The 461,373-nt window shown below is 42.7% G+C and carries 354 protein-coding genes, 2 tRNA genes and 13 pseudogenes (2 of these 369 running past the window's edge); 169 read left to right on the top strand and 200 right to left on the bottom strand.

What is annotated here, in order from left to right; all coding sequences use genetic code 11:
- The 6 genes in view from GKD17_RS22940 to GKD17_RS22915 are tightly spaced (at most 28 nt apart) and all read right to left on the bottom strand, a layout consistent with a single transcriptional unit that may run on beyond the window.
- Nucleotides 1-2,529: the 5' portion of a hypothetical protein gene (locus GKD17_RS22940; protein WP_007841695.1), read on the bottom strand. Its footprint begins 804 nt before the window's first position; the window shows 2,529 of its 3,333 coding nt (coding positions 1-2,529); it begins with the start codon at nucleotides 2,527-2,529; its stop codon lies beyond the left edge, outside the window.
- Between the two features lie 19 nt (nucleotides 2,530-2,548).
- Nucleotides 2,549-3,796, bottom strand: a complete 1,248-nt coding sequence (locus GKD17_RS22935) for a hypothetical protein (RefSeq protein ID WP_007834286.1) — start codon at nucleotides 3,794-3,796, stop codon at nucleotides 2,549-2,551.
- Complete coding sequence (locus GKD17_RS22930; RefSeq protein ID WP_032935978.1) at nucleotides 3,793-4,809, bottom strand: FimB/Mfa2 family fimbrial subunit; 1,017 nt, start codon at nucleotides 4,807-4,809, stop codon at nucleotides 3,793-3,795. Before GKD17_RS22930 ends, GKD17_RS22935 begins: the two co-directional genes overlap by 4 nt.
- A gap of 28 nt (nucleotides 4,810-4,837) precedes the next feature.
- Nucleotides 4,838-6,454 carry an Mfa1 family fimbria major subunit gene (locus GKD17_RS22925; RefSeq protein WP_007834284.1) on the bottom strand — a complete coding sequence of 539 codons (1,617 nt, stop codon included), beginning with the start codon at nucleotides 6,452-6,454 and terminating at the stop codon, nucleotides 4,838-4,840.
- 23 nt (nucleotides 6,455-6,477) lie between these two features.
- Nucleotides 6,478-7,896: a DUF3868 domain-containing protein gene (locus GKD17_RS22920; RefSeq protein ID WP_007834283.1), complete on the bottom strand. Its 1,419-nt coding sequence runs from the start codon at nucleotides 7,894-7,896 to the stop codon at nucleotides 6,478-6,480.
- Between the two features lie 12 nt (nucleotides 7,897-7,908).
- On the bottom strand, nucleotides 7,909-8,496 hold the full coding sequence (locus GKD17_RS22915) for a DUF3575 domain-containing protein (RefSeq protein ID WP_007834282.1): 588 nt from the start codon (nucleotides 8,494-8,496) through the stop codon (nucleotides 7,909-7,911).
- 615 nt (nucleotides 8,497-9,111) lie between these two features.
- On the opposite strand from GKD17_RS22915, the gene GKD17_RS22910 reads away from it, so the two are divergent.
- Together GKD17_RS22910 and GKD17_RS22905 are read left to right on the top strand one after the other, a co-directional pair.
- Nucleotides 9,112-9,453 carry an ISAon1 family transposase N-terminal region protein gene (locus GKD17_RS22910; RefSeq protein WP_007843962.1) on the top strand — a complete coding sequence of 114 codons (342 nt, stop codon included), beginning with the start codon at nucleotides 9,112-9,114 and terminating at the stop codon, nucleotides 9,451-9,453.
- Between the two features lie 25 nt (nucleotides 9,454-9,478).
- On the top strand, nucleotides 9,479-10,432 hold the full coding sequence (locus GKD17_RS22905; protein ID WP_229103367.1) for an ISAon1 family transposase: 954 nt from the start codon (nucleotides 9,479-9,481) through the stop codon (nucleotides 10,430-10,432).
- Between the two features lie 158 nt (nucleotides 10,433-10,590).
- Here the strand turns inward: GKD17_RS22905 and GKD17_RS22900 are convergent.
- Nucleotides 10,591-10,661: transfer RNA gene (locus GKD17_RS22900), tRNA-Gln, on the bottom strand.
- Between the two features lie 134 nt (nucleotides 10,662-10,795).
- Between GKD17_RS22900 and GKD17_RS22895 the strand changes: the two genes are divergently transcribed.
- Complete coding sequence (locus GKD17_RS22895) at nucleotides 10,796-14,050, top strand: S41 family peptidase (RefSeq protein WP_007834280.1); 3,255 nt, start codon at nucleotides 10,796-10,798, stop codon at nucleotides 14,048-14,050.
- Between the two features lie 92 nt (nucleotides 14,051-14,142).
- Here GKD17_RS22895 and tyrS read toward each other — a convergent pair whose 3' ends face one another.
- From tyrS to metK, 8 genes are all read right to left on the bottom strand, one after another.
- Nucleotides 14,143-15,435 (bottom strand): tyrosine--tRNA ligase, encoded by a 1,293-nt coding sequence (gene tyrS / locus GKD17_RS22890; protein ID WP_007834279.1) that lies wholly within the window; start codon nucleotides 15,433-15,435, stop codon nucleotides 14,143-14,145.
- Nucleotides 15,436-15,513: 78 nt separating this feature from the next.
- Nucleotides 15,514-16,143, bottom strand: coding sequence for a TatD family hydrolase (locus GKD17_RS22885; protein WP_007834278.1), 630 nt, complete (start codon nucleotides 16,141-16,143; stop codon nucleotides 15,514-15,516).
- Nucleotides 16,144-16,157: 14 nt separating this feature from the next.
- On the bottom strand, nucleotides 16,158-16,379 hold the full coding sequence (gene yidD, locus GKD17_RS22880) for a membrane protein insertion efficiency factor YidD (protein WP_007834277.1): 222 nt from the start codon (nucleotides 16,377-16,379) through the stop codon (nucleotides 16,158-16,160).
- A complete protein-coding gene (gene rnpA, locus GKD17_RS22875) occupies nucleotides 16,376-16,768 on the bottom strand; it encodes a ribonuclease P protein component (protein ID WP_007834276.1) in 393 nt (130 codons plus the stop codon). Before rnpA ends, yidD begins: the two co-directional genes overlap by 4 nt.
- A 102-nt stretch (nucleotides 16,769-16,870) precedes the next feature.
- Nucleotides 16,871-17,620 carry a uroporphyrinogen-III synthase gene (locus tag GKD17_RS22870; protein ID WP_007834273.1) on the bottom strand — a complete coding sequence of 250 codons (750 nt, stop codon included), beginning with the start codon at nucleotides 17,618-17,620 and terminating at the stop codon, nucleotides 16,871-16,873.
- A 4-nt stretch (nucleotides 17,621-17,624) separates the two neighbouring features.
- Nucleotides 17,625-18,437, bottom strand: a complete 813-nt coding sequence (locus tag GKD17_RS22865; RefSeq protein WP_007834272.1) for a DUF4271 domain-containing protein — start codon at nucleotides 18,435-18,437, stop codon at nucleotides 17,625-17,627.
- A complete protein-coding gene (locus GKD17_RS22860) occupies nucleotides 18,434-19,021 on the bottom strand; it encodes an LOG family protein (protein ID WP_007834271.1) in 588 nt (195 codons plus the stop codon). The genes GKD17_RS22865 and GKD17_RS22860 overlap by 4 nt, the downstream gene beginning before the upstream one ends.
- A gap of 114 nt (nucleotides 19,022-19,135) precedes the next feature.
- Nucleotides 19,136-20,428: a methionine adenosyltransferase gene (metK, locus tag GKD17_RS22855; protein WP_007834270.1), complete on the bottom strand. Its 1,293-nt coding sequence runs from the start codon at nucleotides 20,426-20,428 to the stop codon at nucleotides 19,136-19,138.
- A gap of 284 nt (nucleotides 20,429-20,712) precedes the next feature.
- On the opposite strand from metK, the gene GKD17_RS22850 reads away from it, so the two are divergent.
- The 9 genes from GKD17_RS22850 to GKD17_RS22810 all read left to right on the top strand — a co-directional run bounded on the left by GKD17_RS22850 (nucleotide 20,713) and on the right by GKD17_RS22810 (nucleotide 31,016).
- Complete coding sequence (locus GKD17_RS22850) at nucleotides 20,713-22,089, top strand: MFS transporter (RefSeq protein ID WP_007834269.1); 1,377 nt, start codon at nucleotides 20,713-20,715, stop codon at nucleotides 22,087-22,089.
- Nucleotides 22,090-22,229: 140 nt separating this feature from the next.
- Nucleotides 22,230-22,973 (top strand): endonuclease/exonuclease/phosphatase family protein, encoded by a 744-nt coding sequence (locus GKD17_RS22845; protein ID WP_032936058.1) that lies wholly within the window; start codon nucleotides 22,230-22,232, stop codon nucleotides 22,971-22,973.
- Between the two features lie 14 nt (nucleotides 22,974-22,987).
- Nucleotides 22,988-24,130, top strand: a complete 1,143-nt coding sequence (locus GKD17_RS22840) for an acyltransferase (protein WP_007834266.1) — start codon at nucleotides 22,988-22,990, stop codon at nucleotides 24,128-24,130.
- Nucleotides 24,131-24,488: 358 nt separating this feature from the next.
- Complete coding sequence (locus tag GKD17_RS22835; protein WP_007834263.1) at nucleotides 24,489-26,366, top strand: tetratricopeptide repeat protein; 1,878 nt, start codon at nucleotides 24,489-24,491, stop codon at nucleotides 26,364-26,366.
- Nucleotides 26,367-26,548: 182 nt separating this feature from the next.
- The gene (locus GKD17_RS22830) at nucleotides 26,549-26,917 is read left to right on the top strand and encodes a DUF3244 domain-containing protein (RefSeq protein WP_007834262.1); all 369 of its coding nucleotides are present in this window, start codon (nucleotides 26,549-26,551) and stop codon (nucleotides 26,915-26,917) included.
- Nucleotides 26,918-26,928: 11 nt separating this feature from the next.
- Nucleotides 26,929-27,501: a hypothetical protein gene (locus GKD17_RS22825; protein WP_007834261.1), complete on the top strand. Its 573-nt coding sequence runs from the start codon at nucleotides 26,929-26,931 to the stop codon at nucleotides 27,499-27,501.
- A gap of 29 nt (nucleotides 27,502-27,530) precedes the next feature.
- Nucleotides 27,531-28,391, top strand: coding sequence for a thiol-activated cytolysin family protein (locus tag GKD17_RS22820; protein ID WP_008654086.1), 861 nt, complete (start codon nucleotides 27,531-27,533; stop codon nucleotides 28,389-28,391).
- A gap of 12 nt (nucleotides 28,392-28,403) precedes the next feature.
- Nucleotides 28,404-29,951 carry a thiol-activated cytolysin family protein gene (locus GKD17_RS22815; RefSeq protein ID WP_007834258.1) on the top strand — a complete coding sequence of 516 codons (1,548 nt, stop codon included), beginning with the start codon at nucleotides 28,404-28,406 and terminating at the stop codon, nucleotides 29,949-29,951.
- A 12-nt stretch (nucleotides 29,952-29,963) separates the two neighbouring features.
- Nucleotides 29,964-31,016: a thiol-activated cytolysin family protein gene (locus tag GKD17_RS22810; protein WP_007834257.1), complete on the top strand. Its 1,053-nt coding sequence runs from the start codon at nucleotides 29,964-29,966 to the stop codon at nucleotides 31,014-31,016.
- 91 nt (nucleotides 31,017-31,107) lie between these two features.
- On the opposite strand, the gene GKD17_RS22805 is transcribed toward GKD17_RS22810, so the two are convergent.
- The 8 genes from GKD17_RS22805 to GKD17_RS22770 form a co-directional block, all read right to left on the bottom strand.
- Nucleotides 31,108-31,974, bottom strand: a complete 867-nt coding sequence (locus tag GKD17_RS22805) for a hypothetical protein (protein ID WP_007854809.1) — start codon at nucleotides 31,972-31,974, stop codon at nucleotides 31,108-31,110.
- Between the two features lie 473 nt (nucleotides 31,975-32,447).
- Complete coding sequence (folK, locus tag GKD17_RS22800; RefSeq protein ID WP_005844011.1) at nucleotides 32,448-32,894, bottom strand: 2-amino-4-hydroxy-6-hydroxymethyldihydropteridine diphosphokinase; 447 nt, start codon at nucleotides 32,892-32,894, stop codon at nucleotides 32,448-32,450.
- Nucleotides 32,895-32,912: 18 nt separating this feature from the next.
- Nucleotides 32,913-33,968: a tRNA preQ1(34) S-adenosylmethionine ribosyltransferase-isomerase QueA gene (queA, locus tag GKD17_RS22795; RefSeq protein WP_007834254.1), complete on the bottom strand. Its 1,056-nt coding sequence runs from the start codon at nucleotides 33,966-33,968 to the stop codon at nucleotides 32,913-32,915.
- Between the two features lie 11 nt (nucleotides 33,969-33,979).
- Nucleotides 33,980-34,687: a tRNA pseudouridine(55) synthase TruB gene (gene truB / locus GKD17_RS22790; RefSeq protein WP_005844015.1), complete on the bottom strand. Its 708-nt coding sequence runs from the start codon at nucleotides 34,685-34,687 to the stop codon at nucleotides 33,980-33,982.
- A 4-nt stretch (nucleotides 34,688-34,691) separates the two neighbouring features.
- Complete coding sequence (locus GKD17_RS22785) at nucleotides 34,692-35,492, bottom strand: undecaprenyl-diphosphate phosphatase (protein WP_007834252.1); 801 nt, start codon at nucleotides 35,490-35,492, stop codon at nucleotides 34,692-34,694.
- A 37-nt stretch (nucleotides 35,493-35,529) separates the two neighbouring features.
- Nucleotides 35,530-35,775 carry a DUF3098 domain-containing protein gene (locus GKD17_RS22780; protein WP_005844019.1) on the bottom strand — a complete coding sequence of 82 codons (246 nt, stop codon included), beginning with the start codon at nucleotides 35,773-35,775 and terminating at the stop codon, nucleotides 35,530-35,532.
- Nucleotides 35,776-35,787: 12 nt separating this feature from the next.
- Nucleotides 35,788-36,657, bottom strand: a complete 870-nt coding sequence (locus tag GKD17_RS22775; RefSeq protein WP_005844021.1) for a cell division protein FtsX — start codon at nucleotides 36,655-36,657, stop codon at nucleotides 35,788-35,790.
- A gap of 2 nt (nucleotides 36,658-36,659) precedes the next feature.
- Nucleotides 36,660-37,556: a class I SAM-dependent methyltransferase gene (locus GKD17_RS22770; protein WP_007834249.1), complete on the bottom strand. Its 897-nt coding sequence runs from the start codon at nucleotides 37,554-37,556 to the stop codon at nucleotides 36,660-36,662.
- A 137-nt stretch (nucleotides 37,557-37,693) separates the two neighbouring features.
- Between GKD17_RS22770 and GKD17_RS22765 the strand changes: the two genes are divergently transcribed.
- Nucleotides 37,694-37,930 (top strand): PspC domain-containing protein, encoded by a 237-nt coding sequence (locus GKD17_RS22765; RefSeq protein ID WP_007841667.1) that lies wholly within the window; start codon nucleotides 37,694-37,696, stop codon nucleotides 37,928-37,930.
- 9 nt (nucleotides 37,931-37,939) lie between these two features.
- On the opposite strand, the gene GKD17_RS22760 is transcribed toward GKD17_RS22765, so the two are convergent.
- Nucleotides 37,940-38,341 (bottom strand): FKBP-type peptidyl-prolyl cis-trans isomerase, encoded by a 402-nt coding sequence (locus tag GKD17_RS22760; RefSeq protein ID WP_007834245.1) that lies wholly within the window; start codon nucleotides 38,339-38,341, stop codon nucleotides 37,940-37,942.
- Nucleotides 38,341-39,711: a tRNA (N6-isopentenyl adenosine(37)-C2)-methylthiotransferase MiaB gene (gene miaB, locus GKD17_RS22755; RefSeq protein ID WP_007834243.1), complete on the bottom strand. Its 1,371-nt coding sequence runs from the start codon at nucleotides 39,709-39,711 to the stop codon at nucleotides 38,341-38,343. Before miaB ends, GKD17_RS22760 begins: the two co-directional genes overlap by 1 nt.
- Before the next feature lie 337 nt (nucleotides 39,712-40,048).
- On the opposite strand from miaB, the gene GKD17_RS22750 reads away from it, so the two are divergent.
- The 3 genes from GKD17_RS22750 to xyl3A all read left to right on the top strand — a co-directional run bounded on the left by GKD17_RS22750 (nucleotide 40,049) and on the right by xyl3A (nucleotide 44,710).
- On the top strand, nucleotides 40,049-40,399 hold the full coding sequence (locus tag GKD17_RS22750; RefSeq protein WP_032935974.1) for a hypothetical protein: 351 nt from the start codon (nucleotides 40,049-40,051) through the stop codon (nucleotides 40,397-40,399).
- Between the two features lie 38 nt (nucleotides 40,400-40,437).
- Nucleotides 40,438-41,931 (top strand): acetyl-CoA hydrolase/transferase family protein, encoded by a 1,494-nt coding sequence (locus GKD17_RS22745; RefSeq protein WP_007834239.1) that lies wholly within the window; start codon nucleotides 40,438-40,440, stop codon nucleotides 41,929-41,931.
- A 184-nt stretch (nucleotides 41,932-42,115) separates the two neighbouring features.
- Complete coding sequence (xyl3A, locus tag GKD17_RS22740) at nucleotides 42,116-44,710, top strand: xylan 1,4-beta-xylosidase (RefSeq protein ID WP_007834234.1); 2,595 nt, start codon at nucleotides 42,116-42,118, stop codon at nucleotides 44,708-44,710.
- 88 nt (nucleotides 44,711-44,798) lie between these two features.
- On the opposite strand, the gene GKD17_RS22735 is transcribed toward xyl3A, so the two are convergent.
- The 7 genes from GKD17_RS22735 to GKD17_RS22705 form a co-directional block, all read right to left on the bottom strand.
- On the bottom strand, nucleotides 44,799-46,391 hold the full coding sequence (locus GKD17_RS22735) for an ABC-F family ATP-binding cassette domain-containing protein (RefSeq protein ID WP_008674588.1): 1,593 nt from the start codon (nucleotides 46,389-46,391) through the stop codon (nucleotides 44,799-44,801).
- A gap of 256 nt (nucleotides 46,392-46,647) precedes the next feature.
- Nucleotides 46,648-48,174, bottom strand: coding sequence for an arylsulfatase (locus tag GKD17_RS22730; protein WP_005844037.1), 1,527 nt, complete (start codon nucleotides 48,172-48,174; stop codon nucleotides 46,648-46,650).
- A gap of 110 nt (nucleotides 48,175-48,284) precedes the next feature.
- The gene (locus tag GKD17_RS22725) at nucleotides 48,285-49,706 is read right to left on the bottom strand and encodes a sulfatase (RefSeq protein ID WP_007834230.1); all 1,422 of its coding nucleotides are present in this window, start codon (nucleotides 49,704-49,706) and stop codon (nucleotides 48,285-48,287) included.
- Nucleotides 49,707-49,800: 94 nt separating this feature from the next.
- Nucleotides 49,801-51,723 carry a RagB/SusD family nutrient uptake outer membrane protein gene (locus GKD17_RS22720; RefSeq protein WP_007834228.1) on the bottom strand — a complete coding sequence of 641 codons (1,923 nt, stop codon included), beginning with the start codon at nucleotides 51,721-51,723 and terminating at the stop codon, nucleotides 49,801-49,803.
- Nucleotides 51,724-51,744: 21 nt separating this feature from the next.
- Nucleotides 51,745-55,272, bottom strand: coding sequence for a TonB-dependent receptor (locus GKD17_RS22715; protein WP_007834225.1), 3,528 nt, complete (start codon nucleotides 55,270-55,272; stop codon nucleotides 51,745-51,747).
- Nucleotides 55,273-55,336: 64 nt separating this feature from the next.
- A complete protein-coding gene (locus GKD17_RS22710; RefSeq protein WP_007834218.1) occupies nucleotides 55,337-56,347 on the bottom strand; it encodes a FecR family protein in 1,011 nt (336 codons plus the stop codon).
- A gap of 88 nt (nucleotides 56,348-56,435) precedes the next feature.
- Nucleotides 56,436-57,023 (bottom strand): RNA polymerase sigma-70 factor, encoded by a 588-nt coding sequence (locus GKD17_RS22705; protein ID WP_005844047.1) that lies wholly within the window; start codon nucleotides 57,021-57,023, stop codon nucleotides 56,436-56,438.
- Between the two features lie 178 nt (nucleotides 57,024-57,201).
- Between GKD17_RS22705 and GKD17_RS22700 the strand changes: the two genes are divergently transcribed.
- Nucleotides 57,202-60,426, top strand: a complete 3,225-nt coding sequence (locus tag GKD17_RS22700) for a S41 family peptidase (RefSeq protein WP_007834215.1) — start codon at nucleotides 57,202-57,204, stop codon at nucleotides 60,424-60,426.
- 62 nt (nucleotides 60,427-60,488) lie between these two features.
- Here GKD17_RS22700 and GKD17_RS22695 read toward each other — a convergent pair whose 3' ends face one another.
- The 4 genes from GKD17_RS22695 to GKD17_RS22680 all read right to left on the bottom strand — a co-directional run bounded on the left by GKD17_RS22695 (nucleotide 60,489) and on the right by GKD17_RS22680 (nucleotide 71,936).
- Nucleotides 60,489-62,270, bottom strand: a complete 1,782-nt coding sequence (locus GKD17_RS22695) for a RagB/SusD family nutrient uptake outer membrane protein (protein ID WP_032935969.1) — start codon at nucleotides 62,268-62,270, stop codon at nucleotides 60,489-60,491.
- Nucleotides 62,271-62,284: 14 nt separating this feature from the next.
- A complete protein-coding gene (locus GKD17_RS22690; protein WP_007834211.1) occupies nucleotides 62,285-65,338 on the bottom strand; it encodes a SusC/RagA family TonB-linked outer membrane protein in 3,054 nt (1,017 codons plus the stop codon).
- A gap of 33 nt (nucleotides 65,339-65,371) precedes the next feature.
- Nucleotides 65,372-67,810 (bottom strand): sugar-binding domain-containing protein, encoded by a 2,439-nt coding sequence (locus tag GKD17_RS22685; protein ID WP_007834209.1) that lies wholly within the window; start codon nucleotides 67,808-67,810, stop codon nucleotides 65,372-65,374.
- 142 nt (nucleotides 67,811-67,952) lie between these two features.
- Nucleotides 67,953-71,936, bottom strand: a complete 3,984-nt coding sequence (locus tag GKD17_RS22680) for a hybrid sensor histidine kinase/response regulator transcription factor (protein WP_032935966.1) — start codon at nucleotides 71,934-71,936, stop codon at nucleotides 67,953-67,955.
- A 394-nt stretch (nucleotides 71,937-72,330) separates the two neighbouring features.
- Between GKD17_RS22680 and leuS the strand changes: the two genes are divergently transcribed.
- A complete protein-coding gene (leuS, locus tag GKD17_RS22675; protein ID WP_007834203.1) occupies nucleotides 72,331-75,165 on the top strand; it encodes a leucine--tRNA ligase in 2,835 nt (944 codons plus the stop codon).
- 82 nt (nucleotides 75,166-75,247) lie between these two features.
- Nucleotides 75,248-76,144 (top strand): YitT family protein, encoded by an 897-nt coding sequence (locus GKD17_RS22670; protein WP_007834202.1) that lies wholly within the window; start codon nucleotides 75,248-75,250, stop codon nucleotides 76,142-76,144.
- A gap of 104 nt (nucleotides 76,145-76,248) precedes the next feature.
- On the opposite strand, the gene GKD17_RS22665 is transcribed toward GKD17_RS22670, so the two are convergent.
- Nucleotides 76,249-76,776 carry a GNAT family N-acetyltransferase gene (locus GKD17_RS22665; protein WP_007834201.1) on the bottom strand — a complete coding sequence of 176 codons (528 nt, stop codon included), beginning with the start codon at nucleotides 76,774-76,776 and terminating at the stop codon, nucleotides 76,249-76,251.
- Nucleotides 76,777-76,935: 159 nt separating this feature from the next.
- Between GKD17_RS22665 and GKD17_RS22660 the strand changes: the two genes are divergently transcribed.
- Nucleotides 76,936-77,517, top strand: coding sequence for a non-canonical purine NTP diphosphatase (locus tag GKD17_RS22660; protein ID WP_007834200.1), 582 nt, complete (start codon nucleotides 76,936-76,938; stop codon nucleotides 77,515-77,517).
- A gap of 283 nt (nucleotides 77,518-77,800) precedes the next feature.
- Here GKD17_RS22660 and nadA read toward each other — a convergent pair whose 3' ends face one another.
- Nucleotides 77,801-78,793, bottom strand: a complete 993-nt coding sequence (gene nadA, locus GKD17_RS22655; protein ID WP_007834198.1) for a quinolinate synthase NadA — start codon at nucleotides 78,791-78,793, stop codon at nucleotides 77,801-77,803.
- Between the two features lie 582 nt (nucleotides 78,794-79,375).
- Between nadA and GKD17_RS22650 the strand changes: the two genes are divergently transcribed.
- Nucleotides 79,376-79,912: an RNA methyltransferase gene (locus GKD17_RS22650; protein ID WP_007834196.1), complete on the top strand. Its 537-nt coding sequence runs from the start codon at nucleotides 79,376-79,378 to the stop codon at nucleotides 79,910-79,912.
- Between the two features lie 30 nt (nucleotides 79,913-79,942).
- Here the strand turns inward: GKD17_RS22650 and GKD17_RS22645 are convergent, their stop codons facing one another.
- Entirely contained in the window at nucleotides 79,943-80,449 is a 507-nt protein-coding gene (locus tag GKD17_RS22645; RefSeq protein WP_007847909.1) for a DUF4294 domain-containing protein, read from the bottom strand.
- A gap of 162 nt (nucleotides 80,450-80,611) precedes the next feature.
- Between GKD17_RS22645 and GKD17_RS22640 the strand changes: the two genes are divergently transcribed.
- Complete coding sequence (locus GKD17_RS22640) at nucleotides 80,612-82,684, top strand: helix-hairpin-helix domain-containing protein (protein ID WP_007834194.1); 2,073 nt, start codon at nucleotides 80,612-80,614, stop codon at nucleotides 82,682-82,684.
- Nucleotides 82,685-82,729: 45 nt separating this feature from the next.
- A complete protein-coding gene (locus GKD17_RS22635) occupies nucleotides 82,730-83,506 on the top strand; it encodes a radical SAM protein (protein WP_007834193.1) in 777 nt (258 codons plus the stop codon).
- Between the two features lie 71 nt (nucleotides 83,507-83,577).
- Here the strand turns inward: GKD17_RS22635 and GKD17_RS22630 are convergent, their stop codons facing one another.
- Both GKD17_RS22630 and GKD17_RS22625 read right to left on the bottom strand, forming a co-directional pair.
- Entirely contained in the window at nucleotides 83,578-84,276 is a 699-nt protein-coding gene (locus tag GKD17_RS22630; protein ID WP_007834192.1) for a response regulator transcription factor, read from the bottom strand.
- Entirely contained in the window at nucleotides 84,273-85,586 is a 1,314-nt protein-coding gene (locus GKD17_RS22625) for a sensor histidine kinase (protein ID WP_007834191.1), read from the bottom strand. Before GKD17_RS22625 ends, GKD17_RS22630 begins: the two co-directional genes overlap by 4 nt.
- A gap of 132 nt (nucleotides 85,587-85,718) precedes the next feature.
- Between GKD17_RS22625 and GKD17_RS23520 the strand changes: the two genes are divergently transcribed.
- From GKD17_RS23520 to GKD17_RS22610, 4 genes are all read left to right on the top strand, one after another.
- Nucleotides 85,719-85,841, top strand: coding sequence for a hypothetical protein (locus GKD17_RS23520; RefSeq protein WP_007834190.1), 123 nt, complete (start codon nucleotides 85,719-85,721; stop codon nucleotides 85,839-85,841).
- Between the two features lie 618 nt (nucleotides 85,842-86,459).
- Nucleotides 86,460-87,029: a hypothetical protein gene (locus GKD17_RS22620; protein ID WP_008672354.1), complete on the top strand. Its 570-nt coding sequence runs from the start codon at nucleotides 86,460-86,462 to the stop codon at nucleotides 87,027-87,029.
- A gap of 13 nt (nucleotides 87,030-87,042) precedes the next feature.
- Nucleotides 87,043-87,288, top strand: coding sequence for a hypothetical protein (locus GKD17_RS22615; RefSeq protein WP_007834185.1), 246 nt, complete (start codon nucleotides 87,043-87,045; stop codon nucleotides 87,286-87,288).
- Nucleotides 87,289-87,799: 511 nt separating this feature from the next.
- The gene (locus tag GKD17_RS22610) at nucleotides 87,800-87,946 is read left to right on the top strand and encodes a hypothetical protein (RefSeq protein WP_007834181.1); all 147 of its coding nucleotides are present in this window, start codon (nucleotides 87,800-87,802) and stop codon (nucleotides 87,944-87,946) included.
- 65 nt (nucleotides 87,947-88,011) lie between these two features.
- Here GKD17_RS22610 and GKD17_RS22605 read toward each other — a convergent pair whose 3' ends face one another.
- Nucleotides 88,012-88,878 carry a hypothetical protein gene (locus tag GKD17_RS22605; RefSeq protein ID WP_007854809.1) on the bottom strand — a complete coding sequence of 289 codons (867 nt, stop codon included), beginning with the start codon at nucleotides 88,876-88,878 and terminating at the stop codon, nucleotides 88,012-88,014.
- A gap of 200 nt (nucleotides 88,879-89,078) precedes the next feature.
- Between GKD17_RS22605 and GKD17_RS22600 the strand changes: the two genes are divergently transcribed.
- Together GKD17_RS22600 and GKD17_RS22595 are read left to right on the top strand one after the other, a co-directional pair.
- A complete protein-coding gene (locus GKD17_RS22600; protein ID WP_007847917.1) occupies nucleotides 89,079-89,258 on the top strand; it encodes a class IIb bacteriocin, lactobin A/cerein 7B family in 180 nt (59 codons plus the stop codon).
- Nucleotides 89,259-89,276: 18 nt separating this feature from the next.
- The gene (locus tag GKD17_RS22595) at nucleotides 89,277-89,447 is read left to right on the top strand and encodes a hypothetical protein (protein ID WP_007839227.1); all 171 of its coding nucleotides are present in this window, start codon (nucleotides 89,277-89,279) and stop codon (nucleotides 89,445-89,447) included.
- Between the two features lie 594 nt (nucleotides 89,448-90,041).
- Here the strand turns inward: GKD17_RS22595 and GKD17_RS22590 are convergent.
- Complete coding sequence (locus tag GKD17_RS22590) at nucleotides 90,042-90,908, bottom strand: hypothetical protein (protein ID WP_007854809.1); 867 nt, start codon at nucleotides 90,906-90,908, stop codon at nucleotides 90,042-90,044.
- Nucleotides 90,909-91,116: 208 nt separating this feature from the next.
- On the opposite strand from GKD17_RS22590, the gene GKD17_RS22585 reads away from it, so the two are divergent.
- The 5 genes from GKD17_RS22585 (at nucleotide 91,117) to GKD17_RS22565 (ending at nucleotide 97,229) form a co-directional block, all read left to right on the top strand.
- Entirely contained in the window at nucleotides 91,117-91,263 is a 147-nt protein-coding gene (locus GKD17_RS22585; RefSeq protein ID WP_007834179.1) for a hypothetical protein, read from the top strand.
- Between the two features lie 580 nt (nucleotides 91,264-91,843).
- Nucleotides 91,844-91,984, top strand: coding sequence for a hypothetical protein (locus GKD17_RS22580; RefSeq protein ID WP_007834175.1), 141 nt, complete (start codon nucleotides 91,844-91,846; stop codon nucleotides 91,982-91,984).
- A gap of 545 nt (nucleotides 91,985-92,529) precedes the next feature.
- The gene (locus GKD17_RS22575; protein WP_007834171.1) at nucleotides 92,530-93,696 is read left to right on the top strand and encodes an HlyD family secretion protein; all 1,167 of its coding nucleotides are present in this window, start codon (nucleotides 92,530-92,532) and stop codon (nucleotides 93,694-93,696) included.
- A gap of 26 nt (nucleotides 93,697-93,722) precedes the next feature.
- Nucleotides 93,723-95,897 (top strand): peptidase domain-containing ABC transporter, encoded by a 2,175-nt coding sequence (locus tag GKD17_RS22570; RefSeq protein ID WP_007834168.1) that lies wholly within the window; start codon nucleotides 93,723-93,725, stop codon nucleotides 95,895-95,897.
- Between the two features lie 12 nt (nucleotides 95,898-95,909).
- Nucleotides 95,910-97,229, top strand: coding sequence for a TolC family protein (locus GKD17_RS22565; protein ID WP_007834166.1), 1,320 nt, complete (start codon nucleotides 95,910-95,912; stop codon nucleotides 97,227-97,229).
- Between the two features lie 96 nt (nucleotides 97,230-97,325).
- Here GKD17_RS22565 and GKD17_RS22560 read toward each other — a convergent pair whose 3' ends face one another.
- A complete protein-coding gene (locus GKD17_RS22560) occupies nucleotides 97,326-99,008 on the bottom strand; it encodes a SulP family inorganic anion transporter (protein ID WP_007834165.1) in 1,683 nt (560 codons plus the stop codon).
- 98 nt (nucleotides 99,009-99,106) lie between these two features.
- Nucleotides 99,107-99,376, bottom strand: coding sequence for a DUF4884 domain-containing protein (locus tag GKD17_RS22555; RefSeq protein WP_007841627.1), 270 nt, complete (start codon nucleotides 99,374-99,376; stop codon nucleotides 99,107-99,109).
- A 182-nt stretch (nucleotides 99,377-99,558) separates the two neighbouring features.
- Here GKD17_RS22555 and rbr point away from each other — a divergent pair, with 182 nt between their 5' ends.
- Nucleotides 99,559-100,137 carry a rubrerythrin gene (rbr, locus tag GKD17_RS22550; protein WP_005844074.1) on the top strand — a complete coding sequence of 193 codons (579 nt, stop codon included), beginning with the start codon at nucleotides 99,559-99,561 and terminating at the stop codon, nucleotides 100,135-100,137.
- Between the two features lie 93 nt (nucleotides 100,138-100,230).
- Here rbr and GKD17_RS22545 read toward each other — a convergent pair whose 3' ends face one another.
- The 4 genes from GKD17_RS22545 to GKD17_RS22530 all read right to left on the bottom strand — a co-directional run bounded on the left by GKD17_RS22545 (nucleotide 100,231) and on the right by GKD17_RS22530 (nucleotide 110,700).
- Entirely contained in the window at nucleotides 100,231-104,217 is a 3,987-nt protein-coding gene (locus GKD17_RS22545; RefSeq protein ID WP_007834163.1) for a hybrid sensor histidine kinase/response regulator transcription factor, read from the bottom strand.
- 100 nt (nucleotides 104,218-104,317) lie between these two features.
- A complete protein-coding gene (locus GKD17_RS22540) occupies nucleotides 104,318-105,658 on the bottom strand; it encodes a DUF6055 domain-containing protein (RefSeq protein ID WP_007834162.1) in 1,341 nt (446 codons plus the stop codon).
- Between the two features lie 80 nt (nucleotides 105,659-105,738).
- Nucleotides 105,739-107,511 carry a RagB/SusD family nutrient uptake outer membrane protein gene (locus GKD17_RS22535; RefSeq protein WP_007834161.1) on the bottom strand — a complete coding sequence of 591 codons (1,773 nt, stop codon included), beginning with the start codon at nucleotides 107,509-107,511 and terminating at the stop codon, nucleotides 105,739-105,741.
- Between the two features lie 24 nt (nucleotides 107,512-107,535).
- Nucleotides 107,536-110,700 carry a SusC/RagA family TonB-linked outer membrane protein gene (locus GKD17_RS22530; protein WP_032936055.1) on the bottom strand — a complete coding sequence of 1,055 codons (3,165 nt, stop codon included), beginning with the start codon at nucleotides 110,698-110,700 and terminating at the stop codon, nucleotides 107,536-107,538.
- 239 nt (nucleotides 110,701-110,939) lie between these two features.
- On the opposite strand from GKD17_RS22530, the pseudogene GKD17_RS23825 reads away from it, so the two are divergent.
- Nucleotides 110,940-111,762, top strand: a pseudogene (locus tag GKD17_RS23825) (AAA family ATPase); the annotation flags it as partial.
- Between the two features lie 841 nt (nucleotides 111,763-112,603).
- Here the strand turns inward: GKD17_RS23825 and GKD17_RS22510 are convergent.
- Nucleotides 112,604-113,215: a master DNA invertase Mpi family serine-type recombinase gene (locus GKD17_RS22510; protein ID WP_007834157.1), complete on the bottom strand. Its 612-nt coding sequence runs from the start codon at nucleotides 113,213-113,215 to the stop codon at nucleotides 112,604-112,606.
- A 377-nt stretch (nucleotides 113,216-113,592) separates the two neighbouring features.
- Between GKD17_RS22510 and GKD17_RS22505 the strand changes: the two genes are divergently transcribed.
- The 10 genes from GKD17_RS22505 to GKD17_RS22460 all read left to right on the top strand — a co-directional run bounded on the left by GKD17_RS22505 (nucleotide 113,593) and on the right by GKD17_RS22460 (nucleotide 135,835).
- Complete coding sequence (locus GKD17_RS22505; RefSeq protein ID WP_170272852.1) at nucleotides 113,593-116,028, top strand: glycoside hydrolase family 127 protein; 2,436 nt, start codon at nucleotides 113,593-113,595, stop codon at nucleotides 116,026-116,028.
- Nucleotides 116,029-116,062: 34 nt separating this feature from the next.
- The gene (locus GKD17_RS22500) at nucleotides 116,063-119,098 is read left to right on the top strand and encodes a SusC/RagA family TonB-linked outer membrane protein (protein WP_032936053.1); all 3,036 of its coding nucleotides are present in this window, start codon (nucleotides 116,063-116,065) and stop codon (nucleotides 119,096-119,098) included.
- Nucleotides 119,099-119,110: 12 nt separating this feature from the next.
- Nucleotides 119,111-120,775, top strand: coding sequence for a RagB/SusD family nutrient uptake outer membrane protein (locus GKD17_RS22495; RefSeq protein WP_032935961.1), 1,665 nt, complete (start codon nucleotides 119,111-119,113; stop codon nucleotides 120,773-120,775).
- A gap of 28 nt (nucleotides 120,776-120,803) precedes the next feature.
- Nucleotides 120,804-121,802, top strand: a complete 999-nt coding sequence (locus tag GKD17_RS22490; RefSeq protein WP_007834148.1) for a DUF4859 domain-containing protein — start codon at nucleotides 120,804-120,806, stop codon at nucleotides 121,800-121,802.
- Nucleotides 121,803-122,144: 342 nt separating this feature from the next.
- Complete coding sequence (locus GKD17_RS22485) at nucleotides 122,145-124,868, top strand: glycoside hydrolase family 97 catalytic domain-containing protein (protein WP_007834143.1); 2,724 nt, start codon at nucleotides 122,145-122,147, stop codon at nucleotides 124,866-124,868.
- A 2-nt stretch (nucleotides 124,869-124,870) separates the two neighbouring features.
- The gene (locus tag GKD17_RS22480) at nucleotides 124,871-127,279 is read left to right on the top strand and encodes a family 43 glycosylhydrolase (RefSeq protein ID WP_007834141.1); all 2,409 of its coding nucleotides are present in this window, start codon (nucleotides 124,871-124,873) and stop codon (nucleotides 127,277-127,279) included.
- 126 nt (nucleotides 127,280-127,405) lie between these two features.
- A complete protein-coding gene (locus GKD17_RS22475; protein ID WP_007834139.1) occupies nucleotides 127,406-129,811 on the top strand; it encodes a glycoside hydrolase family 127 protein in 2,406 nt (801 codons plus the stop codon).
- Between the two features lie 11 nt (nucleotides 129,812-129,822).
- On the top strand, nucleotides 129,823-132,066 hold the full coding sequence (locus GKD17_RS22470; protein ID WP_007834137.1) for a DPP IV N-terminal domain-containing protein: 2,244 nt from the start codon (nucleotides 129,823-129,825) through the stop codon (nucleotides 132,064-132,066).
- Nucleotides 132,067-132,306: 240 nt separating this feature from the next.
- Complete coding sequence (gene pelA / locus GKD17_RS22465) at nucleotides 132,307-134,448, top strand: pectate lyase (protein WP_032935957.1); 2,142 nt, start codon at nucleotides 132,307-132,309, stop codon at nucleotides 134,446-134,448.
- A gap of 16 nt (nucleotides 134,449-134,464) precedes the next feature.
- Complete coding sequence (locus tag GKD17_RS22460; RefSeq protein WP_032936051.1) at nucleotides 134,465-135,835, top strand: DUF1593 domain-containing protein; 1,371 nt, start codon at nucleotides 134,465-134,467, stop codon at nucleotides 135,833-135,835.
- Between the two features lie 191 nt (nucleotides 135,836-136,026).
- Here the strand turns inward: GKD17_RS22460 and nadB are convergent, their stop codons facing one another.
- A complete protein-coding gene (nadB, locus tag GKD17_RS22455; protein ID WP_007834134.1) occupies nucleotides 136,027-137,607 on the bottom strand; it encodes an L-aspartate oxidase in 1,581 nt (526 codons plus the stop codon).
- A gap of 155 nt (nucleotides 137,608-137,762) precedes the next feature.
- On the opposite strand from nadB, the gene GKD17_RS22450 reads away from it, so the two are divergent.
- The 12 genes from GKD17_RS22450 to GKD17_RS22395 all read left to right on the top strand — a co-directional run bounded on the left by GKD17_RS22450 (nucleotide 137,763) and on the right by GKD17_RS22395 (nucleotide 153,623).
- Nucleotides 137,763-138,323 carry an ORF6N domain-containing protein gene (locus GKD17_RS22450; RefSeq protein ID WP_005844124.1) on the top strand — a complete coding sequence of 187 codons (561 nt, stop codon included), beginning with the start codon at nucleotides 137,763-137,765 and terminating at the stop codon, nucleotides 138,321-138,323.
- A 75-nt stretch (nucleotides 138,324-138,398) separates the two neighbouring features.
- Nucleotides 138,399-138,809: a PH domain-containing protein gene (locus tag GKD17_RS22445; RefSeq protein WP_008672402.1), complete on the top strand. Its 411-nt coding sequence runs from the start codon at nucleotides 138,399-138,401 to the stop codon at nucleotides 138,807-138,809.
- Nucleotides 138,810-138,812: 3 nt separating this feature from the next.
- Nucleotides 138,813-139,226, top strand: a complete 414-nt coding sequence (locus GKD17_RS22440) for a PH domain-containing protein (RefSeq protein ID WP_007834130.1) — start codon at nucleotides 138,813-138,815, stop codon at nucleotides 139,224-139,226.
- 15 nt (nucleotides 139,227-139,241) lie between these two features.
- The gene (lpdA, locus tag GKD17_RS22435; protein ID WP_007834128.1) at nucleotides 139,242-140,582 is read left to right on the top strand and encodes a dihydrolipoyl dehydrogenase; all 1,341 of its coding nucleotides are present in this window, start codon (nucleotides 139,242-139,244) and stop codon (nucleotides 140,580-140,582) included.
- A complete protein-coding gene (gene dacB / locus GKD17_RS22430; RefSeq protein ID WP_007834126.1) occupies nucleotides 140,582-141,982 on the top strand; it encodes a D-alanyl-D-alanine carboxypeptidase/D-alanyl-D-alanine endopeptidase in 1,401 nt (466 codons plus the stop codon). The genes lpdA and dacB overlap by 1 nt, the downstream gene beginning before the upstream one ends.
- A gap of 170 nt (nucleotides 141,983-142,152) precedes the next feature.
- Nucleotides 142,153-142,995 carry a 5-dehydro-4-deoxy-D-glucuronate isomerase gene (kduI, locus tag GKD17_RS22425; RefSeq protein ID WP_007834125.1) on the top strand — a complete coding sequence of 281 codons (843 nt, stop codon included), beginning with the start codon at nucleotides 142,153-142,155 and terminating at the stop codon, nucleotides 142,993-142,995.
- A gap of 36 nt (nucleotides 142,996-143,031) precedes the next feature.
- Nucleotides 143,032-143,835 carry a gluconate 5-dehydrogenase gene (locus tag GKD17_RS22420; RefSeq protein ID WP_005844136.1) on the top strand — a complete coding sequence of 268 codons (804 nt, stop codon included), beginning with the start codon at nucleotides 143,032-143,034 and terminating at the stop codon, nucleotides 143,833-143,835.
- A 96-nt stretch (nucleotides 143,836-143,931) separates the two neighbouring features.
- Nucleotides 143,932-145,104, top strand: a complete 1,173-nt coding sequence (locus GKD17_RS22415) for a DUF4861 domain-containing protein (RefSeq protein WP_007834122.1) — start codon at nucleotides 143,932-143,934, stop codon at nucleotides 145,102-145,104.
- Between the two features lie 176 nt (nucleotides 145,105-145,280).
- Entirely contained in the window at nucleotides 145,281-148,319 is a 3,039-nt protein-coding gene (locus GKD17_RS22410; protein ID WP_007834120.1) for a SusC/RagA family TonB-linked outer membrane protein, read from the top strand.
- Between the two features lie 6 nt (nucleotides 148,320-148,325).
- On the top strand, nucleotides 148,326-149,849 hold the full coding sequence (locus GKD17_RS22405; RefSeq protein WP_007834119.1) for a RagB/SusD family nutrient uptake outer membrane protein: 1,524 nt from the start codon (nucleotides 148,326-148,328) through the stop codon (nucleotides 149,847-149,849).
- Nucleotides 149,850-149,931: 82 nt separating this feature from the next.
- Nucleotides 149,932-152,247 carry a beta-glucosidase BglX gene (gene bglX / locus GKD17_RS22400; RefSeq protein WP_085961429.1) on the top strand — a complete coding sequence of 772 codons (2,316 nt, stop codon included), beginning with the start codon at nucleotides 149,932-149,934 and terminating at the stop codon, nucleotides 152,245-152,247.
- Between the two features lie 17 nt (nucleotides 152,248-152,264).
- Nucleotides 152,265-153,623 (top strand): glucoamylase family protein, encoded by a 1,359-nt coding sequence (locus GKD17_RS22395; protein WP_007834117.1) that lies wholly within the window; start codon nucleotides 152,265-152,267, stop codon nucleotides 153,621-153,623.
- 23 nt (nucleotides 153,624-153,646) lie between these two features.
- Here GKD17_RS22395 and GKD17_RS22390 read toward each other — a convergent pair whose 3' ends face one another.
- From GKD17_RS22390 to GKD17_RS22375, 4 genes are all read right to left on the bottom strand, one after another.
- Nucleotides 153,647-154,258 carry a polysaccharide deacetylase family protein gene (locus GKD17_RS22390; protein WP_007834116.1) on the bottom strand — a complete coding sequence of 204 codons (612 nt, stop codon included), beginning with the start codon at nucleotides 154,256-154,258 and terminating at the stop codon, nucleotides 153,647-153,649.
- A 70-nt stretch (nucleotides 154,259-154,328) separates the two neighbouring features.
- Entirely contained in the window at nucleotides 154,329-157,733 is a 3,405-nt protein-coding gene (locus GKD17_RS22385; protein WP_007834115.1) for a glycosyltransferase family 117 protein, read from the bottom strand.
- A gap of 461 nt (nucleotides 157,734-158,194) precedes the next feature.
- Nucleotides 158,195-158,962 carry a metal ABC transporter ATP-binding protein gene (locus GKD17_RS22380; protein ID WP_007834113.1) on the bottom strand — a complete coding sequence of 256 codons (768 nt, stop codon included), beginning with the start codon at nucleotides 158,960-158,962 and terminating at the stop codon, nucleotides 158,195-158,197.
- Nucleotides 158,963-158,971: 9 nt separating this feature from the next.
- Nucleotides 158,972-159,877 (bottom strand): metal ABC transporter solute-binding protein, Zn/Mn family, encoded by a 906-nt coding sequence (locus GKD17_RS22375; RefSeq protein WP_007854749.1) that lies wholly within the window; start codon nucleotides 159,875-159,877, stop codon nucleotides 158,972-158,974.
- A gap of 674 nt (nucleotides 159,878-160,551) precedes the next feature.
- Between GKD17_RS22375 and GKD17_RS22370 the strand changes: the two genes are divergently transcribed.
- On the top strand, nucleotides 160,552-161,049 hold the full coding sequence (locus GKD17_RS22370) for a helix-turn-helix domain-containing protein (RefSeq protein ID WP_007834107.1): 498 nt from the start codon (nucleotides 160,552-160,554) through the stop codon (nucleotides 161,047-161,049).
- Between the two features lie 57 nt (nucleotides 161,050-161,106).
- On the top strand, nucleotides 161,107-164,115 hold the full coding sequence (locus tag GKD17_RS22365) for a PL29 family lyase N-terminal domain-containing protein (protein ID WP_007834106.1): 3,009 nt from the start codon (nucleotides 161,107-161,109) through the stop codon (nucleotides 164,113-164,115).
- A 352-nt stretch (nucleotides 164,116-164,467) separates the two neighbouring features.
- On the opposite strand, the gene mnmD is transcribed toward GKD17_RS22365, so the two are convergent.
- From mnmD to GKD17_RS22335, 6 genes are read right to left on the bottom strand one after another with little or no spacing between them, the layout of a single operon-like run.
- Complete coding sequence (mnmD, locus tag GKD17_RS22360; RefSeq protein WP_007834105.1) at nucleotides 164,468-165,151, bottom strand: tRNA (5-methylaminomethyl-2-thiouridine)(34)-methyltransferase MnmD; 684 nt, start codon at nucleotides 165,149-165,151, stop codon at nucleotides 164,468-164,470.
- Nucleotides 165,152-165,155: 4 nt separating this feature from the next.
- Entirely contained in the window at nucleotides 165,156-165,623 is a 468-nt protein-coding gene (locus tag GKD17_RS22355) for a YqaA family protein (protein WP_007834102.1), read from the bottom strand.
- Entirely contained in the window at nucleotides 165,599-166,534 is a 936-nt protein-coding gene (locus tag GKD17_RS22350; RefSeq protein ID WP_007834101.1) for a hypothetical protein, read from the bottom strand. Before GKD17_RS22350 ends, GKD17_RS22355 begins: the two co-directional genes overlap by 25 nt.
- Before the next feature lie 18 nt (nucleotides 166,535-166,552).
- Complete coding sequence (gene purD, locus GKD17_RS22345; protein WP_007834100.1) at nucleotides 166,553-167,821, bottom strand: phosphoribosylamine--glycine ligase; 1,269 nt, start codon at nucleotides 167,819-167,821, stop codon at nucleotides 166,553-166,555.
- A gap of 15 nt (nucleotides 167,822-167,836) precedes the next feature.
- Complete coding sequence (locus GKD17_RS22340) at nucleotides 167,837-170,050, bottom strand: S9 family peptidase (protein WP_007834099.1); 2,214 nt, start codon at nucleotides 170,048-170,050, stop codon at nucleotides 167,837-167,839.
- A 6-nt stretch (nucleotides 170,051-170,056) separates the two neighbouring features.
- Nucleotides 170,057-171,505 carry a THUMP domain-containing class I SAM-dependent RNA methyltransferase gene (locus tag GKD17_RS22335; RefSeq protein ID WP_007834098.1) on the bottom strand — a complete coding sequence of 483 codons (1,449 nt, stop codon included), beginning with the start codon at nucleotides 171,503-171,505 and terminating at the stop codon, nucleotides 170,057-170,059.
- 341 nt (nucleotides 171,506-171,846) lie between these two features.
- On the opposite strand from GKD17_RS22335, the gene GKD17_RS22330 reads away from it, so the two are divergent.
- Nucleotides 171,847-172,620 (top strand): IS5 family transposase, encoded by a 774-nt coding sequence (locus GKD17_RS22330; protein WP_007839296.1) that lies wholly within the window; start codon nucleotides 171,847-171,849, stop codon nucleotides 172,618-172,620.
- Between the two features lie 11 nt (nucleotides 172,621-172,631).
- Here the strand turns inward: GKD17_RS22330 and GKD17_RS22325 are convergent.
- The 3 genes and pseudogenes from GKD17_RS22325 to GKD17_RS22315 form a co-directional block, all read right to left on the bottom strand.
- A pseudogene (locus GKD17_RS22325) lies at nucleotides 172,632-172,979 on the bottom strand (AAA family ATPase); the annotation flags it as partial.
- A gap of 46 nt (nucleotides 172,980-173,025) precedes the next feature.
- Nucleotides 173,026-173,220 carry a hypothetical protein gene (locus GKD17_RS22320; RefSeq protein ID WP_007834096.1) on the bottom strand — a complete coding sequence of 65 codons (195 nt, stop codon included), beginning with the start codon at nucleotides 173,218-173,220 and terminating at the stop codon, nucleotides 173,026-173,028.
- Nucleotides 173,221-173,240: 20 nt separating this feature from the next.
- Nucleotides 173,241-174,041: a helix-turn-helix domain-containing protein gene (locus GKD17_RS22315; RefSeq protein WP_007834095.1), complete on the bottom strand. Its 801-nt coding sequence runs from the start codon at nucleotides 174,039-174,041 to the stop codon at nucleotides 173,241-173,243.
- Nucleotides 174,042-174,511: 470 nt separating this feature from the next.
- Between GKD17_RS22315 and GKD17_RS22310 the strand changes: the two genes are divergently transcribed.
- The 7 genes from GKD17_RS22310 (at nucleotide 174,512) to GKD17_RS22280 (ending at nucleotide 179,805) form a co-directional block, all read left to right on the top strand.
- A complete protein-coding gene (locus tag GKD17_RS22310; RefSeq protein ID WP_007215983.1) occupies nucleotides 174,512-174,925 on the top strand; it encodes a cysteine-rich VLP domain-containing protein in 414 nt (137 codons plus the stop codon).
- Nucleotides 174,926-175,035: 110 nt separating this feature from the next.
- Nucleotides 175,036-175,431 (top strand): replication initiator protein A, encoded by a 396-nt coding sequence (locus tag GKD17_RS22305; protein WP_007215984.1) that lies wholly within the window; start codon nucleotides 175,036-175,038, stop codon nucleotides 175,429-175,431.
- A 183-nt stretch (nucleotides 175,432-175,614) separates the two neighbouring features.
- On the top strand, nucleotides 175,615-176,559 hold the full coding sequence (mobV, locus tag GKD17_RS22300; RefSeq protein ID WP_007215985.1) for a MobV family relaxase: 945 nt from the start codon (nucleotides 175,615-175,617) through the stop codon (nucleotides 176,557-176,559).
- Nucleotides 176,543-176,758, top strand: coding sequence for a hypothetical protein (locus GKD17_RS22295; RefSeq protein ID WP_007215986.1), 216 nt, complete (start codon nucleotides 176,543-176,545; stop codon nucleotides 176,756-176,758). Before mobV ends, GKD17_RS22295 begins: the two co-directional genes overlap by 17 nt.
- Nucleotides 176,759-176,848: 90 nt before the next feature.
- Nucleotides 176,849-178,360, top strand: a complete 1,512-nt coding sequence (locus tag GKD17_RS22290; RefSeq protein WP_007215987.1) for a recombinase family protein — start codon at nucleotides 176,849-176,851, stop codon at nucleotides 178,358-178,360.
- A 94-nt stretch (nucleotides 178,361-178,454) separates the two neighbouring features.
- Nucleotides 178,455-178,679 carry a hypothetical protein gene (locus GKD17_RS22285; protein ID WP_007834092.1) on the top strand — a complete coding sequence of 75 codons (225 nt, stop codon included), beginning with the start codon at nucleotides 178,455-178,457 and terminating at the stop codon, nucleotides 178,677-178,679.
- 7 nt (nucleotides 178,680-178,686) lie between these two features.
- On the top strand, nucleotides 178,687-179,805 hold the full coding sequence (locus GKD17_RS22280) for an HNH endonuclease (protein ID WP_007834090.1): 1,119 nt from the start codon (nucleotides 178,687-178,689) through the stop codon (nucleotides 179,803-179,805).
- 75 nt (nucleotides 179,806-179,880) lie between these two features.
- Here GKD17_RS22280 and GKD17_RS22275 read toward each other — a convergent pair.
- The 9 genes and pseudogenes from GKD17_RS22275 to mobA (GKD17_RS22235) form a co-directional block, all read right to left on the bottom strand.
- Nucleotides 179,881-180,045, bottom strand: a pseudogene (locus GKD17_RS22275) (DUF4120 family protein); the annotation flags it as partial.
- A gap of 126 nt (nucleotides 180,046-180,171) precedes the next feature.
- Nucleotides 180,172-181,335, bottom strand: a complete 1,164-nt coding sequence (locus GKD17_RS22270) for an IS256 family transposase (RefSeq protein ID WP_007834088.1) — start codon at nucleotides 181,333-181,335, stop codon at nucleotides 180,172-180,174.
- Nucleotides 181,336-181,399: 64 nt separating this feature from the next.
- Entirely contained in the window at nucleotides 181,400-181,570 is a 171-nt protein-coding gene (locus GKD17_RS22265; RefSeq protein ID WP_007834086.1) for a DUF4120 family protein, read from the bottom strand.
- A 21-nt stretch (nucleotides 181,571-181,591) separates the two neighbouring features.
- A complete protein-coding gene (locus GKD17_RS22260) occupies nucleotides 181,592-182,083 on the bottom strand; it encodes a hypothetical protein (protein WP_007834084.1) in 492 nt (163 codons plus the stop codon).
- A gap of 217 nt (nucleotides 182,084-182,300) precedes the next feature.
- Nucleotides 182,301-183,341, bottom strand: a pseudogene (locus GKD17_RS22255) (TraM recognition domain-containing protein); the annotation flags it as partial.
- A 118-nt stretch (nucleotides 183,342-183,459) separates the two neighbouring features.
- Entirely contained in the window at nucleotides 183,460-185,265 is a 1,806-nt protein-coding gene (locus tag GKD17_RS22250; protein WP_007839264.1) for a reverse transcriptase domain-containing protein, read from the bottom strand.
- 565 nt (nucleotides 185,266-185,830) lie between these two features.
- Nucleotides 185,831-186,820: pseudogene (locus GKD17_RS22245) on the bottom strand (YWFCY domain-containing protein); the annotation flags it as partial.
- 33 nt (nucleotides 186,821-186,853) lie between these two features.
- Complete coding sequence (gene mobB, locus GKD17_RS22240; protein WP_007834077.1) at nucleotides 186,854-188,110, bottom strand: conjugal transfer protein MobB; 1,257 nt, start codon at nucleotides 188,108-188,110, stop codon at nucleotides 186,854-186,856.
- A gap of 1 nt (nucleotide 188,111) precedes the next feature.
- Nucleotides 188,112-188,558, bottom strand: coding sequence for a conjugal transfer protein MobA (gene mobA, locus GKD17_RS22235; RefSeq protein WP_007664665.1), 447 nt, complete (start codon nucleotides 188,556-188,558; stop codon nucleotides 188,112-188,114).
- Between the two features lie 677 nt (nucleotides 188,559-189,235).
- Here mobA (GKD17_RS22235) and GKD17_RS22230 point away from each other — a divergent pair.
- The 4 genes from GKD17_RS22230 to GKD17_RS22215 are packed head-to-tail and all read left to right on the top strand — an operon-like array spanning nucleotide 189,236 to nucleotide 191,656.
- Nucleotides 189,236-189,994 carry a ParA family protein gene (locus tag GKD17_RS22230; RefSeq protein ID WP_007834075.1) on the top strand — a complete coding sequence of 253 codons (759 nt, stop codon included), beginning with the start codon at nucleotides 189,236-189,238 and terminating at the stop codon, nucleotides 189,992-189,994.
- Between the two features lie 2 nt (nucleotides 189,995-189,996).
- Nucleotides 189,997-190,434 (top strand): DUF3408 domain-containing protein, encoded by a 438-nt coding sequence (locus GKD17_RS22225; protein ID WP_007834071.1) that lies wholly within the window; start codon nucleotides 189,997-189,999, stop codon nucleotides 190,432-190,434.
- Nucleotides 190,435-190,436: 2 nt separating this feature from the next.
- Nucleotides 190,437-190,865 (top strand): DUF3408 domain-containing protein, encoded by a 429-nt coding sequence (locus GKD17_RS22220; RefSeq protein WP_007834063.1) that lies wholly within the window; start codon nucleotides 190,437-190,439, stop codon nucleotides 190,863-190,865.
- A 2-nt stretch (nucleotides 190,866-190,867) separates the two neighbouring features.
- Nucleotides 190,868-191,656 carry a DUF4122 family protein gene (locus tag GKD17_RS22215; RefSeq protein WP_007834049.1) on the top strand — a complete coding sequence of 263 codons (789 nt, stop codon included), beginning with the start codon at nucleotides 190,868-190,870 and terminating at the stop codon, nucleotides 191,654-191,656.
- A gap of 174 nt (nucleotides 191,657-191,830) precedes the next feature.
- On the opposite strand, the gene GKD17_RS22210 is transcribed toward GKD17_RS22215, so the two are convergent.
- Both GKD17_RS22210 and GKD17_RS22205 read right to left on the bottom strand, forming a co-directional pair.
- Entirely contained in the window at nucleotides 191,831-192,889 is a 1,059-nt protein-coding gene (locus tag GKD17_RS22210) for a nucleotidyl transferase AbiEii/AbiGii toxin family protein (protein WP_007834048.1), read from the bottom strand.
- Nucleotides 192,882-193,484 carry a DUF6088 family protein gene (locus GKD17_RS22205; protein ID WP_235778228.1) on the bottom strand — a complete coding sequence of 201 codons (603 nt, stop codon included), beginning with the start codon at nucleotides 193,482-193,484 and terminating at the stop codon, nucleotides 192,882-192,884. The genes GKD17_RS22210 and GKD17_RS22205 overlap by 8 nt, the downstream gene beginning before the upstream one ends.
- Nucleotides 193,485-193,872: 388 nt before the next feature.
- Between GKD17_RS22205 and GKD17_RS22200 the strand changes: the two genes are divergently transcribed.
- The 30 genes and pseudogenes from GKD17_RS22200 (at nucleotide 193,873) to GKD17_RS22055 (ending at nucleotide 225,062) form a co-directional block, all read left to right on the top strand.
- Complete coding sequence (locus tag GKD17_RS22200; protein WP_005794045.1) at nucleotides 193,873-194,169, top strand: DUF4134 domain-containing protein; 297 nt, start codon at nucleotides 193,873-193,875, stop codon at nucleotides 194,167-194,169.
- Nucleotide 194,170: 1 nt separating this feature from the next.
- Nucleotides 194,171-194,503 (top strand): DUF4133 domain-containing protein, encoded by a 333-nt coding sequence (locus GKD17_RS22195; protein WP_007834043.1) that lies wholly within the window; start codon nucleotides 194,171-194,173, stop codon nucleotides 194,501-194,503.
- A pseudogene (locus GKD17_RS22190) lies at nucleotides 194,500-196,584 on the top strand (TraG family conjugative transposon ATPase); the annotation flags it as partial. The gene GKD17_RS22195 and the pseudogene GKD17_RS22190, both read left to right, overlap by 4 nt.
- Before the next feature lie 558 nt (nucleotides 196,585-197,142).
- Nucleotides 197,143-198,954, top strand: a complete 1,812-nt coding sequence (locus GKD17_RS22185; protein WP_007839225.1) for a reverse transcriptase/maturase family protein — start codon at nucleotides 197,143-197,145, stop codon at nucleotides 198,952-198,954.
- A 101-nt stretch (nucleotides 198,955-199,055) separates the two neighbouring features.
- A pseudogene (locus GKD17_RS22180) lies at nucleotides 199,056-199,487 on the top strand (TraG/VirB4 family ATPase); the annotation flags it as partial.
- A 31-nt stretch (nucleotides 199,488-199,518) separates the two neighbouring features.
- Nucleotides 199,519-200,133, top strand: coding sequence for a hypothetical protein (locus tag GKD17_RS22175; RefSeq protein WP_007834038.1), 615 nt, complete (start codon nucleotides 199,519-199,521; stop codon nucleotides 200,131-200,133).
- 47 nt (nucleotides 200,134-200,180) lie between these two features.
- Entirely contained in the window at nucleotides 200,181-200,810 is a 630-nt protein-coding gene (locus tag GKD17_RS22170; RefSeq protein WP_007834029.1) for a DUF4141 domain-containing protein, read from the top strand.
- An 18-nt stretch (nucleotides 200,811-200,828) separates the two neighbouring features.
- Nucleotides 200,829-201,836, top strand: a complete 1,008-nt coding sequence (traJ, locus tag GKD17_RS22165) for a conjugative transposon protein TraJ (RefSeq protein WP_007834027.1) — start codon at nucleotides 200,829-200,831, stop codon at nucleotides 201,834-201,836.
- A gap of 19 nt (nucleotides 201,837-201,855) precedes the next feature.
- The gene (traK, locus tag GKD17_RS22160) at nucleotides 201,856-202,479 is read left to right on the top strand and encodes a conjugative transposon protein TraK (RefSeq protein WP_007834025.1); all 624 of its coding nucleotides are present in this window, start codon (nucleotides 201,856-201,858) and stop codon (nucleotides 202,477-202,479) included.
- A gap of 30 nt (nucleotides 202,480-202,509) precedes the next feature.
- Nucleotides 202,510-202,806: a hypothetical protein gene (locus GKD17_RS22155; RefSeq protein WP_007834023.1), complete on the top strand. Its 297-nt coding sequence runs from the start codon at nucleotides 202,510-202,512 to the stop codon at nucleotides 202,804-202,806.
- Nucleotides 202,799-204,088: a conjugative transposon protein TraM gene (gene traM, locus GKD17_RS22150; protein ID WP_007834016.1), complete on the top strand. Its 1,290-nt coding sequence runs from the start codon at nucleotides 202,799-202,801 to the stop codon at nucleotides 204,086-204,088. The genes GKD17_RS22155 and traM (GKD17_RS22150) overlap by 8 nt, the downstream gene beginning before the upstream one ends.
- A 20-nt stretch (nucleotides 204,089-204,108) precedes the next feature.
- Complete coding sequence (gene traN / locus GKD17_RS22145) at nucleotides 204,109-205,095, top strand: conjugative transposon protein TraN (RefSeq protein WP_007834015.1); 987 nt, start codon at nucleotides 204,109-204,111, stop codon at nucleotides 205,093-205,095.
- Nucleotides 205,096-205,097: 2 nt separating this feature from the next.
- Complete coding sequence (locus tag GKD17_RS22140) at nucleotides 205,098-205,670, top strand: conjugal transfer protein TraO (protein ID WP_007834014.1); 573 nt, start codon at nucleotides 205,098-205,100, stop codon at nucleotides 205,668-205,670.
- A 7-nt stretch (nucleotides 205,671-205,677) separates the two neighbouring features.
- Nucleotides 205,678-206,178: a DUF3872 domain-containing protein gene (locus GKD17_RS22135; protein ID WP_007834013.1), complete on the top strand. Its 501-nt coding sequence runs from the start codon at nucleotides 205,678-205,680 to the stop codon at nucleotides 206,176-206,178.
- A 65-nt stretch (nucleotides 206,179-206,243) separates the two neighbouring features.
- Nucleotides 206,244-206,765: a glycoside hydrolase family protein gene (locus GKD17_RS22130; RefSeq protein ID WP_007834012.1), complete on the top strand. Its 522-nt coding sequence runs from the start codon at nucleotides 206,244-206,246 to the stop codon at nucleotides 206,763-206,765.
- Nucleotides 206,766-206,839: 74 nt separating this feature from the next.
- On the top strand, nucleotides 206,840-208,036 hold the full coding sequence (locus GKD17_RS22125; RefSeq protein WP_007834011.1) for a site-specific integrase: 1,197 nt from the start codon (nucleotides 206,840-206,842) through the stop codon (nucleotides 208,034-208,036).
- Between the two features lie 332 nt (nucleotides 208,037-208,368).
- The gene (locus GKD17_RS22120; protein WP_007834010.1) at nucleotides 208,369-209,658 is read left to right on the top strand and encodes a hypothetical protein; all 1,290 of its coding nucleotides are present in this window, start codon (nucleotides 208,369-208,371) and stop codon (nucleotides 209,656-209,658) included.
- Nucleotide 209,659: 1 nt separating this feature from the next.
- Nucleotides 209,660-210,142 carry a hypothetical protein gene (locus GKD17_RS22115; RefSeq protein ID WP_007834006.1) on the top strand — a complete coding sequence of 161 codons (483 nt, stop codon included), beginning with the start codon at nucleotides 209,660-209,662 and terminating at the stop codon, nucleotides 210,140-210,142.
- Between the two features lie 18 nt (nucleotides 210,143-210,160).
- Nucleotides 210,161-211,633, top strand: a complete 1,473-nt coding sequence (locus GKD17_RS22110; protein ID WP_007834004.1) for a hypothetical protein — start codon at nucleotides 210,161-210,163, stop codon at nucleotides 211,631-211,633.
- Nucleotides 211,634-211,638: 5 nt separating this feature from the next.
- Nucleotides 211,639-215,025 carry a hypothetical protein gene (locus tag GKD17_RS22105; RefSeq protein ID WP_007834002.1) on the top strand — a complete coding sequence of 1,129 codons (3,387 nt, stop codon included), beginning with the start codon at nucleotides 211,639-211,641 and terminating at the stop codon, nucleotides 215,023-215,025.
- Between the two features lie 5 nt (nucleotides 215,026-215,030).
- Nucleotides 215,031-216,026 (top strand): hypothetical protein, encoded by a 996-nt coding sequence (locus GKD17_RS22100; protein ID WP_007834000.1) that lies wholly within the window; start codon nucleotides 215,031-215,033, stop codon nucleotides 216,024-216,026.
- A 3-nt stretch (nucleotides 216,027-216,029) separates the two neighbouring features.
- A complete protein-coding gene (locus tag GKD17_RS22095) occupies nucleotides 216,030-217,709 on the top strand; it encodes a hypothetical protein (RefSeq protein WP_007833998.1) in 1,680 nt (559 codons plus the stop codon).
- A 2-nt stretch (nucleotides 217,710-217,711) separates the two neighbouring features.
- Nucleotides 217,712-218,365 carry an OmpA family protein gene (locus GKD17_RS22090; protein WP_007833996.1) on the top strand — a complete coding sequence of 218 codons (654 nt, stop codon included), beginning with the start codon at nucleotides 217,712-217,714 and terminating at the stop codon, nucleotides 218,363-218,365.
- A 3-nt stretch (nucleotides 218,366-218,368) separates the two neighbouring features.
- Complete coding sequence (locus GKD17_RS22085; protein ID WP_007833994.1) at nucleotides 218,369-219,121, top strand: flagellar motor protein MotB; 753 nt, start codon at nucleotides 218,369-218,371, stop codon at nucleotides 219,119-219,121.
- A gap of 3 nt (nucleotides 219,122-219,124) precedes the next feature.
- Nucleotides 219,125-219,901, top strand: a complete 777-nt coding sequence (locus GKD17_RS22080; RefSeq protein ID WP_007833992.1) for a S1C family serine protease — start codon at nucleotides 219,125-219,127, stop codon at nucleotides 219,899-219,901.
- Nucleotides 219,902-219,968: 67 nt separating this feature from the next.
- Nucleotides 219,969-220,436, top strand: coding sequence for a thermonuclease family protein (locus GKD17_RS22075; RefSeq protein ID WP_032936045.1), 468 nt, complete (start codon nucleotides 219,969-219,971; stop codon nucleotides 220,434-220,436).
- A 99-nt stretch (nucleotides 220,437-220,535) separates the two neighbouring features.
- Nucleotides 220,536-220,898 carry a LytTR family transcriptional regulator DNA-binding domain-containing protein gene (locus GKD17_RS22070; RefSeq protein ID WP_007833989.1) on the top strand — a complete coding sequence of 121 codons (363 nt, stop codon included), beginning with the start codon at nucleotides 220,536-220,538 and terminating at the stop codon, nucleotides 220,896-220,898.
- 2 nt (nucleotides 220,899-220,900) lie between these two features.
- Entirely contained in the window at nucleotides 220,901-221,800 is a 900-nt protein-coding gene (locus tag GKD17_RS22065) for a phosphodiester glycosidase family protein (protein WP_007833987.1), read from the top strand.
- Nucleotides 221,801-221,974: 174 nt separating this feature from the next.
- Nucleotides 221,975-222,904: a hypothetical protein gene (locus GKD17_RS22060; RefSeq protein WP_170272850.1), complete on the top strand. Its 930-nt coding sequence runs from the start codon at nucleotides 221,975-221,977 to the stop codon at nucleotides 222,902-222,904.
- Nucleotides 222,894-225,062 carry a hypothetical protein gene (locus GKD17_RS22055; protein WP_235778227.1) on the top strand — a complete coding sequence of 723 codons (2,169 nt, stop codon included), beginning with the start codon at nucleotides 222,894-222,896 and terminating at the stop codon, nucleotides 225,060-225,062. The genes GKD17_RS22060 and GKD17_RS22055 overlap by 11 nt, the downstream gene beginning before the upstream one ends.
- Nucleotides 225,063-225,084: 22 nt before the next feature.
- On the opposite strand, the gene GKD17_RS22050 is transcribed toward GKD17_RS22055, so the two are convergent.
- The 10 genes from GKD17_RS22050 to GKD17_RS22005 form a co-directional block, all read right to left on the bottom strand.
- The gene (locus GKD17_RS22050) at nucleotides 225,085-226,107 is read right to left on the bottom strand and encodes an LPD29 domain-containing protein (RefSeq protein WP_007833979.1); all 1,023 of its coding nucleotides are present in this window, start codon (nucleotides 226,105-226,107) and stop codon (nucleotides 225,085-225,087) included.
- Nucleotides 226,108-226,118: 11 nt separating this feature from the next.
- A complete protein-coding gene (locus GKD17_RS22045) occupies nucleotides 226,119-226,328 on the bottom strand; it encodes a hypothetical protein (RefSeq protein ID WP_007833977.1) in 210 nt (69 codons plus the stop codon).
- An 11-nt stretch (nucleotides 226,329-226,339) separates the two neighbouring features.
- Complete coding sequence (locus GKD17_RS22040) at nucleotides 226,340-226,951, bottom strand: hypothetical protein (protein ID WP_032935931.1); 612 nt, start codon at nucleotides 226,949-226,951, stop codon at nucleotides 226,340-226,342.
- 11 nt (nucleotides 226,952-226,962) lie between these two features.
- Entirely contained in the window at nucleotides 226,963-227,544 is a 582-nt protein-coding gene (locus GKD17_RS22035) for a hypothetical protein (protein WP_007833975.1), read from the bottom strand.
- A 28-nt stretch (nucleotides 227,545-227,572) separates the two neighbouring features.
- Nucleotides 227,573-228,517, bottom strand: a complete 945-nt coding sequence (locus GKD17_RS22030) for a hypothetical protein (RefSeq protein ID WP_007833974.1) — start codon at nucleotides 228,515-228,517, stop codon at nucleotides 227,573-227,575.
- 84 nt (nucleotides 228,518-228,601) lie between these two features.
- Nucleotides 228,602-228,889 (bottom strand): hypothetical protein, encoded by a 288-nt coding sequence (locus tag GKD17_RS22025; protein WP_007833973.1) that lies wholly within the window; start codon nucleotides 228,887-228,889, stop codon nucleotides 228,602-228,604.
- A 12-nt stretch (nucleotides 228,890-228,901) separates the two neighbouring features.
- Nucleotides 228,902-229,216 (bottom strand): hypothetical protein, encoded by a 315-nt coding sequence (locus GKD17_RS22020; protein ID WP_005794123.1) that lies wholly within the window; start codon nucleotides 229,214-229,216, stop codon nucleotides 228,902-228,904.
- Between the two features lie 13 nt (nucleotides 229,217-229,229).
- Entirely contained in the window at nucleotides 229,230-229,733 is a 504-nt protein-coding gene (locus GKD17_RS22015) for a hypothetical protein (RefSeq protein ID WP_007833971.1), read from the bottom strand.
- Between the two features lie 11 nt (nucleotides 229,734-229,744).
- Nucleotides 229,745-232,747: an N-6 DNA methylase gene (locus tag GKD17_RS22010; protein WP_007833970.1), complete on the bottom strand. Its 3,003-nt coding sequence runs from the start codon at nucleotides 232,745-232,747 to the stop codon at nucleotides 229,745-229,747.
- Nucleotides 232,748-232,828: 81 nt separating this feature from the next.
- The gene (locus GKD17_RS22005) at nucleotides 232,829-233,788 is read right to left on the bottom strand and encodes a hypothetical protein (RefSeq protein WP_007833969.1); all 960 of its coding nucleotides are present in this window, start codon (nucleotides 233,786-233,788) and stop codon (nucleotides 232,829-232,831) included.
- A gap of 534 nt (nucleotides 233,789-234,322) precedes the next feature.
- Here GKD17_RS22005 and GKD17_RS22000 point away from each other — a divergent pair.
- From GKD17_RS22000 to GKD17_RS21990, 3 genes are all read left to right on the top strand, one after another.
- Nucleotides 234,323-234,799: a Dps family protein gene (locus GKD17_RS22000; protein ID WP_007833965.1), complete on the top strand. Its 477-nt coding sequence runs from the start codon at nucleotides 234,323-234,325 to the stop codon at nucleotides 234,797-234,799.
- Nucleotides 234,800-234,917: 118 nt separating this feature from the next.
- Nucleotides 234,918-235,130, top strand: coding sequence for a hypothetical protein (locus GKD17_RS21995; protein ID WP_227191499.1), 213 nt, complete (start codon nucleotides 234,918-234,920; stop codon nucleotides 235,128-235,130).
- The gene (locus tag GKD17_RS21990) at nucleotides 235,096-235,371 is read left to right on the top strand and encodes a sensor histidine kinase (RefSeq protein WP_007848027.1); all 276 of its coding nucleotides are present in this window, start codon (nucleotides 235,096-235,098) and stop codon (nucleotides 235,369-235,371) included. The genes GKD17_RS21995 and GKD17_RS21990 overlap by 35 nt, the downstream gene beginning before the upstream one ends.
- 53 nt (nucleotides 235,372-235,424) lie before the next feature.
- On the opposite strand, the gene GKD17_RS21985 is transcribed toward GKD17_RS21990, so the two are convergent.
- Nucleotides 235,425-236,333: a serine O-acetyltransferase gene (locus tag GKD17_RS21985; protein WP_007833960.1), complete on the bottom strand. Its 909-nt coding sequence runs from the start codon at nucleotides 236,331-236,333 to the stop codon at nucleotides 235,425-235,427.
- Nucleotides 236,334-236,441: 108 nt separating this feature from the next.
- Here GKD17_RS21985 and GKD17_RS23510 point away from each other — a divergent pair, with 108 nt between their 5' ends.
- Nucleotides 236,442-236,570: a hypothetical protein gene (locus GKD17_RS23510; RefSeq protein ID WP_257227898.1), complete on the top strand. Its 129-nt coding sequence runs from the start codon at nucleotides 236,442-236,444 to the stop codon at nucleotides 236,568-236,570.
- A 62-nt stretch (nucleotides 236,571-236,632) separates the two neighbouring features.
- Here GKD17_RS23510 and rnr read toward each other — a convergent pair whose 3' ends face one another.
- Entirely contained in the window at nucleotides 236,633-238,780 is a 2,148-nt protein-coding gene (rnr, locus tag GKD17_RS21980; RefSeq protein WP_007833956.1) for a ribonuclease R, read from the bottom strand.
- 130 nt (nucleotides 238,781-238,910) lie between these two features.
- Here rnr and GKD17_RS21975 point away from each other — a divergent pair, with 130 nt between their 5' ends.
- The 4 genes from GKD17_RS21975 (at nucleotide 238,911) to GKD17_RS21960 (ending at nucleotide 242,866) form a co-directional block, all read left to right on the top strand.
- Nucleotides 238,911-239,813: a cation diffusion facilitator family transporter gene (locus tag GKD17_RS21975; RefSeq protein WP_008672421.1), complete on the top strand. Its 903-nt coding sequence runs from the start codon at nucleotides 238,911-238,913 to the stop codon at nucleotides 239,811-239,813.
- A 10-nt stretch (nucleotides 239,814-239,823) separates the two neighbouring features.
- A complete protein-coding gene (locus tag GKD17_RS21970) occupies nucleotides 239,824-240,870 on the top strand; it encodes an NAD-dependent epimerase/dehydratase family protein (protein ID WP_007833952.1) in 1,047 nt (348 codons plus the stop codon).
- On the top strand, nucleotides 240,861-241,838 hold the full coding sequence (locus GKD17_RS21965) for a phosphatase PAP2 family protein (protein ID WP_007833949.1): 978 nt from the start codon (nucleotides 240,861-240,863) through the stop codon (nucleotides 241,836-241,838). The genes GKD17_RS21970 and GKD17_RS21965 overlap by 10 nt, the downstream gene beginning before the upstream one ends.
- A 176-nt stretch (nucleotides 241,839-242,014) precedes the next feature.
- Nucleotides 242,015-242,866: a head GIN domain-containing protein gene (locus GKD17_RS21960; RefSeq protein WP_007841512.1), complete on the top strand. Its 852-nt coding sequence runs from the start codon at nucleotides 242,015-242,017 to the stop codon at nucleotides 242,864-242,866.
- Nucleotides 242,867-242,961: 95 nt separating this feature from the next.
- On the opposite strand, the gene dusB is transcribed toward GKD17_RS21960, so the two are convergent.
- Nucleotides 242,962-243,951 carry a tRNA dihydrouridine synthase DusB gene (gene dusB / locus GKD17_RS21955; RefSeq protein WP_007833945.1) on the bottom strand — a complete coding sequence of 330 codons (990 nt, stop codon included), beginning with the start codon at nucleotides 243,949-243,951 and terminating at the stop codon, nucleotides 242,962-242,964.
- A gap of 150 nt (nucleotides 243,952-244,101) precedes the next feature.
- Here dusB and GKD17_RS21950 point away from each other — a divergent pair, with 150 nt between their 5' ends.
- Nucleotides 244,102-245,364 (top strand): peptidase U32 family protein, encoded by a 1,263-nt coding sequence (locus tag GKD17_RS21950; RefSeq protein ID WP_005844184.1) that lies wholly within the window; start codon nucleotides 244,102-244,104, stop codon nucleotides 245,362-245,364.
- 150 nt (nucleotides 245,365-245,514) lie between these two features.
- Here GKD17_RS21950 and GKD17_RS21945 read toward each other — a convergent pair.
- Nucleotides 245,515-246,774, bottom strand: a pseudogene (locus tag GKD17_RS21945) (RagB/SusD family nutrient uptake outer membrane protein); the annotation flags it as partial.
- Nucleotides 246,775-246,968: 194 nt separating this feature from the next.
- Here GKD17_RS21945 and GKD17_RS21940 point away from each other — a divergent pair.
- On the top strand, nucleotides 246,969-247,892 hold the full coding sequence (locus GKD17_RS21940; protein ID WP_007833941.1) for an IS1595-like element ISBvu2 family transposase: 924 nt from the start codon (nucleotides 246,969-246,971) through the stop codon (nucleotides 247,890-247,892).
- Nucleotides 247,882-248,037, top strand: coding sequence for a hypothetical protein (locus tag GKD17_RS21935; RefSeq protein ID WP_007833940.1), 156 nt, complete (start codon nucleotides 247,882-247,884; stop codon nucleotides 248,035-248,037). The genes GKD17_RS21940 and GKD17_RS21935 overlap by 11 nt, the downstream gene beginning before the upstream one ends.
- A gap of 101 nt (nucleotides 248,038-248,138) precedes the next feature.
- Here GKD17_RS21935 and GKD17_RS21930 read toward each other — a convergent pair whose 3' ends face one another.
- Nucleotides 248,139-248,591 carry a hypothetical protein gene (locus tag GKD17_RS21930; RefSeq protein WP_007833933.1) on the bottom strand — a complete coding sequence of 151 codons (453 nt, stop codon included), beginning with the start codon at nucleotides 248,589-248,591 and terminating at the stop codon, nucleotides 248,139-248,141.
- An 18-nt stretch (nucleotides 248,592-248,609) separates the two neighbouring features.
- Nucleotides 248,610-249,029 (bottom strand): hypothetical protein, encoded by a 420-nt coding sequence (locus tag GKD17_RS21925; protein WP_007833931.1) that lies wholly within the window; start codon nucleotides 249,027-249,029, stop codon nucleotides 248,610-248,612.
- A 228-nt stretch (nucleotides 249,030-249,257) separates the two neighbouring features.
- Here GKD17_RS21925 and GKD17_RS21920 point away from each other — a divergent pair, with 228 nt between their 5' ends.
- The 3 genes and pseudogenes from GKD17_RS21920 to GKD17_RS23810 form a co-directional block, all read left to right on the top strand.
- The gene (locus tag GKD17_RS21920) at nucleotides 249,258-249,497 is read left to right on the top strand and encodes a hypothetical protein (RefSeq protein WP_032936035.1); all 240 of its coding nucleotides are present in this window, start codon (nucleotides 249,258-249,260) and stop codon (nucleotides 249,495-249,497) included.
- A gap of 1 nt (nucleotide 249,498) precedes the next feature.
- Nucleotides 249,499-249,777: pseudogene (locus GKD17_RS23815) on the top strand (aspartyl protease family protein); the annotation flags it as partial.
- Nucleotides 249,778-249,954: 177 nt separating this feature from the next.
- Nucleotides 249,955-250,041, top strand: a pseudogene (locus GKD17_RS23810) (SEC-C metal-binding domain-containing protein); the annotation flags it as partial.
- Nucleotides 250,042-250,115: 74 nt separating this feature from the next.
- Here GKD17_RS23810 and GKD17_RS21910 read toward each other — a convergent pair.
- Both GKD17_RS21910 and GKD17_RS21905 read right to left on the bottom strand, forming a co-directional pair.
- Nucleotides 250,116-250,415: pseudogene (locus tag GKD17_RS21910) on the bottom strand (RagB/SusD family nutrient uptake outer membrane protein); the annotation flags it as partial.
- Nucleotides 250,416-250,430: 15 nt separating this feature from the next.
- A complete protein-coding gene (locus GKD17_RS21905) occupies nucleotides 250,431-253,517 on the bottom strand; it encodes a SusC/RagA family TonB-linked outer membrane protein (protein WP_007848038.1) in 3,087 nt (1,028 codons plus the stop codon).
- A 693-nt stretch (nucleotides 253,518-254,210) separates the two neighbouring features.
- Between GKD17_RS21905 and argS the strand changes: the two genes are divergently transcribed.
- The 3 genes from argS to GKD17_RS21890 are packed head-to-tail and all read left to right on the top strand — an operon-like array spanning nucleotide 254,211 to nucleotide 258,500.
- Nucleotides 254,211-256,031: an arginine--tRNA ligase gene (gene argS, locus GKD17_RS21900; RefSeq protein ID WP_007833924.1), complete on the top strand. Its 1,821-nt coding sequence runs from the start codon at nucleotides 254,211-254,213 to the stop codon at nucleotides 256,029-256,031.
- Nucleotides 256,032-256,658, top strand: a complete 627-nt coding sequence (locus tag GKD17_RS21895) for a ribonuclease H1 domain-containing protein (protein WP_007833922.1) — start codon at nucleotides 256,032-256,034, stop codon at nucleotides 256,656-256,658.
- Nucleotides 256,659-256,673: 15 nt separating this feature from the next.
- Entirely contained in the window at nucleotides 256,674-258,500 is a 1,827-nt protein-coding gene (locus GKD17_RS21890; RefSeq protein ID WP_007833920.1) for an LTA synthase family protein, read from the top strand.
- A gap of 83 nt (nucleotides 258,501-258,583) precedes the next feature.
- Here GKD17_RS21890 and GKD17_RS21885 read toward each other — a convergent pair whose 3' ends face one another.
- Complete coding sequence (locus tag GKD17_RS21885; protein WP_007833919.1) at nucleotides 258,584-260,308, bottom strand: ArnT family glycosyltransferase; 1,725 nt, start codon at nucleotides 260,306-260,308, stop codon at nucleotides 258,584-258,586.
- 86 nt (nucleotides 260,309-260,394) lie between these two features.
- Here GKD17_RS21885 and GKD17_RS21880 point away from each other — a divergent pair, with 86 nt between their 5' ends.
- Together GKD17_RS21880 and GKD17_RS21875 are read left to right on the top strand one after the other, a co-directional pair.
- Nucleotides 260,395-260,769, top strand: coding sequence for a GtrA family protein (locus tag GKD17_RS21880; RefSeq protein WP_005850093.1), 375 nt, complete (start codon nucleotides 260,395-260,397; stop codon nucleotides 260,767-260,769).
- Between the two features lie 36 nt (nucleotides 260,770-260,805).
- Nucleotides 260,806-261,753 (top strand): glycosyltransferase family 2 protein, encoded by a 948-nt coding sequence (locus GKD17_RS21875; RefSeq protein WP_008672428.1) that lies wholly within the window; start codon nucleotides 260,806-260,808, stop codon nucleotides 261,751-261,753.
- A 30-nt stretch (nucleotides 261,754-261,783) separates the two neighbouring features.
- Here GKD17_RS21875 and GKD17_RS21870 read toward each other — a convergent pair whose 3' ends face one another.
- On the bottom strand, nucleotides 261,784-263,811 hold the full coding sequence (locus GKD17_RS21870) for an LTA synthase family protein (protein WP_032935928.1): 2,028 nt from the start codon (nucleotides 263,809-263,811) through the stop codon (nucleotides 261,784-261,786).
- A gap of 183 nt (nucleotides 263,812-263,994) precedes the next feature.
- On the bottom strand, nucleotides 263,995-264,978 hold the full coding sequence (locus GKD17_RS21865) for a glycosyltransferase family 2 protein (protein WP_007833917.1): 984 nt from the start codon (nucleotides 264,976-264,978) through the stop codon (nucleotides 263,995-263,997).
- Between the two features lie 245 nt (nucleotides 264,979-265,223).
- Here GKD17_RS21865 and GKD17_RS21860 point away from each other — a divergent pair, with 245 nt between their 5' ends.
- From GKD17_RS21860 to GKD17_RS21850, 3 genes are read left to right on the top strand one after another with little or no spacing between them, the layout of a single operon-like run.
- The gene (locus GKD17_RS21860; RefSeq protein ID WP_007833916.1) at nucleotides 265,224-266,540 is read left to right on the top strand and encodes a glycosyltransferase; all 1,317 of its coding nucleotides are present in this window, start codon (nucleotides 265,224-265,226) and stop codon (nucleotides 266,538-266,540) included.
- A 57-nt stretch (nucleotides 266,541-266,597) separates the two neighbouring features.
- Nucleotides 266,598-268,436 carry an ABC transporter ATP-binding protein gene (locus GKD17_RS21855; RefSeq protein WP_005844224.1) on the top strand — a complete coding sequence of 613 codons (1,839 nt, stop codon included), beginning with the start codon at nucleotides 266,598-266,600 and terminating at the stop codon, nucleotides 268,434-268,436.
- 1 nt (nucleotide 268,437) lies between these two features.
- Entirely contained in the window at nucleotides 268,438-269,370 is a 933-nt protein-coding gene (locus GKD17_RS21850) for a glycosyltransferase family 2 protein (RefSeq protein WP_007833915.1), read from the top strand.
- 940 nt (nucleotides 269,371-270,310) lie between these two features.
- Here GKD17_RS21850 and GKD17_RS21845 read toward each other — a convergent pair.
- From GKD17_RS21845 to GKD17_RS21805, 9 genes are all read right to left on the bottom strand, one after another.
- Nucleotides 270,311-271,489 (bottom strand): glycosyltransferase, encoded by a 1,179-nt coding sequence (locus tag GKD17_RS21845; protein WP_007833912.1) that lies wholly within the window; start codon nucleotides 271,487-271,489, stop codon nucleotides 270,311-270,313.
- Nucleotides 271,486-272,379, bottom strand: a complete 894-nt coding sequence (locus GKD17_RS21840) for a beta-1,6-N-acetylglucosaminyltransferase (protein WP_007833911.1) — start codon at nucleotides 272,377-272,379, stop codon at nucleotides 271,486-271,488. The genes GKD17_RS21845 and GKD17_RS21840 overlap by 4 nt, the downstream gene beginning before the upstream one ends.
- Nucleotides 272,379-273,290: a glycosyltransferase family 2 protein gene (locus GKD17_RS21835; RefSeq protein ID WP_007833909.1), complete on the bottom strand. Its 912-nt coding sequence runs from the start codon at nucleotides 273,288-273,290 to the stop codon at nucleotides 272,379-272,381. Before GKD17_RS21835 ends, GKD17_RS21840 begins: the two co-directional genes overlap by 1 nt.
- 227 nt (nucleotides 273,291-273,517) lie before the next feature.
- Entirely contained in the window at nucleotides 273,518-274,417 is a 900-nt protein-coding gene (locus GKD17_RS21830) for a glycosyltransferase family 2 protein (protein WP_007833908.1), read from the bottom strand.
- A 14-nt stretch (nucleotides 274,418-274,431) separates the two neighbouring features.
- On the bottom strand, nucleotides 274,432-275,184 hold the full coding sequence (locus GKD17_RS21825) for a lipopolysaccharide kinase InaA family protein (RefSeq protein ID WP_007833907.1): 753 nt from the start codon (nucleotides 275,182-275,184) through the stop codon (nucleotides 274,432-274,434).
- 15 nt (nucleotides 275,185-275,199) lie between these two features.
- On the bottom strand, nucleotides 275,200-275,916 hold the full coding sequence (locus tag GKD17_RS21820; RefSeq protein ID WP_007833906.1) for a hypothetical protein: 717 nt from the start codon (nucleotides 275,914-275,916) through the stop codon (nucleotides 275,200-275,202).
- Between the two features lie 83 nt (nucleotides 275,917-275,999).
- Nucleotides 276,000-277,106, bottom strand: coding sequence for a UDP-galactopyranose mutase (gene glf, locus GKD17_RS21815; protein ID WP_007833905.1), 1,107 nt, complete (start codon nucleotides 277,104-277,106; stop codon nucleotides 276,000-276,002).
- A 2-nt stretch (nucleotides 277,107-277,108) separates the two neighbouring features.
- Entirely contained in the window at nucleotides 277,109-278,032 is a 924-nt protein-coding gene (locus GKD17_RS21810) for a lysophospholipid acyltransferase family protein (protein ID WP_007833904.1), read from the bottom strand.
- Entirely contained in the window at nucleotides 278,033-279,064 is a 1,032-nt protein-coding gene (locus GKD17_RS21805) for a glycosyltransferase family 9 protein (RefSeq protein WP_032935922.1), read from the bottom strand.
- Between the two features lie 104 nt (nucleotides 279,065-279,168).
- Between GKD17_RS21805 and pdxB the strand changes: the two genes are divergently transcribed.
- Nucleotides 279,169-280,194, top strand: coding sequence for a 4-phosphoerythronate dehydrogenase PdxB (pdxB, locus tag GKD17_RS21800; protein ID WP_007833902.1), 1,026 nt, complete (start codon nucleotides 279,169-279,171; stop codon nucleotides 280,192-280,194).
- Nucleotides 280,195-280,358: 164 nt separating this feature from the next.
- Here pdxB and GKD17_RS21795 read toward each other — a convergent pair whose 3' ends face one another.
- The 11 genes from GKD17_RS21795 to GKD17_RS21745 form a co-directional block, all read right to left on the bottom strand.
- A complete protein-coding gene (locus GKD17_RS21795; RefSeq protein WP_007841477.1) occupies nucleotides 280,359-281,324 on the bottom strand; it encodes a DUF4249 domain-containing protein in 966 nt (321 codons plus the stop codon).
- Between the two features lie 6 nt (nucleotides 281,325-281,330).
- Nucleotides 281,331-283,985, bottom strand: coding sequence for a TonB-dependent receptor (locus GKD17_RS21790; protein WP_007833899.1), 2,655 nt, complete (start codon nucleotides 283,983-283,985; stop codon nucleotides 281,331-281,333).
- On the bottom strand, nucleotides 283,982-284,785 hold the full coding sequence (locus GKD17_RS21785; protein WP_007833896.1) for a FecR family protein: 804 nt from the start codon (nucleotides 284,783-284,785) through the stop codon (nucleotides 283,982-283,984). Before GKD17_RS21785 ends, GKD17_RS21790 begins: the two co-directional genes overlap by 4 nt.
- A gap of 69 nt (nucleotides 284,786-284,854) precedes the next feature.
- Entirely contained in the window at nucleotides 284,855-285,364 is a 510-nt protein-coding gene (locus GKD17_RS21780; protein WP_007833895.1) for an RNA polymerase sigma-70 factor, read from the bottom strand.
- Between the two features lie 887 nt (nucleotides 285,365-286,251).
- Nucleotides 286,252-287,961 carry a fimbrillin family protein gene (locus GKD17_RS21775; protein WP_032936033.1) on the bottom strand — a complete coding sequence of 570 codons (1,710 nt, stop codon included), beginning with the start codon at nucleotides 287,959-287,961 and terminating at the stop codon, nucleotides 286,252-286,254.
- 26 nt (nucleotides 287,962-287,987) lie between these two features.
- A complete protein-coding gene (locus GKD17_RS21770; RefSeq protein WP_007833892.1) occupies nucleotides 287,988-288,971 on the bottom strand; it encodes a fimbrillin family protein in 984 nt (327 codons plus the stop codon).
- Nucleotides 288,972-289,054: 83 nt separating this feature from the next.
- Nucleotides 289,055-290,281, bottom strand: coding sequence for a fimbrillin family protein (locus GKD17_RS21765; protein WP_007833891.1), 1,227 nt, complete (start codon nucleotides 290,279-290,281; stop codon nucleotides 289,055-289,057).
- Between the two features lie 51 nt (nucleotides 290,282-290,332).
- Entirely contained in the window at nucleotides 290,333-291,259 is a 927-nt protein-coding gene (locus tag GKD17_RS21760) for a DUF5119 domain-containing protein (protein ID WP_007833890.1), read from the bottom strand.
- Nucleotides 291,256-292,122 carry a DUF3575 domain-containing protein gene (locus tag GKD17_RS21755; RefSeq protein WP_007833888.1) on the bottom strand — a complete coding sequence of 289 codons (867 nt, stop codon included), beginning with the start codon at nucleotides 292,120-292,122 and terminating at the stop codon, nucleotides 291,256-291,258. The genes GKD17_RS21760 and GKD17_RS21755 overlap by 4 nt, the downstream gene beginning before the upstream one ends.
- A 540-nt stretch (nucleotides 292,123-292,662) precedes the next feature.
- Entirely contained in the window at nucleotides 292,663-294,366 is a 1,704-nt protein-coding gene (locus GKD17_RS21750; protein WP_007833885.1) for a SusD/RagB family nutrient-binding outer membrane lipoprotein, read from the bottom strand.
- Entirely contained in the window at nucleotides 294,366-297,407 is a 3,042-nt protein-coding gene (locus GKD17_RS21745; RefSeq protein ID WP_007833883.1) for a SusC/RagA family TonB-linked outer membrane protein, read from the bottom strand. Before GKD17_RS21745 ends, GKD17_RS21750 begins: the two co-directional genes overlap by 1 nt.
- Before the next feature lie 320 nt (nucleotides 297,408-297,727).
- Between GKD17_RS21745 and GKD17_RS21740 the strand changes: the two genes are divergently transcribed.
- Complete coding sequence (locus tag GKD17_RS21740; RefSeq protein ID WP_007833882.1) at nucleotides 297,728-298,273, top strand: RNA polymerase sigma-70 factor; 546 nt, start codon at nucleotides 297,728-297,730, stop codon at nucleotides 298,271-298,273.
- Here the strand turns inward: GKD17_RS21740 and purN are convergent.
- Entirely contained in the window at nucleotides 298,245-298,823 is a 579-nt protein-coding gene (purN, locus tag GKD17_RS21735; protein ID WP_007841451.1) for a phosphoribosylglycinamide formyltransferase, read from the bottom strand. The genes GKD17_RS21740 and purN overlap by 29 nt on opposite strands.
- A 152-nt stretch (nucleotides 298,824-298,975) precedes the next feature.
- Between purN and GKD17_RS21730 the strand changes: the two genes are divergently transcribed.
- Genes GKD17_RS21730 through rnc form a run of 3 tightly spaced genes read left to right on the top strand, consistent with a single transcriptional unit; the run spans nucleotide 298,976 to nucleotide 301,425 of the window.
- On the top strand, nucleotides 298,976-299,212 hold the full coding sequence (locus tag GKD17_RS21730) for an acyl carrier protein (RefSeq protein ID WP_005844276.1): 237 nt from the start codon (nucleotides 298,976-298,978) through the stop codon (nucleotides 299,210-299,212).
- A gap of 18 nt (nucleotides 299,213-299,230) precedes the next feature.
- Nucleotides 299,231-300,496 (top strand): beta-ketoacyl-ACP synthase II, encoded by a 1,266-nt coding sequence (fabF, locus tag GKD17_RS21725; protein WP_007833876.1) that lies wholly within the window; start codon nucleotides 299,231-299,233, stop codon nucleotides 300,494-300,496.
- A gap of 2 nt (nucleotides 300,497-300,498) precedes the next feature.
- Nucleotides 300,499-301,425 (top strand): ribonuclease III, encoded by a 927-nt coding sequence (gene rnc, locus GKD17_RS21720; RefSeq protein WP_007833874.1) that lies wholly within the window; start codon nucleotides 300,499-300,501, stop codon nucleotides 301,423-301,425.
- A gap of 144 nt (nucleotides 301,426-301,569) precedes the next feature.
- Here the strand turns inward: rnc and GKD17_RS21715 are convergent.
- From GKD17_RS21715 to GKD17_RS21685, 7 genes and pseudogenes are all read right to left on the bottom strand, one after another.
- Nucleotides 301,570-303,123: pseudogene (locus GKD17_RS21715) on the bottom strand (sulfatase).
- A gap of 18 nt (nucleotides 303,124-303,141) precedes the next feature.
- A complete protein-coding gene (locus tag GKD17_RS21710) occupies nucleotides 303,142-305,217 on the bottom strand; it encodes a Sip1-related alpha-galactosidase (RefSeq protein ID WP_007833868.1) in 2,076 nt (691 codons plus the stop codon).
- A 6-nt stretch (nucleotides 305,218-305,223) separates the two neighbouring features.
- Nucleotides 305,224-306,609 carry an alpha-L-fucosidase gene (locus GKD17_RS21705; protein ID WP_007833866.1) on the bottom strand — a complete coding sequence of 462 codons (1,386 nt, stop codon included), beginning with the start codon at nucleotides 306,607-306,609 and terminating at the stop codon, nucleotides 305,224-305,226.
- Nucleotides 306,610-306,612: 3 nt separating this feature from the next.
- On the bottom strand, nucleotides 306,613-308,049 hold the full coding sequence (locus tag GKD17_RS21700; protein WP_007833864.1) for a sulfatase-like hydrolase/transferase: 1,437 nt from the start codon (nucleotides 308,047-308,049) through the stop codon (nucleotides 306,613-306,615).
- Nucleotides 308,050-308,193: 144 nt separating this feature from the next.
- Nucleotides 308,194-308,997, bottom strand: a complete 804-nt coding sequence (locus tag GKD17_RS21695; protein WP_007833862.1) for a sialate O-acetylesterase — start codon at nucleotides 308,995-308,997, stop codon at nucleotides 308,194-308,196.
- A 257-nt stretch (nucleotides 308,998-309,254) separates the two neighbouring features.
- Nucleotides 309,255-311,303, bottom strand: a complete 2,049-nt coding sequence (locus GKD17_RS21690) for a RagB/SusD family nutrient uptake outer membrane protein (RefSeq protein ID WP_007833860.1) — start codon at nucleotides 311,301-311,303, stop codon at nucleotides 309,255-309,257.
- Nucleotides 311,304-311,315: 12 nt separating this feature from the next.
- A complete protein-coding gene (locus GKD17_RS21685; RefSeq protein WP_007833855.1) occupies nucleotides 311,316-314,483 on the bottom strand; it encodes a SusC/RagA family TonB-linked outer membrane protein in 3,168 nt (1,055 codons plus the stop codon).
- 183 nt (nucleotides 314,484-314,666) lie between these two features.
- Between GKD17_RS21685 and GKD17_RS21680 the strand changes: the two genes are divergently transcribed.
- On the top strand, nucleotides 314,667-318,740 hold the full coding sequence (locus GKD17_RS21680; protein ID WP_007833853.1) for a hybrid sensor histidine kinase/response regulator transcription factor: 4,074 nt from the start codon (nucleotides 314,667-314,669) through the stop codon (nucleotides 318,738-318,740).
- Nucleotides 318,741-318,749: 9 nt separating this feature from the next.
- Here the strand turns inward: GKD17_RS21680 and GKD17_RS21675 are convergent, their stop codons facing one another.
- Nucleotides 318,750-319,760: an ATP-dependent 6-phosphofructokinase gene (locus GKD17_RS21675; protein ID WP_007833852.1), complete on the bottom strand. Its 1,011-nt coding sequence runs from the start codon at nucleotides 319,758-319,760 to the stop codon at nucleotides 318,750-318,752.
- A 147-nt stretch (nucleotides 319,761-319,907) separates the two neighbouring features.
- Between GKD17_RS21675 and GKD17_RS21670 the strand changes: the two genes are divergently transcribed.
- From GKD17_RS21670 to GKD17_RS21660, 3 genes are read left to right on the top strand one after another with little or no spacing between them, the layout of a single operon-like run.
- The gene (locus GKD17_RS21670; protein WP_007833847.1) at nucleotides 319,908-321,413 is read left to right on the top strand and encodes a GH3 auxin-responsive promoter family protein; all 1,506 of its coding nucleotides are present in this window, start codon (nucleotides 319,908-319,910) and stop codon (nucleotides 321,411-321,413) included.
- 4 nt (nucleotides 321,414-321,417) lie between these two features.
- Nucleotides 321,418-323,340 (top strand): Ig-like domain-containing domain, encoded by a 1,923-nt coding sequence (locus tag GKD17_RS21665; protein ID WP_007833845.1) that lies wholly within the window; start codon nucleotides 321,418-321,420, stop codon nucleotides 323,338-323,340.
- On the top strand, nucleotides 323,337-324,146 hold the full coding sequence (locus tag GKD17_RS21660; protein WP_007833843.1) for a DUF3108 domain-containing protein: 810 nt from the start codon (nucleotides 323,337-323,339) through the stop codon (nucleotides 324,144-324,146). The genes GKD17_RS21665 and GKD17_RS21660 overlap by 4 nt, the downstream gene beginning before the upstream one ends.
- Before the next feature lie 88 nt (nucleotides 324,147-324,234).
- Here GKD17_RS21660 and GKD17_RS21655 read toward each other — a convergent pair whose 3' ends face one another.
- Nucleotides 324,235-325,056 (bottom strand): hypothetical protein, encoded by an 822-nt coding sequence (locus tag GKD17_RS21655; RefSeq protein WP_022185467.1) that lies wholly within the window; start codon nucleotides 325,054-325,056, stop codon nucleotides 324,235-324,237.
- 199 nt (nucleotides 325,057-325,255) lie between these two features.
- Between GKD17_RS21655 and GKD17_RS21650 the strand changes: the two genes are divergently transcribed.
- The gene (locus tag GKD17_RS21650) at nucleotides 325,256-327,679 is read left to right on the top strand and encodes a sensor histidine kinase (protein WP_007833840.1); all 2,424 of its coding nucleotides are present in this window, start codon (nucleotides 325,256-325,258) and stop codon (nucleotides 327,677-327,679) included.
- Nucleotides 327,680-327,794: 115 nt separating this feature from the next.
- Here GKD17_RS21650 and GKD17_RS21645 read toward each other — a convergent pair whose 3' ends face one another.
- The 33 genes from GKD17_RS21645 to GKD17_RS21485 all read right to left on the bottom strand — a co-directional run bounded on the left by GKD17_RS21645 (nucleotide 327,795) and on the right by GKD17_RS21485 (nucleotide 372,789).
- The gene (locus GKD17_RS21645) at nucleotides 327,795-328,370 is read right to left on the bottom strand and encodes a hypothetical protein (RefSeq protein ID WP_007833839.1); all 576 of its coding nucleotides are present in this window, start codon (nucleotides 328,368-328,370) and stop codon (nucleotides 327,795-327,797) included.
- A 50-nt stretch (nucleotides 328,371-328,420) separates the two neighbouring features.
- The gene (locus GKD17_RS21640) at nucleotides 328,421-329,716 is read right to left on the bottom strand and encodes a phenylacetate--CoA ligase family protein (RefSeq protein ID WP_007833838.1); all 1,296 of its coding nucleotides are present in this window, start codon (nucleotides 329,714-329,716) and stop codon (nucleotides 328,421-328,423) included.
- A 1-nt stretch (nucleotide 329,717) separates the two neighbouring features.
- Nucleotides 329,718-331,382, bottom strand: a complete 1,665-nt coding sequence (locus GKD17_RS21635) for a C45 family autoproteolytic acyltransferase/hydolase (RefSeq protein WP_007833837.1) — start codon at nucleotides 331,380-331,382, stop codon at nucleotides 329,718-329,720.
- Nucleotides 331,375-332,865, bottom strand: a complete 1,491-nt coding sequence (locus GKD17_RS21630) for a phytoene desaturase family protein (RefSeq protein ID WP_007833836.1) — start codon at nucleotides 332,863-332,865, stop codon at nucleotides 331,375-331,377. The genes GKD17_RS21635 and GKD17_RS21630 overlap by 8 nt, the downstream gene beginning before the upstream one ends.
- A complete protein-coding gene (locus GKD17_RS21625; RefSeq protein WP_007833835.1) occupies nucleotides 332,858-336,712 on the bottom strand; it encodes a trifunctional MMPL family transporter/lysophospholipid acyltransferase/class I SAM-dependent methyltransferase in 3,855 nt (1,284 codons plus the stop codon). The genes GKD17_RS21630 and GKD17_RS21625 overlap by 8 nt, the downstream gene beginning before the upstream one ends.
- Nucleotides 336,705-337,898: a DUF2062 domain-containing protein gene (locus GKD17_RS21620; RefSeq protein ID WP_007833834.1), complete on the bottom strand. Its 1,194-nt coding sequence runs from the start codon at nucleotides 337,896-337,898 to the stop codon at nucleotides 336,705-336,707. The genes GKD17_RS21625 and GKD17_RS21620 overlap by 8 nt, the downstream gene beginning before the upstream one ends.
- A gap of 121 nt (nucleotides 337,899-338,019) precedes the next feature.
- On the bottom strand, nucleotides 338,020-339,204 hold the full coding sequence (locus GKD17_RS21615) for a DUF4221 domain-containing protein (protein ID WP_007854671.1): 1,185 nt from the start codon (nucleotides 339,202-339,204) through the stop codon (nucleotides 338,020-338,022).
- Between the two features lie 72 nt (nucleotides 339,205-339,276).
- Nucleotides 339,277-339,561, bottom strand: a complete 285-nt coding sequence (locus tag GKD17_RS21610; protein ID WP_032935918.1) for a hypothetical protein — start codon at nucleotides 339,559-339,561, stop codon at nucleotides 339,277-339,279.
- 25 nt (nucleotides 339,562-339,586) lie between these two features.
- Nucleotides 339,587-340,246, bottom strand: coding sequence for a DUF1573 domain-containing protein (locus GKD17_RS21605; RefSeq protein WP_007833831.1), 660 nt, complete (start codon nucleotides 340,244-340,246; stop codon nucleotides 339,587-339,589).
- A gap of 243 nt (nucleotides 340,247-340,489) precedes the next feature.
- Nucleotides 340,490-340,882, bottom strand: a complete 393-nt coding sequence (locus tag GKD17_RS21600) for an ApeI family dehydratase (protein WP_007833824.1) — start codon at nucleotides 340,880-340,882, stop codon at nucleotides 340,490-340,492.
- Nucleotide 340,883: 1 nt separating this feature from the next.
- Nucleotides 340,884-341,426, bottom strand: coding sequence for a hypothetical protein (locus GKD17_RS21595; RefSeq protein WP_032935915.1), 543 nt, complete (start codon nucleotides 341,424-341,426; stop codon nucleotides 340,884-340,886).
- Nucleotides 341,401-342,036, bottom strand: coding sequence for a LolA family protein (locus GKD17_RS21590; protein ID WP_007833820.1), 636 nt, complete (start codon nucleotides 342,034-342,036; stop codon nucleotides 341,401-341,403). The genes GKD17_RS21595 and GKD17_RS21590 overlap by 26 nt, the downstream gene beginning before the upstream one ends.
- A gap of 742 nt (nucleotides 342,037-342,778) precedes the next feature.
- Nucleotides 342,779-343,471: a polysaccharide deacetylase family protein gene (locus GKD17_RS21585; protein ID WP_032935913.1), complete on the bottom strand. Its 693-nt coding sequence runs from the start codon at nucleotides 343,469-343,471 to the stop codon at nucleotides 342,779-342,781.
- Between the two features lie 50 nt (nucleotides 343,472-343,521).
- Nucleotides 343,522-344,376, bottom strand: coding sequence for a KilA-N domain-containing protein (locus tag GKD17_RS21580; protein ID WP_005850183.1), 855 nt, complete (start codon nucleotides 344,374-344,376; stop codon nucleotides 343,522-343,524).
- A 113-nt stretch (nucleotides 344,377-344,489) separates the two neighbouring features.
- Nucleotides 344,490-345,443, bottom strand: a complete 954-nt coding sequence (locus tag GKD17_RS21575; protein WP_007833808.1) for a beta-ketoacyl synthase chain length factor — start codon at nucleotides 345,441-345,443, stop codon at nucleotides 344,490-344,492.
- 3 nt (nucleotides 345,444-345,446) lie between these two features.
- Nucleotides 345,447-346,637: a beta-ketoacyl-[acyl-carrier-protein] synthase family protein gene (locus tag GKD17_RS21570; protein WP_007833806.1), complete on the bottom strand. Its 1,191-nt coding sequence runs from the start codon at nucleotides 346,635-346,637 to the stop codon at nucleotides 345,447-345,449.
- Nucleotides 346,634-346,891, bottom strand: a complete 258-nt coding sequence (locus tag GKD17_RS21565; RefSeq protein ID WP_007833804.1) for a phosphopantetheine-binding protein — start codon at nucleotides 346,889-346,891, stop codon at nucleotides 346,634-346,636. The genes GKD17_RS21570 and GKD17_RS21565 overlap by 4 nt, the downstream gene beginning before the upstream one ends.
- A gap of 5 nt (nucleotides 346,892-346,896) precedes the next feature.
- Entirely contained in the window at nucleotides 346,897-348,627 is a 1,731-nt protein-coding gene (locus GKD17_RS21560) for a beta-ketoacyl synthase N-terminal-like domain-containing protein (protein ID WP_007833802.1), read from the bottom strand.
- A complete protein-coding gene (locus GKD17_RS21555) occupies nucleotides 348,612-349,055 on the bottom strand; it encodes an acyl-CoA thioesterase (protein WP_007833801.1) in 444 nt (147 codons plus the stop codon). The genes GKD17_RS21560 and GKD17_RS21555 overlap by 16 nt, the downstream gene beginning before the upstream one ends.
- The gene (locus GKD17_RS21550; RefSeq protein ID WP_007848132.1) at nucleotides 349,052-349,489 is read right to left on the bottom strand and encodes a hydroxymyristoyl-ACP dehydratase; all 438 of its coding nucleotides are present in this window, start codon (nucleotides 349,487-349,489) and stop codon (nucleotides 349,052-349,054) included. Before GKD17_RS21550 ends, GKD17_RS21555 begins: the two co-directional genes overlap by 4 nt.
- Complete coding sequence (locus GKD17_RS21545) at nucleotides 349,486-350,556, bottom strand: methyltransferase (RefSeq protein ID WP_007833799.1); 1,071 nt, start codon at nucleotides 350,554-350,556, stop codon at nucleotides 349,486-349,488. The genes GKD17_RS21550 and GKD17_RS21545 overlap by 4 nt, the downstream gene beginning before the upstream one ends.
- Before the next feature lie 15 nt (nucleotides 350,557-350,571).
- Nucleotides 350,572-351,456, bottom strand: coding sequence for an LpxL/LpxP family acyltransferase (locus tag GKD17_RS21540; RefSeq protein ID WP_007833798.1), 885 nt, complete (start codon nucleotides 351,454-351,456; stop codon nucleotides 350,572-350,574).
- A complete protein-coding gene (locus tag GKD17_RS21535) occupies nucleotides 351,456-351,707 on the bottom strand; it encodes an acyl carrier protein (RefSeq protein ID WP_007833797.1) in 252 nt (83 codons plus the stop codon). The genes GKD17_RS21540 and GKD17_RS21535 overlap by 1 nt, the downstream gene beginning before the upstream one ends.
- 21 nt (nucleotides 351,708-351,728) lie before the next feature.
- Nucleotides 351,729-352,958 carry a beta-ketoacyl-[acyl-carrier-protein] synthase family protein gene (locus tag GKD17_RS21530; protein WP_032936026.1) on the bottom strand — a complete coding sequence of 410 codons (1,230 nt, stop codon included), beginning with the start codon at nucleotides 352,956-352,958 and terminating at the stop codon, nucleotides 351,729-351,731.
- 7 nt (nucleotides 352,959-352,965) lie between these two features.
- Nucleotides 352,966-353,694, bottom strand: coding sequence for a 3-oxoacyl-ACP reductase FabG (gene fabG, locus GKD17_RS21525; RefSeq protein WP_007833795.1), 729 nt, complete (start codon nucleotides 353,692-353,694; stop codon nucleotides 352,966-352,968).
- A complete protein-coding gene (locus tag GKD17_RS21520; protein ID WP_007833794.1) occupies nucleotides 353,691-355,223 on the bottom strand; it encodes an HAL/PAL/TAL family ammonia-lyase in 1,533 nt (510 codons plus the stop codon). Before GKD17_RS21520 ends, fabG begins: the two co-directional genes overlap by 4 nt.
- 228 nt (nucleotides 355,224-355,451) lie before the next feature.
- Complete coding sequence (cysS, locus tag GKD17_RS21515) at nucleotides 355,452-356,933, bottom strand: cysteine--tRNA ligase (protein ID WP_007833793.1); 1,482 nt, start codon at nucleotides 356,931-356,933, stop codon at nucleotides 355,452-355,454.
- Nucleotides 356,934-357,323: 390 nt separating this feature from the next.
- Nucleotides 357,324-359,207 carry an arabinan endo-1,5-alpha-L-arabinosidase gene (locus tag GKD17_RS21510; protein WP_007833791.1) on the bottom strand — a complete coding sequence of 628 codons (1,884 nt, stop codon included), beginning with the start codon at nucleotides 359,205-359,207 and terminating at the stop codon, nucleotides 357,324-357,326.
- Nucleotides 359,208-359,286: 79 nt separating this feature from the next.
- Nucleotides 359,287-361,065, bottom strand: a complete 1,779-nt coding sequence (locus GKD17_RS21505; protein WP_032935909.1) for a bacterial Ig-like domain-containing protein — start codon at nucleotides 361,063-361,065, stop codon at nucleotides 359,287-359,289.
- Between the two features lie 24 nt (nucleotides 361,066-361,089).
- Complete coding sequence (locus tag GKD17_RS21500; RefSeq protein ID WP_007833787.1) at nucleotides 361,090-362,841, bottom strand: RagB/SusD family nutrient uptake outer membrane protein; 1,752 nt, start codon at nucleotides 362,839-362,841, stop codon at nucleotides 361,090-361,092.
- 19 nt (nucleotides 362,842-362,860) lie between these two features.
- The gene (locus GKD17_RS21495) at nucleotides 362,861-366,070 is read right to left on the bottom strand and encodes a SusC/RagA family TonB-linked outer membrane protein (protein WP_032935907.1); all 3,210 of its coding nucleotides are present in this window, start codon (nucleotides 366,068-366,070) and stop codon (nucleotides 362,861-362,863) included.
- A 431-nt stretch (nucleotides 366,071-366,501) separates the two neighbouring features.
- Entirely contained in the window at nucleotides 366,502-368,430 is a 1,929-nt protein-coding gene (locus GKD17_RS21490) for a glycoside hydrolase family 97 protein (RefSeq protein ID WP_007848153.1), read from the bottom strand.
- A gap of 132 nt (nucleotides 368,431-368,562) precedes the next feature.
- On the bottom strand, nucleotides 368,563-372,789 hold the full coding sequence (locus tag GKD17_RS21485) for a two-component regulator propeller domain-containing protein (RefSeq protein WP_007833784.1): 4,227 nt from the start codon (nucleotides 372,787-372,789) through the stop codon (nucleotides 368,563-368,565).
- A 269-nt stretch (nucleotides 372,790-373,058) separates the two neighbouring features.
- Between GKD17_RS21485 and GKD17_RS21480 the strand changes: the two genes are divergently transcribed.
- Nucleotides 373,059-374,594, top strand: coding sequence for an arabinan endo-1,5-alpha-L-arabinosidase (locus GKD17_RS21480; RefSeq protein ID WP_007833782.1), 1,536 nt, complete (start codon nucleotides 373,059-373,061; stop codon nucleotides 374,592-374,594).
- Nucleotides 374,595-374,617: 23 nt separating this feature from the next.
- Nucleotides 374,618-376,597, top strand: a complete 1,980-nt coding sequence (locus GKD17_RS21475; protein ID WP_007833780.1) for an alpha-L-arabinofuranosidase C-terminal domain-containing protein — start codon at nucleotides 374,618-374,620, stop codon at nucleotides 376,595-376,597.
- An 802-nt stretch (nucleotides 376,598-377,399) separates the two neighbouring features.
- Here GKD17_RS21475 and GKD17_RS21470 read toward each other — a convergent pair.
- From GKD17_RS21470 to GKD17_RS21450, 5 genes are all read right to left on the bottom strand, one after another.
- A complete protein-coding gene (locus GKD17_RS21470) occupies nucleotides 377,400-378,962 on the bottom strand; it encodes a sulfatase family protein (RefSeq protein ID WP_007833767.1) in 1,563 nt (520 codons plus the stop codon).
- A gap of 147 nt (nucleotides 378,963-379,109) precedes the next feature.
- Nucleotides 379,110-380,165 carry a tRNA 2-thiouridine(34) synthase MnmA gene (gene mnmA, locus GKD17_RS21465; RefSeq protein ID WP_007833764.1) on the bottom strand — a complete coding sequence of 352 codons (1,056 nt, stop codon included), beginning with the start codon at nucleotides 380,163-380,165 and terminating at the stop codon, nucleotides 379,110-379,112.
- 2 nt (nucleotides 380,166-380,167) lie between these two features.
- On the bottom strand, nucleotides 380,168-381,031 hold the full coding sequence (locus GKD17_RS21460) for a RhuM family protein (RefSeq protein ID WP_007833763.1): 864 nt from the start codon (nucleotides 381,029-381,031) through the stop codon (nucleotides 380,168-380,170).
- A 171-nt stretch (nucleotides 381,032-381,202) separates the two neighbouring features.
- Entirely contained in the window at nucleotides 381,203-384,532 is a 3,330-nt protein-coding gene (locus tag GKD17_RS21455; RefSeq protein ID WP_080549516.1) for a glycoside hydrolase family 2 TIM barrel-domain containing protein, read from the bottom strand.
- 92 nt (nucleotides 384,533-384,624) lie between these two features.
- Entirely contained in the window at nucleotides 384,625-384,897 is a 273-nt protein-coding gene (locus GKD17_RS21450; protein ID WP_007833754.1) for an HU family DNA-binding protein, read from the bottom strand.
- A gap of 210 nt (nucleotides 384,898-385,107) precedes the next feature.
- On the opposite strand from GKD17_RS21450, the gene GKD17_RS21445 reads away from it, so the two are divergent.
- From GKD17_RS21445 to secDF, 5 genes are all read left to right on the top strand, one after another.
- Nucleotides 385,108-385,785 (top strand): rhomboid family intramembrane serine protease, encoded by a 678-nt coding sequence (locus tag GKD17_RS21445; RefSeq protein ID WP_007833753.1) that lies wholly within the window; start codon nucleotides 385,108-385,110, stop codon nucleotides 385,783-385,785.
- Nucleotides 385,766-386,659 carry a rhomboid family intramembrane serine protease gene (locus GKD17_RS21440; protein WP_007833752.1) on the top strand — a complete coding sequence of 298 codons (894 nt, stop codon included), beginning with the start codon at nucleotides 385,766-385,768 and terminating at the stop codon, nucleotides 386,657-386,659. The genes GKD17_RS21445 and GKD17_RS21440 overlap by 20 nt, the downstream gene beginning before the upstream one ends.
- Before the next feature lie 3 nt (nucleotides 386,660-386,662).
- Nucleotides 386,663-387,742 (top strand): endonuclease/exonuclease/phosphatase family protein, encoded by a 1,080-nt coding sequence (locus GKD17_RS21435; RefSeq protein WP_007833748.1) that lies wholly within the window; start codon nucleotides 386,663-386,665, stop codon nucleotides 387,740-387,742.
- 26 nt (nucleotides 387,743-387,768) lie between these two features.
- Nucleotides 387,769-389,856 carry a M3 family metallopeptidase gene (locus GKD17_RS21430; protein ID WP_032935898.1) on the top strand — a complete coding sequence of 696 codons (2,088 nt, stop codon included), beginning with the start codon at nucleotides 387,769-387,771 and terminating at the stop codon, nucleotides 389,854-389,856.
- A gap of 178 nt (nucleotides 389,857-390,034) precedes the next feature.
- Complete coding sequence (gene secDF / locus GKD17_RS21425) at nucleotides 390,035-393,022, top strand: protein translocase subunit SecDF (RefSeq protein WP_007833744.1); 2,988 nt, start codon at nucleotides 390,035-390,037, stop codon at nucleotides 393,020-393,022.
- A 246-nt stretch (nucleotides 393,023-393,268) separates the two neighbouring features.
- Here secDF and GKD17_RS21420 read toward each other — a convergent pair whose 3' ends face one another.
- Nucleotides 393,269-394,333, bottom strand: a complete 1,065-nt coding sequence (locus GKD17_RS21420; RefSeq protein ID WP_007833743.1) for a sugar kinase — start codon at nucleotides 394,331-394,333, stop codon at nucleotides 393,269-393,271.
- Between the two features lie 143 nt (nucleotides 394,334-394,476).
- Nucleotides 394,477-395,430: an NAD-dependent epimerase/dehydratase family protein gene (locus GKD17_RS21415; RefSeq protein WP_007833742.1), complete on the bottom strand. Its 954-nt coding sequence runs from the start codon at nucleotides 395,428-395,430 to the stop codon at nucleotides 394,477-394,479.
- A 170-nt stretch (nucleotides 395,431-395,600) separates the two neighbouring features.
- On the opposite strand from GKD17_RS21415, the gene kbl reads away from it, so the two are divergent.
- Nucleotides 395,601-396,791, top strand: a complete 1,191-nt coding sequence (gene kbl, locus GKD17_RS21410; RefSeq protein WP_007833739.1) for a glycine C-acetyltransferase — start codon at nucleotides 395,601-395,603, stop codon at nucleotides 396,789-396,791.
- Nucleotides 396,792-396,860: 69 nt separating this feature from the next.
- On the opposite strand, the gene GKD17_RS21405 is transcribed toward kbl, so the two are convergent.
- Nucleotides 396,861-396,932, bottom strand: a tRNA-Arg gene (locus tag GKD17_RS21405).
- 410 nt (nucleotides 396,933-397,342) lie between these two features.
- On the opposite strand from GKD17_RS21405, the gene GKD17_RS21400 reads away from it, so the two are divergent.
- Together GKD17_RS21400 and GKD17_RS21395 are read left to right on the top strand one after the other, a co-directional pair.
- A complete protein-coding gene (locus GKD17_RS21400; protein WP_007833738.1) occupies nucleotides 397,343-399,190 on the top strand; it encodes a 2-oxoacid:acceptor oxidoreductase subunit alpha in 1,848 nt (615 codons plus the stop codon).
- Nucleotides 399,191-399,213: 23 nt separating this feature from the next.
- Nucleotides 399,214-400,218: a 2-oxoacid:ferredoxin oxidoreductase subunit beta gene (locus GKD17_RS21395; protein WP_007833723.1), complete on the top strand. Its 1,005-nt coding sequence runs from the start codon at nucleotides 399,214-399,216 to the stop codon at nucleotides 400,216-400,218.
- Nucleotides 400,219-400,377: 159 nt separating this feature from the next.
- On the opposite strand, the gene upp is transcribed toward GKD17_RS21395, so the two are convergent.
- The gene (gene upp, locus GKD17_RS21390) at nucleotides 400,378-401,037 is read right to left on the bottom strand and encodes a uracil phosphoribosyltransferase (protein ID WP_007833722.1); all 660 of its coding nucleotides are present in this window, start codon (nucleotides 401,035-401,037) and stop codon (nucleotides 400,378-400,380) included.
- A 259-nt stretch (nucleotides 401,038-401,296) separates the two neighbouring features.
- On the opposite strand from upp, the gene pckA reads away from it, so the two are divergent.
- Together pckA and GKD17_RS21380 are read left to right on the top strand one after the other, a co-directional pair.
- The gene (gene pckA, locus GKD17_RS21385; protein WP_007833719.1) at nucleotides 401,297-402,904 is read left to right on the top strand and encodes a phosphoenolpyruvate carboxykinase (ATP); all 1,608 of its coding nucleotides are present in this window, start codon (nucleotides 401,297-401,299) and stop codon (nucleotides 402,902-402,904) included.
- A 107-nt stretch (nucleotides 402,905-403,011) separates the two neighbouring features.
- A complete protein-coding gene (locus GKD17_RS21380) occupies nucleotides 403,012-403,662 on the top strand; it encodes a nitroreductase family protein (protein WP_007833714.1) in 651 nt (216 codons plus the stop codon).
- Nucleotides 403,663-403,723: 61 nt separating this feature from the next.
- On the opposite strand, the gene typA is transcribed toward GKD17_RS21380, so the two are convergent.
- The 3 genes from typA to GKD17_RS21365 all read right to left on the bottom strand — a co-directional run bounded on the left by typA (nucleotide 403,724) and on the right by GKD17_RS21365 (nucleotide 410,670).
- Entirely contained in the window at nucleotides 403,724-405,526 is a 1,803-nt protein-coding gene (gene typA / locus GKD17_RS21375; protein WP_007841350.1) for a translational GTPase TypA, read from the bottom strand.
- Nucleotides 405,527-405,592: 66 nt separating this feature from the next.
- Nucleotides 405,593-409,714: a hybrid sensor histidine kinase/response regulator transcription factor gene (locus tag GKD17_RS21370; protein ID WP_007833710.1), complete on the bottom strand. Its 4,122-nt coding sequence runs from the start codon at nucleotides 409,712-409,714 to the stop codon at nucleotides 405,593-405,595.
- A gap of 350 nt (nucleotides 409,715-410,064) precedes the next feature.
- Entirely contained in the window at nucleotides 410,065-410,670 is a 606-nt protein-coding gene (locus GKD17_RS21365) for a DUF5033 domain-containing protein (RefSeq protein ID WP_007833707.1), read from the bottom strand.
- 436 nt (nucleotides 410,671-411,106) lie between these two features.
- On the opposite strand from GKD17_RS21365, the gene GKD17_RS21360 reads away from it, so the two are divergent.
- From GKD17_RS21360 to rpsO, 10 genes are all read left to right on the top strand, one after another.
- Entirely contained in the window at nucleotides 411,107-411,676 is a 570-nt protein-coding gene (locus GKD17_RS21360; RefSeq protein WP_032935893.1) for a DUF3575 domain-containing protein, read from the top strand.
- 12 nt (nucleotides 411,677-411,688) lie between these two features.
- Nucleotides 411,689-413,149 (top strand): DUF3868 domain-containing protein, encoded by a 1,461-nt coding sequence (locus tag GKD17_RS21355; protein ID WP_007833702.1) that lies wholly within the window; start codon nucleotides 411,689-411,691, stop codon nucleotides 413,147-413,149.
- Nucleotides 413,150-414,031: 882 nt separating this feature from the next.
- Entirely contained in the window at nucleotides 414,032-415,792 is a 1,761-nt protein-coding gene (locus tag GKD17_RS21350; protein WP_007833697.1) for a fimbria major subunit, read from the top strand.
- 88 nt (nucleotides 415,793-415,880) lie between these two features.
- A complete protein-coding gene (locus tag GKD17_RS21345) occupies nucleotides 415,881-416,936 on the top strand; it encodes a FimB/Mfa2 family fimbrial subunit (RefSeq protein ID WP_007833696.1) in 1,056 nt (351 codons plus the stop codon).
- A gap of 22 nt (nucleotides 416,937-416,958) precedes the next feature.
- The gene (locus tag GKD17_RS21340; protein ID WP_007833690.1) at nucleotides 416,959-418,074 is read left to right on the top strand and encodes a FimB/Mfa2 family fimbrial subunit; all 1,116 of its coding nucleotides are present in this window, start codon (nucleotides 416,959-416,961) and stop codon (nucleotides 418,072-418,074) included.
- Between the two features lie 19 nt (nucleotides 418,075-418,093).
- A complete protein-coding gene (locus GKD17_RS21335) occupies nucleotides 418,094-420,940 on the top strand; it encodes a DUF4906 domain-containing protein (protein ID WP_007833689.1) in 2,847 nt (948 codons plus the stop codon).
- A gap of 1 nt (nucleotide 420,941) precedes the next feature.
- Complete coding sequence (locus tag GKD17_RS21330) at nucleotides 420,942-421,235, top strand: hypothetical protein (protein ID WP_007841332.1); 294 nt, start codon at nucleotides 420,942-420,944, stop codon at nucleotides 421,233-421,235.
- A complete protein-coding gene (locus GKD17_RS21325; protein WP_007833684.1) occupies nucleotides 421,235-421,522 on the top strand; it encodes a hypothetical protein in 288 nt (95 codons plus the stop codon). The genes GKD17_RS21330 and GKD17_RS21325 overlap by 1 nt, the downstream gene beginning before the upstream one ends.
- A gap of 72 nt (nucleotides 421,523-421,594) precedes the next feature.
- Nucleotides 421,595-422,530 carry a DUF5106 domain-containing protein gene (locus GKD17_RS21320; protein WP_007833682.1) on the top strand — a complete coding sequence of 312 codons (936 nt, stop codon included), beginning with the start codon at nucleotides 421,595-421,597 and terminating at the stop codon, nucleotides 422,528-422,530.
- A 78-nt stretch (nucleotides 422,531-422,608) separates the two neighbouring features.
- Nucleotides 422,609-422,878, top strand: coding sequence for a 30S ribosomal protein S15 (rpsO, locus tag GKD17_RS21315; protein ID WP_005844439.1), 270 nt, complete (start codon nucleotides 422,609-422,611; stop codon nucleotides 422,876-422,878).
- 102 nt (nucleotides 422,879-422,980) lie between these two features.
- Here rpsO and GKD17_RS21310 read toward each other — a convergent pair whose 3' ends face one another.
- Complete coding sequence (locus tag GKD17_RS21310) at nucleotides 422,981-423,466, bottom strand: S-ribosylhomocysteine lyase (protein WP_007833681.1); 486 nt, start codon at nucleotides 423,464-423,466, stop codon at nucleotides 422,981-422,983.
- Between the two features lie 11 nt (nucleotides 423,467-423,477).
- Nucleotides 423,478-424,173 carry a 5'-methylthioadenosine/adenosylhomocysteine nucleosidase gene (locus GKD17_RS21305; protein WP_007833680.1) on the bottom strand — a complete coding sequence of 232 codons (696 nt, stop codon included), beginning with the start codon at nucleotides 424,171-424,173 and terminating at the stop codon, nucleotides 423,478-423,480.
- Nucleotides 424,174-424,701: 528 nt separating this feature from the next.
- Between GKD17_RS21305 and GKD17_RS21300 the strand changes: the two genes are divergently transcribed.
- From GKD17_RS21300 to GKD17_RS21260, 9 genes are all read left to right on the top strand, one after another.
- A complete protein-coding gene (locus GKD17_RS21300; protein ID WP_009126113.1) occupies nucleotides 424,702-425,088 on the top strand; it encodes a hypothetical protein in 387 nt (128 codons plus the stop codon).
- Nucleotides 425,089-425,249: 161 nt separating this feature from the next.
- Nucleotides 425,250-425,465 (top strand): hypothetical protein, encoded by a 216-nt coding sequence (locus tag GKD17_RS21295; protein ID WP_004291535.1) that lies wholly within the window; start codon nucleotides 425,250-425,252, stop codon nucleotides 425,463-425,465.
- Nucleotides 425,466-425,476: 11 nt separating this feature from the next.
- A complete protein-coding gene (locus GKD17_RS21290) occupies nucleotides 425,477-425,698 on the top strand; it encodes a hypothetical protein (protein WP_004291534.1) in 222 nt (73 codons plus the stop codon).
- A gap of 13 nt (nucleotides 425,699-425,711) precedes the next feature.
- Nucleotides 425,712-426,128, top strand: coding sequence for a PcfK-like family protein (locus GKD17_RS21285; protein WP_004291533.1), 417 nt, complete (start codon nucleotides 425,712-425,714; stop codon nucleotides 426,126-426,128).
- Complete coding sequence (locus tag GKD17_RS21280; protein WP_004291532.1) at nucleotides 426,125-427,456, top strand: PcfJ domain-containing protein; 1,332 nt, start codon at nucleotides 426,125-426,127, stop codon at nucleotides 427,454-427,456. Before GKD17_RS21285 ends, GKD17_RS21280 begins: the two co-directional genes overlap by 4 nt.
- Nucleotides 427,457-427,480: 24 nt before the next feature.
- Nucleotides 427,481-427,738, top strand: a complete 258-nt coding sequence (locus GKD17_RS21275; RefSeq protein ID WP_004291531.1) for a hypothetical protein — start codon at nucleotides 427,481-427,483, stop codon at nucleotides 427,736-427,738.
- 19 nt (nucleotides 427,739-427,757) lie between these two features.
- Complete coding sequence (locus GKD17_RS21270; protein ID WP_004304291.1) at nucleotides 427,758-427,991, top strand: DUF3873 domain-containing protein; 234 nt, start codon at nucleotides 427,758-427,760, stop codon at nucleotides 427,989-427,991.
- Nucleotides 427,988-428,233: a DUF6956 domain-containing protein gene (locus tag GKD17_RS21265; RefSeq protein ID WP_004291529.1), complete on the top strand. Its 246-nt coding sequence runs from the start codon at nucleotides 427,988-427,990 to the stop codon at nucleotides 428,231-428,233. The genes GKD17_RS21270 and GKD17_RS21265 overlap by 4 nt, the downstream gene beginning before the upstream one ends.
- Before the next feature lie 53 nt (nucleotides 428,234-428,286).
- Nucleotides 428,287-428,595 (top strand): hypothetical protein, encoded by a 309-nt coding sequence (locus GKD17_RS21260; RefSeq protein WP_004304290.1) that lies wholly within the window; start codon nucleotides 428,287-428,289, stop codon nucleotides 428,593-428,595.
- Nucleotides 428,596-428,628: 33 nt separating this feature from the next.
- On the opposite strand, the gene GKD17_RS23660 is transcribed toward GKD17_RS21260, so the two are convergent.
- From GKD17_RS23660 to GKD17_RS21165, 19 genes are all read right to left on the bottom strand, one after another.
- On the bottom strand, nucleotides 428,629-429,018 hold the full coding sequence (locus GKD17_RS23660; RefSeq protein WP_004291527.1) for a hypothetical protein: 390 nt from the start codon (nucleotides 429,016-429,018) through the stop codon (nucleotides 428,629-428,631).
- A 64-nt stretch (nucleotides 429,019-429,082) separates the two neighbouring features.
- Nucleotides 429,083-429,610, bottom strand: coding sequence for a glycoside hydrolase family protein (locus GKD17_RS21250; RefSeq protein WP_004291526.1), 528 nt, complete (start codon nucleotides 429,608-429,610; stop codon nucleotides 429,083-429,085).
- Nucleotides 429,607-430,110 carry a DUF3872 domain-containing protein gene (locus tag GKD17_RS21245; RefSeq protein ID WP_004291525.1) on the bottom strand — a complete coding sequence of 168 codons (504 nt, stop codon included), beginning with the start codon at nucleotides 430,108-430,110 and terminating at the stop codon, nucleotides 429,607-429,609. The genes GKD17_RS21250 and GKD17_RS21245 overlap by 4 nt, the downstream gene beginning before the upstream one ends.
- Nucleotides 430,107-431,009: a toprim domain-containing protein gene (locus GKD17_RS21240; RefSeq protein WP_004291524.1), complete on the bottom strand. Its 903-nt coding sequence runs from the start codon at nucleotides 431,007-431,009 to the stop codon at nucleotides 430,107-430,109. The genes GKD17_RS21245 and GKD17_RS21240 overlap by 4 nt, the downstream gene beginning before the upstream one ends.
- Before the next feature lie 7 nt (nucleotides 431,010-431,016).
- Nucleotides 431,017-431,592 carry a conjugal transfer protein TraO gene (locus GKD17_RS21235; RefSeq protein ID WP_004291523.1) on the bottom strand — a complete coding sequence of 192 codons (576 nt, stop codon included), beginning with the start codon at nucleotides 431,590-431,592 and terminating at the stop codon, nucleotides 431,017-431,019.
- 2 nt (nucleotides 431,593-431,594) lie between these two features.
- A complete protein-coding gene (gene traN / locus GKD17_RS21230; RefSeq protein WP_004291522.1) occupies nucleotides 431,595-432,581 on the bottom strand; it encodes a conjugative transposon protein TraN in 987 nt (328 codons plus the stop codon).
- Nucleotides 432,582-432,615: 34 nt separating this feature from the next.
- Entirely contained in the window at nucleotides 432,616-433,968 is a 1,353-nt protein-coding gene (traM, locus tag GKD17_RS21225) for a conjugative transposon protein TraM (protein ID WP_004291521.1), read from the bottom strand.
- Nucleotides 433,949-434,236, bottom strand: a complete 288-nt coding sequence (locus GKD17_RS21220) for a TraL conjugative transposon family protein (protein ID WP_018697145.1) — start codon at nucleotides 434,234-434,236, stop codon at nucleotides 433,949-433,951. Before GKD17_RS21220 ends, traM (GKD17_RS21225) begins: the two co-directional genes overlap by 20 nt.
- Nucleotides 434,237-434,263: 27 nt before the next feature.
- Entirely contained in the window at nucleotides 434,264-434,887 is a 624-nt protein-coding gene (gene traK, locus GKD17_RS21215) for a conjugative transposon protein TraK (RefSeq protein WP_004291519.1), read from the bottom strand.
- A gap of 31 nt (nucleotides 434,888-434,918) precedes the next feature.
- Complete coding sequence (traJ, locus tag GKD17_RS21210) at nucleotides 434,919-435,923, bottom strand: conjugative transposon protein TraJ (protein WP_004291518.1); 1,005 nt, start codon at nucleotides 435,921-435,923, stop codon at nucleotides 434,919-434,921.
- Between the two features lie 3 nt (nucleotides 435,924-435,926).
- The gene (locus GKD17_RS21205) at nucleotides 435,927-436,556 is read right to left on the bottom strand and encodes a DUF4141 domain-containing protein (protein ID WP_004304283.1); all 630 of its coding nucleotides are present in this window, start codon (nucleotides 436,554-436,556) and stop codon (nucleotides 435,927-435,929) included.
- 23 nt (nucleotides 436,557-436,579) lie between these two features.
- Nucleotides 436,580-436,960, bottom strand: coding sequence for a DUF3876 domain-containing protein (locus GKD17_RS21200; RefSeq protein WP_004291516.1), 381 nt, complete (start codon nucleotides 436,958-436,960; stop codon nucleotides 436,580-436,582).
- Between the two features lie 40 nt (nucleotides 436,961-437,000).
- Nucleotides 437,001-439,505, bottom strand: a complete 2,505-nt coding sequence (locus tag GKD17_RS21195; RefSeq protein ID WP_004291515.1) for a TraG family conjugative transposon ATPase — start codon at nucleotides 439,503-439,505, stop codon at nucleotides 437,001-437,003.
- A complete protein-coding gene (locus tag GKD17_RS21190; protein WP_004291514.1) occupies nucleotides 439,502-439,834 on the bottom strand; it encodes a DUF4133 domain-containing protein in 333 nt (110 codons plus the stop codon). The genes GKD17_RS21195 and GKD17_RS21190 overlap by 4 nt, the downstream gene beginning before the upstream one ends.
- Nucleotides 439,835-439,844: 10 nt before the next feature.
- The gene (locus GKD17_RS21185; RefSeq protein ID WP_002560983.1) at nucleotides 439,845-440,162 is read right to left on the bottom strand and encodes a DUF4134 domain-containing protein; all 318 of its coding nucleotides are present in this window, start codon (nucleotides 440,160-440,162) and stop codon (nucleotides 439,845-439,847) included.
- 201 nt (nucleotides 440,163-440,363) lie between these two features.
- The gene (locus GKD17_RS21180; RefSeq protein WP_004304280.1) at nucleotides 440,364-441,092 is read right to left on the bottom strand and encodes a hypothetical protein; all 729 of its coding nucleotides are present in this window, start codon (nucleotides 441,090-441,092) and stop codon (nucleotides 440,364-440,366) included.
- Between the two features lie 16 nt (nucleotides 441,093-441,108).
- On the bottom strand, nucleotides 441,109-441,462 hold the full coding sequence (locus tag GKD17_RS21175; protein WP_004291505.1) for a DUF3408 domain-containing protein: 354 nt from the start codon (nucleotides 441,460-441,462) through the stop codon (nucleotides 441,109-441,111).
- A 2-nt stretch (nucleotides 441,463-441,464) separates the two neighbouring features.
- On the bottom strand, nucleotides 441,465-441,905 hold the full coding sequence (locus GKD17_RS21170) for a DUF3408 domain-containing protein (RefSeq protein WP_004291503.1): 441 nt from the start codon (nucleotides 441,903-441,905) through the stop codon (nucleotides 441,465-441,467).
- Between the two features lie 2 nt (nucleotides 441,906-441,907).
- The gene (locus GKD17_RS21165) at nucleotides 441,908-442,834 is read right to left on the bottom strand and encodes a ParA family protein (protein ID WP_005783105.1); all 927 of its coding nucleotides are present in this window, start codon (nucleotides 442,832-442,834) and stop codon (nucleotides 441,908-441,910) included.
- Between GKD17_RS21165 and GKD17_RS23505 the strand changes: the two genes are divergently transcribed.
- The 4 genes from GKD17_RS23505 to mobC all read left to right on the top strand — a co-directional run bounded on the left by GKD17_RS23505 (nucleotide 442,833) and on the right by mobC (nucleotide 447,082).
- Nucleotides 442,833-442,997 (top strand): hypothetical protein, encoded by a 165-nt coding sequence (locus tag GKD17_RS23505; protein ID WP_196029218.1) that lies wholly within the window; start codon nucleotides 442,833-442,835, stop codon nucleotides 442,995-442,997. The two genes, GKD17_RS21165 and GKD17_RS23505, sit on opposite strands and share 2 nt — an antisense overlap.
- A 381-nt stretch (nucleotides 442,998-443,378) precedes the next feature.
- Nucleotides 443,379-443,807, top strand: a complete 429-nt coding sequence (gene mobA / locus GKD17_RS21160) for a conjugal transfer protein MobA (protein WP_004291488.1) — start codon at nucleotides 443,379-443,381, stop codon at nucleotides 443,805-443,807.
- Nucleotides 443,786-445,033, top strand: coding sequence for a conjugal transfer protein MobB (gene mobB / locus GKD17_RS21155; RefSeq protein ID WP_004291483.1), 1,248 nt, complete (start codon nucleotides 443,786-443,788; stop codon nucleotides 445,031-445,033). Before mobA (GKD17_RS21160) ends, mobB (GKD17_RS21155) begins: the two co-directional genes overlap by 22 nt.
- 30 nt (nucleotides 445,034-445,063) lie before the next feature.
- A complete protein-coding gene (mobC, locus tag GKD17_RS21150; protein ID WP_004291482.1) occupies nucleotides 445,064-447,082 on the top strand; it encodes a conjugal transfer protein MobC in 2,019 nt (672 codons plus the stop codon).
- A gap of 131 nt (nucleotides 447,083-447,213) precedes the next feature.
- On the opposite strand, the gene GKD17_RS21145 is transcribed toward mobC, so the two are convergent.
- The 8 genes and pseudogenes from GKD17_RS21145 to GKD17_RS21110 all read right to left on the bottom strand — a co-directional run.
- Complete coding sequence (locus tag GKD17_RS21145) at nucleotides 447,214-450,468, bottom strand: P-loop NTPase fold protein (protein ID WP_004291481.1); 3,255 nt, start codon at nucleotides 450,466-450,468, stop codon at nucleotides 447,214-447,216.
- 16 nt (nucleotides 450,469-450,484) lie between these two features.
- Nucleotides 450,485-451,615: an ATP-binding protein gene (locus tag GKD17_RS21140; RefSeq protein WP_004291480.1), complete on the bottom strand. Its 1,131-nt coding sequence runs from the start codon at nucleotides 451,613-451,615 to the stop codon at nucleotides 450,485-450,487.
- A gap of 301 nt (nucleotides 451,616-451,916) precedes the next feature.
- Nucleotides 451,917-452,522, bottom strand: a complete 606-nt coding sequence (locus tag GKD17_RS21135; protein WP_004304269.1) for an RteC domain-containing protein — start codon at nucleotides 452,520-452,522, stop codon at nucleotides 451,917-451,919.
- A 238-nt stretch (nucleotides 452,523-452,760) separates the two neighbouring features.
- The gene (locus tag GKD17_RS21130; RefSeq protein WP_004291474.1) at nucleotides 452,761-453,183 is read right to left on the bottom strand and encodes a dihydrofolate reductase family protein; all 423 of its coding nucleotides are present in this window, start codon (nucleotides 453,181-453,183) and stop codon (nucleotides 452,761-452,763) included.
- Nucleotides 453,184-453,462: 279 nt separating this feature from the next.
- The gene (locus GKD17_RS21125) at nucleotides 453,463-454,785 is read right to left on the bottom strand and encodes a sigma-54-dependent transcriptional regulator (RefSeq protein WP_004291471.1); all 1,323 of its coding nucleotides are present in this window, start codon (nucleotides 454,783-454,785) and stop codon (nucleotides 453,463-453,465) included.
- Nucleotides 454,778-457,096, bottom strand: coding sequence for a hybrid sensor histidine kinase/response regulator (locus tag GKD17_RS21120; protein ID WP_004291467.1), 2,319 nt, complete (start codon nucleotides 457,094-457,096; stop codon nucleotides 454,778-454,780). The genes GKD17_RS21125 and GKD17_RS21120 overlap by 8 nt, the downstream gene beginning before the upstream one ends.
- Nucleotides 457,096-459,021, bottom strand: coding sequence for a tetracycline resistance ribosomal protection protein Tet(Q) (tet(Q), locus tag GKD17_RS21115; protein ID WP_004291466.1), 1,926 nt, complete (start codon nucleotides 459,019-459,021; stop codon nucleotides 457,096-457,098). The genes GKD17_RS21120 and tet(Q) overlap by 1 nt, the downstream gene beginning before the upstream one ends.
- A gap of 657 nt (nucleotides 459,022-459,678) precedes the next feature.
- Nucleotides 459,679-461,373: pseudogene (locus tag GKD17_RS21110) on the bottom strand (helicase-related protein) (its annotated part continues 3,411 nt past the right edge of the window); the annotation flags it as partial.

The following is a 461,373-nucleotide window of genomic DNA, read 5'->3' as shown; positions in this document are numbered from 1 at the left end:
TTCCCTATTCTTGCTGACCAGATTCGACACATGCCATGCCGGCTTGTCGGATAACAACTTCTGCGGCCGGTTTCCTTGGTGCACGAAAATAAGATGTTCGCAGGTGTAATTATGATATTCCACACGCACTATCGCATTCCTATTGGGGGCATCCGCTGCTATTGTTCCATTAAAATTAATATCAAATTTAATATCCGAACCAGTAACACCATGTATAACCCCCTTTTCATCCTGACTTGTATTTTCTGTATCTGAAACAGAAAGACTGATAAATCCACGATTAGGATCTGTATAAGGGGGATCTCCTCTATCAGCCTCTGTTTGTGCATTTACAACATACGCTTTCCAAGGTCCTTCGGATGAAAAAGGAATAAACTCTGTTGCATTTTCCCTTGGCAATCGCAATAAAGTTACATGAAAAGGCTCATTTTTGTTATTGCTTCTATAAATGCCTTTGGGATTCACAAGTCTTCGTACTTGATATATATCGACAGTTTCTTCAAGTGTATGTTCTATGTCTGACACTTTTACCGTAGCGGTAATTTTAACTTTTGCATGCCGCTGATAAGCCACATACGGATTATTTCCTGTATAACCCGTTTTAATATGCATCTGTTTGGCGCGAGTATATAAAGGAATAGAAGCAAGTAAATGATCGTCATTTTCAGTTATACTGTAATTACCGTCTGCTTCCTCATGTGTTCCATTTCCCACTACATATTTACGAACTCCTTTATTTGTTGTCTCATAATAGTCCTTATTGCTACTGATATTTACCATTGCTCCTTCTGGTAGACCGGAGGGTACCTGATCCTTAGCATTCCCTTCTTGATTACAAGCTAGAACTCTGGCAGCAGTTTTACGAAGTGAAAGAAATCCATTCCATGGTTGATTTAGCGATGAGTTACTTGGATTTTCAGCATAATCATATTGTCTGGCATAATCCAACCCACCTTTCGCCAAAGGAAGTGTTCCATACGGTGCCCAATTATTCGTGAGAATCTCAGCTTTTAAAGACGTAAGTGTACCTCCTCCCGTATTAATCTTTACCGGAAGATTCATCGTACGGTTATAAAGATAAGAGATATAATAAGGATTCGGAACCTCGATACCCGGCTCCGGTTCTTCATACTCTATATGCCAGTCTGCATCATTGGCATATCCCTTGAACTTCAAAGTCAGTTTGTAGTGATGGTTACGCTCCGCATTATAATCGGTTATCACATCTTTTCCTAACATAAAGCGGTACTTGATAGGACCTCTACCCACTTTCTTATCATTGATAGAAACATAAAAAGCATCCACTTCTATATAGGTTCCGTATGGCTTGGCATCTTTCCATGCTTCATTGTTCTCTTGACCTCCGTTAGGATAGGTCGGTTCGGTCTTATTAAGGGTATTTGCAACCACCTGACGTTTATCACTAGGAGTACCTTCTTTACCCTTACCCTGCATATTCTCATAAAAATAAAGAGCGTTGGTAATTTCGGTATGCACATCCGCCAACTTTTTGGGATGATATGCGTTTTCACCCTGTTCTTTACTGCCGAATAGAGGTTTCCCCTTCGTAATACGGGCTTCGTATGTTTCCTTAAAATCACTTATAGTCGGCTCGGTGTCACCTTCATAATATTTTATGGTTTCACCATTTTTTATCAAATCAAGCTTTACTCCTTCGTCCCTATCCTTCGGTTGATAGTTTTCCGGAACTGCAGGATTATCCTGTCCCAGACAACAATTCTGCGGGATGTCCTTTATGGTCACCGATTTCAAATAAATGAAAACACCCTCTTCCAGTTTACTGCCATCGTATGCAATCGTTACCTTGGAAGCTGCACGGCGTATCCAGGAATGCAACTTCATGCCCTTTTTATTGATAGTGATCAATTCACTGTTATTCTCTTGCCCCACTATGGTGAAATGACCGAACATCTGACTGTTCTTAGCCACATCAGCAACATCCCAAGTAAGAGAAATGCTTTTTAATCCTTCTTTCGTTGCAATAGCTGTCTTATACTTTGCAACCTCCTCTGCAGCACCATTTTCCTTCCCATGCGCCTGAACCGCCTTCTTAAAGTCCTCTCCCATATTGGCTACCGCATAGATGTAATAACGTCCGTAAGGAATGGTCAATTTGAGATTCGCTTGTGGGGTTTTCGTTTCGGCTATAGTGCCACCATCAGGTGCATCCCCATCCTTGCGTGTTACCTCATTCACATAAAACTGTCCATCAGTCGGGTTTGCATTGCTTATCGATTCCAACGAATGTCCCTCTACAAAATTTCCTTCCGTGTCATACAACAACACACACAAATCCTGAATGGACTTGATAGCATCACCCGCCGTACGCGATTTGCCCGCAAGCCCCTCCACCAGTGGCCGGAAGTCCACCTGTGCTATTATTGTGGTTTCTCCTTCGGGAATAGGTTCCCCGTCCGTGTACAGCAGATCGTCCTTGCACGAGGTAACGGCAAGCATCAACAGACCGCATACCAACCAAACACAACGCATCGCTTTATTTTTCATCATTCTCTTCTCCTTATTTTCATTATATTCCAAATTCAGGTTCAAGTACCACTTCGCCGTATGGACGCAAATCCACCTGCCATGATATGTCATTCGCATCATTGATGGTGATGCGCACCACCACATGGGTATTGCGAGGCAAAGCAGAAAGATTCGGAAAGAAACTTTCCAAGGTGAACTCCCCGAAGGAAGTGTTTCCGGCCCTGTCGCCTAACACCTCACCACTATTATCCTTTGTATCCAGCGTAATAGCGGTCTTGTAGGAAGTCTTATAATTATTGCCATTCGTATTATCTGAATATGTGTCATTGGCATTCTCATACTTTCCTTCCGACAGGTAGAATGAAGGTAGTTTGACCGGCTCCGTTGATTTTGCTGTCAATTTCTTATTCTCCTTGTATAGCTGATTAAACGGTGTATATTTAGCTGCCGGTACTTGGAAATCAGTCACATTTTCCGCATCATCGTACGTCATACCATTAGGCAGAAGATATTCATGAGAAGCCGACTTATCTATTCTGATTACACTCAACCAGTAATCCCGGCTACTCTTGTTCGTTATCTCATACGTGAATTTTACGGCAGCACGGGTAAGTTTCAATGTGATCTCCTTCTTTTTCAGTACCACTTTCTCACCCTCTTCACCGGTCTGTCCCTGCTCCCCATTGTCAGGTTCCAGACCTTCGTCATCCAGCATCACCGTATGACATTCGCTCATAGGTAGCGGGTGAGTTTTATCGAAAGCCCCCACATTGTCAAACGACAACACAAGCCCTGCCATCTGCTCCTTGGCAAGAAATTTGTCTCCGGGTTTAAAGTCGCCCCAAGCTTTGGATACCCGAGACACCTCACCCTCCACAGCGGGAAGTTCCACCGAAGCACTCCCCTCGTTACCCAGCAGGTAAATAGTCTTTTCCTCATTGCCCTGCACCTTCAGGCGGATTTTTCCATACCGGTCGCTCACAGAAGCATTCTTCAAATCAAGATAGACATTATGTTCCACCCTGCCATCCGGACGAACCAGAATGACACGCAGCGTATGCATCTTCTCGGCTTCCGTCACCTCACCATACATTTCTTCCTCCGCACGTCCGGAAACAGAACGTCCGGATGCGGAAGCATCTCTCAGGGCGACATTGATATCCAGATAGACCGCATCAGGCCCGTTAGATAACGAAAGCCCCTCATCACTTCTGCTGTCACATCCGCACATCAGGAGGAAGCAGACGCCCAGCACGGCCACGGTATATCCCCAATCCTTTATTCTCATAATTCTGCATCATTAATTCTTACTATCCAGTCATTGACAACAATATGGGTACGTATCCAATTGTGATTATTATCCAAGAAAAATATCAATGACCAGTTATTTTCACGGTCCAGGAATTCCTGATCACCCATTTTGTCGAAGTGATCACTCTTCAGTAGCAGCAGATACTCGTTCAGCGGAATGTTCAGTACCTGCGCATTGTCACTATTACGGGTGATGGTCAGGCGCGTATGATTGCCGGCAACCAGTCGCGAGGTAGAAAACTCGGCGTATGCCACTGTCACTGTTTCATCACCTTCTTCTGTCACTCCCACTGTACGTTGCCCTTGTGCCCATGGAGCATAGACTTGTCCGCCATTGCTTATCAGACTGTTATCGGGAGCAAACAAGGTGTTGTCATCCGTAATACGGAAAGTAAAGTTCTTGTCGTCCACCTCGCCGCCGTTCATCTGCTGAAGCACCACACGGATGTTGTTGGTGTTCTTCATCAGGTACACAGTCGCTTCCTCGTAAGCGCCATTGTCCACACTCATGTCCAGCGAGCCGTGGAACAAGGGATGCAGATCGGTTTCCGAAACACGTCCGGCATTATGCATCTCTACACGCAAATCCTGCATGATTGAACCGATGCCGGGAACCGCCTTGAACGAAAAAGAGGTTTTCGGACAAGTCAGCCCGCCATATGCAATGAAATGATAACTACCTTTCTCCAAATCGAGGGTCATGCGGTAATTCTCATCTTTCAGTTCGTCACCTGTACCGATATAAGTAACCAGGTAGTTGCCCTGTTCGTCATAGACCAACAGAGCCAGACAGTCCACCTGCGAATGGAATGCATTGGCATACTCCATATTATAGTCATAGACAAAACGCAAACGGACACCTTGCGAGCAGGGTTCCAGATCATTGTATATGCCATGGCAGGAGGACAACAATGCAGCTACCGCCAGCACGGTGCAAAGCACCATGCCCGGCAATCTTAATGTATGTATGAATCTTGTTGTCTTATTCATTGTTTAATAGGGTATAATAAGTACTTATTTAGAACTCTATGTCATTTATGCGGACCACCCAAGGACGCACTTCTACGGTTACTTCGATGTAGAGGTCATTTCGTTCATCCGGATTGTTCGGATCGAACGGATCGGGATCATCTTTAGGACCCGGCGAGGTAGGATGACCATAGCCGTTAATTTTGTTCACCATCAGTTTGTACACATTGTTGCGCACCACAGCGAACTCCATCGGTCCCATCAGGTTAGGATCATTATTGTCATTATGACGGTTCCAATAGCAATAATACATTTCATAGTCACCGCTTCCGTTCGGGCGTAAAACAGTGAATCCTGCTTTGCCAAATTCAGCATCGGCAGCGGGTGTTTCCCCTATTTGGGCATAAGCGGCTCTCAGGCTCTCATCTGCGTTGGCAGCATTAGCCACATCTTTCACTTTCTCCCAAGTACCATACAACACATTGTTATATACAAAAATGGGCTGATCACCGGTTACGCCATAAGTTGACTTGTTAAATTGTAGTTTTCCCTTGAAAATCACACCGGTAGAGATACCGTTTTTCTGATTACTGTTAGGAGCAGGGATGGTATTCTCGGTTGCATAACGCCAAATTTTGTATCCGTTGCGATTGCCTGTGTTCCAAGATTCGTCATTGTCTTCTTCGGTCAAAGAAGATATCTTTGTGAATTTATTTTCCCATTCAGCTACCGATCTAGCAAAAAAGTTATTATAAAAATAGTTACCTTTATAAGTTTCTCCGACATTACCGTTCTTTTCCCTTGCATCCGTGTCCACCACATAGTTGTTTGAAGTTTCCTGTCCACACAAGTCTATATCATCCGCAAGTCCGTTAGCAGACACCCGGCGCAGATGATAGAAACTCTTGCTGATATTGACCATTACCATATCAGTCAGCAGGACTTTGACGCCATTGGTGCTCTCCAGCACATAAGTGTTAGTAGCCTCTGTAGTGGGATAGCTGCTCGCTTTGAAATCAAAACGTGCGCAAGCACGTTCCACCGAGATGGTACCCAGAGAAAGACGATTGGACTCAGTATATTGTTCCCAGTTCCAAATCGTATTCGGGGTAGAATTTGCCACTTTCACCAAATTGTGGTTAGACATCAGGAAAGCGTCTTTTTTCCAGATTTCATCGTTGTCTGTTAATAATTCAGGTTCATCCGACAGCGTATGAATACTATGGGTCAGATCATTGATATTGATAGAAGAAATGGGATTACAGAAAGCATAAGCGTAAATCTCTCCTGTTTTGTATGTCTCCAATGCACTTCTGTCCAAAGTTGTCACAAGTCTGGGGTATTTTCCATCCTCTTTAGGTTCCACATCCAGACGTTGACTGACAATGAGAGATCCGTCAGCCTTTGTCAGCACCAACAATATCTCCTTGACACTATTCTCATAATTCTTGCCCACTTCAGCACCGCCAGTAGAATTGCTTCCGTTTCCATCCTCACCATCTGTTGTCGTGCTCCTTGAACTGCTTCCCTGCATCAGTTGCACCCCGAATTCCACATATACATCATTCTCAGCATTGGCCGGCTGAGACACATTTGCCTCATCTGAGCATGCCCACAAACACAATGCTGCAAGCCCGGACATCAAAATCTTACTAAACTTTTTCATATTGATTCCTTATTTTCTTATTATTACTTCTTATCAATTTTGTTAATCTGTTCCAGTGCATCGGCAGCCTCTTTCACACCCATGCTTTGTGCCTGCGACAACAAGCGGCGTGCCTGTACATAGTCTTTGTCCAGTCCGGCAAGTACACCGCGCGCATATACCGCCTCAGGCGTGCCGCCTGCCTTTGCCACATACTTACGCGCCGAAACAAGATCACCGCGAGACATCGCCACATTGGAAGCGTTCAGATTTGCCGTAGCATCATCAGGATAGAGACGAACCATGGTTTCGAACACCTCATTATACTCGTCACTGCCTGCCGGATAGCTCTCCGCCACACGATAAAATTCATTCAAACTCAACTTACCCGGGGCAGTACGCCAAATGCGACGCGCCTCTTCTATATCAGTATAAGCACGGACTACATATTCCACCGTATAGTCCGAGTGACGAAGACCGGGATAGACCTCACGAAGCAGAAACTGATAGTCCCGGGGATAACGCGCCTTGATTTTCTGTTCACGTGCATCCGGATCACCACCGCTGTGCACCAACTCCAAAATGCCATAACGATCCGGAAGTGTACAAGTTTTCAAATAACGCTCCAGTCCTGCCCAGTCCTCAGGCTCGTAGTCTGTAGCCATGACACCAGACGGGAAATTATACAAACGCTGTACATAATCTTTCAATGTTTCCGTACGTCCTTGGGCAAGGCGGGTGTTATTGGCATAACTACCCTCAGGAGAAGCATAGCCCTTAATGTGAATAGAAGTGATGCGGGTATCAGCATCATTGCGCACGGTGTCTATCGTGGCACGGATCTTAGCAAGTTCTATCGGATTACGACGGTAATCCTCGTAAATTTCCGTGCGGTTCACTGGAAAATCAATATAAGCGGAACCTTTCAGTTCACGGGTTTTCAGCTCCTCTGCTTTCGGAACACAATAAACAAAGATCGGAGAGAAAATCTTCGGGTGAAAATCCAGCGTAGTCAACGGCGAACGGTCGGACAAAAGTACCTCGCACAAACAACCACACACCTCATCGCCAAGCTCAAGAGTAGCGTCGGCCATCCATTCAGCATATGGCACCATGGCGCTATAATGAATTACCCGGTCATGACCGGCACGAAACAGTGAAATACCCACACCTGGAGCAGCATCATTGCGTAAATGGAAATAATAACGGTTACGACCTGCCAGCACTACAGGAGAAAGAAACAATTCATTATTCTCCGCACGGAGCACAGGAGCAAAAGATACTTCACGGGAAGACGGCATATCAATACCTGCCACATCAATATTCATTGACACAAGCAGATTCTCACCGCTACGAGCAATATTCAGACCGTCTACTTTTACACGTCCCAACGTCAGAATAGTCTGGCTGTTTATTCCTATTATGCAAAATAACAAAAGAAGTATACATAGTAATTTCTTCATAAGCAGTATCTTTTAAAATACGTAGATCAGGTTTAGTGCGACCTTTGTAGGGCCTACATAGTGATGGGATTTGCCATCAATCAGTTTGGTGCCGCAATCGGCACAGGGATAGGCATCGAAACGGGTATAGGCATAACCCACACCGATTTCGGCCTCCACGTTCCAGTAGCGGGAAAGAATCCACGAATAACCGTAAGCAATACCGGCACCTACAAACCATCCTTGATAACGACGATCAGAAAGTTTGGACAAATCACTACCCAAAAACGAAATGTCATTCTTCAGGTTACCCACATTGTATTGTCCACCGTGAGCATGAACGCCCACAAAATGACCGGTAAAACGATCACAGAACCAATAACGTGCCTCAGGTTGCAACATCCAATGTTTCCACGTACGACCATGCGAACGGACCCACCCATTATAGTTGCCTGATACATCAAGCGTCCATCTGGGGGCAAGACCAACCTCAGCACCCAAATTGATAGTGCCTGAGGCGTCATAAAGGATATTGCTCTTCAACGCGATATCCTGCGCCTTCACAAATGCACTTCCACCAAGCAGGAAAGAAAGCAAGATTGCATAATTTTTTAACTTCATTATATCTATAATTTATATCAATTCATGCTACGTTACGATATATCTCTTGGCAAGAGATATACTCTTCATGATTAATACACTGAAATACAGATAGTTATAAAATAAATATCCTTCACCAAATACATATATAAACTTTGATTATCATAACTTTTTATTTCTTTAATATAGAATTATCGTTGTTTTTTATTGCTTATTACCAGTAATTTACGTATTTTTGCAATATACTTTATAGATCTCTTGCCAAGAGATATGTAGATATTGTAACTATTTTTATTTGTCATATTCCCGATATTCAGTACCCTATTCATTCTTATTTTTACTTTAATATAGACAGATACCGCATTCTTTAAATATAGAAGAGAAAAGCAAATATGAATCAAACAACAGAAACAGGAGAAATTTCAAAAATAAATCTGTAGTATAAAAGGAGAATGGCTCTAACTTTTTTATAAAAACAATATCTTAAACACTTAGACTTTTATTTTTGTATCTTTGTTCTTACTCAGACAAGTCACCCAAAGCAATGAGAGCAAATTGTTGGGTCAACGTAAAATCCTGAGGGGTATATCCGATAAAATCCTATCTTTGTGTGAAACAAACGAATCATCAGCGATTATGGAAACTAACGGTTACCGTCTCCTTCTTCCCGAAGGTACCTTGGATTATTTCAACATTTCCGATGTAAAGGAAAGCAGTAGTGAAATCGTGATTTACCTGGAAGAGAAAAATGAGCTTCCCGGTGAATATTCGACTGTCAAAGTGGAAAGCAAAGGCTTCTACGACCCTGTAGTAGTCCGGGACTTCCCCATCCGTGGCAAGAATCTTTTCCTGAATATCCGCCGGCGCCGGTGGATTTTGAAAGACGAGGGGCGTTACGTAAGCCGTAACTGGAAACTGGTAGCGGAAGGCAGCCGTATGACGCATGAGTTTGCGTCTTTTTTAAAAGAATTATATTGATACGCTTCCTGTCAGTTGTAAGCTGCTGGGAACCCTGTTCGGTGTGGACGGTGAGCTTCTTGAACGTCAATACCGCAACCACTTGAGCGGTTATCTGAAATGGGAGTCTCTTCCTCATGCCGGGGACTGGCTTCTCTTTGAGAAGAATATAGGGGCCTATGTGGGTATAGATGAAGTCTGCCTTTCGCGTGGTGAGCTCTATACTATCCTCATAAACAAGGAAAAGACAGGCCGTTCAGGCAGCATCATCGCCATTGTAAAAGGTACAGATGTAAGGAGTGTCACCTCCGTATTGCTCCGTCTCTCCCGGCGCAGACGGTTTCAGGTAAGGGAAATCACTATGGATATGGCTCCTAATATGGAACAGATCGCCCGTGTCTGCTTTCCTGCGGCACGCCGTGTTACTGACCGTTTCCATGTGCAGAAGCTGGCTTTTGAAGCTTTACAGGAAATGCGCGTGAAGGCACGCTGGGAGGCTTTGGACAAGGAATCAATACAGATCGCATACGCAAAGGCGTGCGGGAAGATATACCATGCCCCGACCTTTGAGAACGGGGATTCGCGCAAGCAATTGCTCGCCCGCAGTATCTATCTGCTGTATAAAAAAGAGTCATTATGGACTGAATCCCAACGCATACGTGCCGGTATCCTCTTCAGGGAATATCCCGACCTGAAGAAGGCATACTATCTTTCCATGAGGCTCGGGTTGATATATCACCAGTGCAAGCACAAGGACACCGCTCTGACAAGACTTGCCAGATGGTATGACGAAGTTGAAAAGTCCGGCTTTCTTGCGTTCGGAAGGGTAATACGTTCCATACAGACACATTATCTGGAAATCGTCAACTTTTTCGACAGGCGTTCCACCAACGCAGCTTCCGAATCGTTCAATGCCAAAATCAAGGACTTCAGAACACAGTTCAGAGGAGTAAAGGACAGGACTTTCTTTCTATTCAGACTGACTAAAATTTATGCTTAATCTATGAATCCCTCAGGTTTTTACGTTGACCCAAATTGTTGGCATCCAATTGGGCCCTGATTATAGGGCTATTTTTAAAACTGTGACGACCGGATACGAAAAAAACCCGTCAAACTATATGTTTAACGGGTTTTTATTTCATTTTAGATTGAAAATTGTTGGACTACCAAGATTCGAACTTGGACAAACAGAACCAAAACCTGTTGTGCTACCATTACACCATAGTCCAATCATTATGTGCTTTCCTTGGAAAGCGGTGCAAAGATACGTTTTTCCTGCAATATAGTCCAAATATTTTCGCACTTTTTTTTGCAATAAAGTGCAAATGCTTAACTTTGCGTACAAACTAAAAGAAATAAATACATGAAAAAACTTCTAACTTGCCTTGCTTTAAGCCTTGTTGCAGCAAGCAGTTATGCAGCTACACCTTTATGGCTGCGTGACGTGCAAATTTCCCCCGACGGCACGGAAATTGCATTCTGTTATAAAGGAGATATCTATAAAGTACCCTCCAACGGAGGAACTGCCACCCAACTCACTACGCAAGCCTCATATGAGTGTAACCCCATCTGGTCACCGGATAGTAAACAAATTGCCTTCGCCAGTGACCGCAATGGTAATTTCGACCTGTTTGTCATGTCGGCCGATGGCGGAGCAGCCCGGCGTCTTACCACCCATTCGGCTTCCGAAATACCGTCAACCTTCACCACCGACGGCAACTATATCCTGTTCTCGGCCTCCATCCAAGACCCTGCCAACAGTGCCTTGTTCCCTACCTCAGCTATGACAGAACTATACAAAGTCCCTGTAACCGGCGGACGTACCGAACAGGTGCTGGGTACTCCCGCAGAAATGGTCTGCTTTGACAAATCAGGAAAAACATTTCTCTACCAAGACCGCAAAGGTTTTGAAGACGAATGGCGCAAACACCACACCTCGTCCATCACCCGTGACGTATGGTTATATAATTCGGAAAACGGCAAGCATACCAACCTGACCGCCCATGCAGGCGAAGACCGTAACCCTGTATTTGCACCCGACGGACAAACCGTTTATTTCCTGAGCGAACGAAACGGCGGTACATTCAACGTATATTCCTTTCCAATAAGTAGTCCTCAATCATTGGAAACGGTCACCAACTTCAAGACTCATCCGGTCCGCTTCCTGTCAATGGGTAGCAACGGCACTCTCTGTTATACGTATGATGGAGAAATATACACTCAAAAACAAGGAGATAAACCGCAGAAAGTCAAGATCGATATCACCCGTGATGACCAAAATACAATAGCGGATCTGAATTTCAGTAATGGAGCGACCTCAGCTACCGTATCACCGGACGGCAAACAAATTGCTTTCATTGTACGAGGTGAAGTATTCGTCACTTCTGCCGATTATAATACTACCAAGCAAATCACACATACCCCTGCCCGTGAAGCAGGACTTACTTTCTCACCGGACAACCGTACTTTAGCGTACGCCAGTGAACGCAACGGAAACTGGGAACTTTACATGGCCAAGATTGCACGTAAGGAAGAAGCTAACTTCCCCAATGCGACTACCATTGAAGAAGAAGTACTCCTGCCTTCGGACAAGACAGAACGTACCTATCCGCAATTCTCGCCGGACGGGAAGGAACTAGCCTTTATAGAAGACCGTAACCGGTTGATGGTGCTTAATCTGGAAACCAAAAAGGTACGTCAGGTCACTGACGGCGCCACCTGGTTCAGCACCGGCGGTGGCTTTGACTATTCATGGTCACCGGATGGCAAATGGTTCACATTGGAATTTATCGGAAACCGGCATGATCCATATTCCGATATAGGTATGGTGAATGCACAAGGAGGAAAAATTATCAATCTGACCAATAGCGGCTATACCAGTGGCTCCCCTCGCTGGGTACTGGATGGTAATGCCATTTTATTCATTACCGAACGTTATGGTATGCGTGCCCATGCTTCATGGGGATCACTAAACGATGTGATGCTGGTATTTATGAACCAAGATGCGTATGACAAGTTCCGCCTGAGCAAAGAAGATTACGAATTGCAAAAAGAACTGGAAAAAGAACAAAAGAACACAACCGAAACCAAGAAAAACGGTAAAAAGAAAGGTGATAACAAAGAAAAATCCGAAGAGAAAAAAGAGGAAAAAGTAAAGGACATCGTGGTGGAACTGAGCAACATCGAGGACCGCATCGTACGCCTTACTCCCAACTCTTCCGATTTGGGGAGCGCCATTATCACAAAAGACGGTGAAACCTTATATTACCTCTCTGCCTTCGAAGGCGGCTATGACCTGTGGAAAATGAATCTGCGCAAGAAAGACACCAAGTTACTCCATAAAATGGATGCCGGATGGGCCAACATGGAAATGGACAAGGATGGAAAGAACTTATTCTTGCTAGGTAGCAACACGATGCAGAAAATGGGTACTAATTCTGAAAGCTTGAAACCCATCAGCTATCAAGCCCACGTGAAGATGGACCTCGCAGCCGAACGTGACTATATGTTCAACCACGTATACAAACAAGAACAAAAACGCTTCTACAACCTGAACATGCACGGAATAGACTGGGATGCTATGACCAAAGCCTATCGCAAGTTCCTACCGCATATCAATAATAATTATGACTTTGCGGAGTTGTTGAGCGAATATCTGGGCGAACTGAACGTTTCACACACAGGAGGACGTTACCGTCCGCGCCTGAAAGGAGATGCCACCGCTACCTTAGGATTATTGTATGACTGGAATCATAATGGCAAAGGCCTGTTGATTTCTGAGGTAGTGGAAAAAGGCCCCTTCGACCACGCCCGTTCCAAAGTGAAAGCCGGAGATATCATTGAAAAGATCGACGGTCAGGAAATCACTCCCGAAAGCGATTACTCTGTTCTGTTGAACGGTAAAGCCAGAAAGAAAACACTGGTTACGCTTTATAACCCGCAGACCAAAGAACGTTGGGAAGAAGTAGTTGTTCCTATCAGCAATGGTGTTTTGAATGACTTACTTTACGCACGCTGGGTAAAACAACGGGCAGCCGATGTAGACAAATGGTCGAACGGCCGTTTGGGATACGTGCACATTGAATCCATGGGAGATGACAGCTTCCGTTCCGTTTATTCAGATATTCTGGGCAAGTACAATAACCGTGAAGGTATCGTCATCGATACCCGTTTCAATGGCGGAGGACGTCTGCACGAGGATATCGAGATTCTATTCAGCGGAAAGAAATACTTTACACAAGTAGTTCGTGGACGTGAAGCTTGCGATATGCCCAGCCGCCGTTGGAACAAACCGAGTATCATGGTGCAGTGCGAGGCTAACTACAGCAACGCACATGGCACTCCATGGGTATATAGCCATCAAAAAATAGGCAAACTGGTAGGTATGCCTGTACCGGGAACCATGACCAGCGTATCTTGGGAAACATTGCAAGATCCGACACTGGTATTCGGCATTCCTGTTATCGGCTATCGCTTGCCGGATGGAAGCTATCTGGAAAACTCACAACTGGAGCCGGATATCAAAGTGGCTAACTCACCGGAAACAGTAGTGAAAGGTGAAGATACCCAGTTGAAAGCTGCGGTAGACGAGTTGTTGAAAGAGATAGACGGAAAATAAGGAGAAAAAAGATACAAAAAACCGGAAGAAGAAAACCTATCATTTCTCCTTCCGGTTTTTATTTTTATCTATAAAAGAAATTCTCTTTTTTCTTATTTGGCAATCACCAAATAATAATTCTTCTTCCCGCGCTGAACCAGCAGGTATTTTCCGTCCAGCAGATCAGCAGTTGTAATTACCTGGTCAAAGGCATTTAATTTCTCCTTATTCAACGAAACACCACCGCCCTGTACAAGCTTACGCATTTCACCTTTTGAAGCGAAAACAGCGGCATTATCAACAAACAGGTCTACTGCTTTCACCCCTTCGGCCAATACATCCTTGGACACTTCAAACTGAGGAACACCTTCGAACACTGCCAGCAACGTGTCTTCATCCAGTTTTTTCAATGCTTCGGAAGTGGCGTTACCAAACAGAATGCCTGATGCCTCAACAGCCGCATTATAATCTTCTTCCGAATGAACCATCACAGTCACTTCCTTAGCCAGACGCTTCTGCAATACACGCAGATGCGGAGCTTCAGCATGTTCTGCTGTCAATACTTCCACTTCTTCCTGACTCAGTGACGTGAAAATCTTTATATAACGTGCGGCATCCTCGTCACTTACATTCAACCAGAACTGATAGAACTTATAAGGAGAAGTATAACGGGGGTCCAACCAAATATTACCAGATTCAGTCTTACCGAACTTACCACCATCAGCTTTTGTAATCAACGGACAAGTCAATGCAAACACTTCACCGCCATTGGTACGACGAATCAGCTCGGCCCCGGTAGTAATATTACCCCATTGGTCCGAACCACCCATCTGAAGTTTGCAGCCCTTTGTTTCATAAAGATGCAAGAAATCGTATCCCTGCAACAGCTGGTAAGTAAATTCTGTAAATGACAAACCGTCACGAGCCTCACCGTTCAAACGTTTCTGTACAGAATCCTTAGCCATCATATAATTTACGGTGATATGCTTACCTATCTCACGGGCGAAATCAAGGAAAGTAAAGTCCTTCATCCAGTCGTAATTGTTCACCAATTCGGCTTTGTTAGGAGCATCGCTCTCAAAGTCAAGGAACTTAGCCAACTGTTTCTTGATACAAGCCACATTGTGACGCAATGTTTCTTCAGTCAGCAGATTACGTTCCTGCGATTTGCCGGAAGGGTCACCAATCATACCGGTCGCACCGCCCACCAATGCCAACGGCTTGTGACCGCAACGCTGGAAATGACGCAGCATCATCACACCACACAGGTGACCGATATGCAAAGAATCAGCCGTAGGATCAATACCCAGATAAGCTGTTACTTGTTCTTTAGCCAATAACTCCTCGGTGCCCGGCATCATCGTGTGCACCATTCCACGCCATGTTAATTCTTCTACAAAATTCATCGAATGATTATCTATTTAAATGTTTGATTTATACTTTAATGCCACAAAAGTACGACTCTTTATCTGAAGAAACAACTCTTATCGCTGAAAAAAGATTTTCCGTGTGTTTTCACTTATTCTATCACACAACAAGGAGACTGCCACATCTTTCGCCTCTGCCATTTGCCCGATAACCGTGCGGATATCCAGCGGACTTTCATCTGTTTCGGCCAATAAACGCTCTAAAGGCACATTCTGTAGCACATCAGGCTGATACTTTTCCCCCAAGGAGAAATAAATGTCTTCTTGCATCAGCCGACAGGCAATATTCAAATTATTACGGAAACCGTGTACCACCCAGGGCATCTGCGGCCGATACCGCTTTTTCAACTCAATCAGCTCATTAAACGCCTTCACACAATGAATCACCAACGGCTTTCCTACTGACTCACTCAATAAAATTTGTCGGATTAGCACCTCTTTTTGCAGCAAGATATCAGCCGAAGCCAACTTATCCAGACCTGCCTCCCCTATTGCCAAAACAGATGAATGGCCAGCCGCATCCTCCAGCCGTTTCCAATCCTCCGGCTCAGTTTCCAAAACCTTCCACGGATGAATACCTATGGAATAGTAGCAGCCTTCCGCAGGCTCAAATAGTCCGGGTTCTACATTGAGAATATTTTCTCCCGGAATGCCCTCTTTATGATGTGTATGAATATCCAGCAACATAGGAACAACAGATTTTACGGAACCGGATCATAGCCCGACCCACCCCACGGATGACAACGCAATATCCGACGAACCGCCAGGTATAATCCCTTAAAAGGTCCGTGTTTTTTAATAGCCTCAATAGCGTATTCCGAACAGGTAGGTACAAAACGGCATGAAGGAGGAGTCATCGGAGAAATGTACCCCCGATAGAAATAAACGGACAACAGCAACAGATAGGAAAGTATCTTTTTCATTCCAATCTTTCCACTATATGAAACAGCAACTTCTTCACTTTCTCCTCCACTTCTGCAGAAGAATGAATATGGTTATCCAGCCATATAAAGGCGATAATCAGTCTTTTGTTCCGGGAAGCTAGCGCATCCAGCAACAAATGCTTGTTCTTCCGATAAGCCTCACGTACCTGACGTTTCACCAAATTACGCTTTACCGCACGTTTAAACCGCTTCTTGGGCACACTAATCAGAATAGAAGCTGCCGCCATATCTTCCTCCACAGGCTCTACCGACATATACACCACACGTAGCGGAAAAGCCGGAAAAGACTTGCTTCCACCTAAAAAAAGACGCTCAATCAATGTCTTACTATTCAAACGCTCTTTTTTACCGAGTGTATATTCTACCATAATCTTCTTTCTTTTATTAAAATAAAGAAACCGAGGGTTTCGAATCACAAAGTTACAACTTTATTGATACAAAACCCCCGGTTTTGGGATATAAACTAAAAATTAATCCTTATTGCGCTCGCGGATAAACATATCCAATGCCGCAGTCATGGACGGAGCCTCTACAGTAGGAGCTTCCAAATCCAACCGCAATCCGGCATCCTTTACCGCTTTAGCAGTAGCAGGACCAAAACACCCTATCGCAATTTCCTTTTGGTCGAACTCCGGAAAATTCTTCATCAAAGAATTGATTCCTGCAGGACTGAAAAACAACAGCATATCGTAATCGAACTCTTCCTCGGGAGTAAAATCATTACTTACCGTACGATACATTACTACCTCCGTATGCTGAATTTTATTTTTATCCAATAAAGTTTTGATCTCATCATTGTGTACATCAGACATCGGCACCAAATATTTTTCCGTATTGTGCTTTACGATAGAAGGCACCAGATCTGCGAATTTACCGGTCGCGCCGAAGAATACTTTACGCTTGCGATACTGAACATATTTCTGAATGTACAAAGCAATGGTTTCGGACGTACAGAAATATTTCATTGTTTCGGGCACAGTAACACGCAATTCTGCACACAGATTGAAGAAATGGTCAATAGCGTGCCGCGATGTAAAAATCACAGCGGTATGATCAAGAATAGAGACTTTTTGCTGTCTGAACTCTTTGGCCGACAAGCTCTCAACTTTGATGAACGGGCGGAAATCAATTTTCACACCGTACTTCTCAGCAATATCATAATATGGCGACTTTTCAGAAGTCGGCTTCGGCTGAGATACGAGGACTTTTTTTATTTTCAATGTACTAAAAATTTAAAACCAAAATGTTGTTCGCTAAGATAATCCCTTTCCACAGAACAAAATCAGGGAGTATTTCAAGGGCACAAAAGTACAGAATTAAATGGAAAGCGCCATGAAATTTGTTGAAAAAGTTACTAAAGCACTTATAAAACAGCAGAATTTTAGCAATTATTATAACAAAACCGATAAAATAAGGAGCAATTTGTGGTGACAGATCGAAATACACAATCAAAAGTACAATTGGAAAAAGTAAAAATCCGGCCCCAATTACAACATTAAAGTAAGATTCCAGCCAAATAATATTGCGTGTTTTGTTAAAGAAAATCCAATTTACAAAGCTATAAAGAATCCATTTGATGACAAAGAAAAAAACTATATAACCAATGTAAATACTTAGCAATAAATAATGAGGAACCGTACGGAAAAGGAGCAGGTCGTGATCAGAAAAATAATCGTACACACAAAAACCGGATAATATACAGGTTTGCAATATCAGCACCAATGTATAACGCACATCAGATGCAGTAGTATCATCAAACAAACTGGCACGCTCTTTAGACAAAGCAAAATTCTTAAATTGCTGTTCAAGGTGTTTCTTGCCATGTGCCAGCACGTATGATACCAGAATAAAACAAAGAAACAACACGCTGGTCACCATCCAGTCCGAACGCAGTTGATAGGGCAACTCCATTCCTCTCATCCCGTCTTCCTTGGACGTATGACACACGTTGTGTGTCAAAGCCGTATCAACACGGCTCTGCTCTTCCGTATAAAGTTGGAGAATATACGCTATTCCGGGATGGCAGGTTTCACTCATATCGCTGCAAATTTACGTATTTCTTTGCTCCAAACAGGCGTTGTATAAAGCAAATTTATTGCTTCTTCGGCTGTTGAAGCCACTTTCCAGATAGCAGCATGTTCTTTACGCATAAAGTTCTCGTCCACCGCCCTTTGCAGCATTTCAAGCAAAGAGTCATAGAATCCATTGATATTCAAGATGATTATCGGATTTAGGTAAAGTCCCAGCTGCTTCCAGGTGATGATTTCAAGCAATTCCTCCAATGTGCCGCAACCTCCGGGCAATGCAATGACGCCATCGGACAAATCGGCCATCATCCGTTTGCGCTCGTGCATGGTTTCTGTCTCAATCAATCGGGTCAGCCCTGTATGGTGCCATCCCTGCTCCACCATAAAATGAGGGATTACCCCTGTCACCGTACCGCCCGCCTCCAATGTTGCATCTGAAGTAGCCGCCATCAGGCCGATACAGCCTGCCCCGTTAATCAGATTGATCTTCTTTTCAGCCAAAAGACGTCCTAATTCTTCCGCTACATCAAAATACACCTTTGCTATCTTTGTGCTGGAGGCACTATATACACATACATTCTTTATATCATTCATATAAATCCTTATGTTTTCGGGCGGATCCAATCCTCCCCTGTCAGTCAATGATGCTCATTGCCGCAGGAACGAATTGAATTCGCCCGTATACATCACCATATTCGAATCCGTTTCTTACAAACCGAACGCTTCCTTTATCTTATCCACATAATCCAACTTCTCCCAAGTGAATAGTTCCACTTCCAGCGTCTTTGCTTCATGATACATGGATTCGTATGTCTTGGTCACTACTTTCGGCTCACGTCCCATGTGACCGTAAGAAGCGGTTTCCTCATAAATAGGATTACGCAGTTTCAAACGCTCTTCAATGGCTTTCGGACGCAGATCGAACAGTTGGTCTATTTTCTTAGCAATCTCTCCGTCGCTCAGTTTCACATTGCTGCGGCCGTACGTATTTACATAGATATTGATAGGACGGGCCACACCAATGGCGTATGACACCTGCACCAGCATTTCATCGGCAACACCGGCAGCAACCATATTCTTTGCGATATGGCGTGCTGCATAAGCAGCACTGCGGTCTACCTTACTGGGGTCTTTTCCTGAGAACGCCCCACCACCGTGAGCACCTTTTCCACCGTATGTATCCACAATAATCTTACGGCCTGTCAAACCGGTATCTCCATGAGGACCGCCGATCACAAACTTACCTGTAGGGTTCACATGATAAACTATCTGGTCATTGAACAAAGCCAATACTTCTTCATTATGAATTTCGGCAATGACACGTGGCATCAGGATTTCAATCACATCCTGACGAATCTTAGCCAACATCTCTTCGTCAGCCTTCAACTGAGCTTCTTTGGAAGAATCAGCCGGGGTTACAAACTCGTCATGCTGGGTAGAAACCACAATCGTATCAATGCGTACCGGCTTGCCGTTATCATCGTATTCAATAGTAACCTGGCTCTTGGCGTCGGGACGGAGATAAGTCATCACTTTCCCCTCACGACGGATTTCGGCCAATACCATCAACAGTTTATGAGCCAAGTCCAGTGACAGCGGCATATAATTTTCCGTTTCATTGGTAGCATAACCAAACATCATTCCCTGGTCGCCTGCCCCTTGATTCATAGGGTCCTCGCGTTCCACGCCACGGTTAATATCCGCACTTTGTTCGTGAATGGCAGAGAATACGCCGCACGAGTTTCCTTCGAACATATATTCGCTCTTGGTATAGCCGATACGGTTAATCACTTCACGTGCAATGCGCTGCAAATCTACATACGCCTTGGTTTTCACTTCTCCAGCCAGTACCACCTGTCCGGTAGTCACCAGGGTTTCGCAAGCTACTTTCGAACTGGGGTCAAACGCCAACAGTTTGTCAAGCACAGCGTCCGATATTTGATCGGCCACTTTGTCGGGGTGTCCTTCAGACACCGATTCGGATGTGAATAAATATCCCATTCTAAATTGAAAATTAAGAATTAAGAATTAAAAATTAAAAGTTAATTCGTTAACCACCTTGGGAAGTTATCAGAGTAGATAGATGTAAATAAGAAAGTCAATGTATTTTTTAGCATTTTTTTCTGTGGTTGCAAGCTACTCAAATCTCTCCACTGTTTTTAACGGCTGCAAAGATAAGCATTATTCCTTAACCATTCTATAAATTCCCGGTTCTTTAACATTGGAATCGTAATTATTTAGAAGAAATTAAACCTAATCTGGCCGATTTCCATTAATTTTGCATCATGAGCAAAGAAAAGATCGCATTTATACCTAAACAATATTTTGCGGTGGTAGCCGTACTGCTGGCTATCATGATGTCCGTACTGGACGGAACCATTATGAATATCGCATTACCCACGCTGGCACACGATTTCGATGTCACCCCCGCCAATGCCATCTGGATTATTAATGCCTACCAATTGGTGATTACCATGACCTTACTATCATTTGCCTCATTAGGTGATATTTATGGTTACAGACGAATATTCCTGACCGGCATCTCCATTTTTGTGGGTGCCTCTGCAGCCTGCGCCCTCTCGGACTCTTTCTGGATGCTGACCGTTTCCCGTATCATTCAAGGTTTCGGTGCAGCCTGTGTGATGAGTGTCAATACCGCCCTTATCCGTTTAATTTACCCGCCGCAGATACTAGGACGCGGAATGGGGGTAAATGCCATGGTGGTAGCTGTTTCGGCTGCTGCAGGCCCGTCCATCGCAGGCAGTATCCTGACATTGGGAAGCTGGCATTGGTTATTCGTAATTAATATACCTTTGGGATTGGCTGCATTAGTAATCGGGCATCGGTTATTACCGCATAATCCGGCTTCAGATGTAAAACATAAGTTTGATAGAATCAGTGCAATAGCCAACGCATTGACTTTCGGCTTGTTAATTTATACTTTGGAAGGTTTTGCACACGCTGAGAACAGAAAATTCATTGCCATACAATTGGTATTGTTAATCATAATCGGCACTTATTTCATCCGTCGCCAACTGAAGGAAACAACCCCTATCCTGCCTGTAGATTTGCTGAAGATTCCTATTTTCGCTCTTTCTATCGGTACTTCCATCACTTCATTCACCGCCCAGATGCTGGCTATGGTTTCCTTACCTTTTTTTATGCAGAATATATTGGGATACAGCGCCGTAGAGATCGGTTTGTTACTTACCCCCTGGCCATTGGCTACCATCTTGACCGCACCACTTGCAGGCAGACTGGTAGAGAAAGTACATCCCGGATTGCTAGGAGGTATCGGCATGACTATCTTCGCTACCGGCCTATTCACACTCTATTTGCTTCCCACCCATCCGGCAGAATGGAATATCATCTGGCGAATGGCACTCTGTGGTATGGGCTTCGGGCTGTTCCAGACGCCCAATAATGTAACCATTGTTTCTTCCGCACCCACTCATAGAAGCGGTGGAGCCAGCGGTATGCTAGGTACGGCGCGTCTGTTAGGTCAGACTTTGGGGACCACATTGGTTGCTTTGTTGTTCCGTATATTCGCCGAAGGACATCGGGCGCAGGCTTGTTTGTTATTAGCCATATTCTTTGCCATTGCCGCAGGTGTGGTAAGCAGTATCCGTATGACACAGGCTTCTCCGGCAGGAAAGAAATAAAGCCCCGGCAAGTTGTTGAACAGAAACATTTCCTTTCTGATAAAAACTTTCTCTTGTTTTTTATCTTTGAGAGCAAAGAAAAAAAGAATGAATTTATCTATCTTTGGAGAGAATTTAAACAATCAAAACCTGATGAATATATGAAAAAGACATTGCCCTTACTTTTTATCCTTCTTTTTGCCCTGTCGGCACAATCACAAAATTCCTTACGGCTAATGACCTATAACATTAAAAATGCAAACGGAATGGATGATGTATGCGACTTCCAACGCATAGCCGATGTAATCAATCATATCCACCCCGAAGTGGTAGCCTTGCAGGAACTAGACAGCATGACCCACCGCAGCGGACAAAAATACGTACTGGGCGAGATAGCCGGACGTACGCAAATGCACGCTTACTTTGCCCCTGCCATTGATTACGACGGAGGAAAATATGGTATCGGACTTCTCACCAAAGAAATTCCCGTCAGCCTGAAAACCATGACACTTCCCGGACGGGAAGAAGCACGTGCGCTGATTATGGCAGAGTTCGACAACTACATTTATTGTTGCACCCATCTGTCTCTCACCGAAGAAGACCGCATGGCCTCACTGGAGCTTATAAAAGACTTTGCCGCCGCTCATAAAAAACCTTTTTTCCTGGCCGGCGACCTGAATGCCGAACCCGAATCCGCATTCATAAAATACTTGCAACAGGATTTTCAGATACTTTCTGACGTAAACCAGCATACATTTCCGGCTCCCTCCCCTACAGAAACCATTGATTATATTACAGCACTGAAACAGAACATGAAAGGCTTCACAGTAACCTCCGCACAGGTAGTAAATGAACCGGTAGCATCAGATCACCGTCCTTTAGTAATAGTGCTTGAACAAAAATAAACCCAACAGAAAATATGGAAATAAATAAAAGAGAGAACATCGGATGGATAGACTTGCTACGCGTCACCGCCTGTTTTTTAGTTGTATTCGCCCATTGCTGTGACCCTTTTGTGGCACGTTTTGACACAGACCGTCCTACTTTTCTGCAAGGGTGCGCATTGGGAAGTGCCGTACGCTGTTGCGTGCCCTTGTTTGTGATGATGACAGGAGTGCTGCTGTTTCCTGTACGAAACGGCATGAGTGAATTTTACAAAAAACGGATCGGACGCATTGCCGTCCCACTTATCTTCTGGTCAGTCATGCTGCCTGTCCTCTATTTCATCTATCTGAATTACATCACCACGACAGACAATCCTACCATAGACATGTCCGCCTTCACCCTGGAAAAGACTATCACGAAGATTTGGACGTTCATTTTCAATTTCAACTATGACACCACTCCTCTGTGGTATCTGTATATGCTGGTGGGACTCTACTTCATCATCCCCATCTTCCATGCATGGCTGGAGCGTGCTACCCGGAAAGATATCAAGCTATTTCTTTCCATCTGGGGCATCTCCTTATTTCTTCCCTACATAAAGATGGCCGCTCCCGCACTGGGATATATCGGCAACTGGGGCAATATGGATATCCTGGGAGTGTGCGACTGGAATGCATTCGGTTCATTTTATTATGTTTCCGGATTTATCGGCTATCTGATACTGGCCCATTATCTGGTAAAATACCCGCTGCAATGGAGTTGGAGAAAAACCCTGGCTATCGGTATCCCTATGTTTATGGCAGGGTATGCCATCACTTTCGGTGGCTACCTCATCATGCAGGAATATTTTCCGGGAAACTACGCCTATCTGGAAATAGTATGGCTTTTCGGAGGCATCAATGTATTTATGATGACATTTCCTGTTTTTGTCTGCATACAGAAGCTCAAAATACCTTCTTCACCTGCACTTTCAAAAGTGGCATCCATGACCTTTGGCATTTATCTGTGTCATTTCGTCTTCGTGCAAATGGGGTATGACTTGTTTGCCTCGCTGTTGCCCCAGGGGACTCCTGCCATAATGCACATTATTTGCATGGCTGTAACAGCCTTTCTCATCAGCTACCTGGTGGTCAGAGGGATGTATGCATGCAAATGGACCAGAAGATTTGTGGCGTAAAAACAACGGATTCAAAACACAAGGAGTTACAGTATCCAGTTGGCTGATTATTTCCTTCAAATTCTTCATTTACTTATTAAGTGTTGATAACCAATTATTTACCATGATTGATTTATTCATAAATTCTTCATCATTTTGTCATAGGATATTTCAATAGAAAGCACAACATTACAACCGTTATAAATGGCGCAAACAAAATGAATTCCGTTCCTGTAACTTGAGTGGTTCCATCGGTATTTTCTCCCAATCTCTGCCTTTTCATTTAATCGTTTCACCTTAGTGATGAACTTTCATCACTAAGGTAATCAAACTTCATTACTAAAGTGATACAGTTTCTTCACTTTAGTGATAAAACTTGATGAAAAGGCAGAAGAACAAAAAACAACAGACAGATTTCACTGACAAGACAAAGAGCTTTCATGCTTTCCCACCTCACTTCCAAAGGAGAAGCCACGGAAAGCATAAAAAACTGACTTTTCCCTCTATCAAATACAAGTTGTCCGGATTTATCACTATATTAGCAAAATATAAACACATTCTTATGAAAGCTTTACTTTTGACAGGACTACTATTCATTCTCATCCTCCCCGGATGTAGAAAAGAGAAAAGCATACTTCCGCTATTACAATCTGTAGAGGAACTGATTCCCATGTATGCCGATAGTGCTTCTGTGCTACTGAACAACATAAATGCCCCCGATGAACTGACTGATAAGGACTTTGCCCACTGGTGTATGTTATGCGGTAAAGTGACGGACGAAGCAGCCACCGGATTACTCCCTATCTACCAATGGCAACGGGCACAACAATGGTTTATGAAACACGGTACACCGGAAGAACAGGCGCAAATAGCCTTGTATCTAGGCCGTGCTTATGTAGAAGATGGGGAGTATGACAATGCAATGCAAATATATGCCGATGCGCTGCAACTGGCCAAAGAACATCAGGCCTATAATGTGGCAGGGTATATTTGTGCCTATATGGCAGATTTGTATGGTTTTAGAGATATAACCAGTGAACGTCTGGAGAAAAGAAAAGAGGCCAGTAACTTCTTCAAGAAAGCAAGGAACTACAAAAGCTATGCATACGCCTTAAAAGATTTAGCGTGTGAATGTACACTCACTGATTCTTTTAATTGCACCATACCCTTACTTCAAAAGGCTGATTCCATCTCACAACTACTGCATAACAAAGATTTAACAGCTGATGTAGCCAATGCTTTTGGAGTGATATATGAGGCACAAGAAAAATACAAGAATGCCGAAAGATATTTCTTAAAAGCCATTGAAACGGGCAGCAAAGAAAGCTATAAGGATTCTATCTCCCTATTACACATATATATAAAAGACAACCAACTGGCAAAAGCACACGAATGGATTGAAACGATAACCAAACACAATGATATCGCTTATTACTTCAATCAAGCTTACTACCTGCTTTATAAGGCAGAAGGAAAATACAAGGAAGCACTCCATTACAAAGAAATCTGTTCCGACATGCTCGATTCACTGACATTAGTTCAAAATGAGACAAAAGTATTGGAAATAGAAAAAAAGTATAACAACGCCAAGATACGGGAAGAGAACGAACTATTAAAGATTACACAGCAAAGGAATACAATCATCATCATTATTGCCATCTCCTTATTCTTACTATCAGTTGCAGGATATATCATTTACCGGCAGAGAAGCAAAGCCAAAATCTATTACCAGCAAACAATTCTAGATAAGATGAAAATAGAGCTCCTTCACTTATCTGCAGCACTAGAAGAAAAAAAGCAGATTTTGCAAAAAGCATTGGCAGACAAAGAGAATAATGCCCACAAACTACAACAGGAAATAGAAGTAATATCCTATAAATACAACCGGCTGCAAAAGCAAAGTCTGGAAACATCCACAGTTGGCAAGAAGCTTATTTCTTTGACTAAAAAAAATAGGCTTGAGGACTCCCAACTCCCTACTGACAAAACATGGCATTCCATAATGACGGAAGTAGACAAGATATATCCCCAATTTTACTCCCTACTAAAAGAGGCATTTCCCAACCTGACAGAATCAGAATATCAATATTGCTATCTCCATATTTTTGGATTTGACGCAAATGATGAAGCAAAATTGCTTGGCATCAATCCGGCTTCTGTACGAATGAAACGAACGAGAATTTATCAAGAGGTCCAACTAAAGCACGATAAAGAAACGTTTTTACGAGATTACATCATCAAAAACCTCTTAAAATAAATAGTTCTCATACAGGTCTTATTATCAGTGAATTATAAAACACTACATATACATCACTGTATATAACAATTTCTGTAACTCACTGATAATCAACAAATCTTGTATATACTATAACTCCCTCTTTTTGTCATTCATAATCCTATAATACCTAAGTTTGTACAAAACTAAAACGTAAAACGATTATGAACAAATTAAAAATAAGCTTGGCTTTGATAGCCTTAATTATTCCTCTATTATTATGCGCTAAAAAGCGAAATATAGAATTTATAAAACATGGCAACCATAGAATTCCAGTAGAGTCATTCATTCCGGTAAAAGCTTTCTTTGACGACTGCAATAAAGAATTAACCATCGAATTCGCACAGGACTGGGAAGCGGTAACCATCGAGATTAAATCAAAAGAAGGATATGTAGTATATAGAAACCTCTATATACCCCACTCCAATTCTTCTTTATCAACTTCTTTAGAGAATATTCCGGCAGGAATATATGAACTGACAATCACCGATGAAAAGGGAATATTGGCAGGAGAATTTATATACGAAAACTAAAGTCCAATATTATGAAAAAGAAAAAAAGCACTCTACTTATTGTAGGCATGTCCTTTCTCCTTTCAATAGGAACACTTATGTTTAGTTCTTGCGCAGACAAGGACGATCCCTCTCCTATTCTTCCCACACCGGAAGACACTTCTTACATATTGAAACTAAAGTTTTCTGAAAAAGTAGAATTTAAAGAAATACTCAATAAAAACGATATTCAAGACCTAACAGAAACAGAAACTGCATATTTCGGAGAACGAATCCAACGGTCTTGCCCCCATGAATTACAATTCGATAGGGACTCCCTTTCCATTGTAAAAACCAATAATATAGTAGAAAAGTATAAACTAAAATGGCAAGATAAAAAATTATTCATATACCAGAAGCCAATAGATAAATGGGAATACTGTGGAGAAAAAGACGAAAATGGAAGAGTAATACTCAATATAGGATTCTATATAATAAAAAACAATAATGACCAACGTACATTTATGGCAATAGGACAAGAGTATAATCTAATCTCTTATTCAGAACTAATGAATCAAGATTTCCTTTCCATTATATGGCTGAAAAGAAAATATACCTTTGAATAAATATGAGTATAAAACCTAAATACAAAGAAATGAAAACTAAAATAATATACACCATCGTATTTTTGATGATTGCTAAACTTGCTTATAGCCAAGAAGAGCAATATAGTGCAGATAAGTTTGTGGCAAAATGCCCCAATGAAATATTCATAGGAGCAATATTGGAAGCCAACAGCATCAATCAAGACACATATAAGTTCCTGAAAATATCAATGAATCCTATAAACATGGGGTACACCATTCCTATAAAGTCACAAACAATCACTCCTTCCTATAATAACATGATGAAAGCTATTCATGAAGCGTTAAAAACAAACGATGTTTTGAAAAGTAACTATTCTTTTTCATTCGTAATTAAAAAGATAAAATCATACCAAGAATTAGCTGTCAATTGGGGACAAAATATTAACCTTCAGCAACTATTAGGCATCACACCCGATTATAAGCCTCAAAAGAATATTATATTGATAGATATAAATCAAAGTTTTTTCAGCATTATAATGGATATGCCGGAATCACTAAGCACTGATCCACAAGTTTTGCAACAATTAGACAAGCTTGCATTTATAAACTCAATACAATTTGGCAGAAAAGTTATACTAGTTATTGAAAGTAATATTGATTATGACAAATTACAAGAAGCTATTGACAATTTACTGAAGTCTAAGGAAGTTAGTCAAAAAGAACTAGCAATATTAGCCAATTCTAATATCAGATTGATGACTATTGGAAACAAAGGAATAAAAGATATCAACCCAGACAATCCTTTTACAAGCATACTTACTTATTTATCTTCAACAGTTACACCCGATGATTTCGGAGGACCTATATCATTTTCCGCCTCTAACATAAAAGATAATTCTGTATTTGTTAACTATTTCAATGTACAATAAATAATCATCATTATGAAAAGCATCCGTTCTATTTTACACATACTTCTAGGCGTAACGCTAATCTGCTCATGCAATGAAGCAACAGAATTAGCCCATATTACCCCTAATGTCAGTCTTATAAAATATAAAGATATTGTTAAAATAGACTCTTTATATACATATCCAGGAGATTCTCTATATCAGAATTGGATAAATCAATATAATAAGAATCTGGAAGACAAAACATCAAGATCACTTTCACCGGAAGATGATGCATTTTTCAATAAACAATATATTGTGAAAAGTACAGAAGCAACCGTTTTATATGGAAGAAATTACATATTTCCAGGATCCATTTTAGAAGGAAACAGCATTTCAAACCAAAATTATATACCGGTATTTATCAGCAACAGAAAACCCATAACAGTATCAATGACATTGGCACACAATACACCCAAACCCACTAGCAGAACTATAGAAGCACCCACTTTCTCTAAATTAAGTGATTATGTGGTTGAGATGGTAACCGATGGAAATTTCGAACAGAATCAGAAATTCATGTTCAGTTACAAGAGATTTAGCTTTTACGATGAAATTAAAACCGCATTCGGAACAAATATTAATACAAGAAAACTATTTTCTTCAAAAAGTGAAAGTTCAACAGAATACCGGGATAAAATACAAAAGTCAACAGGAATGTATGTTAAATTCTTCCAATCAAGTTTCACCGTCAACATGGATATTGCTCCTTTAAGTGACCAACCTATTCAAGGAAAAAGTGAATATGAGCCTGTTTATGTGAATTCATTGACTTATGGAAGACTGGGAATCATTGCCTTTGAAACAGACGAATCATACGAATTCGCAGAAACGTGTATAAAAAAAGAATTTGATAGAATCTTCAGTAAGAAAACAACTACTCTGAATAAAGAAGAAGAAAAATTCTTTGAAAATACAGAATTCAAAGTGCTAATTATAGGGGGAGATAGCAATCTGGCCGTACAAACATTTAAAGGATATAGCCATTTCCTAAATTTAATATATAATTCAAAATTCACAGAAACAAGCTATGGTGTACCTATTACATGTTCTTTCTCCTATGCCAATTCACATGGATTGGTTGAAACTGAATTTATCAATACTATCCATATAGAACCTTTATATGTAAAGCCAAGTCGTGAAAATAATTCATACTTACCTGATTATTCCAACAAAAGCGATTATCATTCGTCAAGCCAACTTTATTTGTATTTTTATAAAGATAGAGAAAAGACAAAACCTTCCCAACCCTATATAGATATTATCTTCAATATAAGTATGTTTGAAAATAAATGCAACTATGAACCCAATTATAAAAACTGGCCTATGATAAATGCAAATTGTACAGATAAGACAGAGAGAATTATAATGAGAAACATTGATTTTAAATCAAAAATATATGTTGGCTATAATTCATCATATTACGAAAGTACAGGTTCCATGCCTATGGAACCTAACGAACCTATGCGAATGTGGAATGCAACTGAATACACTCGTGAATATTCGCTGCTCAACAGCCCATTCTATCAAATAATCTATTAAAAATTTAATCCTATGAAAAAGTATTTTTATTTTGCAATTGTTTCCCTTGTAATGTTTTCTTGTGAAAACGAAGATTTAGATGAAATTTCTTCGAAAGCAAATAATACAGCAAACATTGCTCCACTAAGTTCTCTTTACTATGATGGAATATATGAAATTAGAGATGGTAAAGAGGTAGATTTAACATTACAACAGTATCTATCAAGATCCACCCAAGAATTTTATGAAATAGCAAGCTTGAACCCTGCTTATACATATTTAGGCTCTGTTTTACAAGCTGAATCTATTAATACCGGAGAATACCGTTCTGTTGCATATCCAAATGCTTTAAAACCAGAAATCAGAATTGCATTCTCATTGCCTATCAAATCAAGAGTAATAAAACCTAAGTTTACCTCATTTAATGATGCAGTTATAGACGCTATCACAGATGCAGGTAAAGATTTTAGTGGAAAACAATCGCAAGTTTTCTCATATAAAATGAAAGAATTTAATTATTACAAAGAGGTAAATATGGCTTTTGGAGCTAATATAAAAATAGGACAGCTTTTTTCAATTACAACTTCTGTTGAGAGTGATAAAAAACAAAGTAATACCGCTTTATTTGTTGATTTCAGCCAAATCTATTTTAATGTAGCTATGGATATCCCAGATGATGGAAACATATTTCTCAATGAAACAGAACGCCAAAAATATCTAAATCAAAAACCTGTATATGTGAATTCTGTGAATATGGGACGAAAAGGAGTAATGATAGTAGAATCTGAAGAATCATATAGTGAAATTTCTGTATCAATTCGAGCAGCATTCAATGCAGGAATAGTAAACGGAGAACTATCACTAGACTCAAAGACAAAAGAAATGCTAAAACGTGCTCAGATCTATATTTATATTATAGGTGGTAACGGAGAGGACGCAGCTAAAGTTGTTACTGGATTTCCTGCATTTCAAGATTTTATAATAAAAGGAGGAGTATATAGTAAAGAAATATATGGAGTCCCTATTTCTTTCTCTGGTGCTAATGCAGCCGATAACTCCATGTTCATTTCCCAAATTAAGATCTAATATTCCATGTGCTGATTGTTATTTGATAAGTATTAACAATCAGCACTATTTTTTACTAATGCGAATCAGTAGTTGATTTCTGATTCTTGTTTTAAAAAATTAGATAAATGAATGCGATGGCAATTTTTCCCATCGTATGTACTAAAAGTCCAGATGTTGATCTGACTTTCATCGCTCTTTGAATATTTGTTTTCTCATTCAGCCAGTTGAAAAACGCTTCTATAGGCTGTCTGACCTTTGAAACAGCAGTAGAGAACAGTTCTCTTCCAGCTTTCTCTCTTTGAGTAATAACTGGTTCCTCTCCTTTTATTGCTTTCACGGGAGTTAGCATAGTAGTTCCTTGTTCTTGTTGCTTATTGCCCCAGTAAGAAAAATCCGAGTATATCTTATCGGCAAAGATGTTTCTGTTTATAAGGCTATCAGCGGCTTCTCTTTTAAGAACTGTCAGGTCATTCTCTTCTGCCGATGATAAGAGAATCATTTCCGGGAATGGAATAGTTCCTTCCCTGCGGAAGGCTAAAGCATGGAGTTTGAGACCGAAGTAATACATGTTCTTTGTAGAACAGTATCCTTTGGTTGCAATTTCAGTAGCTACCTTTCCTGTTTTATTCTTTCCTGCACAGGTAATAATAGGCATAGAGTCAATAAGTGATGTCATAGAATCGCAATCCTCTGGTTTAAAGAATGTAATGAGATGCTTTACAAGTTCACTAATGGCCTCACTCATCAGGTTTAACCGATAGTTGAATGTCTGATAAGAAGGTAGGTTGGGGAACCATGAGAGCAAATATTCTTCAGTGAATGTATGTATCTCTTTGATTTGGAAGTATCGCTGATAGGCTCCGCAAAACAGATATACGGTAAGCAGTTCCTGGTCTGTAAAGATAGGAGTTGCATTATTACTGAATCTCTGGCAGTAAAACTTCAGTGAAGACTGGTAAATATCGCAGATGTACATATATATTTTTATAAGTTTTAGCTCTTTCTCCTTGGGAATCATAATTAGAATAATGAGTGGTTTTATTCTTCTAATATACTGATTTTCAAGGAGATTGAGAAATAAATAAACGAGATAATTAATTGAATAATAACATTTTAACTAACTGAATCAAGTAGGTATTTCAACTACTGATTCGCATTACTAATATATTTATATCTAATGACTATGAAAACCTCTTATAGAAAAATATACTTATTCCTATTATTACTAACATCTTATTCTTGTAATGATTTAACAGAAACAAATATGAGCATAGATATTATATCCATGACAAAATATAATAACATTATAAACATTGATTCATCTGAAACATTTATGAAGGATTCTATTACGAATCCTTCATAACAATACACTATCAATCAGCTATCTACACCACAATGACGGATTTGAAGAATTTTCCGTCCTCTTTTAATTAATATACTCTTACAGGTTTAAAGCTCCCCCAGCCTTTTTCCCAATACCGGATGCACCACATCCGATGCAATCTCCGCCAGCGGGTCCATGACAAACCTCCGTTCAGTCATCAAGGGATGAGGGATTTCCAATTCCGGCGTATGCAGTATTAAATCACCGTACAACAAAATATCTATATCAATCAGGCGGTCACTATAATTACCTCCCGCCGACTTCTTCATCCGGCCTAATTCACGCTCTATCTCCTGTGTTTCCCGCAATATATCCAAGGGAGGAAGCACACTCTCCACGCAACAGGCGGCATTCAGAAAAGAATTTTCAGAAGAAAACCCCCAAGGGGCAGTAACATAAAAAGCGGAAAGGGCAGTAACCTCCCCTATCCGCTCATTTATCTTCCGGACAGCAACATGCAGATTTGATTCTTTATCACCCAGATTGGTTCCAAGTCCCAAATAAACCCTCATACGCTGCTCCAACCGGTATTACTTATCCAAAATCAACATAGCATCGCCATAAGTACCGAAACGGTAATCTTCCTTCAATGCTGTGTGATAAGCCTCCATCACCAGATCATAACCACCGTAGGCAGCTACCAGCATCAGCAAAGTGGAGAGAGGCAGGTGAAAGTTAGTAACCATGCTGTTGGCTACCGAGAAATCATAAGGAGGGAAAATGAACTTATTGGTCCATCCGTCAAATTCTTTCAGATGACCATCCGTACCTACCGCAGTCTCTATCGTGCGCATCACTGTCGTTCCTACCGCACAAATATTCTTTCCTTCATCCTTGGCATTATTCACAATACGGCACGCATCCGCATTGACATACATCTGCTCCGAATCCATCTTATGCTTGGTAAGGTCCTCCACATCAATCTCGCGGAAATTACCCAGTCCGGCATGCATCGTCACAAAAGCAAAGTCTATACCTTTGATTTCCATACGCTTCATCAACTCGCGGCTGAAATGAAGTCCGGCAGTGGGAGCTGTCACAGCCCCTTCGTTCTTGGCAAAGATAGTCTGGAAACGTTCGGTATCTTCCTCTTCTACCGGACGACGGATGAAACTGGGCAGCGGAGCCTCTCCCAACGCATACAATGCTTTCTTGAACTCGTCGTGAGAGCCGTCATACAGGAAACGCAGGGTACGTCCGCGGGAAGTGGTGTTGTCAATCACTTCGGCCACCATGGAATCATCGTCACCAAAATAAAGCTTGTTACCGATACGGATCTTACGGGCAGGATCTACCAGCACATCCCACAAGCGAAGTTCCTCATTCAGCTCGCGCAACAAAAATACCTCGATACGGGCACCGGTCTTTTCCTTATTTCCATACAAACGCGCAGGGAAAACTTTCGTATCATTAAAGATAAACACATCTTTATCATCAAAATAGTCCAGGATATCCTTGAATACCTTGTGTTCAATCTTACCTGTTGATTTGTGAACAACCATCAGGCGCGACTCATCTCTATACTTAGCCGGATGCAAAGCTATTTTATCCTCCGGCAGTTTAAATTTAAATTGCGACAGTTTCATCTTATCTCTCCTTATTCGTTTATAACTTCTTCAATCTCTTGTTGGTCAAGCCATTCCGGAAAACTTTCCACCGACAAACAGTCTTCCAGTCTCACATCCCCCACCCGGGTACGTATCAGCCCTGTCAAATGAGCACCGCTATTCAAAGCTTCGCCAATATCACGGGCCAATGCACGGATATAAGTGCCCTTGCTGCACACTACCCTGATTTTAATCTCAGGCAGATTACATTCCAGCAACTCTATCTCGTCTATAATCAACGTCTTGGCTTTCAACTCCACATCCTCACCTTTTCGAGCCAAATCGTAAGCGCGTTTACCATCTACCTTACAAGCCGAGAAAACAGGCGGAATCTGTTCTATCCTGCCGATAAAACGCTGCAAGGCTTCCTCTACCAACTCGCGGGTGATATGTTCCGTAGGATAGGTAGCATCTATCTCCTTCTCCAGGTCGAATGAAGGTGTGGTAGCCCCTAACTGCAAGGTGGCAATGTATTCTTTGGTATGATACTGGAACTCTTCGATGCGTTTCGTTGCCTTGCCTGTACAAATAATCATCACCCCGGTAGCCAGCGGGTCTAATGTCCCGGCATGTCCCACTTTTATTTTCTTCACGCCCAGTTTGCGGCAAATATGGTATCTTATCTTGTTTACCACTGCAAATGAGGTCCATTTCAGCGGTTTATCAAAGTATAATACTTCTCCTTCTTTAAAATTCATCCAATTACATCAATGTGCACGCTATCGTAACGGCACCGGCTATGGCACAATAGATAGCAAAATAAATCAACTTACCTTTCTTCACAATATTAATCATCCACTTACAAGCTACACAGCCCGATATGAAAGCTGCCAGAAAACCTACAATCAATGACAATACAGATATATCTGATGTGCCGGCTGCAGCTCCTTTTACAATCTTCATACCATCCAGCAACGCCTCACCCAATATAGGAGGAATCACCATCAGGAAAGAGAACTGAGCCAGTTTCGCCTTGTTGTCTCCCAACAACAAACCGGTAGCAATGGTAGTACCCGAACGGGATAATCCCGGCATCACGGCACAAGCCTGTGCCAGACCTATAATAAACGCATCCTTCATGCTGATGTTCTCTTTCAAACGAGGTTTTGCATAATAAGAGAAAGTAAGAAGCAAAGCTGTCAATAACAGCATACAACCTACAATGAGCAAGCCGGAACCGAAAATTTCTTCCACATAATCTTTAAAAAACACACCCACAATGCCGATAGGAATCATGGATACCAGGATATTGATCACATATTTTGTCTCCGCATTCATCTCAAACTTGAACAAACCACGGAATATCCAGCCTATTTCTTTCCATAATATAACCAAAGTACTGAGTACCGTAGCCACATGCACTGCTATGGTAAAAGTCAGATTATCTTCCCCTTGTATGCCAAACAATGCCGAACCGATAGCCAGATGACCACTACTGCTGACCGGCAAATACTCTGTCAATCCTTGGAGTAAACCAAGGATCAATGCCTCAAACCATTCCATTCTTTAAATAAAAATTGAGAATTAAAAATTAAAAAAATCAAGAGTTAACCACTTCTGTCTTGTCCTTTGGCTTGCGGACAATGCCATAAATCATAAATATAAAGCCAAAGAAACATACTGCGGGCGCCACTTTGATGCGACGTACACTAAAAATATCCGGCTCAAAATATCCTTCTGTCGAACTAGGTCCTGTCATCAGCAGAAAACCGACAATAATCACTGCCATACCTATGGCAAGCAATATAAAATTAGTTTTATCAAAGGCGAATTTTTGTCTATCCATATCCTTTTATTATTAAATGTAATACAACGCACTAGCTTTCATGCGCAAGTATTTATTGATTGATATATATGCACACATAAAGGTAATAACCACACCAAACACAAAAACAGAACCCATTACCATAAGCATGGTCATAGGGGTAATAATCTCAATCAATTCGGGTTCATATCTTACTAACGCATAGGCCATTCCTATCAATGCCGCATCTGCCATGGCAGCGGCCAGTATCCCTATCCATATATTCCGCACCAAAAAAGGACGACGGATAAATCCCCAGCTTGCCCCTACCAGTTTCATGGTATGAATCAGAAAACGTTTGGAATAAATGGCCAGACGGATGGTGTTATTAATCAGCGCAAAAGAAATAAGGGTAAGCAGCGCAGCCAGTCCCAATAGCAAAAAACTGATTTTCCGTATATTGCTGTTCACTGCATCCAGTAAATCCTGAGGATAGTTGATTTCCATAACTTTCTTGTTCTGCATAATTTTCTGCTCTATCCAAGAAATGCTGTCCGAATTGGCATAATCGGCATTCAGTTTTATTTCAATAGAAGCTGTAAAAGGATTATATCCCAAGAATTCAGCCGGGTCTGTACCCATCGCTTCGCTCTGCTCTTTCAACGCCTGCTCCTTCGATATATAGGAAGTTTCTTTCACAAAAGGTTCCTCATTCAATTTTTTCTGGAATTTCAAAGCGTCCGCTTCTTTCATATCATCGCTGATGAGTACGGAGAAACTGATGTTCTCGCGTACATACTTGGATAAGTTATTGGCAGACAGCACAAAGAATACCACCATCCCCAACAAGAGCAACACCAGCATTGTACTGATGCTGGAGGTAATGAACTGCATATCGAAAAAGGACCCTGATTTTTTTCCCATAATCACTTCTTTCTGAATACATAAATCATTGAACTACTCCGTTCTTTTTTCGCCAGTGAACTGAACCAGGCCAACAGGCCCGTCCACATTCCCTTCAAAAAGGACAAACGGCTGCCTTTATATCTTTCCGTCAACATGGATACATAAAAAGCATCAAAAGGCATCGGATGCTGTTCCGCTAATTTAAAACCATGCTTGACGCCGAATTGTTGCATGACGGAAGGTGTAAAATGCCATAAATGACGGGGCACATCGTATGCTGCCCACCATTCCTTATATTTTTCCGCATCATACGAACTGGGATTAGGCACAGCCACTATCAATACTCCCCTCTCTTTCAAAAGTTTGAATAATTTTTCCCACGTTTCATTCAGATGTTCCAGATGCTCCATCACATGCCATAGAGTAATGGCATCAAAAGAATGATCGGCATATCCCGCCAAAGCATCCTCCGTATCTACATCCAGTTCAAAATGCTCTTTGGCAAACGCACGCGCCTGCGGACTTTTCTCTATAGCTTTCACCCGCCATCCGCGCTCCTTCATTGTATTACTGAAATATCCGGTACCGGTACCAATGTCTAACAAAGTACCTTTACTCAAACCGGATGTCCGTTTTATCAGCTTGGCTTTGCGTGACAGCATATACTTGCGTACCTCATGGTATACACGGTTCATCAGCCCCTTGCGGATATCAGTGTGTGAAATATAATCGGGAGTCTCATAATATCGCCCTATCTCGGCTTCCACGGGTGCACCTTGTGTAAAAATAAAGCCACAATCATCGCAGCGAACCAAATTGAATTGTTCACCCGAAGCATAGTGATCCGTACAAGTGATTGCATGTCCCAAATGTTTTCCGCCGCACAACGGACAAGTATTTATTTTGAGTATATCCACTTTTTGCCCTAATTTGCTGCAAAATAACAAATAAATTGAATGAGAAGAACTATCCTTTAAGTACTTTTAAGAGTATAAGTTAATAATTCGTTTTTACTTTTCCTACATTTGTGCAGATAACTTCAAAAGAGACAGAAATGGAAAATAAAAAACTGACCCGTTCCAACAACAGAATGCTAGCCGGAGTATGTGCGGGACTGGCTGATTATTTTGGCTGGGATGTTACGATAGTGCGCATTATCTATTCATTTGCCACGGTTTTCACAGCCTTTTCGGGCATTATTGTCTATATAATCTTATGGATTGTTATGCCCGAAAAGAAATATCGTGACGGTTACGAAGACCGGATGAATGACAGGCTGCATAACCGATAACCGGAGACATTATGCAATGCCCAGCAGTTCCACTTCAAATATTAATGTAGAGAAAGCAGGAATCGGCCCGCTTGTACGGCTACCATACCCCATAGTATAAGGAATATAAACCACCCATTTATCTCCTACATGCATACGTTGAAGCGCCAGCTGCCATCCCTCTATGACATCACACAGCCGGAAAGCTTCGGGACAGTTACGGTCATAGGAGTTATCAAACTCTTTCCCGTTTATCAGACTACCCCGATAATGAACGGTGACAATACTGCGGATCGTAGGTGAAACTGTACCCGTACCTGTCTGCAATACTTTATAAAACATATTACAAGGTAAAGAACAAATACCTTCCTGTGTAGAAAGGACTTGCAAATATTGCAAGTTCTTTTCCTTATATTCTTCTTTTTTCCCCATCAGAACACCTCTTCTCCTTTCAATGTAGCCGAACTGGCTTCAGTAATGCGTACATGGACAAAATCACCGATACGATGATTCCCACGATCAAAGACTACCACCTTGTTTTGCTGTGTACGGCCAAAAAGCTGTTCTCTGGAACGCTTGGAAACACCTTCTACCATCACTTCGAAGGTCTTACCCACATCACGGGCATTACTTTCAGCAGAAAGACGGTTCTGCAATTCAATGATTTCATTCAGCCGACGTATCTTAACCTCTTCGGGTACGTCATCCGGCAGATGTTTGGAAGCATATGTTCCGGGACGTTCGGAATATTTAAACATAAAGGCGGAATCATACGCACATTCACGCATCAAGGATAGAGATTCCTGATGGTCTTCTTCCGTTTCCGAATGATAGCCGGAGAAAATATCAGTACTCAGACCACAATCGGGAATGATACGGCGAATAGCCGCTACCCTTTCCAAATACCACTCACGGGTATATTTGCGGTTCATCAGCTTCAATATACGCGAACTGCCGCTCTGTACCGGTAAATGAATATGCTTGCATACATTAGGCGTTTCCACAATGACTTGCAAGGTTTCATCACTCATATCCTTGGGATGTGAAGTGGTAAAACGAACACGCATGTCCGGAACCGCTTCGGCCACTGTGCGGAGCAGCATCGGGAAAGTAATTATTTCACCCTCTTTCTCAAAACGATAAGAATTTACATTCTGTCCTAGCAACGTTACTTCTTTATAACCTTTGGCTGCCAAGTCACGCACCTCATTCAGAATACTTTCCACATCACGGCTGCGCTCACGCCCACGGGTATACGGCACAATACAATAATGACAGAAATTATTGCAACCACGCATAATGGATACAAACCCGGAGATATGATTGCCGCAAATACGGGACGGAATTACCTCACGATAGGTTTCTGTAGTAGAAAGCTCCACATTAATGGCTTTCTCCCCCGCTTCAACCGAAGCGACCAAATCGGGCAAAGTGAGATAGGCATCCGGTCCTACGACAAGATCTACATGATGGTTCTCGATCAAATCATCTTTTACACGTTCTGCCATGCAGCCCAACACACCGACAATCAGATTCCGACGTTTGTTTTTCTTCATAGAATGGAAAAACTCCAGACGGTTCAGAATCTTTTGTTCTGCATTGTCGCGAATAGAACAGGTATTCATAAATACAGCGTCCGCTTCATCCAATGTTTCGCATACATGGTAGCCTGCCATTTGCATAATAGAAGCAATCACTTCACTATCAGCAACATTCATCTGGCATCCGTAGGTTTCAATAAACAATTTTTTGTTCTCGGAATCAGTTGCAGATTTAAAGTCTGCTCCTGTTGTTTCTTTCATATTTTCTCTGTTTTATGGTTTCGTAGGCAAAGATACGGAGTTACCGACAAATTAAACGAATAAAAGAGCCGAAAATTGGATATTATAAGAGATTTATGCATTTAACTGTTAAATAATTATAACCAGTGAACAAAAAAGACCGTTAACGTTACCAACGTATTATTATAATTCGCATATTTGCTTCCGAAAAACATTAGATTTTTTCATAGTTAAGGTTTAGGTTAAAAAAATAGGGGAAGACAACTGTGAAGTTCTCTTCCTTTTTTTATGTCCTTTTATAGAGTTGGTTATGAAATATTTTTCTAACTTTGAGCATTCATTATATAATAAGGAAAGTATGGATATCATTCAGGTTCTCATATTTATAGTAATCATTGTTGTGGCTATCGTACAACAAATCTCAAAAGCCGGCAAAGAGAAGAAAACACCTTCCCCCAAGGAAGTGCTTGCAGATATGTTTCCTGAAATAGAGCAGGAAAGCATGGAAGAAAAGGTGTCTGTTTCTCCAGCTCCGACGGTTCGCAAACCTCAGCCCTCCCGTATGCAGAACCAGTCAATAATCAGAAAAGCGGTCGCTTCACCTCTGGCAGAAAATAAGAGGGAAAACCGGACTCCTATAAAACTGAGTACTAAAGAAGAGGCGCGGCGTGCTTTCATTTATTCAGAAATTTTTAATCGAAAATATTAATAACAACTATACTAATAAAGAATAACACATTGAATATCATGGGATTTAATATTATTTCCGCAGCCGAAGCAGCCAGCTACATCAAGCATGGCTACAATATTGGACTTAGTGGCTTTACTCCAGCAGGAACACCCAAAGCCGTAACCCCCGAAGTCGCCAAAATAGCAGAAGAAGAACATGCCAAAGGTAATCCTTTCCAAATTAGTATTTTTACCGGCGCCTCTACAGGGGATGCTACAGACGGGATCTTGTCCAGAGTAAAAGCAATCCGTTACCGTGCTCCCTACACAACCAACCCCGATTTTCGTAAAGCCGTGAATAACGGTGAAATAGCATATAATGACATCCACTTGTCACAAATGGCACAGGAAGTACGTTATGGCTTCATGGGCAAAGTAGATGTTGCCATTCTGGAAGCATGCGAAATCACACCCGACGGCAAAGTATACCTGACAGCTGCCGGAGGTATCGCTCCAACCATCGCACGTCTGGCAGATAAAGTAATTATCGAGCTGAACGCCGCCCACAGTAAAAACGGTATGGGGCTGCATGATGTTTATGAACCGCTTGATCCGCCTTACCGCCGTGAAATTCCCATCTTCAAGCCCAGTGACCGCATCGGTTTACCTTACGTACAGGTAGATCCGAAGAAAATCATCGGAGTAGTGGAAGTGAACACACCTGACCAGGCCCGTTCATTCACCGCACCGGATCCTATCACCGACCAAATCGGACAAAACGTTGCCGACTTCCTGGCTGCTGATATGAAACGAGGCATTATTCCTGCAAGCTTCCTGCCATTGCAGAGTGGGGTAGGAAACATCGCCAATGCCGTATTGGGCGCTTTGGGACGAGACAAGACAATCCCTGCTTTTGAAATGTATACCGAAGTACTGCAAGATGCAGTAGTGGATCTGATTCGTCAAGGACGTGTGAAATTTGGAAGTACTTGTTCATTGACTGTCACAAACGAATGTCTGCAAGGAATTTATGATGACATCGACTTCTTCCGTGACAAACTGGTAATGCGTCCATCCGAAATCTCAAATAACCCGGAAGTTATACGCCGCCTCGGTGTTATCTCTATCAATACTGCTATCGAAGCAGACATTTATGGCAATGTAAACTCTACTCACATCAGCGGCACTAAGATGATGAACGGCATCGGTGGTTCTGGTGACTTTACCCGCAATGCCTATATTTCCATCTTTACTTGTCCGTCTGTGGCAAAAGAAGGAAAAATCAGTGCCATCGTTCCTATGGTTTCTCATGAAGATCACAGCGAACACGATGTCAATATTATCATTACCGAACAAGGTGTTGCCGATTTACGAGGAAAGAGCCCGGTAGAACGCGCCCAAGCCATCATCGAAAACTGTGCACATCCAGACTATAAGAACATTCTTTGGGACTATGTAAAAATGTCTTCCAAAGGACAGACTCCTCATTGTATTTCTGCCGCACTGGCTATGCATGATACACTGGCCAAGAAAGGGGATATGCGCTTGATAGACTGGGCAGAATATAAATAGTCATTATTTGCTGTTCTCAATACATCTCCGGTCAGCCTATATACCTGACCGGAGTTTTTTTATATATTCCTCACCTTTTCGTACAAAAAACAATATCTCCCACCATTTTAGTCAAAAAATACACGGACTATTCTCATAATTATTCTATTTTTGCCATGTAACTAATCATTTTTACTATTTTACTATGAGAAACAGAATTCTATATTTATTTGCTTCCCTTGTGATTCTGAGCGGTTGCGGTAACCAACCGGCTTATAAAAACAGTAATTTATCTCCTGAAGAACGGGCAGAAGATTTATTGCAGCAACTTACATTAGAAGAAAAAGTAGCTTTAATGATGGACAACTCCAAACCTGTCGAAAGATTGGGCATCAAACCTTATAATTGGTGGAATGAGGCCTTGCACGGAGTGGCACGAAGCGGACTGGCTACAGTCTTTCCACAACCCATAGGAATGGCCGCTTCCTTTGAACCCGACGCCATACATACCATTTATACGGCAGTATCGGATGAGGCGCGGGCCAAAAATACAGCTTACTCGGCTGCAGGAAGCTACGAGCGTTATCAAGGTCTGACTATGTGGACACCCACCGTCAATATTTATCGCGATCCCAGATGGGGGAGAGGTATTGAAACGTATGGGGAAGATCCTTATCTGACAAGTGTCATGGGGGTAAATGTAGTGAAAGGACTACAATGCACGGATGCAAATCAAAAATACGATAAAATACACGCTTGCGCCAAGCACTTTGCCGTTCACTCGGGACCGGAATGGAACCGGCACGAATTCAATGCCGAAAATATAAAACCACGTGACTTGCATGAAACTTATCTGGTTCCTTTCGAAGCCTTGGTAAAGGAAGGAAAAGTAAAAGAAGTAATGTGTGCCTACAATCGTCTGGAAGGAGATCCTTGTTGCGGAAGCGACCGCCTGCTGATGCAAATTCTCCGTCAGGAATGGGGATATGAAGGTATTGTACTCTCAGACTGTGGCGCCATTGACGATTTCTATCGGGAAAAAGGACATAAAACACATCCGGACGCTGAATCGGCCTCTGCCGCCGCAGTATTAAGCGGTACGGATCTGGAATGTGGTTCTAGTTATAAAGCATTAGTAGAAAGCGCTAAAAAAGGATTAATCAGTGAAAAGGATATTGATGTATCCGTAAAACGATTATTAAAAGCACGCTTTGAATTGGGTGAAATGGACGATCCCAGTAAAGTGGAATGGACTAAAATTCCTTATTCTGTGGTTTGCTCGGCAGAACATGATTCCCTGTCACTAGATATAGCACGCAAATCAATGACGCTGTTACTGAACAAAAATAATATCCTGCCACTGAAACGCGGTGGACAAACCATCGCCGTCATGGGACCTAACGCAAATGACTCTGTGATGCAATGGGGTAATTATAACGGTACTCCCAAACATACGATCACCTTATTGGAAGGTATCCGCTCAGCCATGGGAGAGAATGACAAACTGATCTATGAACAAGGTTGCAGCTGGGTAGAACGCTCATTAATCAGAAGCGTTTTCAACCAGTGTATTTCTAAAGAAGGTCCAGGGTTCTCCGCCCGCTATTGGAACAACAAGGAATATGAAGGAAATGCGGCAGCCACCGCACAACTCACCACCCCGTTCCGCCTTTGTACCTCAGGAGCCACCGTATTTGCCCCCGGTGTGAATCTGACCGATTTCTCGGCCATCTATCAAAGTGTGTTTACCCCCCAAGAAACAGGAGAGGTTATTTTCAACTTTTATAGTTGTGGAGCTACACAATTATTGATAAATGGTGAAGAAGTAAAGAAATTCACCAACAAACATGGGGGCAGGGGACAAGCTTACGCCATGCATGCAGAAGCCGGCAAGCCATACGATATAGAAATCCGCTTCCAATACTTTAGTGGAGACGCACAGTTGAATTTTGATCTTGGGTTTAAAGAAGAAGTCAACATTAAGAATACGGTAGCAAAAGTGAAAGATGCTGATATAGTTATATTTGCAGGCGGTATATCTCCAAGTTTGGAAGGAGAGGAGATGGGTGTCAATTTACCGGGATTCCGCAAAGGAGACCGTACTGACATCGAGCTTCCAGCTGTTCAGCGTGAATTAATAAAAGCACTCTGTGATGCCGGGAAAAAAGTTATTTTCGTTAATTTTTCCGGATCACCCATTGCTATGGAGCCCGAAACCAAATATTGTCAGGCCATTTTACAAGCATGGTATCCGGGACAATCCGGAGGTAAAGCTGCCGCCGAAGTCTTGTTTGGAGATTACAATCCTGCAGGACGACTGCCCGTTACTTTTTACCGGAATATAGCGCAATTGCCTGACTTTGAAGATTATAATATGACAGGACGCACTTACCGTTATTTTAAAGGTGATCCTCTTTTCCCGTTCGGTTATGGTTTGAGTTATACCACTTTTAACTATGATAACATCAAACTGGATCAAACGATTAAAGTAGGGGAAACTGCCAAAATGGTTATTCCTGTAACCAATGCCGGTAATCGTGACGGGGAAGAAGTAGTACAGGTATATCTGAAAAAACAAGAAGATGCGGAAGGACCGGCTAAAACACTGCGTGCTTTCAAACGTGTACAAATTCCTGCAGGAAAAACAGTCAATGTAGAATTAGAGTTAACACCCAAACAATTGGAATGGTGGGACGCGCAGACAAATACCATGCGCACCATAGCCGGAAACTTCGATATAATGGTAGGAGGTAATTCTAAAGATGCTGAATTACAAGTAAAGACGCTGACATTGCAATAATAACTCCGAATAAAATAAATCAAGTCTGCGGCATTTTTGTCAAACTCTATATTTAAAACAAAAATGCCGCACTTGACAAAATAAAACATCAGAACAACTCAATCTGCTTATCTGCCTTTATTTGTTGCACAAAATAGTTGTCATGACTCACCACCAACAAAGTGCCTTGATAATCCTTCAAAGTTTCGGTCAAGATCTCCATACTCAGAATATCAATATTATTAGTAGGTTCATCCACAATAAAAACATCGGGGGCCTGTGCACTCACCATAAGACAACAGAGAGAAAGTTTCATCTTCTCACCTCCACTCAGATAGCTACATTTCTTGTTCCATGTGGAAACAGGAAACAAAAAACGGTTGAGAATCGTTCTCAATTCATTATCATACAATTCACTATTGAATAAGGCAAGTTGTTCCAATACCGACAAATCATTACGAATTGTAGAATATTCCTGATCAAGATAAACGTACGTCAGCCCTTCTGCCTGTATCAAAGAACCTTGAGTAGGAGCAAGACTTCCAGTTATCAACCTCAATAAAGTTGTTTTACCACTACCATTACTTCCTTTCAAATGAATACGGTCACCACTTTTGATGGTAAACTCAAGAGGAGAAGACCACAAAGGATTTTCTCCATACGAATAATTCACACTTGAAGCTACGATAAGTATTTTACCGATATGCAAAGAAGATGAATTGAAATTTACTTTCATCGTCTTCATATCAGGTAAAGCTTTATGCAGTTCTACTGTTTCTCCTGCCAAAAAACGGATCTTATCAACATGAACATCTCCTAAACGGACAGTACTTTTCTCAGCCTGATCCCTGAATGTATGCATTGCCATCTTTCCGACTCCTTTCTTCACATTTTGTTTTTTACCTCGCACATCATGCTTTTGTTGACGCTCCATTACCTCACGTGCCTGCTTTCGGGCTTTTTGTAATTGCTTTTCATTCTCCTTCAACCGGGTTTGCAGAGCTTCTACAGCCAATTTCTTCTGTTCTTTATAGAAATCGTAATTTCCAGCATAATAAGTGACACCTTTTGCAGTAAGCTCATAGGTAGAAAAAAGTAAATTGAGTAATGTCCGGTCGTGGCTGACAACCAGTATCCCTGCTGCAGCAGTAGTTATAAAACGGTACAGCCGGATACGGCTTTCGTCATCCAAATGATTGGTAGGCTCATCCATCAAAATAAAAGCAGGAGAGTATATAGTAATTCCTGCTAGAAAAACTTTTGTTTTCTCACCGCCACTCAACAAATGCATGGGATAGGAAAGAGGTACTCCTACCAACCCCCATTCATTCAAAGCAGCAACCGCTTTCTCTTCTATTTTCCAGTCATCCGCCAAAGCCGTAAAATGCTCTATCGAAGCATCTCCCTGTAAAATGGCATGAAGTGCATATAACTTTCTTTCTATTCCCAATGCCCCGGCTACTGTCAAATGATTAAACTGACCAAAATGCTGTGGAATAGAATAGGGGATATCCGGACATATAATTTGTCCTTCAGAAGGTAATAGCTCTTTAGTTATCAATCGCATCAAGGTAGATTTTCCCGAACCGTTGTTTCCGATGAGGGCTACTTTTTGCCCTTTACTGATAGTAAAACTGACATTACTGAAAAGCACATCTTTATCCGGATGCATGTAAGTAATGGACTGTACATGTATACACATACTCTTTCTAAGAATTTTAAATATGAATACTGAAAAGTTCGTAGTTGGAATAAGAAGACAACTATTGCGCAACAAACGAAATTATTTCGCCTGCTGTCCCAACGTAAAAACAAATAGTTGTATGGAAATGAATGTTTTAAATTCTCATCGGAATATTTTTAAATTTGCGAGGCAAAGATAGCAGGTTTATGGAACATAAAAAAATATTCCCCAATCTAAATGAATAGATTGAGGAATATCAGAATAAAAAATCTATTTATTCAAATGAAGGCAAAGTCACAGAGAAATGAGGATTCGGAGTATGCTGTGTTCTGATAATCTCTTTCATTTGTTTCACAATATCCGGATGTCCGGCAGCGATATCATGGTCTTCATGAATATCTGTAGCAAGATTGTAAAGGAAAGGAGTCCCTTTTTTCACTACCATCTTCCAGTCTCCCATACGTACACCAATCTGATCGGTTTCATCAAATTCCCAATACAAGAAATCATGTTTCTTCTGTCCTTCCTGTCCTAACAAAGTCGGAGCAAAAGAAATACCATCAAAATAATCCATGTCTTTTTTCTTGTTAGTGTACTTCTTCACATAATTCTTCACACCTGCCAAGTCACAAAATGTAGGCATCAAGTCATAGAAAGCTAACTGATGATCATTAACCGTTCCTTCGGGTACTTTACCCGGCCAACGCACAATGAACGGAATACGAATCCCCCCTTCATAACATTGACGTTTCAATCCACGAAGTTTGCCATCACGACCAAAGAAGGTAGGGTCAGCTCCCCCTTCTTCATGGGGGCCGTTATCACTGGTAAAAATCACAATGGTATTTTCGTCCAGTCCTTTCTCCTTTAATTTGTTCAAAACTTCTCCTACATAATAATCCAAGCGAGTAATCATGCCGGCAAACTGCGCATGGGTGTGTACCGACGGATTATATCTTGATCCTTCCTGTCCACCCCAAGTTTTATCTTCAAAAAACTTCTTTTGATAACCTGTCAGAATAGAATCTTCGGGCTGCGCCAGCTCTGCATGAGGAAGCGTATAAGTAAAAATACCAAAGAAAGGTTGCTTGCCATCTTGTTTATCCAACCATTTCATTGCTTCTTCATGGATCATATCCGCAGAATATTGCGGACGTTTGAAATAGTCCTTACCAAACATAGGATAGTTGATATTCTCATCCATCACTACACGAACCACTGCCGTATCACCAGCCGATTTACTATACCGGTTCAGGAAATTCGGATAATATAAATGAGCCTGAAACTGGCAAATATAACCATAATATTCATCAATACCCCGTTTGTCCGGCGTAGACACAGATCCCTCATAGCCCCCTGCCCATTTACCAAACATACCGGTAGTATAACCGTTATCTTTCATTATTTCAGGTATAATCACATGACCGGGATCGTATGGATGTTGCCCCACCACGGCATATTCCTTATTATTTCCATACATCACAACAGGGGCATCGCGCCAGTACTCTTTGTTCCCACGTACTTCACAATGTCCGGAATGTTGTCCGGTCATAAATGACGCACGTGATGGAGCACTCACCGGACTACCGGCATACGCTTGTGTAAAACGCATACCTTCTTTAGCCATATTATCAATATTCGGTGTACTGATGTAGGACTGACCATAACACCCTAAATCACCATAACCCATATCATCACACATAATATAAATGATATTCGGTTTAGGAGTTTTCTGAGCATAAGCGCCTAATAGAGGAAATGCTAATCCACTGGTTAAAAGAAAGAGGTTTCGATTTTTCATATATTCTGTTTTTTACTGAATTTAATAATTACTACTCCTGCTATAAACATCGGCAATTTAGAGAAAATATCCTAGGCTGCAAAGCTATAGAAGAAAAAAATATCATTCACCTACTCTCGATAATAAGGATTCAATTTCACAGGAATAGGAGCATGAGTTTCTTGAATCCACTTCATCAGTTTCTGATAAAGTTCTCCTCGTTTTACAGGATTTGAACCTGATAGATCTTGTGATTCTCCCAGATCATTCTTCAAATTAAACAGTTCCATAGACTTATCTTCATAATGATATATCAATTTCCAATCACCTGAACGAATACTGGAATAAGGTTTTGCACGGAAATCTCTTCCCCCGTTTAAATAAGACTCCAAATAAGCCGGAAAATGCCAGAAAAGATCACGTTCCGTCTCATTATTATTTATAAGCGTAAAAATATCTTTTCCATCTAAGTTAGCAGGAATCTTACCCTGTGCCAAAGTAACAAAAGTTGGATAAAAATCAACTCCTGTTATTGGAACAGATGAACGGATGCCTCCTTCTATTTTACCAGTCCACCTTATAATCAACGGCACACGGCTCCCACCTTCATAAGGCATTCCCTTTCCTCCATTTAACGGATAATTGTCTGTCACTGGTTCCGAACCTCCATTATCTGAATAAAAAATGACTATTGTACGATCTGCTATTCCTAATGTCTTAATAACTTGGCATATCCTACCAACACTATCATCTAGTTTTTCAATCATTGCAGCATATATAGGATTCTTATGATATTTACCGGGAGTTTTATTACGATATTTATTTATCAATGAATCAGGTGCTTGCAAAACCGTATGTACGGCATGATGGGACAAATGTAAGAAAAAAGGACCTTCACTATGAGATTTTATAAAAGAAACAGCTTCTTCAGTCAACCGATCAGTAAGATATTCACCCAATATACCTTCTTCTAATCCCACATGACATTTACTTTTATCAGGCAGACAATAGGGATAAAAATAAGAATAGGGAGCTCCTGCTCTATTACCGCCCACATTCCATATAAATCCCTGTGACAAGGGTCCTGTACCGTCCTCATCATCCCCCAAATGCCACTTCCCGATATGACCACACTGATAACCCTGTTCTTGCAAAGCCTCGGCCATAGTCACAAAGTCGGCACAGACATCTTCTACATTGGGAATAGCTATATATTTACGTTTGGTACGATCACCACGGTCGGGAGGACTAACTGTATATACTCCATGGCGTGGCGTGTACATTCCTGTCATCATACAAGCACGGCTAGGTGCTGAATTGGCGGCTGCAGCGTAAGCATTGTCAAACAATATTCCTTCTGTAGCAAGACGGTCTATATTAGGAGTTTCATAATAATCACTGCCCATTACACCCAAATCCGTCCAACCTAAATCATCAGCCAAAATAAACACGATATTAGGTTTTTCTTTTGTAACTATATCGATAGAAAAGCTCTGTTGTATTCCTACGGTACACAACACTACAGTAGTCAATCCTATTTTCTGAAATCTCATTTTATTTCGATTTTTCTAAGTTTAAAAACCAAACAAGACCGTCTCCATACGTTATTCCGCATTTGAGACAGCCTCATTCGTATCACACTATAAATTACCAACCAGGATTCTGTTCCAGTTCTGGGTTCAATAATATTTCGGTAGTCGGTACTTGATACAAATAATATTTATCTAACCAACCTTTACCTTCTTTTAGAGGATCATTGAAAAGATACAAATTACCTTCCGTCAATGAACCGTCAGTTCCATCAGAATAACCAGTTTCAGGATTATATAAAGTCATATTATTTTTCATTGCCTCTTCTTTACTCATCCAAAGACCAGTTGCAGGTTTATTGAGGAACCACGGAGCCATACGCCAACGACGGATATCATAAATACCAAATCCCTCACCCATCAATTCTATAATACGTTCGCGACGAATTTCCCATAAGACAGGATCAACCAAAATACCACTTTCATTACCTTTAGGATAGTATTTTCCACGGTTAGGATCAAAACTATCATTAATGTCAGCAACCACCATTTTGACTACACCGGCACGATCACGCAACTTATTGATTGTTTTGTCTGCAACCCCTTGGTCAAATACTCCCAATTCAAATTTGGCTTCAGCTTCATTCAACAGGACTTCTTCAATTTTAAAAATAGGTTTGTCAGCTGTATTCAAATTACCATTATTAAAGCTGGTTTCCCAGTTATCCCAATTCTTCCATACATAGTAGCCTGAACGGCAAGTCACAAATGCTCCAGTACCTAATCTTGGTATTTCAGGTACAAGTGATGCACTCCAGTTCTGCCCAGGCAAACGTTTCATACCAACACCCGGGTTACTGCAACTTTCATTTGCTCCCATAATATCAATATATTCACGGTCTGCCGGATTGTCTGTATACGACCAGGTAGGATAGTCGCCTTTTCCAGATTTTACTTTATAAGGAGGTATAACCGTGTGATACAAACGCGGGTCACGGTCACGAAATACCGCATACATGTCCTTATTTCCATGGTAGCCCGATCCGTCAGCCAAAATCGGCTTGCCATTCTTCATCAAATAAAGATCTACCGTATTCTGGTTCATCTCCACATAGTGTGAAGAAGTATGTTCAATATAACTCATGCCCATAGGATTTATATCCTTCACATAAGATTTATAGAGAATGATACCTGGAACTTGTCCCAAATCCTCTGTTGTCCACATTTCACCATATCCGGCACCGGGTTGACCGTCTGTTCCTGTGTAAAGAGTAGGATAAGCGGCCATTAATAACTCGGATGCGCGTACACACTCTTGCAGATATTTTTCAGCATCACCCAATTCATGATATTTCCTCCATGTACCTTCACGTAATCCGAAACGCGAAATAACGGCACGTACACAATCTTGGTTAATCGTATTGTCCCCATCCTGTGATGTGAAATTTCCAATATTCTGTTCCGCCCATTGCAGACGTTCCAATACCTTGTCGGCTACGGTTTTTCTATCCACACGAGGTCCATAAGCTTCGGGAGAATCTTCCTGCAATACCTGGTCCACCCAAGGCACATCGCCAAAACGATCTATCAATTCCATATACCAAAAAGAATGAAAAAAATATCCTACTGCACGCCAATGGTCTTTCTGAGCCTCTGTCATACTAGAATTATCAATGTGTGAAAGCATGATATTGACACGGCGGATAAATGATTTAAAATCCCAGCCATTACCGGATGCTACACTGGCAACTGTCTGATAAGCAAATTCATTGTAGCCACTTTCATATTTTTGCTGAAAGTATCCTGCTGCCATATCGCCCTTATACTGTCCGTCTTGTCCGAATCCTTGTAAGGAAGTGCGAATAGTATTATTTGTAAACATCTCATAACAAGGCCACATAAAAGCCTTGAAGTTATCGTAGGAATTGAATGCATTATTCTCCGTCAAGTCTGTAACAGGAGTCTTTTCCAAGAAACTATCATTACAACTAGAGAGGCTGATTCCTGCGAGAATTGCTAAACTTATAAATAATCTTTTCATATACTCGTACTAATTTAAGGTTTATAATGTAAGATTAAGCCCAAAGGATACTGTGCGGAATGCGGGATAATCCCATTTCAGCGTTTCCGGGTCGATACCCTTTGGCAATGATGAGAACGTTGCCAGATTTTCTACACTGACAAAAGCACGTAACTGCGACAAAGATATTTTGGTAATCCATGCTTTGGGGAATGTATATGACAAAGTAACATTCTTGATACGCAGATAAGAAGCATCGGACAAGTACTTGTCTGACTGGCGGTAATTAGAGCCTTGGTTACCATAGTTGCCATAAATACGTGGGAACTCAGCATTAGGATTAACTGCTGTGTAATCACCATTGGCAGCATCTACCGGTTGCCAGTAATCACCCAAACCTTTATATAAAGGAATAAACTTAAAGTCAGAATATAATGGGAAAGTCAATGTATTGGCAATCCATTTATCGCGTTTACCGGTTCCTTGCAAAAAGGCACTCAAATCAAAACCTTTATAGTTTAATCCTAGATTAATACCATAAAGATAACGAGGAGTTTCATTACCAATCACTTTACGGTCGCCCGGATTATTCAACGTATTGTTACCGCTGGAAATCATATTTGTCCCTCTTTCATCATCCATTAAGTTCTTGAACTTCACATCACCCGGACGAGGATTATAGCCATCTATGCTTGGAACGCCATCCTTTAATTTCCATGAAGAAGTATCGACAAAATCGTCTACGGTATAATAACCATCTGTTTCATATCCCCAGATTTCGCCTAATTCCTTACCTTTATAAAACTCCCAAAATGTATATGTTCCACCCGTCAGCGCATTCGTCTTTTGGCTGCTTAATATGTAGGATGAGTTACTGTCATACTTCACAATCTTTGACTTGCTGTCGGACAGGTTGAAACCGACTCGGTAGCTCACCTTTCCAATCTGGTCGCGCCAATTGAAACTCAGTTCCCAGCCACGTGTACGCATATCTGCCGTATTCTGATAAGGAGCATCCGCACCTACTACAGCAGGCAATTGCACACCCGGAGCAAGCATGCCGTTCGTATTACGCTGATACCAGTCAAAAGTACCTGTAAAGCGATTACTGAACATAGAGAAATCAATACCGATGTCTAATGTCCCTACCTTTTCCCAAGTAAAGTTACGACTTACCAATGAAGGAATAGAAGTAATAGCGGTTACATAATTACCATTGGATATCCAACCATTGTATTTATTATTCACCGCCATAGTTGGAATAAACGAATAAGCAGGCACGTTCTGGTTACCAATCATACCATAAGAAGCACGTAGCTTCAAAGAACCTAACCAATTCTGAGTACTTTCCATGAATTTTTCCTGTGCAATGTTCCAACCGGCCGAAACAGAGGGGAAGAAACCGTAACGTGATTCTTTAGGAAACTTAGAAGAACCGTCATAACGTCCGTTTACTTCCAGCAAATATTTATCCTGATAGTTGTAATTCACACGGAAGAATCCGCCGCGAACAGAAAACTCATTATACTTGTCCGTAGCTTTCAATGTAGATGTACCCGAACCCAATGAAGGCACCTCAATAACAGCTTGTCCATAGGATAAAGCCTCCATTGTTTCCTGATAACTGGATTCTTGATTGAAACCTGCCATTATCTTAAACTGATGATTACCCAATGAGAAATCATAAGTACCATACAAGTTGATTGAGTTATAGTCGGTATATCTTTTCTTTTTTTGTAAATAGTCATTGGTCGGAGTCGTGTCTTTACCACCTTGCACAGTAGTATATACCACACTTCCCGTATACCAGCTATAATCATATATATTCTTGTCGAAAGTATATTCAAATGCTATTTCAAATCCCTTTAATGGCTTCAATATAGACTTCAGGAAAATACGAGGATTGTCATACAATGTTTTTTCTGGATTGGACCAACGTATCTGATTGGACGGAGTAAAGAAAGGTAATCCATCGCCTGCAGCAGAAATACCTTCCGGCATATTGCCTTCCGGATAGAAAGAAGCAAGACGAGTACTGTAAACAGCGCCCAAAGCAGACTTTGGCTCCATTCTTTTACTATGTGCATAGCTAAAAGTGGCTTCCTGAGTAAACCATTTTGTAACATTGGCAGATATAAATCCACTGACATTCATTCGTCTGTATTTATCCTTGTCAGTAATCAGCACACCGTCATTATCAATAAATCCGGCAGAAAGACGATAACGGAGCTTATCAGTACCACCTGTCATTGATATATTATGTGTATGCTGGAAACTAGTCTCAAGCATGTTCTTCACCAAGTCCTTTTCATTCATATAATAAACAGCCCCATCCGTATCTTTAAAGATACCATCGCCGACAGTAGGAATAGAAGACGGATTATTACGATATTGCTCCAAATATCCCATCCATTTGCTTACACTAGGCGAACCCATTGTCCAGAATTGATCTCCGGCTGCATCAGAATAGGCCTGCAAATATTCCATCAACGGTGCCTGTTCTGGCAAATTCATGGCAGTTGCAAAGGCAAAGTTATTATTATAATTCAGTTGGAAAGAAGTTTCTCCTTTCGGACGTTTGGTAGTAACCAAAATTACACCACCGGCAGCACGGGCACCATAAATGGCAGCTGAAGCAGCATCTTTCAACACTGTAACCGTTTCAATATCCTCAGGATTAACCATATCCAAGTCTCCTTCCACATTGTCAATCAAAATCAAAGGCTTGATAGCACTACCATAAGAACCATCATCATTTTTAATACCTACAGAATAAGCGCCACGAATCTGGAATGACTTACTTTTACCTGGAGCATTGCCATCACTAGACACAAACAAGCCGGGAACCGTACCTTGCAATGCATCAGCAGCTTGTGACAAAGGACGATTGCCTATCACTTCATCCATCTTGACCGAGGCAACGGCTCCTGTCAGGTTTGCTTTTTTCTGCGAACCGTATCCCACTACCACCACTTCATCTAAAGTTTCAGTGTCCTCACGTAATACCACCTGAATAGTTTTTGTATCACGTACAGTTACCTCTTGAGATTTATAACCAATATAACTGATTTGTAACTTCACAGGAAATTCAGAAACTTCTAAAGAAAATTTTCCATCAAAATCTGTGATACACCCGTTAGTAGATCCCATTACCACAACAGAAGCACCAATAACTGGTTCTTTTGCCACATCCATAACCAATCCGGTAATTGCATTTTGTCTTGATTGCTGGGGTTTATAAACAGAAATATGCTCCCCTTCCACTTTATAACGGATATTTTTCCCTACAAACAACATCTCAAGCACCTCTTCCACACTTTTATTTTTAACATCAATAGATACTTTCTCATTCATATTAATATCATTATTACGAACAAGGAAAGAGTAGCCGGTCTGTTTTTCAATCTCATAAAAAACCCGACTCAAAGCCACTGAACGCTGTTGTATAGAAAGTTTTGCCTCCTGAATAGGCAATGCGGCCATAGTGACATTTCCCCATAGTAGAAATGAAACTATCCATACAAGAGAGAGGCAATGCCCCCTACGAACTTTACAAAAGTTTTTTTTCATACTTAGAATTTTTAGTTAACAATTATTTAAGCATGTACTTTTCACAGTACTTTTTATCTATCAGTTACCGGTCTGTAATAACTATTGTTTTTCCTTTCTTTCTCCACATAAACTTATTATCCACATCTAAATAAGAAAGAATTTCATCCAAAGTCAGATTCGTATCTATACTTCCTGAAAAATATTCAGTATACACTTTCCGAGACTGCACAAGTATCTGTACATCATATTTTTTCCCGATTGTTTTCAAAATATCAAATAACTTTTCATTAACAAATACCAGTCTTCCTGTAGTCCATGCTGCTTGAGATACCGCATCTATCTTTCTCATAGACAATACCTTATCATTTTTATTATAAACAGCTTGCTCATCAGGAGAAAGAAGAATATTCTTTTTAGCATCTGAAGTAGTGTAAACATTCACACTACCTTCCACAAGGCTCACTTTTATTTCCGTATCATCAGGATAAGAAGCCACATTAAATGTTGTACCTAATACTTTTATATTCAATTCCCCCGTATGAACAATAAAAGGCTTGAGCATATTTCTAGAAACTTTGAAATAAGCCTCACCTGAAAGAAAAACTTTCCGGTCAGTCCGCTGCTGCAAAGAAACATCATACTTTAAAACCGTCCCCCCATTCAGAAAAACAATGGTACTATCAGGCAATAATAATTTCGAACTGGCCCCCTGGGGAACCTCAATCTGACAATAAGAAGGAGTAAGAACTTCTGGACTAGACGAATGATATAAATAAAAGAATGTTATACTACAACCAATCAGTAAAGTCCATATAGCAACGCTTCTCCAAACGCTTATTTTACGGAAAAAAGAATGTTTACGAGAAGAATAGAAATTCAATGTATCACACAATTGCTCAAAGTTTTGCTCTTTCCTGCGTGCAAACCAAGAAGAGGATGCCAATGCATAAGAACGGGCTATTTCACGATATTTTTCGCGACAAGCATTCTCTCTTTTCAGTAATATAGTTAGTTTCTGCATATCTTCAGACGAGATTTCGCCTTTCAGATAATCCAGCATTATTCGTTCAAATTCATCTATTTGGCTGTTCATTTTATATCTTTGGAATTATCTACTATAGATAATACACAAGCAACAGACAAAACATTTAAGCCAAAAACAGATTTTTTTCATTCTTTTTTTAGAAAAGAAAAAATAATAGAATCCCTACTCTAGATCCCACCTTTTCTCTTATTTTATCCATGGCATTTTTTACATGTACTCTGACTGTATTGACTGAAATATTATTTTTATCTGCAATCTCTTGAGGAGTCAGATTGGAATAAAGATATTGCTCAAAAATGAACCTGCATTTATCAGGCAAGGAAGACACTATATTTTGGACTGATTTTTCCAAATCAGCTAATTCCATTTCTTGCAAAGGCGAACACTCGGAAGCACAAAATTCTTCTTGATACTCAAGTAATGCTTCACGGTATTCATCTATAATTCTTTCACGGCTGTGAAGCGAACGGAGGTAATTCAAACACCCGTTCTGAATAGCACGTATCAAATAAGCATGAATAGGAAAAGATAACTCACCACGCCTATACCATATTTTAGCAAAAGTTTCATTAACTATATCTTGCGCTTCCACAGGGTTAAAGATATAAGAATTAGCACAAGCACAGAGATAGACAAAATAGCTATTATATAAAACCTCAAAAGCTTTTTCTTCTCCTTTGTTTATTCTTTCAATCAAATCTTTATCTACTATACTTGCATCCATCTTTATTAAGACTATTAATATTGCAAATATAGCATTTCTTAAAAACATCATGCCAATAAAACTATTTCTTATTAAAAAACTCTAGTAATAATCAACTGAAAAAAGAAATAAGTTCCAGCTCATAATCTGAAGAATAATACCTAACTTTGTTTCCGACGAAAATCAAACCCTAAATAAAATGAACAAAAAGCTATTATTCTCCCTGTTACTGGCAGGAACAGCTTTCACCGGACATGCCGATGAGGCTAGATTACTCCGTTTTCCCGCTACCAATGGCTCCGACATTGTCTTTTCTTACGCCGGAGATCTGTACAAAGCACCTTTGAATGGAGGAGAAGCACAAAAGCTGACTTCCCATATCGGTTATGAAATGTTCGCACGTTTTTCTCCGGATGGAAAATCAATTGCTTTCACCGGTCAATATGACGGTAACACTGAAGTATATCTGATTCCAACTGACGGAGGCGAACCCCAACGACTTACCTACACAGCAACAAACAACCGGGATGACTTAGGAGATCGAATGGGTCCCAATAACATAGTAATGACTTGGACGCCGGATGGAAAAAACATAGTCTACCGCAATCGTATCAGTGACGGTTTTGATGGCAAACTATGGAGCATATCGAAAAACGGAGGAATGCCCGAAGTGATTCCATTACCCGAAGGAGGTTTTTGCAGCTATTCTCCCGATGGAAAAAAGCTGGCTTACAACCGGGTTATGCGAGAATTCCGTAATTGGAAATATTATCGCGGTGGCATGGCAGATGACATTTGGATTTATGATCCGGCTGCTAAGAAAGTAGAGAATATCACCAATAATATTGCACAAGATATTATCCCTATGTGGATAGGAGAGGAAATCTACTTTATTTCCGATCGGGATCGCACCATGAATATCTTTGTTTATAATATCCGGACCAAACAAACTGAAAAAGTAACTAACTATACGGATTATGATGTAAAATTCCCCAGCAGTAACGGACAAATTATTGTCTATGAACATGGAGGATACCTCTATAAACTGGATCCTAAAACGCGCAAATCAGAAAAAATCTCCATCACGCTGACTTCAGACAATATCTATGCCCGAAAAGAAATGAAACGGGTAGCAGATAACCTGACTGCCGCCAGCCTTTCACCGGATGGCCACCGTCTGGTAGTAACTGCTCGCGGAGAAGTATTCGATATCCCTGCCGAAAAAGGGGTAACCCGTGATATCACCCGCACCCCGGGAGCCAATGAACGGGAAGGAGAATGGAGTCCGAACGGTAAACAAATAGCCTATATCAGTGACCGTACCGGTGAAACTGAAATCTGGCTACAATCTGTCGAAGGGGGTGATCCCATCCAACTGACCCAAAACAATGATACTTATATCCGCCAACTGATGTGGAGCCCGGACAGCAAGAAAATACTTTATACCGACCGTAAAAACCGTATCGTAGAAGTTGATATTGCCTCAAAAGCGAAACGGACTGTCATGCAGAATCCGGAAGGAGAGTTCTATGAAGTGAACTATTCACCAGACAGCCAATGGATTACCTATACTAAATCCGGAGCTAATAACATGAGTGTCATTTATGTATACCATCTGACTTCAGGTAAGGAATATCCGGTGACCGAAAAATGGTACAGTTCTTCTTCACCTGTCTTCAGCACGGATGGAAAATACCTCATATTCAGTTCCGAAAGAGATTTTAATCCCATCTACAGCCAGACAGAATGGAATCATGCCTATAATCGTATGGGAGGAGTCTATATGGCCATGCTCGCCAATGACACACCGTCACCTTTATTACCTTCGGATGAAATGGTCAGCATAGAACAACAGACTACCGATGCGGCCAATAAAAAACCGGAAGCCACAAATAATACAGTTAAAATAGATCCGGAAGGCTTGCCCGGAAGACTGATTAAATTACCTTTACAAGCAGGTAACTACGATAATTTCTATTCAGACGGTAAAAAAGTGTGGTATGCCAGTGGTAGAAATACCAAAGTATATGATTTGGCTAAACAAAAAGAAGAAATCGTAGCCGAAGGAGCATATATGGATGTAGCTGCCAATCATAAGAAAGCATTGTTCTTTAAAGGAAATAATCTGTATATCTGTGATTTTCCATGCACTAAAGCCTCATTGGAAGAGAATATTAACTTAAGCGATATGGTTGCTCCCATTGATTACAGTCAAGAATGGGCTCAGATATTCGATGAAACATGGCGGGCTTTCCGTGACGGATTCTATCTGGAAAATATGCATGGAGTAGACTGGAATGCGATTAAAGAAAAATATGCTGTATTAGTTCCTCATGCAAAAACCCGTCTGGACTTGAACTATATCATCGGTGAGATGATTGCCGAGCTGGCTTGCGGACACGCTTATGTGAATCCGGGTGAAATAAAAGGTCCCGAACGTATTCCAATGGGATTACTGGGAGCTGAACTGAGTCGTGACAAGAGTGGCTTCTACCGTATTGACAAAATCCTACCGGGTGCAATTTACAGTCAGAAACTGCGTTCTCCCCTTACAGAACCGGGTATCGGAGTAAAAGAAGGAGATTATATCACAGCTATTGATGGCATCTCAACAGCTACTGTTGATAACATTTACAGTCTGCTGGCAGGCAAAGCCAATGTATTGACTGAACTAAGCATAAACCGTACCGCATCAAGTAAAGGAGTACGTAAAGTGGTCATTAAACCATTAGACAATGAATACCCATTGTATCATTATAACTGGGTACAGAATAATATCAAAAAAGTGGAAGAAGCAACTAATGGTCGTGTAGGTTACGTCTATATTCCCGATATGGGACCGGACGGTCTGAATGAATTCGCCCGCTACTTCTATCCCCAACTCGATAAAGAAGCCTTGATTATTGATGACCGTGCCAATGGAGGTGGTAATGTATCTCCAATGATTATCGAACGTTTGCTTCGTGAACCCTATCGCCTGACCATGCGTCGTGGATCAACCAAAATCGGTACCATTCCTGATGCAACACTAGTGGGTCCGAAAGTATTGCTAATCAATAAATACTCGGCTTCGGACGGTGACTTGTTCCCATGGAGTTTTAAGGCAAATAAAATCGGTAAAGTTATCGGTACTCGTACATGGGGTGGCATTATCGGTATCAGTGGCCCGTTGCCTTATATGGATGGTACGGATGTACGTGTTCCGTTCTTTACCAATTATGATGCAAAGACCGGTCAATGGATAGTGGAGAACCATGGAGTAGATCCCGATATTCTGATTGATAATGACCCGGTAAAAGAACAGTTAGGTGAAGACCAGCAGTTGAATAAAGCCATTGAGGTAATTCTACAAGAGTTAAAGGATCGCAAACCATTACCTCCCGTTCCGGCTCCGAGAACTTATAAGGATTTGGGAGTGGAATAAAAAATCATTCTTTTTAATAAAGCCCGTAGCCATCATTAAGCTACGGGCTTATCTATGATTTTTTAATATAATGGATTTTGTATCAATAAATCATTTTTCTGCATTTCATCCAAATAAATAGGGAGTAAATAAGACTTATCATTCCATTTCCTCTCCTGCACATCAATAATGGAATAATTAGGCTCTGTAACTCCATAAGGATAGCGAATATCTATTCCTTGAACATTCTTAATCACTTCAGGTGCAATCATCCAACGGCGGATATCAAAATAACGATGTTGTTCATAAGCTAATTCTATTTTACGTTCATTACGATAATGTTCTTTCAAGACATCTCCCATTTCAGAATCTGGTATGTCAGGCATTCCCGCTCTTGTACGAATCATATTGATATACTTACGGGCTTCAGCATCTTCACCTAATTCTATGCATGCTTCAGCATAATTCAACAAAACTTCAGCATAACGTATCTGACGCCAAGGATAAGGTTGTTTATCATACTGATGATTAACTGAAGGATCTAAAAACTTACGCATATAATATCCTGTATAAGAACCATTCCAATCTTCAATAGGGCCTTGGCGAGTGTCTAAACCTGGTGTATAACTTCCATCTGACTGCTGATAATAAGCAGTTTGTACTATTCCTTCAGGATCACTACCTACTGTATCATCCGGACGTTGACGCCAATAAGAACCATTATACATAATAGAAGCATAGAAGCGAGGATCTCGATTTTGATAAGGGTAAGCTGCTTGTTGTGGATTATCCCAACTAAATTTGCTGCCATCTGCCATTTCATAAGAATCAACTAATTGTCCAGTAGGAGTATTTCCGCCCCAACCATGAAAACCATTGGGACTATTGAACAAACCAACACGAGGCAATTGAAAATCACTGCTATTATGATTTACATAATCATAATATTGTACCATAATATCTTCATCCGAATTATGACATAAGAAAATATCAGCATAGTTTTGAGTAGCTTCCTCTCTATTTTTCCATCCTCCATTTTCACCATACAGATGATATATACCTAAATCCATAACAGCTTTAGCAGCCTTTTTGGCCCGTTGCCAACGTTCCGTACGATCACCTCCCACATACCCTATAAGTTCAGGATGCTCATAACCGGATGCCCATAAAGACTGAGAAACAAATAAATCACTAGCCGCATAAAGCAGGACACGGGCTTTCAAAGCCATAGCAGCACCTTTCGTTGCACGGGCTTTATCTCCGTTCAAAGGCAAAATAGAAGCTGCTTCATCTAAATCTTTCACAATAAAATCTACCGTTTCTTCAAACGTATTACGAGCTACGAGTAAATCATCAGAAGGAGTAAAAGACTTCTCAATCAAAGGGATACCACCCCATTGGCTCAACAACCAATAATAAAAATAAGCACGTAAATAATGTACTTCACCCTTCAGTTTATCGACAACATCTCCTTCTAAAGCATATTTCTCTGCATTTTCAAAAAAGATATTACAGGCACGAATATTTTTATAAAGATTGGTCCAAGTTATATTATGGAAGGTTATAATCCAAAAATTAGGGGCAAGAATACCTTGATAGCTCGGACTCAATTCACTCATCACTATCGGCTGACTTTCCCATGCCCAAACCTCCATTGATTCATCACACAAAGAAGAAAGCATTACGGTATGAAATCCCCATTTCTGTCCCTCGTAAATATTATTAACAAAAGAGGTTATTAATGACTCATCCGTCCAGACAACTGCATCTGAATAACGGTCTACTGGGTCCACATCCAAAAAATCATCATTGCATGCTGTTAGCATAAAACATAGCAATACAAGTAATCCATATAAACGTTTCATATTTTTCATTTTATTTAAAAAGTAAGGTTTACTCCAAAATTTATCACTTTATTCAACGGATAATTATATCCCGATCCACTTGTATTTTCGGGATCATAATCCTTCATATCAGGACTGAATGTCAGCAAGTTATAAGCATTAATATAAATACGTAAATGTTCCACACCTATTTTCTTACTCCATATAGATGGTACAGTATATCCCAATTCTATATTCTTCAGACGTATATAATCAGTTTTATGCAACCAGAATGTATTCTGCTGATTTATAAAATATTCATTACTTCGATTATAGGTACGGGGAGAATCAGCATCAGGGTTTTCCTCTGTCCAACGGTTATCATAAAAACTCTTTAAGAAATTGGCAAAATCACCCGATTCTGTCGTTTGATAGAAAACTCCCCCCATAGCACCTTGCAGCAAAAATGAGAGATCAAAATCCTTATATCCTAAATCTACATTCAATCCACCTGTAAATCGTGGAGTACGACTCTTATCATTACGAACACGGTCATTGCCATCTATCACATCGTCCCCATTTACATCTTTGAAAATAATATCCCCCGGACGTGCACCGGCCCAATGAGGATACGCGTCTACAGCTGCCTGATCTTTAAATATGCCGATAGCTTCGTAATAAAGTCCCGAATCGATAGGTTTGCCTGTGGACTTCTGCCATTCTGGAGTACCAGGTGCCTCATCCCAAAAAAGAATTTTGTTTTTAGCATAAACCCCATTCAAGTTTATACCCAACCGAAAATCTTTAAAATTTCTACGATAATCAATATTGAAATCTACCCCTTGATTTTGTACTTTCCCTAAGTTTTCATCAGGAAGTACCAATCCGGAAGTGCTCGGAACAGAAGCATTTCGTTTCCATAAAATATCACTGCGTTTATTATAAAAATAGTCAATGGTAAATGCCAAATCTCCATTCAAAAATTGTAAATCAAAACCTATATTCTTTTGTGTAGCTGTTTCCCAAGTCACATTTTGATTAGGAGCTACTCCTTCTTTCAATGCTTGGTTCATCGTTGCACCATTATTAGTCAAATACATCAAATCATTGAAAGTATAGGAAGCCAAATACTGATAAGGATCAATCAAATCATTTCCTGTCTGTCCCCATGATGCCCGTACTTTGGCAAAACTAATAAAGGGCAATTTCTTTTTGAAAAAATCTTCTTCAGATATTACATATCCTAATGAAATACCCGGAAAGAATCCGAATTTATTAGAACGATCAAAAATATAGGAACCTTGATAGCGCCAAACAAACTCTACCAAATATTTAGACTTATAAGCGTAGTTCACACGACCAAAATAATTTAAACGGGCTTCCTCATACCCTGTACCTGTATTATTCATTTCATCCTGACCACCAGCAAAAAGCTGGTCAATAGTGGCAGAAAGAAAATAACGACGATAAGCTTCAAATGAATCCCCCTTATCCGTGATACGTTCTACACCTGCTAGAATATTTACATCATGATCTTGAGCAAATGTATGGCTATAACTAGCGATACCACTCAATAATACCCCCAAATTGTCTTCCATTGATTCTGTCAGACGAGGATCACTAAACCCTTTCTTTCCTTCCACCAATAGGGGCTGGCCATTTTCATCCATCGAAGTCCCATCCCATGAATACAAATACCAAGGTTTTTGCCATATTTTACGAAAACGGAACGTCTTATCAAGTGACGCAGTAGCCTTCAAAGTCAATCCCTCCACATAAGGCACCTTGATATTAACTCCGAAATCCCCATTTAACACATAACGCTTATCACGTTCATAACCAGTTTGATTGGTACATATAACTACCGGATTATCACCAAATTCAATGTCGGGTCCCGGACGGCCGTCAGGCCAATAAGCCGGTGAATTAGGTTTAGATCGCATCAGCATACGGAAAATATTCTCTGCAGAACGGGTTGGATATTTCCGATCTTCCATTCTTCCTGTTACATTGACATAAGTATCAACATATTTATTAATTTTCATATCAAGATTCATCTTCAAGTCATACTGATGGTAATTTGACCCACTATGACGATAAAATGCATCTTGTCCTTTGGCTGATACGCTAACAAAATATTTCACATTCTCTGTACCACCATCAATAGTAGCATTGGCATAAGTTTGTGGAGACCATGATTTCAATGTTTCATTAAACCAGTCCGTATCCGGATGTCCCCAAGGATCGGAACCATCAGCATATAATCTAAGATCATCTACCGTATAGCGGCCCTTATTACCGGCATACTTATCTATTTCATTCATCAAAGTAGCATATTCCACAGCATTGGTCATTTCCGGTATTACAGTAGGAGCAGCTATTCCATAATTATAAGTAAAACCTACTCTCGGCTTGCCTGCTTTTCCTCGTTTTGTTGTAATCAAAATAACTCCATTGGCAGCTTGAGCACCATAAATAGCTGCTGAAGCATCTTTTAATACAGACATCGTTTCAATAGTACTTGGATCAATACGCTCCAAAGAACGTCCGGGTACTCCATCAACAACTACTAACGGATCAGCTTTTCCAAAGGTATTAACCCCACGAACAGTAATAGTAGCACCATCATATCCTGGTTCTGAAGTGTTGGAAACAGCGACCACGCCCGGTAAACGTCCGGCTAATCCTTGTGATACATTCGTCACTGGAGTTTTTGCCAGCTTCTCACCACCTACACTCGTTACAGAGCCGGATAATGTAGCTTTCTTTTGGGCCCCATACCCCACAATCACCACCTCATCTAATAATTCAGTATCTTCCTTCAAAAATATATCCAGATATGTTTTTCCATTTATCGGAACTTCCTGAACTAAATATCCCACATAAGAAATACGCAATACAACTCCTTTAGGAACAGAAAGCGTAAAGTTACCATCCAAATCAGTTACAGTACCATTTGAAGTACCTATTTCCAAAATAGAAACCCCCATAAGAGGTTCTTTTAATTTAGAGTCCATCACCCTACCTTTTACAGTCTGGTTTTGCGCCCAAGCTGTATTGGATATACTCAATACCAAAAACAGCAATAAAACAAAACGAAATGTTTTCATACTATTATATTTAGAATTAAACAAAGGTTATTATTATTTACTTGTACGAATGGATACAGTAGCCGGAACCAATCCGGGAGAAGTCACTTTCAACATTATCTTACCTTCTTTCCGTGTACTTTTTACTACCACTATAGCACGCCCTTTCCATGCTTTCCGCTGATAACCGATATAGCTATCCGTGTCTTTCAAATCAGCATTTCCCACAGCCACTATAGTACCTGCCCCTTTCACTTCAAAAGTTAATTGATTATCAGCATTCGGCTCCAGAATGCCTTCCTTATCTATTATTTCTACTGTGATAAAACTCAAATCCTGACCATTTGCCTTTATTTTTGTACGATCGGCCGTTAATTGAATTTTCACAGGTTTTCCGGCAGTCTGTAAGATCGTTTTCTCTATTTCTATCTCGGATTCCACACCTACCGCCTTCAATATTCCTGGCTCGTATGAAACAAGAAAGACTGCTTTGAATTGCTGTTCCTTCCCTGTGAATTTCTCGCCTATCAGCTTATCATTCAAATACAGACGTACTTTGGGATATCGGGAATAAATCTCCACCTCTATTTCTTTTCCTTCATGTCCCGGCCAATTCCAGCTTTCCCAAGTAGGCCAGACAGACCATAAGGTTTCCTTCACCTTACCATAATAATTATCCGGCTCTTTTACAGCCAAGTAAAGTTTCTTATCAGGATTATACAACAAGTCACGATAATGTGATATAGGTTTCCTCCAACCTGTCAAATCAATATCTCCACAATAGGCCCCATGCCAAGGATAATGGTTACGTTGATAGTGTTCACCTTCCGACTCACCTGCATAATAAAATCGCCCGATACCCGATTCACCTAAATAATCAATAGCCGTCCAAACAAAATCACCAATAATATAATCATGACCATTTACCAACGACCAATTGGCAAAAGCATCTCGTGGATAAGATTCGGTTTGCATAATGACACGGGAAGGTACACGCTGATGATCAACCGGCGCTCGATGCAGCAAATAATTATAGCCCACTATTTCATGTACGGCAGCCAATGGATCATATATTTCCCAGTCATTATCCCAAGCAGCTAAAGCAGAAGTTACCGGACGACTGGGATCAAACTTATGTACATAGTCGGCCAACTTCCGAGCTGTAGTGACCACTTCCAATTTTTTACGCTCAATTACTTCATTGCCAATACTCCAACAAAAAATAGAAGGATGATTGCGGTCACGAAGAACCATGGATTCGATATCCCGTTGCCACCATTGATCAAAAAGAATAGAATAGTCATATTGATTCTTACTGTCACGCCAACCGTCAAAGGTTTCATCTATAACCAATAATCCGAGACGATCACAGGCATGGAGGAACTCTTCTGAAGGAATATTATGCGAAGTACGTACCGCATTAAATCCCGCAGCCTTCATTAATTCTACTTTCCGTTCTTCGGCACGATCATAAGCCGCTGCCCCCAGACAACCGTTGTCATGATGTAAACATCCACCATTTAAAATAATTCTCTTGCCATTCAAGAATAATCCTTGTTCAGCCGAATAAGTAACCGTCCGAATACCAAAAGATTCCGTTGTACTATCTATTACATCACTCGCTTCAGTCACTAGAAAGTGTGCATTATATAAATGAGGGGTCTCAGGACTCCACAAAGCAGGATACAACACAAAAATTTTTTGTGTTATTTCCTTTATTCCATTGGCAGGCAAATCCACTTTTATTTCTCCTTTTCCGGCTTCATCATTTCCTTTAGTCAACTTTGTTGTCAAGGTAATCTGTCTGTCAGAAGAAGTTTCATTTCTCAAAATAGTTTTTATTTGTACAACAGCTCTCTCCTCACTTACCTCAGGAGTAGTTATAGCTATCCCCCAATGCTCTATATGAACAGCATTCATCGCTGTCAGCCACACATGCCGATAGATACCTGTACCGGTGTACCAGCGACAATTTTTCTGCTGCGAATTATCCACTCGTACAGCAATAATATTCTTATCATCATAACGTAGATAAGGAGTCAGATCATAATAAAAGGATGAATATCCATAAGGACGGATTCCTACGGATTTTCCATTAATAAAGACCTCTGAATTCATATAAACTCCTTCAAAGTAAATACCCACTTTCTTGCCTTTATGCTTAGAAGGTATTTCAAATGACTTACGATACCATCCCGTCCCTGCCGGAAAATAACCTCCATCATTCCCCATCGGATTTTCCGGATCAAGGGTTCCTTCTATACTCCAGTCATGAGGTAAATCAAGTATCCTCCAATCAGCATCATCGTATGTATTCAATGAAGCGTCAGGATAATCCCCCAACTTGAATTTCCAATCATAATCAAAAAGTTGTTTTCGATATTCACTTCCCGGATACGCATCTGCTCCGAAACAAACTCCCCATAACAGGAAAAGTGCAGTTAGTAATTTGATACTATCCCAACAGACTAATGGTAACTTCTTTTTCTTCATGCTTTATTATTTAAGAATCATGAAACAAAAGAAGCCATATCCTGGAAAAATAGGGTATTGAAACCCTTTACAGAAGGTATAAAATCCTTTCATGAAACGTTTCAATACCCTAATGACAGAAATTTATCCCCTCTTTCTTTTATCAGGCCTTGATATGTGACTGCTGATACTCGGTAGGCGTCACGCCAAATTCCTCTTTAAAACATTTCGTAAAATACTTAGGATTACTGAAACCTACAGCGTATGCCACTTCAGATATGGTCTGAGTACGCGCAAGCAACATCATACAGGCACGCTTCATCTTTATATTGCGTACAAAGTCCAAAGGTGTCAATCCGGTCATAGATTTTATTTTACGGTATAAAGTAGATTTGGACATGTTCATTTCTTCGGAAAGTCTTTCCAAATCAAATTCAGACTCTTCCAGATGTTGTTCTATGCTTTCAATTATAGACTGCAGAAACAACTTGTCGGCAGACGGATAAGCTAAAGTTTCCAAATTGACGTCTTCTTCTTTACGAAAAGCCGCCTGACGCATCTTAAACGATCTGATAAGATTATCCACACGGGCAAAAAGTACTTTCATTTCAAATGGCTTTGCAATATAACCATCCGCTCCGGCATCATAACTGGCTATCCGGTCATCAATGCCGTTCTTCGCAGTAAGTATGACCACCGGAATATGATTAAAACGCAAATCCGACTTAATACGAGTGCAAAGCTCCCAACCATTGATATCAGGCAACATCACATCACAAATAATCATATCCACTTCATGGTTGCTTAGTTTATCCCAAGCTTGCTGTCCGTCTGCCGCAGTCCATACACTATACTTTTCCTTAAATATTTCTTTCATGATATAGAGTAATTCTGCATTATCATCTATCAACAGAAGAGTAGATTTATCCGTATCTCCATCAGATGAAACATCATCCTCTGCCACAATTACACATTCGGTGATATCCATTGCCACACTTTCCAACTCGTCCACTATTTCATCATGCTTATACCCCGTTCTGTCAATGGGAAGTTCTACCGTAAAACAGGTACCTTTACCTAATTCACTGTCTACTGTGATAGTTCCATGATGAAGATTCACCAACTCTTTCGTCAAAGAAAGCCCGATACCATTCGATTCGATTCCCACCTGTTTCTTACTACTATAAAAACGAGTAAAAATATAATTGATTTCTTTGGATGAGATACCTATTCCCTCATCCTTTATTTTGATAACCAAGACCTTATTTCCTTCCTTATTTATAAGGTATACGTTTACTTTGATACATTTATATTCGGGAGTGTATTTTACGGCATTCGATAACAGGTTATATATTATTTTGTCTAACTTATCAAAATCCAGATAACCTTTAATTTCCAATGGTTCTACGTCAATCTCTAAAATTATGCCTTTCTTTTGAGCAAGAGGAAGAAAATTCGTCTTGCAAATATTCTGTATAAACTCACTGATATTTCCTTCGGACACATTCAGATTCATTTTTCCCACATCCATCTTTCTAAAGTCCAAAATCTGCTGTATTAACCGTTTCAGTTTGTCGGCATTGGATTTCAGTATTACAGACTGTTGTCGGATAGCAGGAACTTTTTGTTCCAAATGGTCAGTAATACAAGAAATGACTGTCAGCGGAGTTAGTAATTCATGAGAGATATTTGTAAAATAGTTCAATTTTGTCCGTGCCAGCTCTTCTTTTAGTTTCACTTCATTTTTGATTTTAATACGCTGCGCATAAGTATGAAAAGACAGATAGACAGCAAGTACAATCAAAACAAGGTAAACCATATATGCCAACCAAGTTTCATAAAAAGCCGGAGCCTGGACAATAGCCAATACAACTTTGCCTTCCATCCATTTTCCTTGTCCATATTTCCATTTTAACCAGAATGAATAAGTACCTTTCTTTAACTGATTATAAAAAGCAGAATTCTTATCATAGGACAGATATACCCAATCCTTATCTACTCCATCCAATTTATAAGCCATCTCTACCTTGGAATTCAATGAATAGATAAGCGATGAAAAAAATATTTCTATATTTCTGGAATTGGGGGCCAAAGAAATCCGGTTGATGGTATGAAGTGATTCATCTTCAGCAAAGAATATACTTTTATTTTCAATTTTTACATCCGTAACGACAGGAGAAAACTGTATCTTATCCGCCAATGAGACACTACCAGACTGAATATGTATAAAACCACGATGCCCACCTACATACAGCCCTCCTTGTCTGTCCCTGCTTATCGCTCTATACCTGAATACATCAACCCATATATTCCCATCCGAAGTGGCATAATTCATACATACCTTCTGATAAATATTATATTGAAGCACCTTTTTGTTAGTTATAATCCACACATTGTTTTCATCAGCAAGTAACCCCAACACAGAGCAATCATCTATCTGATTATCCAAAGCCATATTTTCAAATGCCTCTTTATTCGTATCCGATTTGAATATTCTCCCTAAAGAAGAAACCAACCATAAGCAACCCTCCCTATCTATACAGGCATGATTTACATTTTCCTGTCCTGAAAGAACTGGAATACAAGCTTTTAATTCATAAGATATATTCCTATCAATACAGCTTAACCTGTACACCTTTTTATCAGTAGACACTCCCCATATGTTACCTTCCCTATCACTTGTCAAGGAAGACATCTCTGGAAAATCAGAACTTGCTGCAAGTAAAATAGAATTATCAGGACGCTTTACATAAAGCCCCGACTGGCTAAAAATCCATAAACTACCTTTATTATCTTCAACCAAGTCCCTGATATTTCCCGGATTATAGATTTGTTTTTCCAAATCAATATCCTCTTCCAACTGTATCTTCATACCCTGATGAGTCATTCTCATTACCCGTGCACCATATCTGGGACTGATCCATACTCCTTCCTTAAGCTTGGATTTCACAATAATGCTTACTTCGCCCGGATTTGACAAATTATTACCACTATTATCTGCAAATAGATCTTGTGACAAATCATACAGGCAAAGCCCGTATCTATCCTGATTGACCCACATTACATCATTTTTATCCAAGCAAAGATTCAAGATATTCGCATCCCAACCCATGTGTTTTTTAAGTTGCGGCAAAGGATAATTATCAATCTTCGAATTATCAAAGAAAATAGTATATGCCATATCATAAGACCCCAGCCACAGATTCCCTTCTCTGTCTTTCATGATTTTAGTGTACATCATGTGTGTATCTACCAAATCATGTATATCCACAGATACCAATGTACCCTCTTCGGTATATTGCAAGGCGTAAAGTTCATTATAAGACAATAGCCACAAGTAGCCGAATGTATTATCTTGCGTCATACTATAAAAGATCGGTTCCGTTTCCCCACTTCTGGAATTGATAATATGATGTCTTTTATAACATTCTTCCTCTTCTTTCTTTGGAAAGAACTGCCATAGTCCTTCGCCCCACGTACCAATCCAGTAATTTCCTGATTGGTCTTGATACATAGTATAAGGCGCATTGTTCCTACCTAATGGAGGATAAGTAATAAAGGAATCTGACTTATCATCATACCTGAATAAGCCTCCTCCTGTAAGCACCCACATATTTCCCTCTCTATCCTGATAAACAAAATTAATGACATGCTTATTCTGTTGCGAGCCGAAAATATCATATTCCCTCGCAATAGAAGCTGTAGAATTACATCTATATATTGTATTACCAGCTCCTATCCAAATATTGTCTTCCTTATCTGCTGCCATATAATTAATTCCCTTATCCAACAATCTTGTATCCGGAAAAGGAATTATTTTACAAGCTTGTTTATCATAAAGATTTAATCCTTTCCATGTACCGATCCATACATAGCGAGAATTATCCACTATATTTGAAATTGAATTATTTGTAAGCAAATTCAGATTCTTATAATCAGACCGGAAAGGCTGCAAGCGAAAACCATCATACCGTGCCAGCCCATTAGTGGTTCCTATCCACAAATATCCTTCTTTATCCTGATAGATATCAAAAATCTCATTGGACGAAAGTTGATAGAAAAAAGGAAGCTGCTTAGATATCATGTGCTGCGCACAAACAGAGTATTTACCTAAAAATAAAAGTAGGAAGAGGAAAAAGTACTTCATAGCTATTAGATGTATTGATGGAAGCAAAGTTATGGAAATTAATTGTTTGGTAGATGATTTTAGCAAGGAATTCGTATTGAAACAGGAAAAATAATACACCTATACCTTAAACATCTAAATAATATACTTGTAAGATTTATAATCTTATCCACGGAAGATTATAAATCTTACAACCTTATCATCTATATCTTACAACTGCTATTTGTATAAATAAATACAATAAATTTTGTAATGTATATAACTAATATATACCACTCCCAAAAATGTAAATAAAAACAAATATATATACATGATAAAAAAGTTTTTTATTTCCTGTTCTTTCCATATATCTCCACGACTTTCATTATCTTTGCAACCACTTAATAACAAAGATATTAAATAACAAAAATAGATCATGGAATACAATTTCAGAGAGATTGAAAAGAAATGGCAACAAAGATGGGTAGAGAACCATACCTATCAAGTAACCGAAGACGAAAGCAAAAAGAAATTCTACGTATTAAACATGTTCCCCTATCCATCGGGAGCAGGCTTACACGTAGGACACCCACTAGGATACATTGCTAGTGATATTTATGCCCGTTACAAACGTTTGCAAGGTTTCAACGTGCTGAACCCGATGGGATATGACGCATACGGACTTCCTGCAGAACAATATGCTATCCAGACCGGACAACACCCTGCCATCACCACTGTGAACAATATCAACCGCTACCGTGAACAGTTGGATAAAATCGGTTTCTCTTTTGATTGGGACCGTGAAGTACGTACTTGTGAGCCCGGTTATTACCATTGGACTCAATGGGCTTTCCAACAGATGTTCAATAGCTATTATTGCAATGACAAACAGCAGGCACGTCCCATCAGCGAACTGGCGGAAGCATTTTCTAAATATGGCAACGAAGGATTAAACGCCGCTTGTAGCGAAGAACTACATTTCACCGCTGAAGAATGGAATGCCAAAAGCGAAAAAGAAAAACAGGAAATCCTGATGAACTACCGTATCGCTTATCTGGGCGAAACAATGGTGAACTGGTGTCCGCAATTGGGAACTGTTCTTGCCAATGATGAAGTGGTGGACGGAGTTTCGGAACGTGGAGGTTTCCCTGTGGTACAGAAAAAGATGCGTCAGTGGTGTTTACGTGTTTCAGCTTACGCACAGCGGCTGCTGAACGGGCTAGACACCGTGGACTGGACTGATTCACTGAAGGAAACACAACGTAACTGGATCGGACGCTCGGAAGGTACGGAAGTACAATTCAAAGTGAAAGACAGCGATATTGAATTCACCATCTTTACTACCCGTGCAGATACCATGTTCGGCGTAACCTTCATGGTATTGGCTCCGGAAAGTGAACTGGTTCCCCAACTTACCACCGAAGCACAGAAAGCAGAAGTAGAAGCCTATCTAGACCGTACCAAGAAACGTACAGAACGTGAACGTATCGCCGACCGCCGTGTGACCGGTGTATTTAGTGGCTCATACGCTGTCAATCCGTTTACCGGCGATGCTGTTCCCGTATGGATCAGCGATTATGTATTGGCAGGTTATGGTACAGGTGCTATCATGGCGGTTCCTGCTCACGACAGCCGTGACTACGCTTTTGCAAAGCATTTCAACCTGCCTATCGTTCCGTTGGTAGAAGGTTGTGATGTAAGTGAAGAAAGTTTCGATGCCAAAGAAGGTATTGTTTGCAACTCACCCCGCAAGAATGTCACTCCTTACTGTGACCTTTCTTTGAACGGACTGACCATCAAAGAAGCTATCGCAGCTACCAAAGAATATGTGAAAGCCCACAACCTGGGACGTGTGAAAGTGAACTATCGTCTTCGTGACGCCATCTTCTCACGCCAGCGTTATTGGGGCGAACCGTTCCCCGTATATTACAAAGATGGTATGCCTTATATGATTGATTCCTCTAAATTGCCACTTGAACTTCCCGAAGTGGCTAAATTCCTGCCGACTGAAACAGGCGAACCTCCATTGGGACATGCCACCAAGTGGGCTTGGGATGTAGAAAAAGGCGAAGTAGTGGAAAATACGTTAATTGACCATGTCCATGTATTCCCACTTGAACTGAATACCATGCCGGGCTTTGCCGGTTCATCCGCATACTATCTGCGCTATATGGACCCACATAACAACCAAGCACTGGTATCAGAAAAGGCAGATCACTACTGGCAGAATGTAGACCTCTATGTAGGTGGTACAGAACATGCTACCGGCCATTTGATTTATTCTCGTTTTTGGAATAAGTTCCTGCATGACCTAGGCGTAAGCATCAAGGAAGAACCATTCCAGAAATTGGTAAATCAAGGAATGATTCAGGGACGAAGCAATTTTGTATATCGTATCAAAGATACCAATACATTTGTGTCACTGAACCTGAAAGACCAGTACGAAACCACTCCATTGCATGTGGATGTGAATATTGTATCCAATGATATTCTGGATACCGAAGCCTTCAAAGCATGGCGTCCTGAATATAACAACGCTGAGTTTATCCTAGAAGATGGAAAATATATCTGTGGTTGGGCAGTAGAGAAAATGAGTAAATCCATGTACAACGTAGTCAATCCGGATATGATTGTCGAAAAATACGGTGCCGATACGCTGCGTATGTACGAAATGTTCCTCGGTCCGGTAGAACAGTCCAAGCCTTGGGATACTAATGGTATCGATGGTGTTCACCGTTTCTTGAAAAAACTGTGGAATCTGTTTTATAGCCGCACAGACGAATTCTTGCCTGTAGAAAGTGAACCGACTAAAGAAGAGTTGAAAGCAATTCATAAGCTGATTAAAAAGGTAACCGGAGATATTGAAACTTTCTCTTACAACACTTCTATCAGTGCATTTATGATTTGTGTAAACGAACTGACTTCATTGAAATGCCGCAATAAAGAGGTATTGAGCAATCTCATCATCCTGTTAGCCCCGTTCGCTCCACATTATGCAGAAGAACTTTGGGAAGCTTTGGGAAATACCACCAGCGTATGCGATGCACAATGGCCTGCATTCAATGAAGATTACCTAAAAGAAGACACTGTAAAATACACTATCTCTTTCAATGGTAAAGCACGCTTCACCATGGAGTTCGCTACTGATGCCGATAACAATACCATTCAGGCAACAGTTATGGCAAATGAACAAGCCCAGAAATGGATTGAAGGCAAAACCCCGAAAAAGGTAATCATCGTTCCGAAGAAAATTGTAAATATCGTATTATAATCGATACTATACTTGAGGTGTGTCAAAAGCAGTAACTTTTGACACACCTTTCTACTTTATATTAAAAACAATCCTCATTACCATGGACCAAATATTAAAAATCAAACTAGGCAGAGAGGTAAAAGACTATTTAGCCATTACCTTCGGACTGATTTGCTATGCACTGGGATGGGCGGCTTTCTTACTGCCTTATCAAATAACTACAGGCGGAGTAACCGGTATCGCGGCAATTATTTATTATGCTACGGGAATAGAGATTCAAGTGTCTTATTTCATCATCAATGCTGTTTTTCTAGGATTCGCATTGAAAATATTAGGACCTAAATTCAGTCTGAAGACCATTTATGCCATCTTTATGCTGACATTTCTGTTATGGCTCTTTCAAACATTGTTGAAAGGTCCGGATGGAACACTGCCGCAATTATTAGGACCAGGACAAGAATTCATGGCTTGTGTAGTAGGTGCCGGCTTACTGGGATTTGGTATCGGCATTGTTTTCTGCAATAATGGAAGTACCGGTGGTACGGATATCATTGCTTGGATTATCAATAAATACAAAGATGTAACCCTTGGCCGCATGATGATGTATTGTGATATTGTCATCATATCCTCCTGTTATTTCATATTCCATGATTGGAAACGAGTGTTGTTTGGTTTCTGCGTATTGTTTATCATGAGCATTGTGATTGATTATGTAATAAACAGTTCACGCCAATCTGTACAGTTCCTTATTTTCTCGCGCAAACATGATGAAATAGCCGAAGGAATCACCAAACAAATAGACCGTGGAGTTACCCTATTAGATGGTACAGGATGGTATAGCAAACAAGGAATCAAAGTCGTAGTGGTATTAGCCAAAAAAAGCCAGTCACTGGATATATTCCGATTGGTGAAAGATATTGACCCCAATGCATTTATATCACAAAGTAATGTGGTAGGAGTGTATGGAGAAGGGTTCGACAAACTAAAAATAAAGTAACTAAAAAATAATCTCTTACCATTGCTTCATCGTCCTGTTTTTCAATGCAGAAACAGAACGATGAAGCAATGATAAGATTACCACATATCGGTTATCCTATTCTCTCAAATTTCTATTTTATACAATACATGTCTGCATAGCCAATGCTCTTGTTCCACCAAAGGATGATCGAACTCTTTTTCAAAATGCATTCCTATTTTCTGCATGACCCGTGCAGAACGTTTATTGGGTATGGCAGTGAATGAATATACCGTTTTAAAAGGTAAATTATCACTCGCATAATCCAGACAGGCAGAGGCGGCTTCTGTGGCATATCCCTTTCCCCATACATCCCGGCACAACCGCCATCCTATTTCCACTCCGGGAGTGAAATCCGATTCGAAAGCAATATTATGAAAACCTACATAGCCTAGAAAATTCCGAGTTTTTTTACATTCTACAGCATACAAACCATAACCATATTCTTCAAATTCTTTCTGGATACGACAATAAAAAGCCATCGTCTCTTCCTGTGTCAAAGTAGTGATAAAGAATTCCATTACTTCTTTATCACTGTTCATGCGGACAAACGGAAGAATATCTTCCTCCTTCCAGTCCCGTAACAACAAATGAGGCGTTTCTATATATACCATACTATCAAGTATCAAATGATACCAACGAAGATAATCAAAAATTGAAAATAAACATAGCAAACAAATTATTATTTACCTTTTCACCTATATTATTCTGTCAGGAATTATCTTACTTTGGTTCATTCTCAGTATCTTTGCATTCAATAAATACAATATAAAATGAAAAGGAAATTAGTATTTGCTACAAACAATGCCCATAAATTGGAGGAAATCTCTGCTATCTTGGGTGAAAAGGTGGAATTATTAAGCCTTAAAGATATTAACTGCCATGCTGATATCCCCGAAACAGCCGATACACTGGAAGGTAATGCAATGCTGAAAGCGGAATATATTTTTGAAAACTATGGTCTGGACTGCTTTGCCGATGATACGGGCCTGGAGGTGGAAGCTTTGAATGGTGCGCCGGGTGTTTATTCCGCCCGTTATGCCGGAGGTGAAGGACACAATGCGGAAGCCAATATGCAAAAATTATTGCAGAATATGCAGGGAGCCCCCAACAGAAAGGCACAGTTCCGTACAGCTATCTGCCTAATTCTGGATGGAAAGAAGCATTTGTTCGAAGGAATTGTAAAAGGTGAGATTATCAAAGAAAAACGAGGTTCGTCAGGTTTCGGGTACGACCCCATCTTTGTGCCCGAAGGATATACTAAAACTTTTGCCGAACTAGGCAATGAGACGAAAAACAAAATCAGTCACCGTGCGCTGGCCGTAGAGAAGCTTTGCCGATTTCTGAAGGCGTAAAAAAGTAAAACTGTATAAAATTAGTTATATCATTTGTTTACTTCCATCGACTCTCATAAAAATAAGTATTTTGTTTTCCTTTGAAAACAATTTTGACGGAATAATGATTTCCATGAGAACCATTATCCCGTCAAAACAAGTCTTTAATAAAACAGAACCAGCAATGTCACTCCTATTCCGATGATACATCCTATCATAAATCTTTTCCAGAAGAATTCCCTTTTACTTTTAGGAACAACAGAAACGTCTTTTATCAACCATATCTTGTTATCTTTTACAAAAGTCATAATCCCAGCTTCTCCGAAATTTCCAGCATCTTCTTGATAGGTTTCACCGCCTCCTCAGCTATTGCTTCATCCACTGCCACTTCCGGCCATTCATATTTTAATGTATTGTACAACTTTTCCATCGTATTCAACCGCATAAAATTACATTCATTGCAAGCGCAGGTACTGTCTTCGGGAGGAGCGGGAATAAAGTTTTTTTCAGGACATTTCTTACGCATTTCGTGCAGAATACCGCTTTCCGTAGCAACAATAAAATCTTTCTTGTCGCTAGTAATGGCATATTTTAAAAGTCCTGCCGTAGAAGCAACCTTATCGGCTAGTTTGGAAACGGCTCCTTTACATTCGGGATGAACCAGAATGGCAGCGTTAGGATACTGTTTTTTCAATTCCAGTATCTTCTCCACAGAAAACTGTTCGTGCACATGGCAGGCACCATCCCAAAGCAACATATCGCGTCCTGTAATCGAATTGATATAATTACCCAGATTTCTATCCGGACCGAAAATAATCTTCTCATCTGCCGGAAAACTATCTACGATTTGCTTGGCATTGGTAGAAGTGACCACCACATCAGTCACCGCTTTAACAGCCGCTGTAGTGTTAACATACGAAATCACTGTATGGTCCGGGTGCTCTTTAACAAACTTAGCAAACTCATCAGCAGGACAACTGTCAGCCAATGAACATCCTGCATTCAAGTCCGGTACCAGCACTTTTTTATCAGGACAAAGAATCTTAGCCGTTTCACCCATAAAGTGAACACCACACATCACAATGATATCAGCATCCGTTTTAGCCGCCCATTGTGCCAGCGCCAAGCTGTCACCTACAAAGTCGGCGATATCTTGTATTTCGCCCGACTGGTAATAGTGACCTAGGATAAGCGCATTCTTTTCCTTACGCAACTTATCAATTTCAGTCTTCAAATCCAGAGTTTTGTCTACCGGTTCGGTAACATACCCTTTTTTCAACCATTCTTCTTTATTCATTATATCTATATTTTTTCTTCTTCTTTCAAAAAAAGAAATATGGTATTGATAATAGTCTGTTCATATTGTTAGTAAAAATAGTACTCTTTTCCTTGCCTGATAAGTTATTCATTTGTAATAGTGAGATATGAATAAGTAATCAACTGGCTTAAGCACTGATTATACTGTCTTTACTTGTTCTATTAACAAACTGTTGATAATATGCAAAGTTAAAAACTTTATGGTTATGAATGCCTATAATAGTGATTAAATTGTGTTGATATTGATTGTTTAAGTTATGTGATTAATTTTTGGATTGTTGATTTTAAGTGTATGTTATACCATTATTTGAAATATGCAAGAAATACTTTTGAAATGATATCCTCATCCTTTTTACATGTTTTCAACCGTTATCAACAGGGGGATGTGAATTAGTTATTATCTTTTTTTGTATAAAGAAATCCAATTGTAAAACAGATGGATTTGGGACTGAAGTAAAAATAAAAAGAGAGTAGGGGAGACTTCTTTTTCATTATATAGGCGTAAAGATCATAGATTTTTATGTAAGTTTGTAACCGTTAATAATAAAGTAGAAAATAGAGTATGAGGAAACTCAAAATAACAGAACTGAACCGGCTTACTGTAGACGAATTCAAGAAAGCCGATAAGTTGCCTTTAGCAGTGGTGCTGGATGAAGTACGCAGTTTACACAACATAGGATCAGTGTTTCGCACATCGGATGCATTTTTGGTAGATTGCATTTATTTATGTGGTATTACAGCCACTCCTCCCCATCCCGAAATGCATAAAACAGCTTTAGGAGCTGAGAATTCGGTGGAGTGGAGATATAAAAAGAATACGCTTGATGCCGTTCAGGAACTTCATGATCAAGGGTTTATCGTATTGGCTATCGAACAGGTGGAAGGCAGTACTTTGCTGGATAAACTGGAACTGGATGCCGATAAGAAATATGCCATCGTAATGGGAAATGAAGTGAAAGGGGTACAACAGGAAGTAGTCAATGCCTGTGACGGATGCATCGAGATTCCCCAGTATGGTACAAAACATTCGTTAAATGTATCAGTAACGACAGGGATTATTGTATGGGAGTTTGCCAATAAATTAATGAAATTCAGATAATAAGAGTAAAATTCAAACAGTAGGAATCAGTTAGATTTGTCCGTTTTCAACTAACAATACCACCCGTTCGGTCAGTCGATCCTCTCCTTCCGGATGATATTCTTTCTTCAGGCTGGCACCAAAAAGTGCTGCAAAAGTTTGATAGAATCCGGCTTTAAAGGGTCCCATAAAAGCTTTTACCAATTCATAAGAGGAAGAATCCGTCTGACGGTTTACTAACTTTATCAACAGTTTGCCCTGTGAAAAGGTTAATTTCTTCATAATCGGTGTATATTGCTCTTTTAGTCCCTTCTCTACGAGTTTCAGGTGCTTTTCCCTGGCTTTTTTGTCAGGCAATGTTTCTATATATTCGTAAGTTTCTATTACAGCACGGTTAATTTCACGGGCTAATGGCAGGGTTTTCTTCACATTCCTTACCAAGCGGTAGTATTCCCGTCTTTCTTTTTCGTTTTTGAATTTTAATGGTCTGAAAATGTATACATTAGGTAACTGTACAGCTGGAATAGTATCTCCTTTGTATACACATACAGGTACCATGTATCCGTTTATAGTAGTCGTTTGTTGCTGGGAATGAGCAGCAACGGCTATAAAGGAAAAAAACAATGCTATAAAGAGTTTCCTTTTCATCTTGGTGCAAAAGTAGCAAGAAATATGATTACTCTGTATAGTGGATAAAACTATTTAACTTAAAACACGCCAATGAATTACAAAATGAACAGGTTGTTGAAAGTAATGTTAATTATCTGTATTACAATACTTTTGTCGGTGCATAACCTGTGTGCGCAGGAAGTATGGGAAGAACTGGTAGAGCAATTGATGGATGAAGATGAAAACAGTTCGTTTCAATGGGATACTCACTTTGAGGAGCTTTCCGAATTACGTGAAAATCCCATCAATATCAATACAGCAACTAAAGAGCAACTGGAACGTTTTCCATTTCTCTCTGACCAACTGGTAGAGAATATATTGTATTATCTGTACAAATATGGTCCTATGCTTACCCGCAATGAGTTATGGATGATTGAAGATATTGACAGGCAGACTATTCACTATTTACTACCCTTTATTTACTTTGAAACTCCTGAAAAAGAGCAATATAAACCAAATATAAAGCGGATATTGAAATACGGTAAACAAGAGTTATCAACACGTGTTGATATTCCTTTTTATACGAAGGCCGGGTATCAACAGTACCCGGCAGAAACTTTAAAAAAGAATCCGAACAAACAGTATTTGGGATATGGATATTATCATAATCTGCGATATAGTTTTCATTATCGGGATCAGATTTATGCAGGAATTACTGCTGAAAAGGATGCAGGAGAACCTTTCTTTACCGGACAAAATAAAAAAGGTTATGATTTTTATTCACTATACTTGTTAATTCGTAATATAGGTCATATCAAGACTTTAGCTCTTGGTAATTACCGTGTCAGCTATGGTTATGGACTAGTTATCAACACTGATTTCGGGATGGGAAAAACAGCTACACTCTCTACTTTGGGAAATAAGAGCCGGGGAATACGCAAGCATTCTTCTACCGATGAATATAACTATTTTCAAGGAATGGCAGTCAGCTATAAGTTGGCGAAAAGATGGACATTGGATGGTTTCTATTCTTATCGGAAGATGGATGGTATTGTTGATAATCAGTTTATAAGGTCGTTGAAAAAAGATGGATATCATCGGTTGTATCGTGAGTTTGAGAAGAAAAATACATTAACTAATCAGTTGGTTGGCAGTAATTTAAATTATAATGGAAAGTACTGTGAGTTAGGATTAACAGCTGTTTATAATGTTTTCAACAAGCCGTTGAATCCTGAGAAGAAGTACTATAATATTTATTATCCCCGTGGAAAGGACTTTTATAATGTGGGAGGAGATTATAAATTCTTTTGGAAACGCTTCTCTTTATTGGGTGAAACGGCTATAGACAAATGTGGTACTTGGGCAACCATGAATATGTTACGTTATTCACCGAAAGGAGGAACACAGTTAATAGTTATGAACAGGTATTATGATGCCAAATATCAATCGGTTTATGCTCGTTCTATAGGAGAGGGAAGTACGGTACAAAATGAGAGTGGATTTTATATAGGATTGGAAACCAGTATTTTAAAGTATATCAAAATGACTTGTTATGGTGATTTTTTCTATTTCCCTTGGAAGAAATATTTAGTAAGCAAAGCAGGAACCAAAGGATTGGACGGATTACTCCAATTAAGTTATTCACCTACTTATGAACTGGAAATGTTTATAAGATATCGTTATAAAAAGAAGGAAAAGGACTTCACTGCTGAGGATAAAACCAAGCAAACTATTCCATCTATTCAGCAGAAATGCCGATACCAATTGAATTATAGCGTGAAAGATAAGCTGACATTGAAAACCATAGCGGATTATGTACGCATCAACTTTCGTGGGCAATCTGCTTCCAATGGTTTTCTGGTTTCTCAAAGTGCTGCTTATACCTTCCATTTGCTTCCTCTTCAGCTTGATTTGAGTGCCGCATGGTTTAACACAGATGACTATAATTCCCGTCTTACTATCTATGAAAAGAGTGTGCTCTATGCTTTTTCCATGCCTTCATTCTATTATAAAGGTATGCGTGTGGCAGTGAACGCCCGTTATGAATTGAATAAACACATTATCTTGCAGGCCAAGTACGGAACTACTCATTATTTCAATCGGGATAAGATAAGTTCCGCCTTGGAGGAAATTGACGGCAGTACAAAGAGTGACCTTTATTTGCAGTTGAGGCTGAAATTCTGAAAAACATTCTGTATTTTTGTACTGTTATCAACTGAAAAAAAAACTATGTCAACAATCATTTATCCTTCTCCCATCTTCGGTCCGGTACATAGTCGTCGTTTGGGAGTTTCTTTAGGAATCAATCTTCTTCCTGAAGATGGCAAGTTTTGTACCTTCGACTGCATTTATTGTGAATGTGGTTTTAATGAAGATCATCGTCCGAAAAAGAAACTGCCTACTCGCGAGCAGGTTCGTGAAGCTTTGGAGGCCCGTTTGATTGATATGCAGCAAAATGGTCCTAAACCGGATGTGCTGACTTTTGCCGGTAATGGCGAACCGACGGCTCATCCTCACTTTGCAGGAATTATAGAGGATACTTTGGCACTGCGTGATAAATATTTTCCCCAGGCAAAAGTGAGTGTATTGAGTAACTCTACTTTTATTCACAAACCGGAGGTATTTGATGCATTGAATAAGATAGATAATAATATATTGAAACTGGATACCATTGATACGGATTATATCCATTTGACGGATCGTCCTACTGGACATTATGATGTGCAGAAAATTATAGAAGGCATGAAAGCTTTCAAAGGAAAGCTGATTATTCAGACTATGTTCATGAAAGGTACCTATCAAGGTCAGGATGTGAATAATACGACAGACCGGTATGTGTTACCTTGGTTGGAGGTTGTGAAAAAGATAGCTCCGCGTCAAGTGATGATTTATACCATTGACCGCGAAACGCCCGATCATGATTTGGAAAAAGCTACTCATAAGGAATTGGATAAAATAGGAGGATTGGTGAAAGAGGCAGGTATTCCGGTTTCGGTTTCATATTAAGTGAAAAAAGTAAGTTAACTTCGAGGGGCAAGTAAGTTAACTTACTTTGCTCATGAACATATCTTACTTTTTCAGGTCAGTAACAATGTATAACCTACTCCTCGGATATTTTTCAATTCAATGCGAGGTTCATCTTTCAACAGTTTCCGCAATTTCGTGATAAAAACATCCAGGCTGCGTGATTTAAAATAATCGTCTTCCGTATCCCAAAAACGGCTTAGAATAGCTTTTCTTTCCACAGTTTCATTTATATTCTTACAGAAGAGTTGAAGTATTTTTGCCTCGCGTACAGTTAGCATCTTTTTTTCTTCAGTTTCATCATTATACAGTGTGGCATGTTTGGCATCCAGTGTGAAACGTCCCAGTTTATAATGTTCATTTTCATTGCGTGATTTGGTTCCTGCTTTTATTTTAAGAATGGCATGTATATGCGCATCGAGTTCATCGGGCACAAAGGGCTTTTTCACATAGTTATTAACACCTAGTTTATATCCTTCTTTTACATCTTTGGGAGAAGTCAATGCGGAAGCAAATAAAATAGGAGTATCTCCATCAGTTTCACGAATACGCTCTACCATTTGATAACCGTTCATTACAGGCATGTCAATATCCGAAATAATGATATCCGGATGATATTCTTCCCAAGCCTTCAATCCTTCTTTTCCATTCATAGCAGTTATCACTTCATAACCACCAATAATTTCCTGTAATCCACTTTTCACGATATAACTGAAAGTGGGATCATCTTCTACTAATAAAAGTTTAATCATAGTTCCTCCATAATTTTAGGTATAAACAAAGTAAATTCTGTAAAATCTCCTTCTATGCTGTTTACATATATTTTTCCTTCATGTGCTTCAATTACTTGATAAACATAGTTTAAACCTAATCCAAATCCGGTAGCTCCACCAAATTTAGTGCGTTTAGTTGCTGAAGCACGTTCAAACTTGTCGAAAATGGTTCTTTGATCTTTCTCTGAGATACCCATTCCGTTATCATATATTTTTATAATGGTATATTTATCATCGTAATGCGAACTTATTTTTATTTCAATACTCTTTTTGGAATATTTAATGGCATTATCTATCAAGTTGCTCATAAGTTCTTTAAAAAATTCTTCATCAACATATACTTCTTTGGCTTTTAAATCAATAGTGAAATGAATGGGTTTGTCAGATTTTGTTATAAACTTCTCTTTTAAATCCTCAATAATAGGTTCGAATGAGATTTTTTTCTTATTCATTTCCAATTTATGATTTTCTAGTTTTGATAATGTAAGTATCTTATTGGTCAATGCTAATAAATGATCTGCTTCATTTTCTACGATAGTAAAATATTTCTCTTTCATTTCAGGTTTGTCATCCAGTCTTCCACTGTGCAGAAAACTAGTACACATCGTGATAGAACTGAGTGGTGTTTTCATATCATGAATCATGGCATAAGAAAAATCTTCCCTGAGTTGGGCTATTTTATTTTGTCTGGCGATGATTTTTATTTGATATACAATACATCCTATTACAAAAATCATCAATATGACAGTTGCTATTAGCAGTAACCCCATACGTTTAATAATTGTGTAATATGGGTTTATTAAAATCATTTGCACACCTTGTGATAAATCTGTCCGGATCGGAATTATATCTGTTTTTATAATCCCGAATGAATGGATATCTAAATCATTCTTGCTTTTATTCAGAACTTTTTCTGTGTCAGTATTCAGTAGGTAGATAGTTATTGTACTTTCAATATTAGTAGCTTTTAAGAAATCATTGGCGAGGGAATCAACATTAGTTAATGATAGTTCTAATCCTAGTTTTAATAATCCTTCGTTCAAATAGGCTATTTCCGGTACAATTTCGTTAGAATCTTTTATTGGAGCACCATTTATCATTGTTCCCTTAGGTGTTTTTTCAAATCTAATAGAAGCTTCCCTGTTTAAGGACTTCTTTAAAATGTCATTACTATCTTTATATATACTTTGTGAAAACTGTATATATGCATTACATAACCATATAGTTTGTAAAGCTATAATTGCTATTAATCCAAAAATAGTGAGTATTTTAATGTGTCTACCTTTCATGTTTATTTTTTTGCAAAGATAATAACATATTTCTAATGTTAGATAACAATCGGATAACATTTTATTATAAAAATAGCCTGTATATTTGCAATGTAAAACAAATGTAAGTCATTTAAATTAAAACAATAAGTTATGGAAAATATTATTTTAGAATTGAGAAAAGGAGAAAAAGAAAATATTTATGGTGGTGAAGGAAGAGTTGTTTATGTATTGAATGAAGAAGGTAAGTGTATACCCAGATATATAAACAATTAACATAGAGATAACACTTCAATAACAAAGAGTTAGAAAAAAGCAATTTACCTTTGTCGCATCAAAACAAACCCAAAAAGAGAGATATGGAAAAAACGAGTATAAACGAACAAGGTGGGGACGTAAATCACATGACCGGTATACCACTTTTTACTGTCCGCTTGTTCAAAAGAAGAATCAGAGATTGCCCTAATATTGAAATAGGGAAAATAATAACACGAACACAGAACATGATAAGAATTAAATGAAATGAAAACGCTGACGTTAGCAGAATGTATGAATATTTATGGTGGATGCTACATTTACAGTAGCAGTACTAGTCTGACTAGTGTATTTGTAGTACCCAGCCGTTTTAGAGAATTATTTTTTTAGTATATAACAACAAAACACAAAATGAAGTATGAAAAAGAATGATTATTGCATGGTGAAGCCACTCAGTGGCGAGGAATATGCACAGATATCGGGAGGTTATGCGCCTCCTACAGCGGAACAAATGAGAAATATGGACTGTTGGCAGATGTTATCTGCTGGTAGGTTTTTATATAAGTACAATTTTATTAACTAATGTAAATCAGTATCAGTACTTCCTATTGATTTGCATTAATAGAAAACTATATGAATATGAAAAGAATTGTATTTAAAATCGCAAAATCATTTTGCGCTTGCTTTATTACATTGTTGTTCTTTAGTTGTAGTAATTCCGAATCTGTGATGGAAAAAGAAAGGAAAAGTACTGTGATTATTGATATCAAACAAAATGGACTAGGTTATGAATTGAAAAGCAAAGAGGTTCCTTATATCACTCGTGCCTCAGGTCGAAATATAGAACAATTTTATTTATCTGTTTATAGAGAGGATAATAGAGATATAAAACTTGATGCTATTTTGGTGAAAGAAAATATAGACGAAAATAATTATATACTTTATCACTACACGACTGATGAAGTACTATTTGCAACATTATATATATCTGATAATACCTTGAAAGATATAAAATTGGAATTTGATGATGAAAATTTAGTAAAAACAAGAAGTCTTGCTAGTTGGTATCAGTGTGCCAATGATGAATACCAAAATTATAAAGATTTTTATGAGAATAACCACCCTATAGCATGTGATATTGGCGATTTGTTTTTTGGAGCATGTACTGTTGGTGGAGTACTAGGCAGTGCAATTTATTGTGCATTTTAAAATAACAATCAGTATGGAAAAAGAACATATATCAACAGTCCTTTTATTATCGGTTCTGCTAACTTTTATGTGTCCTGTTTTAGGCATAATTCCTTTATACCATAGTATAGAGGCTTGGAAAAAGAATAGAAAGTCAGATGTTTCCTATGTCATCAGTTTAAAAAAAGCATATAGCTGGACAAAAAGAATTTTTATTGCTTTGCTGATAATATGGATTGTTGCAGCAATACTTTTTTTCGGAGGATATTATTTTAGATGATAAATGATATGTCTTGTACGACGATTTAACATTAATCTAAAGATAATAATCTGATAACAAAGAGTTTGAAAAAGTAGATTTATATTTGTCGCATCGAAACAACCCTAATTACTCAGTATGCTAAATATGTAGCTGGTGCGGTCGGTGGTGCAGGTCTTGGTATTTTGACAGGAGCCGGACTGTTTCGGGTGAAGCTTTGGGTGGATACAGTGGAGCATTAGTAGGTGTGGCAACATTCTGTTGAATATGAAAAAGAGTATTCTGTATATTGTATCAGTATTTTTACTTGCTATAGCTTTATTTCTCTATGAGGGAGACCGGGCTAAGTTGATTCCCGTATGCTTTCTTTTTCTGGTAGCGATACTTAATATTAGTGTAAGAAAAAAAGAAGATGATAAAGGGAAATAGTACGGATATTAATGTAATATGACAGTTTCTGTATATGAATGTTCTTGGAGCTATTTTAGAGAATTATTTTCTTAGTATATAACAATAAAACACAAAATGAAGTATGAAAAAAAATGATTATTGCATGGTGAAGCCACTCAGTGGTGAGGAACATGTACAGGTATCGGGAGAGTGTATGCCTCCTGCTGCGGAACAGATGGAACAACTTCGTAAAATATATGGACCATTAGCGGATATTATCTGCTGGTAGGCTTTTAGATAAATACAATTTATTAACTAATAATGCGAATCAGTAGTTGATTTCTGATTCTTGTTTTAAAAAATTAGATAAATGAATGCGATGGCAATTTTTCCCATCGTATGTACTAAAAGTCCAGATGTTGATCTGACTTTCATCGCTCTTTGAATATTTGTTTTCTCATTCAGCCAGTTGAAAAACGCTTCTATAGGCTGTCTGACCTTTGAAACAGCAGTAGAGAACAGTTCTCTTCCAGCTTTCTCTCTTTGAGTAATAACTGGTTCCTCTCCTTTTATTGCTTTCACGGGAGTTAGCATAGTAGTTCCTTGTTCTTGTTGCTTATTGCCCCAGTAAGAAAAATCCGAGTATATCTTATCGGCAAAGATGTTTCTGTTTATAAGGCTATCAGCGGCTTCTCTTTTAAGAACTGTCAGGTCATTCTCTTCTGCCGATGATAAGAGAATCATTTCCGGGAATGGAATAGTTCCTTCCCTGCGGAAGGCTAAAGCATGGAGTTTGAGACCGAAGTAATACATGTTCTTTGTAGAACAGTATCCTTTGGTTGCAATTTCAGTAGCTACCTTTCCTGTTTTATTCTTTCCTGCACAGGTAATAATAGGCATAGAGTCAATAAGTGATGTCATAGAATCGCAATCCTCTGGTTTAAAGAATGTAATGAGATGCTTTACAAGTTCACTAATGGCCTCACTCATCAGGTTTAACCGATAGTTGAATGTCTGATAAGAAGGTAGGTTGGGGAACCATGAGAGCAAATATTCTTCAGTGAATGTATGTATCTCTTTGATTTGGAAGTATCGCTGATAGGCTCCGCAAAACAGATATACGGTAAGCAGTTCCTGGTCTGTAAAGATAGGAGTTGCATTATTACTGAATCTCTGGCAGTAAAACTTCAGTGAAGACTGGTAAATATCGCAGATGTACATATATATTTTTATAAGTTTTAGCTCTTTCTCCTTGGGAATCATAATTAGAATAATGAGTGGTTTTATTCTTCTAATATACTGATTTTCAAGGAGATTGAGAAATAAATAAACGAGATAATTAATTGAATAATAACATTTTAACTAACTGAATCAAGTAGGTATTTCAACTACTGATTCGCATTAATAAAAAAAATACTATTATGAAAAATTTAGAAAATAGTGCTTTGATGCAGGAAATGAATGTGAATGAGATGCAAGAAGTGAATGGTGGATGGGTCGCTTTAGCTCTTGCTGTGGCTGGTGCTGCAATTTATGTATACAATAATTGGGATGATTTTTGCGTGGGGGTTAATGAGGGATGGAACGGAACAAGAAATTAATCATTAAAGTATTATTTTATGAAATGTGTTTATGAAGAATTATCTGAGCAAGAATGTAAATGTTTTTGTGGTGGAGATAAAGCAATGAGAAGTTTGGGGAATAGTGTAGGTTCTATAGGAGCAAGTATTTGTAATTTTTTAGAATATTTTGGTCAGATGGCACAAAATAGTCCAACAGCTTATGGATAAAAACGAATAGATAATGAAACAAACGGATTTACAAAAGGAAAACAAAAAATTGAAGCGAATCAATTTTATCTTGATTATTTATGTGGTTATATCAATTGTTATTCAATTATATAATATACTAGTATGATTAATTTTAAATAAGAATTTATTAGTCAGGATTGTTTATAAGCTTTCCTGACTAGCAACTAGATATCGTAATTATGAGAAAAAAACATAGATTGCTTCACTTGATAGTAGGTTGTCTCTTTATCATAATAATGCTGCTATTCCGGACGTATTACCGTCCTTGGGTATATACAAATCATTTATTTGATTTCTATCTTGCCGATACATACACTAATCTGTTTGGTGAATGTGTTGTTTTTTTTATTCTTGTTTCTCTTTTTTCTCCTAATGAAATGTACAAACCGATTAAGTTGCTTTTCTATTCTTCATGTGGATTGATGATATATGAATTATTGGGATTGATAGTGGAAGGGGGATTATGTGATTATAAAGATATAATTGCTACTTTTGTTGGTGCCTTATTGTCTTATGCAATAAATAGAATGATTATTAGTAATGCGAATCAGTAGTTGATTTCTGATTCTTGTTTTAAAAAATTAGATAAATGAATGCGATGGCAATTTTTCCCATCGTATGTACTAAAAGTCCAGATGTTGATCTGACTTTCATCGCTCTTTGAATATTTGTTTTCTCATTCAGCCAGTTGAAAAACGCTTCTATAGGCTGTCTGACCTTTGAAACAGCAGTAGAGAACAGTTCTCTTCCAGCTTTCTCTCTTTGAGTAATAACTGGTTCCTCTCCTTTTATTGCTTTCACGGGAGTTAGCATAGTAGTTCCTTGTTCTTGTTGCTTATTGCCCCAGTAAGAAAAATCCGAGTATATCTTATCGGCAAAGATGTTTCTGTTTATAAGGCTATCAGCGGCTTCTCTTTTAAGAACTGTCAGGTCATTCTCTTCTGCCGATGATAAGAGAATCATTTCCGGGAATGGAATAGTTCCTTCCCTGCGGAAGGCTAAAGCATGGAGTTTGAGACCGAAGTAATACATGTTCTTTGTAGAACAGTATCCTTTGGTTGCAATTTCAGTAGCTACCTTTCCTGTTTTATTCTTTCCTGCACAGGTAATAATAGGCATAGAGTCAATAAGTGATGTCATAGAATCGCAATCCTCTGGTTTAAAGAATGTAATGAGATGCTTTACAAGTTCACTAATGGCCTCACTCATCAGGTTTAACCGATAGTTGAATGTCTGATAAGAAGGTAGGTTGGGGAACCATGAGAGCAAATATTCTTCAGTGAATGTATGTATCTCTTTGATTTGGAAGTATCGCTGATAGGCTCCGCAAAACAGATATACGGTAAGCAGTTCCTGGTCTGTAAAGATAGGAGTTGCATTATTACTGAATCTCTGGCAGTAAAACTTCAGTGAAGACTGGTAAATATCGCAGATGTACATATATATTTTTATAAGTTTTAGCTCTTTCTCCTTGGGAATCATAATTAGAATAATGAGTGGTTTTATTCTTCTAATATACTGATTTTCAAGGAGATTGAGAAATAAATAAACGAGATAATTAATTGAATAATAACATTTTAACTAACTGAATCAAGTAGGTATTTCAACTACTGATTCGCATATATAACAATAAAACACAAAATGAAGTATGAAAAAAAATGATTATTGCATGGTGAAGCCACTCAGTGGTGAGGAACGTGTACAGGTATCGGGAGGGTGTATGCCTCCTACTGCGGAACAGATGGAACAACTCCATGAGAAATATGGACTGTTGGCGGATGTTGTCTGCTGGTAGCTTTTATGTAAATATAATTTTGACTATAGTTTAGAAATTGTAATATTACTATAATTTTTATATGATATTGAATTTGTAAAAAATAGTAATCAAAATAGTTTATGAGAAAATCTATTTAAACTACTCAGTATATTTATGAAATGAATAAAAAAATATAAATGATGAGATACAAATCAATAATAGAGAAATTCTGTAGAGATAATAGTGGAATAGTTAAAATGATAAAAACTATTTTTCTTTTTGGATTTTTGGTAGTATTTGTATTGTTTGTATTACTCCTTCAAAATTCTAATTTGAATATAGAAGAAAGTATATTTAACTCTATAAATATAGTGAGTAAACTTATTTTACTGATAGTAGCAATTAATTTTATAATACGAAGAAAAAATGGAAAATGATATAATGACATCAAAATTGACATCATCTGAATTGAAAGAAATTCTAGCTGGAGTATCAATGTCTTATTATATGAACTCAAGTACGGCAAGGCAAAATTGGAGTAATATAACTTCTTTTATTGGGGTACTTGTTGGTATAGTTGAATCCCCTCTTTATTAGTATTAATTTAAAAATTATCATTATGAATGAATTAACTTTTGACGAACTTCGACAGATTGATGGAGGATCTTATGAAGAAGGTAGAGAATTGGGACATAAAATAGGTAAAGCATTTTATGGGGCCTGTGCAATGTATGGAGTGTATGTACTCTTTTGCTTATAGTAGAGTAATTTGGTATTGCAATTGTGAAACTAATGTTTTATTTTAATAATTGCGCTTGTTAATTGAGATAGCAAAAAATGCATAGTGTGATATATTGAGATAAGCTAAAGAATATCCACTAAATCAATTGTATAATCCATTAAAAAATGAGTAGAATTAAACTATATACAAAGAATTTTGTCATACTATTTATTTCCATGCAACTAGTGAATTTGATGATTGTTTATTTTAAAACGAAACAGTTTGTATTTGAGATAACTAGTGTGCAAGCATTTATAATTATCTATATAATAGGACTTTTTTATAATGTCATATTGATATATAGAAAAAATAAAGACGCTTGATATCGTTTCAAAAGCATTAATGGTATCATTGGAATTGTCTATAGTGCATTCTAAATAAAGATTCAGTGTTGAAAACATGTCAACACTGAATCTTTTCTGTATAAACTTATAGATATTAACCTAAAGATAACAATTCGATAACACATATCTTTTTTCTTTCATTCTACTTTTGCTGCATGAATCAGTAAAAGTAGAAATGTTATGTTATTACCAAATGAATGGATAGAGAACAGTATTGAAACATACATCTATCAACACACCGCAAAATCCCAAATTATCTATTGGATAGTATTGGCAGCCGTGACTGCCGTTATGATTGCATTGCCTTTTATCTATGTAGATATCTCTGTGCAAGGCAGTGGAGTAGTAAGGCCGGTTACTGAAAAAACTGAAATAAAATCGTCTATCACAGAATTAATAGATTCAGTTTATGTGCGCGAAGGCGATCAAGTGAATAAAGGCGATGTACTCCTCCGCTTCCGCACCAATAACTCCGATTATAAAATCAATTATCAAACGAATCGCCTGAATGACTATGAAGCACATTTGTCAGATTTGGCTTATCTGGCAAAAGGCGAATGTCCTGCCAGGTTTCATTCTCCGGTACGTCAACAGGAATATACCTATTTTATCAAAAAGCAAAAAGAACTGGAAACCTCTTTGGCACAGGCAGAAAAAGAGTATAAGCGCAATAAAAACCTGTTTGATAAGAAAGTGATTTCAGAAGAAGAATATGATAAATATTATTTTCAATATCAAAGCCGGCAAAATGAACTGGCTTCATTGATACAAAGCCAGTTGAGTACGTGGCAGGCAGATCTGAATACGTATCGTAATTCTCGTAGCGAAATGAATACTACACTGAAGCAAGAGTTGAAAGATAAAGAACTCTATATAGTTCGTAGTCCGATAAGTGGAACCATTGATCAATTTTCCGGCATATACAGGGGAAGCAGTATACAGGCAGGACAGTCATTGGCAGTTATCAGCCCGGATTCCACACTGTGTATGGAGATATATGTTACTCCTCGAAATATCGGTTTTATGAGTTTGGGAATGCCGGTCAATGTACAGGTGGAATCATTTAATTATAATGAATGGGGAACATTACCCGGCAAAGTGACCGAAATTTCATCAGACTTCCTAACCGACAGTCAGGGAAACTCATTCTATAAAGTGAAATGTCAAATGGAGCGGAACTATCTTATGCTGAAAAGCGGACAGAAAGGAATATTAAAGAAGGGAATGACCGTCAGTGCCCATTTTATGATAACGCGGCGATCGCTTTTCGATTTGCTCTACCAAAAGATAGACGATTGGGCGAATCCCAAACAATATGAGAATAATGCGATGATAGCTAAATTTTGATTCTACAATTCATTTATAAATATTCAATGATGAGCAAGAAAGGTATTAAAATAAAACAGTTTGATATTACAGATTGCGGAGCGGCTTGTCTGGCTTCCGTATGTGCCTATTATGGTTTGCAATTTCCCATTGCACGTATCCGCCAATATGCGTTTACCGATCAAAAAGGAACGAATATTTTGGGGTTGATAGAGGCTGCTAATAAGCTGGGCTTGTCAGCTAAAGGAGTGCGGGCTAAGTTTGAGGCATTGTATATTGTTCCTAAACCTGTTATTGCCCATGTCATCGTGCACGAGCAGCTTCAGCATTTTGTAGTGATATATAAGGTGGAGAAAAAGAAAGAATACATAGAGTATATGGATCCGGGTGACGGGCGGATGCATCGCGTGACCAATCAGGAATTTGAGAAAATGTGGACCGGTGTACTGGTGTTATTGGAACCGGAAGAAACTTTCAAGACCGGAAACATGAAAACCGGTATGACAAAGAAGTTCTTTTCTCTGCTGGCTCCTCACAAAAGCGTGATGCTACAAGCCGTGTTTGGTGCGCTTATTTATAGCATTTTGGGATTATCCACTTCCATCTATGTAGGTAAAATTACAGATTATGTATTGGTGGATAAAAATATCAATTTACTCAATCTCATGGGAGTGATCATGCTGGTCATCCTGCTATTGCGGACTTTTATCGGAGCAATGAAAAGTATTCTGGCTTTAAAGACCGGACAACGGATTGATGCGGCATTGATTTTAGGATATTATAAGCATCTGCTGACTTTACCTCAGCAATTCTTTGATACGATGCGCGTAGGTGAAATTATTTCACGCGTCAATGATGCGGTGAAAATCCGTAATTTTATCAATAATGTTTCGTTGGATCTGGTGGTTAATATCATGATTCTTGTCTTCTCTGTGTGCCTTATGTTCGTTTATTCCTGGGAGCTGGCATTGATTACATTAGTGTCTGCCCCCTTATTCTTGCTTATTTTCTGGGGATTTAATAAATTGAACCGGAAATATCAGCGCGGTATTATGGAAAGTAGTGCTGATTTGGAAGCGCAATTGGTGGAGTCTCTTAATTCTATTTCTACTATCAAACGATTCGGTATAGAGGAATATGCCAATTTGAAAACGGAAACTCGTTTTGTACATTTATTAAAGAATACGTATCGCAGTATTTATGGATCCATTATGGCGCAAGGCGGTATTCAGTTTGTATCTACCGGCATTACGATTGCCGTTCTTTGGTTAGGAAGTATTTTGGTGGTCGATCAGGAGTTGACACCCGGCGCTCTGATGGTGTTTTATTCCTTGGTTGGTTATGTAATTTCTCCTATCGGCTCGCTGATTTCTTCCAATCAGACTATTCAGGATGCACTGATTGCCGCCGACCGCTTATTCCAGATTATGGACTTGGAACGCGAACAGGATAATAATCAAAAGATAATATTAGAACCGGATATGGTAGGCGATATTACGTTTGAGAATGTTTCGTTTCGCTATGGTTCGCGCAAGGATGTGTTCAAGGAATTGGGCTTGAAGATAGAAAAGGGGAAGACTACTGCCATAGTGGGAGAAAGCGGGTCGGGCAAGACGACTTTGATTTCGTTGTTACAGCATATTTATCCTATACAGGAGGGTCGCATTCGCATAGGCGATTATGATATTGCGCAAATAGACAATCGCAGCCTTCGTCGCCGGGTGGGAACAGTACCTCAACAGATTGAATTATTTGCCGGCAGCATTGCAGAGAATATAGCGGTAGGCGACTTGCATCCGGACATGAAGAAAATTGTAGATTTGACAGAACAACTTGGCTTGAAGGACTTTATAGATGGTTTGCCTAAGGACTACCGGACTTATATCGGTGAACATGGTGCATCCTTGTCGGGTGGCGAGCGGCAGCGGCTTGCCATAGCGCGTGCTTTGTATAAGGAACCGGAGATACTTATTTTCGATGAGGCAACGTCTTCGCTTGATTCTATTTCCGAACGCTATGTAAAGCAGACATTAGATGCATTGGCACGGAAGGGGAAAACGATTATCGTGATTGCTCATCGGTTGAGTACAGTGAAGAATGCTGATAAGATTGTGGTGATTGATAAGGGGCAAGTAATCGAGGCAGGTACTCATGAAGAATTGTTCAATTCGAATGGGATGTATCATCGTTTATGGAAGGAACAGTTTGATGAAATAGGTTAAAGAATGAGCAGTATGAAAAAGTTAATAGTTGCAGCTGTTGCAGCCATCGTATTTATAGCGAATATACAAGCACAAAATAAGAAGTGGAGTCTCAAAGAATGTATAGATTATGCCATACTGCACAATATAGAGGTGAAGCAGAGTCAAAACCGGATTAAAAGTTTGAAAGTAGAGAGAAATACGCTGAAGAGCAGTTTTCTGCCCGACCTGAATGTAGGAGCTTCACAACGTTTTTCTTTTGGCAGGGCCTTGAATCAGGATAATACGTATGAAGATAGCAACATACAAAATTCTTCATTCTCTGCCAGTGCTGAAATGCCTCTTTTTACCGGATTCAAAACAAGTGCATCCATTACCCGGAATAAATTCGATATATTGGCGGCTGAGGCAAATAAGGAATTGATAGAAAACAATTTGTCACTCAATGTAACTAACTATTATTTTCAGATACTGTTGAATAAAGAAATCTATCGTATCGCTCAAGAACAAATCCGGTTGACAAAAGAACAAGAAATCAGAACACGGATTTTGATAGAGAATGGAAAAGTTCCGCAGTCTCAATTATATGATGTGAAAGCTCAATTGGCTGATGATGAGCTGGTAGCTACTGAAGCTAGGAACTCGCTGCGGCTTTCTTTTCTTGACTTGATGCAATTGATGGAGTTGAAGGGTGAGGAGTATTTTGATGTAGATTCTTTGGATGAAAGTATAGTTTCTATGGAGTCTGTCACTCCTGAGGGGATTTACGCCTCGGCATTAAGCTGTATGCCTCAGATAAAGCAAGCTCATTATTCTTTGCAGAGTAAAGTGAAAAGTACAAAAGTTGTCAAGTCGGGATATTACCCACAGCTTTTTTTGGGTGCCGGAATCAATACCGGTTACTATTATTCTCGTCGTGCAATGAATCCGTCTTTTTATCAGCAGTTTAAAAACAATATGCAGAAAAGCATTTATTTCACATTAAGCATCCCTCTTTTTGACCGCTTCTCTACGAGGAATCAGGTAAAAACAGCGCGTTTGGAAGAGAATAATGCCCGCTTGTCATTGGAAAATGAAAAGAAAAGTCTCTATAAGGATATTGAGAAAGCATATATGGATGCGTTGGCAGCTTTTGAGAAATACGAATCTACTACCAAAGCGGTAGCTGCCAATCGGGAGGCGCATCGGTATGCGTTAGAGAAGTATATGGCTGGAAAGTCGGCTGTATATGAGTATAATGAGATAAAAATGAAATTAGCAGATGCGTTGTCCCAACAATCACAAACTAAATATACCTATTTACTGAAAGAACGGATATTGGCATTCTATTCATGCCACTCTTTGGTGGAGTAGTACCAACCTGAAGTATTTAGATGAGAAAGAGGATATTCCAGCTATCGGGAGTATCCTCTTTTCCATAGATAAATTCTTTTAATAGAGTAGTCCGTTTTATTTTTCTATAATGTCCTTTGCCTTTTCCAGTGCTACATTAATATTAGGACAGATATTTTCTTTTCCCAGTAATTCATTAAATCCTGATTTTTCAAGAATTTGATGCACTTTTTCATTCACTCCCGAAAGCACAATTTGAATATTTTCTTTTTTAGACATTTCACATAGATTAGTCAGGTTGTGAATACCGGTAGAGTCAATGAATGGTACTTTACGCATACGTACAATCCGTACTTTGGGACGGTCGCCCAGTTCGGACATGATTTCCTCAAACTTGGTAGCGATACCAAAGAAGTAGGGACCATTGATTTCATATACTTCCACACCTTTGGGAACCATGAGATGTTCTTCGTGCACTTCCAGATCGGATTCATTATTGGGGTCGATTTCATTTTTGATAACCGATATTTCTGTTGTTTCCATGACACGTTTCATGAACAATACACAGGCAATGAGCAAACCTACTTCAATAGCTACGGTTAAATCAAAGATAACAGTCAGGAAGAAAGTGATCAGTAGTACGGTGACGTCTGATTTCGGATTCTTCAGCAACGCCTTGAAAGTACGCCAGCCGCTCATGTTATAAGAAACAATCACCAATACACCTGCCAGACAGGCCATCGGGATATATTGTGCCAGAGGCATCAGGAACAAGAGAATCAGCAACAGAATGACTGCATGAATGATACCTGCAACAGGTGATTTTCCACCGTTGTTGATATTGGTCATGGTACGTGCGATGGCTCCTGTAGCAGGAATACCGCCAAACAGTGGAGCGATAATATTGGCTGCGCCCTGGGCTATCAGTTCCGTGTTTGAATCGTGGCGGTCACCAATGACACCATCGGCTACGGCAGCAGACAACAGAGATTCTATGGCTCCCAGTACAGCAATGGTGATGGCAACCGGAAATAAATTCTTGATAGCTTCCCAATCTAATTTGGGTACTACTGCATCCGGCAACTGTGACTGAATGGTAAAACGGTCGCCAATGGTGTCGATGCAAGTGATTCCGCCGTATGTCTTCATCAGGTATACGGCAATAGTCACTACAATGATGGCAATCAGCGAGCCTGGGATCTTTTTTGAGAATCGGGGAGTCAGTGCGATGATCAGGACACTGACTATGCTGACAATGGCGTTCCACCAATTAACAGTATCAAAATGACGGAAATAAATCATCCATTTGCCTATAAAGTCTCCCGGTACTTTTTCTCCTCCGAAGTTCAGTCCGAAGATATCGGCAATCTGTGTCGTAAAAATGGTGACGGCAATACCACTGGTAAATCCTACAATAATGGGATAAGGAATAAATTTGATAACAGCTCCCAGCTTGAATACACCTAATAAAATAAGGAGTACTCCTGCCATAAGAGTTGCTACTGTTAATCCGCTGATGCCGTATTCTTGGATGATACCATAGATAATTACGATAAATGCTCCGGTAGGTCCGCCTATTTGTACTTTGCTTCCTCCTAATAAAGAGATGATAAATCCTGCTACAATAGCAGTGATGATGCCTTTTTCTGGAGAAACTCCCGAAGCGATACCAAATGCGATAGCTAGTGGAAGTGCAACAATACCTACGATAATTCCGGCCATAAGGTCGGCCATGAAGCTCTCTTTTGAATAATTCTGTAGGGTAGTGAAGAGCTTCGGCTTGAATTCAAATGCTTTCATTTGTCAACTACTTTATGCTATGATTTTAAACGAGTTGCAAAAGTAGATAAAATTAATGTATAAATTAAGGTATTATTCTATTTAAATTCGTATTTTTGTTATTCATAGGGTGTTTTGTTGATAGTAATGGTGCGTTGGGCGGTAGAATCATTTGTGATACTGGTTACATCTCCTCTCGTAGTAAAGTAAACGTAATTTCCTTTATCGTAAAAACGATATACCTTGCAACCGTCATGTTCAAACAGATAGCTGACAGTGTAAGTGGAGTTGTTTTCAGATTCTCCGACCTTTAACGGTATGGACGCACACGAATTAAATCCTATTATAGTAAGGAGGGGAAAAGTGAATAATTTGATGATGCTTTTCATAATGAAAAATGTTAATGTTGTTGTGAACACAAATAGTAGGTGTTCTTGTTTATTTTATATAAAGTGAACGTTTAATTAAATATAAAAATATAATTGTAATGAATACAATTTTGGAATAAAAGATATATCTTTGTATTACCAAAAGATGATTGAATAATAACTAACTAATAAAACTAATTATTATGGCTAAGAGCGTAAAAGGTACACAGACAGAAAAAAATTTGCTGACTTCATTTGCAGGTGAGTCACAGGCTAGAATGCGTTATACTTACTTTGCAAGTACAGCAAAGAAAGAAGGTTATGAACAGATTGCTGCTATTTTTACTGAAACAGCTGATCAGGAAAAGGAACATGCGAAACGTATGTTTAAATGGTTGGAAGGTGGTATGGTAGAAATCACTGCCAGCTATCCTGCAGGTATCATTGGTACCACTATGGAGAATTTAAAAGCTGCGGCTGCCGGTGAAAATGAAGAATGGACTACTGATTACCCTCACTTTGCTGATGTGGCCGATCAGGAAGGTTTTCCTGCTATCGCTACTATGTATCGCAGAATCGCTGAAGCTGAAAAGGGGCATGAGGAAAGATATCTGGCTTTATTGAAGAATGTGGAAGAAGGCACAGTATTCAAGAAAGCGGAAGAAACTGTATGGCAGTGCCGTAACTGCGGTTACATTTATGTAGGTACGGAAGCTCCTGAAGTATGTCCTGCATGTCTGCATCCGCAAGCTTATTTCGAAGTGAAGAAGAATAATTATTGATTGAAATAAAATCACTCGTTCATCATGAATCCGGTTTCTCTGAAAAGGGGAAACCGGATTTTTTATTTTTAGGGAATGATTTTTGATTAGTTTTTATTCTTCTCTTTTCCCGTTTACAAATTCCCCCGGTTTCATGCCGAACTGTTTCTGGAAACACTTGGAGAAATAAGACGGATTATTGAATCCTACCATATAACAGATTTCATTAATGCGGTATTTGTTTTCTGCTAGCAAGATCGCTGCTTTTTTCAAACGTACCACTTGAATCAGTTCATTAGGGGTGATATTGGCCAATGTTTTAATTTTGGCAAACAGACCCGAACGGCTGATACACAACTTTTCGGCCAGGAAATCTACGGATAATTCCGGATTGGAGAAATTCTCTTCTATGATTTCATTCATGCGGGTAAGGAACTTGTCGTCCATAGAATTATTGGCAATGCTGTTCAGCGGAACCAGCGGCATCTTCGAGAATTTCTGACGCAGCAGATTACGCAAGTCTACCAGATTCTTGATACATGCTTCCAAGTATTGCATGGAGAAAGGTTTCTCTATGTAGGCATCTGCACCACAATCCATACCTTCTATCTTGGAGTTGGTATCTGTCTTGGCCGTTAGCAGGATGAAGGGTATATGACTGGTAGTTTGGTTAGTCCTTATCGCTTTGCAGAATTCCACTCCGTCCATGCGTGGCATCATCCAGTCGCTTACAATGAGTGTCACTTCGTTTTCTTTGAGTTTATTTAATGCTTCTATACCGTCTTCTGCGGTAAGTATGCTGTATTTATCAGCCAGACTACTCGAAAGGAAATTCAACATTTCCTCATTATCATCCACAATCAGCATGGTTGGTTTATGTTTGATAGGAGAACCGGAGAGGTCCTCTTGCAAGATTTCTTCGGGAATGGCTGGGTTGTTCAATAGTGATGTGCCCGTATCCTGTGGCAGGACTTGTGCTTGTTCTACAGGCAGTGTTACGATAAAAGATGACCCTTTGTTCACTTCGGATTCCACTTCAATGCAGCCATTGTGTGATTCTACAATACTTTTGACAATGCTGAGGCCGATACCTGTTCCCGGCTTGTTATCCATAGCCTGATAGAACGGATGGAATATCTTCTTTTGTTCTTCTTTGCTGATCCCTATGCCGTTATCTGTCACTCGGATTATAAAAGTATGTTGTTCCGGCTGTACGATACAGGTAAGAGTAACTTCATCTTTTGTGTATTTACTGGCATTGGTTAACAGGTTGCTGACTAGTTTGGTTACCGCTTCACTGTCTACTATAGCTGTGAAATCTGCTTCAGGATATTCCACAGTAAGCCGTGCTCCATGTTGGGCGATGAAAGGTTCGAAACGTTCACAAACCGCTTTGAGCAGTTGGTGGATATTTTGGGAAGCAAACTTCATTTTCATTCCTTCCTGTTCCACCTTCCGGAAATCCAGCAATTGGTTTACCAGGAACAGCAGACGCTGGCTGTTACGGTCAATAATATTTAGATCGTCGCGTACTGTAGACGGCAGGGACACGGGGGATTTCATTATTTTCTCCAAAGGTCCTATGATAAGGGATACCGGTGTGCGTATTTCGTGGGCTATCATGGTGAAGAACTTGATTTTGGCTTCGTGTACTTCTTTTTCCTTGTTGGCGTTCAGTTTGTTTATTTCAGCCGTATGTTTCTTCTCTGTCCGTTTGATGATGAAGCGGATGACGAATCCGAAAGCTATGCAAACCAATATAAAATAGAGCAGTTTGGAAGCGGTGGACCAATAGAAAGGAGGGTGGATGGTGATTTTCAGACTGGTTCCTTTTTCATTCCATATTCCGTCATTATTGGTCGCCTTTACTTTGAAAAGATAGGTTCCTGCGGGCAAATTGGTGTAAGTGGCCTTATTCTGGGAGCCTACATAGTTCCAGTCTTTGTCAAATCCTTCCAGTTTATAGGCGTATTTGTTTTTATTGGGGGTGCAATAGCTTAAAGAGGCATAAAGCAAGCTGAATGCATTTTCTTTATAGGATAGCTCCAGTTCTTCCAACTGGTTGAGAGATTTTGGAAGCAGTTTGTTTCCAGTTTGGATTTCCTTATTATCTATTTCCAGTTCTGTAATGATTACTGGAGGAAGCATCACATTTGTCTTAATCTGATGGGGGTAGAAAGCATTAAATCCGTTTACCGAGCCGATATAAATTTTTCCATCCGATGCTTTTAAGGCAGCATTAGGTAGGAATTGTTCACTTTGCAGTCCGTCGCTTTTAGTAAATACTCGGCAACCTTCTCCAGGGGTGTAGCGCACTAGCCCTTTGGTGGTGGTGAGCCACAATATGCGTTGGTCTTCGATGATGCTGCATATATTGTGACTGGGAATTTCAAGAGGTAAAGTTTCGAATGCATCTTCTTCCGCATTGTATTTGCAGAGCCCGTTCATGGTTCCCACCCACATCTCTCCGTTTGTGTCAATCAGTACACAGTTCACTTGGTTGTTTGCCAGTGAGTTCGGATTTTTATGGTCATGTATATAGTTCTTCCATATCTGTTTTTCTGGATGGTATTTAAATAATCCCTTGCCTTGGGTGGAGAACCAGAGATTTCCTTTGGTATCCTGGTCAATGTCAATGGTCAGTGCGTCCAAGTATTTAATTCGGGTGAAATTATCTTTTTCCCGGTTATATAGATTTACTCCGGACATGGAGGTGACCCATATTCTCTCTTTTCTGTCTTTGAATATGGCATAAGAACTGGTTCCGTCCAGTGAGGCGGGATTATCCTGATAGGCAGAATATGTTTTAAAAGTTCCCGTTTGCAGATTTAATACGTTTACCCCTCCAGTATAAGTACCGATCCATAAATTATCACCGTCCATACAAAGTGCATGTACATTGTGATAGGACAGACTGTTTTTTCCCTCCAAGGGCAAATAATGGGAAAATTTTCTATTTTTGGGAGAAAAGCGGTTTAACCCTCCGTCATCCGAAGCGATCCATACATCTCCGTTAGAGTCTTCGCAGAACCGTCCGATGACTGTTCCGTTAACAGAATTGGAGAAACGTGAGTGGACAAAACTTTCGAATTGTCCAGTATTGGGTGAGATATAATTTACTCCTCCATAGTAAGTTCCGATCCATATTCCACCTTCATGATCTTTTATAATAGGATAAACAAAACGGTTGGACAATGAATGTGGGTTTGTTTCATCTTCTGTAAACAATTGATATTCCTCTGTAATGGTATTGAATAACAGAAGCCCGTCATCCGAGCCTATGAGTAGCTGGTGAGGGGCATATTCCATGATAGAATGAATATGGGTGGCACCTTTTCCGTCTGTCGGATGCAGATAAGTAGTGGCCTTTCCGCTGTATTTATCGATTTTTTGCAAACCACACTCCCAGGTTCCTAACCACAGTGTATGTTCCGAGTCTTCCAACATGACCAATGCGTTTGAGTCATGCTTTCCGCTTTCATAGGAGAGCGGAAAAGTCTCGAATTTATTTTCTGCTTTATTCAGTTTGAAAAGACCTGAGTTTCCCCAATTGGTAATGGCCCATATTTGGTTTTCACTATCCACCAGCACACTTGCCATTAAACCATTTGCGTTTTTAAATTCGTATTGCTCCAAGTGGTTGGTGATGGTGTTGTATTTGAATATTCCTTGTCCTACCGTAGTGAACCATAGGTTTTTGTCTTTATCTTCGACAATATGGTTCGTATTTGTTTCAATATGGATATTTTTGGAGGTGGCCAGTACAAAAGGCATTATATCTTCTGTTTCGTAATCATAGATATATATGCCTTCGTCTGTACCTATCCATATCTTGTTGAGGGTGCTGTATAAAGATGAAATAGCTTCATTAGCTCCCCTATCTTTCAGTCTATAGAGTTTTACAGTAGTACCGTCATAGCGGTTCAGTCCTTCATCCGTTCCTATCCATAGAAAACCGTATTTATCTTGCATTAAAGCACGTACCGAATTGGATGATAGTCCGTCTTCTACAGAAAAATGACGGAAACAGAGGTCATTGGACGCAGCAAACAGAATCATCGGCATCAGTAAGTTCAATAGCAATAGGACTAGTCTTTTCATAGTATTTTCTTCTTATTTCTAAATCTTATGCAAGATTACTACTTTTCTGAGAAAGAAAAGAGAAAATTCGAAGAAAAAGTAAGGATTCCAGATGAATCTTTCAATTTGCCGAGGTGAGTAGGAAACTGCCGGTTATTTTTATTTTATAAGGCCATTGTGCATCTTTTTCCCCGGATATGGGATTCATCCAGTGTTCCGTCGGAGCCCCCATGACAACCAACCACAAGTGGGCCAACGGTACATCCTTGGGAGCAATATACTTCACCACTCCTTCCGTGTTGTTTCCCATTTCTCCGTAAACGGATTTTCCTTCCCGAGTGACAGCGACAAAACCGTATCTCCAGCCGGCTTTCTCCGGGTGGACGGAATTGTAACCCTCCCTACCTGCCTCCCCAAGGAACTCCACTTCCACGGCACTTCCCGGCTGGGGAACGGAGAGGGGAACTGCGTTGAAACCATAATTCTCAGGACAGTTTTCGGGTGCAACCCGGTACCATCCCTCTTCAGATGGATTCATTTTGCAAGTGTATTGGTTTGCGTACGGGCGTGTCTCTTTCCATACCCGCTTAAAATCCCAGTTGACAAAATGGCGACAGGCGTCGAACATCTCGTCACAGAACTCTTTCTGTCCAAGACTGTTCAGCCGTTTGTAGGTAATGACAGGGTCCTCCCCACGTTTTCCCTGGCGGTACAGTTCGGCTATGAAAGGCAGACCGTACCGGATTCCCCAGTATTCAAGCACATATGGTGAATGATAAATATTATCCAAATGCAGATAAGCTTTGTGTGTAAGGGTTTTGAACGCATCCCAATGATATTTCTCATCGGTCATCCAGTCAGGATTTACTTGCCAGAGCATCCATTGTGAAGTCATCTCGAAAAAGCCGCAACCACCCCAAGCTTCTCCTTGACCGTCGCAGGTGATTTGTGACTGGAAGCTATGCCCCAGTTCATGCGCGATACAATTCAATTTCTCATCTTGTACCCGGTTGGGGGTGATCCAGAGCGCACCGATCTGCCCGTCGTAATCCCCTCCGTAGGCAGTGCCTTCCAGGGAATAGTTTATCATGACCATCATGCGGTATTTATCACATTTCGAGCCTTGCCTGGCAAACTGCAGCGTGTGGTAGAAATAAGCGTAGAAGTTTTCCAGCTTCTCCTTCAGACCGGGCAGATCCACCTTCATGGAATGCCCCTCCAGCTGTGGTGGGTTGCTGAGGTCATTGCCGAAGCCCTTCTCCCAGAAGATGACGAAGTTCTCGGTGTATGCCATACGGTGATAACTCCACTGACTTGCCGGATTCTGTAAATCCATGCCTTGAAGCTCCTTGGGGATATAGATGGACTTGCCGGAGGGTAGAGGGATATCGCTGTTTCTTTGTGCGTTGGAACAGGAAGTGATTATTATTGCCAGAAATAAAAAGAAGGTATGTTTATTCATATATAATTACTTTTTTTGAAAACAGGAACGGTTTTTATTTTCCGTTCCTGTAATATATAATAATCAAGAAATACTATTTTTTATTCATACGGTGCGGCATCTAGTAACGTTGATTTGTTTAACTCGTAACGTGGGATAGGCCACCAATAATTTTTTGAGGCATCGAAATTACGTTGCTGTACGGCTTCTGGGTTATGATAATATATTTTGGTTCCATTCTGCAATTTATAAATTTTTAATCCGGTAGGCCAATGTTCTTTGGAATATGTTTCTTCCATTTTCTTCCAGCGGCGTAAGTCAAAGAATCGTTGTCCTTCGAACATCAATTCTACAGTGCGTTCATATTCATATTCAGTCCGTATGTCTTTGCCTGTGGCATCCGGTAATAACGCACGGTTTCTGATAAGGTTGATGTATTTTAGAGCCTCGGCATTGTTACCTAGCTCTATCTGACATTCAGCATAGTTCAAATAGACTTCTGCCAGTCTGATGAAGAACCATGGGGTAGTATCTACTACCGTATCGTCATAAAAATTAATATGAGAAGATAAGAACTTTCGCATATTATATCCAGTTTTTGTACCGTTCCACCAAGTTTCTCCTGTACGTGAATCTTTACCCGGAATGACCCCTTTTGCTCCGGCTTCAAATAATTCGATTTCACGGTTTGAATCTCCGTATCCCCACAGCATACCATCATAGAGAATATTTGCTTTCAGACGGATTTCTCTACCTTCCCATGGGTTTACATCTGATGCCTGTATAGTGACTTCTTTTTGTGTGGCTTCTCCAGAGTCAGGGTCAATTGTGGTTTGTAAAATCGTGAATGGTTTGGTTTCTGCCGGTTTATAAGGTGTACCATCAGCATTCTGGAAGAGTTCTACTATTTCGTAAGTGGGTTGCCACGTACTCCAGCCTTCATATCCGTTACCAGGTCCGGCAGGAGCTTGCATAACTAGGCTGGCACTACTTCCTGCAATTCCTTTTTCATCATAAAGTTTTTCGAAAATTACTTCCGGATTTTTGGAATCGAAGAACAGATCTGCATATTCATCACTATTCGAAACTTGTTTTAAAGAATAGATATTCATATCGATGACTGCTTTGTTTGCATCTGCTGCCGCCTGCCATTTTTCTCTAGAGGGAGTACCGAATAAGGGACTTGCTTTATAAAGCAATACTCGGCCTTTTAAAGCAAGGGCCGCCCCTTTGGTTGCACGCCCAAAATCACTTGCATCTTTATAGACTGTGGGAAGTAATTCAGCAGCTTTATCACAATCAGCAACAATAAAATCAGCTACATCATCCATATCTGCACGTTCCTCTTTGAATTCAGAATCCAAGTCATAAGTATGGTCAATCAATGGAATACGTCCATAGACACTATATAGCATATGATAGTAGTAGGCGCGTAAAAAGTAGCCCTGGCCGATTATCTGATTTTTCCATTCTTTTTCACTATCGGTATTGGCAGGCGTATCCATGATGTCTTCCAATAATTGGTTGCATAATTTAATGCCGCCATAATAATGTGACCACGTATTTCCTTTTCCTTCAGTCCACCCGGTATTATAGTTGTCACATGAAGCACGGCCTTGTGTATAGGTACTTGTTCCATAGTCGTGCATATGATAGGTTTCATCTGTATAATTACAGAACATTACGCCGTTTGTATTTTCTGCTTCCACTCGTAAATAACAGTAGTTTAAGAAACTTTCCGCCAGGCTCAAATCACCCCAAACAGCTGTATCTGTGTATGAGTCTAGTGGTTTTTGATCTAAAATATCTGAACAAGAAGGAAGTCCGAAACTTGAAAGTGCAAGTGCTGCACAAAGTAATATATGTTTTTTCATTTTGTACTTTAGTTTTATAGGTCATTAGAATGTAACATTAGCTCCGACTGTAATCATGCGTTGGAGAGGGTAACCTCTGACTCCACCGGACTCCACCACATAACCATCTGTGTTTTTGAACATACCGGCCTCTGGATCACATATTTTCATACCATCAATGGTAAAAAGATTGTTACCATTAACATAAATACGTGCATTCTCAATACCTATGCTTTTAGTCCACATTTTGGGTAGTGTGTATCCTAATTCTATAGATTTCAGACGAACGAAGGAAGCGTCACGTAACCACCATGTAGAGGCTACACCATTCCATGCGTCACCATATGTCTGCTTGATGAATGCACGTGGCCATTTGGCAGCAGCATTTTGTTCTGCTGTATTTGTTTCTATCCAGCGTCCTTCATAGAAATCGGTTGCCATATTCATGGTCGGTTGAACCAATTGCTCTGCATCAGCTTGTCCTTGGAAAAATACATTCAGATCCCAACCTTTCCATGCTCCGTTCAGGGTCAGACCGAAGATTATTTTAGGTGTGGCCGATTTATCTAAACGTATAGCATCATCCCAGGTAATATTTCCATCTCCATTGGTATCTTGATAAATTAAGTCACCGGGTTTGGCACCTGCAATGTGAGGTGTGTTATCTACCTGTTCTTGTGTTTGATAGATTCCTAATGCTTTATATAGTACCATTCCGTCAATAGGATGACCGGTACGACGTTGCCATTCTGGAGTGGAAGCAGCTTCATCTTCGTATACTACTTTGTTATTGGCATAAGTGAAATTTCCTGTTATTCCCCATGAGAAATCACCAGAATGGTCACGATAGGTTGCAATGAGTTCTAGACCGTGATTTTTTACTTTACCCAAATTTTCGGCTGGAAGAACTAACCCCGAATAGGTAGGGATAGAAGCATTACGGGTAATCAAAATGTCATTACGGCGTGATTGGAAATAATCCAAATCCAATCCGAACTTACCATCAAGGAATTGTGAAGAAAACCCTAGATTCCAGGTTTTTGCTTTTTCCCAAGTAATTAAAGGGTTGGCTGTACGTGATTCATAAATTGCTTTTACTACTTCATCACCGAAGCACATGGAGCTGGTATTGTTTAAATCAATGAATTTGTATTGCGACATATACTGATAAGCAGTTACATTATCATTACCCATCATACCCCATGAACCTTTTACTTTGAAGAAACTTACTACATTTTTCAAGGGTTGGAAGAATTCTTCTTCTGACATCACCCAACCTAAAGAAAACGCCGGAAAAGCTCCCCAACGATGTCCCGGAGCAAAATTCATAGAACCATCATAGCGCATTGTAAATTCTGCCAGATATTTGTCTTTGTAGGCATAATTGATACGACCGAAATAGTTTTGACGAGCTGTTACATTCGAACTTCCACTATTATCCTTGTCTTTAGCTACATCGCTTCCGGCGAAGATTTCAGGAATAGTTGTTGATAAATAATTTGTACGATAGGCAGAAATACCGGTATAATCGTATTTACTTTGTTCGTAAGCTATAAAAGCATCTACATGATGTCCACCTTTAAAATCGTGACTATATCCTAAACGGGCATTCAAGGTAATGGTTTTATCTTTGTTGAACCATTGGTTAACACTGATGGAACCTGTGGCATCACGTCTGTTGATATAGGAATCTGTTGCTGCGTCATATTGGTAAACATCATAAGGATTGTTTATCTGTTTTCCATCATTAAAATGAAAGTCCAGTGCGGCATAACCCTCTACATATAATCCTTTGGTAATGACGTCTAAGTCTATACGGAGTCTTGGCTTTAGGTTAAGAGTACTGTATGTCGTTTTGTTAGTACCCGGTATATCAGTTACTTTTACAGCGGCATTGTTGGTTACTCCATCATAGCCTACACGCAACAGACCGTTAGGATAATAAGGAGCTGCCATCGGATTAGTAGTAAGAAAATAGCCAAACAGATCTTCTGTAGAATATACACCACGATTCCTGACTTCCTGCCTGCCTAAAATATCCATGCTGAATTTTATTGCTTTCGTAATTTTTGCATCAAGATTGGTAGTAAACTGATATTGATTATAGTCTTGTACACCTTTCTTGTAAATAGCGTCTTGATACATGTATTGTGCCGAGGTATAGAAAGATATTTTGTCATTACCACCACTGATAGCCAAGCTATGTTGAGTTTTGGTAGCCCAGTCTTTGGCTACTTCACTCCACCAGTCTGTATTAGGATAGCGGATTTGATCTTCACCACTTTGAATCATACCCAATGCTTCGGCAGAGTAGGTGGCGGCTTCACCGTGTCCGGCATCGTATTCATTTACATAGGTGGCATATTGGTAGGAATCTAACATTTCAGGGATGCGGGTTGGCTGGGAGAAAGATACATTACCACTATAGTTGATTTTGACTTTTCCTTCTGTACCGCGTTTGGTTGTAACCAGGATTACTCCATTAGCGGCACGTGCACCATAAATAGCTGCTGAGGCATCTTTCAATATAGAGATAGATTCAATATCTTCGGGATTGAGATGACTGAATGACCGGTCGGCAATACCATCGACGACAATAAGAGGGGAGGTACTTCCTAGAGTTCCTTTACCACGGATAAGAATGTCAGCGTTATCTTCACCCGGTTCGCCCGAACGTGTATTAGCAATGACACCTGCTGTTTTTCCAGCAAGTGTATTAGTAAGATTTGTTGCAGCCACTTTCTTCAGTTCTTCACCACCTACCTGTGAAACAGAACCGGTTAGTGTAGCTTTCTTTTGAGTACCGTAACCTACCACTACTACTTCATCAAGCATTTCTGTGTCTTCCTTCAAATTGATGTTAAGTGTTTTTTTTCCGTTTACAGAGACCTCTAGCGTTTTATATCCCACATAGGATACAACTAAAGTAGCTTTAGCAGGAACTTCCAGCATAAAGTTACCGTCGAAGTCGGTTATAGTTCCGTTAGTAGTACCTTTTATCACAACACTGGCACCAATGATGGGTTCTCCATTTGCGTCTGTAATCTTACCATTGACAGTGCTACTTTGTTGTACTATCGAGGTTGCTTGGGCATTCTCTTCCGGTGCTGCCCATACACTACTGACTCCTGCACCCGCAGTAAGGAAAAGACAGGTGGTAGCCTTCAGCAAAGCCCTGCTGAACAAGGCCCGGTTCTCATGTGTTTTCATCATACAGTTTTATTTAAAAGGTTTATATTCTTAGTTTACTTTCCATTCAATCACCCCTCCCGAAGCTCCTTGCTGCAATTGTGCTGCAATTTTAAGCCCCTTTGTTTTGACAGGAAGAAGAAGAAAATAATTATACACATATATTACTGCATGTTTTATTTTAAGCTTGGCATGTGAAGATGTTAATATGAGTCACCCAGTATTGTTTTATCGTAAACGGATAAAACTACCATGGATAACACCCCACTCCCGAACGCAATTCTTATCTTATTATCTATCTGAACTTCGCAGTGGTAAATGCCGAATTACACTCGTACCGCCAGTCACTGGATGCACATTGCAATACCGAGTTCAACTTCTTTTGTGATATCTATGCTCCCCCAAGGGATAAAGGAAGGGCTTAACGCCAAACGGGGTGCTGTGGAACAGTTGGATTACTTGTACAAAGAATGTTATAAAGCCGGACAAAGCATTTATCTTTTTATGGATAAATACGACCATTTCACCAATAAGATTTTATCCGAACCCTCATGCCTGGACAATTATAGAAGCGAGACACACGGCACCGGTTACCTGCGCAGTTTTTTCGACACTGTAAAGGCCGGAACGTATATGCTATCAAGCGTTGTTTTATAACGGGAGTGAGTCCGGTTACCATGGATGACCTGACCAGCGGATTCAACATCGGCACCAATTACACGCTGAATCCACAATTCAATGAAATGACAGGATTCACAGAAAAGGATGTACGGGACATGCTGGAGTATTACTCCACAACGTGCCAATTCAATCATTCGGTAGACGAGTTGATAGAACTGATTGCTTTTCTACTTCGGAATGCTGACCATCAGCGGAATGCATAAAGGAGAAACCAAACTCACCATCCCCAACCAAGTGGTACGTGAACAACTCTTTGCCTACATTCTGGATACTTATCATGAAAACGACTTGACTTTCGACAGTTATGAAAAGAGGAAGCTTGCCTCAGGGCTGGCTTATGATGGCAAATGGAAACCTTACTTTGAATACATTGCCGGGTGCCTGCACCGTTATGCCTCGCAGTGGGACAAGCAGAAAGGTGAATATTTTGTTCATGGTTTTACTCTTGCCATAACCGCACAAAATTGTTGCTTCTTGCCGCATTTGTAATTACAAAGATAAGATGCCAATTTTCGATGATTTTTCGTCTCAGTTTCTTCTGTATCAGTACATTATCATTCCAAATTGTGCGCAGTATCTTACTGTAAACCAACGATATACTGTGTGAATGCATTCCAAGTTCCCCTGAAACGGTTTGCCATTCTCCGCTGTCAAATTCAGCTTAACGTATACAGGTCGTTTTAACTCCTGTGCCATAGTTGCGGTCGCTTCTTTGCAAGAGAGCGTAGCTATGGCGTATTTTGTCTTGCTGCATTTGTTGTTTCGCCCAGGTGAAGAGGCGATTTCACTTAGGTGAACAGCCGCTTTCACCCTAGTGGAACAGTTGCTTCACTGAGGTGAAATATCAAACGGAGCGGAGTGAAGATACGATAGGAATGGGTTCTTATTACATACGCAACAGGGGTCAGTAGCCGAAGCAAACAGTATCCTGTCCTGTCAGGTATGAACTATGATACCCACGAGTAGCCGGGAGGCAGTGAGGGGCTGACTCTACATCCTGTCCGCTGGAATTCCCGAATGCGAACACCCCAAAAACGAATGTGTTTTGCCACCGGCATACCAATTGAGGGGTATTTGAGAGACTTTTACACAGGAAGTGATTAGTAATGTGCATGTTACTGTGACAGAACGTTTTTGTGCTTTATGTATATCCTGACTTTATGCTAAAACCGAAACTTGAGTAAGAATAATCTATCAGAGGCTTTATCTCTTCTTATTACAAATGACAGACATACCACCTTTATCAGTTGGAATGAATCCCTGCCTCATTCCTGTTCAGAAAAGCTGCCAGTGTATTTCTGCTCACTTTCAATTTCCTCGCCATCTCCGCCTTGCTGGTTCCCGCCTCCAGCATAGCCTTAATTTTTTCTTCTTTTCCCGTAAGTTTATATTTCGAGTTATGTCCTCCCATGGGACGTCCCAACTTTTGTCCGGAGGCAATTCTGCGTGCAAGTCCCTCACGGGTACGTTGGGAAATCAAGTCACGTTCTATTTGTGCAGAGAGGGAAAAAGCGAATGCCAATATTTGGGATTGTATATTATTTCCCAGCTCATATTTCTCTTTCACCGTGAGTAGGATGACATTTTTCAACATACATGCATTCAATATGCTCATTACTTCCATCAATCTCCTTCCCAAACGAGAAATCTCCGACACAATCAATGTATCACCTTTCTTTATTCTTTTCAATAGTACGCCAAGCTTTCTGTCTTTGGCTGACCGTGTTCCCGAAACCGTTTCTTCTACCCACACATCAATCTGGAAATCCCTCTGTTTGGCAAAACGATTTATCTCGAATCGCTGGTTCTCTACAGTCTGTTTATCAGTTGAAACCCGAATATATGCATATATCATATTTATATCATTAAATTTTCTATTAAATAAGAGATGCCAATCTAACTTATATTATCAGAGAAGGAAAGTTTCACCAAACCCCGTTGAGGTTTTCTAAGAAGAATTAAGTATCTCCAACTATTTAAGTTCAAGAACAGAGAAATTCACTTGATTTTTGTCTTTATAGGATAAAACAATTGTCTAATAGAATAAAAAAATCGTCTACAATAATAGTATATTCATCTGATAATCAGCAATATTAAATTATATATATATTTGTCATATTCAAGACGATTTTCGCAGCATAATAGATTTTTCTTCCATCCTTTTATCGGTTTGTTCACTTACTTTGCATCTGTTGACATAGTTGATACTGAAATAAAAAACACAGATATAGTATGAAAAACAAATTGCAAATAGTATGGAGCAGCATTGCTATAATAAGCGTATGTGCATGTAGTACGCCTTATACACAACCTGATGCCCCTATCAAAGAAGTTCCCTTCACCCAAGTTCATTTAGATGATAATTTCTGGACACCGCGCATCGAAACTAACCGCACCGTTTCCATCCCATCCGCTTTCAAAGAATGTGAAAAGAACGGCCGGTTCGATAATTTTGCCATTGCGGGTGGTCTGATGAAAGGCGAACATCGCGGTGACTTTTCTTTCGACGATACCGATCCCTATAAAATTATAGAAGGAGCTTCCTACTCGTTAGCCGTAAAATATGATGAGAAACTGGATCACTACCTGGACAGTGTAATCCATATCATATCTGCCGCACAGGAACCGGATGGTTATCTTACTACCTGTGTAACCAATCAATGTACCCGTTTATCCGGTTGGTGGGGCACGCACCGTTGGGAAAAAATCAACAGTCACGAACTCTATAATAGCGGCCATTTGTACGAAGCCGCCGTTGCTCATTATCGCGCCACCGGAAAACGTACGTTACTGGATGTAGCTATCAAAAATGCCGATCTGGTATGTCAGGTCTTCGGACCCGGCGAAGGACAGATCCATCGTCCCAGCGGTCATCCTATCGCTGAGATGGCTCTTGTCAAACTATATAAGGTGACAGGTGATGAGAAATATTTGCAGACAGCCAAATATTTTGTAGAGGAAACCGGCAGAGGCTCTGACGGACATAAACTGAGCGAATATAGTCAGGATCACAAGCCCATCCTGCAACAAGACGAGATAGTAGGTCATGCCGTCCGTGCCGGATATCTCTACTCCGGAGTGGCAGATGTAGCCGCTTTGACTCATGATACCGCCTATTTCAATGCCTTAACCCGTATTTGGGAAAATATGGCCGGCAAAAAACTCTTTATCACAGGCGGAATCGGTTCTCGTCCACAAGGTGAAGGATTCGGTCCCAACTATGAACTGAATAATCACACAGCCTATTGCGAAACCTGCGCCTCTATAGCTAATGTGTATTGGAACCATCGTATGTTCCTCGCTACGGGAGATGCCAAATATGCGGATGTGCTGGAACGCGCGTTGTATAACGGAGTCATTTCGGGCGTATCACTCAGTGGTGACAAGTTCTTCTATGACAATCCGTTGGAATCCATGGGGCAGCATGAGCGCCAGCATTGGTTCGGATGTGCCTGCTGTCCGGGCAACATAACCCGTTTCGTGGCCTCGGTACCTTATTATATGTATGCTACTCAAGGCAATGATGTGTATGTCAATCTCTATATCCAAAGCAAGGCGGATATTGAAACGGAAAGCAATAAAATAAATGTGGAACAAACTACGGACTATCCGTGGAACGGAAAGATAAGTATTTCCGTCACTCCCGAAAAAGAACAGGAGTTTGCTTTGCGTGTGCGTATTCCCGGATGGGCACAAGACGCTCCCGTACCCACAGACCTCTACTCATTTACAGACAAGGCTCAGGCTTATAGCATTTCTGTAAACGGCTCCAAAGTCAATGCGAAGCAATATGACGGTTATGCCACCCTTGTACGCAACTGGAAAGCGGGTGATGTGGTTGAAATCAATCTTCCTATGGAGGTACGTCGTGTGAAAGCAAATGACCAAGTAGAGGATGATCATGGCAAACTGGCTATAGAACGGGGCCCTATTATGTTCTGTTTGGAAGGACAAGACCAAGCCGACAGTACTGTATTCAACAAATTCATCCCCGATGGTACTCCGATGGAGGCTTCTTTCCATGCTGATTTGCTGAATGGCGTAATAGTTTTGAACGGTACAGCCAAAGAAGTTGAAAGAAACGGCAATGTAAAAGACGTTCCATTCAAGGCAATTCCTTATTCTACATGGAACAACCGCGGTGCTGACCAGATGGCCGTATGGATTCCCGAAACAGCCGAGTGCGCTCGTCCTACTCCGGAACCTACCATCGCCAGCAAAGCACGTACTTTGATGATACAAGCCCCCATACAGAAAGACGCTCCTGAATCGGCTTCAGTGGAAACATGGGCATGGGGGGTAAATGACCAATGGGAACCCAAACGTTCATCGGATATCTCGAAACCTTACCACTATTGGTGGCTGAAGAACGGTACTGTCGAAACACTGGCTTATGAATTCGACCAGCTTTATACCGTATCGAACGTACAAGTGTATTGGTTGGATTTTGACCATTATGACGGAGATTTCCGTGTGCCGGAAAGCTGGAAACTATATTATAAAGAAGGCGAAAGTTGGAAAGAGGTAGAGGCGTTAACTGAATATACTGTAAAAAAAGATTGCTATAATAGTTTGGATTTCAACCCTGTCAAAACAAAGGGGCTTAAAATTGCAGCACAATTGCAGAAAGGAGCTTCGGGAGGGGTGATTGAATGGAAAGTAAACTGAATGAACATATAAACCTTTTAAATAAAACTGTATGATGAAAACACATGACAATCGGGCCTTGTTCAGCAAAGCATTGCTAAAGGCCGCAACCTGTTTTTTCCTTATTGCGGGTGCAGGGATGAGCCCTGTATTTGCACTTCAGGGAACAGCAGAGTCTATGAAAATGGAAATTACACAGCAAACTGTAACAGTAAGCGGTGTGGTGAAAGACAGAAAGGGAGAACCCATCATTGGTGCTAATATCATGGAAAAAGGAACGACCAACGGTACCATTACCGATTTTGACGGGAAATACAGGCTGAATGTAAAAGGCTCCCAGTCTGTATTGGTAATTTCCTACATTGGATATAAAACCCAGGAGTTTGAGGTAAAGAATAACCGGAAGATTGATGTGACCCTTCAGGAAGATACCGAGGTGATGGACGAAGTGGTCGTTATTGGTTATGGAACCCAGCGCAAGGGTGATGTGACCAGTGCGGTGGCTTCGGTCAAAGCAGAGGATTTTACGGTAGGTAAGATCGGGGATGCGGCGGACCTGATTAAAGGTAAGGTGGCCGGATTGAGCATTGCCAAGGGGTCCGGTGACCCGAATGCGACTTCCACGATTCGCCTGCGCGGTGTCATTTCCGTCAACGGCAGCACTACGCCGTTGATTCTGATTGATGGAGTGGAAGGAGACTTAAGCACGGTGGCTCCTGAAAATATTGCCTCCATTGATGTGTTGAAGGATGCTTCGGCTGCTGCCATTTACGGTACGCGGGGTGCAAACGGGGTTATCCTGATCACTACCCAGAACGGCAAACGTGAGTCGCATACGACTGCATCCTATTCAGGTTACGTCTCTGCATCTCAGTTCGGCAAAAAGCTGGAATTTATGACTGCCGAGGATATACGTGCAGGCAAGACAAACTTTACCGATAAGGGATATGATACCGACTGGCTGGATGCCGTCAGCCGGACCGGCTTTACTCACAACCATAATTTCAATATAACGGGAGGAAGCAAGCAGACCACTTACTCGGCGGATGTGACTTACCGCAAGGAAGACGGTGTGATAATGAACACTTACAGCGAAGATATCCGTATGCGTTTTGATGTCTCACACTGGATGCTTAACGATATGCTGAAAGTCAACCTGAATATGGTGAAGAAATGGCATAAGAACAGTGCCACCAATGCAACGGCCACCGATCAGTCAAATATTTACCGTCAGGCGATTATGCGTAATCCTACCGCTCCCATTTACAACGAGGACGGTTCTTATAATGAGGATTTTAACGTGAATTATTACTACAATCCGGTCGGCATGCTGGAAGAGCGTCTGGGTAATTATACCTATGAAGAGACTCGTGCGACGGGTAATGTTACTTTTGAACCGGTCAAAGGATGGCAGACCAATCTGATGGTGGCTACCAGCCGCTTTAATGCACATGATAAAGGGTATAACACAACGGATTATTTCAGCAACCAACTGAATGAATGGACCGGTTATGCTTATCATACCCAGGACGAGACACGTACGGACAACCTGGAACTGACCAGCAAGTATGACTTGAATGTCGGCAAGCATCGTATGAATGCGTTGGTGGGCTACAGTTATCAGTATTATACTTATGAACGTTTCTATGCCAATAACTATAATTTCCCGACAGATTTCTATCAATGGCATAATTTAGGTCTCGGCCAGGCGTTGAAAGACGGTAAGGCTGGCATGGGCAGTGATAAGAACGAGAATACGCTGATCGGTTTCTTTGCACGTGTGAGCTATGCGTTTGACAATAAATATAATTTGCTGGTCAGTGTACGTCAGGAAGGGTCGTCCAAGTTCGGCGACAATAACAAATGGGGTACTTTCCCTTCTGCATCTTTGGGATGGACCATCAGTAATGAAGGATTTATGGAGGGTATTACCTGGCTGAACAACTTGAAGTTGCGTGCGGGATTCGGTATTACCGGTGTGATTCCCAATGATCCTTATATGTCGTTGACGCGGTATAACTATGGAAGTTCCTATTATTACGACAAGGGAACATGGAAACCGGGGCTGGAAGTCGCTTCCAATCCGAACCCGGACTTGAAATGGGAAAAGTCTACGGAATATAATATAGGTCTGGACTTTAGTGTCTTGAATGACCGTTTAGGAGGATCTGTTGATATATACAGGAAGAAGACAACCGACCTGTTGTTTAATTACAGCGTTCCTACTCCGCCCAATTTGTACAGTTACACTTTTGCCAATGGAGGCTCTGTACGCAACCAGGGTATTGAAGTAGCCATCAATGCGATTCCTGTGCAGACCAAGGACTTTGAGTGGAAAACCGTGGTGACGGTAGCTCATAATGCCAGCAAATTGTTAAGCTTGTCTAATGACATGTATGAGTCAAACAGTTATATGGATACCGGTGGCTTGGGAGAACCGATCAGTGTAAGCACACACCGTATGGAGGAAGGACGTCCTTTGGGTGAGTTTTATGGCTTGAAGTCTGTCGGCGCGTCGGAAAACGGACTGTTCCTGATTGAAAAGCCGGACGGGGAAGTCGTTGAGTTCTCTACTGCTTACCTGACCAATGATGAATACCGCCAATATTTGGGCAACGGATTGCCGAAAGTGTATTTGGGATGGGGCAACACCTTCACTTATAAAAACTGGGACCTGAGCATGCAGTTCACCAGCCAGTTGGGATTTAAGATCCTGAATGAACCCCGTGCTTATTACGAAAATAATTCTCATGCTTACAACCGTTTGAAATCGGTGGAGGAAGCACCCTATGGCGGACAATACACCTTGTCTTCTTCACAGCCGCAGACTATGGTAAGCTATTACCTGGAAAATGGTAACTTCCTGAAGTTGACCAATCTGACCATCGGTTATAATTTCCCGTTTAAAAATAACAAATACATCAAGAATGTCCGTGCCTATTTGTCCGGTGACAATCTTTTCTGCATAACCGGTTATTCCGGACTTGATCCGGAGTTGTCAAATCCGTATCCTACCTATGCAGGTATAGACAATCGCGACAAATATCCATCCATTCGTTCATTTACTTTTGGTCTTAACTTAACTTTCTAAATTTACCAGATTATGAAACCGAAATTATATAAGTCTTTATTATACTCAATGGTAGGCGCCGGCATGCTTTCTTTGGGAAGCTGCACAGATTTGAGTGAAACCATTTACAACCAGATCGCGTCCGAGAAATATGAATTTACGGAAAAGGATGCCGCCAGTATGTTTGCGCCGGTATATTCCTCCTTGCGCAATTTCTATTGGGCATGGTACGGGTACGCTGACCTGGATATCTGTACGGACATGTGGGTGATCCCTTTGCGGATAGGCGTAGGTTGGGGTGATTTGTATATCAATCTGCATGAGCATACGTTTCATTCCGAAATCGGTCATTTCAGTGGGTTGTGGTCAAACGCCTATTCGGGAATAAATGCGTGCAACAAGCTGTTGGCGGACGAGGCCGTGCAGGAATCGGAGGAGTCTGTGGCCCAGCTACGTGCTTACCGTGCGTTGTATTACTATCTTTTGTTCGACCTTTTCCGTAATATTCCCTTGGATACCACTTATGATCATCCCGACGGCTGGCTTCCCGAACAGGCTGAACCGCAGGAAGTATGGGATTTTATCATCTCTGAGCTGGACGACATAAAGGACAAGTGTGGCGATGAGGTGGAGATGGGAAAGATAAATAACTATACCGTCCACATGATTCTTGCTAAGATGTATTTGAATCACAATGCTTGGTTTGACGACCATTCCGACGATTCTTACTATCGGAAATGCGTTGACGAGCTGAATGTGATCATTGAATCGAACAAATTCAGCCTGGCGCCGAATTATGCTGATAACTTTAAGGAGGACATCTCTTCTTCTCCCGAGATTATCTTCGGGATTCCGTTTGAGTATCTGTATGCCAGTGGCAATTATTTTGCCAATTTGTGGATGAACGAGGCCGGGCGTGCCACTTTCGGGTTTACCGGTTGGGCTACAGGAGGCGGAGCCGCCTTGCCCCAGTTCCTGGATACTTATGACAAGAATAATGACACCCGTTATACAGACTGCTGGATCGGCGGTGTCCAGCAAGACCAGAGTGGAAACACCATTTATGTGGACGGCCAGCCTTTGAACTATACGTATGAAATCCGCAGTACGGACAATCCGGGATGCTATCCGATGGAAGGATACCGGTTGGTAAAGTATGAGATAAAGGATGGTGACTGGGGAACCAGTTATGATGATGTGCCTTTCTTCCGCTATGCCGATGTCTTGATGATGAAGGCCGAGTGCCTGTTGCGTCTGGGAGGATATAACGGCGAGACGGAACAGGATGCCGCTAGCCTGGTTACTCAGGTAAGGCAACGTGCGTTCAAAGGGAATCCCGATAAGGCGACACGTACGGTAACCCAGTTGAAAGGCGGCAGCGTATATTCTTACGGACACCGGGAGAACATTGCACAGCAGGATGAGGCGGATAATTGGGTGACCACTACCGAAGGAGGCAGCGACATCGAGCTGGGCGGCCTGCTGGACGACCTGGGATGGGAGTTCCTGGCCGAGCACCATCGCCGTCAGGATTTGATCCGTTTCCGTCTTACCAGCGGACAGAATGTGTATAATGGCAAATCATGGTTCTGCAAGGATGCCAAGACCGATCCGACGGACAAACATTGTGACATTTTCCCGATACCCAAGAGTATCATGGATGGTAATATAAATCTGGTTCAGAATCCGGGATATTAACCCTTTGTTAACTATAAAAAGAAAAACGATGAAAAAGAATATATTATTGGCACTTTGCTGTTGCTCGCTACTTGCTTTTGCAGGTTGTAGCGATGATTATACTGACGCAACATCCAAACATATATACGGAGAAAACGAAAACCCGTATCTGAAGACAAATACCAATGCCCAGGTTACTACTAATGTGGCATTGGAAGTGAACGGCAGGCACGCTTATGTTTTGAACCTGTCGGACTATACGAACAAGTTTGAAGAATTGATGGGAATGAGTGTGGATGCGGCTGTTGCCGGGCTGGATACCAAGGCCACTGTCTTTTATCCCATAAACACGACCCGCAACCAATGGTTGAAGACGGCCTATACCAAAGACGGCGCAGGCTGGTATTTCAATTCGGTCGGCCAGCCGTGCAGCGCGGATGATGCGGACGGCAAGGCTACGGTGACGTTGGATAAAGCGGCGAAAACATTGAATGTGGAACTGACGGAAGGAGGCATTGTGGCGGGGACGGTCCTTACGCTGAATGTGGGTTTTGCGGTAAACGGACCAGACTATGATGACTATGTGCGCTTTACTTTTGAAGTCGGGGTCACAGATCCTACCGTGTCGGTGGTTTCTGTTGTCTTCTCGTCCGATAATGCGACAGTGACCCTGCCGGTTGAAGATTACAAGGAAAATATCGAGACCGTGTTTGATATGTCCATAGAAGAGTTCCTGGCTAAGGCGGCGGATAATACGGACATCAAGTTCTGTCTGGCAGACCCGTCTACGGGAGAGTGGAGCGATATGGGAGAAAACTATACAGCCAATGCGCCGGGCTACTGGATGAATACAAGTGGTGAGGCTGTCAGTTGGGGAACGGACGGTTATGCCGCCTACATTGAATATCACAGTAGTGATGAGGCTTGCGGAGTAGGTTACAATGACGGGCTTGCCGTAGGAACAACGGGTAAAATGAATGTCGGCTGGGTGGATATGAATGATACCTCGAAGTATTTCCGTTTCGTGATCAATTATACGGTTGAATAACGCGGGGGATTGATTCTGTGTTGAGCTTGAAAGGATAGTTCCGGGTGAAGGGACTATCCTTTTTTTGGGGTCTGCCGGGAGAAAAGGGAAGGGATGCCGGAGGGATTTCATGTGAAAGGGAGCGTATAATGCCCGTGCCGGACAGAAATGACGGGGAGTCCGGTTCCGGACGGGATGGAAAAATAGTCTAGCGGGATGGAAAAATAGTACAACCGGCTGGATATTCGTGTCGCAGGACGGTAATTATTGGACGATTCTGCCATTACATTATATTATTTCTTCCTTTCCTTATTCTTTTTTTATTTTACTTTGCAAATGCACAAAGTATATAACCGATAGATTATGAAAAACAACAGAACACTTGGTTTGGCAATCTTGTCATTGCTTTTATTTATTGGAAATGCTCCATTGGCGGCTAAAGTTAAGAACTATACTCTCTCTTCTCCGGACGGAGGACTGAAAGTCGAGATTAGTACGGGGGATGGGCTTTCTTACCGGATTATGCATGAAAATGATACAATTCTCTCACATTCTAACATAGGTTTGGTTCTGGCCGACGGAACCTTGGTAGGTAAATCTTCCCGGGTAACAAGGGAAAGAAGGAAAAAGATAGAGGATAAGGTAGAATCGCCGTTCTACCGCTTCAAGGAGTTCGTTGCAGCCTGCAACGAACTGGACTTGAAGCTGCAAGGCGGATTCGGCGTGACTTTCCGGGCTTACAATGACGGGGTCGCCTATCGCTTCTATACCACCGTGACATCAGAAGTGACTGTGAAGGATGAAGTGGCGGAATTTAACTTTCCTCAGGATTATACGGCTTATCTTCCTTATACCACAAACGACAAGCAACCTATGGCGATGGCCTTTCAGAATGTCTATGATATCACTCCTCTGTCAAAAGCACAGCCTAAACAGGCTTTTCTTCCGGTTACTGTGGATTGCGGCAGCGTAAAACTGACCCTGTTGGAGTCAGATTTGGAAGCTTATCCGGGCATGTTTGTGCAGTCACAGCAGGGAAAGTATGGATTGAAAGGTGTCTTTGCTCCTTATCCGGCTAAAACAGACTTTTATCCTTGGCGGAAGCAGGAATATGTAACCGAAACCACAGATTTTATATCCCGTAGCCGTGGCTCCCGTTCCTATCCGTGGCGTGTGTTGGCCATTACGGAGAAGGATACGGATATGCCGGTCAACAACCTGGTCTATGCCTTGGCCTCTCCTAACCGTATCGGTGATACCTCATGGATAAAGACAGGGAAAGTGGCATGGGATTGGTGGAATGACTGGAATTTGAAAGGAGTGCCGTTTAAAGCCGGTATCAACATGGATACGTATAAATATTATATCGATTTCGCCAGCCGGAACGGATTGGAATTTATTGTGTTGGATGAAGGATGGTATGCTCCGAAAAGTGGGGATATGCTGACCGTTATTCCCGAACTTGATTTACCGGAGCTGATAGCATACGGCAAATCCAAAGGGGTGGAAATAGTGCTTTGGACGGTGTTTAATGTACTCGACAGCCAGTTGGAAGCAGCTTGTAAAAAATATGCGGATATGGGAATCAAAGGTTTTAAAGTGGATTTCCTGGATCGTGATGATCAGACTGCCGTCGAAATGGTGTATCGCATCGCTGAGATGACGGCTCGGTATAAATTAACCCTTGATCTGCACGGCATTTACAAACCGACAGGTATCAATCGTACCTACCCTCATATTATCAATTTTGAAAGCGTGTTTGGCATGGAAGAGGTGAAATGGACGGATATCAAGAATAATATGCCTCTTTATGATGTTACTTTCCCCTATATCCGTATGATGGCGGGACCGGTGGATTATACGCCGGGAGCTATGCGCAATGCTACGAAGGCGGATTGGCGTGCCATGTATTACACACCGGCCAGCATGGGAACCCGGTGTCATCAACTGGCTGCCTATATTGTACACGATTCTCCTTTTACTATGTTGTGTGATGCGCCTACCAACTATCTGAATGAGCAGGAATGTGTGGATTTCATGGCTTCTCTGCCTGTGGAGACGGATTCTACTTTTATCGCTTCCGGTGAGCTTGGCAAGTATATCGTGACTGTCCGCAAGAAGGATGTCAACTGGTATGTGGGTGGCATGACCAATTGGGATAGACGGGATGTGGAGCTGGATTTCTCTTTCCTGCCGGAAGGGGTCCGTTATACGGCTACGCTGTTTGTTGACGGCATCAATGCCGACAAACAGGCAGAAGACTACCGTATGGAGAAAAGGATCGTGGACCGCGAAAGCCGGATGAAACTGCACCTTGCCTCGGGGGGAGGATTTGCCATGAAGCTGGAACTTTGTCCGTTGCGCGGCCGGGTAACTGCGGTTCCCGAAGGCAAGGGGATTCCTTCTTTCTACAAGAAATACATTGAGACGGAGGGATTGTATGTCACTTCTTCGGAACGGGTCAGTGACGAGGCTTTGCTGAAGGCGTGTGATATCATCAGCCTGATGCTGGCCAAACGTCCCGATGTAAAGGCCCACATGGTGAAGAGGGGCTGTCATGTGATGGTGATCGGCAAGGATGAGGAGACTTGTGACCTGCCTGAGTTTGCGCATATTTGTAATTGTGAAGATAGTATCAAGTATTGGAACTGGCGGGCGCGCGGTTTTGGCGGGGCGCCTGAGGATGAACTTTCGTCCAGTTGCGGAGAAGAGAACCTGCTGGCATTGCCGCAAGACAAATATGTGGGCGAGAATATCTTGATTCATGAGTTTGCACACCTGATTCACACGGTGGGCATTGTCGGGGTGGAACCCGGTTTCAATGACCGGCTGGAGGCTTTGCGGCAGAATGCCATCCGGAAAGGATTGTGGAAAGACACGTATGCGGTCAGCAACAAGGAAGAGTATTTTGCGGAGTGTGTGCAGTCTTTCTTTAACTGTAACCGTTATGCCGATCCGGCTAACGGGGTGCATAACTGGGTGAACCGCCGTGCGAAGCTGAAATCTTATGACCCGGACATGTACCGGTTGTTACAGGAATATTTTTATGAGATAGAGATACCGGTCAATAATATTGTACATAAATAGAGATGAACAGAATATACTTAGTGGCCGCTTTTTTGTTGCTGGGGGCGGTTTCGGGGTTTGCCCGCAAGAAGCATGACGCGCCGGGGACGGGTAATCCTGTGATTCCCGGATACTTTGCCGATCCTACGATAAAGAAGTTTGGCGACACGTATTACATGTATGCCACTACGGACGGCAGCGGTGCGGGATTCGGACCGGCCCAGGTGTGGACGAGCAAGGATTTTGTAAACTGGACGCTGATGCCCATGAACTGGCCCGACAGCCATTGGATATGGGCCCCTGATGTGATCAGGCATACGGATGGCAGGTATTATTATTTTTATTGCCAGCCGTGTATCATTCATTGCGGGGTGAGCGAGACGCCCAGGGGACCCTGGAAGAATATCCTGGGTGAAAGCGAGGCGGTGCTTGTTCCCGACCGCTTCGTGACCAATGCGATTACACTGGATGGACAGACTTTTGTAGATGATGACGGTTCCGTGTACTTGTATTGGGGAACGTGGGGAATCTATAAAGGTTTCGGTTGCGGAGCTGGAAAAATGACTCCCGACCTGAAGGGGTTTACGGAAACGCGGCTCATACCGAATACGGAGGCGGTTGACTTTTTTGAGGCTCCTTTTGTATTGAAGCGGAATGGAATCTATTATTTCATGTATTCCTCGGGCTCTTGCCATGACCATACTTACAGGGTGCAGTATGCTACTTCGGACCATCCGCTGGGACCGTACGAATATAAGGGCTGCATTCTGGAAACGAATGAGGACGGGACGGTGCACGGCCCGGGACATCACAGTATCTTGAAGGAAGGGGATGACTATTATATAGTGTACCACCGGCATGACAACCCGCACTCCAACCGTGGCTTTCACCGCCAGCTCTGCATGGATAAGATGGAGTTTGCGGCGGATGGAAGCATCAGGAAGGTTATTCCTACCCACAAGGGGGTAGGCGCACTGGCTCCTTCGGTGGTGAAATCGGAGAATCTGGCATTGGGCGCCGGGGTAAGGGCTTCTTCTTGTTATGATGATAATTTTCGCGCCGAATATGCCGTAGATGACAATAACGGGACTTTGTGGCGTCCTCGCGGTATGGGGCAGGAATGGCTTGAGATAGATTTGGGGAGTTCCCGGGAAATACAGACCGTCTGGACCCAGTTTGAATATGGAACCCAGTTTTATCAGTATTTGATAGAGACTTCTGTCGATGGCAAGCATTGGTCTGTTTTTGCTGATAAGCGGAACAACCACTTGGCAGGCAGTCCGATGGTTGACTTCGGCAAGGCGGAGGCCCGCTATGTGCGTCTTACTTTTACGGGCGGCCAGAAAAACGGTTTTGGAGGGGCTGTCTGGAACGTGAAGGTGTTCGGGGGGATTGAAGAGGCGCTTCCCCAGCAATGGCTGGGACTGACCGCTGCCGACTGGGATGGACGCGAGTGGCGGAATAATGAGGGAATGCTGGGCGGTGCGTTTGTCTTGAAGGAAGGTGCGGCGCGTACTTGCCGTATAGAGGGACGCGATGCGTTGATGCTGGAGCCAGGCACTGTATTGGAGTATTGCCATTCTTTACTTTCCCCGTCCAAGGAACATACCCTGAGCGGACTGGTTTACCGTTCCGGGAAATGGCGGAGTTATGAGACGGAGCATTGTCTCTCTCAGGGAATGATTTCGCTCCGCAGCGGCAATGAGCCGTTGGTTATTACTAATTTGCGGTATTATAACTGGAAGCTGGAACCGGCGGAACGGGCTTACGACGCGGCTACGGATGTGGTCCGTCTGCCTGCTGCCGACTGTCGGAAACGTGGCTTGGTGGTGAGCATTACTGCTGATGATTTTGCTGTCGGCGATACCGTTCCTTATTTGACGAACCGGGGTGTGAAAGGATATTTTGAGGCCTTGAAAGCTCCTGTGGTCGTGAAGGAGACGGAAGGGAAAAAGGCGTTTCATTTTGACGGCAGCCAGTTGTTCCGTTCCAGTTTCTCTTTGCCGGCTACTTTGCAGGACAATGCTCCCTATACATTGGAGGCGTGGGTGCTGAATGATTCCATAGCCGAGAATGAGTGTGTAGCCGATTTTACAACCTTGCATGACGAACTGGAGAAGATCATGCTGGTGAACGGTACGGAACCGCGCTGCGGGGTGATCAACCATTACGGATGGTATGAGGATGCGGGATATAAAGGTATGAAGGAGCTGACGGGCAGGTGGCAGCACATTTACATCTGTTTTGACGGACGCATGGAGCAGGTCTATATCAATGGAGAACAGGTGAGTGGAAAAGACATCCAGTTGTTGGTAAAACCGTCTCAGTTTGTGACCTTGGGGCGGAATGCGGAAGGAGAGTGGCCTTTTACGGGGTATCTGCACTCGTTGAAGTTGTGGGATGAATATATACCGTTACAAGGACGGAAATAGTGATTTTGGTGAATTTATATACCTGGATTGCTTGGAATACGGAGCCTGTTTTATGTTCGGAATGTGTAAATTGCACCTCCGTAAAACAGGCACGGAATATGACGATAACAATTAAATGATATAACCATGAAAAAACTTTTAGTTACTACTTTATTGGCGGCTGCCGTAACCGGCGGTCAGGCACAAGTGAAACACCAGTCACACGGTTATCCTATAGACCCTGTGCCTTTCACTTCGGTGAAAGTGACCGACTCGTTTTGGGGGCAGCGTCTCAAGGCCAGCCGTGAAGTGACCATTCCCCTGGCTTTCAGCAAATGTGAGGAGACGGGAAGATACCGGAATTTTATCAATGCGGCCCATCCCAGCGATACTATCAAAGTGGGCGGGCTGGCTTTTGATGATACGGATGTATATAAGACGATAGAGGGGGCCAGTTACCTGTTGCAGACTTATCCGGATAAAAAGCTGGCCAAATACATTGACAGCGTGCTGGTGATCGTCGCTGCCGCACAGGAGCCGGACGGATACCTTTACACCAGCCGTACCATGAATCCCAAGCATCCGCACGAATGGGCGGGCAGCAAGCGTTGGGAAAAGGTGGAGGAACTGAGCCATGAGTTCTATAATCTGGGACACATGGTAGAGGGGGCCATCGCTCATTACCAGGCGACCGGGAAGCGTAATTTTCTGGATATCGCTATCCGTTATGCCGACTGCGTATGCCGTGAGATAGGCTCCGGTCCCGGACAGCAAGTCCGTGTGCCCGGCCATCAGATTGCCGAGATGGCGCTTGCCAAGCTCTATCTGGTAACGGGGCAGCAGAAATACCTGGATCAGGCAAAATTCTTCCTTGACCAGCGGGGACATACCAGCCGTACGGATGAATACAGCCAGGCGCATAAGCCGGTGACGGAACAGGATGAGGCGGTGGGACATGCCGTGCGTGCCGCTTATATGTATGCCGGTATGGCAGACGTTGCCGCATTGACCGGGGATTCGGCTTATATTCATGCCATCGACCGTATCTGGGATAATATTGTAGGCAAGAAATATTATATTACCGGCGGCATCGGGGCGACCAGCAACGGAGAGGCTTTCGGCAAAAACTATGAGTTGCCCAATATGTCGGCTTATTGCGAGACTTGCGCGGCTATCGGCAATGTGTATGTCAATTATCGTCTTTTCCTGCTTCACGGCGAGTCCAAATATTATGATGTGCTGGAACGTACTTTGTATAATGGCCTGATTTCCGGCGTATCATTGGACGGAGGCGGCTTTTTCTATCCCAATCCGTTGGAAAGTATCGGCCAGCATCAGCGCCAGCCTTGGTTCGGTTGTGCCTGCTGCCCGTCCAATGTCTGTCGTTTTATCCCCTCTTTGCCGGGATATGTTTATGCGGTGAAGGACAAGGACGTGTATGTGAATCTGTTTATGTCCAATACTTCGAACTTGAAGGTAGAGGGTAAGGCTGTTTCTTTGGAGCAGGCCACTCATTATCCTTGGGACGGTGATGTCACTATCGGTGTCAACAAAAACAATGCCGGACAGTTTACAATGAAAATCCGTATTCCGGGATGGGTGCGTAATCAGGTAGTTCCCAGTGACCTGTACACTTATTCGGATGGAAAGCGTTTGAGCTATACAGTGAAAGTAAATGGGGAACCGGTACAGAGTGAACTGAAGGACGGTTATTTCTGCATAGACCGCCGTTGGAAGAAGGGAGACAAGGTGGAAGTGCATTTTGACATGGAACCGCGTACGGTCAAGGCGAATAACAAGGTGGAGGCTGACCGGGGACGTGTTGCCGTGGAACGGGGTCCTGTCGTATATTGTGCGGAATGGCCGGATAATGATTTTGATGTGCTGAGCGTGTTTATGAACCGCACTCCTCAATTCGAGGTGGTTGAAAAGCCGGATTTGCTGTATGGTATTAACCAATTGAAAACAGATGCACAGATTCTGGGTTATGACGATAGAGGTCGTCTGACGGCTACTGATGTAAAGCTGACGTTGATCCCTTACTATGCTTGGGCACACCGCGGTGCAGGTGCTATGGCTGTATGGTTGCCTCAGGAATTAAGTGCTTCCCGTCCGACTATGCCTGCTACGCTGGCATCGGAAAGCAAAGTGGATGCTTCGCATAAGGTGAAATCCATCTCCGCCATTAATGACCGTCTGGTACCGAAAGATGAGAATGACCGTTCCGTACCCTATTACCATTGGTGGCCCAAACAGGGAACTACCGAATGGATATCCTACGAGTTTCCGTCCGAAGCGACTGTTTCCAGTGCTACCGTATATTGGTATGATGATGCTCCTTGGGGAGGATGCCGCATACCGCAAAGTTGGAAGGTGTACTATAAAGATGCACAAGGTCAGTGGCAACCGGTGAGTGGAGCGGATAAGTATGGAGTGGAAAAAGGTACGGGGAATACAGTCAATTTTGACCCGGTAAAGACAAAAGCGGTAAAACTGGAGATTGTTCAGCCGGCCGATAATTCATCGGGTTTGTTTGAATGGGAAGTGAAATAGAATAATTCAAAATGAAGGTTGGTAAGTTAGGTTGGCTGGTAGCCATGTTCCTTAGTGGGGGCATGGCTATCGCTCAAGGTACGGCTGATGATTATCGGCGTGCTTATGCATTGAAAGAGAAGTTCAGTGCGGATAAAGTTTTCTATTCCAATGTCAATCCGCAATGGATAGAGGGTACTCATCAGTTTTGGTATGTGCGGAATACTCCGGACGGACGCCTGTATGTATCTGTAGATGCAGATAAAAAAGCTAGAAAAGAATTGTTTGATTCTCATCGTCTGGCAAAGGCGCTGGGTGCTGCATCCGGAAAAGAGGTCAAGCCGGAAGCTCTTGCATTGGGGCATTTGTCGGTCAGTAAGGGATTGGATACGCTACACTTTGTGTTTAATAATCAACGTTGGATGTATGCATCCCGGAAAAATCAGCTGGTCAATGAAGGGGCGCTTCCTCTCCCTCCCAAGCAAAAGCATTGGATGGAGGTGGATGATGAGAAGACAGCATCGCCGGTTCCGTCTCCTGATGGTAAATGGATAGCATTTATTAAAAATCAGAATATCTATGTAAAGGAGGTGGCTACCGGAAAAGAAAAGCAACTGAGCTTGGACGGGACACTGGGTAATTATTATTCAGCCTACATCCGCTGGTCACCGGACAGTAAGAAGGTGGCTTCCTGCAAGATCCGTCCGGTGGAAAAGCGCTATGTTTATTATGTGGAATCTTCTCCGGCTGATCAGCTTCAGCCCAAGCTTCACAAACAGGAGTATGCGAAGCCGGGAGACGAACTTCCTTTTAAAGTGCCCTGCATCTATGAAGTGGAAAGCGGACGAAGCATTATTCCTTCTACTGAATTGTTCGACCGACAATATGAAGTATATGGTCCCGAATGGAATCCCGACAGCCGTGCCGTGACTTTTGAATATAACCAGCGCGGACATCAGGTGTACAGAGTGCTTGAACTTTCTGCCGAAACGGGAAAAGTGCGTCCGTTGGTAGAAGAAACCAGCGATAAATATGTGAATTATACCCGTCATTTCCGTCATGACTTAAAAGACGGCAAGCAGATGATATGGATGAGTGAGCGTGACAATTGGAATCATCTTTATATGTACAACCGTATTACCGCACAGCCCGATTATCAAATTACTAAAGGAGAATGGTATGTACGCGAAGTGCTTCGGGTAGATGAGGATAACCGTCAGATCTATTTCTCGGCAAATGGTATGGAAGCCGGTGAGGACCCCTATCTCATCCGTTATTACCGCATTGGTTTTGATGGCAAAGGTCTTACCTGTCTTACTCCCGAAGAAGGGATGCACCGTGCCTGGTTTTCGGAAGATATGAAGTATTTGGTAGATGTTTATTCTATGGTGAATAAGGCTCCTGTAGCTGTGTTACGTAGTGCCAGGGATGGTAAAGTGATGATGCCGTTGGAAACAGCTGATATCACTCGCTTGGAGGCTGAAGGTTGGAACGCTCCGGAGGTATTTGTTGCCAAAGGGCGGGACGGCAAGACGGATATGTGGGGATTGATTGCCCGGCCCACTAACTTTGATCCGAACAAGAAATATCCGGTTATTGAATACATTTATCAAGGTCCCGGAGACCAGTATGTTCCGAAGACTTTCCGTCCTTATGACTGGAATATGACTTCCTTGGCCGAACTTGGTTTTATCGTCGTAATGGTCGATGGAATGGGAACTTCTTTCCGTTCGCGTGCTTTTGAGAATGTATGTTATAAGAATTTGAAAGATGCCGGTTTGCCGGACCATATTGCTTGGATGAAGGCGGCTGCACGGAAATATCCTTATATGGATGTGGACAGGGTAGGTATTTACGGTTGTTCTGCCGGTGGTCAGGAATCTACAAATGCAGTTTTGCTTTATCCTGATTTCTATAAAGCGGCTTATTCAGCTTGTGGTTGTCATGATAACCGTATGGATAAGATTTGGTGGAATGAACTTTGGTTGGGCTATCCGGTAGGAGATCAATATAAAGAAGGATCTAATGTGGAAAATGCACATCTGTTGAGCCGTCCTTTGATGTTAGTGGTAGGTGAGTTGGATGATAATGTAGATCCTGCCTCTACTATGCAGGTGGTCAATGCATTGATTAAGGCGAATAAAGATTTTGAATTGGTCGTGATTCCCGGAGCACATCATACAATGGGGGAAGCTTTTGGCGAACATAAGCGGTATGATTTCTTTGTCCGCCATTTGATGCAGGTGAATCCACCGAAGTGGGATGAGATAAAATAGGAGGAGTGAGGTTTGTAGCTGTAGGAGTTTGTCAGTTATAATAAATATAGGTGGCAGTGTTATGGAGGACAAGTCCATAGCACTGCTTTTTTATGTAATTCCGTGTTTTCATTGATGGAAATTATGTCGGTTGAGCAGTGTCTGTGCAAAATCTGCCTGAAAAAGACCAAATATTCTCTGTATTCAGATCGGAAAACGCATAATTTTGTTTGCTGGTTTTTATCAAAACATATAGGAATAATGAAAAATACATTCAAAAAAGTGTTTATTGGCTTTATGGCTTTTGCCATGGCAACCGGCTCCTTTGCGCAGCAAAGAGCTCATAAAAAGGATAATGAGTCGTATCCTAAGGAATGGAAACAAATAGCACGTATGGAGCAGGATTCTTTCTTTCTGACAGATGAAGCTCGGCGGATTGCTGAAAATGTATTGGCTTTTCAACGCTGTACGGGCGGTTGGCCGAAGAATATAGATATGGCCCGCCGCATGAATGATAAAGAGCTGGCTAAAGTGATAAAGGATAAATCACGTCGTGATGATTCTACGATAGATAATAATGCCACAACTGCCCAGATGATTTTTTTAGCCCGTCTTTATAGGCAGACTAAGGATATACGTTATCGGGATGCTTTCCTTCAGGGAGTGGAATATTTGCTGAGTGGTCAATACGAAAACGGAGGATGGCCGCAATTCTGGCCCGGTCCGCGTGGTTATCAGGTACATATTACTTTTAATGACGATGCCATTGTCAATACATTGAATATGATACGTGATATGATGAATCACAAAGCGCCTTATGAGGATGATTTGATAGACAAGGCTTTGTGTGTACGTTTGGGAAAAGCCTTTAATAAAGGAATAGAGTGTATACTGGCTACACAAATTATAAAGGATGGAGAACCTTCAGTGTGGTGTCAGCAGAATGATAGGGAAACATTGAAGCCTGCACCGGCACGTGCGTATGAGTTGCCGTCTTATTGTTCGGCGGAGAGTGCCGGAATTGTGCGTCTGCTCATGGAATTACCTGCACCCGACGCACGCGTGAAGCGGGCGGTTCACGGAGCCATGAAATGGTTTGACAGGTATAAACTTACCGGTTTGAAATGCGAGCGTATCGTGCTGGCAAATGGTGAGCGGGATACTCGTCTTGTGGAAGATCCTCAAGCCAAGCCTATTTGGGCGCGTTATTATGATTTGAAATATTGTGAACCGTATGTATGTGACCGTGATGGGCTGCCACGTCGCCATTTGGAAGAAATAGGAACAGAACGTCGTAACGGATATAGTTGGTACAATAGCAGACCGGCTGAGCTTTTTGCCATATACAATGCATGGGCGGACAAATATGATCCGAAGCATAAGGTGGCAATCAGTCTGGCAACCAAAGGAGCGAATGAAAACGGGCTTATTGAAATGTATCGTCGTCCCATGGTAGAGCGTACGGCTTTTGATGTGGTGGTAAAGCCGGGAGAGAGTATTCAGGCAGCTATTGAAAAGGCTCCGGAAATTCCGACAGAACCTTTTAAAATCTTATTGCTGAACGGAACGTATCATCAAAAAGTGATTATTGACAGGCCTAATATTGTTTTGGTGGGGGAAAACCGTGACAGTACGCGGATTGTCTTGGCTGAAACAGCCCAGACACGTGCCATCACGGAATATCATGGACGTCCGGTAGGCAATGGTGTCATTGTGTTGCAGGAAGGTGCGGATGATTGTGTTATTAGCGGACTGACTGTTTACAACAATTACGGAACTGCCGTTGAAAATACGACCATCCATCAGATGGCGATTTTTGGACGTGCCACTCGTACCATCATCATCAACAGTAATGTATGGGCCGATGGAAACGATGCCCTTTCCTTGTGGGCGCCCGGAAGCAATGGTATGTATTATCATGCCGATCTCTATCTTCGTTGTCCGGGTGTGGATTTTCTTTGTCCTCGCGGATGGTGCTATGCCACACGCTGCCATTTTTATGGTGATAGCCGTGCCATGATTTGGCATGACGGACGAGGTGACAAGAACAAGAAACTGGTTATTACCAATTCTTCATTTGATGCTGAGACACCGACACTTTTAGGACGCTATCATCATGATTCCCAATTTTATCTCATCAAATGTAAAATGTCGAAGAATGTGCTTGACGGGAATATTCATTATGCTTATTCGGATAAAGTGCTTGATCCCTGTCCGTGGGGGCTACGTACCTATTATTATGGTTGTACCCGTGAAGGAGGGCATAGTGGCTGGTTAAACGATAATTTGAAGGAGGCGGAGAATGCTCCGGAGTTTTATGGCGTTACCGCCAAGTGGACATTCAATGGCAAATGGGACCCCGAACAACGTATCAGAGATCTTTGGAATGTGTTGGCCTACTAATTTAACAGTTTGTAATATGAAAATGACCCCTGTTTTATGCTGTATTGTTTTTTTGTTTGTGTCAATGTTATCTGCTGTTGCCCGACAGCAGGAGAAGCCCCGGGTTATTGTCACTACGGATGGTGAGATTGACGATCAAAGTTCTATGATTCGTTTTCTTATGTATTCTTCTGATTATGATGTCGCAGGCATTGTTCAAGTCAATGGGGTACAGAAAGACGGACATAGTAAAGATAAATGGATCGAATCACAAATTGCCAAATATGCGGAATGTCTGCCTAATTTGAGGAAACATAATCCCGATTATCCCGATGCTGAATATCTGCTAAGTGTCTTGGCGGTTGGTAATGAGAACAGAGAGGACTTGCATAAATTGCCTCCTTTACTGTCTGATAGCGAGGGGGCACAGCTCATCATAAGGACATTGCTTGATTCTGATCCGAGGCCTGTTCATATTTTAGCATGGGGTGGAGCCAACACCCAGGCCAATGCCTTATGGCAGATCAAGCAGAAATATTCTGCTGCAGAATGGGCAAAAGCGGTATCAAAAGCCAGATTATATTGTATTTGGTATCAGGACGGCGGTGGAAAATGGATAGAACAGAATCTTCCTGAAATCATTATTTATGAATCGGGCGCGCCGGATCATGATGGAGGATGGAGATATGTATGGGATTACATGAGTGTGGATTATTATTTTAAGAACAGACTTAGTAAAAATTCAAAAGAGTTGCAACAAATCATGGATAAACCTTGGTTGGCTGACCATATTAAGAATGGGCACGGACCACTTTGTGCCGCCTATCCTCAGGAATATACCAGTGAGGGGGATACTCCTTCTTTTATGCCTCTTATACGTAATGGACTTGAACAGCATACAGACTATACATTAGGAGGATGGGGAGGACGCCCGGAGTATAAAAATGGCAATCACATGCAAGATGGGAATGATTTGAAAAACGGTGTGCCGGATTCGCATTATACTTTCCAGCGTTGGTTGCCTGCTATACAAAATGACTGGGCGGCTCGTGCCGACTGGTGCGTGGCTGATGAATATTCAAAGGCAAATCATCAACCTGTTGCCCGGATATTGGGAGAAAGTGTACGCACAGTCCGGCCGGGAGAAAAAATAATACTGGATGCCTCTTCTTCATTTGACCCTGATAAAAATTCATTGTCTTACCAATGGTGGCAATATCGGGAAGCAGGCAGTGTGCAAACAAAGGTGGCTATAAAGCACGCCGATGAGAAGAGGGCGGAGATAATTGTACCGGATAATCCGGGCAAACAGTTACATTTGATACTTGAACTTACAGATAATGGAATTCCCAATCTAAAATCTTATAAGAGAATCATTCTGAATATTAATCCGCTTGAGGAAAAATAATTATTACGGATAGATGATTCCGTCATTGTTCCTGCTGTTTTTAGTTCATGTTTATACGAATGGGACAAAAATAATCTCGTTAGCAGAATTGATTTAATTTTCGTAGTGCAATAATGGTCAACAAGAAAAAGTAATTCTGCTAACGGGAGTTATAAAAATAATCAGTTCTATTTGAAGTAAAAAAATATTTTTTACTTTTTTTCTTCAGCGGCATGTGGATAGTCAATCGTATAATGCAGTCCGCGACTCTCTTTCCGTTCCATTGCCTGACGGGTGATCAAATACCCGATGTTAATCATGTTACGCAGTTCGCAAAGCTCGCGTGAAGCCTTACAACGTTTGAAAAGACGCTCGGTTTCTTCATATAAAATATCCAATCGGTTCCAAGCACGGATTAATCGCGTATTACTGCGTACAATACCTACATAAGCTTCCATAATTTGGTTCACCTCTTTCATGCTTTGGGTTATCAGTACCCGTTCTTCATTGTTCATGGTTCCTTCATCGTTCCATTCGGGGATATCCTCATTAAAGTCATATCGGTCGAGTACATTTAGTGCATGTTTGGCTGCCGCGTCCGCATAGACCACAGCTTCTATCAGCGAATTGGAAGCCAGACGGTTACCTCCGTGCAGACCGGTACATGAACATTCGCCGATGGCATACAAACGGTTGATGCTGCTCTGTCCGTCCAGATCGACTTTGATACCTCCGCACAGATAATGAGCAGCCGGAGCTACAGGAATATAGTCCTTAGTAATATCAATGCCCAGGCTGAGGCATTTTTTATAAATATTGGGGAAATGTTTTTTTGTTTCTTCCGGATCCTTATGAGTTACATCCAGATATACATGATCTTCACCACGCTGCTTCATTTCGTTATCAATGGCACGTGCTACGATATCACGTGGAGCCAATGACAGGCGTGGATCATATTTTTGCATGAATTCTTCGCCACTTTGATTCTTTAAGACAGCACCGTAACCGCGCATGGCTTCGGTGATGAGGAAACTGGGACGGTCTCCCGGATGGAAAAGGGCGGTGGGATGGAATTGTATAAATTCCATGTCCTTTACTGCTCCTTTGGCACGGTACACCATAGCAATGCCGTCTCCCGTAGCTACCAGTGGATTGGTTGTATTGCGGTATACCGCTTCGCATCCGCCTGTTGCCATTACAGTTACTTTGGACAGGAACGTATCCACTTCTCCTGTTTTCTCATTCAATACGTAAGCACCGAAACATTTGATGCCTGGTGTATGGCGGGTGACGATAATTCCCAAATGATGCTGGGTAATGATTTCTACCGCATAGTGATCTGTAAATATGGTAATATTGGGATGGGCTTTTACCGCTTCTATCAGGCTAGTTTGTATTTCAGCTCCTGTATTGTCTTTGTGGTGCAGGATGCGGAACTCGGAATGTCCTCCTTCTTTGTGGAGGTCGAATTCTCCATCTTCTTTTTTATCAAAATCCACTCCCCATTTTATCAGTTCCTGGATTTGTGCAGGTGCTTCTCGCACTACTTTTTCTACAGCCGCGCGGTCACTGATCCAATCGCCGGCAATCATCGTGTCTTCAATGTGTTTCTCGAAATTGTCTACTTTCAAGTTGGTAACAGATGCTATACCTCCCTGAGCAAAATAGGTATTGGCTTCTTCCAGTCCTGCTTTACAAATCAGGGCGACTTTACCTTTGTGAGCTACTTTCAGTGCGAAGCTCATTCCGGCAAGTCCTGAGCCGATAACAAGGAAATCGAATTTTTTAACCATGATAATATGCTTTATGGGTGCAAAGCTACGAAAAACCTTTATTCATTGTACCTTTTACTCTTGTTTTTACTATTTTTTTCGTGAAGAATAAACGAAATAGATAATGCAAGTATGAAATTAAAAGTGTAACTTTCTGCATTTTTAAATAGAATAGGATGGAAAACAATAAAGAAATCATTCACGAAAGTGAGGTAAAAGAACTTATAATTGAGTTGAGGGGTGAGAAAGTACTGATAGACCGGGATGTAGCTAAGCTTTATGGCGTAGAAACCAAACGAATTAATGAAGCAGTAAAAAACAATCGGGACAAATTCCCAAATGGTTATATGTTTTCGTTGCAAGTATCTGAAAAACAGCAACTGGTCGAAAATTTCGACCGGTTCAGTAGTTTGAAACATTCTCCCGTAGAACCTAAAGCATTTACCGAAAAAGGGCTTTATATGCTGGCTACAATTTTAAGAAGTCCGAGAGCTACCGCAACTACTTTTGCCATTATCGAATCATTCTTTAAGTTAAGGACATTAGTACGGAATGTAAATATCATGGCTACCGAGTATGATGAGGAAAAGAGGAAGAGTCTGGTACAACGTAGTGGAGAACTGCTGAATGAACTGCTGACTGATGAGGGTGATATAACAGAAACGGAATCTTCTATCGAATTAAATTTGTATGCTTTGAAGATGAAACGTACAGTAAAGAGGACAAAAAAAGGATAAATTCTCTCATTCTGCGCCGTAATGAGGTCGATAAACGATAAATTTATTATCTTTCGGGCAAATTACAATAAGATGATGAATCGAATTTTTCATGTGAAGATAGCAGGAGGTACTTATTTTCTCCTGATACTGCTGACAGCCGTCATGGTATTTGCTTTTTGGTGTATGAAGGCAATGATAGGATTGGTAGTAGCATTGGGTCTGATCATTATTATTGAACGTATTATCCATTCTACTTATACGCTGACTGCGGATGGAAAGTTAGTGGTGTATTATGGTCGTTTTTATAAAGGGAAGACCATTCCCTTGACTGACATTACGGATGTGGAGCTGAAACGAAGTTCCGGATTCGGTGGAATTATGCCTTCGAAATATGTATTGATACATTATGAGAAGAAAAATTTATTGTCATTGGTTCCTGTAAAGCCGGAAGAATTTATCAATGCGTTGGTGAAGCGGTTGGAGCATAGGATAGAGGAGGAATAAATTATGGAGAAAGTATTTAAAACAAAAAGAACCCGTAACTGGTGGATCATTATAGTCGGTCTGGTTGTTCTGATTATTTTTCTGAATGTGTATTTGGAGAAAAATTGGGCTTTTTCGGCGCTTGGGGGAATTATTATTCCTGTGTTAATGTTTTATTCGCGGTCGAAAACTATTTATATTGTAAAAGACAATGGTGTTCTGGAAATCAAACCGGGATGGGGGAACAGAATATGTGTAGACGGAATCCGTAAAGTGTCTTATAATCCGAATGCAATAGGAATGCAAAAGGTGAAAATAGAGCATGCCCAAGGTTTTGTAATGATTAACCCTGATAAGCCTTTGGAATTTGTAGAAGCATTGAGAGAAGTAGATCCAAATCTGTCTGTTGAAGGCTTTGAACAGATAAAAACTAATTAACCCAAAATAAATACCATGAAATATCAAATTGCAATCATCGGTGGAGGTCCCGCAGGGTATACTGCTGCCGAAGCTGCCGGAAAGGCAGGACTGAGTGTTGTATTGTTCGAAAAAAGAAGTTTGGGCGGTGTATGCCTGAATGAGGGATGTATTCCTACCAAAACCTTGCTTTATTCGGCTAAAGTATATGATTATGCGAAACATGCTTCAAAGTATGCCGTGAATGTGCCTGAAGCTTCTTTTGATTTAGGAAAAATTGTGGCGCGTAAATCAAAGGTGGTTCGTAAACTGGTACTGGGTATCAAGGCAAAACTGACTGCGCATCAGGTAAATATAGTAACGGGAGAAGCTGTAATTGTAGATAAGAATACCATCCAATGTGGTGGGGAAACCTATGAATGTGAGAATTTGCTGCTGTGTACCGGCAGTGAAACATTTATTCCTCCTATTCCGGGAGTGGAAAATGTGGATTACTGGACGCACCGTGATGCACTGGATAATAAAGAAGTACCTGCTTCATTGACTATTGTCGGCGGTGGAGTGATCGGTATGGAATTTGCTTCTTTCTTTACCAGTTTGGGAGTACAGGTGACAGTTGTCGAAATGTTGGATGAGATCCTGGGTGGCATGGATAAAGAGCTGTCGGCTATGCTCCGGGCTGAATATGCCAAAAAAGGAATCAAGTTCCTGCTCAGTACGAAAGTAGTAGGGGTGTCCAAAGAGGAAACCGGTATTACTGTGTCATATGAAAATGCAGATGGAACAGGAACTGTTACAGCTGATAAGTTATTGATGAGTGTGGGCCGTCGTCCGGTGACAAAAGGTTTCGGATTGGAAAATCTGAATTTGGAATGGACGGAGCGCAGATGCATCAAAGTAGATGAACATTTGCAATCTTCTGTCCCCGGTGTCTATGTATGCGGTGATTTGAACGGAGTCTCTTTGTTGGCACATACCGCCGTGCGTGAAGCGGAAGTGGCTGTCCATCATATTACAGGTAAGGAAGATGCGATGAGTTATCGTGCCATACCGGGTGTGGTCTATACAAATCCCGAGATTGCCGGGGTAGGTATGAGCGAGGAAGCTTTGCAGGCCGCAGGTATTCCTTATCGAGCCGTTAAGTTGCCGATGGCTTACTCCGGGCGTTTTGTAGCCGAGAATGAAGGAGTGAACGGCGTCTGCAAAGTTTTGACAGCCGAAGACGGTACTGTATTGGGAGCGCACATGTTGGGTAATCCTGCTTCCGAGCTGATTGTATTGGCAGGTATGGCTATTGAGGATGGTAAGACCATAGAGGATTGGAAACGATATGTATTTCCTCATCCTACTGTGGGTGAGATATTCAGGGAACTATAATGAAACGAGTTTTATTTTTCTTTTTACTGATTTTATCTATTCACTTCATAAACGCCCAGCCGCTATCTCAGCGGCTGGACGCTTTACTGCATGAAGAAGTTCTGAAAACATCCGAAGTGGGTATTGCCGTATTTGATTTGACCGCCGGAGAATCCGTTTACCGTTACCAAGACGATAAACTGTACCGGCCTGCTTCTGTTGAGAAAATAATCACTTCGGTTACCGCCTTGGTACAACTGGGAGCAGATTATACCATGGATACCAGTCTTCGTTATCGTGGAAAAATAGAAAATGACACGTTGAAAGGCAGCTTGTATCTGATAGGCGGTTTTGATCCGGAATTTATGGACGAGGATCTGGACCGTCTGGTAGATGCATTGGCAAGTAAAGGCATCCGTTATGTGACAGATACCCTTGCAGCGGATGTTTCCATGACAGACTCAGTTTATTGGGGTTCCGGTTGGTGTTGGGACGATACTCCTTATTCCTTCCAACCCTATCTTTCCCCTCTCATGCTGAATAGGGGCTGCGTGGATGTATCGGTTTCTCCTGCTCAGAAAGACTCGTTGCCCAAAGTAGTTTGTACGCCGGTTTCCGATTATTATCAAGTTCATAATCACGGGGTGAGCCGTAATCCACAAGCCGGAAAGCTGAAAATCACTCGTAACTGGCTCAGCAATGGCAATATCATTACCGTTTCCGGAAATGTTTCTTATCCCTATACTGAGAAATTGAATGTATATACTTCCAAAGATTTCTTTTTTCATACCTTTGTCAGCCGTTTGCGCAGCAAAGGAATTGAAGCGCGAACCTGCACGTATGCCGATTGTCCTGTAACGGCCGACAGTATAGTTACGCTTTATACCGTCCGAAGACCACTCAAGGAAGTGTTGGAAAGAGCTTTGAAGAAAAGTGATAACCTGTGTGCCGAATCAATGTTTTATCATTTGGCTGCCAAGCGTTCCCTGCATAAACGGGTGACAGGAGAAGATGGAACCGATGCCATTCACGCCTTTATGAAAACAGCTTTAGGGTTTAATCCGGAGAACTATAAGATAGCGGACGGTAGCGGTGTTTCCGTTTATAATTATATCTCTCCACGTTTACTATTGGAGTATTTGAAGTATGCCTATTATCATCGGGAAGTTTTTCTTCCTTTCTATGAGTCTCTGCCTATAGCAGGAGTGGACGGTACTTTACAAAATCGGATGAAACAGACCAAGGCTCGGGGAAATGTGCATGCAAAAACCGGTTCTGTAACCGGGGTCAGTTCACTGGCAGGGTATGTAAAAGCTGCTAATGGACATCAATTGGCCTTTGTTATCATTAACCAAAACGTACTGAAATTAAGCCGGGCGCGTGCGTTTCAAGATAAGTTTTGTGATATTTTATCTCGTTGATTTTGAGTTTTTGAGTGTTCTGAAACGTATTAAGTAGCAGATTTTGCATATAATAGGACAAAATTTATACCTATTCTGAACGATTTTTGCAGCATCGAAACAAGATTGTTTCGTAACTTTGCCCAAGTCGAAATAATTCGGAATACTATAAAAACATAAAATAGCTGCTTATGAAGACAAATTATGAAATCCGTTATGCCGCGCATCCCGAAGATGCCAAAAGCTATGGCACTCAAAGGATACGACGGGATTTCTTAATAGAAAAAGTATTTTCGGACAATGAGGTGAACATGGTTTACTCCATGTATGACCGCATGGTTGTAGGAGGAGCCAAACCGGTGGGAGAGATATTAAAACTGGAGGCCATTGATCCGCTGAAAGCATCTTACTTTCTTTCCCGACGTGAAATGGGTATTTTTAATGTGGGCGGTCCCGGTGTGGTCAAAGCTGGAAATGCCGTGTTCGAACTGGATTATAAAGAAGCGCTTTATCTGGGTTCGGGAGACCGGGAAGTGACTTTTGAAAGTAAAGATGCCGGAAATCCTGCCAAATTCTATTTTAACTCTGTTACCGCTCATCGTAACTATCCCGATAAAAAAGTGACCAAGGCAGATGCCATCGTTGCTGAAATGGGTTCACTGGAAGGTTCCAATCATCGTTGCATCAACAAGATGCTGGTAAGTCAGGTATTGCCTACCTGCCAGTTGCAGATGGGGATGACCGAACTGAAACCGGGAAGTGTGTGGAATACCATGCCGGCACACGTGCACAGCCGTCGTATGGAAGCTTATTTTTATTTTGAAGTGCCTGATGAACACGCTGTTTGTCATTTTATGGGAGAAGTGGATGAAACACGTCATATATGGATGAAAGGCGATCAGGCAGTTTTGTCTCCCGAATGGTCTATTCATAGTGCGGCGGCAACACACAATTACACCTTTATTTGGGGTATGGGTGGAGAGAATTTGGATTATGGTGATCAAGACTTCTCATTGATTACAGACTTGAAATAAATAATATAACTTCATTAATTTAATAATATAAGTATCATGAATCAGTATTTGAATTTTTCTTTGGAAGGTAAAGTCGCCCTTGTAACAGGCGCTTCTTATGGTATCGGTTTTGCTATTGCATCTGCTTTTGCAGAACAAGGTGCAACCATCTGTTTCAACGACATCAATCAGGAATTGGTGGATAAAGGTTTGGCTTCTTACGCTGAAAAAGGAATTAAAGCACACGGATATGTATGTGATGTTACTGACGAGCCTGCCGTACAGGCTATGGTTGCCACTATCGCAAAGGAAGTAGGTACAATTGATATTCTTGTAAACAATGCCGGTATTATCCGTCGCGTTCCGATGCACGAAATGGAAGCTGCCGATTTCCGCCGTGTTATTGATATTGACTTGAATGCTCCGTTCATTGTTTCTAAAGCTGTTTTGCCTGCGATGATGGAAAAAGGACATGGTAAAATCATCAATATCTGCTCTATGATGTCTGAGTTGGGTCGTGAAACCGTTTCTGCATACGCTGCCGCTAAAGGTGGTTTGAAGATGTTGACTCGTAACATCTGTTCTGAATACGGAGAATACAATATTCAGTGTAATGGTATCGGTCCGGGCTATATCGCTACTCCGCAGACTGCTCCGTTACGTGAAATCCAGCCCGATGGAAGCCGTCATCCGTTTGATACATTCATCTGTGCCAAGACTCCGGCCGGCCGTTGGTTGGATCCGCAGGAATTGACTGGTCCTGCTGTATTCCTTGCATCCGAAGCATCTAATGCAGTGAATGGCCATATTCTCTATGTAGATGGCGGTATTCTGGCCTACATTGGTAAACAGCCTAAATAATTAGTAGATATAAATAGGAAGAATCTGCTTGTGTCTTTGTTGATACTTGCAGATTCTTTGTATTTTTGTCTTTCAGTTCGACAAACAATAAATAGTATGAGAAAAATCTTTTTAGCAGTCGCAACGGCGTTAGCTATGTTTTCCTGTTCGCAAAAGGAGCCGGTGACTGTCACTATAACCAATCCGCTTTCTATTGATAGGAATGGAGAAATGGTGGAAATCTCTATGGCTGAAATAACAGGCAAACTACAATTACCCGATACGGCACAAGTTATCGTATTGGACGAGAACGGGCTTGAAGTACCTTATCAGATAACATACGATGATATGCTTATCTTTCCTGTTTCGGTGAAAGGGGGAGCTTCGGTTACTTATACAATTGCAGAAGGAACTCCACAGCCGGTGGATGTGGTTGCTTGTGGGCGTCAATATCCCGAGCGTCTGGATGATGTGGCATGGGAAAACGATCGCGCCGCTTATCGTGCATACGGTCCTGCTTTGCAGGAGAAGGGCGAGCGTGCCTTTGGTTATGACATCTGGACCAAGAATGTACCCGAACCGGTGGTGGAAGATCGTTATGACGGTGATTTGAATCAAGGAATCTCTTATCACATAGATCATGGAAACGGAATGGATTGTTATGCGGTGGGTCCGACTCTGGGTGGCGGAACAGCAGCTTTATTCCCCGATAGTACCATTGTTTATCCCTATTGTTACAAGGATTGTGAAGTCTTGGATAACGGTCCGCTTCGATTCACCACCAAGTTAGTTTATAATCCGTTGGTTGTAAAAAGAGATTCAAATGTGATAGAAACGCGTATCATTTCTTTGGACAAGGGATCGCAGTTGAACAAGACTGTGGTTTCTTTTGATAATTTGCAGGAAACAACTCCGGTGGTGACCGGCATTGTATTGCACAAACAGAATCCTACGGGGTATAGTTTTGATGCAAATGCAGGTTATATAGCCTATGCGGACTCTACAGAGAATGCAGCCAATAACAATGGAGTGATTTATATAGGTGCTGTATTTCCGGCTAATATAAAAGGAGCGCTGCCCCAAATGTTCTCCGAAAAAGAGCAGAAAGAACGTGGAGGTGCTTTGGGGCATGTGTTGTCGGTCAGTGATTATGAACCGGGTTCCGAGTATATTTATTATTGGGGATCAGGCTGGAGCAAATATGGTTTCGAAGCCGATACCGATTGGAACAAATATTTGGAAGAATACGCTCAGAAGGTACGTAATCCCTTGGTGGTCCATGTACCATAGAATGGTGATATAAGAATAATAAAAGTTATCCGAGGAGCACATGCTCTTCGGGTAACTTTTTTTCATGGGATGTTAAAGTGTTAATTCTCTCGTCTTAAACATCTTTTTCCGGTTCCTTTTGTTTCATTGCAATATAAGAAATTAAACTAGTTATTTATTTGTTAATAGAAAATGCAATGGACAATAAACCTAAACCTTTACAACATGGGCGGCAGGGATTGAGGACTTTTAGTGCTTTAGTCTGTCTGCTGTTGATGACTACGTCGCTGTTTGCTCAGGAGAAGACAGTGACCGGAACGGTAACCGATTCGACCAATGAACCTCTGATTGGAGCATCCGTAGTGATTCAAGGTACTTCCAATGGTACGATTACCGACATAGATGGGAAGTACAGTATTACCGCCTCACCCGACAATGTACTGGAATTCTCGTACGTGGGAATGGTGAAGCAAGATGTGACAGTAGGCAGCCAGCATGTGATAAATATACAGCTGAAAGAGGACTCACAAATGCTGGCTGAAACAGTAGTGATAGGTTACGGTAGTGCGAAGAAGCGTGACTTGACCGGCTCTATCACGAATATCAAGGGAGCCGAAATCGCTAATAAACCTTCTACAAATCCCTTGTCTTCCTTGCAGGGAAAGGTAGCCGGTGTGCAGATTATCAACTCGGGACAAGCAGGCTCGGACCCCGAAATCCGTGTACGTGGAACGAACTCCATTAACGGCTACAAACCTCTTTACATTGTCGACGGCTTGTTCAATGATAACATTAACTTTCTGAATCCCGAGGATATTGAGTCTATGGAAGTGTTGAAAGACCCGTCTTCATTGGCCATTTTCGGTGTGCGTGGAGCTAATGGGGTTATCATTATCACTACAAAGAAGGCTAAGGAGGGGCAGACTTTGGTGAATATCAACACCTCATTCGGCTGGAAACATGTGGTGGACAGAATCAAGATGGTGAATGCTTCTCAGTTCAAAGAATTGTATAGTGAGCAGCTTGTTAATGAAAAGAATCCCGCTTTTGATTTTTCCGGCTGGAATGCTGATACCGATTGGCAGGATGAAGTGCTTCAGAATGGCTTCATTACCAATAATAATATCAGTGTGACAGGAGCTTCTGAAAAACATAGTTTTTATCTGGGGATGGGATACTCATACGAACAAGGAAATATAAAGCACGAGAAGTTCAGCAAAATCACCTTGAATGCCAGCAATGAGTATAAGATAACCGACAAGATAAAGGTTGGGTTTCAGTTTAACGGAGCACGTATGCTGCCTGCTGATAGTAAATCAGTCCTGAATGCTGTCCGTACCACTCCTATAGCTCCTGTATTCAATGAAGAATATCAGTTGTATGCGGCGTTGCCGGAGTTTCAGAAAGCACAGATGATGAATCCGATGGTGGATGTGGATTTAAAAGCCAACACCACTCGCGCAGAGAATTATCGTGCATCAGGTAACATTTATGGAGAGGTGGATTTTCTGGAACATTTTAATTTCAGGGCTGTGTTCTCTATGGATTACGGCTCGAATAACGGGCGTACCTATCAGCCGATTATCAAGGTATATGATAACACAGTGAAAGGAAATGTGGCTACACTGGGAACGGGTAAGACTGAAGTGAGCCAGTTCAAGGAAAATGAAACGAAGGTGCAAAGTGATTATGTGCTGACTTATACAAATAGTTTTGGTGACCATAATCTGACGGCAACCGCCGGTTTCACTACTTATTACAATTCTCTCAGCCGTCTGGATGCCGCCCGTGGGCAAGGTATTGGATTGGTTATTCCCGATAATCCCGATAAATGGTTCGTCAGTATTGGTGATTTGGCCACAGCTACCAATGGAAGTACACAGTGGGAACGTACTACTGTTTCTTTTCTGGGGCGTGTGATTTATAATTACAAAGGAAAATATTTGTTCAACGGGTCTTTTCGTCGGGACGGTTCTTCGGCTTTTTCGTATACGGGCAACCAATGGCAGAACTTTTACTCGGCAGGTGCCGGATGGCTGATGACTGAAGAAGAGTTTATGAAAGACATTTCTTGGTTGGATATGTTGAAGTTGAAAGGTTCCTGGGGTACGTTGGGCAATCAGAATCTGGATACTGCTTATCCGGCTGAGCCGTTGCTTGAAAATGCTTTTGGAGCTGTGTTTGGCAATCCGTCCACCATCTATCCGGGCTATCAGTTGGCCTATTTGCCTAATGCGAACCTTAGATGGGAAAAAGTGGAAGCTTGGGAAGCAGGCTTTGAATCGAATATGTTTCGCAACCGCCTGCATGTGGAAGGAGTTTATTATAAAAAGAATACGAAGGACTTGCTGGCAAAGGTTCCCGGACTTTCCGGAACCATTCCCGGAATAGGAAATCTGGGACAGATAGAGAATAAAGGGGTGGAATTGTCTGCCACTTGGCGGGATCAGATTGGCGATTGGGGGTATAATGTGGGAGTCAACCTGACTACTATCAAGAATAAGGTGAAGAGTCTGGTACAAGACGGCTATTCCATTATTGCCGGAGACAAGAGCCAGAGCTATACTATGGCGGGTTATCCCATCGGTTTCTTCTATGGATATAAGGTAGATGGTGTTTATCAGTCACAGGCCGATATTGATGCTTCGCCCAAGAATACATTGGCTACAGTGACTCCCGGTGATTTGAAGTTCGCCGATGTGAATGGGGATGGTGAGATTACACCGGCAGACCGTACTTTGATTGGTGATCCTACTCCGGATGTTACCTATGGAATCTCATTAGGTGTTTCCTATAAAGGTTGGGAACTGGGTATTGACATGATGGGACAGGGCGGTAATCAGATTTACCGTACTTGGGACAATTACAATTGGGCGCAGTTCAACTATATGGAGCAACGTCTGGACCGTTGGCACGGCGAAGGTACATCCAATACACAACCTGTCCTAAATACCGGTCATGCCATTAACTTTGAAAATTCGGAGTATTATGTAGAAGACGGCAGTTTCTTCCGTATACGTAACCTGCAATTGGGCTATACTTTTGATAAGGCCCTGATATCCAAAATCGGTTTGAAGGCTTTGAAAGCCTATTTCAATATTCAGAACCTGAAAACTTGGAAACATAATACCGGCTACACCCCTGAGTTTGGTGGTTCTGCCATTGCTTTTGGTGTGGATAATGGAAGTTATCCGGTACCTGCGATTTATACATTTGGACTCAATATTACATTTTGATTGATTATGAAACGAAGTAAATATATACTATACATTTGGGCGATTGGAGGAATCCTGGCCTTTACCGGTTGTAATGATTTCCTTGACCGCAGTCCTCAAGGTCAGTTCACGGAGGATGATAATCCCGGTGCATTGGCAGAAGGAAAGATATTCAACATCTATACCATGATGCGTAATTTCAATATTACTGCAGGAACTCCCGCATTCGCTATTCATTGTTTCCGTTCCGAAGATTCGGAGAAAGGAAGTATTTCCAGCGACGGGTCGGAACAGGCGGCAATGTATGATGATTTTCAGTACAATGCCAGCAATGGGTTGATAAAGGCCTATTGGAGTCAGAATTATGCGATTATTTATCAATGCAATGAGGTGGTGGATGCCATTGAGACCGGTCATCTGACAGAAGAGAATGACCTCTATAATAAAGGAGAAGCGTTATTTTTCCGTGCCTACTGTTACTTTAATTTAGTGCGAGCCTTCGGGGAGGTTCCATTGGTTACCTTTAAGGTAAATGAAGCTTCGGAGGCTAATGTACCCAAAACAACGGTAGACAAAATTTATGAACAGATAGACAAGGACTTGAAAGATGCGGAAGATTTGCTTCCCGAACAGTGGCCGGCTGCCTATTTGGGACGTCTGACGTGGGGAGCTGCCCGTTCCCTGCATGCCCGTACCTATATGATGCGCAATGATTGGCAGAATATGTACAAAGCAGCCTCGGATGTAATGGGAAAAGGAATTTATAATCTGGATACCCCTTACGATAAGATTTTTACTGACGAGGGAGAGAACAGCGGTGGTTCGGTGTTTGAGTTGCAGTGCTTGTCTACGGCCGCCTTGCCGCAAAGTGATAAGATAGGAAGCCAATTCTGTGAAGTACAGGGGATTCGTGGTTCCGGAAAATGGGATTTGGGTTGGGGATGGCACATGGCTACCGAACTGATGGCGGAAGCTTTTGAGCCTGGTGACCCCCGTAAGGATGCCACCTTGCTTTATTTCCGTAAGAGTGATTCCGACCCTGTTACTCCGGAGAATACCAATACACCATACGGAGAGTCCCCGGTGTCGCAGGCAGAAGGTGCTTACTTCAACAAGAAAGCCTATACCAATCCGGCATTGCGCCAGGAGTTTACCAATAAAGGCTTTTGGGTGAATATCCGGCTGATCCGCTACTCGGATGTCGTTTTAATGGCAGCGGAGTCAGCAAACGAGTTAGGTAATACTTCGGAAGCGCAAAAGGATTTGGAGATGGTGCGTGCCCGTGCGCGTGGCGGTAATCCGGATATACTACCTGAAATTACTTCTTTGGACCAATCGGTATTGCGTGAAGCAATCCGACACGAGCGTAGGGTGGAATTAGGACTGGAATTCGACCGTTTCTATGATTTGGTACGTTGGGGAATCGCCGAGCAAGTTCTTCATGCGGCAGGTAAGTTGAATTATCAACCGAAGAATGCACTTTTGCCTATACCGCAGGATGAAATAGACAAGTCGAAAGGAGTGCTGAAACAGAATCCTGATTATTTATAATTATTCAATATGTCAATAGGCTTATAAGTACATTGACACATTAGCACATTATTTAAAGATGATGAATAGAATATTTCAAAGAATGAAGCAAGTGGCTCCCATGCTGCTATTTGCCACCCTGAGTGTGCATGCGCAGAAATCACCTCAGGATATGAATCGTTTCATTGATAATTTGATGAAAAAGATGACCTTGGAAGAAAAGATAGGCCAGTTGAACTTGCCCGTTACCGGTGAAATCACTACGGGACAGGCAAAGAGTAGCGATATCTCAGCCCGTATAAAACGGGGTGAAGTAGGAGGACTGTTTAACTTGAAAGGAGTTGCCCGTATCAAGGATGTGCAGGAACTGGCTGTGAAAGAGAGCCGTCTGGGGATACCTCTACTGTTTGGTATGGATGTGATTCATGGTTATGAAACGATTTTCCCCATCCCTTTAGGCTTGTCATGTACCTGGGATATGAAAGCCATTGAGGAATCGGCCCGTATTGCGGCCATTGAGGCCAGTGCGGATGGTATTTCCTGGACTTTCAGTCCGATGGTAGATGTCAGCCGGGATCCCCGTTGGGGACGTGTTTCGGAAGGGAGTGGGGAAGACCCGTTCCTGGGTGCTGAGATAGCTAAAGCCATGGTGCGTGGCTATCAAGGCGGCCAGATGAAACGCAATGATGAGATAATGGCTTGTGTCAAGCATTTCGCCTTGTATGGAGCTTCCGAGGCCGGACGCGATTATAACACGGTGGATATGAGCCGTCAACGCATGTTCAATGAGTACATGCTCCCCTATCAGGCAGCTGTTGATGCCGGAGTGGGTAGTGTGATGGCTTCCTTTAATGAAGTGGATGGCATTCCGGCTACAGCCAGTAAATGGTTGATGACTGATGTGCTGCGTAACCAGTGGGGCTTTCAGGGCTTTGTGGTGACGGACTATACCGGAATCTATGAAATGATAGACCATGGAATCGGTGATTTGCAAACCGTAGCTGCCCGTGCTGTCAATGCCGGAGTAGATATGGACATGGTGAGCGATGCTTTTGTAGGAACATTGAAACAGTCGGTGCAGGAAGGAAAGGTATCCATGCAGACCATTGATACTGCCTGTCGTCTTATTCTGGAGGCAAAGTATAAATTAGGGTTATTTGCCAATCCTTATAAATATTGTGATCTGAAACGTCCCGCACGTGATATCTTCACTCCGGAACACCGTGCCGTAGCTCGCCGTATTGCCGGAGAAAGCTTTGTCTTGCTGAAAAACGAACCTTCTACCGATAGGGCGGGATCGAATCCGTCCGGAAGCACAGTGCAACCTGTACTTCCTTTGAAGATGCAGGGTAATATTGCCGTAATAGGCCCGTTGGCAGATACTCGTACCAATATGCCCGGAACTTGGAGCGTGGCTGCCATACTGGATAAATCCCCTTCACTGATAGAAGGTTTGAAAGAGATGACTGTCGGAAAAGCTACCATCTCATACGCTAAAGGCAGCAATCTGACCAGTGATGCCGCCTATGAAGAACGGGCGACTCTCTTCGGGCGCAGCCTTCATCGGGATGCCCGTACCGATGCCCAACTGTTGCAAGAAGCATTGACGGTAGCTCAGAAAGCCGATGTCATAGTAGCTGCTTTGGGCGAATCTTCAGAAATGAGCGGTGAAAGCAGCAGCCGTACTTCACTGGATATCCCCGATGTACAACGTACTTTGTTGAAGGAACTGCTAAAAACTGGAAAACCTGTAGTCTTGGTACTTTTCACCGGACGTCCGCTGACGTTGGAGTGGGAACAGGCTCATGTTCCTGCGATTCTGAACGTATGGTTTGGAGGTAGCGAAGCTGCTTATGCTATTGGTGACGTACTTTTTGGCGCTATTAATCCAAGTGGAAAACTGACTATGACTTTCCCGAAGAATGTGGGGCAGATTCCTTTGTACTACGCCCACAAGAATACCGGACGTCCGCTGCACGAAGGGAAATGGTTTGAGAAATTCCGTAGCAACTATCTGGACGTGGACAACGAGCCGCTTTATCCATTCGGTTATGGGCTTTCATACACTACTTTCAACTATGGAGATATTACGTTGGACCGTACTTCAATGCCTATGGACGGGAGTCTGACAGCTAAAGTGATACTGACAAATACAGGAAACAGGGATGGTGCGGAAGTAGTGCAGTTGTATATCCGTGACAAGGTAGCTGAAAGTACCCGTCCTGTAAAAGAACTGAAAGGTTTCCAAAAAGTATTCCTGAAAGCAGGTGAATCCCGTGAGATAACCTTCAAGATTACTCCCGATTTATTGAAATATTATAATTACGAGTTACAATACGTGGCCGAACCCGGAGCTTTCGATTTGATGATTGGTACGGACAGCCAGCATGTGAAAACAGCAACATTTGTGCTGCACTAACCTAAACCTGTGAAAAAATGAAAAGAATTCCCTTATGTGCAGCGGTGTTGCTGCTTTTCTCATTGCTGGCTTGTAAAAACAAGCCGGCAGCTTCTTCTGACAAGCGTCCGGCATCGGCGTCCGACACGCTTTCCGATGATGCTTTGATGGATACTGTCCAGCGTCGTACTTTCCAATATTTCTGGGAGGGGGGCGAACCTTATAGCGGTATGGCTCGTGAGCGTTATCATATAGATAATGTATATCCCGCAGGAGGGCCCGAGGTGGTAACCTCGGGAGGAAGTGGTTTTGGCATCATGGCTATTCTGTCCGGTATAGACCGGGGCTATGTGAGCCGGCAGGAAGGGCTCGAAAGAATGGACAAGATTGTGACTTTCCTTGAGAAAGCCGACCGTTTTCATGGGGCTTATCCTCACTGGTGGAATGGTGAGACAGGTAAAGTATTGCCTTTCGGTTCCAAAGATAATGGCGGTGACCTGGTGGAAACTGCTTTTTTGATGCAAGGCTTGCTGGCTGTGCATCAATATTATGTAAATGGTACTTCGGATGAAAAAGAGTTGGCGGCACGTATTGATAAATTGTGGCGTGAGGTAGACTGGAACTTTTACCGTCAGAACGGGCAAAATGTGCTTTATTGGCATTGGAGCCCCACAGATGGCTGGGCCATGAACTTTCCGGTGCATGGATACAATGAATGTATGATTATGTATATTCTGGCTGCTGCTTCTCCTACTCATGGGATACCTGCCACGGTTTATAATGAGGGCTGGGCACAGAATGGACAGATTGTTTCTCCTCATACGGTAGAGGGGATTAAATTACATCTTCGTTATCAGGGTACGGAAGCAGGACCGTTGTTCTGGGCGCAATATTCTTTTCTGGGCATGAATCCCAACGGTTTGCAGGATAAATATTGTCCCAGTTATTTCAATGAAATGCGTAATCTTACCTTGGTCAACCGTGCCTACTGCATCCGTAATCCCAAGCATTATACCGGCTTTGGCCCGGATTGTTGGGGATTGACTGCCAGTTATTCGGTAAACGGTTATGCGGCACACGCTCCTAATGAGAAAGAAGATTTGGGAGTGATCTCTCCGACTGCCGCTTTATCCTCTATTGTCTATACTCCTGAATATTCTTTGCAGGTAATGCGTCATCTGTATGGAATGGGTGAGAAAGTATTCGGCCCGTATGGCTTTTATGATGCTTTCAGTGAAACGGATAACTGGTATCCGAAACGTTATCTGGCTATTGACCAGGGCCCTATAGCAGTGATGATAGAGAATTATCGTTCGGGATTGTTATGGAAACTGTTTATGAGCCATCCCGATGTACAGAATGGGTTGAATAAACTGGGGTTTACATATACTAAATAAATAACTCAAGGTATTTGGCCTTATCAGTCAAATACCTTGAACTCATAGCCTTGTTCCAGCAGCCATTCTATGGCCCGGGGCAAGGCATATTTCATGTTTTTCTCTGCCTTGATGGAATCATGGAAAGTAATGATGGAACCATTCCGCACATAATGTTTTACTTTCCTCAGTACCTGCTTCCCATTCAGCTTGTTGCTATAGTCACGGGTTACTAAGTCCCACATCACTATTTGATACTTATGGCGCAGCACCATGTACTGCATCCAGCGCATGTGGCCATGTGGCGGACGGAACAGGTTGGTATGGATCAGTTCGTTTGCTTTGTCCGTATTGGCCAGATAATTCTTGCTTCGGTATTCGAATCCCCGGATATGGTTAAAAGTATGATTTCCCAAACGATGTCCTCGTTCTACAATCATCTGGAATTCCTTGGGATGCTTGCGCACATTGTCGCCCACCAAAAAGAAGGTAGCCTTAATATTGTACTTGTCTAATAAATCGAGTACCCACGGTGTGATCTCGGGAATCGGCCCGTCATCGAAAGTCAGATAGACCGCTTTTTCATTCTTGTCCATTCGCCAGAAGGCGCGTGGATAAAGCCAGCGGAGTATCAGCGGGGGTTGTTCTATAAACATGAATGTGTGTGCTTTTGTTGGTTATACAAATATAAAGGTGTGGATTCACCGCAGAATCCACACCTTTTATTTACTTTCTGCCTGCTCCGCCGCCTACACGTTTGTTGAACACCTCATAGAGCTCTTCAAACTTCTTGGCATAGTGGCTTGCCATATCCGATTTATTCTGTTGTTCACCTTCACCTTGTACACCGCCGGCAGCATTTGCGCGGGCAAGGCTCTTGTTGATTTCATCCAGAATATAGAAATTGCGCAGACAGTCCTCGTATGAACCTTGCAGACGTTGGTCATTCAGACTCAGGTACCAGGTGATGTATTCCACCGATTTGTTTGCCAAATCATTCAGAATAGCCTCACCTTTCTCTTTTTCACCCAATGTCAGATAATCGTCGGCCATCTCTTTGGAACTGCTCATGATGTAATCGTGAGGAACGGTAGTGCTTGGGATTACTTCCGAACAATAGTCAAGAACTTTCAACGCCTTATCTTTCTTGCCTTCTTTTATCAACTGGGTAGCCAGCTGTATAAACATACGGCGGTGGGTCTGGCACATACGCATCACAGTTTCGTCAATGTAGATATCCGGGTTGTCAATTCCTCCGAACTTGAACTTGTTCATCAGGTTGTCGTACATTTTCTCGCTGTCGATGCGTGCGTTCAGCTGGGTGGTGTTGAACGGAGTGATGCGGTAGGCAAGACCTTCCTGCATGAAGTTGTTGCCTAAATTCAGATGATTGTCGCTACCCACCGTAATAGCCATGTACAACGGACGTTCCCAGTTGGTATTTGCCAGCATCTCAAGCATCATCAGCTCGCTCTTGTACAGCATACGTTTGCCTTTCAGGGAGATACTCATATAATCGGGGATTTCACCATGCAGGGAGTCGGGAATCATCATGCCCGAGCGTTTCACAGCCTCCTTGTCCAGCTTGATGACGATGCTGTCCGTCGGTATCAGCTGTAAACCTTCTTTGGGTGAGCGTACCCAGTATTTCAGAATATTTTTCAATTCATACGGGTTGTCTCCGAATTCCTTGGCGGCTTCTTCCGGATTCTGCTTGTAGAAGTTATTGATGCTTTCCATCACTTCCGGTCGTACAGCCACTCCTTCATTATGCCCCTGTACATATTCCAAACGGCTCCATTCGATAGGTACTGCCGGAGAGTCGTATGCCTGACGCTTCATTTGGTCGATGTACCAGTCCGTTTGCAGGTAACTCAGGTTACATACACGTACATCGGTGCGGAAACCTTCCGTTTCCTGGTTGTACCACAAGGGGAAAGTATCGTTGTCACCATTGGTAAAGATAATCGGATTGCCTTCTTCTTGTACGGTGCTCAGGTAGTTTTGTCCGAAGTCGCGTGCCACATAACGGTTGCTGCGGTCGTGGTCGTCCCAGGTCTGGCTCACCATCTGGATGGGTACGAACAGACAAACTACAGTTGCAATGACGGAAGCTGGTTTCTCACCCAGTTTGCCTTGCAGCCATTGGGCAATACCCGCCACACCCATGCCTATCCAGATGGCAAATGCATAGAATGAACCTGCGTATGCATAGTCACGTTCGCGGGGCTGCATCGGTGTCTGGTTCAAATAAAGTACGATGGCCAGACCAGTCATGAAGAATAGGAAGAATACGATCCAGAATTGCTGGATACCTACTGGTTCTTCTATTTCTTCCCCATTGGGAGTCGTGATACGTCTTGTCTTGTAAGCCTGCCAGAACAGACCGATAAGTCCCAGAATCAACGGCAGGCAATAGAATACATTGTGTCCTTTGTTGTTTTTCAGGTCGGAGGGGAGCAGGCTTTGGTCGCCCACCAGGAACTTGTCCACAAACGGTATTCCGGTAATCCAGTTGCCATGTTCTATTTCACCTTGTCCCTGTATGTCATTCTGGCGTCCAGCAAAATTCCACATGAAATATCTCCAGTACATGTAGTTCAACTGGTAGATAAAGAAGAACTTGATGTTATCCCATTGGGTCGGGACTTTCACCATCACCATCTGTCCGCACTGGTCGTAAGGAACCTGCACGCCTTTGATGCCGCCCAGCCAGTCTTCGTAGGCCTGTGCGTGTGCGTCGCTGTACATGCGTGGGAAGAGCATATTTTGTGCATATTTGTAATCGGTCTTATGACGCACTATTTCGTAGCTGTCTTTTTCATCGGGAGTCGCTTTCTCCTTCCGTTGATACACGGGAGCGCCTTCCGTCACATCATATACACATCCTCCGTCCACTTCTTTCAGTGCCGGTTTGGAGGCGTATGTCTGTCCGTAGAACAAAGGACGGGTTCCATATTGCTCACGGCCCAAGTATTCGCCTAAAGTGAAGATGTCTTCCGGAGAATTCTGGTCCATCGGAGTATTGGCGGTAGAACGAATCACAATCAATGCGTACGAGGAGTATCCTACCATAATCATCATGATGCACAGCAAAGAGGTATTTAAAGTACGTGCACTAATCTGATATTTCTTGTTCAAATCAGCAAACAGATAAACGCCCAAGATTCCTAGTATGATAATGCCTATCAAGGCGCTGCTCCATCCGTAGCCATAGAAGGGGATGCCCAGCATGGCGATAGTTACCATGAAGGAGATATTCATGCGTTTGCGGCTCTTTTCCGTATAGCTTTCGTAAACACCCCAAATAATGGATGCGGCGAGTAGAATGATATATACAATCAGACCGCTGTTGAAAGGCATACCGAAACTGTTGACGAACAGCAGTTCGAACCATCCTCCCACTTTTACTACGCCCGGCACGATACCGTACAGCACTGCTGCAACCAACACCATGGAGCCTGTAAGTGCCAACAGACTGCCTTTGAGGTTAGCATCGGGATTCTTTTTATAATAGTACACCAGTACAATGGCCGGAATACACAATAAGTTCAGCAAGTGCACACCGATGGAAAGTCCGGTCAGGTAAGCAATCAAAACCAGCCAGCGGTCGCTGTGAGGCTCATTGGCAACGGATTCCCATTTTAGAATCAACCAAAAGACTACTGCGGTGAAAAGACTGGAGTAAGCATATACCTCACCTTCTACGGCACTGAACCAGAAGGTGTCGCTCCATGTATAAGCCAAGGCTCCTACCAGTCCTGACCCCATTATGGTAATGAGTTTGCCTAAGGTCATCTCTTGATCATCGGGGCATATCAGTTTTTTCACCAGATGGGTTATACTCCAGAAAAGGAATAGGATACAAGCCGCACTCATCAGAGCGCTCATGGTATTGACCATTCTGGCTACTTGACTGGGGTCGCTTGTAAATTGGCTGAATAAGTTGGCGGTAAGCATAAAGAAAGGTGCGCCGGGCGGGTGACCTACCTCTAATTTATATCCGGTAGTGATAAATTCCGGGCAATCCCAGAAACTGGCTGTCGGTTCTATAGTCATACAGTAAGTAAAAGCTGCGATGACAAAAGCGAACCAACCCACCAGGTTGTTGACTAATTTGTACTGTTTCATGAATATATTATTGTTTCGTTAACGTTCAATGGGCGCAAAGATACGAAAGAAAGTTGGAATAGGGGTACAATGGTCTGTTATTTAGTGTTATCCTTCGGGGATGCGGCAGAAAATGTTTCTTTCAGTCCTTAACGGAATTTCTATGTTTTATTGCTGGTTTGTATGCTGTGTTCTGAAATTTCAGTTTGTGCAGATGGAGGGAATCGTTGGATTCCTAACCTTTTTTCTACTCTATGATTAAGCTTGATTAATGGCTAGGTTAAGGTCTTTTATACGGTAAACTAGTATAGACCGCTACAGTGGACTGTACAGTCTGCTATAGTGGTCCGTACAGTCCATTGCAACAGACCGTACAGACCACTGCCGGCGACTGTAGAAGCCTACCGTAAGAAAATGCTTAATGATAAGGTGGATAGGGCTTAACCTGCCGCATGAAAAGAATTAGGTCACGATAATCGGATTTATTCGTCGTGATGATGGCATTTCAAGATGCGGTGAGGGAAGTTTCCATGCCCTAACAGTTCAATGGGGCATCCGAAATGCTCTTCCAGCCATTCGGTGGGTACTTCCGTATCGGGATGATAATCCAGCGTTTCGTTGACGCACGCTATGGTTTTTACATTTTGCAGCACAGTGCCTATATCATGGCTTACCAGGATGATGGCCCGTTCCTTGTTGATTTCTTCCAGCAGGGAATAGAGTTTGGCCTCAAACCGTTTGTCAATGTAGGTATTGGGTTCGTCCAGAATGACAACCTCAGGATTTGAAACCAAGGCGCGTCCCAAGAGCGCGCGTTGCAGTTGTCCTCCGCTCAGTTCGCCGATGGCACGGCTTTCCAAACCTTCCAATCCCATGCGGGCAATAATCCGGTTCACTAGTTCGTGCTGTTCGGGAGTGTAGCGGTGGAACAGGGATTTCTGCTTGTTGAGCCCTGATAATACCACCTCGTACACCGAAATGGGGAATTTCTTGTCAATACTGTTGTATTGTGGTAAGTATCCCATGGCTATCTCGGGTATTTCTTTTCCATTTTTATAGAAACGGATTGTGCCTGAAATAGGCTTTAGTAATCCTAGTATGATTTTAATTAATGTGGTTTTTCCACCACCATTGGGACCTATTACACCTAGGAAGTCATGCTCATATACGGTGAGGTTGATATGGCTTAGCACTGTTTTCTCATCGTAAGAAGCGGAAATGTCTGTAAGTTGTATAATGGGATTCGTCATAAGGCTGTATTATTTGGCAAGTGCTTTTGCTACATTAATCATCTCTTCCTGCCATTCGTAACTTAGCGGATTGATGGGAACAACGGTAATCCCCAATTCATCTGCTATCAGTCTGGCATTGCGCGTATCGAATTCCTGCTGGACAAAAATAACCCGGGCATTGTCCCGGCGGCAGGTTTCTATCAATTCTTTCAGATGGGCGGGCGAGGGTTCTTTTCCTCTTTCTTCAATGCTGATTTGCTTCAATCCATAGTCCCGGGCAAAATAACTGAGTGCCGGATGATAGATGAGGAAAGTGGTGTCGGCATTCTGTAGCCGGTTACGAACTTCCGTGTCTGTCTGTGCGATAATTTGTTGCAGACTGTCCAAACGATGTTTGTAATAGGGCTCGTTTGCACTGTCCAGTTCGCTCAGGGCGGCGTAGATATTACGGGCGATTACTGAGGCATTGCGTGCGGAGTTCCATATATGAGGCTCTATCCCCCCTTCGTGATGATGGTCACCGTGGTTGTATCCTGCTTCCTGTATGACATCTATCCCTTTTGAAGTATCGAATATTTTCAGATGAGGGGCATTCGTGGTCAGTTTATCCATCCAGGCTTGTTCAAAACCGATATAGCCTATGCGCAGGTAGGCGATACTCTTATCCAGATTGACCAGCTGCTGGGGGGTAGGGTCGTAGGTTTCGGGGCTGCTTCCTTTCGGAACCATGCTGACTACCTTGAATTTATCGCCTGCAATGGTTTCTGTGAAATAGCGCAAGGGCTCCAGGGTGACAGTCAGGGTCGGTTTTCTGGAAGTGGGCTGTTTACTGTCACAGGCGGTAAACAGGCACACTATCAGTGCCATGCAGCATGAACAAAGGATACTTTTACCGGGATGCAATTGGGAAAATATGTGATGTCTGGTTCTCATGAATGTTATCTTTTCTGTTTAACAACAACAAATATACGCAAATTGCTCATTAATCAGGTACAAATACTTCCCAAATTGCTCAATTGATAAGCAATTTCAGTTTGGTTAAGGCTTTTCATACGGTTGCTCTGTGGCTGTATGAGAAGCCTTAGTTTCAGGTAAGAGATTCTATATGGCATTCTATGTAGTCTTTATAGTTCTCTATAAATATGCGCTTTATATTTTGTGGGAAGTGTCTTATCGTTTGTCAATCTTTTTAAGAGGCCATATAAGGCTCTCGTATTCATGAAGACTAAGAATTGTAAAAAAATCCTTTCAATCTTTGTTTCATGTATTTATCTTACTATATGTTAAGGGAGGAAGTAGGGATTAGTTGTGGATGGTTGAAAATCAATAGGTTATTATATGTCTGGAAGATGAAAAAATATAAATCTCTTAGTAAGAGATCGACATTTCACGTGCAAAAATAAGGAAAGTTTTGATAACTAGTACACTTTTCGCGGAAAAAATATGGAATATTGTGAAAAAAAGTATTTCTTCTAGTTCTGCCAGCTCTGGTTTAACCTTGTATGTGTATAGTTAATGTTTTGATTTCAAGCTTGTTATCGTCTGTTTGTCGATCTCTTACTAAGAGATCTGCATAAAAAGCCAATAAGAACGAATAACGAGTTTAGATGGAATACCTGTTTCTGAGACGTAAAAAGACGAGCGGCACTTCTGTAAGGCAGAAGGCATTGCTCTATCGTGCCGCCGGTCGCGAGTGGACGGCGCGGTTCTCGTCACTGTCGGATGTTCGTCCGGCAGACAGCCTTATATATAAAGGTATATTGTATCAGTTGGAGATACGTCGGGCATTCCTTGATTCCTCTCTTTCGTTAAAGAAACTGAGTGTGATGCTCGAAACAAACCAGACTTACCTGAGCAATGCGGTGAACCGCTACTTCGGTTGTCACCTGAAGGAGTTGCTTAACCGCTACCGGGTGGAATACGCTAAGGAGTTGCTTCGCAACGGCGGTTGTCCGCTGGGTGAGGTTCCGTCACGGAGTGGCTTCGGCTCGAAGAGTCCTTTCTATCTGGCTTTCGTCCGTCAGACGGGTATGACACCGAAACGGTATGCGGCGCGCGAGAGGAATCTGGTAAACTTGGAAATAAAGAATGAAGTCCTTTTATAACAGTATATGTATAACCAATTTTTAGTTTTTTAAATTTATAAATTTAAATCTTTATTTATGAACAAAAAGTTTTTAAGTGCAGTTCTGTTCGGAGCCTTAATGGTTTCGTCAACAGGAACATTTGTGTCTTGTAAAGACTATGATGAGGACATTGACCGCATCGACAAGGAACTGGTCGATATCAAGTCGGCTCTTTCAGCTTTACAGGCAAAAGTTGATGCTGGTAAGTATGTTACCAACGTAGTGAAGAACGGTGACGGTATCACTGTAACCTGGAGTGACAACTCTACGAGTACCATTGAAACTATTAAAGGTGACAAGGGTGAAGACGGTAAGAATGGTACAGTTGTGACCATTATCGACGGTTACTGGGCATTTGACGGTGTGAAATCTGAATATCCTGCCAAAGGTGATAAGGGTGACAAAGGTGACCAAGGCGAACCGGGTGATGCTGCCGCTGCCGGACACGATGCCAAAGTGAACGAGGAAACTGGTTATTGGCAGGTATGGGATGCTGAAAAAGGTGCATACGTGGATACCGAATATATTGCCGGTGGTCTGAGAGTGGTTGAAGTTGCCGGTGGTTACAACTTTACTGTAACAGAAGCAAACGGTGAGCCGAAAACTATTTTTATTCCGGGTGGAGCCGCATTGTTAAGCATTATTCCTGAACTGAACGGACAAAACTATGCTCAAGATTTCGATATCTATTATGGTATATTGAATAATGACGTGGATTGGGCAGGACATAAAGCTGTAAACGGCAAAATGTTGAAAGGTATGTATCCTACTGCCGACCGCGACATCAAGATGCAAGTGAATCCCGCAGGTGCTGATGCTGACGCTTATGACTGGGCGTTTGTATCTACAGACAACACCACTCCTTGGGGATTGAATTTTGGTGCTCCCCAAGCATGGACCGGCAAAGCTACTACAGCTACCCGTGCTACATCGGCCAACGGTATGTGGTTACTGCCTCGTGACGTACAGAAATGGGATTTGGATGCAGCCGGAAGCCAGGGACGTCCTGACTATGCAGGCCAGTTCAAGGCTAATGATGGTGACAAGTACCTGTTTGCACTGAAAGCTACATCAAAAAATAATGGAGAAGTAGTAAAATCCCCGTTTGTATATACATTCAAAGCCAGCAATGTAAACGCAACTGAAAACATTTACATTAATGGCTTGACATTTGCTCCTTCAGGAAGCTCATTCTTGTATGGAAAGGAATATACTCCTTCCTTCGATATACTAGGATTTAGTTCTGACGGCTATGATCAATGGGCAGAAGACTCTGTATTGGTATACGACTACTATCTGGAAATAGACAAGAGTAAGATTACAGATGAATCCATCAGAAAATATGGTGTGGAGATTACTGAAGACGGTTATCGTTTCATCGCTAAGAAAGAAGCTGTAGTGAACAATACTATTCCGTTCATTTACAACTACATCTTGATAAACGGTCAGAAAGGTAAGACTTACTTCTCTGTCAACTTTAATGATGAGGCTGTGACTGTTCCTGACAAGTTCCTGGAAGATATCGTTGCGCCATTCAATGCTACGGTTATTGCCGATCAAACCAGATGGTATGGATGGAGTAAGGCACTTGACTTGACAGAATTCTTCAATACTTTGGGAGATGCAGGCAAGATGAAATGGATTGATGCGATTGCACGCAGCATGGGTAATTCAACCGATCCACAAGAAATCAACAGAAGTGTATTCGATAAGAAATATGGTAGCAATGACCTTGACTTCAATGTAGAACTGACCGGTGGTGATCCTATCAACAACCAAGGTACTTGGGACCGTGTTGCATACAATGGTGCATTGCTGGACAAATACATTGAATTTGATTATGTAGACGCAACCGGCAAGTCTTGTCTGACCGGAAACATCCGTGATTTGGATAAGATTACCGCATTGAAGGTAACATTCAAGGTTGACAGTGAATTAGGAGGACATGTAACTGCTCCTTATTACACAACAGACAATCGTCAGTATAGTGGTGACAACACGAAGATTGCATTGCCTTTGGACAACGCGTTCCGTGTAGAAATCGCAACTCGTTATGATCAATACGAAGTGGCAAGAATGAACTTCTCATTCGAATTGCAGATGCCTACTAACTGCCCGATCAAACGTGAATCTGTAGCTAACCGTACGTCTGCTTGGTCTAAAGACAAAGACGGAAATGATGTATTGAAAGTATATGGTGAAAAACTGTTGGACCGCTATGATGCTGTTGCTGCTGATATGCGTGATGCATTCAAGGGAGTTTATAATTACCAAAATGGTGCTTACAATGCACAAGCAAATGTTGAAGCTAACTGGTATGAAGTATTGGTTCCGACTAACTCGTTCCAAATTATTGGTAAGACTAATGAAAGCTATGTAACTCTTGCCGATATCTCAAATAGCTCATTATATACTGAATGGAATACAATCGGCTTCTATGGCACAGCCGGTAACATGGATGCATATACTTTGACCGATGTTAAATATCATCACTTCAATGTTTATACAGAAGCTAAGGATGATATTATATTACAGTTCGCCAGCCGTATTGCTGACTCTAAGGTTGCAAAAGTAGCATCTAAGGGTACAAAAGAGAATCCGTTCATTGCAAAAGCTGTTTATTCAACAGATGGTTTGCAGACTATTTTGAAGTATGCATTCGAAGTAAGCAATACTGATTTCACTTTGGCTGATGCATTCGACAAACCGTACTATCTGTTTGACCGTGCTGCCGCACAAGGTGTAACTGCTGCATTACGTGCCGAATTGAACTCTTCATTGGTAAATAACAGACAAAGCATTGTTGTAGATAAGGCTGATCCTTCATTCTATGGCTTGTATCCTTCTGCCAAGATGGATCAACAGGCTACAAATGTGGTAACTTATATCTTAGACGGTGCTGCTCAAACTGCCAATACCAACAAGATGAAGTTTGATATTGCCAAGGAAGTAGGTAATGGTAAGGTTATCGAAATCACATATCATATCACAGATGTATTTGGCATGACTAAAGACTTGACATTCTATGTACAGACTTTGAACTAATTGTTTCTAACAGTAGAGTCTTAAAAAATGAGAGTGACTTTCGGGGCACTCTCACTAACAATTCCAAGATAAGACTTTCTCCGACGGGAGAATCTTATATAATAAAAACTTTAAATTTATAAAACAGAATCTCTGGCTTGTGATAAGCCGGAGATTTTTTATGTATATAACGGCAATCATCTCAGCGTGGAAAAAGAATATGAAGAATCTATGACGGATTCAGCGATGAATGTTTCATGGTAATTTGCTGATAAATATGCAGTTATGCATATATGACGGATTTGAAGGATTTTACAACGGTTTTACTGTTTTAGGTGAAACTTGACCATTCATCAGTTTCGGTCCTAGAAGTTTAATCAGACTTGGTTGCCCGCAGTATCTCGCGTTTTCCCCCCGGAGGGCCGGGAAGGCGTTCTACTGTGAATCCGGCTGTTTGCAACATCCTTCTTACCACCCCTTTGGCACAGTAAGTTGTCAGGATACCTCCGTCATTCAATACCTTGTATAAAGTATCGAAGAGAGATTGTTCCCACATTTTGGGTTGTTTGTCGGGAGCGAAGGCATCAAAGTAGACGATATCGTATAAGGGAACGGCAGGACGGCTGCCTTCCACCGAGTTGAAAAGCCGGGTAAAATCGTCTTCAATTTTATGTAATGTGAACCAAGGGGATACCTCTGTTTCCGTGTCCCAGGGTGCCTGGTGGATGGCGTAATAATCCTCCTCATGCTGTTTGCCGATCAGGCGGGGGTAGTCCAGTTGTTTCAAGGTTTCTTCGGCTAACGGATAGCGTTCGATACCGGTATAATGTACTTTCCGTCGGGTTTCTTCTGCTGAAAGCAGTGTCAGAAAGGCATTCAGTCCTGTTCCTAGTCCTATCTCCAGAATGTGGGGCTCGGAAACGGGAGAATGTTTTAATCCCATTTCGATAAAGATATGTTGTGACTCCGTCAGTGCCCCTTTCACCGAATGATAATGTTCGTCCAGTTCGGGTACATAGAGGGTATAACTTCCATCTGCTGTTTGTTCCAGTTTCATAATTTTAATGCATTAAAGCGGAGGCTTCCAATACCCCCCATACCAATAAGGCGTAGCGGAGTATCTTTCCGATGGTCATAGCGAGAATGACAATCCATATATTGGCACGCATCATGCCTAATACAATGGATATGGCACTTCCCAAAATAGGGATAAAGGCGAAGAAAGCCATCCAGGCACCCCGTCCGTGTACAAACCGCTCCGCACGGTCCATCTTCTCTTTTTTTACATGAAAATATTTCTCGATCCATTCCATATTGCCCAGATGTCCCATCCAGTAGCAGGTCATGCCGCCGGCAACATTGCCGGCGGTGGCGGCAGCTATACTGATCACCGGGTCTAAGCCCAACGGACCGACACAGGCTGCCAGTACGGCCTCCGAGCTGAATGGGAGAACACTTCCGGCTATAAAAGAGCCTAGGAAAAGGCCCCAATATCCCCAGTCGATCAGGAATTGAAGAATTGCATCCATAAATTGTATATAGTTAGAACTATTAATAGAACAAATGTAATGATGAAAAAGATGCCGGTAAAGCGGTTGTGGGTTAAAGTAAATAAATGTCCTGTTAAAATGGACCCTACAATGATTTGCATCTGTAACAGGATGTCGAAATGCTGTGGCTGTAAGATACCCAGTAAATAAATCCAGGCTTCAACGGTGATCAGGAAAGAAAGGAATATACGCGTGCGCACCTTATCTAAATAAGAAACATGGAAATAATGCACGCTGCTGACCAGTGATATCAAGGTGATGATTCCACAGGATATGATCCTGTCCATTCCTAATGTCCCATAACTGATGGGTTGAAAATGAATAAGCTCCTGTAAAGGGTGATAGAAGAGATTCATTTTGTCGTAATAGAACGCGTAACCGAAAAAGAGCCAGTAGGGCATACAGAGTCCTGTAAGCCCGGCAAAGAAACTTTTGAGTGACAGGGATCTGAAACTAATCATTCCCAAATAGAACAGAGGTACAAAATAAAGTAACTGTGGAAACAACAGGCTTCCCAGTCCGATGAAAAAGAAAGCGTGGAATATACTTCCCGCCGGATAGGGAGATTCGTAGCTACTGAATAATTGGGAAGTAGCGATCAGAAAGGCGAGCGGCACAAAAACGGCATACTGGAAGGAATGCAGAAACAGACAGGTTGTGGACAGGAATATGTAAAAGCTGACATGCAAGGTACTGCGTGTCCGTATCAGCGTGAAGGCGGTGTTTATCTCGATCAGCAGATAAGCAGTCAAAGCACAGACTAGCAAATTGATTACATCCTGCCATTCATTGCCGGTGATGATCCGGAGAAGCAGGCATATAAGGATGGCAACAGGGAAGGTGAATCTTCCCTTTGCCATATCTGTCTGGAATTTGTCATAGCCTGCCATGGGTTAATAGTCCGCTGATTACAGGTCGAATCCAATATCAGAACGGAAATATTTCTTGTCGAAATTGATTTTCTTCGCATTGGTGAATGATTGTGCCAAGGCTTCTTCTTTATTGGCGCCGTAGGAGCTGACTGCAATGACACGCCCGCCGCTAGTGACTACCTGGCCGTCTTTCAGTGCCGTTCCTGCATGGAATACAATGCTGTTTTCAATCTCTTCTATTCCGCTGATGGCAAATCCCTTGTCATAATGCTCCGGATATCCGCCGGATACCAGCATGACGCATACTGCCGAACGGGGGTCTATCTCCAAGACTTTTTCATTCAGATTGCCTGTTGCCACTCCTTCAAGCAGTTCCACCAAGTCACTCTTGATGCGCAGCATGACACTTTCCGTTTCCGGGTCGCCCATGCGTACATTGTATTCAATGACCATCGGTTCGCCCTTTACATTAATTAGGCCGAAGAAAATAAAGCCTTTATAGTCGATGCCTTCTGCTGCCAGTCCTTCTACTGTGGGGCGGATGATACGGTCTTCCACTTTTTTCATCCATGCTTTGTCGGCAAACGGAACAGGAGATACACTACCCATACCACCGGTGTTCAGCCCTTTGTCGCCTTCGCCGATGCGTTTGTAGTCTTTTGCTTCGGGCAGAATCTTGTAGTTTTTTCCATCGGTCAGAACGAATACGGAACATTCTATACCGCTCAGGAATTCTTCAATCACTACGGTGGCGGAAGCGTTACCGAACATTCCGCTCAGCATTTTTTTCAATTCTTTCTTGGCTTCTTCCAAGGTGGGAAGAATCAGTACGCCTTTTCCGGCGCAAAGACCGTCGGCTTTCAGTACGTATGGAGCTTCCAATGTTTCCAGAAAGGCTAATCCTTCTTCCAGATTTGCGGCAGTGATACTTTTGTAACCGGCTGTCGGGATGTTATGGCGTTGCATGAAGCCTTTGGCGAACTCCTTGCTGCCTTCCAGTACCGCACCTGCTTTTGAAGGCCCGATAACAGGAATGTTTTTCAGCGCTTCATCTTTTTTGAAATAATCATAGATTCCTTTGACTAACGGGTCTTCGGGACCTACCACTACCATATCTATATTATTCTTTACTACAAACTCCCTGATTGCTGTAAAGTCATCTGCTTTAATCGCTACATTCTCGCCTACATTACTTGTGCCGGCATTTCCCGGAGCGATATATAGTTTCTCAATTTTGGGACTTTGAGCAATCTTCCATGCCAGGGCGTGTTCACGTCCGCCTGAGCCTAATAGCAACAGTTTCATAATCTTATCTTTTGTTTATTTTAAATGGTCTTCAAAATAGCGTGTAATGCGTTCATACAAGTGGACACGATCGCGTCCGAACATATTATGGCCGTCGCCCGGATACATAAAGAAATCGGGTTGGGTCCCGGCATCAATGCAGGCACGGAGGAAACTGATGCTGTGCTGAGGGACACAAGTGGGGTCATTGGCGCCAATGATCACTTCCAGGCGTCCTTTCAGATTTCCGGCTCTCAGCTTCAGGTTGGCGTTCTTGTAGCCTTCGGGGTTGGTTTGTGGAGTATCCATGTAGCGTTCGCCGTACATTACTTCGTAGTAAGCCCAGTCGATGACAGGGCCGCCGGCTACTCCTACTTTGAATAACTCGGGGTAAGTCAGCATCAAGTTGGTGGTCATGAAACCACCGAAACTCCAACCGTGTACGCCAATGCGGTTATTGTCCACATAACCCAACGATTTTAAGAAATCCACTCCTTTCACTTGGTCTTTCATCTCTTCGGTTCCTAATTGGCGGAACGTACAGTTCTCAAATTCCAGTCCCCGGTTGTCACTGCCCCGGTTGTCAACGGTCAGCATGACGTAACCCAGTTGTGCCATGTAAATATCCCATCCGCGGGCGTCATAGTTGCGGTTGTTGTGGATTAGCTGGGCATGTGGACCGCCATACACGTAGACTACGGCCGGGTATTTTTTGTTTGGGTCAAAATTTACCGGTTTTATCAGGCGGTAGTATAAGTCGGTCTTGCCGTCGGCAGCCTTGAGGGTACCGACGGTGATTTCGGGCATATTGTATGCTTCCATCGGATTGGTAGCTGTCAACAGGCTGACAGTCTTTTCCTTTCCGGAAGTGGGAACGATCTCGATATTCCGGGGAATGGTGAAAGAAGTATAATTGTCTATTACATAGTTGCCGCTACCGGATAGTTGTACATGATGCATACCATCTTTATTGCCGATGAGGCGGCGTTTGCCTGTCTTTACATTCACAGCGTATGCGTTGCTCTGCAAAGGGGAAACCTCTGTGCTCATGATGATGACTTCCTTGGTCTTTTCATTGAATCCGAGGATGTTTTGTACTACCCAGTTGCCTTGGGTAAGCTGTCTGGTTTTGTAGCTTTCCCGGTAAGAACCTTCGGCCGCGGCTCCATGTGATTCCGGATATATGGAAGTCTTGGTGTCCATCAGGTAAAGATGGTTGTAGCCGTCGCGCTGGCTCTGATAGATAAACTTCGTGTGGTCCCAAGGCAGAAAGACAATGGGATGTTGAGGTTCTACATATTTAGTATGCTCCTCTTCGTAAAGGGGGTTATTTTTCAGTGGCTCTCCTGTTTCCGCATCATAGCAGCATAGCAGGGCATGGTTCTGGTCACGGTTCAGTTCAATGACATAAACGCTTTTTTCGTCAGGACTCCAGCTGATATTGGTGAAATAACGGTCGGTGGGGTCTCCGGCTTTCAGATAAACTGTTTTTTGGGTAGCCGGATTGTAGATGCCGACAGTCACTTTGTGGCTGGTCATTCCTGCCATCGGGTACTTGTCCGGCTCCAGTGTCGCTATGCGGGTGGAGGTATTTACTTGTGGATAATCGGTTACCATGCTCTCGTCCATACGGTAGAAAGCAAGCAGATTTCCTTTCGGACTCCAGAAAGTACCTTTTGAGATACCAAATTCCTGACGGTGTACGCTTTGTCCGCATACGATGCCTTTCGGTTCATCGGTGACTTGTTGTGTTTTCCCGTCGGCAGTCGTTACAAACAGATTGTTGTCAAGGGTATAAGCCAATGAACGGCTTTCCTTGTTCCAGTCCTGGTTGGCGGCTTTAGGAGAGAGAGGCTGACTCCATATTATTTCCTTTTTAGTTAAATCGATCAGCACTTTATTGGATGTGGTATTTACCAACATCATCTTTTCAGCGTATGGGAAAGATACATTTCTGAAGTGGTTGATTTTCCCTAATTTCTTGTTTGCCAACAGTTCATTCACTTCCTGCAAAGTGATAAGTACGTTTTCCTTTCCATTTGCCGGATGGATGGTTTTTACCTCTTCTATGTCGGCGTTGATGCATACATCCCCCCACCATTGCAAACCATACAGATTCTGTGGAAGCAGGTTATAGTAATTGTTTCCTCCCGGCATCAAGTCTTCCAGTGTGAAACTTTTCTTGTCTTGTGCCCATGTTACAGATGAAGCCATGATTAATAAGGCGATCAGATTGATTAATTTTCTCATAACTGTTTATTCTTCTGTCTTTTCCTTATTGTCGTCAAATTTACGGGGGCTGCTTTTGAAATTGTCGCGGCCTTCACGTTTGTCACCAAAGTTGCGGTGTTCTCCTCTTTTGAAATCGCCACGTCTCTCACGTTTGTCATCAAAAGAGCGTCTTTCTCTGCGCTCTCCTCCTTTGTACTCTCCGTGTCCTTCACGTCTGTTGTCAAAACTACGATGTTCTCTGCGTTCTCCATATTCTACTTTTTCCGTGTTACGGCGCGGACGGATTTCTTCTCGGCGGGGCTTGAACTCCCGATCGGCATTTTCACTACGGAATTCTTTGAATTTGCCGTCGAATAATTGGTATTTGCGGAATTCGCATTCCAACGAACCGTTGAACAGGGGAATTTTTATAGAAGGCTTTAAACCAATCTGGTCAAAACATTCTTCACGGTAACTTAGTACCCATGCATCATTGCCGGTGAAAGAGTGTTTCAGACGTTCGCCTATCATTTGATACAGGCCCAGCAAGTCATTGGTTGAGATACGTTCTCCATAAGGAGGGTTGGTGATGATGATGCTTTTTTCTTTGGGTTGCTCAAATTGCTGGAACGGTTGGATTTTTAAGATAATTTCCTTGCTCAGTCCGGCTGCTTTCACATTGTGAGTGGCGATTTCATTTGCTTTCGGATTGTTGTCATATCCAAAAATTTTATGTGTGAACTCACGTTCCTGTGAGTCGTCATTGTAGATGCGGTCAAATAGTTCCTGATCAAAATCGTTCCACTTTTCAAAAGCGAACTCCTTGCGGAATACGCCGGGAGCGATGTTACGTGCTATCAGGGCGGCTTCGATAGGGATTGTTCCTGAACCGCACATCGGGTCTATCAAATCACATTCGCCTTTCCATCCGGTCATCAGGATCATACCGGCTGCCAGTACCTCATTCAAAGGAGCTTCTACGGCTTCCTGGCGATAACCCCGGCGGTGGAGTGACTCACCCGAGCTATCTAGTGACAGAGTACATTTATCTTCGGCTATATGGATGTTCAGTGCCACATCGGGATGGTTGATGCGTACCGAGGGGCGCTCTCCTGTCTTTTCACGGAAATAGTCCACAATGGCATCTTTTACTTTATAGGCCACGAACTTGGAGTGACGGAATTCGTTCGAGAAAACCACAGCGTCTACGGCAAAACTTTTATCTTTATCCAAGAAGTTTTCCCATGCAATGGTTTTGATAGCTTCGTAAACTTCGTCGGCATTCTTCGCCTCAAAATGTTTAATGGGTTTCAGGATGCGGATGGCAGTACGCAGGCAGAAGTTTGCCTTATACATCATTTCTTTATCGCCCATAAAGGCTACCATGCGTCTTCCTATTTCTATATTGCTGGCTCCCAGCTCGGTGAGTTCTTTTGCCAGTACTTCTTCCAGTCCCTGGAAAGTCTTGGCGATTAGCTCGAATTCTTCCTTCATCTTAAATGATAATTACGTAATTTCAATTGATGGGACAAATTTAATGATTTTCTGTTTGCTAATCAATTATTTAGAGAATTAATCTGTCTGATGAAGCAAAAAAGAGGATGAAATCGGGACATCCGCTCTCTTTGCCGGGGTTCTTTATTTATCTTCAATTATAAAAAGTCTTTGAAAACGGGATTTGGTGTATCTTTGGAATAAATTGAAAAAATGTATCCGGCAATATAGAAACTGTTTTGAATTGATTTAAGAATAATGTTATAGGGCTACATACAATTCAGAATCAGCCGGTCAATTGGAAAAATGTTATATCTTTAAAGGTACCAAACAATAAAGTTATGACACAGTATCCAACCGACCTGACTGAAAAACAGTGGCAAGTTATAAAAAATATTTTAGAGCCGCAAGCGAGGAACCGAAAACATTCGCTTAAAGAGATAATGAATGCCATCCTTTATATCAACAAGACCGGCTGCCAGTGGCGTATGCTTCCTTCTGACTTCGCCCCTTGGCAAACCGTCTATTACTACTTCCGTAAATGGAAGCTTGAAGGCGTGTTTGAAGAAGTGATGGATACCTTGCACGCTTTCATCCGTAAACAGGCAGGACGGCAGGAAAGTCCCAGTCTTGGCATCATGGATTCCAGAAGCGTAAAGACTTCCCATCATGTTGATTCAGACCGTGGTATAGACGGGAACAAGAAAATCAAAGGACGGAAAGAGCACATCATTGTCGATACGCTTGGCCTTCCGTTAGCCGTCGCAATCCATGAGGCCAACCTGCATGACAGCAAGGGCGCCCCACAAGCCATAGAAAAACTCGCTTATAAATTTCCGCGTTTGGTGAAAATCCTGGCGGACGGAGGCTACAGGGGAGATTTGGCTGATTGGGTCAAGAAGAAATTCGGATGGATATTGGAGGTCGTACTCAGACCGGACGAATGTCCATCCAAATTTCAGGTACTGCCCAAACGCTGGATTGTGGAACGCTCTTTCTCATGGCTGGAAAACTTCAGAAGGCTGACCATCGATTACGAATTCCTTGCTGAAACCGCAGAAGCTATGGTACAGATTGCATTCATCCAAATCATGCTTAACAGATTTATCGAATGAAATCAAAACAGCTTCTTACTTGCCCTTAAAATAATATAATGCACCTCATAATGTTCCCGAACAAGAGCTTTCCATGGCTCCAAAAACCATGGCCCGACAATCCCATCTACAATTACATCATATCCGCCACGAGCATATCGCTTTGCAGCTTCTAAAAAGGCTTCAATGACAACCAGATTTTGCTCGTTGGATTCTGGCAAATGTGGTGGTATTGCGCCTTTGCTTAAGTAATGAAAAAAGTCATCGGTGTGCATATGCACTGATTTATCCATATCTGATTCCTTTGCGACAATTGACGCAGTTGTTGTTTTTCCTGTCCCCGGTGAGCCTGTAATCACAATAATTCTTCCTTGATTCATCTATATTTTACCTCCACAAATTTTGATTTGTTGATAACTCATTATATCATAATTCTTTCGGTACGTCAGCACGAAAATAAGTATGTGGTTTTTCGTAAAGTGGTCTTGTCAAATAGAAGCGGGGAGCCGGCTGTGAAGTGGAGTCCCATGGTTCCCTTATAGTCATAAGTTCGTTCTTTTCATTCATTGTAAACAGTGCTTCTACATGAAGCTGCATATAGTACGAGTTGCTTTTTCCCATTTTCTAATATTCTCCTACATTTATTTCTCTGCCTGTTCAATCATTTTCTTTACTAACCGCTGAAACAGGTCGGCGGTTTCCTCGTCCATCGGCGCAAGCTGTCCAATCTGTCCGGCTATCATCGCCGTTACATCGTCAATGGAAAGCGGTTTTTGTTTCTGTTCCGCCAGTGCGTCCCGCATGGCTTGGAACATAGCGGCGGTCACAGCTTCTCCCGGCTGTTCCCCGTTGTCTATGTCTTTCTTAATGTCCCGCAGGATAGCCAGGAACACATTTTTGATTTTTTCAATCTCCGCTTCATGTTCCCCCATCTTTTGGGCGTTCAAAAGCTGTAAATCCTGCTTCGCTTCTGCCCGGTGTTCCGGGTGTTCTTTCATCAGGTCGGACAGGGAAGCCGTTGCCATCTCGATAAGCTGGTTTCTTGCTGTTATGCCCTTTGCCGCCGTATCCTGAAAATAAATCCGTATCAAATCTATCAGCTTGGGAAAATTCCTGTGTTCCAACAGACGGTTGAGGATTTGCACATCAACAGCACCCGTCACAAGCCCCCTCACGGCCCCCTCTGACAAGCCTAATTCAGAAATATCGTAACTTTTACGGACGCTCACGGTAGACAAGCCCAGTATGTAGTCTGTCGATACCTTAAATTCCTTTGCCACACCTATGAGAATATCACTGCTTACCGTTCTTGTTTCGCCGCTGACAATGCGGCTCAATTGGGAAGCGGAAACGCCTATCTTCTCCGCAAGTTCCTTTTGTGTGATGTGGTTCCCGTTGCATAAATCGGAAATCCGCTGTCCGGGTGTTCCGGGTAAAGCCATAGACACGCACCTCCTCCGCATACTTCCATTATACAAGATAATTGCAAAAATGCAATTTCCAAAGTGTAAACTTCATCAAAATGCAATTCTCGCAAAAAGCCGGGATTTGCATTTTTTTCGTGTAGACTTAGGGTAGTTCATCGATGGACAGCACCTTGAAAACAGAATGACCGTCCGAAAAGAGAATACCACGGCTGGGGAAGCACCGCCAGGAGCCGGACTTTTGGACACTTTGTCCAGAGGTCACTTCGGGACAAAACGTCCCGAAGCTGCGGGGAGCGTGCCAACGCCGGAATACGCCGCTATTGTCGGGGCCCCCGCAAAGCCGCATGGCTTTGTGGGGAGAGGAGGAGCAGCGGAGCGAGTGAGTTTTGCCGCTTGCGGCGAAACGAGCGATACGCAGCTTGCGACGACGAGGCAGGAAACCTTTTCGGGGAGAACGGCAATGGAAAGCAAAATGGAGGGAACGCATGAGAGATAACCCCTATAAAGACTTGCCGCCGCTGGAACGCAGGCCGGACGGTTCCCTTTACCGCATGACACCGGCGCAGAAGAAACAGGCGGCCAGCCTGATACGCCGGGAGTGCTGTTGCTGTGAGGACGGCAACTGCATTGTCCTTGACGATGGGGACGCCTGCACCTGCCCGCAGACGGTTTCTTTCTCGGTCTGCTGTAAGTGGTTCCGCTGGGCGGTCTTGCCGCTGGACGGGACGCTGAAAGCGGAGATTTTCCGGGATAAGGACATGAAACGCTGTGCGGTTTGCGGCGGCGTGTTCGTCCCCAAATCCAACCGGGCTAAATACTGCCCGGACTGCGCCGCCAGAGTTCACAGGCGGCAGAAAACAGAAAGTGAACGGAAAAGGAGGTCTGCTGTGGACAGTTAGGAGCGGAAAAGCCTTGATTTATAAGGCTTCGCAGGCCCCAAACCGGGGCAGGTGGTATAAAGTATCGCCCGCCCCGGAAAACGGGCTTCTAACCGTCCACAAAACACGATATGACAAACACGATTTACATTCACCAGCCGGAACAGGCGTTCAGCTTCACCCGGCTCCCGAATTTTCTCTTTGAAGCCCCTACATTCAAGCCCCTGTCCAACGAGGCAAAGGTGTTGTACGCCTTTATCCTGCGCCGGACAGAGTTATCCCGCAAGAATGGGTGGGCGGACGAGTACGGGCGGATTTACCTGTACTATCCCATCTGCGAGGTAGTTGACCTGCTCCGCTGTGGGCGGCAGAAAGCGGTAAATACCATGCGGGAACTGCAATATGCCGGACTGGTGGAGATCCAGAAGCAGGGCTGTGGAAAACCCAACCGCATTTTCCCAAAATCCTATGAAGCGGTTCCGAACACCGACTTCAAGAAATCCCGTTCTGGTACGCCGGAGGGCTGAAAACCGTACCCATGAAGTACGGAAATCACTCCTGAGAAGTACGAAAACCGGACGGTATATAGAAATACAAAGATTAAAAAGATTGATTTATATTCTATCCATTCCAATCCTATCCGAGCTATTTTCTGCGGGATTTTCCCTGTGGAAAACCCCGGATAGGAAAGGAATGGGGAAAGGAGCAGAATGGCACAGCACGCAATTTTGCGTTTTGAGAAGCACAAGGGCAACCCGGCAAGGCCGCTGGAAGCCCATCACGAACGGCAGAAAGACCAATACGCCAGCAACCCTGATATTGACACCAGCCGGAGCAAATACAACTTCCATATCGTCAAGCCGGAGGGACGCTATTACCACTTCATTCAGAGCCGGATTGAGCAGGCCGGGTGCCGAACCCGCAAGGACAGCACACGGTTTGTCGATACGCTGATAACCGCCAGCCCGGAGTTTTTCAAGGGGAAATCCCCAAAGGAGATACAGGCGTTTTTCCAGAGGGCGGCGGATTTCCTCACCCACCGGGTAGGGCGGGAAAATATCGTGTCGGCGGTGGTACACATGGACGAGAAAACGCCCCACCTGCATTTGACCTTTGTTCCGCTGACAAAGGACAACCGCCTGTGCGCTAAGGAGATTATCGGCAACCGGGCAAACCTGACGAAGTGGCAGGATGATTTTCACGCCTACATGGTGGAGAAATATCCCGACTTGGAGCGTGGGGAAAGCGCCAGCAAGACAGGCCGGAAGCATATCCCCACCCGGCTTTTCAAACAGGCGGTTTCCCTCTCCCGGCAGGCAAGAGCCATTGAAGCCACACTGGACGGCATTAACCCGCTGAACGCCGGAAAGAAAAAAGAGGAAGCCCTCTCCATGCTGAAAAAGTGGTTCCCGCAGATGGAGAATTTCTCCGGGCAGTTGAAAAAGTACAAGGTCACAATCAATGACCTGCTGGCAGAAAATGAGAAGCTGGAAGCACGAGCCAGAGCCAGCGAGAGCGGCAAAATCAAAGACCGCATGGAGCGGGCAAAGCTGGAAAGCGAACTGCACGATATGCAAAGGCTGGTTGACCGTATCCCGCCGGATATACTGGCGGAACTGAAACGGCAGCAGCGGCAGTATGGAAAGGAAAGGTGATTTTATAAGTAACAATATCAGATACAAAAAGGAAACAGAAGTCGTGACTTTTCAGGGAAAGGAAATCACGCTGGAAAACCTCTCCCCGGTGTTCACGCCGGAGCAGGAAGCGACCAAACGCCGGGAACTGGAGCAGCAGCTTTATGAGGTGTTCCGCAAATATGCCGATAAGCGGCAGAAAGAGGAAGCCGGGGCATAAATCCCGAAGCCATCGTTGATTTGCGGGGCTGCTGGCGGTATAATAGAACTGTCAGCAGCTCCGTTTCTTTTTAAGAAAAGGAGCGACAAAATGAATAACAGGATAGACGCGATCTATGCAAGGCAATCGGTAGACAAAAAGGACAGCATTTCCATTGAAAGCCAGATTGAGTTTTGCAAATACGAATTGAAAGGCGGGAACTGTAAGGAATACACAGACAAAGGGTACAGCGGCAAGAACACAGACCGCCCGAAGTTTCAGGAACTGGTGCGGGATATTAAGCGGGGCTTGATTGCAAAGGTCATTGTTTACAAACTTGACCGTATCAGCCGTTCCATTCTGGACTTTGCCAACATGATGGAACTGTTCCAGCAGTACGATGTGGAGTTTGTGTCCTCTACGGAGAAGTTTGATACCTCCACCCCGATGGGGCGGGCTATGCTGAATATCTGTATCGTGTTCGCCCAGCTTGAACGGGAAACGATACAGAAGCGGGTGACAGACGCTTACTACTCCCGCAGTCAGCGGGGCTTCAAGATGGGCGGGAAAGCCCCTTACGGCTTCCACACCGAGCCTATCAAAATGGACGGTATCAACACAAAGAAGCTGGTGGTAAACCCGGACGAAGCGGCCAATATCCGGCTGATATTTGAGATGTACGCCCAGCCCACAACCTCTTACGGGGACATTACCCGGTACTTTGCCGAACAGGGGATTTTGTTCTACGGCAAGGAACTGATACGCCCCACACTGGCGCAGATGTTACGCAATCCCGTCTATGTGCAGGCGGACTTGGATGTGTACGAATTTTTCAAAAGCCAGGGTACGGTTATCGTCAATGACGCCGCCGACTTTACGGGGACAAACGGCTGTTATCTGTATCAGGGGCGGGATGTGAAGCCCAGCAAGAAAAACGACTTGAAAGACCAAATGCTGGTGCTGGCTCCCCATGAGGGCATTGTTCCGGCGGATATATGGCTGGCTTGCCGCAAGAAGCTGATGAACAACATGAAAATCCAGTCCGCCCGAAAAGCCACCCACACATGGCTGGCGGGGAAAATCAAGTGCGGGAACTGCGGATATGCGCTTATGAGTATCTTCAATCCGTCCGGCAGGCAATATCTCCGCTGTACGAAACGGCTGGACAATAAAAGCTGTCCGGGCTGTGGGAAAATCATCACTTCCGAACTGGAAGCGGTGGTTTACCAGCAGATGGTGAAGAAGCTGGAAAAGCACAAGACGCTGACGGGCAGGAAGAAAGCGGCAAAGGCCAATCCCAAAATCGCCGCCCTGCAAGTAGAGCTTCTCCATGTGGACAGCGAGATTGAAAAGCTGGTGGACAGTCTGACGGGCGCGAACAATGTCCTGCTCTCCTATGTGAATGTGAAGATAGCGGAACTGGACGGGCGCAAGCAGGAACTTGTGAAGCAGATAGCCGAGCTGACGGTGGAAACCATCAGCCCGGGACAGGTCAACCAGATTTCCGGCTACCTCGACACATGGGACGATGTATCCTTTGACGACAAGCGGCGGGTGGTGGATTTGATGATTACCACCGTTGCCGCCACAAGCGACAGCTTGAACATTACATGGAAAATCTGACGGGCGGTAATCCTCCCGTCAGACCGTTACCCTGTGTAGTCCCTTGTAAACTGTACTTTATAATTGTTTAAACGATTTAGTTGTAAGATTTGATATGGAATTCACCCCTTTTGTAAATCATTATACTGGAGATATTGAAGAAGACTGGAGTGAAGTTTGGAAACGAGAATGGAAAGGTCTTTCAGTAGATAAATTAGATTCTAATAATATATTGGATGATTTTGCTGTTTCTGGCTCTACAATTTCTCAAATATTGGAAGAAGATATGCTTGATAAATTACTATCAGATTCACCTTGGAGTGTGCTAACTAATAAATAAAAAGGCTATGGAAGAAATCAAATATTATTGTTACATATGTGATGAAGAACTTACTGATACCAATAATTCAGATGAGCATATTATACTAAATGCTATTGGAGGACATTTACATTCAAATAAACTTTTGTGTAAAAGATGTAATAATACATTAGGAGACACCGCGGATGCAAAATTGGCAGAAGATTTATCCTTTTATACAGATATGTTGAAAGTGAAAAAAGTACGCAAGAATCCGCATAAACAAATTATGTTAGATGATGAAGGTCGTGAAGTTGCAGTTTATAACGCTGGAGAAAAAATAGAATTAAGACGCCCATATGTGGATAAAGAAGAAAATCAAGGTAATATCAGCATACATATAACTGCTCGCAATGAAAAAGAGTTAAAGGGAATTCTTAATGGTCTAATTAGAGAGGGAACAATCTCTCAAGAAGAAGCAGATAAACTTATTGAGAAGGCTGTCACTGTTGAACATAAGCCGATCCTTCATAAACGAAATTGTATTTCGCAAGAAGCATTCCCTAGTATTATAAAATCTGCTGTAAATTATTATTTGTTTAAAACTCAAGATACTCCTCGAATAAAACATTTAATTCCTTATATAGTAGGAGAAAAGGATGCCAAAGAAGTCTTGTATCTTCATCATTTCAAGAAACTTCCATATGATGATACCAAAGAAGAGGTAACTCATATGATTCATATAGAAGGAAGTAAAGATACAGCATTATTATATGCTATGATGGAATACTATGGTATATTCATTTATATTGTAGTTTTAGATTCAAACTATCACGGAGATGATATAAATGAAACATATACATATGATACAGTAGAAGGTTGTGAAATAACTCGAACTTTTTCATTACCTCTTACTCTTGAAGAACTTAATGTTTTTAGAGAACAACCATATGATGAATATGTGAAAAATTTGCCATACATTGAAGAAAGATGTGATAGGGTTATGAATATATGGCAAAGAAGAAAGGATCATGAAGAATTATCAAAAACCATAGAAAAAGCATTTGGGAAATATCCTGACGGATGCGTTATAACGGAAGAAATGATTTCTGAAATAGGAGATGAGATTATGAAATTTGTAGAAAATAAGTTGTCATCTCAAATTTAATAATGCAAAAAAGCCAACTTAAGCCTGCATATACAGACCTAAGTTGGCTTTCTCATTTATAGGAATTAGCAGTTCCTATGTGTGTATGCTCCACCCGTGCATCGGCTCCATCAATACGGCAAATGATTGATCGGGCTTTCCGTGATAGAGCAAGCCTCCAACAATACCCGTTCTGCCATCGGGATATACCTGTCGGAATCCGAATGAGTGTGGAGCCGAGTCATAGTAGAGTTCAATTTCACAGGTAGTGTTTCAAAAAGTGTGTCTGGGCAGGCGCCTTCAGATTCTTCAGATATGCAAATATAGCGATTCTTGGTTTAGAACAACACGCCGCGGCGTGTTGTTCTTATTTTTGTGTTATAGTCTTCATTCGGGGAATAATTCCCGATCCAGGTCGATCCGCGGCACCGGCCTCAGATAGGATTTCTTATCCATGGCCGTTTTGCCCATCAGCAACAGAACCGACTCCTCGTTGGGCATAGCTCCCCGCATGCGTGTAACCCGTCGAAAATCCTTCTGCAGACGCTCGATCCAGTTCGTCGTGTAGATCATCGACTGAATCCTTGCCTCGTAGTTCAGATAGGTGAAGTAGGCTTTGTAGGCTGGATCCTCCGCCCGTCGTCGAAAACTGCGATAATCCTGTCCCCATTTCTTACAGAGTCTCTGCCATTGTTCCCAGGCCCTCTCCACCGTATAGCTGCGATCCCCTGTACGGAAGACCTGCCGCAGATCCTCGGCCAGATCTCCCTTGTCGCCGTTGCGCACGCAGCTCAGCAGATTGCGTTTCAGATGCGTCGTGCAGCGTTGCAGCGGCGTCCCGGGAAAGACCGCACTGATGACATCCTCCAGACCCTTCAGCCCATCGGCACACACCAGGCCAATCTTCCGAACACCTCGTTCATGTAGCTCTGTGAGTATCTCGCCCCAGCCCAGGGCGCTCTCCGTGGGCTTATTGAAGATCCCCAGCACTTCACGCCGCTTGTCTTCACGCACAGCTAGCACCACATAGAAAGCTTCTGTTTCTACGCTCCGCTTGCGGTGAATCTTCATGTGTACGCAATCGATGAAGACGATGGGGTAATAAGCCTCCAGAGAGCGCGTGAGCCATTGCGAAACATCTTCACGAAGGTAGTCCAGCATCCGCGAAATACTCGCCTTGCTGTAGTGCTCGCCATAGATATCCTGGAATACCTCGCCGACCTGTTCCTGCGTAAGACCTTTCGTATACAGCGTTCCGGCAAGGCGTTCGCATTCATCCTCCTGATGGCGCAGGATCGCCAGAATCCGGGGATGAAAATTCCCGTAGCGATCTCGTGGTATCCGGAACGTCAGTGTACGACCATGACCGTAACTATGCCCCGGACGGAAACCGTTGCATTTATTTCCTGATGCGGAGTTTTCCCGGAGATATTCCCGGCGCTCCGAGACCATCATACTCTCCAATAGGATCTCCAACAGATCCTGCAGGCCATTTTCCCGCTCCGAATGTTTGCATATTAATTCGGAAAGTTGTTCCTTTGTCAACACCATAAGTCTACTCTTTTTTAGTTTTTTGTTGATTCCCTATACAAATCTAAAAAATCTGTAGACTTTTTTATTTATCCTTCTCCAGACACACTTTTGGGAACAGTATCATTTCACACGGGCAGTTTGGATTTTCCTCCCATTGTTTCAAGCGGTCAATACATTTTTGCAGCGTGTCGTTCTCGATTTCCTTTGCGTAGGCAACAGCCTTTTCATAACGCTCTTGACATAAAATCTTCATACTTGATATGTTTTAAGGGGTTTATAATAAATCTTCATATACTCCAAAGCCGTAGCAGTCGGCAATGTAAAAGTCCTCACTGCCGATTTCTGCAAGTGACTTCATATCTTCCAGCGTGTCGCAATAGAAGAAAATGTCATCATCCTTTTCGGTATCGGAATCCATTCCGATGGCAATACGCACTTCAACGGTATCGTAGTTATCCTTATAGCGTATAAGACAATCGGCATAGTGAGGCTCGATGCCTCGCTCTGTAAAGAACTTCAAGCATTGGCGACTTATCTCTTTTCTGACTGCATCGGGCTTCTTCCAATCGGAGTCGTCAATAATTTCAAGGCTGAGACCTTCGACAACCAAGCAAGTAGCACCATCTACATTTGTCATAAGTGTACGCTTGCCCATATACTTCTTGCGTTCTTCTTCCCAGTTGGGTAAATCCCATCTTTCTGTGGTCCATTCTCCACGATAATCCTTTGGTTTGCGGAGATACTCTGATAATGTCATTCTAATCATAGTCTATCATTATTTAAGTTATACATTACAGGCGAAGCACTGTATTCTATTTCTTTACCGCCTTGACTGTTCCGTGCAGGATTGTGCAAGGTTGGCGGGAAAAATACCGCAAGCCCCGAGGGGCGAGGATGATTTTTCCACGACACCCACAGGGCTTGACCTTGCTCAATCCGTAAGGCACGGGACAACCTTTGCGGTAAGAAATAGGATACAGATTCTAATCGTTATCCTCTTCGTCCTTCTCGTCTGGCAACAATCGTTTACGCAACTCAGGATCAGCCTTGATTCGTTCCATTTCATCTTGAACTATCTGCTCAACCTCATCTTTGATACGGGAATAGTTACGCTCTATCTGCTCCTGCATAATGTCGTTGCCGTTCTCGTCTTTGAACTCATTGACGATAGGAATCTTCTTGTATGCCTTTGTCTCGGCATTGACCTTTGCACTATCCACGATGATGCGTGAGTGGAAAATCTTCTGGTCAATCTCCTCGCCGAAGTTATCCGCCACGCTACCCACAAATGTGCCTTGCGAGAGGTTGGAAATCTTCGAGGCAGGTATAAGGAAGTCCAACTGAGTATTGATAGAGGTAGATGTGTCCTGACGGTTGATAGATACCGACTGACGCTGCTGGAGTATCTTGCCGAAACGCTCCGATAGGTTCTTTGCAGTCTCGCCAACCACCTGTCCGCTGAAGATATTCCCCACCGTATTTTGGATAACCTTCGCCTCCTTGTCACCATAGTCACGAGCCAACTGCGAGTAATCCTGAAAACCGAGACAAACAGCTACCTTGTTGCTTCGGGCAGTGGCAATGAGGTTGTCGATACCACGGAAATAGATAGTCGGCAACTCGTCAATGATGATGGAACTCTTCAACTGACCTTTCTTGTTCACCAACTTCACGATACGGCTGTTGTATAGACCGAGAGCCGCAGAGTAGATATTCTGGCGGTCGGGATTATTGCCTACGCAGAGTATCTTCGGCTCATTGGGGTTGTTCAAGTCGAGGGTAAAATCATCGCCCGTCATCACCCAATAGAGCTGCGGAGAAATCATTCTCGACAGCGGAATCTTTGCCGATGCAATCTGGCCTTGGAGCTGATCTTGCGCTCCACCTTTCCATGCGTCCATAAAGGGTGAAAGATAGTTTTCCAACGAAGGATAAGAGGTCAGAATCGTAAATATATCCGCATACGGTTTGTTCAGGAACTCAATCGTATGAGGGAAGGTACAATACTTACCGTCCTTGTAGATTGTAGGCTCGGCACTCGGCGCCTTGCCGCATTTCTGCGGTAGGTTTCCGAGAGCCTGCCCCCGAACCGTGCTTACATGTCTCCATGTACACGGCTCTCCGTTATAATTCAACTTAGTGTTATACATTGCCATGTATTTTAGCATTACATTCTGGACAGACTGCCAATGTTTTACGGTGCATTTTGAGCATGATGCGTTCCCATTCGTTCTTGCCTGTCAAGTCTTTCAAGGCACGAACATGGTGCATCACCGTTTTGCCATGCGCTCCGCATACCTCGCACTGTTCCGCCTTTAGTCTCTCAACAAGACTTGAGGCTGGCAGAAAATTGGTGTTTGGCATTATGTCGCATTTAGCATCACATTGAGCGTCTTTTCTCTTGAAACCCTCATTATAGAACACACGGCATTTGCATTGCCCTTTTGCATCCGTGTAACTGATTACAAAGTCTTTGTCTTTCGAGTATTTCTTTTTAATCTTCCGTACACTGCTGCTTTGCTTTTTGGCGATGCTTTTGTACATACTGTATTCCATAATATAACCGAACCTTTTGCAAAGAGTAGATACATTGTTCGCTATCGAGTAATAATTGTAGAATCCTCTTATCTCCTTATTGAATTGGGCTACAATATCCTCCGGTTTGCGGTTCATCATATAACTGCGTGCCTTTGGCTTCCAATCCTCCTTGCCATTGGTTTGTATAACCCTCATGGCTTTGTAGTCAATCAACTTGTTCTTGACCACCTCTCTCGGGAGTAGAAGTACAACCTTGCGGTTGAACATTCTTTTGAGCACTCCATTCTTATCTCTCTTGGTGGCTTTGGAGTTGCGTACGGTTATTTCATATCCCAGAAATTTAGCTTTTTCTTGTGCTTGGGTTATAAGCGTTTTCTCTGCCGACAGTTCAAGTTTTAGCTTATCTTTCATGAATTGTGTGATATTCGCTTTGATTTGCCCACATTCTTCATGGCTGCCGACAACCCCAATCAAGAAATCGTCTGCGTATCTGACATATTTCAACCGTCTGTACTCTTCATCCATTTCCATGACACAAGGCATTTGTTGCATCTGTCGGTAATACCCTTTGATTTTATCAATAAGGTCTTTCCGTACCTTTGTATCGGTTTCGGATTTCAGTTTCTTTTCCAGCTTGTTCTTACGGTCTTTAATCCGACGGTAATCCTTATCCAATCTTCTGCTTGCGCCTTTATTGAAAGATTGGGCGTATACCTCCATGTACTTGTCGAACTTGTCAAGGTAAATATTAGCCAGTATGGGACTAATGATGCCGCCTTGCGGAGTTCCACTGTACGTGTGTCTGTATTTCCAATTTTCAATATACCCAGCGTTCAGAAATTTACGGATGAGCCTTATGAACCTCCCGTCCGCTATGCGTTCTTCGAGTATGCCAATCAGAACGTTATGGTCTATGTTGTCGAAGAAGCCTTTTATGTCCCCCTCTATAAACCATTTTGTTCCGAGAAACGTATCTTGAATTTGGGTTAATGCAGTCTGGCAACTCCTACGTGGTCTGAATCCATGTGAGGTATTTTCAAAACTTCCCTCGTATATGGCTTCCAGTATCATGTGTACCACTTCCTGCACCAACTTGTCTTCAAAAGACGGGATGCCCAACGGGCGTTTCTTTCCGTTCTTCTTAGGGATATAGACCCTTTTGGCTGGGTTGGGTTTGTAACTTTCGTCTCTAAGCTTGGAGATTAGATTTTCTATTCTCTGAATACTCATTTCGTCAACTGTCTTGCCGTCTGTCCCAGCGGTCATATTGCCCTGTTTGGCATAGATTCGCTGGTAGGCGGTATAGAACATCTGTTCATTGAATAGAATACGATACAACCGTTCGAACTTATAGCCCGATACATTGCTGTGTTTCACTAAGTTGTTCAATACATTCTTTGGATTTCTCATAATGTCTCTCACATTTTCCTTTGATTATATTGATTATATAACTGCTTCCCTTCGCCATGTGCAGGGCATTACCCTGCTCGGACTACTACGGAAGCTCCGTTGCCATGCCGAATATTCAAGAACGACTTCTATAGCCTTTCGGCGTTTCGGTTTAGGCAATCCCCATTTAGCGGGTGTAATAACAAGCATGACAGACTGTCGGATGCAACGTTCGTCCGTTAATCTGCTTATTGCAGACGTGTCGCAGTCAGTTCTTTGCCCCATACAACCTAAACACTTGCTGGGGTACATGCGATATGGCGTTGGTAACTGCCTTCCGCCACAGCCCTGGTATGTGCCACTGGATTGTTGTTCAACCAGTTCAGGCTTCATCCTCATGTCCGTCTTTCTGTCTTGCCATTCAGTCGCAGCGTGGCAGTTGGCTGACTTATGGCTTCTCCGACATGCTACACTCCCCCTCGGGTTTCCCTCTGGGATAAGTCGGATGACAGTAGGTCTTATTTTCATAGAACTCTAACCTAATCTATTGCTAAATAGATATTTATTACACTGCCTTATGGGCGCACCTCAGATACCAGATGATAGCCGCCAAAAGAATAATCGGAGATTCTACGAAGAAGTCGCCCTGTTTCTGAATCCATGTTTTATTCAAGTTAAGCATAATAGTATATGCTGATTCATAGGCATCGCTGATATCAACCATAAACTTCGGGTTAATGGGATTACAGCGGTGTGAGCGACGCGGGTCATCAAAGTTGATGACATAAAAACTCGGCTTTACCTTGTACTTGTCTATGTTCTTCAACAACTCATTGTAGGCAATTACCGACAGGTCATCAAACTTGTAGTCGTAGATGTATGTGGCAAAGCCTTTGGCTATGGTTTGCTTGATGTAGTTGTTCACTACGGCATACGACTTACCGCTACCCGGTGTTCCCAGTACGATGGTTGCTCTGAACGGATTCACGACATTTATCCAACCGTCCCATTCCTTGCCTTGATAGACAAACTTCGTAGGCAGGTTTACCGAATACTCATTTTCCATCAGTCGTGTCTCCTGCATGAAGCTCTCGTTGGCCACATTAAAGACATCTTCCATAAGGTTATGCTTGAACATACGGCTTATCCATACTCCAGACATAAGAAAGAGGATATATCCGACAGTCATAGTAACCGTGTAGATTACCATATTCACGATTGGCGAGAACGGTAAGTCGAGCATCCACCAATTCATAAAGAAGAGTACAAGACCACCGAGGAAGGTCGCATAAATCTTCTGCCAGGTCATCTTCTGATTCTTGACTCCCTTTGTGCCGAGGCACGACAGAGCCAAGAATATGATGGCGAACACCTTTGTCACAAGCAGGTTGCTGAACAGCCCTGCTGTATTCTGAAAGTTGAGCAGTATCTTATCTACCACTCCGATGTTGATACCCATATCCACGATGGCCTGATAGCAGAACCAGTAGATATGTACTACAATAAATATAATGGATATGGCACGCATGAACTCCATGACCTTTGCCAATCCTCTCAAATCATCTTCCTGTTGCATAATAAATTCGTTTTAATGGTTAGTGAAATTGGTTTACGATATGCCGCGTGAACGGCGTTTTTTCTTCTTCCTTTTCTTCTGGTACTGCTTGGCGAGCATCTCCTCCTGCGGATCATTTGCAGGAGCGTCAAACGAGAAGATTCCGAAGGCTTGCTCTATGCCCGATTCAAGGTCTGCCGATGAGAGGCTGTGGCTTTCCGAAAATCCTTGTGGCATATCAGTCCATGGAATGTCGCCCTGCAAGTTGAATAGCTTCTCGAAGTTGTTTGCCGAGAACTCCTTACCCAGACGGGAACCGTTATAGACCTCACGATTGTGGTGGTCGATGAATGTGACACCGTAAATGCGACCTGCATCGTTCTCGCGGAACACCACATCAATGCCCTTGCTGCCAAGCAGACGCACGAACTCCTCGCGGTTGCCACGACAGCCGTGCATTGCCAGAGCCACATCGTTGCGGATTTTGGGTTGCCACCTCTTCGCTCGTAACTCCTGAGCATTGTAGGCGATACGCTTCTCCACACCATCGTAGCCGAAACGCTTGCCGATAAGCGAGGACTTGATGGGCGTGCAGATAGGCTTACCGTTCTCATCGGTCATCGTGTAGATGATACCCGAATAGGGTTTGCCATCGAACTCGCCCTTGACCTGCTTTGCCTCGATGTTGAAGCACGAGAGCATGGCACTGTACTCGCCGAAGGATTGGAAACGGTACGAGGTAAAGACACTCTTGAGAATGTTCGATACCTGCTGCTTTACATCGCCACGGGTGTAGTCCGCTTTCTTGAGATATGGCTCCAACAACTCTCTGCGTTTGTCGGCAATCTGTTTTAGCCCGAACATCTGCTCCAATTCTCGGCAGGCCTTCATCGAGCGGTTCCACTCGTAGGCATCGTCTATCTTCTCACCGTTCTCATTCACGCAGGTAGATACTATATGTATATGTCTGCGGTCTATGTCCTCGTGGAGATAGACAATGTAGGGCTGGTTGCCGTAGCCCATCTTCTGCATATAGGCTCTTGCCAAATCCGCAAACTGACTGTCGGTAAGATTGTCGTCCAATGTCGGATTGAGCGATATATGCAGGATAGGCTTCTCGGTGTTGCGGTTGGCAGCAAGATAACTCTCAAAAGCGAACATCGTCTGCCGGACAATCCTATCAGGGTCATAAAGAGAATCGGTAATCATGCGGTTGCCCGCTATGATGCGTGCCGTATCCTCATTTACCTTCTGCTGATTGTAGATGATGGCTCCGTAGAGTGAAGCACCTCTGTTGATTTTAGCCACCATATCAACCTCCGCTTTTACGATTTAAGTGCCTCTCCTCAAACTCGCGTGTGAGGGCGATAATCTGCTTGCTCAGCACTACCAACTCCAGTGTGGCTTTCTCCAATTTGGCGACAAGGGCGAATGCCCGCTTATCCCCGAAGTTGGCTTTCACAGCTCGTACCGTCTGATTGTAGTTGTTGCCGATGGCTTGGAACTGATGGTAAAAATTCGTGAGGCGTATGTAATAATCCATAGCCGCCTTGTCGAGTTTTACTACCTTTACTTCACGCTCGAAGATTAGAGCCTTTAGAAATTTCGACCTCTCCTTGAATCCTGATTTTTGGAATTGGATGTCGAAGTGTCCGTTCTCTTCCGATGTCAATCGGACCACATAGCGATGTATAGCTGGATCTAATTTCGGTTTCCTGCCTACACCTTTTCTTTGGTTTTTCCTGTTGTTCGTCTGCATACTTTTACATTTAATTGGTTACTAACTTCCGCTATGGATTCACGACTTTGGAGTGAATCCCTCCCCGAGCCGCAGGCGAGTGGCAAGTTTGTTTTGAGTGCCCGAAAACATTTCGGGTGCCTCAAAACACAACTTGCTATGTTCGCTTGAACATGAATTTTCCTTCGTAAAATTGGCTGTCGCCGTTCCCCTCAGAGAGAAGCATCCGAAAACTCCGTTCGTCGTGCGTCCATAGACCTTTTTGGTGTAAAGTTAGACAGGTGTATTCTATTGGTAAATAGCGAGTTATATGCTATGTGGTGACATATGATGACATGTATAGTCAGAGGCTTGACAACATGGTGATTATTCCAATTTTTCGCTATTTCTTTGCGGTGTGAACGGTTGGGAATTACCCTCCGATAACGGAATAATGGTCACACTGTCGGTTGCTTCCGTGAACAGTTGGATAGTTGGAAGCAATGTCGGATATGACAGTTAACGGAAGGTCATGACCAATATACCGACCAGTAGCGGTTGGATAGTCGGAAGTATCCGATAACGGTTGCTACGATGGTCGGAACAACGGAAGATTCTGATAGTGCAAACAACCGCTAATGGATAGTTGGAAGGATGCGTTCACGGGATATTGGAAGAGACAGTTAACTTATTTATTAACAATTTAAATTTTAAGTATTATGAGTAAAGAGTGTTTGTTAGTTGCTATCAGCAACCAGAAAGGCGGGGTTGGTAAGTCAGCCCTTACGGTAGTACTCGCCAGCTACCTTCACTATGAGAAAGACCTTAATGTCGCAATCATCGACTGCGACTCACCGCAGCACAGCCTCGTGCGTATGCGTGAGCGTGACAAGAAGGCAATCTCTGCAAGTCCCTATCATCAGCAGCTTGTGGAGAAGCAATGGGAACGCACACAAAAGAAGGCATATCCCATTATCGGCTCTACGGCAGAGAAAGCAAGAGAGGCGGCGGACAAACTTGCCGAGAAGGAGAACTTGGATATTGTATTTGTGGATCTGCCGGGAACGGTGCAATCAACGGGTGTCTTCCGCACCATAGTTAATATGGATTATGTATTGACACCTTCCATTCCCGATTTGATTGTTATGCAGAGTACACTATCCTTTGCCACCACTGTATTGGACTATGCAAAGAGTCAGAAGGATGTTCCTCTCAAAGACATCATCTTCTTCTGGAACAGACTCAAGAAGCGTAGCAATACGGATGTACTGAAGACCTACTCGCAGATTATGGGAGAGTTGAAGCTATCCGTTCTCGACTCCACTCTGCCTGACCTATGCAGGTATGAGAAGGAGATTACCCATGCGAAAAAGTCATTCTTCCGTTGCACGATGTTACCGCCTCCTGCGAAACTTCTTAAGGGCAGTGGTATCGGTGAATTGGCCGATGAGCTGATTGTGAAACTTAAACTGAAATAGTTATGGCTAAGAAGAAAGTAGAAGTCAATGAGGATATGCTCAAAGACATTATGGTCGGTGATATCCCTGTCTTTGGCAGGGAAAGACCGAACTATCAGGAGCCGAAGGTCATTGAGACCGAGGATTCGGATACAGATTCGGACGAAGGCACTGAGGCGGTAGCCTCAAAGCCGAGTACCCCCAAGCCACGAAAGAAGCGTGAGGAAACAAGTACATATAAAGAGAGGTATCTTGTGAATATACCTGCCTCAAACCGCTCGCATGTATATATCAATCGCGAAGTGGCGGACTGCATCAAACGGGTGTTGCCTGTCATTGCTCCCGATATGAGTGTATCAGGTTACATCAGTAATATCCTTGTGGAGCATTTACAGCAGCACTGGGATGAGATTAACGAGTTATATAACAAAGAGTATTACAAACCATTAAAACCATTTTAAGTATGATTGAAACAATAGTAAATATCACAACAAGAGCTTGTTATTTGGTAACAGCAGGCGTTATCGTAAAGTATATCTATAGTCGATTTGTACGACACAAAAATCATCAGGGAACTAATATTCCTATGGTGAAGAAACAGACCATAGTTGCTCTTGTAGAGAATCCTTCGCTATATGAAGATACTTCTTCTGCAAAAGGAATTGATAAAGCGGAATATAAAAAGAGATTCCTTGGTAGTTATATGATGAAAAATCGCGTCCAGGTCTATATTGATAGAAGTAGTCATGAATGTATGAAGCGATTTTTATCAATTGCTGCACCAGATACGAGTATGGCAGGCTATGTCAGTAGAATTATCAAAGACCATATTGCTGAAAATGCTACGACTATCAATAAGATTTTTGAGGATAGTAAAACTAAACTCTTTTAGCTATGGAAGTAAAGATATATTTTGCAGTAAAGGTCTTATGTGCCTTATTCGTATTCTATCATCTGTGGGTGTTCTTGTTTTGCCGTAAGATTTACGGTTTGTGGGACAAACTGCATAACTGGGCACGCATAACCCGTGTCAGATTATGGAAGTACCGAAAGAAACGAATGGCAGAAAAAGCCAAGCGTGAAAGGCGTAAGAAAATATACGGTAAGGATTTGCTTACGGAAAAGCCTAAACCAATCCAAACAGTAATGCCTCAAAAGGTTGAAGAGAGTCCTCCTGTTGATGATGATCCGAATGAGGTAATGGGAAAGTCCAATATCATATATTATAACGATATTGAAGCTGACCGGAAGATTCCGACCCGTTCTTTACCTTTGAAAGAGGTAGAACTGCCTGTAGATAAGGACATCAATCCCGATGATGTAGAGGATAACATCGAACCTCAGAAGGGTTTGACCGAAGAGGATAAGCGTGAGTTGATGGAGCCTGAAGGAGTAATACCTGATCCGGACTTTGACAAGTCCTTAACATATGAGGATATGAACAACCTTGTGGATGTGCTAAACTCAGATAATCCTGACGAGCAGAAGTCTATTCGTGCAGCATCAACCATCCATCATAAGTTGGCTAATACGGTGATATTGGACTTCCTTGTCAATAAGGTAAGCAATGGAGATAAAGTAAATCAGTTGCTCCAAGAATGTTTGGATGCTAATGGAAATCCTCTGCCTAAACGAAGGAAAGCAAGTAAAGTCAAGTCGTTCGATATAAATAAGTATGCTTAGTATTTGTACATGGTTAATGATTTTTATTACTTAAACAATGTTGGCTGGCACTCCGATGTGAATCGTGGTGCCAGCGTTTTTTATGGAGTCCGCTATTTTAATTAACAAGTAAGGCAAGTATCGTAATGCCTCGTGCATTATGATTCTTGCCTTGCTATGTTGTTTAAGCTATAATTACTCTGCTGTTGCTCTTGGAGGAACTTTTCGGAATCGTTCCTGCAACGTTTCGAGGAACTTGAGCAAATCTGCAAACTCCAGAGCCTCTCCATAGATAAAGCTGGAACGCATATCGCTGTAGTCCACCTCATATTTCGGGACAAGTTCTTCACTTGGAACAATCGTAATGGATTCTGGCAGTCCCTTATCATAATCCACATATCCGACATGATAGAATTTCTTTCTATGCTCTACAATGTCATAATAAAGGTTAGAGTCATTCAATGCCTTATCCATATAATCGGTATGTGATAACTTTTCCAAATCATAGAAATGGCGAGACATACGATATGTTCTTGGCTCTTTCTTTTGGTATTCCTCACAAAGCAAAAATGCCTTCTCTAAGAATGTCCTTGCAGGACTCACGGTCTTGATGGTCTGAACAATATCAGAATCAACATCTTCATTCTTATAGACCTGTTCAACCAATGAAGATATGCGTTTCATTTCGTATGGTTCAGCCATAGAAAGGACACTGATTTCAATCTTCACAGTCGGTATTGCATAGGGAGCGTCGCTATTATAGAGTGATGGATATTGAACAAAAATCACAGATGGGTCTTTATCGTGATCCACCTTCTTTAGTTCACCATTTTCATCAACGACTTCATTTTCTGCAAGTACAATCACATCCAACCCTAAATTTGCCAGTTGTTCTTTCAAGTCATCTTTAAATTCACCGAAAAGATAATCCTGAGCCTTTTCTCTGAACTTGTGGATTTGAGTGTTGCTGGTGCAGTTGGCACACGACAGATTCATTTCATTTAAGAAGAAGTCACGACCAAGAGCCAAGTCAATATCTTCACTGAAACGGTCTATAATATCCCAACCTTTACTCAAACTTGTACCGCCTTTGAAAAGTAGATACTCGGAAGCCTTTGTGTGGAACAAGGCGTACAATATGGCTGTTACCCACCAATCTTTCTCCGCTGCGGCTTCATCAATATTCTTTGCTTCCACAACGCCCTGTATCATGGCCTTGCGTTCATCTATCGAAAAGTCTATCCATTTACTCATTGTCAGTATCCGTTTTGAGGTTTCTTTTTATAATTTGTCTTACCCATACCGGTGCCAATAATAGATCGTGTTCAATTGTTTCTGTTTCAGGTGTTGCAGATAATAGTTGAGCAACTCTTTTTTCCACGCTCTCTGTTATATTATCCTCTCCAATGCTACGAAGAGCCTGTACCAATTCGGGCATTAGTTTTCCTTTGTATGCAAAATTTCTTGGAACGCCATGTTTTAATGTTACAGTTCTATTGCCCAATTTCAGAGTTCTTGGAGTTCCTGATGTTATGAAACAAGCATTCATTGGGACTTGTGTGGAAAATCCCAATCTATTAGCAGCGGTTTCACCTGTTGGAAATACTATAGCCTTATCTCTCTTGGCAATCTCCGTTACCAGTTCAAAAGCAGAAGGATATACCACTCCAAATCGTGTTTTTTTTGCCTTAACATATACGCCTTTGGCTATTCGTGTAATCAAACCCTCTTTCTCAAATTGAGCAAGGAGTTTGGTTACATATTCCACATCAAATTGATGGAATGTAGACACAAAAAACACCTCGCCATATCTTGCGTAGGTTATCTTTGCCTTAACTTTATGTTCCACAGTTCTTTGCATACGATTTTTAGCCTATTTTAAGTCGGAATAAAAGCGTTTTTTTCCGACCACAAAGGTATGAAAATATTGCGAAGTGACAAAAGAATCCATTGTTTATTTCATTACACCTATACTTTTTGCTCTTTAAGCGGGCAAAAACTTGTGATTTTTGGAAGTTTTCGCCCGCTTAACCCGACAATATAAGGTTGAAATTTCATCCTTCAAACAAGCCTTCTTGTCCCTCTTTTTACCCCAAAATCCACCCTTCAAAAGACCCCAAATATGACATCTGACGACACGTTATGACGCGTATAGACCGATTTGAAAATCAATGGATTAAGTGCTATATATTCGCAGTCGAAATCACTTTTTGTATAACTAAAAAACATTTCGACGTATGAAGAAAAAAGTATTATTCGCAGCAGCATTTATGCTTGCAACAGTAGGTGCTTACGCACAGGGTAACGGTATCGCAGGTATCACCGAGGCTACCAACATGGTAACATCGTATTTCGACCCCGGTACCAAGTTGATTTACGCAGTGGGAGCCGTAGTCGGTCTTATTGGTGGCGTGAAGGTCTATTCGAAGTTCTCTTCGGGCGACCCCGACACCTCGAAGACCGCAGCCTCTTGGTTCGGTGCCTGTATCTTCCTCATTGTAGCCGCCACTATTCTCCGTTCATTCTTCCTCTAATATGGCGGTCTATCAAATCAACAAAGGGATTGGTCGTAGCCCCGAGTTCAAGGGGCTACGCAGCCAATACCTCTTCATCTTCGCCGGCGGTCTGCTTGCCATACTCATTGCCTTTATGGTGCTGTATATGGCAGGCGTGAATCAATGGATATGTATCGCACTGGGAGTCATCTCCGCTTCGGTACTTGTCTGGGCGACCTTCCACCTCAATGCCAAGTATGGCGAGTGGGGCTTGATGAAGATGCAGGCTGCAAAGAACCATCCCCGCTACATCATCAACCGCAAGCGATTCTTGCGATTGATTATTCCTAACCTCAAAAACAGAAAGTCATGAGAAATGTAATGAAAGCAGCTACCCTCGAAAGCAAGTTCCCGATTCTGTCGGTTGAGCACGACTGCATCATCAGCAAGGATGCCGACATCACGGTCTGCTATCGTGTGGAGCTTCCCGAACTCTTCACCGTCACACAGGCGGAGTATGAGGCGATACACTCGGCATGGGCCAAGGCGGTCAAGGTCTTGCCGAACTACAGTATCGTGCATAAGCAGGACTTCTTCATTGAGGAGAGCTACACCCCCGAGTTGCAGAAGGAAGACCTCAGTTTCCTCAGCCGCTCTTTCGAGCGACACTTCAATGAGCGTCCTTACCTGAAGCATACTTGTTATCTGTTCCTCACCAAGACCACCAAGGAGCATAGCCGCACAACCAGCAGTTTCAATGCCCTTACCCGTGGCTTCATTATCCCGAAGGAGATGCAGGACAAGGAGGCGGTGAGCCGATTCCTGGAGTGTTGCGAGCAGTTCGAGCGTATCATCAACGACAGCGGATTCATCACGCTCACACGTCTTACGGGCGATGAGATTACAGGCACGGAGTCAACTGCGGGCATCATCGAGAAGTATTTCTCGCTCTCGCAGGAGGATACCACCTGCTTGCAGGACATCACCCTCGGAGCTGGCGAGATGAAGATTGGTGACAACTACCTCTGTCTGCATACGCTCTCCGATCCCGAAGACCTGCCGACAAGCGTAGCCACCGACAGCCGTTACGAGCGTCTCTCGACAGACCGTAGCGATTGTCGCCTCTCGTTTGCCGCACCTATCGGGGTGTTGCTCACCTGCAACCACATCGTGAACCAGTACCTCTTCATAGATGACTCTGCGGAGATGCTGCGTAAGTTCGAGCAGACAGCACGCAATATGCACTCGCTATCGCGTTACAGCCGCTCAAACCAGATTAACCGCGAGTGGATTGAGGAGTACCTGAACGAGGCACACAGCCAGGGGCTGACGGCTATCCGTGCCCACTGCAATGTCTTCGCGTGGAGCGATGACCGAGAGAAACTCAAGCGTGTGAAGAACGATGTAGGCAGTCAGCTCGCCTTGATGGAGGCCAAGCCCCGACACAATACAGTGGATACGCCTACCTTGTTCTGGGCTGCTATCCCCGGCAATGCAGGCGATTTCCCTGCCGAGGAGTCCTTCTACACCTTTATCGAGCAGGCACTATGCCTCTTTATCGAGGAGACCACAGGACAGGATTCACTCTCTCCGTTCGGTATGCGTATGGTGGACCGCTTGACGGGCAAGCCTATCCATCTGGATATTTCGGATTTGCCTATGAAACGTGGTATCATCACCAACCGCAACAAGTTCATCCTTGGTCCTTCGGGCAGTGGAAAGTCCTTCTTCACCAACCATATGGTAAGACAGTATTACGAGCAAGGTACGCATGTGCTGCTTGTCGATACGGGTAACTCTTATCAGGGGTTGTGTAACCTTATCAATGCCCGTACAGGTGGCGAGGACGGTATCTACTTCACCTACGAGGAGAGTGATCCGATAGCCTTCAATCCTTTCTATGTCGAGGACGGTGTGTTCGACATTGAGAAGAAGGAGTCCATCAAGACGCTTATCCTCACCCTGTGGAAAAGGGATGATGAGCCACCGACGAGAGCCGAGGAGGTGGCGCTCTCCAATGCCGTGAACCTTTTCTTGGAGCGTATCCGTGCAGACAAGAGCATCAAGCCCTCGTTCAATACCTTCTATGAGTTTATCCGTGACGAATATCAGGATATTCTCAAGGAGAAGCGTACACGCGAGAAGGACTTCGATGTGTGGGGATTCCTCAATGTCCTGGAGCCATACTACAAGGGTGGCGAGTATGATTTCCTATTGAACTCCGACAAGCAGTTAGACCTCTTGAACAAGCGGTTTATCGTCTTCGAGCTGGATAACATCAAGGACAACAAGGTACTCTTCCCGATAGTGACCATCATCATTATGGAGACCTTCATCAACAAGATGCGTAGGCTGAAGGGCATCCGTAAGATGATTCTCTTGGAGGAGGCGTGGAAAGCCATCAGCAAAGAGGGCATGGCCGAGTATCTGAAGTACCTCTGTGCGCCCGTAAAGATTGCATCGTAAATATCTCTTTGGCAAGAGATTAGGAACGTGTTCTTTGAAAATAACCTATCATCAGCCGACTTATCTGTTTCGGGAAAACTTAACCGAGCAGGGAGTGTAGCATGTCGGAAAAGTCATAAGTCAGTTAGTTACCAAACTGCGACTGAATGGCGAGATGAAAAGATAGATATGAGGATAAAGTCCGAATTGATTGAACGATAGTCTGAGTGGTCCCCCTTGAGGCTATGGCGTAAGGTAACTATCAACCGCCATATCGTGATACTACTTCAGTGAATAGGTATGAATGTAGCAAGAACTTATCACGACACAACCGCAGTAAGCGAGTAAAGGACGGAAGTCGTATCCGACAATCTATCATGCCAACAGTTACGATGTGATAAACGGGGATTACCTATCCCGAAGTGCCGAAAGGCTATTAGGTTCGACCTATGAAAATTCGGAGTGGTAACGGAGCTTCCATAGTAGTTTGAGCAAGGTAACGCCTTGTACATGGCGAAGGGAAGCAGCTAATTATTAATACAATTAACGGAAAATGTGAGAGACATTATGAGAAGTCCAGAAAGAGTATTAAACAGTCTATCAGAACACAGTAAGGATGCAAGCTATAAGTTTGAACGTCTTTACAGAATTTTGTTCAATGAGGAAATGTTCTATGTTGCCTATCAGCGTATTTACGCTAAAGAAGGTAACATGACTAAAGGTTCGGACGGTCAGACCATTGACAACATGAGCCTGAAACGAATTGAAAAGTTGATTGATACGTTAAAAGACGAAACGTATCAACCCCAACCGTCAAAGAGAGTGTACATACCGAAGAAAAACGGTAAGAAAAGACCTCTTGGCGTGCCGACTTTCAATGACAAGTTGATACAGGAAGTGGTAAGAATGGTATTGGAAGCCATATACGAGGGAAGTTTTGAATATACCTCGCATGGGTTTCGTCCCAATCGAAGCTGCCATACTGCATTAACTCATATCCAAAAGGAGTTTAGCGGTGCAAAATGGTTTGTAGAGGGAGATATAAAAGGCTTCTTTGACAATATAAACCATGATGTATTGATAAACATTCTCTCGGAGCGCATTGCGGATGAACGATTCATCCGACTGATACGCAAGTTTTTGAAAGCTGGATATGTCGAGGAGTGGCAATTCCACAATACTTACAGTGGCACACCGCAAGGGGGTATCATCAGCCCGATATTGGCTAATATATACCTTGACAAGCTGGATAAGTATATAAAGGAATACATAGCCAAATTCGACAAAGGGAAGAAACGAAGATTCAGTAGAGAAAGTATGGACTTTGGCAATGCAAGAAAACGTATTGTGCGAAAATTGAAATCCGTAAAAGATGAAAGGCAAAGGACAAAGCTAATCCTTGAACTGAAAGCAATAGAAAAAGGACGGGCTAAATATCCCAACGGCGAAGAAATGGACGCCGATTACAGAAGAATGAAATATGCAAGATATGCAGATGATTTTCTTGTGGGAATTATCGGAAGCAAGCAAGATGCACAACAGATAAAGGAAGATATTAAAAACTTCCTTGCTGATAAACTGGCATTGGAGCTGTCCGATGAAAAGACACTTGTCACTCACACGGAAAGACCAGCCAAATTTCTCGGATATGAAATCACTGTAAGAAAGTCCAACGACCAAAAAAGGGATAAACGGGGTAGATTAAGAAGAACCTATGGTAAAAGGGTCTGCTTAAATGTCAGTATGGAAACTGTCCGTAAAAAACTTTTCAATTTGGGAGTCTTAGAACTGACAAACCGTAACGGAAAGGAAATATGGAAACCGAAATGTAAATCGGGACTGATATTCAATGATGACCTTGAAATCCTTGATAGTTATAATCGAGAAATCGTGGGTTTCTATAACTATTACTCCATAGCCAACAACTGCGCCCATGCCTTGAATAATTTCAAGTACATCATGGAATACAGCATGTACAAAACGTTTGCAGGCAAATATAAATGCCGTACACGTGAGGTAAACAAAAAATATCGTAAGAACGGTAGGTTTATCATAAAACACATGACTAAAACAGGTGTAAAGGAAAGATTCTTTTACGATGGTGGCTTCAAACGAAAGAAACCCACCTATAAATCGGAATGTGACACTATGCCACGAACAATTTATACTGCGGGACGGACAAGTCTTGTTGAAAGGCTGAAAGCCCGTGAGTGTGAACTATGTGGAGCGACAGACGACCTTGTTATGCACCATGTAAGGAAGCTAAAGAACTTGCAGGGAAAGGAAAGCTGGGAACGACACATGATTGCCCGCAAACGCAAGACGATTGCAGTGTGCAGGAGTTGTCATAAGAAGATACATGACGGAAAGATAGACTGAAATTAGTGGAGAGCCGGATACGCTGAGAGGTGTAAGTCCGGTTCGGGGGCGAGCATTTGGAAACCTGCCATAGAAATATGATAAGGCGCCGGGTGCTTAGCCTACTCAAGACCGTGCGTAAGTTCTTCGGAGAGGCTGTTGTGGTCACTCAGGAGGTCGAGGATATCATATCATCTTCGATTGTCAAGGGCACCATCATCAACAACAGCGACTGCAAGATTCTTCTCGACCAGCGTAAGTATGTGAACAAGTTCGATGAGATACAGGCTTTGCTCGGACTTACCGACAAGGAGCGTGCACAGATTCTCTCCATCAACCTCTCCAATGCTCCCGGCAGGAAGTACAAGGAGGTGTGGATAGGTCTTGGCGGAGCACAGTCGGCAGTCTATGCCACAGAGGTATCTCCTGAAGAGTACTACTGCTACACTACCGAGGAGACCGAGAAGCTGGAGTTGCAGCGGCTCACCGAGAAGTTGGACGGTAATATCGAACTGGCCATCAAGCAGCTTGCCGAGAGCAAGCGAAGCAAGTAACCCTTTTTATCAACCATTAAACATTTGAAGTATGTATAGTAACTTAAAATCAGACGAAAAGAGACGCCAGGAGGTCATCTCGTGCCTCTATTGGTCACTGATGCAGAATTGGAACATTCCGCAGTCGATGCAGGATTACTTCGGACTTACGGAAGATTACCGTCTGTATCATCAGTTGGAGGATATGGATCCTGCAATCTATCGGCAGAAAAGAGCAACGGGAGAGATACCTGATGTGCTTGAGGTGGATGCAAGGCTGACACGAGCCGTGGAGAAGATCTTCGAGAGTATCTGTGAACGACCTCCCGTGCCTTATCTCAACAAACTGAATGATGAGTTGGAGAAGCTGGGGCAGATTGCACATTTCCCCGACAATGTTCACGACACCATCCATATCCGTCCCGATTTCCTTGCCAAGTACGGTATTGACAGGAAGGCTTCTTCGGAAGAGTGTTCTGCCAAGGCTGAAAAGGCATATCGTGAACTCGATGCCCGCTTTGTCAGGATGACAGGCAGAAGACCTTATGCTGATGAGCTTTTCAACGGAATGAAGAAGAGGCAGAGCGACTCTTCCGAGGAGAGACCGTCCCGAAAGCAGCATATCCGACAGAAACCCAAATCAAGAGGTCGCAAGATGGGACTGTGATTTCAGTAAGACAATGATTAAGTATTCACCCTTTAATTCGTAACAGTATGAGATTGAAAATTTTTATACTCTGTCTGGTGGCTCTCTTTGTCAGCCAGACATCGAGGGCGCAGTGGGTGGTGACAGACCCCGGCAACCTCGCACAAGGCATCATCAATGCCACGAAGAACATCGTGCATACATCCTCTACGGCAAGTACGATGATTCAGAACTTCCAGGAGACAGTAAAGATCTATAAGCAGGGCAAGGAGTACTACGATGCTCTGAAGAAGGTGAAGAACCTTGTCCGCGATGCACGCAAGGTACAGCAGACCATCCTGCTTGTGGGCGACATTACCGACATCTATGTAAACAGCTTTGAGCGTATGCTGAACGACCCCTATTTTACGGTGGAGGAACTCAGTGCCATAGCTTTGGGATATACGAAACTGCTCGAAGAGAGTGCCCACCTCTTAAATGACCTTAAATCGGTTGTCAATGAGAACGGACTCTCGATGAGCGACAAGGACCGTATGGATATCATCGATAAGTGTTACAGCGAGATGCTCCAATACCGTGGGCTTGTGCAGTATTACACCAACAAGAACATCGGGGTGTCTTACCTCAGAGCGAAGAAGCAGAACGATGTTGACCGTGTGATGTCCCTCTACGGCTCGCCGAGTGAACGCTATTGGTAAATCTGAAATCCTACGACTATGGTACTATTAGCAGTAAACTTTGAAAATCTGCATCAGATACTCCAGAGTCTGTATGAGGATATGATGCCCCTCTGTTCGCAGATGACGGGTGTCGCCAAAGGACTTGCCGGATTGGGTGCTCTCTTCTATGTCGCCTATCGTGTCTGGCAGTCGTTGGCAAGAGCCGAGCCTATAGATGTCTTTCCGCTCCTGCGTCCCTTTGCTCTCGGATTGTGTATCATGTTCTTTCCGACATTGGTGTTGGGCACACTCAACAGCGTAATGTCGCCCATCGTGACGGGAACGCACAGAATCCTTGAAACGCAGACCTTCGATATGAACGAGTATCGTAGGCAGAAGGACAAGCTGGAATTTGAGGCGATGAAACGCAATCCCGAAACAGCCTACCTTGTGGATAAGGAGTCCTTTGACAACAAGCTCGATGAGTTGGGTGCGTTGGATGCGATTGAGGCTTGCGGAATGTATGTGGATCGTGCGATGTACAATATGAAAAAGGCTGTTCAGAACTTCTTCCGTGAACTGTTGGAACTGATGTTCAATGCCGCAGCCCTTGTCATAGACACGCTGAGAACATTCTTCCTCATCGTCCTCTCGATACTCGGACCTATATCCTTTGCGATAGCCTGTTGGGACGGATTCCATGCCTCACTCACGCAGTGGTTTGTCCGATACATAAGCATCTATCTGTGGCTACCTGTGAGCGACCTTTTCAGCAGCGTGCTTGCACGCATACAGGTACTGATGCTACAGAAGGACATCGAGCAACTGTCTGATCCCAACTTCATCCCTGACGGGTCAAATGCGGTCTATATCACCTTCCTCATTATCGGCATCATCGGATATTTCACCATTCCGACAGTGGCCAACTGGATAATCCAGGCAGGCGGCGGTGCAGGTAACTATGGCAGGAACGTAGCCCAGACAGCGAGCCGCACGGGATCGATTGCAGCAGGTGCGACAGGTGCCGCCATCGGCAACATCGCAGGAAGATTACTTAAACGATAACCTATTAAACAGTATTCAAATGGAATTCAAATCATTTAAAAACATCGAGACCGGCTTCAGACAGATACGTTTCTTCGGCATTGCCTACCTCTTTGTCTGTGCTTCACTTGTGGGCTTCTCGCTTTGGAAGGCATACAGCTTTGCCGAGGCACAACGACAGAAGATATATGTCCTTGACGAGGGCAAGTCGCTGATGCTGGCTCTCTCGCAGGACTTGGAGCAGAACCGTCCTGTGGAAGCAAGGGAGCATGTGAAGCGTTTCCACGAACTATTCTTCACGCTTGCACCCGACAAGAGTGCCATCGAGGGTAATATCCAGAGGGCAATGTTTCTGAGCGACCGCTCGGCATATGAGCACTACAGCGACCTTGCGGAGCAGGGGTATTACAACCGTATCATCTCAGGCAATGTATCGCAGCGTATCGAGGTAGATAGCATAAGCTGCAACTTCAACCACTATCCCTACGAGGTGGTGACATACGCAAGGCTATCCATCATCCGCGAGAAGAGTATCACCGAACGAAGCCTTGTAACCAAAGGGCGACTGCTCAACTCCACACGCAGCGACAACAACCCTCACGGATTCATCTTCGAGGCGTTCCGTGTGGTGGAGAACAAGGACCTGAGAGTCTATGACAGATAACCCAATTATTCACCATTAACATTTACAGCGATGAAAAAGTACATTCAGAAAATCAAGGATTCAATCAACAAGTCTTGGAACAACAAGGCATCGAAGACCAAACGCCTTATCATCTACGGCCTCTTGCTGGCGTATATGGGAGTGGCCCTTTATGTCATCTTTATGCCTGCTCCCGATTACAGATATGAGGAGTATGTCAGAAGTGAGCCGCCTGCCACCAATCTGATTATCGAGGAGGAGGCAACTCCTGCCGACAGCCTCTCGGATGAGAAGATACGGGAGATGGAAGAGTTCTTTAACCAATTTAATTCAGAGAGCTATGAGTAACGATGCAAATGCTCTGAAAAGAAAGGAGCAAATCAAGAAAATTCTTGTGTATGGCGGAATGGTTATGCTATGCCTTGTATCATTCTACTTCATCTTCAAGCCATCGAAGGAGCAGGTGCAGGCGGAACAGCAGAAGGTAGGCTTCAACGCCGAACTTCCCGATCCGCGAGGTGCAGGCATCGAAGCGGATAAGATTGCAGCCTACGAACTGGAGGATATGCGTGTCAAGCAGGAGCAGAAGATGCGTACCCTTGAGGACTTTACGGCAATGACCACCGATGACGAGGAGGAAGAGGTGGTCGAGATACCCGAGGAACCGAGATATACAGGTGGTGGCTCATCCTATCGAAGTGGCAGTAGCAGTCGGAGCAACTCGTTCTCTACATCCACATCTGCCTACAACGACATCAATGCTACGCTCGGCAGTTTCTACGAAGAGCCGCGTGAGGATCCTGAAAAGGAGGCTCTGAAAGTGGAACTTGAGGAGCTGAAGCAGTCGATGGCACAGCAGCAGAACAGCCAGCCGACATATGCCGACCAGGTGGCACTTTTGGAGAAGTCATACGAGCTTGCAGCGAAGTATATGCCCGGAGGTACTGCTGCAACCTCCGAGGGCGCAGCCGAGGAGGTGGAGACCACCACACGAAGTGGCAAGGCGAAGGCACAGCCCGTAGGTCATGTAACGACTCCCGTAGTGTCGGCACTCGCTCAACCTGTAAGCGACTCGGTGATGATAGCACGGATGGCACAATCCGTAGGCAGTGGCTTTCACACTGCGGTAGGCGAAGCACCGAAGCAGACAGCACGTAACACCATCAAGGCGTGTGTGCATGGCGACCAGACGATCATCAGCGGTCAGAGTGTGCGGCTCAGGCTCTTGGAGGCGATGCGTGTCGGAAAGTATGTACTGCCACGAAACACCCTCATCACGGGTGAAGGCAGCATCAAAGGCGAAAGGCTCGACATCGAGATTCTTCAGGTGGAGCATAACGGAACGATCATTCCCGTAGAACTTACCGTCCACGACAATGACGGACAGGCGGGAATCTTCATACCCGGCTCCATGGAGGCGAGTGCGGCAAAGGAGATGGCGGCAAATCTGGGACAGAACCTCGGAACGAGCATATCCATCACCAACCAGTCTGCCGGAGACCAACTGCTATCCGAAGTAGGTCGCGGTGCCATACAGGGCGTGTCGCAGTACATCTCCAAGAAGATGCGTGAAGAGAAGGTACACCTCAAATCAGGATATACACTGATGCTTTATCAAAACAATCAATAACCTATTAAAACATTAAAGACATGAAAAAGATTTTTGTAATGCTTGCCCTCACGATGGGCGTTGTAAGTGCCAATGCACAGTCGGTTGATTCAACCGCAGTAACTAACACAGTAGCCGGTGATGTTACCCTCACTACGGACATCTATCCGCAGCAGGAGGATGGTGACATCTATCACGGGCTGACAAAGAAGCTGACCTTTGACCGTATGATACCGCCTTACGGCTTGGAGGTGACATATGACAAGACCACTCACATCATCTTCCCTGCGGCAGTACGCTATGTCGATCTCGGCTCGCCTAACCTTATTGCAGGTAAGGCCGATGGCTCGGAGAATGTGATTCGTGTGAAGGCTACGGTAAAGAACTTCCGCGATGAGACCAATATGTCGGTGATTACCGAGAGCGGCAGTTTCTACACCTTCAATGTGAAGTACTCGGATGAGCCTCTGCTCCTGAATATCGAGATGAAGGACTTTATTCACGATGGCAGTGAGGTAAACCGTCCCAACAATGCTCTCGACATCTATTTGCAGGAGCTTGGCAGTGAGTCGCCGAAGTTGGTACACCTTATCAGCAAGGCTATCCACAAGGACAACAAACGCCACATCAAGCACATCGGCTGCAAGGCGTTCGGCATCCAGTATCTGTTGCGTGGACTCTACACCCACAATGGTTTGCTCTACTTCCATACGCAGGTGAAGAACACATCGAATGTACCATACGAGGTGGACTTTGTGACCTTCAAGATTGTGGATAAGCAGGTGATGAAGCGTACAGCCATTCAGGAGCAGGTCATCTTCCCTCTGCGTGCCTATGACTATGCCACAACCGTTGCGGGCAACAAGGATGAGCGTACTGTATTTGTGTTCGACAAGTTCACCATCCCTGCCGACAAGGTGCTTGTGGTGGAGATGCACGAGAAGAGCGGTGGCAGACACCAGACCTTCACCGTGGAGAGTGAGGACATCGTAAGAGCAAAGGTAATCAACGAACTTAAAGTGAAGTAACCATGAAAAAGTATCTGTTTCTACTTGTCGCAGTCGTATCGCTTGCCCTGTCATCAGGGCAGGCATACGCCCAGCGTTATCTCCCGAAGATGATGGGTGTGGAACTCAGAGGCGGCTTTGTAAACGGCTCGAAATCTCCGCTCAACTACTACACGGGAATAGCGATGTCGGGATATACCAAGAAGGCTAACCGCTGGGTGGTCGGTGCAGAATATCTGCTCAAGAACTACGACTATCGTGGTACATCCATTCCTCGTGCCCAGTTCACAGCCGAGGGCGGTTACTATCTGAAGTTCTTGTCCGATCCCACAAAGACCTTCTTCCTCTCCATCGGTGGCTCTGCATTGGCAGGCTACGAAACGGTGAATTGGGGCGATAGATTACTACACGACGGCTCTACGCTGCTTGCCAAGGATGCCTTCATCTATGGCGGTGCCATCACCCTTGAATTGGAGAGTTATATAACAGACCGTATTGTCCTGCTTGCCAATGTGCGTGAGCGTGTCCTCTGGGGAGGCTCACTCGGCAAGTTCAGCACTCAATTCGGCTTAGGTGTCAAATTTATAATCAATTAAAAGCGTTATGAAAAAGTTATTTTCCTATATGATGGTTTGCGGTGCCATGATGACCGCTGTATTAGGCTTCACATCTTGCGAGGATGACCTCGATGTTCAGCAAGCCTATCCTTTTAAGGTTGAGACAATGCCTGTACCCAAGCGATTGGTACAGGGCGAGACAGCAGAGATACGCTGTGAGATTGTCCGTGAGGGGTATTTCTCCGATACTCGCTACACAATCCGTTACTTCCAGCCCGATGGCGAGGGTACATTGAGAATGGATGACGGTATGGTGTTACTCCCGAATGACCGCTATCCGCTTGACAGAGATGTGTTCCGTCTGTACTATACCTCAGAGTGTGAAGACCAGCAGACGATAGATGTCTATTTCGAGGATAACCACGACCAGCTCTATCAGCTCACATTCACATTCAATAATGAGGCGAAGGAGGAAGAGGATACCACAGAGGGTAACACGATTACTCCCATAGGAACTATCGTCTCTCCAATCAACATCAATCCTTAAACAACGGTGGCAGGCACTCGCTTGTCGGGTGTCTGCCGCCATAACCAATCACTAAAAGAGAATCTATGAGAATAAAATTGATGATTATTTGTCTGACCTTGCTTTGTGGATATGCCAAGGCACAGACACGTGGCGGCGACTCATCGCCACCACTACCCAAGGAGATTTCTGCGGAACTGTTCGATAAGGCGGTAGCACTTATCAAGGAGTTTGAGGGGTGGCACTCGGCAAAACACTATCCATACATCGGTTATGGTCATAAACTGCTTCCACACGAAAACCTGACAGCCGATATTACCGAGGAACAAGCGGATTCGTTACTCAGAGCCGACCTATTGGAGCGATACAAGTATTTCCGACAGTATGGGAAAGATGCTCTGTTGCTGACGGTTTTGGCTTACAATGTCGGCCATAGCAGATTGTTAGGATATGGTAAACGCCCGAAGAGTAACCTTATCAAGAAAATCGAGTCCGGCGACAGAGATTTTTACGAAGAGTATATCTCGTACCGTTGCTACAAAGGCAAGCCTATTCCCAGCATCGAACGCCGCAGAAAAAGAGAGTTTCAATTGCTGTATATCCCGTAGCCGTTATTTAAAGAGCCTTCCCTTAAGCAATTGAGTGGAGGCTCTTATTGTATCATCTTAAACCAAATCACATTATGGCAACAATTAAAGTAAAACTACGTCCATCATCAGTCGCAGGGCGTGCAGGAACTGTATATTATCAAGTGACTCATCGTAGAGCGACACAACAGATAACAACCAATATCCGATTGCAGCCTGACGAATGGGATGCAATAGGTGAACAGGTTGTTGTAAGTGTTGCAGACAAGAGCATTATTCAGAATCGTATAGATAGTGATATTGCACTATTGAAACGAATTGTCAAAGACTTGGATAATAGCGGAGTAACCTATTCGGTTGGAGATATTATCAAACGCTACAAGTCTCCAGAATGTCATGTGTCTGTATTGGACTTTATGAAGAATCAGATACGGTTGATGCGTAATGCCAATCGTTTGGGTACAGCCCTGAACTATGAGAAAACGATGAAAAACTTCGCCGAGTTTCTTGGTGGAGTCAACTTGCCGTTTTCGGCAATGACGGAACAACTTATTGCGGACTACAATGCCTTCCTTGTGCAGCGAGGGATGGTTAGGAACTCTATTTCATTCTATATGCGTATAATGCGTGCCGTTTACAACAAGGCAGTTAGACACAAGTTTGTTGAACAATCACATCCGTTTACAGAGGTTTATACTGGTATAGATCGTACCCGCAAGCGTGCTGTTTCAGAGTCTGTAATATCGCAGTTATATAAACTGAAATTAACAGAAGATACTCCTCTTGCACTTGCAAGGGATATATTTATTTTCAGCTATTGTACCCGTGGAATGGCATTCGTAGATATTGCCTATTTGAAGAAAGAAAACATTCAAAACGGAGTGATATGTTATGCCCGTCGCAAAACGGGACAATTATTGAGTGTGCGTATAGAACCAAGTATCCAGCGTATAATTGACAGATATTCATCGGCATTATCGCCTTATGTTTTCCCTATTTTGACTTCTACGGACACAAAGGAGGCATACGAAGAGTATCAAGTCGCAATCAACAACCATAATAGACAGTTGAGACGATTATCAAAGATGTTGCCTGCCGGTTGCAAATTGACATCATACACTTCTCGCCACAGTTGGGCTACCGCTGCGAGAAATCATAATGTTCCCATTTCTGTCATCAGTGCTGGTATGGGACATACCTCGGAACAGACAACGCAGATTTATCTAACAATGTTGGAAAACTCGGTGATAGATGATGCCAATCAAGGACTTATCAGGTCTTTATTGGAGTAGTTCCACGAAAGAACTATACTCCGTTTGCAAAATTACTAAAAATTGTTCAAGGAAAGGTAGAAACAGGCGATTATTTTTTCTTCTTCAAAAAATTAAATGATGACACCAAATAAATTTATATTCAACGAATTATGAAAATTTTGTTATTTTATAAAGATAAAAGATGAATGTTTGTATAGCTTGTAAATTTTTATAAATCAGTAGGCTATGATTAAAAATGTTATGAAAATGTCAGTTATTTATTTTGCATTACATTTTTAATCAAGGTCTTACATTGCAATTATAGTTCTTTCGTGGAACTATTAGAAATAAATGAATCAAAAAATTAAAATATGAAGCGCTTGATTTTATCTGCGGCTTGTGCCCTAAGTTTAGCTAGTTGTGGAGGTCCTCCCGCTGGACCTAACCAAAAGTTGGGAAATGAAAGTCCACAGACTGAAGTGAATTTACCGGCACCAACAATCAAAGTATTTGTTGAAAATTCTGGTAGTATGGATGGTTACGTTAAGGGCGCAACAGACTTTGAAAATGCTGTTTATAGTTACTTATCAGATATCCAGCATGCAGATTTAGGTGTTCGAACAGATTCGTTAGCTGCTAAGAATACTTTGATTCTTAATTATATAAATAGTGAAGTTCTACAGCAAAAGCCAGATGTTAGAGAGTTTATTGAGGCCTTGGAACCTGCCGATTTTAAAATGAAAGGTGGAAAAAGAGGCACTTCTGATATGTCTAATATCCTTGATACTGTCATATCACAAACAGACGATAATGAAGTCTCTATTCTTGTTTCGGATTGTATTTTCTCACCTGGAAAAAAATACAAGGCTAAAGATAATGCGGATGAATATATTGTAGCTCAGCAAATTGGCATAAAGAGTCATATCGTCGAAAAACTTGCCAAAAACCCTAATTTCTCAATTGTAGTTATGCGTTTAACATCTCAGTTTAATGGCACATATTACAATAAATTCGATGATAAACAGCCTATTAACAATGACCGTCCCTTCTTTATGTGGTTGATGGGTGACAGAAGTTACCTTAATACTATTCTCAAAAAGGTGGAACTTAATCAAATCAAAGGCAAAGGGGTACAGAATATTTTTATGATTTCTAGGCCTTTAACGGCTATACCGTACAATATTTCATTGCCTCAGCCAGGTAATGGCAAATATGAAATTGCAAGATCTGAGCAATATGCGATTAACAACGCAAAGACTGACGGCAGAGGTGGCAATAGTCGTTTTCAGGTGGGGATATCCGTTAATTTCTCTAATATTCTACTTCCTGATGAGTATTTGATGAACCCCGACAATTATATGGTATCAAATAAAGCATATGGTGTTGAAATCGTTAAATATTCAGGTCCTAGACAAGATTTGTATACGCACACCATCAAACTCAACTTGGTGCAACCCGTATTAAGCAAGGGAGTTGTCAAAATATCACTTAAAAACACCTTGCCCCAATGGATTAATGACTGTACTGATGAGAGCGGATTGGATATCAACGCACCAGGTGCAATGGAAAAAACATATGGTTTGAGTTATCTACTTGGCGGTGTATATGATGCGTATGCATATGATGGACAATATGGAAGTATAACAATTAATATTAAATAATATGGAAAACTTACTCGGACAGATTTATTGTTGGTTTCAGTCTTTTTATGGACAAGATTTAAGTTATTATTTGTGGGGATATGATCCCGGAACAGAGGCCTACACTAATCCAAATATCTATAACTTGGTAGGATTAATCACATTAGTTTGTTCACTTGTTCTAGTAGTGGTTTTCTATTACATTATTAACCATCCGAGACTTTGCAAGTGGTGGAGTTGGTTGATAACTTTAGGTATTAATGGTGTGATAGCTTTATTTGTTGGTTATGGCATCGTGATGTCTAAATACGTGAATGGTTACATTCATGATACCTTAATGTATCAAAGAGACGCTGATGGAAATATTATTTCTATACTGATTGGCGAATCTAATTGTTGGGGCTTTGGTATTGCCAATATGTTCGTTGCGATGATTGCATTCGTACTTCTTAGTTTTATGTTGAAATGGTGGAGTTCAAGTGCTAAACATGTGCCATTTTTATAACTTTTAATTGATGTTTATATGAACGGAAAATTATACATATTCGGTATTGGTGGCACAGGATCTCGTGTCATTAAATCTTTGGTTATGCTAGCTGCATCAGGTGTAAAGATTGAAGCAAATGCTATCGTTCCAATTATTGTAGACCCTGATTTTGCAAATGCTGATGTTACGAGAACTATTGAGCAAATTAAAGCATATACTGCTATTCGTAGTCAATTGGCATTTAATGATGCTACAAAAAACAGATTCTTTGAGGTTCCTATTGAGAATGTTGTGAATGATCATAGACTAGCCTTAAAGGATACTAAAAATAAGAAGTTTAGAGAGTTTATTGAATTCAGCACCATGTCTAAGGAGAATAGAGCATTAGCATCTATGTTGTTCTCTGAAGCAAATCTAGAGTCAGATATGGAAGTCGGATTCAAAGGCAATCCTAATATCGGAAGTGTCGTACTCAATCAGTTTACCGATTCTCAAGATTTCATAGACTTTGCGGATGCCTTCAAGCCTGGAGATAGAATTTTCATCATTAGTTCGATTTTTGGTGGTACAGGTGCTAGTGGATTCCCTCTATTGTTGAAGAATCTTAGAGGATTAGATGCTAAGGTGTCTAATAACGATGCGATACAGCATGCCCCGATAGGTGCCATTACCGTGCTCCCTTATTTCGCGGTTAAAACTGATGAGGAAAGTACAATTAATTCTTCTACCTTTATCGGAAAAACTAAGGCTGCATTACAATATTATGAGCGCAATGTAAATGGAGACGAATCTTCTGTGAATGTCCTTTATTATATTGGAGATGAAAGAACTAAGCAATATGAGAATGAAGAAGGAGGAACAGAGCAACGTAACAACGCTCATATTGTTGAATTAGCAGCAGCAATGTCTATTGTAGACTTTGCAAGTATTCAGAATGATGATCCAATACTTGTTTGCGAAGAGAACTCGAACGGTAAAATTTATGCTCCGAATCCTGATTTTAGGGAGTTTGGTATTGAAAAGGATGTTCAAGAAGTTCTTTTCAGCAATCTCACTCAATCGACGAGGGACTATCTGTGTACACCTATGACACAGTTTGTGTTATTTGCTAAGTATGTGAATGAGCACTTGAGAGGTGCAACCTCTCTTCAATGGGCAAGAGATAATAAGTTTGATGATGCGTTCTTAAAATCCTCTTTCATTAATAATATTCAGAAATTCGTAAACTCTTACATTGAGTGGCTAGAAGAGATGTCTGATAATGATAGAGCATTTAAGCCATTCAAACTTTCTGTAAAATCTTCTGACTTGTATTCAATTGTAGATGGTGTAAAACCTGGATCTATTAAAGCTTTATGGGCATTCAATAAGTCAGGATATGATTTATTTGATGCGGCTCTTAATGAAGAGCACTCATCACTATCCAAGAACTTTACACTCCCACATAAGTTCACGGAGTTATTTTACAATGTTACAAAATTGTTAGTTGGTAAGAAATATAAGTTTTAAGTGATATGGCTAAGGTTTTAAGACTACATAAAGGAGTTGCCGACACAATCGGCAATTGGGACACCTCCGTAAAGATAGGAACTAAAGCGATTGACTCTATCGCAGATCCTATAGGTGCAAATGATAAGCATGAAATTACATCAATTCCTTCTCCTTTCGCTAGAATGGATTTGGTGAAGCGCGCTTTTAAGATTGTTGCGGAAGGTTCGCTTGAAGGCAAGACAGCATACCATAAACTAGTATCTGACTGTCTAGATGTTGGCCAAATTTTCTTCAATATAGAGAAGTATCGTGATAAGATAGAAATCATCGTGTGGGATAAGAAGAATTGTTTGGCAGAGCTTTCTGATTCTGATTACGAAGAGCACACTCGTTTGGGTAAAACTTACAAAACATATCTAGAACAGGATTGTGATGAGTACAATTTTGATCAGATGGATTGTATATATCTGCTTAATTATATAGACCCGTCGGCACCAGGCGTAATGAATATCATTGGTGCTACTTCTCCTGCAACCATTTTCTTTACTTCTGCGAATGATTTGCAATATGTTGGAAAGAAAATAAAGTTCGGTAATGATTGCCCATTTGACACGGAGTATAAACCTCTTTACAAAAGGGATTTTGAGTATATAAAATATTGGTGGGGACTAAAGAAGAGCAGAAAAGATTTTGCAAGAGTGTTCCCCGAGGTTGATTTATATCTTGAGAAATGTTTCAGAATGCTGACTGATGAGCAACGAAATGAATTGCGTCAGAATATTGTTGACGAAACATATTATCGAGGCAATTATGATGATATACCTGTTGTTCCTACAGCTCAACAGTATGTTATGGTACTTGATGAGAAACTTCGCAGGAAACGCACAGTAACAAATATTTCGAGTGGATTTGAGATGAAAGTATCAGATTCGCTTAGAAATGGCAATGTGCCTCTTGCTTTGCCAGTAGAAATGTATACAGAGCCCACACATTATGTTGTCGCCAAATGGGATAAGAATACGTATGTTCCATATTACGACGCAAGACCTATTGATGACCGCACTTTACCGGATGATGGTTCAAAGTATCCATATGTTACAGTTGGAGACTTCTTAGAAGATACAATCGTTAAGGTTCCTTATAAGTTTAATTCAGAGGCTTTCTTTAATGGAAATGATGAAAATCCAGATTCAAAGTTCAGCTACATACTTCCGTTAAAGAGAACATACTTTAACTACTTCACAACCAAAGATCTTACGGAAAAAGTATGTGGAAAAAATCGTATTGAAGTTGTTCGTTTGAATGGTGAGGCTGTAAAGGTAGTATTACGCATCCCGATAAAAGATGGCGGATATATCCAGTATGAACGAATCTATTATAAAGATGGTAAGGCTGAGGCAACCGCCAACAAGGGTGCCATTATTGAGAAAGAGTTTACTCTTGGATTGTATCCTAGCATTAAGTATGCAGATGGTGTCAAACCATACTACAAAGTTGCATTCTTAGATCGTGATTCAGTAGATAATCCAGACAGTGCATATTCGTTATCATTCTATGATTACTCAAACAAAGAAGTGTCTGTTGAAGGTGTAGTTAGAAGAAATAGGAATGCAGACAATTCAAGATTTGATACGAGTTACATTGACTACATTACTTATGCACTAGAGTCTGAATATCAGTATATAACCTTATCTAATGATAATGAGAGTGGTATTCATGGTGTTATTATACCTAAATTTACAGCTCGCAATGGAAGTCACAAATTCCGTTTTGCTATAGATTTCGGTACAACAAATACGCATATTGAATATAGTGTTGATGGTTCAACTTCTTCTAATCCTTTTGATATTACAGAGAAGGATATGCAGATTCAAAAGTTGCACATCACAGATGACTATATGATCAATGATGTGTTCAACTCTGACTTTATTCCGGCAACAATTGGCGGAGAGAGTTTGTATGGATATCCAATGCGTACGGTTATATCTGAGAGTAACAATACAAACTGGGATAAGGCTGTTTTAGCAATGGCAAATGTTAACATCCCTTATACTTATGAAAAGAGTTTGTCATTGCCGTACAATGTATTACATACAGACTTGAAATGGTCAACAAATACTGAAGATAAAAAGAGAGCTTCAAAATATATTGAAAGTATTTTGTTGATGCTAAGAACAAAGGTACTTCTTAATAATGGAGATTTAAGTAAAACAGAAATCGTATGGTTCTATCCTGCAAGTATGACACAGAACCGCTTTAATAAATTTAAAGCAGAATGGGAAAATACTTTTGCAACTTTATTTGGTGCTCCTATTTCAAATATTATTGCAGCGTCAGAATCTGTTGCGCCATATTATTATCATAAAGCCAAGAAAGGTGCAACCTCTACTGTTGTATCTGTCGATATAGGTGGTGGTACTACAGATGTTTTGATAGTTGACAAGGGCGAACCAAAATACCTAACATCTTTCCGTTTTGCCGCTAATACGATTTTTGGAGACGGATACTCATACGATTCTGATTCAAACGGTTTCGTAAATAAGTATAAAGATATAATCACGAATCAGTTAGAGACCAACAATTTAAGAGGCCTAAAGGCCGTATTGAAGTCTGTACTTGATAAACGTGTATCAACTGATGTTATTGCGTTCTTGTTCTCATTGGCATCCAATAAAGAGATCAAAAAGGAAAAGGTGGAAATCAATTTTGCAAAGATGCTTGCAGATGATAACAGAGGTAAATATGTTGTAATATTGTTCTATGTAGCAATAGTATATCATATTGCAAAATTGATGAAAGCTAAAGGCTTTGATATGCCTCGTCATATGACTTTCAGTGGTAATGGTTCAAAAGTGCTTAACATTTTGAGCACCAATGACGCAACGCTAGTAAGACTTACTAAAATCATATTTGAGGAAATCTATGCTCAGTCTTATTCAATAGATGGACTAGATATTATCCGTCCTGCAAATTCAAAAGAGTCTACTTGTAAGGGAGGTATCATTTTAACTCCATTCCAATCTCAGGATTATGGGGAAATTAAAGACATGAAAACAATCCTTATTGGTACAGATAATGAGAAATTTGCAGATGTACACATGACTTATAATGATGTGACAGAAGCGGATTTGGATTCTGTTGTAGACGTAATTAAGGAATATATAGAATTTACCTTCAAACTTGATAAGAAATTCTCATTCTATGACAATTTCGATGTAGATCGTTCTATTATGAATAAAGTCAAGGACTTATGTTATAGAGATATTAGAACATATCTTGAGAATGGTCTAGCAATCAAGAAGAGTGAGATAGCACAAGATGGTGCAGATGACAATTTGGAAGAAACATTATTCTTCTACCCGTTAGTTGGTATTATCAACGCTGTAGTACGTAACATTTATCAAATGTAAAACAAATGAAGAAGATTATAATTTTATTGTCAGTAATAACGCTTGCTAGTTGCTCATTATTGCCTAATAATGGTGAAAATGATAATGAGGCCATAAAGAAGGCTCAGCAAACTGCACAAGAAAATATTAGTCAATATACTGACCAGGAAATAGCTCGTGCCAAGAAAGAAATCGACAATGCTGTAGCATCTGTGATTAGTAAGGCAGACTCAACATTAACAAAACAATTCACTGCAGTTGAAAAGTCATTAAATGCAAAAGCAGAGGAAACAAAAAAGGAGTTGAGTGGAAAAATTTCAGGAATCGAGGATAATATAACGAAAGCTAAAGCAATTAGTTTTATAGGAATTGCTATTGGAATTTTGGGTGTAGTTTTGGCGTTTTTTGCATATAGAAAAAGGCCTAGAACAAATGTGAATAGAGTAAAAGACATAATTACAGAGGAAATCAATACAAACGACTATATCCGTAATGAGATTCGCAGAATTGCAGGAGGACAAAGTTCGTCTTATCGACCGCAAGCCAGTGCCCCGTCTCAGGCAACAATTGATCGAGCTATAGAAGCATATTTGGCAAGTAAAAAATTTAAGGATATTTTACAGCAATATATTGCATTAGCAACAGCTCCTACTCAAAGTGTGGCAGAAAATATAAAGATGGAGCCGGCTACTACAGATAAACCTGTATATCAAATTTATGCAAAAGAGTCTAATTCAATGATTCTTTCAAGCATTCAAGATACATATCAAAAAGGAAAGTCAATTTATAGACTTACTATGTCAGAAGCTAACGCATATACAGCCGAGGTAAGTATATGTATTGAGCAAGAGGAAGTAAAACAACGTATCCTAAAATTTGACAGTCAGTATCTCGAACCTATTTGTTCTGTTACTCGCTCATCAAATGATCCCACTCAGGTACTCATTAAGACAACAGGAACTGCAGAACGTATCGGAGAAGAGTGGAAAGTCATTAAACCTATAACAGTTGAAATAAAGTAAACAATGGAACTTCATTATATTCTAGTGGTTCTTGTAATTATAGCAATTATAGTTGCACAGATATACATATACAGGAACACTAAAAAGAAGATAGCGACCTATAAATCAATATTCCCCAATAGTACATCATCGTACTCTATCGTTGAGAAAGAAATTCAGACAGAGAGTTGTAGCGATGATGATGACTATGTTGAAAATATTGATACAATAAGCGTATCTCAATTAAATATCAATACAAATAATGATACGCTTAAGGAGATTAGGAATGCTCTAAATATGTACCTTCAAAAAAATAAAGGAGCTGCTAGCGATTTTTATTTAATGAAAGATGTAGTAGAGCGATATTGCGATGCCGAAGAAGAGGAAATCAATATTCAACAGCCTATACCGCTATACCTCGGTTTGATGGGCACAATGGTCGGTATCATTGTCGGTATTGGTTTTATTGCTGTAAGTGGAGGTTTGTCTAGCGAATCACTTATGGATAATATCACCTCATTGATGACTTGTGTCGCAATTGCTATGGCCGCAAGTTTAGTGGGTATTTGCTGTACAACTCTAATTTCTTGGTCGGCTAAAAGTGCTACATCCAAGGTAGAAGCTGATAAGAACAGATTCTACTCGTGGTTACAGACAGAGTTGTTACCTGTTCTGTCTGGAAATGCAGTAAATGCTTTGTATCTATTACAGCAAAATCTTATGACCTTCAATCAAACTTTCCAATCAAATATTGAGGGTTTGGATGGTGCCTTGTCTAAAGTTGAAGAGTCGTCTAGGGAACAAATAGAGTTGATTACTCTAATCAAGGATATTGACATTAAACGCGTAGCACAGGCAAATGTTACAGTTCTCAAAGAACTTAAAGAATGTACTGGTGAAATAGCTGTGTTTAATAAGTATTTGCACAGCGTCTCAGGATATTTGCATTCCGTAAATGAATTGAATAGCAACATTAATGAGCATCTTAATCGAACAGCCGCCATTGAGAACATGGGTGCATTCTTTGAAAGAGAGATCAATCAGGTTGCCGCTCGCGAACAGTATATCAACGAGGTTGTTGCAAAAGTAGACGACACGTTGCGTAAGACATTTGAGAAACTTGCTGAAAGTACAAGAGAAAGCGTAACTCAATTGCGTAACAACTCTGTTTCAGAGTTCGATGCACTGCTCAAGCATTATTCAGAGCAAAAGGAAGAGTTTGCAAGAATGCTTCAAGAGCAAAGAGAAGAGTTTGCTGCTAGAAATGCTGAAACTACTGAGTTGATGAAAGAGATTCGTAATCTTGCCGATATAAAGGCAGTTATGGGACAGCTCGTTGAGTCAACGAAGGGTCAGACAGCAATACTTGAGAGATTGGTTAGTAGCCTTAAAAACCAGAATAATGGTGGAAGAAGAGAAGGTTTCCCCATCGAAAGTGCAGTGCAACATGTGTCCGCTCCAGTATTCCCTAAGAGCATAACTTATATGGTTGCAACTATAACTTTGCTTGCTTTTATGGCGTTTGGCTTATATGTATATAACTCTTTTATTGCAGAACCAAGGATTGAGGTTGTTGGCGTTTCTAATGAGCCTCAACAAACTATAGTTCCAACATCTACGCAGGTAGAGCCAAATATCAGTAATGACCAAACTGTTAATGTAGATTCCTTAGAGTCGACTCAAAGTGCAACACAGGAGCAATAGATATGGCAAAGGAAAGCAAATCATTCTTTTGGGCTAGTTACGCAGACCTTATGACAAGTCTATTCTTTGTTATGCTAACACTATTTATAGTTGTTATCATAGCATTGAATAATGCTCGTATTGATGCGATTGAGCAGACCGCTGAGCTGCAAGCGAAAATTGACAAAGCGGATGAGATAAACAATGCAACTCGAGAACTCGATACACAGCATTCGCAATACTTCCAATACTTCCCTGAATTCAAAAAGCACAAACTTGCAGTAACTGTGAATTTTAGAAGTGGAAGTGCAGATATGAATAGTCTTCCATCAAGTACAAAAGAAGATTTAAGAACGACAGGTAAGATCCTACAAGATTTTATTATTAAAACGACACAAAGTAACCCTCATATCCAGTATCTCCTTATTATTGAAGGACAAGCATCGAAAGATGGATATGCTTATAATTACGAGTTAAGCTATCAAAGAGCATTATCTCTTAAAAAATTTTGGGAAGATAACGGGTTGAATTTTAATGATAAAAATTGTGAAGTACTAATTTGTGGTAGTGGTGATGGACGTTTAAGTGGCACAGGACTTATGAGAGAATCAAAGGAAGTACTTAACCAGCGATTCCTTATACATATTCTTCCTAAACCCGGAAAAATTGGTGATTAATAAATGGGAAAAGATAAACGAACGCACTTTTGGGCAAGTTATGCAGATCTAATGACTAGTTTATTTTTCTTGATGGTTGTATTGTTCATCATATCAATCGTTGAGTTAAAACAAATTGATGCGACACCTCTTGAAGTGAAAGAATTAAAAGCAGAAAGAGACAGTTTATTGAACCTCAACTCTCGTATGGTACTTCGTCAAAAACAATATAGTGAAGAGTTGGATAGTATGCGATATCTTGCCAATGCAACACAAGCCCATATTGATAAGATAAATGAAATTAACGATGCTACCAAAAATCTCGACCAAAACTATTTTGTATACGACTCAATTAATAAAAAACACAAACTGAATTTTGTTGTACGTTTTAAAATTGATGATGATCAAATATATAACATTTCTAAAGTTGAGCGAGAAAAATTATTGTCTGTTGGTCAAGAGTTAGTAAGATTCATTCATAGTGCCGCTGAAAACACGCCGGAGGTTCAGTATCTTCTTGTGATTGAAGGTCAGGCATCAAAAGATGGAATAGATAAAATGGATTATAACTATGATTTAAGTTATCGCCGAGCAAGAAATCTTAAAAAGTTTTGGGATAATAACAATATCCATTTTGATAGAGATAATTGTGAAGTACTAATCAGTGGTAGTGGAGATGGAAGGCTCAGCGGCACAGGACTAATGAGGGAACTCGAAGAAAAAGCAAATCAAAGATTTTTGATTCATATTTTACCCAAACCAGGACAAATCCAATAATATATGAAACAAATACTATATATACTGCTCATACTACTGTTATCTGTAGGTTGCGCTCAAAAACCAGCAGCTCCTAAGGGTAATAATAACTATCCTGTTTCTAGTCCATCTTCTCGACCAGGTTCATTCTCTAATAATGGTCGCCCACCACTACCACATCAACAAAAAGGAACTTCTCAGACAAATAAAACTTCAGATGTCGGTAATACTACAAATGGTAGAGTTTTGTCTCCAAGTGAGATCTTTGAAAAACTATCATCTGCGGTATTTAAGATTCATACATCTACTGGGTATCAAGGGTTCCAAGGTTCTGGCTTCTTCATATCTAGTAACGGTATTGCAGTAAGTAATTACCATGTTTTTCAAGGTACCGCTGTTGGCTATGAAGACATAATACTTTCCGATGGAAGCTCATATAAGGTAACGGAAGTTTACCATAAGAGTCAAGACAACGACTTTATAATATTCAAGGTTGGAGTTAGCAGAAAAGTAAACTACATTAAGATCGCAAATAATACACCAAAAGTAGGAGAAAAAATATATACTATCGGAAGTCCAAGAGGATTGGATAACACTTTTTCATCTGGCGAAATATCACAGATAAGGGAGAACGGAAAGATTCTACAGATTAGTGCTCCAATTGATCACGGAAGCAGTGGAGGTGTTTTGCTAAATTCAAAAGGAGAGGCTGTCGGTATAACATCTGGAGGAATAGACGATTCTGGTGCCAATCTCAACTATGCCTGGAATATACAACTTATAAAATCATACATCCCATAGACTATATGAAGTATTAATTATAAACCTCATACTTCAGTATGGGGTTTATATGTAAAATAGAATGAATATGAAAAGATTTCTTATTTGGATTCTTTTATTAGGTTGTCTGTTGTCAACAACAGAGTGCTTAGCTCAAAAGTTTCAAGTTAAAGTAATAAAAATTTCTGATGGTGACACTTTTGTTGGCCTAAACAGAGATAACTTGCAAATAAAATTTAGGATTTGGGGCATTGATGCTCCAGAAAAGAAACAGGCTTTTGGGACAAAAGCCAAGGATTATTTGTCAGCCCTTATTTTTGGGGATAATATTATTGTTGATGTCCAAAAACAAGATGGTTGGGGTAGATATATCGCTTATGTTTATACTCTAGAGAATAAGGATGTCGCTCTTGAAATGTTGAATGCAGGAATGGCATGGCACTATACAAAATATGACCAGTCCGAGAAATATCATAATGCAGAAATAAAAGCAAGGAATAATAAAGTGGGGCTTTGGGTAGATCCACGACGAATTGCATCATGGGATTTTAGATAGTAGTATTTGGTACACTTAGAATGCTATTTCATACATTATGAGAAATATCGCTTTGCTATGAGGAGAAACCCATATACTTTTGCTTAGAAAAACAATCGAATGAAGAAGCAATTGGTCATATCAACCTCTATTGATTTAGTTCATATAGCGCCGGAGAAAATCGTCTATATTGCATCAGACGGTAACTACTCTACGCTTGTACAAACCGACAATGAGGTTCGTATGTTGTCATACCAGTTGGGCCAGATTGAGAAAATGATCTCATCGCAGCTCGGTAGCGAGGGCAATATCTTCATTCGTATTGGAAAAAGTCTAATCATTAATCGCTCCTACATCTACTACATCAACATTCCTAAACAGAAGTTGACTCTTTCGGATGTGTCTTCATTTAATCACAGCGTTACTGCATCCAAGGAGGCGCTGAAGCAGTTGAAGGAGCTATTAGAAAAGGAGGTTAAATAATTATGAAAGAGCTTAAGGAAATCCGTGATGACCAAATTCGCATTCTCGGCGAAGGAGGAACAAAGAATCCTTTGCCCCGTAGTGTATGGATTATCATCCTTTCAGTTTTAGGTGTAGCATTAATCGGTGTAATTATACTCTATGTAACACGCCAAAAGGAAGAGGTTATCCAAGAATTGAAGGCTCCTGAACCCGCACTGTTCGAGCCTGTGCGAGAACCTGAACCAATACTGCATAAATGGATTGGGGAAAAGACCGATTCGCTTGCACCGGGATATACCGAAATTAGAGACACGCTTATCAATGATATCCCTATTCGTATATTCATTCCTCACAACGCCGAAATGTCGCTGCATATTGGCAGAATGGACAAAGAGGATAAAAGTATTATATACGCTGCACAAGCTGCAGATGTAAGAGCGGACAACGGCGGAATCGTTGGTGCTTTCGTACTTAATGGAGAGCCCAAGGCATGGGGACTATCAAAGAAGGGATATTGCGCTTCAATTAATGGCAAAGTGACTATCGGTGTTGCTGATAACACATCTCTCTTCGAGGAGGCTACTATGCACAACGGCTATTTCTTCCGTCAGTATCCTCTTGTTAAAGATGGTCAGGTGATTGACAACGAGCCAAAGGGAAAATCTATTCGTCGAGCAATTTGTGACCGCCAAGGAGAAATCTTTATGGTAGAGACTGGTAGTATTGAATCTTTCCACGACTTTGCACAAGCCTTGGCTGATTTAGGCGTAGACCAGGCAGTATATCTCGTCGGCTCATCTGCCTATGGTTGGGCTGTTGATGAAGCTGGCGCTACCCACGAATTCGGTGAGGATAACTACTATACAGGTCGAAGAAGAATGCCTAAGAATACAAGTTACATTGTGTGGAGAAAGAGGTAAATGAACGATGAAATAACAGAATAGATACTATTTCATACACCCGAAAAATGATTTCGTACAGTTGAGAAATAATCTCTCGGTTGTACGATTTCTTTTTTAGAAATTTGTATGTGTAAAAATAGCTAAAGCAATATGAAATACGTATCCAGATTACTCTTTCTACTAGTAGCCTTAATGGCAATGACCAACTGTGGCCAGCGAAATGGTACACCCATTACTGAAACTGATGAACTTGTCAAACAAAATTCGATGTACTACTGGAAGACTACCTTTGACATCGACTCTACGGATGTGGCCTTTTTAGAAACGCACAATATTAAGCGTCTTTATGTTCGTATGTTTGATGTGGCAACAGAACAGGATTTCTTAAATGGAACGACAGAGATTGTGCCAATAGCAACAACTAAATTTGTTTCGGAAATGCCTGCTGGAGTGGATATAGTTCCGGTTACCTATATCACCATCGAAGCATTAAGAGCGATGAATGGAAAGGAAGATGAATTCGCTCCTCTGATTGTTGAGAGATTACTAGCTATGGCTTCATACAATAACTGTGGTGACATCCGTGAGATTCAGCTTGACTGCGATTGGACCGCCTCAACCCGAAATAGCTATCACAGATTATGTGAACTTGTAAAATCAGAGTTGGTGGCCAAAAATATAAAAGTGAGTGTAACCATAAGATTGCATCAGATGCAAGAGACACCTCCGCCTGTTGATAGAGGTGTTCTAATGCTATATAATACTGGTGCTTTGAAGGATCCTAACACATATAACTCTATCCTTCATATCGCAGATGTTAAGCCATATTTGCGCAAAACCTCATATCAGATTCCTCTCGACTATGCATATCCTGTTTATGGTTGGGGTGTGAAATTTAATAATGATAAATTTGTATCGATTGTCTCTTCAGAAGATAGTTCGGTAGCAGATAATGAGTATATCAGATATGAAAGACCAACTTTTGCTGAAATACTTGAAGTTAAGAACTTAGTCGAGAAGAATTTCGGTAAACCAGCAAGCGGGAACATTTTATACCATTTAGATAAAAAACAACTTGAAAATTACGCTCACAATGAAATCGATCAAATACTTGCTTATTAGTCTACTTGCACTTTGTGGTGCAAATGAGGTATATGCTTGCTGGGGACCTTGGTATACCCCCGGAGGATACTATATGTATAGGGCTAAAAATAGCCAACCAGAACCATCTATAGAAGTAGAAGGATATTATCCCGGATCGGGTAGAAATTGTAAGGAGTGGCAACTTATGACCTCTACAGATATCCCATTGGAAGATATATATCAGGTTGTCTATAAAATGACGCTGGATGAATTCGAGCGAATATATGACAGCAAAGAGGCTAATGGAAACAAATTCATTGAGTGGATTACTCAAAAAGACACCTCCATTCTTGATTTTATGCTTCTTGCCAAGACCAATGAGTATATACGCTTGAAGCGTAACTCTCGCTGGTATTATCCATCTATGAAGATTGGTGCGAGAATGACTATAGAGGAGATTGCTGAAAAGGCTCTAACCATCAATGAAACCAAGTTGCGAGATAGATATTTGCTGCAAGCAATTAGGGCGTTATTCTCTTTGGGAAGATATGAAGAGTGTGTTAACTTGTGGGATTCTGAAGTAGTACATTGGCCCAAGGATAATTTGATGCGTCAACTCATTCATCCGTATATAGCGGGAGCTGAGTTCCGTGTTAAACGCTCGGAGAAAGCCATAACATATTTTGCAGAACTTGGAGATGTCGGCTCAATGCTATTTTGTGCAGGTCGTGCAGGGGAGAATCTATCAACCATTGATGCGTTAGACTTAGTTTGTGAGTATGCTCCTAATAGCAGGTACATTGAAGGAACATTGCAATCATTTGTAAGAGAACTTGAGCCTCTTGGAGAGTACTATTGGGAGGATGATTATGAAGGCTCATTTGAGGTTAAAAAATTATACGATCTGTGTCTAAAAATGGCTAAGAGCGGAAGAAGCGACAATACGGGAATGTGGTATTACACGGCAGCGTTTTTGGCAGACCTTAAAGGAGATGTTAGCAACGCCTCATATCTTATTGGTCTGGCAGAAAACAGCAAGAGAACAGATTTTATTGACGAATCAATCAAAGTGTTCCGTATGTATATAGATGCGAAGACTCTACCTTATAACTCATCTTATGAGAACAAGTTGTTCTCTCAGTTGAAATGGTTGGATTCCAAAATTGTCAACGGTATTACCGATGAGGTCCGCAAAGAGACAGCTCGTGGTTATAAATTATTTAATTGCGAAAGTTTCTATTACTGGAACGATATGATGCGCAGAATTTTGCTTACTGAGGTATGTCCGAGAATGATTAAGGCAGGAAAGTCAACGCGTGCATTGCAACTTGCCAATATGGCCGATAACAGATTGTTCGGAATAGTAAACAAAAGAGAACTTTACGATTGGATTGAAAGTAAAGATGGATACGAATATAAGGTCTCAGAGGTATATACTATGTCTGGTTACAGGTATTCGGAGAACTTTAATAGCCACGACTATAGCAATAGTTTCTTTGAGATGATTGATAGCTTAGGTCTTAATACCGCGATTAGATATGTGCAAAATGTGCGAAAGCCTGTGTCAGAACTTGATCGATATTTGAACACTCGCGGCTATATAGGCTCTGACTATCTCAATGATATAGTCGGTACACAGTGCCTGCGAAATATGCGTTATAAAGAGGCCGTAGAATATCTCGGAGCAGTCAGTAAGGCGTATCAGAAGCATCTGAATGTATATATGGATTATGATCCGTTCAGCATTGAGAGGAAACCAATAAAATTAAAGTCTGAATTTAGATATGATTTTGCTTGTAAAATGTACTCTTTGGAACAGAGTCTAGACTTGACTTCAGAGCCAAATAGAAAGGCTCAGTTACTAATTGAATACGCTACTGGACTTCGAAATTCTTTTGATTTCTGTTGGGGATTAACTCAATATTATCGTGGTACTAGTTATTGGGGACAGGTATGCGAGAAAAGAAATTGGGAGAAAGATGAATATACACAAACAGCTCGAGGTAGAGCTAAAGAGTTGATAAAATTAGCTTGTGATATAGTAACTGATGACGAAGTGGCTGCCGAGATAAACTATGCCCTATGCAATTATAGGACTGTTGCAGATAAGTATCCTAATACGAAAAAAGGTAAGCTTGTTATCGGACAGTGTGATAATCTGTGCGATTATCACGCAGAATCATATAGAAGTCGATAGGACTTCTATATGATTTTTTATGCTATCCTGTCTGCACCTGCTTTGCCTGCCAAGCACGATGAGCGATGATAACCTCCTGCCTCTCTTTCTCAAGTAGTGCTTCCGTTTCGGGATTGTAGCTGAGGAACTCGATGCACCCACCATTGTAGCCTGTGAGCTTGCAGCGGATACCGGCTTTCTCCAATTTATCCATTCGTTTTTGTGCAGTCTTGGCACTTGAGTATGATAGTGGCCAGAAGTATTTGTCGCCACTATGTCCGTAGGAGTCTTCTCCAAGTACCATTTTGCCTTGTAGTCGCTGGCTGTTGTGGAAACTGAAATAGGCACCGCCCAATGCCTGACGTATTGCCTTGTGTGCAGCACCTTCGGGGTGCTTGAACACATCGGGCTTCTTGCCCTTGCAATCCAATTTCGGCAGTTCTACTTTATATGGCTTCTTGTAGGTGCCGACTCCTAATGTAAGGTAGAAGTTAGTGCAGAAGTAGTCGGTCATAGGATCGCTGTCATCGAAGTTGTACGACATTACAAAGTCGCATACATTCTTCATCACCTCTTTGGCTCTGTCGGTTAGGGTGTCGTTATTGTCAATATGGTAGTGGTTTACATCGTGGTGGAACACCACGCCTTTATCCTTCTTGAATGCCTCAAAGTCTGCTTTGACAAGGTAGATATGGATAGAGTTATAGTGATGCCTTGATACGGAGAACCTATACTTGGGATAGGTCTCCTTTATCCAGTTACGCACCAGCTCCACAATCTCAGGAGTGTGCTGTCCTTGATAGTTGCGATCTTTCCAACGATATTCGTTATATACGAAGTCGGTATACTCCTTTGCCGATGCTCCTGCATAGTCGTTTTCATAACCTGATGCATTTGCCGATACAGTAGTATCGTCCTTCCAAATCTCGTGGAGTCGTTCAAACTCCACATTGATCTGTTGCATCACTTCGGTGCTGCCGCCTTTGTCGGGGTGATTCTCCAATGCCAATCGGCGATACTCCTTCTTGAGTTCTGCCAATGAATGTATATTCTTAAAGTAAGCCATAGAAGTAGATGTTAGTAGGTTAATACCATTGTGAAATACTCCATACACTCGGACTCGATTCCGAGACCGCTGCAAGAAAGTTCAATATCGCTCTCTTGCAGGTCGTTTATCTCTTGCAGTTCTCTGAGGTGGCGTATCTCATCATTCAGATACTCCTTTGCGGTCGCTTCATCGCAGTTACACGAGCCACATATTCTTTCAATGATTTCATTCTCAGCCATAGTAGTAAGTATTAAGATTGTGATTTGAAATAGAGTTCTCGTTGGGTATCGTAGTCTTGACTATTCCACCAATCATTGCAGGCATCTACAAAGGATTGTGAGCCGTCTTCCGATGAGTAGTCAGCCTCGTGCAAGCCTGTTATACTTTCCAATGTGATAAAGTCAAGGTCTTTCCACCAATCTTGCATCTTCTGTTTGTAATCGCTCAAGGTGCAGAAATTCTGACTCTGTTCACAGTCTGCGCACCATTTGCAGTCCGTATCGTCATCATCTACATCACTTAGATACTCATTGGTATTGGCATTTACCCAAACCTGAATCTCAATTTTTCTTGAACCGCAAGCATCACAAACATATACATCATCATCGTGTGGTTCCTCTCTTGTAGCCTTGCCGTCATAGAGTGCCACAGCACGATTGACAAGCAGTTCGCTGTTGTTGTCCGAGAGTTCGGCATAGAATCGTTCTGCCGCTCCGAGTATTGATTTACTTGCAAGGGAGTTCCATTTCTCCCAGAAGTGTTTATAAGCACCTCCGAAGGTAATCTTGCACTCTTCCTCGCTCCAAGCATTCCACATATAGTAGTGGAAGCTCGATACTGCATTTACAGGGTCTAATCTCATAGTCGTAATCTTTAAGCGTTATTATCTGTGTCCTCTTCCAACTGCTGCCATACGGCATCATATATCTCATATAGCCAGTCGATGTTTGATGCTCCAAGTTCAAACGGAGTATGGCAGGTAGCCTCAAAGTTTGTCTCTTTCTCGTGGGCTATAACAGTCATACTGTTGTCCGTCACTTGAATACCTGTTACCTTGCACTCAAACGGGTCGGCATTATTGTCAAACCATATCACCCATACAGGATCATCCTGCTCTTCGGGGAAGGTAATCTCTGTCAGCCCATGCGAGTAGAGCAACTGCCTTATGGCATCTATGATGTCCTTACGTAGTGTCTCTATCCTGTCGGAGAAGTCCATCTTCAGACGCTTCGGCTTTTGTTTCTTCTCCAACTCTGTGTAGGATAGAATCTGCATATCGGGGTGAACATCGAACTTCCAATCCACCTCGTCATCATCGAGTGTGGTGTGGATGTTTCCACCCAATAACAGTCCGCAATCTCTTGTTACCATTGTGCGTGCTTCATTGCGGTCATCTGCCGCTACGGTGTAAGTACCCTCGAAGAGGTATCTTACCTTTACTTCAACCTTTTTCATATATTGATATTTTTATGGTTAATACTGATTAGTTTGCCGGAACAATGCTTACCTGCTTTCCAAAGAAGGAGTCGCAGACACCATATACATGCTTGATAGAGCAATCATACTCGGAGCGTTCATTGTCAAGTCGCAGGCGGAAACCGTAGCCGTCCTTGCGTGCCTTATCCAGTCGGATTCTTACATCGCTCTTGAGTTCCATCTCTATCAGACTGCCACCGCCATACATCGAGCTGAACAGCCCGCAGGTATTACCTTTGGGAATGATGACCTCCTTTATTTTGAAGTCGGCATCGTAGAGGTCTCTGAGGTTTACAAGCCCTATGTAGGTAAGTAGGTTGGCTCCACAGCAGGAGTTCTCCAACTCCCGGCAGAAATCCTCGTAGGATACCTGCTCCTTGCCGTCACGATACTTCTTGTTCGGGAATCTGCCATATACGGTGTAGCCTTTCTCGGTCAATGCTTTCTTTACCTTTGCAGGGTTGAGGCGAAGAGTATCTATCATATCCCCGAAGTAACTCTCCTTGTATCGGAAGCCACCTTGCGACTCCAACCAGCAGGAGTTGATGCAGTCGTAGTTGGATAGCATCTCCACCCGTACAGGAATATCTCTGGTGTTCTTGATAAGGTCGTTTACCGTTGTGGAGTCGTCACGCTCGCGTATCTCATCCCTTATCTCATCGTCGTGTTCCTCAAAGAAGGCTTCAACCTCTTCCTCCTCGAAGTCGTGGAAGTCGATGCAGTGGCTTTCCAGTTCTTTGATAATCTCCTGTGTCGCCTGCTCCTCGGCATCCTCATACCAATCCTCAACCTTTGACCACAGATCTTCGCAGCCTTGCTTTTCAAGGCATTGTTGCAAGAGGTCTCTGCTCTCATCAAAACTTTCCCGATAGTCCACCCATACGAGGGTATACTTCTCGTCCATTATGCTTTCGATGAACTCCATTGTGAGTGTTTTCTTTGCTTCGTTCATTTGTCGTTACCTGTGTACGGCAGGATTCTGTTTCCCGTACATATGTCTATAAATGTGAAGAGCGACCTTGTGGCCGCCCTTCGGTTACTCTTTACCGTTGAATATCTCTTCGTATCTCTCTTTCTCCATCTCCGTTTCACCCTTGAAACTGAAATGTGCCGTATATCGGTATCCTGTTCGGGGACTGCCACCGAACTTCCGGATTGCCATATCTATCTCCCAATCCACTTCGCCTATGCCGAGTGATATGCGGTCATAGTGCAGCAGGTGGTGAGCCAGTCGCAGTGCAGAGTCGGTCTTTCTCTCTTGCCTCAGATGGTCGAAGGCTCGTATCGCTATCTCTCTGTTGGATGCCTTGATTGTCGTTTCCATATTCTTTGATGGTTAGTTGAACACTCGCTCATCGTTCTCTTTATCCTTTGCTGCAAGCATACAGAACGGCATATCCAATATGCGATGTGAGAAGCACATATCGGAGTTGTAGTCCGTGCGTTGCCACAGCGTGAACCTCTCATCGGCAAACGACCATCGGAAATATCCCGACAGTGAGCCGAACTGAGGGTTTACATTCCTTGCTATGAGATACCTGTTCACATCCATAATGTGCTTTGCTATGAGTATAATGTTTAGTATCTCCACAAATGCCAACTGCGAGTATGGGTCAATCGGCATTACCGGTCCTTTGAAACTGATTTCCATATATCCTTTATTTTTAGTTGTAGTTATCATCGAATATCTCATACTGAAGAGGAAGCATATCGCAGAAGTTGCCCGATATGCCCGTATATACCAGAGCATCGTCGGCGATGTCGGCAAGTTCCTCTTCGGTCTCTTGTATGGTGTTACCGTATATATCCTGATAGTGCGATACCATCATATGCGGATCATCGGTTGTGATGTCATATCCGAAGTGTTCGCTCCATGTGACGAAATACTCCCTTTCGTTCTCATCGAGCCTTTCCATGGCATCGCGTATCTCAAAGAAGTTGGGACATATCCATTCACGCCTTATCAAGTAGTCGGGTACGTTCTCCCATCTGGTATATCTGTACTCTGGTTCCTCTTCTTCGGGAAAGAGGTCGGAGCAGGCACAGAGAAACTCTCCCATATCGCTATAGTCGGACATCTGTACCCAGTAGTCCTTGTACTCTTTCCCGTCCAGGATGTGCTGCGTGGTTACGGCAACTTCGGCATTGCTTAAATCCATATTTTCCATAGACTTTCTGTTTAACTTGTTACTCGCTGGCTTCCCCAGCTGATATGTATCTTACCCTCGCTGTCCGTAGAGCGTATCAGCAGACTGTCGATGACCGACATTGTGATGTCGAACTCCTCGAATATCTCCGACTGCTCCTTTACCTCACCCGTCTTGATGAACTCGTTGAGACGTTCTTTGGTCAGTACCAATGCCATCAGGTTCTGCTCCACGGAGTCCTCATAGGTGACATAATGCACATCCTTCATCTCCTTGGAGTCGAGGCGTATGAAGCGGAAGTAGAACTGCTCCATCTTGGGTATGTTCCATTGCAGCGACTCCAGTATCACATCATTGCAGGTAGGTATGTTTACCGAACTGCTCAGGCTCTGCTGCGTGCATATCAGTATGCCGTTGATGGTGGAGTCGAACTCCGTCACTATGCTTTGACGCTTCTTGAACGCCACATCTCCCTTTACGACATATATCGGTCTGTCGGGGAAGCGTTCGCTGATATACTTCTCGTAGAGGTCAAAGGCGGCAAGGGTGGTACAGCCGATGGCTACCTTGCCAGGTATCTTGCGTATCAATGATTCTATGTATCGTGTCTTGCTCGGATAGTCATCACCGTAGTATCCCGATATGAGGTGTGGTACCGAACAAGCCTTGATAAGCAGTTTTATCTGTCGCATAAGCCTCAGTCCTGCATCCTTCTTCGTATCACCCGTGCTGTTGTAGTAGAGTTCACAGATACGGCAGAACTCCTCGATGATGACACGATAGACCTCGTGCTCACCCTCTGACGGGCTTACGGTGTGTGTCCGTATCTTGTATTTCTCGCCTGCGAAGTCTCGGAACTTACGGGTGATGATGGTCTTTCCTATGAGGTCGAAAAGTTCCTCCTTGTTATAGACATCCTGATTCTGCTTCTCTATGCCGAATACCGTTGCTTTGCCCGGACAGTGGCAGGCACGAAACAGCACATGACCTCTGAACGCAGGGAACGGCTCTCCGCAGTGGAGGTTCCTTTCACACTCTATCTCCTTATCTCGGTTCTCGTGGTAGATGTTATCGCACCAGCAGGTCATATTGACCGAGTTGTTATAGAGTAACTCAAACTGGCTGTATAGCTCTGCGATATTGTTACGGGTGGTTGTTCCCGTATCGAGAATCTTGTATTTGAGCCTGCGGAACACTGCCAGGATATGCTTTGTGCGTTGTGATGATGGGTTGGTAATCTCGTCCGACTCATCAAATACAAGGCATAGTTTCCTTGACGATAGTTTCACAAACCGCATAAGGTCGCGTTTGAGCTTGCCGACCATATAGGTAGATAATAACAGGAAGATACCTCTCGGCACATCTTCGAGATCCTTGTATGTGCGTATCACTCTGTATCGCTCCTTGTTGATTGCGAGGAATGGAGTCCATGTCATATTGGTGGCAATGGCAGGGGCAAGTATCACCACATTGCGTACCTTGCCATATTTGAGCAGATATTTGGCTCTGTGATATACAGCTGCGGTCTTGCCTGAGCCTTGCTGCCAGTTGAGAAGAGCGTATCGCTTCTGAAGCACAAGGTTCAGGTCGTGTTTCTGCAACTGCGTGAACTCGCACACCTCGCCATCTTTGTTTACGAAGGTGGCATTGTCGAGATACTCGGCAAGGGCATCGTCCGTTTCCATCTCCGAGAATGGTTGATTCTGTATATCGTAGAGCCAACGCTTGCGGCGGATAAGCCTCTTGGCGATGCGTATCTGTCGCAGATTCTCTTCTGTTGCTATCTCCGGCATAGGTAGTACGGTGCTATCCAATATGAGGTCATTGATGCTTGCCGCCTTATGCTCCACCTTGTCGAGTAGTCGTGGTGCATACTGCTTGAGCTTGAAGCCGTAGGAGGTCTTTACCAATGCCACCTCCTTGCGTGGAACGACATTCTGCGAGGTGATATACTTGCGTATGGTGGCCAGCACTTTGGCAGTGGTCAGCTTCTTGCGTTCCCACTCCTTCATCTGCTCGTTGGTGGCATTTTCGGGTGGCTTCTGGTTACGGAACTTGGTAACAAGTGCCACAGCCTTGTCAATATGCTTGTTGAGCCTTGCGTGAGCCTTCAACTCATACATGTACTTGGCGAGCTTGTACTCGAAGTGCTCTAACTCCTCCTTGTCTATGCGGTTGGTCTCACGCATAAGGTCAAGACGCAGGCGGTGCTTCATCTCACGGGCTTTTTTCACTCTCTCCTTGAGTTCTGCCATAGAGACGAACTCCTCGGCATTGTAGGGATTCATCTCTATATGCTGTGAGCGACGCAGGAAGACCATTATCTTGGTGTTGAAATTATCTACACCTACCGATGTGAAGGCGTGAGGTGCCAACCTTGTTTGTCCGATGAAGGAGAAGTCCTCGTTCACTCTTCCTACACGGCTCTTCTCCCAGAACTCGTTCTGCATAAAGGAGACTGGAACGATAATCATCAGGAATCCCGCGGGATTGAGTAGATGGTATGCTTTGTCGATGTAATACTCCTGTGAGATTCGGAAGTCGAACTTCAGATTGAACGGAGGATTACCTATGATGGCATCAAAGCGTTGCTCGGAGTGGTACTGCTGTATGTCGCACTTCTCAATATGTGCATCGGGATAGAGATACCTCGCCACTGCCACAGCCTTGCTGTCTATGTCAAAGCCGTAGGCGTTGTGTTGGTTTGGCAGATGGTTGAAGAAGTTACCCATACCGCAACACATATCGAGAATCATCTCCGATGATGTGGGAGAGAGTACATCTACCATATCCCGACATACCTCGTGCGGTGTGAAGAACTGTCCCATCTCGAACTCCTTCTTTGCCTCGGCATACTCGTGGTAGCTGGCGAAGTCCGACTGCTTGAGGTTGTGCAGTCCTCCGATACCTGTATAGCAGTTGTATATACTCTCCGCAGGAATCATATCCTTACCGGAGTTGATGGCAAAGAGAATCTTCTCGTTGATCTCTGCACGCTTGCCTTGCGGTATCTGTTGTGGTATGATGGCATACATGGCTGTAATGATTGAAGTGGATAAAAACGAAAGACACCCCGCAGGCAGTACCTACGGAGTGTCATACATATCGTGTGGTCATCAGTTCTCGTCTCTTAGTTTGATTTCATTTAGTCGCAGTCGCTTGAAACAACTCTCTGCTGTTGCGTTGTCCTTGAACTTGACATCGATACGGGTGTTTCCATAAAATTTAAGACTTACAGCATTGGTCGTTGTCAGGTCGTACCATCTGGATATATCTACATTGCGTGTATCAAGACCGATAATCATCTCGATACTTCCGCAAAGTACATCGTCTGCACCAAAGGCAATACCTTCGCAGAAGCGGCTAACCTTACGGTCTGTTTCATATGAGAGCCTATAATCCTTATAACACTCGTAATGGAAAGAGTCCCAAGTGACAATATCGGGGAAGATGATCTTGTCCTTCTTAAGTTCTGGCTTCACCTTGCTCCAATTAGATGGTCTGACTGTTTCAAGGAATCGCTTGATAAGTTCTTCCTCGGCAGTATCTCGGAAACTCTTGCCGCCGAGATGTTCGATAACCACATCTACATAGGTGTTATATACAGGTCGGAAGTCTATCGGAAGAGTCTTCTCATCAATCTTTGGTGCTTCAACAGAGACGCTGTAGGTGTTGTTGAAATAGCCGATGATGCGACTGATGAAGTTCCTGATAGCGTTATGACGACTATCCACCAACTCATTGATGTTCTTGAAAGGAGTAAACTCGTGATGGGTATAATCCTTCTCATCGTTATTGTACCGATAGTGGAGGTCATAGCTGCTTGTGGTAATCTTACCGTTCGGCTCGTGCTTGAGTTTGATTTTACCCTCATATTTTTCGGCTTCTCTCTTGAAGATGTTGTACCACCAGGCAATCTGGTCGAGCGTCTTGTAAAGCTCGTCCTGCTGATTCTGGCAATAGATACGGTCTTGTTCCGTAATCTTCTCTTCGTTTCTCACTTGTACCTTCAAGATACCTGATAGCAGGTCGGTGTGACCTGTTGCTTGACTGTTGTTTAATACTGCTTGTGACATAACATTATATATTTTTTGTTAGTCCGGCTATTCGGGGCCGGAGTTCCCAAACTACAGGCTCTAAAAGGTCGTGTTCTCGTCAGGCAAGGTTGTGTGGAAAAATACAGAAAGCCCCACGGGGCGAGGATGATTTTTCCACGACACCCGCAGGGCTTGACCTTGCTTGGACGAAAAGAACACGAGTTACCTTTGCCTGTGGTTTGGTGAACTCGGCTACGAATCTGTTATGTCATTATCTTTATCACATAGATAGTTTTTAAGGTACGGATTCTTATAATTGGAGAAAAAATCGTATCTTTGCACTTAGAAAAGAGTTATTTGAAAAGCATGAGGAATATAGTGTAATAAAACAAGTTAGCAATTTCTTATCCATTGCCCATTCTCATGCAAGTTCTTCTTAATGGTTTGATACTCAAAGAATCTTAATCAAACTACATCAAATATAGAAATTATCAGTTTGACACGCATTACTTTCCCCCTTATCTTTGCATCAGAGAAAAAAATAAAAGTAATCAATTTAAAAATAAAAACATTATGAGAACATTAGATTATATCAAGTTAGATTCAGCGGCAGCTGCAAAGGTAGTAGAATCATTGCAACAATTATTGGCAGACTACCAAGTATTTTATGCTAATCTTCGTGGGTTCCACTGGAATATTAAAGGGCATGGTTTCTTTGTACTGCACAGCAAATTTGAGGATTTGTATAACAATGCAGCCGAGAAAGTGGATGAACTGGCAGAACGTATCCTGATGCTGGGAGGCGTCCCGAAGAACAAGTATAGCGATTATTTGAAAGTATCGAATATAAAAGAGGTAGAGGGTGTTACAAACGGTGACGAAGCATTGAACAACATTTTGGAAACTTACAGTCATTTCATCGTGGAAGAGCGTAAACTTTTGGCTGTCGCTTCACAAGCCGGTGATGAGGCTACTGTAGCGGTGATGAGTGACTATTTGAAGGAACAGGAAAAAATGGTGTGGATGTTGTGCGCATATGCTTCAAAGTAACCGTTGGTTTGCTTTAGTTTAGGAGAAAGGAGTATCAGAGTGTCGGTGCTCCTTTTTCTGTTTTTATTTGTCAATTTATGTTTTTCTTCAAATTATGGATTCCCCTCTTGTTTTAAGTATGTGTGATACTCTTCTGCAAAGAAGTGAGGAATCGGGCGATAAGCATATGCAAATTATTTCTTATTGTATTAAGCTGGATTATTTTTATTATAAGAATGATGAAGAGAATATATTGAAACAGACGGATGAGGTGAAGAAAGTATGTTTGAGGCTGGATAATTTAAAATATTACTATTTTGCATGGGGCGGCAGACTTATTACTTATTATTGATACAGGGAAAGGAATTCTTAAAGACAAGCATGATTTTGTATTTGAACGTTTTACCCAATTAGATGATTTTATGCGAGGGACAGGATTAGGGCTTCCTATCTGCCGGTTGCTGGCTGAGAAATTTGGAGGTTCTCTTGTGATTGATGCCGATTATACACAGAGATGCTGCTTTGTGCTGAGACTTCCGTGGGTGCATAAAGAAGTTTCTGATCATAGATTACATGGATTTACACATATTTAAAACTTGATAAATTATGAATGTAATCCAAACTAATCTATGATGACAAAAGGTCTTTATTCGTCTTTGTTTTTTCGTTGTACGATACGTGATCCGGCAGGTACATTTTCTGTTACCCAAATATTACCTCCTACGGTAGCCCCCTTGCCAATAGTAACACGCCCTAAGATTGTTGCATTGGAATATACAATGACATCGTCTTCCAAAATAGGATGACGTGGAATGCCTTTAATGGGATTTCCATTATTGTCTAGCGGAAAGCTTTTAGCTCCTAATGTTACCCCTTGATAGAGCTTCACATTATTTCCGATGATGCTGGTTGCTCCGATTACTACACCTGTACCGTGGTCAATAGTGAAATGATGTCCTATTTGTGCCCCCGGATGAATATCGATACCGGTTTCCGAATGTGCCATTTCTGTAATGAAGCGTGGGATTAAAGGTACACCCAGTATTAACAGCTCATGTGCGATGCGGTAATTGCTGATAGCTCGGATAGCTGGATAGCAACTGATGATTTCACCAAAGCATGTGGCGGCGGGATCACCATAATATGCGGCTTCTACATCGGTAGCCAGAATGCGGCGGAGTTCGGGCAATTTATTGATGAAACGAGCTGCCAGCAAAGAGGCTGTTTCTCTGCACGGTTCATTGTCATCGGTTGCATTTTTACTGTTTTCTTGTCCGAAGCAAAGTCCTGCCAGAATTTGTTCAGTCAGCAGGCCGAACAGGGTTTCTACATTTACACCGATATGGTAGTTGATGGTATGGCTGTTAACGGTGGAATTACCAAAGTAACCAGGGAAGATAATGGCGCGTGCCAATTCTACTATCTTGTATAGGGATTTGGCAGATGGTAAAGGATCTCCATCTTTGTGTTGATGGAATAATCCTTTATAGGACTGGCTTTCAGATAATTCATCTACTGCCTGCGTTAATATGTTCGTGTAATTGAATGTAGTCATGAATTGAATGTTTTGGAAGGACAAAAGTAAGTAAATTCTATATTATTGCCAATAAATAGAATGAATATTGATTTTAATCCTTTATTTTTGCAGAAAAAGGGAATATTTATGGTAAATAAGAAAAATCCATTTGCTTTTAAGGTGAAACAGGAAACTAAAAAGAAGTCCGGTGGCAAACGGATCGGTAAATCCAAGCCGGATAAAGCGAATAATCAGTTGAATAGAAGAGTGAGGTAAATGAAACTATTGTCTTGTTGTAGGGAAAGATCCAGTCTGCCCCTACAACAGGATGTTAATCTTTATTTCTCGATCAAAGCGAAATCAAGTTGCTTTTTCTCCAGATTGGCGCGGGCCACTTTAATGGTAACCGGATCTCCCAAACTGAATTTTTTGTGATGCCGGCGCCCCGTCAGACAATAGTTCTTTTCATCGAAATCATAATAATCATCACCAAGGTCACGCATGGGAACCATACCTTCGCACTTGTTTTCGTTCAATTCCACATAAAGTCCCCATTCGGTAACTCCGGAAATGACTCCATCGAACTCCATGCCCAAACGTTCACCCATAAACTCTACTTGTTTGTATTTTACAGAAGCACGTTCTGCATTGGCGGCGATTTGTTCCATTTCAGAACTATGGTCGCACAACTCTTCGTATTTCGTTTCCTGTACCGTACGTCCTCCTGCCAGATAGCGGGTGAGCAGACGATGAACCATCATATCCGGAAAACGGCGGATAGGTGAGGTAAAGTGAGTATAATAGTCAAATGCCAGACCATAGTGGCCAATATTATGAGTGGAATAACGGGCCTTTTGCATGGCACGCAAGGATACGGTTTCCACCAGATTTTGTTCTTTCTTATTCTTTATGTCGTCCAGTAAACGATTGATGGATTTGGATATCTCTGTTTTGCTACCCGATGTACGTATCTTATATCCGAAGCGATTGATAAACCAATTCAAGTTCTCCAGTTTATCGGGGTCCGGAAGGTCGTGGATACGATAAGGGAATACTTTGGCTTTCTTGTTTTTAGGTACTTTACCGATTCTTTCGGCAACCGTGCGGTTGGCCAACAACATAAATTCTTCTATCAACTTATTGGCTTCTTTGGATTCTTTGAAGTAGACACTGAGTGGTTTGCCGGTTTCGTCTATCTCAAATTTCACTTCTATGCGGTCAAAGTCAATAGCACCGGCAGCCAATCTTTGTTTACGCAGGATTTGTGCCAGTTTGTTCAGCTCCAGAATTTCTTCTTTGTAGTCGCCTTCACCCGTTTCAATCACTTTTTGCGCCTCCTCATAGGTGAAACGGCGGTCGCTCTTTATAATGGTGTGCACGATGCGCGAGTCTTTCACCTCTCCCTTTTCATTCATATTGAAAATGACGGAGAATGCCAGTTTCTCTTCGTCGGGGCGGAGGGAACAGATGAAGTTACACAGCCGTTCGGGCAACATGGGGATGGTACGGTCTACCAGATAAACGGAAGTAGCGCGCTTTTCAGCTTCTTTGTCGATAACGCTTCCTTCTTTTACGTAATGAGTAACATCGGCAATGTGCACGCCTACTTCCCATAGTCCCGGTTTGATGAGACGGATGGAGAGCGCGTCATCAAAGTCCTTTGCATCTTTGGGGTCAATGGTGAAAGTTGTTACATTGCGGAAATCTTCACGTTCTGCATAGTCCGCTTCGGAAATCTCTGCCGGAATCTTTTCGGCAGCGGTTTCTACATTCTTAGGATATACGTAAGGTAAACCGAATTCGGCCAAAATGGCATGCATCTCAGTTGTGTTTTCTCCTGCTTTTCCCAAGATATCAATGACTTGTCCTATCGGATTTTTTGCCTCTTCGGGCCATTCTACAATTTTCACAACCGCTTTGTCCCCATTCTTTCCACCTTTCAGCTTATCTTTCGGGATAAAAATATCATTTGCCAGGGTGCGGTTCTCGGTCAGCAGGAAGGCGTAGAATTTCTCTACTTTCAGTGTACCGACAAAAGTATCATTGGCACGTTCCAGAATTTCTATCACTTCACCTTCCGGATTCCGATTCTTACGTTTGGCAAAGAGGGCTATTTTTACTTTGTCATTATTCATGGCATGTGCCGAATTACGTTCGGCTATGAAAATAGTTTCTCCACCATCATCGGGGATGAAGGAGTTCTTGCCGTTGCTTTTACGCTGAAAGACGCCAGTCATAATCAGGCCGTGGTCGTTTAGTTTGTAGTGTCCTTTTTCTACTTCTTGCAGAAAATCATCCTCAATCATTTCAGTAATGATGTCGGCACAAAGCATTTTAAGCGGATGTGTAGTGAGGTTCAGACTGCTTGATAATTGTTTCAGACTGAATGTTTCGTTTGGTTTGGTGTGGAATAAGCTTATCAGTCGTTCAGACATTTCGCTTTTTTTCATACGTTTCCCTGCTTTTTTTTCTTTCTTTTTAGCCATAAGGGGATATATTAATGTATTATGTGCTACAAAGTAAACAAAATAATTGGAATAGCGGTTCAATAGATACATTAAATTTGGTTGAATCTAAATGAAACGTGCTATCTTTGTCCGTTCTAAAACAACTGTTATGACTGAACTTGATAAGAAAATCAGGGAAAAAGAAATTTATAAAGTTACACTAGTGGGGAGTTTTGTTAATTTCTTGCTGGTTATTTTTAAATTTCTTGCCGGAATCGCAGGGCATAGTGCCGCTATGTTGGCAGATGCAGTTCATTCTCTATCTGACTTCGTTACGGACGTAGTAGTGATTCTTTTTGTACGTATATCCAATAAACCAGTGGACAAGAGCCATGATTATGGTCATGGGAAATATGAAACATTGGCTACTGCTTTCATTGGTATGGCATTATTGGGGATAGGATTTGGAATATTGTGGAATGGAGCAACAGAAATATTGGTTTTTCTACGAGGTGGGGAGCTTCGTCAACCGGGAATGTTGGCATTGGTTGCTGCCATTATTTCTATTTTGTTGAAGGAAATACTTTATCAATATACAGTCAGAGTGGGGAAAAGATGCGATTCACAGGCTGTTGTGGCGAATGCATGGCATCATAGGAGTGATGCATTATCATCCATTGGTACGACTGTCGGTATTGGCGGAGCGATTTTACTTGGTCCTCATTGGGCGGTACTTGATCCTATTGCCGCTGTGACAGTCAGTTTCTTTATTATGCGGGTTTCCATTAAGTTGCTGATTCCTTGCTTGGATGAATTGCTGGAAAAGTCTTTGCCGGATAGCGTGGAACGTGAGATAGAGGGGATTGTGTTATCTTTTGATGGAGTGAGCGAGCCGCATCATTTACGCACGCGACGCATTGGGAACAATTATGCTATAGAGATTCATATACGCATGGATGGGAACATTTCTCTGCATAAAGCGCACGAAACAGCAACAGGTATTGAACATAGATTAAAAGAAAAATTTGGAGAGGATACTCATGTGGGTATTCATGTGGAACCGGTGAAATAAAATACGAAGAATGAATAACGAAGAATTTGCACAGAAGAATACTTGCCGATTAAAGAAAGTATTGGTAACCGGAGCAAGCGGATTTATTGGCAGTTTCCTGGTGGAAGGAGGATTGGAGAGAGATATGCAGGTATGGGCTGGTGTACGTAAAAGCAGTAGTCGTGCCTATTTGAAAGATCCTCGCATTCAATTTGCCGAATTGGATTTTGCTCATCCCGGAAGGTTGACGGAGCAATTGGCTGTTCATAAACAATTGCATCAGGGATGGGATTATATCATTCATTGTGCCGGTGTTACTAAATGCCGTCATAAAGACGAATTCGACAAAGGTAATTATGTTTATACCCGTAATTTTGTAGAAGCTTTGAGGACCTTGGATATGGTTCCCCGGCAATTTGTTTATATCAGTTCACTTAGTATTTTCGGTCCTATTCATGAAGATAATTATGCACCTATTAGTGAACGTGATACGGCAATGCCCAATACGGCATATGGGGTCAGTAAGCTAAAGTCGGAACATTACCTGCAATCATTGAATGATTTTCCGACAGTGATTTTCCGTCCTACTGGAGTTTATGGACCTCGCGAACGCGATTATTTTCTGATGGTGAAGTCTATCAAGCAGCATATAGACTTTGCTCCTGGTTTTAAAAGGCAGGATCTTACCTTTATTTATGTGAGAGATTTGGTACAAGCTGTTTTTTTGGCAATAGAACATGGAGTGCGGCAGCGCGCCTATTTTGTTAGTGACGGAAATGTCTATTTCAGCCGTACTTTTTCTGATTTGATACAAAAAGAACTTGGTAATCCGTGGGTTATACACATTAAATGCCCATTATTTATTTTAAAAGTTGTATCTTTGCTCGCTGAATTTTCAGCGCGTTGCCTGGGAAAGGTAAGTACGCTGAATGCTGACAAATATAAAATAATGAAACAACGTAATTGGCAATGCGATATTTCACCCTTGGTGGAAGAACTGGGATATCGTCCTGAGTACCCTTTAGACAAGGGAGTAAAGGAAATCATTGCATGGTATAAGAAAGAAGGATGGCTTTAAATTTATTCAAACGGGTAGACAGTGTGAAAGGATTGTTTGCCGTCGAGAGCATTAGTCTGATATATAATGCCCTCACGACCATAATGGTTTTAATATTATTTCCTCGTATGGATCACCCTGTAATTATGCTTTCGGAGCGTGCAGGCATTGTGGCCATTACGTTTGCATTAATATATTTGTATCGTAAGTATCCGTGTAAACTTACGGCATTTATACGAATGGCTGTGCAGATGGCATTTTTAGCGTATTGGTATCCCGATACCTTTGAATTTAATCGTCTTTTTCCCAATCTGGATAATTTCTTCGCTTCGGCGGAGCAGTTTTTGTTCCGTTGCCAGCCTTCGGTAGAATTTAGTGAACATTTTCCTTCCATGTGGTTCAGTGAACCATTTAATATGGGGTATTTTGCTTATTATCCAATGATTGGGATTGTGACTATTTATTATTTCTTGTTTCGTTTTGAGTGGTTTGAAAAGGTTTCTTTTGTGTTGGTCACTTCGTTTTTTATCTATTATCTTATTTATATATTGGTTCCGGTTGCCGGTCCGCAATTTTATTTCCCTGCTATCGGAATGGATAATGTGATGGCGCAGCATTTCCCTGCTATCGGTGATTATTTTAATAATAATGATATTCTGTTGCCTGGTCCCGGTTTTGATCATGGTTTCTTCTTTAATTTGGTGGAAGCCTCACAGGAAGTGGGGGAACGGCCTACTGCTGCTTTTCCTAGCTCACATGTCGGTATATCTACCATTGTGATGATTATGGCCTATCGTGTTAATAAGAAACTATGTTATTTCTTGGCACCGTTCTATGTACTTCTATGTTGTGCTACGGTCTATATTCAGGCGCATTATTTGATTGATGTTATTGCCGGATGGATTTCGGCGGTATGTATTTATATTACGGCTACTTATATGTATAAGCGTTGGTTTGCTTCTGTAGTCTTCCAACTTGTACTGAAATAGTTTTAAAAAGCATATAAAAGCGTACAGGGTGTCCATTTTCGGACACCCTGCTTTGTTTATACCTTGTTGATTATCAGTGATAAATGTTGCTGGCATGAATCTTGCTTTAAAAATAATGGTCAAACGTTGCAACGTTTGGCATAGAAATAACGTCTAATAAATAAAACAAAAGTAATATGAGAAAATTAGTATCAACTTTAATGACGGTAACCCTTATGTTAGTGTCGGTAACAGCATGTGCAGAGAGAATAACTCCTAGCAAGAACTATGTTACCAAAAAAGTGAATGTGGGTAGTTTTAATGCTATCTCTACCAGTTCTTCGGTGGATGTAATCTATACTCAAAGTTCCGGTGGACAGGATGTGGAAATATATGCTCCGGACAATTTGGTGGACTATATTGATGTCCGTGTAGAGGGTGGAGTACTTAAGGTTGGTTTTAAATCGCCAAGAAACAATTTTTCAATAAACGGAAAACATAAAAAGGAAGTAAGAGTTTCTGCTCCGGCTGTGAACAGCTTGAAAGCTTCCAGCTCTGGTGACATTATTATAAAGAATGGACTGAAAACGAGTGGGAAAGTTACTGTTAAGGCTAGCAGTAGCGGTGATGTAACAGGAAGCATTATTTCTTGTGATGATTTTGCGGCTACCGCTAATAGTTCGGGTGATGTGATTCTGGAAAAGGTATCTTGTACAAATTTCTCTGCTGATGCCAGTAGTTCTGGTGATGTATCTGTCAAGAATCTGAACGCTGCTAATGTATCTGCTGATGCCAGCTCTTCCGGAGATGTAATTTTGGCAGGTATTTGTGAGAACGCTTCTTATAGAGCCAGTAGTAGTGGGGATGTAAAGGCAAAAGGTATGAAGGCGGTAAATGTAACTGCTAGTGCCAGTTCCTCTGGTGATGTGGAATGTTATGTGACCGGTTCGCTGACTGCGAAAGCATCCAGTAGTGGTGAGGTGGCTTATAAGGGCAATCCTAAAAACATTGATTTCTCTCCTAAAAGAGGTTTGCGTAAAATAGAATAAATAATGTGTTAATGCTACAATGTGCCAATATGTTAATGTGCCAATTGCCATGCGGAATACAGCACAGCCAATTGGCACATTAATATATTGTAGCATTAACAATTCATTCCGTAATTTCCCCTGATATAATCCAAAATACTGAAAAGCTCTTTCACTGTTTCGGCACGGAGCATGGCGATACGTGTCTCTTTAAAGTTGGGAATGCCTTTAAATAAAGGAGAAGCAGCCAGATGGCGGCGTACATGAAGAATCCCACGGCGCTCGTCAAGCAGATTCACACTGTCCAACACTTCCTGGCGGAGTACATTCAGCCGCCACTCAAAAGAAAGGGCAGGGAGTTCCTTACCGGTTTCTATATAATGTTTTATTTCCTTGAATATCCACGGGCGTCCAAAACTGGCTCGGCCAATCATAATAGCGTCCACTCCATACAGGTCAAAACACTCTTTGGCACGTTGTGGCGTAGTTATATCTCCGTTTCCAATGATAGGTATATGCATACGGGGATTCTTTTTTACTTCACCTATTAAACTCCAATCCGCTTCACCAGTGTACATTTGTGCACGGGTACGTCCATGAATGGTCAGTGCTTCAATACCGCAATCTTGTAATTGTTCTGCCAAATCTACTATAATTTTATGCTCATTGTCCCAACCTAGACGTGTTTTTACAGTAACGGGAATTTTTACAGCATCCACAACAGCACGGGTAATCTCCAACATCAGCGGGATATTTTGCAGCATACCTGCACCGGCTCCTTTACCGGCAACGCGTTTTACAGGACAGCCAAAATTAATATCCAGGATGTCCGGATGCGCCTCTTCCACTATTTTCGCCGCTTCTACCATTGTTTCCGTGTCTCTGCCATAAATCTGGACGGCTACAGGGCGTTCCTCATCGTTGATATTCAGCTTCTGCATAGTTTTACCTACCGAGCGTATCAGTGCATCTGCTGATACAAATTCGGTATATACCATATCAGCACCGAACTTCTTGCACATCAGGCGAAAAGCGGGGTCCGTTACATCTTCCATCGGGGCTAGGAAAATTGGGTATTTGTCCAGGTCTATATTTCTAATCTTCATTGTTGTATGTTTATCTTTGGGTTACAGAAAAATCAGATTCATTTGAGTATTAATTTATAATCTGTGTGAATCTGTGTAATCTGTGGTGAAATCAGGCTGCAAAAATACGGAAAAAAGCCTACCTTTGCACACATATTAATCAAAAGAATAATGAAAGCTTCTATAAAAGACTTTGAAATAATGGCTCCTGTAGGTTCACGTGAGTCGCTGGCGGCAGCTATACAGGCAGGTGCGGATTCTATTTACTTCGGAATTGAGAGTCTGAATATGCGTGCACGTTCTGCCAGTACATTTACTGTCAATGATTTACGTGAGATAGCACAGATCTGTGATAAACATGGTATCAAGAGCTACCTTACAATCAATACCATTATTTATGATGAAGATATTGCTTTGATGCGTACCATTGTCGATGCGGCTAAGGAGGCAGGCATCAGTGCCGTGATTGCTGCGGATGTGGCGGTAATGGCTTATTGTTGCGAGGTGGGGCAGGAAGTACACCTTTCCACCCAATTAAATATCAGTAATGCCGGAGCATTGAAATTTTATGCTCGCTTTGCTGATGTAGTGGTATTGGCACGTGAATTGAATTTAAAGCAGGTGCGAGTGATTTATGATACTATCCAGAAGGAACAAATTAAAGGTCCGAATGGAGAATTGGTCCGCATTGAGATGTTCTGTCACGGGGCGCTCTGTATGGCAGTGTCGGGCAAGTGTTATCTCAGTTTGCATGAGATGAATGCTTCTGCTAACCGGGGGGCTTGTATGCAGATATGTCGCCGTGCATACGATGTGAAGGATAAAGAGAGTGATATTGAGCTGGAGGTGGACAATAAATACATCATGTCTCCTAAAGATTTGAAAACTATTCATTTTATGGATGAAATGATAGAGGCTGGTGTGCGTGTCTTCAAGATCGAAGGGCGTGCCCGTGGACCTGAGTATGTACGCACTGTGGTGGAATGTTACAAAGAAGCTATTTGTTCTTATCTGGAGGGTACTTTTACCGAGGAGAAGAAGCAGGCTTGGGATGAGCGGCTGAAGACTGTATTCAATCGGGGATTTTGGAATGGGTATTATTTAGGACAGCGTTTGGGTGAATGGAGTAAGAACTATGGTTCGGAGGCTACTGAGCGTAAAGTGTATGTGGGTAAGGGAATCAAGTACTTTTCTAATATTGGTGTTGCAGAGTTTCTGGTGGAAGCTGCTGAGATGAAAGTAGGGGATAAACTTCTGATTACAGGACCTACTACAGGAGCGGTATTTCTGACGTTGGATGAGGCGCGTGTGGATTTGAAACCGGTGGATGTGGTAAGAAAAGGTCAACATGTATCCTTTAAAGTCCCCGATAAGGTACGTCCTAGTGACAAGCTTTATAAATTGGTTTCTCCTGAGGATTTGAAAAAGAAATAAAACAGGAAACTCCCGGTCATATTAAAAACGTGATTAGGAATTTCTTCTATAGGATTGTTTAGGTATGTCTTTCCTTAATCTGTCCGGGAAAAAATAAAAAAACCGTAACAATTCATTTGCTACGGTTTTTCACTTTGTTAGAGTTTGCTGTTATTCTGTATAAATTGAGAGCTTAGGATGATCTTTGTAAAGGTTCTTATTCGCTAGTTCTTCTGCATCTGTAATTCTGTATAAATAATATTTACTATTTGGACAGAACGCACTTTTATCGGGAAAATTGAAGAAGCGATGTCCTTGAGTTTTTTTCTTAAGTGTGTGAGTTTGTCCGTTTTCATCAGTGTAAATATAGTCAATGGGACCTTCGGGATATGCTTTGCGGACTACAGCCTGTTGGTTACGGATAATGTCTATCAAACTGAATCCTTCACCCCATAATTCTTTGCGGCGTTCTAACCAAATTGTTTCCAATAGATCCTGTTGTGAAAGATTTGTATTAATAGTTTTTGCTCCTCTGGCTGTTTTTAAATCATTTAATTTGTTAATTGCATCTGGGTCATTCAGATGTGCTTTTGCCTCTGCATTTATCAAATAAATTTCAGCAACGCGCATCAATACGATATCACCAAGTTGGTTTTCGATATCGCGGAATCTGAATTTAGAGTTACGCATCCATACATAGGCTGCTGATTCAACGTCAGCTCCTGGATCTGTAGCCCAGAACAGCATATCTTTACGATAATCACCATCTTCGAACAAATCACGGAAGTAAGGGTCTGCATTGAAGCTATAATAGTATGATCCTTTAGTTGTAGTATCTAAATAATGAAACTGATAACTGGCATTACTTTGATCGTTGGTTTGAGCATGCCCCCAAATCCATTCTTTATTGTCTACAGAATTGAATCCAGCTTTATATTCACTTTCAGTCATTAGATAATTGTTTTTAGCTAACAATTTGTCTGAGTAAGTTTTAGCTTTTTCCCATTGACGAGCATAAAGACAGGCACGTGAGAGAATACCTAGGACAACTTCATTATCAATTTTGTGTTTGGCGTCACGTACATAAGTTTCGGGAATAAGTTCTAATGCTTCTTCTAAATCATTGATAGATTGCGCATATACTTCACTGACACTTGATGCAGGTTTTCCTTCAGCTGCAATTGTTTCATCTGTTGATTGTGTATAGATAGGTGCACATACAGCTTCTGGATCTTTATCAATGGCAAAAGAATAACAAGAAGCTAGATGTAAATATAGAAAACCACGTAAGGCTAACGCTTGTCCCTTGATTCGATTTCTGTCAATTTGTGTGCCTTCGGCAGCATCAATATTATCTAATACACCATTGCAGTCATTAATAACACGGTATGCTAAAAGCCAGCTTAGGGTATTTGTGCCCCCTTTTCCATAAGGCATTAAGGAATAAATGGACACTTGATAAATAAGCTATAACAAAATGTTATAATTATATATTTTCTACTTGTGTCAACTTAAACTTATAAATTTATATAACATAATATTACAGTCTATCTTTTCTTTATATTTATTTGCATATTTAACTTTTTATCGTTATATTGCAAAAGAATCAAAGAAAAGGAGGCTGTATGAAAAAGTCAATGAATTTTCTAGAGTTTATACAGATTGTAAAGGATGAAAATGCTTGTTATGACCTGTACGAACAATGGAAATGGGGTGACAAAGTTGTTTCTCCATTTGATCCTACCTCCAAGGTTTATAAATGCAAGAATCATAAGTATAAATGCAAGAACACAAACAGGTATTTCACAGTAAAAACAGGAACGTGCTTTGCAAACAGTAAGGTCCCTTTCACTAAATGGTTCTATGTTATGTGGTTATTTGCTCAAGGGAAAAGAGGCATATCTTCCTATCAGGTATCTAGAGATATTGATGTTTCTCAAAAGACCGCATGGCGTATGTTGCATAAGATTCGTAAGGCTATGACAGGAGAAAACGATTACCATCTTGAAGGAGAAGTTGAGATTGATGAATCATTTGCAGGTGGAAAGAATGCAAACCGACACAAGGATAAAAAAGTGGAGAGATGCCAGGGGAGAAGTTTTAAAGACAAAGTTCCTGTTTTTGGACTAATAGGCAGAAATGGGGATTTGGTTGCCAAAGTAGTAAGCGGAACAGGTCCATCCAAGCTGCTTCCAATTATAAGAAAATATGTTGAAGAAGGAAGTACAATATATACTGATGGATGGGACTATGGCGAAGTATCCGAAATGTACAACCAGATATCTGTAGACCACGGGCACAAGTATTATGGTATTACTTATTACAATGAGAATAAAGAAACGGTGATGATTACTACCAATACGATAGAAAACGCTTGGTCTGTTTTCAAGAGGATATACGCCACGTATTATCATATAAGCAAAAAATATATGCAACGCTATGTAGATGAATTTGTCTTTAGATTTAATACTAGAAAACTTAGCGATTCTGACAGATTTAGATTACTTTTGCAATACTTAGATATAGGAGATTACAGATATGCAGGATAATAAGAAAGAAAAGCCAAAGGACGAAAAGAAAAAGAAGAATAAATACATCGTAAAAGATGGAGATGGGAACATCATGGATGTGGAAGTTCCTGAATCATGGATAAAGATTCTGGAAGCAATGAATAAGGGGGAAAAGAAAAAATGAATACCTTTTCTAAAAGAATATTGTAGTAATATAGAATATGTCCTAAAGTTTTTAGGTAAAATAAAAAAGGCACTGAAATTTCAGTGCCTATATCGTTCTTTTTATTTCCACTGGCTTAAGCAATCTGGATGATCGCTTTTCACATTAGATTGAGTAGGGTGTGTCTTTTCATTGTTTATTTTGGGTGTAAGGGAAATGTTGTTCTTTTTAATATTGATGGATATTTCTTTAACAACAATGAAAAACGAGTGAAGTAAAAATGAAGACAACAGCACCGCAATAGATGAAACTATATAAATCCATCCATATCCATTAGATCTGTATGAATTTAATTCTACAATTCCTGTAATGAGAAGTGCTATAGATCCTAAGATATTAATGAATAATATAACCCCAGATATCATTGATAATCTGTTTTCGTGTTTAAACTGTCCATCTTCTGATGGGATGTTGTTAGGTGATACGTTGTTTTCCATACTTACATGTTTTTTTCTAGTGTTAACTGCTATTATAAATGCAGTTACAAAAATTATTAATATTATAATTAATTCCATTGTTTAGTTATTTATTTTCTATTCCTGTTCAATTTTTCTTCCATACAATTCCACTTGAAATATGAATATCATGCTCCAATTTCCAATGAAACTACTATCCTTTTTAGCCGCATTAAATATTTTGGTGGCACTATCTACAATTCGAGTCACTTTTTGTGCTTTATCTAACAAAAAATATCTTTCTTGTCCACTTCTTACATATATATATCCAAATTCACTAGAACTATACATGCCCATATTATTTTTCCCTTCCATTGTAAATGAAGTTAAATAAATAGAATCATCGGAACGTATAACTTCGTAATCACTAAGCTTAATAGAACCTGGGTCAATTGCTGTATCTTCAATTATTTTATCCAAATGTTGCTCCGCTTCTTTTTCAAATGATTTACCACATGATAAAAAAAATAGAACTGACATCCACAATAACCACTTCATAATTTAATAGATTTATAATTTTGCAACAAAAATATAAATAATAAACTCCAAGCATACTCAATCTAAGTTATATTTATATAATATTAACTACTAATCATTGATATGTAAATTTATATTTTTATATTTGCGGAAACAAAATGGATAAACAATGTTAATGACTTTAATAATTGTCGAGATTATTTTGTTATTTTGCAGTATAAGAAAATACCAATTAAAAATAATATGATTATGCAAAGCGATGATTTCAAATTCTTTCGAGAAAATCACGATGTGCTATTAAAAGAATATTTTAATAAGTATATTGTCATAAAAGATCGGAATGTACTATTTTGTGGAGATTCTTTTAAAGATGCTTTGAGTAAGGCTTTGGATGGTGGTCTTGAATTAGGAACATTTATAATACAATTATGTTCAGAAGGAGAAAGCGGATATACACAAACTTTTCATTCACGAGTAATATTTGCCTAAAATGAAAATTAATGCACTTACAATTAAAGCAAAAAGTTTATTGAATGCTATTGTCACTCCTGTTACTTTAAAAAACACATTTGATGGTAAATATATTAAAACTAACGGAATATGGGATACAGGTGCAACAAATTCTGTTATCACAAGATCATCAGCTTGCCAGTTAGGATTAGTACCTACTGGAAGAACAATTGTAAATGGTGTTCATGGAGCAAAAGAGGTAAATTCATATTTTATAAACATAACTCTTAATAATAACAATATAACTTTAGACGTAGTAGTAACAGAATGTGAAGAATTATCTTCTAATAAAGATATTGGAATGCTTATAGGAATGGATATTATTACTACAGGGGATTTTAGCATTACAAATTATAATAAACATACTACAATGTCATTCCGTACCCCATCTATTCAAACAATTGATTTTGTACGAGGTATGAAAGAGGGAGTAAACGTTGTAAAAGATAAGATACCCGGAAGAAATGATCCATGCCCATGTGGAAGTGGAAAGAAATATAAACATTGTTGCGGTAACAAGTAGCAAATAATATATTATGTAACAAGTATAACCATTTGTTATAACGATTTGCAATGGTGTTCACTTGTTCCTTAATACCTTCCATAAATAGCGGTAAATTCATTGTGTGCTCTAAAACCATATTTGGTGTTTAGTACTACGTCAGAACCCATTGCATCATTTGCACGTAACATTGCTCCATAGCCAGGGTTGGCGTAAGAATTGAAAGTTTCCATCAGGTAGTTCCAACCACCATTAAGTACTTTTTCGGCATCTCCTGTTTTACCGAAAACAGAACCGGCATCTACATAAGTTGTAGGAATTGTATCCAAATCGCAGGAAGTGAGCATTATACTTCCCAGTGCGACTGAAAATATATATTTAAAAATAGTTTTCATATTCTTCTTTCTGTATTAAAGTTTCACATTGATACCGAATGAAATAGTTTTCATTGCCGGATAACGATAGTAAGTAGAGCCTCCGAAAGTTTGCTCTGGGTCTAGACCTTGTTGTTTGGCTAATGTCAGCATATTTTCTGCTTGAAAAAATATGCTTGCATCTTTCAGTGTCAATGTGTTCAGCAATGACTTCGGCAGATTGTAAGAGAATGTAATATTCTTCAGACGTAAGTATGAACGGTCAACTAAGAACCGATTTGAAGAGTTTGTCCATGAGCTTTTGGGAGAAGTAGTCAGACGTGGTACATCGGTATAGGGATTTTCAGGAGTCCAACGGTCTAACATATCTACGCTCCAACTGGTACCTGTAGGTCCTTGGCTCATCAATGAAACTTTATCCCCATTATAGATTTTACCACCAATGGAATAAGAGAATAAGAATGATAATGTAAAATCTTTGAATGAAAGATCTGATTGAAGACCGCCAGTCCAGTCTGGTAGTGAATTGCCACATTTTACTTTGTCGTCCGGTGTGGTTGATGAATAGTCTTCTGTGGTTACTTTTTCTCCGTTGGTATTGTAACGATACCACATGGGATTACCATTTTCAGGATTGACACCAGCCCATTCTACTAAATAGAAGTCATATAACGATCCTCCTTTTACCCATTTCTTGTTGCCACTCCACATTTCTTCGGCAGGTAATGAGGTTATTTTGTTTTTATAGGTAGTAGCATTAAAAGAAAGTTTCCATTTCCAATCTTTAGTCATGATAGGATATCCTGAGATTTGGAATTCCCATCCATAATTTTTGATGGCACCAATATTTTCGTCCATACTTGAGAAACCTGAAGATGGAACTAAGTCTTTAGAGAATAATAAATCTTTGGAACGACGTTCAAAGTATTCGATTGTACCACTTAGGCGATTGTTCCAGAAACCAAAATCCAAGCCGATATTAGTATTTAGATTGGTTTCCCATGATAAATTAGGAGTTGCCAGACGATAAGCATGCAAACCGGATTCACCGAGGTTATTACGTATGGAATAGAGCGCCTGATACGCATAATAACCTACCTGGTCATTACCTTGCGCTCCGTAGCTGGCACGCAATGATAAATTAGATAGCCAGTCTGATGTGTCCTTCATAAACTCTTCCTGCATAATTTTCCAAGATGCGCCTATTGACCAGAAAGTACCCCAACGATGATCCGGATGGAAACGGGAAGAACCGTCAGAACGGACAGAAGCCGATAAGAAGTATTTTTGATCGTACGAGTATTCAGCACTTCCAAAGAAACTTAACAGCTTGTATTGGTCGCTGTTTCCGCCAAAATCACCTAAAGAGGAAGCTGCGTCGGGCTCATAGAATCCATCCATGATGACTTTGCTGCGGCTTCCGCCGAAATTGGAAGTGTTATATTCATAGTACTCCTGACCGGCCATCACACGGATATCATGTACATCATTGAACGTGTGTTGATAATTAATGACATTATTAAAAGTCATGCCTGTAGTGCGGTAGTTGTATTTGCTTACGCTGCCACCACTGATAGAACCTGTACCGTAAGTAGGATTGGTGTAGTCATGATTTGTTTTGTTATTATAGTCAATATTCAAAGACATTTTGTAAGAAAGTCCTTCGATAGGAGTTATTTGGATAAAGCCACGTAAAGAAGCAGCATCGCGTTTTATCTCGCTTTTATCGTGTGGCATGGAAGCCAGCAGATTATATTTTGCATACGAGTTAGGACGATACTCACCATAATCGAACATACGGTTACCATTTTCGTCCAATAAATATGCTCCAGTTGCCAAGTCACGTTGATACACTGGATAGAATGATGGCAATGAACGGGCAAACATGACCACATTGGAGATTGTTGAGTCATCTTGCTTGGGATAGTCTTGAACAGAATGAGTTCCTGATACATTCAATCCGATCTGTAACCATTTGCGGATATCTGAAGTCACGTTGGCGCGGAGAGTATAGCGTTTGAAACCAGAGCAGATATAAGCACCTTGATCATCCATGTAACCTGCTGAAACAAAATATTTGGAGGTTTTGCTACCACCACTTACGTGTACATTTAAATCTGTATAGTGTGCATCTTGTGAAAGGGCGTCGTCCCAGCTGTCGTTCCATAATGGTTTGGCACCTGCTACCAGTTTTCCGTCATGGCCGATTGGCTCAGGGTAAGCACTGCCATAAGGGTTGATGCCTAGATTGCCTGTAACATTGCTTGATGCCCATGCTGCAGCTTCTTCGGCAGAGTAACCGTTGTCCATACGATAGTTACGCATGGCTTCCCAATATAATTCATAATATTGGTTTGTATTCAACTGGTCGTAGTCTGCGCGTGCACGGCTTGAAAAACCATATTTAGCAGATAATTCAACGGTGGGTGCGCTATCTTTATTTCCTTGTTTGGTGGTGATCATAATTACGCCGTTTGCTGCACGTGAGCCATACAATGCAGCGGAAGCTGCATCTTTTAATACAGTGATTGACGCAATATCTGAAGATGCTATGGAGGAAAGAGCACCATCGTAAGGAACACCATCGACCACATAGAGGGGATTGGTTGAAGCGTTTACAGAACCAACTCCACGAATCAGGATAGTTGCGTCTGATCCGGGTTGACCGCTGGAGGAAAAAGACTGTAAACCAGCTACAGTTCCTTGCAATGCTTTTGACACACTACTGACCTGTGCTTTTTCAATAGTGCCGGCGGCAATATAGCTTGCAGACCCTGTAAATGTGGATTTTTTGGCAGTACCGTAAGGAACGGTTATAACTACTTCATCTACCATTTGGGTTGTTTCCTTCAATTCTACGTTAATAACTTTGCGTTTGTTTATCGGTATAGTTACTGTTTCGTAACCTACAAAAGAGAAGATCAGGCTTTCATTGCCGTTAACCTGAATCTGGTAGCTGCCATCGGTAGAAGTGATGGTACCGCGAGTTTGTCCTTTTACAGCTACTGTGACACCAGGCATTTCTTCGCCTCCTGCGGTGACTTTACCAGTTACTGTAATTTCCTGTGCATATGTAATCATGCAGAATAGCAAGCTACATAATAATGAAGAAAATCTGCTCATATAAACTTGGCTTTAATTAGGGGTTTATAAATTGCCATATTTCAGGCATTATGTATTGAACTCTCTTTTTTAAATTGTAAATGCAATTTCTTGTATCATTGTGTCGTTTTCCATAGTGGTTTTATTACTATTCAACTGCATTAGGATTTCTTTTTGCTTGCATTCTTATAATTGCATTATTTAATAATGACCGCAAATATATGTATTTTGATTTAAATAGGATAATATATTTTAATATATTTTTTACGAAGTCCTTTCTTTAGGATAAAAATATACGGTTTTTCTTAACTTTATCAAAATAGTGTTTGTCTTGTTTTAATGTGGATTTAATATATAATATTGTTTTATCAATCAAGTGTTTATGTAATTTCGTGTTGAATTAATTCTTGTAGTCAATGTATTTTTATATTTCTAATGAACTGGGAATGTGTTGTTGGACATATTTAATTAGTCATTGTATGTTTATGCAGATAATTTAGCTTTTTATAAAGTGGAATTCTCTTGATTAGTGAAAGTTGTCCTCTTATTCTTATTCGATAAAATAGTGACTTTTGACTTTTTGATACTTATTTTTTTAGTTAAAAGGATATAGTTTGCGGAGAGGAAAGATAGTAAATTAAAGTAAGATAGGAAAGATTTCGCCTAAAATGTCTATCTTTGCAACTCAATAACAAATAAGTGTACGTACATATTATGAATATAGAAGAAAAACTCACCACGTCCATTATCAGCGCTATCAAAACGTTGTACGGACAGGATGTACCCGGAAAAATGGTACAACTGCAAAAGACTAAGAAAGAGTTTGAAGGACATCTTACTTTGGTTGTTTTCCCTTTTCTGAAAATGTCCAAGAAAGCTCCTGAACAGACCGCACAGGAAATAGGCGGATACCTGAAAGAGCATGCTCCCGAATTGGTTTCAGCCTACAATGCAGTGAAGGGCTTTCTTAATTTGACAATTGCTTCGGATTGTTGGATTGAACTTTTGAATTCTATTCAGGCTGCTCCCGAATACGGTATTGAAAAGGCTACGGAAAACTCTCCGTTGGTGATGATTGAGTATTCTTCTCCCAATACAAACAAGCCGCTTCATCTGGGTCACGTCCGTAACAACCTGTTGGGAAATGCCTTGGCAAATGTCATGGCGGCAAATGGCAATAAGGTGGTCAAGACCAATATTGTGAATGACCGTGGTATCCATATCTGTAAGTCCATGCTGGCCTGGTTGAAATATGGTAACGGTGAAACACCTGAATCATCGGGCAAGAAGGGGGACCATTTGATTGGTGACTATTATGTAGCTTTTGACAAGCATTACAAGGCTGAGGTAAAGGAACTGACAGCTCAGTACCAGGCTGAAGGCTTGAATGAAGAAGAAGCTAAAGCTAAGGCAGAGGCAAACTCTCCTCTGATGCTGGAAGCTCGCGAGATGCTCCGTAAGTGGGAGGCGAATGACCCTGAGATCCGTGCCTTGTGGAGGAAGATGAATGACTGGGTATATGCCGGATTCGATGAAACGTATAAGATGATGGGAGTTAGTTTCGATAAAATTTATTATGAATCGAATACCTATCTGGAAGGTAAGGAGAAAGTGATGGAAGGATTGGAAAAAGGTTTCTTCTACCGGAAAGAGGATAACTCTGTATGGGCTGATTTGACTGCCGAAGGACTGGACCATAAGTTGCTTCTTCGCGGTGACGGTACTTCTGTTTATATGACCCAGGATATTGGTACTGCCAAATTACGTTTTCAGGATTACCCCATCAACAAGATGATTTATGTAGTGGGTAATGAACAAAACTATCATTTCCAGGTACTTTCTATCTTGTTGGACAAATTGGGTTTTGAATGGGGCAAAGGATTGGTTCATTTCTCATACGGTATGGTAGAGCTGCCCGAGGGCAAAATGAAAAGTCGTGAAGGTACAGTAGTGGATGCGGATGATTTGATGGAAGCAATGATTGAAACTGCTAAGGAAACTTCTGCTGAATTAGGTAAATTGGACGGTCTGACTCAAGAAGAAGCCGACAATATTGCCCGTATTGTTGGTTTGGGCGCTTTGAAATATTTTATCCTGAAGGTGGACGCACGTAAAAATATGACTTTCAACCCGAAAGAATCGATAGATTTCAATGGCAATACAGGACCTTTCATTCAGTATACGTATGCCCGTGTCCAGTCTGTATTACGCAAAGCGGCTGAAGCAGGTATCGTTATTCCCGAAATCATTCCAGCAGGTTTGGAACTGAGCGCAAAAGAAGAAGGTTTGATTCAGATGCTGGCTGATTTTAAATCGGTTGTCAAGCAGGCAGGCTCAGACTATAATCCTTCCATTATAGCAAACTATGCATACGATTTGGTGAAAGAATACAACCAGTTCTATCATGATTTCAGTATTCTGCGTGAAGAAAATGAAGCGTTGAAAGTCTTCCGTCTGGCATTGAGTGCTAATGTGGGTAAGATTGTAAAGACAGCAATGGGCCTACTGGGTATTGAAGTGCCTGAACGTATGTAAATGGTAAAGAAACAGAAATATTATGTAGTATGGAAAGGCGTCAATCCGGGAGTTTATGACTCTTGGACTGACTGCCAGCTACAGATAAAAGGTTACGATGGCGCACAATACAAGTCATTCGAGACCAAAGAGGAGGCGGAACACGCCTTGGCTTCTTCCGCTTTCCATTATATAGGTAAGAATGCTGTTAAAAAAGAAGATGTTCCTAAACAACTTCCCGAGAACTTTGATATGAACTGCCTGGCTGTGGATGCTGCTTGCAGTGGAAATCCCGGACCGATGGAATATCGGGGCGTTTATTTGCTTACCGGACAGGAGGTTTTTCATTTCGGTCCTGTTTATGGAACGAATAATATTGGAGAGTTTCTTGCCATTGTCCATGCTTTGGCGTTGATGAAGCAGAAAAATATCAATATGCCTGTTTACTCGGACAGCCGTAATGCGTTGAGTTGGGTGAAGCAGAAGAAATGTAAAACTAAACTGGAACGGACTCCTCAGACGGAGAAACTTTTTCAAATGATAGAACGGGCCGAAATTTGGCTGAAAGAAAATAAATATACCACACCTTTATTGAAGTGGGAAACCGACCGATGGGGAGAGGTCCCGGCTGATTTCGGACGGAAATAGTAAAGAACTGAAGATATGAAAAAGAGGATTGCTTATATCAGCTTGTACTTTTTTACGGTCTTACTGATATTTATTCTACAGAAACCATTATTCATGCTCTATAATGGTTCCATTGAAAAAGGATTCGGGTTTGCCGATTATATGCAGGTAATGATTCATGGAGCCAGTCTTGATGCCGCTACGGCGGGATATCTTACTGCATTTCCATTCTTGTTGGTACTGATAAGTATTTGGTTTAGGAAATTCCCTTTGAAAAAAATACTTTACGGGTATTATATTTTGGCCGCCGCGCTTATTTCTATCATTTTTGTGGTAGATATGGCATTATATACATTTTGGGGATTTAAACTGGACGTATCTGTTTTTCTTTATATCGATTCACCGAAGGAAGCTTTGGCGAGTGTTTCCGTTGGATTTATCTTGCTGAGGGTTCTTGCCATCTTGTTACTCATAGCTCTGAATAGTTGGGTCTTGCTGAAAATCACGCCTTCCGTTTTGACTGCCACCCGGAAACGGATAACGGGAACTGCGGGAATGCTGTTATTAGGAGGTGTGCTTTTCGTCATTATACGTGGTGGTGTAACGGAATCCACTTCTAATATAGGGCAAGTATATTTCAGCAACGAACCTTTCTTGAATCATTCGGCGGTCAATCCCGATTTCAGTTTGTTGTCTTCTATGGGTAAATCCCAGGATTTTGCATCAGAGTTCAATTTCTTTGATGAAGAGAAGCGGGCTGCATTGTTTGACGGACTTTATCCTACAACAGATGGGGATAGTATTATTCAAGTCCTGAATACCAAGCGTCCCAATATTCTTATTATTTTGATGGAAGGTTTTGGAGGTGCTTTTGTAGAACCTTTAGGCGGTCTTCCTGATGTGACACCCCACTTTAACCGTCTGTCAAAGGAAGGGATCTTTTTTACAAACTGTTATGCCAATAGTTTCCGTACCGACCGTGGAACAGTCTGTACTTTCAGCGGTTACCTTGGATTGCCTACGGCATCGGTAATGAAAATTCCTGCCAAGAGCCGTACGCTGCCTGCTATAGCTGAAGGATTGTCCAAGGCGGGTTATAAAACAGATTTCCTGTATGGAGGTGATATCAACTTTACCAATATGAAGAGTTATCTGCTGAGTACCGGTTATCAGCGTCTTATAGCCAATACAGATTTTTCATTGGCCGAACAGACCAGTAATGCCTGGGGAGTGAATGATGATATTACTTTTGAATATTTATATAATCAGTTAAGAAACCGGAAGGAAGAAGGGCCTTGGCATACTGCGTTTCTGACACTTAGCAGTCATGAACCTTTCGAAGTTCCTTATCACCGGCTGGAAGATAAAATTCCCAATGCCTTTGCTTATACAGATGAATGTCTGGGTAAGTTTATTGACCGGTTGAAGCAGACTCCCGCATGGAAAGATCTTTTAGTTATCTGCCTTCCCGATCATGGTTTCTATTACCCGCGTGAGGGGTCTAATGCGATGCCTCGTTTTTATCATATTCCCTTGTTATGGTTAGGTGGAGCGGTAAAACAGCCTATGCAGGTGGACAAGATTATGAATCAGACCGATTTGGCAGCCACTTTGTTGGGGCAGCTTGGGCTGGAACATACTGCATTTACGTTTAGCCGTAATGTATTGGGAAGTGATTATAAGTATCCTTTTGCCTTTTATAGTTTCAATAATGGGTTCTCATTCCGGGACAGTACAGGAGTGACGGTATTTGATAATAATTCCGGCAGTATTCTTTTTAATGAGCCTGAAGCTGACGAGTCCCGTCTGGATAAGGGTAAGGCGATATTGCAAACCGTTTATGATGATTTAGGGAACAGATAGTAAAACTTGGACGCGGACTATATGAATTCCATACTGATTCATATAGTCCGCGTCCCAATCGGTGCAGAATCTGCCAGATATAACTATTTCCGTTTCTCGTTGAACTTGTACATGATTACCGTATTGCGTAAGTCGCAACTTCTGTAATCTGTATGGAAGACCTCTTCCAGCTGATATTTTGCATTGTAATTCTTTAAAAACTCCTCTTGTGCATTTGCAGAAAGTATGACATACCCTTCTTGCGGATTTTCCAGTGTGAAATTCCGCATTTGGTTATTCATATAATAATTTGTACAATAAAACCGTATCATTCTGTCTGTATATGAATAAACGACTCCTTCAGGCACCTGTTTTCTGATATCTTCTGCCAGATGTTTATCGGATTTTACAGCTAGTATTGTTGGCTGATATACCCCGTCTAAAGCGACAAACAGGCAAAGAACACAACCGATGATTCCATAGAGGAGTGACCCCGTACTACTTTTTTTGATAACCAGCCTTAATGTACAGATGGCAGCCACTACCGGCAATACTATAATCAGCCATTTGGAAATAGAAAAGGACGTGCTTTCCAAAGCTTGCATAAACGCTATGTTTTCGGCAGCATGACGTCCGTTGCCCCATATGCTGTCCGGTATCATCTGACAGCGTACAGCAAAAAACACCACGGTGAGTAACAAACAGAGCGAGGCAAAGATATAAGCCGATATTTTGAACACTTTCGCCCCTTTTTGCATTAACGCCTCCAGATACTGGGCAATCAGTACAGCCATAAATGGATAGATAGGCAACAAATAGACGCTGCGTTTGCTTTTAGGAATACAATAGAAGACAAAAATAGCGATAATCACTATCCAGATAAACAGCTGTATGGGGGATTGTGAGCGGATGTTATCCCAAACCTTCCTGATGCGTCCGGTGAAAGAGTTTCCTGCGGGCAGCAGGTGCATTTCATTCCATTTCAGTCCGAAGAGTGAAATAAGCAAGACCAATGTCCAAGGTATCCACCCCCATATAATGGTCAGGAAGTTATACCATAAAGGATTGTGATGCGACGGGTATGACATTTTGCCGACAAAGCGTCCGGTGTTTTCCTCCAGCATCAGGTCCATAAACGGCTGTCCTCCCTGTAGCCAGGCCGCATAAAACCAGATTCCCAATGGAATAAGGGAAAGCAGCCCGATTCCGAATAAGGAAAGGAAAGTCTTGCCGAATGAGCGTCCCCGTATCAGCTGGTAAATACCGATACACATACAGGGGAATATAGAACCCACAGGTCCTTTGGTCAGCGTGCCGCATGCCATCAGCACGACAACCGTCCAAGGTATTCCCTTGCAGCCTTTTTCGTCCCAGCGAAATAGTAAGCAAAGTGAGATGACGATGAAGGAAACCTGTAGCATATCCAGCCTGCAAGCCACCGCCGCCCGGTGCACTTCGAATGAAGTGAGCAGTAAAAGGGAGGTAATGACTGCTGTCTTTGTATTCTTATAGCGGGCTACGAATCCGAAAAACACGAACTGCATAGCTAGAAAAGCGATAGCGGACGGCAGACGGGACGAGAATTCACTCACCCCTCCGAAAATGGCGGAAATAGCTGCAATAGACCAATACAGGAAAGGAGGTTTATAGGCGATGTCTGTTCCGTAGTTCAAAGGCAATATCCAGTTGCCGCTTTCCAACATCGAGTATGCCACAATTGCTTCGCGCGGTTCCCCTTTAGAGTAAAAAATAGTTTCTCCCAAAAAGGGGATTATTACAAGTGTGCTTAGTAAGGCTATGAACCAAAATGCTTTTTTCTTGTCTGACATATATTTTTCGGTCTTTTATATTTACTGTCGCAAAAGTACGAATAATTCTTTAGTAATACCTAACTTTGCATTTTAAATCAATGAAAATGAATAAACTGAAACAGATACCCGAGTTCCTGCGATTTGTAATGGTAGGCCTTTTTGCTACAGGGCTGCACTATGGCATTTATTTTGTCTTGCAAAAATTCATTCAGGTCAATGTAGCCTATACCTTGGGATATGTGCTGAGTTTTGTTGCCAACTTTTATCTTACGGCTTATTTTACTTTCGGGCAGCCTCCTTCCTGGAAGAAAGCTTTTGGCTTCGGGGGGGCACATCTGACAAATTATCTGATACATATCGGATTGTTGAATCTCTTTCTGCGGTTGGGTTTTTCCCGTCCGTTGGCTCCCATCCCAGTGTTTCTCATTGCCATTCCGGTAAATTTTTTATTAGTGAGGTTTGTTTTCAAACAAAAGTAATATCTTTGAGGAGTCTTTATGATAGTGAAGAATGATATGAAGAAAGTGACTCTTTTGATTCCGGTATATAATGAGGAAGCGATGCTGCCCACTCTGTATCAACGTTTGATAGAGCTTGTCAACCGCAATGCCGTTTATGAGTGGGAAATCCTGTTTGTCAATGATGGCAGCAGCGACACTACGCTGGAATGCCTCCGCCGGTTGAGGCAGCAGGACAAGCGGGTGAATTATGTCAACCTTTCGCGTAACTTTGGTAAAGAGGTAGCCATGCTGGCGGGTTTTGATTACGCCACCGGCGATTGCTGCGTTGTGATGGACGCTGATTTGCAGGATCCTCCGGAACTGGTAGACCAGATGCTGGAATATTGGGAAGAAGGATATGATGACATTTATGCCAAACGGCGTACCCGTGGCGAGGAAAGCTGGTTGCGTCGTCAGTTCTCTCTGGCTTTTTATGGTATACTTCAGCGGATGAGCCGTATTGATATTTTGCCCAATGTGGGCGATTTCAGGCTTCTGGACCGTCGTTGTGTGCTCACGTTGCGTCGTCTGCGCGAATGCGAGCGTTATACAAAAGGATTGTTTTGCTGGATAGGCTATCAGAAGAAAAGCATTGAATTTGATCGCGGAGACAGGCTGATGGGCCATTCCTCTTGGAACTTTCTCAAGCTGTTGAATCTGGCTGTCGAGGGAATAACCTCTTTCTCTATCGCCCCTTTGCGCATCGCTACAGTATGCGGAGTGCTCTGTTCAATCTCCAGTTTTATTTATGCCATTTATTTTCTGATAAAGACCGTGCTTTATGGTGATGAAACGGCCGGCTTCCCCACTTTGATCATTGTCATGCTCTTTTTAGGTGGCATCCAGCTTTTCTCTTTGGGAATTATAGGAGAGTACGTGGGGCGCATTTTCAAGGAAACCAAAGGCCGTCCTACCTACATAGCCTCTGATTATAACGAGGAGAAGTTGGGGTATGACCGTTAAGGAAGGCAAGGCGGTGAAACCCGTCCCACCTTATTGTCCATTAGCTTTATTGACAGTCTTGTGCTCTTTTACCAGATACTCCGCACTCTGCAATGTGGAGAAACAGTATTTTTTCATCACGTAGAATGTACTGTCCTCCCCTGTTACAAGTTGCAAGGCATTTCCTTGCTTCTTATATTTGAATTCCTGCCGGTCATGTGGAGAATAAATATATAGGTGGGTTGTATTTGTAGCTGCTATCAAATTATCGGCGGAGAAATAGACATACGGGCGTTGTTCTGTTAACAAATTTATGCCGAAGTCGTTTTGGGTATAACTCATGTTCAGCAGTCCGAGTAAAGTCGGTGCCACATCAGTCTGGCCGCCCGGCTCTTGTCTGATTTCGGGCTTGATGCCTTTTCCGTAAATCATTAGTGGAACATGGTTGCAGGATTGTGGTATTTCACAGTCCGGACTTCCTACCAATTTCCCATGGTCACCCAGCAAAACAAAGATTGTATTTTCAAACCAGGGTTGTTTGCGTGCTTCTTGCATGAATTGCCGGATGGCCCAGTCCGCGTATTCCACAATCTGATCTTCAAGCTTTGTGCTGTGTGGTTTGAAATAGTCAGGTATCACATACGAGGGATGGTTGCTGATAGAAAGCAATACGGTAAAGAAAGGTTGTCTTTCTTCTGCTCTTTTGTTCAGAATGGGCAAGGCATATTGATATAGGAAATCGTCTTGTACACCAAAGCTGTTAACGACTTTATCTTTTGGGTAGTTTTCTTGTGCATATATTTCATCAAATCCGTTAGTGCGGAGAAAAGCGTTCATATTATCGTATTGTGATTCGTGCGTCATGAAGAATAGGTTCCGATAGTCATTATCCTTTAATACGGTGGGCAACCCCGAATAGACAGGTACCACTGCTCCTTTCATGGCATTCCGTTTCATGATGGCAGGGAAAGAGTAGAGGGTGGCATACATTCCGTGGTTGGTATGTATGCCCGCTGAATAAAAATGGTCAAAACTGAGAGATTCCAGATAAAGGCTGTCTAGGAAAGGAGTCAGTTTTTTGGTAGATCCGAAATGCTCCATCAAGTTGGCCGACATCGATTCCATGAAAATAAGAACAACATTCTTTTGTGTAGGGACGGCTGCGCATTTCACTTCACGTGCAATGGGGGAGATGCCTTCTATTCCTTTTCTTTGCAATATACTTTGCATATTGGTTATTGCCTCCTGTTCCGGCATCAGGTGAAGATAGCGGTTTTCCTTACGGTTATCATCCAGTGTGCTGGTAAGTAGATTAAAGACAGGATTAACCCCTAGCTGATTCAGAAATGGATCGGTGCAATAGTATGCTTGACTTACTCTGATGGGGTTATATCCCATGCGTCCCCGTATTCCGAATAGACAAAGTCCTATACAAACAGCACCGGTGGCGAATATACATAGGCGGTTTATCGGGCTGATGGAAGTAGATTTCGAATTGATGAGATGATAGAAATAAGAAGATAACCGTAGTACACTTCCTGACAGCAGAAGAATAGATATCAGTCCTAGAAAAATAGGGAAATAGAATGATGTCTCACCCAATACCATTCCGGCAGTAGTGGCTCCATATCCGAACCAATTGTAAATGGAAGAATTGATTGTTTTAAAAAAATAGGAGAAATAAGGGATGTTGGCTGCCGAAATAATGAACGACAGTGAATAAAATAGAATGAAAAAGATAGAGATAAATCTGAATACCCACTTGGAGTGATAGTTGCAGGGAGCGGTTATCCATAAAATGACTAATGGTAACAGCAATATGTAGCAAGCTATAACATTGTCAAACCATAGCCCTTTTATAAATGCAGTGGCTTGCATGAGAAAGTTGTTTTGTATATCGGGAGGAAACTGATAATCTATTGAGGTGAACAGGACAAGCCGGAACAGGAAGAAAAAAAGTAAAGCAACTATATGTATGATAAATAAGTAAAGTAAAGAAAGAGTAAACTGTTGGATAAGCTTAGCTTGATTCTTACATGCTGTTACAAATTGCTGCATGAGTGAACGGAGATATTTCATTTGTTTTAGTAAAGTTTGCATTTGTTTGAATCAATTCGGATGATTAACAACAAAGGTAAACAGAATTTTAGAAATATCAAAAGAGGGTATGCCAAAAGTAAAATTGGCTGCCAATTTGTTCACTTTAGGGGCAAACATGTGAGTCCGCCCGAAAATATGGGCAAGCAGTTTCCGTTTCTTATTCTATTTTCGGGAAGGAGTAAGGCGGTCTCGTTTCATAGTCAGAACAAAAGGACAGAATAGCCGTGCTATCCGGTTGAGGCGCTCCAGACGTCCGTCTTTCCGCGTTCCGTTTAATTTCTGCCGGAGGAGTTCCCATAATTGCAGTTTTACTTGCTCTGTTGTGCTTAATTTGGCAATGCGGTTGTAAAGCATTCCTCTCCGTATACATCGTTTGTATCTGCTCAGGTGGGTAAGGTGTTGTTCCATAATGCGGACTATCTCAATATCTTCGCTCTTACCCCCTCCGTTGTTTTCAGCTTTGACGGTAACTTTCTGGGTATGTTGTCTGAAGTAGTTCAGTACTTCATATCTTTCTATAATGTCTCCTTGCATTGCCATATAAAACCAGAACAGCCAGTCGCCGCTGTAGCGCATTTGCAGGCATTGTTCCATATTTTGGACATTTACCATGCTTTTTCTGAAAATGGCCGAGCTTGCATTGGCTATGTAACCACGCCAGTAAAGGTTATGTTCGGCATAAGTTTCCCCATTAAACACGGCGTATGGAGGTATGGCAGATTTCCATTTGTTCATGTCGCAACTCAGCACATTACCGTCTTTATCAATATACTTGGAACCGGCAAAGCATACGGCGGCTTGTTGGTATTTCTCCATTAAAGGAACTACTTTCTCTAAAAAAGTAAGCTCACACAAGTCATCGGCTTCGGCTATCCATATATATTTTCCTTTGGCTAATTGCATGCCTTTAAACCATTGTTTAAATGGATTTCCGGTGTTGTGTTCGTTTAATAGAATATGGCTCACTTTGGCATGGTCTTGATAGTCCGATAATACCTCTTCGCTACCGTCTGTTGAGGCATCATCAAGTAAAATCAGTTCGATATTCTGATAGGTCTGTTGCAGAATACTCTGAATTCGTAGATTGAGGTATCGTTTATAATTATAATTAGGTACCACTACACTGACCAAGGGAAGTGCATTCATGCTCTATTGTTAAGTTAGTTCTTGTTTTATTTCTACAAATGTAATGTTATACAGGTAAATAAACAAGTTGCTTCTTTGTTTTTTTTTCAAAAAACAGGAATTTTGTTGAACTTTTAAAAAGAAACGATAATTAACATTTTAGTATGCAGTCTTTCTTGTACCTTTGCATTATACACTACATAGCATTTGCTGTATTAAACTAAAAATTAAATTAGACATTAGACTATTGTTTAAATTCAATTAGTATGAGAAAGAAAATTCTTTTTATTATTCCGTACATTCCTTATCCGCTGGATTCGGGCGGTAATCAAGCTTTCTTTAATATGGTGGAGTATTTGCGTCATAAGATGGCCGTATCTGTATTGCTTTATCCTGAAACAGGGAGACGTATGCAAGATGTAGAGTCATTGAAGAAAATTTGGGATAATGTGGATTTCTTTATTTATACTCCTAAAACTAAAACTGTCAGATTACCCAAAATTAAACATCCTTTTTATTATAAATGGCTGCAAAAGATACATGCGTCTGTAACCCGTAAAATGAACCGGCAACAGATATGGACGGATGAAACGGGCGAAGTTGTGGATTTAGTACGGGGAAAGAGTACTTTGTTCAGCTCTTGTTTCCAGCCGCTAGACCAGGGGTATGTGGAGTATGTTTCTCAGGTGGCTCATTCAGGTTTTGATATTATTCAAGTAGAGTTTTATGAACTGTTGTCATTGGGATTCTTGTTGCCTGAAAATGTACAGACTATTTTTGTGCATCATGAACTCCGCTACATCCGTAATGAAAAGGAGATTACTTTGTTCAGGGAACAGACTGCCGGTGACAGGATGTTGTTTCATATAGCAAAGGATTTTGAGCGCAGTGCATTATTGAAATATAAAGATGTTATTGTTCTGACTGAAGTAGACCGTAAAATTATGGAGGACTTCATAGGACGGAAAGACCATATCTACACTTCTCCGGCTGTGGTGCAAGTGGGTGACAGGCTGGAACAGCCTTTTGTTCCGGTCCAAAGCGGACGCCTGACTTTTGTGGGAAGTGAGGATCATTTTCCCAATCTGGATGCCGTGGCATGGTTCTGTCACGAAGTGATTCCGCATCTGCGTAAACGTCATTTTTCGTTTACATTGCAAGTAATTGGTAAATGGCGTGGAGAGTGTATCAATCGTTTGCAGTCCGAATACCCGGAACTGAAGCTGGTAGGCTATGTGGAAGATCTGGGCTCTTTTTTAAAAGGCAGTGTTGCTGTTGTTCCAATACGTATCGGTAGTGGTATGCGTATGAAAATATTAGATGCTGTATTGTCAAAAGTACCTTTTGTAACGACGGCAAAGGGTGTGGAAGGCATTGATTTTAAGGATGGTGAAGATTGCTTGATTGTTGATGACCCTGCCGGATTTGCAGAAGCTGTCATAGCCTTGTCAAGTAATCCGCAGTTGCAGAGACAGTTGGTTACCCATGCGGAAGACAGTTTGCGGCAAGTATATAACCCCGGACAGATGCAGGAAAGAAGGCTTGCCGTGTATGAACAAATATTAGGGGATAAAGTGGGGTAATCTTGGGTGATTATTTCTTTTTTGTTACCTTTGCGGCATTATATATAATTGATAATTATGCTGAAACAGTTCTTTAGTTTGTTGAAGCGGTATATTCTTCCATACCGCAAATATTTGACATGGGCATTGATACTGAACTTTCTGTCGCAATGGCTTAATGTGTTTTCGTTCATGGCGATTGTGCCAATTTTGAACATTCTGTTCAAAATTGATACCAAGTCTTATGAGTACATTCCTATGGATATTCATAATTTGGATAAGGATGTACTCATAAATAATGCCTATTACTTTGTGAGCAATTTTGTGGCTACAAATGGTGCGTTCTATACACTTGCCATGATGGGAGGAATACTTATCTTTATGACTATGTTGAAAACTGCCGGTTATTTTGCTTCTGCGGCTGTCATGGTACCTTTGCGTACAGGTATTGTCCGGGATATCCGTATTCAGGTTTATAATAAAGTGTTAAGTCTTCCTTTGAGTTTTTTCTCAGAAGAACGTAAAGGAGATATCATAGCCCGTATGAGTGCGGATGTTACGGTGGTGGAGAACTCGTTGACCAGTTCCATCGATATGCTTATCCGTAATCCTATCGCTCTTTTGGTTTGTTTTGTCACTCTGTTTTCGGTAAGTTGGCAAATGACGCTTTTTGTTATCTTTATTTTACCTCTGACAGGTTGGATAATGGGGGTTGTCAGCCGGAAGCTGAAAAGACAGTCCTCTACAGCACAGGCGCAATGGGGAGATATTATGTCCCAATTGGATGAAACATTAGGAGGTTTAAGGGTTATCAAAGCGTTTATAGCCGAAAGCAAAATGTCTGCCCGGTTCTCTAAAACAAACAATGACTTCCGCGATGCAATGAACGAGATGATTATCCGGCAAAGTTCAGCCCACCCCATGAGTGAGTTTTTAGGTACTTGTGTGATTGTGACCGTGCTGTTGTTTGGCGGTGCTTTAATCTTAAATACAAACTATGCTCCGATGGATGCGGCTACTTTCATATTTTATCTGATTATCCTTTATAGTATCATCAATCCTTTGAAAGAATTTTCAAGAGCATTTTATAATATTCCGCAGGGATTGGCCAGTATGGAGCGAATTGATATGATATTGAAAGCGGAAAATCATATCGTAGAGCCGGAACAGCCTTTGCCATTGGACGCTTTCACAGATAAGTTAGAGTTTAAAAATGTAAGTTTCAGCTATGTAGAAGGACGTCCGGTCTTGAACCATATCAATCTGACGGTTCCTAAAGGAAAAACGATTGCGCTGGTGGGTCAGTCCGGTTCCGGAAAGTCTACTTTAGTGGACTTGGTACCGCGTTATCACGATGTATCGGAGGGTGCATTGCTGATTGACGGCAAGAATGTGAAAGATGTATCCATCCACAGTTTACGTTCTCTGATTGGTAATGTAAATCAGGAAGCTATTCTGTTTAATGACACCTTCTATAACAATATTACTTTTGGTGTAGAGAATGCCACTATGGAGCAAGTAATAGAAGCTGCCAAGATAGCGAATGCACATGATTTCATTATGGAAACGGAAAAAGGATATGACACGATGATTGGTGATCGTGGAGGGCGTTTGTCCGGTGGTCAGCGTCAGCGTGTCAGTATAGCCCGTGCAATTTTGAAAAATCCTCCTATCCTTATATTAGATGAGGCTACTTCGGCTCTTGACACAGAGTCCGAGCGTTTGGTTCAGGAAGCGTTGGAGCGTTTGATGAAATCGCGTACTACTATCGCTATCGCGCATAGATTGAGTACCATTAAGAATGCCGATGAAATTTGTGTACTTTATGAAGGTGACATTGTAGAAAGAGGAACTCACGATGAACTGATAGCCTTAAATGGATATTACAAGAAGTTGAACGATATGCAGTCTTTGTAAAGTGGAGCAAATAAAGAAATTGGCAATTGTTATTCCCGCCTACAAGGGGCGTTTCCTTAAGGAAACGCTCGACTCAATTGCAGTTCAGGCCCATAAAGATGAGTTCGTGTTATATATAGGTGATGATGCAAGTCCTGAAAGATTGGATAAGATTGTGGAATCTTATCAGAATAAGGTAAATCTGGTGTATCATCGCTTTAGCGAAAATATGGGGGGCAAAGATTTGGTGGCCCATTGGGAGAGGTGTATCTGGCTGTCTGCAGAGCCGTTTATCTGGCTTTTCTCGGATGATGATTTGATGCCGGCTGATGGTGTGGAACGTGTCATGGAGGCTTTGTCGCGCCCACACCATCAGCGAGGATATTTCTTTCGTTTTCCATTAGCTGTCATTGATGGTGAAAACAAGCGGATACGTGCCAATCGTCCTTTGGAAGAAGGAAGTGTGTCTTGTTACCGGCTGCTGCTAGATAAGTTACAGGGAAAGATAGATTCGGCTGCCGTAGAGTACGTGTTCAGTCGGGAGATATGGCAGTCGGCAGGTGGTTTTGTTCATTTTCCTATGGCTTGGTGTTCGGATGATGCTACGTGGGCTGCTTTTGCCCGTCATGCGGGGGGTGTTATTTCTTTGCCGGGGCAGCCTGTATGTTGGAGGAATGTTGAAGGTGCAAACATCAGTAATTCTGCCGGTCATGACAAAGATAAATTGCACGCTACTATTCTTTTCTTGAGATGGATGAGGAATATGTTTTCCGATTATGTGGATGATCCGGAGCTGATTAATGCATTGCAATGCTATATCCATACCATCCTTCGTATTTCATTGCATAAACATTATAATATATGTGGTTTGTGGGGGGTATCTATGGCTTTGGGAAGATTTAATAAAAGGGCGGCCTTTACTACGTTTTTCAGGAATTTTAGGTTGTTCTCTTAATTTCATTTATGCAGCCGCTTGCGATTTCTCAAGAGTGCCTGTATTTTCATAAAAAGTTTGGGTGCATATATGCCCTCACTTCATATTTCTGTCCTGTATGTATAGTCAGATGTATATCTTCCTGTCATATATTGTTTCACTTTTTTAAAGAAGGACATTGGGGAGTTTTTTCATCCGTAAGGAATTGTGTGGTTTTAAAATCAGATTCATCCTTAAAATATCTTATCCGCATCCCTAAACATTTCTTGCTGTATGGTTAAGGGCTTTCTTCCTGTTTGTTTTATCTCCGCAAGCCTTTGGAGTTAACTCCATAGTCTTGGGAGATAACTCCAAAGCTTATGGAGATAGAATAGATGCATATAAAAAGGTTTAATCTGGAGATAGAAAAAGCTTATGCAATTGGAAGAATTTATAGATAGCCTGTATTGATTGTCTTATTTTGAAGGAAAGATAACGAATTCTTTTAAACGTTTTGATCTTTTTCACCGTTGCCATGCCTTCGTTATCCGTCATTCTGTGAAAGTACACACTCTTTATTGCACTTTTGCAAGGAAAAAGTCTGAAAATGCCATACTTTATATCAAGTCGGAACAGCTTACAGGAAAGAATATATAACTGACAGTAAGTAGGTTATGCGAAATTCTGTTTTAAAATGTAGTGAGGGCATGAGGGTATAAATGTTCCGAACTTTCTAGTGAGCTGATATATTAAGAATACTTTCAGATGTTATCCAAAGAATAAAATGATACTTTAAGAACAAAGGTTCTCCCCTTGATTTTTCAGGTGAATCCTAAAGGAAGCCAGGACTTTTTGAAGGGGGGGATAATGTTAAGACGGTATGAAATTTTATTTTGGATAGCACTGATTATCTTGTAATTGCATATAAGAGAGCATGGAATTATTAGAATTTTGATTTGGTATGATAAAAATAAAAGTGTGATTATTCATTGATCACTTCCATCCATTTCTTTATGATAATTTCGATGGAAAATTGCTTGCTACTTTCAATAGCGTTGGCAGACATTGATTTACGTAGCTTTTCATCTGTCATCAATAGCTTTATCTGTTTAATATATAGTGATATATCATCATTGGGGATAGCAAACCCATTGACTTTATCTGTTATTATGTCTGTCAATGAAGCAAAACTATGAAAAGCTAAAGGAACGCAACCATATTGTTGTGCCTCGGTTAATGTCAGCCCCCATCCTTCAAAAGATGAGGTCATCATAAAAATAGAAGCTTCATTATAATAAGGTTCCGGATTTTTTGTCCCTTCAAAAAAGACACGTTGTAAGCCATAATGTATGACTAGACTTTTGTACCAGCTTTCCATTTTCCCATGTCCTACTATTTTTAGCTTCCATTCGGATAGAGTATGGTCTGTTTCAATTTCCTTCCAAATCTTTAAAGCCAGAGAAATTCTTTTAGGTTCTTCTTCCAGTCTGGATACAATAAGTACTTCTTTCTTTTTGTGATTATAGTTGGCTAAATCATAGAAAGAGTGGAATGAAAGAGCATTATGGATTATTCTTATTTTACTATCATCTTTCAAATGAGAGTATTCTAGAAACGGCTTTTTGAAATGAGAGGATAATAAGATAACCTTATCGGCAAAATGATATGACTCTCTATATAAAATAGGTAGTTTTATTATTTTTCTTATCTTTTGATATGGAAAGGATAAAAATTTGCTGATGTTTTTCCTAATGTTCTTTCCTTCTTTTAGTTCTTTTTTAGGATTATCTAAGGTGATGAAATTAATCTCCGTGGCAGGACTTACGTGGAGTGCAAACATTAGCTTGCATTTTTTATTTTGAGACTGGTTTAAAGCAAGTCTTAAACTCTTAGTTAACTTATGCTCTCCTTGATTAATAATGACGTCAATTTTATTTTGTTCTATAAATTGGATTAAATTATTGAGATTGTGATAAGAATTGATTTTAATTGTATTAACGAATTGCTGTTTAATAAAGGATTTGTCAATGTTGTATTTATAGGCAGAGTAACAGTTCACATTATAAAAAGTAGTTAATGCATTTGCAATATTAGCAGTAACTCTTTCAACACCTCCGTATTGTGGCGCAACTTCATTGGTAGTATAAAATAGTATATTCATTTGGGAACTTGTTTTAAATATAATTTTTGAATCTTGTAGACAATTCCCATCTGGTTTGAATTGAATTTCCGTGCAAATATTTTATTAGAGTTAATAAGCGTTTGATAATCATGGTCCTGCCATATATAGGGGCTGCCATGCTCCCAGTCAATTTCCCGCATACTACCGGTATTGGCATTGTTCGTACAATGCATTCTTTCTCGAAAAGGAGAGTTCCATAAAATAGTTTGAATGAATATTTCATCTGCGCAAAGTGTATATTTCATACGATTTAATACAATCTCTTTGTATTGTAATAGATACTTGACTGCGTTTTCGGTAATACTTATCCAATTTCCTCCTTTTTTGAATTCAAAAGTTTGTTTTCTGCGATAATGGCTTATTTTCTGTACTGCTAATATGAGGTTTCGGATTAATGCTGTAATTCCATGTAACAGATGTTCCTTATCTTTTAACCTTTTTGTAAAAAAATAGTATCGGAATACTTTGCGCTCCAAATCACGCTGATGAGCGGCATCCTGCCAAAAGCCTACAAATTCTTTACCGGCATTCTGCTGGAAAAAAGCATGAATGTAATCTTGGCTTTTTATGGGCAAATCCGTTCCGGATAATAAATGATAATAAGCATAGGAACCGTGTGATAAGGCCGTTTCAAAGAGAAGATATTCTACTTGTACTTGGCTGATATCACCCCAATATACTTCGATGGGATTTTCTATTAAATAAAAGCCGGCTTTCTGCATTTTGACTTTTTTTATTTGCTGAAACAGTTCTGTAGCCCGTTTGTCAATATGCAAATAAATGTCATTACGTTCATCGTCCAACATGGAAAGTAGTACCTCCAGTACCGGATATTCATTGTGGGCGATAATCAGAAATGCATGTTTCATTATATATCAGGTTTTAATCTTTTAAAGAAATTAGGAATCGTTACATCCGGAATAATGAATCCGTCTTTGCGAAGTGCTTCAAAATAAGCACTGCCGATAACACGTTCATATTCAGCCTCTAGTTTTCCTTCTTTATGTAACTGATAGAAGTAGCGCCAGTGGCGACCTCCGTGTTTGCCCTTGTGTTGCTCCAGTTGCTTGCCGCCATTTATCATCTTTTCCATAAACTGCTGCTTGCCGCGTATATTGTAATGATATACATGGATATGGCTGTCGGCAGAGTTTTGTGGGAACATGGTTACTTTATGGTTTCCCATTGAAATTTGCAGGTAACCGGCAGTCCGGTGAATGACTTTTTTGTTCTGACGCTCAAACAGCGAATAGAGTGACAAGTCATATTTTTCAGGTTCGGTTACCGCTTTTACAGTCTTATCCCATTGCCAAAAGGGCTTTTCTTCTTCAGGATAGACACTTCTCATTTCACAATTCAGCACATTGGCATTGGTGGCATATAATTCATCTTTCAAATTGCCGGTAGGGGCATACCATAATTCGTCGGCATCGGCATTGATAATCCAGTCGGCCTTATAAATGGTTTTGGCTTTCCAAATCATACGGTCTACCCAGTCCTTTTGTTCATAGTTGGTAGCCTTTTCTTCTATCACTTCTTTAATCCACCCTTTTTGTTTGTATTTACGGATAATGTCCGGAGTTGAGTCTGTGGAGTTATTATCAGTAATGATAAACCCGTCCACTCCCATCGCTTTATGGAACTGTAGATTCTCTTCCAGCATCCCTTCTTCGTTTTTTACCAGCAATGTCATGAATAATTTGACTTCTTTCGTTTGTTTAAAAGCCAAAGGAAATTCGGATATAACGTGCCCTATTTTGGATAGTAATAAATTGCTCATAAATAACCAATGATTATTGATTTCTACCTGTCATATTAGAGATAATTAATACTATTGTCAAAAGAATTTGTTTTATTCTGAACTCATTATAATAGATAACGTAATCCTTAGTTTTCTCATAATATTCTGATATTTAATTATATAACAAATTTACTCTTTTTCTGTAAATATAGTATATAAATGCTAGTTTATTATGAAACATTAACTGGTAAGAGCGTTGCCGTTTTTTAACTCATAATTCCAAGTTTTTCATGTATTCCGTCGCAATAGGCTTTCCATAATCGGGGTATATCTTTCCATTGATAGGCTTTTGCAAACGGACTGGTGAACAACGCGATGAAAATATATCCCATTACTCCGTTGAAGCCGCGAAGATATTTCACTGCTATGTTGCGTCCGTAGTGATGGTTTAAATAAGTTGAATTACGGATCTGATAAAAGCGTTTCCACTTTTTCTTCTTGCTTCGCTCATTCCATGTGTCGTTGGAGAAGAATTTCTCTTTATCCATCAGGGCATCAGGTATATAGAGTATTTTGTACCCTGCCCGTATGGTGCGGAGACAGTAATCTGTATCATCACAGAAAATGAAAAGGTCTTTATTGGGAAGACCTATCTTCTCAACGACTTCGCGGCGGATGAACGGACCTTCGAAAGCTGTTCCCGTAATTTCTGTCGGTGAGGTGATGTGCCGTCCTGCCAGTTTCTTGCTGTACATGGATACAAAAGGATTGCTCAGGTTGTATGCCTGGAAGTCATGGGTGAATATTTCTCCTTCGAGCAACCTGCGAGGGGCCAGTATGCCGATATCTTTCTTGTCGGTATACGGCAAGAGTTGTTCCAGACAGTCGGCCCGCGGAAATACATCGTCATCCATGCACCAAATCCAGTCGGCACCCGCCTGATAAGCGTATTGTATGCCTGTATAGAATCCTCCCGCACCGCCCACATTGGTCTGATTGATTACTGTCAGCCCTTCCTGTGCGGCAAGCCATTCCGTTGTACCGTCCGTGCTTCCGTTATTTACTATTACAATGGAAGATATCGGCTTGTTTTGTTGCAGACAACGAATATTTCTTTTCAGAAGTTCCATTCGGTTGTAGGTTACAACTACGGCTATAATGTTCATGATGCATTTAGTTTTTAGTAAAGGTTATCTATTTTTCCCGGCTGTACGCTTCTATAGGCTCTCATGAGCTCAAAGCATTTTTCCACATCAAAGTTCCGTGTCTTGGCGTATTCTTCTGCCATCCATCGGTGCATTTGTGGAGTTGCCGGCAGGCGTTCAAAGTTTTTGCAGCCGGTCTTCATATCTATGGGGCCGATGTACATCCGGTTCAAATCGACAATTTCTATTGTTATGCCATTGGGAGTTTTCTGAAACAGGATGTTGGCACGTCCGTAGTCTTTGTGGGCGTATCCGTGTTCGTGAAGACGGGCGGTCACTTTGCCTATGGCGCGGAATACTTCCTCGGCGTAGTCAAATTGCTGTGTGAACAGGTTGTCGTAAATGTAGGGGCAGGTGGAGAGGAGGCTGATATAATAACTTTTATCGAACAGCAGCCCTGAACGTATATTCATATATCCCACCGGTTGCGGGGTGCCTACACCTATTTTCAGCAGCATTTCTGCATGGTCGTAAGAGCGTTTTGCCTTGGATGGACGAAATATGCCATATACAAACCGGTTGATAAGGTGGGGGCTGTGAAAGGATTTGATAACATATTCTTTGCCATTGTATTCCATTTTCCGCAATTCATTGCGCCCTTGGTGAATAACAGTACCTTCATTCCTTTGGAAACGTTCGGGAATGGATACTATAAATTCTTCCAGATTTTTGAAATCAGGGTGAATCACTAAGGTGCGGGGATGAAACAAACGCTCTGTCTTGCTCATATCATTATAATAGTGTTAAATTTTGTCTAGTCCTTTGGTATATTTCAACCAGTAATATTTTAAAGGATTCTTGTATTTCAGTTGTTTCCACGGACGGCTGCTATGGGGCCTGTGCCATACGGGCAACGTGGTGAACAGGTAGTTTTGGAAACCTCGTTTCAGTGACTCGTGCGAGATGGTCACATCATACCAGTTCTTGCTTGGGTCTAATGTCTGAAAGTCAAATGCTTTCAGCAGTCCGGGGGTGAGTAGTGAACAGCAGAAGCTGCAATGCTTTTTTTCCGGGTACACTTGATTCTCGTGTCCCTTGGCGTGTAGGTAGGGGTAATTGATTATGCCTTTTTCATCGGTTGTCACAGCTGCTGCAATTCCGCATTGTTTCTGTTGCAATGCTCCATTGTATAGTGATTGCAATGTGTTTTTTTTGACAATAACATCCGATTCCACAATCAGCAATCCTGCATCTGCTTCGATGGCTTCTTTTTGTGCTGTTTGTAACACCAGTAGATAGTTGGGAGAGGGGTGGTCGGTCAGGTCTGATAAGTTGACCAGACGAAAATTCCATTGACGGGCGGCCTCTTCCAGCCGATGGGTATTTTCTTCCGTGCTGAAATCGTTATAGACAGTGTAAGTGAAAGGAACCAAAATATCCGATTCCATGATTGCTTTTACGGTTTCAAGCGTGGAGTCAATCGAATCTTTTACGGGTGTTATGATATGAAGGCACTTCATTGGTTTGTTATCTATATTGTTTGTCAATTTAGGAATATCATGCAAATTTAGCGGAAAACCTTGGGGAGTCCAAGGATTTCCTTTTATTTAAATGTCTTTTTGCATAAGGCGAGGGCAGCGGCTACGGTATCGTCCATGTCGGCGTATGCGTATTGTGCCAGACGGCCTCCGAATAAAACGTCTTTCCGCTCAGAGGCCAGTTTTTTATATTGGCTCATCATTTCGGTGTTCCGCTTGTCGTTTATCGGATAGTAAGGTTCTTTGCCCGGCGCGAAATCATCGGGATATTCATACGTGATTACAGTGGTGGGCTGTGTGCCGAATTCAAAGTGCTTGTGCTCAATGATTCGGGTATAGGGTACCTCACGTTCTGTATAATTGACTACTGCGTTGCCTTGGAAATCCTCTGTTTCCAGCTGTTTATGTTCAAAGCGCAGGCTTCTGTATTCCAGATGTCCGCATTGGTAATCGAAGAACTGGTCTATGCATCCGGTGAACAGGATATTGTCTGCCAATGCGTCCAGTTCATTGCGGTTGCTGAAATAATTGGTGTTGAGACGAACCTCGGTTCCTTCCAGTAACGCATCGATAAGGGCGTTGTATCCGCCTTTGGGGATTCCTTGGTAGCTGTCATTGAAATAGTTGTTGTCATAAATGAAACGGAAAGGAATACGTTTGATGATGAATGCCGGTAATTCTTTGGCGGAACGTCCCCATTGTTTCTCTGTATAACCTTTGATAAGGCGATGGTAAATGTCTTTTCCACATAGCTTTAATGCTTGCTCCTCCAGGTTGGCGGGGGTGGTGATATGGTCAAATTCTTTACGTTGCTCTTCTATCTTGGCCTTGGCTTCCGCCGGGGTCTTTACTCCCCACAGCTGATAAAAAGTGTTCATGTTGAAGGGAAGATTGTATAATTTCCCGTCAAAGTAAGCCAAAGGGGAGTTGGTGTATCGGTTGAATTCGACAAAGCTGTTTACATAGTCCCACACTTCTTTATTGTCGGTATGGAAGATATGTGCACCATATTTATGTACATGGATGCCCTCTATATCTTCACAGTAGATATTGCCTCCGCGATGATTGCGCTTGTCAATTACCAGGCAATGTTTATCTACTCGTTTTGCCTCGTGGGCAAAAACGGCGCCGAACAAACCGGCACCTACTATCAAATAATCATATTTTTCCATAATCACTTAGTTTCTTCCTGTTGTCTGCGCAGCCACTCTTCTTTAGTTCTTTTCCAGCGGTTATGGCTCCAGAGCCAATATTGGGGATGCGCTTTTATTGTTTGTTCCAATTCTCGGGTAAACAAATCGGTCAATTCAAAATCGGGTACTTGCCGGGGGGTATCGCACAATGGTTTGAGCCGGCAGTGGTAGTATCCTCTTTTGACCCGTGTTATGTCAGCATAATAAATCAAGGCGTCCACTTGCTTGCCTATTTTCTCCGTACCGATGAAAACCGGTGTTTCTTGGTTTAGAAATTCAGTCCAGTGATGTATGCTGTTCCACTTGGGTGCTTGGTCCGAAATAAATCCGATAATTGCCTTTTGCTTTGTCCGTTTCAATTCAATGATGCGGCGCAAAGTCGTTTTCATGGGGATGCATTCGCCTCCGAACTGGTTGCGTAATCTTAGAAATAGTTTGTCGAAAGCCTGATTGTACAGTGGATGATAGATTTGTCCGCAGGATATGTCTTTGGAAATCCAATAAGGCAAGGATGCAATCCATTCCCAGTTGCAATAATGCCCTAAATAGATAAAACAGAAGTCTTTGTTCTTTTTGTTCATGTTTTCCACTATCTCGTCCAGTCCTTCAAAAGTCATTCTTCTCATCAGTTGTTTTTTTGAAATGGAGAATAACTTGAGCGTTTCTACTATATAGTCGCAAAAGAAAGAGTAAAATTGTTTCTCGATTTGGACAATCTCTTTTAAATCTTTTTCGGGGAATGAGTTCGATAAATTATTGCGTATGATTTTACGTCTGTAGCGGATGCAATAATAGAGCGGATAAAAAAGAAGATCGGATATGAAATATAAGAATCGTAAGGGTAGAAGCGAAAGCAAATACCACAAAAAGAAAACGGAATAATATATGAGATTTATTTGTTTCATTTAACTGATGACTTTGTTTATGTGTTCTATTACCATTTCGGGAGTTATGCCTTGCAGACAGGCATAATCTTTTCTATAACAGTGCTTTTCTCCGGATAAGGAACAAGGACGGCAGGGCAGGTCTATCTGTATTATGTTTGCCGCAGACTGATTCCATCCTGCAAAGCCTGCACAGGGATGCGTTGCCCCCCAAATGGACACAACCGGGATGTTCACTAGTGATGCAAGGTGCATATTGGCGGCATCCATTACCAGCATGACGTCCATATTGCTCATGAGGGCCAATTCCATATTTATGGTTAGTTTGCCGGCTGTTGAGATGACATTGGGGAAATGTTGGGCCCATTCTTCCAATACTTTGATTTCTTTTTTTCCGCCTCCGAATAAGAAGATTTTTGTATGGTCGCGTGCAGATAAATGTTTGAGGATCTGCTCTTGCTTTGACAACGGATAGATTTTGCCTACATGTGTTGCAAAGGGAGCGATTCCAATCCATGTTTCTTGGTTCTTCTCACCGGTTAACGGCGCCAGGCTGGAAATATTGCCTTTATTCTTTCCGAAAAGGGAGAGGAAACTTAACCGGATGGGGTAACCTATCTGATTGAGCGTATGGGCACAGCGCTGAAAAAAGGAGTCTTGCTCTGTATATATTTTATGTTTCCGCCATATCAGTTTTTGCAGTTCCCGCCTGTTCTGCTTGATGTGGGCTGCTTTTATGCCTGCCAGACGAAAACGCCAGCAAAGAAAACGGCTGCGGAATGTGGGCTGGAAAGCGGCTACGGCATCAAATTTTTCTTCTTTTAAATCATTGTACAGCCATCCCAAACCCATTAATCCGGCATGTTCTCCTCTGAAATCTGCTCCACGGAAAATAACATTGTCCGGCACATTCTCGAATAAGGGGGAGAATGTGTCTATGCTCAGCACCATGATTTGATGCTGGGCATATTGCGTAGCCAATGAGTGAATGACCGGGATTGCCATTGCCACATTATTGATGGATGAAAAGCAGATTACAAGAATCTTGGACATAACAGCTGTTTTATTGAATGTACAAATCTATGCAAAGTTTTCTAATCAGCCAATTATTATTCGGTAAAAGTGTCTACCTTTGTTCCCAAGCAAGTTTTTGAAAGATGAAAATAATTGTAGATAATAAAATACCTTATATACATGAAGCTGTCGAACAGATAGCCGATGAAGTGGTGTATTTGCCCGGCAGTGGTTTTACCGTCGGGGATGTACGGGATGCTGACGCATTGGTGATCCGTACCCGTACCCGTTGTAACCGCGAACTGCTGGAAGGAAGCAAGGTGAAATTCATTGCTACTGCAACCATCGGCTTTGATCATATTGATGTGGACTATTGTGATGAGGCGGGAATTGTATGGAAAAATTGTCCCGGTTGTAATGCCGGCAGTGTGGAGCAGTACCTGCATTCGGTATTATTATTGTTGAAACGCCGGAAGGGGGTGAGATTGGAAGAAAGCTGTCTGGGTATTGTTGGGGTAGGACATGTGGGAAGCCGTATCCAACGTATGGCGGAGGCATTGGGGATGCGGGTCTTGCTGAATGATCCTCCACGTGCGGACCGGGGGGAAACAGGATTTGTGGATTTGTCTGTGCTGGCACGGGAATGTGATATAATAACCTTTCATACTCCGCTGAACAGGAATGGGAAATATAAAACGTTCCATCTGGCGGATGCGGATTTCTTTGTCGGTTTGCAGCGGAAACCTTTTATTGTGAATACTTCTCGTGGAGAAGTAATGGAGACATTGGCTTTGCTTGATGCGCTGAAGACAGGCCGGATACGTGATGCGGTTATTGATACGTGGGAAAATGAACCGGATATTCACCCGGATTTGTTGCAGAAAGTTTTTTTGGGAACCCCTCATATAGCAGGGTATTCAGCTGACGGAAAGTCGAATGCTACACGGATGGCATTGGAGGAGCTTTGTAACTTCTTCCATATACAGGCTGATTTTAAAATAGTACCGCCCGCTTTGCCGTATATGGATTATTCTTCTGATCCGGAAGAGGCTTTTCTACAGGTGTATGATCCGACTCGTGACAGTGATGCATTGAAACGGCATCCCGAAGAATTTGAACATTTGCGGGGGAATTATCCATTGAGGCGTGAAATTTCTTTTTTACCGTAGGGGGACATTTCAATGTACCCCTACGGTGGCCAGAACTTTTAGTCTGCTTTTGCTGTTTGCATCTCTTCTGCTACAATCTGTTCGCAATCTTCAATGCTGTATCCCGATGCGGGTTCGCTCCAATACCATAAGGCGGGAGCTTGTTGTAATGTATCCATAATCAATTATTTTTTAGATGGGTTATTCAATGTTATAGTTGTTTCCGAATGTTGGTTGCCGCCCAGAATGCCGGTTCCTCCCTCCACATTGCTGTAAACCCGTAGAGGTTCGGCTAGTCCAATGTTACCCAAGCCTCCTTCTAACGTGCTTCCGGCAATTTTTTGTAAGGACAACAGGTATAAAAAGTAGGATTCGGAAAGGGAATAGATGGAAATGATTCTTTGTTCTGTTTCGTCTAACTCTGCCGTTGTCTCTTTTATTTGTAAAGTATAGGTTTGTCCGTTAATGCTTTGGTCGGTAAAGAGGGCTCCTCCTCTTTTTTCCAATCCGTTGAATGCCATACTTTCGTCCAATATGGCATCCTGTTCCTTGAATACAGGATCTATATAATCTATTTTTGTTTCGTAGTAACCGTAATAGCCCGTTTTTATTTGTGTGATTTTGGCCAGATAATAATTGTTCTTTTCCGGAAATTCATCAAACGTGACTTCATAGTATATTTCAAAATAGTCGGAAATTGTTCCTTGATAAACTCCGTTACCTTTTTTTATTGTATGACTGGCGTTTTTTATAGGTACTTTCTTTGGTATGATATCTTCTGCCGTTACTGTACCATATTCGGGGGTGGATGCAACAATTTTTATCCGGTCTCCTTCTGCCGGGATTGTATTTGAAAGGAATAAGGTATCCGGCTGGTCTGGGTTCCGGGGATTATTCAGTGTTTTCCATTGCATGGTTTCTATGTATTGATTGTTGATATAGAGCTCCACATGGGCGTGAGGGAGATTGACATAAGGCTTCTTGTCTGGATAGAACCAGGTCCGGGTGATGGAGGCCATTACCACTGTGTCGGGGGATACTACACTGTTTATTACCATTTTGGGCGTAGTGCGATATTCGTCCAAATCTATTTTTCGATAACAGGAGGTAAGGAACACTCCGAGAAGTAATGTATATAGCAGATGTTTCATAATCATTTAAAATTTATAAGTGTAAGAAACTGATGGTATAATGGGAACTATGCCCAGGGTATAGAAGCAGTCGTTATTATACCACCATCCTTTGCGTATGCTGACGGGTGCCATGTAGGAATAGACATTGTAGATGCTGATATTCCATATTCCCATCCGGTTCTTTTTCTTTGGCCGGTAAATATTGATGCCCAAGTCGAGTCTGTGATAGGCGGGAAGTTGGAAATTATTACGTTCCGTATAATAGTCTAATCCGCCTGAATCTATATAAGGAGGAACCAGGCTGCCTCCCGGAAACGGATGTTGGGGAGAAACGGCCTGGTAGTTTTCGAAAGAAACCGTGAGCCGGTTACCGGTTGCGTAGGTCCAGCTTCCGGTCAACTCCAGTTTGGGCTTGATTTTCCAATTGGCTATTATATTGAATTTATGCCGGTTGTCGAATTTGGCAGGAAAACGCTTGCCTTTATTTATCTCAGTGAACTGTCTGTCATTCCAGCTTAGAGTATAACCTGCCCATCCGGTTATTTTTCCTTTTTCTTTGCGGGCAATAAGTTCTACGCCGTAAGAACGTCCTTTTCCTTGAGTCAGTTTATCTTCCCAGCTGGTGGAAGGAGGGAGAAACTGGTAGTTGTCTTTATAGTCCATCAGATGTTTCATCCATTTATAATATCCTTCTATGGAGAAAGAGTAGATTTTGTTGCCGGTGGTGTAATAAGCTCCTACAGCCAGTTGGTCGCTCTGCATCGGTTTCAGCTTGCGGCTGACCGGTATCCATGTGTCTGTGGGCAGGTTGATGTAGCTTTCATTGACTTGATGTACATATTGGCTCATCCGGGTATAAGAGGCTTTGAGACTGAGTTGCGGATTGATCAGGAAACGACTGGAAAAACGGGGTTCCAGAGAAGTGTACGTTTTCCCGTCAATGGTGTATAGTCCGAGGTGAATCCCGGCGTTCAAACGTATTCTTTTGTTCATTTTCCAGTCTTCTTCCATATATATGCCTAATTCATGTGCAGGTAGGGCAGTGTCGTTGTTTTGTCTGGTCTGGGTGGTCATACCATTGGAAAAATACGATTTTTCGTCTACGGGATGAAAACGGTGGTAAATATAATGAGTGCCGAAATGCAACTGATGGGAAGCATTGGGGCGGAAATCGAAATTGGCTCGTATGCTGAGGTCGTCAATGCGGTTCTGGGTTGAACTTTCCTGTGATACGTAGTTGGCTTCTGTTCCTTGGTAGTAGTCTCCTTTCAAGGTGGAAGAGTAGTGGGTAAAGGCGGCATTCACATTACCGAAGAGTTGGTTGTTGAATACGTATGACCAGCCGGTAAATGCCATGATGTTTCCCCATCGCAGTCTGCCGGTGTTTCTGCTTTCATATCCGTTGTCACCTTCTCTTTTTTCTCCTCCCTTCAAAAAATCGTTTCCCCAGTAAAGACCGGCATATCCGCGGCTGCGGTCATTGAACTGGTGGTTGAGTTTAAAGTTCATGTCGGTAAAAGCGTATCGTGCCACTATTTGGGTTTCTCCTTTATTTCTGGTAGCGTTCCAGATGGCGATGGTTGGGGCCGAAAGCGCGTCAATCCATGAACGGCGTAATGCAAAGTTGAATGAGGTCCGGTCTTTGACCAACGGACCTTCCAGATTCAGGCTGCCTGAGGTCAGTCCCAGCATGGCGCTTCCGTGATATTCTTTCATGTTGCCATCCTTTGTATGGATATCGACTACGCTGGACAGTCTTCCTCCGTAACGGGCGGGGAAGGCGGACTTAAAGAATTCTACATCCTTTACGGCTTCGGCGTTGAAGGAGGAAAACAGACCGCCCACATGGTTGATCTGGTATAACGGATTCCCTTCTATCATATAAAGATTGTCGTCTCCATTACCGCCCCGCACATACATTCCTGCCAATCCGGCTGTGCCTGCCGATACACCCGGCAAGGTCTGTAGGGTTTTTATAATATCAGCTTCTCCGAATAATACCGGGGTTTGTTGGATCAGGTCTTTGTTGAGACGGGTATGTCCCATATCGGATGTTTGGACTAATGGAGAAGAGGTATATTCTCCGGTCACTACTACTTCGGCTAATTGCTGGTGGCTGTTCAGCAGAACCGGAAGCAGCGTGTCTTGTTCCAATTGTATGAATGAACGGTGGAAACTGTCATAACCTACATAGGAGATGTTCAGGTATACATCGTTTCCGGCTTCCAGGGTCAGGCTGAAAAAGCCGTCGGCGTTGCTGGTTGTTCCTTGATGGCTTTTAGCATCATAGATGGAGGCGCCTATAAGGGACTCTGAGGAGGATTTGTCTCGTATGAAGCCGCTGATTACAATGTTTTTCTGTTTTTTCTTGAGGATGATGTATTTGCCTGATTGTATATATTCTACGGACAGTTTTTGAAACAGAATGCGCAAACAGTGGGATAACGGCTGGGCGGTTATTGTTATATCTATCGGTAACAGATGTTTTGTTAAAGAGGATTCATACGAAAAGGTTACACCTGTCTGCCGGGTGATTTCTGCTAAAACTTTACGGATGGGGGTTTGTTTCATATCTAATGTTACGAGGGGTTCGTCATGTTCTGTTCCTTTTGCCTCAATGCAAATGTGCATGAGGCAAAGGAGCAGAAGAAAAGAAAATTTAGAATGGAATTGCATCATTGGGTTATGTCTAGTTTTGTATCTAGTGTTTGGTTTATGATTTCAATTATGTCTTCTATCGGAGTATTGTCAAAGGTCGTGGTCAAATAGTACTCTTTTTGTGGAATTCCGCCGATATGGACCTTATAGACTTCTTCTAGTTCTTTTACTACCTTTTTCAAGGGGGCTTCATTATAAACAAACACGTGAGTCTTCCATGCAAAAGTGTTGGGATCACTTTGCTTTTCTATTTGCATTTGTCCTTTTTGGTTAATGAAAGCATACATGCCTTTTGTCAGGATAGCTTCTTTTTGTTCTTTGTTATAAAAACGGACTTTTCCAGACTCTACGGTTGCCGAAGTTTGATTTGCATTTGCCGTTACTTGGAATTGCGTACCTAGTACTTGTATGTTTGCCAGTTCGGTCTGTACCCTGAAGGGACATTGTTCTTGATGTGTGACTGAAAAATATGCTTTTCCGTTTAAAGTGACGTTCCTGTTTTTTTTGCCGTATGCCAAGCGGTCATACTGTAAGGCCGAATTCTCTGCCAGCGTAATATGGCTGTTATCCGGAAGCGTGACTTCTTTGACAGCGTGTGCGGATGAGGCAATGACAATCCAATCTTGCCTGTCGTATATCCACCACCAACTGAATCCGGCTATCAGGAAAGTGACAGCGGCGATAGTTATTAGTCTATATAATAAGATAGAATTATTTTTCTGTTTGCCGATACCTAGTTTTTGCCAGGCTTGTGTCGTGTCCAGCCTGTTTTCCCGATAGAACCGGGCTACAAAACGAATATCTTTTTCTTCTTTCTCCATGCGATCTTTTTTCTTTTTATTGTTAAGACAGGGAAAAGACAAAATCCCCCTATTCGCTTGCCGATTTTTTTATCCGAAGAAAAAAGTATATATTTTAATGGCTGTTTCTCGTAATGTTTTCAGTGCCTTACTGATTTGATGTTCGACTGTTTTTATAGAAATACCCAGCTCGGTGGCAATTTCCTGATAAGTAAGGCCGTCACGTTTGGAAAGCAGAAAGATCTTTTTCCGTTCGGTAGGAAGGTGGTCGATAGCTGTCCATAAACGAGCATCACGTTCTGACCGGATGATGCGTTCTTCTTCTGTTAAATCTTCCAAGTCTGTCAGTTCGGTTGTTTCACAGTGTGTTTGCCGGTTGGTTACCAGTGTGAGTGAGCGGTTACGTACAGTTTGGTACATATAAGCTTTCAGATTTTGAATAGATGTGCCTCCGACAAGCTTTTCCCATACATCAGAGAAGGCTTGTTGGACGATGTCTTCTGCGTCATCCAGATTTTCAGTATAGCGCAGGGCATACATATTCAGCGGACGGTAAAGACAGCGAAATTGGTATTCAAATTCCTTTGCCGATAGTTTCATATTACGTTTTTATGTAAACAGAGGCAAACTTACGGCTTTTTTTTCGGTAGTCAAGCGATACGAGGTGAAAAGTCTTTAATTTCATAGTCAGTGTAAGGGATATCGATCTTGAACAAAAAACATTTTTCCCTTTTATATTATTTTATTCTGTCACCATATCTTGTTGTAAATCAATATAATGCCGTGCGAATACTTTTCGAATTCCACTGAAACGGTTTGTAGTCCTGCTTCTGCTTGCTTTTCATCCGGCAGAAACAGGTTTTCTTCATGCGTGTGTCTTTTCTGCAGCTGTTTTCCGGCAAGAGCATAGGCGGATTTGTGTTTCTATCCGGCGGCATCCGAAATATCACCTTGGTGAAGCGCTTCTTTCACCTGGGTGAAGCAAGTAGTTCACCTTAGTGAAATGGCATTTTCACTAAGGTGGAATAATGGATGGAATGGGGTGGCTGTATGATAACAGCCTTTAGTTAATGTGATTAGCGTTCACTGTACCGGCTTCGGAATTTAGTATCTGCATACCGATTAAAAGGGATATGGGATCTTTCTCCCGAGAAGTCTCCAGAAAAGGCACATTAAAAGCATGGCTTTATGTCAAAGCTGTGGCAGGCTATCCGCCTTAACAGAGCCTTAAAGGGCATAAAGCGGTTATGGAATAGAATACCAGACGGGCTGATAGCTGGTACAAGCCCCCCCTTATGCACGGGTGGCATCGTTGGTACGCTCGTTGCAGAATGGTTTTGAATAATTTGCCAATGTGTCAATGTGCTAATATGCCAATTGGCTGCGCTCTATTCCGCATGATCATTGGCATATTAGCACATTTGTGAATTAATTCATTATTAATCAGTTATACGATAACTCTTATATCGAAGTTACGTTTTTGATAGTTAAAAAGCGAAGAAAGGACGGACGTTATATCCGGAATCAGAAAGCTTGCTGTAAGTTTTGACAGCTACTCTTTCCCAAAAAACGCCATCGAGCATCTCAAAGTGCCAAATAAGAATCCAGGCATCTGTCGCTACATTGGATTCGGTGGTGCATCTGAAAATGTTTCTGTTGCCGACAATTTCTCCCAACGTACTTCCGGCTTTGGCTAATTGTTTACTTATTTTTTCTCTTGTTTCGGTTCCATATATCAGAGTTTCTAAACTGTATGCAGACTGTCTTTCAAATGTTCTCGGAGATTTTCCCCCTATATTTATGAGCAGATCGAACCATTGACCTATACTCGGCATGAACCACGGACTGCATATATTTTCGTCATTCGGTATTTTATTTTTCGTCCGATAATCTTTTATCTTAAAAAAAGCTTTGTATGTATTCTTAAGTTGAGTATCATCATAAGTATTCAATATTACTTGCGTTTCAGAATAGCCATTCATGTTATTCTCCAGTAAATCGTTTGTTGTCATATTAGGGATATCGGGTTCATCTACCTTGTCTCCCCATTTTGCCACTCCTATGTTTTCCAATCCCATCACATAGGCATGTGTCCATCCTTTCTTATTGCATTCCGGATCGGTCATTTTTTCCGGATCGCAAGTAATTACCATCCCTGCAGCATCTTTGTAGTCGGGGATTGTGTTGCCCTCAAAGACTCCATCTCCGGGGAAAATCTCTATTTTATTGTTTGCCGTGAAAAAAACAAAATCACCGGGAGTGAGTTCCCGTGTTTTCTCTATGGCAGATAACGGGCTTTTCACCTCTAAGGTGTAGCAGCATCCTGCAGTGAACGCTGTGGAGGGGGTGAATGAGTAGGTCAGTGTTTTGTCTGTGCTTGTGCCGGAAGTTGATACATCGGTTATTGAATAGCTCCCGGCTATGGCTGTCGCTGTCTTGGTGGGGAGGACAATGGCACGGAAACTGCCGTCGTCCATTTTGCAGGGAGTGACATTGTTCAGTTTCACGTTTTTGGCTGTGACATCGACAGTCAGGTCTGATAATGTTCCATTGTTGCGATAGGTGAAGACTGCATCCGCGGGTGGAACATATTTGAAATGCGCTTGTGGCTTCAATATCAGTAATGCGAACCGATGCTCGAATTCAAAAGTCAGGGTTTCCTCGCTGACCTTTCCTACGGCGGTCATCAGGTCACAGGCGGTATATTCATCGGAACCGGATTGATCCGCTCCGGGTTTCAGCTTTTCGTTGTCCACTAGTGAGGTCATGATTTCATCTATGGTTTTACCGGTATCTATCGTGACACCTTCCTTGTAGGGATAGTACGCGATATAGTCCATACCTTCATTCCAATAGAGCGAAGTGCCGGCAGGAGGAATCCACTCACCTGTGTCAATGCCTGTTTTCTTATAAGTCAGTTTGATGTTGTTGACGGCATCTGCTATCGCATTATTTTTAACGGCGAAAATGCCGATGGCGTCTCCTGCACTAAACTGCGTTTCGGCTCCGTCTTCCAAGGGAGTACGTGCAAAGGGGGAGCCGGATATGGAGAGATGATTGAAATTGCTTGCCGTGGCTTTCACGATGAGGGGCGTCTGGTTAGTTCTTTTGCCATCCTCTGGGTCGTTTTCGTGCGTACATGCGCCACCTATGACAAGGAGGCCGCATAATACCGTGACGATAAAAGAGTATTTCATATGTATATATAGTTTTTCTTTCAGATTCAATTAATTGTTCCGTCCACAGATCCCTGACCGCCATTCCCCCATGTGGGATGACTTTCTGTTGTGGCAGTGACTACTTTTTTGTCTATGCCGATGGTGTAGCTCACGAAAGCCCCCGACAGCCATTTGTCGAGTGAGGGTAAAGGCTGATTGGTCAACGTGACGGTTTGCGTTCCTTTGATTCCTATGTATGTATAGGTGATGTTGAATGTGTTTCCTATATTTGTGGGGAGCAGGAAGTAGGTACATAGCATAGCTTCCTCCGGAGTACTTTTATCCGGTACGGACAGGGATTTTGTGGTAGCGGTAAATGTTTCGGCAGTAACCGTTGACGGATAAGTCCAACCGAAACCCTTGTCGTCATCGTTTGCCGGCACATGAAAAGCCAGTGTCCCGCTTTTTGCTCCCGTAATGGAGAAAGCTGTGATTACCTTTCCCGTTATGTCGTCATTACTTTTCACATTGAAAACCACCTTGGTAAGTGCGTGTTGCATTTTGAAATCCACACTGCCCCCGTTTTGGTTTATAATGGGGGTGGCGGCAAGCAGGTCCACCTGGTCGGCTTCTGCTGTGGGTGTAGTGTAAGTGAATGAAGGATAACCCTTTTGGATTGCGTTGCTCGGCGTAACGCCCGTGGCATTGTGGGGTGCATAGGCAAAGAAACTGATTTTATCCGAATCATTGTTTGGCCAATACTTCAGGGGAGTGTATTGCCATGTGCCGTTTTTCTTTTCCACCAGCTGATTGTACATGAAGTTGGGGGTGGAAACTGTTGCGTCAAAGTTGCCGTGGGTAAGACTGGCAAATACTCCGATGGAGGTAAGATTGTCGTTGTTTATATCGCTGGCCCTTGTGGCGGTCGTTACATTGTTGGAGAAGCCTATGGGAACATTTACGGTTTCTGTGCCTGTATCCTTTTCGCAAGACGTGAGTGTCCATGCCGAAAGGATTATAAAAAAGAGTATCTTTCTTAATCTTCTCATTGTTTTATTTATGTGTCAATTTCAATTTGTCGGTTGGTGTGCCCGGAGAAGGACATTCAACCTTATCCGGGCTTATGCAATATTTAATTTACATCAAAATTACCGGTAACGCTACCCCAGTCGTTCACTTTAGCCGCACTTACTTTTATTTCCTTCAGAGAAATAGTGAAAGTGTATGTGTAAAATTTACCTCTTTTCATGTGATTGGCAGGTAATGAAACTGCTGTTTCCAAATGGCTTACTGCGTATTTGGGATTGTCATCGCTGCTATCTGCCGTTTTGGATACAATATCGTAATGGAAGCCAATCTGAATATCGCCACTTGTACATCCGCCGGCACCGTCTGCCGCAACTTCTTCAGCATTATCGTTGATTGGAATTAAGTACAGGTATTGATCTTTTTTGAATAAATCTACCGGAGTTTCTTTGTTCCCTTTTTTCAGAATGATGCCTTTAATGGATTTTTCCGTACCATCGGCCCATATTTCCGTGATCTCCTTCTCTTCCATTTTCATGATCTTTTCGATGCTGTAATCGCCTTCAGCGATTGTAGCATTTTCATAGTCCCAATGAAGGTCTTTCCATGTTGCCTTCGTATAAAATTTAGAATTTTCGTTGGTTAATTTATTAGTCTGATCAAAAGACAGGCTCCCTCCCTTTTGGCCTATTATCCACATGTGAGTGATATAGATGAAGCTGCTTGTTCCGTCCAATCCGCTATAGTCAGCGCCTAATTTGGCTTTAAAATTTATTTTAGAAAGTGTATGCCTGAAGTTGAATTGTATGGCCTCATCTTGTGCTGTTTTGTTTAATTCTTCAGCTACAACCAAGTCTACCATTTCATCAATTTTGGTTGCTTCTTTCAATGTGAAATCAATAGAAGGTATGCCGGTATCATCAATTTGGGAAGTCACGATTCCTACACGGCCTCCGGATACATTGCTCTCATAAGGAGCATAGGCAAAGAAAGACACTTTGTCTGTCGTGTTGTTCGGCCAATACTTTGTCGGGGAATAAGTCCATTCATTTGCATTTGTGTCATAAGTCACTTTTTGATTGAACATAAAAGATGGAGTTACGGTTCCTTTAGCCTCATCCCAATTTTTACTCCCTGTGTAATATCCCATAATGCCGAAACCGCCATAATGGGTCTCGTCACATGTTCCTTGCATGGTTGTGGTAGAAACATCTGTGCCTCTGGTCGCCACCCCCGTGTAGACATCGAATCCGACAGCTGGATTACCGACTGTTCTGACCTCCGTAATTTCATTCTGCGAACAACCTGCCACCAGCAACGTTGCTATCGCCATTAATAAATGTTTTGTTCTCATTTTTTTATTGATTAGTATTATACTTTTGTTTTACAAAGGCAATTCTGTGTTTTCTTCTTTCCCCCAGTCGTTTACATCTGCATTGAAACCGGAGTTGGGATCTTTTTCAGGTTCTACATCAGGTATTCGTCCGGGTGTTTTTGCTTCTATATGTAGGTAGATGGCACCTGTTTCATCCGTGTCTTTTGAGATACTCACTTTATCGAAGTTTTGTTCTATCTTAGTCTTTCCGTCTACTAGATTGGCACTCAGGCTCATGCTGTGGTCGGTTTCTTCGTCAAATCCGAAAACACAGATTTCGCCTGTAAGAGTGCCGTCGGTGAAAGATCCTTCGTGGAAGGTCGGGTTTCCTATGGAAAATTCCTGTGTAATCATCTTTTCACCGCATTGGCCGTTGTGCAGCAATATGGAGGCGTGGATGCCTCCAAGGCGGCAAGTAGCATCTTTTATGTTGTTCAGTCCGTCTATGCTAATCTGCACTTTCACTGTGCTTGTCAGCTCGGTAGGGGTGAAGTGCAGTGAGCATTCTATGTTGTCCGTCACTTCAAATCCCTCGATGACGCAGGTTGCCAGCTTTTCGGGTGAGGTAACGCTAACTTCGCTTGCGGAACGATTTTCTATTTGTTTGGCATACGCTTCGAAGGTGTGGAAAGCATTCTCTCCTCGGAAAGCAATGCCGCCGAAATCACTGAATGAACGGTTGAATAAGATCACGTTATAATGTCCTTTGGGCAAACGGGTGATGGCGTGAGTACGGTTGCCCATCAGTACGGTTTGAGGCACTCCTCCATTTTGGGGATAGAAAACGGCCGTCGCGCCATAGGTGTCTTCTCCCTCCAGTCCGGCTTGGCTCCAGTCTGCCATGAGGGTGACTCCCACAACTTCATAGTAGGTAAGTTCGCGCCTATTGCAAGATATGAAAAGCAGAAAGGAAAGCAAGATAAAACGCATTCTCATTTTACACCTCCTTTTACTTTATGGTTTAATATCCATGCAAGGGAGATTTTAGCTTTGGTGGGACCAAACCATGTATATCGTCCGTTGTTTTGCCACAACAATGTCTGATGGTTATCGTTGGCGTGGTAATGTTTGTAATAGGTTCTCAGCACTCCTATTCCGAGGTTGAATTCCAAATGCAGATTTCGGGAAATGCGTTTTGCATATCCGTAGCTGATTCCTGCGGCAATGAAGAATTCTCCTTGATAGCCATTCTCTTTCCATTGCAAATCGTACTTTCCGCCTCCGGCATACAGCCCGGCGAAGTGCCCCGTAAGGATATTTCGTTTCTTCTTGTTGTCTAGCCAGTAACGTGTTTCCAGTCCTCCGGATAATATTTGCATACAGTATTTGTCGTTATCAAACAGCCACCACGGAAACATCAATTCGCCGTTGAGCGACCAACATTTGCCAACGGGAACTTCGACTTCTATGTTTGGTATTAAAGCAATGTCAAACAGCATGTTTGTTTTCAGGGCGAGAAATGGAACCGACTTATTGTATTTCGTTTTTCCGGCTCCATGGTCATTGCCGGTATCTTCATTTCCAATGCCGATATGCTTAGAGTGAACACACGCGGTTTGGGAATGCCCGGGATGTTTCATTCTTTGTTCGTGTATGCTGATATTACTCTTTTGAACATTTGTTTGGAAACATAAAAAACTGTCTTGTCCATGAGTGGGCAGGAAGCAGGCTGTTAGAATCAAAGTTTGCAATAATACGCGTTTCTTCAGTTTTTTTTCACCTGACCATAAATGTGTACTAATGTAATTGCTTGCTACTTTAATAATCAGCAAACTGAGTATATAAAATAACTTTGTCATTCCTAATCAAAAAACGTTCTTAATAGGCAAACGTTTTTTAGAATAATCGCAAAGTTATAATAATAATTTGATAATCAGCAAAGTTTATTCAATTTAATTTATGATAATAGTTCGTTAAGCGTTAAATTAACACTTATGCGGCAATTGCCGTAAACTCTTACTCCCTCCACTTCACCGGTTTTACATCTGGTAGGTTTGTGCGATTAAATCAACCGGAAATATTGTTTTTAGTGAATGTTTCCCGAATTATGCTCGGTGAGCCGGATTATTCATACCGCTTGGGCACTTTTACGCTTTCGCTTGATGATGACAGATGATATGTTTGAAGAATGTAGTAATTGCCAAAAAACTGCCCTGTATCGGGAAGCCGGAACGAACCGAAAGGATATGGTATAGGACTGGCGCAAACCCAAAGTATCCAGAATAAGTGATATGCTGTAAACAAAAATAGGGCAAACCTCACGGCCTGCCCTATCCGAAACTTTAATATGAAATGCCTATTGAAACAAAAATCACAGTTTTTACCTTAAAATATTGCATTTAAAAGTTTCCTTTATCAGCATTGTCCCACCAAAGATGTGTTCCGCCTTTGTCACCGGAGATGCCAAATTTGCTGGAATTTTCTTGGTCCAGAAGTTTGATTCCGCCTTCTACTCCCTTAGCGTTGGCATCATAAGCCTGGCTGCTATAAATTACGCGGCGTACACCTTCTTCTGTGTTTACGGCTCCATTACTTTCATTGACGAATGCAGGAAAGAAGCGTGGATAGCCGGTGCGGCGTTGTTCTGCCCAGCCTTCGGTGGATAGGGGGAATAGGGCGAGCCATTTTTGGGTGATGATTCTTTCCAGTTTTTCTTCGTTGCTTGCGCTCTCATCCCATTTTACACTTAATTTATTTACAGCCGGGGTACTTAATTCGGCTTTGATGGGATCTGTATAGTCTATTTGGGTGCTTGTTCCATTGATGTAGGCGTCTACTGCTCCTTCCGGATATTCTTTGATTCCGGCATAAGCTCCCCGATAAGCTAATTCATTAGTCATGGAAACACGGATTCCATTTTCATATAGGTTCTTTACACTTTCACTGCCAATATCCCATCTTAATTTTGCTTCAGCCAATAGGAAATGGGCTTCCGCTGCTTTCATGATAGGCAGTGGCATGGAATAAGAGGAACCGTTGTTTCCCTGAATCCAACCGGAGAAGCTACCCCAACTGTTTGGTTTGGCAGGCAGGCCGCTGGCAAAACGGATACCCAGATATTGACTATTGGCGGCTACTGTGGTAGTACCGGCTTCGTTTTTGATATCTCCGGTATTCAGGGTCATATATAATGGTTGGCGCGGATCTTTGGTTCCACTCATAATAGTTACCAGATTGGCATTGAATCCACAATCACCCCAATTGAACATCAGCCACATTTCATTCTCAAGACTTTTATCGATCAGAATATCCTTGTTGACTGTTGCCAAGGTGTTTTGGGCAGCCTCGGTAGCGATTGCCTTAAGGTTCATTCCGGCGTTGCTGGCTTCGGTTTCCCGTTTGGACAGGCGTAACGCCATGCGTAGTTTCATCGTATTGGCTATTTTTACCCATAGGTCTTTGTCGCCGTTGCACCAACAGTCAAAGGATTTCAATTTGGCTATTTCATCTGCTCCCATGGCACTGATGTCAGTAATGGCTGTACTCAGATCTTCAAGCATGGCTTTATATAGGTCTTTCTGGCTGTCGAACTCGAAATACACTTCGTTTTCGCCCGACAGGATGGAACTGTAAGGTATCGGTCCGTAGGCATCTGTAGTCATCAATGTTCCGTAAGCCTGTACGATACGCATCACGCCTGACAGACCTCTTTCACCACTGGCGTCGCATTGTGCGATGATGCGGCGGGTGTTGTTGAAAATATGGAGATAATAGTTCTCATACATACCGCCACTATGTCCCCGGTTCTCTCCCATATCACCGTTGGTGAAGTTACCGTTGGGAGTCATAAAGTAACCTCCATAAAGGTCAATGGTCAGGTTGGTCCAAAACTGGAACATATTTTGCTGAGGAGGATAACAGTAGGTCATCGGTTCGGTACATTGTGCGGCAAAAGGAAGATCTGCCGGATTTACCTGGATGTTACTGGTATTCAATTTTTCAAAATCGTCTGTGCAGGAAGAGAAGATACTTCCTACGGTCATTGGGAATGCCATTAAAAAGGCGTATGTTAATATCTTATTCCGTTTCATAGTTTCAAGCATTAGAAGTTAAGTTTTAAATTAAGACCAAAACTGCGTGAGGTAGGCAGTGCAAACATATCTACACCTTGTATACCATTGCCTGTACCTGCTGATACGTCCGGATCCATCGGGGCGTCTTTGTGGAAGAAGAACAAGTTGCGGCCGATGATGGCTGCGGTCAGGTTCTTGCCCGCACCTAACAGGTTACGGAAGGTGTAGCCGAAAGTTACTTCGCGAAGGCGTATATTGGTTGCATCATAAACGTAGTTTTCTACAGCGTATGGACTGTTGAAGTTATTGTTACCGGTGGTGCGATAGTACTTATCGGCATCAAATTTTACTCCGTCTACTGTAATACCGCCGGCGTCACGGGCTTCACCTGAACGTTTGGACACGCCCCAACCGTCTAGAGCCGCTTCGGTCATACCGATCACTTTTCCACCGAATTTAGCATCAATCAGGAATGATAGTGAGAAGTCCTTGTAGCGGAATGTGTTCGTCCATCCCATATTTACTTTGGCATTCATATTGCCTGCGTATTCCAGTTCGTCCATAGAATCACCACTTACGATAGGCTCTCCTTTTTCGTTTTGCAGGGGCTTGCCGTTTTCATCACGCATCAGGTGACGTACATATAAATCTCCGTAGTGGCCGCCTTCTTTCAAGATCACTTTTGCACCTCCGAAATCGGTCAATGTCAGTCCGTTGGGAAGGTCATCTACCAATTCTTTAATCTTATTGTCATTGTAAGAGAAGTTTAGGTTGGTACTCCAACTGAAGTGGTCAGTGAACTGCTCATACCATCCGATGTTGAATTCAAAGCCTTTGTTTTCTACATTACCGGCGTTTACATAACGGTTTCTCAAGCCTGATTCGTAAGGAGCCGCAACGGAGAAGAACTGATTCTTGGTGTTGGTCTTATAATAAGTCAGATTGATATTCAGTCGGTTCTGTAAGAATGTACCGTCAAAACCAATTTCTAAAGAATGAGTTTTTTCCGGCTTCAATGTTCTGAACGGAGCTTTGTCGGGGGGAGTGATAGCACCTTGAGAACCTAGAGAATAGAGCAGATTACTCATGAATACAGGTACGTCATTACCTACGATAGAATAGCTTGCGCGGAATTTGAACAGATCAATGTTCTTACCCATATCTACAAATTTGTTCAGCAGGACACTACCGCCAAAAGAGGGATAAAAGAATGAACAGCTTTCTGTGAAAGCTAATGCCGAAGACCAGTCATTACGTGCTGATATATCAAGGAATATGCCTTCACGATAACCAAGTTGTGCGGTGGCGAATACTGAGTTCAGCCGTTTTTGGGTCATCCAGTTGTCATCTTTGCCCACGGTGGACATATTGCCATAATAGTTGTTCGGAGTAAAGATGTTCGGATAAAAAATGTTTCCGGAACCGGGCTGTGAGAACTGGGAGCCCTCACCCCATAGGTCTACATGAGAGGTTTTGGTTTTTGTAAAACTGGAACCTGCGGTAGCAGATAGAGAAAAATCATTGAATGTATGGTTGTAGCTTACCAAGACATCGCCATAAAGTTGGTCACTGAAATAGCGGTTGTCTTTCATGCGTCCCATCGGATAAAGGTTTCCTACGCTGGATGCGTAAGCATTGTGTACCCAGTGTTCTTCTCCTCTTTCGTAACGCATACGTCCTTGGATATTCAGATCTGGAGTTATGTCCCATTTGATGCTTCCGCCAAATTCATAGCGGTTACGGTCAGTGATCGGGGTCTGTCTGTTTAACATCCAATATGGATTACCGAATTGCTGTTGTTGTGTATTTGTCCAGTTTTGGACATAGCAGCCTCTTGCGGGATCATATACCTCGAAGTTCTCTTTATAGCCATTCCAGTCTTCTCCTCTAGGGAAGAGATAAACACCGGTCAGCGGATTCCATAAATAGCCGGCAGCTGCCTGATTGGTGATGTGCTGGTTGGTAAACTTGGCCGTGAAATCAATATGAATGTCTTTCAGAATATTGAAACCTACTTTTGAATTCAAATTGTGGCTTCGGTAGTCATTCTGGGGAGTGATACCTTGTGAATAGACATTGGCATAGGAAAAATAAGATTGGATGTTTTCATTACCCCCGCTTAAGGAGATAGAGTTATTCGTTGTAAATCCGGTACGGAAGAATTTTTTTGCATAGTTTGGAGCTTTGCTGCTTAGTTTCTCACCCCAGCTGAAAGTACCGTTGTCGCTCATCCCATAAGTAGTCTGGAATTCGGGTAGCACCATTGGGCTCTCCATTGTGGTGTTGCTGGATACATTAACGGAAACTTTACCCGACTGTGCTGATTTGGTGGTAATCATAATGGCGCCATTGGCTGCTACCGCACCATAAAGTGCTGCTGCCGATGCACCTTTCAGCAAGGTGATTTGGGCGATGTCGTCCGGATTGATTGTAGACATGGCGTCACCACCGTCTCGCTGGCCTCCGTAGTTGCTGTCTACCTGTGAATTGGTGATATTCATCATGACAGGAACTCCGTCTACTACTACTAATGGCTGGTTATTACCGCTGATGGACTTATTGCCACGGAACAGAATCTTGGAAGAACCGCCGGCTCCGGTTGAGTTCGGTGTAATCATCATACCGGCACTTTTACCTTGCAGGGAGTTAATCATATTGACGCTCTTGATGTCATTAACGTCTTTACCTCCTACTGTTTGCGCAGAATAGGTTAGTGTCTCGGATTGTCGTTTAATACCCATTGCCGTCACTACGACTTCACCCAGTGTTTCTGTGTCCGATGTCATTTTTACGTTGATTACTGTACGTCCGTTTACAGGTTCCTCGATGGTTTTCATACTTAAATAGGAGAATACCAGAATGTCTTTGTCGCCGGCTTGCAGGGTATACTTTCCGTCGAGGTCGGTCACTGTTCCGATAGTTGTACCTTTAATTAATACGTTTGCGCCGATCAGAGGTTCGTTAGCGTCTTTATCTATTACAGTACCGCTGACTGTATGCGTTTGTGCATACAATGCTGTTACAAACATTCCCAATAGGAATGTCAGGAAAAAAGTAAAAATTCGTCTCATAAGGTTAGATTTTGAGGTTCGTTCTTAATTAGATTTTTGTTTTTAGATTAAATAATAGGTTTGTTGATAATTGGGTATGTTTACCCAATAGGTTTGATTTGATAATTTTTCGCATAGGCATTCAGTTTAAGGTTAACTTATCAAGGTTTATTTATTAAGGTTTCTGTTAATCTCTCTTTAAGTCGGTCAACATTATTAATACAAATATCATAACCGGGTTACTAAACAAAAACTTATATTTTTTGTATTTTATCTCATTCTTGTTTTCTTATTTTGAAATAAATACTTATGTTTGTGTAACCTTAAATTAAAAATGACCTATGAACCTTAATGATAACCGCTTAATTATTAAAACCTTGAGGTCAGGGGATCAAAAAGTATTTTCCCTGGTTTATGCTTCTTATTACAAGCCGCTATGTTTGTTTTGTTCCTCGTATGTTTCTCTTGAAGAGGCTGAAGAAATAGTGCAGGATTTGATGATGTATGTGTGGGAAAAGCGTGAGTCGCTGGTAGAGGACTTGTCGCTGAAATCTTTCTTATTTACCAGTGTCAGGAACAGGGCATTGAATTCAATCACCCGTTCCCATATTACCCGTCAGGTATATGAAGAGTACCAGAGCCAACAGTTAAAATCTCTGCCGGCATTGGATTCTTGTTATAGCACGGAGTTGTTTAATGCCTATATGGAAGCTCTTCATGCTCTTCCTAAAGAACAGCAAAAAGTATATGTTATGAGTCGATATAAACAACTGACCCATAAAGAAATTGCTGACACGCTGGAGGTGTCGGTGCAGACTGTCAATTATCGGATAGGCAAAGCTCTTCAGTTTTTTCGTATTAGATTGAAAGATTTTTGCCTAAAATAGTCGCTTCAATCACCCGAGGGAAATATTCGTATTCCAACTGGTGCACCCGTGTTGCCAATGTATCTGGCGTGTCAGTGGGTAATACCGGACAGGTGGCTTGGAAAATGGTATTTCCTTCATCATATTGTTCATTTATATAATGGATGGTGATGCCGCTTTTCTTTTCATGGGAAGCTATTACAGCTTGGTGCACGCGGGAACCATACATACCTTTACCACCGAACTTGGGAAGGAGGGCCGGATGAATATTTACTATTTTATTCGGATAATCATGCAAAATGGCATCAGGTACTTTCAAGAGAAAGCCTGCCAGTACAATAAAGTCAATATGATATTGGTGCAGTGTTTCCAGTACTTTCCCGTCGGCAAATTCTTGAGCTGTGAGGATAAGTGACGGAACACTCAGTCTTTCAGCCCGCTTGAGTACACCGGCCTGTGCTTTGTTGACGATAACCAATGCTACTTCAGCTGTTCTTTTCTCTAAAAAATACCGAATAATTCTTTCAGCATTCGTGCCTTCTCCTGAAGCTAAAATTGCGATTTTCTTCATGATGATCTCTATTTTGGTGCACATAAAACAAAAAAATGTGCAAAATTCTGCATTTATTTGCCTGAATATTTGCTCAGCCCAAGAAATATTTATTCCTTTGCAACCGCAAAGAAAATAAAATAATTCAATTTATTAACTAAAAAATTAAAGTTATGTCTGAAATTGCATCAAGAGTAAAAGCTATTATCGTTGATAAATTAGGTGTAGAAGAATCAGAAGTTACAACAGAAGCAAGCTTCACTAACGATCTGGGCGCAGATTCACTGGATACTGTAGAACTGATTATGGAATTCGAAAAAGAATTCGGTATTTCTATTCCTGATGATCAGGCTGAGAAAATTGGTACAGTAGGTGACGCCGTTTCTTATATCGAAGCTAACGCTAAGTAATTATCCTTATTTTATAATATGGAATTAAAAAGAGTAGTAGTAACAGGTCTTGGTGCTCTTACTCCTGTAGGTAACAATGTTGCAGAAACATGGGAAAACCTGGTGAAGGGGATAAGCGGGGCAGGACCTATTACTCATTTCGATGCGTCTAAATTCAAGACTCATTTTGCATGCGAAGTGAAGAATTTCAATGGAACTGATTACATTGACCGTAAAGAACTTCGCAAAATGGATCTGTATACACAGTATGCCATTGCAGCTGCTAAAGAAGCGGTGGAGGATTCTGGAATGGACCTCGAAAAAGAAGATTTGAATAGAATAGGTGTAATTTACGGTGTAGGTATCGGAGGTATTCATACTTTTGAAGAAGAAGTAGCTAATTATACACTGAATAAAGATACTGTCGGACCGAAATTCAACCCATTCTTTATCCCCAAAATGATAGCTGATATTGCATCGGGACAGATCTCTATCATGTATGGTTTCCACGGTCCTAACTTCACAACAACTTCTGCCTGTGCATCTTCATCAAATGCTATTGCCGATGCATTTAACTATATCCGTTTGGGTAAAGCAAATGTAATTGTGGCAGGTGGTGCGGAAGCTGCAATTTTTGAAGCTGGTTTAGGCGGTTTTAACGCTATGCATGCTTTGTCTACCCGTAACGATGATCCGGAACGTGCATCCCGTCCGTTTAGCGCAAGCCGTGATGGCTTTGTGATGGGTGAAGGCGCAGGCTGTCTGATTTTGGAAGAATTGGAACATGCAAAAGCACGTGGTGCCAAGATTTATGCGGAACTTGCCGGTGTAGGCGCTTCTGCCGACGCTTATCACTTGACAGCTTCTCATCCGGAAGGATTGGGCGCTAAATTGGTGATGTTGAACGCATTGGAAGATGCGGAATTGAAGCCGGAAGACATTGATTATATCAATGTACATGGAACTTCGACTCCTGTAGGTGATGTTTCAGAAGTGAAAGCTATCAAGGATGTATTTGGAGATCACGCTTATAAACTGAATATCAGCTCTACTAAGTCTATGACAGGACACTTGTTGGGTGCTGCCGGTGCGGTAGAAGCTATTGCCAGTGTATTGGCTGTGAAGAACGACATTGTTCCGCCGACTATCAACCATGAGGAAGGTGATAATGATGAAAACATTGATTATAACTTGAACTTCACGTTCAACGAAGCTCAGAAACGTACAGTAAATGCTGCATTGAGCAATACCTTTGGTTTTGGTGGACATAATGCATGTGTAATCGTAAAAAAATATGCTGAATAGTCGTGTTTAGCAATATAAAAGATAGGATAAGACTTCTTTTTCGTAAGGATAGGGAGTCTTATTTTCGTTTTTATAAGATGCTTGGATTCTATCCCAAAGATATTAGCATCTACGAACAGGCTTTGCTTCACAAATCTTTATCAGTGAAGTCTGAAAAGGGGCGTTTGCTTAATAATGAACGCTTGGAATTTTTGGGGGATGCTATTTTGGATGCTGTGGTGGCAGATATTGTTTACAAAAGGTTTGAAGGAAAGCGTGAGGGTTTTCTCACGAACACCCGTTCTAAAATAGTGCAGCGTGAAACATTGAATCGTTTGGCTATAGAGATTGGTTTGGATAAGCTGATCAAGTATACAGCCCGCCAGTCTTCTCATAACAGCTATATGTGCGGCAATGCATTCGAAGCATTGGTAGGTGCTATTTATTTAGACAGGGGATATCGTGCCTGTAAATATTTCATGGAGCATCGTATTATTGGATCTTATATAAATTTGGAGAAGATTTCCCGTAAGGAGGTAAATTTTAAATCCAAGTTGATAGAATGGAGTCAAAAAAATCGTTTTGAGGTTACCTTTGAGCTGATAACCCAATCACACGATCAGGGATATAATCCTACTTTCGAGAGTGAAGTTTTGGTGGAAGGTATTTCGGGAGGAAAAGGAACCGGTTATTCTAAAAAAGAGTCTCAGCAAATGGCTGCGCGTGTGGCTTTGGGAAAAATCAAGAATGATTCCGGTTTTATTGAATGTATTTTTGCGGCTAAGGCTGCCCGTGAGTTATCTCAGGAGGAGGTAACGGTTTCTGATAGTAAGCCTTCAGACAGTGGGGCCGTTACTCCGGATCTTTCTTTGGAGGAGATTAAGAAAACGGATGTGGTTGAGCAGATAATCAGTGAAGCGGAAGAAAAGGCTTTTAAGGAAAACGCTTAGCGGATTTTATTGATATTGTTTATAATTTATTAATTAGCTATTCCGGTGGCTTGAGAAATGTTCGGCAGGAATGCATAATACATTGGAATGTGCCCGATTACATTAAGAAAATGTAGTCGGGCATATTTCATATACTGACAGGAGTTAGATTTCATCTGGCCACGGGCAGGGTTTTCCGGTGGCTTTGAATGTGGGACGTTGTCCTCCTGTTGCTCGCAAATAGTTCCCTAATTCCTTGGAGAGCCGTTTTACGATGCCGGGATGTTGCTTTGCTACATCATTTTTTTCACTGATATCATTTGGTATGTTGAAAAGTTCTTTTTTACCGGTTTCATAATAATAGACCAGTTTCCATTCGTCTTTGCGGATAGAGCAGGCCAGATTGATGCCTGGCCCGTCATTACCCCAGATATTAGGGAAATTCCATACCAGTGCGCGTCCTTTAGACGGGTCTCCTGTACCTTTCAGCAGGGGCATAAAGCTGATACCGTCTATAGGGTTGACTGTCTAATAGTTTGTGATACCCGCCATTTCAAGTATGGTAGGATAAAAATCTTCAATTATAAGATATTTGTCACAACGAGTATCTGGGGTGACTACTCCGGGCCAGCTTACAATCATTGGTTCGCGTATTCCTCCTTCATATAAGGAGCCTTTACCACTGTTGAGAGGAGCGTTTTGAGTGTGAATTTGTCCGTCGTGCCATCCGGGTTCGGCAGCTAGCCCTCCGTTGTCACTCATAAAAATAATAACGGTATTATTTGCTTCATCATTTTTTTCCAACCAGTTCATCAAATCCCCCAGACTTTTATCCATTCCTTCAATTAAGGATGCATATGCGGCTTCTTTGTCACTAAGTCCTTTTTTAATATACTTGGGGAAGAAGCGCATATCTTTGTCAACAGGAACGTGGATGGCATAATGTGCCATATATAGATAAAAAGGTTGATTGTATTTTTTTGCTTTGTCCAATGCTTTGATAGCTTCTCGTGTCAGGGCTTCTGTAGCAAATATACCTGTTCCCCAATAATCTTCCAAGCCGGGGATAGCCATTAGTGAATAGGGTTTTCCATCGCGGGTGTGCCCGTAGTTCTGTTCGCTCAGATAAGTAGCCAGACCACCGGCGGCATGTCCGGCTATATTTACTTCAAACCCCCAATGGGTAGGGTTCTCTCCCGGTGTGTCAATAGAACCGAAATGAGCTTTTCCGCAGTGGATGGTATGATAACCGTTCTGTCTGAGTAACTCAACGAAAGAAGTGCCGACAAAGGTATTGGACGTTCCTGTTACTTGGCTGACTCCGTTGTAGTTCCAGTCTGGCAATTGTATTGTATTGCTTGGTCTGTCGGTAGCTTTGTTTTTTTCAAGCGTCCAGTTTGTTACACGATGTCGGGTGTTGTTGGCACCCGTTATCAGACTGCAACGGGTAGCGGAACTGATATTGCAGGCGTATGCCTGTGTGAACATCATCCCTTTTTTGGCCAGACGTTCCATATTGGGGGTTTCATAGGTTTCGTTATAGTGGGTTTTCTGTGTCCAGAAAGGTAAGGATGTATCTTGCCAACCCATGTCGTCCACCATAAATAAGATGATATTGGGACGTTGTTGGGTTGTTTCTGAAGACATTTTTTCTTTTGCTTGCGTCGAGATTCCTGTTAAGGAAGCGAGAGCGAAAGATACAAGTAGTTTTTTATTCATATCGGCTGGTTTTATAAGTTATTTTTCGATTACAATTTTTTGGGGGGTATCTATGGAAATACTTCTCAGTTCTTGCTTGCTGGAATTTTCTATCCATACTTTTAGTGTACCTGTACATAGTACGTTCAGCTCCAACCGATTCTCTGTTAAAGAGATAGTTTGGACGGTGCTCGGGGATAGATATTTTTCCTGTACGCCAATGACTGCCCATCCTTTCCGTATGGGGCAGAGATGAAACAGTTTGTCTGTAAATCCGATGAGTTCGAATGTACTGCTGTCTGATAGTTCTTCTGCCTTTTGTGATTCCCAATTATAAAGCAGCACGCGTTCTTCGGAGGTGGCAGACATTTTTTCAAAACTGTTCCGAAGAGAATAATCTTCTTTTTTTATAATGGCTTGGACTTGCTGATGCCGGGGGGAAACATTCAGGTTGTAACAGATTAATGTCATTGCTCCGTTGCCTGAGGGAGCTGCTACTCGATACGCTTTTCCACTCCATAATGGATTGGTCAGTATAGATTCTGGCATAGGTACGGCGGGAGCTTCGGGACGGAACAGTTTGCCTTGTTCGTCAATTAAGGGGAAAATGTTTTCCTTGATAAAGTCCCGAGGGGCGTCCGACAGGTAGACCGGACCTCCGGAAATAGCCTTGGAACGTGCCATCAAGGTGCCGCAAACGGTATCGCAGGAATGAAACATATCATGGTCGGGCCATACGGTTTGTCCTAGTAGCAAGGTATTGGTATAAGACTGGAATAGGTGTGATTTTGCCATATCCTCATCATATTTCTTATAGTCTATGCTGACACGGGTGCTGTTACTGTGTGACGTATGGTCAGTATTGATGACGTTCTGTGCCATACAGTTCATTAGTCCCATATTTTGCCGATGGGTCTCGGCTTCTAGGCTTCGGTTACAGTCGGTTGCCTGGCGGATACTTTCATGGCCTCCCATGTAGAGTGGTAGTGTAAAAGCTTGGTTATCTACTTTCAGAAAATCGAATCCTTGTTCTTTTAAGGTGCTGACGTAGTAGCGATAGAAGGAACGGATGCGGGTGCTGTCCGTTCCTGGCAGAAGGCTGCCGGCGTGTGGGTATAGGGCTTGTCGGACGACTTGTGGAAATCCGTTTTCGGGGGATAATCCCATCCAGTATCCCGAAAGGCTGTACCACAGTCCGATCCATTTGATTTTATTTTCTTTTTTGTATGACATGATTTTTTTCCATCCCGACGGGAAACGTTGTTTATCCGGTATGAAATCGGTCAGTTGCCTGTTCTTGTGGGCGAGATGACCGTCGTCAATCAGTACATACCGGATAGGAATGCCGGATGCCTCTATCGTTTTCATATCGTTTATTACCTTGGATTCGTTTATATCATCATGATAATGTTCCCATGTACACCAACCGAGATAGCGGAAAGCTTCGAAATATTCCTTGGCTGTGCGGCTTTTTAAGTCGGCGGCTTCTGTATTTTTCATCAGCGCTTGATAGGCTTGCCGAATGGTTGAATAAATATCTTTTCCTTGTCGGATGAGTAGAAGAGGGACTTCCGGTTTCAGATAGTCTTTTCCTAAGGTGGATACATATAGGGTGACAGAGCCGTTATCGTTTACTTGCAGCCAGCTTAAACTGTTACGGCCGGCAATGGCTTTGGCAAACAAGTATTCTCCGTTTGTCAGTTCCAGCAATAATGCATCTCCCAACGTAGATGGGGCTGCATTGGAAGGTATTCCCGGATAGCGGGTGTCGGTTAATTCTTTTAAATCGTTGAACACCCAAGGTAGGAGCCGGTTGGTATTGTTGGGCCATTCAAAATCTCCCGGACGGGAGTCTCGGCTGAAGAAAATACCTCGGACGTACCCAGGTAACCGTACCGGACAGGCAATAGTCTGGATTTGTCCGGGTATGGATTTCTTATAGGGTATGGGAGAAGAAATGGAAGTTAAATCAATCGTATCTGTCATTGACAAAGCGTTTGTACTCTTGAATGACTTTCCTTTTTTATACGTGTAATCTGTTTGCCCGAAGGATTTCGGACAAATAAATACATTGCAAATTAGAATACAAATGAATATTGCTGTATATTCTCTCATGATTTTTTATTTGAGGGTTACGTTATAGGCGCTGAAATAGCTGATTGCGGGTAAGGCAACGGATTGGGTGACGGTGAGGCGCAAGGCGGTGGTTTCTACCGATTCGAAGTGCGCAATGCGTTTGTGTCCCACAGACTCGCCGGAGCATACTGTCTGCCATTTTCCGTTGACTTTCGCTTCTATCTTGTATTGGCGTATTCTTTCGCCTTTGGTAATGTCTTCTTGGATAATACAGTAGTTGACCGGTTGCTTTTCATTCAGATTCAGCGTAAGCCGTTGCTTCCGGCCTTGGGTTTCTACCAATGGCGTGCCAAAGCGCCGGTTTATTTCTTCTCCCCATTCTTTTAAACGCTGTTCGTCACCTGCTGGCAATAGCCCATCGGGATCGGGGGTCAGTCCAATGATTAACGTAGCGTTGCGTCCCACTGATTTTTCGTACATATCCATCAACGTTGTCAATGGATAGATATTATTCTCGTCATCGGGTTCCCAAAACCATTCGTGGCGGCCGTTGGCACCGCGCAGGGGACTGTCTGCCATAGCTGGTACCCAGTATTTTCCTTCGGGATCACCTTGTTTTAATAATGCTATTTGGTCTTTTTGGCTTTCAATACGTTTATGATGTGAACAGGGGGCTGGGAAAGTAGACCAGCAGGGGTATCCCACTGTGCCGGTTTCTGAACCTCCCCAACGGAAATCAGCACGGTCTATGTTGTGGTAGAACAGGCAGTTGGGCTGGTATTTATTGACGATGGGTTCCACATCAGGACCGTCACCTCGTGGGTCATCGGCTCCGCCATCAAACCAAATCATATATAAATCTCCATATCGGGTACAAAGTTCTTCCACCATTTTTTCACAGAAGCGTTTATACCACGCCTGTCTGTTGGCGGCAAATTCTCCGTCACCGGCTACCTTGAAATTATGGATACCCAGGAGTGAATTCCACCGGATGCCTACATAGATGCCTGGCTGGATACCATATTTACGGCAGGAGTTGACAAAATCGCGGACAATGTCTCCTTTGCCGTTACGCCATTTTACAGCTTTCAGGCAGTATGGGTTTACGTCACTTTGCCACAATCCGAAGCCGGTTTCATGGGTGGCTGTGAGTACGGCGAATTTGCAGCCTGCGGCTTTAGCTGCTGAGACCCATTGGTCGGTATTCAATTGGGTGGGGTTGAAAATGTTGTAATCTTCAATGGGACTGATACGGTTATTGCCTTGTCCGTAGCGGATGCCGTCGAATACGTGGAGGTCATAATGAAATACGGCTCCCATTTCCGCCTCGTGCCATTTCAATTGATGCGGTTTGGGTATAATGATTTCCGGTTGTGCAACACTCAGTACACAGTTCATAAGGAAGAGAAGGGATATATATAGTATCTTCATGGGTTATAAATAATTAAAAAATGGATCTTCTGTTTTTTGTAGCCATGTTTTTAATTGGCTTTTCAGTCGGTTTACTAATTTGGGATGCTGCATAGCTATATTATTCATTTGATAAGGATCTGATCTCCTGTCAAATAGAATAATCTTATCTACCTTTCCATCGGTTGCATGGATAGTAAATGTATGTGTGGCGGTGCGCAATCCCCGGTAGCCTGTTGCTGGATTGGATGACTGTATGTAATAGTAGGGTTGGACAATGCAGTTGTTTTCTTTTCCGCAGAGGAGAATAGAAGCGAGGTTGAATGTTTGTACTTCTTCCGGTATTTGTTGCTGAAAGCCCATGATGGAAAGCAGGGTCGGATACAAGTCGGCAAAAGCTATCATGGTTGTTTGGTCGGTTTTCGGCTTTATTTTTTCCGGCCATGAGATAAGGACGGGAATCCTCATGGATTCCTCATAAAAGATATCTTTTCCGGCTTGTTCATGAGCTCCCATGCAGATGCCGTGGTCAGAAGTGAATACTACGATAGTGTTTTTAAATAATTCTAAACGTTTCAATTCGTTGATTATCCGACCTATATTTTCATCGACTCCGGTCATGCAGGCGTAGTAATTGCGGATATTGTTGCGGAAATAGTCGCCCATTTCAGTGCCTTTGGCGGGAATGTCGGGACGGTTGGCACATAATGTCTCTACATTCAGATTTTTATACATCTCTTTGTATCGGTCGGGCACTAGCTCGTAACCGGTGTGTGGAGGATTCATGGATACGACTAAGGCGAATGGTTGCGTCTTATCTATATGTTTATTGAGGTACTCAATCGCTTTGTCGGCTTCATACTCCGGTCCCCATTGATTGACATAATAAAAACTATCCCGGGGAGTGTCAGTGTCCCAGTACATGGGGTTTAAATGGTAGTCGTAAGTGCCATAAGCGGTCCAATAGTCGAAACCGTGCCGGCGTTCTTTGGGACACCATTCGTTCCAAGCAACTGCACCTTGGTTGTTGTAAGTGTCTACGTATGGTTTATGGGGAGCATCCAGATGCCATTTGCCGATATACCCTGTCTGGTATCCATTGGCTTTAAGTATATCACTCCAGCAGCGTGCATCTTGTGGAAGTTCTACTCCGTAGGGAGCGTTGGCAGAATTGCAATTGCCTGTTACTTTGTTCTTATGCGGATACATGCCTGTCATCAACATGCCTCTTGCCGGTGAAGATACAGGGTAGCTGCTGACAGCATTGGTGAAATTCACACCTTCACGGGCCAGTTGGTCCAGGCAAGGGGTTTTGACAGGCTCTTTTCCGAGACAACCTAAAGCATTTCCTCTCCATTGGTCTGCCATGATGAAGACCAAGTTAGGTTTTTCTTGAGCTTGAATCTGGAATACTGGACACAAAGGGAATGCCAGCAAGAAAATATTAAGTCTTTTCTTCATAATCTGTAAAGGATTAATAGAGGTTTCATCATTCCTGACTGATTGTGTTTTATTGTGTAATTATCAAATAAAAGAACTTTTATTTTAAATGTTGATAAATAGCATCAGCAAAACGCTCACCTAATGTTAGAATGCCATATATTCCTAAATGTACATCATCTTTAGGTGCTGAATCTGATAGTCATTATATAGCATTTGTAAATCGTCTGCTGGAATTAATAACGCATTATTAACGGAGAACTCAGAGTTTGAGTTGTTGGAAACAGCAAATTGGGCTTTTCTTACCAGTTCACGCCCTGTAAAGCGAGAAGCGGCTATAGGTATGACAGTTCCATATACAAATAACATGTTTTCGCTATTAAATTCTTTTCGTATTTGTTCTATAAAATTCTTTAGATTCGAACTATATTGGCGAGACTGTTCCATTCCAGCTATATCACGTGCATCTGCTTCTCCTTGTTGCCAAACCATAGCCTTAATAATAGGGCGATATCCTTGTTGCTTCAAACTGATGATAGCATCTTTTACAGTCTTTATAAAATTTATATATTCTTCGCCACGAATATTTTTCTGACGGTTTCCCGGATTCCATTGTTGATATAGATTGGAACCAGATAAAGCGTGTTTTATCAATGCAATTTGAGGCTTGGGATATAAAGACTGTAACTTTGTACCTAAACTTAACTCTATTCCGAATTTATTTTTTGTTTCAGAAGCTTGGCATAAAGGGTTCCATTGCTCACTGCCCTCTCCTTTGTTGAGGAAACGAGAATAATAGATTCGGACTCTTGTGTCAATTTTAAAAGAGGCTGGGATATTTTTAACATAAGCTTGTCCTGTTGCATTTGATTGCCCACCTACTAAGTAGACATCTATTTCTTTTTGCTGTGCTAAGATAGGTAAGATTATTCCTAAAGTTAACAAGAATAGTGATATTAATCTTTTCATAATATGTTTATTTTTCAACCTAGAATAGTTCGTAAGAATAAACCGAAAAAACGGTAGTTAGAAGAAAATAAAACTATCACCATATCGGTAATTATAGTCTATTGCTACATTGATTATGTTTTCAAAACAAAGATATTCATATAATGTGAATATGCTATGGGAAGGTAGGAAAACTTTTCGGAAATTTTCCTTTTCCTTCCCATAAATGATTGTAGGACTGTTTCTCTACATTGTTATCTGAAAACTTCTATGTTTGTTTATTCACCTTCAGGTAAAGTTCCATCATTTCTGCTCCATCCGGGGTTTTGATAAATGGTAGAACTTTCATATTCATTAGAACCTGGAACAGCGGTAGTCAGGCGGAATTGCTTGTTACTAATAGGATACAAGTATTTGCTTGTATTCCAGTTTAATCCATTGAAACCAATATTAGCAGCATTTTTACGATAAGGTAATAAATATTTTCCTTCTGCGTATGGGTCGGATTTTGCTGAAATATTGGCTGTCTTGTCTGTTACGCCATATTCTAAAAGTGTTATTTGGGGAATTGGGGTTACAGCGTCTTCGGCTTGAGGGTTTGTATACAGTTGATACATGCTATCCCAAAAATTAAATCCTTGTACGTGTACATCTTTTACTTGGTCCAAAGCGCGCCAACGTTTTAAGTCTGCCATACGGAATCCTTCTGATACCAACTCGACACGTCGTTCACGACGGATGTTGTACAGAGTTGTGTTTATTTGTTGACCGGCAGAATAACTTCCCCAATCTTGTTTTTCTTTACTTATGTCTGTATTGTTTATGGTCTTTTGATAGTCTGTACTCATACCGGCACGTGCACGAAGAGCTTTCCAGTATTTATCGCAGTTGCCACCTAGATTTCCGTTTAATTCGTAATAAGCTTCTATATAATTCAGGTAGGCTTCTGCTGCACGGAAGATCGGGCATCCTGTATAGGATTCTTTTGTTGACTGCATATCTCCGGATGTATTCAATCCTTTGCGCAGACAGTATCCGGTCGGATTACTATTTTCTTTTTGGGCCTCGAAAATTTCAGGGCGGTAAAAGTAGCCGTATCCATCACTCTTCTTTATCCAAGTGGCAAAGTTTGGATCATCAGATAACAAATCTCCTGTTTTTAAAATAGTTTGTCCCATACGTCCATCTCTGTCGGTAAAGATATGTTCATATGTATCGTCTCCTTGATAATTGGTACTGGCATAGATGGGTAGGCCATCAGACATTAGATAAGAATTAACCATGGAACGTGTATAGCCTGTGTTTCCCCCGCCATTGCGTTGCAAATAGCTTACGACAAAGTGGTAAGAAGTGGCATCTGAGTTGACACTGTATTTACGCCATAATAAGATTTCATCTATTCCGCTTAAATCAATAGAATTGAATAACGAGGCATAATTTCCGTGCAAATTGTGTCCTTGAGCTACGATATCAGCTGCTTCTATGGCCTGTTGTAAAAAATATTTAATTTCAGAGTCAATGTTAATGCTAAAATCTTTTAAATAATCCATTGAAGCACCAGACCATCCGGGACCACCAGGAACAAATGCACTTCCTTTATGATATTTTTCCCATGTTGCTTCAAATAGGGCTGCGCGACTTTTTACTAATGCAGCGCAGTCTTTGTTTAACCGATTGCTTACGGGAGCAGTGGGAAGCATATATTCGTAGGCTTTATCTAAATCAGATAAGATAAAGCGTGCAACTTCATTACGCGGACGCCGTTTGGAAGCTTCACGTATGGCATTGTAATCATCCGGTAATATTTCAGTTAGAATAGGAAAATCACCTAGATTCTGCAATGCTGTGAGATAAATATAAGCACGGAAGAAATATACCTCGCCAATATAGTGTTTGATATTTGCATCATTACCGGATATTTCTCTGTTGGCATATCGTTCGGTAACAGTTTGAATAAAGTAATTAGCTGCACGTATCTTACGGAAATATTTATGCCATAAGTCATCGTCACCGACATGGTATTGTCCTTTTATGAAAAGTTTACTTGGTGAGTCTGCGGTTTGATCGTCTGTTCCATTATCTTTTTGGAATAATCCTAAATTATAAGTGGCAGAACCATGAGATGGAAGAATATTGCCATATTCGTCATCGTTTTCGTTTTCACTGTCATTATAAAATTTGGCAGCATAAGCAGCTAGGTCTGTTTCGGAATAAAGATAGACATTGGTGCTGACAGAAGTGATAGGTTCGCAATCCAGATAATCATTGCATGAGGTCGCAAGAGCACTTGCAGCGGCTATGAATGTATATAATAGAATCTTTTTCATATGTTTTATTATTTAGAATGTTGCATTTAATCCAAAAGATATAGTTGTTTGTAGCGGATAAGTTTTTCCGGAGTTCCCATCAGAATAACTTGAATAAGTTGTTTCTGGATCAAAACCGCTAGGTAGACTGGTGATAGTCAATACATTCTCGGCACTGACATATACACGTAATTTTTGCATATGTAGTTTGTTGATAATTTGTGTCGGGAAAGTATACCCTAGTTGGATATTTTTTAAACGGGCATAGGCACCGTTTTGTAAGTAACGGGTTTGTACCTTTTGATTCATATCTTTGCTCATATACATTTTAGGAAAATAAGCATTGGTATTAGGACCAAATACAGAAGTTGTATTTTCTGGGCGATAATAATCCAAATGCTCTTTTAAACCAGTTGATTGCCATTCTCCTCCCGATATTCCCCAAAACATAGGACCATCCAACCATAAATCGCGTTTTGCGACTCCTTGCCAGAACATACTAAAGTCGATGCCTTTCCATTCACAACCCAAGTCTAAACCAAACCTGAAACGTGGGGTGGAGTTACCAATAATTTTGCGGTCTCCCGGATCGTCTACTGTATTGGCTCCTTCGTTGATTACTTTATCTCCATTAAGATCCTTGAACATAATATCACCTTCGCCCCAGCCTGAACCCCATGAGGGATTGTTATCTTTTATCCATTCATCCATTTCCGATTGACTTTTAGCTATTCCATGGGTTACATACCCCCAAATGGCTCCTAATTCCTGGTCTTTATAATAGGTGCTGAGCGATTTAGATTCATTGGGATACTTGTCAACAAATGAGCGGGAATCTGCCATGTTGAAGCCTATATTATAATTGATCTGTCCTATCTTGTCGCGCCAACTGGCTGCTATTTCCCATCCTTTGGTACGTAAGTCTGTATTATTGCTTGCTGGCATACCGATGCCATAGATGGAAGCGACCTCAGAAGCAGGACCGACCATATCCAATGTTTTACGGATAAAATAATCGAAATTTATGTTAAGCCGATTTCTTAACATTCCTAAATCAAAACCGATATTTAAGGATTGTACTGTTTCCCAAGTCAATGAACTGCTAAGGGTTCCAGGCATACCGGCAACAGTTGGTTTAGAGTCCCCCATTAGCCAGCTTCCTCCATTGGTCTTGACTGTTTGTAATAAATACATGGGATAATAAGATTTAGTATTTTGATTACCTAGTGTGCCCCAAGATACACGAGGCTTTAATTGATTGATAATGTTTTCATTTACAGAGAAAAAATCTTCGGCCGCTATATTCCAGCCTAAAGAAAAAGAACCGAAAAGTCCCCAACGATCTTTTCGAAGGAAGCGAGAAGAACCGTCATATCGCAAGTTGCCGGCAATAAAATATTTATTAGAATAATCATAGTTAATACGTCCAAAGAAGCCTGCTGTAGCCCAAGTATAGGCACTGGCTTCATTGATTTTATCTTCACCTGTTGCAGCGCCGATTTCGGGTATTGATTCGGTAATGAGGTCCATACGTTTCACAGAAAGATAACGGTTATTGTATTTTTCTGTATTAACTCCTGCCATCACTTTGAATTGATGTTCATCGAATGAAAAAGAATAATCACTGTACAGGCTGGTTGTTAAATGATTGGCTTTAGTCCAATATTGCATGGCTCCGGTTTGTCCCACCGCATATTCTCCACCGTATGCCAGTTCTAATGCTTCTCCGGCTACGTTGTGTTCATATACTTTATTCAGATTCTGTCTTTGTACTTGGTCAATCAAGCGTAACCCTACGTTTGCATATATATTCCAGTTTTTCAAGGGATGAAAAACAAGTTGTCCTTGCAGATAAACGTTATTATTACTGGTGATGGAGCGGCTTCCATTAGTAAGTTGCCCTAATTTTCCGTTGCGCATATAGTAACCGTTAGGATCTTTAAACGGCATTGTAGGCCACATACGTACTACATCATGATAGAACAGTCCATTCATGTCGCTATAAAGAGGGTTGTCTAGTTTGGTATAAACATATTTAGTATTGACTTCTATATCCAACCATTTAAAAGGCTGTGCGTTAAATTTTGCATTGGTTGAAATACGTTCATAGGAATCTTTTCCGTAACGAAGGTTGCCATCCTGATCCAAATAGTTGGCAGATACGTAATATTGACTTTTGTCACTGCCGCCATTGATATTCAGGTTGTGCTCTTGGGACCATGCCCACTTGTAATGAGTTTTATACCAGTTTACATTGTCATTGGCTTTTTCATGGAATTGCCAGTTACCATTTGCATTGGCAATAGTGCTAGTTGTAATTTGACCATTCATGTATTGCTGGATGCGTTCCATGGTATCTTCATCAAAAATGGCTTTTCCTCCTCCGTTAATACTACCTTCATTAAAATAGTTAGCAAATTGGTAGGAATTCATTAAATCCGGCAAATGGTTAGGACCGGCATAACGGGCATTTCCGGAATAAGAGACGCTAGCTTTTCCTGCTTTACCTTTTTTGGTAGTAATCAAAATAACACCGAATGCCGCACGTGAACCATAAATAGAGCTAGCGGCTGCATCTTTCAATACGGAGATAGACTCTACATCATCTGGATTCAAGTTGTTCATGTTACCTTCTATACCGTCAATCAGGACTAAGGTAGCAGCTTTAGAACCTGTAGAAATTGTACCTGTACCACGGATGTTCACATCCATAGTTTGTCCTAATTGTCCTCCTAAGCCTCCAACAGATAAATTTAAACCGGGAATAGTACCTTGTAATGATTGGCCTAAGTTGGTAACAGGGCGGGAATCTAGTACTTTGGTATCTACTGTGGCTACAGCTTCTGTCAGATTAGCTTTTCTTTGTGTACCGAAACCGACTACAACGACCTCATCTAAAGTTTGTGTGTCTTCAGACATTTGAATGTTATACGAGAATTGATTTTCATTTACTTTAATTTCTTGTGTGGTGTATCCAATAAAAGAGATAACCAACACATTTCCTTTTGAAACTTGTAATGTGAAATTTCCGTCAAGATCTGTCACTGTTCCATAGGTTGTTCCTTTGACAATGACACTGGCACCAATAATAGGTTCTTTGAGCTTTTTATCCGTAACTACACCGGTGATGTTGAATTGCTGGGCGTACAGGAATGTACAGTTACAAAGCAATATCAAAAATAGAATCAAGTTTTTTTTCATGCTTTTCTGTTTTTAATTAGACATTAGGTTAATGTATTGCAAATGTATGTTAATCAATGAAATCGTTTTGTACATGTTCATTTCATTCAGTATGCACGTTTAATGCATCTCTATATTTTTTGGTGAATCTTTGTTGTTATCTCTTTTTTATTTTATTCCTTTGCTACAAGTAATGAATTAAATATGAACCTTAAAATCTTATCACTGCTTATAATTGAAGTATGTATATTGCTGCCGGATGTGTGTTATGCTTTTTTTTCAAAAGATGTGCATCTGCTCAATATGCAAAACGGATTGGCCGATAATACCGTATCTGCTGTTTATAAGGATAAAGAAGGTTTCGTTTGGTTTGGAACCCGAAACGGGTTGAGTCGTTATGACGGCAGGCGGATTACAAACTTCGAAATAAGTAGTAGTTATCCTAGTATCTCAAACTTGAAGGAAGCTTTTGATGGGGTGCTGGCATTTGTGGATAATGGTGTATTTTCTGCATTTGATTTGAAAAAAGAACGCTTTTTGTCTGTGGTTTCTTCTTCGGGACAGGGCATTCCATCTCGAGGGATGTTGCAGAAGAATGATTCGTTGGTTTGGGTGATTTCCGGAAGTGAGTTACATTTAATGAAGCGGTGCGCATCAAAAGAAGGTGAACTTCGGCTCCGGGTTGAAGAAAAATATACAGGCTGGGATAATCAGGATAATCTTTTGGTCGCCATAACTTATTCTTCGGATAAAAAAAGTATCTGCCTGATTGATGAAAAAGGTAGAATTATCTTGCTGGATGCGACAAACCTGAGTTTCTTTCGGGTGATTGACTTGGGTCGTACCGGTAGTCTGTCTGTAAATTCTGTTTTGTATGATGATGGCCGGATATGGATTTCTACAATTGCTCATGGGGTTATTTATTATAATGAACGGACTGGGAAAATCAAGCAGCTGACTTATCATGTGGCTCCGGTATCCGACAAATTTTCTCATACAGATGTTTTCGGTGTTATCAAATTGAATGAGAATAGATATTTGGCCGTAACGTGGAATGGATATACAGTGATGACAATAGATAAAAATAATCAGGACGGGATATTGACAGAAATTTATAGTAACACTTCTTCTTTGATGCACCGCAATCTTGAAACGAGGATGATTGCGGCTTATTACGATTCACATGGTATTCTGTGGATTGGTACGGATGGTGGAGGAGTAATCTGGTCGGATTTGCGTATGCAGTTTTATAATCGTTTTTATCAGGACAGGCATAATGAGATTTGTTCTATTGTAGCGGATGACGATCATTATCTTTGGTTGGCAACATACCATAAAGGAATTATGCGAAGCCGAACAGCGTTTGGTACTTCAGAAAAAATAGACTTCTTTCAAGTGGGAGATCAAAATGTGAAAAAACAACAGACAGTGTTGTGCAGTCTGAAAGATGAGAAAGGAAATTTATGGTTTGGAAATTTAGATGGTTCATTGACTTGTTATTATAAAAAGGAACGCTCATTCAAGATATTGCGATTGATTACGGAAAATGGTGACCTTAACAAATCATCAGTTTGGGCCTTATTCCTTGATAGCAAAGGTCATTTTTGGATTGGTACACATAAAGGACTCTGGTTATTCGACCGTGAGACGAACAGGTGTAAGAAGATGCATTTTAAAGTATCCGGGTTACAGAATTTGTCTCCTCTTTATATTCGTGCTATGGCTGAAACTGATGATCATACGCTTTGGCTGGGCACTGCTAATTATGGTATATGTAAAGTGATAAATGAAAATGAACTGCAGACCGGCTATGAAAAGAAGTACGGTATGGTTGAGAATTCCGTGCGTTCATTATTAGCTTCGTCCGATGGTAATCTATATGTCGGATATATGGCCGGTCTGGCAGTTTTCTCTCCCGGACAGGATGCGATAACTCATGTATATACTACCCGGGATGGATTGTGCAGTAACTTTATTGGTTGTATGACTGAGGATGCGCACGGGCAAATCTGGCTGGGATCTAATTCAGGTATTTCCCGTTATAGTCGTCATCAACATTTGTTTTATAATTATTACATTGCGGGCAGTAACCGTTCTGTCCTGCATTGGGAGGATGTTCTGTTTTGGGGGAATAATAAGAATCTTACTTATTTTAACCCCGATGACATTAAAGCGTTTACCACTTCCGAATCTGTCGTGATTACCGGATTGGAGGTAAATAATAAACTTGTAGAGATAGGAAGAGAGGTAAATGGGCAGACCATTCTTTCACAAAGTATTTTCTATACGCCTTTTGTCCGGTTGAATCATGCGAATCGTGACTTTGCGCTGACGTTCAATAACCTTTCTTATTCTGAAAGCCAGCAGAAGTATAGTTACAGGCTTCGTCCTTATCAGCCTGATTGGCTTGTGGCCAACGGAGGGGAAAAAGTTTCGTATGCTAACCTTCCTGCCGGGGAATATGTTTTTGAGGTGAAAAATATTTATCCGGATGAAAGAGACAGTAAAATAACCTCGTTGAGAGTAGAGATTTTGCCTCATTGGAGTGAAACTTTCTTTTTCCGCTTCTGTATGATGGTGCTGGGAGGGATAATAGTTTATATGGTTATACAGCGTATTAAATTACGGCAAAAGAGGTTGGAGCACGAGTTGCGCTTGGAACATGAGATATTTGCTGCTACTGTAGAACGTGACAAGGAGAAGCAGATTCGGATGGAACGCGAGAATTTCTTTACGAATGCAGCTCACGAGTTGCGTACACCTTTAACTTTAATCTTATCTCCCCTGCAGGAATTGTTAGGAACCGTCCGCCCTTCAGACACCGTCTATACTAAACTGGCTGCCATGTATCGCAATGGAACCTCTTTGCAGACATTGGTCGATCATTTGCTTTATGTGCAGAAGATTGAAGCAGGTATGATTAAACTCCGAATTTCGAAAGTCGATATAGTGGTATTGGCAAAGCAGATAACCGATTCTTTTCATGAACTGGCAGAAACAGAAGGGATTAACTTTACGGTTGAATCGCTGAATGAGCCATTTTTGCTATGGATAGACGTGGAAAAAATAAGTTCGGCTATCCGTAATTTATTATCTAATGCGTTTAAGTATACATCTCCGAATGGAAAGGTGATTTTTAAGATGAACCGTATCGAGATAGATGGATATTCATTTTGCAGTATAATTATATCGGATACAGGTAAAGGAATACCGGAAGAGTTACGGGGGAGGATTTTTGAATCATTTATTACCGGAGAAAATACACCTTTGTTTTCTAATAAGGTAGGCATAGGCTTGCGTATTGTTAAAAATACGATGGATCTTCATCATGGCACGGTGAATTTGGACAGTACTCTCGGAAAGGGTAGCACTTTCACATTATTGATTCCTGAGGGAAATGCACATTTTGCAGAGGACCGGTATGAGATTGTTGGTACTCCGGAGATGGAGGAATATGCTCTTCCGTTACCGATAATGCAGGCGGAAGGGCAGGAAGACAAGCCTTCGAATAAAAAAACATCTCTTCTTGTTATTGAGGACAATGAGGAAATCCGGCACTATGTCTGTTCTTTATTCTGTAAAGATTATGCCGTATATGAGGCGGCAAACGGTGAAGAGGGGGTTGATGTGGCAATAAGTAAAATTCCGGATTTGATTATTTCTGATATAATGATGCCTGTAAAAGATGGGTTTACCTGTTGCCGGGAATTGCGTGAGCAGCCTCGGACAGCACATATCCCTATTTTGATGCTGACGGCAAAGGCTGAGGATGCGGATGTGTTGCAGGCTTCAAAAATAGGTGTGGATGATTATATGATGAAACCCTTCAATCCGGAGGTATTGAAGGCAAAAGTCCGGAACCTGATACTCCAGCGGGAACGCCTGAAGAGGATATATACAAAGACGTTGATGTTGAAGCAGCAGGAAAGTGAACCGGAAACGGATGGGAATAATGCTCCGGATGATTTTATACAGCAAATTATTCATGTCATAGAAGCTAATCTGGCGAATGAAAACTTTAATGTAAAAATGTTGGCAGACCAATTGAATATGAGTCAGCCTACCCTTTATAGAAAAATAAAGCAACGTAGCGAATTGGCTGCTATTGATATGATCCGGAGTGTACGGATGGGCAAGGCTGCCTCCCTTATTATGGAGAACAGGTATTCCATTCAGGAAATAGCCGAAATGGTAGGATATAGTGATACACGTACGCTCCGAAAGCATTTTACCGAGCAATTCGGAGTGTCTCCATCCAAATATATGGAAAAGGAATGAATCTGCTTCTTACCCGAAGCAGATTCCCATCCGTTTACCTTGTACAATCAGGTCATGGTTTTCATTGACAAGTTTTAATTTACCAGCCACTTCATTCAGAGAGATGGAGCCAATTTCCGCACCTTGCAGAGAAACCATTCGTCCGAATTGTCCGGAAGCGATCAGTTCTGTGGCATGTCCACCCATACGAGTAGCCAGATTACGGTCGTAGGGAGTAGGAGAGCCGCCACGTTGGATATATCCCAATACAGTTTCACGGGTCTCGAATCCGGTTTCATATTCTATTTCTTGAGCTATATATTCGGCGGCTTTCTTGCCGTCCATGGTTTGGATACCCTCTGCGACAACGACAATAGAATAGGGTTTTCCTTTTTTCAAGCGTTCAATAATGGTATTACCTATGTTATGTATGTCATAAGAAAGTTCAGGAATAAGAATCACGTCACCGCCTCCCGCCATTCCGGAATAAAGTGCAATCCAGCCAGCTTTATGTCCCATTACTTCAATAACCATAACACGTTGGTGTGAACTGGCTGTAGAATGCAGCCGGTCAATGGCATCGGTAGCAATGGTTACGGCAGAATCGAATCCGAATGAAACGTCTGTTCCCCAAACATCATTGTCTATTGTTTTAGGTACAGAAACAACGTTCACACCTGCTTGGGCCAGTTTGGCTGCGGTCTTTTGAGTTCCGTTTCCGCCGATACATACGATACAGTCCAGACCTAAATCATGAATATTCTTTAACATCAAAGCTGGTTTGTCTTCCGAGGCTGCCGACAGGCGTTTCTTGAATGGCTTTTCTCTGGAAGTACCTAATATTGTTCCTCCCAAATTTAACAAGCCTGATAATGATCTTTCTGTCAATGGTTCTACGTCATTGTCCAGCAACCCCCGGAATCCGCTATGAATTCCATAAACTTCCATACCGTAATGATTTATCGCTGTTTTGCAAACTCCTCTAATTGTGGCGTTTATTCCGGGACAGTCTCCTCCTGATGTCAATATTCCTATCTTCATAGCCTTTGATGTTAAGTTGTAAGTGACCGTAAAGATAACAAAAAATAAAAGTAATGTAGAAAACTATAAAAAAAATAATGTTATCAGCCATTATAATATAGAAATAAGCTATTTTTGCAAGATATAACGAATTGTATACTAAGACAAATGAATTCTACCAGACTAATTAGTACGCTATTCAAGCCCAGACAAAAAGCGACAGCCTTGTATGCAACTCAGGCTGAGGCACTCCAACATAAAGTATTTTGCCGGCTGATTAATGATGCTGCCAATACGGAGTGGGGATTGAAATATGGCTATAAAGACATAAAGAGATATCAAGACTTCCAGCGTGTACCTATACAGACTTACGAAGAAATCAAGCCATACGTAGAGCGTATGCGCCATGGGGAAAAAGATATCCTGTGGCGTGGAGAGGTGCAGTGGTTTGCTAAATCTTCGGGAACGACCAATGACAAGAGCAAATTTATTCCCGTAAGCAGGGATGGCCTTCATGATATTCATTATGCAGGTGGTATGGATGCAGTGGCACTATATCTTCAACAAAATCCTGAGAGTCGTTTCTTCTCTGGAAAAGGCCTGATTCTAGGAGGGAGCCATGCACCAAACTATAATGTGAAACGGAGTCTTGTAGGAGACCTTTCTGCTATATTGATTGAAAATGTGAATCCGTTGGTCAATCTGATTCGGGTGCCCGAGAAAAAAATAGCATTGCTGAGTGATTTTGAGGAAAAAGTAGAAAGGATTACTCGTGCCACAATGAATCAAAATGTAACTAACCTTTCAGGAGTGCCGTCCTGGATGATGGCCGTCTTGAAACATATTTTGGAGGTGAAGGGAACGGATAATTTGGTGGAAGTATGGCCTAATTTGGAAGTTTTCTTTCATGGGGGGGTTGCTTTTACTCCTTATCGCGAACAATATAAACAGCTTATTCGTAGTGACAAGATGCATTATATGGAAACATACAATGCCAGTGAAGGTTTTTTCGGATTACAAAATGACTTCAGTGATCCTTCCATGTTACTGATGATTGACTATGGTGTATTTTATGAATTCATTCCGATGGAAGATGTCGGTACTGAAAATCCTCATATTGTTCCGTTAGTAGATGTGGAATTAAATAAAAATTATGCGATGGTCATCAGTACTTCCTGCGGATTGTGGCGTTATATGATTGGTGATACTGTGAAGTTTACCAACAAACACCCCTATAAATTTGTTATAACAGGGCGTACCAAGCACTTTATTAATGCATTTGGTGAGGAGTTGATGGTGGATAATGCGGAAAAAGGGTTAGCAAAAGCCTGTGAGGCGACCGGTGCACAGATTGTTGATTATTCTGCTGCTCCTGTTTTCATGGATGCATATGCCAAGTGCCGTCATCAGTGGCTGATAGAATTTGCCGTTATGCCAGATTCTTTAGAGAATTTTAGCCAGGTTCTTGACACTTCTTTACAACAAATTAACTCCGATTACGAAGCTAAACGCCATAAAAACATTACCTTGCAGCCGTTGGAAATAATCGTGGCAAGACCTAATCTGTTCCACGATTGGCTGAAAGAAAAAGGCAAACTAGGCGGACAACACAAAGTGCCGAGATTAAGCAATACGCGTGATTATATAGAAGAAATGCTAAGCTTGAACCAATAAGAACATGAATTGGAAAAAACATAAATTACCTGCTTTGTTGATGCTGATGATCGTAGTATATTCCTGTGCAAGCATGGGAACACCGGATGGAGGTCCTTATGATGAGGAACCGCCCAAGTTCGTCAGAAGTTCTCCCAAGCCATACGCAACAAACAACAAGGACAAGAAGATAGCCATTGAATTTGATGAGTTTATCAAACTGGAGAAAACATCAGAAAAAGTGGTGGTGTCTCCTCCTCAATTGGAACAACCTGATATCAAGGCAAGCGGCAGAAGAGTTTTGGTTAATCTCATGGATTCATTGAAACCCAATACTACCTATACCATTGATTTCTCGGATGCTATTGTAGATAATAATGAGGGTAATCCACTGGGTAATTATTCTTTTTCTTTTTCTACAGGGGAGACTATTGATACATTGGAAGTTTCCGGAACTGTGTTGGCGGCTGCTGACTTGGAACCAGTTAAAGGGATGATGGTGGGGTTGCATGTTGATTTGGATGATAGTGCTTTTGCCAAAAAACCGTTCGATCGTGTTTCTCGTACAGACAGTCGTGGGCGTTTCACTATTCGTGGTATAGCACCCGGCAAATATCATATTTTTGGTTTGATGGACGGTAATCAGAATTATTTATATGACTCTAAGACAGAGATGATTGCTTTTAGCGATTCTATTATTGTCCCTTCTATGGAAGCGGCCATGCGTCAGGATACATTGTGGAAAGATACGGTTACTATTGACACCATCAAAACGGTGGGCTATACCCGCTTTTTGCCGGATGATATTATTCTGAGAGCTTTTAAAGGGATAAACGACCGTCAATATCTGTCCAAGAGCGAGCGTGATAAAGAGAATCATTTTGTATTATCTTTCAGTGCGCCGGCTGATACGTTACCTACCTTGAAAGGATTGAACTTCGATGAGAAGGATGCGTTTATCATAGAAACGACTCCACGAAACGACTCAATTTGTTATTGGATTAAGGATTCGTTGGTTTATCAGATGGATACGCTGGAGGTTCAGTTGGATTATTTATATACGGATACATTAAACCAGTTGGTTCCCAAAACCGATACGATTTATCTGGCTAATAAATTGACAAGAGAGCAACGGGAAAAATTGCAGAAAAAAGCAAATGAGGAAAAGGAGAAGGAACGTAAAAAGAGGGAGAAAAAGGGAGATACCATCAGGGTGGAACCGACTAAATTCTTGACTATGAATGTCGATGCTCCGTCGGCATTCGATATATATAGGAATATCTATCTATCTTTTGAAGAACCGATCGCAAGTATAGACACGGCGGCCATTCATATGGAAGTAAAAGTGGACAGTTTGTGGCAACCGGCTCCTTTCTTCTTTATGGCAGACTCGTTGATGCCACGGCAATATCAGATATTGGCAGATTGGCAACCGGAGCAGGAATATCAGTTGACTATTGATTCTTTGGCATTTACAGGAATCTATGGGCTGCATACAGATAAAGTCCAGCAAACGGTGAAGGTGAAGAAAATGGAAGAATACGGGACTATTTTATTGAATATAAAAGGGGCTGCTCCCAATGCTATTGCCGAATTATTGGATGCTAGTGGAAATGTATTGCGTCAGCAACCGGTGACGGTGGAAGGAACGGCGGACTTTTATTTCTTGAATCCGAGTACGAAATATTATATACGTTTGTTTAACGACCGTAATGATAATGGAGTATGGGATACAGGAGATTATGATAAGAAGATTCAGCCCGAAGAAGTTTTTTATTTCCCGAAGGTATGGGAGATGAAAGCCAACTTTGAATTTGAAGAGAATTGGGATGTGAATGCCATTCCTGTAGACAAGCAAAAGCTGGATGAAATAAAGAAACAAAAACCGGAAGAGACTAAAAAGGTACAAGATAGAAATAAAGAAAGAGCTAGAAAGCTAGGCCGATGAAAAAAACTATTCTAATATTATTGTGTGGTTGGTTTGCTATAATGGCAACTAGAGCGCAATGTGCGGCACAAAACGAAGCCATCCAGGCAGGTGAAGAGTTGGTATACGACTTGAAGTTCAACTGGAAATTTATTTGGGTTGCTGCCGGACAGGCAAAAATGGACATGCAGGCTATTACCTATCAGGGGAAACCTTGTTTTCGTAGTAATCTGATCTCTGTCAGTAACAAACAAGTCGATTTCTTTTTTAAGATGCGTGACACATTGACTTGTATTACCAGCAGTCGTCTGGAACCCGTTTATTTTCGTAAAGGGGCCGAAGAGGGTGACCGCTATACGGTGGATGAAGTATGGTTCAGTTATAAAAACGGAAAATGCATTGCCGATCAGCGTCGTATGAGGAGGGAACGGGATACGGTGAAATCGAAGGACCAAAGTGATGAGTGTATCTTTGATATGCTGAGCATATTGATGAGAGCACGTTCATTTGATGTAAGTGACTATAAAGTTGGCGATAAAATATTGTTTGATATGGCTACAGGTACTAAAGTAGAGCAGCAAACATTGATTTATCGTGGCCGGAAGAATTTTAAGGCGGAGAATGGTGTGAAATACCGTTGTTTGGTTTTTTCCTTAGTAGAGTATAAAAAAGGAAAAGAAAAAGAGGTAATAACCTTTTATGTAACTGATGATAAAAACCATTTGCCGGTGCGTTTGGATTTATATTTGAATTTTGGTTCGGCAAAAGCATTTCTGAGAGAGATAAAGGGGAATCGTCATCCTCTAACTTCCATTATAGAAAAGTAGCGGTTTGTCTTGACATAGTAAAACCGCCGGGTTTTGGCAGATGCCGGATCGGCGGTTGTAGTGTTGTATATTCATTATGAATGATATTTTATTCATCGAACAGTTTGGCCTGTCTGGAAATAAGTTTCAAGGTCTTTCTTTCATTTAATGCAGTAAGAATAGTTTCACCCCCTTTGTTCACTTTACATAAAGAGATTTTCGGTCCCATGATTTCGGTAATCCGTATTTCACCGATTTTGGTTTCTATATTATGTTCTTCCAGTATGCCATCTTCCACTACGTCAAAGCGTAATCCTTCTTTGATAGGATCATCATATCCCAGGTTGATATAAATGGTTTTTGCCTTGTTTCTTTTGGTAGATACTACTTTCAGTATTGAACCGTATACTTTGAAGTGATTTTCAACAAAAAGTCCCATTTCGTATGGCACATTGATTAATGAATTCTCTAAAGCGCTATATTGGGTGGCATCTTTACCGGATGCTGAGCCTGTTTCTTCATAATTGCGTGTGCTGATAGTTACTCCGTCACTTGTCCGTATTAAATCAAGACGCAGGGTGAATTTCTCTTTATAACTGTTCTCACGGCTGTGGTAACGTCTGTGGGAGCTTCCGTCATCGGTTGCTTCTCTTTGTATCAGGTTTCCTTTTAACAGGTACTCTGCTCTGAAGCGGCGTGCATCTTCCAGCGGACTCAGACTGAGATCACTGCCAGCCGAAACGGCGTCCACTACATTGATACGGTTGGTGTTACGGATACCGTCGATAAATGCGAGACGAATCAGGTTGATCGCCCTATTGGGTATTTTGATTTCACTGTCGAAGTCATCTACATAAATCGTATATTTTTGTCCGGATGCTCCTAGGGATATTACCGTCAAGATCATTAATAATAGGATATTACGTTTCATAGTCATATGAATTTGCAGGGTTTGTAATGTAGTTCCTTTACGAAAATACACAGTTTGCTGTTCATTTGCAAATGAACAGAGTTAAAAATAGATTTCAGGCTTTGATTATTTGTTGTTGGTCTTTATTTTTCATGTTTAATCACTTCGTATTGAAATATAATGATTATCTTGGCACATAAAATTCAAGGGTAGTGTAAATATGGGGAAGATTCAAGAAAATGATGCAAGGTTGCAGCAGCTTGTATCAATGGCGCGCATAGGATGGTGGGAGGTGGATTTTGATGAAGGAGTCTACTATTGTTCTGAGTTTGTAGCCGATTTGTTAGGAATAGAAGGGAATAAGATTTCTGCTAAAGATTTCGCTAATCTGATTTGTGAGAATTATCGGGAACGTATTTTGGAGGAATTTCGCTCTTTCCGGATGATGGAGATTTATGAGCAGGTTTTTCCGATACATTCCAAATATGGGATGATGTGGGTTAGTACCAAGGTCGGTGAGAAGCGTATTACCAAAGAAGGTCATGTCCGCGTCATGGGTATGTTGCAATGTATTTCCCGGCAACGGATGAATATGCAGGAGCAGACAGTAGACCGGTTGAATTCTTTATTATCTCGTTTGAACGGTATTTCCAAGTCATTGCTTGATTTTTTACATTCTGATGATATTACCTTGGTTATCAATAAAATTTTAAAGGAGGTATTGCGCCAATTTCAAGCAGATCGTACTTATATTCTTGAATTTGACAGGAAATTGCATACGGAAGTCTGTACCTATGAAATAGCAGTGGAGGGTATAAAAGAACGCAAGGTTTTATTATCGGAATCTTCTATTGATTATGCCTCTTGGTGGACAGGACAGATATTGGCTGGTAATCCTATCATTCTTTTTACATTAAATTTGCTTCCTGATTCAGCCGGGGCGGATAAGCGTAGATTAGAGGAATATGGAGTGAAATCTACTATGGTGGTGCCTTTGAACTCAAAAGACGGAGTGTGGGGGTATATAGGGGTGGATATGGTGCGTGAGCATCGGAACTGGTGTAATGAGGATTATCAATGGTTTGTGTCTTTGGGTAATATTATCAGCATTTGTATGGAATTGAGACGTTCTGAATCTGAAGCCCGGCTGGAAAAAGCTTATTTGCAGAATATTTATAAAAATCTTCCTGCTGGTATCGAGTTGTATGATAAGGATGGGTTTATGACAGATTTGAATGAGAAGGAGATGGAAATCTTCGGTCTCCGGCATAAGGAGGATGTGATAGGATTGAATTTATTTGATAATCCTTTGCTGCCGCAGGGGCTGAAAGATAAGTTGAAAGCAGGAGCACCTATTGATATGTCGTTTAATTATGATTTCGACCGTTTGGATGGCTATTATTCTACTTCTCGTACCGGTACTATTAGTTTAATCTCGAAATTCGCTCCACTTTATGATGCTTTGGGTAATCTGATAAATATATTGTTGATTAATATTGATAATACGGAAACAACAAATGCATACAGCAAAATACAGGACTTTGAGGAGTTTTTCACGTTGATAGGTAACTATGCCAAAGTAGGATATGCCCATTTTAATGCCTTGAAATGTGATGGCTATGCTGTGAATAGCTGGTATCGGAATATAGGTGAGAAAGAAGGAACTCCATTGAATGAGATTATCAAAGTGCATTCTCATTTTCATCCGGATGACCGCAGGATGATGCTTCGCTTCTTTGATCAGGTATTGATACGGGAAGCCAGCCATTTGAGGCGTGATGTACGTATATTACGTGAAGATGGCACTTATACGTGGACAAGAGTCAATGTAATGGTACGCGATTTCCGTCCGGAAGATGGGATCATTGATATGGTTTGTGTCAATTATGACATAACTGAACTGAAAGAAACGGAGCGGAAGTTGATAGCGGCAAGGGATAAAGCGGAAGAACTGGATCGTTTGAAATCTGCTTTTCTGGCTAATATGAGTCATGAGATCCGCACTCCGCTGAATGCTATAGTGGGCTTTTCCAGTCTTTTAACGGAAACGGAAGATATGAAGGACCGCAAGCAGTACATGGCTATTGTGCAGGAGAATACGGAGTTGCTTCTTCAGCTTATTTCAGATATTCTTGATTTATCGAAGATGGAGTCGGGAGCTTTTGAATTTGTCAAGAGTGATACGGATGTCAACTTGCTTTGCGGTGAGATTATCCGTTCTTTACGCATGAAAGTACCGGCTGGTGTGGAGCTGGTGTTTGAAAAATGCTTGCCCGAATGTCATGTATGGGCAGACAAGAATCGTTTGAATCAAGTCATTTCCAATTTCATTAATAACGCTTTGAAGTTCACTTTTTCGGGCAGCATAACGTTAGGATATTATAGGCAGACAGATGGGTATCTGCGATTTTATGTTCGTGATACAGGAATGGGAATCCCAAGGAATAAGATAAAAACAGTATTTGACCGTTTTGTGAAACTGAACAGTTTTGTTCATGGTACGGGACTTGGCTTGTCTATTTGTAAGAGTCTGGTGGAACAGATGGGTGGAACTATCGGTGTGGAGTCAGAAGAAGGAGAAGGCTCTTGTTTTTGGTTTACTTATCCTTATCAGGATATAGTTGGTAGTATTCTGCCACCGTAGGGGCTTGACTAAAAAGGTTTATTAGCTGTAGGAGTGAATTGAGCTCATCCGGATACATTGATTTTGTGGCATCGGGTGGGAACATTTCATCCCTACAGTGAACCGGGATTATATGTTAGTCCAGTTTCTTCATGGCGCTGTGTACGGAACCTGCCCAATAATTGCGTAGTCCGAAACCGCGTGCTTTGCCGTTAGTCGGTGCGCTATACAGTATCTCACGGGTTTTCGTGTTGAAGAACACAATTTGATAGGTTGCTCTTGCATCTGCCTTGTTTAAAAGCATGGCAACCATTATCAATCCTGTTTTTTCTTCTTGAGAGAGAATAGGAAGTGTCTTGATGACTTCTTCTATCTGTTTTTCATCCAGGGTGTATCCGCTGTTGGTCGTCATGATCTCATCGGGATTGATGGTCTTGTTGGCATCGTTTACTGCCTCTAATGAGGTCACTTCTACATTGACACCCAATCTTTTGCCAATATCATACTTCTTCGGCTCAGTGATGAAAAGCTTGTTGATGTCATCAAAAGTATATTTGAACTGCATGGGGCCTTCTTTTGCTCCGTACACTTTGGCACGGGTAAAGTCTATGCCATAAAATGTCACAGAAGAGATATCTTTCAATGCGTCTTTGTTTTGTCCGAAGCAAGCCATGCTGCTTACAAGGAATAATAAAACGAGTAACTGTTTCATATTAGTTCTTTTTTAAGTGTTGTTTTGTTGCTGCCAAAGGTAGAAAAATATTATCTTAAATCAATAAATTTAACTATTTTTCGACTCATGGGCGGCATTTGTATTTTCGCGATATACTCTGCCGATTCAAAATTGATACTCGGAGCCACCCGTACTTTGGAACGGAACAAATCCTTGATTTCTTTAGCAAAAGCTTCACTGCGGTTTTCACTTCCGATGCGGATCAGTATTTCATCCGTTCCCAGTTCATTGGTATAAACTTCTACAATGTAATTCTTGATATGGGGGATGTTATCCAGAATATCGAATAAAGCGGGTGGGTAAAGGGTCGTACCTTTATATTTTATCATTTGTCCTTTGCGCCCCAGTATGGAGCTGAGACGGATAGTGTTACGTCCACAGGCGCAAGGTTCGGTATAATGGTAACAGATATCTCCGGTCTTGAAACGGAGCAGCGGCATTCCTCTTACTCCCAAAGTCGTGATGGTCACTTCGCCTGCTTCCCCTTCTTTTACAGGCTGGTTGTTATCATCCAGAAACTCTACGATAATCAGTTCCGGCTGGAGGTGGCCACCGTGAAATTCATTACATTCGGTAAACGAGGATTGCATTTCGGTAGATGCGTAGGTGGAGTAAAGTTGCAGGGAATCCCATTTCTCGTGTATCCGTTTACCCAGTGTGTTCAGGGTGAAATCGGGATTGCGGAGTGCTTCGCCTATGCATACGCATTTCTGCATGGAGCAGTGATGGTAATCAATATGATTCTTTTCAGCAAATTCAATGAGTTTGATGAGGAAAGAAGGAACTACCATGCCACACGTGGGATGGATGCGCCGGATAGTGTCCCATTGCAGTTCTGGAATGCCATTTCCCACGCGGGCTACTCCCATGCCCAGCTCACGGGCTCCCATATAGTAGGCGAGGCCTGCCATGAAACGTCTGTCGATGGTGGTCATCAGCTGTAGTATATCTTGTCTGCTGCATCCGGTGGTGGTGAAGGACAGATATTCGTTGTAGGCCAGCCGGTCAAGGTCCTCGGAAGTTAATACGAAAGTGACGGGGTCGCCCAAGGTTCCCGAAGTGGTGACATAGTCAATAATTTCATCGCGGCTCACGCAGATAAAATCTTCATTATGAAGTTGCAAGTCCGTCTTGGTTGTGACAGGTATCTGTTGCAAGCTTTCTATGGTTTTTATCTGTTGTATATCGATATGATGTGCTTGGAACAGGCGTTGGTAGAATCGTGAATGATTCTGCAAATAAAGCAGTTCCTCAGCCAGCCGGCTTTCCTGATAGGCTTTGATTTCCTCAGGGGAGCGGAATTGTATTTCCGGGTTCTTTTTCATCTTAGTTGTTTATTTTATGTTCTATACGTTCTGATTCACTTCGCTTGGGGATAGGAAGCAAGAGGGCTTTCTTCCAATTGCGCAGGGCTTTGTCCTGCTGTCCAGTGGCATGGTAATAATCTCCCAGTAACTCGTACACATAAAAGAAATGAGGGTTGGCATGTTGGAAGGCATGCAGTGTTTGTTCGTCCAGCCGTTCTTTCTTTTTAATCTGTTTCCGTAGTACAGGAGCCAATCTTTTGTAAGCCATCAGTTGTTGGTATTCCTGTTGTTGCAGGAAGGAGTCCGCAGGCAGGGTCAGGTCTCCGGTATAGATTTCATGGTTGAAATCGATGGAATCACTGAAAATCCTGTTCAGGTCGTATGCCACGTACTTACCGCATTGCCAGGGAGAGGTGGATACCCACATCAGCTTTTTCTCCGGTTGGAAAATAACGGAATGATGAGCGATAAATTGATTGATAGCCATCTCATTGGCAAGTCCCAGTTCCGCTCCTCCCACTCCTTTCCGGTTGCGGAGGATAGAGGCGGCTTTCGAAGCATCTATGGGGATGTTTGCTTTCAGCAGCTCCTGCAAACGGGCAAAGCGGTAGGGACTGTCCGAAGTTTCTATGTTTTCCCGGTTGCGTTTGTCATGGCTGAATGTTTCCGACTGATAATGGTTGGTACAGATAATCTGTTGTCCGTTTCCCGTGAAAAGAGCTATTTTCTCCGGTGATTTCTCTATAATCGCCGCTTTGCCATCTTGAGCCGAACCGACTAATATGGCTTCCGAGACAAATGTTTTTCGTTTCCGGGCGATAGCGTATGCTTCCTCAATGGTAGAAGCATATTGCAATATTTCCCTGGTCAGAATGGAAATAGGGGTGGCGGATGCGGCAGGCAGATCCGATTTGGCGGCATTGATGGTGACAGTCAGCCCCGTTTCATTCATGCCGGAAAGGACACCGGTCATTCCGGCCCATCCCACGGATGCGAAACGATATCCGTTTTCGGGCTGGTAAAATGAAACGAGTTTGTTATGTGCAAAGTCATCGCCCATGTAGAAATCGAAATTACGGCCGATGATAAGGGAGGAGTCAGCGCTGTTTTCACCCCAACAGGCAAAGGAACTGCATCCTACCAGCATATAGTCCTGCATGGCATGTCCCAAATCGTGGGCGGAGTGGTAATTCAACTGACGCTCGTAAGGAGTGCCGATAAAATCATATTCGTGGGTACAGGAGAGTGAGATGCCATAAATCTCATCCCGAAACTCTTCCGGCACATTCTTTCCCAGATTCCGGTTGAAAAGGACAATGAAGAAGCGGAGGAATTTAAGATAACTTTCAGAGGGAACTATCTCTTTTATCTGGTCCACAAATACTTTTTCTTGAAAATAAAGCAAATCGGAAGTCAGCTTGCCTATGGCTTTGCCCCTTTCGTAGGCAGGTCCGCTTACTTTCAGCTCCCAAAGTCCGCTCTCACTGTGCCGCAGATAGTTTCCGCCATACTGCCGGAGGCTGTCTTTCCGTATCACACGATCCGTTTCAGGGGTAGACGCAAATTGCGGAGTCATCATATCGGCAGATAGATAGAGATAACTCATGCCTATCATGATCGTCGCTATCAGAATCAACAGGGCTATCCCCCCGTATTTTATTGTTTTCTTCCAAATCTTATGCATTGCCTACTTTTTTTGCTAAATATTCCTGACCTACAAATTCCGAACAAGTGAGCATGGCTGTCAGCGTCACGCCCAAGGCACCGTGTACATTCAGATTCTGCCCTGTGAGGAACAGATTCTTCAGTTTGGTGCGTGTAGACACAAAACTGATTTGCGGATATTGGTAATTCTTGACAATGCCGTATGCCGAACCATCTATGGTTCCGGTATAGTCCCGATAGCTCAACGGAGTCGTAGTATGAACCTTTTCAATACAATGACTCCAGTGAAACCCGAACCGGCTCAGGAACTGCAAGATCTGTTCCGTCTTTTTTTCTTTAAACTGGCGGTATGCCTCTCCACGGTGCTCGGGAGTCGTATCCGTCCATGTGCTGACCTCATCCATATACATGGGAGTCAGTATGGAAACCACATCTGTGAATCTGCTGTTTCCGTGGGGTACTTGCATGGAAATCATACAACTGGGGATATTTCCTTTGTGTGCCTCTTTGTCATACCATACATCCTCATTGCCGTGCAGGTATATATTATAGTTTTGATAAGGGCAACTGTCTTTTTTCATCATCAGATTGAGCGTGAATATCCCGTAGCTGTTTTCCAATGATTTGATGCGAGACACAAAAGCCGGTTTGATGGAATGGTTCTTATCCAGCAGGGATAAGGTGAGTTGCGGATGCAGGTTGGATATGACGCAGGTACTTTCCAGTACCTCTTCATGGTTCACTTCTACTCCTTGTATGGCTTCATCCTTGACAAGGATACGGGTCACTTCTTTCCGGTTCAGTACCGTGCCGCCGTTGGCACGTATGATATGGATTAATTCCAGACTGACTTGCATACTTCCTTCCGTGAAACGATAGGCGCTCTCCATATAAGAGTTGTTAATCATGGCGTGCTCATAAAAGGTAGATTTATTTTTGATCCCGCCATAAAGCAGGGAGGTTGCGGCAAGTACATTCTGTAAATCCCTGTTCGTGGTAACGGATGCTATCATCCCGGCTGCTGAGGTGGCAAAGAAATCCATGCCTTCTTGGGACAGGCGGCCTTTTCTCAGGTGATCTATGCTGATCAGGTTTCCCACCGACCGGATGGATGCCACATATTTTTTCAAGTTCCCCCGTTCATGAGGGAATGAGTAGCACAGGGTTTCCATAAAACGTTCATATCCCATGGCATAATCATAGATAGCGTCTTTATAATAAATCCGGTCGAACACTTCTTCATCCATCCGTTTGATGGATAACTTGTCCATGATTCCGAAATAACGGAAATACTGGTTCATAATTTGCCCTTCATCCAGACTACCGATATAGTGAATGCCGGTATCCATCCGGTGCCCACCGCGTTGGTAAGTTTGGAAGCAGCCGCCAAACAATTCGTTTTTCTCCAGCACACAGACGTGGTAGCCCTCTTTGCTTAAGATGGCTCCGCATTCCAGACCGCCCAGTCCGCTGCCTATGATGATGATATCGTACTTACTCATGCTCCGGTTTGTTTTTCTGGAAGATATAAATTGTATTCGAAGTATATCTGTCGTTAGGTAAAATTTCCAGCTGCATCCCACATGCTTGTGCGATACTACTTATTTGCTCTTCGGATGTGAAACACAGTTGTTCTGTCGTTTTGTTAAAGTTGAAAATGCCGGTAGACAGCAGTTCGGTGAAACGGGTCAGACGGTGTTTTCCTGTATTGGCGGCATTGCCGTCCCGCACAATCAGCTTCCCTCCCGGACGCAACCGTTCCACGCATCTGAGTAATAAAGTCCGCTGATGCTCATAACTCATATAATGAAGCATGTCATTCAGTATGAATACGTCACTTTCCGGTAAAGGATATTCCAATGCGTCGGCGCATACAAATTGCAGGTGGGGAGTGCGGAGCCAACCCTGTTGCGCCACTGCTATTTTGTCCTCATCATAATCAATCCCTGTAATCTCCCGTTCCTCGGAAAGCTGGGAAAGCATATAGCAAAGCGGTCCGAATCCGCAACCGATATCTGTAATCTGTCCTTTGACAGGAACCAGTTGGTTGAATAGCCTGTAGTTATCTTCCATTTTCACCTTGATGCGTATGTACCATTCCTCCACCGGTCCTTTATAGATATAGTTCTGTACCAGATTTTCGTAGAAGACGGGATTGTCCGTTGTGCTTTGTTCCCGACAGATACGGGCATATTCTTTTTTCATCCACGCGGAGATGTTTTTGGTACGTTCCTGATAAGTGGTTCCGTACGTAGCATCGTTGGCTGGGATACGCGGTAGAATCTCTGTCAGCATGATGCCTTTCCGTACATTGAACGGCTGTGCTTTCGCTATGATTTTACAGTTGCCGTAAAGGATGACCGGAATAATATCCAGTTGCAGTTTTTCCGACAGATAGAATGCTCCTTTATGGAAACGCTTCATCCTTCCATCGTAGGTACGTGTCCCTTCGGGGAAGATGGCGATGGAATATCCTTCCTTCACTTTTTGGCGCATCCGTTCCACGTAAAGCTCATAACCGTCTCCTACGTAATAGAAATCGGCATAGCGGATAATGGCTCCGAAGAAAGGAGAGTGCCATACCCAGTGATTGGTAATCATGACCAGTTTGGGAGTCAGTGCCAGCAATACCAGTATGTCGATGAAAGACTGATGATTGGCTATCAGGATGGCAGGCTTTTTAAACGTTTCTCCCGTCCGGTTTATCTTTTCTTTATGTACAAATGTGGCTATATGGATCAGGCCTTTGCAGGTGACATGTATCAGTTGGCAAAGTACTTGTTTCTTATAGGCTTTGCGGATAGGAAGCAAGGTCATGACAGCTATCAGCAAGCGTAGGAACAGGCATCCGATAAAGAACAGCAGGAACAAGCAGCCGGTTCTTGCCAGTCCTGTCAATGTATAAGGAGGCAATCCTTTGGAAGCAGGGGCTGTGATGAAGAATCGGAAAAGGATGGGTTGCAGTGTGTAGGCCACCAGTACGACGGCAATCATTCCCAAAATGGAGATGAGGGAAATGGACTGTAATGCCGGATGGCGTGCGAAGACCAATGTGCCCATACCTATCACGGTGGTGAAAGCGGAGAAGAAGATGGCTGTCTTGTGCGAGTTCAGCAACTGCCGTCCTGTGCGGTATTTATTCTGCAATCCGTCCATAATGAAAATGCTGAAATCATCCCCGATTCCAAAAATAAAAGTGGACAGAATGATGTTGATGATATTGAACTCAATACCCAGTATGCCCATTAATCCCACAATGATAATCCAGCTGACCAGCATCGGCAGGAAACTCATCAGAGTCAGTTCTATGCGCCCGTAGGAAATCCATAGGGCAAAGAAAATCAGGAAAGAAGAGATATAAAGAATCAGATAAAAATCCTGATTGACAGCAGATACCCATTGGTTGGCTAAATAACCACGGTCAAAGATAACCACCTTCTCTTTTTGTTGGAAAAGGGGGTACACCGCTTCCTTGTCGGCCTCGTTCATCCGTACCTGAGTAATCAGCATGGTCAGGGAATCAGCGGAAGTCTGCCATTCGTTCAGAAGCTGGGTCGTGATTTCATTTTGGTAGTCCAAAGGCTGGAACGGACGGTCGAGCCATTGGAAAAACGGCTCGAATGCATGTTCACGGAAATGATAGTGGGCAGCTTCTGTCCGAATGGTTTTGCATAGCCAGGCTTTCTTTTCCGGAGTCCAGTAGTTGTGCCATTGTTTCAACCGTACTTCCTGCACCTCTTCCGGTATCAAAAACTGTCCGGCAGAGGCATAATCTTTTATTTTTCCCTCTTCTTTCAATTGGGAGAGCAGCCGGTTTGTTTCGGCGTATTGTCCCGTGGCATCTCCCATATCTTTGCCTGTACTGACAAAGAGAACGGTCTTTTCTTGCTTGTCAAAGAGTTCGGTCAGCTTGTTTTCCGCTTGTTTCAAGTGGGCAGGTTCATAGTTCAGACTCATCATATCCTCGTTGAAACGCACGTTCTGCGAAGTGAAGATACATACTAAGGTCAGAATAAGGATGAAACCTACCAGTCCTTTGTTCTTTTCGTATGGATAAGCGTTCAGTTTCTCGATAAAGCGTAGCACCGCCCCTTGTTTTACATGCGCCTGCCCTTTCAGGAAATGCGGCAGATAGACCAGGCAAAACAAGGTGGTTCCTATCAAGGCAAGCGAGGCGAACAGACCAAAATCCCGTAACAGATTAGAACTGGTAAAGATGAGGCCGAAAAAGGCGCCGATGGTAGTAAAACTGCCTACGGTAAGCGGATAGGCGATTTCTTTGATTAATTGTTGTACCGATGATACATGATTCTGATGCGCCAGCATGTGTATGGAGTAGCTTAAGGCAATGCCCATTACGGCGGAACCCGCACCTACGGCAATGGCTGAAATGCCGCCTTTGATAAAGTAGATGAGGCATAAGGCGAATAGAGCTCCGAACAGCACCGGGGTGATGATAAGCGGAATGGATTTCTTATGCTTGAATACCAGAGATATGAAGACAATAATGATAATCAGTGCGATGGAAGAAGTGACAAGCGTATCTTTCTTTATCTGTCGCGCATTGTACACTCCTACGGAAGGACCTCCGAAATATTCGGCAACTAATTGGGGGTGTTCCTTTTCCGCTTTTTGCAGTTCATCTTCAATCAGCCGGATGAGTTTGTCATTTTTGCCCGTGCTTCCGGTGTTGAATACCGGAGTGATGAACATCAGCAGGGTGGAGCCGTCCTGTGAGAAAATATGTTCATTAATCAGTTCGTAATTGGATTCCAACTGGAAGTCTTGCAGGTGTTTCAGCGTCTGGCTGCCTAGCCCCAACGGGTCTCGCATAAGATAGTCCTTCAAGGCGAATCCTGCCGGAGATATCAGGTTGGAATAGTTTTTCTGCATCAGGGCGGCTATGTTTTCGTCGGTAAGCAAGGTATCCAGCCGTTGGTACTCCTCGTCGGAAAGGAACAAGGGTAGATTGTCGTAAACAAAATCTCCGGCACTGTTGATCAGGTTTTCGTCGGCTTTCGAGAAGATCTCTTTAATCAGGGTTCCTTCCGCTTGTTGTTGTAAATCCTGTTTTATTGTCTCGGCAGCTTCAATCAAGGAATCCGCATCCGCCATGCCGTCCTTGCCGGACAGCATGATTATAATCTTATCCTTTATCTTCAGATTTTCAAATACGTTGATGGAGTTTTGGGAGTCCTTGGTATCCGGAAAGAAACTGGTTACGTTTTCCTCGAATCTGACTTGGGCGGCAAAAAGGGCCATAAAGAGAATGCATACGCTGAGGGACAGGTAAAACAAGACTTTATGCCTTTCAAAATAGTTATATAATCCAACAAAGAATTTAGTCATATCCGTTTTTTCTCCTACATATGGCCAGCAACGCGGTGGAGATTACTCCCGACAGCAGACTGCAAGCCATTGCAAAGATAATGCTTCCTATTAAATATTGCTCTAAAACTGATTTGACATTTTCAAGAGAAAGGTCTCCGAGGTGCAAATCGGGAGGATTACCCAGTACCATGCAGCCTGTCCGGTAACTGCCATACAGCAATAGGGGAATCATGGGTGGAATACTGATATTGGCGGCGACAAGGGCAATCACTTTATTCAGTCTGAACAGATGCGCAAGAAAGAGGGTGATCAGCATCTGATAACCCCATAACGGAACGATACCCATAAAAATACCCAGCATGATGGCGAGTACAATCTTTAGGTTGGATTCCCGTGTATTCAGCACATGGTCGGTAAAGAATCGCTTGCAGTTGCTCCATGACAGTTTGCGGAGCAGGTTACGGGGAATAATCCAAAGGCAGGTAATCAGCACCAGCACCGTGTTCAGCACACTGATACGGGTAAAATCCCGGAAGGGACGGAAATGGGATACCCGTTCCGCTTGCGGGGGATAGTACACATGGATAGGAATGTTCTTCACCGCTACATCTCCCCATGCGGCAAAGACGATGGCTTCCAACTCAAATTCGTATTTGGCGGTGTACCAGCAGCTTTGCACATCCATTTTGCGCAGAGGGTAAAGGCGGTATCCCGATTGTGTATCTTCCAGTTTCAGCCCGGTTTCCACTCTGAACCAGAAATTAGAGAATTTATTGGCAAAGGTATTCTTGCCCGGCATATTGTCGGAGGCCAAGTTTCGGGCGCCTACCAGCAGCGTGTCGGGCTCTTTTTCAATGGCTTCGATAAAACAGGGAATATCGGAAGCGAAATGCTGTCCGTCCGAATCTATGGTGATGGCATAGCGGAAACCCTCTTTTTTTGCTTGGGAAAGACCATGCTTCAAAGCGGTTCCTTTTCCTTTATTCACTGGATGGGTAATAGTGCGGATAGCCGGATATTGTTCCAGAATGTTGGCTGTATCATCCGTAGAGCCGTCATTGATGACAATGATATCGTCTGCATACCTGTATACCTCCTCAATGACTGCCGCCAGTGTTTTCCCATTGTTGTAGGTGGGAATAACGACGACAATCTCCAGTTCCTTTAATTTCTTCCGCCAAACCGATGTTGTGTTTGTATTCATCTTGTTTTTCAGTCAAACTATTCAGATACGTTTGGGATGAATACTTTCGTATCTGAATTTATGTGGTTTCTAATGGGTGACAAAGATAGTATATTTTCGGATGCGGGCATTCTGGCGTTAATTATTTATTTGGAGATGCTTTTTTAATTTTAAAGCAGGTAAACACCAACTTGTTCTCGTCGAATTGCGGATTTTCCAGATTGTTTTCGGATATATACAGTCCTTCCTTTCCCACAAAACTCATTTTATAGAAATATTTCTTTCCGGGGAATCTCGTTTCTCCAATGATTTCAAAATCCGCGTTCAGTACAATGACGGAGAACTCCTTTCCTTTGGGTTCGTCATAGGGGCTTTCGTTGGGAGCCAGTTTGTAAGGCATCTCAGCAAAACGGTAGTACACATTGCGGTATTTGTCATACATGATATGCCAATATTTCGGTGTTTCTCTGAGTTTTATAATGGCATTGATGCCTTCCATAGAATTTCCGAGTTTAGGTTTCATGCTTTTCAGATATCTGCTTTTGGCGTTATACCATCGGATGTGTTTCAAGTCATCTGTGACCATCAGGCTGTCATATCCGAAAAATCCGCAGACCAAACGGCTTTCTTTGTAGTTGTAATCATAACTAAAACCGTATCCTCCTGCGATATTGTCATATTCCTCTTTAAAGATGGGTGGATAGAAAATAGGAATCCATTTAACTTCTCCTGTTCGCAGATCCTGCGAGGCGAACATATGTGTCTCGGGCCAGTCTTTTTTCTTCATGTTGGGCTTGTGGGCACTCATTTCCATGAACAGGCATGAGTCTTTGACAAAAGCAGGCGTGTTGTAATAGCTGCCAAAATGTAACGGAGCGAATTTGCCTTCAGGAGTTTGGAAATCATAGTTTCGTATCACTTCTCCCTTGTCGTTTATGGAGCTGAGCCGGCTGATATCATTTTGTGCGATCAATATGTATTTAGAGTCGGGGGAAGGCCTGCTTCCATATACTGCCGGCAATCCGTTGGGACCTGTCTTGTGAAGAGGTATTCGTTTGGCTATCTGTTTGTTTTCGATATCAAAAATGACGATGTCATATAATGATTTTCGTGTATTTTCAAAGTGAAGGTATTCCTTCCCGTTTTCTTCAAATTGATATATGGATATGCTTAAGTAATAGGTCTGTTCGTCTAAAGGGAAGGCCAGCTGTTTTTCTGCTACCAGTTCTACTTCGTTCTGTCTTTCCGCATTGTTTTTCTTTGTGGACTGGCAAGACATGAAAATCAGAACAAAAAGTGCTGTTATAAAAAGAAGTGTTCGATTCATAATATTTTCGGTTTTATGATGTTTGTAATTTATGTGGCCGGTTAAAAATCCGGCCACATAAATTGTTGGTTGTTAATTGGTAGGAGCACTATGATTCCCATCTTCTCCTGAGCCCTCACCGGGTCTGCCTATTTCTACCCCATTACCGCATTTACCGTCTTCACTGATACACACTGTGCCTTCGATGGCCATTTTACAGTCTGGCCAATCGTCCTTAAAAGCACAGTACTTTTCACCCCCTCGTGGCATTTGCACGGCAGGTGCTCCAAACACTACTTCCTCATTAGAAGAGTGGAGGTTCAAGCTTATTGCAAATGTTGCAATAACAGCCATCATCATTGTGAATTTTGTTTTCATAGGCATTCGTTTTTAATGGTTAGATTTATTGTACTTTTCCTTTTACGGAAATTTCTATCGGAGATTCCGGTACATTACAATGAACATGGATAAATCTTTCAAATTCCCCTTTCTCTTCCGCTCGAAAATGAATTATCAACGTAGTACACTCGCCGGGTGGAACAGGAGGATCCGCCCATTGTACAGTGGTACATTCACAAGATGATTCTATGGCATTGATGTATAAAGTATCTGTTCCGGTATTGGTCAATATTACTTTCTCTTCCTGTATTTCCGCTTGTCTGAAACTACCCCAGTCGATATACTGCTTGTCAGCGGTCAGAGTGGTCATTCGTTTCCTGCTCTCTGCCGTAGGTCTTTGATAAGGCCGACGTTCTACATATTTCCCGTCTTTTAAGAAGTATACCATAGGAAAAGTGGTTACCATTTTTAGTCTGGCTGATACTTTGTCTTTATCTAGGTAAAGATTGTTGAAATCCGTTGATTTTTTGCCACCGCTCAGCAAGAAGAAATCATTTTCCGTATCACACATAAAGACATATATCGTGTCTGTTGCTTCCCTGATATTGTCCATTGCCTCCTGAATGCAACTGCCACAACCGTTGCCGGGAATAATAATTAGAAAACATGAGTCTGAAACGTTTGGAAGGCAGATACCTACCCCTGCACCAACTGACGGATACATTTGTCTTCATCAGAAAGACACCCATAGCTTGTGAGAACTATAAGATATAACATTATTTGCTGCCAACCTTTCTTCATAAGTATCAGATTTAGATTGTCTAAATATAAGAAATTTGATAGATGCTGACAAGTATAAATGGACTTATTGTTCTTGCTATTATGAATGTTTAACAGAAGAATCTGCTTTTCTGATACTTACAAGTATTTTGACGAAGTATGTCGGAGAAAATGTATCCGATATTTATCACAAAGAATGAGTCTTTTTACTATTTGTCATCAGTGTCGCTTTCAACTTGATAAATTCTTTTCCATTACAAATGCCTTCTGCCTGCAACTTGAAAAGATGCTCTTCCGTTTCTTCTAGTCGGATAAATAGTTGCAGTCGCGGAGTTTCAAGCGGATTGATGGCAGATAGGAATTTGGAAGAAGCAATCTGTACATACTGCAAAGGTTGGCTGACGATCTGTTCGGCACTTTCTTTTATCATCTGTAAGGTACAGACGCCCGGAACCACCGGCTGTCCGGGAAAATGTCCCTGATAGAGAGCATGACCGGGATTCAGCTCTATCTCTATTTCCCGTTTCCCATCTTCTCTTTCCTTTCTATGAATGATTTTATAAAAGTTCTCCAGCAGCATCTCAAGGGTTGTTTATGTTCAGTTTGTCCAATTGAATTCTTAACCGTATCAGTGGATGCTTGATTTGTACTTTCCCTGCCTGTCCGTTTACGAAGCCGGACAAGGTGAATATCGTCTTTCCAAATCCTTTGCCACTGATTCTTTGTTCAAAAGTACTACTTTTCTTTTTAATATGTGCTTTTTCACTCTTTAGAAATAGATTTTTGAAATCAGTTTCCAGTATTTTCAGCATCTTTTTCTTCCTCATCGGTTCCATGCAACTGTTTACTATGAAAGTGTCGCAGTGCAGGGAGAAGTCAAAAAGGCTGAGGCCAAAGTAAGTGGATCCCAGGATACGGATTTCGTTATCAGGCATTTGGCGAACAATGAGCATTCCGCTGAAATGATGTTTCATGAAATCCAGTTGCAGGTTGTACTTTTGCGACTGTGCTTCTGCCTGCAGGATGGGAGGAAGTGCCGTAGCTTCCCCCGTCACCCGGTGTGAGCAGGAGAGCAGGATAAACAGCAACAGCAGCCAGCTAGCGTATCGTAAACTTTGTCTCATCTTTCAAAGAATTGAATTTCTTGTCCGAGAATTCGTATTCGGTATAGTTGGTTGCGGTTTCCGATAAACGTAGTTTGTGGACAGACATGTCTTTTTTGTCTAAATAAATTTGAATCTGGTTGATATATGCCTGTACCGCTTTGCTGACGGGCTTGATTTGAATGAGATAGTAATGGGCGTCTTCAAAATATTCTAAAACATAGCCGGGCGACATGTTGGACAGGTCGCCCACCATGCAGGCGGTAAGCATATCCTGCATCTGGTTCATCATCTTGTTGGAGTGAAGGTCCATGATGCTTTTCTTTCCGTCCGATACTATTTTCAGTTGGTTGTTGTTGATCACGATAAGGTAGTTCATGGGCTGTGCGTAGTCCATGCATATCTTATTGCTCTTTTTATAATAGAACTTTCCTTTCGAGGTTATTTTCTCATCGAATACATCCAGATATTTTATCTGAGTGAAATTACTTTCGATGGACTCTATATTTTTAGCCTCTTGCAGCAGACGGGATTCAAAATCTTTCAAATCAGTAAGTTTCTTCATCTGTTGGGCTTGCATCGGCAGGACTGTACAGAACATCAAGAGCAAAAGTATTTTCATGTAGGTCATACTTTATAGTGGTTTATCTGTTTGTAATGGGAGGCAAAGATAGTATATTTTGGGAAACCATTCATACCTTTACCAGCTATTTACGATTTTTACCTGTTTCTACAATCGTTCACATGGGCAATTATAATGAATAAAAAAGTTATATTTCTGCGTTGCAATACTTTTTTGTTTCATCACCGCATATTATTGTTAATCAATAATTTATAGTGAAGAATCCTCCTGTATCCCCTCGAAACGGTTTATCCGTTTTCCCTGTCGGAGTCAGTTTGGCAGAAAGCGTCATTATGCAGGATGAAGGTCTGTTGGAATTCTTGCAAGGAGAACGGTAGGATATGATTTTCACTTAGGTGAAGATGGGTTTTCACCTGTGTGAAGAGCTGTTGTCACCAGTGTGAAACCACCGTTTCACACTGGTGAAGCAACAGTATATATCGGAAGTTTACACACTGACATCCTATTAAGTTGAACGAAAGTACAGCATATCCTGTCAGATTTAATCTGATATCTACGCTTCTCTTGCAAATAACGGGTGAATGTTCCACTCCATCGCTTACATACCGGTTTGGGGGTATTACAGACTTTTTTACACGGCAAGTTGTTGGTAATGAGTGGAATGAAGTGGCGGAAGAATTTTATATTTTACGTAAGACGAAGTTATCTTTTTATCGGTTTGATCATGAAGGGTGAACCGGGGCTCGTTTCTGGAACTTGGTGATGTTGCTGTTGAAAATATAGAAGAAATTTATTTTGTCATGTCCTTTATCAACCTGTCTAATGTTACCACCGTATACCCCTCTTTTTCTATAAAGTCCAGAACTTGTACCAGCAGCCTGTCACTATCGGGCATCCGGTCATGCAGCAGAAGGATGGAGCCCGGAACGAGCCGTTTCTTGATGCGTTTTATTATTTTTTCAGGAGTGGGTTGCTGAGTGTCCAGTGTGCGGATGTTCCAGCCGATGGGAAAGTATCCCAGCCTGCGCACTGCTTGGGCTAGGGTAGGATTGGTCACTCCGAAAGGCGGCCGGAACCATTGGACCGGTTGCCCGGTTACTTTTTCCAATTCTTGCTGGCAGGTAATTAAATCATGGCACATCCGTTTGAAGGTATAGAGAGGGAAATAGCCGGAATGGGAGAAGGAATGATTCCCGATATGATGTCCTTCTTTTATGATTTGCCGGAGCAGTTCTTCATTGCCTTTTATCTTGTTTCCGATGCAAAAAAAGCAGGCTGGTATGTGTTTTTCTCTTAACACTTTCAGCACTTTGGGAGTCTGTATCGGATCGGGCCCGTCATCAAAAGTGATGGCTATGATTTTCTCTTCGGTTTTCTTGCAACAGAAGACACGCATATAAATACAGGCACGGATGCTGTAAGAAGCGTAAAAGAAAAAGACCATGACGCTTACTATGATGATTACAGAAACTAGGATGTGCATCGCTTGATTAAGATGATTGAATGATACTTTAATAAATGATCTTGTAGAGATTATTCTAATTGCTTGTCATTATCCGTCAGTATTCTGAACTTCTTTTCGGTATCAATCGTATTCAAGTGTGCTAATTGCTCTTTGGCCATCTGCCGAAGATGAGTAAACCTTTTAGACTTGTCTACCTTACGCTTGATTAACTCTGCATTGAAGGATTCCATATTCGATAATACGACTAATTCATTTATGCTTGCTACATCTCTGATATTGATATTCTTATCTGCGTATTGTGGATTTGCTTCACGCCATTGTCTTGCGGTACATCCCCATAATGCGAGATTTAACAAATCAGCTTCATCGGCATAAACAAGTTTTTGATTGAAATCTTCTACTTTAGGTATAATAAAGTCTTTGATTGCATCCGTATGTATGGAATAATTTACTTTACTAAGTATTCTTTTTACGTTCCATTCACTTAATAAAGGGTGTGATTCTGCTTCTTTAAGTCTTTGGTATTCTTTGATGAGATATAGTTTAAATTCAGGGCTGAGCCAGGTCCCGAATTCAAAAGCTATGTCTTTATGGGCAAAAGTTCCCCCATATCGTCCGGGCTTGGATATAATCCCTATTGCTTTAGTTTTTTCTATCCATTGTTTGGGGGTTAGGGTGAAACTGTTTGTTCCACTCTCCATTTTAAAAGCATCGAATTCGATGCCTTTAAAATTTGGATTATTTAGTTTTTCCCATAACCCAAGAAAATCAATCGTACTACGTAGACGCATCCAGTTTTGTATAATGTAGTTAGTACGTTCTCTGTCTTTGAAATGTGCCATGTCTGTCAGGCAGATATAATCATTATTATCAGGTCTTACAGATATGGATATATCAATATTCGTAACAGTTATTTTCTTCATTATTTTTACTACTTTTATTTTATGAGGGATAAAGTTAAGCATTATTCCTGTTTTCAGTATCTTAAAAGCATCTTTTTAATAGGCCATGACGCTTACTATGATGATTACAGAAACTAGGATGTGCATCGCTTGATTAAGATGATTGAATGATTGATACCTTGATATTGGTTATAAATCAATGCGTAACGGGATGAAGCTTCTTCTTTCAAGGCTTTTGCCGCCATCCAGAGAGCATAGGATGAGGCAGTCTGATATTCTCCGCATTGCTCTTTAAAGCTGCTATGCAGGGCATGAGGAAACAGACTGTGTTCCAGCTCTGTATAAACGGCATCTGTTGCTTCCTGCCCGTTCTTGCCACTGATAAACCAGTCAATGTCTTCGGGTGCAAGCTCGTGAGATTTTAGAAAATGATGCATCCTGTTACTGATTTCCGGAGCACTCATCCGGGTGATAAAAGTGTCCACCCCTTTCAGTTCAGCAAAAGTCTGTTCCTCTTTTTGTGCGCTTAACAGGAAAAATTGTGCTCCCTCACCGGCTGTCGTTCCTTTCAACAGTCCTAAACGCTGCTGGATGATGTAGCTGGTAGGGGTTATTTCATCCATACCACCTGCCAGTACATGCTGTTTGCCTTCGGCAATACTCATGATGCCATCTGTCAGAGCACTTTCAAAACTTAAACCACGGTGTACATACGTCACATTATAAGCATGTATTTTGAGTAGCAAAGCTATCTGTGCACCGATCGTATTAAAGGTGGACTGAATGAAAGCGGTGGGATTGAGCATCTGTTCCCGGTTATCCATCAAGGCGTTCATAAACTTTTCCGTATCAGCCAGACAACCCAGTCCCGTAGCGGTGATAATGGCATCTACCTTTTCCGGCGATATATCTTTCAGACATTCCAGTCCGCAAGCTACTCCCATCTTGATCATGCGGCTCATGCGCCTCCGCAGATTGGCGTTGGTGATCATTTCTTTATAATCAGGTTCCTGTGCGGAGAAATAAGGCTTTTCATTGCTGCTCTCTGCATGAATAGAGGCGATACGATTGATATATACTGGGCACATACGCTATCTGTTTAGAGTGGAAAATACGAGAGATGAGTTGTTTCCGCCGAATCCGAAGGAGTTGGATAATACATGCCGTATGGGAAGCCCCGACCGGAAAATCGTTTCAGGAATGAGACCGCTTTCTTCATCGGACAGATGGAAGTTCAGATTAGGGTAAATCAGTCCGTGACGGATGGAGAGTACGGAATATACGGCTTCTATTCCTTCCGAGGCTCCCAGGGTGTGACCGATGAAAGCCTTGACCGAACTGAAAGGTGGAATACGGGTATCGAAGATACGCCGGATGGCTTTCCCTTCGGAAGCGTCGTTACTGGGAGTACCTGTGCCATGTACATTGATATAGTCTATGGCTCCGGCTGTCAGTCCGGCAGAGGCTATGGCCTGACTCATGGAAAGGAAAGGCCCGTTTCCGTCGGGGGAGCTTCCTGTCTGGTGGTAGGCTTCGTTGGCATTGGCGTAACCGCTGAGTTCACAATAAGGAGCTTTTGTAAGGGATTTCTCCGATTGAAGAACAAGGTATCCGGCTCCTTCTCCCAGGTTTAATCCGGCACGTGTGCGGTCGAAAGGACGGCAGTGCTCTTTGTCCAGTATCATCAATGAATTGAAACCGTTGAGCGTGAAACGGCATAAGGCATCCGTTCCACCTACGAGGACGGTGTCCAGATAACCGTGTCGAATCAGGCGTGCCCCTAACATAATGGCATTTGCAGCCGAAGAACAGGCGGTGCTGAGGGTGGTCACCATTCCTTTCACTCCTAAATAAGCGGCTATCATTTCGGTACTGGCTCCACAGTCATGGGAGATAATATCACGTAATCTTCCTTTTCGGTTATCCTCCCGGAAAGAGGCATAAAACCGCTCGCTTGCATCCATTCCTCCGATGGAAGTGGAAGAAATGAGTCCGATACGGGGAGAAGCGAAATCGAGTTCCGCATCACGGGCTGCCTCTTGAGCTGCCAACAAGCCTAGCAGGGCTGTACGTGAATACGTTTTGCCGGATGGAAGGAACAGGATTTGCTTTAATTCTTCATTGCTTTGTTTCACTTCGGACACGGGTACGTCAAGCACGGTGGGGAAAAGGGTGATTTTCCCCATACCGTGTTTTCCGGATTTTAAGGAGTCCAGATTTTCTTTTACTCCTTGTCCTATGCCCGAAATCACTCCCAGACCGGTGACATAGATCTTCCTCATTTCTGATGGGCGGTGATGTAGTCTGCCAGGGTACGCACCGAATAGAATATTTCCTTTCCTTTGGCAGGATTCTCTATTTTAATGCCATAATTCCTTTCCAGAATCAGGATAATCTCTAATGCGTCAATCGAGTCAAGACCCAATCCGTCGTCTCCGAATAAAGGTGCTTCACTATCAATGTCTTCCGGAGTGATTTCTTCCAGATTCAATGCTTCTATTAATTCAACTTTCAATTTCTCAATCAATTCTTCCATATTCTTTATTGTTTTTCAATCAGTTTAAATACTGCTTTATAGGTGTTTTTTAATAATTCACACCATCCGATGATACAATAGTTCAGTTTCCCTTTTTGCATGACTATACGTGCGTATCTTTCCAGTTTCTCCGGCTGATAGGCTTTAGTTATGAAAAAGGTGTTTTCCCCTTGTATCTTGTGGCGGATGCAAATCTCGCCGGACACTACATTGGGTAGTGTGTAAACAAATACAGCCGGACTGGCTGCCCGGTCTCCGTCCTGGTCTATCAGTTGCTGGTGTCTGATATCCGTATGTAGGGATGAAGTGGCGTTGGCAAGTAACATTCCCATTTCCAGTGGGGCGAATGTCTTGTCTTTCAGTAAGTATTCGGCGGCAACATATCCCAGTTTGCAAAGGTCATCCATTTTATAGAATTTCATATTGTTTCCGCCTAATTTTTTATAGGTATCACGTATAAATATGCCGAAATCCGGTTCTTCAGAATGAAAAATAAGTTCGTTGTTTATGAAGACAGAACTGTTTTCAATACGAACCTCCCGTGTACATCGGATTTCGGGCAAGGTGTTGTCCTCATCCTTGAACGGAGCATATTCCGGTAAAGACAAGACAATGGCTGCGTTACACCCACCGAATCCCGAAGCGGTTTTTACACAATGTTTCATCGGAATGTGTTGGTGAGTCGCATAGACTGGTATAGGCATAGGCACACCCGGTGTTTCGTAACCCGGAGTGCCGAACAGGATGCCTTGTTTCAGTTCGTGCATACAGACAATGCTTTCAATGATTCCCGATGCTCCCAAGGTATGCCCGAAATAGGGTTTTAAGCTATGTGTGGGAGCTTGTTCCAGATGAGCCAGCGTGAGGGCTTTGGATTCCATTTCATCATTGTATACGGTGGCCGTGCCATGGGCATTGACAAAGCTGATGTTTTGGAGGGCTGTTCCTGCCTCCTGCATGGCTTGGCGGATAGCGAAAAAGAGCCCGTCTCCTGTACGGGAAGGGCCGGAGATATGGTTGGCGTCATTACTTATGGCTCCTCCGGAAAGAATGATGCTGTTTGGCGTCTTTTCCGTACTTAGTAATACGGCTCCGCAAGCCTCTCCCAAGTTCAGTCCGTCACGGTTGCTGTCATACGGACGGCATGGACGGGAGCTGAGGGACCGGAAAGACAGGAAACCACTGGTGATGAAATGAGAGAGAAGGTCACCTCCCGCTACAATTACTTTGCGGTAGATGCCGTTCTCTATCATGCGTTTTCCTGTTACAAGGGCTGACACTCCTGATATGCAGGCGTTGGAGATGACATGTACCCGTTCCTCAGCATGGAAATAACCGGCAATGTTTTCTGCCATTTTCCAAAGAAAGACCGCTTCATCGGGATGTTCCGTATGACGGGTCAGTAAGTCGATGTTCCCTTTGGTGGTGGAGAGGATGAGTCCGCAGGTTTTGTCTTCCAAAGTTTGTCCGGACTGACGGATGAGTTCGTTGATAGTCAGTATGAACAGTTGTTCCATCTGGGGATAGCCACTTACTCCTATGGCTTCCGCCTGTTGTTGCAATCTCTCTTGCGAGATAGTAGCTGCCAATAGGGGAGTGTCCGCAATCCGTTTGTCCGTCTGCAGGGTGATACCGCTGTGATAGCTCCGGATGGCTTCCAGATTTTCCTGTGTGCCGAAACCCAGCGCGCTGATCAGGGTATCATGGGTGATATAGGTAGTCAGATGATGTTCCATTTCTTTTTCCACTCTATGTAAAAGGCAGGATTAACCAATTCCAGTTCTCTATTTGTATTCAGGAATACCTGTGTAGTGGTTCCTGTTGCCACAATGTTTTGGTCTGATGCCCGGTAGATGGTGTATTCAAAAAGGATTTTGGCAGCATCACTATGAATATACCGTGTCTCGACAATGGCTTCCTCACCGAATGACAGCGACTGTTTGAACTGGCAGCTCAGGTCTACGATAGGAACTACATAGCCTTCCCGGTAGATGCTCATATAGTCCAAGCCATATCGCTTTCCGAAAGCTTCACGTCCATCTTCGAAATAACGCACATATTCACCATGCCATACTATTTGCATGGAATCTATTTCACTGAAGCGGACCTTGATGGTGGTCCGGTCTGTCAGTGCTGCCTGCTGTGGACTTGTTTTTCGTTTCATTCTTTTTTCAGATATATTTTCATCCGGCATTCGGCCAGAAGTTCATCGTTTTCTTTCACCTCGGCGGTAATCAGTGTGATATCGAATATTTCCTGCACAATGGTTATTCCGGTATATAATTCTGCTCCGGCAGAAGGAAGACGGAATATTTTCATTTTTTCTACAGAGCCGATAAAGCCTAGTGGTACAGGCTCTTCTCGCAGCATATAGATATATCCTACCCGTGCCGCTGCTGATTGGGCGATGTGTTCTATGATTCCTGTTTCCTGTAATACGCCGTCCCGGCAGAACAGATTATCGGGGGTGACGGTCAGCCCTGACCAGGATGTATTTTCTTCTATCCCATAGAAACGGTCTATCATGACCATGGGCGGACGTTGTGGAATCAGCCGGAACAGTTCGTCTCCCCGACAAATGATTTCTTTTCTGTTCATTTCAGTCTGCATTGCAGGATACTGTGTCCCAGTCCTATGTTATCATGAATCTCTTCCACTTCCAGTCCGGCATTTTTAATACAGCGGATCAGGTCATCCGAATGGAACATCTTGCTGTTGCCGTTGGCCATGGCTGTGAAGTAAAGGCTGATTTGAGTCAGGCAGTAAGAGCCCGTTTCGTATGGCTGCCGGTCCCACAGCGTTTCCATGATGTAGACTTTACTGTCTTTGCTGGCGGACTGTGCCACACGACTTAGAATACTGGTTGCTTCCTCTTCCGAAAAGCAGTCCAGAAACTGGCTCATCCATACGGCGTCAAAGCCTGAAGGAAAGGGCACGGTCCGATCCAGCAGATTGGCGCCGTGGCCATGGATGCGTTCTGCACCGGGCACACCGGCAGTTTGTTTTCTCATCATTTCCAGTTGTTGAGGCAAATCCACAATGGTTACTTCTACTTCTTGATTATATTGGACGCATCGGGTTGCCCATCTGCCGGTGTTTCCACCAATATCGAGCAGTCGTTTCGGTGAGTGAAGAAATACAATTTCTAATGCCTGGCTGAACGAGTTGTCCGAGTAGAAATGGTCAAAGCCAAACCAGCTTTTCTGTACCTGTTCCGGCAGTTGGGAAAGTCCTTCGTAAATGGTAGGCCATCCGCCGAATACTTTCAATCCTTCCGGCTGACCATTTAAAAGAGCCTCTTCCAGATAGAAAAGTCCTTGATAGTTCACATCGTGATTGAATTCCATATTGACACGTGCCATTTTATCATTCAGCAGAAACCAGCCTGCCTTGGCCAGTACATAGCGGTCTTCTTCCAACAGGATGGTTCCGATGGCCAGCGATGCTTCCAGTAATACTTGTGCTGCATAGCGTGTCAGTCCGGTCTGCACACTGATTTCTTGCAGCGTGTATCCTTTCCGTTTGTCGGCCAGCAATTGGAATATTCCGAATTTCAACATCAGACGTGAAACTTGGAATACCACGGGACCGAAAGCGATCTCTTGCGCCAGTCTTTGTGCCTCTACAGCTGTCAATTGCTCTTTTGTATATCTTTTATGCATCATAATCCAGATTTGTATTTATGCCCAGAACGGGTAGTAATTGAACCATTGTTCCGGATACTGCCGGACGATTTTTTCCAGCGTTTGTGTATATTGCTCCAATAATGCTTGTTCGGCCCGCTTCTCTTTGGTATGTACTACCGCCTCGGCAATAAAGAAATGGAAACGATAGTTTTTTTTCGCTTCACGCATGGCAAAATAGAATACGACAGGTACTCTCATTTTGGAAGCCAGCAGGAAAGGACCCATCGGAAATTCGGCTTCTTTTCCCATGAACGGACTGCTGAGTAATTTCTCTTTATTCAGATAGCGGTCACCTTGAAAGCAGACATATTCTTTGCGCTCCAGTGCCTCTGTAATACGGAATACATGGGTCAGATTGTCTTCATTTACGGGAATTATTTTATAATCGCGTGTGGAGGCATTCTTTTCCAGAATCTCTTTTATCCGTTCGTGTTCGGCATCAAACATGACAATATTGATTTTTTTGCCGTATTCATCGAAGAAAGGAGCACCTATTTCCCAATTACCTACATGGGCGCCTATCATAATTACGCCGGTGTTTCCATTCAGTACGTTCAAAAATGCCTGATAGTTCTCGAACTCGAAATGATATTTGTCTGCCATCCCATTGCCGATGGCTACTTTGTCAATCAATATCTGCCCCAGCCGGTAGTAATTTTTCAATAACATTCCGGCGGCTTTGGCACGTCCGTATTTCAGTCTGTTCCGTGCGTATTGCCAGGTACTGGCGGTAGCTTTCGGTGCGAAAGGTATAAAATAGAGGACGACCAATGACAGAAAGCCGTAAGCCGCAGTGATACCCAGACAGCGAATCATGTAGATGAAGAACATGTATCCGAATGTGCCTCCTCTTGTTTTACCTTTCCATGTTTCGGGCATCAGTCTTCTTTTTGTATGTGCGAAATTACCAGATTATAGAAATCCTGGAAGGTTCTGATACCGGCAAAGTCTTTGGCTGTTACGGTGAAACCGAAATTCTTGTCAATCAGTACTACCATATCTACCAAATCAAGGCTATCCAATTCCAAGGTTTGCATCAAAGGGGCGTCCGGCTGAATCAATTCTACATCAATCTCAAATTCTTCGGCCAGGGTGGTTCTGATCTTTTCGATGATTTCTTCGTTGGTCATAAATTTATATATTGGTTTAAATTAATTGTTTTCTTTGAATTTGCGGATAATCAGTGAGGAATTGGTTCCTCCGAATCCGAATGAGTTGGATAAGAATGTGTCAAATTCCGTTTCTACCCTTCGGGAAGGGATATTCAGCAGGGCAGAGGCTTCATCGGGCTCCTCAAAATTGAGGTTGGGTGCGATGAATCCGTTGTTCATCATCAAAGTGGAGTAAATGACTTCACTGGCTCCTGCCATCCACATCTCATGTCCGGTCTGTGATTTGGTGGATGTGACGTAGGGATGATGGCTCCCGAATACTTCCGCTATGGCCTTTGCCTCGTTCAAATCACCTACAGGAGTGGATGTGGCATGTGCATTGATGTATGCAATCTCTTCCAAAGGAATACCCGCATCCTTGACTGCCATCTGCAAAGAGCGTCTGGGGCCATCCACATTCGGTACGGAAATGTGATCTCCGTTGGATGAAAAGCCGTATCCTATGACTTCTGCCAGGATAGTCGCTCCGCGCTTTACGGCTGACTCATAACTTTCCAGCACCAGACTGGCGCCTCCGCCGCTAGGTACTAGTCCGTCACGGTTTTTATCGAATGGACGGGATGCTTTTTCCGGTTCGTCTTCTCGGACGGAGAAGGCTCCCAACCCGTCGAAACTACCCACGGAATAAGGGTTCACTTCCTGTGCTCCTCCGCACAGAATGCAGTCCTGAAGTCCTGACTTGATAAGCAGATAAGCCATGCCGATGGCGTGTGAACCACTGGCACAGGCTCCCGATATAGTGAAGTTAATTCCTTTTAGATGGAAAATAACCGAAAGATTCATGGTAATGGTGGAATTCATGGACTGGAAAATAGAACCGGAACCAACCAATGCCGTATTCTTTTTCTCGCGGATAATATCTATTGCTTGAATAACCGGAGCAGCACTACTGTCATTGCCATACAGTATTCCGACTTCGTTCTCCAACAGGAACTTTTCTTCTATCCGGGCTTGCCGGAATGCTTCCAGGGTAGCCATATAGGCGTATTCTCCCTGCTCGGCAAGGCTATGGCGTTTCTTGCGGTCCAATAATTTCTTCAAATCGGGACGTTCGACAAGACCGGTTAACGCCGAGAAATAGCCCATTTCTTTGCGAGCCGGAGCGATTCCGATGCCTGACTTTCCTTGAAACAGTGACTCTTTCACTTCCTCTTGATTCCTGCCTATGCACGAATAGATGCCCATTCCTGTAATAACTACTCTTTTCATCTTTTGCTTACGTATATAATCCTCCATTGATGGAAATCACTTCTCCGGTAATGTAGGAAGCTTGCCCGGATGCCAGGAAGCCTACCAGTGCGGCTACTTCCCCGGGCTCGCCGAAGCGTCCTGCCGGGATGTGTTTTTTCCACTCGTTCTCATCAATTCCGTCTGTCATATCTGTACGGATAAATCCCGGTGCTATGGCATTTACCGTCACGTGTTTTTTGGCAACTTCCTGCGCCAACGCTTTGGTAGCGGCTATGATTCCACCTTTGGCTGCCGAATAGTTGGTCTGCCCCGGCATCCCTTTGATGCCCGACAGGGAAACGATGTTGATAATACGTCCGAATCGCTTTACCAGCATATTCTTCAGCAAGGGTTGGGTGACGTTAAAGAAACCGTTCAGACTGATATCCAGTACCCGGCTCCATTCTTCCTGTTCCATCCACAGCATCAAGTTGTCACGGCGTATACCGGCATTGTTCACCAGTACCTCAATGTAAGTATCGGGATGCTGTTTTATCCATCCGTTCAGTGCGGCGTGTGTGGCTGCTGCATCTGTCACGTCAAATTTCATCAGTTCGCCATCCGAGCCTTGTTCCCGTATTTGTTGCAGGGTGGCTTCAGCTTCCGTATCGTTGCTTTGGTAGTTTATCAGTATATGATATCCCATTTCGGCCAGTTTCAGACAAATGGCTCGTCCGATTCCCCGGCTTCCTCCTGTTACTAATGCGTATTTCATTTTTCTTGAAACCTCCCTTTTTTAAGATATACCATCATGCTTTCTATCTCTTTATATTTAGGTGTATCTTCCCGGAAAACAGGGAAAAATGCTCGTATTTCTTTATATACTTGTTGTGACCGGGGGCTTATCCGGTCGGCTATATCCAGGCAATCAATGGTTTGTACAATACCCATCATCAGGATAGCCATCACCTGATAAGCATTTTCAATGACTGTTTTTGCCATCAAGGCGGAATTGGTACCCATGCTTACAATGTCCTGGTTGTCATTGTTGTTGGGGATGCTATGCACATACATCGGATTAGACAAAGTCTGGCACTCCGCCGTGGTAGAAGTCGCGGTAAATTGTGATGCTTGCAAGCCATAGTTCAATCCCAGTACTCCCATATTGACAAAGGGGGGGAGAATGCCGTTGATGCGGTCGTGAAACAGGTAATTAATCTGCCGTTCGGCAAGCATCGTCAGTTTGGTGACTGCTATTTTCAACTTGTCCATTTCAAAAGATACATAATCTCCGTGGAAGTTACCACCATGATATACATTCTGTGTGTCAGGGTCCACTATCGGGTTGTCACAAGCTGAATTTATTTCGTTTATCAATACTTTTTCAGCATTGAGTAATTCATCATAAACCGGCCCTAGAATTTGTGGAATGCAACGTAGCGAATAATAGGGCTGCACTTTATGGGTGAAGATCTTCTCTTCGTGCTTCCCATTATAAAGTTCATTCTCTCTTTTGCGTACACACAGGCTGCCTTTTACCCATTGGCGCATCATGCGGGCTATCTCTTGTTGTCCTTCATGCTGTTTGGCCCCGTTCAGCGGTTCAGACATGAAGTCATCGTATGAGGCGGCTATTTCATTCATCATAACAGATGCACCTACCGCCCACTGCATAAGTTGGCGTGCGTAAATCAGATTGACAATACCTATACCTGTCATGACTGAAGTGCCGTTGGTCACTGAAAGCCCTTCGCGGATGTGCATTTGAAAAGGTTGCAATCCGTTTTCCGCCAGCACAGAGGCCGTATCTCTTTTCTTGCCTTGGTAAAAGACTTCTCCTTCTCCAATCAGAGTGAGGGCGATATGGGCGAGTTGTACCAGATCACCACTGGCCCCCACACTGCCGTGTTCGGGTACGTATGGAATAATCCCCCGGTTGATAAATTCGGTAATGAGCAACGCCAGTTCTTTATGTACGCCGGATTTGCCTTGCAGAAAAGTATAGAGACGCGCTATCATGGCAGCTTTGACATAGAGTTCCGGAAGGGGTTGCCCTGCTCCGGTAGCATGGCTGCGGATGATATTATACTGTAATTGTGACAAGGATTCATCTTCAATACGGTATTGGGCCATCGGTCCAAAGCCGGTATTGATGCCATAGATGATCTTGTCGTTGGAGAATGTTTTTAGAAAATTGAAACTCTCTTCCAATTTTTGCATACATGGGTCGGAGAGTGTCAGTGGCTCTTCTTCAAACAAAATCTTATATAGGGACGCTAAAGTTATTGTATTCTCAACTAGCATTGGATTGGTGTGATAAGCAGTTTTGTATAGTTTCTGCAAAAATAGTTATTTAAAAATAAGTATTACCATCCGAAGGGAGATTTTTCAGTTTTGATGGTTATCTGAAAGGTTCACCACAGATTATACAAATAAACGCAGATGCTTCTTAAATCATTGATTGTTAGGTTGGATAATCTGTGTGAATCTGTATAGTCTGTGGTGAAAAAATATAGTACCGCTCTACGTATTCTATTTATTCAGTCTCCATGTGAAACCATCTTTGGTATCTTTCACTTCAAAGCCAAGAGCGGCTAGCTCATCACGGATTTTATCACTTGTAGCCCAGTCTTTATTGGCTTTGGCTTTCATACGTTGTTCCAGCAGCATATCTACTACTTTGCCATATGCCTCTTCACGTGCCTCGTTATTGGCGGCTTCTTCTTTTATACCCAGGATTTCATACATAAAGAGATGGAACACACTTTTCAGCTCTTCCAGATCTTCGGCGGAAAGGGTCGCTTTTTTATCAAGCACTGTGTTGATCATACGGGCGCCGTCAAACAGATGGGCGATGACAATCGGTGAGTTCAGGTCATCGTTCATGGCTGTATAGCATTTTTCACGTAAGTCTTTTACGCCTTCTATGCCGGTGGTTTGTGCGCTTGGGGTGATGCGTTCAAGACCTTTTACAGCTTCTGTCAGTCGTTCCAATCCTTTTTCGGCTGCTTGTAATGCTTCGTTACTGAAGTCCACTGTACTGCGGTAATGTGCCTGAAGGATGAAGAAACGGATGGTCATGGGGCTGTAGGCTTGTGTCAGTAACTTGTGAGTACCGTGAAAGAACTCATCCAAGTTAATAAAGTTGCCGTATGATTTTCCCATCTTCTGCCCATTAATGGTAATCATGTTGTTGTGCATCCAATAGTGAACCATGTCATCTCCTTGTGAAGCCACGCTTTGTGCGATCTCACATTCGTGGTGTGGGAAAATTAAGTCCATTCCCCCTCCATGAATATCGAAATGCTCGCCCAAATATTTTTTGCCCATTGCGGTACATTCACAATGCCAACCGGGAAAACCGTTACTCCACGGGCTTGGCCAGCGCATGATATGTTCGGGTTGTGCACATTTCCACAGAGCGAAATCGGCAGGATTACGCTTCTCGCTTTGACCGTCCAGTTCGCGGGTGGTGTTCAGCACATCGTCCAGGTTACGGCCGGACAGTTTGCCGTAATGATGGTCTTTGTTGTATTTTGCTACATCGAAATAAACGGAACCTTCACTTTCATAAGCATAGCCGTTTTTCAGAATTTCTTCTACCAGCTCTATCTGTTCAATGATATGACCTGATGCATGTGGCTCGATACTGGGTGGAAGTACATTCAAGGCTTCCATTGCCTTGTGGTAGCGATTGAGGTAATATTGTACTACTTCCATGGGTTCCAATTGTTCCAAACGGGCCTTTTTGGCGATTTTATCTTCACCTTCGTCTGCATCGTGTTCCAGATGACCGACATCGGTAATGTTACGGACATAACGTACCTTGTATCCCAGATGGGTAAGATAACGGAACAGGATATCGAACGTGATGGCGGGACGTGCGTGTCCTAAATGGGCGTCGCCATATACGGTAGGACCGCATACATACATACCTACATGAGGGGCATGCAAGGGAACGAAAAGTTCCTTTTGACGGCTTAATGTATTGTAAATGGTTAGTTTATTTTCCATAATTCATTCTATTAGAATTGCAAAGTTATAAATTAAAGTGTGTATTTGGCTAATAATTAACAAAAAATCTGATGCTGGTGTCCTCTGCTTGTCTACAAATGATGTTTGTTGGTTTAAGGAATAGAGATTTATGGTGATAAATAAAAGTAAGAATTAGGATAAAAGGTTGTCTTTGAACGTAAAAGAACAAAATAATGATTTTTTGTATGGAGATTAGGGAACCTAACTCTTTTTCCTTTTCATGAAATAGGTTTCTCTTGTATCTGTTTAATGATCTTTAATTTCTGCTATTGACTTGTAAAACAGGACCACTGCCCCATAAACATTGGTGTTGTTTTGAGGGGCAGTGGTCCTGTTTCTATATGAAGTTTGCGTGCGGGAGCGGGAATGTTATTTGGATTTCTTTCCCCAATACGTCTTGTTGTTGGCATAGCCGGCATAGACGATGGTATGGGTACGTGGATTGGCTTCCCAATCGGTTTCACGTTGCAGATAAAGTTCCACTCCGTTAACAGTCAGAATCTGTTGGCCGGCGTCATAGCTCCACATACTGCCTTTCCAGGTACCTTCGGTGATAGTGTGGTCGGCGGCGAGGGTCATTGTTGCTGAAGTTCTCTGCTCTCCATATTTGTATGTAAGGTCGATGTGTTCCCAATTGCCGGGCAATTCTTCTTCGGTGATGGCTACTTTGGGAACGGCTCCGTAACGTTCGGGCATTACGAGAGGCCAACCGTTTTTCGTCCAGCGGATGCTGCGTAGATGTCCCATCATGATGGCGTTACTGGCGTTGATGCCCGGAACATCCTTAGGCATGCGACCTTGTGAGACGTAGAACCAGTTGTCTTTGCCATCATCGAAGATAGCACAGTGGGCGATGCCTACCCAGCCGTAGCCTTTGCTGAATTTATAGGGATGGGTCACTATGGGCAGTGCATCGGCACCGGCGGTCACGTCTTTGCCGTCAATGCCTACGTAGGGACCAGTGATGCTCTTCGAACGGACTACACGGGTGTTGTAGGGCACGTCAAGGGCGTCGTAGGCCAGGAAGAGGTAGTAGTAGCCATCACGGTAAATAATTTCTGGACCTTCACTGGCTTGCCAGCGGTTACCTGTCTGGCGGGTGGCGATTAACTGACCATACTCAGCAGGTGCTTGGCCTGTAGCCCAAGGCTGGCCCAAAGTTTCGGCAGGCTTGCCTGTCTCGCCATTGAGTTTGAGAGCAGCTATGCCGCTATGCCATGAACCGTAGACCAACCAGTGTTCGCCTTCGGGCGTGATGATGTAAGAGGGGTCGATGGCATTCCATTTGTAGTAGCAATTGGCCCAGTCATTTGGCTTTATGTTGAAGTTAAGTCCTTTGTCAGAAGCATTGGTGATGACGTAGCCTTTGTCCACCCAGCCGTTGTTGTTGGCGGGGTCGTTGTTTTCCATCAGGCCGATGAAGGCGCGCTCCGACCAGGTGTTGGCACCGTTGAGTGTGCCAGGGCAGACGATGGAATAGTACATGCGATAGAGGCCGTTCTTTACCTTGCGTACTACGGGAGCCCAATAGCCGAAGTCATTAATATTAGGGTTAACTTCGGCAAGTCCCATTTCTTTGCGTATTTCATTGAGCTTAGGTACTACCCATTCGGGCAGGTTCTTCATTGTACCGCCGAGGTATTCCCAGTTGACAAGGTCTTTGGAACGACGACTGTGGAAGTGCCCGCCTGCCGTGTGGGCGTTTCCATAGGAAGCATCTGTCTGATACATGTAATAATAACCATCTTCGGCCAATACCACCGAGGGGTCGTGTACGTTGGCAAGATTCCATTGAGAGCGTTTGCTCCAGTCACTTATCGAGGTATAGTCATCGGCGTAGGTGGGGGCCACATAATTCTTGAGTTCATCGTCTAAGCTTAAGCTTTCTGTGGTGGCCGTGATCACCTCAGAATAGACATAGCGGCTGTCACAGTAGACGTATGCACGGATATAGTAAGAGGTACCGGTGGTCAAGGTTGAGAGGGTGGCGCTGAAATTCTCATCGGCATTCACCACGTGGTCTTTGATAGTCGGTGTGGAAGTTGCTGTACTGTAACAGAAGCCTTTCTTGACTATTTGGTTCAGATCACCCGTAACCGACGCGGTGACGGTCAATGAGGTGGGTGTGGTTGTAGTTACTTTCGGAGTACTTACAGTTGCATAATAGCGGTCTATATCTTCGCTGTTGTCAGAACAAGCGGCTAAAACAAGGAATATTGGTAAGAACATCCACAGGGATAATAGTTTTTTCATCTGTTGATAGTTTAAAGGCCATGCCGCTTCTTCTGGTTCCTGAGGAAAACGGCATGGTTTGTGTGATTACTGATTCGGCTTAGAAGACGAGATGTCCGCCTTCAATCGTTAAAGCGAAGTTCAAGTCGTTCATATCTACTTTGTTGATCCCTAAATAGTATTGGGCATAGGAGGTACCTGAAGTGCCTTCCATTACCGCCTGAATGTCGGTTGTACCATTGCCGCAATTGGTCACGTAGACGGTGACTTTGGCTCCGTTCATATCGGCAAGCCAAGTAGCCCAGTCGCCTTGTGTACCGTTGTGAACGAGGCTGGCATTTCCATCGTATCCTGCACCCCATCCATAGTTGTCGGCGCGTACCACTGCATATTCGGCAAGATCGGCTTTGCGGAGAACGACAGCGAAGTTGCTCCAGTTATTAGCCAGGCTGGTGTAATTGGTGAAGCTGATGGACTTAGTTTCACCGGTCGGCACGTTGAAATTGTCAGAAAAGACAGTCCACCACTCCGTTGTATTGTCTTCGGTTCCCAGAATGTCTGCAGAGTTGCTGACAGTGGAAACTGTTGATTCGGCCACTTTAACTGCTACGGTAGCGGTAGCTTCATCGGCAGTAATGGTTACGGTCTGTGTACCGGCTTTGGCGACAATGGCAGAGAAACTGAGTTGTGTGTTGTCAATAATTTGGGTGCTTCCGTCGGCATAAGTAGCCGTTACTTTCAATCCTTCCGGAAGGAATGCCAGCGTACGATCCGTCATCGCTTCGGTTGCAGCCGAAGTATAATAGTAATATTGTGTATGTGTAGGTTGAGCCGTCACTTGGATGGATACAATCTTTTCCACTACTTCAAACGTAGCATTGGCTACCACCGGCAAGTTGCAATTCTCACCCTTGAAGGTCTTGTTATAGATGGCTACCAGTGTCTTCGTACCCAGTTCTTCCATATTGGGGATGGCGGTGAACTGGAGTTCTTCGGCGGTTACGGTCTTAGTCACCCCTTCTTCGAAGCTGACGACGGCAGTAATACCGACCACGGCTTCTTCGAGTGAAGTGCCGGCATTGACCTGATCGGGTACATTTTGCAGTACCATCGAGAGCGGATTCTTGTCCTCGGCAGAAGTAAGGCCACCGATAGGAATGATGTTTGATTGTAAGAAGTTGATATAAGAGCCTTCAGGTACTAGGAAACAGCGGATGTTGGTATTGCTCTTGTCTATATTCAGATTGGGTAACTTGTACGGCTGTTTGTAGGTTTTGGTTGCCGAGGCGTTCTGGATTTTGATAGAGAAGGCATTTTCACTGGTTCGGTCTACGGTGAGTGTCACTTTGCCGCCCAATTTCTGTACAGTTTCGTCCAGATTATCAACGGGTGACAGCATCAGTGTGCTGGATGTGTATTTGAAAAAAAGATGGGAACCCCATTGGGAGTTATAGGCCAAAGTATCGTTTGTAGTGTCAAAACGATAAGCACCATATTCCGTATATCCTTCTCCTCCACGGTCTGTATCATTGGTAATGACGAGGGCGAAGTTTTTATAATAGGTATTGTCGGCGGGATTGATGTTGAGATTGAACACCCCATGCCATTTCTGCCCGTCGGGCACGACGTAATACTTGGAGAAAGCTGTCCAGAAACCGGAGGTGTAGTCTGTGTTACCGAAGGAGTAGACATCTTCCTGCATACCTTCCAGTACTTCTTCTTCCGGCTCTTTCTTTGAATCTGCTATAGAGTCCACTTTCTCGGAGATCCAGTCAGGGGCGTTTACATCATATAACTCGCCACCTTCGCAGCTTGACAATGCCATCAACCCCAAGGTGATGGAACAGCAAACGTATACTAATTTTTTGAGTATTCTCATTGTCTTAAATTTTAATAGGTTTGTTTATTTGCTTAAGTCAACAACCGGACGAACTGTCCATCCATTTTCACTGAAATAAGTAGAGTTGTCCGTGCTGAAGTTGGCGGAGTTACCACTCAAATTGGGGTTCTTGTTCAACAACTGCTGTACGATGGGCAGGAATTCGTGTCCGGGTAAGTAAGTGTCGAAAGAACTTTTCAGTTCGGGATCGGTTGCGATATCGTTGTAGTTTACAGGGTCCTTGGTTCCGATTAAAGAACGGCGTACGACGCTGTGTTCCTTGAGTTGTTGCAAACGGTCATTTTTATAGAAGAATCCCCAGCGGATAAGGTCGAATCCGCGTCCGAACTCGCACCCGAATTCCTTCGGACGCTCCACATTGGCAATCTGCTCGAAGAGTTTGTCGGCTGCAGGGAAGTCAGCCAGTTCAAGGTCGGGCAAGTCAGCACGGTTGCGCACTTCGTTAATCCAGTCGATGGCCTGTTGTGTGGGGCCGTTGACTTCGTTTTCACATTCGGCGGCGCGGAGCAGCACATCGGAGTAACGCATCAGACGCAAGTTGATTCCATCGTGCAAACCTGTAATAACCGTGCTATAGAGACCGGTACGAAGGTTTGTGAACTTGGCGATGGGCAGACCACCGTATGTGTTGTTGGTTACGATGTTGTCAGTGGCTGTAAGCTTGTTCGTATAAGCTACATTACCGAACTCGAAATCTTCCCAGTCGGATTCATAAGTACCGATGGTCCAGTACAGACGTGGGTCGAGTTTCCCGTCAGTTGTACGCTCAGCTTTGAAGAGATGGTAGAGCCACGGGGATGCCGAGATGTCTGCCCAACCACCATAATTGCCGGGAGCGAAGTTACTCTCGATGGCCGAACCTTGGGTGGCATTCGGACTGGTGTTCACCGGAGTCCACTCGTCATCGGTTCCTTGTGATTCCAAGTCGAGGAATTGCACTTCGAAAAGGCTTTCTTTGTTGTTCTCATAGGCAGGACCTTCACGAAAGTTGTCGCCATAGTTATCCATCAGTTCATAAGTACCATATTTCTTGCCGATAATGTCTTTCAGCACAGTAAGGGCATCTTTGAATTTATGGCGTGTCATGAGCGCACGGGCATAGTAGCCGGCTGCAGCACCGCAGGTGGCACGTCCTTTTTCCCATTCACCACCTTGATCTCGTGAGGGTAACAATTCCATGGCTTCTTTGAAATCACTTTCCACTTGGTCGAGTACGGCATCGTATGTGCTGTTGCCGGTATAAAGTCCATCCAATGAAGAATAGGTAGCATAATCTGTGATGAGGGGTGGGTTCTGGTAATAACCAACCAGATTGTAGTATGACAGGCCACGCAGGAAGAGTACTTGTCCTTTGATGTGTTTCATTTTCTCGGAAAGCTGGCTGTTGTCTTCATCGCAACGGGAAATGGCAAAATTACATACATTAATGGTATAGTACCATTCGCGCCAGGGCCACCACGTGATGTCCGAGGTTACTTCCGCATTCAGGTCATCGAAAGGCAGATACCATACTTGTGATGAGTTCCATGCTTCATCACCACGACACACGTCGATGGTGTAGCCTACACGGGCGTAAGAACCTTCCATACGGATATGGTTATAGGCGGCAATAACGCTCTCTTCCAAATCATCGGCATTGAAGCCGAATGTGTTTGAGGTTTGCTGGTTGGGATTCAGCAGCTCCAAATTATCATTGCAAGAAGCCAATGTGCCTAATCCCAAAATGAGAGCCAATGCATATTTATTGAGTTTCATATTGTTATGTTTTTAGTGATTAGAAAGTGAAATGAACACCACACATGAAGGTACGTGCGGTAGGATAAGAACAGAAGTTATATCCCGGTGTGAAGGTACCTCCTGCATAGTCTACATTATAACCTTTGTACCCGGTGAATGTGTGTAAGTTCTGTGCTGATACATAGAGACGTACGTCGGATATGTATTTGCCAAACCATTCGTTGGGGAAGTTGTAGCCCAATTCTATATTGGCAATTTTCCAATAAGCTGCGTTCTGAATTTTGCGGTCGCTGAAGAGATCGTTCCAGGCCAAGCTGGCACTGTTGGTAACATAGGTACGTGGCACGTTGGAAAGATAGGTACTGCCGTCTTCACTGAAACGGTTCGCGTCAAGCATGGCTACATCTTTGTTGCCCCAGCCGTAGCAGGAGTTCAGAGAGTTGTGGATATCATCGCTTACGTGATAGTTGAGTGCACCGAACGTAGCGATGCTCAGATCGAAACGTTTGTATTCAAAGCGGGCGTTCAAACCGAAGTTGATCTTAGGCATACCGCTGCCCAGTACTACTTGGTCATAGGCATCCACCTTTCCATCGGGCTTTCCGTCGGGACCGCTTACGTCCTTATAGAGGCAGTCACCAATCTGGGCACCTTCTTGTGTGGCATGGTTGTCCAGGTCGGCTTGTGTGCGGGCGATGCCGTCATAAACCCATCCGTAGAACTTACCGATTTCTTCACCTACGTTGGTGATGTAGGCACCGGATATATATGAATCGGTACCGAAGCCCAATGAGGTTACGCGGTTACGGATGGTGCTCAAGTTGGCTGACACTTCATATTTGAAGTCGTGGTCGCGGTTGCGGTAGGTAGTCGTAAATTCAAAACCTGAGTTATTCATCGAGGCGGCATTCATCGTTACAGTGGTGTTGGATACACCGGCTTGCTCAGGAACTGGAACGGCATACAGCAGGTCTTCACTGGTATTTTTGTACCATTCAGCGGTGAATTCCAAACGGTTGTTGAAGAAGGCGAGGTCGATACCTACGTTGTAGCTTTTCTTCTTTTCCCAAGAAAGGTTATTGTCTACGAAAGTAGAAATGGCAGAACCGGTGATGGGTGTGTTACCAAAGCTATAAGTCATGTTGTTACGTGCCATTACAGCCTGATACATGTATTCACCGATGTTTTCGTTACCGAGTTCACCATAGCTGGCGCGTACCTTGAACATGTTGACAATGTTTCTGTTGAAAGGGAAAAAAGTTTCCTTGTCAAAACGCCATCCTAAAGATACGGAGGGGAAAGTACCCCAACGGATATTCTTGGACAAGCGGGAACTGCCGTCGCGGCGCACGGTTGCCGAGAACAGGTAACGGTCATCGTAGTTGTAGTTGATACGCCCGATGTAAGAGAGGATGGTGTGTTTGTATTCGAAGCTTTCGGCATAAGTGTTGGCGGCATTCTGAAGTTGCAGGAAGTAAGGCTCGGTGAAGTTGACGCCCCAGCCTGTCAACAGGTCGGTGTTTTCTTCTTCGTAAGTCTGGCCGGCTACCAGGTTAAAATGGTGTTTGCCGACGGTAGCATCATAAGTCAGCACGTTTTCAATCAAAGCATCGGCATAAGAACGGCTAGCCTTGGTGAGGCGTTCGTTGCTCTTGGCCAGATAGACACGATTGCTCTGTACCCATGCGGGAATCCAGGTGAAGTCCTTGCAATGGGTTTTGCTGTAAGAGAGATTGACTTTATAGTTGAGCTTGTGATTCTTGCTGTCAACGCCAATCATCTTCAGGAGATCCACATCGGCGGAAGCTGTTCCTACGAAGCGGTCCACGCGGGTGTTGCGCTTCAGCAGATTGTTGACTAGCAAGGGGTTGGAAGCCGAAATGTCACCATGTACAGTATCGTAGTAAACACCATAGCCGTAAGAGTCATAGTTGAAGTTATTGGCGATACCTACCAGATTGTCAAGTACCCAAGTAGAGTTGTCATAGGCTTTGATGGTGGGCTGCATCAGCAAAGTACCACGCAGCACATTGGTTACGTCGCCATACAGACCTTGAACGTATTCGGAAGCGTTTGACAACCCCATGTTGTCTTGATCGGAGTGAGAGTAGACAAGGCTGGTATGGAACTTGATGAATTTGGTGTCCATCGTGTTGTTGACACGTGCCGTGTAACGTTCGTAATTAGGACCGGCGCCTTCCAGTGTTCCTTTCTGGTTGTAGTAGTCTAATGAAACATTATAGGTGTTGTGGGCGCCACCACCGGAGAGATTCACATTGTGATTCTGACGGATACCTGTTTTGAATACTTCTTTAAACCAGTTGGTATTGGTGTTGTCCTGGAAATGATATTTTCCGGTGGTACTGTCCAGCTTGTAACCGCCGGGCAGCGGAGTGTTGGAGTTGGTACATGCCTGACCGATGTATTGGCTGTATTGGTCGGCATCCATTACATCATAGATATTACTGGGGATATAGTCCATACCCACGTAGCCATTGTAGTCTACTTTCAGCGGTTGGTCTTTCTGACCGCGTTTGGTAGTGATGATGACCACACCGTTGGCGGCGCGCGAACCGTAGATGGCAGCGGCTGATGCATCCTTTAGGATCTGGATGGTTTCAATATCGTTTGAAGAAAAATCGCGGATGGAAGTACCCATAGGAACACCATCGATAACATAAAGAGGAGAAGTGTCACCGAAAGATCCGACACCACGGATGCGGACAGTAGGGTCGGCACCGGGCTGTCCGTCGGAGGTGACTTGTACGCCTGATACTTTACCTTCGAGCATGGTGGAGATATTGGAATGGGATGTCTGTTTCAGGGCTTCCGCATCTACTACGGCTACGGAACCAGTCAAGTCGGATTTCTTCTGTGTACCATAACCGATGACAACTACCTGCTCAAGCATCTGATTGTCGGGTTGCAATTGGATGGATTCAATGATGGCGCGATTGCGAACAGCTACTTCACGATCCTTGTAGCCTACATAGCTTATCGAAAGGATAGCGTTACCGGCAACCTCCAATTGGAAGTTTCCGTCCACATCGGTAATGGTTCCGCCTTGTCCGTCTTTGATTCTGACGGTAGCTCCTGTGAGGGGTTCACCTTGTTCATCGATAACTTGACCGCGAACCTTGATAGTCGGAGATTGTGCCACGGTAGCCATAACAGGTGTGGAATACACCATCATGCCACCCATAGCACACAGACTAAGCATTACGGAAAATAATAAATGTTTCCTCATTTTTTTAAGTATTAAATTAGTAGATTAAATTGTTGCTGATATATTGAATTGAGATGTTGGATTATTGTACAATCCAATGTTGAATACTCTAGGTAGACAAACCACAGAGTTTATAAATATGCTGGAGCTATTCTTCATAATATTTAAGATTAGGATTAAATTTTAAAAGCAGGGGTCTCTTCCGAAAGTTGAGTACCGATTGCATGACAAAAGTAAAATTTATGCCGTAAACAGGGGTGGACAAACGGTTTTATAGGGTGGACGAATGAATAATGGGAAAAAATGTATTTATTTCGCTTATAGTTTATGTCTTTTGGAGGCGGTGAGATAGGCTCAGGAGAAGGCTTTTTTATAAAAAATCATGTAGCCGGACAACCTGATGAAGGACTGTCCGGCTACATGAGGGATAAAATACAATTCTCTGAAAGGAATTATTTCACAAGTAAAAATCCTCCTTCCGCCTGCATCGTAATGCTGACTTCATCATTCTTTTTTAATGTTATCTCTTCAGCATGAGGATTTAGTTTTTTATCGTCCTGATAAAGCATCACTTTATCTCCTTTAGTACACATGGGAAGGTTCAACTTTAATTTCAGCGGTTCTTTTTGTGCATTGATTCCGGCTATATACCATTGATCGGCATGCCGGCGTGCCAGTACTACGTATTTGCCCGGATAGCCGTCAATGAATCTTGTTTCGTCCCATGTGGTGGGAACTTGCTTCATGAAATCCAAACAAACTTGAGGGGCATCGGTCAGGTTATTAGGCGCCAACGCAAAATTCTGAATAGGATTTTGGAATAAAACGGCTGTTGCCAGTTGGAATACATCAGTGGTCTTGCGTATGCTTCCGCCGTCATTGTTGCGGTTGAGGCGTTTGTTGAGGAATGTGCCACCAAACTCCATGCAACCGATGGTGTTGCGGATAAATGGATGTAGACAGGCATTAAATGCTTCTTCATCGCAAAAATGTTGTTGGAAAATCAGGTTTTCCGATGCGAGCACGGCTTCACTTCCTACATAATTAGGATACATACGCTCCCATCCGCGAGGAAGGGTACAGCCGTGGAAAATGACCATCAGTCCATGATCATCCGCATCGCTCAGGATGGCTTCGTACAGACGTATGGTTTCCTGCTTGTCACCTCCGAAGAAGTCTACTTTGATTCCTTTTACTCCTATATTATGCAGCCATTTCATTTCCTTTTTACGGATAATGGGATTGTCCATATAATTGGTAGGACCTTGCACTATATCATTCCAGTAGCCGCTGGAACTATACCATAAAAATACATCAACCTTCTTGCTGTGTGCATAGTCTATGAAGTCTTTCATACGTTCACGGCCGATGTTGGTATCCCACCAGTTGTCTATCAATACATATTCATATCCCATGGCGGCGGCGAGGTCTACATATTTTTTCTGGTCATCGAAATTGATGCTTCCATCTTGCCAAAGTATCCAGCTCCAGGTTCCGCGTCCCATTTTGTATGTATGCTCCGTTGGGTAAAGAGGTTCCACGACATCCCATGGAATCGTTGTCTCTACAATCGGCTTTAGGTTTTCGCCTACAGTAATAGTACGCCAGGGAGTGGAACCGGGCAATGCAAGGCCGGGAGATGCCGTGCCGTTACCGTTGTTTTCTTCGGGCATGGGGAAAGCGATGGTATAAAGTCCGTCGGCAGTAGCATCGCTTAAGTGTGAGCCACAGTATTTGCTGTCTACTCCGGTTTCACTGATAAGTGCCCAGCCATTTTCTCCTACATGGAACAGACAAGGAAATGTGTAACCGTGCCCATATTGTGAACGTACATTCATAGGAGCGTCAGCCTTATATTCTTCCTCATAGCTGGGTTTGGTGCGTTTCCAACCTATCATGGCGTCACTTTGCGGGCACAGGAAAGTAGTGGTGAAGGATGGGAAGTCAAAACCTGTCGTTTCTTTTTCTATCACTATGCTTCCTGTATCGCCATATTTGGGCATTTCGTAGCGGAAAGCAATATCGTTGTTGCTTACGCGGAATATTATATTTATATTTTTCTTTTCTTTATTGGTAAAGGTGCATGTAAGTTCATTGGCTTGATAATGAATTTGTGATTGTTTGATACGGTCTTGTGTATAGGTTTTATCTATTTTATTCTCTTTTTGTCCGGTGAAAGTCATATCCCGGCTGAAGTCCCCCACATTGGCAATGAAACCTAAAGGTGAATCTTCCAGGATGGTCTTGTCCTTATAGGTGACGGAATAAACGGGGATGCCTTGTTTTACGGATACATTTACTCTTAAAAAGGAGTCGGGTCCTGTAACTGTAGCTTGTTGAGCAAAAGCTGACATTGTAGTGATGGCAAGCAGCCAAGTCATAAATTGTTTTTTCATGGGTATTAAATATGCTATTATAATGTAGGGCAAAGATAATTTATTTAGCGAAACGAGAGCGTAGAAAAACGGAGCATTTATGGTATACAATCCGTTCATTTTACGCTCTGGAATAAGTCAGTCGGTTCCATTCTCCATCATCGAACTGGGTGTTGTTCCGAAATGTTTTGTAAAGCAGCGTGTGAAGTATTTGGGATCATTGAATCCTACTTCGTATGCTATCTCAGATATATTCATATTGTGCGTCAGCCGGTTACGGATAATAAGTTCCCGCGCAAGATTCAGCCGGTAGTTACGCATGAATTGTCCGGCAGACTGTCCCGTCAGATTTTGCATTTTTTTGTTCATCAAACTTTTGCTTACCCCCATTGCTTCGATGAAATCGCTTATTTCGTAATAGGAGTTCTTATAGTTTTCTTTCACAATCTGCATCGCCTTGTCCAGGAACTTCTTGTCACTGGATTCTTTTTCGATATTCAGTGCATCCACGTCCATACTGTATGAGAACTTTTGTTGGAAACGTTTGCGGTTTTCCAGTATATTGGATATCCGGGCCAGCAGCAAAGTGTCATCAAATGGTTTTAAAAGGTACTCGTCTACACCTATACGGAAACTTTCAATGCGCGATTCGTTGGATGTTTTGGCTGTGAGCATCAGGAAGGGGATATGTGAGATGGCGAAATTGGATTTTACCCGGCGGGACAGTTCCATGCCATCCATGACAGGCATCATCAGGTCGCTAACAATAAAATCCACGTTTTGGGATTGGAGCACAGTCAATGCTTCTTCACCTTGGGATGCTTCAAGTACGTTATAATATTCGGTCAGAATGGAACGGATATAGTCGCGCATATCTTTGTTGTCTTCTACTACCAGAATCGTCAGTTTTCCATTGGTGGCAGGTTGCAATGTCATCGGAGAGTCGACCGGTTCTTTAACTTGCTCTGTTGGTGTGGGCAGACTGTCCGCATCGGCATATTGCAAAGGAAGTAAAATACGGAAAGAACATCCTTTGCTCTGATTATTCTTGGCACAAATTGAACCTCCATGCAACTGGACAATTCGTTTGCATAGATAGAGACCGATTCCAGTCCCGCTTTGTCCGTTGATAGAGGAATGCGTCTTATTTTGTGATTGGTAGAAGCGGTTGAATACTTTGTCTATCTCTTCTTCGGGAAGTCCTGGTCCTGTATCCCGAATACAGATGAATAACTTTTCCTGCTCTTCCTGGCGGAGGGGGGTGGCATAGATGGTAATTTGTCCTCCTTTGGGGGTAAATTTCAAAGCATTTCCTATTAAATTGACAATCACTTTATGCATGGCATCCTCATCGTACATTATTTCACATGAAGGAAGGCGGAAGCGACGTTCGATGGTTATTCCTCTTTCGGAAGCATATGCGTCGAAGGGTACTAGTAGTTCATTGAGTAATTTGGCAAAATTGCCCGGGTTGCGGACAATTTCCATTTTCCCTGATTCTACTTTGCGGAAGTCCATTAATTGGTTGACCAGTGAGAGCAGGTATTTTGAGTTGCGCTCCACAAAATGTAATTGTTCAATGACTTGAGGATTGTAGCTTAGTTTCAATGCTCTTTCTATAGGTCCTACGATTAATGTCAACGGAGTACGGAATTCATGGGTGATATTGGTGAAGAAGGCGAGTTTGTCAACCGTCAATTCCTGCACCTTTTTTGACATTTGGATCAGTTGCCCTTTTTGTTTGGTTATTTTTTCGTTTTGCTGTTTTAATAGTTGGTTTTGACGATAGAGCTCGCTTGCCTGAGTGGAAAGCAGTTTTTTCTGTTCTTCCAGTTCACGGGTACGTTCCTCTACTTTGATGTGGAGTATTTCTTGTTGTTCTTTTAACGAACGAAGCCTCCATGATAATACCTTATATATAAGGAAAGATAGAAGAACCAATATGGACAGAATGAACCAGATGGTTTTATAGAAATAAGGTGATACGGCAATGTGGAGTTCTGCCATTTCTTCCAGCCATTGTTTGCCGTCGGGTGCATAACGCAGTTCGAAAGTATAGTTGCCGGGACGCAGATTGGTATAGGCGGCTTGTCGTCTGTTGGCCGGTACTTTTATCCATTTGTCGTCAAATCCTTTCAAGCGGTAATAATAATTGGCAAATGTCGATGCATCATAATCCAATGCGGCAAATTCAATATAGAGAGATTTGTCGCGTTCGTGTAACTGTAAGGTACCGTTTGTGTACAATCGCTCTTTATTTGCCACACGGACATGGGTAAACGCCAAGGGAACAGCTTCCTTCGGGTTTATATCTATGACCGGCTTGACCACAGACAGTCCTTTGGTACTTCCTATATATAAATCTCCATTGGCGGCACGGCATATTGCGTTCCAATAGAACTGGTTGGATAATAGCCCGTCTTTCCGGGTATAGTTGAAGAAGCTGTTGTTGTTAGGATTGAAGCGGGAGAGTCCGTTGGTGGTGGTAATCCAAAGATACCCTTCTTTATCTTCCGATATGCAGCGGACACTGTTGTTTATCAGTCCGTCTTCGGTGGTGAAGGAGCGGAAGGTATATTCTCCGTTTTCTGTTGGTGAGGATTTGTAGAAACCATATCCGTTGCTGCCTATCCAAAGGGTTCCGTCTTTAGACTGGGTGATGTAGGTTACCCTTTCCTTTAACTTTGACTCCGGTTCGTCTAGCTTGATCCTCCAGAGTTGATAAATCAGTCTAGGGGTTTTCAAACTGCTTAAATCTATTCGGCAAAGTCCTTCTGTAAGTCCCAGCCACAGGTGGTTATCCTTATCTATGTAGTATCCTGTACAACCTTCAATTCCACCTAGGTTCATGCCCTTGAATGGTTCGGTGAGCGTTTGTGTTTTCAAATCGTAAACATAGATATTGATACTGGTTCCTACCCAGATGGCATTATTCAAGTGGTCATAGCAGATACTTCCGGCCCATCCCCATGAGAAGTCTCCGCATTCGGGTATTTCTATGTGGTGAAATTGTTTGTTCTGCGGATTTTTCATATCTATCCATCCTATGCCTCCTCCCCAAGTTCCCATCCAAAGTCTTCCATCGTTATCGCTGGTAAAGCAACTGACGGTATTATGGCTTAGGTGGGCGGGTGCATCGGTAGTATAGTGCTCAAAAGTGTTGCTGCCGGGAGCCCGCCGGTTCAAACCTCCTTCTACGGTTCCTACCCATAAAACACCCGACGGGTCTTCATAAATGGCATTGACGGGATTTTGGGAAAGACTTCCGGGAATGGCGGGAGTATGATAATAGTTTTGTACGAACAGCATCCGGCGGCTCATCTTGTTCAGACCTCCCACTTCGGTGCCTACCCAGATAATATCACCATCGGTCAGCAGACAGTTTACGAAGTCACAGTTTAATGTGTTTTGTACGATTTCTCCTTCTCCGGTATCTTTATTTATCCGCTCAAAATTGTCTGTCAACGCATTATAAAGGTTTATACCTTTTAGGGTGGCAACCAGCATGGTATGTTCTCCTGTTTCTGCTATGTCTGTGATAAAGTTTTGGGAAAGCGAACTATTGTCATTCGGATCATACATATAATGCTTCATCAGTTCCGTATCCATATTGTATCGGAAAAGGCCTTGTGCGCTGCCAATCCAAATTTCATTTTCTTTCCGGCAGATTACTTGTATGGACACACCGGGTAATTGAAGGGCAGATGAAATGAATGTGGGTTCCTGTACTTCCATAGCCGATTCTTTGATGCGGTAGATACCGTCTTTGTAGTTTATCCAGAGATAGTCTTCTACTTCACAAATAGTCCGGATGGATTCTCCTGCCGGTACTTCGCATGTTTTAATGATTTGTTTTATATCTCCTTGTTTGTCAAAGGTAATTTTGAATAAATTGTTTTCCGAACAAACCCAAATATTTCCCGCTTTGCTATGGAGAATAAGATGAGAGGGGCGGTTACACAGTGAAATAAGTTTGTCTTTCATATCAGTGACTTGTACTGTCTGCATGGTTTGTATATCCAGTATGTCAATACCCATTTCACTGACAGCCCAAATACGCTTGAAGTTATCCTCACACAGTTTGTTTATAAAGTTACTTCGTAGCTTGATACGGGTGTTTCCCATATGGAAGGCGGTGAATTCATAACCGTCATAACGGGCGATTCCTTCCCCGCGGGTAGCGATCCATAAAAAGCCCTGACTGTCTTTCAATATATCATCCACAAAGTTGTGAGGCAGTCCTTCATCCATCGTAATGGCAGTGAAATTATAACGTTCGGACCATTTTCCGGCTGTTCCTTCAGCTTGCATATACAGACTAGATAAAAAGATGAACAGAGCGAATAGAAAACAATGTTTTTTCATAGTGTGTTGTTCATTAATGACGTAAGAATATACCGTTACTTATACAAAGATATACCTTTTCGTTTTTCCTCAAAAACAAATAAATCATTTTTATCCCTCTGCTGCACAAATGTCCACCCTTTAAGCGATATTGTCCACCTGGCGAGCTTTTGATTGCAGTTATATTTGCATTAATAATAGTTAGTCAATGTGACAGTTGGCTGCGTTATATGCCGCATGTCATTGGCAAATTAGTACATTAGCAAATGGTCACATAATAAAAAAATACTATGAAACAGCAATTTTTCCCTCAAAGATTATTCATGGACATGAAAAGGTTAATAATAAATAGGTTGGTCGGTTTAGGCTTGTTGACCGTAGGGATATTGGTATCATGCAGTGCACCTACGGCTTTCGTGCCTGTTCCTTCTCCCAATCCTTGGGCTGATGATTATACCGCTCTTTCATCTATGGAGAATTACAAGCAGTGGGGAACATATAATGTACACGACCCGGCTTGTAAAAAAATAGGAGATACTTATTATTTGTATTCTACCGATGCTATTTTTGCTGAGAACCGGAAAGAGGCGAAAGAGAAGAATGTGCCTCTGGGTTTTGTCCAGGTACGCAAATCAAAAGAATTGGTACATTGGGATTTTGTGGGCTGGGCTTTTCCCGAGATTCCTGCTCCGGCTATAGAATGGGTTCATAGTCAGGCGGAGGGAAAAGGGGCGACTAATATCTGGGCTCCTTATCTGATGCCTTATCAGGGTATTTATCGTTTGTATTATTGTGTTTCGGCATTCGGCAGGAATACATCCTATATCGGTATGGCCGAGTCGGATTCTCCCGAAGGTCCCTGGATACAGAAAGGGTGTGTGGTTAAGACAGGAGAAGGGGATGCGATGAATGCCATAGACCCTTCTGTGGTTGAGGATCCGGAAACCGGAAAGTGGTGGATGCACTATGGCTCTTATTTCGGTGGTCTGTACTGTGTGGAACTGAATCCCGAAACAGGAATGACTATGCAGCCGGAGGATCATGGGCACTTGATAGCACGCCGGGCCAATTACCGGAAAGATAACTTGGAAGCGCCGGAAATCATGTATCAACCCCAACTTGGCAAATATTATCTGTTTACATCCTACGATCCGCTGATGACTACCTATAATGTACGTGTCGCTTATTCCGGTTCTCCCGAAGGGCCTTTTGTGGATTTCTACGGAGAGGATATAAAAGATACAACGAATAATGTTCCTATATTGACAGCTCCTTACCGCTTCGAAAATCATCCGGGATGGGCGGGAACGGCTCATTGCGGTCTTATTGATGCCGGTGACGGCCGTTATTTTATGGTCCATCAGGGACGGCTTTCCCCCCAGAACCAGTTGATGGATTTGCATGTGCGCGAAGTGTTCTTTACGGTGAATGGATGGCCTGTGGTTTCTCCCGAACGCTATGCAGGTACTGCTCCACGTTCTTTCACTAAAGAAGATTTGGTAGGTGAGTGGGAAATTATCCGTATTCAGGAACCGCCTTTGGAACGTAGTTTGGAAGCTGGACAAATATTGTGGGGTGAAGGGGACTTGCGAAATGGGGAGCAGGCGTTATCTGCCCGTGTTGTTTTGGAAGCAGATGGCAGTGTTGGAGATGCAACTTGGGATTTTAATGTTAAAAAACAACTTCTTACTATAAAAACAGCCACAGAAGATATTAACAATTTGATTATCTTTGCCGGACACGATTGGGAAAATGAAACAGAAACCATTCTTTTTACCGGCCTGGATGCTCAAGGGCATTCTGTGTGGGGAAAGAGAATTGACTAATAAAAATCAATAATATTACTATCATGAAATTACACAGAACTCTATTCACAGCATGGGTATTTGCTGCCGGAGTAGCGCTACATGCACAGAATGCGCACAACATGGTCGTGCAGACCAATAAATTAGGTGCGGAAATACAACCAACCATGTATGGTTTGTTCTTTGAGGACATTAATTATGGGGCGGACGGAGGCTTGTATGCCGAACTGATAAAGAACCGTTCATTTGAATTCCCGCAACGTTTTATGGGTTGGAATATTTTCGGCAATGTGACCTTGATGGACGACGGGCCGTTCGAGCGAAATCCGCATTACGTCCGTCTGGGTAATTCCGGACACAGGGAAAAGCACACAGGAATTGAAAACGAAGGTTTCTTCGGCATAGGTGTCAAGGAAGGGGCTGAGTATCGCTTTTCCGTATGGGCACGTGGTGAGAACCAGAAACTTCGTATTGAATTGATCAAAAATGATACGATGGAGGAACGTCAGGCTTTTGAGTCAAAAGAACTGATAGTGAATTCGAAGGATTGGAAACAATATGAGGTGATATTGAAATCGCCGAGAACGGAGCCCAAGGCTCATCTTCGTATTTTCCTTGAAAGTGCGGGAACAGTGGATCTGGAACATGTTTCTCTTTTCCCTGTAGATACTTGGAAAGAGCGTAAGAACGGTCTTCGTAAAGACTTGGTGCAGGCTTTATATGATATCAAACCCGGTGTTTTCCGTTTTCCCGGCGGCTGTATTGTAGAAGGTACGGATGAGGCTACCCGTTACGAATGGAAAAAAACAATAGGTGCGGTAGAGAATCGCCCGTTGAATGAAAACCGCTGGCATTATACGTTCAAGCATCGTTTCTTCCCTGATTATTTCCAGACCTACGGACTGGGCTTCTTTGAATATTTCCAGTTGTCGGAGGATATAGGCGCCGAACCGCTGCCTATTCTGAACTGCGGATTGATATGTCAGTATCAGAATGACCCCGACCAGCAGGTCAGCCTGTCAAAGCTTGATTCGTATATACAGGATGCATTAGACCTGATTGAGTTTGCTAATGGCGATGTCACAAGTACTTGGGGAAAAGTTCGTGCGGATATGGGACACCCTGCTCCCTTTAACTTGAAATTCTTGGGCATTGGTAACGAACAATGGGGACCGGAATATCCGGAACGTCTGAAACAGTTTGTCGAGGTGCTTCGTAAGGCTCATCCTGAAATCAAGATTGTTGGTAGTTCGGGACCTCAGTCTGAAGGTAAAGACTTTGATTACTTATGGCCGGAAATGAAAAATCTGAAAGTGGATTTGGTGGATGAGCATTTCTATCGTCCCGAAAGCTGGTTCCTGGCACAAGGCAACCGTTATGACAATTACGACCGCAAAGGACCGAAGGTCTTTGCTGGAGAATATGCCTGCCATGGCAAAGGCAAGAAATGGAACCATTTTAACGCTGCTTTAATGGAAGCTGCGTTCATGACCGGACTGGAACGGAATGCTGATGTGGTGCACATGGCTACTTATGCGCCTTTGTTTGCCCATGTGGAAGGATGGCAATGGCGTCCGGATTTGATCTGGTTTGACAATCTGAACTCGGTTCGTACTTGTAGTTACTATGTGCAGCAGCTTTATGCTCATAACAAAGGTACTCATGTGTTGCCCCTGACTATGGATAAAAAAGCTGTGAGTGGTCAGGAAGGACAGGATGGTCTGTTTGCCAGTGCCGTATGGGATAAGGATGAAAAGGCTTATATCGTGAAAATTGCCAATACTTCGGAGCAGACACAGCCAGTATCATTGACTTTCAACGGGTTGAAGAAGAGTGATAAACTTGTGGAAGGTAAATGCATCACACTCCAGTCTGCCGATTTGGATAAAGATAACACGGTAGAGCATCCGAATGTCATCACTCCGAAAGAAAGTGCTGCTACGGTTGAGGGTAATGTACTGAATGTAGAGATGGCGCCGAAGACTTTCGTGCTTTATAAGTTTGTTAAGGCAAGTAATAAGTAAAAGATGAATCATTCTTTTAAATACTAACACAGAGGATAGAGAAACATAAAGCAGCCGAAGGGCTGCTTTATAATCCCAACTGCATCCGGAACTTTTAAAGGAAATGTATACCTGCCTCCCTTGGTTGTACCAAGGGAGTTTTTTTTGATTATACGTATATTATCATCTTGGATTATGCGCAGCATTTTGCTGTAAATCAGTGATATGTTGTGCAAATACATTCTAAATCCCCCTGAAACGGTTTGCCATTTTCTGCTGCCAAATCTGGTTTGACGGATATCGGTTGTTCTAATTCCTGTGTCATAGCTACGGTTGTTCCCTTGCAGGGGAGCGTCATAAGGCGTATTTTTGTTCGGGTGCGTTCGTTGATTCACTAAGGTGAAGAGGTAGCTTCACTTAGGTGAACAGCCGCTTTCACCTAGGTGGAATAATTGCTTCACCTTGGTGAAATATCAAATGGAGTGAGGTGAAGATAAGATGAGAATAGGTTCTTATGATGCCTACGAGTTGCCGGGAGGTAACGAGGGGGTGATTTTACATTCTGTCCGAGAGAATCCCCGAAGCAGATTTATTTCGTCACCGGCATACCGATTGAGGAGGATTTGAAAGACTATTACACAGAAAGTGGTTGGTAATGAGTGAGTTGCTGTGACGGAATGTTTTTGTACTTTATGTAAATGTGTTAAAAGTGATTTTTGTTGTCGTTATGTTGTAGGGGCGGACTCATGGGTCTGCCCCTACGGTGGAACATTTGATAGTTACTTCGAACTTTTGAAATATCCTCTTATTGGATGAGTCCTGTTTACATCTTTATTCTCTTATTGCGTACTTGCCTCAGAATTGTCTGCAACTCAAATACTTTCTTAGGATACTTTTCTGCTACATTCTCTTGTTCGTTCACCTTTTCCATTTCATATAACTGGGGGACGTTCAGGTTTCCGGTCTCTATTTTTTCTGCCTTCATGAAAGTGGTCGGATCATCATTCGGTTCAATGTATTTCCAGTCTTTGGTACGGACGGACAACGTGTGGTTCATGGATTGTTCCACAATCCATGGGCGGTCTGTCTTATCGGTTCCTATCAAATTCCCTAAACGGTCATAGCTGTCCGGAGCGCTGCCTTTAGGTAATCTGGCGTTGACCAAAGCTCCTAAAGAGGCTAGCCAGTCAATCTGTGACATTAATACGTCCGAGTCTCCTGCCTTTTTTATCTTCTGTGGCCAGCGGACGATGACCGGAACGGCTGTTCCACCCTCGAAAGCGCTGTATTTGTTCCCTCTCCATGGACCGGAAGGTGTATGTCCGTTCAACAGCTCTTCTGCCTTGTCCTTATATCCGTCGTCTACAACCGGCCCATTGTCGCTGGATAGAATAATCAGCGTGTTTTCAGTTAGTCCAAGTTGGTCCAATGTTTCCATCAGCTGGCCTACCGTCCAGTCGAATTGGGCGATTGCGTCTCCGCGTAGTCCCATAGGATTCTTTCCACGGAAGCGGTCATGAGGAAAACGGGGAACGTGTACATCATTGGTCGCAAAATACATAAAGAAAGGCTCGTCTTTATGCTGTTTGATAAAATCGATGGCATGAACGGCGATGGAATCGGCAATGTTCTCATCTTTCCAAAGTGCCTTTCCACCCCCTTTCATAAATCCGATGCGGCTGATGCCATTGACGATGGACATGTCATGTCCGTTGCTGGGATGTAGGTTATACAGTAGTTCGGGATTATCTTTTCCGGTCGGTTCTCCCGGAAAGTTCTTGGTGTAACTCACTTCTATAGGATCGGACGGATCATAGTTGGCTACCTTGCCGTTTTCTATAAATACACAAGGTACACGGTCGGCTGTAGCGGCCATGATATAGTGATAGTCAAAGCCTAAGTCACCCAAAGCGGCTGGTAAAGGAGCATTCCAATCCTGTCCGCCTGTCTTGTCTCCTAGTCCCAGATGCCATTTGCCGATAGCGGCTGTAGCATATCCGGCACTTTTAAACATATCTGCCATGGTGTATTGTTCGGGACGGATAATCATTTTTACATCTCCTGCGGCAATATCCGTATCCGGTCTGCGCCATGCATATTCTCCTGTCAGCAAGGAGTAGCGGGATGGGGTGCTGGTAGCGGCTACAGTATGTGCATTAGTAAAACGGATGCCTTCCGATGCCAGTTTGTCAACATGGGGAGTTTCTACATTCTTGGCTCCGTAACATTTTAAATCTCCATATCCCAGGTCATCTGCCAGAATAACGATAACATTGGGCTTTTTCGGGTCTTGCGTACTGTTTTTTTGAACGGTTTCTGCTGTTGCAGAGTTACAAGCGGCTAATGAGGCAAGTAAGGATATGCCTGCATAATTTCTACTTTTCATCTCTATCTATTTAAGGTTTGATTCGGATACATCTCTATTTTCACTTTCCGGTTTCTCGACCTGAAGGTGAAAAACGACGGAAAGTTATCAAGAAAATCTTGAAGCAGCAAAAAAGAGGGCCGAAATATGATTTGAAAGTGTCTGGAATTAGATGATAATGCCCCCACCCAGTACTACATCATCCCTATAAAAAGCGGCTGCTTGTCCCGGGGCAATGGCTGTCAGCGGCTCATGCAGTTGTACATGCAGGGTGTTATCCGGTTGCAGGGTTACTGTGCAGCGGTTTGCTTGTTTCCGATAGCGTATTTTGACGATGATGTCGTCCTTATTTAGTAATAAAGCGGGATTGGTGATGCGCCATTCTTTCAGTCTCATTTCTGTTTTTTCCAGTGCTTTCAAGTCGCTTAGTATGACTTTGTTTTCTGCCGGAATGATTTCTTTGACAAAGACAGCTCGGTTAAGATCTATGTCCAATCCTCTCCGCTGGCCGATGGTATAGAAAGGATAACCTTTGTGCCGTGCGATAAAATTCCCCATTTCATCGAAGAATTTACCCGGTAGGATACTTCCTTCAGGCAATTCCTTATGCAGGAATGTGCGGTAGTCCATGGGGCAGAAGCAGACTCCCAGACTGTCCCGTTTATGGGCGGCTTTCAGAAAACCACGCTCTGCCGCGATCTCACGGACACGGGCTTTAGTCAGGTTGCCCATAGGGAGAAGCATACGTTGCAGGATTTCTTGTGGCAGCCCCCATAGGAAAAAGGATTGGTCTTTATCCGGGTCGGCACCGGTAGTGATGTGATAGTATCCATTGATGAGGCGTCGGCGTACATAATGTCCTGTAGCGAAGTGATAGATCCCCATTTCATCGGATATTCTCTTCAAAAGAGGCCATTTCAGGTAGTTGTTGCATAAAGTACAGGGAACCGGGGTATGACCTGCCATATATTCGTTGATGAAATAGTCAATGATGGTTTTCCGGAAGGTGCCACGAACATCGTATGTGAGATGGGGGATGCCCAGACGTTCACATAAAGTGCGGGCATCCTCCAGATACTCTGTATCATTTCCTTTTTCATAAAAACGGAAGGTGATGCCGGTTACCTCGTATCCTGCATCCTGCAATAGAAGGGCGGCTACGGAACTGTCTGTTCCTCCGCTCATGCCTAGTAGGACTTTATTATTGGGTTCTGCTTCTTTCATCTTTATAGCAGTTTTGTGAGGATAGATGCTGGGATATCCATTTTGGAGAAGGCAAATAGTTTCTTTCCCAAATCTTTCAAAGAGGCTCCGATGTGATATACGTCGGATTGGTCTATAATAAGAAAACGGTCATGTGCCTGGCGGTAGGTTCTTATGTTTATAGGTGGATATTGATTGTTGTGTCGGGTAAGGTCTAGTTGAAGTTGCGGTGTGATTCGTTGTGTATAGATGGTGGCATCTACTCCTGTTGTGCGTTTGGAAAGCATGAGAAGTGTGCTTTCATCTATATAGTTGTCTATCAGGATAAGGGAATTCTTGGCGGATTTGATAAGGTTCGTGGCGAAAGCGTATGCGTCGAAAATCTGTCCGTCAAAGAAAATTCCTTCGACCGGAGGGAGAGAGGTGCGGACAAAAAAATCTACTTTCTCATTTAATCTGGTCAGTTGCATATCATAAGAAAGAAACTTTGCATCCACCCTTTGTTCAAGGTTGCTGATGCGTTGGTTGATGACATGACCTTTTAATAAATAATCTTTTAAAACTTGGCTTGCCCAACGGCGGAACAAAGTGGCATTTTTGCTGTTGACACGATAGCCTACAGAAATGATAGCGTCCAAATTGTATGTTTTGGTTTTGTATGACTTGCCATCCGAGGCAGTTAGTTCCAAAATGGAACATACTGAGTTTTCGTTCAACTCGCCGCTTTGGAATATATTCTTAAGATGTTTGGTAATAGCTTGGCGTTTGGTTTCAAATAACTCTGCAATTTGTGCCTGAGTCAGCCACACTGTTTCATCTTCAATGCGCACTTCCATCCTCACCGATTCATCCGGCTGGTAGAGTATGATTTCTCCTTGTTGTTCCATGTGTTCGATTTTTGGGGTACAAAGCTAGCAAATATAAATCAGACTGATCTTGCTTTCAGGCTATAATTGAAATGTAGGATGGGAAATGAAACTCCGATGACAATCTATATGATAGCGCCATCGGAGTTCTGACACACTCTTCTTATTAAGGAAGGAATGCTTGCGATATTTTTATTTTATCGGCATCAATGTGAATCCCCAATGATATTCCTTATTGGCGGGCAGGGTATGTTCCGGCAGCGGGCGGTCTCCCCAGCTGTCATAACCGGCTACACCTTGCTGTTTCATATCAATACATACTTCAACGAAATTACGTGGAGTGATATCGTTGACGTGGGTCATGCGGCGTATTACATTTTTAGCCTTTGCCTCGTCGTGGTTGGCAATCTCTTCGGGGGTGAAATTAGTCCACTGGCGAGGACGGTTAATGGCTTCTTCCGAATCAAAGTCCTCTACAGAATTGCGCAGTGCATTGAAACCGATGGTACTGTCAGCGCGTATTAACAGACCTTTTCCGCCTTTACGGCTCAGTTCCACCCAACGGGTGTCGGTGCGGTGTCCGTTTTCTTGCGGACGGACGTAGTTGTTGGTGTACATCTGGTCGGCTGTGGTGCGGTAGAGGTCGACGAAACTACTTGCATTACGGTCGATGTAGTTTTCACCCGGTCCGCGGCCGAAATATTCTACCTGATTCATATCCGATGGCAAGCGGAAACGTACGCCGATACGTGGTACGTTCAGTTTGGAAGAGGCCAGACGCTGGGCATCCTGTCCCGGTGTGAAGGTAGCCATCAGAGTTGCTTCTGACACTTCGGTACTGGCGGCTTTCATATCCGTAGAAGTAAAGGTGATATCTGCATGAACCACTCCGTCAGGATAAATGGTATATTTCATGATATACAGGTTACCTGCTGCCAGTAAATAGTTGGCTGTTAATATAGTCTTGTTGCCGTCTGTTTCTGTAGTGACATCCGCTACATTGAAGTTCTTGCTGGACTGTTTCCATATTTGCTCGCGCTTAGGCCCACCGTTACCATAATCATTGTCTGTCGGTGCGCGCCAGAAGTTAGGTTGAATACCAAAGCCTTCAGCGAAATATTCTGTACCGTTTACTTTGTATGAAGTCACGAGTCCACTTTTCTTGTTGAAAACGAACTGCATACGTGATGATAATACGGTGATGACGTCACCATCCGTGCTGACGGTAGTCTTACCGCTTGCTTTATGTTCGGCTATAGCCAATGGTTCTATGGGCAGGCGGAATTGTTCGGAAGCAATATCGTGCCCTGCAGGAATCAAGGGTTCCGGCTCTGTGGTGGTAACTACAAAATTTACAAAATATTCTGTGCCGGCCTTGGGCTTCAATCCGTTGAGGTTGATGTCCAGTTCTTTGGAACTTTGCGGTTCGATATCTAATGATACTTTTCCGCCTTTAATTGTTTTTCCGTTTGCCTTTACGGTATAACTGATCATATACTTCTTCAAGTTGGTGAAGTAGAAACGGTTCTTTACCAGGAATTTGCCGGCAGCCGGGTCGATGGCTTCAAAACCTACATTCTGATGTGCATATTTCACTTCTGTCATGGCCGGATGCGGAGTGCGGTCCGGAGCTACGATTCCATTGCATAGGAAGTTTCCGTCGCTGGGTGCATTGGTCCCGTAATCACCTCCGTAGGTCCAGTAGGTACGTCCATTTTCGTCTTTTTCCAGAATACCTTGGTCTACCCAGTCCCAAATGTAACCACCTTGCAAGTTCGGGTACTTGTAGATCGCTCTCCATTGTGCTGCCAGATTACCATTGGAATTGCCCATAGCGTGTGAATATTCGGATGGCGCAATGGGACGGTCGCTGCCTTTTTTGCCTATTTCTTCCAGCCAGGCGGCACTAGGGTATTGGGGTACATACATATCTGTGTTCCATTCCCAAAGGGCGCGTTCATAATTTACAGGACGGTTCATCCCTTTTACTTCGCGTTCTTTCAGCCATAAATAGGTCTGATAGAAATTATAACCGTTTCCAGCTTCGTTTCCTAATGACCAAATGGCTACAGAGGGATGGTTTTTGTTACGCTCGTACATATTAATGGTACGGTCCATGTGCGGCTTCAGCCATTCGGGATTGTTGCCCAATGTTCCGCCTCGGCTTAAGTTGTAATACATACCGTGGCTTTCGATATTGGCTTCATCATATACATAGATGCCATATTCATCACACAATTCATAGAACTTGCGGTCTTGCGGATAGTGGCAGAGACGTACACTGTTGATGTTGTTCTGTTTCATCAGGGTGAAGTCCTTGCGCATCAGCTCTTCGGGAACATAATGTCCTGTTTCGGGATTATGCTCGTGTATGTTTACGCCTTTCAGCTTGATGGGTTGTCCGTTGATGAACAAGCAAATGTATGGTTTGCCGTTTTCGGCTATCTGATCGGTTGGTTTGATCTCGAAACGGCGGAAACCTACCGTATAAGGAATGATCTCGCTTGTTTTTTCTCCGTCTTTCAGAGATATCAGTAACCGGTACAGGTTAGGGTGTTCTGATGTCCAGGTCTTGACGTTGCTGAGGGTGGCTTCAAAAGAGATACTCTTCTGCCCGTCCGCTGTAACAGGACAGGGGGTGTTACCTTCTGCCACCACTTTCTTTGCGGCATCCAGCAATTCGTATGCTACGGTTACCTCTTTGTTGCCTGCTGTATGGTTGGTTACGTCTACATCCAGTTTGAAGATACCATTTTTATAGGTGTCGTCCAGCGTAGACATCACGTTGAAATCTTTGATGTGAGTTTTGGGCTGTGAGAACAGAAATACATCACGTTCAATACCGCTCATGCGCCAAAAATCCTGGCATTCCAGATAAGAACCGGTACTCCAGCGGAATATTTTAATGACCAGCGAGTTTTTACCGGGTTTCAGGTAGTTGTTGATTAAAAATTCTGCCGGATTCTTGGAGTCTTCGCTGTATCCCACTTCCTGTCCGTTGACATACACGTATACACCGGATTTTGCTCCTTCCAAACGGAGGAATATGTCGCGTCCATCCCAATCGGCGGGAATTTCGATATCACGCTGATACACACCGACCGGATTGGCTTCGGGTAATTGCGGCGGTTGTGGATTTCTGGGCTTGAATTCGTATCCATGATTGGTGTAGATGGCCACTCCGTAGCCCTGTACCTCCCAGTTGCCGGGTACTTTAATCTCCTTCCAGGCTATGTTGGCATCCGGTTGCTCAATGTTGGCAGGCAGATCTTTGTATGTATCTGCATAATAAAAGTTCCATGTACCGTTTAGTAGTTTGTAATAAGGGCTGTTTTCATACTCGCCGGTCAGTGCCTGGTCCCGGTTGTCATAAGTCATGAAAGCTGTACGCGGATATTCCTTGTTGACGGCTACGGTCTGAATATCTTTCCAATAAGGTAGTTTTGTATCTTCTGCATGAAGAACTTGTGTTGAAAAAGCGCATACAGCGGCGCCAATCAGGCATTTAAATAAGGTTGTCATTTTAGGTTTCATAGGTTCAAATAGAAAAATGAAGAAGAAAGGGCGCTAGTACCGGCGCCCCTTTCCTTAAGTCCTTTTATGTAAAATAGCAATTATTTAATTGCGTCTGCTAGTTCAGCACCTGGTTTGAACTTGGTTACTTTTTTAGCAGGAATAGTAATCGTTGCTTTTGTGGATGGGTTGATACCTGTTCTTGCACTTCTTTCAGCAACAGAGAATGTTCCGAATCCGATTAATGATACTTTGTCCCCTTCTTTGAGGGCCTTTGTTACAGTTGAAACGAAAGCTTCAACTGCTTTTTTTGCGTCGACTTTGCTCAAGCCGGCTTCAGCGGCGACTGCGCTGATAAAATCTGCCTTATTCATAACGAAAATGATTAATTATTAAATGTAACACAAAAGTTTTACCAAAATCAGTGACAAATATATGCTTTCAAAATTAGAAATCAAACAGATAGCCTAAAAAAGATGCTCCAAAAATCAAAAAAACGTAAGAGAACTCTTGTTTTCTGTTATATAACAGAATAAAATTGTAAATTTGCGCGCAATCAATGTTTTATTAGACGAAGAATATTTATGAACAGTATACCTACAGTAACCAAGAATTTATTGATAATAAATGTGTTGTGTTTCTTTGGAGGCGTGGTAGCCATGAAGTATGGAATTAACCTAAACGACCTGCTGGGACTACACTTTTTTATGGCATCTGATTTTAATCCTGCCCAGTTGATTACTTATATGTTTATGCATGGCGGTTTCCAGCATATCTTTTTTAACATGTTTGCCTTGTGGATGTTTGGACGTACGCTTGAACAGGTTTGGGGACCGAAACGTTTCTTGTTCTATTATATGGTATGTGGTATAGGTGCGGGATTGGTGCAGGAGCTGGTGCAATATATACAATATGTGACCGAATTATCGCAATATGACAGTGTGAATACGGGGATTGCCGTGATTCCGATGGCGGAGTACTTGAATCTGATGACTACAGTTGGCGCTTCGGGAGCGATATATGGCATTTTGTTGGCATTCGGTATGCTATTCCCCAATAGTCAGATGTTTGTATTCCCTATCCCATTTCCTGTCAGGGCTAAATATTTTGTGATGGGATATGCTGCTTTGGAGATATTTTTGGGATTGGGTGCTTCGACCGATGGCGTTGCCCACTTTGCACACTTGGGAGGTATGATTTTTGGTTTTATATTAATAATGTATTGGAGAAAAAAGAATAATAATGGGCAGTTTTATTACTGATTTGAAAAATAGCTTCAACAAAGGGAACATATATATCCAGTTTATATATATTAATGTAGGGGTATTCATTGTAACTTCCTTATTGGGGATTTTATGGATGCTGTTCAACCGGAATGGAGCATTTGTGCTTCAATATTTGGAACTGCCGGCCTGGACGTTGCAGTTTGTCAAGCAGCCTTGGTCTTTGCTGACTTATATGTTCATGCATGCAGGCATTTTGCATTTGCTGTTTAATATGCTGTGGCTTTATTGGTTCGGGCAGATGTTTCTGTCTCTTTTCTCGGCAAAGCATTTCCGCGGACTCTATCTGTTGGGAGGTATTTGTGGCGGTTTGTTGTATATGATCGCTTACAATGTTTTTCCTTATTTCAGTGATTCTTTGTATTATTCTTATTTGTTGGGAGCATCAGCTTCCGTACTTGCTATTGTTGTAGCTACTGCGGTACGTGCACCGGAATATAGAGTAAACTTTATGTTTATTGGGACTGTTAGGTTGAAGTATGTGGCTTTGTTTATGGTTGTGACCGATTTGCTGTTTATGACATCGGGCAATGCCGGTGGCCATATCGCTCATTTAGGAGGTGCTCTGGCCGGATGGTGGTTTGCTTCCGGATTGTCCCGCGGACATGATGCTACGTCATGGATAAACCGATGCTTGGATTGCTTCTCAGAAGGCCTTTCGTTTCGTCGTCAATCGAAAAAGCCGAAGATGAAAGTTCATTATGGTGATAAGGCAAAAGATTACGATTATAATGCCCGTAAAAAACAGCAAAGTGAGGAGATAGACCGTATATTGGATAAATTAAAGAAATCTGGTTATAACAGTCTGACTACCGAAGAGAAGAAAAGCTTGTTTGATGCGAGCAAGAAGTGATATATGAAATATATTGGTCGTTTTTTGGGATGGATACTACTGGGCATAAACTTGTGTATGGTGGTATTGTTACTGGTATGTGCTTACAGCCCTTATATTGATCCTGTGGCTCATCCGGTATGGTCATGTGCCGGTTTGGCTTTTCCTGCTTTTTTGATTGTTAATCTTTTGTTTCTGGTCTTTTGGTTGGTGATTTATCGTAAATATGCGTTGCTTTCATTTTTAGGCTTGGTATGTTCCATTGGTGCTATCCGTACTTATTTTCCAGTCAATGTATTTGTATCTGATGTACCGGAAGGGGCAATCAAATTCTTATCCTACAATACGATGGCCTTTGAGAAGAACCGTGCGAACACCAAGGATAATCCGAACCCTGTGTTGGAATATTTAAGAAACAGCAATGCGGATATAATCTGCCTGCAGGAATATATTGTAGGGGGACGGTTAACCAAGAAAGAGGTGGATTATGCTTTAAGAGATTATCCTTATAAAAATTATTATAAGATATCAGGGGCTAACGGTTTGGGTTGTTATTCCCGTTTTCCTATTTTGTCGGCACATCCGGTGAGATATGCCAGCCTTAACAATGGTTCCATTGCTTATAAAATCAAAGTGAATGGTGATACCTTGCTGGTTGTTAATAATCATCTGGAATCCAATAAGCTGACTGAGAAGGATAAAGAAGTCTATCGCGAAATGATGAAGGACCCTGATAAGCAAAAGGTATCGCAAGGGTCTCGTTTGCTGATCAGAAAACTGGCGGAAGCATCGGCTATACGTGCCGTTCAGGCTGATTCCATAGCTCGTTTGGTGGCCGGTTACAAAGGGGGAGGCATAATTGTATGCGGTGACTTCAATGATTCTCCTATATCATACACTCACAGGGTGGTAGGGGAAGGTCTGAATGATGCTTTTGTGGAGTCGGGAAACGGCTTTGGCATATCTTATAATCAAAATCATTTTTATTTCAGAATAGACAATATTTTATTGAGCAAGAATTTAAAATCTTACCGTTGTACGGTGGATAATACGATAAAGAGTTCGGATCATTACCCCATTTGGTGTTATGTGGCGGAGAAGTGATTTTACATACCTTTAATTGACAGATTATGAAAAGACTATTATTTACGTTAGCGACGTGTTGTGTAATGTGTGCATGTGAACAGAAAACAGAAATAAATCCGTTCTTTACGGAATTCCAGACCGAGTACGGTGCTCCCGATTTTACTAAGATCAGACTGGAGCATTATGAGCCTGCTTTCTTGAAGGGAATAGAGGAGCAGAATGCGGAAATTAAGGCAATAGTTGATAATCCCGAGGAACCTACTTTTGAAAATACCATTGTGGCGCTGGATAAAAGTGGCGGGATTCTGGCGAGAGTAAGTGGGGTGTTTTTTGCATTGACCGAAGCGGATACAAATGATTCGTTGACGGCCTTGAATGAAAAGATGGCTCCTGTACTTTCAGAACATAGTGATAATATTTATTTGAATCAGGATTTGTATAAACGGGTGGCTGATGTGCATCAACAGGAAAAGGAAGGTAAGATAACTCTTACGACTGAGCAACACCGGCTGTTGGACAAGTATTATAAAGCTTTTGTCCGTTCGGGTGCCGGACTGGATGCCGGAAAACAATCCCGTTTGAGGGAGATCAATAAAGAATTGTCGACTTTGGGGATTGCTTTCGACAATCATATCTTAAATGAGAATAACGCTTATCAGTTGGTTATCGAGAATGAGGCTGATTTGGCCGGGTTACCCGAATGGGTGAAAGCGGGGGCCGCAGAGGAAGCGAAAGCTGCTGGAAAAGAAGGGAAATGGCTATTCACTTTGCAAAACTCCAGTCGCTTGCCTTTTTTGCAATATGCTGAAAACCGTGAGCTAAGAAAAAATATTTATGAAGCTTATATCAACCGGGGGAATCATGATGATGCGAATGACAATAAAGAGATATTGGGAAAGATCATGGCATTGCGTTTGGAACAGGCAAAATTATTAGGATTCGATTGTTATTCCAATTTTGTACTGGATGAGAACATGGCTAAGAATTCGCAGACAGTCATGGATTTCTTGAATAACCTGTGGGGATACTCACTGGAAAATGCAAAGAAAGAGGCCGCCGAGTTGCAGAAAATAATGGATAAGGAAGGTAAGGGAGAGAAGCTGGCTGCATGGGACTGGTGGTATTATGCCGAAAAATTGCGTCAGGAAAAGTATGATTTGAATGAAGATGAAATCAAGCCCTATTTCAGTTTGGAAGATGTGCGTAGCGGATTGTATACCGTGGCCAACAAATTGTATGGCATTACATTGACCGAACTGAATGATGTGCCCGTATATGAGTCTGATGTGAAAGTGTATGAAGTAAAGGATGCCGATGGCTCATTTTTGGGATTGTTCTATGCAGATTACTTTCCACGCGCAGGTAAGCGTGGTGGCGCATGGATGAGTAATTTTCGTGAACAGGCCGGTGAAGTACGTCCTTTAATTTATAATGTGGCAAGTTTTACTAAACCTGCAGGAAATATGCCTTCTTTACTGACTTTGGATGAGGTGGAAACCATGTTTCATGAGTTTGGACATGCATTGCACGGTATGCTGACCAAGTGTAACTACAAAGGAGTGTCTGGTACCAGTGTGGCGCAGGATTTTGTAGAACTTCCTTCACAGATTATGGAACACTGGGCTGTAGAACCTGAAGTGCTGAAACTCTATGCCAAGCATTATGAAACAAGAGAAGTGATTCCGGATGAGTTGATTACGAAAATCCAAAATCAGGGTACTTTTAATCAAGGTTTTATGACTACGGAATTATTGGCAGCCGCTTTGCTTGATATGGAACTGCATAACCTGACTGATACAGAAAATCTGAATGTCGTTGCTTTTGAAAAAGAAACGATGGACAAGCTGGGGCTGATTCCTGAAATAGCTCCTCGGTATCGCGCCACTTATTTTAGTCATATTATAGGTGGATATGCTGCTGGGTATTACAGCTATCTATGGGCAGAAGTTCTTGACACGGATGCTTTTGAAGCGTTTAAAGAACATGGAGTGTTCGATAAAAATACCGCAGACTCTTTCCGTAAAAATATTCTAGAGAAAGGTGGAACGGAAGATCCTATGACCCTTTACAGAGGTTTTCGTGGGGCTGATCCCAGCTTGGAGCCCTTGCTTAAAAATAGGGGTTTGAAATAAAATAGGCTGTGAGATAGAATAATTTAGGCTGCAAAAAATGCTTTTGCAGCCTTTTTTCTCTTTTGGAATCTAAATATTTGTGTTTGATACCGTGGGAATGTGAAAAAAAAACTATATTTGCAACCTTGTATAAACTAAGAATTAATCAAAAAGTAAAAATAATAAATTTCAAAGTAACATGCAAAACAAAGGATTTGTAAAGGTTTTTGCGGTATTACTCACCCTTGTATGTGTGTTTTATCTTTCTTTCTCTTTTGTGACCCGCTATCACATGGACAAAGCGGCACAGGACCCGAAAGGTGAAGCACATTACCTTGATTCTATGCAGAATGAAAAAGTTTATTTGGGTAGTTATACGCTGAAACAGTGTCGCGAGATGGAGATTGGTCTGGGTCTAGACCTGAAAGGTGGTATGAACGTTATCCTTGAAGTTTCTGTACCGGATGTAGTGAAGGCTTTGGCTGACAACAAGACTGATGAAGCTTTTAACAAAGCGGTTGCAGAAGCATCAAAACAATCTATCACTAGTCAGGATGACTTTATCACTCTTTTTGTAAAAGAGTATAAGAAACAAGCTCCCAATGGCAAATTGGCTGAATTATTTGCTACTCAGCAGTTGAAAGACAAAGTAACCACCCGCAGTTCCGACAGTGAAGTTGAAAAAGTATTGCGCGAAGAGGTAAAGGCTGCTATCGACAACTCTTATAATGTATTACGTACACGTATTGACCGTTTTGGTGTGGCACAGCCTAACATTCAGGCATTGGAAGGAAAGATGGGCCGTATCATGGTGGAACTACCGGGTATCAAAGAACCGGAACGTGTCAGAAAACTGTTGCAGGGATCTGCTAACTTGGAATTCTGGGAAACTTTCGACGCAAAAGAAATAGTTCCTTATCTTTCTTCTGTAGATAACAGACTGCGTGATATTCTTGCTGTTGAAAGTGGTGCTGCTTCTGCTGATTCTGTAGCAGCTGATACTGTTGCTGTTGCACAGGCTTCTGCAATTTCTGCTGCCGACAGTCTTGCAGCCGCATTGAAAGGCGAAACGGCAAGTAACTCTGCCGCAATGGAGCAGATGAAGAAAGAACATCCGTTGGCTTCTGTTCTTCAATTAAATCCGAATGGTTACGGGTCGGTGGTAGGTTATGCCGATTATAAAGATACTGCTCAGGTAAACCAGTACCTTGCTATGAAAGAAGTGAAAGAAATGTTGCCGAAAGATCTTCGTTTGAAATGGGGTGTAAAGGCTGCTGATTTTGACAAGCAGGGACGTATCTTTGAATTGTATGCTATCAAGTCTACTGAACGTAACGGACGTGCTCCGTTGGAAGGTGATGTGATCACTGATGCTAAAGATGAATATGACCAGTTCAACAAGCCTTGTGTCAGTATGTCTATGAACACTGACGGCGCGCGCCGCTGGGCTGTTCTGACAAAGAACAATGTAGGCAAGGCTATCGCTATCGTACTGGATGGTTACGTATACAGCGCTCCGAATGTAAACGGTGAAATTACGGGCGGACACTCTCAGATTACCGGTAACTTTACTCCGGAGGTGACAAAAGACTTGGCTAACGTATTGAAGTCTGGTAAGATGCCTGCTCCTGCACGTATCGTTCAGGAGGATATCGTTGGTCCGTCATTGGGTCAGGAATCTATCAATCAAGGTATCATTTCATTTGTTGTTGCGTTGATTCTGTTGATGATCTATATGTGCGCTATGTACGGATTGATTCCGGGTATGGTTGCCAACTGCGCATTGGTTGTTAACTTCTTCTTCACATTAGGAATCCTTACCTCGTTCCAAGCTGCACTGACCATGTCTGGTATTGCCGGTATGGTGTTGTCATTGGGTATGGCTGTAGATGCTAACGTGTTGATTTATGAACGTACAAAAGAAGAATTGAGAGCCGGTAAAACTGTTAAGGCTGCTTTAGCAGACGGTTATTCTAACGCATTCTCTGCTATTTTTGACTCAAACTTGACATCAATTATCACTGGTATCATTCTGTTCTATTTCGGTACGGGGCCGATCCGTGGTTTTGCCACTACGTTGATTATCGGTATCCTCTGCTCATTCTTTACAGCAGTATTCTTGACTCGTATTGTTTATGAGCACTTCATGAATAAAGACAAGTGGTTGAACTTGACATTCACTACAGGGATTTCCAAGAACCTGATGCAGAACGTGAATTACAACTTTATGGGAATGATGAAACGTTCATTCACGGTATTCGGAGCGATTATCGTTATCTGTATCATTTCATTCTTTATCCGTGGTTTGGCGCAGAGTATTGACTTTACCGGTGGACGTAACTTCGTAGTTCAGTTTGAACAGCAGGTTGAACCTGAAACAGTGCGTGACTTGTTGAAGAAGAAAATCACAGAAGATAATGTACAGGCTATCGCCTTGGGTACGGATAAGAAGACAATCCGTATTACAACCAACTACCGTATTAATGAAGAGTCTCCTACTATCGACTCCGAAATTGAAGAGTTCTTGTATCAGTCTTTGAAAGATGGTAACTTGCTGGGCGAAGGTACTACATTGGAAATCTTTATTGATCGTGATAATCGTGTCGGTGGTTCTATTATCAGTTCTCAGAAAGTAGGTCCCAGTATCGCTGATGATATCAAGACATCGGCTATTTGGTCTGTATTGTTTGCACTGGTGGCTATCGGTTTGTATATCTTGCTGCGTTTCCGCAATGTAGCTTATAGTGTGGGTGCGACTGTTGCATTGGCTGTCGATACTATTCTGATTATCGGTGCATACTCATTATGTTATGGATGGGTTCCGTTCTCATTGGAAATTGACCAGACCTTCATTGGTGCCGTTTTGACCGCTATCGGTTATTCTATCAATGACAAGGTGGTTATCTTTGACCGTATCCGTGAGTTCTTCGGTCTGTATCCGAAACGTAACCGTATGCAGTTGTTTAACGATTCACTGAATACTACTTTGGCTCGTACCATCAATACTTCATTAAGTACATTAATCGTATTGTTGTGTATCTTTGTGCTGGGTGGTGACAGTATCCGCAGCTTCGCTTTTGCAATGATTTTGGGCGTTGTGATCGGTACGTTGTCTTCTATCTTCATTGCTGCTCCTATCGCTTACCTGACTATGGGCAACAAGATGCCGGAAGAAACAAAGGCATAAAAAGAAAGTTTCTTTTAAGAAATAAATAAAAAGAGGAGGATGCTCATATCATGAGAATCCTCCTCTTTTTATAATGACTGAATGGAATTGATTTGTGGAAAAAGGATAGATGAATCTTCTGTGGCTTCAAAAATAAACTTAAGTACATTGGATAAGTAACTTAGCTTGCTTGCCCCATGAAGTAAACTTGCTTTTTTACGCTACATTTTGCAGATCAATTCTGTTTGGCTATAATCATGAAAATAGTTATCTGACTACTCTTCCTGAAGTGTTTCCTTGCATTAATCCTTCCACTTCTTCTACTGTTACTTGATTGAAATCTCCATATATGGTATTTTTTAATGCAGATGCGGCAAGGGCGAATTCTAATGTTTTTTGGTCATTGTCGGAGTAGGTCAGCAAACCATAAATCATGCCGCCTACAAATGCATCTCCTGCACCTACACGGTCTACCTCATGGACAATATCGTAAATACCGGTATGCCTTAATGTCCCTTTAGAATAAAGTATGGCTGCCAGCAGATTGTGATTGGAAGTGATGGTATTACGCAATTCCAGAAATATTTTCTGGCATCGGGGCGCTTGTTCTGATACTTTTTGACCGAATACTTTGAAACCGGACAAATCTAATGGATATGAGGTGTCTACAGCTTTAAAACCTACCGGGGGAATGCCGAAAATTTCTTTGTATTCGGGTTCTGCACCAAAAATGACATCACTATATTGGACAAGAGGGAGCATTACTTCTGAAGCGGATTTACCGTAATTCCATAATTTTTTGCGGAAATTCAAATCGCACGAGATAGTTAACCCTAGACGGTCTGCTGTTTGTAGTGCTTCCAGGCAGGTATCTGCTCCTTCCTGTGACAGGGACGCCGCTATACCCGACCAGTGGAACCAGCCTGCATCGGAAAGAATCTTTTCCCAGTCTATCATGCCGGGACGTAAAGTGGCAAAGGAAGATCCTTCACGGTCATATACTACATTGGAGTTACGAAATGCTGCACCGCTCTCCAGAAAGTATAATCCCATGCGTTTCCCGCCATAAATAATGCCGTCTGTACCTAATCCGTAAGCTTGGAGTGAGTTTACACAAGCTTGTGCCATTGCATTCTCGGGAAGTCTGGTAACGAATTCTGTGGAGATGCCGAAGTTGACCAGTGATATGGCTACATTCGCTTCACTTCCTCCATAAGTAGCAATAAACTCGTTTGTTTGGGAAAAGCGCTGAAAATTGGGGGTGGTCAGCCTTAACATTACTTCTCCGAATGTAACGACTTTCTTGTTTTTGGTAATAGCTCTTGTATTCATAGTATGTTTTTAATCAGTATGTTAATTTGCACGAAGATACGATCAAAATTTTATATAAGTGCAAGAAATGTATAAAAATAGCCTTCTCTATTCTATATGGAAAAGATAGAGAAGGCTATTTTTATACATTCAATATTAGTGGTTTATTTATTGAATCGTACTTTTAGTTTGGCAAGCATATCCTGTGTCATACTGTCTAGATCATATTCCGGTTTCCATCCCCATTCCTCACGGGCACAAGTGTCGTCCAGTGAGTTCGGCCATGATTCGGCGATAGCTTGACGTAGTGGATCTACTTTGTACTCCATATGGAAGTCAGGCATATACTTCTTTATATTATTATAAATAATTTCCGGATCAAAACTCATTGAAGCAATGTTGAACGAATTGCGATGAATTAGTTTGTCGGGATTCGCTTCCATGATTTCAATGGCTGCACGTAAACCATCAGGCATATACATCATATCCATGAATGTATCGGCTGCGATAGGACATTCAAATTTTTCACCTTTTACAGCCGAATAATAGATGTCTACAGCATAATCAGTGGTCCCGCCACCCGGAGGTGTGACATACGAAATTAATCCGGGGAAACGAACGGAACGGGTATCTACACCAAAACGGATATGGTAATAATCGCTCAGTAATTCTCCTGATACTTTTGTAACGCCATACATGGTACGCGGATTACGGATAGTGTCTTGTGGAGTCTTGTCTTTAGGGGTGTTGTTACCGAAGACACCGATAGAACTTGGGGTAAATACGGCACAACCCATTTCGCGTGCTACTTCCAATACATTAAACAGGCCTCCCATGCCTATTTTCCATGCTAGTTGAGGTTTGGCTTCTGCTACAGCCGAGAGTAAGGCTGCCAGATTGTAAATGGTGTCGATGTTGTACTTTGATACAGTTTCGGCAATTTGTTGTTCATTGGTGATATCTACGATGGCAGAAGGGCCTGATTCTTTTAATTCCCCTTTAGGCTCGGCACCGGGAATATATCCGGCTACGATATTACCATTGTAAATACTTCTCAATTTCATGGTTAGTTCCGAACCGATCTGACCGGTGGAGCCGATAATTAATACATTTTTCATAGTTTGCTATTTGCTTTAAGTTTCCTTTTGGAAGCAAAGATAGATAGAAAACTGCATATTTTATCAAAATTTTCTCTATAATTTAATTGGATATCAAAAAAAAATAAGAACTTTGTCAAGTCAGACTGATTTTTAAACTTAAACTATATACTTAATAAAAAAACAAAGCTATGTATGGTAAAATGAAGGAGTTCCTTGCGAAGGAACTGGCTGATATTAAGGCAGCCGGATTGTATAAAAATGAACGTATCATTACCACACCTCAGCGTGCAGACATCAAGGTGAATGACGGAGAAGATGTGTTGAACTTTTGTGCCAACAATTATTTAGGTTTGTCAGATAACCAACGTTTGATCAATGCTGCCAAAGAGGCAATGGATACACATGGCTTCGGTATGTCTTCCGTACGCTTTATCTGTGGGACTCAGGATTTACACAAACAGCTGGAAGCTGCCATTTCTGATTATTTTAAAACAGAAGATACTATACTTTATGCTGCTTGTTTTGATGCTAACGGTGGTTTGTTCGAACCGCTGTTTACAGAAGAAGACGCTATTATTTCAGATGCGTTGAATCATGCATCTATTATAGATGGTGTACGTTTGTGTAAGGCAAAACGCTATCGTTACGCTAATGCTGATATGGCTGACTTGGAACGTTGTTTGCAGGAAGCGCAGGCACAGCGTCACCGCATTATTGCTACAGATGGTGTATTCTCGATGGATGGTAATGTGGCTCCATTGGATAAGATTTGTGAACTGGCGGAAAAATATGACGCGTTGGTAATGGTGGATGAATCTCATTCGGCCGGTGTAGTAGGTCCTACAGGGCATGGCGTGGCCGAACAATTTAAAGCATACGGTCGTGTGGATATTTTTACTGGTACATTAGGGAAAGCATTTGGTGGGGCAATGGGAGGATTTACCACCGGTAAGAAAGAAATTATTGATATGTTGCGCCAGCGTTCACGTCCTTATTTATTCTCTAATTCTGTAGCTCCTGCCATTATCGGTGCTAGCTTGGAAATGTTTAAGATGTTGAAGGAAAGTGATGCCTTGCATACTAAGTTGATGGATAATGTGAATTATTTCCGTGACAGGATGCTGGCTGCTGGTTTTGACATCAAACCAACTCAGAGCGCGATTTGTGCTGTGATGCTTTATGATGCGAAACTGTCTCAGGATTTTGCTGCCAAGATGCAGGAAGAAGGCATATATGTAACTGGTTTCTATTATCCGGTTGTTCCGAAAGGGCAGGCACGTATCCGCGTCCAATTGTCTGCCGGTCATGAAAAGGCACATTTGGATAAGGCAATTGCTGCATTTATTAAAGTGGGTAAAGAACTTGGGGTGATTAAATAAGTAATCTAAAGAATTTCTAGATAAAATAAAAGCAGTAAATGATTGTATAGTAATTGTTTACTGCTTTTGTAGCCCCGAGGGGAATCGAACCCCTATCTAAAGTTTAGGAAACTTCTATTCTATCCGTTGAACTACAAGGCCCTTTTATGGCTACAAAGGTACTCCTTTTTGTTAAAATGGCAATATGAAAGATCGAAAAATGTCTTAAGTGGGAAGAAAATAATCCTTTCTTTGTTGTTTTGTTGTTTTTTGTCTGTTTTTTATAATCTAATAATGTTATTATTCTGCTATGAACTTTCATGTTGTTTATAAAACATGGATAAAAATAATAAATTGTAAAAATGAATCGTTTTTGCTGCTGTCATAATGATAGAAATTTATGCTTTTAAACAGGTAATTATCTCTACTTTTTCTTAGCTTGGAAATAAATAAACCTTTAATTTTGTACATTTTGATATTCAAACGTAGTTTGACAGCGGAATATTTTGTCCTTTGACAGAACTTTCCGAACTTTGCAAACAGTGAAATTTTGTAACCCTAAATAATAAGTTATGGCAGATGAAATGATAGTCAAGGAGTTGGACCAAGTGGTGGTCCGTTTCTCAGGCGACTCAGGCGATGGTATGCAGCTGGCCGGAAATATCTTTTCTAATATTTCGGCTACAGTGGGAAATGATATCAGTACATTCCCCGATTACCCGGCGGATATACGTGCTCCGCAAGGTTCGTTGACCGGTGTGTCAGGTTTCCAGGTGCATATTGGTGCGGGTAAAGTTTTTACTCCTGGTGACAAATGCGACGTATTGGTCGCAATGAATGCCGCTGCATTGAAAACACAATACAAATTTGCGAAGTCCACAGCTTGTATCATTATTGATACAGATTGTTTTCAGAAATCAGATCTGGACAAGGCGGCTTTCAAAACAGACAATCCGATTGAAGAAATGGGTATTAAGCAGGATGTAATTGCTGCTCCTATTTCACAGATGGTGAAAGACTGTCTGGCAGATACAGGCATGGACAACAAGTCAATGTTGAAATGTCGTAATATGTTTGCTTTGGGATTGGTTTGCTGGTTGTTTAATCGTGACCTGGCGGTTGCTGAAAATTTTTTGCGCGAGAAATTTGCAAAGAAGCCGCAAATAGCTGAAGCGAATATTAAAGTGATACACGCCGGATATGATTATGGCCACAATACCCATGCGTCTGTGGATCATACTTATAAGGTGGAAACTAAGTCTAAAGTCCCCGGAAAGTATATGGATATCAGCGGAAACAAGGCTACGGCTTATGGCTTGATCGCTGCTGCCGAGAAAGCAGGCCTGCGTTTGTTCTTGGGATCTTATCCCATTACTCCGGCAACAGATATTTTACATGAGCTTTCTAAACATAAATCATTGGGAGTGACTACTGTTCAATGTGAAGATGAAATTTCAGGTTGCGCTACGGCTATCGGTGCCTCGTTTGCAGGTGCGTTGGCGGCTACTTCTACTTCGGGGCCGGGTGTTTGTCTGAAATCAGAGGCTATGAATCTGGCTGTTATTACAGAATTACCATTGGTGGTTATTAATGTACAGCGTGGCGGTCCTTCTACTGGTTTGCCTACTAAGTCTGAGCAAACAGATTTATTGCAGGCTTTGTTTGGCCGTAACGGTGAATCTCCTATGCCGGTCATTGCCGCAGCTTCTCCAACTCATTGTTTTGATGCTGCTTATGATGCTTGTAAGATTGCCTTGGAACACATGACTCCGGTGGTGTTGCTGACTGATGGTTTTGTAGCAAATGGTTCCGGCGCATGGAAATTGCCTGATCTGGCAAACTATCCGGCTATTAACCCACCCTATGTTACTCCGGAAATGAAGGATAATTATACTCCTTACAAGCGTAATACTGAAACAGGTGTCCGTTATTGGGCATTGCCGGGACAGGAAGGTTATATGCATATTTTGGGAGGCTTGGAAAAAGACAGTGATACAGGTGCTATTTCTACCGAGCCTGAAAACCATAATTTGATGTGCCGTTTGCGTGCCGAGAAGATTGCTAAAATTCCAGTGCCTGATGTTAAGGTGCAAGGCTGCGTAGAGGATGCAGATTTGTTGATAGTGGGTTTCGGTGGAACTTACGGTCATTTGTATTCAGCAATGGAGGAAATGAACCATGCAGGCAAGAAGGTTGCTTTGGCACATTTTGTTCATTTGAACCCGCTGCCTCAAAATACGGCAGAAGTGCTGAAGAAATATAAGAAGGTAGTCGTGGCTGAGCAGAATCTTGGTCAGTTTGCCGGATATCTCCGTATGAAAGTGGACGGATTTGTTCCTTATCAGTTTAATGAGGTAAAAGGCCAGCCGTTCGTAGTCAGCGAGTTAGTTGATGCTTTCACTGAGATTTTAAATAAATAATAACCGTAAAGAAAGTAAAGACTATGAACGAATATACAGCAAAAGATTTCAAAAAGGGACAACCTCGTTGGTGTCCGGGTTGTGGTGACCATTTTTTCTTGGCTTCGCTGCACAAAGCGATGGCTGAATTGGGAGTGGCTCCTCATGATACTGCCGTTATTTCGGGTATCGGATGTTCCAGCCGCCTGCCTTATTACATGAATACATATGCCATGCAGACTGTGCACGGTCGTGCGGCAGCTATTTCTACAGGCTGCAAGGTGGCTAATCCAAAGATTACTGTTTGGCAGATTTCAGGGGATGGTGATGGGCTGGCTATTGGTGGAAATCACTTTATACATGCCGTTCGTCGTAATATCGACTTGAATATGATTTTGTTGAACAACCGTATATATGGTTTGACCAAAGGACAGTATTCTCCGACTTCTCCCCGTGGATTTGTTAGCAAATCATCTCCTTACGGCACTGTGGAAGATCCGTTTCATCCGGCTGAATTATGTTTTGGTGCGCGTGGACGTTTCTTTGCCCGTGCGGTAGCTACGGATGGTCCTGGTACAGTGGAGATTCTGAAAGCTGCTGCCAATCATAAAGGTGCGGCTGTATGTGAAATTCTTCAGAACTGCGTCATTTTTAATGATGGAACACACGAATCAGTATATACGAAAGAAGGTCGTTCAAAGAATGCCATTTATTTAGAACACGGTAAACCGATGTTGTTTGGTGTAGACAAAGAATACGGGCTGATGCAGGAAGGTTTCGGACTGAAAGTGGTAAAGCTTGGTGAGAATGGTGTGACGGAAAAAGATATTTTAGTGCACGATGCTCATTGTATGGATAATACTTTGCAGTTGAAACTGGCATTGATGGAAGGACCGGATTTTCCGGTTGCATTAGGGGTGATCCGTGATGTGGAGGCGCCTACTTATGATGACGCTGTTAATGCACAGATTGAAGAAGTGGCCGCAAAGAAAAAATATCATAATTTCCAGGAATTACTGATGACAAATGATATTTGGGAAGTGAAATAAGATTTTTCATCTTCCCTGTAGGGACCAGATCTACAGAACTGTTTTAAAAATTAAATGGTTAGTAATAGGCTGTGAATAATTGCCGGTTACTAACCATTTAATTTAGAATTTTAGTGTGTGCAAGCGAACACACGTGAAACTGTCTTTATAGTTTGAGCCCTAAAGTTTCTCGCCGAATGCTAAATCACCGGCATCCCCCAATCCCGGAACAATGTATTTGTGCTCGTCCAAGACAGGGTCTATGGCGGCACACCATAATGTGACATCATCGCCGGGAAAAAGTTCTGCCATATGCTTTACCCCTTGTTGGCTGGCAATGACACAGGCCATTTGCAATTTAGCGGGTTTGCCTTTGGTAAGGAAAGCTTTCCAGGCAAGTTCCATGCTTTCACCGGTGGCAAGCATGGGGTCAACGAGAAGCAAGGTCCTGTCATTCAATGAAGGGGCGGCGATGTATTCAATGTGCACATCTACAATATGGTGCTCGTCATCCTTGTAAAAACGGAATGCGGAAACGAAAGCGTTGTCGGCATGGTCGAACATGTTCAGAAAACCGGTGTGCAACGGCAGTCCGGCACGGAATACCGTTGCAATCACTATTTTGTCATCGTGTGTGCTGGCCGTGGCAGTTCCCAAGGGTGTCTGTACTTGCTTTACGGAATAGGTTAGTGCTTTACTCATCTCGTATGCCATGATTTCTCCTATTCTTTCAATATTTCTGCGGAAACGCATACGGTCATTTTGAACATGTATATCGCGCAATTCCGCTACATATTGGTTTAGGAGAGAATTGCCTTCACTGAGATTGATGATTTTCATATCTATGCTTTTGTTATATTGTTGACTTTGACCTGCAAAGAAACAAATAATTTCTAGATTTGTAAAGTACGAATTGCATTTTTGTTACACAAATATAAATATTTGATTATTACGGAAATTTTTCTCTAATAACTTCTTTTTTTTAAAATAAAGCACTAATTTTGTAGCGCCTTAGACAAGGGGGTGTTGAAAAACATCTTCTCTCAGAAAATAAAGAGTAAAATAACATTATACAATAACCAAATTAAATCATTAAAAAATGGCAAATTTAGATTTAAGCAAGTACGGTATTACCGACGTGAAGGAAGTTCTCCACAATCCTTCTTATGATGTGCTTTTCGCTGAAGAAACTAAACCGGGATTGGAAGGTTTCGAAAAAGGACAGGTTACTGAACTGGGTGCTGTAAACGTAATGACTGGTGTTTACACAGGTCGTTCTCCTAAAGATAAATTCTTCGTTAAGAATGAAGCTTCTGAAAATTCAGTATGGTGGACTTCTGACGAATATAAAAATGATAACAAACCTTGTACAGAAGAAGCTTGGGCTGATTTGAAAGCTAAAGCTGTAAAACAATTGAGCGGCAAGCGTTTGTTCGTTGTTGATACTTTCTGCGGTGCTAACGCTGCAACTCGTATGAAAGTACGTTTCATTATGGAAGTAGCTTGGCAGGCTCACTTCGTAACTAACATGTTCATCCGTCCTACTGCTGAAGAACTGGAAGCTTATGGAGAACCTGATTTTGTATGTTTCAACGCTTCTAAAGCAAAAGTTGACAACTATAAAGAACTGGGCTTGAACTCTGAAACAGCTACTGTTTTCAACTTGAAGACTAAAGAACAAGTTATCCTGAATACTTGGTACGGTGGTGAAATGAAGAAAGGTATGTTCTCTATCATGAACTACATGAACCCGCTTCGTGGTATCGCTTCTATGCACTGCTCTGCTAATACAAATATGGAAGGAACTAGCTCAGCTATTTTCTTCGGTTTGTCTGGTACAGGTAAGACTACTTTGTCTACTGATCCGAAACGTAAGTTGATCGGTGACGATGAACACGGATGGGATGACGAAGGTGTATTCAACTACGAAGGTGGTTGCTATGCTAAAGTTATCAACTTGGATAAGGAAAGCGAACCCGATATCTACGCTGCTATCAAACGTGACGCTTTGCTTGAAAACGTAACAGTTGATGCTAACGGTAAGATTGATTTCGCTGATAAGAGCGTAACAGAAAATACTCGTGTTTCTTATCCTATCTATCATATCGAAAACATTGTTAAACCTATCTCTAAAGGTCCTCACGCTCAACAAGTTATTTTCTTGTCAGCTGATGCATTCGGTGTATTGCCTCCGGTATCTATCTTGAATCCTGAACAGGCTCAGTATTACTTCTTGTCTGGATTTACAGCTAAATTGGCTGGTACAGAACGTGGTATCACTGAACCGACTCCGACATTCTCTGCTTGCTTCGGTGCTGCTTTCTTGTCATTGCATCCTACTAAGTATGCTGAAGAATTGGTTAAGAAGATGGAAAAGACTGGTGCTAAAGCATACTTGGTTAACACTGGTTGGAACGGTACTGGTAAACGTATCTCTATCCGTGATACTCGTGGTATCATTGATGCTATTCTGGATGGTTCTATTGATAAGGCTCCTACTAAGGTTATTCCTTACTTCGATTTCGTTGTTCCTACAGAATTGCCGGGTGTTGATCCGAAGATCCTTGATCCTCGTGATACTTATGCTGACGCTGCTCAGTGGGATGAAAAAGCTAAAGATTTGGCTGGTCGCTTCATTAAGAACTTTGCTAAGTTTACTGGTAACGAAGCAGGTAAGAAATTGGTTGCTGCTGGTCCGAAGTTGTAATTTGAATTTTACAGATTTAACATATAAAAAGTGGTTCCTTATAAAGGAACCACTTTTTTTTATGCTTGAAAATGCCTAGATTTGTTGCAAACCAAATATGATAGCAAATGAAATTATTTAGATTAATGTTAGTTGGTGCAGGCATGTTCGTATTATGCAGCTGTACATCGCAAGGCTCCCGACAGAAGGAAGTTGTTGCGGATAGTGTTTCCGTGAGCCAGGTAAACCCTGTGGTAGAAACTATTATGAGTCGCCGTAGTATACGGAAGTATAAGCCCGAGGCTGTGGAGCGTGAAAAGATGCAGACTATAGTAGAATGTGGAATCAATGCACCTAATGGAATGAATAAACAGTCATGGGAGGTTCGTGTAGTAGATAATCCGGAATTTATCAATGGTTTGACTGAAATATTCAAAAAAGAAAATCCCAAAGCGGCAGAACGTCCGGGATTTAAGAATATGTTCAATAATGCTCCTACAGTAGTGTTTATTGCTAACGATCCTGCATATGATATGTCACAGATCGATTGTGGTTTGTTGGGTGAGAATATGATTTTGTCTGCCTGGTCAATGGGAATAGGTTCCTGTTGTTTGGGAGGACCTGTGCGTTTCATGAAATCACCTGCAGCTGCGGAATATATGAAAAAGTTGGGATTCAGTGAAGGGTATGAGTTGCTTTATGCGATTGCTTTCGGTTATCCCGATGAAATGCCGGCTGCTAAACCTAGAGAGGTTAGTAAAGTGAAGTTTGTAGATTAGAGATAAAAAATCCCGAAGGTAATATGGCCTTCGGGATTTTTTTATATTCAATGTAGATTGATTAGCTTTTGTTGGCTCTCTTGCGTTCTGTTTCGTCAAGAATCACTTTACGCATACGCATACTCTTTGGAGTAACTTCTACATATTCATCTTCCTTAATGTATTCTAATGCTTCTTCCAACGAGAATACTACCGGAGGAATGATGCGTGCCTTGTCATCAGAACCTGATGCGCGCATATTGGTAAGCTTTTTCGATTTAGTTACATTGATCACCAAGTCGTTTTCATGAACATGTTCACCTACCACTTGGCCGGCATATACTTCGTCTTGCGGATAAATGAAAAATTTGCCACGATCCTGTAATTTGTCAATAGCGTATGCAAAAGCTGTTCCGCTTTCCATAGCAATCATAGAACCGTTGCTGCGACGTTCTATCTCACCTTTGTATGGTTGGTAACATTTAAAGCGGTGGGCCATGATCGCTTCTCCGGCCGATGCAGTCAGTACATTGGTGCGAAGACCGATAATACCGCGCGAAGGCATATCAAACTCAATGTTTACGCGGTCACCCTGTGTTTCCATAGAAACCAAATCACCCTTACGGCGGGTTACCATATCGATCATTTTACTGGAATATTCTTCGGGCACACTGATCGTTAATTCTTCGATAGGTTCGCATTTTACTCCGTCTATTTCTTTGAAAATAACCTGAGGCTGTCCTACTTGTAATTCGTATCCTTCGCGGCGCATGGTTTCAATCAGTACAGAAAGATGAAGTACACCACGTCCTGATACAATCCATTTACCGTCTTCCAGTTCGCTTTTGCGTACACGCAATGCCAGGTTCTTATCTAGTTCTTTGGTCAAGCGATCTTGGATGTGGCGTGAAGTCACAAACTTACCTTCTTTGCCGAAGAAAGGAGAATCGTTGATAGTGAATAACATGCTCATGGTCGGTTCGTCAATGGCGATGGGGGGCAATGGTTCCGGATTTTCGAAATCGCAGATGGTATCACCAATTTCGAAGCCTTCTACACCTACTACAGCACAGATATCTCCCGATGAAACGGCATCTGTCTTTTTACGTCCTAAGCCTTCAAAAGTATGTAGTTCTTTGATTTTAGACTTTATCAGACTGCCATCACGCTTTGCCAGTGTAATATTCATACCTTCTTTCAGGGTACCACGATGTACACGTCCCACAGCTATACGACCTGTATATGCTGAATAGTCTAAAGAGGTGATTAACATTTGAGGAGTTCCCTCTAGCTGTTTCGGTGCTGGAATGTGCTCAATAATAGCATCCAACAACGGAACCAGATTTTCTGTTGGGGTCTTCCAGTCAGTACTCATCCAATTATTTTTGGCAGAACCATAAATAACGGGGAAGTCCAACTGATCTTCTGTAGCATTCAGGCTGAACATCAAGTCGAATACCATTTCGTATACTTCTTCCGGACGGCAGTTGGGTTTATCCACCTTGTTCACAACAACTACAGGTTTCAAACCGATCTGTAACGCCTTTTGCAATACGAAGCGTGTCTGCGGCATCGGGCCTTCGAATGCATCTACCAATAAGATACATCCATCAGCCATATTGAGTACACGTTCTACTTCGCCACCGAAGTCGGCGTGTCCCGGAGTATCAATAATATTGATTTTTGTTCCTTTGTAGTTAATTGAAACGTTCTTTGAAAGGATAGTTATCCCTCTTTCGCGTTCCAAGTCATTATTATCCAATACCAGTTCACCATTTGTCTGGTCGTTGCGGAACAAATGTCCCGCCAGCATCATCTTGTCCACCAGTGTTGTTTTTCCGTGGTCTACGTGGGCGATGATCGCAATGTTTCTAATGTCTTGCATACTATACCTATATATTTGGCTGCAAAGGTACGATTTTTAATTCAAAAAATATTTGGCTGTTAACGATTATTTTTTATCTTCCGTATCTTCTTTACTATTAAATGTGGAGGGAGTAGTGCCATAGAAATCGACAAAGTGCTTTCTGAAAGTGGGGATGTCATTATAACCAACCATTTCGGCCACCTCCTGAACATTGTATTTGCGGCTTCTCAGTAATTCGGCAGAGCATTTTAACCGGACTCCTCTTACTAATTCTATGATAGTGAAATTAGTGAGTTGTTTTACTTTCCTGTAAAGGGTAGGTTGACTCATATTCAGCATTTCGGCCAGTTTTTTCACATTGAATTCCGGATTTTGCAGGTTCTCATTTACAATATTCAGAATTTGTGTGATGAACGGGTCTTCTATGATGATTGTTTCCGTATTTTCTTCTTGCGAGCCGTTGACGGTGATGGAAGGCATTAGTAGTTTGGTATAAATCTGTTTCAGTTCAGTCCGGCTTTTTATTAAACGTTTTACTTTGGTGCGGAGAATCTCCGGATTGAACGGCTTCAGAATATAGTCATCAGCTCCTAATTCTATTCCTTTCACTATATTTTCGTCATCTGTCAAAGCTGTCAGTAGAATAATAGGGATATGGCAAGTTTTTAGATCTTCTTTTAGGATACGGCAACATTCAAAACCGTTCATGATAGGCATCATGACATCCGTTATTACAAGATCCGGTATTTCTTTACGCGCTATTCTTACTCCTTCTTCCCCATTTTCCGCCATAATAATATTATAGGTAGCAGAGAATAATACTTTCAGATAGAGGCGGATATCTGCATGGTCTTCAACAACCAGTAGTTTGTATTTGGTTTCGGGGTTGTCAATAGGTTTGGCAGTTATGCTGTTTGCTATTTCCTGTTGTCTCTTATCCTCTGCGGTAATCATTGCTTTATTTGGATCTTCCGCTATTGTTTCGGGTTCGATGAAACATACGTTTTCATCATTTTTCAAATGTTGCTTACCTAGAGGGATATAAAGGACAACTCGGGTTCCTTTGTTTTTTTCTTGAGTGATCTGGATATCACCGTGGTGGGCGAGTACTGTCGTTTTCATAATTTCAATGCCTAATTCGGGGTGTAGCCGGTTGCTTGGAGGGTTGTAATTATCCGATCCAAGGAAGATAACAGAGGACTCTTCTATCATTTCTTTCCCGTCATCCTCTATAGTAAAAAGGCAGAAATCCTTTCCGTTGATAATACTGGTGTTTACAGTAAAACGGATGGAACCGGAATACGAGATATGCCGATAGGCATTGGATAATATATTACTTAGAATAAAGGTTATCTTTTTCCGGTCAATCCATATTTCTGTATTTATTTTGTTGTCTTTGTCATAATGCAGGTTAATGGGACTGACGTTCAGTAGCTCGTGAGAGGCACGAACTACAGTGTCGGCTATCACGCTGGCGGGATAGGGGGCCACATTCAATTTAAGACTGTAACTTTCTTGCTGATGAATATTCAATAGCTGGTTACAAATGTCTTGCAGGCTGATTGAATTCCGATAGGCCATTTTTGCTTTTTGCAGGAATGATTCCGGGAAGGCCGTATTAGTAATCATTTCTTTTAACGGAGCGGTGATGAGTGATAACGGGGTGCGTAATTCCTGTGCCAGCATATATCTGATTTGGTCACGCAATTGATGGTTTTTCTCTTCTTCTTTTCTTATTTCCGTTTCTTCTTCCAGCTTTTCTTTCAGTTTCACTTCTTTGGCCTTGTAAACTTGCCGTTTCTGTAATTTCCGGTTAAAGTACATCCATGTAAGCAAAGAAATAATGATAATAGCCAGGATGTATGCGGCGATGGCCCATCCGGTTGCAGCCCAATATCTATTTACATTGATAGATAACCGGGTTATTTGTTTATTTTCTTCCAACGGATAAGACGAGCGTATTTCCAGTACATATTTCCCAGGAGGGATATTGCTGAGTTTTATATGATCGTCATAATTCGTATTCCATTTTTCTTCTGTGGGTAACAGGCGATATTTCACTGTGTTGGGCGAGGTTCCGTATTTCAGATCACTTAAATAGAGAATCAGGTTGTTGTTATTGTAGTCTAAAGATAAATGTTCTATCAGGTACGCAGGTTTGTCCAGAATGACTTGTCCGTTTATTTTTTCTCCTATTTCTACTTTATTGTAATTAATATCTATATCGGAGATATGGAATTGGCAGTTACTTGAACTTTCTTTTAAAGTGCGCGGTTCAAAATAGAGTAATCCTGTAGAGTTCGCCCATAGCAATTTCCCGTCATTCAGCCGACATACATCGTAATAACTTTCCGGTAATGCGTAGGTATATGATGCATTGTTCTTGTTATTCAATGTGATAAAACCAGCATTGCTTCCCAGCCAGGTATTTCCGTTCTTATCATCTATCATACAGCTTATGTGTCCGTTAGGCAAGTCTTTTTGTAAGATCATGATAGAGGATATGGTTTTCTCTTTTCCGTCTATTTGGATAATTTTATCAGTGTACGAGATAAGCAGTTGGTTATAGTTGTTCAGATAAAGTGCTAATACTTTTCCGGGTGTCAGGTTTCTTTCCTTTTCATAACCACCAGTGAATTTTATTTGTTTCCCTTTACAGTTGGCACGGTGTATCCCTTTTTCAGTACCCAGCCACATGGTTCCATCTCCATCTTCGCATATAGCGGTTATTTTTTTGAATTCTTTCGTATAAGGTTGTGCTGCTATACATTCGTGTGTCTGATGGTTATAGACCATTATTCCTTTTTCGGTGGCAATCCATAAATGGTTTTGTGAGTTTAGATATAGTTTCAAGATAGCAGCAGTTACAGCAGAGTCTGCTGTTTCGGGGGGTAGTTGGTGAATCACTGTTTCACCAGTAGTAGGATTTACCCAAAGAATGTTTCCTTTGTTATCGCCGAACCATAGTCCTCCATTTCGATCTTTGTGCAGGCAATAATGATTATTCTTGTTACTTTTCTCCCATAAGGAAAAGCGCAGATTGGGGAAGATCTTATTTTCTATACTTTTATATATGCCATCTTTTTCGGTGACCAGCCAGATGTATCCATCGGCATCTTGTGCTATACCATTCACATATCTTATTTCATCGTTCAACAGGATACGGTTGATATCGTTTCCTTTGAGATTCAGTTTCAGTAATCCTCTGCCGAAAGTTCCTACCCAAAGCACATTGTTGGATTTGTCAAAATGGATGTCGGTAATTCTGTTTTTGAGGATAGGGGTATAGTAAGAATCATGTTGGGTCAGGTCTATAATGTGGAATGGCGACTGGAGGTAGTTGTCCGTTTCAAATCTTATGGCTGACAGTGAACTCCATGTGGCTATAATGAATGTGGTTTTATCTATCTGGATAATATCGCGTATATCTTTTTGAATGAAGGATGACTGGCTGTTGTCATTCAGTGTGCGGGATGTTTTAGTGTTTGTATTATAACAGATGATTCCTTCGGTTTGGTCACAGATCCACACATTATTATTATATATATGTATTTTCTCAATGTTGTCGGCTTTCACAATACCTAGATCGGTTCCATTTATATGCTCGCTACTTTTATCGGAAACGTTATAAAGTAAGATTTGATTCTCTACTGTCAGTGCGCATAAAATATCTTCGTTATTATAAAGTCTTAGGACTTTTGTTTTTATATCTATAAGCGGTTGGGCGGTCAGTCTTATTTCATCTGCATTTTTCTCCATCTTTAACTCTACTATGACATTGGAGGTCAAGGCATATAATTTGTCTTGCAGTACACATATATCCTGTATATCTTTCAATACCTCAGGGGTAGGTGAGATAAGTGGCATATAGATTCCACGCATCTTGTCAAAACATGCTATTTGGTTTAAATTGGCGATATGGGACCATAGCAGATTGTTTGATGTTTCATATAAATGAGCTAAGGCACGTGGCTCTTTATCAATCAAATTGTAATTATGAAAATGTATTCCGTCATAGCGGCTCAGTCCAACATCGGTTCCTAACCATAAAAAGCCGGCTTTATCCTGATAGATTCCAGTCAATGTATTGTTGCTCAATCCGTTTTGTTTGGTAAGTAGTTGGATACCACACTGGCGGAAATAACTTTGGGCATTAGTAGTTGATAGACAAAAACTACATAATAAGGTGATTATTAAAGATTTCATTATAATAAATTGTTTCACTTTTATTCCCCTGTAATCAAATTGGTCACGTACAATCTGCCTGATATTATTCCTTAATCTATTTTAGGAATTCCTACAAATATAGCAAACTATATTTTCATAACCAACTAAAAATCATAAGAATATATTCTGTTTTTAGTATCAACAGGTTCGGTGGAAATAAAGGATGGTAGGTATTTCATTCATACTGTTTTGTTTTTCCTTGATTATTAGACGATTGTATTTGAATGAAGTGCACCCCTTGTCTCTTGCTTTTTTTAAGGTATGTAGGCTAAGCTAGAAACAAGGGGGGAATGATGGTATATATTATAAAGTGATTATTGCATTATATATCATAAATTGTAGGAAAATGCAGCATCATGGTTTCGGGGATTATAGTTGCCTTTTATAGTGACAGGAATCTGCATATATTTGATTCCGTTATCTATTACTTTCATATAAATATAGCTTTGGGATTCGAATTTATAATTTTTTGTGGCATTATCGGTAGCCAGGCTAAAACCTTTAAGATACCATTTTATCAAAGAAGAAGAACATTCCGCCTGATATCCGCCATAGTACAAGCTTCCGTCACTGTAACAGTTCATATTCAGCTGGATAGTGAAAGCATATTTATGATCTATTGTTTGCTTCATTACAATTCTCAGCCATGTTTGTTCTCCTTTGGTAGCAGTTCGAATATCAAGTTCTTCTTGAGCATCAGTATGTTTTCGTAGGACAGATAGAATATGGTCGGCCTCAGAAAGACTGATAGCCGGTAATTCACTTAATTTTAACTTGTCAGAATTATTTTCTTTGTATGTAACGCTTCTGGCTCCATACGTTTTTTCTAGGAGATACGTTGAAACAGAGTTTTCAACGGGGTCATTACCATCTGCAGAGCAGGATGCCAAACTCATCATGACGAGCATGGCAATTATTAAATGCATTGCCTTCATAGAACTATAATTTTTTATTGTTTTTTGATTATTTGAATGATTGACCCATTATCATCCGATACAAAAATAGGTATTCCTTTTATGTATCCAAATTATTTTCAAGCTTTTTTGATGAAAACACCCTCTTTTTGATGAAAATGCCTGCTATGTTGGAAAGAAGGGGGTGTTTGGCTATATAAGGGGCGTTTCTATCATGATGAAAGGAGTTTCACCTATGAATGGAGAAAACTCCGTTGGTGTTCCATTTGATAGTTGGAATGTTTCTCATTGAATGTATGTTCTATTTTTGACGAAAATAGGAACTAGGATTGTTTTTTGTTCATTTTGCATTTTGCTGAAACTACCTCTTAATAAAGATTAATTTGCCAATATCCTGTTAAAAAAATAGCCTTTACCTTTGTGAAGTAAACAATAACTTAGCTAGAAAGAATAGAATATGGTAATACGAAGATTTTTATTTTCATGGGTGTGTCTGTTGGCTTCTTCCTTATTTATGTATGGACAGATGGCTGTTAAAACTAATGTGGCGATGGATGCTGTCGCCATACCAAACTTAGGAGTGGAAGTAGGGTTGAGTAAGAAGCTTACAGTGGATATTCCGTTTTATTATAATCCCTGGAAATACAGCGATAATAAAATGCTGAAACTGGTGATGGTACAGCCTGAGTTGCGCTATTGGCTTTGTGATAAGTTCAATGGTCATTTCTTCGGTTTCCATTTAATGGGAGGAGCATACAATACTACCGGTATTGATTTGCCGTTTTCTCCTTTCGATGATTTGAAAGACCTCCGTTATAAGGGACATTTTTATGGTGGCGGTGTCAGTTACGGTTATCAGTTCGTGCTGGGACGTCATTGGAATCTGGGCGCCACCATCGGCTTGGGTTATGCTTATGTGCGTTATAAGAAATATGAGTGTGAAGAATGTGGAGATATGTTGAAGAAATCCAACAAGAATTATTGGGGTCCTACTAAGGCTGCTCTGAATCTTATTTATATATTCTAAAAATTACGGATTATGAAACTTATATGTTATATACTTCTTATATTATTGATTCCGACTATTCCGGTAGGTGCACAGACATTATCAGGTGGTCAGGTACAAGTCAGCAACCAGTCAATCCTGATTAGTGATAATGGACAGGTGATGATAGGAATGGATATCACGTTGCCGACTGCAATGGAGCTTTCTTCCAACTGTGTGGCAACTCTGACTCCGGTTTTGAAGACACAGGATAACAGTTATAACAGGATTTTGCCTGCTATTTGGGTATATGGGCGTATCCGTTCCATCGTGCAACAGCGTGAACGCAGTATTCCGTCGGATGCATATACCATTCTTCGTCGTAAGAATGGAACGGAACAGACTGTAAATTATTCAGCCCGTATTCCATACGAGAAATGGATGAATGGTGCTGAACTGGAACTGTTGGCTGATGTCCGTGGTTGTGCCAATTGCCAAAAAGAAGAAAGCAGCGCCTTTGTGACCCGTGCCAATTTGGAGCGTTATGTGGTGAAACCTGCTGTGGCATTTGTTTCTCCTGCTGTCGAGGCTGTGAAGAATCGTGCTGAAGAAGGCCGTGCTTATTTGGATTTTCCGGTAAACCAGACCAGGATTTATCCTGATTATCGTCGTAATCCCTCTGAACTGGCAGCTATCAAGCGTACAGTGGATGTGGTGAAGAATGATGCCAATACTACCGTTACTGAAATAGATATCGTGGGTTATGCCTCTCCTGAGGGCAGATATGCGGCTAATGCGCGTCTGGCGCAAGGTCGTGCTGAAGCGTTAAAGAACTATGTAATGAGCGAGTATGGTTTTAAAGCAGATCTGTTCAAAGTGAATTCTGTGCCCGAAGACTGGGCTGGATTGCGTGAATATGTCACAAAGAATGCTTTACCGCTGAAAGATGAAATTTTGTCTATAATAGATAAGAATGAAAACGATTATGATGTGAAGGAGGGATGCATTAAAGCCTTGGATGGTGGAAAAGTATATGCCACGTTATTACAAGATTGCTATCCGGCTTTGCGTCACTCTGATTACACAGTGCGTTATGTAGTACGCGGATTCAATGTAGAGGAAGCGAAACAGATTATAAGAACCCGTCCCCAGCAGTTGAGCTTGCAGGAAATGTTCTTGGTTGCTCAGACATACGAAAAGGGAAGCAACGAGTTTAACGAAGTGTTCGATGTGGCAGTGCGCATGTTCCCTGATGACCCAACAGCGAATATAAACGCTGCCGCTATCGAACTCCAACGAGGTGACTTGCAACAGTCAGTCCGTTATTTGGATAAGGCTGATGCACAAGCGAGTGCGACGCTGAACAACAGAGGCGTGCTGAAACTGTTGCAAGGGGATCTCGACTCTGCCGAAAGTTATTTCAAACAGGCGCAGGCCAAAGGTTCTGTTGAAGCCGGTGCCAATTTGGAAGAAATGGTCAATAAACGTAAAGATGATGCAATCTTTGGAAAATAAGACATATAGACAAACAGTACAATAAAAGATGTTAGAAGAAACTTGTTCTTTGTGAAAAGCGCAAGGTAAAATCCGGGGTAGTAGAGTCTATTCCCGGATTTTGAATTTTATGGCTATAGCTATTTATTAAACCTGATAAGTAGATACTCGCAAATATCTTTATTATTTTTTCATCCGGACAGTTACCCATATTATAGAAAAAAAGTAAGGCCACTTACTTGCTTCATGAACTGCACTTACTTTTTGGAACTGCATTATGAGTGGAATTCAGACCGGAATATTAGGTGAAATAATTGTGAACGACTCCTTAAGGAAATACCTCATTGCTGGATTTGAACCAATCTCTTTGAAGAACCTCTACTGTAGGTGCGGATTGAATCTGGCGTAGTGTAGTAGCCGTGAAGCTGAATTTCTTAGTATTTTCTCCCACTTGTCCGCAATCTCTGAATCCGCTATATTCCATGACTATCCGATACGGAAAGAAAGTACCAGATAAATAAGGAGTTTGAATGAAATGCACTTCACCAACTTCAGAAGGAGTATCAAAAGGGGGAAGCGTAACAGGAAGTTCAGTTAGACAAAAGGATGAATATTGAACAATTTAACAAATTGAAAAATGCAAACATATATGGCGGTGTATTTTTTGTTTATCGCTACGAAAAATATAAGTGGCGATTCTTGCAAAGTATAGGGCGTTTCATTCATGGATGAAGAAAATGCCCTTCAAAAAGACTCCAAAAGTCATTTTGTCAAAGATGCCAATCTATTTTGCCGAAAACACCAATTAAGACTAACCTTAAAAGGCCTTTACCTTTGCAATATCAATGAACAAGAATAGAAATTACAAAAATAAAGAATTTATAAACTGAAAAACTTAAGATTATGAAGATTAAGGGTTTATTATTAGGAATGTTTGCTTGCGCCGCTTTGGTAGCATGTACAAACGATGATATTGTAGAAAACAACAATATTGAACAACCAGAAAAGGTGAAAGCTAACCTTACATTAAGTATCTCTACTTCTACAGGTTCAGGACGTGCTGCCGATGCTGAAACAGGAGATGATGTGGAAAATGGAACACCCTCGGAAGGTAGTATTAAAGATGCTGTCATTATCATTAGCCCGGTTCAGGGAAATACAGCGACAGGATTAGTGGAGTATGCTGATAATATAACTGTAACGAGTGGCGTTTACGAACCTAGCTTCCAATTGAACCAAACAGGTAGTTATAATGTATTGGTTATTTTGAATCCTTGTGCAGATATAGCAAATAAGGCAAAAGAAACAAGTGCAACAGCTGCCGGTGTATATGAGTATGTTACAAATTATTCTATTACCGCAGGAAGCTCTAACGACGCATCTGTTGATGTTGTTACGAAAGGTACATCGGCAAGAGATCATTTTATGATGGCTAATAGTGAAGCGGCAATGGTAAATATCACAAGTCAGGACCCTACACAACCTATCATTCAAGCCATAAGAGTGGAGCGTGTGGTTTCCAAGATAACATTTACACCGAACAATAATGACAATAAATATAATGTAAAGGTTAAAGTAACCATTATCCCTACGGTAACCACTGACGGATGGTTGAAAACAACAACAGCTGATAAAACCAGCTACATTTATATCACTAAATTGAACAAGGCTTTACTTGACGCTGATAATGCAGAAATTTGGGTTTTGCTAAATGGTGGAAACGAAACGGGCAGATATCAGTTGGAGTCAACTCTTGATAATAAATATAAAGGTAATGTTAAACAGAATGAAACAACGACTTCAATAGAAGCTCCTGTATTTGTAGCAACAGATAGAACGGGTGCTTTCCATTATGAAAAAGGAACTTCTATAACAGCAGAGGAGACATGGACTGTGTATTTGGATAAATATGCTATGGTGAACTTGTCAAAAACCGTTTATGCGGTAAGACATAAGACCAGTGATTGGAGTACCATCTCTCCATTTGGTACATTGACTAATAGTGATTATTTGGTAGATCCTAAGTCAGTGGACAAGAATAGCGTGACACTAACAGACGGATTGTGGGCTGATGGAGATAAAACAGCTACAGATTATTTCTTCAATACAGTAGGTGAATTACAGACTTCACAGGATATTTATAACAATGCTTTCTTGAAGGACCTTCCTAAGTCAAGTGATGTTGAAATTGGTGAAATTGCACAATCTAACGATGCATTCCTGACTTATTGCCTTGAAAATTCAGTAACAAAGGATCACCAGCAAAAAGGCGTGGTAACAGGTATTGTATTCCGTGGCGAAATCTTGGATAATGAGGGTACTAATGTAGGTACCATATATAAATATGCCAATCAGTATTTCCGTTCAATGGATGCTTTGAAATCTGTTTACCCGGCTTATAAGGCTGAGAATTTGGTAACTTATACAGATGGATATTGTTATTACTACGCACCTATCGAACATTTCAAAGGAAACGAAAACAATATGCAATATGCTATCATGCGTAACAACATCTATTCATTGAAGATTGGAACTTTCAAGGAAATCGGCAGCTCGACAATTATACCGGAAGATGGTGGAACAATAGACGATGAAAGTGCATACTTGAAACTGACAACTACAATAGCTCCTTGGATTGTACGCTTTAACACTGTTAATTTCTAATTAATAACCCTATTATATAAGCAGGAGAGGAGTGTTCCTCCTCTCCCTGCTATTCTCTTTAATATTCTAACATTAAAAAAACAAAAGCATGAAAACAGTAAAAACATTCGCCCGACAACTCTCTTTCAGCCTAATGATGGCGATGACATTGGGAAGTGCCATTGTGTCGTGCGGCAGCATACTCGATGAAGAAGATGTGGATTGCTCTGTAGAGTACAGAGTGAAGTTCAAATATGATTATAACATGAAGTATGCCGATGCTTTCTCACGCGAGGTGGGGACTGTTACGCTTTATGCTTTTGACGATAACGGCAAATTGGTGTATCAGAAGACGGAAGAAGGTGACGTTTTGGGTGAAGACGGATATACCATGAAAGTAGATTTGGAACCAGGTGACTATCATCTTATCACTTGGGCGGGCTTGAATAACGAAGCTTCATTCTCGGTACCTTTGGTTACCGCGGGGGAATCCTCGATGGACGAGCTGCAATGCAAGATGGACAGAATGTACAGCCGTGCGGAAGACGGAACGGCTATCGTTAACAGCAAGCTTTCTTCGTTGTGGCACGGCGAAGTGACCAAGCAATCCTTTTCCAGGGCTGCCACCTCGCAGGTGGTGACAGTGCCGTTGGTGAAGAATACCAACAGCATCCGCATCATTCTCCAGCAAATGGACGGAGTGACTGTAGATGTCGATAACTTTGAATTCACGATTACGGACGACAACGGCCTGATGAACTATGACAACAAGCTGTTGAAAGACGAAACATTAACATATTATCCCTATTACCGCGTTCAAGGAAGCACGGACATGGACACAAAAGGCGCACGTGCCGAGGGCGATACTGAGGATAGCAATATCAGCGTGGCCATTGCCCAGATTACCGTAGGCCGACTGATGGTGGATCAAAATCCGCGCCTGTCCATCACCAACAAGGATACGGGCGAGACCGTACTCTCCATCCCCTTGGTAAAATACCTATTGCTCACCGAGGCCGAAGGTCACGACATGACCCAGCAGGAATATCTGGATCGTCAGGACGAATACAACATGACTTTCTTCCTGGACGAGAACATGAAGTGGATTAACACCAGCATCATTATCAATGACTGGGTGGTACGCTTCAACGAGATGGATATGTAACAACGAACAAAAAATAGAATCTATGAAAAGATGGTTATCATATATACTAATGGCGGTGCTCTGCGGCTTGTACCTATCGTCGTGTGCAAAGGACGAGGAGGTGGCAAAGGCTACGGATGGCGGGAAGGTACCGGTACGCCTTACACTGGCATTCTCCAATTTCGGCGGACGGGCCGCAAGCGAACCAGGTGATTTAGATTATACCACAGTGGAACAAAGTGCCATGACTGCGGATGATGTATATGTATTGGTCGTTGATGCAAATGATAACTTTTTGTATCAAGTACAGGATTTGAAACTAGGCAATCCTGTTGAAGGTGACAACTATTATACTCGTCAGCTGGAAGGAACCATGTTGAGAACGGTCGGTGGCGAACAAGTGAAACTGGTTGTTCTGGCTAACTTGAAAGACAATAAGATAGCGTCTTATACGACCGGAGCGGCTATACGTAATTTTCTGGAAACAAAGAAAGGAAGTAATATCGCCAAAGTTTATAAAGAATTGGTTTATCATTATGGTGGATCTACGATACCTTGGAAACTTGCAGAAAGAGCTATCCCGATGTGGGGAAGCAGCAATTTGACAGCTGTACCCGGTACGGGAGTGGACTTGGCTTGCAACCTTTATCGTGCTGTAGCAAAGGTGGGCATTTGGGTGAATATGCAGGATGGATATCAAGGATTCACTATCACAAAGATAATAGTGAACAATGCCAACGACAAAGGCTATTGTGTTTCAACGGAAACTCCAAATCCGGTGGAAACGGTTCAATATATATATCCTTCTATTCCTGCCGGAGCACAGAATCAGACTATTACTTATGACGGCTTGCAGGTGACGACAGCATATGAAAATGAAATTTATCTGCCGGAAAAGGTGAATACTACAGGTGGGAATGAAATTTCATTGACGGTTCATTATACCTATCATAACAAAGCCAAAGTGGGAACTATTAAATTCCGGACGAATGGAGATGGAGATATATTTGATGTAATCCGTAACCATTCATACCTGTTCAATATTAAACTGAGTACGATCGAGATAGATGCAGAACTTCAATATCAAGTAATGGATTGGACAGAGGTTGATAATGGCGAATTGGATTTTGGTGACGGTGGCGGTGATGTAAGAAAATAATCTGTGGAGGATACTATATATGAAAAATAAACTGAAATATATGGCGCTTTGCCTTTCGTTACTGATAGGCGTGGGGGCTTGCTCGGAAGAGGAAATAGCTTACTCTGCCGGTGAAGAGAATAAAGAGGTGATTTTGCAGTTGAATTGTCAGTTGCAGACCAATCAGGAAGTGATTGTTTCGCGCGCCAGTACTGCTGAAAACAGGTTGAATGATTTACACTTTTATGTGTTTAATGCGGCAGGAGAACTGACAGGATATAAAAAGCTGGTGGCTACAGAGTCGAGTCCTATACCGACTCCCGGACCGGAAACCGTTACTGTAAAGGCAATAACCGGTGAAGCGTATATCTATGCTCTTGCCAACTTGAACAGTACAATTTATTACTTGGATGACGCAGACAAAAATAAATTGACGGGAATTGATGAAGCGGATGTGGCAGGTTCCTCATTGACAAGAGACGAGTTCCTTGCAATAGACTTTAAACGCCAGTATGGTAATGCCAGCCACATTATTTCCCCTAATCCTACCGACGGACAGTTCATGATGTCCGGTTATCTGAATGGGGGCAAGGCTGTTACAATTACTGCCGGAACCAATGGAGCCGGTGTTATAAGCGAAAGCAACGTTATAAGACTGTACAGAATATTGGCGAAGAATACATTTACCATCGAGGCCGGTAACGGAGTAACTTTCACTCCCAGTACGTATGAATTGCATAATGTGGCTGTCGGTGGAAAGTTGGTGAATGGTACAGCTGACGCTACTACCGCAGATGTCGAGTCATCTTATTCTGGTATGGCCGGGGAAACGTTAACTTTTTATCTTCCCGAGAATATCCGTTCCTATCGGGGAGGTGAGATAAAGATGTGGAAGGATCGTGAAACGAATACCTATACGGATGACGTGAAATCGTTCGATAATGCACCGGATAATTCTTCCTATATCGTGATTCGTGGAAATTATAAGAAAGGCACCACTATCGGGGAGGTTTCGTATGCTATCCATTTTGGCAACTTCAGTAATACCGGAAGTCTTGAAGACTTCAATATACGCCGGAATTACTCTTATAAATATAAGGTGAAAGTAAACGGTGTCGAGGATATCAAAGTGGAAGCGGAAGTCGAGGGAGACAACCCCTATGTGGAAGGATTGGTGATTGACAGTGAAGGAGGAGAGTCTTTTGATTTGGACGCTCATTATGAGGCCAGAGTGCTGACATTCTCTCGGGAAAATATAAAGACGCTGAAAGAGGCGGGAAAAGGATATATAGTAAGAATCTCAACACCTTTCGGTTATACGGAGAATTTGTATGTTACCGATGGGGGAATCTTTAATGCCGAAGGTGATGTACAATTGGCTACGTTTGATGGAGGAACAATCCGTCCGATAAGCGGGCAGAGCCTTTTTAATGGAGAGGATGATTATGGATGGCTGCGTTTTGTACGCAATGTTTCTAAAAACAGAATTTCAGGACAGAGTCTAACCACCGTTGCCAAATATCCGGGTGACAATAATGAGTATGCAAATAAATATGGCGCATCTTGGGTTAATGTGTTCTTTATGTTGAAGGCATTATACGAAAATGCGGATAGCAATCAAGATGAAGTATTCTCAAATGATGGATACGCTTATTACACCTGTTTCGTGGACGAAAACTATTATAAAGGGAAATCATGGACTGTCTATTCCAATTGTGCGCCTCGTACCATACTTATTGCCAATCAGTTGTCGGTGAGCACGGACAGGAAGAGTCTTTATGCAAAAGTGCGTTACAGTCTTTCTCAGCGTTCCATTACTACGTTCTATCATTTCGGTTTCAATGGTTATCCTTATGGAACGGAGAATATAACCGAGGAAGAATTGTCTACTGCTTATTATTTGAATAAGAATAATTTGGGTGAGCACAAGAATCCTAATGCTTGGAATGCCCGTAACAGTGCCGTACAAAGCAACAAGGAAAAATCATGGTATCCGGACACTAATATGATTGTACCGGCAGACGGGAGGCAACCCATGTACCAACAGGCGGTACGGGCATGTATGAGCCGTAACCGGGATTTGAATGGAAACGGCACGATTGAAGCTAATGAGGTAAAATGGTATATGGCCTCTGTTGATCAGTATCGCGGATTGTGGTATGGCGAGGGTGCATTGAATAGCGTTGACCCGGACGCCCGCTTGTTTAGGGCTAAAATGAGCACGCTCAATGATAATGACAAAGAGAATGCTAAATATCACTATTTCACGGCTTCTACCGGTACCAATAGCATTTTTTGGGCTGAAGAAGGGTTGTCCACAAGTAATAAAGAGGTTAATACCGGTTGGCAACATGCGAATTTGGTTCGCTGTGTGCGTACGTTGGCATCAGACGACGGACTGTACGAAGCGAATAAATTCTATCAGTATAGTGACAATATATTTACATTGACAGGTTTGACTGCAACCAAAGGGACTACAGAAACTATAGATATCCATTTGGAGCGTGATGAAATCAATGGATTGTCTTCACGGATACAAGTGTCTAAAGACTATCTAAAACAAAAGATGGTGGATGGTGGATGGAATAATAATTATTATACGATTAAGAATAAGAAAAGACCGGAATATGATCCTTGTAAATACTATTATGAGGATAGCGGAAAAACTGATAAAGGAATTTGGCGAATGCCTAATCAGAAAGAACTGGGTCTGATGAGCGCAAACAATCTGTTGAGTGGTTATGTTACCTGCCGCACGGACTATTCAGGAAGTAAAGCAAATGGTGCTTATAGGTCTTCTTATGGTTTTTGGTTCCAAGGAACCAATGTAACTGTCCATGCTACTGATGCTGATCTAAAAGTTCGTTGTGTAAAAGATGTTAAATAGTATGAACAACCTACTGGAAATAATGGACAAAGAATCATGTAGTAAATCGGAAGTTTATCTGTATGAAGAGGAAGGGCGCTGGTATGCTTACCATCGTTCCGCCAAATCCTTAAGCAAACTTAGTGAGGCGGCCTTGAAACTGAAAGAGGCATGTTTTTTCTACGGTGTTATGTTAGACAAGGTAGAAGTAGACCTGAACAAACTGCTGAACGGTCCGTGGTTTGTTGCCCTGTGTTCAGACACTGAGATGATATTGATTAAAAACGATTACCACCAACTCCTATGTGAGAGGTAGTGACCATATTAGAAAGGGAGCTGAGCAATTCCGACTTGATATATATCTATTGGGAACAGGATGGAAAGTGGTATGCCTATGAACAGTCTGCTTTCTACCTGAGCCAGATGATGCTGGGAGTGTCCTTAGGGCGTTATGTCATGGAGGATACTTTGTGGCTGGCAAAAGCAGAAGTGGATGTAAGCCGGATTTCGCACGAAAATATTATCAGCTACAGCAAAACGGAATATGTATTACATTATACCCCTCACAATGGATTTCATGAGTGGCTGGCTGAGATAAAGTAATTTCGAAGTAATTTGGCTTTTCAGAGAATTCCTTCTACTTTTGTAAAAGGTGCAATGCCTAATTAAAAGCGTATGAGAAAAACTGATATATGGATCGGAGTCTTGTGCTGTTTTTTGCTTATCGCTTGTGATGGCAAAAAACAAAAATCTCTATCTGTGAATGATGATAATAAATCGTTGACTTTCACTTTGCCGGAGGTCCCTATTATGTTGCAATCCCCGGAAGACCGGCTGAACTTTATGGTACAGCATTACTGGGATCATTTTAATTTTAAGGATACCGCCTATATTCATGTACCGGATATCACAGAACAAGCTTTGGTAGATTACATGGACTTATTGAACCGTGTGCCATCTTCCCTGTCGGACAGTTGTTTAATCCGGATTATGCAGCAGGCTTCGCAGGAGAAAAAAATGTTTGGTTATTTTGTGGAAATTTTCCGCAGATACTTGTTTGATCCGAATTCTCCCCTTCGGAATGAGGAGCTTTATGAGCCTGTCTGCCGTTTTCTGTCTGCTTCTTCGCTGACCGATGAGGCTGCTCGGAGCCGTGCCCAACATGATTTGAAATTGATTGGTATGAACAAGGTGGGCAGTATTGCCGCTGATTTTATTTATACCTTGCCTTCGGGAATGCAGAAACGTATGCGTGATATCTGCACTCCTTACACTTTATTGTTATTCTATAATCCGGATTGTCATGGTTGTGCCGAAACACTGGCGACAATGAAGACCTCTGCTGTATTGAACAGTCCCCACATCATGAAACAAGTGAAAATTCTTGCTTTCTATCCCGATGAAGACCGTGAAGTATGGACGAAACACCAGAATGAAATTCCTGATGGATGGATCAACAGCTATGATAAAGAATTGACGGTACTGACCGAAGAATGCTATGATTTGAAAGCGATGCCTGCTCTTTATCTGTTGGATAAGGACAAAAAGGTGTTGCTGAAAGATGCGACAGTAAAAGAGATAGAAGATTATTTAAAAAATAAATCGCTCTAATTCATTGTGATATAAAAGATAATGTCTATCTTTGCACCCGCTAAATGAAAATTTTATATATCAAAAAATCTAAGAATTATGTATTTAGATGCAGCTAAAAAACAAGAAATCTTTGAAAAGTACGGAAAGTCTAACACTGATACTGGCTCAGCTGAAGCGCAGATAGCTTTGTTTTCATACCGTATTTCTCACCTGACTGAGCACCTGAAGCTCAACAGAAAAGATTATAGCACTGAAAGAGCTTTGACAACTTTGGTAGGTAAACGCCGTGCGTTGTTGAACTACCTGAAGAATCGTGATATCGAAAGATATCGTGCTATTGTTAAAGCATTAGGATTACGTAAGTAATTCAATCTCTATTGAAAAGGACTTAAAGAAAAGCCGCTTTCTTTTCAGAGAGCGGCTTTTCTATTTTCTGTTATTACGTTTCTACTGTTCTGTTGTAGAGAATTACTCTTTAGTAGGATAATACAGATTATCTTTTGTCATGTGTTCCAATACTTCATGCAGATATTTGGCCGACTCCCATTTGGCCATAGGCAGGTCATGAAGCAAGTAGTTACCGCAATCTTTAGGGGCGGCTCCCGGAACTTCGCCTTCAAAATTGGCTATAAAGCGGAACGTTTCCTGCATCAGTTCTACAATATCTTCTGATTTTAAATCGCCTTTCATCAACAGGTAGTTGCCAGTGAGGCATCCCATCGGTCCCCAGTAGACAATTTTGTTAGACCATATAGGGTGGTTACGTAGGTAGGTGGCAGCTAGATGCTCTATAGTATGCAAGGCTCCTTGTCCCAAAGCAGGTTCCCGGTTAGGTTCTTTCATGCGGATGTCAAAGGTGGTGACCGTTTCACTGCCCATTTCGTCTTTTCTGGATACATAGATACCGCGAAGCAAGCGGATATGATCAATGGTAAAACTGGGTATTGTTTTCATATTATTCGTTTTTATAAATTAGCTGGTAATGAGGAAAGGAAGGTATGAGTGACCTCGAAGGAACGGTCGGCTATAGTCTCCCAAAAATTTGTGTATTGTTCCCAATGGTTGTCGGCTCCCGGTGTATCGCTGATGATACGGAAACTGATGAACGGTACCTTATATATATAACAGATTTGGGCGATGGCTCCCGATTCCATATCTACTGCCAGCCCTTCGTGGAACTTTTCTTTAATATCGTTAAGTTCGGAACGGTCGGTGATAAATTTGTCTCCACTGCATATCAGGCCTCCATGAATGGCGGTCGGAGTATCCAGTGACATGGCGCAATCAAACAATGTAGCATTACCTTCGAATCGGGCGGGAAGTCCTTGTATCTGTCCATACACATTGCCTTCTCCACACCATACATCATGATATACAATTTGTCGGCTCACCACAACATCCATTATTTTCAGGCAGCTGTCTATACCTCCTGCTACACCGGTGCTGATGACACAGTCGGGCTGGAAGGTACGGATCAGTTCTACAGTACCGGCAGCAGCGTTCACTTTACCTATTCCGCATTTCATCAGGATAATGGTATTATTTCTAATGCTGCCTTCAGTATATTGGAAAGGACCTTCGGTGTATTCTTTCTTGTTTTCGAGCAGTTGCGCTACTTGTTTCTGCTCGGAACTCATGGCTGTTATAATTCCTATTTTCATAATTCAACTTTATTTATGGCTGCAAATGTACGCATTTTATCAGAGTATATCGTATCTTTGCACCCTGAAGTTACGAAAAGAGTGTAATTTATTGGAAATGAGCGTAGGTTAATTGCTCTTGATAGTAATAGGTTACGATTTAGTTAGTTATCTACTGCATTATCCTTCTGCGCGTTGCGTAACCTTCAAAGAACTCTTCGTATGCAAAAGTAGCTATTTAATTCGAGATTTTGATATAAACTCCCGTTTTTTATCCCCTCATTCATAAGAATTTTCCGTAAAAGCGGTATTGTCCGTCGGCACACCATTGCCCAAAACGAGTTTGGAACAAACGTGTGCCGACTACCGCATAGCTGGAGAAAAGGGCATTGCCTCACGCCTAAACGATGTTTAGACAGATGAAGCAATGCCCCTTTCTTTTGCGCCTATGCCAAGAGGTGCTTTTACGGGTTTTCAAATGATTTTTCTTTTTTCGCTGTCTCTTTTGCCGGAAGCGGAAAGTGAATGCAGAGTGTGTCAGCCTGCCCCATGAATGAAACAGGCGCCCACACACAGCCGGACAAACCGGGAAGAATGATTGTTGCCACCCGGCTGAACAAGTTCCGTCGGATCGGAAACAATCATACTTCCTTTGTTGTGGTTTGCCCTTTTCACGCTTCCGGTGATGTCTTTTTCCTTTTGGTGATTCTTTTTTTTACGGATTTTCCCCTGAAGTTTTTTTCTACACAATCTGCCTCTGTTTTCGTTTACCTCCATTTTGCGCCTTTCAGTAAGCCGCATCAGTCAGTCATTTTCGTTCTGGGCGCAAAGGTAATTCCGGGATTGGACGGGAAAGCAAGGTCAAGCCTCCTGTTTTCGGTAAAAATCTCCAGCCCTGCGGGTAGTATTTTGACCGAAAAACCTTGCATTCCCTAATCCCTACCTTTTCAAGCACCCGAAACGAAAACGACCGATGCGACAGAAAGACGCATAAAAAAAATGTCGGATAAACGAGAGGCAGATAAGATAGTTTGAAACTCAACTCCCTCAGCTCTTGAATCCGCATTAAAAACAAAAAAATCAAAAACAGCGAAGATATGACGGCAACGGCAAATTTCAGACAAATGGCGCAACACATCGGGTTGGCGATATGCGGCTTGATGATGCGCACCGCCTTCGGGGTGTTCGGCATCCTTTGGGGCATCATCAGAGAGATTGTAAACGGAGTGTTCCGAGTGGCGATAGGTGTAATCGTGGCTATCCTTTCCACCATTGCCTTCTTTGGCTTCATCCTTTGGTTATTCACCCTTTAACCCTTACCGACATGGCAAAAAGAAACAGCAAGACGGCAGCGCAGCAGTGCAGATATTACGAGGTGGACAACATCTTCGTGTATATGGTGGAAACGTACATCAACGGCAATTTTGAAACTTTCCGAAGATTGTACCACGAACTGAACAAGGACGCACGGAGGGATTTCATGGACTTCCTTCTCAGCGAGGTAGAGCCGACCTATTGGAGAGAGATACTGAAACAGATAATCTAAAAATGACAGCGATATGAAAGGAACAGACCATTTCAAGAGAACGATATATATGTACTTGGAACAGCGTGCGGAGGAAGATGCGCTATTTGCAAAGAAGTACCGCAACCCTGCCAAGAACATGGACGAGTGCGTGACCCACATTCTGAACTATGTGCAGAAAAGCGGTTGCAACGGTTTCACGGACGGAGAGATATTCGGGCAAGCCATCCACTACTATGAGGAAAACGAGATAGAGGTGGGCAAACCGATGGACTGCCAAGTGGTTGTGAACCACGTTGTGAAACTCACGGCAGAGGAAAAGGCGGAGGCACGTCAGAACGCTGTCCGCAAATACCAAGAGGAGGAACTCCGCAAGTTGCAGAACCGCCACAGACCGTCAGCGAGAAAAGAAAACCAACCCCAACCCTCATTATTTGATTTAGGCTTATGAAACCGAAGACCAAGATACAGAAAGAGGTGGCAAGACTTTCCGCCAACCTTCGCCCCATATCAGCGACACAAATAGATTGGGCATACCGCCACTGCGTTGAGCATATCGGCTACCGCACCAAGAAAGGGAACATCACCTGTTCCGACTGCGGTCACGAGTGGCACAGCGACAGCGGACTATGCGACACCCTTGAAGGCTGCACCTGCCCCAAATGCCATGCCGAACTCAAAGTGCAGGACACACGCAGACGCATCTACAAGGAAACGCAGAATTTCAGCGTGATAACCACCTGCAAAGGGTATCAGGTAATCCGCGTGGCGCAGGTCAGATGCGAGAGCAGGAAAGGCGAACCGATGCGTTTCTACTGCCACGAGGTCGTGCAGCGTTGGATTTCACCCGACGGCAAGGTTACGGACATGGCGTTGCTCCGTGGCTTCCTTTTCTGCTATTGCGATGTGTGGGCATTAGGCAGCGATATGGAGGTAAGACCGCACAACAGCCTATACGATGATGTGGTGGCAAGAAGCTGTGCATATCCAAAGATGAGGATATTGCCCCAACTCAGACGTAACGGCTTCAAGGGCGATTTCCACGGCATCTCCCCCGTGCGTCTTTTCAAAGCCTTGCTTTCAGACCCAAGAATTGAAACCCTTATGAAAGGCGGTGAGATTGAGGTCATGAAACACTTTCTTTTCAATACCCGTACTGCCGATGAATGTTGGGCATCATATCTGATTGCCAAGCGTCACAAGTATCAGATAGACAACCTCTCAATGTGGTGCGACTATCTGCGTATGCTCAAAAAACTCGGTCAAGACCTCCGTAACCCGAAGAACATCTGTCCCGAAGATTTCATGGCGGCACACGACAACGCAACCCGAAAAATTGAAGCCATACACGAGAAGGAAAGAGCCGCAGAGCAACGCCGTTGGGAGATTGAAAGGCGTGAGCGTGAGCAACAGCGACAACTCCAACGAAAGAAAGATGCGGAGGATTTCATCGCCAACAAATCCAAATTCTTCGGCTTGGTAATCACGGACGAGGAAATAATCGTCAAGGTGCTTGAAAGCATAGACGAGTATTACAACGAGGGCAAGACGCAGGGCATCTGCGTGTTTGGCAGTGGATACTACAAGAAAGCCGACACCCTCATACTATCGGCAAGGATTGGCGATGAGATTATTGAAACCGTAGAGGTGGACTTGCGAACCCTCGAAGTGGTGCAGTGCCACGGCAAGCACAACCAGGACACCGAATATCACGAGCGCATCATAGACCTTGTGAACAAGAACGCCAACCTTATCCGTGAGCGGATGAAAGCGGCATAGCATAACCCCTAAAACAACATTGATATGGAAGTAAGAATTGAAAGTATGATTTGTGTGTGGGATGATGCAATCCCCACGATGTTCCTTGAATTTGTGAACCTCCTCACTCTCACAACGAGTGAGGGGGAATTGAGAAAGAGCGTAAAGGAGTTTGCCGAGAAGCACGAACTTGACAAGTTTTTCCTTTACGGCTTCGGCTCACACCATTTCTACCTGCACCAACGCTACACAAGCAACCCCGAAATGGTGATGAAGAACAGAGTTCTGTCAGTACATTTTTAACCATCTAAAAAGCAACATTATGACAACACGAATGACCATCAACGGAGTAAGCACCTGCGCGGAAGCAGGTACGGAGAAATACGAGCGTTTCCAATCGGGTATCGGAAGACGCAGGCGGACACTTGTGCAGTACGACTACCGCCACCCCATAGACAGAGAATTGTTCTCTTGTGTCAAACCCACGTTGGACGAGTGCCGAGCCGCACGGGACAAGTGGCTGAACGCAAAGAAGGGAAAGGAGGACAGACTATGAACACGACCTATCAAACGCTGATAGTCAAGTTCAGCGAACCTATCACGGCATTGGACGGTATCTTTGACGATACCGGAGCGTGGGGAACGGACACCCTCAAGGGGTGGATAGATGATTACGAAAGCACACGTTTCACCGCCACCGACAGCCATACGGCAGTCATCACGAGCGAGTACAATATGGAATGTGTGAAAGAGTGGCTACAACGGCAGACCCCCATTTCCGAAATGCGAGAATTTTGAACGGGATGGCGGTGTCCGCACCGCCAATACTTAAAACCCTAAAAACAAAAGATATGATAGCCAAGACGATATTACAGCAGATAGGCGGAAAACGCTTCACCGCCATGACAGGTAGCCGTGATTTCATAGATATGGGCAACGGCTTACGGATGAGCCTTGCAAGGAACAAAACAAGTGCCAACCGCCTTGACATCATCTATGACGAAGGGGCAGACCTCTACAATATGCGCTTCTACCGCAGGACGTTCAGCAAAAAGACCTTTGAGTGCAAGACAAAGGACATTGCCGTACACGAGGGTATCTATTTTGATATGCTGGAGGAAATGTTCACGATGGTGACGGGACTTTACACACGCTTTTGAGTGGCGGGGCGGCGAGAGCCGCCCTACTTTCTTTCAGTGAGCATGATGGCGGACAAAGAAAGTAGCAAAGAAACCTTTGTCCAATCTGCGATAACTAAAAAATCCGCAAGTAAAACTTGCGGAGGCTATATATTGGGTCGTTATTTTTTGGTGGAGGGGAATGATAATCTCGAACCGTTGAACTACACATTTCTGCTTCGTCTCCATTTCCCCCAACGATTTGATACGTTCAATCATTTTTGTTGTTCCTTTCTGAATTTTCCTAAATACTTTCTTCATAATTTCGCTATACTTTTTATGGTTAATAACTATGTTTTGTATTGCTCTCACAACACTTACAACTTGAAGTGTTATTTGGAAACCGATAGGCAAAAATGGCTCAACGATGTCAATTAACGAGAAAATCCTACGATAATCTATCAAGTGATAGAGCAAAAGACGTGCCAAGTTAAATATGGCACGTCTTTTGCCAGTTTTGTCAGTCCTTTTATGGGATATACAACAGCGCAAACTCCGCCTTTCTCCGTTTGAGCAGCATGGCGTGGCGTTTTCCTTTGTAGTTGCAGAAGGCTATATACTCACGGTAGATGTTCCTGTCACCAGCTTCCAGCTTCTTGATTAAGGTGCTTTTGGGGATTGTTTTGCTGCCTAACAGCTTCGCCGGTCCCACATTGTAAGCTAACGTGCCAAGCAAAATCGAATCAACCCCGAATTTACGGAACATGGCGACAAATTTGCGCAGGTCTTTCCGCAAAAGTTCATCCGCATCCCGTTTTGTCATGGTTCGTGCCGAATACTTCTCGTTTGGCAAAAGTTTGTGACCCCAACCGACGTATGGGTAGTGTTTTTCTGAGTGCCAGCCTTCAAAGTAGCGGCAGCATAAAAAAGCACGTTCCATAAGCGGCAGTCGGTAGATTGCCGCCTGCCCGTCCGTTCCCTCTTGGCGGCTGATCTGCGCGGACACAGAACAGACCGTCAGAAGTGAACAGAGCATTGTCATGAATACACGCATCATTTCAACAAGGGGCTGAAGTTGCCGATGGGAACGATGGTAAGATCGTCGTCCTTTACATTCCTGTTGTTGAAGTCAAATTCCAGTTCGTAGGAGTTGCTAAAGTTATCCTCCACCACCACGATGAAATTATGCGCCTCATCACCCGCCGCCGTGTAGTACAGGCGGAATTTTTCGTTCTCCAGCAGGTAGCGGTCGTTAGGCAGGAAGGTGATGCCGTTATCCATTTTGAGCGAGCCTTCCCCCTCGAACTGGAAATAGCGGATGGTATAGAGCGTACCCGAAAAGTCGCCCTCCTTTTTCAGTTCACAGCGGATTTCCACTGTCTGCCCCTTTACTACCTTGTTCGGCACGGGCATGACCTCCACCGTGAAGGGATAGGACTGCTGGATGTCCATGTCATCGTCACATGACACGAGGGTGAATGACATGGCGGCTATCAGGCATAACGCCACTGCCTTGAATATTGATGTTCTCTTGTTTCTGTTGTTCAGTATGTTCATTGTTCTTCGATTTTTAGATGGTTGTTTTTCTGTTTTTTCGTTGTCAGTTGCAGGTACTCGTTCAAGTCCTTGCAACCGTCATAGAGGGAGGAACGGTCGGTGACACGTTCCCCGTATCGCATGGTAAGTGCGGCAAGCGTCCGCCGTCCGGCTTCGTCACGGTCGAGGAAGCAGCCGATGCGCCCGTATCCGTCCAGCAATCCCGCCGCCTTCTCCACGTTGGCGACTGAGTTCAGCACAAGACAGTCAGCGTTACCGGTTACACCAAGCGTCACGGCAGAGAGAAAGTCCATGAAGCCCTCGAACACGAGGCACTCGTCAGCCGGGATGTCATTCGCCTTTACCAGTGATACAGACTTCGGAGGTATGCAACCCTTGAAATATCGGCTTCTGACTTCATAGCCACCTGCCATGTTCGGAAAGCCAACGGCAAAATACCGTTTCCCACGCACACCGTAGTTCAAGCGGCAGCAGTGACGGGATGCGATGGCGTAAGGGATGCCCCGTTCCTCTAAATACTCCGTCAGCAGTGAGCGGAGCAGCGGAGCGACCTCCACATCCTCAAAAACGGATTCGGTCGGCTTCGAGAGATAGACGGGCTTTTCCCATCCGGCAACCGTCATATTGGCGGCTTCCGCTATGAACTTCGCTTGCTTCATGAAGTCATCGCTTTGCAGAAACTCCCCGGCAAGCGTGAAGATGTCGCCGCCCTTGCCCAAACCGAAGTCGTACCAGAGCTGTTTCGCCACGTTCACACGGAAAGAGGATGTGCGCTCGCCCCTGTACGGGGCAAGATACCACAGCTCGTTACCGCTCCTTCTGACAGGCTCATGCCCCAGCCGTGCGAGAAAATCCGCAAGCGGCATCCTTCTGACAGCATCTATTTCCGTCCTTTCCATGCCCGTGTCAGTTGATGATGAACTTGATACCGACCCCGAACTGCGTGTGGAACTTCCGTGTGTCGCCACCCCAAAGGCAACGCTCCCGCAGGTTGGCAAGCAGGGCGATACGGTCTGCCACGTAACACTCCACATCGAGCGTCAGCGCACCGCCGTAGATGAAGGCGTCCCGGTCGTGCAGCGTGGAGCCGTCATGCAGCACCTTCTTCCCCCAATTTACCGCCTCATATCCGGCGAGAGCCGAAGCCCCGGCATAGACGAAAACAATCTTTCGGGCGTCCGACAGTATCTTGAAGTAATAGCCGCCCTCCGCCGTGAACTGCGCCACGGGTATCTTGGTGTCCTTGTAGGGATTGTTCTTCAACAGGTATTCGCCACCGAACACCCACTTGTTCCCCTTCTTCGTGTAGGTGGAGAGAGCCGCCCCGAAGCTGTACCCGCCGTCCTTGCCGCCGAGATTGAAGCCGTCCGCCATGTCCGCCCTCACCTCGATGCCCTGCATCTTCGGCAGACACCGCTGGGCGTGCGCCTGCCCTGTAAAAAGGGCAAGCGACGCGATGATTATTGCGATGTACTTTCTCATGGTCAGCGTACTTGAAGTTCGTTGATGGTACCCGCGCGTACCAAATCCTCGTTCTCAATCACGAAGGACTGGTGACGGCCGCCGTTCTTCTCGTTCAATTCCACCACGAGGCACTTGTCATCGGGGATGGTGAACTTCGCCATCGTGAAGACCGTGCGCTCGCTCTTTTTGCCCGGCACGAGGGTGGCGTAGTTCTGCGCGCGGAGCGGCAGAATAATCTGCTCCTGCACGGCAGTACGCTTCGCAACCTTCTTGTCCACGATTTTCCAAGTGATGTAGTCCACATCGAAAGGCACGTTGCTCTGGTTCTTTATCTCCGTGTGGAAATAAAGCAAGCCGTTGTGCGTGTAGATGCCTTTCAACAGGTATTGGATGCCGAAACGCTTGCAGCCGATATGCTTCACCTCGCGCTTGTTCTGTTTGTGGATGGACTTCATGATAAGGCGCACCAGCATCGGGCTTTCGCTGCCCAGCTCTTTCAGATAGATTTCCTGCGCGTTGTTCGGGCGGTTCACCGTGCTGCCGTCATGGATGAAGTCGCACATCTCCACGTTGAGCAACAGCGGTTCGGCGGCGTACTTCACGTTGAAGGTGTAGAAACTGCCGTCCTCCGTGATGACGGACATATTCGTTTCGTTGGGAAAATTCCTTACGGTAGCCTTCACACGGATGATGTTCTCCGCTCCGTCGGCTTTCCCGGCAATCAGGTCGGGCGAGCCTAAATCGACATAGCGCACCTCCGCCGGAAAAATGACGTGGACGGTCTTGTCGTAGGTCACTTCCAGACCGTGCGGCGGTATCATGCGGTCGAAGGTCAGCTTGCGTGACAGCCCGTGATATAGGTCGCCGTCCGCCTCCTTCTGCGGATAGACCTCCTTCGTCAAGGTCGGTTGTTCACTTCCGTTGGTCGTTTCAACGGTTACATTCTCCTGCGCGTTGGCAGTTATGATGCCCATAGCGAGGGCAAACATGATGATTACTTTTCTCATTACTTTTGGATTTTAGTGGTAATTTTTATTGTTTTCAATATTTTTCTTGGTAAAGCATGACCCTGTACCCGGCTTTCAGATGCACCTTGACGGTTCGCATCTTTTTGGCGATGTACTGGCTCGTGCCTTGTATCAGCCCCTTGCCCAAGTCGGAGGCGAGCTGCGCCCCGGCATTGGTGGAGATGTTGATGCTGCTTCCCAGCGAGCCGCCCATGTTGGCGGCGACCTCCCGGACGGCGTTCATCTCCATCGAGTTCGGGATGAAGATGCCGGGCTGTCCGTCCGTGTCATAGACCGCAAGCTCCACGGGGATAATCGTGCCGTCGTATTCCAGCGAGGTAATCTCGATGTCGAGCCGCTCACCCTGTATCTTGCCCGTGCCGACCACCACCGCACCCCGGGGTATTGTCCTGCCTGCCACCGCCATAGGCTCCAGCAGGCGCAGCCTTACCGTCTGCCCGTCCGTCACGCTCTGCGCCCCATGCACGCACGCCGGTATGGTGTTCCTGTCCAATACCTCCGCCGTGCCGACAGCCGTGTTGAAACCCCGGTTGCGTTCCTGCGATAAGGCGGCGACAAACTCCGCGTTACTCATAGGCTGTGAGAGTGAAGAAACTACTTGATGCTCCACCTGTCTGATAGGCATTGCCTTGTTCTTCTTCCCTTTCTGCACGGTAGTTGGCTCTGCCCTCTGTTCCGCCGATGGCTGTCCTCCGTTCTGACCGCCCATGTACTTTGCCGCCAGCTCGTAGGACTTCTCCATAAGAGCCACCTGCTCGTCCATAGAGGAAGCCTTGCCCCTCTCGCTTTCCAGTTCCGACTCCAGCGATGCGATGCGCTCCAACAATTCGTCCATCTCCGCATTGTCGTTTTTCGGCTGGTCGTAGAAGTTTCCGAGCGTGGCGTTCAGGTCACGGTAGGCGGCTGCGGAGGACTGGATGGTCTGCGGCGTGGCTGGCTTTGCCCTTTCTTCCTTGCCGCCCGGATTGGCGAGGTCGAAGTCCACTCCGTTCTCCGTTCCCGCTATCTCGCGGTCGAACATGTCGCCCAGCTGCCCGATGGCACGGTTGCGGCTCTCCTGACGCTCTTCCATCTCCCCATGCTCGTAGGCTTTCAGCTTGTCGCCGATAATCTGCCGGTTCGCCTTGTCAGCGTCGGGCATCTCGGTGTTGTATCCGTCCGTTCCCGGCGGTTGCTCCTTGCCGGAGGACGGGGCGAATATCAGCCACATCGCCCCGATGAACACCAACACCATAGCGGGCAGCACGATCATCTTCTGCCGTTTCAGCCGTTGCGCCTCTGTCAGCGGTTCGCGCTCCTTTTTCGGTTTCCCCGTTTCGGGAGCAGCTTTGTTCTCTTTCGTCGGTTCATTCTTTGTCTGTTCCATATAAATAAGGTGTTAAGTGATTGCCTGTTTCCGCCGGGGTCGGCAGTTCCACCCGTCCGGCGTGTCCCGTTTCCATATGTGAGCCGTCGTTCCTGCCGATGTCATAGACGGCTCTGCCGAAGGTGTAAAGGGCAAGCACCGCGAAGGCGGCGAACATCCCCAGCACGATGCGGCGGCGTGTTTCCGGCGGCAAGCCGTCCAGATACCCTTTGAGACTTGCCGCCAAGCGTTTCCGTTTGTCGTGGAGTTTCCAATACATGCCCCACATTGATTTTCTGATACTTTTCATGTCCTGTTACCGTTTGATAGTCTGTAAATCCTTGTTCTCAATGATGGTGAAACCCTCGATGGTAAAACCGTTCGGGTTGTCATCCGACCGCGATGCGTTCAGCAGGCGGCAGGTGGTCACGAGGCTGCGCTCGGTGACGTTGCTCTGCCGGATGATTTTCTGTGTGGCGTAGGTCACGGCACGGTAGGGATAGGCGTTGAAGTCGCACACCACGCTGTCCACCTTCAGCACTTGGTTGATGTTCCCGGCGATGATGCGGTTGTAGTACCCCTTCTCCGCGAAGTCCGAATAATAGTGGTACACGCTCTTGTCCGCCAGCAGCAAGGCACGTTTCACGTTGTGTTCAATCGCGCTTTTTTCAGGTGATAGCGTGAAGAACATCTCGTGGAAACGGCGCACATGTTCCCGTGCCTCCGCCGGGCGGTTCTGCGACAAATCCTGAGACAAGGCGAGCATCAGGCTCTTGCCGTTGTCCAGCACATAGATTTTCTCCCGTTGCTTCTCTGCGAAACGGTAGGAGTTCCACACGCTCCACACCGTCACCACGGCGCACAGCGAGAGGAAGACGATACCGAACAGGCGTATCTGCCTGAACGACGATTCGATGTTTCTAAGTGATTTGAATTCCATTTATATTTTCCAATTTATGATTGCACATTGATTATTTCAGCAATTTGCCGACACGTCCGACTGCGTTTCCTGCGGCTGCACCCGCCACGCTGCCCGCCATGCTTCCGGCTCGTCCCGCCATCTGGTTCACGTTGCGACCGTAACCGCCCATGCCTCCGGCTTGGATAATCCAGCCCGCAACGGTGGGAATGGTAAAGTAGCCGATGATGCCGATGCAGAGGAATACGATATACACCCCGTCGCTCGAATCCAGCGAGAAGTTCGGGTCTGCCTGCATCCGCTCGATGTCGTTTTGCAGCATCAGAACCTGTATCTTCGCCAGTATGGTGCTGAACATGTCCGATACCGGTAGCCACAGATAGACCTGTATATAGCGGCATATCCACTGCGTGAGCGTGTTTTGGAAACCGTCCCATACCGACAGGGCGAAGGCTATCGGACCGAGAATCGCCAGCACCACGAGAAAGAAGGTGCGGACGGTGTCTATCACGAGGGCGGCGGCTTGGAACAGCAGTTCGAGTATCTCGCGGAAGAAGTCGCGGATGCTCTTCTTCATGTTGTACATTCCCCGGTCGATATACATTCCCGCCATCGTCACCATGTCGGAGGGCGACCAGCCGAGTTCCTCCAGTTGCTTGTCAAATTCCTCGTTGGACACGAGGTAGGCGGTTTCGGGGTTGCGTACCATCGCCTCGTATTCCAGTTTGTCCTTCTGCTCCCGGTATCGGTTCATGTCCAGCGTTTCCGCCTCCAGCATCTTTGCCGTGCCCTGTACGACGGGTGAGAGGATGCTGTTTATCGTGCCCAGCACCACAGTCGGGAAGAACATGATGCACAGACCGATGGCAAAAGGACGGAGCATCGGGAATACGTCTATCGGTTCAGCTCTCGCCAGCGACTGCCATACCCGGTAGGCGACGTAGAACAGCGCACCCAGCCCGGCGATGCCTTTCGCCACACCAGCCATGTCCCCACACAGCGGCATCATCTGCTCATAAAGTGAACGTAAAATCTGATGAAGGTTGTCGAACTTCATAGGCTACCAGTATCTTTCGTTCATGTTCCCGTACAGCCCCATGATGCGGTCGAGGTCGTTCTTCTTTTTCGCACGCAGGTAACTCACGGAGATGTTCTTGTTCGTGTAGTAGCTCACGAGGTTGCGGTAACGCTTCATCTTCGAGTGGCAGCGTTCCACCACGTCCATGCGCTCCTTGTCGGTCATGGAGAGCGTGGTGATGTTCACCACGTTCCTGAGTTCCGTCAACACTTCGTTGCTTTCCTCCAGCAGTTTCGTGTAGCCGAAAGCGATTGCGGAAAGCTCTTCGGGTCTGAAATTCCCGTCACGGAGCATCCGTTGGAAACTGTTCACATAGATGTCTGTGATGTCGCCCACCATCAGGATGGTCTGCTGCACCTTGCGGGCGTCCTTGACCAGATTGTTCACCGATTTGAGGGCATCGTAATACTTCTTGCCCTGCTGATAGATTTTCACCGTCTCCTGAAAGTTGCTCACCATGTTCGTGGCGGTCTTGGAGGTATGGATGATGTTTTTGGAGGCATTGATGATGCCCTGCGCTAGATTGCCCGGATCGCTTACGACCCACTGTGCGCTTGCCCTGCCCGCGAAAAGCAGGCACAGGCAGATAATCATTGTTATTCTTGTTCTCATGTTACTTTGGATTTCAGTGGTTGTTATTCTTCGGTCGGATGTCCCGGCTGCGGCTTCACCCGCACATAGTCCCCGTTTGGCGAGAAAGTCAGCACATCCGTGGCCTCGTTGTAGGACACGTCGATGCGGAAGCCGGTGTTCATGAACAGGTTGCCGTTCTCCTCCTGCAAGAGATAGGTTTCCGGCTTGAGCTTGCGGCGCAGACCGCTACGACGGAACACCGTCACTTTGTAGGCTTCGCCCTCCTTGTAGATAAGCACGTCAGGTTTTCCCTCCACGCTCTCCCAGTTCCCGCACAGCATGTCGCGGCGGTTGTCGGCCACGTCGCAGGATTGCAGCATCATGACCGCCAATCCGATAAGGCACTTGCTGACTTGCAGCATTTTCACTTTTGGTAAATTCATACGCGTTTTTCTTTTTTGGTTGATACATTCTGTTTTTTAGTTATTCCTTGTTTCTCCGCCTTTCGGCAAGCTGCCGGATGGCGGCTTCGATGTCGTCGCCCAGCTTCTCCGCCAGACGGTAAACCTCCACTTTTTCCGTTTCCTCGGTGGTGTACGCCAGATACTCTTCCGCGCTGACCTCCGTGGCATAGACCGCCGACTGCGTGCCGCCCAAGCCTATCCACACCTCCTTGTAGAGCCGTGAAGGGTTGTTCGCCATGTTGATGGAGAGTATCTGCGACTTCTCCTTTTCCGTCAGTCCGAGCAACGCCTGTATCTGGTCGAACTTGTTCATATATTTCCTTTGGTCAAGCAGGATTTTACAATCCGAGTTGTTGATAATGCTCTCTTTGACCACCGGAGAACTGATAATGTCGTCCACCTCCTGCGTCACCACGATTGCCTCGCCGTAATATTTTCTGACCGTCTTATACATATAGCGCAGATATTCAGCCATGTTCGCCGATGAGAGGGCCTTCCAAGCCTCTTCCACGATAAGCTGTTTCCGCACGCCTTTCAGCCGCCGCATCTTGTTGATGAAGGCTTCCATGATGATGATGGTCACGACGGGGAACAGTTCGCGGTTTTCTTTAATCGAATCTATCTCGAAGACGATGAACCGCTTGCCGAGCAGGTCGATGTTCTCCGTGGAGTTGAGCAGGAAATCGTAACGCCCGCCCCGGTAATACTGCCGCATGGTGGTGAGCATGTTGTCGATGTTGAAGTCGGACTTCTCCACCTTGATGTCACGCTGTGCCAGTTCCTTGCGGTAGTCGTCACGCATATACTCGTAGAAGGTGTTGAACGACGGCACGATGCTACGGTCGGATTGGATGCGCTCAATATAGGCACTCACGGCACTGCCCAGCTCGCCGCTCTCCGTCTTTGTCACCTTGTCGTCCTCCGACTTCCAGAGCGTCAGCAACAGGGTCTTGATGCTGTCCTTCTTCTCCACGTCGAAGATGTAATCGTCGGTGTAGAACGGGTTGAAGCTGATGGGCTTATCTTCCGTGTAGGTGAAATACACACCGTCCGCTCCGCCTGTCTTGCGTCGGATCATGCCGCACAAGCCCTGATAGGAGTTTCCCGTGTCCACCAATACCACATGTGCGCCTTGCTCATAATATTGGCGCACGAGGTGGTTCATGAAGAAAGACTTGCCGCTGCCCGAAGGACCCAGCACGAACTTGTTGCGGTTGGTCGTGATACCTCGCTTCATGGGCAGGTCGGAGATGTCAAGGTGCAGCGGTTTTCCCGTGAGCCTGTCCACCATCTTGATGCCGAAGGGCGAGAGCGAGCTGCGGTAGTTGGTTTCCTCTGTGAACAGGCACACCGCCTGTTCGATGAAGGTGTGGAAACTCTCTTCCGCCGGGAAGTCCGCCGCATTGCCGGGTATCGCCGCCCAGTAGAGTGTCGGGCAGTCGATGGTGTTGTGGCGCGGCACGCATTCCATGCTTGCCAACTGGCTGCCCACGTCGTTCTTGATATGCTTCAGTTCCTCCGCATCGTCGCTCCACGCCATGACGTTGAAGTGTGCCCGTACCGAGGTCAGTCCGTAGGAATGGGCTTCGTTCAGGTATTGGTCTATCCACTCGCGGTTGATGCTGTTGCTCCTTGAATAGCGAGATAGCGACTGCATGTTACGGGCGGACTTCTCGAACTTCTGCAAGGTTTCCTCACTGTTGTCTATCAGCACATACTGGTTGTAGATATGGTTGCAGGAGAGCAGAAGCCCCACCGGGGAGGCGAATGACAGTCGGCAGTCACTCCGGTCGGTGGAGAGCTTCTCGTAACGGGTGTCGGTAGCCACCTTGCCCGGCAGGTCTTCCGCGTCGGAGAGGGTGTGCAGACACAGGCGGTTGTCGCCGATGCGCATCTCCCTTGCCGAAAGCTCGATGTCCTGCAAGGTGGTGTCACCTTCCGGCATGAGCGAGAAGTAGCGTTCAATAAGTCCCGTCTTTCCCTCAGTACCCACAATCTCATCGGTGGAGAGGCGGCGCAGCCTGACAAGCCCGCTGTCGTTCATGATGCGCTCGAACTGTTCGCAGGCTTCCAAGAACTTGGTCGTGGTTTCCCTGTCCAGCTCCTTCGGGATGATATGTCCCCGGCACAGCGTGCTGAAATTGCTCTGCATCCGGTTACGCTCCTTTGTTGTCTTGGTCAGGTAGAGGTAGCAGGTGTGTTTCAGGTACGGACGCTCGTTGAAGTGACGCTCGAAAGAGCGGCTTAAAAAGCTCATGTCGTCCTTCTGAAGCTCCGGTTTGTAGCGTTCCTTGATGAACCAGTCCTGTTTGTGGACGACGGAGTAGTCCGGCAGCACCTTGATAGCCTTGCACCAGCAACTGTGTATCGCCTCGTACTCCGCACCCGTCACGGTGTAAAGTTCCGGTAGTTCCACCTCGAAAGCCACCGTGATGTCGGCGTCCTTTGAGATGATGCAGCCATGCTCCACCGCTAAAAGTGGGAACCTGTTTTCCAGTGTTGTCATTTTCGATGTATTCCTCATTGTCTTTCTTCCTTTCGTTGTCGTTTGAACAGACGGGTTATCCGCCGCCGGTTGATAAGGTATCGGGGATGGCTCCGTGCCGCTCCTAATTTCATCAGCCCGTGTTCACCGTACCGGGCGTTCAGCGCGAAGGTCTGCCATACAAGGAGGGAGGACGATGCCGCGCCGAAGCCGATACATATCCACTGGTCGATACCGACCATGTAGAGGATGACGAACAGGACGAAGAGAGCCAGCAGACCTCCGCAGAAGATGAAGAGGTACTGTGCCTTCAAGCCCTTGAACTCTACCGGACGGCCGATACCCTTGTTGATTGGGTATTCAGCCATACATTATTTATTAAAGGAAGAATGAGCGCAGGATGGTGGCGGCAACAATCAGGAAGATGCACGCGCCGAACCACGAGGCGGCTGTCTTGCTGGTGTCGGGGTCGCCCGATGAAAACTTGCCGTACACTTTTACGCCCCCGATAAGCCCGACGACTGCACCGATGGCGTATATCAGTTTAGTTCCGGGGTCGAAATAAGAACTCACCATAGAGGTGGCTTCGTTGATGCCCGCGATGCCGTTTCCCTGCGCGAAAGCGGAGGCGGTTGCGGCGATGACAAGTGCCGCGGAGAGGATTGCTTTTCTGTTTTTCAAGATGTTCTTGTTCATAAACTGTTCTTGTTTTTTGCCGTCAAAAGGGTGGATGGTCCTTTGTCGGGCGGTTGATACTTTGTTTCTTTACTTTGGTTTTAGTGGATGCCCGTTTGTTTCCACGGACGTGGGCGTGTCCGTTGCGGATGGGGATGCGCCTTGCGTTTCCTCGCCGCGTGGGTTGATGTCATTCTTTCATGTTCATTTCTTTTATTGTTGTCATACATAGTTGCGAATGTCGAACTCCTCGATGTTGTCCGGCACGACGAACTCCTTTTCAGATTTCTTCAGCCGAATCTCGATAAGCCCCTTGATGCGGATGCCTATCTCCGAAGAGCCTTCCATCATTTTCTCGTACAACTCCGTGCCCTCCATGTCGGTGAACACCTTAGCCGCCTTTTCACGTTCCGCCTGTGTCGCGTCCGGGTTTTTGGCGGTCTTGCAGGCGTCGTCAATCTCGTCAAAGCTGCTGCCCGAAGCCCGTGGCGTGTCCGAGGCGTCCTCTTCCGGTTCGTCGTCCCCGTATCCCAGTTCCTCCGGCGGTATGCTCGTGAAGGTCTCATCGAGTTTTTCCTCCGGGACTTGTGCCGGGCGGGATGCGTTTCCCGTTTTTCCGTCGTCAAAAGTAGCCTCTTCCTCCGACAGCTCAATGCCTTTTTCAATAGTGGCGGCTTCTTGCGTCGGTATGGCAGCGGTTGTCCGGGTGGATGCCATCCTGAAACGGCTCTTGCCGATGATGTCCGCCTTTTCCGCAGGGACTTCCTCGTGTGCCGCTATGCGTTTAGCCTCATTCCCGTCCAGTGACCGCCATAATCCGACAATGCCCTTGAAGAAGCGGACAATCCGCGTGTCCATGATGCGCTCGTAAAGGAGCAGGAACAGGAACCAGAGGTTGCAGCCGACCGATACCGCCAGCAGAATGTCTGTCATGCTGATTGTGTAATTCATATCCTTCCGTTTTTGGTTAGAATACTGAATTGTAATTTCGGGCATAAAGGCTCTTTATCGCATCTTCGCACTGGTTGAAGTGGTGCGTCAGCACATGGTCGATGTAAGCGGACAGCGTAAGCCGGTCATGCCCGATTACACGGGTGATACGCATGATACGCTCGTGGTACTCCGGGCGCACATACGCCATCTTCCCCTCACGTGCCTTTACTTCCGGGTCGCGGATGAACAGGCGTTCATAGTCCTTCTCACTGCATTTGCCGCTTACCGGGACAGGCGACAGTATTTCCACACTCGCCTGCACTTGGGTAAACATACCTCCGCAGTCTTGCTGTGGTCTTTTTTCATTCGGTGTCATTTCTTTTTCCATTTTCAAATCAGATCTTCACGTTGTTTCTTGTACAGTTCGTTGATTCTCTCCTTGTGCTGTTCCAGATGCTGGCGCAGCACGGTATCCACATATCCGCCTACTGAGATTTCCCCTCCGGCGATGTCGTTCACGATTCTGAGGATCTTGCCGTGGACGTCACGGCTGATATAGACACATTGGCGGGTCTTTATCTCGTTGCGGCGCAGGAATAGCTCGTTGTAGTCCTCGTCCTGCCTTTTCCGGCGTCCACTTTCCCTCTGCGCTTTTTCCCGTGTTACGGGTTGCACAGGAGATGGTTCCGGTGCGGCGGTGTCCTCTTCGGTCGGTGCAGCTGCGGGTACTTCCTGTGCGGGGCGCAGTGTCCCGTCCTGTGTGCGCCGCCCGATGGAGGCTAACAGCAGTTCCTCGTCGATGCCTTCCGTGTTCACTTTCCTGCTGCCCATGCTCACTGCGGTCTGATGATGTCGCTTATCTCTTCGGAAAACTCCCGGATGCCACTCCCTTTCAGCAGTGCCGTGTCCATCGGGAAGATGGTGGAGCGGAAAACGCTCTTGCGCTCTTCCGAAAGGTCACGGCGGAACTTCTTGCTGTCGGGCAAGCGGGTGGAAAGTACCGGAAAGCCCATTTCGGCTATCACTTCCTCGTAGATGCCGTACAAGTCGTTCCTCTCCCTGCCGTCCACCATCGTCCAGAACAGATGCAGCCCCTTTGTTTTCGCCTGTCCGGTAGTCATCAGCCTGTCGCGGAACATCGTGACGAATTTCAGGGTACTCTCCACGACAAAGCGGTCGGCACTCAGCGGAGTGAAAATGTAGTCCATCTGCGAGAGCGTCTTTATCACGCCGTTGCTTCGGAGTGTGCCGGGCATGTCGAAGAACACCACGTCGGGTTTCACGTCCTCAGTGGCAATCATCCTCTCGGCATCGTCGAGGGCGTTCACCGCATTGCTTTTGACGATGGTGTAGGCGTTCTTTTTGATCCGGCGGAAATGGTCGCAAGCGAGAGCCTTGAAGTAGGTGCTGCTGTCGATAAGCCCCATTTCGTGTTCGCGCAGCCCGTGGATGCTGTGCTGCGGGTCGTCGCAGTCCACGACGGCGACATTGTAGCCTTTCACGTTGTGCAGGTAGCTGGCGGCAAGTGCCGTGACAGTGGATTTGCCGATGCCACCTTTCTGTGTTGCGAATGCAACGAAGATTTCCTTACTCATAGTTCCATTTATTTTAATTGTTGATGATTTGTTTTTCTGTTTCCATACGGATTTGGCTGTCGCACCATCCGCTTCCGTGACTACACACGCAGGCGGGTCGTCGCGTATCCGGTTCTGTGGTGAAGCGGTGCGTCGGACAAATGGTGATTGACGACATTGCGTCATGAAGTCATTGAATCCATACGTCACCGAATTGTCGGAGAACCGGGTTTCCGACGGTTCGGGTATCCGTTTCGGCAAGTATCCGAAGAAGCGGATTTCCGGGTATTTGAATGTTCCGTTTATCATATCTTCAAATCGTTCGTTTCTTGAATCATGCTGCAAATAAACAAGTATATTTTGGAACCTGTATCACTTCTCCGGCAAGTGGCGGCACGTTGCGCCGGTTGGCAGTCATTGACCGGGTCAAGCATCTGTCCGATACCGCTTTAAGGGCGTAACTTTGCACCCGGACAGCAGGGTTCGCCGATGACGCGCGGCCCGGAGTCCTGAAAGGTATTTTCCCAATCCGTCCCCTGACGGATTTTTATGTTCACCTGAACATAGCAAGATGTCTTTTCAGCCGCTCAAAATATTTTGAGCAGCCACGAAAAGCACTTGCCCTTGCAGGGGGCGGGCTTTCCCTCCGAAGTCGGGAAGCCTTTCAGAACTGCGGTGCTGTAATCCGAAGCGGCGGCTTATGCCGTCAATCCGCTAAATCCAAAGTAATATGAAAGAGAAAAGGAAAAGCAAATCAGGGAGAAATCCCAAACTTGATCCGGCGGTGTACCGGTACACCGTCCGTTTCAACGAGGAGGAACACAACCGTTTCCTCGCCATGTTCGGAAAATCGGGTGTCTATGCACGGTCTGTTTTCCTCAAAGCGCACTTCTTCGGGCAACCGTTCAAGGTGCTGAAGGTGGACAAGACGTTGGTGGACTATTACACCAAACTGTCGGATTTTCATGCACAATTCCGTGCCGTGGGTACGAATTACAACCAAGTCGTGAAGGAACTGAGGCTGCATTTTTCAGAGAAAAAGGCGATGGCGTTGCTCTACAAATTAGAGCAACACACCGTCGAACTCGTGAAACTGAGCCGCCGGATTGTGGAACTTTCAAGGGAAATGGAGGCAAAATGGTCGCAAAAATCAGTGTAGGAAGTTCGTTGTACGGCGCGATTGCCTACAACGGGGAGAAGATTAACGAGGCGCAGGGGCGGCTTCTCACCACCAACCGCATCTACAATGACGGTTCGGGAACGGTGGACATAGGCAAGGCGATGGAGGGTTTTCTCACCTTCCTGCCACCGCAGATGAAGATCGAGAAGCCGGTGGTGCATATCTCTCTCAACCCGCACCCGGAGGATGTGCTGACCGATATTGAGTTGCAGAATATCGCCCGCGAGTATCTGGAAAAACTCGGTTTCGGAAACCAGCCTTATCTTGTATTCAAGCACGAGGACATCGACCGCCACCACCTGCACATCGTGACGGTCAACGTGGACGAGAACGGGAAAAGGCTCAACCGGGATTTTCTCTACCGCCGCAGCGACCGTATCCGCAGGGAACTGGAACAGAAGTACGGATTGCATCCGGCAGAACGTAAAAATCAGAGATTGGATAATCCGTTGCGCAAGGTGGCCGCATCGGCAGGTGATGTGAAGAAGCAGGTAGGCAACACCGTGAAGGCTCTGAATGGGCAGTACCGTTTCCAGACGATGGGCGAATACCGTGCGCTCCTTTCCTTATATAATATGACGGTGGAGGAAGCGAGGGGCAACGTGCGCGGACGGGAGTATCACGGGCTGGTCTATTCCGTCACGGACGACAAGGGTAACAAGGTGGGCAACCCGTTCAAATCCTCGCTTTTCGGGAAGTCCGCAGGCTATGAAGCCGTACAGAAGAAGTTTGTCCGTTCCAAATCGGAAATCAAGGATAGGAAACTGGCAGACATGACGAAACGCACCGTCCTTTCCGTGCTGCAAGGCACTTATGACAAGGACAAATTTGTATCCCAACTCAAAGAGAAGGGCATCGACACCGTACTGCGCTACACAGAGGAAGGGCGCATCTATGGGGCTACCTTCATCGACCACCGCACGGGATGCGTGCTGAACGGTTCGCGCATGGGTAAGGAGCTTTCGGCGAATGCCTTGCAGGAACACTTCACCCTGCCATACGCCGGACAACCGCCGATACCGCTATCCATCCCTGTGGATGCTGCGGACAAGGCACACGGGCAGACCGCCTACGACAGTGAAGATATATCGGGCGGTATGGGCTTGCTCACTCCCGAAGGTCCGGCGGTAGATGCCGAGGAAGAGGCTTTCATCCGGGCGATGAAGCGCAAAAAGAAGAAAAAACGCAAGGGCTTGGGTATGTAATCAGAGTATCAACAATTAAAAAATCAATGTATGTCACAACAAGAAGACGATTTGAGGGCATTGGCGAAAATCATGGATTTTCTGCGTGCCGTGAGTATCATTTTAGTGGTCATGAACGTGTACTGGTTCTGCTACGAAGCCATCCGGCTGTGGGGCGTGAACATCGGCGTGGTGGACAAAATCCTTCTGAACTTCGACCGCACGGCGGGGCTGTTCCATTCCATTCTCTACACGAAGCTGTTTTCCGTCCTTTTGCTTGCCTTGTCCTGTCTGGGTACGAAGGGTGTCAAGGGTGAGAAAATCACTTGGGGGAGAATCTGGACAGCATTTGCCGTCGGGTTCGTGCTGTTTTTCCTGAACTGGTGGTTGCTGCCCCTGCCGCTGCCGCTTGAAGCGGTGACGGGACTGTATGTCCTTACCATTGGAACGGGCTATGTCTGCCTGTTGATGGGTGGTCTGTGGATGAGCCGCCTGTTGAAACACAATTTGATGGAGGATGTTTTCAACAACGAGAACGAGAGTTTCATGCAGGAAACGAGGCTTATCGAAAGCGAGTATTCGGTCAATCTGCCGACACGTTTCTATTACAGGAAACGCTGGAACAACGGTTGGATCAATGTAGTTAATCCCTTCCGTGCGTCCATCGTGTTGGGTACGCCGGGCAGCGGCAAGTCCTATGCCGTGGTAAACAATTTTATCAAGCAACAGATTGAAAAGGGCTTTAGTCAATACATCTACGATTTCAAGTATCCCGACCTATCTACTATTGCCTACAACCATTTGCTGAACCACCCGGACGGCTACAAGGTAAAGCCGAAGTTCTATGTGATCAACTTCGACGACCCGCGACGCTCTCATCGGTGCAATCCCATTCACCCGGATTTTATGGAAGATATTACGGATGCCTATGAGAGTGCCTACACAATAATGCTCAACCTCAATAAAACGTGGGTGCAAAAGCAGGGCGACTTCTTCGTGGAGTCACCTATCATTCTGTTTGCCAGTATTATCTGGTATCTCAAAATCTATCAGAACGGGAAGTTTTGCACGTTTCCCCATGCTATCGAGTTTCTGAACCGCCGTTACGAGGATATATTTCCGATACTGACCTCTTATCCGGAGCTGGAGAACTACCTTTCGCCGTTCATGGATGCGTGGCTTGGAGGGGCTGCGGAGCAGCTCATGGGTCAGATAGCGTCGGCAAAAATCCCGCTTTCGAGGATGATTTCACCGCAGCTCTACTGGGTGATGTCAGACAGCGAGTTTACGCTGGACATCAACAATCCCGAAGAGCCGAAAATCCTCTGCGTGGGTAACAATCCCGACCGTCAGAATATCTACGGTGCGGCACTCGGTCTGTATAATTCCCGTATCGTGAAGCTCATCAACAAGAAGGGGATGCTGAAGTCATCGGTCATCATCGACGAGTTGCCCACAATATACTTCAAAGGGTTGGACAATCTTATAGCTACCGCCCGAAGCAACAAGGTTGCCGTGTGTCTGGGCTTTCAGGATTTCAGCCAGTTAGTGCGTGACTACGGGGACAAAGAGGCGAAAGTGGTGATGAACACTGTCGGCAATATTTTCTCCGGTCAGGTGGTGGGGGAAACAGCCAAGACGCTCTCCGAGCGGTTCGGTAAGGTGTTGCAGAAACGGCAGTCCATCTCCATCAACCGGCAGGATGTTTCCACCTCCATCAACACGCAGATGGACGCGCTCATTCCACCGAGTAAGATTTCCGGGCTTACGCAGGGAATGTTTGTCGGTTCTGTATCCGACAACTTCAACGAGCGTATCGAGCAGAAGATTTTTCATTGCGAGATTGTGGTGGATGCCGAAAAGGTGAAACGGGAAGAAAGTGCCTACAAGAAAATTCCCGTCATTACAAACTTCACGGACGAGGACGGCAACGACCGCATGAAGGAAACGGTGCAGGCGAACTACCGGCGCATCAAGGAAGAGGTGAAGCAGATTGTGCAGGAGGAACTGGAGCGTATCAAAAACGATCCGGTGCTGTGTAAACTGCTACCAGATAATGAGACTGTCTAACAAGTCCCCAAAATTGAAAATTATCCCTATCGAAGTTTGAAGTGACCCCCAAAAGTTGGATACAATTTTTTTGGGGGGCACTTCAGTTCTGACGGGTAAAATCGTAAAATTCGGACTTGTTAGACAAATACTTACGCGGTTTCAACCTCAGGTACTGAATCTATCGAATTGACAAATTTAACCAATTGCGGATCTGAATCTTTTTGTATGAGGTTTCGGAGACTCTTTTTCAATTCATAAGCATCATCCCCTGCTGTATTTATTAAATCCATATAAAAATCTTTGTTTTGCAGAATCAATGAACGGCATGCCCCATCGGAAATTACAGGTTTCACTATTTTATCAATAACGTCTCCAGCTTGACTTTTCAAATTACCATGCGATCTAAGCCATGTTTCGAAAAATTGAAACTTTATTGCATTGATAGTCTTTTTACCGATGCAGAAATCATTTCTTATATCGGTAACTGTCGATTTAATTTTTCGTTTATCCAATCTTTCAACTATATTCTTGAAACAATTAGGGAAAGGATTCAAACTTTGAGTTCCAGAAGCAATATCCATCAGAATCTTTTTGCCAAATTCAGTCAAGTTATCTGGCAAGGATTTGATTTTAGCCAGTAAATGTTTTATTGCGACAAACCAATAATATGATGTATGTGCTGTTCTTTGGGCGTATAATGTATCAACACTTATTTCAGACAACGCTTCGAACGCTATTTTATTGATATGATCGGTCAGGACATTGCTTATTTTAGTGGTCAAATCGTAAAAAGATGCGTCAGGAATTACATCTTTAATATTGTTCTTAGTGATATACTTATCCAAATCGGTATTCCACTCTGCTAAATGCTCGATAAATACCTCATCCGTTACACCTATTCTGTTCTTAATATCTTCAAATTGGGGCAATATGTCTGAGAGCAATAATTTATAGCCAAGTTTATGATTTACCATGTATTGTAGTGTTTCATTTAATAGCGGTATATTCCATCCCACACTATTTACTAATAAGTCTCCATGATCCACATAATAGTCCATGAGTTCTGCAACATATTTTATATCTCCACCCTCTATTAAGGAAACGGAATGACCATGTGCCAATTGCATGGCGACTAAATCGTAATATCCAGACTCTTTAATGTTTCGGCCATCAGTTTCTAATTCAGAATGCAACTGATTTATGTAGGTTGAATCTAACGTTACAGGTAAAGGTCTTTCTTCGTCAGATGCCAATAAACGATAGGTTGTAAATATAGCCCCTATATTATCTTTATTTACATTCTGTTCATCAATGCAATTCGTGATCGCTTGCAAAAGCGTTGGAAACGTATAGGTAGAATTATCTTTTAACGTTTTTACAATATCTGCATGGTCGAAATTATCGGGTAGTAAGTTTGCCAAATAATTATCGAGCGCCTCCGAATTTGTTGCTACTTGATAATATTTATATGCTTTAGTTGTCGCGTTATCCCGATAGGCAGCATCTGTTGCATTTGCAGCTTGAATATAATCGATAAATGTATTTGGCTTGACTGTTTTTGCTTCAATCAATGACGTAAAATCGCACGCCAACTTATTTTGCGCAATAAACCTGTCTATTGCATCTAACGTTTTGAAATAGTCGCCGCCATTGAAGTCATTGAACCGAACTATCTTCTTATATAATTGAGCAATCACATGGTTTTGGCTTTCCGTGTCTAAATGCAACAGCAGTTCTTGGTATTCGACAGGGAACACCTGCTTCTCTATGGATTCTTTTAATTTCAATTGTGCTATTCTTTGCCATACACGCAGAATAACATCGCTCTTTCGAGTTAATTTATGCAAACAATGTATAATCTTATCGATAAGCGCATTGTCCATACATTGTATAACTTCTTCTAATACAGTGTCAAATTGTTTATTAGTCTCTGCATATTGATTTATGTCGTGGTCTTCTTCTCCGTTGATGCAGCCTTCAATATATTTTTTCAATGGAATTTGTCGAGCATCTTCAACATCGACACCATATACCAAAGCTGCAATTTCGCGTTGTGTTTGCAGATCATTGTTAATTATTGTTTGAATGCCATTCAGATAGTCGCCGGACAATATTTGTTCTACTGGATTTGCCAGAATATCCGTCTTCTTCAAACAGAACAATGCTATGTTTATCATCAAAATTTCGTTACACCACTCTTGTTTAAGAGCGACCATCTCATTGATATATGATATAATTTCCCTAACATTGGCATTAGGATTTACCAATCTGAATATCCGATTTATAGTTTCTTTCGCTTCATTTTCTGTTTCTCCAAATGCTTCAACAAACAGTTTGTTGAATATACTTCGATAGTCGGTAATAACAGGAGGAGCAACACGATAAACAATAGGGAAAGTTTTATTGATAAAATACTTGGTCAGTTGTTTCGTTTGTTCGTCGGTCTCATCTCCGAATGCACAAGCTAAATGTGTTTCATCGAAAGGAATAACAGCCCAAACATTTTCAAAACCGCTATCGGCGAAGAACGTATGGATAGAAGACCATAATTCTTTTACTTTTTCAGCGGGGAGACGATCCATGTTGTCAAAAACAAGGACTAATTTACGTTGTCCTTTTTCCTTGATAAAATCAGAAATGTCTTGCATCCATGTTTTGAACTCGTAAACCGTTGGTTCGTCTTCGCTCAAAGTCTCATAGCAAACGTCCTTTTCGACTTTATCTTGATAAATAGCTAACATATAACTCCATCCATATTTATGATCTTTGCTATATGCCCATTTCCAAACGCACAATGCAATAAGAACTGGCAGTGCAGCTATGATAATAGACAATAAAGAAAACCACCATGTTGTGGGTGTAGGTTTTACTGCATACGCAATAAATGTAAATATCGGAGTTAAAACTGCAACCAAAAATGCCGCAACCATACCATTACTGATAAGGGGATATTTTTCGGTTACGGTCTCCGTTTTACGGGCTAATAAATATTTCAGCTTTTCAGACCATGATACGGTTTTCGTACCTCCACCTTTGACTTTTATTGTTGCATTTCCAGATAGGATACCATCATCAATAAGTTTGCTTGTAAGCAATTCCAATATAGAGCGGCGTTGCAAGTCCTCTTGATGTCCCCATGCGTCATACTCAAAAAAGTAATAGTCGTCTGATAATTCACGTTCCAACATTTTAACCACGTTGGATTTTCCAGATCCCCAAATACCTTCGATGCCGATAATTCGAGGTAAAGTACATTCCTCATCCAATGAATCATTCTGACAAAAATGGCGAGCAATAGTTTTTGCCAACCTTTCTTGCGAACCTCCATCGAATTTGTCAATACCACACGGTTTATTTTGGATAAACCGCGGATATTGCTGTTTGGATTGTAGTTTTGTTTCCATATACGTAATTTATTGATTATACGAACTCCAAATAATTCTCCCGATTTACCACATGAAACTCGGCATAGGGATAGGCTTCTTGGAAGGCTTTCGGTGCGGCCGGCATTTTATTTCCCCACTTGAACTCCAAGGCGGTAAGACTGTCGGCACTCTCCTCAATCAGGTCGATTTCCTGTTTGTCGTAGGTGCGCCAGAAATAGAACTCCCTGTGCAGTCCCTCATTGAAGTTCGCTTTGCGCCGCTCTCCGATGATGTAGTTCTCCCACAGCGCACCGACATCCTGCCGAATGGCCAGCGGTGAGAAAGCCCCGATAATGGCATTGCGAATGCCGTTGTCGTAGAAGTACCACTTGCCAGCTTTTGTAACCTCCTTGCGTAGGTTACGCGAATAAGCCCCCAGACGATAGATAACGAAGACCTTTTCCAATAGGTCGAGGTATTTTTCAACGGTCGTCTTGCTCATGCCGAGTTGTTTACCTAACTCTTCGTAAGAAACTTCGCTGCCCAACTGAAAAGCTATCAATCGCAGTAGATCGCGCATCTTGCTCGAATTTTTTAAGCCGTCAATTGCTAAGATATCTTTAAGCAGGTATGCACCGACAATATCACGTAGGTAGTCTGTTTTACGTTCATAGTTCTCCATCATTACTACTTCGGGATAGGAACCGTAAATCAAGCGCGCTTCGAGGTTCTGGCGGGTTTCAAGTGCCGTTTCCGTCTGTGCGATTTCCCGTTGCGAGAATGGTGTAAGGAGAAATTGCGTACTGCGGCCGACCAACGGTTCACCAGTCTTATTCAGCAAATCGAATGACGAAGAACCACTTGCCAAGACACTTATTCCCGGTATTTCATCAACTATCAACTTCAGAATACTACCGATTTGTGGTATGTTCTGTGCCTCATCAATAGCCAGCAAATCAATACCATCCAATAAATGCCGATAATTGGCTATTGAGCGATTCTCCAATAGTGCTAATGTGTCGTAGTCTTCGCCGTTGAGCATCATCGTCCTACCTGAATAGTTGTCCACAATTTTACGCATCATTACCGTTTTACCAACACGGCGAGCACCAAAAATCAGTACTGCTTTATTGGGCGCGATTCGTGCTGTAATCTTCTCTTGAAGTATTCTATTTACTGTTTCCATACCTTATAAAATATAATGCAAAGATAATCATATTTTTTTAATTGGCGAATTTTACAAAAAAAACGGGCTATTAAATGGCGATTTTTACAACCACAATCTTATGGAAGTTGTTTCATTGTTTTTAGTAATGATATATGTTCATACTATGATGACTCAATAATTTACCAGACATACGTTTCTGAAATTTGTCCTTATAGGAATGAAAAACTCACATATATTGTGCTAATTAATATATAATTAAATGAAAATAAAAAGACAGGATACGAGTATTCCTGTCTTCTCATATGTAATGGATATTTTTTTATTTTCTCATCCGCTCCAACTCCTCATCACGCAACATTCTCTCGTTCAGTTTTTCCTGCATCCTGTCAATGAAATAGGTGCGGCTTTCGTTCTTCCGGCGTTTGATATCAGTGTAGAAGCGGTAGCAGTCTTTAGAATCAACCCCGAATATCTTATAGAGAAGTGGGGCGAGCTGTTTGAGCGGCATATTGCCGTTGTTGATGCAGCCCATCACGTCTATGCCGTAGATAAGTTCCACGAGGTCGATGGCATTGCCCGTCCATTGAAGAAGGCTGGCGGTGGTTTCTGTTGCGTTGTTGGCGGATATTAGTGGTGGCACTTGGGGCGTGGCAAGGAATTTCTGCATCTTTCTTACGAAAGACAGAGCCTTGCTGACGTAGGCGGCAATCTCTCTTTTTTCTTCTGACAGATTACGTACGGGATGGTGCTGCAACTCGATTTCGATGTAGGCAAGCGCGATGACGGTAAGGTTCATGTCCATGCCGCCGTTGCACAGTTCGATCACTTGGGTGGCGAAAGCCGTGTATGCCGTTTCCATATTGCAGTCGCCGGCTTCGTTTATCAGGCGGAAAAAGTCGGTTTCCGCCAGCAAGAAATAATTCATGGTTCTGTCAATTTTGAAAATTACACTTTGTTTTCTGCGTGCGCACATGAATATAATTGGCAAAAAACGCGGCAGAAAATAAAAAATCCAACACTCAATTTTACAAAGTGCTGGATTTCAGAGGTATAAAATTCAGTATTTTTTCACAAGGACAAATTATCTCCGACTTAAATTGTTTGTAATCGGAACATTTATTCTATTCCTGAAAATAGAAATGTATGCTTGCCGCACATTTTGGCTATCTTGCTTTTTTATCAAGGATATAGATAATGCGACATACACCGTTGGGATAGCTTTTCAAAGAGGAAAGCGTCCAGTGTTGCTCTGGCAGAGCCGACTTAAAAAAATGTCGTCCGCTTCCGGATATGAAAGGAACGGTGTATAGTATGATTTCATCCACAGCGTGCATCCGCAGCAGTCCGTTTATATAGTCTGCCGTGTCCGGTGTGGCTTCCGCGAGGTAACGGATGTTTGTGCAGTCTTTTCTCCATTCGTGCAGCATTGAAATGGAATAGTCCGGTGTCACACGGTAAAAGGCTTTCTTCCTGATTTCATCAAGACCGCAACGGTCAAGGCACAAATCCTGATGTGCTTTATCATATAACTCTGAAGAAAGACATCCGTCCATCGTCAGTACGGCGAGAATCTGAACTTTACCCATAATCGTTTCCTTTCGTTAGGCAAGGGTAAAAAAGTAGCGTGCAATTCACACTACCTTCAAGCGATGGCTCTGGTAAAGCCTTTACGGAGAGTACGTGAATGCACGCTATGCGTAAGCATAGCATAAGCATCACGCAATCGTCTCCGTAGTTCCAATTTACCAGATTTTCGCTTGAAACGCCTTGCGGTCTTATCCTATATGTTGGCGGCGAAAAGCTCCTGCCAATCGCCGTTTTTCTCAAATGTTATGCAAAGATAGCCAAATTCAGTGAATTACGGGCTATGATTGCTTGAATTTATATTTAAGTCCATACTCTTCAAGTTTGCTGTATAGTGTTGTCCTGCCTATGCCGAGCAGTTCTGCGGCGACACTCCGGTTGCCGTTTGCCTGTTTCAACGCACGCAATATCCGCTCCTTATCCTCCGCGTCATTGCGCAAGGCGAAGCTGACAGTAGAGGTCGGTTTCGTCACGGCAAGTTCCAGATGCTCTTTCATGACAACACCTTCCTGCGCCTGCAATACAGCACCCATAACTTTCTGCCGAAGTTCCCGCACGTTGCCCGGCCATGCGTGTGTCAGCAACGCTTTACGTGCTTCGGAACTGAACCCGCTCACGCTACACTCCAGCTCTCTGTTTGCCATATCACGGAAGAACTCTGCCAGCGGCATAATGTCTTCTTGACAGTCACGCAACGGAGGAACGGTTATCCCGAAGTCGTGCAGGCGGTACAGAAGATCCTGCCGAAAACGCTTTTCATTCACCGATACCTCCAAATCTTCATTGGTAGCAGCGATGATGCGGACATTGAAATTCCGGTCTGCCTTGTCTCCGACCGGGCGATACCGCCTCTCCTGTATGGCACGGAGCAACATCTGTTGGGTTTCCAACGCGAGGTTTCCTACCTCGTCCAGAAACAACGTGCCGCCTTCCGCCTCATGGAAATATCCTTTCTTGGCATTGTCCGCACCTGTAAATGCACCTTTGACGTGTCCGAAGAAAGCCGACGGTGCAAGCTCTTTGGAGAGTGAACCGCAGTCCACCGCCACAAATGGCTTGCCTGCACGTTTGCTCTTGTCATGCAACAGGTGGGCAATATGCTCCTTGCCCGTGCCGTTCTCACCAAATATCATCACGCTCATATCGGTGGCGGCTACCAGCCTTATGCGGTGCATGATTTTCTGAAAGGCGGAACCTTCACGGGCGAATATAGGCATACGGCGTTGTCCTGCCTGACGTTCTTTCAGTATGGAACGGATCAGGGGGACAAGTTTATCCTCCACAAGCTGTTTGGGAATATAGTCTATCGAGCCGAGTTTCATGCTTTCCACGGCGGTATTAACTTCGGCGTAGTCGGTCATAATGATGAAGGGCTGCATCTTTCCCTCCTTTCGCATCCAGCACAAAAGGTCTATGCCACTGCCGTCAGGCAGACGCAGGTCGGCAACCACGATATCATTATCTGTTGCCTGTTGCAGATGTTTCTTCGCGGTTGAGAGGTGGTAAGCCTTCATATTGCGGTAGCCCTCCCGTGACAGCATATTGCAGACATATTCGCAATACACGATGTTGTCTTCCACCACAATTATTTTTGTCTTATTCATCTTCGTATTTTCTCCTTTCCTCTTCTGCCAACCGTATTATTTCCACTCCCTTATCCAGCACGGCAGTCACGGCATGGCTTAACGCTTCACCATCCGGGAGAGCATCGCCACGAAGCAATCCGTAAAGTACATTCAGCGGTTGGTCGGCACGGAGCACCTCCCACGAACTGCGCAGGTGGTGGATCAGGGAATCCAGCTTTTGCAGGTCTTTTTCTTTTGCTGCATCCCGTACCGCCTGCATTTCCTTTTCTGTTTCAGTTATCAACTTTTCCAGCATGACGGCTTCATTGCCATAGGACAATAAGGCGGAAAAGTCCGGTTTCCCGTCCGGTGTCGCTTTTATGGCACACCTGTCGGAAACCTCCATCAGTTCCGATATGGAGAACGGTTTGAACAGGCATCCGGCAAAGCCTTTTGCCAATAGTTCCCCTTTGTTACAACTGCCCGAAGCGGTTGCCACAACCACCGGGATTGTTGGTGAATTGCCCACGTTGGACGAACGCAACAGTTCCAGCAATTCGAAACCGTTTATATCGGGCATATTCAAGTCTGTCAGCAACAGGCTGTATTCTTTCTGGCGTATCATTTCCATCAGTGCCGCAGCATCGGTGCAAGTGTCGCAGTGTATTCCTTCTTGGGAATACATCTCTTTCAGCATCAGAAGTAATACCTCATCATTGTCAATGGCGACAACATCATGGAATTTATTGTTATGATAAACAGGTGTATTGCTTGTATATCCAAGCTGTTCTTCAGCTTCCTGCATAGAAATTTCAACTGTGAAACGACTGCCTTTCCCTTTCTTGCTGTCTAAACGGATTGTTCCGCCAAGCATCGACACAATATTACGCATTATGGCAAGCCCAAGCCCGAAACCCTCCTTTGCGGCGGCATTTGATAGACGTTCAAACGCACCGAACGCTTGTTTCTGTTCCTCTTCTGTCATGCCTGTACCTGTATCTTCAACGACCAGTGTCAGAACTCCATTATCATATTCAGTAATCAAAGAAACACCGCCTTCTTCTGTGAACTTGACAGCGTTTGACAGCAGGTTATTCCCGATTTGTATTATTCGCTCTTTGTCGGTCAATACAATGGCATCGTGTCCAGTCTTCACGGACAAGGACAGCCCTTTGTTCACGGCAACAGGCATGAACTCCGTTTCAAGTGTGTGCGTGATTGCTGAAATCCGGCAGGGTGACAGACGGGGCTGTTCCTTGCCGTTGTCCAGGCGGAAGAAGTCAAGCAAAGTGTTAAGCATATCCCGCATACGGTCGGAGGATTGCAGTATGTTTTGGATATACTGCCCGGACTTATCCTCACACTGTTCTTTCCGTATCAGTCCGGCATAGCCTGTTATTGCTGTCAGCGGTGTGCGCAGTTCATGGGTGATAGTATGTACCGCCTTCTTCCTTGACGTTATCAGTGCCTCGTTCCGTTGTACGGATTGTTCCAGTTGCCTTATCAAATCAGTTGTCTTGTGCTTGTATTGTTTAATGCTTTTTGCATCACGATGTATGATGATGTAGGAAATTAACAACAATAGAAGAACGAATCCCATTAAACCGCCTACTTGCATAAATGACTTTTCACGCATGGCAACTATTTCGTTTTCCCGGCTTTGCAGTTCGGTTTGTACCTTTTCTTCTATTTGGCAAATCAATTCTTGCAGTTGTCTGTTAAGTTCTGCATTACGAGCTGCAAGGCTGTCGGCTTGTTCCGACAATTGGCGATCCTGCACTTTCTGTTCGCTGATTACGTTTCTATTGACCGAATGAAGGATAGTGGTTGATACTGCTGGAGTTACTTCCTTTTTTTTGCCGAATATGCCTAAGAAACCTTTTCGTTTTGGCTTTTTGGACTGTTCCTGCACACTTTTCTGTACAATAACCGGAATTTGATTGGCTATCTTCTTGTTAATAGATTGTTGTTCATCCATTAACCGGACTATCTGGAACATCTGTCGTTCCTTATCCTCTAAAAGACTGCGCACACTATCGATGCGCTCTGCTGGATAGGTGGCCTTGAAACGGCAGAGCATACTGTCCATTGCCATACGCCGTGCATGGTAATGCTCGATATCTTTATCGTTCCATTCCAGTATTGTTTCACCCAATAGAGAAAATTTTATCATTTGAATATTGATATTGTTTATTTCTTTTCGGAGCTCGTCTATTTTTTTATTGCCAAGTTCTAATGCTTCTATCTCCTGCCATTCATAGAGGCTATTATATGCCATACATCCGATAAGAATGGAGATAAGTATATATCCCAACCGTATTGCCTTATAGAAATTTCCTGACCGCTCCATTATTTTAATGACATTGATTTTTGGAACATGAATAAAAGTTTATCTTTTTCGTTCATGCGGATATTATCAGAATAACCGTCTTTTGTTATTTGATACCCACATGGCTTAACCATAAAAATGCCTAAGCCCTTAGTGTACGAACTTACTTCTGAGGCATAGTCTTTACTTGTATTTAATGGAACTTTCCCTTTAATATGACACCACTCATTATTACAACTGATGTCTTCAATCTCAGACATCAGTTTTTGCAAATCTGTAATAGCTTTGGAACTCGCTACTTGGGGTATCTGCAACTCAAAACAGAGCATCGGTTCGAGAATGTCCACACCTGACTGTTGCAAAGCCAGCCTGAAGACATAAGGGGTCAGCTGTCTGAAATCAGCAGGTGTACTTACCGGGCTATAATACTCGGCTTGAGTAAAAGTTACTTTCAGATCTGTCACTTCCCATCCATGTAAACCAGATTGGCAAGACATACGAATCCCTTCAAAAACGGCATTTTGAAAAGAATGGTTCAGATAACCATAGGAGATGTCACTTTCGATTTGCAACCCTGCCCCTAACGGTAAGGGTTCAAGAGTCAGCCCTATTGTGGCCCAGTAAGGGTTGGGTGGTACTTCGATCTGAATAATCTTATTGACCTTTTTTATAGGTCGTTCTTTGTAGATAGTCTTGATCTCATCAAAATGGACCTTTACGGAAAATCGTTCTTCCAGCAATGTCTGTATGATTTCCTTTTGGGTCAAACCATATAACGAGATTTCCAATTCATCACTATATGAGTTTATGGAAAAGGACAAAGACGGGTCTTCAATCCACAATGTATTCAGAGCGGATATCACCTTGCTTCTCTCTTCGGGCTTATTTGGCCGGACGGAGGATTTGAGAGCGGGATGCTGATGAGATAATCCTTGAATCAAACAAGGTTTAGCACCTAAATAATCTCCGATTCGAAAATCTTCTATATCTTCTACAATCGCGATATCATTGGCACCCACTTCATCAACATTTATCTCTCTGCCCTGATAAATAGTCTTTAGATTTTTAATCTTGATGAATTTTTCCGAATCGTTGATTCTTACAACGTCTCGAAGTCTCAGACTTCCGTCAATTATTTTAAGAAAACTTCTTTTATGCCCTTTGGGGTCATGCTCTATCTTATAGAGATAAGCTGAAAGTCTGTTTGAGACTGATGCCGGAGGAAGTATAAAAGAAGAAATGGCGTCCAACAACTCATTGATACCGATATTGAACATTGCTGATCCATGTAGCACCGGATAGACTTTGGCTTTTGCCACAAGAGCGATTATCGTATTCCAATAATCAGCCGGTGAAATTTCGCTATCCGCCAAATATCGTTCTAATATATCGTCGTCATGGTTGCATACAAATTCTTTGTATTCTTCCTTTATATATGTTTGGGAGCAAACCGGATAAACCGATCCATCGACAACAGTTTGCATAAACAGGACATCTTGCGACAGATTTGTTTTTATATCCATATACAAACGCTCCAAATTCACACCGGCACGGTCAATCTTATTGATAAATATAATTGTCGGGATTTGCAGCTTTTGTAAAGTACTGAACAGCAACTTTGTCTGCGCTTGTATGCCTTCCTTTGCGGATAAGATGAGGACTGCTCCATCAAGCATTTTGAATGTCCGCTCCACTTCCGCAATAAAATCCATGTGTCCCGGAGTGTCAATGATATTGCATTTCACTCCATTCCAGATAATAGATGTCGTAGAAGCCCGGACAGTAATTCCTCTACGTTTCTCTATATCCATAGAGTCCGTTATGGTGTCACCATTATCCACACGGCCGCACTTTTCCGTTGCTCCACTGGCAAACAGCAGATTCTCGGTTACGGAAGTTTTTCCTGCATCAATGTGAGCAAGAATTCCTAAATTTATAATATTCATTTGGATTAAGCAATAATATACTACAGTAGATGCATTGTCGAAACGCACCTTTTAATACCTCCTCGTAGCATATGAGAACTACAGGATTACTAACTCGTATTAATATGTATATTATTACTGCCGCATAACGATTACAAAATTACACAAAAAAATATATCTAACAAAAGTGGGAGGATTTTTTAACTTTTTACCATAGACATTTTATTAGGGAAGCGTAGGTTCAACTGGCAAGTACAAATAAGTAGAAATGTTTGAACAACACCGTTTTAGGAAGTTGAAAAATCAAGTTTCTCTCTCGGTATAGCGTTTATTTTGGCCAATATCTTCTTTAGTTTAGCATTTGTGTATTTCCCATTCGTGTTCTATTTAGCTCCTTATTATGAGTATGTAGCAAGTTACTTATCAAATTCAGCCTCTTTGAGGGTCAAATATGGTTTTGCAAATGGTGACTGACAAGACATAAACAAGGTCAGCAGGAATTTTTTACATAAATGGACATGAATGTATATAACCTAAAATAAGAATAAATTTTAATAAGGGCTGCCCAAAAAGAAAAAAATGCAGTTGCCATCCTATAGATACTTGCAGAAAGGATAAAATTTACTTTTAGACCTTTTGGGATAGCCCTTATTAATACTTCAGATAAAATTCCTTAGGTTATATTTTCAATCCTTTGGACCGGGTTTCCTCCTTGGCATACAGTCCCGGACGCCCGATTATGACATGGTTGGCAACGATACTATCCGCCGGACTGCGTATCTGCGGCGGTGCATTTTCGGGATATTGCGCCTGCCTGTTCCTCACATCTTCCGCTTCCGGCTTGAGCTGTTGCCCTTCATTCTCCTTTTCTGCGACTTCGGGCGTGGGTGGCGCAAGCTCCAGCTGAATTTTTCGGTCAAGGGCGGCAAGTTCGGACTTCAACTGCTTCAGCTCGTCCTCCTTCTTCCACACCTTACCCGCTATCTCCTGTAACTGCGGTATCTCCATCTCCAGCACCTCGTTCTTCGCCTTGTACTGGTCGATGATGGAGGGTATCCTCTCCATCGCGTTGAGGAAGTTGCGGGCGGCGGCCAACGGGTCAGCCATCGCCAGATGCCCGTTGTTGTAGGTGTACTTGTAGTTCCCCTCGACCACGAAGCGGTTGTCGGTGAACTCCAATCCCTCTTTGAGTATCCTTTCGCTCACCACCTTTATCGGAAAACCGTAAAGTTCACCGACCTGCGTGTACAACCCTCCGGTCGTGGCATTCTTGGCTATCTCCTGCAAACGCTTTCCGATGACCTTCTCATCGGCGGAATCCACTCCGTCCACCTTTATTATATTAAGGCGGTTGCCCTCCTTGTCGGTCTGCACCACCGACAGGAAGCGGTTCCAGTCCTCCGTCATGGCATCTATGAAAGCCGTGTTGTTGCGCAACTCGCCGGTCTTTGACTCCAGCTTGAACTCCGAATCACGCTTGCCCTTGTTGAACGACTTGCGTTCCCCTTCGAGCGATGCGATCCGCTTTTCCAGTTTCGCCTTGTCCAACAGGTCGGTATTGCCGGAGAGCAACGCCATGTATTCCGAGAAATTCATGCCCGATTTTTCGTCCATTGCCCCCTCGTCGATGGTACGCGCACCCATCGCACCGCTTTTGAGCTGGCTTATGAAAGTCTGCTTGCAGTGCAGGAGGTTGAACTTGTAGCTGTCCAGTGACTTCTCCACCGCGTAGATGATTACATCCACGTTGTTCCCGGCGAAATGTTTGGCAATCTCATTACCTGCCCTAACTCCGCGTCCGTCACGCTGTTGCAAGTCGGACGGTCGCCACGGCGTATCGAGATGATGGATAGCCACACACCGTTTCTGGGCGTTCACACCCGTTCCGAGCATAGAGGTAGAGCCGAACAGCACACGCACCGTCCCGGCGTTCATGGCGTCTATCACCGCCTTCCGCGCCTTGTCGGTCTTGCACTCCTGAATGAAGCGCACCTCGCTTGGCGGTATACCGTAGTCCTCCGTCAGTTTGCGCTTGATTTCCGAATAGACGTTCCACCCGTCGCCCGGCTGGTATGTCCCCAAATCAGAGAAAACGAACTGCGTGCCTTTCTGGGCGTCGTATTTTTGATAATACTCCGCGATCATCTTGGCACAGTGACTCGCTTTGTTGTCGGGATGATCTTCGTAATTCGGGTCTATCATGCGCATGTCGAGTGCCATTTTCCGGGCATAGTCCGTGGCGATGAGCATCTTCGCCTTTTCTTCCGTTTCCGAAAGCGGCAGCCTGCCCAACAAGGTGGCATCGCCCGTCTTGGCGAACTGCATCAGTTTCTGTATGAAGTCCTCCTGTTCCGGCGTGGGCGGTATATGGTG

The organism is Phocaeicola dorei, from assembly GCF_013009555.1.
Classification (GTDB): Bacteria; Bacteroidota; Bacteroidia; order Bacteroidales; family Bacteroidaceae; genus Phocaeicola; species Phocaeicola dorei.
The sequence above is the reverse complement of the archived record's forward strand: the minus strand, read 5'-3'. Positions and strand labels throughout refer to the sequence as shown.

Bases quoted from the DNA above. Each gene is read 5' to 3' on its own strand.
- GKD17_RS22935 (WP_007834286.1), bottom strand. From the start codon at position 3,796: ATGAGAATAAAGGATTGGGGATATACCGTGGCCGTGCTGGGCGTCTGC.
- GKD17_RS22930 (WP_032935978.1), bottom strand. From the start codon at position 4,809: ATGAATAAGACAACAAGATTCATACATACATTAAGATTGCCGGGCATG.
- GKD17_RS22925 (WP_007834284.1), bottom strand. From the start codon at position 6,454: ATGAAAAAGTTTAGTAAGATTTTGATGTCCGGGCTTGCAGCATTGTGT.
- GKD17_RS22920 (WP_007834283.1), bottom strand. From the start codon at position 7,896: ATGAAGAAATTACTATGTATACTTCTTTTGTTATTTTGCATAATAGGA.
- GKD17_RS22915 (WP_007834282.1), bottom strand. From the start codon at position 8,496: ATGAAGTTAAAAAATTATGCAATCTTGCTTTCTTTCCTGCTTGGTGGA.
- GKD17_RS22910 (WP_007843962.1), top strand. From the start codon at position 9,112: ATGGAAACTAACGGTTACCGTCTCCTTCTTCCCGAAGGTACCTTGGAT.
- GKD17_RS22895 (WP_007834280.1), top strand. From the start codon at position 10,796: ATGAAAAAACTTCTAACTTGCCTTGCTTTAAGCCTTGTTGCAGCAAGC.
- tyrS (WP_007834279.1), bottom strand. From the start codon at position 15,435: ATGAATTTTGTAGAAGAATTAACATGGCGTGGAATGGTGCACACGATG.
- GKD17_RS22885 (WP_007834278.1), bottom strand. From the start codon at position 16,143: ATGTTGCTGGATATTCATACACATCATAAAGAGGGCATTCCGGGAGAA.
- yidD (WP_007834277.1), bottom strand. From the start codon at position 16,379: ATGAAAAAGATACTTTCCTATCTGTTGCTGTTGTCCGTTTATTTCTAT.
- rnpA (WP_007834276.1), bottom strand. From the start codon at position 16,768: ATGGTAGAATATACACTCGGTAAAAAAGAGCGTTTGAATAGTAAGACA.
- GKD17_RS22865 (WP_007834272.1), bottom strand. From the start codon at position 18,437: ATGAGTGAAACCTGCCATCCCGGAATAGCGTATATTCTCCAACTTTAT.
- GKD17_RS22860 (WP_007834271.1), bottom strand. From the start codon at position 19,021: ATGAATGATATAAAGAATGTATGTGTATATAGTGCCTCCAGCACAAAG.
- metK (WP_007834270.1), bottom strand. From the start codon at position 20,428: ATGGGATATTTATTCACATCCGAATCGGTGTCTGAAGGACACCCCGAC.
- GKD17_RS22850 (WP_007834269.1), top strand. From the start codon at position 20,713: ATGAGCAAAGAAAAGATCGCATTTATACCTAAACAATATTTTGCGGTG.
- GKD17_RS22845 (WP_032936058.1), top strand. From the start codon at position 22,230: ATGAAAAAGACATTGCCCTTACTTTTTATCCTTCTTTTTGCCCTGTCG.
- GKD17_RS22840 (WP_007834266.1), top strand. From the start codon at position 22,988: ATGGAAATAAATAAAAGAGAGAACATCGGATGGATAGACTTGCTACGC.
- GKD17_RS22835 (WP_007834263.1), top strand. From the start codon at position 24,489: ATGAAAAGGCAGAAGAACAAAAAACAACAGACAGATTTCACTGACAAG.
- GKD17_RS22830 (WP_007834262.1), top strand. From the start codon at position 26,549: ATGAACAAATTAAAAATAAGCTTGGCTTTGATAGCCTTAATTATTCCT.
- GKD17_RS22825 (WP_007834261.1), top strand. From the start codon at position 26,929: ATGAAAAAGAAAAAAAGCACTCTACTTATTGTAGGCATGTCCTTTCTC.
- GKD17_RS22820 (WP_008654086.1), top strand. From the start codon at position 27,531: ATGAAAACTAAAATAATATACACCATCGTATTTTTGATGATTGCTAAA.
- GKD17_RS22815 (WP_007834258.1), top strand. From the start codon at position 28,404: ATGAAAAGCATCCGTTCTATTTTACACATACTTCTAGGCGTAACGCTA.
- GKD17_RS22810 (WP_007834257.1), top strand. From the start codon at position 29,964: ATGAAAAAGTATTTTTATTTTGCAATTGTTTCCCTTGTAATGTTTTCT.
- GKD17_RS22805 (WP_007854809.1), bottom strand. From the start codon at position 31,974: ATGTACATCTGCGATATTTACCAGTCTTCACTGAAGTTTTACTGCCAG.
- folK (WP_005844011.1), bottom strand. From the start codon at position 32,894: ATGAGGGTTTATTTGGGACTTGGAACCAATCTGGGTGATAAAGAATCA.
- queA (WP_007834254.1), bottom strand. From the start codon at position 33,968: ATGAAACTGTCGCAATTTAAATTTAAACTGCCGGAGGATAAAATAGCT.
- truB (WP_005844015.1), bottom strand. From the start codon at position 34,687: ATGAATTTTAAAGAAGGAGAAGTATTATACTTTGATAAACCGCTGAAA.
- GKD17_RS22785 (WP_007834252.1), bottom strand. From the start codon at position 35,492: ATGGAATGGTTTGAGGCATTGATCCTTGGTTTACTCCAAGGATTGACA.
- GKD17_RS22780 (WP_005844019.1), bottom strand. From the start codon at position 35,775: ATGGATAGACAAAAATTCGCCTTTGATAAAACTAATTTTATATTGCTT.
- GKD17_RS22775 (WP_005844021.1), bottom strand. From the start codon at position 36,657: ATGGGAAAAAAATCAGGGTCCTTTTTCGATATGCAGTTCATTACCTCC.
- GKD17_RS22765 (WP_007841667.1), top strand. From the start codon at position 37,694: ATGGAAAATAAAAAACTGACCCGTTCCAACAACAGAATGCTAGCCGGA.
- GKD17_RS22760 (WP_007834245.1), bottom strand. From the start codon at position 38,341: ATGGGGAAAAAAGAAGAATATAAGGAAAAGAACTTGCAATATTTGCAA.
- miaB (WP_007834243.1), bottom strand. From the start codon at position 39,711: ATGAAAGAAACAACAGGAGCAGACTTTAAATCTGCAACTGATTCCGAG.
- GKD17_RS22750 (WP_032935974.1), top strand. From the start codon at position 40,049: ATGGATATCATTCAGGTTCTCATATTTATAGTAATCATTGTTGTGGCT.
- GKD17_RS22745 (WP_007834239.1), top strand. From the start codon at position 40,438: ATGGGATTTAATATTATTTCCGCAGCCGAAGCAGCCAGCTACATCAAG.
- xyl3A (WP_007834234.1), top strand. From the start codon at position 42,116: ATGAGAAACAGAATTCTATATTTATTTGCTTCCCTTGTGATTCTGAGC.
- GKD17_RS22735 (WP_008674588.1), bottom strand. From the start codon at position 46,391: ATGTGTATACATGTACAGTCCATTACTTACATGCATCCGGATAAAGAT.
- GKD17_RS22730 (WP_005844037.1), bottom strand. From the start codon at position 48,174: ATGAAAAATCGAAACCTCTTTCTTTTAACCAGTGGATTAGCATTTCCT.
- GKD17_RS22725 (WP_007834230.1), bottom strand. From the start codon at position 49,706: ATGAGATTTCAGAAAATAGGATTGACTACTGTAGTGTTGTGTACCGTA.
- GKD17_RS22720 (WP_007834228.1), bottom strand. From the start codon at position 51,723: ATGAAAAGATTATTTATAAGTTTAGCAATTCTCGCAGGAATCAGCCTC.
- GKD17_RS22715 (WP_007834225.1), bottom strand. From the start codon at position 55,272: ATGAAAAAAAACTTTTGTAAAGTTCGTAGGGGGCATTGCCTCTCTCTT.
- GKD17_RS22710 (WP_007834218.1), bottom strand. From the start codon at position 56,347: ATGAACAGCCAAATAGATGAATTTGAACGAATAATGCTGGATTATCTG.
- GKD17_RS22705 (WP_005844047.1), bottom strand. From the start codon at position 57,023: ATGGATGCAAGTATAGTAGATAAAGATTTGATTGAAAGAATAAACAAA.
- GKD17_RS22700 (WP_007834215.1), top strand. From the start codon at position 57,202: ATGAACAAAAAGCTATTATTCTCCCTGTTACTGGCAGGAACAGCTTTC.
- GKD17_RS22695 (WP_032935969.1), bottom strand. From the start codon at position 62,270: ATGAAACGTTTATATGGATTACTTGTATTGCTATGTTTTATGCTAACA.
- GKD17_RS22690 (WP_007834211.1), bottom strand. From the start codon at position 65,338: ATGAAAACATTTCGTTTTGTTTTATTGCTGTTTTTGGTATTGAGTATA.
- GKD17_RS22685 (WP_007834209.1), bottom strand. From the start codon at position 67,810: ATGAAGAAAAAGAAGTTACCATTAGTCTGTTGGGATAGTATCAAATTA.
- GKD17_RS22680 (WP_032935966.1), bottom strand. From the start codon at position 71,936: ATGAAGTACTTTTTCCTCTTCCTACTTTTATTTTTAGGTAAATACTCT.
- leuS (WP_007834203.1), top strand. From the start codon at position 72,331: ATGGAATACAATTTCAGAGAGATTGAAAAGAAATGGCAACAAAGATGG.
- GKD17_RS22670 (WP_007834202.1), top strand. From the start codon at position 75,248: ATGGACCAAATATTAAAAATCAAACTAGGCAGAGAGGTAAAAGACTAT.
- GKD17_RS22665 (WP_007834201.1), bottom strand. From the start codon at position 76,776: ATGGTATATATAGAAACGCCTCATTTGTTGTTACGGGACTGGAAGGAG.
- GKD17_RS22660 (WP_007834200.1), top strand. From the start codon at position 76,936: ATGAAAAGGAAATTAGTATTTGCTACAAACAATGCCCATAAATTGGAG.
- nadA (WP_007834198.1), bottom strand. From the start codon at position 78,793: ATGAATAAAGAAGAATGGTTGAAAAAAGGGTATGTTACCGAACCGGTA.
- GKD17_RS22650 (WP_007834196.1), top strand. From the start codon at position 79,376: ATGAGGAAACTCAAAATAACAGAACTGAACCGGCTTACTGTAGACGAA.
- GKD17_RS22645 (WP_007847909.1), bottom strand. From the start codon at position 80,449: ATGGTACCTGTATGTGTATACAAAGGAGATACTATTCCAGCTGTACAG.
- GKD17_RS22640 (WP_007834194.1), top strand. From the start codon at position 80,612: ATGAATTACAAAATGAACAGGTTGTTGAAAGTAATGTTAATTATCTGT.
- GKD17_RS22635 (WP_007834193.1), top strand. From the start codon at position 82,730: ATGTCAACAATCATTTATCCTTCTCCCATCTTCGGTCCGGTACATAGT.
- GKD17_RS22630 (WP_007834192.1), bottom strand. From the start codon at position 84,276: ATGATTAAACTTTTATTAGTAGAAGATGATCCCACTTTCAGTTATATC.
- GKD17_RS22625 (WP_007834191.1), bottom strand. From the start codon at position 85,586: ATGAAAGGTAGACACATTAAAATACTCACTATTTTTGGATTAATAGCA.
- GKD17_RS23520 (WP_007834190.1), top strand. From the start codon at position 85,719: ATGGAAAATATTATTTTAGAATTGAGAAAAGGAGAAAAAGAAAATATT.
- GKD17_RS22620 (WP_008672354.1), top strand. From the start codon at position 86,460: ATGAAAAGAATTGTATTTAAAATCGCAAAATCATTTTGCGCTTGCTTT.
- GKD17_RS22615 (WP_007834185.1), top strand. From the start codon at position 87,043: ATGGAAAAAGAACATATATCAACAGTCCTTTTATTATCGGTTCTGCTA.
- GKD17_RS22610 (WP_007834181.1), top strand. From the start codon at position 87,800: ATGAAAAAAAATGATTATTGCATGGTGAAGCCACTCAGTGGTGAGGAA.
- GKD17_RS22605 (WP_007854809.1), bottom strand. From the start codon at position 88,878: ATGTACATCTGCGATATTTACCAGTCTTCACTGAAGTTTTACTGCCAG.
- GKD17_RS22600 (WP_007847917.1), top strand. From the start codon at position 89,079: ATGAAAAATTTAGAAAATAGTGCTTTGATGCAGGAAATGAATGTGAAT.
- GKD17_RS22595 (WP_007839227.1), top strand. From the start codon at position 89,277: ATGAAATGTGTTTATGAAGAATTATCTGAGCAAGAATGTAAATGTTTT.
- GKD17_RS22590 (WP_007854809.1), bottom strand. From the start codon at position 90,908: ATGTACATCTGCGATATTTACCAGTCTTCACTGAAGTTTTACTGCCAG.
- GKD17_RS22585 (WP_007834179.1), top strand. From the start codon at position 91,117: ATGAAAAAAAATGATTATTGCATGGTGAAGCCACTCAGTGGTGAGGAA.
- GKD17_RS22580 (WP_007834175.1), top strand. From the start codon at position 91,844: ATGAATGAATTAACTTTTGACGAACTTCGACAGATTGATGGAGGATCT.
- GKD17_RS22575 (WP_007834171.1), top strand. From the start codon at position 92,530: ATGTTATTACCAAATGAATGGATAGAGAACAGTATTGAAACATACATC.
- GKD17_RS22570 (WP_007834168.1), top strand. From the start codon at position 93,723: ATGATGAGCAAGAAAGGTATTAAAATAAAACAGTTTGATATTACAGAT.
- GKD17_RS22565 (WP_007834166.1), top strand. From the start codon at position 95,910: ATGAAAAAGTTAATAGTTGCAGCTGTTGCAGCCATCGTATTTATAGCG.
- GKD17_RS22560 (WP_007834165.1), bottom strand. From the start codon at position 99,008: ATGAAAGCATTTGAATTCAAGCCGAAGCTCTTCACTACCCTACAGAAT.
- GKD17_RS22555 (WP_007841627.1), bottom strand. From the start codon at position 99,376: ATGAAAAGCATCATCAAATTATTCACTTTTCCCCTCCTTACTATAATA.
- rbr (WP_005844074.1), top strand. From the start codon at position 99,559: ATGGCTAAGAGCGTAAAAGGTACACAGACAGAAAAAAATTTGCTGACT.
- GKD17_RS22545 (WP_007834163.1), bottom strand. From the start codon at position 104,217: ATGAAAAGACTAGTCCTATTGCTATTGAACTTACTGATGCCGATGATT.
- GKD17_RS22540 (WP_007834162.1), bottom strand. From the start codon at position 105,658: ATGAATAAACATACCTTCTTTTTATTTCTGGCAATAATAATCACTTCC.
- GKD17_RS22535 (WP_007834161.1), bottom strand. From the start codon at position 107,511: ATGAAAAAACATATATTACTTTGTGCAGCACTTGCACTTTCAAGTTTC.
- GKD17_RS22530 (WP_032936055.1), bottom strand. From the start codon at position 110,700: ATGAAAACACATGAGAACCGGGCCTTGTTCAGCAGGGCTTTGCTGAAG.
- GKD17_RS22510 (WP_007834157.1), bottom strand. From the start codon at position 113,215: ATGATATATGCATATATTCGGGTTTCAACTGATAAACAGACTGTAGAG.
- GKD17_RS22505 (WP_170272852.1), top strand. From the start codon at position 113,593: ATGAAAAACAAATTGCAAATAGTATGGAGCAGCATTGCTATAATAAGC.
- GKD17_RS22500 (WP_032936053.1), top strand. From the start codon at position 116,063: ATGAAAACACATGACAATCGGGCCTTGTTCAGCAAAGCATTGCTAAAG.
- GKD17_RS22495 (WP_032935961.1), top strand. From the start codon at position 119,111: ATGAAACCGAAATTATATAAGTCTTTATTATACTCAATGGTAGGCGCC.
- GKD17_RS22490 (WP_007834148.1), top strand. From the start codon at position 120,804: ATGAAAAAGAATATATTATTGGCACTTTGCTGTTGCTCGCTACTTGCT.
- GKD17_RS22485 (WP_007834143.1), top strand. From the start codon at position 122,145: ATGAAAAACAACAGAACACTTGGTTTGGCAATCTTGTCATTGCTTTTA.
- GKD17_RS22480 (WP_007834141.1), top strand. From the start codon at position 124,871: ATGAACAGAATATACTTAGTGGCCGCTTTTTTGTTGCTGGGGGCGGTT.
- GKD17_RS22475 (WP_007834139.1), top strand. From the start codon at position 127,406: ATGAAAAAACTTTTAGTTACTACTTTATTGGCGGCTGCCGTAACCGGC.
- GKD17_RS22470 (WP_007834137.1), top strand. From the start codon at position 129,823: ATGAAGGTTGGTAAGTTAGGTTGGCTGGTAGCCATGTTCCTTAGTGGG.
- pelA (WP_032935957.1), top strand. From the start codon at position 132,307: ATGAAAAATACATTCAAAAAAGTGTTTATTGGCTTTATGGCTTTTGCC.
- GKD17_RS22460 (WP_032936051.1), top strand. From the start codon at position 134,465: ATGAAAATGACCCCTGTTTTATGCTGTATTGTTTTTTTGTTTGTGTCA.
- nadB (WP_007834134.1), bottom strand. From the start codon at position 137,607: ATGGTTAAAAAATTCGATTTCCTTGTTATCGGCTCAGGACTTGCCGGA.
- GKD17_RS22450 (WP_005844124.1), top strand. From the start codon at position 137,763: ATGGAAAACAATAAAGAAATCATTCACGAAAGTGAGGTAAAAGAACTT.
- GKD17_RS22445 (WP_008672402.1), top strand. From the start codon at position 138,399: ATGAATCGAATTTTTCATGTGAAGATAGCAGGAGGTACTTATTTTCTC.
- GKD17_RS22440 (WP_007834130.1), top strand. From the start codon at position 138,813: ATGGAGAAAGTATTTAAAACAAAAAGAACCCGTAACTGGTGGATCATT.
- lpdA (WP_007834128.1), top strand. From the start codon at position 139,242: ATGAAATATCAAATTGCAATCATCGGTGGAGGTCCCGCAGGGTATACT.
- dacB (WP_007834126.1), top strand. From the start codon at position 140,582: ATGAAACGAGTTTTATTTTTCTTTTTACTGATTTTATCTATTCACTTC.
- kduI (WP_007834125.1), top strand. From the start codon at position 142,153: ATGAAGACAAATTATGAAATCCGTTATGCCGCGCATCCCGAAGATGCC.
- GKD17_RS22420 (WP_005844136.1), top strand. From the start codon at position 143,032: ATGAATCAGTATTTGAATTTTTCTTTGGAAGGTAAAGTCGCCCTTGTA.
- GKD17_RS22415 (WP_007834122.1), top strand. From the start codon at position 143,932: ATGAGAAAAATCTTTTTAGCAGTCGCAACGGCGTTAGCTATGTTTTCC.
- GKD17_RS22410 (WP_007834120.1), top strand. From the start codon at position 145,281: ATGGACAATAAACCTAAACCTTTACAACATGGGCGGCAGGGATTGAGG.
- GKD17_RS22405 (WP_007834119.1), top strand. From the start codon at position 148,326: ATGAAACGAAGTAAATATATACTATACATTTGGGCGATTGGAGGAATC.
- bglX (WP_085961429.1), top strand. From the start codon at position 149,932: ATGAAGCAAGTGGCTCCCATGCTGCTATTTGCCACCCTGAGTGTGCAT.
- GKD17_RS22395 (WP_007834117.1), top strand. From the start codon at position 152,265: ATGAAAAGAATTCCCTTATGTGCAGCGGTGTTGCTGCTTTTCTCATTG.
- GKD17_RS22390 (WP_007834116.1), bottom strand. From the start codon at position 154,258: ATGTTTATAGAACAACCCCCGCTGATACTCCGCTGGCTTTATCCACGC.
- GKD17_RS22385 (WP_007834115.1), bottom strand. From the start codon at position 157,733: ATGAAACAGTACAAATTAGTCAACAACCTGGTGGGTTGGTTCGCTTTT.
- GKD17_RS22380 (WP_007834113.1), bottom strand. From the start codon at position 158,962: ATGACGAATCCCATTATACAACTTACAGACATTTCCGCTTCTTACGAT.
- GKD17_RS22375 (WP_007854749.1), bottom strand. From the start codon at position 159,877: ATGAGAACCAGACATCACATATTTTCCCAATTGCATCCCGGTAAAAGT.
- GKD17_RS22370 (WP_007834107.1), top strand. From the start codon at position 160,552: ATGGAATACCTGTTTCTGAGACGTAAAAAGACGAGCGGCACTTCTGTA.
- GKD17_RS22365 (WP_007834106.1), top strand. From the start codon at position 161,107: ATGAACAAAAAGTTTTTAAGTGCAGTTCTGTTCGGAGCCTTAATGGTT.
- mnmD (WP_007834105.1), bottom strand. From the start codon at position 165,151: ATGAAACTGGAACAAACAGCAGATGGAAGTTATACCCTCTATGTACCC.
- GKD17_RS22355 (WP_007834102.1), bottom strand. From the start codon at position 165,623: ATGGATGCAATTCTTCAATTCCTGATCGACTGGGGATATTGGGGCCTT.
- GKD17_RS22350 (WP_007834101.1), bottom strand. From the start codon at position 166,534: ATGGCAGGCTATGACAAATTCCAGACAGATATGGCAAAGGGAAGATTC.
- purD (WP_007834100.1), bottom strand. From the start codon at position 167,821: ATGAAACTGTTGCTATTAGGCTCAGGCGGACGTGAACACGCCCTGGCA.
- GKD17_RS22340 (WP_007834099.1), bottom strand. From the start codon at position 170,050: ATGAGAAAATTAATCAATCTGATCGCCTTATTAATCATGGCTTCATCT.
- GKD17_RS22335 (WP_007834098.1), bottom strand. From the start codon at position 171,505: ATGAAGGAAGAATTCGAGCTAATCGCCAAGACTTTCCAGGGACTGGAA.
- GKD17_RS22330 (WP_007839296.1), top strand. From the start codon at position 171,847: ATGACACAGTATCCAACCGACCTGACTGAAAAACAGTGGCAAGTTATA.
- GKD17_RS22320 (WP_007834096.1), bottom strand. From the start codon at position 173,220: ATGGGAAAAAGCAACTCGTACTATATGCAGCTTCATGTAGAAGCACTG.
- GKD17_RS22315 (WP_007834095.1), bottom strand. From the start codon at position 174,041: ATGGCTTTACCCGGAACACCCGGACAGCGGATTTCCGATTTATGCAAC.
- GKD17_RS22310 (WP_007215983.1), top strand. From the start codon at position 174,512: ATGAGAGATAACCCCTATAAAGACTTGCCGCCGCTGGAACGCAGGCCG.
- GKD17_RS22305 (WP_007215984.1), top strand. From the start codon at position 175,036: ATGACAAACACGATTTACATTCACCAGCCGGAACAGGCGTTCAGCTTC.
- mobV (WP_007215985.1), top strand. From the start codon at position 175,615: ATGGCACAGCACGCAATTTTGCGTTTTGAGAAGCACAAGGGCAACCCG.
- GKD17_RS22295 (WP_007215986.1), top strand. From the start codon at position 176,543: ATGGAAAGGAAAGGTGATTTTATAAGTAACAATATCAGATACAAAAAG.
- GKD17_RS22290 (WP_007215987.1), top strand. From the start codon at position 176,849: ATGAATAACAGGATAGACGCGATCTATGCAAGGCAATCGGTAGACAAA.
- GKD17_RS22285 (WP_007834092.1), top strand. From the start codon at position 178,455: ATGGAATTCACCCCTTTTGTAAATCATTATACTGGAGATATTGAAGAA.
- GKD17_RS22280 (WP_007834090.1), top strand. From the start codon at position 178,687: ATGGAAGAAATCAAATATTATTGTTACATATGTGATGAAGAACTTACT.
- GKD17_RS22270 (WP_007834088.1), bottom strand. From the start codon at position 181,335: ATGGTGTTGACAAAGGAACAACTTTCCGAATTAATATGCAAACATTCG.
- GKD17_RS22265 (WP_007834086.1), bottom strand. From the start codon at position 181,570: ATGAAGATTTTATGTCAAGAGCGTTATGAAAAGGCTGTTGCCTACGCA.
- GKD17_RS22260 (WP_007834084.1), bottom strand. From the start codon at position 182,083: ATGATTAGAATGACATTATCAGAGTATCTCCGCAAACCAAAGGATTAT.
- GKD17_RS22250 (WP_007839264.1), bottom strand. From the start codon at position 185,265: ATGAGAAATCCAAAGAATGTATTGAACAACTTAGTGAAACACAGCAAT.
- mobB (WP_007834077.1), bottom strand. From the start codon at position 188,110: ATGGTGGCTAAAATCAACAGAGGTGCTTCACTCTACGGAGCCATCATC.
- mobA (WP_007664665.1), bottom strand. From the start codon at position 188,558: ATGCAGACGAACAACAGGAAAAACCAAAGAAAAGGTGTAGGCAGGAAA.
- GKD17_RS22230 (WP_007834075.1), top strand. From the start codon at position 189,236: ATGAGTAAAGAGTGTTTGTTAGTTGCTATCAGCAACCAGAAAGGCGGG.
- GKD17_RS22225 (WP_007834071.1), top strand. From the start codon at position 189,997: ATGGCTAAGAAGAAAGTAGAAGTCAATGAGGATATGCTCAAAGACATT.
- GKD17_RS22220 (WP_007834063.1), top strand. From the start codon at position 190,437: ATGATTGAAACAATAGTAAATATCACAACAAGAGCTTGTTATTTGGTA.
- GKD17_RS22215 (WP_007834049.1), top strand. From the start codon at position 190,868: ATGGAAGTAAAGATATATTTTGCAGTAAAGGTCTTATGTGCCTTATTC.
- GKD17_RS22210 (WP_007834048.1), bottom strand. From the start codon at position 192,889: ATGAGTAAATGGATAGACTTTTCGATAGATGAACGCAAGGCCATGATA.
- GKD17_RS22200 (WP_005794045.1), top strand. From the start codon at position 193,873: ATGAAGAAAAAAGTATTATTCGCAGCAGCATTTATGCTTGCAACAGTA.
- GKD17_RS22195 (WP_007834043.1), top strand. From the start codon at position 194,171: ATGGCGGTCTATCAAATCAACAAAGGGATTGGTCGTAGCCCCGAGTTC.
- GKD17_RS22185 (WP_007839225.1), top strand. From the start codon at position 197,143: ATGAGAAGTCCAGAAAGAGTATTAAACAGTCTATCAGAACACAGTAAG.
- GKD17_RS22175 (WP_007834038.1), top strand. From the start codon at position 199,519: ATGTATAGTAACTTAAAATCAGACGAAAAGAGACGCCAGGAGGTCATC.
- GKD17_RS22170 (WP_007834029.1), top strand. From the start codon at position 200,181: ATGAGATTGAAAATTTTTATACTCTGTCTGGTGGCTCTCTTTGTCAGC.
- traJ (WP_007834027.1), top strand. From the start codon at position 200,829: ATGGTACTATTAGCAGTAAACTTTGAAAATCTGCATCAGATACTCCAG.
- traK (WP_007834025.1), top strand. From the start codon at position 201,856: ATGGAATTCAAATCATTTAAAAACATCGAGACCGGCTTCAGACAGATA.
- GKD17_RS22155 (WP_007834023.1), top strand. From the start codon at position 202,510: ATGAAAAAGTACATTCAGAAAATCAAGGATTCAATCAACAAGTCTTGG.
- traM (WP_007834016.1), top strand. From the start codon at position 202,799: ATGAGTAACGATGCAAATGCTCTGAAAAGAAAGGAGCAAATCAAGAAA.
- traN (WP_007834015.1), top strand. From the start codon at position 204,109: ATGAAAAAGATTTTTGTAATGCTTGCCCTCACGATGGGCGTTGTAAGT.
- GKD17_RS22140 (WP_007834014.1), top strand. From the start codon at position 205,098: ATGAAAAAGTATCTGTTTCTACTTGTCGCAGTCGTATCGCTTGCCCTG.
- GKD17_RS22135 (WP_007834013.1), top strand. From the start codon at position 205,678: ATGAAAAAGTTATTTTCCTATATGATGGTTTGCGGTGCCATGATGACC.
- GKD17_RS22130 (WP_007834012.1), top strand. From the start codon at position 206,244: ATGAGAATAAAATTGATGATTATTTGTCTGACCTTGCTTTGTGGATAT.
- GKD17_RS22125 (WP_007834011.1), top strand. From the start codon at position 206,840: ATGGCAACAATTAAAGTAAAACTACGTCCATCATCAGTCGCAGGGCGT.
- GKD17_RS22120 (WP_007834010.1), top strand. From the start codon at position 208,369: ATGAAGCGCTTGATTTTATCTGCGGCTTGTGCCCTAAGTTTAGCTAGT.
- GKD17_RS22115 (WP_007834006.1), top strand. From the start codon at position 209,660: ATGGAAAACTTACTCGGACAGATTTATTGTTGGTTTCAGTCTTTTTAT.
- GKD17_RS22110 (WP_007834004.1), top strand. From the start codon at position 210,161: ATGAACGGAAAATTATACATATTCGGTATTGGTGGCACAGGATCTCGT.
- GKD17_RS22105 (WP_007834002.1), top strand. From the start codon at position 211,639: ATGGCTAAGGTTTTAAGACTACATAAAGGAGTTGCCGACACAATCGGC.
- GKD17_RS22100 (WP_007834000.1), top strand. From the start codon at position 215,031: ATGAAGAAGATTATAATTTTATTGTCAGTAATAACGCTTGCTAGTTGC.
- GKD17_RS22095 (WP_007833998.1), top strand. From the start codon at position 216,030: ATGGAACTTCATTATATTCTAGTGGTTCTTGTAATTATAGCAATTATA.
- GKD17_RS22090 (WP_007833996.1), top strand. From the start codon at position 217,712: ATGGCAAAGGAAAGCAAATCATTCTTTTGGGCTAGTTACGCAGACCTT.
- GKD17_RS22085 (WP_007833994.1), top strand. From the start codon at position 218,369: ATGGGAAAAGATAAACGAACGCACTTTTGGGCAAGTTATGCAGATCTA.
- GKD17_RS22080 (WP_007833992.1), top strand. From the start codon at position 219,125: ATGAAACAAATACTATATATACTGCTCATACTACTGTTATCTGTAGGT.
- GKD17_RS22075 (WP_032936045.1), top strand. From the start codon at position 219,969: ATGAAAAGATTTCTTATTTGGATTCTTTTATTAGGTTGTCTGTTGTCA.
- GKD17_RS22070 (WP_007833989.1), top strand. From the start codon at position 220,536: ATGAAGAAGCAATTGGTCATATCAACCTCTATTGATTTAGTTCATATA.
- GKD17_RS22065 (WP_007833987.1), top strand. From the start codon at position 220,901: ATGAAAGAGCTTAAGGAAATCCGTGATGACCAAATTCGCATTCTCGGC.
- GKD17_RS22060 (WP_170272850.1), top strand. From the start codon at position 221,975: ATGGCAATGACCAACTGTGGCCAGCGAAATGGTACACCCATTACTGAA.
- GKD17_RS22050 (WP_007833979.1), bottom strand. From the start codon at position 226,107: ATGGCTTACTTTAAGAATATACATTCATTGGCAGAACTCAAGAAGGAG.
- GKD17_RS22045 (WP_007833977.1), bottom strand. From the start codon at position 226,328: ATGGCTGAGAATGAAATCATTGAAAGAATATGTGGCTCGTGTAACTGC.
- GKD17_RS22040 (WP_032935931.1), bottom strand. From the start codon at position 226,951: ATGAGATTAGACCCTGTAAATGCAGTATCGAGCTTCCACTACTATATG.
- GKD17_RS22035 (WP_007833975.1), bottom strand. From the start codon at position 227,544: ATGAAAAAGGTTGAAGTAAAGGTAAGATACCTCTTCGAGGGTACTTAC.
- GKD17_RS22030 (WP_007833974.1), bottom strand. From the start codon at position 228,517: ATGAACGAAGCAAAGAAAACACTCACAATGGAGTTCATCGAAAGCATA.
- GKD17_RS22025 (WP_007833973.1), bottom strand. From the start codon at position 228,889: ATGGAAACGACAATCAAGGCATCCAACAGAGAGATAGCGATACGAGCC.
- GKD17_RS22020 (WP_005794123.1), bottom strand. From the start codon at position 229,216: ATGGAAATCAGTTTCAAAGGACCGGTAATGCCGATTGACCCATACTCG.
- GKD17_RS22015 (WP_007833971.1), bottom strand. From the start codon at position 229,733: ATGGAAAATATGGATTTAAGCAATGCCGAAGTTGCCGTAACCACGCAG.
- GKD17_RS22010 (WP_007833970.1), bottom strand. From the start codon at position 232,747: ATGTATGCCATCATACCACAACAGATACCGCAAGGCAAGCGTGCAGAG.
- GKD17_RS22005 (WP_007833969.1), bottom strand. From the start codon at position 233,788: ATGTCACAAGCAGTATTAAACAACAGTCAAGCAACAGGTCACACCGAC.
- GKD17_RS22000 (WP_007833965.1), top strand. From the start codon at position 234,323: ATGAGAACATTAGATTATATCAAGTTAGATTCAGCGGCAGCTGCAAAG.
- GKD17_RS21995 (WP_227191499.1), top strand. From the start codon at position 234,918: ATGTGTGATACTCTTCTGCAAAGAAGTGAGGAATCGGGCGATAAGCAT.
- GKD17_RS21985 (WP_007833960.1), bottom strand. From the start codon at position 236,333: ATGACTACATTCAATTACACGAACATATTAACGCAGGCAGTAGATGAA.
- GKD17_RS23510 (WP_257227898.1), top strand. From the start codon at position 236,442: ATGGTAAATAAGAAAAATCCATTTGCTTTTAAGGTGAAACAGGAAACT.
- rnr (WP_007833956.1), bottom strand. From the start codon at position 238,780: ATGGCTAAAAAGAAAGAAAAAAAAGCAGGGAAACGTATGAAAAAAAGC.
- GKD17_RS21975 (WP_008672421.1), top strand. From the start codon at position 238,911: ATGACTGAACTTGATAAGAAAATCAGGGAAAAAGAAATTTATAAAGTT.
- GKD17_RS21970 (WP_007833952.1), top strand. From the start codon at position 239,824: ATGAATAACGAAGAATTTGCACAGAAGAATACTTGCCGATTAAAGAAA.
- GKD17_RS21965 (WP_007833949.1), top strand. From the start codon at position 240,861: ATGGCTTTAAATTTATTCAAACGGGTAGACAGTGTGAAAGGATTGTTT.
- GKD17_RS21960 (WP_007841512.1), top strand. From the start codon at position 242,015: ATGAGAAAATTAGTATCAACTTTAATGACGGTAACCCTTATGTTAGTG.
- dusB (WP_007833945.1), bottom strand. From the start codon at position 243,951: ATGAAGATTAGAAATATAGACCTGGACAAATACCCAATTTTCCTAGCC.
- GKD17_RS21950 (WP_005844184.1), top strand. From the start codon at position 244,102: ATGAAAGCTTCTATAAAAGACTTTGAAATAATGGCTCCTGTAGGTTCA.
- GKD17_RS21940 (WP_007833941.1), top strand. From the start codon at position 246,969: ATGAAAAAGTCAATGAATTTTCTAGAGTTTATACAGATTGTAAAGGAT.
- GKD17_RS21935 (WP_007833940.1), top strand. From the start codon at position 247,882: ATGCAGGATAATAAGAAAGAAAAGCCAAAGGACGAAAAGAAAAAGAAG.
- GKD17_RS21930 (WP_007833933.1), bottom strand. From the start codon at position 248,591: ATGGAATTAATTATAATATTAATAATTTTTGTAACTGCATTTATAATA.
- GKD17_RS21925 (WP_007833931.1), bottom strand. From the start codon at position 249,029: ATGAAGTGGTTATTGTGGATGTCAGTTCTATTTTTTTTATCATGTGGT.
- GKD17_RS21920 (WP_032936035.1), top strand. From the start codon at position 249,258: ATGCAAAGCGATGATTTCAAATTCTTTCGAGAAAATCACGATGTGCTA.
- GKD17_RS21905 (WP_007848038.1), bottom strand. From the start codon at position 253,517: ATGAGCAGATTTTCTTCATTATTATGTAGCTTGCTATTCTGCATGATT.
- argS (WP_007833924.1), top strand. From the start codon at position 254,211: ATGAATATAGAAGAAAAACTCACCACGTCCATTATCAGCGCTATCAAA.
- GKD17_RS21895 (WP_007833922.1), top strand. From the start codon at position 256,032: ATGGTAAAGAAACAGAAATATTATGTAGTATGGAAAGGCGTCAATCCG.
- GKD17_RS21890 (WP_007833920.1), top strand. From the start codon at position 256,674: ATGAAAAAGAGGATTGCTTATATCAGCTTGTACTTTTTTACGGTCTTA.
- GKD17_RS21885 (WP_007833919.1), bottom strand. From the start codon at position 260,308: ATGTCAGACAAGAAAAAAGCATTTTGGTTCATAGCCTTACTAAGCACA.
- GKD17_RS21880 (WP_005850093.1), top strand. From the start codon at position 260,395: ATGAATAAACTGAAACAGATACCCGAGTTCCTGCGATTTGTAATGGTA.
- GKD17_RS21875 (WP_008672428.1), top strand. From the start codon at position 260,806: ATGAAGAAAGTGACTCTTTTGATTCCGGTATATAATGAGGAAGCGATG.
- GKD17_RS21870 (WP_032935928.1), bottom strand. From the start codon at position 263,811: ATGAAATATCTCCGTTCACTCATGCAGCAATTTGTAACAGCATGTAAG.
- GKD17_RS21865 (WP_007833917.1), bottom strand. From the start codon at position 264,978: ATGAATGCACTTCCCTTGGTCAGTGTAGTGGTACCTAATTATAATTAT.
- GKD17_RS21860 (WP_007833916.1), top strand. From the start codon at position 265,224: ATGAGAAAGAAAATTCTTTTTATTATTCCGTACATTCCTTATCCGCTG.
- GKD17_RS21855 (WP_005844224.1), top strand. From the start codon at position 266,598: ATGCTGAAACAGTTCTTTAGTTTGTTGAAGCGGTATATTCTTCCATAC.
- GKD17_RS21845 (WP_007833912.1), bottom strand. From the start codon at position 271,489: ATGAATATACTATTTTATACTACCAATGAAGTTGCGCCACAATACGGA.
- GKD17_RS21840 (WP_007833911.1), bottom strand. From the start codon at position 272,379: ATGAAACATGCATTTCTGATTATCGCCCACAATGAATATCCGGTACTG.
- GKD17_RS21835 (WP_007833909.1), bottom strand. From the start codon at position 273,290: ATGAGCAATTTATTACTATCCAAAATAGGGCACGTTATATCCGAATTT.
- GKD17_RS21830 (WP_007833908.1), bottom strand. From the start codon at position 274,417: ATGAACATTATAGCCGTAGTTGTAACCTACAACCGAATGGAACTTCTG.
- GKD17_RS21825 (WP_007833907.1), bottom strand. From the start codon at position 275,184: ATGAGCAAGACAGAGCGTTTGTTTCATCCCCGCACCTTAGTGATTCAC.
- GKD17_RS21820 (WP_007833906.1), bottom strand. From the start codon at position 275,916: ATGAAGTGCCTTCATATCATAACACCCGTAAAAGATTCGATTGACTCC.
- glf (WP_007833905.1), bottom strand. From the start codon at position 277,106: ATGGAAAAATATGATTATTTGATAGTAGGTGCCGGTTTGTTCGGCGCC.
- GKD17_RS21810 (WP_007833904.1), bottom strand. From the start codon at position 278,032: ATGAAACAAATAAATCTCATATATTATTCCGTTTTCTTTTTGTGGTAT.
- GKD17_RS21805 (WP_032935922.1), bottom strand. From the start codon at position 279,064: ATGTCCAAGATTCTTGTAATCTGCTTTTCATCCATCAATAATGTGGCA.
- pdxB (WP_007833902.1), top strand. From the start codon at position 279,169: ATGAAAATAATTGTAGATAATAAAATACCTTATATACATGAAGCTGTC.
- GKD17_RS21795 (WP_007841477.1), bottom strand. From the start codon at position 281,324: ATGAAACATCTGCTATATACATTACTTCTCGGAGTGTTCCTTACCTCC.
- GKD17_RS21790 (WP_007833899.1), bottom strand. From the start codon at position 283,985: ATGATGCAATTCCATTCTAAATTTTCTTTTCTTCTGCTCCTTTGCCTC.
- GKD17_RS21785 (WP_007833896.1), bottom strand. From the start codon at position 284,785: ATGGAGAAAGAAGAAAAAGATATTCGTTTTGTAGCCCGGTTCTATCGG.
- GKD17_RS21780 (WP_007833895.1), bottom strand. From the start codon at position 285,364: ATGAAACTATCGGCAAAGGAATTTGAATACCAATTTCGCTGTCTTTAC.
- GKD17_RS21775 (WP_032936033.1), bottom strand. From the start codon at position 287,961: ATGAAATACTCTTTTATCGTCACGGTATTATGCGGCCTCCTTGTCATA.
- GKD17_RS21770 (WP_007833892.1), bottom strand. From the start codon at position 288,971: ATGAGAAGATTAAGAAAGATACTCTTTTTTATAATCCTTTCGGCATGG.
- GKD17_RS21765 (WP_007833891.1), bottom strand. From the start codon at position 290,281: ATGGCGATAGCAACGTTGCTGGTGGCAGGTTGTTCGCAGAATGAAATT.
- GKD17_RS21760 (WP_007833890.1), bottom strand. From the start codon at position 291,259: ATGAGAATGCGTTTTATCTTGCTTTCCTTTCTGCTTTTCATATCTTGC.
- GKD17_RS21755 (WP_007833888.1), bottom strand. From the start codon at position 292,122: ATGACAAAGTTATTTTATATACTCAGTTTGCTGATTATTAAAGTAGCA.
- GKD17_RS21750 (WP_007833885.1), bottom strand. From the start codon at position 294,366: ATGCTTGAAACTATGAAACGGAATAAGATATTAACATACGCCTTTTTA.
- GKD17_RS21745 (WP_007833883.1), bottom strand. From the start codon at position 297,407: ATGAGACGAATTTTTACTTTTTTCCTGACATTCCTATTGGGAATGTTT.
- GKD17_RS21740 (WP_007833882.1), top strand. From the start codon at position 297,728: ATGAACCTTAATGATAACCGCTTAATTATTAAAACCTTGAGGTCAGGG.
- purN (WP_007841451.1), bottom strand. From the start codon at position 298,823: ATGAAGAAAATCGCAATTTTAGCTTCAGGAGAAGGCACGAATGCTGAA.
- GKD17_RS21730 (WP_005844276.1), top strand. From the start codon at position 298,976: ATGTCTGAAATTGCATCAAGAGTAAAAGCTATTATCGTTGATAAATTA.
- fabF (WP_007833876.1), top strand. From the start codon at position 299,231: ATGGAATTAAAAAGAGTAGTAGTAACAGGTCTTGGTGCTCTTACTCCT.
- GKD17_RS21710 (WP_007833868.1), bottom strand. From the start codon at position 305,217: ATGAGAGAATATACAGCAATATTCATTTGTATTCTAATTTGCAATGTA.
- GKD17_RS21705 (WP_007833866.1), bottom strand. From the start codon at position 306,609: ATGAAGATACTATATATATCCCTTCTCTTCCTTATGAACTGTGTACTG.
- GKD17_RS21700 (WP_007833864.1), bottom strand. From the start codon at position 308,049: ATGAAGAAAAGACTTAATATTTTCTTGCTGGCATTCCCTTTGTGTCCA.
- GKD17_RS21695 (WP_007833862.1), bottom strand. From the start codon at position 308,997: ATGAAAAGATTAATATCACTATTCTTGTTAACTTTAGGAATAATCTTA.
- GKD17_RS21690 (WP_007833860.1), bottom strand. From the start codon at position 311,303: ATGAAAAAGATTCTATTATATACATTCATAGCCGCTGCAAGTGCTCTT.
- GKD17_RS21685 (WP_007833855.1), bottom strand. From the start codon at position 314,483: ATGAAAAAAAACTTGATTCTATTTTTGATATTGCTTTGTAACTGTACA.
- GKD17_RS21680 (WP_007833853.1), top strand. From the start codon at position 314,667: ATGAACCTTAAAATCTTATCACTGCTTATAATTGAAGTATGTATATTG.
- GKD17_RS21675 (WP_007833852.1), bottom strand. From the start codon at position 319,760: ATGAAGATAGGAATATTGACATCAGGAGGAGACTGTCCCGGAATAAAC.
- GKD17_RS21670 (WP_007833847.1), top strand. From the start codon at position 319,908: ATGAATTCTACCAGACTAATTAGTACGCTATTCAAGCCCAGACAAAAA.
- GKD17_RS21665 (WP_007833845.1), top strand. From the start codon at position 321,418: ATGAATTGGAAAAAACATAAATTACCTGCTTTGTTGATGCTGATGATC.
- GKD17_RS21660 (WP_007833843.1), top strand. From the start codon at position 323,337: ATGAAAAAAACTATTCTAATATTATTGTGTGGTTGGTTTGCTATAATG.
- GKD17_RS21655 (WP_022185467.1), bottom strand. From the start codon at position 325,056: ATGAAACGTAATATCCTATTATTAATGATCTTGACGGTAATATCCCTA.
- GKD17_RS21650 (WP_007833840.1), top strand. From the start codon at position 325,256: ATGGGGAAGATTCAAGAAAATGATGCAAGGTTGCAGCAGCTTGTATCA.
- GKD17_RS21645 (WP_007833839.1), bottom strand. From the start codon at position 328,370: ATGAAACAGTTACTCGTTTTATTATTCCTTGTAAGCAGCATGGCTTGC.
- GKD17_RS21640 (WP_007833838.1), bottom strand. From the start codon at position 329,716: ATGAAAAAGAACCCGGAAATACAATTCCGCTCCCCTGAGGAAATCAAA.
- GKD17_RS21635 (WP_007833837.1), bottom strand. From the start codon at position 331,382: ATGCATAAGATTTGGAAGAAAACAATAAAATACGGGGGGATAGCCCTG.
- GKD17_RS21630 (WP_007833836.1), bottom strand. From the start codon at position 332,865: ATGAGTAAGTACGATATCATCATCATAGGCAGCGGACTGGGCGGTCTG.
- GKD17_RS21625 (WP_007833835.1), bottom strand. From the start codon at position 336,712: ATGACTAAATTCTTTGTTGGATTATATAACTATTTTGAAAGGCATAAA.
- GKD17_RS21620 (WP_007833834.1), bottom strand. From the start codon at position 337,898: ATGAATACAAACACAACATCGGTTTGGCGGAAGAAATTAAAGGAACTG.
- GKD17_RS21615 (WP_007854671.1), bottom strand. From the start codon at position 339,204: ATGAATCGAACACTTCTTTTTATAACAGCACTTTTTGTTCTGATTTTC.
- GKD17_RS21610 (WP_032935918.1), bottom strand. From the start codon at position 339,561: ATGAAAACAAAATTCACAATGATGATGGCTGTTATTGCAACATTTGCA.
- GKD17_RS21605 (WP_007833831.1), bottom strand. From the start codon at position 340,246: ATGTATCCGTCAGTTGGTGCAGGGGTAGGTATCTGCCTTCCAAACGTT.
- GKD17_RS21600 (WP_007833824.1), bottom strand. From the start codon at position 340,882: ATGCTGCTGGAGAACTTTTATAAAATCATTCATAGAAAGGAAAGAGAA.
- GKD17_RS21595 (WP_032935915.1), bottom strand. From the start codon at position 341,426: ATGAGACAAAGTTTACGATACGCTAGCTGGCTGCTGTTGCTGTTTATC.
- GKD17_RS21590 (WP_007833820.1), bottom strand. From the start codon at position 342,036: ATGACCTACATGAAAATACTTTTGCTCTTGATGTTCTGTACAGTCCTG.
- GKD17_RS21585 (WP_032935913.1), bottom strand. From the start codon at position 343,471: ATGCACATCCTAGTTTCTGTAATCATCATAGTAAGCGTCATGGTCTTT.
- GKD17_RS21580 (WP_005850183.1), bottom strand. From the start codon at position 344,376: ATGAAGAAAATAACTGTTACGAATATTGATATATCCATATCTGTAAGA.
- GKD17_RS21575 (WP_007833808.1), bottom strand. From the start codon at position 345,443: ATGTGCCCAGTATATATCAATCGTATCGCCTCTATTCATGCAGAGAGC.
- GKD17_RS21570 (WP_007833806.1), bottom strand. From the start codon at position 346,637: ATGAGGAAGATCTATGTCACCGGTCTGGGAGTGATTTCGGGCATAGGA.
- GKD17_RS21565 (WP_007833804.1), bottom strand. From the start codon at position 346,891: ATGGAAGAATTGATTGAGAAATTGAAAGTTGAATTAATAGAAGCATTG.
- GKD17_RS21560 (WP_007833802.1), bottom strand. From the start codon at position 348,627: ATGGAACATCATCTGACTACCTATATCACCCATGATACCCTGATCAGC.
- GKD17_RS21555 (WP_007833801.1), bottom strand. From the start codon at position 349,055: ATGAAACGAAAAACAAGTCCACAGCAGGCAGCACTGACAGACCGGACC.
- GKD17_RS21550 (WP_007848132.1), bottom strand. From the start codon at position 349,489: ATGAACAGAAAAGAAATCATTTGTCGGGGAGACGAACTGTTCCGGCTG.
- GKD17_RS21545 (WP_007833799.1), bottom strand. From the start codon at position 350,556: ATGATGCATAAAAGATATACAAAAGAGCAATTGACAGCTGTAGAGGCA.
- GKD17_RS21540 (WP_007833798.1), bottom strand. From the start codon at position 351,456: ATGCCCGAAACATGGAAAGGTAAAACAAGAGGAGGCACATTCGGATAC.
- GKD17_RS21535 (WP_007833797.1), bottom strand. From the start codon at position 351,707: ATGACCAACGAAGAAATCATCGAAAAGATCAGAACCACCCTGGCCGAA.
- GKD17_RS21530 (WP_032936026.1), bottom strand. From the start codon at position 352,958: ATGAAAAGAGTAGTTATTACAGGAATGGGCATCTATTCGTGCATAGGC.
- fabG (WP_007833795.1), bottom strand. From the start codon at position 353,694: ATGAAATACGCATTAGTAACAGGAGGAAGCCGGGGAATCGGACGAGCC.
- GKD17_RS21520 (WP_007833794.1), bottom strand. From the start codon at position 355,223: ATGCTAGTTGAGAATACAATAACTTTAGCGTCCCTATATAAGATTTTG.
- cysS (WP_007833793.1), bottom strand. From the start codon at position 356,933: ATGGAAAATAAACTAACCATTTACAATACATTAAGCCGTCAAAAGGAA.
- GKD17_RS21510 (WP_007833791.1), bottom strand. From the start codon at position 359,207: ATGAAAAAACTATTATCCCTGTGGATGTTCTTACCAATATTCCTTGTT.
- GKD17_RS21505 (WP_032935909.1), bottom strand. From the start codon at position 361,065: ATGAGAATACTCAAAAAATTAGTATACGTTTGCTGTTCCATCACCTTG.
- GKD17_RS21500 (WP_007833787.1), bottom strand. From the start codon at position 362,841: ATGAAACTCAATAAATATGCATTGGCTCTCATTTTGGGATTAGGCACA.
- GKD17_RS21495 (WP_032935907.1), bottom strand. From the start codon at position 366,070: ATGAGGAAACATTTATTATTTTCCGTAATGCTTAGTCTGTGTGCTATG.
- GKD17_RS21490 (WP_007848153.1), bottom strand. From the start codon at position 368,430: ATGACTTGGCTGCTTGCCATCACTACAATGTCAGCTTTTGCTCAACAA.
- GKD17_RS21485 (WP_007833784.1), bottom strand. From the start codon at position 372,789: ATGAAAAAACATTGTTTTCTATTCGCTCTGTTCATCTTTTTATCTAGT.
- GKD17_RS21480 (WP_007833782.1), top strand. From the start codon at position 373,059: ATGAAACAGCAATTTTTCCCTCAAAGATTATTCATGGACATGAAAAGG.
- GKD17_RS21475 (WP_007833780.1), top strand. From the start codon at position 374,618: ATGAAATTACACAGAACTCTATTCACAGCATGGGTATTTGCTGCCGGA.
- GKD17_RS21470 (WP_007833767.1), bottom strand. From the start codon at position 378,962: ATGAAAAGTAGAAATTATGCAGGCATATCCTTACTTGCCTCATTAGCC.
- mnmA (WP_007833764.1), bottom strand. From the start codon at position 380,165: ATGAAAGAAGCAGAACCCAATAATAAAGTCCTACTAGGCATGAGCGGA.
- GKD17_RS21460 (WP_007833763.1), bottom strand. From the start codon at position 381,031: ATGGAACAACAAGGAGAAATCATACTCTACCAGCCGGATGAATCGGTG.
- GKD17_RS21455 (WP_080549516.1), bottom strand. From the start codon at position 384,532: ATGACAACCTTATTTAAATGCCTGATTGGCGCCGCTGTATGCGCTTTT.
- GKD17_RS21450 (WP_007833754.1), bottom strand. From the start codon at position 384,897: ATGAATAAGGCAGATTTTATCAGCGCAGTCGCCGCTGAAGCCGGCTTG.
- GKD17_RS21445 (WP_007833753.1), top strand. From the start codon at position 385,108: ATGAACAGTATACCTACAGTAACCAAGAATTTATTGATAATAAATGTG.
- GKD17_RS21440 (WP_007833752.1), top strand. From the start codon at position 385,766: ATGGGCAGTTTTATTACTGATTTGAAAAATAGCTTCAACAAAGGGAAC.
- GKD17_RS21435 (WP_007833748.1), top strand. From the start codon at position 386,663: ATGAAATATATTGGTCGTTTTTTGGGATGGATACTACTGGGCATAAAC.
- GKD17_RS21430 (WP_032935898.1), top strand. From the start codon at position 387,769: ATGAAAAGACTATTATTTACGTTAGCGACGTGTTGTGTAATGTGTGCA.
- secDF (WP_007833744.1), top strand. From the start codon at position 390,035: ATGCAAAACAAAGGATTTGTAAAGGTTTTTGCGGTATTACTCACCCTT.
- GKD17_RS21420 (WP_007833743.1), bottom strand. From the start codon at position 394,333: ATGAATACAAGAGCTATTACCAAAAACAAGAAAGTCGTTACATTCGGA.
- GKD17_RS21415 (WP_007833742.1), bottom strand. From the start codon at position 395,430: ATGAAAAATGTATTAATTATCGGCTCCACCGGTCAGATCGGTTCGGAA.
- kbl (WP_007833739.1), top strand. From the start codon at position 395,601: ATGTATGGTAAAATGAAGGAGTTCCTTGCGAAGGAACTGGCTGATATT.
- GKD17_RS21400 (WP_007833738.1), top strand. From the start codon at position 397,343: ATGGCAGATGAAATGATAGTCAAGGAGTTGGACCAAGTGGTGGTCCGT.
- GKD17_RS21395 (WP_007833723.1), top strand. From the start codon at position 399,214: ATGAACGAATATACAGCAAAAGATTTCAAAAAGGGACAACCTCGTTGG.
- upp (WP_007833722.1), bottom strand. From the start codon at position 401,037: ATGAAAATCATCAATCTCAGTGAAGGCAATTCTCTCCTAAACCAATAT.
- pckA (WP_007833719.1), top strand. From the start codon at position 401,297: ATGGCAAATTTAGATTTAAGCAAGTACGGTATTACCGACGTGAAGGAA.
- GKD17_RS21380 (WP_007833714.1), top strand. From the start codon at position 403,012: ATGAAATTATTTAGATTAATGTTAGTTGGTGCAGGCATGTTCGTATTA.
- typA (WP_007841350.1), bottom strand. From the start codon at position 405,526: ATGCAAGACATTAGAAACATTGCGATCATCGCCCACGTAGACCACGGA.
- GKD17_RS21370 (WP_007833710.1), bottom strand. From the start codon at position 409,714: ATGAAATCTTTAATAATCACCTTATTATGTAGTTTTTGTCTATCAACT.
- GKD17_RS21365 (WP_007833707.1), bottom strand. From the start codon at position 410,670: ATGAAGGCAATGCATTTAATAATTGCCATGCTCGTCATGATGAGTTTG.
- GKD17_RS21360 (WP_032935893.1), top strand. From the start codon at position 411,107: ATGGTAATACGAAGATTTTTATTTTCATGGGTGTGTCTGTTGGCTTCT.
- GKD17_RS21355 (WP_007833702.1), top strand. From the start codon at position 411,689: ATGAAACTTATATGTTATATACTTCTTATATTATTGATTCCGACTATT.
- GKD17_RS21350 (WP_007833697.1), top strand. From the start codon at position 414,032: ATGAAGATTAAGGGTTTATTATTAGGAATGTTTGCTTGCGCCGCTTTG.
- GKD17_RS21345 (WP_007833696.1), top strand. From the start codon at position 415,881: ATGAAAACAGTAAAAACATTCGCCCGACAACTCTCTTTCAGCCTAATG.
- GKD17_RS21340 (WP_007833690.1), top strand. From the start codon at position 416,959: ATGAAAAGATGGTTATCATATATACTAATGGCGGTGCTCTGCGGCTTG.
- GKD17_RS21335 (WP_007833689.1), top strand. From the start codon at position 418,094: ATGAAAAATAAACTGAAATATATGGCGCTTTGCCTTTCGTTACTGATA.
- GKD17_RS21330 (WP_007841332.1), top strand. From the start codon at position 420,942: ATGAACAACCTACTGGAAATAATGGACAAAGAATCATGTAGTAAATCG.
- GKD17_RS21320 (WP_007833682.1), top strand. From the start codon at position 421,595: ATGAGAAAAACTGATATATGGATCGGAGTCTTGTGCTGTTTTTTGCTT.
- rpsO (WP_005844439.1), top strand. From the start codon at position 422,609: ATGTATTTAGATGCAGCTAAAAAACAAGAAATCTTTGAAAAGTACGGA.
- GKD17_RS21310 (WP_007833681.1), bottom strand. From the start codon at position 423,466: ATGAAAACAATACCCAGTTTTACCATTGATCATATCCGCTTGCTTCGC.
- GKD17_RS21305 (WP_007833680.1), bottom strand. From the start codon at position 424,173: ATGAAAATAGGAATTATAACAGCCATGAGTTCCGAGCAGAAACAAGTA.
- GKD17_RS21300 (WP_009126113.1), top strand. From the start codon at position 424,702: ATGAATGAAACAGGCGCCCACACACAGCCGGACAAACCGGGAAGAATG.
- GKD17_RS21295 (WP_004291535.1), top strand. From the start codon at position 425,250: ATGACGGCAACGGCAAATTTCAGACAAATGGCGCAACACATCGGGTTG.
- GKD17_RS21290 (WP_004291534.1), top strand. From the start codon at position 425,477: ATGGCAAAAAGAAACAGCAAGACGGCAGCGCAGCAGTGCAGATATTAC.
- GKD17_RS21285 (WP_004291533.1), top strand. From the start codon at position 425,712: ATGAAAGGAACAGACCATTTCAAGAGAACGATATATATGTACTTGGAA.
- GKD17_RS21280 (WP_004291532.1), top strand. From the start codon at position 426,125: ATGAAACCGAAGACCAAGATACAGAAAGAGGTGGCAAGACTTTCCGCC.
- GKD17_RS21275 (WP_004291531.1), top strand. From the start codon at position 427,481: ATGGAAGTAAGAATTGAAAGTATGATTTGTGTGTGGGATGATGCAATC.
- GKD17_RS21270 (WP_004304291.1), top strand. From the start codon at position 427,758: ATGACAACACGAATGACCATCAACGGAGTAAGCACCTGCGCGGAAGCA.
- GKD17_RS21265 (WP_004291529.1), top strand. From the start codon at position 427,988: ATGAACACGACCTATCAAACGCTGATAGTCAAGTTCAGCGAACCTATC.
- GKD17_RS21260 (WP_004304290.1), top strand. From the start codon at position 428,287: ATGATAGCCAAGACGATATTACAGCAGATAGGCGGAAAACGCTTCACC.
- GKD17_RS21250 (WP_004291526.1), bottom strand. From the start codon at position 429,610: ATGATGCGTGTATTCATGACAATGCTCTGTTCACTTCTGACGGTCTGT.
- GKD17_RS21245 (WP_004291525.1), bottom strand. From the start codon at position 430,110: ATGAACATACTGAACAACAGAAACAAGAGAACATCAATATTCAAGGCA.
- GKD17_RS21240 (WP_004291524.1), bottom strand. From the start codon at position 431,009: ATGGAAAGGACGGAAATAGATGCTGTCAGAAGGATGCCGCTTGCGGAT.
- GKD17_RS21235 (WP_004291523.1), bottom strand. From the start codon at position 431,592: ATGAGAAAGTACATCGCAATAATCATCGCGTCGCTTGCCCTTTTTACA.
- traN (WP_004291522.1), bottom strand. From the start codon at position 432,581: ATGAGAAAAGTAATCATCATGTTTGCCCTCGCTATGGGCATCATAACT.
- traM (WP_004291521.1), bottom strand. From the start codon at position 433,968: ATGGAACAGACAAAGAATGAACCGACGAAAGAGAACAAAGCTGCTCCC.
- GKD17_RS21220 (WP_018697145.1), bottom strand. From the start codon at position 434,236: ATGTGGGGCATGTATTGGAAACTCCACGACAAACGGAAACGCTTGGCG.
- traK (WP_004291519.1), bottom strand. From the start codon at position 434,887: ATGGAATTCAAATCACTTAGAAACATCGAATCGTCGTTCAGGCAGATA.
- traJ (WP_004291518.1), bottom strand. From the start codon at position 435,923: ATGAAGTTCGACAACCTTCATCAGATTTTACGTTCACTTTATGAGCAG.
- GKD17_RS21205 (WP_004304283.1), bottom strand. From the start codon at position 436,556: ATGAGAACAAGAATAACAATGATTATCTGCCTGTGCCTGCTTTTCGCG.
- GKD17_RS21200 (WP_004291516.1), bottom strand. From the start codon at position 436,960: ATGAATTTACCAAAAGTGAAAATGCTGCAAGTCAGCAAGTGCCTTATC.
- GKD17_RS21195 (WP_004291515.1), bottom strand. From the start codon at position 439,505: ATGAGGAATACATCGAAAATGACAACACTGGAAAACAGGTTCCCACTT.
- GKD17_RS21190 (WP_004291514.1), bottom strand. From the start codon at position 439,834: ATGGCTGAATACCCAATCAACAAGGGTATCGGCCGTCCGGTAGAGTTC.
- GKD17_RS21185 (WP_002560983.1), bottom strand. From the start codon at position 440,162: ATGAACAAGAACATCTTGAAAAACAGAAAAGCAATCCTCTCCGCGGCA.
- GKD17_RS21180 (WP_004304280.1), bottom strand. From the start codon at position 441,092: ATGAATTACACAATCAGCATGACAGACATTCTGCTGGCGGTATCGGTC.
- GKD17_RS21175 (WP_004291505.1), bottom strand. From the start codon at position 441,462: ATGGAAAAAGAAATGACACCGAATGAAAAAAGACCACAGCAAGACTGC.
- GKD17_RS21170 (WP_004291503.1), bottom strand. From the start codon at position 441,905: ATGGGCAGCAGGAAAGTGAACACGGAAGGCATCGACGAGGAACTGCTG.
- GKD17_RS23505 (WP_196029218.1), top strand. From the start codon at position 442,833: ATGAAGTCATTGAATCCATACGTCACCGAATTGTCGGAGAACCGGGTT.
- GKD17_RS21165 (WP_005783105.1), bottom strand. From the start codon at position 442,834: ATGACGCAATGTCGTCAATCACCATTTGTCCGACGCACCGCTTCACCA.
- mobA (WP_004291488.1), top strand. From the start codon at position 443,379: ATGAAAGAGAAAAGGAAAAGCAAATCAGGGAGAAATCCCAAACTTGAT.
- mobB (WP_004291483.1), top strand. From the start codon at position 443,786: ATGGTCGCAAAAATCAGTGTAGGAAGTTCGTTGTACGGCGCGATTGCC.
- mobC (WP_004291482.1), top strand. From the start codon at position 445,064: ATGTCACAACAAGAAGACGATTTGAGGGCATTGGCGAAAATCATGGAT.
- GKD17_RS21145 (WP_004291481.1), bottom strand. From the start codon at position 450,468: ATGGAAACAAAACTACAATCCAAACAGCAATATCCGCGGTTTATCCAA.
- GKD17_RS21140 (WP_004291480.1), bottom strand. From the start codon at position 451,615: ATGGAAACAGTAAATAGAATACTTCAAGAGAAGATTACAGCACGAATC.
- GKD17_RS21135 (WP_004304269.1), bottom strand. From the start codon at position 452,522: ATGAATTATTTCTTGCTGGCGGAAACCGACTTTTTCCGCCTGATAAAC.
- GKD17_RS21130 (WP_004291474.1), bottom strand. From the start codon at position 453,183: ATGGGTAAAGTTCAGATTCTCGCCGTACTGACGATGGACGGATGTCTT.
- GKD17_RS21125 (WP_004291471.1), bottom strand. From the start codon at position 454,785: ATGAATAAGACAAAAATAATTGTGGTGGAAGACAACATCGTGTATTGC.
- GKD17_RS21120 (WP_004291467.1), bottom strand. From the start codon at position 457,096: ATGGAGCGGTCAGGAAATTTCTATAAGGCAATACGGTTGGGATATATA.